Origin of the sequence: Halogeometricum rufum, assembly GCF_900112175.1 — an archaeon.
In the GTDB taxonomy this organism is placed as follows: domain Archaea; phylum Halobacteriota; class Halobacteria; order Halobacteriales; family Haloferacaceae; genus Halogeometricum; species Halogeometricum rufum.
Map to the genome: position 1 here is coordinate 1,434,433 of NZ_FOYT01000001.1, position 431,840 is coordinate 1,866,272.

At 68.5% G+C, this 431,840-nt stretch carries 426 protein-coding genes, 2 tRNA genes and 3 pseudogenes (1 of these 431 running past the window's edge); 197 read left to right on the forward strand and 234 right to left on the reverse strand.

The features are described 5' to 3' along the window. A protein-coding gene (locus BM310_RS07475; RefSeq protein ID WP_089806097.1) for an HD domain-containing protein crosses the window boundary here: on the forward strand, nucleotides 1-665 show its 3' portion. 154 nt of this gene lie to the left of the window's left edge; only the last 665 of its 819 coding nucleotides appear in the window; the start codon falls outside the window, past its left edge; the stop codon is at nucleotides 663-665. Nucleotides 666-704: 39 nt separating this feature from the next. On the opposite strand, the gene BM310_RS07480 is transcribed toward BM310_RS07475, so the two are convergent. The 3 genes from BM310_RS07480 to BM310_RS07490 are packed head-to-tail and all read right to left on the reverse strand — an operon-like array spanning nucleotide 705 to nucleotide 2,205. Then, nucleotides 705-1,631, reverse strand: a complete 927-nt coding sequence (locus BM310_RS07480; protein WP_089806099.1) for a mechanosensitive ion channel family protein — start codon at nucleotides 1,629-1,631, stop codon at nucleotides 705-707. Next, entirely contained in the window at nucleotides 1,628-1,876 is a 249-nt protein-coding gene (locus BM310_RS07485) for a YhbY family RNA-binding protein (RefSeq protein ID WP_089806100.1), read from the reverse strand. The genes BM310_RS07480 and BM310_RS07485 overlap by 4 nt, the downstream gene beginning before the upstream one ends. A gap of 50 nt (nucleotides 1,877-1,926) precedes the next feature. Beyond that, nucleotides 1,927-2,205: a ribonuclease P protein component 4 gene (locus BM310_RS07490; RefSeq protein WP_089806102.1), complete on the reverse strand. Its 279-nt coding sequence runs from the start codon at nucleotides 2,203-2,205 to the stop codon at nucleotides 1,927-1,929. Nucleotides 2,206-2,320: 115 nt separating this feature from the next. Between BM310_RS07490 and BM310_RS07495 the strand changes: the two genes are divergently transcribed. Then, nucleotides 2,321-3,391 carry a glycosyltransferase family 4 protein gene (locus BM310_RS07495; protein ID WP_245778441.1) on the forward strand — a complete coding sequence of 357 codons (1,071 nt, stop codon included), beginning with the start codon at nucleotides 2,321-2,323 and terminating at the stop codon, nucleotides 3,389-3,391. Nucleotides 3,392-3,447: 56 nt separating this feature from the next. Beyond that, entirely contained in the window at nucleotides 3,448-4,572 is a 1,125-nt protein-coding gene (locus BM310_RS07500) for a glycosyltransferase (RefSeq protein WP_089806106.1), read from the forward strand. Nucleotides 4,573-4,624: 52 nt separating this feature from the next. On the opposite strand, the gene BM310_RS07505 is transcribed toward BM310_RS07500, so the two are convergent. From BM310_RS07505 to BM310_RS07520, 5 genes are all read right to left on the reverse strand, one after another. Then, nucleotides 4,625-5,089, reverse strand: a complete 465-nt coding sequence (locus tag BM310_RS07505; protein WP_089806108.1) for a hypothetical protein — start codon at nucleotides 5,087-5,089, stop codon at nucleotides 4,625-4,627. A gap of 47 nt (nucleotides 5,090-5,136) precedes the next feature. Next, on the reverse strand, nucleotides 5,137-5,883 hold the full coding sequence (locus tag BM310_RS07510; protein WP_089806110.1) for a DUF2797 domain-containing protein: 747 nt from the start codon (nucleotides 5,881-5,883) through the stop codon (nucleotides 5,137-5,139). A gap of 362 nt (nucleotides 5,884-6,245) precedes the next feature. Then, entirely contained in the window at nucleotides 6,246-6,521 is a 276-nt protein-coding gene (locus BM310_RS20905) for a hypothetical protein (RefSeq protein ID WP_143105128.1), read from the reverse strand. Between the two features lie 234 nt (nucleotides 6,522-6,755). Next, nucleotides 6,756-7,706: an NAD-dependent epimerase/dehydratase family protein gene (locus BM310_RS07515; protein ID WP_089806112.1), complete on the reverse strand. Its 951-nt coding sequence runs from the start codon at nucleotides 7,704-7,706 to the stop codon at nucleotides 6,756-6,758. 47 nt (nucleotides 7,707-7,753) lie between these two features. After that, nucleotides 7,754-8,713 (reverse strand): SDR family NAD(P)-dependent oxidoreductase, encoded by a 960-nt coding sequence (locus tag BM310_RS07520; protein WP_089806114.1) that lies wholly within the window; start codon nucleotides 8,711-8,713, stop codon nucleotides 7,754-7,756. A gap of 137 nt (nucleotides 8,714-8,850) precedes the next feature. Between BM310_RS07520 and BM310_RS07525 the strand changes: the two genes are divergently transcribed. The 4 genes from BM310_RS07525 (at nucleotide 8,851) to BM310_RS07540 (ending at nucleotide 11,493) form a co-directional block, all read left to right on the forward strand. Then, nucleotides 8,851-9,402 (forward strand): tRNA (cytidine(56)-2'-O)-methyltransferase, encoded by a 552-nt coding sequence (locus BM310_RS07525; RefSeq protein ID WP_089806116.1) that lies wholly within the window; start codon nucleotides 8,851-8,853, stop codon nucleotides 9,400-9,402. Nucleotides 9,403-9,472: 70 nt separating this feature from the next. Then, nucleotides 9,473-10,000 (forward strand): transcription factor, encoded by a 528-nt coding sequence (locus BM310_RS07530; protein WP_089806118.1) that lies wholly within the window; start codon nucleotides 9,473-9,475, stop codon nucleotides 9,998-10,000. Further along, entirely contained in the window at nucleotides 10,000-10,680 is a 681-nt protein-coding gene (locus tag BM310_RS07535; protein ID WP_089806120.1) for a DUF2110 family protein, read from the forward strand. Before BM310_RS07530 ends, BM310_RS07535 begins: the two co-directional genes overlap by 1 nt. 6 nt (nucleotides 10,681-10,686) lie before the next feature. Then, nucleotides 10,687-11,493 carry a DUF5803 family protein gene (locus tag BM310_RS07540; protein WP_089806122.1) on the forward strand — a complete coding sequence of 269 codons (807 nt, stop codon included), beginning with the start codon at nucleotides 10,687-10,689 and terminating at the stop codon, nucleotides 11,491-11,493. A gap of 66 nt (nucleotides 11,494-11,559) precedes the next feature. Here BM310_RS07540 and BM310_RS07545 read toward each other — a convergent pair whose 3' ends face one another. After that, nucleotides 11,560-12,738 carry a glycerophosphodiester phosphodiesterase gene (locus BM310_RS07545; protein ID WP_089806125.1) on the reverse strand — a complete coding sequence of 393 codons (1,179 nt, stop codon included), beginning with the start codon at nucleotides 12,736-12,738 and terminating at the stop codon, nucleotides 11,560-11,562. Nucleotides 12,739-12,880: 142 nt separating this feature from the next. On the opposite strand from BM310_RS07545, the gene BM310_RS07550 reads away from it, so the two are divergent. The 3 genes from BM310_RS07550 (at nucleotide 12,881) to BM310_RS07560 (ending at nucleotide 16,020) form a co-directional block, all read left to right on the forward strand. Then, nucleotides 12,881-13,576: a competence/damage-inducible protein A gene (locus BM310_RS07550; RefSeq protein WP_089806127.1), complete on the forward strand. Its 696-nt coding sequence runs from the start codon at nucleotides 12,881-12,883 to the stop codon at nucleotides 13,574-13,576. A 236-nt stretch (nucleotides 13,577-13,812) separates the two neighbouring features. Then, the gene (locus BM310_RS07555; RefSeq protein ID WP_089806130.1) at nucleotides 13,813-14,883 is read left to right on the forward strand and encodes an ATP-NAD kinase family protein; all 1,071 of its coding nucleotides are present in this window, start codon (nucleotides 13,813-13,815) and stop codon (nucleotides 14,881-14,883) included. Nucleotides 14,884-14,988: 105 nt separating this feature from the next. Then, nucleotides 14,989-16,020, forward strand: coding sequence for a phosphate signaling complex PhoU family protein (locus BM310_RS07560; protein WP_089806132.1), 1,032 nt, complete (start codon nucleotides 14,989-14,991; stop codon nucleotides 16,018-16,020). A 42-nt stretch (nucleotides 16,021-16,062) separates the two neighbouring features. Here BM310_RS07560 and BM310_RS07565 read toward each other — a convergent pair whose 3' ends face one another. After that, the gene (locus BM310_RS07565) at nucleotides 16,063-16,506 is read right to left on the reverse strand and encodes a DUF7528 family protein (protein ID WP_177232583.1); all 444 of its coding nucleotides are present in this window, start codon (nucleotides 16,504-16,506) and stop codon (nucleotides 16,063-16,065) included. Between the two features lie 108 nt (nucleotides 16,507-16,614). Beyond that, a complete protein-coding gene (locus BM310_RS07570; protein WP_089807081.1) occupies nucleotides 16,615-17,895 on the reverse strand; it encodes an LEA type 2 family protein in 1,281 nt (426 codons plus the stop codon). 186 nt (nucleotides 17,896-18,081) lie between these two features. Here BM310_RS07570 and BM310_RS07575 point away from each other — a divergent pair, with 186 nt between their 5' ends. Genes BM310_RS07575 through BM310_RS07585 form a run of 3 tightly spaced genes read left to right on the forward strand, consistent with a single transcriptional unit; the run spans nucleotide 18,082 to nucleotide 19,010 of the window. After that, complete coding sequence (locus tag BM310_RS07575) at nucleotides 18,082-18,264, forward strand: DUF7525 family protein (protein ID WP_089806133.1); 183 nt, start codon at nucleotides 18,082-18,084, stop codon at nucleotides 18,262-18,264. Nucleotides 18,265-18,322: 58 nt separating this feature from the next. Continuing rightward, nucleotides 18,323-18,547 (forward strand): DUF7123 family protein, encoded by a 225-nt coding sequence (locus tag BM310_RS07580; protein ID WP_089806136.1) that lies wholly within the window; start codon nucleotides 18,323-18,325, stop codon nucleotides 18,545-18,547. A 40-nt stretch (nucleotides 18,548-18,587) separates the two neighbouring features. Then, nucleotides 18,588-19,010: a CoxG family protein gene (locus BM310_RS07585; protein WP_089806138.1), complete on the forward strand. Its 423-nt coding sequence runs from the start codon at nucleotides 18,588-18,590 to the stop codon at nucleotides 19,008-19,010. Between the two features lie 361 nt (nucleotides 19,011-19,371). Here BM310_RS07585 and BM310_RS07590 read toward each other — a convergent pair whose 3' ends face one another. After that, nucleotides 19,372-20,898, reverse strand: a complete 1,527-nt coding sequence (locus tag BM310_RS07590; protein WP_089806141.1) for an aldehyde dehydrogenase family protein — start codon at nucleotides 20,896-20,898, stop codon at nucleotides 19,372-19,374. 202 nt (nucleotides 20,899-21,100) lie between these two features. Here BM310_RS07590 and BM310_RS07595 point away from each other — a divergent pair, with 202 nt between their 5' ends. Continuing rightward, nucleotides 21,101-21,829, forward strand: a complete 729-nt coding sequence (locus BM310_RS07595) for a helix-turn-helix domain-containing protein (protein WP_089806143.1) — start codon at nucleotides 21,101-21,103, stop codon at nucleotides 21,827-21,829. Between the two features lie 55 nt (nucleotides 21,830-21,884). Here BM310_RS07595 and BM310_RS07600 read toward each other — a convergent pair whose 3' ends face one another. Together BM310_RS07600 and BM310_RS07605 are read right to left on the reverse strand one after the other, a co-directional pair. Next, a complete protein-coding gene (locus BM310_RS07600) occupies nucleotides 21,885-22,358 on the reverse strand; it encodes a universal stress protein (RefSeq protein WP_089806145.1) in 474 nt (157 codons plus the stop codon). Nucleotides 22,359-22,454: 96 nt separating this feature from the next. After that, complete coding sequence (locus BM310_RS07605; protein ID WP_089806147.1) at nucleotides 22,455-23,285, reverse strand: proline dehydrogenase family protein; 831 nt, start codon at nucleotides 23,283-23,285, stop codon at nucleotides 22,455-22,457. A gap of 240 nt (nucleotides 23,286-23,525) precedes the next feature. On the opposite strand from BM310_RS07605, the gene BM310_RS07610 reads away from it, so the two are divergent. Genes BM310_RS07610 through BM310_RS07630 form a run of 5 tightly spaced genes read left to right on the forward strand, consistent with a single transcriptional unit; the run spans nucleotide 23,526 to nucleotide 28,460 of the window. Then, nucleotides 23,526-24,797: an ABC transporter substrate-binding protein gene (locus BM310_RS07610; RefSeq protein WP_245778442.1), complete on the forward strand. Its 1,272-nt coding sequence runs from the start codon at nucleotides 23,526-23,528 to the stop codon at nucleotides 24,795-24,797. Nucleotides 24,798-24,845: 48 nt separating this feature from the next. After that, nucleotides 24,846-25,793, forward strand: a complete 948-nt coding sequence (locus BM310_RS07615; protein WP_089806151.1) for a branched-chain amino acid ABC transporter permease — start codon at nucleotides 24,846-24,848, stop codon at nucleotides 25,791-25,793. 44 nt (nucleotides 25,794-25,837) lie between these two features. Beyond that, nucleotides 25,838-26,878, forward strand: coding sequence for a branched-chain amino acid ABC transporter permease (locus BM310_RS07620; RefSeq protein ID WP_177232584.1), 1,041 nt, complete (start codon nucleotides 25,838-25,840; stop codon nucleotides 26,876-26,878). Then, nucleotides 26,875-27,711 carry an ABC transporter ATP-binding protein gene (locus BM310_RS07625; RefSeq protein WP_089806155.1) on the forward strand — a complete coding sequence of 279 codons (837 nt, stop codon included), beginning with the start codon at nucleotides 26,875-26,877 and terminating at the stop codon, nucleotides 27,709-27,711. The genes BM310_RS07620 and BM310_RS07625 overlap by 4 nt, the downstream gene beginning before the upstream one ends. Further along, nucleotides 27,708-28,460, forward strand: a complete 753-nt coding sequence (locus tag BM310_RS07630; protein ID WP_089806157.1) for an ABC transporter ATP-binding protein — start codon at nucleotides 27,708-27,710, stop codon at nucleotides 28,458-28,460. The genes BM310_RS07625 and BM310_RS07630 overlap by 4 nt, the downstream gene beginning before the upstream one ends. A gap of 4 nt (nucleotides 28,461-28,464) precedes the next feature. Here the strand turns inward: BM310_RS07630 and BM310_RS07635 are convergent, their stop codons facing one another. Further along, nucleotides 28,465-29,931 (reverse strand): PGF-CTERM sorting domain-containing protein, encoded by a 1,467-nt coding sequence (locus tag BM310_RS07635; protein ID WP_089806159.1) that lies wholly within the window; start codon nucleotides 29,929-29,931, stop codon nucleotides 28,465-28,467. A 165-nt stretch (nucleotides 29,932-30,096) separates the two neighbouring features. Between BM310_RS07635 and BM310_RS07640 the strand changes: the two genes are divergently transcribed. Beyond that, nucleotides 30,097-30,507 (forward strand): DUF4112 domain-containing protein, encoded by a 411-nt coding sequence (locus tag BM310_RS07640; protein WP_231751671.1) that lies wholly within the window; start codon nucleotides 30,097-30,099, stop codon nucleotides 30,505-30,507. 6 nt (nucleotides 30,508-30,513) lie between these two features. Here BM310_RS07640 and BM310_RS21300 read toward each other — a convergent pair whose 3' ends face one another. The 3 genes from BM310_RS21300 to BM310_RS07650 all read right to left on the reverse strand — a co-directional run bounded on the left by BM310_RS21300 (nucleotide 30,514) and on the right by BM310_RS07650 (nucleotide 32,017). Then, nucleotides 30,514-30,660 carry a hypothetical protein gene (locus BM310_RS21300; RefSeq protein ID WP_177232554.1) on the reverse strand — a complete coding sequence of 49 codons (147 nt, stop codon included), beginning with the start codon at nucleotides 30,658-30,660 and terminating at the stop codon, nucleotides 30,514-30,516. A 40-nt stretch (nucleotides 30,661-30,700) separates the two neighbouring features. Next, nucleotides 30,701-31,498 carry an RIO1 family regulatory kinase/ATPase domain-containing protein gene (locus BM310_RS07645; protein WP_089806163.1) on the reverse strand — a complete coding sequence of 266 codons (798 nt, stop codon included), beginning with the start codon at nucleotides 31,496-31,498 and terminating at the stop codon, nucleotides 30,701-30,703. An 84-nt stretch (nucleotides 31,499-31,582) separates the two neighbouring features. Then, nucleotides 31,583-32,017, reverse strand: a complete 435-nt coding sequence (locus BM310_RS07650; protein WP_089806165.1) for a universal stress protein — start codon at nucleotides 32,015-32,017, stop codon at nucleotides 31,583-31,585. A 114-nt stretch (nucleotides 32,018-32,131) separates the two neighbouring features. On the opposite strand from BM310_RS07650, the gene BM310_RS07655 reads away from it, so the two are divergent. After that, entirely contained in the window at nucleotides 32,132-33,274 is a 1,143-nt protein-coding gene (locus BM310_RS07655; protein ID WP_089806167.1) for an acyl-CoA dehydrogenase family protein, read from the forward strand. Here BM310_RS07655 and BM310_RS07660 read toward each other — a convergent pair. After that, complete coding sequence (locus BM310_RS07660; protein ID WP_089806169.1) at nucleotides 33,269-33,775, reverse strand: DUF7500 family protein; 507 nt, start codon at nucleotides 33,773-33,775, stop codon at nucleotides 33,269-33,271. The genes BM310_RS07655 and BM310_RS07660 overlap by 6 nt on opposite strands. Before the next feature lie 272 nt (nucleotides 33,776-34,047). Here BM310_RS07660 and BM310_RS07665 point away from each other — a divergent pair, with 272 nt between their 5' ends. Together BM310_RS07665 and BM310_RS07670 are read left to right on the forward strand one after the other, a co-directional pair. Then, a complete protein-coding gene (locus tag BM310_RS07665; RefSeq protein WP_089806171.1) occupies nucleotides 34,048-36,285 on the forward strand; it encodes a histidine kinase N-terminal 7TM domain-containing protein in 2,238 nt (745 codons plus the stop codon). A gap of 80 nt (nucleotides 36,286-36,365) precedes the next feature. Beyond that, the gene (locus BM310_RS07670) at nucleotides 36,366-37,349 is read left to right on the forward strand and encodes a carbohydrate kinase family protein (RefSeq protein WP_089806173.1); all 984 of its coding nucleotides are present in this window, start codon (nucleotides 36,366-36,368) and stop codon (nucleotides 37,347-37,349) included. Between the two features lie 4 nt (nucleotides 37,350-37,353). Here BM310_RS07670 and BM310_RS07675 read toward each other — a convergent pair whose 3' ends face one another. The 7 genes from BM310_RS07675 to BM310_RS07705 all read right to left on the reverse strand — a co-directional run bounded on the left by BM310_RS07675 (nucleotide 37,354) and on the right by BM310_RS07705 (nucleotide 44,959). Continuing rightward, a complete protein-coding gene (locus BM310_RS07675; protein ID WP_089806175.1) occupies nucleotides 37,354-38,418 on the reverse strand; it encodes an acetate and sugar kinases/Hsc70/actin family protein in 1,065 nt (354 codons plus the stop codon). 61 nt (nucleotides 38,419-38,479) lie between these two features. Then, on the reverse strand, nucleotides 38,480-39,073 hold the full coding sequence (locus tag BM310_RS21305; protein WP_245778463.1) for a FlaD/FlaE family flagellar protein: 594 nt from the start codon (nucleotides 39,071-39,073) through the stop codon (nucleotides 38,480-38,482). 542 nt (nucleotides 39,074-39,615) lie between these two features. After that, the gene (locus BM310_RS07685) at nucleotides 39,616-41,988 is read right to left on the reverse strand and encodes a methyl-accepting chemotaxis protein (RefSeq protein WP_089806179.1); all 2,373 of its coding nucleotides are present in this window, start codon (nucleotides 41,986-41,988) and stop codon (nucleotides 39,616-39,618) included. A 92-nt stretch (nucleotides 41,989-42,080) separates the two neighbouring features. After that, entirely contained in the window at nucleotides 42,081-42,587 is a 507-nt protein-coding gene (locus BM310_RS07690; protein WP_089806182.1) for a chemotaxis protein CheD, read from the reverse strand. A gap of 129 nt (nucleotides 42,588-42,716) precedes the next feature. Then, the gene (locus BM310_RS07695; RefSeq protein WP_089806184.1) at nucleotides 42,717-43,916 is read right to left on the reverse strand and encodes a chemotaxis protein CheC; all 1,200 of its coding nucleotides are present in this window, start codon (nucleotides 43,914-43,916) and stop codon (nucleotides 42,717-42,719) included. After that, nucleotides 43,913-44,281 carry a chemotaxis protein CheY gene (gene cheY, locus BM310_RS07700; RefSeq protein WP_089806186.1) on the reverse strand — a complete coding sequence of 123 codons (369 nt, stop codon included), beginning with the start codon at nucleotides 44,279-44,281 and terminating at the stop codon, nucleotides 43,913-43,915. The genes BM310_RS07695 and cheY overlap by 4 nt, the downstream gene beginning before the upstream one ends. Nucleotides 44,282-44,386: 105 nt before the next feature. After that, nucleotides 44,387-44,959: a DUF7500 family protein gene (locus BM310_RS07705; protein ID WP_089806188.1), complete on the reverse strand. Its 573-nt coding sequence runs from the start codon at nucleotides 44,957-44,959 to the stop codon at nucleotides 44,387-44,389. 235 nt (nucleotides 44,960-45,194) lie between these two features. Between BM310_RS07705 and BM310_RS07710 the strand changes: the two genes are divergently transcribed. From BM310_RS07710 to BM310_RS07730, 5 genes are all read left to right on the forward strand, one after another. Continuing rightward, nucleotides 45,195-45,533, forward strand: a complete 339-nt coding sequence (locus tag BM310_RS07710) for an ArsR/SmtB family transcription factor (RefSeq protein ID WP_089806190.1) — start codon at nucleotides 45,195-45,197, stop codon at nucleotides 45,531-45,533. Between the two features lie 364 nt (nucleotides 45,534-45,897). Continuing rightward, complete coding sequence (locus BM310_RS07715; protein ID WP_089806192.1) at nucleotides 45,898-46,578, forward strand: archaellin/type IV pilin N-terminal domain-containing protein; 681 nt, start codon at nucleotides 45,898-45,900, stop codon at nucleotides 46,576-46,578. A gap of 12 nt (nucleotides 46,579-46,590) precedes the next feature. Further along, nucleotides 46,591-47,226 carry an archaellin/type IV pilin N-terminal domain-containing protein gene (locus BM310_RS07720; protein ID WP_089806194.1) on the forward strand — a complete coding sequence of 212 codons (636 nt, stop codon included), beginning with the start codon at nucleotides 46,591-46,593 and terminating at the stop codon, nucleotides 47,224-47,226. Between the two features lie 158 nt (nucleotides 47,227-47,384). After that, the gene (locus BM310_RS07725; protein ID WP_089806196.1) at nucleotides 47,385-48,068 is read left to right on the forward strand and encodes an archaellin/type IV pilin N-terminal domain-containing protein; all 684 of its coding nucleotides are present in this window, start codon (nucleotides 47,385-47,387) and stop codon (nucleotides 48,066-48,068) included. Between the two features lie 12 nt (nucleotides 48,069-48,080). After that, complete coding sequence (locus BM310_RS07730) at nucleotides 48,081-48,716, forward strand: archaellin/type IV pilin N-terminal domain-containing protein (protein WP_089806199.1); 636 nt, start codon at nucleotides 48,081-48,083, stop codon at nucleotides 48,714-48,716. 279 nt (nucleotides 48,717-48,995) lie between these two features. Here BM310_RS07730 and BM310_RS07735 read toward each other — a convergent pair whose 3' ends face one another. Continuing rightward, nucleotides 48,996-49,742, reverse strand: a complete 747-nt coding sequence (locus BM310_RS07735; protein ID WP_089806201.1) for an RAD55 family ATPase — start codon at nucleotides 49,740-49,742, stop codon at nucleotides 48,996-48,998. A 304-nt stretch (nucleotides 49,743-50,046) separates the two neighbouring features. On the opposite strand from BM310_RS07735, the gene BM310_RS07740 reads away from it, so the two are divergent. From BM310_RS07740 to BM310_RS21310, 9 genes and pseudogenes are all read left to right on the forward strand, one after another. Next, nucleotides 50,047-51,453 (forward strand): FlaD/FlaE family flagellar protein, encoded by a 1,407-nt coding sequence (locus tag BM310_RS07740; RefSeq protein WP_089807082.1) that lies wholly within the window; start codon nucleotides 50,047-50,049, stop codon nucleotides 51,451-51,453. Continuing rightward, nucleotides 51,437-51,898 (forward strand): fla cluster protein FlaF, encoded by a 462-nt coding sequence (locus BM310_RS07745; RefSeq protein WP_089806203.1) that lies wholly within the window; start codon nucleotides 51,437-51,439, stop codon nucleotides 51,896-51,898. The genes BM310_RS07740 and BM310_RS07745 overlap by 17 nt, the downstream gene beginning before the upstream one ends. Before the next feature lie 3 nt (nucleotides 51,899-51,901). Continuing rightward, a complete protein-coding gene (locus BM310_RS07750) occupies nucleotides 51,902-52,351 on the forward strand; it encodes a flagellar protein G (protein ID WP_089806204.1) in 450 nt (149 codons plus the stop codon). Between the two features lie 2 nt (nucleotides 52,352-52,353). Further along, the gene (locus BM310_RS07755; RefSeq protein WP_089806206.1) at nucleotides 52,354-53,103 is read left to right on the forward strand and encodes an ATPase domain-containing protein; all 750 of its coding nucleotides are present in this window, start codon (nucleotides 52,354-52,356) and stop codon (nucleotides 53,101-53,103) included. Then, nucleotides 53,103-53,499: pseudogene (locus tag BM310_RS21930) on the forward strand (type II/IV secretion system ATPase subunit); the annotation flags it as partial. The gene BM310_RS07755 and the pseudogene BM310_RS21930, both read left to right, overlap by 1 nt. A 68-nt stretch (nucleotides 53,500-53,567) precedes the next feature. After that, nucleotides 53,568-54,770 (forward strand): annotated as a pseudogene (locus tag BM310_RS07760) (type II/IV secretion system ATPase subunit); the annotation flags it as partial. Nucleotides 54,771-54,772: 2 nt separating this feature from the next. Then, nucleotides 54,773-56,524 carry an archaellar assembly protein FlaJ gene (gene flaJ / locus BM310_RS07765; RefSeq protein WP_089806210.1) on the forward strand — a complete coding sequence of 584 codons (1,752 nt, stop codon included), beginning with the start codon at nucleotides 54,773-54,775 and terminating at the stop codon, nucleotides 56,522-56,524. Then, nucleotides 56,521-57,666 carry a CheF family chemotaxis protein gene (locus tag BM310_RS07770; RefSeq protein WP_245778443.1) on the forward strand — a complete coding sequence of 382 codons (1,146 nt, stop codon included), beginning with the start codon at nucleotides 56,521-56,523 and terminating at the stop codon, nucleotides 57,664-57,666. The genes flaJ and BM310_RS07770 overlap by 4 nt, the downstream gene beginning before the upstream one ends. 262 nt (nucleotides 57,667-57,928) lie before the next feature. Further along, the gene (locus tag BM310_RS21310; protein WP_177232555.1) at nucleotides 57,929-58,069 is read left to right on the forward strand and encodes a hypothetical protein; all 141 of its coding nucleotides are present in this window, start codon (nucleotides 57,929-57,931) and stop codon (nucleotides 58,067-58,069) included. Nucleotides 58,070-58,189: 120 nt separating this feature from the next. Here the strand turns inward: BM310_RS21310 and BM310_RS07775 are convergent, their stop codons facing one another. The 4 genes from BM310_RS07775 to cheB are packed head-to-tail and all read right to left on the reverse strand — an operon-like array spanning nucleotide 58,190 to nucleotide 63,653. Further along, on the reverse strand, nucleotides 58,190-59,074 hold the full coding sequence (locus tag BM310_RS07775; RefSeq protein ID WP_089806212.1) for a CheF family chemotaxis protein: 885 nt from the start codon (nucleotides 59,072-59,074) through the stop codon (nucleotides 58,190-58,192). A 17-nt stretch (nucleotides 59,075-59,091) separates the two neighbouring features. Then, nucleotides 59,092-59,916: a CheR family methyltransferase gene (locus BM310_RS07780; protein ID WP_089806214.1), complete on the reverse strand. Its 825-nt coding sequence runs from the start codon at nucleotides 59,914-59,916 to the stop codon at nucleotides 59,092-59,094. Then, entirely contained in the window at nucleotides 59,916-62,462 is a 2,547-nt protein-coding gene (locus BM310_RS07785; RefSeq protein ID WP_089806216.1) for a chemotaxis protein CheA, read from the reverse strand. The genes BM310_RS07780 and BM310_RS07785 overlap by 1 nt, the downstream gene beginning before the upstream one ends. 3 nt (nucleotides 62,463-62,465) lie before the next feature. Then, nucleotides 62,466-63,653 carry a chemotaxis-specific protein-glutamate methyltransferase CheB gene (cheB, locus tag BM310_RS07790; protein WP_089806218.1) on the reverse strand — a complete coding sequence of 396 codons (1,188 nt, stop codon included), beginning with the start codon at nucleotides 63,651-63,653 and terminating at the stop codon, nucleotides 62,466-62,468. Between the two features lie 252 nt (nucleotides 63,654-63,905). Between cheB and BM310_RS07795 the strand changes: the two genes are divergently transcribed. After that, nucleotides 63,906-64,388, forward strand: a complete 483-nt coding sequence (locus BM310_RS07795) for a chemotaxis protein CheW (RefSeq protein ID WP_089807086.1) — start codon at nucleotides 63,906-63,908, stop codon at nucleotides 64,386-64,388. Between the two features lie 60 nt (nucleotides 64,389-64,448). On the opposite strand, the gene BM310_RS07800 is transcribed toward BM310_RS07795, so the two are convergent. After that, the gene (locus tag BM310_RS07800; RefSeq protein ID WP_089807089.1) at nucleotides 64,449-65,774 is read right to left on the reverse strand and encodes an MFS transporter; all 1,326 of its coding nucleotides are present in this window, start codon (nucleotides 65,772-65,774) and stop codon (nucleotides 64,449-64,451) included. Between the two features lie 119 nt (nucleotides 65,775-65,893). On the opposite strand from BM310_RS07800, the gene BM310_RS07805 reads away from it, so the two are divergent. Next, nucleotides 65,894-67,474: a uracil-xanthine permease family protein gene (locus BM310_RS07805; protein ID WP_089806220.1), complete on the forward strand. Its 1,581-nt coding sequence runs from the start codon at nucleotides 65,894-65,896 to the stop codon at nucleotides 67,472-67,474. A gap of 90 nt (nucleotides 67,475-67,564) precedes the next feature. Continuing rightward, nucleotides 67,565-68,362 (forward strand): aldo/keto reductase, encoded by a 798-nt coding sequence (locus tag BM310_RS07810; protein ID WP_089806222.1) that lies wholly within the window; start codon nucleotides 67,565-67,567, stop codon nucleotides 68,360-68,362. Here BM310_RS07810 and BM310_RS07815 read toward each other — a convergent pair whose 3' ends face one another. Next, nucleotides 68,363-68,584: a hypothetical protein gene (locus BM310_RS07815; RefSeq protein ID WP_089806224.1), complete on the reverse strand. Its 222-nt coding sequence runs from the start codon at nucleotides 68,582-68,584 to the stop codon at nucleotides 68,363-68,365. Nucleotides 68,585-68,677: 93 nt separating this feature from the next. Beyond that, on the reverse strand, nucleotides 68,678-69,838 hold the full coding sequence (locus BM310_RS07820) for a mechanosensitive ion channel family protein (protein WP_089806225.1): 1,161 nt from the start codon (nucleotides 69,836-69,838) through the stop codon (nucleotides 68,678-68,680). Nucleotides 69,839-69,932: 94 nt separating this feature from the next. Here BM310_RS07820 and BM310_RS07825 point away from each other — a divergent pair, with 94 nt between their 5' ends. After that, nucleotides 69,933-70,439 carry a metal-dependent hydrolase gene (locus tag BM310_RS07825; RefSeq protein WP_089806227.1) on the forward strand — a complete coding sequence of 169 codons (507 nt, stop codon included), beginning with the start codon at nucleotides 69,933-69,935 and terminating at the stop codon, nucleotides 70,437-70,439. A 48-nt stretch (nucleotides 70,440-70,487) separates the two neighbouring features. On the opposite strand, the gene BM310_RS07830 is transcribed toward BM310_RS07825, so the two are convergent. Further along, the gene (locus tag BM310_RS07830; protein ID WP_089806229.1) at nucleotides 70,488-71,354 is read right to left on the reverse strand and encodes a universal stress protein; all 867 of its coding nucleotides are present in this window, start codon (nucleotides 71,352-71,354) and stop codon (nucleotides 70,488-70,490) included. Between the two features lie 127 nt (nucleotides 71,355-71,481). On the opposite strand from BM310_RS07830, the gene BM310_RS07835 reads away from it, so the two are divergent. From BM310_RS07835 to BM310_RS07850, 4 genes are all read left to right on the forward strand, one after another. After that, entirely contained in the window at nucleotides 71,482-72,060 is a 579-nt protein-coding gene (locus tag BM310_RS07835) for a peroxidase-related enzyme (RefSeq protein ID WP_177232586.1), read from the forward strand. 132 nt (nucleotides 72,061-72,192) lie between these two features. After that, entirely contained in the window at nucleotides 72,193-72,813 is a 621-nt protein-coding gene (locus BM310_RS07840; RefSeq protein WP_089806233.1) for a hypothetical protein, read from the forward strand. Nucleotides 72,814-72,975: 162 nt separating this feature from the next. Next, nucleotides 72,976-73,170, forward strand: coding sequence for a cold-shock protein (locus BM310_RS07845; RefSeq protein WP_006056982.1), 195 nt, complete (start codon nucleotides 72,976-72,978; stop codon nucleotides 73,168-73,170). A 139-nt stretch (nucleotides 73,171-73,309) separates the two neighbouring features. Further along, nucleotides 73,310-73,729, forward strand: a complete 420-nt coding sequence (locus BM310_RS07850; protein ID WP_089806235.1) for an arsenate-mycothiol transferase ArsC — start codon at nucleotides 73,310-73,312, stop codon at nucleotides 73,727-73,729. Nucleotides 73,730-73,767: 38 nt separating this feature from the next. Here BM310_RS07850 and BM310_RS07855 read toward each other — a convergent pair whose 3' ends face one another. The 4 genes from BM310_RS07855 to BM310_RS07870 all read right to left on the reverse strand — a co-directional run bounded on the left by BM310_RS07855 (nucleotide 73,768) and on the right by BM310_RS07870 (nucleotide 79,312). Then, nucleotides 73,768-75,303, reverse strand: a complete 1,536-nt coding sequence (locus tag BM310_RS07855; protein WP_089806237.1) for a cryptochrome/photolyase family protein — start codon at nucleotides 75,301-75,303, stop codon at nucleotides 73,768-73,770. A gap of 105 nt (nucleotides 75,304-75,408) precedes the next feature. Further along, nucleotides 75,409-76,206, reverse strand: coding sequence for a creatininase family protein (locus BM310_RS07860; protein ID WP_089806239.1), 798 nt, complete (start codon nucleotides 76,204-76,206; stop codon nucleotides 75,409-75,411). 97 nt (nucleotides 76,207-76,303) lie between these two features. Continuing rightward, nucleotides 76,304-77,956, reverse strand: a complete 1,653-nt coding sequence (locus tag BM310_RS07865; RefSeq protein WP_089806241.1) for an acyl-CoA synthetase — start codon at nucleotides 77,954-77,956, stop codon at nucleotides 76,304-76,306. 255 nt (nucleotides 77,957-78,211) lie between these two features. After that, on the reverse strand, nucleotides 78,212-79,312 hold the full coding sequence (locus tag BM310_RS07870) for a bactofilin family protein (protein ID WP_089806243.1): 1,101 nt from the start codon (nucleotides 79,310-79,312) through the stop codon (nucleotides 78,212-78,214). Between the two features lie 201 nt (nucleotides 79,313-79,513). Between BM310_RS07870 and BM310_RS07875 the strand changes: the two genes are divergently transcribed. Continuing rightward, a complete protein-coding gene (locus BM310_RS07875) occupies nucleotides 79,514-80,488 on the forward strand; it encodes an aldo/keto reductase (RefSeq protein ID WP_089806244.1) in 975 nt (324 codons plus the stop codon). Nucleotides 80,489-80,510: 22 nt separating this feature from the next. Here the strand turns inward: BM310_RS07875 and BM310_RS07880 are convergent, their stop codons facing one another. Both BM310_RS07880 and BM310_RS07885 read right to left on the reverse strand, forming a co-directional pair. After that, a complete protein-coding gene (locus tag BM310_RS07880) occupies nucleotides 80,511-81,713 on the reverse strand; it encodes an MFS transporter (RefSeq protein WP_089806246.1) in 1,203 nt (400 codons plus the stop codon). A 121-nt stretch (nucleotides 81,714-81,834) separates the two neighbouring features. Continuing rightward, the gene (locus BM310_RS07885; RefSeq protein WP_089806248.1) at nucleotides 81,835-82,524 is read right to left on the reverse strand and encodes an SCO family protein; all 690 of its coding nucleotides are present in this window, start codon (nucleotides 82,522-82,524) and stop codon (nucleotides 81,835-81,837) included. A gap of 122 nt (nucleotides 82,525-82,646) precedes the next feature. On the opposite strand from BM310_RS07885, the gene BM310_RS07890 reads away from it, so the two are divergent. Then, the gene (locus BM310_RS07890; protein ID WP_089806250.1) at nucleotides 82,647-83,936 is read left to right on the forward strand and encodes a DUF7405 family protein; all 1,290 of its coding nucleotides are present in this window, start codon (nucleotides 82,647-82,649) and stop codon (nucleotides 83,934-83,936) included. Nucleotides 83,937-84,040: 104 nt separating this feature from the next. Then, nucleotides 84,041-84,460 (forward strand): CBS domain-containing protein, encoded by a 420-nt coding sequence (locus BM310_RS07895; protein WP_245778444.1) that lies wholly within the window; start codon nucleotides 84,041-84,043, stop codon nucleotides 84,458-84,460. A 21-nt stretch (nucleotides 84,461-84,481) separates the two neighbouring features. Here BM310_RS07895 and BM310_RS07900 read toward each other — a convergent pair whose 3' ends face one another. The 3 genes from BM310_RS07900 to BM310_RS07910 all read right to left on the reverse strand — a co-directional run bounded on the left by BM310_RS07900 (nucleotide 84,482) and on the right by BM310_RS07910 (nucleotide 86,477). After that, nucleotides 84,482-85,153 (reverse strand): cytochrome c biogenesis protein CcdA, encoded by a 672-nt coding sequence (locus tag BM310_RS07900; RefSeq protein ID WP_089807093.1) that lies wholly within the window; start codon nucleotides 85,151-85,153, stop codon nucleotides 84,482-84,484. Between the two features lie 35 nt (nucleotides 85,154-85,188). Continuing rightward, nucleotides 85,189-85,704, reverse strand: coding sequence for a TlpA family protein disulfide reductase (locus tag BM310_RS07905; protein ID WP_089806252.1), 516 nt, complete (start codon nucleotides 85,702-85,704; stop codon nucleotides 85,189-85,191). A gap of 101 nt (nucleotides 85,705-85,805) precedes the next feature. Then, nucleotides 85,806-86,477, reverse strand: coding sequence for a thioredoxin domain-containing protein (locus tag BM310_RS07910; protein ID WP_089806254.1), 672 nt, complete (start codon nucleotides 86,475-86,477; stop codon nucleotides 85,806-85,808). A gap of 132 nt (nucleotides 86,478-86,609) precedes the next feature. Here BM310_RS07910 and BM310_RS07915 point away from each other — a divergent pair, with 132 nt between their 5' ends. After that, nucleotides 86,610-86,945, forward strand: a complete 336-nt coding sequence (locus tag BM310_RS07915; protein WP_089806256.1) for a 2Fe-2S iron-sulfur cluster-binding protein — start codon at nucleotides 86,610-86,612, stop codon at nucleotides 86,943-86,945. Between the two features lie 6 nt (nucleotides 86,946-86,951). Here BM310_RS07915 and BM310_RS07920 read toward each other — a convergent pair whose 3' ends face one another. After that, nucleotides 86,952-87,143, reverse strand: a complete 192-nt coding sequence (locus BM310_RS07920; RefSeq protein WP_089806257.1) for a hypothetical protein — start codon at nucleotides 87,141-87,143, stop codon at nucleotides 86,952-86,954. A 105-nt stretch (nucleotides 87,144-87,248) separates the two neighbouring features. On the opposite strand from BM310_RS07920, the gene BM310_RS07925 reads away from it, so the two are divergent. Beyond that, on the forward strand, nucleotides 87,249-88,262 hold the full coding sequence (locus tag BM310_RS07925; protein ID WP_089807095.1) for a WD40/YVTN/BNR-like repeat-containing protein: 1,014 nt from the start codon (nucleotides 87,249-87,251) through the stop codon (nucleotides 88,260-88,262). 66 nt (nucleotides 88,263-88,328) lie between these two features. On the opposite strand, the gene BM310_RS07930 is transcribed toward BM310_RS07925, so the two are convergent. Further along, nucleotides 88,329-88,892 carry an NUDIX hydrolase gene (locus BM310_RS07930; protein WP_089807097.1) on the reverse strand — a complete coding sequence of 188 codons (564 nt, stop codon included), beginning with the start codon at nucleotides 88,890-88,892 and terminating at the stop codon, nucleotides 88,329-88,331. A 151-nt stretch (nucleotides 88,893-89,043) separates the two neighbouring features. On the opposite strand from BM310_RS07930, the gene BM310_RS07935 reads away from it, so the two are divergent. Then, complete coding sequence (locus tag BM310_RS07935; protein ID WP_089806259.1) at nucleotides 89,044-89,247, forward strand: DUF1918 domain-containing protein; 204 nt, start codon at nucleotides 89,044-89,046, stop codon at nucleotides 89,245-89,247. A 40-nt stretch (nucleotides 89,248-89,287) separates the two neighbouring features. Then, complete coding sequence (locus BM310_RS07940) at nucleotides 89,288-89,734, forward strand: RNA-binding protein (RefSeq protein WP_089806261.1); 447 nt, start codon at nucleotides 89,288-89,290, stop codon at nucleotides 89,732-89,734. Here BM310_RS07940 and BM310_RS07945 read toward each other — a convergent pair. Genes BM310_RS07945 through BM310_RS07955 form a run of 3 tightly spaced genes read right to left on the reverse strand, consistent with a single transcriptional unit; the run spans nucleotide 89,731 to nucleotide 92,188 of the window. Further along, on the reverse strand, nucleotides 89,731-90,291 hold the full coding sequence (locus BM310_RS07945) for a thioredoxin family protein (protein WP_089806263.1): 561 nt from the start codon (nucleotides 90,289-90,291) through the stop codon (nucleotides 89,731-89,733). The genes BM310_RS07940 and BM310_RS07945 overlap by 4 nt on opposite strands. A 43-nt stretch (nucleotides 90,292-90,334) precedes the next feature. Further along, nucleotides 90,335-90,760, reverse strand: a complete 426-nt coding sequence (locus BM310_RS07950) for an EamA family transporter (RefSeq protein WP_089806265.1) — start codon at nucleotides 90,758-90,760, stop codon at nucleotides 90,335-90,337. 51 nt (nucleotides 90,761-90,811) lie between these two features. Then, nucleotides 90,812-92,188, reverse strand: coding sequence for a TIGR00341 family protein (locus BM310_RS07955; protein ID WP_089806266.1), 1,377 nt, complete (start codon nucleotides 92,186-92,188; stop codon nucleotides 90,812-90,814). Nucleotides 92,189-92,391: 203 nt separating this feature from the next. Here BM310_RS07955 and BM310_RS07960 point away from each other — a divergent pair, with 203 nt between their 5' ends. Further along, nucleotides 92,392-92,589 carry a DUF7501 family protein gene (locus tag BM310_RS07960; RefSeq protein WP_089806268.1) on the forward strand — a complete coding sequence of 66 codons (198 nt, stop codon included), beginning with the start codon at nucleotides 92,392-92,394 and terminating at the stop codon, nucleotides 92,587-92,589. A gap of 97 nt (nucleotides 92,590-92,686) precedes the next feature. Here the strand turns inward: BM310_RS07960 and BM310_RS07965 are convergent, their stop codons facing one another. From BM310_RS07965 to BM310_RS07990, 6 genes are read right to left on the reverse strand one after another with little or no spacing between them, the layout of a single operon-like run. Next, nucleotides 92,687-93,547: a DUF58 domain-containing protein gene (locus tag BM310_RS07965; RefSeq protein WP_089806270.1), complete on the reverse strand. Its 861-nt coding sequence runs from the start codon at nucleotides 93,545-93,547 to the stop codon at nucleotides 92,687-92,689. After that, nucleotides 93,547-94,491 carry an AAA family ATPase gene (locus BM310_RS07970; RefSeq protein WP_089806272.1) on the reverse strand — a complete coding sequence of 315 codons (945 nt, stop codon included), beginning with the start codon at nucleotides 94,489-94,491 and terminating at the stop codon, nucleotides 93,547-93,549. Before BM310_RS07970 ends, BM310_RS07965 begins: the two co-directional genes overlap by 1 nt. A gap of 7 nt (nucleotides 94,492-94,498) precedes the next feature. Further along, on the reverse strand, nucleotides 94,499-95,626 hold the full coding sequence (locus BM310_RS07975; RefSeq protein ID WP_245778445.1) for a DUF7502 family protein: 1,128 nt from the start codon (nucleotides 95,624-95,626) through the stop codon (nucleotides 94,499-94,501). Beyond that, nucleotides 95,626-96,231, reverse strand: a complete 606-nt coding sequence (locus BM310_RS07980) for a hypothetical protein (protein ID WP_089806274.1) — start codon at nucleotides 96,229-96,231, stop codon at nucleotides 95,626-95,628. The genes BM310_RS07975 and BM310_RS07980 overlap by 1 nt, the downstream gene beginning before the upstream one ends. Beyond that, on the reverse strand, nucleotides 96,228-98,615 hold the full coding sequence (locus BM310_RS07985; RefSeq protein WP_089806276.1) for a VWA domain-containing protein: 2,388 nt from the start codon (nucleotides 98,613-98,615) through the stop codon (nucleotides 96,228-96,230). Before BM310_RS07985 ends, BM310_RS07980 begins: the two co-directional genes overlap by 4 nt. Continuing rightward, nucleotides 98,615-100,411: a vWA domain-containing protein gene (locus tag BM310_RS07990; protein WP_089806278.1), complete on the reverse strand. Its 1,797-nt coding sequence runs from the start codon at nucleotides 100,409-100,411 to the stop codon at nucleotides 98,615-98,617. The genes BM310_RS07985 and BM310_RS07990 overlap by 1 nt, the downstream gene beginning before the upstream one ends. A 146-nt stretch (nucleotides 100,412-100,557) precedes the next feature. Here BM310_RS07990 and BM310_RS07995 point away from each other — a divergent pair, with 146 nt between their 5' ends. The 7 genes from BM310_RS07995 (at nucleotide 100,558) to BM310_RS08025 (ending at nucleotide 109,071) form a co-directional block, all read left to right on the forward strand. Beyond that, a complete protein-coding gene (locus BM310_RS07995; protein ID WP_089806280.1) occupies nucleotides 100,558-101,052 on the forward strand; it encodes a cupin domain-containing protein in 495 nt (164 codons plus the stop codon). 128 nt (nucleotides 101,053-101,180) lie between these two features. After that, a complete protein-coding gene (locus tag BM310_RS08000) occupies nucleotides 101,181-101,597 on the forward strand; it encodes a methylated-DNA--[protein]-cysteine S-methyltransferase (RefSeq protein WP_089806282.1) in 417 nt (138 codons plus the stop codon). 155 nt (nucleotides 101,598-101,752) lie between these two features. Continuing rightward, nucleotides 101,753-102,877, forward strand: a complete 1,125-nt coding sequence (locus tag BM310_RS08005) for a hypothetical protein (protein ID WP_143105129.1) — start codon at nucleotides 101,753-101,755, stop codon at nucleotides 102,875-102,877. 15 nt (nucleotides 102,878-102,892) lie between these two features. Further along, nucleotides 102,893-103,933 (forward strand): hypothetical protein, encoded by a 1,041-nt coding sequence (locus tag BM310_RS08010; protein ID WP_089806286.1) that lies wholly within the window; start codon nucleotides 102,893-102,895, stop codon nucleotides 103,931-103,933. Nucleotides 103,934-103,976: 43 nt separating this feature from the next. Beyond that, nucleotides 103,977-104,582 carry a hypothetical protein gene (locus BM310_RS08015; RefSeq protein ID WP_089806288.1) on the forward strand — a complete coding sequence of 202 codons (606 nt, stop codon included), beginning with the start codon at nucleotides 103,977-103,979 and terminating at the stop codon, nucleotides 104,580-104,582. Next, entirely contained in the window at nucleotides 104,579-106,282 is a 1,704-nt protein-coding gene (locus BM310_RS08020; RefSeq protein WP_089806290.1) for an ATP-binding protein, read from the forward strand. Before BM310_RS08015 ends, BM310_RS08020 begins: the two co-directional genes overlap by 4 nt. A gap of 5 nt (nucleotides 106,283-106,287) precedes the next feature. After that, the gene (locus BM310_RS08025; RefSeq protein WP_089806292.1) at nucleotides 106,288-109,071 is read left to right on the forward strand and encodes a PQQ-binding-like beta-propeller repeat protein; all 2,784 of its coding nucleotides are present in this window, start codon (nucleotides 106,288-106,290) and stop codon (nucleotides 109,069-109,071) included. Between the two features lie 58 nt (nucleotides 109,072-109,129). On the opposite strand, the gene BM310_RS08030 is transcribed toward BM310_RS08025, so the two are convergent. From BM310_RS08030 to BM310_RS08080, 11 genes are all read right to left on the reverse strand, one after another. After that, the gene (locus BM310_RS08030) at nucleotides 109,130-111,859 is read right to left on the reverse strand and encodes a COG1361 family protein (RefSeq protein WP_089806294.1); all 2,730 of its coding nucleotides are present in this window, start codon (nucleotides 111,857-111,859) and stop codon (nucleotides 109,130-109,132) included. After that, nucleotides 111,852-112,901, reverse strand: a complete 1,050-nt coding sequence (locus tag BM310_RS08035; RefSeq protein ID WP_089806295.1) for a hypothetical protein — start codon at nucleotides 112,899-112,901, stop codon at nucleotides 111,852-111,854. Before BM310_RS08035 ends, BM310_RS08030 begins: the two co-directional genes overlap by 8 nt. 2 nt (nucleotides 112,902-112,903) lie before the next feature. Continuing rightward, nucleotides 112,904-115,720, reverse strand: a complete 2,817-nt coding sequence (locus BM310_RS08040) for a carboxypeptidase-like regulatory domain-containing protein (protein ID WP_089806297.1) — start codon at nucleotides 115,718-115,720, stop codon at nucleotides 112,904-112,906. A gap of 1 nt (nucleotide 115,721) precedes the next feature. After that, nucleotides 115,722-116,918: an FtsZ/tubulin family protein gene (locus tag BM310_RS08045; RefSeq protein WP_089806299.1), complete on the reverse strand. Its 1,197-nt coding sequence runs from the start codon at nucleotides 116,916-116,918 to the stop codon at nucleotides 115,722-115,724. Next, nucleotides 116,918-119,014: a hypothetical protein gene (locus BM310_RS08050; protein ID WP_089806301.1), complete on the reverse strand. Its 2,097-nt coding sequence runs from the start codon at nucleotides 119,012-119,014 to the stop codon at nucleotides 116,918-116,920. The genes BM310_RS08045 and BM310_RS08050 overlap by 1 nt, the downstream gene beginning before the upstream one ends. Further along, nucleotides 119,011-120,069, reverse strand: a complete 1,059-nt coding sequence (locus BM310_RS08055; RefSeq protein ID WP_089806303.1) for a hypothetical protein — start codon at nucleotides 120,067-120,069, stop codon at nucleotides 119,011-119,013. The genes BM310_RS08050 and BM310_RS08055 overlap by 4 nt, the downstream gene beginning before the upstream one ends. After that, a complete protein-coding gene (locus tag BM310_RS08060) occupies nucleotides 120,069-120,332 on the reverse strand; it encodes a hypothetical protein (RefSeq protein ID WP_089806305.1) in 264 nt (87 codons plus the stop codon). Before BM310_RS08060 ends, BM310_RS08055 begins: the two co-directional genes overlap by 1 nt. After that, nucleotides 120,329-121,519, reverse strand: coding sequence for an FtsZ/tubulin family protein (locus tag BM310_RS08065; protein ID WP_089806307.1), 1,191 nt, complete (start codon nucleotides 121,517-121,519; stop codon nucleotides 120,329-120,331). Before BM310_RS08065 ends, BM310_RS08060 begins: the two co-directional genes overlap by 4 nt. A gap of 88 nt (nucleotides 121,520-121,607) precedes the next feature. Further along, entirely contained in the window at nucleotides 121,608-123,029 is a 1,422-nt protein-coding gene (locus BM310_RS08070) for a coiled-coil domain-containing protein (protein ID WP_089806309.1), read from the reverse strand. Nucleotide 123,030: 1 nt separating this feature from the next. Further along, nucleotides 123,031-124,647, reverse strand: coding sequence for an FtsZ/tubulin family protein (locus tag BM310_RS08075; RefSeq protein ID WP_089806311.1), 1,617 nt, complete (start codon nucleotides 124,645-124,647; stop codon nucleotides 123,031-123,033). Nucleotides 124,648-124,687: 40 nt separating this feature from the next. Continuing rightward, complete coding sequence (locus tag BM310_RS08080) at nucleotides 124,688-126,586, reverse strand: hypothetical protein (RefSeq protein ID WP_143105130.1); 1,899 nt, start codon at nucleotides 126,584-126,586, stop codon at nucleotides 124,688-124,690. A gap of 293 nt (nucleotides 126,587-126,879) precedes the next feature. Here BM310_RS08080 and BM310_RS08085 point away from each other — a divergent pair, with 293 nt between their 5' ends. The 4 genes from BM310_RS08085 (at nucleotide 126,880) to BM310_RS08100 (ending at nucleotide 131,758) form a co-directional block, all read left to right on the forward strand. Continuing rightward, the gene (locus BM310_RS08085) at nucleotides 126,880-127,368 is read left to right on the forward strand and encodes an Lrp/AsnC family transcriptional regulator (protein WP_089806315.1); all 489 of its coding nucleotides are present in this window, start codon (nucleotides 126,880-126,882) and stop codon (nucleotides 127,366-127,368) included. Continuing rightward, nucleotides 127,365-128,516, forward strand: coding sequence for a pyridoxal phosphate-dependent aminotransferase (locus tag BM310_RS08090; RefSeq protein WP_089806317.1), 1,152 nt, complete (start codon nucleotides 127,365-127,367; stop codon nucleotides 128,514-128,516). Before BM310_RS08085 ends, BM310_RS08090 begins: the two co-directional genes overlap by 4 nt. 286 nt (nucleotides 128,517-128,802) lie before the next feature. Further along, nucleotides 128,803-129,537: a DUF7504 family protein gene (locus BM310_RS08095; protein WP_089806319.1), complete on the forward strand. Its 735-nt coding sequence runs from the start codon at nucleotides 128,803-128,805 to the stop codon at nucleotides 129,535-129,537. A gap of 70 nt (nucleotides 129,538-129,607) precedes the next feature. Beyond that, nucleotides 129,608-131,758: a caspase family protein gene (locus tag BM310_RS08100; protein ID WP_089806321.1), complete on the forward strand. Its 2,151-nt coding sequence runs from the start codon at nucleotides 129,608-129,610 to the stop codon at nucleotides 131,756-131,758. Nucleotides 131,759-131,761: 3 nt separating this feature from the next. Here the strand turns inward: BM310_RS08100 and BM310_RS21315 are convergent, their stop codons facing one another. From BM310_RS21315 to guaB, 4 genes are all read right to left on the reverse strand, one after another. Further along, the gene (locus BM310_RS21315) at nucleotides 131,762-131,905 is read right to left on the reverse strand and encodes a DUF7503 family protein (RefSeq protein ID WP_177232556.1); all 144 of its coding nucleotides are present in this window, start codon (nucleotides 131,903-131,905) and stop codon (nucleotides 131,762-131,764) included. A 207-nt stretch (nucleotides 131,906-132,112) separates the two neighbouring features. Beyond that, nucleotides 132,113-132,712, reverse strand: coding sequence for a HalX domain-containing protein (locus BM310_RS08105; protein WP_089806323.1), 600 nt, complete (start codon nucleotides 132,710-132,712; stop codon nucleotides 132,113-132,115). A 185-nt stretch (nucleotides 132,713-132,897) separates the two neighbouring features. Further along, nucleotides 132,898-133,992, reverse strand: a complete 1,095-nt coding sequence (locus BM310_RS08110; RefSeq protein WP_089806325.1) for a TrmB family transcriptional regulator — start codon at nucleotides 133,990-133,992, stop codon at nucleotides 132,898-132,900. Nucleotides 133,993-134,217: 225 nt separating this feature from the next. Beyond that, complete coding sequence (guaB, locus tag BM310_RS08115) at nucleotides 134,218-135,717, reverse strand: IMP dehydrogenase (RefSeq protein ID WP_089806327.1); 1,500 nt, start codon at nucleotides 135,715-135,717, stop codon at nucleotides 134,218-134,220. 538 nt (nucleotides 135,718-136,255) lie between these two features. On the opposite strand from guaB, the gene BM310_RS08125 reads away from it, so the two are divergent. The 8 genes from BM310_RS08125 to BM310_RS08160 all read left to right on the forward strand — a co-directional run bounded on the left by BM310_RS08125 (nucleotide 136,256) and on the right by BM310_RS08160 (nucleotide 144,413). Then, nucleotides 136,256-137,203: a DUF5794 domain-containing protein gene (locus tag BM310_RS08125; RefSeq protein WP_089806331.1), complete on the forward strand. Its 948-nt coding sequence runs from the start codon at nucleotides 136,256-136,258 to the stop codon at nucleotides 137,201-137,203. A 67-nt stretch (nucleotides 137,204-137,270) separates the two neighbouring features. After that, nucleotides 137,271-137,495, forward strand: a complete 225-nt coding sequence (locus tag BM310_RS08130) for a DUF5795 family protein (protein ID WP_089806333.1) — start codon at nucleotides 137,271-137,273, stop codon at nucleotides 137,493-137,495. A gap of 61 nt (nucleotides 137,496-137,556) precedes the next feature. Beyond that, nucleotides 137,557-137,734: transfer RNA gene (locus BM310_RS21320), tRNA-Trp, on the forward strand. Nucleotides 137,735-138,385: 651 nt separating this feature from the next. Further along, nucleotides 138,386-139,438 carry a serine hydrolase domain-containing protein gene (locus BM310_RS08140; protein ID WP_143105131.1) on the forward strand — a complete coding sequence of 351 codons (1,053 nt, stop codon included), beginning with the start codon at nucleotides 138,386-138,388 and terminating at the stop codon, nucleotides 139,436-139,438. Between the two features lie 168 nt (nucleotides 139,439-139,606). Next, complete coding sequence (locus tag BM310_RS08145; protein ID WP_218156421.1) at nucleotides 139,607-140,479, forward strand: CPBP family intramembrane glutamic endopeptidase; 873 nt, start codon at nucleotides 139,607-139,609, stop codon at nucleotides 140,477-140,479. A gap of 244 nt (nucleotides 140,480-140,723) precedes the next feature. Next, nucleotides 140,724-141,599: a CPBP family intramembrane glutamic endopeptidase gene (locus BM310_RS08150; RefSeq protein ID WP_177232557.1), complete on the forward strand. Its 876-nt coding sequence runs from the start codon at nucleotides 140,724-140,726 to the stop codon at nucleotides 141,597-141,599. Nucleotides 141,600-141,688: 89 nt separating this feature from the next. Beyond that, nucleotides 141,689-142,117 (forward strand): universal stress protein, encoded by a 429-nt coding sequence (locus BM310_RS08155; protein ID WP_089806339.1) that lies wholly within the window; start codon nucleotides 141,689-141,691, stop codon nucleotides 142,115-142,117. A 115-nt stretch (nucleotides 142,118-142,232) separates the two neighbouring features. Next, nucleotides 142,233-144,413 (forward strand): heavy metal translocating P-type ATPase, encoded by a 2,181-nt coding sequence (locus BM310_RS08160; protein ID WP_089807104.1) that lies wholly within the window; start codon nucleotides 142,233-142,235, stop codon nucleotides 144,411-144,413. A 144-nt stretch (nucleotides 144,414-144,557) separates the two neighbouring features. Here the strand turns inward: BM310_RS08160 and BM310_RS08165 are convergent, their stop codons facing one another. The 4 genes from BM310_RS08165 to BM310_RS08180 form a co-directional block, all read right to left on the reverse strand. Further along, on the reverse strand, nucleotides 144,558-145,235 hold the full coding sequence (locus tag BM310_RS08165; RefSeq protein WP_143105132.1) for a class I SAM-dependent methyltransferase: 678 nt from the start codon (nucleotides 145,233-145,235) through the stop codon (nucleotides 144,558-144,560). Between the two features lie 218 nt (nucleotides 145,236-145,453). After that, nucleotides 145,454-145,729 (reverse strand): HalOD1 output domain-containing protein, encoded by a 276-nt coding sequence (locus BM310_RS08170; RefSeq protein ID WP_089806343.1) that lies wholly within the window; start codon nucleotides 145,727-145,729, stop codon nucleotides 145,454-145,456. 209 nt (nucleotides 145,730-145,938) lie between these two features. Beyond that, entirely contained in the window at nucleotides 145,939-146,724 is a 786-nt protein-coding gene (locus BM310_RS08175) for a GTP cyclohydrolase III (protein ID WP_089806345.1), read from the reverse strand. Nucleotides 146,725-146,830: 106 nt separating this feature from the next. Continuing rightward, nucleotides 146,831-147,103: a hypothetical protein gene (locus BM310_RS08180; RefSeq protein ID WP_089806347.1), complete on the reverse strand. Its 273-nt coding sequence runs from the start codon at nucleotides 147,101-147,103 to the stop codon at nucleotides 146,831-146,833. 106 nt (nucleotides 147,104-147,209) lie between these two features. Here BM310_RS08180 and BM310_RS08185 point away from each other — a divergent pair, with 106 nt between their 5' ends. The 3 genes from BM310_RS08185 (at nucleotide 147,210) to BM310_RS21325 (ending at nucleotide 148,907) form a co-directional block, all read left to right on the forward strand. After that, complete coding sequence (locus BM310_RS08185) at nucleotides 147,210-147,995, forward strand: HAD-IIA family hydrolase (protein ID WP_089806349.1); 786 nt, start codon at nucleotides 147,210-147,212, stop codon at nucleotides 147,993-147,995. Nucleotides 147,996-148,056: 61 nt separating this feature from the next. Then, nucleotides 148,057-148,647, forward strand: a complete 591-nt coding sequence (locus tag BM310_RS08190; protein WP_089806352.1) for a DJ-1/PfpI family protein — start codon at nucleotides 148,057-148,059, stop codon at nucleotides 148,645-148,647. Between the two features lie 86 nt (nucleotides 148,648-148,733). Beyond that, nucleotides 148,734-148,907 (forward strand): hypothetical protein, encoded by a 174-nt coding sequence (locus BM310_RS21325; RefSeq protein WP_177232558.1) that lies wholly within the window; start codon nucleotides 148,734-148,736, stop codon nucleotides 148,905-148,907. A gap of 103 nt (nucleotides 148,908-149,010) precedes the next feature. Here BM310_RS21325 and BM310_RS08195 read toward each other — a convergent pair whose 3' ends face one another. Beyond that, the gene (locus BM310_RS08195) at nucleotides 149,011-149,409 is read right to left on the reverse strand and encodes an OsmC family protein (protein WP_089806354.1); all 399 of its coding nucleotides are present in this window, start codon (nucleotides 149,407-149,409) and stop codon (nucleotides 149,011-149,013) included. A gap of 148 nt (nucleotides 149,410-149,557) precedes the next feature. Between BM310_RS08195 and BM310_RS08200 the strand changes: the two genes are divergently transcribed. After that, complete coding sequence (locus BM310_RS08200) at nucleotides 149,558-151,213, forward strand: PGF-pre-PGF domain-containing protein (RefSeq protein ID WP_177232559.1); 1,656 nt, start codon at nucleotides 149,558-149,560, stop codon at nucleotides 151,211-151,213. A 253-nt stretch (nucleotides 151,214-151,466) separates the two neighbouring features. Here BM310_RS08200 and BM310_RS08205 read toward each other — a convergent pair whose 3' ends face one another. Continuing rightward, nucleotides 151,467-153,104 (reverse strand): sensor histidine kinase, encoded by a 1,638-nt coding sequence (locus tag BM310_RS08205; RefSeq protein ID WP_089806358.1) that lies wholly within the window; start codon nucleotides 153,102-153,104, stop codon nucleotides 151,467-151,469. Nucleotides 153,105-153,250: 146 nt separating this feature from the next. Continuing rightward, nucleotides 153,251-153,967, reverse strand: a complete 717-nt coding sequence (locus BM310_RS08210) for a metal-dependent hydrolase (protein ID WP_089807108.1) — start codon at nucleotides 153,965-153,967, stop codon at nucleotides 153,251-153,253. Between the two features lie 154 nt (nucleotides 153,968-154,121). On the opposite strand from BM310_RS08210, the gene BM310_RS08215 reads away from it, so the two are divergent. From BM310_RS08215 to BM310_RS08260, 10 genes are all read left to right on the forward strand, one after another. Then, on the forward strand, nucleotides 154,122-154,805 hold the full coding sequence (locus BM310_RS08215; RefSeq protein ID WP_089806360.1) for a TIGR00266 family protein: 684 nt from the start codon (nucleotides 154,122-154,124) through the stop codon (nucleotides 154,803-154,805). A gap of 72 nt (nucleotides 154,806-154,877) precedes the next feature. Next, nucleotides 154,878-155,612 (forward strand): fumarylacetoacetate hydrolase family protein, encoded by a 735-nt coding sequence (locus BM310_RS08220; RefSeq protein WP_089806362.1) that lies wholly within the window; start codon nucleotides 154,878-154,880, stop codon nucleotides 155,610-155,612. Nucleotides 155,613-155,706: 94 nt separating this feature from the next. After that, entirely contained in the window at nucleotides 155,707-156,093 is a 387-nt protein-coding gene (locus tag BM310_RS08225; RefSeq protein ID WP_089806364.1) for a DUF1648 domain-containing protein, read from the forward strand. A gap of 45 nt (nucleotides 156,094-156,138) precedes the next feature. Beyond that, a complete protein-coding gene (locus BM310_RS08230) occupies nucleotides 156,139-156,753 on the forward strand; it encodes a gluconate 2-dehydrogenase subunit 3 family protein (protein WP_089806367.1) in 615 nt (204 codons plus the stop codon). Continuing rightward, a complete protein-coding gene (locus BM310_RS08235) occupies nucleotides 156,746-158,362 on the forward strand; it encodes a GMC family oxidoreductase (protein WP_089806368.1) in 1,617 nt (538 codons plus the stop codon). The genes BM310_RS08230 and BM310_RS08235 overlap by 8 nt, the downstream gene beginning before the upstream one ends. Before the next feature lie 70 nt (nucleotides 158,363-158,432). Continuing rightward, nucleotides 158,433-159,383, forward strand: a complete 951-nt coding sequence (locus BM310_RS08240) for a substrate-binding domain-containing protein (protein ID WP_089806370.1) — start codon at nucleotides 158,433-158,435, stop codon at nucleotides 159,381-159,383. Between the two features lie 64 nt (nucleotides 159,384-159,447). Continuing rightward, complete coding sequence (gene hisC / locus BM310_RS08245) at nucleotides 159,448-160,539, forward strand: histidinol-phosphate transaminase (RefSeq protein ID WP_089806372.1); 1,092 nt, start codon at nucleotides 159,448-159,450, stop codon at nucleotides 160,537-160,539. Continuing rightward, complete coding sequence (locus BM310_RS08250) at nucleotides 160,536-161,051, forward strand: adenylate kinase family protein (protein ID WP_089806374.1); 516 nt, start codon at nucleotides 160,536-160,538, stop codon at nucleotides 161,049-161,051. The genes hisC and BM310_RS08250 overlap by 4 nt, the downstream gene beginning before the upstream one ends. 7 nt (nucleotides 161,052-161,058) lie before the next feature. Then, complete coding sequence (locus BM310_RS08255) at nucleotides 161,059-161,661, forward strand: CDP-alcohol phosphatidyltransferase family protein (RefSeq protein WP_089806375.1); 603 nt, start codon at nucleotides 161,059-161,061, stop codon at nucleotides 161,659-161,661. 76 nt (nucleotides 161,662-161,737) lie between these two features. Next, complete coding sequence (locus tag BM310_RS08260; RefSeq protein WP_089806377.1) at nucleotides 161,738-162,271, forward strand: multiprotein bridging factor aMBF1; 534 nt, start codon at nucleotides 161,738-161,740, stop codon at nucleotides 162,269-162,271. 39 nt (nucleotides 162,272-162,310) lie between these two features. Here the strand turns inward: BM310_RS08260 and BM310_RS08265 are convergent, their stop codons facing one another. Next, nucleotides 162,311-162,739, reverse strand: coding sequence for a hypothetical protein (locus BM310_RS08265; RefSeq protein ID WP_089806379.1), 429 nt, complete (start codon nucleotides 162,737-162,739; stop codon nucleotides 162,311-162,313). 78 nt (nucleotides 162,740-162,817) lie between these two features. Between BM310_RS08265 and tpiA the strand changes: the two genes are divergently transcribed. Next, nucleotides 162,818-163,462, forward strand: a complete 645-nt coding sequence (gene tpiA / locus BM310_RS08270) for a triose-phosphate isomerase (protein ID WP_089806381.1) — start codon at nucleotides 162,818-162,820, stop codon at nucleotides 163,460-163,462. Between the two features lie 60 nt (nucleotides 163,463-163,522). On the opposite strand, the gene BM310_RS08275 is transcribed toward tpiA, so the two are convergent. From BM310_RS08275 to aroC, 7 genes are all read right to left on the reverse strand, one after another. After that, nucleotides 163,523-163,822 (reverse strand): hypothetical protein, encoded by a 300-nt coding sequence (locus BM310_RS08275; protein ID WP_089806383.1) that lies wholly within the window; start codon nucleotides 163,820-163,822, stop codon nucleotides 163,523-163,525. A 9-nt stretch (nucleotides 163,823-163,831) separates the two neighbouring features. Then, complete coding sequence (locus tag BM310_RS08280; protein ID WP_089806385.1) at nucleotides 163,832-165,613, reverse strand: helicase HerA domain-containing protein; 1,782 nt, start codon at nucleotides 165,611-165,613, stop codon at nucleotides 163,832-163,834. Nucleotides 165,614-165,699: 86 nt separating this feature from the next. Beyond that, nucleotides 165,700-167,040, reverse strand: coding sequence for a DNA polymerase IV (gene dinB, locus BM310_RS08285; RefSeq protein WP_089806387.1), 1,341 nt, complete (start codon nucleotides 167,038-167,040; stop codon nucleotides 165,700-165,702). Nucleotides 167,041-167,197: 157 nt separating this feature from the next. After that, on the reverse strand, nucleotides 167,198-167,626 hold the full coding sequence (gene lrpA1 / locus BM310_RS08290; RefSeq protein ID WP_089806389.1) for an HTH-type transcriptional regulator LrpA1: 429 nt from the start codon (nucleotides 167,624-167,626) through the stop codon (nucleotides 167,198-167,200). 85 nt (nucleotides 167,627-167,711) lie between these two features. Then, nucleotides 167,712-168,650 (reverse strand): thiamine pyrophosphate-dependent enzyme, encoded by a 939-nt coding sequence (locus BM310_RS08295; protein WP_089806391.1) that lies wholly within the window; start codon nucleotides 168,648-168,650, stop codon nucleotides 167,712-167,714. 2 nt (nucleotides 168,651-168,652) lie between these two features. Beyond that, nucleotides 168,653-170,551, reverse strand: coding sequence for a 2-oxoacid:acceptor oxidoreductase subunit alpha (locus BM310_RS08300; protein ID WP_089806393.1), 1,899 nt, complete (start codon nucleotides 170,549-170,551; stop codon nucleotides 168,653-168,655). A 225-nt stretch (nucleotides 170,552-170,776) separates the two neighbouring features. Continuing rightward, nucleotides 170,777-171,928: a chorismate synthase gene (aroC, locus tag BM310_RS08305; protein WP_089806395.1), complete on the reverse strand. Its 1,152-nt coding sequence runs from the start codon at nucleotides 171,926-171,928 to the stop codon at nucleotides 170,777-170,779. A 173-nt stretch (nucleotides 171,929-172,101) separates the two neighbouring features. Between aroC and BM310_RS08310 the strand changes: the two genes are divergently transcribed. Further along, nucleotides 172,102-172,575: a DUF6653 family protein gene (locus BM310_RS08310; protein ID WP_089806397.1), complete on the forward strand. Its 474-nt coding sequence runs from the start codon at nucleotides 172,102-172,104 to the stop codon at nucleotides 172,573-172,575. A gap of 64 nt (nucleotides 172,576-172,639) precedes the next feature. On the opposite strand, the gene aroA is transcribed toward BM310_RS08310, so the two are convergent. Next, a complete protein-coding gene (gene aroA / locus BM310_RS08315; protein WP_089806399.1) occupies nucleotides 172,640-173,938 on the reverse strand; it encodes a 3-phosphoshikimate 1-carboxyvinyltransferase in 1,299 nt (432 codons plus the stop codon). A gap of 138 nt (nucleotides 173,939-174,076) precedes the next feature. Between aroA and BM310_RS08320 the strand changes: the two genes are divergently transcribed. Further along, the gene (locus BM310_RS08320) at nucleotides 174,077-175,249 is read left to right on the forward strand and encodes a M24 family metallopeptidase (protein WP_089806400.1); all 1,173 of its coding nucleotides are present in this window, start codon (nucleotides 174,077-174,079) and stop codon (nucleotides 175,247-175,249) included. Between the two features lie 57 nt (nucleotides 175,250-175,306). On the opposite strand, the gene BM310_RS08325 is transcribed toward BM310_RS08320, so the two are convergent. Continuing rightward, nucleotides 175,307-175,819, reverse strand: coding sequence for a hypothetical protein (locus BM310_RS08325; RefSeq protein WP_089806402.1), 513 nt, complete (start codon nucleotides 175,817-175,819; stop codon nucleotides 175,307-175,309). Between the two features lie 264 nt (nucleotides 175,820-176,083). Next, nucleotides 176,084-176,929: an SDR family oxidoreductase gene (locus BM310_RS08330; protein ID WP_089806404.1), complete on the reverse strand. Its 846-nt coding sequence runs from the start codon at nucleotides 176,927-176,929 to the stop codon at nucleotides 176,084-176,086. Nucleotides 176,930-177,058: 129 nt separating this feature from the next. On the opposite strand from BM310_RS08330, the gene BM310_RS08335 reads away from it, so the two are divergent. The 3 genes from BM310_RS08335 to surE all read left to right on the forward strand — a co-directional run bounded on the left by BM310_RS08335 (nucleotide 177,059) and on the right by surE (nucleotide 180,138). Beyond that, entirely contained in the window at nucleotides 177,059-177,820 is a 762-nt protein-coding gene (locus BM310_RS08335; protein WP_089806406.1) for a prephenate dehydrogenase/arogenate dehydrogenase family protein, read from the forward strand. Next, nucleotides 177,817-179,256, forward strand: a complete 1,440-nt coding sequence (locus tag BM310_RS08340; RefSeq protein ID WP_089806409.1) for a small ribosomal subunit Rsm22 family protein — start codon at nucleotides 177,817-177,819, stop codon at nucleotides 179,254-179,256. The genes BM310_RS08335 and BM310_RS08340 overlap by 4 nt, the downstream gene beginning before the upstream one ends. An 81-nt stretch (nucleotides 179,257-179,337) precedes the next feature. Beyond that, nucleotides 179,338-180,138, forward strand: coding sequence for a 5'/3'-nucleotidase SurE (surE, locus tag BM310_RS08345; protein WP_089806411.1), 801 nt, complete (start codon nucleotides 179,338-179,340; stop codon nucleotides 180,136-180,138). 33 nt (nucleotides 180,139-180,171) lie between these two features. Here surE and BM310_RS08350 read toward each other — a convergent pair whose 3' ends face one another. The 6 genes from BM310_RS08350 to BM310_RS08370 form a co-directional block, all read right to left on the reverse strand. Then, a complete protein-coding gene (locus BM310_RS08350; protein ID WP_089806413.1) occupies nucleotides 180,172-181,524 on the reverse strand; it encodes an ABC transporter ATP-binding protein in 1,353 nt (450 codons plus the stop codon). 4 nt (nucleotides 181,525-181,528) lie between these two features. Then, the gene (locus BM310_RS08355; protein WP_089806415.1) at nucleotides 181,529-182,461 is read right to left on the reverse strand and encodes a carbohydrate ABC transporter permease; all 933 of its coding nucleotides are present in this window, start codon (nucleotides 182,459-182,461) and stop codon (nucleotides 181,529-181,531) included. A gap of 1 nt (nucleotide 182,462) precedes the next feature. Next, nucleotides 182,463-183,449: a carbohydrate ABC transporter permease gene (locus BM310_RS08360; protein WP_394328048.1), complete on the reverse strand. Its 987-nt coding sequence runs from the start codon at nucleotides 183,447-183,449 to the stop codon at nucleotides 182,463-182,465. A 6-nt stretch (nucleotides 183,450-183,455) separates the two neighbouring features. Further along, the gene (locus BM310_RS08365; RefSeq protein ID WP_177232560.1) at nucleotides 183,456-184,922 is read right to left on the reverse strand and encodes a substrate-binding domain-containing protein; all 1,467 of its coding nucleotides are present in this window, start codon (nucleotides 184,920-184,922) and stop codon (nucleotides 183,456-183,458) included. A gap of 315 nt (nucleotides 184,923-185,237) precedes the next feature. Next, a complete protein-coding gene (locus BM310_RS21330; RefSeq protein WP_177232561.1) occupies nucleotides 185,238-185,414 on the reverse strand; it encodes a hypothetical protein in 177 nt (58 codons plus the stop codon). A 50-nt stretch (nucleotides 185,415-185,464) separates the two neighbouring features. Further along, complete coding sequence (locus BM310_RS08370; protein WP_089806417.1) at nucleotides 185,465-186,157, reverse strand: LiaF transmembrane domain-containing protein; 693 nt, start codon at nucleotides 186,155-186,157, stop codon at nucleotides 185,465-185,467. A gap of 241 nt (nucleotides 186,158-186,398) precedes the next feature. Here BM310_RS08370 and BM310_RS08375 point away from each other — a divergent pair, with 241 nt between their 5' ends. Continuing rightward, nucleotides 186,399-187,241: a CPBP family intramembrane glutamic endopeptidase gene (locus tag BM310_RS08375; RefSeq protein WP_089806419.1), complete on the forward strand. Its 843-nt coding sequence runs from the start codon at nucleotides 186,399-186,401 to the stop codon at nucleotides 187,239-187,241. 90 nt (nucleotides 187,242-187,331) lie between these two features. Continuing rightward, a complete protein-coding gene (locus tag BM310_RS08380; protein ID WP_089806421.1) occupies nucleotides 187,332-187,940 on the forward strand; it encodes a PH domain-containing protein in 609 nt (202 codons plus the stop codon). Between the two features lie 80 nt (nucleotides 187,941-188,020). Here the strand turns inward: BM310_RS08380 and BM310_RS08385 are convergent, their stop codons facing one another. Then, a complete protein-coding gene (locus BM310_RS08385) occupies nucleotides 188,021-188,707 on the reverse strand; it encodes a CPBP family intramembrane glutamic endopeptidase (protein ID WP_089806423.1) in 687 nt (228 codons plus the stop codon). Nucleotides 188,708-188,838: 131 nt separating this feature from the next. Here BM310_RS08385 and BM310_RS20910 point away from each other — a divergent pair, with 131 nt between their 5' ends. Continuing rightward, complete coding sequence (locus BM310_RS20910; RefSeq protein WP_143105133.1) at nucleotides 188,839-189,045, forward strand: hypothetical protein; 207 nt, start codon at nucleotides 188,839-188,841, stop codon at nucleotides 189,043-189,045. Between the two features lie 49 nt (nucleotides 189,046-189,094). On the opposite strand, the gene BM310_RS08390 is transcribed toward BM310_RS20910, so the two are convergent. After that, entirely contained in the window at nucleotides 189,095-190,063 is a 969-nt protein-coding gene (locus BM310_RS08390) for a hypothetical protein (RefSeq protein WP_089806425.1), read from the reverse strand. 107 nt (nucleotides 190,064-190,170) lie between these two features. Between BM310_RS08390 and BM310_RS08395 the strand changes: the two genes are divergently transcribed. After that, nucleotides 190,171-190,566, forward strand: coding sequence for a CopG family ribbon-helix-helix protein (locus BM310_RS08395; RefSeq protein WP_089806427.1), 396 nt, complete (start codon nucleotides 190,171-190,173; stop codon nucleotides 190,564-190,566). A 121-nt stretch (nucleotides 190,567-190,687) separates the two neighbouring features. On the opposite strand, the gene BM310_RS08400 is transcribed toward BM310_RS08395, so the two are convergent. The 4 genes from BM310_RS08400 to BM310_RS08415 form a co-directional block, all read right to left on the reverse strand. Next, nucleotides 190,688-191,251 (reverse strand): class I SAM-dependent methyltransferase, encoded by a 564-nt coding sequence (locus BM310_RS08400; protein WP_245778447.1) that lies wholly within the window; start codon nucleotides 191,249-191,251, stop codon nucleotides 190,688-190,690. A 160-nt stretch (nucleotides 191,252-191,411) separates the two neighbouring features. Next, entirely contained in the window at nucleotides 191,412-191,732 is a 321-nt protein-coding gene (locus BM310_RS08405) for a chorismate mutase (RefSeq protein WP_089806431.1), read from the reverse strand. Then, complete coding sequence (locus BM310_RS08410) at nucleotides 191,729-192,583, reverse strand: shikimate kinase (protein ID WP_089806433.1); 855 nt, start codon at nucleotides 192,581-192,583, stop codon at nucleotides 191,729-191,731. The genes BM310_RS08405 and BM310_RS08410 overlap by 4 nt, the downstream gene beginning before the upstream one ends. A 126-nt stretch (nucleotides 192,584-192,709) precedes the next feature. Further along, the gene (locus BM310_RS08415) at nucleotides 192,710-193,186 is read right to left on the reverse strand and encodes a MaoC family dehydratase (RefSeq protein ID WP_089806435.1); all 477 of its coding nucleotides are present in this window, start codon (nucleotides 193,184-193,186) and stop codon (nucleotides 192,710-192,712) included. Between the two features lie 111 nt (nucleotides 193,187-193,297). Here BM310_RS08415 and BM310_RS08420 point away from each other — a divergent pair, with 111 nt between their 5' ends. Continuing rightward, nucleotides 193,298-193,726: a DUF5796 family protein gene (locus tag BM310_RS08420; protein WP_089806437.1), complete on the forward strand. Its 429-nt coding sequence runs from the start codon at nucleotides 193,298-193,300 to the stop codon at nucleotides 193,724-193,726. Next, nucleotides 193,726-193,956: a DUF7508 domain-containing protein gene (locus tag BM310_RS08425; protein ID WP_089806439.1), complete on the forward strand. Its 231-nt coding sequence runs from the start codon at nucleotides 193,726-193,728 to the stop codon at nucleotides 193,954-193,956. Before BM310_RS08420 ends, BM310_RS08425 begins: the two co-directional genes overlap by 1 nt. Before the next feature lie 59 nt (nucleotides 193,957-194,015). Here the strand turns inward: BM310_RS08425 and BM310_RS21335 are convergent, their stop codons facing one another. After that, a complete protein-coding gene (locus tag BM310_RS21335; protein WP_177232562.1) occupies nucleotides 194,016-194,156 on the reverse strand; it encodes a DUF7128 family protein in 141 nt (46 codons plus the stop codon). A 191-nt stretch (nucleotides 194,157-194,347) separates the two neighbouring features. On the opposite strand from BM310_RS21335, the gene BM310_RS08430 reads away from it, so the two are divergent. Continuing rightward, nucleotides 194,348-196,495, forward strand: coding sequence for a CDC48 family AAA ATPase (locus tag BM310_RS08430; protein WP_089806441.1), 2,148 nt, complete (start codon nucleotides 194,348-194,350; stop codon nucleotides 196,493-196,495). Nucleotides 196,496-196,600: 105 nt separating this feature from the next. Next, nucleotides 196,601-196,924 carry a hypothetical protein gene (locus tag BM310_RS08435; protein ID WP_089806443.1) on the forward strand — a complete coding sequence of 108 codons (324 nt, stop codon included), beginning with the start codon at nucleotides 196,601-196,603 and terminating at the stop codon, nucleotides 196,922-196,924. Between the two features lie 16 nt (nucleotides 196,925-196,940). On the opposite strand, the gene BM310_RS08440 is transcribed toward BM310_RS08435, so the two are convergent. After that, nucleotides 196,941-197,651 (reverse strand): class I SAM-dependent methyltransferase, encoded by a 711-nt coding sequence (locus BM310_RS08440; protein ID WP_089806445.1) that lies wholly within the window; start codon nucleotides 197,649-197,651, stop codon nucleotides 196,941-196,943. A gap of 291 nt (nucleotides 197,652-197,942) precedes the next feature. Between BM310_RS08440 and BM310_RS08445 the strand changes: the two genes are divergently transcribed. Then, on the forward strand, nucleotides 197,943-198,791 hold the full coding sequence (locus BM310_RS08445; protein WP_245778448.1) for a VOC family protein: 849 nt from the start codon (nucleotides 197,943-197,945) through the stop codon (nucleotides 198,789-198,791). Nucleotides 198,792-198,867: 76 nt separating this feature from the next. Here BM310_RS08445 and BM310_RS08450 read toward each other — a convergent pair whose 3' ends face one another. Both BM310_RS08450 and BM310_RS21840 read right to left on the reverse strand, forming a co-directional pair. After that, the gene (locus tag BM310_RS08450; protein WP_089806449.1) at nucleotides 198,868-201,714 is read right to left on the reverse strand and encodes a DEAD/DEAH box helicase; all 2,847 of its coding nucleotides are present in this window, start codon (nucleotides 201,712-201,714) and stop codon (nucleotides 198,868-198,870) included. A gap of 58 nt (nucleotides 201,715-201,772) precedes the next feature. Next, a complete protein-coding gene (locus BM310_RS21840; RefSeq protein WP_281246519.1) occupies nucleotides 201,773-201,898 on the reverse strand; it encodes a hypothetical protein in 126 nt (41 codons plus the stop codon). Between the two features lie 56 nt (nucleotides 201,899-201,954). On the opposite strand from BM310_RS21840, the gene BM310_RS08460 reads away from it, so the two are divergent. Next, nucleotides 201,955-202,245, forward strand: a complete 291-nt coding sequence (locus BM310_RS08460) for a hypothetical protein (RefSeq protein WP_089806452.1) — start codon at nucleotides 201,955-201,957, stop codon at nucleotides 202,243-202,245. A 26-nt stretch (nucleotides 202,246-202,271) separates the two neighbouring features. Here BM310_RS08460 and BM310_RS08465 read toward each other — a convergent pair whose 3' ends face one another. The 3 genes from BM310_RS08465 to BM310_RS08475 are packed head-to-tail and all read right to left on the reverse strand — an operon-like array spanning nucleotide 202,272 to nucleotide 206,396. Next, complete coding sequence (locus BM310_RS08465; protein ID WP_089806454.1) at nucleotides 202,272-203,066, reverse strand: metallophosphoesterase; 795 nt, start codon at nucleotides 203,064-203,066, stop codon at nucleotides 202,272-202,274. A 4-nt stretch (nucleotides 203,067-203,070) separates the two neighbouring features. Continuing rightward, nucleotides 203,071-205,128 carry a hypothetical protein gene (locus BM310_RS08470; protein WP_089806456.1) on the reverse strand — a complete coding sequence of 686 codons (2,058 nt, stop codon included), beginning with the start codon at nucleotides 205,126-205,128 and terminating at the stop codon, nucleotides 203,071-203,073. Continuing rightward, on the reverse strand, nucleotides 205,125-206,396 hold the full coding sequence (locus tag BM310_RS08475) for a Single-stranded DNA binding protein (protein WP_089806457.1): 1,272 nt from the start codon (nucleotides 206,394-206,396) through the stop codon (nucleotides 205,125-205,127). The genes BM310_RS08470 and BM310_RS08475 overlap by 4 nt, the downstream gene beginning before the upstream one ends. A gap of 89 nt (nucleotides 206,397-206,485) precedes the next feature. On the opposite strand from BM310_RS08475, the gene BM310_RS08480 reads away from it, so the two are divergent. After that, nucleotides 206,486-206,866: a DUF7510 family protein gene (locus BM310_RS08480; protein WP_089806459.1), complete on the forward strand. Its 381-nt coding sequence runs from the start codon at nucleotides 206,486-206,488 to the stop codon at nucleotides 206,864-206,866. Here the strand turns inward: BM310_RS08480 and BM310_RS08485 are convergent. After that, nucleotides 206,863-207,276 (reverse strand): universal stress protein, encoded by a 414-nt coding sequence (locus BM310_RS08485; protein WP_089806461.1) that lies wholly within the window; start codon nucleotides 207,274-207,276, stop codon nucleotides 206,863-206,865. The genes BM310_RS08480 and BM310_RS08485 overlap by 4 nt on opposite strands. Before the next feature lie 83 nt (nucleotides 207,277-207,359). Then, the gene (locus BM310_RS08490) at nucleotides 207,360-208,391 is read right to left on the reverse strand and encodes a glycosyltransferase family 4 protein (RefSeq protein ID WP_089807113.1); all 1,032 of its coding nucleotides are present in this window, start codon (nucleotides 208,389-208,391) and stop codon (nucleotides 207,360-207,362) included. 107 nt (nucleotides 208,392-208,498) lie between these two features. Here BM310_RS08490 and BM310_RS08495 point away from each other — a divergent pair, with 107 nt between their 5' ends. Both BM310_RS08495 and trxA read left to right on the forward strand, forming a co-directional pair. Continuing rightward, nucleotides 208,499-209,161, forward strand: coding sequence for a 2,5-diamino-6-(ribosylamino)-4(3H)-pyrimidinone 5'-phosphate reductase (locus BM310_RS08495; RefSeq protein ID WP_089806463.1), 663 nt, complete (start codon nucleotides 208,499-208,501; stop codon nucleotides 209,159-209,161). Nucleotides 209,162-209,263: 102 nt separating this feature from the next. Next, nucleotides 209,264-209,602, forward strand: coding sequence for a thioredoxin (gene trxA, locus BM310_RS08500; protein ID WP_089806465.1), 339 nt, complete (start codon nucleotides 209,264-209,266; stop codon nucleotides 209,600-209,602). A 50-nt stretch (nucleotides 209,603-209,652) separates the two neighbouring features. On the opposite strand, the gene BM310_RS21340 is transcribed toward trxA, so the two are convergent. Further along, nucleotides 209,653-209,817, reverse strand: a complete 165-nt coding sequence (locus BM310_RS21340) for a hypothetical protein (RefSeq protein WP_177232563.1) — start codon at nucleotides 209,815-209,817, stop codon at nucleotides 209,653-209,655. Nucleotides 209,818-209,919: 102 nt separating this feature from the next. Then, nucleotides 209,920-210,246: a NifU family protein gene (locus BM310_RS08505; RefSeq protein ID WP_089806467.1), complete on the reverse strand. Its 327-nt coding sequence runs from the start codon at nucleotides 210,244-210,246 to the stop codon at nucleotides 209,920-209,922. A gap of 211 nt (nucleotides 210,247-210,457) precedes the next feature. Between BM310_RS08505 and BM310_RS08510 the strand changes: the two genes are divergently transcribed. After that, nucleotides 210,458-211,183 carry a ribosome assembly factor SBDS gene (locus BM310_RS08510; RefSeq protein WP_089806469.1) on the forward strand — a complete coding sequence of 242 codons (726 nt, stop codon included), beginning with the start codon at nucleotides 210,458-210,460 and terminating at the stop codon, nucleotides 211,181-211,183. A gap of 102 nt (nucleotides 211,184-211,285) precedes the next feature. On the opposite strand, the gene BM310_RS08515 is transcribed toward BM310_RS08510, so the two are convergent. After that, nucleotides 211,286-211,618 (reverse strand): FUN14 domain-containing protein, encoded by a 333-nt coding sequence (locus tag BM310_RS08515; RefSeq protein ID WP_089806471.1) that lies wholly within the window; start codon nucleotides 211,616-211,618, stop codon nucleotides 211,286-211,288. A gap of 279 nt (nucleotides 211,619-211,897) precedes the next feature. Between BM310_RS08515 and hflX the strand changes: the two genes are divergently transcribed. After that, nucleotides 211,898-213,250, forward strand: coding sequence for a GTPase HflX (gene hflX / locus BM310_RS08520; RefSeq protein ID WP_089806474.1), 1,353 nt, complete (start codon nucleotides 211,898-211,900; stop codon nucleotides 213,248-213,250). A 98-nt stretch (nucleotides 213,251-213,348) separates the two neighbouring features. On the opposite strand, the gene BM310_RS08525 is transcribed toward hflX, so the two are convergent. From BM310_RS08525 to BM310_RS08535, 3 genes are all read right to left on the reverse strand, one after another. After that, nucleotides 213,349-216,507, reverse strand: coding sequence for a PGF-pre-PGF domain-containing protein (locus BM310_RS08525; RefSeq protein WP_089806476.1), 3,159 nt, complete (start codon nucleotides 216,505-216,507; stop codon nucleotides 213,349-213,351). 142 nt (nucleotides 216,508-216,649) lie between these two features. After that, nucleotides 216,650-217,201, reverse strand: coding sequence for a cyclic pyranopterin monophosphate synthase MoaC (moaC, locus tag BM310_RS08530; RefSeq protein ID WP_089806478.1), 552 nt, complete (start codon nucleotides 217,199-217,201; stop codon nucleotides 216,650-216,652). Continuing rightward, entirely contained in the window at nucleotides 217,198-218,631 is a 1,434-nt protein-coding gene (locus tag BM310_RS08535; protein ID WP_089806479.1) for an NAD(P)H-hydrate dehydratase, read from the reverse strand. The genes moaC and BM310_RS08535 overlap by 4 nt, the downstream gene beginning before the upstream one ends. A gap of 166 nt (nucleotides 218,632-218,797) precedes the next feature. Here BM310_RS08535 and BM310_RS08540 point away from each other — a divergent pair, with 166 nt between their 5' ends. From BM310_RS08540 to BM310_RS08555, 4 genes are all read left to right on the forward strand, one after another. Then, a complete protein-coding gene (locus tag BM310_RS08540; protein WP_089807115.1) occupies nucleotides 218,798-219,979 on the forward strand; it encodes an MFS transporter in 1,182 nt (393 codons plus the stop codon). 71 nt (nucleotides 219,980-220,050) lie between these two features. Further along, the gene (locus tag BM310_RS08545; RefSeq protein WP_089806481.1) at nucleotides 220,051-220,683 is read left to right on the forward strand and encodes an ArsR/SmtB family transcription factor; all 633 of its coding nucleotides are present in this window, start codon (nucleotides 220,051-220,053) and stop codon (nucleotides 220,681-220,683) included. A 1-nt stretch (nucleotide 220,684) separates the two neighbouring features. Continuing rightward, entirely contained in the window at nucleotides 220,685-222,163 is a 1,479-nt protein-coding gene (locus BM310_RS08550) for a S8 family serine peptidase (protein WP_245778449.1), read from the forward strand. A gap of 112 nt (nucleotides 222,164-222,275) precedes the next feature. Continuing rightward, on the forward strand, nucleotides 222,276-224,726 hold the full coding sequence (locus BM310_RS08555) for an ATP-dependent DNA helicase (protein ID WP_089806483.1): 2,451 nt from the start codon (nucleotides 222,276-222,278) through the stop codon (nucleotides 224,724-224,726). 86 nt (nucleotides 224,727-224,812) lie between these two features. Here the strand turns inward: BM310_RS08555 and BM310_RS08560 are convergent, their stop codons facing one another. Further along, entirely contained in the window at nucleotides 224,813-224,995 is a 183-nt protein-coding gene (locus BM310_RS08560) for a DUF7576 family protein (protein WP_089806485.1), read from the reverse strand. Between the two features lie 59 nt (nucleotides 224,996-225,054). After that, the gene (locus BM310_RS08565) at nucleotides 225,055-226,431 is read right to left on the reverse strand and encodes a CRTAC1 family protein (RefSeq protein ID WP_089806487.1); all 1,377 of its coding nucleotides are present in this window, start codon (nucleotides 226,429-226,431) and stop codon (nucleotides 225,055-225,057) included. A gap of 192 nt (nucleotides 226,432-226,623) precedes the next feature. Here BM310_RS08565 and BM310_RS08570 point away from each other — a divergent pair, with 192 nt between their 5' ends. Continuing rightward, nucleotides 226,624-226,866: a DUF7511 domain-containing protein gene (locus BM310_RS08570; protein WP_089806489.1), complete on the forward strand. Its 243-nt coding sequence runs from the start codon at nucleotides 226,624-226,626 to the stop codon at nucleotides 226,864-226,866. Here BM310_RS08570 and BM310_RS08575 read toward each other — a convergent pair. Beyond that, the gene (locus BM310_RS08575) at nucleotides 226,863-228,596 is read right to left on the reverse strand and encodes a MutS-related protein (RefSeq protein ID WP_089806491.1); all 1,734 of its coding nucleotides are present in this window, start codon (nucleotides 228,594-228,596) and stop codon (nucleotides 226,863-226,865) included. The two genes, BM310_RS08570 and BM310_RS08575, sit on opposite strands and share 4 nt — an antisense overlap. A 123-nt stretch (nucleotides 228,597-228,719) precedes the next feature. Further along, entirely contained in the window at nucleotides 228,720-229,040 is a 321-nt protein-coding gene (locus tag BM310_RS08580; protein WP_089806493.1) for a UPF0058 family protein, read from the reverse strand. Nucleotides 229,041-229,231: 191 nt separating this feature from the next. Between BM310_RS08580 and BM310_RS08585 the strand changes: the two genes are divergently transcribed. After that, nucleotides 229,232-231,586 carry a PAS domain S-box protein gene (locus tag BM310_RS08585; RefSeq protein ID WP_089806496.1) on the forward strand — a complete coding sequence of 785 codons (2,355 nt, stop codon included), beginning with the start codon at nucleotides 229,232-229,234 and terminating at the stop codon, nucleotides 231,584-231,586. Between the two features lie 109 nt (nucleotides 231,587-231,695). Next, entirely contained in the window at nucleotides 231,696-233,504 is a 1,809-nt protein-coding gene (locus BM310_RS08590; RefSeq protein ID WP_089806498.1) for a bacterio-opsin activator domain-containing protein, read from the forward strand. Between the two features lie 124 nt (nucleotides 233,505-233,628). Here the strand turns inward: BM310_RS08590 and BM310_RS08595 are convergent, their stop codons facing one another. The 8 genes from BM310_RS08595 to BM310_RS08630 all read right to left on the reverse strand — a co-directional run bounded on the left by BM310_RS08595 (nucleotide 233,629) and on the right by BM310_RS08630 (nucleotide 239,107). After that, nucleotides 233,629-234,033 carry a response regulator transcription factor gene (locus BM310_RS08595; RefSeq protein WP_089806500.1) on the reverse strand — a complete coding sequence of 135 codons (405 nt, stop codon included), beginning with the start codon at nucleotides 234,031-234,033 and terminating at the stop codon, nucleotides 233,629-233,631. A gap of 105 nt (nucleotides 234,034-234,138) precedes the next feature. Next, nucleotides 234,139-234,339, reverse strand: a complete 201-nt coding sequence (locus BM310_RS21900) for a DUF7835 family putative zinc beta-ribbon protein (protein WP_089806503.1) — start codon at nucleotides 234,337-234,339, stop codon at nucleotides 234,139-234,141. 95 nt (nucleotides 234,340-234,434) lie between these two features. Continuing rightward, nucleotides 234,435-234,848 carry a helix-turn-helix domain-containing protein gene (locus BM310_RS08605; protein WP_089806505.1) on the reverse strand — a complete coding sequence of 138 codons (414 nt, stop codon included), beginning with the start codon at nucleotides 234,846-234,848 and terminating at the stop codon, nucleotides 234,435-234,437. Between the two features lie 136 nt (nucleotides 234,849-234,984). Beyond that, nucleotides 234,985-235,476 (reverse strand): YeeE/YedE family protein, encoded by a 492-nt coding sequence (locus tag BM310_RS08610; protein ID WP_089806507.1) that lies wholly within the window; start codon nucleotides 235,474-235,476, stop codon nucleotides 234,985-234,987. Further along, nucleotides 235,473-236,036, reverse strand: coding sequence for a YeeE/YedE family protein (locus BM310_RS08615; RefSeq protein WP_089806509.1), 564 nt, complete (start codon nucleotides 236,034-236,036; stop codon nucleotides 235,473-235,475). The genes BM310_RS08610 and BM310_RS08615 overlap by 4 nt, the downstream gene beginning before the upstream one ends. 6 nt (nucleotides 236,037-236,042) lie before the next feature. Continuing rightward, nucleotides 236,043-237,218, reverse strand: a complete 1,176-nt coding sequence (locus tag BM310_RS08620) for an MBL fold metallo-hydrolase (RefSeq protein WP_089806511.1) — start codon at nucleotides 237,216-237,218, stop codon at nucleotides 236,043-236,045. A gap of 210 nt (nucleotides 237,219-237,428) precedes the next feature. Next, nucleotides 237,429-238,232, reverse strand: a complete 804-nt coding sequence (locus tag BM310_RS08625) for an N-acyl homoserine lactonase family protein (protein WP_089806513.1) — start codon at nucleotides 238,230-238,232, stop codon at nucleotides 237,429-237,431. 59 nt (nucleotides 238,233-238,291) lie between these two features. Next, on the reverse strand, nucleotides 238,292-239,107 hold the full coding sequence (locus BM310_RS08630) for an SDR family NAD(P)-dependent oxidoreductase (RefSeq protein ID WP_089806515.1): 816 nt from the start codon (nucleotides 239,105-239,107) through the stop codon (nucleotides 238,292-238,294). A 197-nt stretch (nucleotides 239,108-239,304) separates the two neighbouring features. On the opposite strand from BM310_RS08630, the gene BM310_RS08635 reads away from it, so the two are divergent. Next, on the forward strand, nucleotides 239,305-240,552 hold the full coding sequence (locus BM310_RS08635; protein WP_089806517.1) for an MFS transporter: 1,248 nt from the start codon (nucleotides 239,305-239,307) through the stop codon (nucleotides 240,550-240,552). A 7-nt stretch (nucleotides 240,553-240,559) separates the two neighbouring features. Here the strand turns inward: BM310_RS08635 and BM310_RS08640 are convergent, their stop codons facing one another. The 5 genes from BM310_RS08640 to mce all read right to left on the reverse strand — a co-directional run bounded on the left by BM310_RS08640 (nucleotide 240,560) and on the right by mce (nucleotide 246,049). Further along, nucleotides 240,560-240,844 carry a hypothetical protein gene (locus BM310_RS08640; protein WP_089806519.1) on the reverse strand — a complete coding sequence of 95 codons (285 nt, stop codon included), beginning with the start codon at nucleotides 240,842-240,844 and terminating at the stop codon, nucleotides 240,560-240,562. A 47-nt stretch (nucleotides 240,845-240,891) separates the two neighbouring features. Then, nucleotides 240,892-242,040, reverse strand: coding sequence for an acyl-CoA dehydrogenase family protein (locus BM310_RS08645; RefSeq protein ID WP_089806521.1), 1,149 nt, complete (start codon nucleotides 242,038-242,040; stop codon nucleotides 240,892-240,894). A gap of 105 nt (nucleotides 242,041-242,145) precedes the next feature. Next, complete coding sequence (locus BM310_RS08650) at nucleotides 242,146-243,807, reverse strand: long-chain fatty acid--CoA ligase (protein WP_089806525.1); 1,662 nt, start codon at nucleotides 243,805-243,807, stop codon at nucleotides 242,146-242,148. Between the two features lie 74 nt (nucleotides 243,808-243,881). Beyond that, entirely contained in the window at nucleotides 243,882-245,597 is a 1,716-nt protein-coding gene (menE, locus tag BM310_RS08655; RefSeq protein ID WP_089806527.1) for an o-succinylbenzoate--CoA ligase, read from the reverse strand. 68 nt (nucleotides 245,598-245,665) lie between these two features. Beyond that, nucleotides 245,666-246,049: a methylmalonyl-CoA epimerase gene (gene mce / locus BM310_RS08660; protein ID WP_089806529.1), complete on the reverse strand. Its 384-nt coding sequence runs from the start codon at nucleotides 246,047-246,049 to the stop codon at nucleotides 245,666-245,668. Nucleotides 246,050-246,104: 55 nt separating this feature from the next. Here mce and BM310_RS08665 point away from each other — a divergent pair, with 55 nt between their 5' ends. Next, a complete protein-coding gene (locus BM310_RS08665; RefSeq protein WP_245778450.1) occupies nucleotides 246,105-246,497 on the forward strand; it encodes a YbjQ family protein in 393 nt (130 codons plus the stop codon). Nucleotide 246,498: 1 nt separating this feature from the next. Further along, nucleotides 246,499-246,822 (forward strand): hypothetical protein, encoded by a 324-nt coding sequence (locus BM310_RS08670; protein WP_089806531.1) that lies wholly within the window; start codon nucleotides 246,499-246,501, stop codon nucleotides 246,820-246,822. Between the two features lie 6 nt (nucleotides 246,823-246,828). Here BM310_RS08670 and BM310_RS08675 read toward each other — a convergent pair whose 3' ends face one another. The 3 genes from BM310_RS08675 to BM310_RS08685 form a co-directional block, all read right to left on the reverse strand. Beyond that, nucleotides 246,829-247,341, reverse strand: coding sequence for a hypothetical protein (locus BM310_RS08675; RefSeq protein ID WP_089806533.1), 513 nt, complete (start codon nucleotides 247,339-247,341; stop codon nucleotides 246,829-246,831). Between the two features lie 54 nt (nucleotides 247,342-247,395). Beyond that, nucleotides 247,396-247,716, reverse strand: a complete 321-nt coding sequence (locus tag BM310_RS08680) for a hypothetical protein (RefSeq protein ID WP_089806535.1) — start codon at nucleotides 247,714-247,716, stop codon at nucleotides 247,396-247,398. Between the two features lie 354 nt (nucleotides 247,717-248,070). Then, on the reverse strand, nucleotides 248,071-249,750 hold the full coding sequence (locus BM310_RS08685; protein ID WP_089806537.1) for an acyl-CoA mutase large subunit family protein: 1,680 nt from the start codon (nucleotides 249,748-249,750) through the stop codon (nucleotides 248,071-248,073). 98 nt (nucleotides 249,751-249,848) lie between these two features. Between BM310_RS08685 and BM310_RS08690 the strand changes: the two genes are divergently transcribed. After that, nucleotides 249,849-250,502, forward strand: coding sequence for an O-methyltransferase (locus BM310_RS08690; protein ID WP_089806539.1), 654 nt, complete (start codon nucleotides 249,849-249,851; stop codon nucleotides 250,500-250,502). A 58-nt stretch (nucleotides 250,503-250,560) separates the two neighbouring features. Here the strand turns inward: BM310_RS08690 and BM310_RS08695 are convergent, their stop codons facing one another. From BM310_RS08695 to BM310_RS08710, 4 genes are all read right to left on the reverse strand, one after another. Beyond that, nucleotides 250,561-251,391, reverse strand: a complete 831-nt coding sequence (locus tag BM310_RS08695; protein WP_089806540.1) for an ABC transporter permease — start codon at nucleotides 251,389-251,391, stop codon at nucleotides 250,561-250,563. Nucleotides 251,392-251,397: 6 nt separating this feature from the next. Continuing rightward, nucleotides 251,398-252,291 carry an ABC transporter ATP-binding protein gene (locus BM310_RS08700; protein WP_089806542.1) on the reverse strand — a complete coding sequence of 298 codons (894 nt, stop codon included), beginning with the start codon at nucleotides 252,289-252,291 and terminating at the stop codon, nucleotides 251,398-251,400. Between the two features lie 14 nt (nucleotides 252,292-252,305). Beyond that, nucleotides 252,306-253,187, reverse strand: a complete 882-nt coding sequence (locus BM310_RS08705) for an ABC transporter permease (RefSeq protein WP_218156422.1) — start codon at nucleotides 253,185-253,187, stop codon at nucleotides 252,306-252,308. Nucleotides 253,188-253,282: 95 nt separating this feature from the next. Beyond that, nucleotides 253,283-254,422, reverse strand: coding sequence for an ABC transporter substrate-binding protein (locus BM310_RS08710; RefSeq protein WP_089806545.1), 1,140 nt, complete (start codon nucleotides 254,420-254,422; stop codon nucleotides 253,283-253,285). A 508-nt stretch (nucleotides 254,423-254,930) separates the two neighbouring features. Here BM310_RS08710 and BM310_RS08715 point away from each other — a divergent pair. From BM310_RS08715 to BM310_RS08725, 3 genes are all read left to right on the forward strand, one after another. Beyond that, nucleotides 254,931-255,734, forward strand: a complete 804-nt coding sequence (locus tag BM310_RS08715; RefSeq protein ID WP_245778451.1) for a sulfite exporter TauE/SafE family protein — start codon at nucleotides 254,931-254,933, stop codon at nucleotides 255,732-255,734. A gap of 104 nt (nucleotides 255,735-255,838) precedes the next feature. After that, a complete protein-coding gene (locus BM310_RS08720) occupies nucleotides 255,839-256,246 on the forward strand; it encodes a nascent polypeptide-associated complex protein (protein WP_089806549.1) in 408 nt (135 codons plus the stop codon). Next, nucleotides 256,247-256,975 carry a methyltransferase domain-containing protein gene (locus BM310_RS08725; protein WP_089806551.1) on the forward strand — a complete coding sequence of 243 codons (729 nt, stop codon included), beginning with the start codon at nucleotides 256,247-256,249 and terminating at the stop codon, nucleotides 256,973-256,975. A 69-nt stretch (nucleotides 256,976-257,044) separates the two neighbouring features. Here the strand turns inward: BM310_RS08725 and BM310_RS08730 are convergent, their stop codons facing one another. From BM310_RS08730 to BM310_RS08740, 3 genes are all read right to left on the reverse strand, one after another. Next, nucleotides 257,045-257,713, reverse strand: a complete 669-nt coding sequence (locus BM310_RS08730) for a hypothetical protein (protein WP_089806553.1) — start codon at nucleotides 257,711-257,713, stop codon at nucleotides 257,045-257,047. A 68-nt stretch (nucleotides 257,714-257,781) separates the two neighbouring features. Beyond that, nucleotides 257,782-258,105, reverse strand: coding sequence for a transcription factor S (locus BM310_RS08735; protein WP_089806555.1), 324 nt, complete (start codon nucleotides 258,103-258,105; stop codon nucleotides 257,782-257,784). Nucleotides 258,106-258,201: 96 nt separating this feature from the next. Beyond that, nucleotides 258,202-258,459 (reverse strand): DUF5789 family protein, encoded by a 258-nt coding sequence (locus BM310_RS08740; RefSeq protein ID WP_089806557.1) that lies wholly within the window; start codon nucleotides 258,457-258,459, stop codon nucleotides 258,202-258,204. A gap of 132 nt (nucleotides 258,460-258,591) precedes the next feature. On the opposite strand from BM310_RS08740, the gene BM310_RS08745 reads away from it, so the two are divergent. Beyond that, nucleotides 258,592-260,085, forward strand: a complete 1,494-nt coding sequence (locus tag BM310_RS08745) for a methyl-accepting chemotaxis protein (RefSeq protein WP_089806559.1) — start codon at nucleotides 258,592-258,594, stop codon at nucleotides 260,083-260,085. Nucleotides 260,086-260,099: 14 nt separating this feature from the next. Here the strand turns inward: BM310_RS08745 and BM310_RS08750 are convergent, their stop codons facing one another. Further along, entirely contained in the window at nucleotides 260,100-260,873 is a 774-nt protein-coding gene (locus tag BM310_RS08750; protein WP_089806561.1) for an enoyl-CoA hydratase/isomerase family protein, read from the reverse strand. A 147-nt stretch (nucleotides 260,874-261,020) separates the two neighbouring features. On the opposite strand from BM310_RS08750, the gene BM310_RS08755 reads away from it, so the two are divergent. Further along, nucleotides 261,021-261,524, forward strand: a complete 504-nt coding sequence (locus tag BM310_RS08755; protein ID WP_089806563.1) for a DUF5797 family protein — start codon at nucleotides 261,021-261,023, stop codon at nucleotides 261,522-261,524. Between the two features lie 36 nt (nucleotides 261,525-261,560). Here the strand turns inward: BM310_RS08755 and BM310_RS08760 are convergent, their stop codons facing one another. Next, the gene (locus BM310_RS08760; RefSeq protein WP_394328054.1) at nucleotides 261,561-262,613 is read right to left on the reverse strand and encodes a DUF5787 family protein; all 1,053 of its coding nucleotides are present in this window, start codon (nucleotides 262,611-262,613) and stop codon (nucleotides 261,561-261,563) included. A gap of 111 nt (nucleotides 262,614-262,724) precedes the next feature. After that, complete coding sequence (locus tag BM310_RS08765; protein ID WP_089806566.1) at nucleotides 262,725-263,186, reverse strand: bis(5'-nucleosyl)-tetraphosphatase; 462 nt, start codon at nucleotides 263,184-263,186, stop codon at nucleotides 262,725-262,727. A 270-nt stretch (nucleotides 263,187-263,456) separates the two neighbouring features. Here BM310_RS08765 and BM310_RS08770 point away from each other — a divergent pair, with 270 nt between their 5' ends. Continuing rightward, entirely contained in the window at nucleotides 263,457-263,789 is a 333-nt protein-coding gene (locus BM310_RS08770) for an uS10/mL48 family ribosomal protein (RefSeq protein ID WP_089806568.1), read from the forward strand. 73 nt (nucleotides 263,790-263,862) lie between these two features. On the opposite strand, the gene BM310_RS08775 is transcribed toward BM310_RS08770, so the two are convergent. From BM310_RS08775 to BM310_RS08785, 3 genes are all read right to left on the reverse strand, one after another. Beyond that, the gene (locus BM310_RS08775; protein WP_089806570.1) at nucleotides 263,863-264,129 is read right to left on the reverse strand and encodes a hypothetical protein; all 267 of its coding nucleotides are present in this window, start codon (nucleotides 264,127-264,129) and stop codon (nucleotides 263,863-263,865) included. A 75-nt stretch (nucleotides 264,130-264,204) separates the two neighbouring features. Then, a complete protein-coding gene (locus BM310_RS08780; protein WP_089806572.1) occupies nucleotides 264,205-264,468 on the reverse strand; it encodes a DUF7513 family protein in 264 nt (87 codons plus the stop codon). Further along, a complete protein-coding gene (locus BM310_RS08785) occupies nucleotides 264,465-265,982 on the reverse strand; it encodes a Na+/H+ antiporter NhaC family protein (RefSeq protein WP_089806574.1) in 1,518 nt (505 codons plus the stop codon). Before BM310_RS08785 ends, BM310_RS08780 begins: the two co-directional genes overlap by 4 nt. 173 nt (nucleotides 265,983-266,155) lie before the next feature. On the opposite strand from BM310_RS08785, the gene BM310_RS08790 reads away from it, so the two are divergent. Together BM310_RS08790 and BM310_RS21345 are read left to right on the forward strand one after the other, a co-directional pair. Then, nucleotides 266,156-267,427, forward strand: a complete 1,272-nt coding sequence (locus tag BM310_RS08790) for an amidohydrolase (RefSeq protein ID WP_089806576.1) — start codon at nucleotides 266,156-266,158, stop codon at nucleotides 267,425-267,427. A gap of 363 nt (nucleotides 267,428-267,790) precedes the next feature. After that, entirely contained in the window at nucleotides 267,791-269,722 is a 1,932-nt protein-coding gene (locus BM310_RS21345; RefSeq protein ID WP_089806578.1) for a right-handed parallel beta-helix repeat-containing protein, read from the forward strand. A 66-nt stretch (nucleotides 269,723-269,788) separates the two neighbouring features. Here BM310_RS21345 and BM310_RS08800 read toward each other — a convergent pair whose 3' ends face one another. The 8 genes from BM310_RS08800 to BM310_RS08830 form a co-directional block, all read right to left on the reverse strand. After that, nucleotides 269,789-271,162: a geranylgeranyl reductase family protein gene (locus BM310_RS08800; RefSeq protein WP_089806580.1), complete on the reverse strand. Its 1,374-nt coding sequence runs from the start codon at nucleotides 271,160-271,162 to the stop codon at nucleotides 269,789-269,791. Nucleotides 271,163-271,246: 84 nt separating this feature from the next. Then, nucleotides 271,247-271,405: a hypothetical protein gene (locus tag BM310_RS21350; RefSeq protein ID WP_177232564.1), complete on the reverse strand. Its 159-nt coding sequence runs from the start codon at nucleotides 271,403-271,405 to the stop codon at nucleotides 271,247-271,249. A gap of 42 nt (nucleotides 271,406-271,447) precedes the next feature. After that, nucleotides 271,448-272,425 carry a hypothetical protein gene (locus BM310_RS08805; protein ID WP_089806582.1) on the reverse strand — a complete coding sequence of 326 codons (978 nt, stop codon included), beginning with the start codon at nucleotides 272,423-272,425 and terminating at the stop codon, nucleotides 271,448-271,450. A 70-nt stretch (nucleotides 272,426-272,495) separates the two neighbouring features. Beyond that, nucleotides 272,496-273,596, reverse strand: coding sequence for an ABC transporter permease (locus BM310_RS08810; protein WP_089806585.1), 1,101 nt, complete (start codon nucleotides 273,594-273,596; stop codon nucleotides 272,496-272,498). Then, a complete protein-coding gene (locus BM310_RS08815; protein WP_089806586.1) occupies nucleotides 273,593-274,951 on the reverse strand; it encodes an ABC transporter permease in 1,359 nt (452 codons plus the stop codon). Before BM310_RS08815 ends, BM310_RS08810 begins: the two co-directional genes overlap by 4 nt. Continuing rightward, nucleotides 274,948-276,534: an ABC transporter ATP-binding protein gene (locus BM310_RS08820; RefSeq protein ID WP_089806589.1), complete on the reverse strand. Its 1,587-nt coding sequence runs from the start codon at nucleotides 276,532-276,534 to the stop codon at nucleotides 274,948-274,950. Before BM310_RS08820 ends, BM310_RS08815 begins: the two co-directional genes overlap by 4 nt. A gap of 250 nt (nucleotides 276,535-276,784) precedes the next feature. After that, a complete protein-coding gene (locus BM310_RS08825; RefSeq protein ID WP_089806591.1) occupies nucleotides 276,785-277,918 on the reverse strand; it encodes a BMP family lipoprotein in 1,134 nt (377 codons plus the stop codon). 135 nt (nucleotides 277,919-278,053) lie between these two features. Beyond that, on the reverse strand, nucleotides 278,054-279,436 hold the full coding sequence (locus BM310_RS08830; RefSeq protein ID WP_089806593.1) for a phosphohexomutase domain-containing protein: 1,383 nt from the start codon (nucleotides 279,434-279,436) through the stop codon (nucleotides 278,054-278,056). A 95-nt stretch (nucleotides 279,437-279,531) separates the two neighbouring features. Here BM310_RS08830 and BM310_RS08835 point away from each other — a divergent pair, with 95 nt between their 5' ends. Together BM310_RS08835 and BM310_RS08840 are read left to right on the forward strand one after the other, a co-directional pair. Next, complete coding sequence (locus BM310_RS08835) at nucleotides 279,532-279,813, forward strand: acylphosphatase (RefSeq protein WP_089806595.1); 282 nt, start codon at nucleotides 279,532-279,534, stop codon at nucleotides 279,811-279,813. A gap of 91 nt (nucleotides 279,814-279,904) precedes the next feature. Continuing rightward, nucleotides 279,905-280,150 carry a hypothetical protein gene (locus tag BM310_RS08840; protein WP_089806597.1) on the forward strand — a complete coding sequence of 82 codons (246 nt, stop codon included), beginning with the start codon at nucleotides 279,905-279,907 and terminating at the stop codon, nucleotides 280,148-280,150. Nucleotides 280,151-280,203: 53 nt separating this feature from the next. On the opposite strand, the gene BM310_RS08845 is transcribed toward BM310_RS08840, so the two are convergent. The 7 genes from BM310_RS08845 to BM310_RS08875 all read right to left on the reverse strand — a co-directional run bounded on the left by BM310_RS08845 (nucleotide 280,204) and on the right by BM310_RS08875 (nucleotide 288,391). Then, nucleotides 280,204-280,980 (reverse strand): inositol monophosphatase family protein, encoded by a 777-nt coding sequence (locus BM310_RS08845; RefSeq protein WP_089806598.1) that lies wholly within the window; start codon nucleotides 280,978-280,980, stop codon nucleotides 280,204-280,206. 79 nt (nucleotides 280,981-281,059) lie between these two features. After that, nucleotides 281,060-281,851 (reverse strand): TrmB family transcriptional regulator, encoded by a 792-nt coding sequence (locus tag BM310_RS08850; protein ID WP_089806600.1) that lies wholly within the window; start codon nucleotides 281,849-281,851, stop codon nucleotides 281,060-281,062. Further along, the gene (locus BM310_RS08855) at nucleotides 281,848-284,436 is read right to left on the reverse strand and encodes an efflux RND transporter permease subunit (RefSeq protein ID WP_089806603.1); all 2,589 of its coding nucleotides are present in this window, start codon (nucleotides 284,434-284,436) and stop codon (nucleotides 281,848-281,850) included. The genes BM310_RS08850 and BM310_RS08855 overlap by 4 nt, the downstream gene beginning before the upstream one ends. A 3-nt stretch (nucleotides 284,437-284,439) precedes the next feature. Beyond that, a complete protein-coding gene (locus BM310_RS08860) occupies nucleotides 284,440-286,314 on the reverse strand; it encodes a COG1361 S-layer family protein (RefSeq protein ID WP_089806605.1) in 1,875 nt (624 codons plus the stop codon). Nucleotides 286,315-286,469: 155 nt separating this feature from the next. Continuing rightward, the gene (locus tag BM310_RS08865) at nucleotides 286,470-287,171 is read right to left on the reverse strand and encodes a DICT sensory domain-containing protein (RefSeq protein ID WP_089806606.1); all 702 of its coding nucleotides are present in this window, start codon (nucleotides 287,169-287,171) and stop codon (nucleotides 286,470-286,472) included. A gap of 65 nt (nucleotides 287,172-287,236) precedes the next feature. Beyond that, on the reverse strand, nucleotides 287,237-287,662 hold the full coding sequence (locus tag BM310_RS08870; protein WP_089806608.1) for a hypothetical protein: 426 nt from the start codon (nucleotides 287,660-287,662) through the stop codon (nucleotides 287,237-287,239). Nucleotides 287,663-287,719: 57 nt separating this feature from the next. Continuing rightward, the gene (locus BM310_RS08875) at nucleotides 287,720-288,391 is read right to left on the reverse strand and encodes a phenylalanine--tRNA ligase subunit alpha (protein WP_089806609.1); all 672 of its coding nucleotides are present in this window, start codon (nucleotides 288,389-288,391) and stop codon (nucleotides 287,720-287,722) included. Between the two features lie 188 nt (nucleotides 288,392-288,579). Here BM310_RS08875 and BM310_RS08880 point away from each other — a divergent pair. Both BM310_RS08880 and BM310_RS08885 read left to right on the forward strand, forming a co-directional pair. Beyond that, a pseudogene (locus tag BM310_RS08880) lies at nucleotides 288,580-288,840 on the forward strand (DoxX family membrane protein); the annotation flags it as partial. A gap of 115 nt (nucleotides 288,841-288,955) precedes the next feature. Continuing rightward, nucleotides 288,956-289,540, forward strand: coding sequence for a flavin reductase family protein (locus tag BM310_RS08885; protein ID WP_089806611.1), 585 nt, complete (start codon nucleotides 288,956-288,958; stop codon nucleotides 289,538-289,540). Nucleotides 289,541-289,625: 85 nt separating this feature from the next. On the opposite strand, the gene BM310_RS08890 is transcribed toward BM310_RS08885, so the two are convergent. Then, nucleotides 289,626-290,045 carry an SRPBCC family protein gene (locus tag BM310_RS08890; protein WP_245778452.1) on the reverse strand — a complete coding sequence of 140 codons (420 nt, stop codon included), beginning with the start codon at nucleotides 290,043-290,045 and terminating at the stop codon, nucleotides 289,626-289,628. 110 nt (nucleotides 290,046-290,155) lie between these two features. On the opposite strand from BM310_RS08890, the gene BM310_RS21845 reads away from it, so the two are divergent. From BM310_RS21845 to BM310_RS08905, 4 genes are all read left to right on the forward strand, one after another. Continuing rightward, nucleotides 290,156-290,290, forward strand: coding sequence for a hypothetical protein (locus BM310_RS21845; RefSeq protein ID WP_281246520.1), 135 nt, complete (start codon nucleotides 290,156-290,158; stop codon nucleotides 290,288-290,290). A gap of 95 nt (nucleotides 290,291-290,385) precedes the next feature. Then, the gene (mvaD, locus tag BM310_RS08895) at nucleotides 290,386-291,360 is read left to right on the forward strand and encodes a phosphomevalonate decarboxylase MvaD (RefSeq protein WP_089806615.1); all 975 of its coding nucleotides are present in this window, start codon (nucleotides 290,386-290,388) and stop codon (nucleotides 291,358-291,360) included. A gap of 55 nt (nucleotides 291,361-291,415) precedes the next feature. Further along, nucleotides 291,416-292,555, forward strand: coding sequence for an NAD(P)/FAD-dependent oxidoreductase (locus BM310_RS08900; RefSeq protein WP_089806617.1), 1,140 nt, complete (start codon nucleotides 291,416-291,418; stop codon nucleotides 292,553-292,555). Between the two features lie 6 nt (nucleotides 292,556-292,561). After that, nucleotides 292,562-293,113, forward strand: a complete 552-nt coding sequence (locus tag BM310_RS08905; protein WP_089806619.1) for a carotenoid biosynthesis protein — start codon at nucleotides 292,562-292,564, stop codon at nucleotides 293,111-293,113. Nucleotides 293,114-293,119: 6 nt separating this feature from the next. On the opposite strand, the gene BM310_RS08910 is transcribed toward BM310_RS08905, so the two are convergent. Next, nucleotides 293,120-293,929, reverse strand: a complete 810-nt coding sequence (locus tag BM310_RS08910) for a BtpA/SgcQ family protein (RefSeq protein ID WP_089806621.1) — start codon at nucleotides 293,927-293,929, stop codon at nucleotides 293,120-293,122. A 62-nt stretch (nucleotides 293,930-293,991) separates the two neighbouring features. Beyond that, a complete protein-coding gene (locus BM310_RS08915; protein ID WP_089806623.1) occupies nucleotides 293,992-294,654 on the reverse strand; it encodes a helix-turn-helix domain-containing protein in 663 nt (220 codons plus the stop codon). A 305-nt stretch (nucleotides 294,655-294,959) separates the two neighbouring features. Here BM310_RS08915 and BM310_RS08920 point away from each other — a divergent pair, with 305 nt between their 5' ends. After that, nucleotides 294,960-295,376 (forward strand): hypothetical protein, encoded by a 417-nt coding sequence (locus tag BM310_RS08920; RefSeq protein WP_089806624.1) that lies wholly within the window; start codon nucleotides 294,960-294,962, stop codon nucleotides 295,374-295,376. A gap of 122 nt (nucleotides 295,377-295,498) precedes the next feature. On the opposite strand, the gene BM310_RS08925 is transcribed toward BM310_RS08920, so the two are convergent. The 3 genes from BM310_RS08925 to BM310_RS21355 all read right to left on the reverse strand — a co-directional run bounded on the left by BM310_RS08925 (nucleotide 295,499) and on the right by BM310_RS21355 (nucleotide 298,463). Further along, nucleotides 295,499-297,484, reverse strand: coding sequence for a cbb3-type cytochrome c oxidase subunit I (locus BM310_RS08925; protein WP_089806626.1), 1,986 nt, complete (start codon nucleotides 297,482-297,484; stop codon nucleotides 295,499-295,501). Nucleotides 297,485-297,649: 165 nt separating this feature from the next. Further along, nucleotides 297,650-298,108, reverse strand: coding sequence for a DUF6789 family protein (locus BM310_RS08930; protein ID WP_089806628.1), 459 nt, complete (start codon nucleotides 298,106-298,108; stop codon nucleotides 297,650-297,652). A gap of 130 nt (nucleotides 298,109-298,238) precedes the next feature. Continuing rightward, nucleotides 298,239-298,463, reverse strand: a complete 225-nt coding sequence (locus tag BM310_RS21355) for a DUF1328 family protein (RefSeq protein ID WP_177232565.1) — start codon at nucleotides 298,461-298,463, stop codon at nucleotides 298,239-298,241. 108 nt (nucleotides 298,464-298,571) lie between these two features. On the opposite strand from BM310_RS21355, the gene BM310_RS08935 reads away from it, so the two are divergent. From BM310_RS08935 to BM310_RS08970, 8 genes are all read left to right on the forward strand, one after another. Then, nucleotides 298,572-299,432 carry a YihY/virulence factor BrkB family protein gene (locus BM310_RS08935; RefSeq protein ID WP_177232566.1) on the forward strand — a complete coding sequence of 287 codons (861 nt, stop codon included), beginning with the start codon at nucleotides 298,572-298,574 and terminating at the stop codon, nucleotides 299,430-299,432. 168 nt (nucleotides 299,433-299,600) lie between these two features. Further along, a complete protein-coding gene (locus BM310_RS08940; protein ID WP_089806632.1) occupies nucleotides 299,601-300,665 on the forward strand; it encodes an ABC transporter ATP-binding protein in 1,065 nt (354 codons plus the stop codon). Between the two features lie 44 nt (nucleotides 300,666-300,709). Beyond that, nucleotides 300,710-301,459: an SAM hydrolase/SAM-dependent halogenase family protein gene (locus tag BM310_RS08945; protein WP_089806634.1), complete on the forward strand. Its 750-nt coding sequence runs from the start codon at nucleotides 300,710-300,712 to the stop codon at nucleotides 301,457-301,459. Nucleotides 301,460-301,694: 235 nt separating this feature from the next. Continuing rightward, a complete protein-coding gene (locus tag BM310_RS08950) occupies nucleotides 301,695-302,642 on the forward strand; it encodes a phosphotransferase family protein (protein WP_089806637.1) in 948 nt (315 codons plus the stop codon). Nucleotides 302,643-302,725: 83 nt separating this feature from the next. Continuing rightward, entirely contained in the window at nucleotides 302,726-303,409 is a 684-nt protein-coding gene (locus BM310_RS08955; RefSeq protein WP_089806638.1) for an HAD family hydrolase, read from the forward strand. A gap of 31 nt (nucleotides 303,410-303,440) precedes the next feature. Then, nucleotides 303,441-304,451 carry a phosphotransferase family protein gene (locus BM310_RS08960; protein ID WP_089806640.1) on the forward strand — a complete coding sequence of 337 codons (1,011 nt, stop codon included), beginning with the start codon at nucleotides 303,441-303,443 and terminating at the stop codon, nucleotides 304,449-304,451. A 114-nt stretch (nucleotides 304,452-304,565) separates the two neighbouring features. Further along, nucleotides 304,566-307,877 (forward strand): PD-(D/E)XK nuclease family protein, encoded by a 3,312-nt coding sequence (locus BM310_RS08965; RefSeq protein WP_089806642.1) that lies wholly within the window; start codon nucleotides 304,566-304,568, stop codon nucleotides 307,875-307,877. After that, nucleotides 307,877-311,677, forward strand: a complete 3,801-nt coding sequence (locus tag BM310_RS08970; protein WP_089806644.1) for a UvrD-helicase domain-containing protein — start codon at nucleotides 307,877-307,879, stop codon at nucleotides 311,675-311,677. The genes BM310_RS08965 and BM310_RS08970 overlap by 1 nt, the downstream gene beginning before the upstream one ends. 399 nt (nucleotides 311,678-312,076) lie before the next feature. Here the strand turns inward: BM310_RS08970 and BM310_RS08975 are convergent. Continuing rightward, a tRNA-Arg gene (locus tag BM310_RS08975) sits at nucleotides 312,077-312,151 on the reverse strand. Nucleotides 312,152-312,257: 106 nt separating this feature from the next. On the opposite strand from BM310_RS08975, the gene BM310_RS08980 reads away from it, so the two are divergent. The 3 genes from BM310_RS08980 to BM310_RS08990 all read left to right on the forward strand — a co-directional run bounded on the left by BM310_RS08980 (nucleotide 312,258) and on the right by BM310_RS08990 (nucleotide 314,706). Further along, nucleotides 312,258-313,160, forward strand: a complete 903-nt coding sequence (locus BM310_RS08980) for a geranylgeranylglycerol-phosphate geranylgeranyltransferase (protein ID WP_089806673.1) — start codon at nucleotides 312,258-312,260, stop codon at nucleotides 313,158-313,160. Nucleotides 313,161-313,526: 366 nt separating this feature from the next. Further along, nucleotides 313,527-314,138, forward strand: a complete 612-nt coding sequence (locus tag BM310_RS08985; protein WP_089806676.1) for an RAD55 family ATPase — start codon at nucleotides 313,527-313,529, stop codon at nucleotides 314,136-314,138. A gap of 145 nt (nucleotides 314,139-314,283) precedes the next feature. Continuing rightward, nucleotides 314,284-314,706, forward strand: coding sequence for a CoA-binding protein (locus BM310_RS08990; protein ID WP_089806678.1), 423 nt, complete (start codon nucleotides 314,284-314,286; stop codon nucleotides 314,704-314,706). A 40-nt stretch (nucleotides 314,707-314,746) separates the two neighbouring features. Here BM310_RS08990 and BM310_RS08995 read toward each other — a convergent pair whose 3' ends face one another. Next, on the reverse strand, nucleotides 314,747-315,727 hold the full coding sequence (locus BM310_RS08995; RefSeq protein ID WP_089806680.1) for a PLP-dependent cysteine synthase family protein: 981 nt from the start codon (nucleotides 315,725-315,727) through the stop codon (nucleotides 314,747-314,749). 219 nt (nucleotides 315,728-315,946) lie between these two features. Next, nucleotides 315,947-316,288, reverse strand: coding sequence for a DUF5798 family protein (locus BM310_RS09000; RefSeq protein WP_089806682.1), 342 nt, complete (start codon nucleotides 316,286-316,288; stop codon nucleotides 315,947-315,949). Between the two features lie 150 nt (nucleotides 316,289-316,438). Here BM310_RS09000 and BM310_RS09005 point away from each other — a divergent pair, with 150 nt between their 5' ends. Then, nucleotides 316,439-317,491: a methyltransferase gene (locus BM310_RS09005; protein WP_177232567.1), complete on the forward strand. Its 1,053-nt coding sequence runs from the start codon at nucleotides 316,439-316,441 to the stop codon at nucleotides 317,489-317,491. 161 nt (nucleotides 317,492-317,652) lie between these two features. Here BM310_RS09005 and BM310_RS09010 read toward each other — a convergent pair whose 3' ends face one another. The 3 genes from BM310_RS09010 to BM310_RS09020 are packed head-to-tail and all read right to left on the reverse strand — an operon-like array spanning nucleotide 317,653 to nucleotide 321,606. Beyond that, the gene (locus BM310_RS09010; protein ID WP_089806684.1) at nucleotides 317,653-318,711 is read right to left on the reverse strand and encodes an ABC transporter permease; all 1,059 of its coding nucleotides are present in this window, start codon (nucleotides 318,709-318,711) and stop codon (nucleotides 317,653-317,655) included. Further along, nucleotides 318,704-320,593, reverse strand: a complete 1,890-nt coding sequence (locus BM310_RS09015) for an ABC transporter permease family protein (protein ID WP_089806686.1) — start codon at nucleotides 320,591-320,593, stop codon at nucleotides 318,704-318,706. The genes BM310_RS09010 and BM310_RS09015 overlap by 8 nt, the downstream gene beginning before the upstream one ends. Further along, nucleotides 320,590-321,606 (reverse strand): ABC transporter ATP-binding protein, encoded by a 1,017-nt coding sequence (locus BM310_RS09020; RefSeq protein ID WP_089806688.1) that lies wholly within the window; start codon nucleotides 321,604-321,606, stop codon nucleotides 320,590-320,592. Before BM310_RS09020 ends, BM310_RS09015 begins: the two co-directional genes overlap by 4 nt. Nucleotides 321,607-321,718: 112 nt before the next feature. On the opposite strand from BM310_RS09020, the gene BM310_RS09025 reads away from it, so the two are divergent. Both BM310_RS09025 and BM310_RS21360 read left to right on the forward strand, forming a co-directional pair. Further along, the gene (locus BM310_RS09025) at nucleotides 321,719-321,937 is read left to right on the forward strand and encodes a hypothetical protein (RefSeq protein ID WP_177232568.1); all 219 of its coding nucleotides are present in this window, start codon (nucleotides 321,719-321,721) and stop codon (nucleotides 321,935-321,937) included. A gap of 116 nt (nucleotides 321,938-322,053) precedes the next feature. Further along, nucleotides 322,054-322,206: a hypothetical protein gene (locus tag BM310_RS21360; protein ID WP_177232569.1), complete on the forward strand. Its 153-nt coding sequence runs from the start codon at nucleotides 322,054-322,056 to the stop codon at nucleotides 322,204-322,206. A 34-nt stretch (nucleotides 322,207-322,240) separates the two neighbouring features. On the opposite strand, the gene BM310_RS09030 is transcribed toward BM310_RS21360, so the two are convergent. Next, nucleotides 322,241-323,107 carry a 3-hydroxyacyl-CoA dehydrogenase family protein gene (locus tag BM310_RS09030; protein WP_089806690.1) on the reverse strand — a complete coding sequence of 289 codons (867 nt, stop codon included), beginning with the start codon at nucleotides 323,105-323,107 and terminating at the stop codon, nucleotides 322,241-322,243. A gap of 143 nt (nucleotides 323,108-323,250) precedes the next feature. Between BM310_RS09030 and BM310_RS09035 the strand changes: the two genes are divergently transcribed. The 4 genes from BM310_RS09035 to BM310_RS09050 all read left to right on the forward strand — a co-directional run bounded on the left by BM310_RS09035 (nucleotide 323,251) and on the right by BM310_RS09050 (nucleotide 327,916). Beyond that, entirely contained in the window at nucleotides 323,251-324,378 is a 1,128-nt protein-coding gene (locus BM310_RS09035) for a DUF7409 domain-containing protein (RefSeq protein WP_089806692.1), read from the forward strand. Nucleotides 324,379-324,653: 275 nt separating this feature from the next. After that, nucleotides 324,654-325,550, forward strand: a complete 897-nt coding sequence (locus BM310_RS09040) for a class 1 fructose-bisphosphatase (RefSeq protein ID WP_089806693.1) — start codon at nucleotides 324,654-324,656, stop codon at nucleotides 325,548-325,550. An 84-nt stretch (nucleotides 325,551-325,634) separates the two neighbouring features. Continuing rightward, on the forward strand, nucleotides 325,635-327,416 hold the full coding sequence (locus BM310_RS09045) for an acyl-CoA carboxylase subunit beta (RefSeq protein WP_089806696.1): 1,782 nt from the start codon (nucleotides 325,635-325,637) through the stop codon (nucleotides 327,414-327,416). A 146-nt stretch (nucleotides 327,417-327,562) separates the two neighbouring features. Then, nucleotides 327,563-327,916: a DUF5658 family protein gene (locus BM310_RS09050; RefSeq protein WP_089806698.1), complete on the forward strand. Its 354-nt coding sequence runs from the start codon at nucleotides 327,563-327,565 to the stop codon at nucleotides 327,914-327,916. Nucleotides 327,917-328,053: 137 nt separating this feature from the next. Here BM310_RS09050 and BM310_RS09055 read toward each other — a convergent pair whose 3' ends face one another. From BM310_RS09055 to BM310_RS09070, 4 genes are read right to left on the reverse strand one after another with little or no spacing between them, the layout of a single operon-like run. After that, nucleotides 328,054-328,605 (reverse strand): PH domain-containing protein, encoded by a 552-nt coding sequence (locus BM310_RS09055; protein ID WP_089806700.1) that lies wholly within the window; start codon nucleotides 328,603-328,605, stop codon nucleotides 328,054-328,056. Then, entirely contained in the window at nucleotides 328,602-329,219 is a 618-nt protein-coding gene (locus BM310_RS09060) for a PH domain-containing protein (RefSeq protein ID WP_089806703.1), read from the reverse strand. The genes BM310_RS09055 and BM310_RS09060 overlap by 4 nt, the downstream gene beginning before the upstream one ends. A gap of 46 nt (nucleotides 329,220-329,265) precedes the next feature. Beyond that, nucleotides 329,266-329,718, reverse strand: a complete 453-nt coding sequence (locus BM310_RS09065) for a DoxX family membrane protein (RefSeq protein ID WP_089806705.1) — start codon at nucleotides 329,716-329,718, stop codon at nucleotides 329,266-329,268. A gap of 7 nt (nucleotides 329,719-329,725) precedes the next feature. After that, a complete protein-coding gene (locus BM310_RS09070; RefSeq protein WP_342714015.1) occupies nucleotides 329,726-330,199 on the reverse strand; it encodes a MaoC family dehydratase in 474 nt (157 codons plus the stop codon). A gap of 101 nt (nucleotides 330,200-330,300) precedes the next feature. On the opposite strand from BM310_RS09070, the gene BM310_RS09075 reads away from it, so the two are divergent. The 8 genes from BM310_RS09075 (at nucleotide 330,301) to BM310_RS09110 (ending at nucleotide 338,240) form a co-directional block, all read left to right on the forward strand. Beyond that, nucleotides 330,301-330,576, forward strand: a complete 276-nt coding sequence (locus tag BM310_RS09075) for a hypothetical protein (RefSeq protein ID WP_089806709.1) — start codon at nucleotides 330,301-330,303, stop codon at nucleotides 330,574-330,576. Between the two features lie 96 nt (nucleotides 330,577-330,672). Next, complete coding sequence (locus BM310_RS09080) at nucleotides 330,673-332,280, forward strand: hypothetical protein (RefSeq protein WP_089806711.1); 1,608 nt, start codon at nucleotides 330,673-330,675, stop codon at nucleotides 332,278-332,280. Between the two features lie 56 nt (nucleotides 332,281-332,336). Then, complete coding sequence (locus BM310_RS09085) at nucleotides 332,337-333,215, forward strand: HpcH/HpaI aldolase/citrate lyase family protein (protein WP_089806714.1); 879 nt, start codon at nucleotides 332,337-332,339, stop codon at nucleotides 333,213-333,215. Nucleotides 333,216-333,296: 81 nt separating this feature from the next. Beyond that, nucleotides 333,297-334,553 (forward strand): Glu/Leu/Phe/Val family dehydrogenase, encoded by a 1,257-nt coding sequence (locus BM310_RS09090; protein WP_089806716.1) that lies wholly within the window; start codon nucleotides 333,297-333,299, stop codon nucleotides 334,551-334,553. 165 nt (nucleotides 334,554-334,718) lie between these two features. After that, nucleotides 334,719-335,456, forward strand: coding sequence for a DICT sensory domain-containing protein (locus tag BM310_RS09095; RefSeq protein WP_089806718.1), 738 nt, complete (start codon nucleotides 334,719-334,721; stop codon nucleotides 335,454-335,456). 129 nt (nucleotides 335,457-335,585) lie between these two features. Beyond that, nucleotides 335,586-336,500, forward strand: coding sequence for an aspartate carbamoyltransferase (pyrB, locus tag BM310_RS09100; RefSeq protein WP_089806721.1), 915 nt, complete (start codon nucleotides 335,586-335,588; stop codon nucleotides 336,498-336,500). Then, nucleotides 336,497-336,961 (forward strand): aspartate carbamoyltransferase regulatory subunit, encoded by a 465-nt coding sequence (gene pyrI / locus BM310_RS09105; RefSeq protein ID WP_089806723.1) that lies wholly within the window; start codon nucleotides 336,497-336,499, stop codon nucleotides 336,959-336,961. Before pyrB ends, pyrI begins: the two co-directional genes overlap by 4 nt. A gap of 403 nt (nucleotides 336,962-337,364) precedes the next feature. After that, on the forward strand, nucleotides 337,365-338,240 hold the full coding sequence (locus BM310_RS09110) for a hypothetical protein (RefSeq protein WP_089806725.1): 876 nt from the start codon (nucleotides 337,365-337,367) through the stop codon (nucleotides 338,238-338,240). Nucleotides 338,241-338,507: 267 nt separating this feature from the next. Here BM310_RS09110 and BM310_RS09115 read toward each other — a convergent pair whose 3' ends face one another. Continuing rightward, on the reverse strand, nucleotides 338,508-339,230 hold the full coding sequence (locus tag BM310_RS09115) for a ThuA domain-containing protein (RefSeq protein ID WP_089806726.1): 723 nt from the start codon (nucleotides 339,228-339,230) through the stop codon (nucleotides 338,508-338,510). A 138-nt stretch (nucleotides 339,231-339,368) separates the two neighbouring features. Here BM310_RS09115 and BM310_RS09120 point away from each other — a divergent pair, with 138 nt between their 5' ends. Beyond that, on the forward strand, nucleotides 339,369-339,767 hold the full coding sequence (locus tag BM310_RS09120) for a hypothetical protein (protein WP_089806729.1): 399 nt from the start codon (nucleotides 339,369-339,371) through the stop codon (nucleotides 339,765-339,767). Here BM310_RS09120 and BM310_RS09125 read toward each other — a convergent pair whose 3' ends face one another. The 3 genes from BM310_RS09125 to BM310_RS09135 form a co-directional block, all read right to left on the reverse strand. Continuing rightward, complete coding sequence (locus tag BM310_RS09125) at nucleotides 339,768-340,565, reverse strand: enoyl-CoA hydratase/isomerase family protein (RefSeq protein ID WP_089806731.1); 798 nt, start codon at nucleotides 340,563-340,565, stop codon at nucleotides 339,768-339,770. It abuts the gene before it with no gap. A gap of 112 nt (nucleotides 340,566-340,677) precedes the next feature. Beyond that, on the reverse strand, nucleotides 340,678-341,694 hold the full coding sequence (locus BM310_RS09130; protein ID WP_089806733.1) for a mandelate racemase/muconate lactonizing enzyme family protein: 1,017 nt from the start codon (nucleotides 341,692-341,694) through the stop codon (nucleotides 340,678-340,680). After that, nucleotides 341,694-342,644, reverse strand: coding sequence for a 1,4-dihydroxy-2-naphthoate polyprenyltransferase (locus BM310_RS09135; RefSeq protein WP_089806735.1), 951 nt, complete (start codon nucleotides 342,642-342,644; stop codon nucleotides 341,694-341,696). Before BM310_RS09135 ends, BM310_RS09130 begins: the two co-directional genes overlap by 1 nt. A gap of 354 nt (nucleotides 342,645-342,998) precedes the next feature. Between BM310_RS09135 and BM310_RS09140 the strand changes: the two genes are divergently transcribed. Continuing rightward, the gene (locus BM310_RS09140) at nucleotides 342,999-344,951 is read left to right on the forward strand and encodes a PAS domain S-box protein (protein WP_089806737.1); all 1,953 of its coding nucleotides are present in this window, start codon (nucleotides 342,999-343,001) and stop codon (nucleotides 344,949-344,951) included. 4 nt (nucleotides 344,952-344,955) lie between these two features. Here BM310_RS09140 and BM310_RS09145 read toward each other — a convergent pair whose 3' ends face one another. From BM310_RS09145 to BM310_RS09170, 6 genes are all read right to left on the reverse strand, one after another. Next, a complete protein-coding gene (locus BM310_RS09145; RefSeq protein WP_089806739.1) occupies nucleotides 344,956-345,873 on the reverse strand; it encodes a 1,4-dihydroxy-2-naphthoyl-CoA synthase in 918 nt (305 codons plus the stop codon). Nucleotides 345,874-345,950: 77 nt separating this feature from the next. Then, complete coding sequence (locus tag BM310_RS09150; RefSeq protein ID WP_191453677.1) at nucleotides 345,951-346,421, reverse strand: hypothetical protein; 471 nt, start codon at nucleotides 346,419-346,421, stop codon at nucleotides 345,951-345,953. Between the two features lie 44 nt (nucleotides 346,422-346,465). After that, complete coding sequence (locus tag BM310_RS09155; RefSeq protein ID WP_089806744.1) at nucleotides 346,466-348,118, reverse strand: hypothetical protein; 1,653 nt, start codon at nucleotides 348,116-348,118, stop codon at nucleotides 346,466-346,468. Between the two features lie 121 nt (nucleotides 348,119-348,239). Next, nucleotides 348,240-349,991, reverse strand: a complete 1,752-nt coding sequence (gene menD / locus BM310_RS09160) for a 2-succinyl-5-enolpyruvyl-6-hydroxy-3-cyclohexene-1-carboxylic-acid synthase (RefSeq protein WP_089806746.1) — start codon at nucleotides 349,989-349,991, stop codon at nucleotides 348,240-348,242. A gap of 62 nt (nucleotides 349,992-350,053) precedes the next feature. Continuing rightward, nucleotides 350,054-351,400 carry an isochorismate synthase gene (locus BM310_RS09165; RefSeq protein ID WP_089806748.1) on the reverse strand — a complete coding sequence of 449 codons (1,347 nt, stop codon included), beginning with the start codon at nucleotides 351,398-351,400 and terminating at the stop codon, nucleotides 350,054-350,056. Nucleotides 351,401-351,490: 90 nt separating this feature from the next. Beyond that, complete coding sequence (locus tag BM310_RS09170; RefSeq protein WP_089806750.1) at nucleotides 351,491-352,084, reverse strand: sulfite oxidase-like oxidoreductase; 594 nt, start codon at nucleotides 352,082-352,084, stop codon at nucleotides 351,491-351,493. A gap of 183 nt (nucleotides 352,085-352,267) precedes the next feature. Here BM310_RS09170 and BM310_RS09175 point away from each other — a divergent pair, with 183 nt between their 5' ends. From BM310_RS09175 to BM310_RS09185, 3 genes are all read left to right on the forward strand, one after another. Continuing rightward, nucleotides 352,268-352,477: a DUF7120 family protein gene (locus BM310_RS09175; RefSeq protein ID WP_089806752.1), complete on the forward strand. Its 210-nt coding sequence runs from the start codon at nucleotides 352,268-352,270 to the stop codon at nucleotides 352,475-352,477. Between the two features lie 60 nt (nucleotides 352,478-352,537). Further along, nucleotides 352,538-352,816 (forward strand): UPF0058 family protein, encoded by a 279-nt coding sequence (locus BM310_RS09180; protein ID WP_089806754.1) that lies wholly within the window; start codon nucleotides 352,538-352,540, stop codon nucleotides 352,814-352,816. A 168-nt stretch (nucleotides 352,817-352,984) separates the two neighbouring features. Then, a complete protein-coding gene (locus BM310_RS09185) occupies nucleotides 352,985-354,637 on the forward strand; it encodes a rhomboid family intramembrane serine protease (RefSeq protein ID WP_089806757.1) in 1,653 nt (550 codons plus the stop codon). 30 nt (nucleotides 354,638-354,667) lie between these two features. On the opposite strand, the gene BM310_RS09190 is transcribed toward BM310_RS09185, so the two are convergent. From BM310_RS09190 to BM310_RS09200, 3 genes are all read right to left on the reverse strand, one after another. After that, a complete protein-coding gene (locus BM310_RS09190; RefSeq protein WP_089806759.1) occupies nucleotides 354,668-355,291 on the reverse strand; it encodes an METTL5 family protein in 624 nt (207 codons plus the stop codon). Beyond that, a complete protein-coding gene (locus BM310_RS09195) occupies nucleotides 355,291-355,692 on the reverse strand; it encodes a hypothetical protein (protein WP_089806760.1) in 402 nt (133 codons plus the stop codon). Before BM310_RS09195 ends, BM310_RS09190 begins: the two co-directional genes overlap by 1 nt. Before the next feature lie 212 nt (nucleotides 355,693-355,904). Then, entirely contained in the window at nucleotides 355,905-356,894 is a 990-nt protein-coding gene (locus tag BM310_RS09200; RefSeq protein ID WP_089806762.1) for a lamin tail domain-containing protein, read from the reverse strand. Nucleotides 356,895-357,025: 131 nt separating this feature from the next. On the opposite strand from BM310_RS09200, the gene BM310_RS09205 reads away from it, so the two are divergent. Continuing rightward, nucleotides 357,026-357,979: a transcription initiation factor IIB gene (locus BM310_RS09205; protein ID WP_089806764.1), complete on the forward strand. Its 954-nt coding sequence runs from the start codon at nucleotides 357,026-357,028 to the stop codon at nucleotides 357,977-357,979. Between the two features lie 143 nt (nucleotides 357,980-358,122). Here BM310_RS09205 and BM310_RS09210 read toward each other — a convergent pair whose 3' ends face one another. Next, nucleotides 358,123-359,820, reverse strand: a complete 1,698-nt coding sequence (locus BM310_RS09210; protein WP_089806766.1) for a flippase activity-associated protein Agl23 — start codon at nucleotides 359,818-359,820, stop codon at nucleotides 358,123-358,125. A 91-nt stretch (nucleotides 359,821-359,911) separates the two neighbouring features. On the opposite strand from BM310_RS09210, the gene BM310_RS09215 reads away from it, so the two are divergent. The 5 genes from BM310_RS09215 to BM310_RS09235 all read left to right on the forward strand — a co-directional run bounded on the left by BM310_RS09215 (nucleotide 359,912) and on the right by BM310_RS09235 (nucleotide 364,453). Continuing rightward, nucleotides 359,912-360,265 (forward strand): hypothetical protein, encoded by a 354-nt coding sequence (locus BM310_RS09215; RefSeq protein WP_089806768.1) that lies wholly within the window; start codon nucleotides 359,912-359,914, stop codon nucleotides 360,263-360,265. 49 nt (nucleotides 360,266-360,314) lie between these two features. Beyond that, the gene (locus tag BM310_RS09220) at nucleotides 360,315-360,749 is read left to right on the forward strand and encodes a universal stress protein (protein ID WP_089806770.1); all 435 of its coding nucleotides are present in this window, start codon (nucleotides 360,315-360,317) and stop codon (nucleotides 360,747-360,749) included. Between the two features lie 305 nt (nucleotides 360,750-361,054). After that, on the forward strand, nucleotides 361,055-363,382 hold the full coding sequence (locus BM310_RS09225) for an alkaline phosphatase PhoX (RefSeq protein ID WP_177232570.1): 2,328 nt from the start codon (nucleotides 361,055-361,057) through the stop codon (nucleotides 363,380-363,382). A 189-nt stretch (nucleotides 363,383-363,571) separates the two neighbouring features. Beyond that, a complete protein-coding gene (locus BM310_RS09230) occupies nucleotides 363,572-364,006 on the forward strand; it encodes a hypothetical protein (protein ID WP_089806772.1) in 435 nt (144 codons plus the stop codon). Nucleotides 364,007-364,126: 120 nt separating this feature from the next. Continuing rightward, on the forward strand, nucleotides 364,127-364,453 hold the full coding sequence (locus BM310_RS09235) for a 2Fe-2S iron-sulfur cluster-binding protein (RefSeq protein ID WP_089806774.1): 327 nt from the start codon (nucleotides 364,127-364,129) through the stop codon (nucleotides 364,451-364,453). A gap of 67 nt (nucleotides 364,454-364,520) precedes the next feature. Here BM310_RS09235 and BM310_RS09240 read toward each other — a convergent pair whose 3' ends face one another. The 3 genes from BM310_RS09240 to BM310_RS09250 form a co-directional block, all read right to left on the reverse strand. Continuing rightward, the gene (locus tag BM310_RS09240) at nucleotides 364,521-365,162 is read right to left on the reverse strand and encodes a cupin domain-containing protein (protein ID WP_089806776.1); all 642 of its coding nucleotides are present in this window, start codon (nucleotides 365,160-365,162) and stop codon (nucleotides 364,521-364,523) included. Continuing rightward, complete coding sequence (locus BM310_RS09245; RefSeq protein ID WP_089806778.1) at nucleotides 365,159-366,313, reverse strand: MBL fold metallo-hydrolase; 1,155 nt, start codon at nucleotides 366,311-366,313, stop codon at nucleotides 365,159-365,161. The genes BM310_RS09240 and BM310_RS09245 overlap by 4 nt, the downstream gene beginning before the upstream one ends. 72 nt (nucleotides 366,314-366,385) lie before the next feature. After that, on the reverse strand, nucleotides 366,386-368,053 hold the full coding sequence (locus BM310_RS09250) for a globin-coupled sensor protein (RefSeq protein WP_089806780.1): 1,668 nt from the start codon (nucleotides 368,051-368,053) through the stop codon (nucleotides 366,386-366,388). A gap of 130 nt (nucleotides 368,054-368,183) precedes the next feature. On the opposite strand from BM310_RS09250, the gene BM310_RS09255 reads away from it, so the two are divergent. Both BM310_RS09255 and BM310_RS09260 read left to right on the forward strand, forming a co-directional pair. Then, nucleotides 368,184-368,819: a rubrerythrin family protein gene (locus tag BM310_RS09255; protein ID WP_089806782.1), complete on the forward strand. Its 636-nt coding sequence runs from the start codon at nucleotides 368,184-368,186 to the stop codon at nucleotides 368,817-368,819. After that, the gene (locus BM310_RS09260; protein WP_089806785.1) at nucleotides 368,819-369,385 is read left to right on the forward strand and encodes an MOSC domain-containing protein; all 567 of its coding nucleotides are present in this window, start codon (nucleotides 368,819-368,821) and stop codon (nucleotides 369,383-369,385) included. Before BM310_RS09255 ends, BM310_RS09260 begins: the two co-directional genes overlap by 1 nt. An 11-nt stretch (nucleotides 369,386-369,396) precedes the next feature. Here the strand turns inward: BM310_RS09260 and BM310_RS09265 are convergent, their stop codons facing one another. From BM310_RS09265 to BM310_RS09275, 3 genes are all read right to left on the reverse strand, one after another. Then, nucleotides 369,397-370,350, reverse strand: coding sequence for an acetamidase/formamidase family protein (locus tag BM310_RS09265; protein ID WP_089806787.1), 954 nt, complete (start codon nucleotides 370,348-370,350; stop codon nucleotides 369,397-369,399). 202 nt (nucleotides 370,351-370,552) lie between these two features. Beyond that, on the reverse strand, nucleotides 370,553-371,791 hold the full coding sequence (locus tag BM310_RS09270; protein ID WP_089806789.1) for a mandelate racemase/muconate lactonizing enzyme family protein: 1,239 nt from the start codon (nucleotides 371,789-371,791) through the stop codon (nucleotides 370,553-370,555). 168 nt (nucleotides 371,792-371,959) lie between these two features. Next, on the reverse strand, nucleotides 371,960-372,574 hold the full coding sequence (locus tag BM310_RS09275; RefSeq protein WP_089806791.1) for a DUF7344 domain-containing protein: 615 nt from the start codon (nucleotides 372,572-372,574) through the stop codon (nucleotides 371,960-371,962). 265 nt (nucleotides 372,575-372,839) lie between these two features. Here BM310_RS09275 and BM310_RS09280 point away from each other — a divergent pair, with 265 nt between their 5' ends. Genes BM310_RS09280 through BM310_RS09295 form a run of 4 tightly spaced genes read left to right on the forward strand, consistent with a single transcriptional unit; the run spans nucleotide 372,840 to nucleotide 376,596 of the window. Then, nucleotides 372,840-374,066, forward strand: a complete 1,227-nt coding sequence (locus tag BM310_RS09280; protein ID WP_089806794.1) for a TasA family protein — start codon at nucleotides 372,840-372,842, stop codon at nucleotides 374,064-374,066. A 9-nt stretch (nucleotides 374,067-374,075) separates the two neighbouring features. Next, nucleotides 374,076-374,651 (forward strand): signal peptidase I, encoded by a 576-nt coding sequence (locus BM310_RS09285; protein ID WP_089806796.1) that lies wholly within the window; start codon nucleotides 374,076-374,078, stop codon nucleotides 374,649-374,651. Between the two features lie 5 nt (nucleotides 374,652-374,656). Further along, on the forward strand, nucleotides 374,657-375,418 hold the full coding sequence (locus tag BM310_RS21365; protein ID WP_177232571.1) for a hypothetical protein: 762 nt from the start codon (nucleotides 374,657-374,659) through the stop codon (nucleotides 375,416-375,418). Then, a complete protein-coding gene (locus BM310_RS09295) occupies nucleotides 375,418-376,596 on the forward strand; it encodes a hypothetical protein (protein ID WP_089806799.1) in 1,179 nt (392 codons plus the stop codon). Before BM310_RS21365 ends, BM310_RS09295 begins: the two co-directional genes overlap by 1 nt. Before the next feature lie 51 nt (nucleotides 376,597-376,647). Here BM310_RS09295 and BM310_RS09300 read toward each other — a convergent pair whose 3' ends face one another. Both BM310_RS09300 and BM310_RS09305 read right to left on the reverse strand, forming a co-directional pair. After that, nucleotides 376,648-377,004: a hypothetical protein gene (locus tag BM310_RS09300; protein ID WP_089806801.1), complete on the reverse strand. Its 357-nt coding sequence runs from the start codon at nucleotides 377,002-377,004 to the stop codon at nucleotides 376,648-376,650. Nucleotides 377,005-377,059: 55 nt separating this feature from the next. Then, nucleotides 377,060-378,307 carry an HAD family hydrolase gene (locus tag BM310_RS09305; protein ID WP_089806803.1) on the reverse strand — a complete coding sequence of 416 codons (1,248 nt, stop codon included), beginning with the start codon at nucleotides 378,305-378,307 and terminating at the stop codon, nucleotides 377,060-377,062. 94 nt (nucleotides 378,308-378,401) lie between these two features. Here BM310_RS09305 and BM310_RS09310 point away from each other — a divergent pair, with 94 nt between their 5' ends. Further along, on the forward strand, nucleotides 378,402-378,842 hold the full coding sequence (locus BM310_RS09310) for a DUF5799 family protein (protein WP_089806805.1): 441 nt from the start codon (nucleotides 378,402-378,404) through the stop codon (nucleotides 378,840-378,842). Nucleotides 378,843-378,869: 27 nt separating this feature from the next. On the opposite strand, the gene BM310_RS21370 is transcribed toward BM310_RS09310, so the two are convergent. From BM310_RS21370 to BM310_RS09390, 17 genes are all read right to left on the reverse strand, one after another. Continuing rightward, entirely contained in the window at nucleotides 378,870-379,019 is a 150-nt protein-coding gene (locus BM310_RS21370; RefSeq protein WP_167313711.1) for a DUF7557 family protein, read from the reverse strand. A 79-nt stretch (nucleotides 379,020-379,098) separates the two neighbouring features. Further along, nucleotides 379,099-380,091, reverse strand: coding sequence for a class II fructose-bisphosphate aldolase (gene fba / locus BM310_RS09315; RefSeq protein WP_089806806.1), 993 nt, complete (start codon nucleotides 380,089-380,091; stop codon nucleotides 379,099-379,101). Nucleotides 380,092-380,332: 241 nt separating this feature from the next. Next, nucleotides 380,333-380,806 carry a PTS fructose transporter subunit IIB gene (locus BM310_RS09320; protein ID WP_089806808.1) on the reverse strand — a complete coding sequence of 158 codons (474 nt, stop codon included), beginning with the start codon at nucleotides 380,804-380,806 and terminating at the stop codon, nucleotides 380,333-380,335. Then, on the reverse strand, nucleotides 380,803-382,503 hold the full coding sequence (gene ptsP / locus BM310_RS09325) for a phosphoenolpyruvate--protein phosphotransferase (protein WP_089806810.1): 1,701 nt from the start codon (nucleotides 382,501-382,503) through the stop codon (nucleotides 380,803-380,805). Before ptsP ends, BM310_RS09320 begins: the two co-directional genes overlap by 4 nt. A 4-nt stretch (nucleotides 382,504-382,507) precedes the next feature. Next, nucleotides 382,508-382,777 carry a phosphocarrier protein HPr gene (gene ptsH1, locus BM310_RS09330; protein ID WP_089806812.1) on the reverse strand — a complete coding sequence of 90 codons (270 nt, stop codon included), beginning with the start codon at nucleotides 382,775-382,777 and terminating at the stop codon, nucleotides 382,508-382,510. After that, a complete protein-coding gene (locus BM310_RS09335; protein WP_089806814.1) occupies nucleotides 382,777-383,241 on the reverse strand; it encodes a PTS sugar transporter subunit IIA in 465 nt (154 codons plus the stop codon). Before BM310_RS09335 ends, ptsH1 begins: the two co-directional genes overlap by 1 nt. 123 nt (nucleotides 383,242-383,364) lie before the next feature. After that, a complete protein-coding gene (locus BM310_RS09340; protein WP_089806816.1) occupies nucleotides 383,365-384,519 on the reverse strand; it encodes a PTS fructose transporter subunit IIC in 1,155 nt (384 codons plus the stop codon). A 98-nt stretch (nucleotides 384,520-384,617) separates the two neighbouring features. Then, nucleotides 384,618-385,547 carry a 1-phosphofructokinase gene (gene pfkB / locus BM310_RS09345; protein ID WP_089806817.1) on the reverse strand — a complete coding sequence of 310 codons (930 nt, stop codon included), beginning with the start codon at nucleotides 385,545-385,547 and terminating at the stop codon, nucleotides 384,618-384,620. Continuing rightward, entirely contained in the window at nucleotides 385,544-386,311 is a 768-nt protein-coding gene (gene glpR, locus BM310_RS09350; protein ID WP_089806819.1) for an HTH-type transcriptional regulator GlpR, read from the reverse strand. The genes pfkB and glpR overlap by 4 nt, the downstream gene beginning before the upstream one ends. Nucleotides 386,312-386,486: 175 nt before the next feature. Next, complete coding sequence (gene leuB / locus BM310_RS09355; RefSeq protein WP_089806821.1) at nucleotides 386,487-387,455, reverse strand: 3-isopropylmalate dehydrogenase; 969 nt, start codon at nucleotides 387,453-387,455, stop codon at nucleotides 386,487-386,489. Continuing rightward, nucleotides 387,448-388,062 carry a 3-isopropylmalate dehydratase small subunit gene (gene leuD, locus BM310_RS09360; RefSeq protein ID WP_089806824.1) on the reverse strand — a complete coding sequence of 205 codons (615 nt, stop codon included), beginning with the start codon at nucleotides 388,060-388,062 and terminating at the stop codon, nucleotides 387,448-387,450. Before leuD ends, leuB begins: the two co-directional genes overlap by 8 nt. Beyond that, nucleotides 388,059-389,480 (reverse strand): 3-isopropylmalate dehydratase large subunit, encoded by a 1,422-nt coding sequence (gene leuC, locus BM310_RS09365; protein ID WP_089806825.1) that lies wholly within the window; start codon nucleotides 389,478-389,480, stop codon nucleotides 388,059-388,061. The genes leuD and leuC overlap by 4 nt, the downstream gene beginning before the upstream one ends. Next, nucleotides 389,473-389,697: a hypothetical protein gene (locus tag BM310_RS09370; RefSeq protein ID WP_089806827.1), complete on the reverse strand. Its 225-nt coding sequence runs from the start codon at nucleotides 389,695-389,697 to the stop codon at nucleotides 389,473-389,475. Before BM310_RS09370 ends, leuC begins: the two co-directional genes overlap by 8 nt. Nucleotides 389,698-389,703: 6 nt before the next feature. Beyond that, nucleotides 389,704-390,753 (reverse strand): ketol-acid reductoisomerase, encoded by a 1,050-nt coding sequence (gene ilvC / locus BM310_RS09375; protein ID WP_089806829.1) that lies wholly within the window; start codon nucleotides 390,751-390,753, stop codon nucleotides 389,704-389,706. Further along, on the reverse strand, nucleotides 390,746-391,438 hold the full coding sequence (gene ilvN, locus BM310_RS09380; protein WP_089806831.1) for an acetolactate synthase small subunit: 693 nt from the start codon (nucleotides 391,436-391,438) through the stop codon (nucleotides 390,746-390,748). Before ilvN ends, ilvC begins: the two co-directional genes overlap by 8 nt. Further along, nucleotides 391,435-393,180, reverse strand: a complete 1,746-nt coding sequence (gene ilvB, locus BM310_RS09385) for a biosynthetic-type acetolactate synthase large subunit (protein WP_089806833.1) — start codon at nucleotides 393,178-393,180, stop codon at nucleotides 391,435-391,437. Before ilvB ends, ilvN begins: the two co-directional genes overlap by 4 nt. Before the next feature lie 370 nt (nucleotides 393,181-393,550). Beyond that, nucleotides 393,551-394,807 (reverse strand): LeuA family protein, encoded by a 1,257-nt coding sequence (locus BM310_RS09390; protein WP_394328050.1) that lies wholly within the window; start codon nucleotides 394,805-394,807, stop codon nucleotides 393,551-393,553. 344 nt (nucleotides 394,808-395,151) lie between these two features. Here BM310_RS09390 and BM310_RS09395 point away from each other — a divergent pair, with 344 nt between their 5' ends. Continuing rightward, nucleotides 395,152-395,439, forward strand: coding sequence for a DUF5779 family protein (locus BM310_RS09395; protein WP_089806835.1), 288 nt, complete (start codon nucleotides 395,152-395,154; stop codon nucleotides 395,437-395,439). Nucleotides 395,440-395,523: 84 nt separating this feature from the next. Here BM310_RS09395 and BM310_RS09400 read toward each other — a convergent pair whose 3' ends face one another. Then, entirely contained in the window at nucleotides 395,524-396,294 is a 771-nt protein-coding gene (locus BM310_RS09400) for a VOC family protein (protein ID WP_089806837.1), read from the reverse strand. Nucleotides 396,295-396,475: 181 nt separating this feature from the next. On the opposite strand from BM310_RS09400, the gene BM310_RS09405 reads away from it, so the two are divergent. After that, nucleotides 396,476-397,162, forward strand: a complete 687-nt coding sequence (locus tag BM310_RS09405; RefSeq protein WP_177232572.1) for a hypothetical protein — start codon at nucleotides 396,476-396,478, stop codon at nucleotides 397,160-397,162. Nucleotides 397,163-397,261: 99 nt separating this feature from the next. Continuing rightward, nucleotides 397,262-397,681: a hypothetical protein gene (locus BM310_RS09410; protein ID WP_089806839.1), complete on the forward strand. Its 420-nt coding sequence runs from the start codon at nucleotides 397,262-397,264 to the stop codon at nucleotides 397,679-397,681. 78 nt (nucleotides 397,682-397,759) lie between these two features. On the opposite strand, the gene BM310_RS09415 is transcribed toward BM310_RS09410, so the two are convergent. Further along, a complete protein-coding gene (locus BM310_RS09415; protein WP_006054834.1) occupies nucleotides 397,760-397,972 on the reverse strand; it encodes a ribbon-helix-helix domain-containing protein in 213 nt (70 codons plus the stop codon). Nucleotides 397,973-398,068: 96 nt separating this feature from the next. Between BM310_RS09415 and BM310_RS09420 the strand changes: the two genes are divergently transcribed. Further along, nucleotides 398,069-398,395 (forward strand): DUF5789 family protein, encoded by a 327-nt coding sequence (locus BM310_RS09420; RefSeq protein WP_089806841.1) that lies wholly within the window; start codon nucleotides 398,069-398,071, stop codon nucleotides 398,393-398,395. A 141-nt stretch (nucleotides 398,396-398,536) separates the two neighbouring features. Here the strand turns inward: BM310_RS09420 and aglJ are convergent, their stop codons facing one another. Continuing rightward, nucleotides 398,537-399,451 carry an S-layer glycoprotein N-glycosyltransferase AglJ gene (aglJ, locus tag BM310_RS09425; protein ID WP_089806843.1) on the reverse strand — a complete coding sequence of 305 codons (915 nt, stop codon included), beginning with the start codon at nucleotides 399,449-399,451 and terminating at the stop codon, nucleotides 398,537-398,539. Nucleotides 399,452-399,634: 183 nt separating this feature from the next. Here aglJ and BM310_RS09430 point away from each other — a divergent pair, with 183 nt between their 5' ends. Genes BM310_RS09430 through BM310_RS09440 form a run of 3 tightly spaced genes read left to right on the forward strand, consistent with a single transcriptional unit; the run spans nucleotide 399,635 to nucleotide 403,237 of the window. Further along, entirely contained in the window at nucleotides 399,635-400,789 is a 1,155-nt protein-coding gene (locus tag BM310_RS09430; protein WP_089806845.1) for a glycosyltransferase, read from the forward strand. A 16-nt stretch (nucleotides 400,790-400,805) separates the two neighbouring features. After that, complete coding sequence (locus tag BM310_RS09435) at nucleotides 400,806-401,876, forward strand: glycosyltransferase family 4 protein (RefSeq protein WP_089806847.1); 1,071 nt, start codon at nucleotides 400,806-400,808, stop codon at nucleotides 401,874-401,876. Next, nucleotides 401,873-403,237: a sulfatase gene (locus tag BM310_RS09440; RefSeq protein ID WP_089806849.1), complete on the forward strand. Its 1,365-nt coding sequence runs from the start codon at nucleotides 401,873-401,875 to the stop codon at nucleotides 403,235-403,237. Before BM310_RS09435 ends, BM310_RS09440 begins: the two co-directional genes overlap by 4 nt. Nucleotides 403,238-403,253: 16 nt before the next feature. On the opposite strand, the gene BM310_RS09445 is transcribed toward BM310_RS09440, so the two are convergent. From BM310_RS09445 to BM310_RS09460, 4 genes are all read right to left on the reverse strand, one after another. After that, a complete protein-coding gene (locus BM310_RS09445; protein WP_089806851.1) occupies nucleotides 403,254-404,651 on the reverse strand; it encodes a sulfatase in 1,398 nt (465 codons plus the stop codon). 101 nt (nucleotides 404,652-404,752) lie between these two features. Continuing rightward, a complete protein-coding gene (locus BM310_RS09450; protein ID WP_089806853.1) occupies nucleotides 404,753-406,102 on the reverse strand; it encodes a sulfatase in 1,350 nt (449 codons plus the stop codon). Further along, nucleotides 406,099-407,652 carry an alkaline phosphatase family protein gene (locus BM310_RS09455; protein WP_089806855.1) on the reverse strand — a complete coding sequence of 518 codons (1,554 nt, stop codon included), beginning with the start codon at nucleotides 407,650-407,652 and terminating at the stop codon, nucleotides 406,099-406,101. Before BM310_RS09455 ends, BM310_RS09450 begins: the two co-directional genes overlap by 4 nt. Before the next feature lie 24 nt (nucleotides 407,653-407,676). Continuing rightward, complete coding sequence (locus BM310_RS09460; protein WP_089806857.1) at nucleotides 407,677-408,711, reverse strand: glycosyltransferase family 4 protein; 1,035 nt, start codon at nucleotides 408,709-408,711, stop codon at nucleotides 407,677-407,679. Between the two features lie 142 nt (nucleotides 408,712-408,853). Here BM310_RS09460 and BM310_RS09465 point away from each other — a divergent pair, with 142 nt between their 5' ends. The 3 genes from BM310_RS09465 (at nucleotide 408,854) to BM310_RS09475 (ending at nucleotide 412,896) form a co-directional block, all read left to right on the forward strand. After that, nucleotides 408,854-409,771: an alkaline phosphatase family protein gene (locus tag BM310_RS09465; protein WP_089806859.1), complete on the forward strand. Its 918-nt coding sequence runs from the start codon at nucleotides 408,854-408,856 to the stop codon at nucleotides 409,769-409,771. Between the two features lie 87 nt (nucleotides 409,772-409,858). Continuing rightward, nucleotides 409,859-411,460 carry an alkaline phosphatase family protein gene (locus tag BM310_RS09470; RefSeq protein WP_089806861.1) on the forward strand — a complete coding sequence of 534 codons (1,602 nt, stop codon included), beginning with the start codon at nucleotides 409,859-409,861 and terminating at the stop codon, nucleotides 411,458-411,460. Next, the gene (locus tag BM310_RS09475) at nucleotides 411,457-412,896 is read left to right on the forward strand and encodes an oligosaccharide flippase family protein (protein ID WP_089806863.1); all 1,440 of its coding nucleotides are present in this window, start codon (nucleotides 411,457-411,459) and stop codon (nucleotides 412,894-412,896) included. The genes BM310_RS09470 and BM310_RS09475 overlap by 4 nt, the downstream gene beginning before the upstream one ends. A 55-nt stretch (nucleotides 412,897-412,951) precedes the next feature. Here BM310_RS09475 and BM310_RS09480 read toward each other — a convergent pair whose 3' ends face one another. Continuing rightward, on the reverse strand, nucleotides 412,952-414,286 hold the full coding sequence (locus BM310_RS09480) for a glycosyltransferase family 87 protein (RefSeq protein WP_089806865.1): 1,335 nt from the start codon (nucleotides 414,284-414,286) through the stop codon (nucleotides 412,952-412,954). 185 nt (nucleotides 414,287-414,471) lie between these two features. Between BM310_RS09480 and BM310_RS09485 the strand changes: the two genes are divergently transcribed. Beyond that, the gene (locus BM310_RS09485) at nucleotides 414,472-417,723 is read left to right on the forward strand and encodes an oligosaccharyl transferase, archaeosortase A system-associated (RefSeq protein WP_089806868.1); all 3,252 of its coding nucleotides are present in this window, start codon (nucleotides 414,472-414,474) and stop codon (nucleotides 417,721-417,723) included. 218 nt (nucleotides 417,724-417,941) lie between these two features. On the opposite strand, the gene aglM is transcribed toward BM310_RS09485, so the two are convergent. Further along, nucleotides 417,942-419,234: a UDP-glucose 6-dehydrogenase AglM gene (gene aglM, locus BM310_RS09490; RefSeq protein WP_089806869.1), complete on the reverse strand. Its 1,293-nt coding sequence runs from the start codon at nucleotides 419,232-419,234 to the stop codon at nucleotides 417,942-417,944. A 150-nt stretch (nucleotides 419,235-419,384) separates the two neighbouring features. Here aglM and BM310_RS09495 point away from each other — a divergent pair, with 150 nt between their 5' ends. Continuing rightward, on the forward strand, nucleotides 419,385-420,419 hold the full coding sequence (locus BM310_RS09495) for a DUF368 domain-containing protein (protein WP_089806871.1): 1,035 nt from the start codon (nucleotides 419,385-419,387) through the stop codon (nucleotides 420,417-420,419). Nucleotides 420,420-420,488: 69 nt separating this feature from the next. Here BM310_RS09495 and BM310_RS20930 read toward each other — a convergent pair whose 3' ends face one another. After that, a complete protein-coding gene (locus BM310_RS20930; protein ID WP_143105134.1) occupies nucleotides 420,489-420,644 on the reverse strand; it encodes a rubrerythrin-like domain-containing protein in 156 nt (51 codons plus the stop codon). A 107-nt stretch (nucleotides 420,645-420,751) separates the two neighbouring features. Beyond that, complete coding sequence (locus BM310_RS09500) at nucleotides 420,752-421,309, reverse strand: class I SAM-dependent methyltransferase (protein WP_089806873.1); 558 nt, start codon at nucleotides 421,307-421,309, stop codon at nucleotides 420,752-420,754. Between the two features lie 102 nt (nucleotides 421,310-421,411). Between BM310_RS09500 and BM310_RS09505 the strand changes: the two genes are divergently transcribed. Next, complete coding sequence (locus BM310_RS09505; RefSeq protein ID WP_089806875.1) at nucleotides 421,412-421,612, forward strand: HEWD family protein; 201 nt, start codon at nucleotides 421,412-421,414, stop codon at nucleotides 421,610-421,612. 17 nt (nucleotides 421,613-421,629) lie between these two features. After that, nucleotides 421,630-421,944 (forward strand): divalent-cation tolerance protein CutA, encoded by a 315-nt coding sequence (gene cutA, locus BM310_RS09510; RefSeq protein WP_089806877.1) that lies wholly within the window; start codon nucleotides 421,630-421,632, stop codon nucleotides 421,942-421,944. A gap of 81 nt (nucleotides 421,945-422,025) precedes the next feature. Here cutA and BM310_RS09515 read toward each other — a convergent pair whose 3' ends face one another. Both BM310_RS09515 and BM310_RS09520 read right to left on the reverse strand, forming a co-directional pair. Next, complete coding sequence (locus tag BM310_RS09515; RefSeq protein ID WP_089806879.1) at nucleotides 422,026-422,703, reverse strand: HAD-IIB family hydrolase; 678 nt, start codon at nucleotides 422,701-422,703, stop codon at nucleotides 422,026-422,028. Between the two features lie 32 nt (nucleotides 422,704-422,735). Next, a complete protein-coding gene (locus BM310_RS09520) occupies nucleotides 422,736-423,911 on the reverse strand; it encodes a Cdc6/Cdc18 family protein (protein WP_089807135.1) in 1,176 nt (391 codons plus the stop codon). A 348-nt stretch (nucleotides 423,912-424,259) separates the two neighbouring features. On the opposite strand from BM310_RS09520, the gene glpA reads away from it, so the two are divergent. From glpA to BM310_RS09535, 3 genes are read left to right on the forward strand one after another with little or no spacing between them, the layout of a single operon-like run. Continuing rightward, on the forward strand, nucleotides 424,260-426,020 hold the full coding sequence (gene glpA, locus BM310_RS09525) for an anaerobic glycerol-3-phosphate dehydrogenase subunit GlpA (RefSeq protein ID WP_089806880.1): 1,761 nt from the start codon (nucleotides 424,260-424,262) through the stop codon (nucleotides 426,018-426,020). Continuing rightward, nucleotides 426,007-427,275, forward strand: coding sequence for a glycerol-3-phosphate dehydrogenase subunit GlpB (glpB, locus tag BM310_RS09530; RefSeq protein WP_089806882.1), 1,269 nt, complete (start codon nucleotides 426,007-426,009; stop codon nucleotides 427,273-427,275). The genes glpA and glpB overlap by 14 nt, the downstream gene beginning before the upstream one ends. 4 nt (nucleotides 427,276-427,279) lie before the next feature. Then, complete coding sequence (locus BM310_RS09535) at nucleotides 427,280-428,581, forward strand: anaerobic glycerol-3-phosphate dehydrogenase subunit C (RefSeq protein ID WP_089806884.1); 1,302 nt, start codon at nucleotides 427,280-427,282, stop codon at nucleotides 428,579-428,581. Between the two features lie 48 nt (nucleotides 428,582-428,629). Here BM310_RS09535 and BM310_RS21375 read toward each other — a convergent pair whose 3' ends face one another. Together BM310_RS21375 and BM310_RS09545 are read right to left on the reverse strand one after the other, a co-directional pair. Continuing rightward, a complete protein-coding gene (locus BM310_RS21375) occupies nucleotides 428,630-429,454 on the reverse strand; it encodes a hypothetical protein (RefSeq protein ID WP_089806886.1) in 825 nt (274 codons plus the stop codon). A 99-nt stretch (nucleotides 429,455-429,553) separates the two neighbouring features. Beyond that, entirely contained in the window at nucleotides 429,554-430,777 is a 1,224-nt protein-coding gene (locus tag BM310_RS09545; protein WP_089806888.1) for an FAD-dependent oxidoreductase, read from the reverse strand. Between the two features lie 201 nt (nucleotides 430,778-430,978). Between BM310_RS09545 and BM310_RS09550 the strand changes: the two genes are divergently transcribed. Beyond that, a partial coding sequence (locus BM310_RS09550) for an FGGY-family carbohydrate kinase (protein WP_245778453.1) occupies nucleotides 430,979-431,840 on the forward strand: 862 nt, incomplete at its 3' end.

Consider the following 431,840-nt stretch of genomic DNA (forward strand, 5'->3'; position numbering starts at 1 on the left):
ACGCCGTCACCCGAAAGGGGTACAACGACCACGGCGAGAAGCACATCGAAATCGTCCGCAACCGTGCGCTGCGCCTGTACGACCTCCTGAAGGCCGGCGGCGTCGAGTTCAACGGCGCCTCCGAGCAGGGACTGAACGAGGAGGACGAGGCGGTCATCGTCGCCCTCGCGGCCACCATCCACGACATCGGGCACGTGGTCCACCGGGACGACCACGCCTACTACTCGATTCCGCTCGCCGCCGACCTGTTGGACCGCTTCCTCCCGCGGTTCTACGACACCTCGGAAGTCGTCCGGATGAAGGCGGAAGTGCTCCACGCCATCCTCTGTCACCACACCGAGGAGGACCCTCTGACGACGGAGGCGGGCGTCATCCGCGTCGCGGACGCACTCGACATGGAACGCGGCCGGTCTCGAATCCCGTACGAGAAGGGCGGACGCGGCATCAACACGCTGTCCAGTCAGGCGATAGACAACGTGACGCTCGAACCCGGCGACAGCAAGGCCGTCCTCGTCGAGATAGAGATGGTCAACGCCGCCGGCGTCTACCAGGTGGACAACCTCCTGAAGGCGAAACTCCACAAGTCCGGACTGGAGGACCACGTCCGCATCGTCGCGGTCAACACGAAGGCCGACGACCAACTCGTCGAGCGCATCGAACTGTAGCACGCGCCGGACGACGCGAGAACCGTTCGTTCCCTCGTCTCAGTCGTCGAGCGAACCCGAGACCTCTTGCAGGCCGGCCACCGTGAGTTCGCCGCCGAGCGTCCGGTTCGGGTACGGGATGTCGATACCCAGTTCGTCGAACCGCTGTTTGACTCGCTTGATGTACTCGGCCTTCGTCTTCACGAAGTCGGCGCGACTGGGGTTGGATATCCAGAACCGCGAGGTGAGGACGACCGAGGAGTCGCCCAGTTCGGTCAGACGGACCGTCGGAGCGGGGTCGTCCACAATCTCCGGGTCCGACTGCGCCTCCTCGACGATGACCTCCGTCGCGGCGTCGATGTCGGCGTCGTAGCCGATGCCGAACGGCACCTGCAGGCGGAGCGTGTCCTTGGCGACGGGGTTCTTGATGACGCCGTCGGTGAGTTGGGAGTTCGGCACGGTGAGCAGTTCGTTGTCGAACGTGCGGACGCGCGAGACGCGGAAACTGATGTCCTCGACGACGCCCGAGTTGCCGTCCCACTCGATCCAGTCGCCGATGCGGAACGGCTTGTCCGTGTAGATGAAGACGCCGGCGACGAAGTTCTGGAGCACGTCCTGCATCGCGAAGCCGATGGCGAGCGTCGCCGCCGCCGCGATGGTCGCCAGCGACTGCAGGAAGTTCGGAAGCCCCGCGGCGCCGAACGCGACGGTGACGGCGACGAAGACGACGACGATTCCGAGGAGGCGACGGAGCGGTTTCTGTGCGTGCGCTTCGAGGTCGCGCGAGTTCATCACCCGGTCGGCGAGTGGGAAGGCGAGCCCCCGACCGAGCAGGTAGACGGCGGCGAACGCGGCGGCGAACGCGACGATTCGGCCGAGGAGTTCGGCGACGCCCGCCGGAATGCCGAACCCCGCGAGGAACTCGCCGACGGCCTCGTACAGGCCGGAGTCGGCGCTCTGTTGGAGGGCTACAGCACCGACACTCATCGATGGACGACGCCGGTGTTCCCCCGGGTCTCGACGACGTCGGCGTCCACCCGCCCCGCGAGTTCGTCGGTGAGTTCCTCGACGGTGGTGCCGGCGCGCGCCGACCGCAGGAACTTGATCTTCACCAGGTCGCTGCGCTTCAGTTGGTCGTCCAACTCCTCTTCGACGGCGCTGATTCCGCTCTTGCCGACCCAGACGGTCACGTCGAGGTCGTGCGCCTCCTTCCGAAGGTCGTGGTCAGTCATACGTAGCTTCAACGGGTGGAGGGGTTTGAACGTTGAGGATTCGGCTCGTCTCACTCGAACGGGTAGCGCTCCGTCGCGCCGCACTCCAGACAGCGGACGACGACGCGCCCCCGGTGGACGCGGACGCGGGCGTTCCGACCCGGTCGGAGGTAGACGTCGCAGGCGTCGCAGGTCGAGCGCTGAAACGACTTCGGCAGACCGCACCGGTTCCGCTCCGCGAGGCGGCGGGCGAGACGGACGTACTCGCGAGCGCGGTCGTACTCGTCCTCGGTCGCCGCCTCGCGGGCGAGTTCGTGCAGGCGCTCGATGCGTTCCTCCGCGATGCTCATGTCCCGAGGAGAGAGACCGCCGGGCAAAGTCGTTCCGCTCCGACCGCGGCGGGGGCGCGCGGTCCGACCGCGAGTCGGTAGGGTGAAACCGTCCCCCGCGGAAGTCGGAGTGACCGTGAGTCTCCGCGCGCTGAACTACCTCGAACTCGAATCGCACCTCGACCGGAGCGGAATCGGGACGGCGGCCGACCAGCAACGCGCGGCGCTCGAACGGACCGACGTGGACGTCGTCACCTCGCCGTGGCGGGGCGGGTCGCTCCCCCGCGCGGGCCTCTCTGCGGCCGCCGGCCGCGGCGCCTTCGCCGACTACGACGTCGCCCACTGCAACCTCATCGGACCGGGGTCCGTGGCCGTCGCCCGCCACGCGAACGCCGAGGGGATTCCGCTGGTCCTCCACACCCACGTCACCCGCGAGGACTTCGCCGAGTCGTTCCGGGGGTCCAGCGCCGTCGGCCCCGCCCTCGGGCGCTACCTCCGGTGGTTCTACTCGCAGGCGGACCTCGTTCTCTGCCCCTCCGAGTACACGAAGTCTGTCCTCGAATCGTACCCCGTCGACGCCCCGATTCGCCCGATGACGAACGGCGTCGACGTCGACGCGTTGGCGGGGCACGAGGACCTGCGGGCGGAGTACCGCGAGCGGTTCGACCTGGACGGCATGGTCGTCTTCGCCGTCGGCAACGTGTTCGAGCGCAAGGGACTCACGACGTTCTGCGAGGTGGCGTCCGACACCGACTACGACTTCGCGTGGTTCGGCCCGTACGACACGGGGCCGCACGCCTCCAAGACGGTGAAGCGGTGGGTGTCGAACCCGCCGGCGAACGTCACCTTCACCGGGTGGATAGACGACATCCGGGGCGCGTTCGGCGCGGGCGACGTCTACCTGTTCCCCACGAAGAACGAGAATCAGGGCATCGCCGTGCTGGAGGCGATGGCGTGCGGGAAGGCCGTCGTCCTGCGGGACATCCCCGTCTTCGAGGAGTTCTACACCCACGGGCACGACTGCCTGAAGTGCGAGACGCGCGCGGAGTTCAGCCGCGCGCTCGACTTGCTCGCGCGGGACCCCGACCTGCGCCGTCGCCTCGGCGAGAACGCGCGCGAGACGGCCGCCGAACACAGTCTGGACCGCGTCGGCGAACGACTCGTCGCGGCGTACGAGGCCCTCCTCGACGGGCGCGTTCCCGAATGACGGGGCGGCGACGAGTCAGCACGGTTTATCAGGCCGGCCCGCACACCGAGGAACGAATGCAGTCGGTCGCGGCGTTCACGGACACGTACCTGCCAACCGTCAACGGCGTCTCCTACACCGTTCAGACGTGGCGCGACCACTGGCGAGAACGCGACGGGCGGATGGACGTGGTGTACCCCGGGACCGACGAGTACGTCCCCGACGAGGGCGAGTACCCCGTCAGGAGCGTCTCGTTCCCGTTCTACGACGGCTTCCGCCTCGGCGTGCCGCGCGTCCCGAGTCGCGTCGAGGACGTGGACGTCGTCCACGCGCACACGCCGTTCGCCCTCGGCCTCTCCGGTCTCCGTCTCGCCCGACGGCGGGACCTCCCGTTCGTCGCCTCCTACCACACGCCGACGGGGGAGTACGCCGACTACCTCACCTCCCGCGACTCCTTCGAACGGCGAATCGAGTCGCTGTCGGAGCGGTACGAGCGCTGGTTCTTCGGCCGCGCCGACGCCGTCCTCTGTCCCAGCAGGGACACCCGCGACCACCTCCGCGACGAGGTGGGCGTCGACACCGAGATTGTCGTCCTCTCGAACGGCATCGACACCGACCGGTTCGCGCCCGCCGACGCCGGGGCCGTCGAGGCGTTCCGTGACCGCTACGACCTGCCGGACGGCCCGCTGGTCGGCTACACCGGCCGGCACGGGTTCGAGAAGAACCTCTCGGAGTTCGTCCGCGCCGCCGAGGGACTGGACGCGACGGTGGTCTTCGGCGGCGACGGTCCGGCGCGCGAGGAGTTGGAGTCGCTGGCGACGGACCTGGGCGTCGAGGCGCACTTCCTCGGGTTCCTCCCGCGGGAGGAACTGCCGGCGTTCTACTCGGCGCTGGACGCCTTCGTGTTCCCGAGTCCCGTCGAGACGCAGGGGCTGGTCGCCCTCGAAGCGAACGCCTGCGGCACTCCGGTCGTCGGCGTGGACGAGGGTGCTCTCTCGGACACCGTCGACGACGGCGTGACGGGCTATCACTACCCGCTGGGCGACGTGGCGGCCTGCCGGGCGGCCGTCGAACGCGTCCTCGGCGAACGCGAGACGCTCTCGGCGTCGTGTCTCGACCGCCGCGACGCGGTGAGCGTCGAACACGCCGTCGACGAACTCGCGTCGCTGTACGACCGCGTGTGTTCTGAGAAAGGGTACTGAGTCGACTGCTCGCGGCGTCGAGAGGCCGGCGTCGGCTACCGCGGCCGGTTCCTCAGTCGTCCAGGTCCTCGACGGCCTGCGCGATGCGCTGGAGTTGGCGCGTGGCGTCGCGCACTTCGTCGCGGAGTTGACGGACTTCCCGGACGAGTTCCTCGTTGCCCGCGGACTCGGACTCGCCGCGGCCGGCGCCGGGCGGGCCGCCGGGGCCGCCACCCATGCCGCCGCCGCCCATCCCGCCGGGGCCGCCGCCGCCCATCATGCCGCTCATCATCTGCGCGAACGGGTTGCCGCCGGGGCCGCCGCCGCCACCGCCACCGCCGCCCATCATCTCCTCGGGCGACGGTCGCTCGCCCTCTTCGCGTTCCTCCTCGCGGCGCTTGCGAATCTCCTCGACTCGCTCGCGGAAGGACATCTCGTCGTCGTCGCCGCCCTCGGCGGGCGTCTCTTCGGCGCCCTCGGCGGATTCCTCGACGTCGTCTGCCGGTTCGTCGGCGGGATCGTCTGGCTTCTCTGACATGGAGTCTCCTTCTCGGTCCGACTGGAAAGGACTGACGGTCCCGGGCGTCACCCCCACGCGCCGAGACTCGACTGCACGTCTCTGGTCGTCGCCTCCGCGGTCACCTCGTGGCCCACCAGGTCCCGGAGGTCCACGGCGTACGTGCTCCCCGCGTGGTCGAGGACGAGGAGCCGACCCTGCACGCCGCGGACGGTGCCGGTGGCGATGACCTCCGCGACGGGCCGGGCGTCGAGTTCGAGTCCGTAGTCGAAGTCGAACCGGTCGAGCACGTCGAACTCCGAGAGCAACGACTCCCACGCCGCCTCGTCGACGGCGCGGCCGAGTCCGTCGCGCTTCGTCCGGACGCGGACCCGGTCGGGAATCTCTGCCGCCAGTCCGGCCTCTATCTCCCGGGCGATGCGACCGTCGGCGACCGTTCTGACGTGCGCCCCGCGGTCGGCCCCCTGTTCGCGCAGGCGCGTCTCCAGTCGCCACTCCTTCGTCACGCCCACCTTGAACACGTCGGGCGCGAACGCCGCGAGGTAGACGGCGTGGGGGTCGTGACAGTCCATCTCGTCTTTGAGACAGGTGCCGGTGCACTTCGCGCACACCCACGTGGAGCGGTGGTCGCGACAGTGCGGCGCGGCGTCGTTCTCGCAGCCCCGGTGTTCGTCGTCGGTCACGACGCCCGCGCAGTGGCGTTCGCCCAGCGTGTAGCGCAGGTCCGTTCCGGGGTCGAGCGAGACGTACTCCACGTCGCCGTCGCTGGCGAGAAAGAGTCCCGGTCCGGCCGTGTCGTATCCGACGAACTGCACGGGGAAGCGTCGGTGACGGCCGGGTAAAAACCGTGCGCTCGCTGCGACGCACGGTCGAGGCGTGGCGGTCCCACTCGAGGGAGGCCGCCAGCGACGCCGCGCGCCGCCTCGGCGCGAAACGACCGATGTGCGTACCGACGGGTTCGGCCGAGGCGGTGCGAACCCCGAAGGGGCGTCGTTCGGTGGCGTGTCGAAGAGTGATCCGCCGAACGAGGTGGGGCGCGGCGGACGTTCGACAGTCCGCCTCCACGTGGGAGACTGTGAAAGGGTCGGGGCAACGGTCCACCGAGGCACAGGTGGGGTTGGGAATCTCCCGGATAGAACGTGGGAGGGAGCGGGTATCAAACCCGCTTGTAACCCGGTTAATGAACTGTACGGAAACGAGTGACAAACCGGCGGAGACGCTCGGCGTCCGAATCCGACTTCCGGTCCGGTCGAACGTCTCCGGTCACCGCCGCCATCGCCGAGAGACCCGCGACGCCGAGGAGGAACGCGGCGGCGAAGACGACGGCGTCGCCGCGGGCGAACAGGACCGTCGGTAGCCGGGCGGGCGGCAGGCCGACCCCCGTCAGGAGGGCTCCGACGGCGGTGGCGAGTGCCACCGCGGGGATACCGAGGAGAGCGAGCAGAATCAGCAACGGCGACGGCAGTCGGTCGTCACGCCGGTGTCCGGGGGTGCAACGTCGAATAGCCGTCGCATCGAGAGGCACCGGACGGGGGCGCCGCGCTGACGGTAGCGCCGACTGTGGGGCAGAGCCGACCCGTCCCGTCGTCCGCCGGAGCACGGCGTTCGGCGGCGCGAGGCGCCGGACTCGTCTGCGGACCGGCGGTCGACGGTATCGGCCGGCGCTCCGGACGTCCGGCGGCCGGCCTCAGGCTTCGACGCCGTACTCGGCGCGCAGTTCCGCGGCGAGTTCGCGCGCGGCGCGGCGCACGGCGTCGTCGCTGGAGGCGTCCGGTTCCCACCCGAGGGCGGACAGTTTCTCGATGGAGAGGCGCATCCGCGGCACGTCGCCCTCCCACCCGCGGTCGCCGCCGGTGAACTCGTACTCGGGGTCGACGTCCATCACGTCCGCGACGATGTCCGCGATGGTGGTGACGGAGGTGGTGGTCCGCGTGCCGAGGTTGTACGTGTTCATCGACTGCTCGGCGTTCTCGACGACGTGCGAGATGGCGCGCACGCAGTCCTCGACGTGGAGGTAGGACTTCTCCTGTCGGCCGTCGCCGAGGATGGTGAGCGTGTCGGGGTCCTCCAGCAGTTTCTCGATGAAGTCGGGGACGACGTTGCCTCGCTGTTTCGGGCCGACGATGTTGGCGAAGCGGAACAGCCAGACGGTGAAATCCTTCGAGTGGGCGTACGTGGAGAGCAGTCCCTCGTCGGCCAGTTTCGACGCGCCGTAGACGCTGATGGGTTCGAGGGGGGCGTAGTCCTCCGGCGTCGGACGCGGGGCCTCCCCGTACACCGTCGACGAGGACGTGAACGCGAGGTTCGAGACGCCCACCTCGTCCATGCGTTCGAGGACGTTGTACGTCATCTCCGTGTTCTCCTCGAACAGTTTGCGGGGGTCGGCGTAGTTCGTGTCCGTGTAGGCGGCGAAGTGGAACACCACGTCGACGTCCGCGGTGATGGCCTCGGCCACGTCGTCGGCGTCGGTCAGGTCGGCCTTCACGAACTCGACGCCGTCCGGGACGCGTTCGCGCGTCCCCTTCGAGAGGTCGTCGACGACGACCACGTCGTTGTCGTCGCGGAGGTGCTGTGCGAGATGAGAGCCGACGAGTCCCGCGCCACCGGTGACGACGACTCGCTTCTCGGAGAGTTGCATACCGGCACTGGACCACCGGGCAGTAAGTTCGTTCTGGTCCCGCGCGCTCACTGCGAGGGGTTTTCACCGCGCGTCGAGTTCGGCGGGATGGCCTCCTCGCCCAGTCCGGTCAGGTCCGCGCTCACGTCCCACAGTCGCCGGCGGGTTCGCTCGTCGCGCGCCGCCGCCGCGGGCCGTTCGACCGCGCAGTCGGCGAAGTACTCGCCGGTGACGCCCTCGACTTCGGGGGAGGAGGCGAGGTAGACCGGGGTGTCGGACGCCTCGGCGGGCGTCCGGACGAACCGCGACGTGAGCGACTCGGGGAGGGCGTCGAGGACGGAGACGGCCGCGCGCACGGCGCCGCCGTACTCCCGCGAGAGCGACGTTCCGGGCACCGCGCCGGGGTGGAGGCAGTTGGCGGTGACGCCCGTCCCCCGGAGTCGGTCGGCCGCCTCGAACGTGAACAGGACGTTCGCCAGTTTCGACCGGGCGTACGCGGCGGAGCCCGTCACGTCGTGGACCGAGCGGAGTTTCCGGAAGTCCATCCGGCCGTTGCGGTGCAGTTCCGAGGAGACGACGACGACGCGCGCCTCTCCCGTCTCCGCCGCCGTCTCGCGGAGGCGGTCGGCGAGGCGGTTCACGAGGAGGAACGGCGCGAGGTGGTTCACCGCGAACGTCGCCTCGACGCCGTCCTCGGTGAGTTCGGGGTCGGAGAACCACGCGCCCGCGTTGCTGACGAACGCGTCGAGGCGGTCCACGTCGTCGTCGACGCGCGCCGCCAGGTCGCGAACGTCGCGTTGCGAGGCGAAGTCGGCGGTGTAGAGGGCGGCGTCGCCGTCGCCGGTCGCCTCGCTCTGCAGGTCGGCGACGGCCCTGCCCCCCTTCGCGGGGTCACGACCGGTCACGAGGACGCGCGCGCCGCGGGCGACGAGTCGGCGGGCCGTCTCGTAGCCGATGCCGTCGGTCCCGCCGGTGACGACCATCGTCCGCCCGTCGAGTCGCGGCGGGTCCGGGCACGTCGAGACCATACCCGAGGTTCGGTCCCGACGCGGATATATCGTCGCGTCCCGGCGGTCCGTCGGACGGTTCGGGCGGCGGCCGCGCAACCGGCGGCGCGGCGGCGAGAAGCGAAGGGCCTTAGCGCGCGGACCGACTCGCAGGCGGTATGCAAGCAGAACCCGAAGTCGCCGTCCTGCGGTACGGCCACCGGCCGGGGCGGGACGACCGGATGACGACGCACGTCGGCCTGACGGCCCGCGCCCTCGGCGCGGACCGCGTCGTCTTCCCCGGCAACGCCGGGCAGTCCGCGGAGACGGTCGAGGACATCACCGGTCGGTTCGGCGGCCCGTTCGCCGTCGAGATGACCGACGCACTCGACGCGTTCATCCGCGACTGGGAGGGGGTCGTCGTCCACCTGACGATGTACGGCGAACGCGTGCAGGACGTCGAAGACGACGTGCGCGCGGCCCACGAGACGGACCCGATTCTCGTCGTCGTCGGCGGCGAGAAGGTGCCGTTCGAGGTGTACGAGGCGGCCGACTACAACGTCGGCGTGACGAACCAACCCCATTCCGAAGTCGCGGGCCTCGCGGTGTTTCTGGACCGCCTGTTCGAGGGCCGAGAACTCGAACGGGAGTGGGCGGACGCCGACCGGCGGGTGATTCCGAAGGCGACGGGAAAGCGGGTGGTCGACCCCGACGCGGCCGACGGCGAGTAGGGGGAATCCGCGGCGACGAACCACGTCACATCCGGAGATTTTAAACGCCTTTGCGGCGGAACACAACACAATGGCTTTTGAAGGGCTGCTGAACGACCCTGTCATCCAGAAGTACCTCCACGAGTTGGTTGGACCGACGGGGATGCCGGTCGCGGCCGCGCCGCCCGACGGCGAGGTCACAGACGAGGAGTTGGCCGAGGAGTTGGGCCTCGAACTGAACGACGTCCGTCGAGCGCTCTTCATCCTCTACGAGAACGACCTCGCGTCGTACCGCCGCGTGCGCGACGAGGACTCGGGGTGGCTCACCTACCTGTGGACGTTCCACTACGAGAACATCCCCGAGAACCTCGAAGAGGAGATGTACCGCCTCCTCGACGCCCTCGAGGAGCGGTTGGAGTACGAGCGGACCCACGAGTTCTACCTCTCGGAACCCGCGGGTATCCGCTTCGAGTTCTCCGAGGCGATGGAACTCGGCTTCCAGTGTCCCGAGACCGGCGCTCCCCTCGAACCGATGGAGAACGACGACATGGTCGACGCCATGGAGCGACGCATCGAGGAACTGCGGGACGAACTGAACGTCGAGGCGAAGGCCAACTGATGGTCGTCCTCGCAACGAAATGTTACGTCGAAGGCGACGCGCGGACGCGTGCCCTCGACAGTCTGGACTCGCTCATCCGCAACGACGTGGGCGAGTTGGACGTCTCGTGGGACATCGGCGTCCGCGACGACGACTTCGTCTCCGTCACCGTGACGGGCGACGACGCCACCGCCGCGCGCAACCTCCTCGGCGACGAGTGGGGCGAGGTGACGCCGCACCTGCAGGAGGGCGAGACGTACGTCGGCACCCTCGACGAGTGGGACGACGACGGCTTCGTCCTCGACGTGGGCTTTCACGACTACGTGCGCATCGAGGCGGACGAACTCGGCCTCGGCACCGGGACGCCGACGCAGATTCGCGACCGCTTCGGCATCGTCCAGCACACGCCGCTCTCGTTCGTCTACAGCGAGGACGGGTCGCGACTGGCCGACGAGACGCGCGACAGACTGTACGGCTGGACCCGCGAGGAAGGTGCGGGCCGCGTCAACGTCAACAGCGCGACGCGCGGGGAGGTCCGCGCGACGGTCAACCGCGCCGGGCACGCCGAGGACATCGTCACCGTCGAACGCCTCGGCCTCCTCGAACAGAGCATCGTCTGTCCCGAGGGGACGGACCCGCCGGGCCTCCTCGCCAGCATCGGGAAGTACCTCCGCGCGGAACTCAAGTGCGTCCTGACCTGAGGAGAGATGAATCGACGACTGCTCCTCGCCGTCGCGGCGTTCGCCCTCCTCGCGGTGACCGCCGGGTGTCTCGGCTTCGGCACGGGCGACGTCTCCACCGAACGCGTCGACGCCGAACCGCCGGGTGACGGCTACGCGTGGGCGTCGAACGCGACGGTCCACATCGAGATTCGGGAGAACACGCAGTTCGCCGCCGTCTACGAACTGAACCAGACGGAGATTCAACTGTTCCGTCGCGACGGCTTCGGCGGGCGTAACCCCCTGTCCGTGCAGGCGGTGCGCTACCGCTACCCCAACGGCACCGTCATCACCGGGAGCGAGATGCGTAGCCGCGGCGCCGAGATACGGCAGAACCGCGACGTGACAACCGTCGTCCTGCCCGGCGACGCGCCCGACGGCGGGGGCGGCGAACTCGCCTTCACCAGCGGTGGGTCGCCCAAGCGGTTCTCGCTGCCGACGTACGTCGACGGCTCCTACGAGATCCTGCTCCCGCCGGACCGCAGCATCGACGCGCCCATCATCGGACAGGCGCGACCCGGCGGCTACGAGAAGTCCACCGTCGACGGGCAGGTCCTGCTCAGGTGGACCGCCGAGGAGATGAGCGCGGACACCGTCTCCGTGCAGTTCTACCTCGAACGCGACCTGTACATCTTCGGCGGCGTGTTCGCCCTGTTCGCGGTCATCGGTCTCGGCGGACTGCTCTACTACCGCCAGCAGATAGAGGCGCTGAAGGACCAGCGTGAGGAGATGGGCCTCGACGTCGACACCGACGACGACGAGTTCGACGACGGCCCGCCGCCGGGGATGCGCTGAGTTCCCCGGCTTCGTTCAGTTTTCGTCACCGTTCAGTTTTCGTCACCGTTCAGTTTCTGTCGGCGCTCAGTCTCCGTCGTCGGTTCCGGTACTCGTCCCGTTCGCCGTCTCCGTCGGGGTGGCAGTCTCCGTGCTCGTCGCCGTCGCCGTCTCCGTCCCGGTTTCCGTCTCCGTCTCGGTTTCCGTCTCCGTCTCGGTTTCCGTCTCCGTCCCGGAGTCGTCGTCGCCGCCCCAGTCGGCCTCGTCGTCGGCCGTCCACAGCAGGTTCGGGTGGTCGGCGATGAGGCCGTCGACGCCCGCCTCGGCGAGGCGTTCGGCCTGATACCACGTGCCGACCGTCCACGTGTTCACCGTCCGACCCTCCTCGTGGGCGACGGCGACGAGGTCCACGTCCGCGAACGGGCCCGAGAGGTAGTACTCGTCGCCGAAGAACGGCGTCCCCTGAATCATGTTGTACGGCGGGTGAATCGCCTCGCAGTCGTACTCCCGCGTTATCTCCAGTCCCGTCTCGATGGAGTCCCAGAACAGGAAGGCGATGGGAACGTCGGGGTCGATGTCGCGGACGACGGCGAGGGCCGCCTCGTGGAACGACGAGACGAGGACGTCGTTCGCCGCGTCGTCGGCTATTTCGAGCGCCGACTCGGCCATCGGCCGCCACACCTCCTTCTGCTGGGCGAGTGTCTCCTCGTTGAGTTTCTCCGCGAAGTAGACGTCCGTCGTTCCGGGGTTCTTGAACTCGATGTTGACGCCCGCCGAATCGGGAAGCGCGTCGAACACCTGCTGGAGACTCGGAATCGTCTCGCCACTCTGGAGCACTTCCGTCTCCCGCAGTTCCTCCCACGGGTGTTCCCAGACGTATCCGTCGAGGTCCGTGAGTCCGCGTTCGCCGCCGTCGCGACTGCTGAGTTTCGAGTCGTGGAAGACGACCACCGTCCCGTCCGACGACGGGACGATGTCTATCTCGACCATGTCGGCGCCGTCGCCCCACGTCGCCCGTCCCACCGCGCCGACGGTGTTCTCGGGATACTGCCCCGCGAACCCGCGGTGGGCGATTATCGTCGGGTCCGGCGCACCGCCTTCCGAACGCTCGCTCGCTGAACTCTCCTGCACGTCTGCCTCGCCCCGTGACGACGAGGTATTCCTTTCGGTCGCGCCCGCGACGCCGCCGAACGCCGACGCGCCGATGACCGCGCCTGTGCCTGCCACGAACGACCGCCGACCGAGCTCCTGTCTGTCTTGTGACATCACACGGGGGTTCTCCCGGCGGCGATAAAACTGCTTGTAAGGGATATATATATCTGTATTATTATGATTGGTCGGAATGAGAGAACGTGAGCGCTCGGGAGCGTGCCGCGGGGCTTTTGCCACCCTCGTTCCAAGGAGACCCATGCGAGTCGCAGTCGTGACCGTCGGGGACGAACTCCTCGCCGGTGACACGGTGAACACGAACGCCGCGTGGTTGGCGGACCGCCTGACTGCGCGGGGCGTCCGCGTCGAACGGGTGACGACGGTGCCGGACCGCGTCGCCGACATCGCCCGCGTCGTCAACGAGTACCGCGCCGAGTACGACGCCGTCGTCGTCACCGGCGGTCTGGGCCCGACGCACGACGACCTGACGATGGCGGGCGTCGCCGCCGCCGTCGGCCGCGACCTGGTCGAACACGAGGAGGCGAAGGCGTGGCTGACCGAACACGGCGGCTACTCCGCCGACGAGTTGGCCGAGGGGACGACGCACCTCCCGGCGCGGGCGAAGATGCTCCCGAACGAGGAGGGCGTCGCCCCGGGCGCCGTCGTCGAGGGCATCTACGTCCTCCCCGGCGTCCCAGCCGAGATGAAGGCGATGTTCGAACTCGTCGCGGAGGCGTTCGACGGCGAGGCGACGTACGTCGAGACGGTCCTGACGAGCGAACCCGAGAGCGCACTCGTGGACCGACTCCGCGACGTGCAGGCGAAGTTCGACGTGACCGTCGGGAGTTACCCCGGCGACGGCGTGCGCCTGAAACTGACGGCGAGCGACGAGGGGGAACTGGCCGAGGCGGCCGCGTGGCTTCGGGGGCAGGTGGAACTCGCCGAGGAGGACTGACGCCGTCCGTCCTACCGATAGAGGTAGAGCAACCAGCCGACGGTCATCAGGATGGCGAGGATGAGGATGGTCGCCCCAGTCTCCATGATGGGGAACGGTTCGCCGGTGACTTCGAGCGGAATCATCATTGTCTCTCCCTTACCGGGCACCTTTCTTAAACGTTCGAGTTCCTGCACCGACGCGCGTTCGACGCCCGCACCGGCGGGCTTTTTGGGCGGCCGTCACTCGGTTCGAGTATGCGAATCGGTGTCGTCGTGAACCCCATCGCGGGGATGGGTGGCCGGGTAGGACTGAAAGGGACCGACGGGAAGGTCGAAGAGGCCCGCGCCCGCGGTGCCGACCCGCGCGCGCCCAACCGCGCCCGGCGGATGTTCGAGACGTTGCGCGGCGCGAACGAAGCGGTCGAACTCCTCGTCTGGGGCGGCGAGATGGGCGAGTCGGAGGCGCGCGAGGTGGGTCTCTCGCCGACGGTCCTCGGCGAACCGGCGGCGGCGGAGACGACGGCGGCCGACACCCGTCGGGCCGTCGAGGCGTTCGTCGACGCGGACGTGGACCTCGTCCTGTTCGTCGGCGGCGACGGCACCGCCGCGGACGTGGCCGAGACCCTCGACGGAACCGGCGTCCCGATGCTCGGCGCACCGGCGGGCGTGAAAGTTTACTCCTCGGTGTTCGCCGTCTCGCCCGAGGACGCCGCGACGGTGGCGACGACGTTCGACCGGACCGAACGCCGCGAAGTGATGGACATCGACGAGGACGACTACCGCGAGGGCGAGGTCCACCCGGAACTCCGCGGCGTGGCCCACGTCCCTGTCGCCGACGCGCTTCAGTCGTCGAAGCAACTCGGCGGCGGGACGGTGGACGCACTCGCCGCGGGCGTCGCCGACGACGTGCGCGAGGCGTCCGGCAAGACGTTCGTCCTCGGACCCGGCAGTACGGTCGGCGCGGTGAAGGCCGAACTCGGGTTCGAGGGGTCGCCCATCGGCGTCGACGTGTGGCGCGACGGCGACGTGGTCGCACTCGACGCCTCGGAGTCGGAGATTCTCGACTGCCTCGGACCCGAAGAGGAGAACGTCATCGTCGTCTCGCCCATCGGCGGACAGGGGTTCGTCTTCGGGCGCGGCAACCCGCAACTCTCGCCGGACGTGATTCGGCGGTGCGAGGTGGAGATAATCGCTTCGCGGGCCAAACTCGACGGCATCGGCGAACTGCACGTCGACACCGACGACCCGGAGTTGGACGAGGAACTCCGCGGGTGGACGCGCGTCCGCGTCGGCCGGTTCGAACGGCGGATGATGAAGGTCGTCTGACGCCGTTCGTGTCACTGGTTCGCAGTCTTATGTCCTCCGAGACGTAGGTGTACGTATAATCAGCATATAGTGAGGGTTAAGGTCATCCCCAACAAGGGGTTCGATATGGAGACGCGTAAGGTACAGCGACTGGGACCCTCCACGCTGGCGATGACGCTCCCGGCAGAGTGGGCCAAAGAACACAACGTGAACAAAGGCGACGAGGTGTCGCTTCGGATGGGCGGGAAGGGGACGCTGACGGTCCTCCCAGAGTCCGCGAGTCAGGAGGACGCGCTGGCGACCATCCGCGCGGACGCCCTCAACGCGGACGCCCTCGAACGGGCCATCGTCGCGCAGTACGTCCTCGGACGCCGAGTCATCCACATCGAGAAGAGCGAAGGCGCACTCGACTCCGAACACATCAACGCCGTCTACAAGGCGGAGACGCAACTGATGGGGCTGGGCGTCATCGAGGAGACGCCCGAGCGAATCGCCATCCGGTGCTCGGTGGACCCCGAGGACTTCAGCCTCGACAATCTGCTCGAACGGCTGGAGAACACCGGGAGCACGATGCGCGGCGAGGCCATCAAGGCGCTGGCACACGGCAACCCGGACCTCGCACAGCGTGCGCTCAACCGCGAGCGGCAGGCGAACAAGATTTTCGTCCTCCTCCTCCGCCTCATCTTCACGGCGTATCAGAACCCGAACCTGTGCCGGGCGGTGGGGCTGGAGTCGGGCTTCCCCCTCATCGGCTACCGGTCGGTGGCGAAGAACCTCGAACTCACCGCGGACAACGCCGAGGACATCGCCAACATCGTGATGAACGCCGACGGACACTCGCTGGACATCGACTCGACGACGATGCGGCGCATCCGCGAGTTCACCGACCAGGTGGACGACATCACGTCGAAGGCCGTCCAGTCGGTCGTCGAACGCGACTACGACCTCACCGTCGAGTGCCGCGACCTGTTCCGCGACATCCGCGACAAAGAGCGCGACATCCTCGACGACTTGGAGGAGATGGACAACCAGAAGCTCCTGCAGATTCGGGAGGTGCTGGTCAGTCTCCAGCAGACCGCACAGTACGCGATGCGGAACGCGGAGATAGCGGCGAACCTCGCGCTCAACGAGGAGTCCGAGCACGTCACCATCGGCTGAGTCGTCGGTCGACGAACTCTCCGCGGGGGCCGTCCGAGGCGGTCAGTCGGCCGTCGCGTCCGCGGCCTCGTCCGTCGTATCCGCGGCCGTCGTCTTGACGACCGTCAGCGGGTTCCGACTGGTGACGTCGCAGTCGAACGCCGGATGCTCGCCGAAGTGGCGCACGACCATGTGTCGCCGCGACCCGGTGATGCCCGTCCGGCCGACGTCGTCGGCCGTGAACTCCTCGGGCAGGCGGTCGAACAGTCGGCGCAGGGCGTCGAAGTCGTCGAACACCTTCGTGTTGCCCGCGGAGTCGGCGCCGCGGCGCGAGACGACGTAACTGCCGTCGGTACGGTACTCGCCCGCCGTGCGAAGGAACTCTCGTTTCTCCGTGATGGCCGCGCCCAGCACGTCTTGCAACGCGGCGGCGTCGGCCCTGGACATCTCACAGGAACAGTCGCCGACTCGGACGACGACGGACTCGCCGTCCGTGGTCACCGACAGTGGGGTCTCATCGCGCGCGAAGAACTCGATCAGGAGTGTGGCGACTCCGGTTCGTCATGTCCGCCCGTTTCGAGGGACTCAGTAAAAGCCTGTCGGCGAAACGGCAGGTCAGGGGGCGTCGCGGACCGCCGCCGCGGCCGACGGGAGGCGCGAGAGCAGTCCGTCGTCGGTCGTCGTCGCGGTTCCGTCGTCCGCCGCCGTCTCCGACGCCGGCGGGAGGGGAACAGTCGTCGGCGTCGCCGTCGGCGTCGATGTCGCCGTGTCGGTCGAACCGCCCGCGTCCGCGGGCGTCTCGGTGTCGTCGCCGAGGAGTACGCCGTCGTCGCTCTCCGTGGGCGCCGCAGTCGTCGTCGCCGATTCAGTCGCTGTCGCCGTCGCCGTCGTCTCGGCGTCGGCGCTCTCACCGTCCTCGCCGCCCGTCTCGTTCGTCGTCGGCTTGGTGCCGAAGAAGTCCGTCTCGACGGTCTCGGTGTACGTCACCGCGTCGAGGGGGACGCGGACCGTCTGCCCCGACAGGTCGAGTCGGGCGTGGAAGTCGATTCGGAGGTCCGTCACCTGGTTCCGTTCGAGGTGACTCACCCACCACTCGTCGAGGCGGTCGTTGCGGACGTACGTCGTCGTCTCGATGGTCTTCGCCGACTCGGGCGGAATCACGTGTCCCGACTCGCTGGTGCCGTCGCCGACGGCCACGTCGTTCATCGAGATGTCGTAGCCGAGGCGCGAGACGGTGACGGGGTACGGCTTGGGGTTGTAGACGACGAACCGGAGGTGAAGCGGCGTCACCGACTCGTTCACCGCGCCCCACCGCGCACCCGTCTCGTTGACGTAGAGGACGGGGTCCGAGACGACGGGCGCGTCCGCGTTCACCGGCCGCGTCTCCGTGGAGTTGAACTGCGAGAGCATGTCGGTGTCCACCTCGCGCGTGACGTTCGGCGCGTCGAACGTCCGGCCGAGCGTCGAGGACCGAACCGCGGGGTCGACGGTGACGACGGTGTGTTCGCCGTTCCGCACGTGGGACCGCCACCACGGGACGATGCGTTCGTTGCGCATCCGCGTGGTCGCGTTCACCGTCGCGTTCCCCGTCTCGACGGCGACGCCGGACTTCTCGCCCCCCGCGATTCGCACATCGTTCATCCGAACGTCGTAGGTCACCGTCACGCCGCCGAGGCGCAGGCCGAGGGGGGTCGGGTTCGACACGGCGACGGTCGTCTCGATGGTGGTCGTCTCGTTCGTCACGTCGCCGAAGCGGTTCTCGACGCCCGACACGGACGGTGCGCCGACGACCCCCGCGGCGACCAACGCGCCGCCGAGGACGACGAGGAGTGCCACGGCCGTGGCCGCGACTCCGAGTCTGCTCCGCAGTAGCACCGACGCAATCTGCCCGGACATGCCCGTGGCGATTCGTCGCACCCATATAGTCGGTTTGGCCGACTGTCGCTGGAGGTGTTCTTTCTCTGTCGAGAATCGGTCGTCGGTCCGGACCGACACGGAACCGGGGGCCGCCGCCGCGCCGGGCGGAGCGTCCGTCTCGGCGGTTGTCGAATGAACTAAGTCGGTACCGTCGAACCCGAACGTATGCAGACCAAGAACGTCCAATCGGACATGGGAATCGGCCTCGCAGTCCTCTTCTCCGTTCTCACCGCCGTGGCGGCGGCCGGGATGGTCGCCTCGGGCGACCAACTCACCACCGCCGTCGCGTTCGCCGTCGCCGTCGTCGCGGCGTCCCTCGCCGTCGTCTCCGCGCAGACGTTCTGGTGATTTGATACGCGTCTGACGAGAAACCGTTAAGACGGAAAAACACCTAGGACCGCTGAGAATGAGCGAGTACACCGACGAAGAACAGCGGATCATCGGCTACCTGCGAGAGAGCGTCGGCGCAGGCGAGCGATACTTCCGGGCGAAGAACATCGCCGAGGCCATCGGCCTCTCCGCGAAGCAGGTCGGTGCGCGTCTCCCTCGACTCGCAGAGAAATCAGAGGACGTCGAGATAGAGAAGTGGGGGCGCGCCCGTTCGACGACGTGGCGCGTCACGATGGGTTAGGTCGGGTGGCTTTTTTACCTGCCCTCCGTAGCCGTCGCACATGACGGTCCGTGTCAGGCGCGCGTTCGAGTTCGACGTTCCTCCCGAAGACGTCTGGAAGTTCATCTCCGACCCTCGAAACCGCGCCGAAGCCATCAGCGTGGTCGAACGGTACGAGGTGGACCCGGAGACCAACGAGGCGACCTGGCACGTCTCGCTGCCGATTCCGTTCCTGAGTTCGACCGCGAAGGTGGAGACGAAGGACGTCGAAGTCGACCCGCCGCGCTTCGTCAGGTTCGTCGGCAAGTCCAGCGTGATGCGCGTCACCGGCGAGCACACCATCGAGGAGACGGAGACGGGGTGCCGCCTCCGCAACGAGTTCGTCGTCGACGGACGCGTCCCGGGCGTCGAGCGGTTCTTCAAGCGCAACCTCGACCGGGAACTGGAGAACCTCGAGGCGGCGCTTCGAGACGAGTTGGAGTGACGCCCTCGCGCACGCGAAACCGTGCCACGGCGTGGCGTGCGACGCCATCGCTTCACCCGGTGCATTTATTCGTCTCCCATCCTTAGCCGCTATCGCCGACAAAAAGACGCTTTTCTCGTCTACGTCGGCACGACCCGCCGCACCACGCCGTAGTGAACGGGGTCCGCTACGGCACGACGCGCCTCTGGCGTCGGCGCGGATGCCCTCGAACCCGGCGAGGGTAGCCCGCCACCTCACACGCCACCACGCGCGCCCGTCGAACCGTTCGCGGCCAAGGAACGCCGCGGGACGGTTCACACTCCGACCCGGTCGAACCACGCTTCAGAAGAAAACCCGGCCCGGACGGCCGGTTTTCGACGCCTCAGTCGTCTCTGGTCTTGATGTCCGCCGAGAGACCCTGCGCCATCTGGATGTCCTTCGAGTTGTTCAGCGTCCACGCCGTCCGTTCGGTGACGGCTTCGATGACCTCGCGGGCACTCGGGTAGCCGTTCCCGGACTTCTTCACGCCGCCGAACGGCAGGTGAACCTCGGCGCCGATGCACGGGAGGTTACCGTACGCGAGTCCGATTTCGGCGTTGTCGCGGTAGTAGTTTATCTCGCGGTAGTCCTCGGAGATAATCGCGCCCGCGAGTCCGTAGTCGGTGTCGTTGTGAATCTCGACGGCCTCCTCGATGTCGCCGGAGTACTGCAGGAGGGCGACGTGGGGGCCGAACACCTCCTCGTGGGTGCAGCGCAGGTTCTCGTGTGCGTCGGCCTCGTAGACGAACGGACCGACCCAGTGGCCGTCCTCGTGTCCGTCGGGAATCTCGTCGTCGTTCAGTTCCGTCCGGTCGACGAGGACGTTCACGTCCTCGCGCTTTGCCAGTTCGTTGTACTTCGTCACCTTCTCGACGTGGCCCTCCTCGATGAGGGGGCCCATGAACGTCTGCTCGTCGAGGGGGTTGCCGACGGCGACGTTCTCCGCCGCTTCGACGAACCGTTCTTTGAACTCGTCGTACACCGACTCGTGGACGATAATGCGCTCCGAGGAGACACAGCGCTGCCCCGTGGTCTTGAACGACGACATGACCGCCGAGTGGACGGCGATGTCGAGGTCGGCGTTCTCCGTGACGACGATGCCGTTCTTACCGCCCATCTCGCAGGCGGCCAGTTTGCCGGGTTCGCCGCCGACCTTCGAGGCGATTTCGTGGCCCACCTCGGCGGACCCCGTGAAGAGGACGGTGTCGACGCGCGAGTCGTCGACGATGGCCTCGCCGGCGTCGCCGAAGCCCTGCACCATGTTGAACACGCCCTCGGGGATGTCGGCGTCCTCGAACATCTCGGCGATTATCTGCCCGCACCACGGCGTCTGCTCGGCGGGCTTCCAGACGACGGTGTTGCCCTCGACCAGCGAGACGGCCATGTGCCAGAACGGGATGGCGACGGGGAAGTTCCACGGCGTGATACAGCCGACGACGCCGCGCGGCTTGCGGCGCATGTAGGCGTCCTTCGCGGGAATCTCCGAGGGCACCACGTCGCCCTTCGGGTGGCGGGCGTCGCCGGCGGCCCACTCGACCATGTGCCACGCCTCGGTGACGTCGGCTTTCCCCTCGGAAATCTCCTTGCCGCACTCCTTGGTGACGACTTCGCCGAGTTCCTCGTGGCGGTCCTTCAGTTCGTGGTAGATGTCCCAGAGGTACTCCGCGCGGTCGATGTGCGAGAGCGCCTGCCACTCCTCCTCGGCCTCGTCGGCCGCCGCGAGTGCGGCGTCCACGTCCTCGGGTGTCCCGCGTCGGAACTCGCCCAGCGTCTCGCCCGTCGCCGGGTTCTCGCTCTCGAACGTCTCGTCTCCGGTCCCGTCAGTCCATTCGCCGCCGATGTAGTGTTGGTACACTTCGCCGTTCGTCATACTGGCAATATTCTCGATGGTCACTTAATAGTCGCTGACCCTCCCATGGACGGCTCCCGGGTCGGCGCGTCGTCGTCGTCGTCCCGGGGTGTCGGGCGAGTGGACCGCGTCGGCGGCCGTCTTCGCCGACGACGAACCGAGCGACTGCGCGGCGTGGTAAAGACAAACACTATATCCGAGAGCGGACTAACTCCGTCGTATCATGGCCGTACGCGAAGCGACTCGGGCGGGGACGCGCTTGACGCTCGACCTGTGGCACCCGAACTGTTGGGCGATAGAGGCGACGGAGCGACACCCCGGGGGCATCCTCGCGCACGCAATCTACCACGCGCCGGAGACGGGGGCGACGACGGTGAACGGCCTGTTCACCGCCTACGGCGACACCGCGGCGGAGGTGGAGACGCTGCTCGACACCATCGCGGCGTCCGAACACGGCGGCGACGTGCAGGAGTTACAGGAGCGGTTCGGCAGGACCGCCGCACGGGTGGCACCGGGACGGGTCGCGCGCGAGTTCTTCCTCGAGTACGACCCCGGCGACATGATCTGTCCGACGCTTCTGAGACAGGGGTTCGTCCACAGCGCACCCACGCGCATCGAGAACGGCAGGGAGTACTGGAAGGTGTGCTTCGCCGGCGAACGCGGCGACATCGAGACGGCCCTGGACGCGGTGCGCGAGGAAGCGGGCGCGGAGATAACCGTCGAGCGAATCGCCACCTCGGACACGGTCGAACCCGAACGCGCCCGCCGCCTCGGGACGCTCACCGCGACGCAACGGGAGGTGTTCGAACTCGCTCGCGAACGCGGCTACTACCAGTGGCCGCGGGGGGTCTCGACGCGCGAACTCGCCGGCGAGTTGGACATCTCGAAGACGACGCTGCTCGAACACCTCCGGAAGGCCGAGGCGAAACTGCTCGACCCCGAGTCGAACTGACCGACGTCGACCCTGCGCTCGACGCCCCTCGTCGACGGCGGCACCGCCGGGTCGCTCACGCCGTGAACACCGGAACGTCCAGCGCGCCGATGACCCGGTTCGTAATCGAACCGATGAGCGGCTTGTCGGGGTCAGAGCGCCCCCGCTTGCCCATGACGACGACGTCGACGTCGTTCTCCTCGACGTACTCGAGAATCGCCTCGATGGGCGTGTTCGACGTGACGGACGTGACGCAGGGCACGTCCGCCTCCGCGGCGAGGTCCGCTATCTCGGCGACGTACCTCTCGCCCTTCTTCTGTAGTCGCTTCCGCGTCTGCTCGATGTCGCTCGGCACCGCGACGTAGTCGGCGTCGCCCATGTCCATCGCGTACAGGACGTGCAACGTCGCCCCGTTGCGCTGTGCGAACTTGATGGCCTGTCTCGCGCCCGCGCGTGCGGCCTTGCTCCCGTCGGTCGGGACGAGCACGTCGTCGAAGTCCGCCTTCGGGCTCACGTTCGGGTCCAGAATCGCGTCGGTCTCTTCGTCCATGTGTCACGAACGTTCGGGCACGAAGGTAGTTCTAGCCCGTCCTTCCCAGTTCGTGAGAGTTCGATGCAGGCGTCGCGTCGCCCGTCGGGAGACGCCTCACCCGAGGACGGCGCGGAGGGCGAACAGGGCGTTCTCCTTCCGTTCGCGCACGCGTCGGGTGAAGTACGAGAACCACTTCGGTCCGTACGGGACGTACTGGTAGACGGGCATCGACTCGGTGAGTTCGTCCTGCAGGTCCTCGCGGACGCCCATCAGCATCTGCACCTCGAACGGCGTCCCGTACTCCCGGTAGCGGTCGGCGGCGTAGTTCACCATCTGCACGTCGTGGCTGCCGACGGCGATACCGCCGTCGAACTCGCGGAACATGAAGTCGAGATACTCGCGGTACTTCTCGTCCACCGTCGCCTTGTCGCGGTAGGCGATGCGCTTCGGTTCGTCGTACGCGCCCTTCACGAGTCGGACCTTCCCCGGCAGGTCCGCCAGTCGTCGCAGGTCCTCCTCGGTGCGCTTCAGGTTCGCCTGCACGCAGACGCCGACGTCGCCGTACGCGCGGGCGTTCTCCTCGAACGCGTCGAGGGTCGCGTCCGTCGTCTCGTGACCCTCCATGTCGACCCAGACGAAGACGCCGCGGTCGTCCGCGCGTTCGACGATTCGGCCGAGGTTCTCCCGGAACGCGTCCGTCCCCACGTCGAGACCGACCTGCGATGGCTTCACCGAGACGCAGCAGTCGAGGTCCGCCGCGTCGATTCGCTCGACGAGTTCGAGGTACGTGTCGGTGTCCGCGGCGGCGTCGCTCGGGTCGTCGTAGTGCTCTCCGAGCAGGTTCACGATGCCGCGAATCCCTCGGTCGTTGATGTCGGCGACGTGCGAGAGGACGCCCTCGACGTCCTCGCCCGCGACGAAGTTGTTCGCAACCGGTGGTATCATCGCTCGTGAGTGAGAGAGCAACGCCCTTAGTGGGTGACCCGACCATGTTCACCCTCCTCGGACGCGCGGCGAAACGGCCGTCTCGGGCGTCGAATCCCGACGATTCACCATCCGCGTGAGAGAAACCCGACCATGGTAGGTCGTGTCCTTATTCCCGAACACCGGTGACGATACTCCGTCATGCAAAGTGATGGCACGGGCGGACGTTTTGACCGCCGTACGCTGCTGAAACTGTCAGGTATGGGTCTAGTTGCGGGGATGGCCGGCTGTCTCGAAGACGCCGAATCGACGCCGACGAGTGGGGGCGGCGACACCGGCGGTGACTCCGGCGGCGACGCCACCGAGATGGAGACGGACACCGAGAGCGAGGACTCCGGCGGCCAGAGTTCCTACACCATCGGCATGGTGGACGCGCTCACCGGGTCGCTGGCTCCCTACGGCAAGCGGAACCAACGGGGGAAGGACCTCGCCCTCGCGGCCATCAACGACGCCGGCGTCGGCTCCGACGACGGCCAACTGGACATCACCGTCGAGGACTCCGAGTCGTCGAATCAGGCGGGCGTCACCGCCGCGCAGAAACTCGTCGAGCAGAACGGCGTCCCCCTGTTCATCGGCGCCGTCGGCTCCGGCGTCTCTATCGCCATGTACGACTCCGTCACGCAGGGCGCGGGCGTCGTCCAGATTTCGCAGAACTCCACGAGTCCCGAACTCACCTCCCGGCCGGGACTGCTCCGGACGAGTCCCTCCGGGTCGGCCAAGGGGAAAGCGCTCGCGCAGTTCATCTCCGACGAGGGGCACGACGCCGTCGCCGTGACGTGGGTGAACAACGACTACGGGAGCGGCCTCTCCGGGGTGTTCGCCGAGAGCTTCGAGGGCGACGTCGTGTTCAACGAACCGCACGACCAGGGACAGTCTTCGTACAGCGGGACGCTGACGAAGATGGCCTCGACGAACGCGACGGCGTGGCTGTTCCTCACCTACGCCAACGAGATGACCGTTATGGCGAACGAGTCGTTCGACCAGGGCTACAACACCGGCGTGGACTACTACGGCGCCGAGTCCACCGTCGCGGAGGAGATTCTGGCGAACACGCCGGAGGGGAGCCTCGACGGCATGAAGGGAATCACGGAGTCCGCGCCCGCCGACCAGGAGAACTACCAGAACTTCGTCTCGCAGTTCGAGTCGGAGTACGACCAGACGCCGACGGTGTGGGCCGCCTACGCCTACGACGCCGTCACCATCGCCGCTCTCGCCATCGAGGCGGCCGACGAGTTCACCGGAGCCGCGCTGAACGAGGTGGTCCGCGACGTGACGCGCCCGGAGGGACAGGAGGTGTACTCCTTCGAGGAGGGCGCGTCGATTCTCCGTGACGGCGGCTCTCCGAGCGACGTGAACTACGAGGGCGTCAGCGGTCCGGTGGACCTAGACGAGAACGGCGACCCGCCGGGCCTCTACCAGGTCTACTCCGTGCAGGACCACGAGTACGAGTACGGCGACTACGTCACGAGCTAAGATGGTTCGAACGGGTGCAGAGACGGGGCGTCGCCCCGGGAGGCGAGTGTGACGCTACTCGTCCCGTTGCAGGGGCTGAACCCGGTCCAGTTCCTCGTCAACGGAATCGTGTTCAGCAGCGTCATCGTGCTGGCCTCCATCGGCCTGTCGCTCGTGTACAGCATCGCCGACTTCGCCAACTTCGCGCACGGCGACACGATGACCGTCGGGGCGTTCGGCGCACTCGCCGCCGCGGGCGTCCTCGCGCCGGCGATGGAGGGCATCCTCGTGCTCGGCTTCCCGGTGTGGATGTTCGTCGCACTGGTCGCCGGGATGGCCGCCGCCGCCGTCGTCGTCGTCCTGACGGAGTTCGTCATCTACCGTCCCCTCGACACGGGCTCCATCGAACTCCTCATCACGAGCATCGGGGTGGCGCTCGCGTACCGCGCGGTCATCTTCCTCGCGTTCGGGACGGGCGCCTCGCGGTACGGCGTCCCCCGCGAGGGCCCGATACCGGCGGTTCGCGAGGTACTGAATCTCGCGGTGACGCCCCGACAGGTCGTCGCCGTCGTCTCGGCGCTCGTCCTCGTGGGCGGGCTCCACGTCGTCCTGCAGTACACGACGCTCGGCCGGAAGATGCGCGCCACCGCCGACGACCCGAACCTCGCTCGTGTGAGCGGGATTCGGACGAAGGAGGTCATCATCGCCATGTGGGTCATCGGCGGTGCGCTGGCCGCCGCGGGCGGCGTCTTCCTCGGTCTGGAGACGCTGGTCCGCCCGCGCATGGGCTTCGACATCCTGCTCATCGTGTTCGCGGCTGTCATCCTCGGCGGCATCGGCTCCGTCTACGGCGCGATGCTCGGCGGCCTCGTCATCGGGATGCTGTACGAACTGACGCCGCTGTTCAGCCTCGTCGGCATCCCCATCGGCACCGAGTACGCCGCCGCCGTCGCGTTCGTCATCATGGTCGTCATCTTGCTGGTCCGGCCGCAGGGAATCGCGGGTGATGCGACGTGACCGACGCGGAATCCGCGGCCGACGGCGGGACGGAACGCGGCGGTCTGTACGACCGCCTCGTTCGCTCGCAGAGCGAGCGCAACGTCCTCGCGGGCGTCGCGGGCGCGACGGCAATCCTGCTGTTGGCGACGGCGCTCGGCGTCGTCCGCCTGCCGTTCCTCCTGTCGCTACTGTCGCTGGCCGGGATGTACGTCCTGTTGACGCTCGGACTGAACGTCCAGTGGGGCTACGCGGGCCTCATCAACTTCTCCGTCGCCGCGTTCTGGGGCATCGGCGCCTACTCGGCGGCGCTGTTGAGCGCGCCCACGTCGCCGCTCGGACTCGGGTTGCACCCCGTCGTCGGCTTCCTCGCGGCCATCGTCGTCTCCGCGATAGTCGCCGTCCTCATCGGCATCCCGACGCTGCGACTGCGCGAGGACTACCTCGCCATCGCCTCGCTGGGACTCGCCGAGGTGGTGCGCCGAATCATCCTCAACGAGGAGCAGTGGACCGCCGGCTCCAGCGGTATCTCGGGCATCCCCCGACTCTTGGAGTCGCTGCCGCTGACGCAGAACGCGACGAACGTCGGCGTCGTCGTCGTCCTCATCGGCCTCGTCTACGTCTTCCTGCGACGCGTCCACCGGTCGCCGTGGGGGCGCGTCCTCCGGACGATTCGGTCCGACGAGGACCTCGCGAAGGCGCTGGGGAAGAACACCTACGCGTTCAAGATGCAGGCGTTCGTCCTCGGGTCGGTCATCATGGCCATCGCGGGGGCGTTCTACGTCCACGTCAACCTCTACATCGACCCCTCGGACCTCGTCCCCCTGACGACGTTCTACATCTGGGTCGCCGTCATCCTCGGCGGCACCGGGTCGAACCGCGGCGCGGTCCTCGGCGCGGCGACGGTCATCGCCATCCGCGAGGGGACGCGCTTCCTGAACGACGTGCAGGCGTTCACCGCCCTCGGCCTCGACCTGGCACCGCTCAGACTGCTGCTCGTCGGCCTGCTCATCATCCTCGTCGTCCGCCTGCGGCCCGAAGGGCTGCTGCCGCCGCGCGACGAACTCATCTGGCCCGGCGCGCGCCGGGGGGAGGGTGAGGAATGAGCGACCACGCCGGACAGACCGGCAGTCACGAGGAGATGACGTACGAGGGTGCGAACCTCGGGAAGTCCGACCCGGTGTTGCGGACGGAGGACCTCCGGAAGACGTTCGGCGGACTGGTCGCCACGGACGACGTCTCGGTCGAAGTCGAACGCGGCTCCATCACCGGCATGATCGGTCCGAACGGCGCGGGCAAGTCCACGCTGTTCAACCTCATCTCGGGGTTCTACGACCTCGACGGCGGCCGCGTCTGGGTGAACGACACCGAGGTGACGGAGCTGAAACCGTACGAGACCGCCAGACAGGGACTGGTGCGGACGTTCCAGACGCCGAGACGGTTGGAGGGGATGTCCGTCCGCGAGGCGATGCTCGTCGGCGCGACGAACCAGTCGGGCGAGTCCATCCTCCCCCTGTGGCTGTCGCCGTCGACGGTGACTCAGGAGGAACGCGCGAACGTCGAACGCGCGGAGCGACTGCTCGACCGGTTCGAGATAGGCCATCTCATCGACCAGCCCTCGACCGAACTCTCCGGCGGGCAGTTGAAGCTCGTCGAACTCGCGCGGGCGTTCACGACGGACCCCGACATCCTGCTGCTCGACGAACCCGTCGCCGGGGTCAACCCGACGCTCGCGAACGACATCAAGCGGTTCATCCGCGAACTCAACGAGGAGGGCCAGACCTTCCTCATCATCGAACACGACATGCCGTTCATCATGGACCTCGCAGACCCGGTCATCGTCCTCGACCAGGGCAAAGTGCTGATGGAAGGGACGCCGGAGGCGGTTCGCTCCGACCAGCGCGTCATCGACGCCTATCTCGGAGGTGCCGGCCCGTGAGTTCCGAAGACGCGGTCACCGAGGCGCGCGTCGAACGCGCGCTCGACGTCTCGGGCGTCGACTCCGGCTACGGCGAGGCACAGGTGCTCCACGACCTGAACCTCCACCTGAACCGCGAGGAGATCGTCTGTCTCATCGGCCCGAACGGGGCCGGCAAGTCCACGGTGCTGAAGACCATCTTCGGGCTCCTGAAGCCGTGGACGGGGACCGTCAGACTGGACGGCGAGGACATCACGGGCACCGAACCCGAGGACCTCGTCCGCATGGGCGTCGGCTACGTCCCGCAGGTGGACAACGTGTTCGGCTCGCTCACCATCGACGAGAACCTCCGCATGGGCGGCGTCGCCCGAAGCGGCGGCGTCGAGGAGGTCATCGGGCGACTGTACGACCGCTTCCCCATCCTCGACGACAAGCGCGAGGCGAAGGCGCGGACGCTCTCGGGCGGCCAGCGGCAAGTGCTCGCGTTCGCCCGCGCGCTGGTGATGGAACCGGACGTGCTCCTCATCGACGAACCGTCGGCGGGGCTGGCACCGAGCATCGTCGCCGACGTGTTCGAAGACGTGCAGACGGTGAACGAACTGGGAACCGCGATTCTCATGGTCGAACAGAACGCCCGGGAGGGCCTGTCCATCTCCGACCGCGGCTACGTCCTCGACCAGGGCACCGTCGCCTACGAGGACGAGGCCGACGGACTGCTCGACAACCCCGAGGTGTCGCAACTGTACCTCGGCGGCGCGGACTACGAGTAGTCCCTCACCGTCCGTTTCGTTTCCGAATCACCGCGACGGCGAGTAGCAACGCCGCGACGGCGGAGAGCACCCCGAATCCGGGCGTTCCGGTCTCGCTCGTCCCCGTCTCGACCGTCTCCGCTCCCGCCGTCCCGTCTTCGCCGGTCGGCGACGCCGTCTCGTGGGGCGTCTCCGTCGCCGCCTCGGTCCCGGTGGTCGTCCCGGCCGACTCGAGCGTCCGAACGGGGACCCGCGCCGAGAGGTCGGGGTCGCCGCGGACGTGCCACGACACGTCCTCGTCGGTCAGGTTCCCGCTCCCGTCGGCGTCCCACATCACGAAGACGAAGGCGGTCCCGTCCTCCGTGACGGCCTCGCGACTCGCGTACAGCGTACGATTGACCGCCTCGCCCTCGGGGACGGGTGCGACGACTGGCGGCCCGTCGTCGCCGACGGCGAGGAAGCCGTCGTCGGGCAGGCGGACCGTCCCGTCGACGCGGACCTCGCCGTCGCGTTCGCCTCCCTCGACGACGGCGGCCGAGAGGTTCCCCATCCGCGGCATCTCGCCGACGACGACGGTCTGCCTCCACAGCGTTCCCTCGGGGCGTTCGACCGACAGCCGGAACGTGTCCGTCGGCGACAACGACCCGACGGAGAGGGTCGCCGCGAACGTCGACGGTCCGTGCGGTTCGGAGTCGTTGGCCGCGTCGGTGACGACGCGGTCTGTCGCCAGTACGGTCCCGTTCGCGTCGACGGCGCGGACGGTCAGCGTCGTATTCGCCCGCGCCGCGGTCGACCCGTTCACGGAGACGACGGTGGCGTTCGGGGCGAGGACGGTCGGCCTGCCGTCCAGTTCGAGCGAGGGCGACCGACTGTCGAGGTCCGTGTCGAGATGTTCGAAGACCACGTCGGCGGTCGATACCTGTCGGCCGCCGTCGCCCGCGGGCGCTTCGAGGACGACCCTGAACGACATGTGGTCGAGGTCGTAGTCGAGTCGGTCGCCGTCGTCGGCGACGAGCGTGACGTTTCTGGTGTCCACGAGGAGGAAGAACGTCTCGTTCGCCGGGTCCGGGACGACTCGGACGTCGCTCCGGCGGAGGGAGACGAACGCCTGTCGACGCTCCGGCGTCACCGCGAACTGGGCGACGGAGAGGTTCGCGTCCGTCTCGTTCACCGCGCGGAACAGCCGTTCGGTGGCGTTCGCCCCGTCGCTGGCCTCGTAGGCTCGGGTCAGCCCTGGAGAGCGGAGTTCGACGAGGAGGCGGTCGCCGGGGAGTAGGTACGGCGGGTCGAACGTGGCGCCCGCGGCGCGCGCGCGGCGGACGGCCGTCGCGTTCGAGAGTGTGCCGGTAGCGTTCCCGCCGACGACGGCGACGGAGACGTTGCCGTCGGGCGCGTCGGGCGGTTGGTGGTCCGCGACGGCGACGCCGGTCGCCGCGGCGAGGAGGACGGCGGTCGTCACCGCTCCGAGGAGGGCCAATCGGGCGGACTGCATGCGGTGATGCTCTCGATACAGCAGCAAATATCCACCGCCGGCGGCGGGGCAGATGCGGCCCGCCGCTTCAGTCCGTCGCCGCCGCGCATCGCGGATTTTTTCACTATCTCCAGCGTTGTATATACGGCCACCAAAGTCACGAGTGGTGGGGTCGTAGTGAGCAGTATGTCAGAGTCAGTAGTCTCTCTCGACGACGCGATGGACGAAGAGCTAGACGTCTCCACGGACGAACTCACCGCACAGGAGGAGAGCGCGCTCCGTCGAGTTCGCTTCCTCGCGGACCTGATGGACGAGGCGGTGACGATTCCCGGCACGAACAAGGGAATCGGCCTCGACTCCCTCGTCGGTCTCCTCCCGGTGTCGGGTGACCTCGTGACCGGCGCCGTCTCGCTCTACACCGTCGCGGAGGCGGCGCGCGCCGGTGCCGACAAGGGCGTCATCGCGAAGATGCTGTTCAACATCGTCGTCGACGTCGGCGTCGGTTCGATTCCGGTGCTGGGCGACGTCTTCGACGTCTTCTGGAAGTCGAACGTCAAGAACGCGGACCTCTTCGAGAAGCACCTCACGGGGCAGTAACGCGGCTCACAGCGCGTCGTCGAGCCAGTCGTAGACGACGCCGTGCGCCAGCGAGGGGTTGCCGAGTTGGCAGTGGTCGGCCGCGCCCTCTTCTTCGGTGAACACGCGGAGCGTCTGGTAGTCGAATGTGCGGTCGTCGAAGCGGAGGCGCATAGGAGAGGATGGCGACGCCAGGAGAAAACGGCTCCCGCGGTCAGGACGCTCGGTGCCCGATGACGCCCTTCAGCGCGGCGGCGTCGAAGTCGTGGTCGGGACGGATGTTGACGAAGTCGAGGAAGTCGAGAGCGTCGAGGAGGGCCGTCGCCTCGTAGGACTCCAGAGCGGCGTCGACGGTGGCCTTCGCGCCGATGAGCGGTTCGATAGCCGCGATGGCGCACGCGAGGTCGTACGACTTCGCGTCGGCCGCCCCCTCCTCGCTCACGTTCGTCGCGTCGATGAAGTACACCTCGTCGTCGACGATGAGGACGTTCTCCGCGCGCAGGTCGCCGTGGACGAGGTTGTGGTCGTGCATCGTCCGGAGCGAGGCGAACACCGCGGGCGCGAGTCGGGCCTCGGTCTCGCGGCCGAGTTCGTCCAGCGTCCGGAAGTCGTCGAGGTACTCGAGGACGAGGACGCCGAGACCCTGCACCTCGAACGCCTCGACGGGTTCGGGCGCGTTCAGCCCGATGTCGCGCATCCGGCGCGTCGCCTCCAGTTCGTGCTCGGCCATCTCCAACGGCGTCCCGAAGTGTTCGAAGAAGCCCTCGGTGCCCGAAGAGAACGCGCCGAGGTTCCGGCCGGTGGTGAAGAGCGCGTGGACCAGCGAGTTCTGCCGCGAGACGACCTTCACGAACCACTCGTCGTCGACGACCATCGGCGTCGAGAGCCAGTTGTCGGCCTCCAGAAAGCGGACGTGCAACTCCTCGCGTCCGTACCGTTCGCGCAACTCGCGGACGACGGCCTCCAGTCGGGGCCAGTCCACGCGCCCCCTGACGAGGCGGCGGAGTTCCATACCACCGGGTAAGGACCGCCGCGGGTTTAACTGTCCTGTCGGCAGCACGGCGTGCGAATCGCCGGACGGAACCGACGACCCGCGTCAGTCCTCGGCGCGGACGGTCATCACCGGCACGTCGGCGGTGCGGACGATGCGTTCGGCGACGCTCCCGATCAGGTAGCGGTCGATACCGGTCCGACCGTGCGTCCCCATCACGACGAGGTCACAACCCGCCTCGGCGGCGTAGTCGCGTATCTCGTTGCCCGGGATGCCCGTCCTGACGGCCGTCGTCGCCTCGACGCCCGCCGAGCGGATTCCCTCGGCCACCCGTTCGACCACCGCGTCGCCGTGGTCCTGTCCCGCCTCGTGGACCGCCTCGGCGTCGAGTGCCCACTCGCCCTGTCCGCTCACGCGCACGTCGACGACGTAGAGGACGTGCACCTCGGCGTCGTACTTCGAGGCCAGGTCGACGGCGTGGTCGACCGCTGCTTCGGCGCACTCGCTGCCGTCCGTCGGCACCAGAATTCGCTCGTACATGGGCGGCGATTCACGTTCCCCCGCCATAATCGCGGCGGAGTCTCGGCCGTCGGTTCGGCGGGTTCCTCACGGTCGTTCGATTGGTTTATTGGGCCGTCGGCGGAACGAACGGGTATGGACTTCGAGTTACCCTCCGAGCACCGGATGATACGCGACACCGTCCGGGAGTTCTGCGAGGAGGAGATTTCCCCCATCGCACAGGAGATAGAGGACGAACACCGCTTCCCCGAGGAAGTGTTCGACGAACTCGCCGCCCTCGACATGCTCGGCGTCCCCGTCTCCGAGGAGTACGGCGGCCTCGGCGGCGACCAGTTGATGTACGCCCTCGTCACGGAGGAACTGGGCCGCGTCTCCGGCGGTATCGGGCTCTCGTACGCCGCACACGTCTCGCTGGCGTCGAAGCCCATCGAGATGTTCGGCACCGAGGAACAGAAGGAGCGGTGGCTCCGCCCCCTCGCCGAGGGCGAGCACATGGGCGCGTGGGCACTCACCGAACCCGGGTCGGGGTCGGACGCCAGCGACATGGACACGACCGCGGAGAAGGACGGCGACGAGTGGGTGCTGAACGGCACGAAGCAGTTCATCACGAACGCGAACGTCGCCGGGTCGGTCCTCGTGAAGGCCGTCACCGCCCCCGGAGAGGGCTACGACGGCATTTCGACGTTCATCGTGGACCCGCGGAACGACGACGGGTTCGAGGTGACCTCCGTGTGGGACAAGATGGGCCTGAACTGCTCGCCCACCTGCGAACTCGCGTTCGACGACGTCCGCCTCCCCGAGGACCGCCTGCTCGGCGAGGAGGGCGAGGGCTGGACGCAGACGAAGAAGACGCTGGACGGCGGACGCATCTCCATCGCCGCCCTCTCGACGGGCCTCGCGCAGGGCGCCTACGAGGCGGCGAAGACGTACGCCGGCGACCGAGAGCAGTTCGGCAAGCCCATCTCGAAGTTCGACGCCATCCGCGACAAACTCGTCGACATGCACCGGAAGACCGAACGCGCCCGCCTGCTGACCCACAAGGCGGCGACGCGGTACGACGCCGGCGAGTCCGTGACGCGGGCGTCGGCGCTGGCGAAACTCGACGCGTCGGAGGCCGCCCGCGAAGTCGCCGAGGACGCCGTGCAGGTGCTCGGCGGCTACGGCTACACCGAGGACTTCGCCCCCCAGCGGTTCTACCGCGACGCCAAACTGATGGAGATAGGCGAGGGGACCAGCGAGATACAGCACCTCGTCATCGGTCGGGAACTGGGGCTATAGCGCGAACTCGGACCGCGAGAGGAGCACCGACAGCACCTTCTTCGGGTCGTCCTCCGGCGAGACGCGCCGCGCGTACCAGCGGAGCATCGCCGCGCAGACGACGCCGATGTCGTCGCTCTCGAAGCGCGCGTCGAACTCCCCCTCGTCGGTGCGCGCCGCGACGTCGAGGAAGTACTCCGGCGACTCGTCGGTCGCGTCGGCGTCCGCTGGTTCGGCGTCCGTCGCGTCGGCCTTCGCCGACTCGGCCGCTACCGCACCGGCCTCGTTCGTCACCGCACCGGGGTCGGCCACCGCGACGCCGCCGTCGGTGTCGAGTTCGCCCGTCGGGCGGGCGGACGGGGCGTCCGGTCGGCCGGCCGCGTCAGAGTCTCCGTCGGGCGTCTTCGCCGCGTCGTCCGGGGGGTCGGTGGCGACGACGTACCGGCCGTCGCCGAGTGCGGTCACGCTCGGGTCTCGCCGGAAGTCCAGTTCCGCCGGCGTGAGGTACGGGCTGTCGTCCATACCGGTGGTAGCCCGCCGACCGGTATCGTTATAGACCGCGTGAACCGCCGCGTTCGAGCCCTAACGAGTCGTTTCGGCGGTGCGTTCGTCGGTTAGCCTTCGGGTTCCGGGGCCCGACTGACACCCGTTCCCAGTTCTCACCAGTGATATCCGAGGCCGACATTTTAAGGCCGTGTTTTCCGTCGATATCGCCGAGAAAACCGTCCCTCGCGGAACTCCGCCGGCACCGACGAACGACCGAAAGGAGTCACCACCCCGATGCCACAGAACCGATGACCCCACCGAGTCCGGCTCTCCTCTTCGTAGCCGGAGCGCTCTGTGCGTCGGTCACCATCGCCGTTCTGCTCCGACACCCGTTCTACTCGCGTCGCGTCCGCCTGCCGTTCTCGATACTGACGCTCTCCTGTGCGGTCTGGGCGACGGCGTACGGCTTCCAGTTGACGGCGGCGTCGCTGGACGGCAAACTGCTCTGGGTCTGGCTGTGGTGGACCGCCGCGGCGTTCACGCCGACGCTCTGGTTCGTGTTCTCGCTCGCGTACGCGGGCGACGACTCGCTCCTCTCGCGTCGGACGCTCGCCGCCCTGTCCGTCGAACCCGCCCTCGTCGCCCTCCTCGCGTTCGCCGGCATCACGGGGAGGACCGACCTCTTCGTCGCCGACTTCGGTCTCGTCTCCGCGCCGTCGGCCGCCTCCCTCTCGGTGTCGTACGGTCCGCTGTACGAGGCACACCTCCTCTACGCCGCCGCGCTGTCGGTCACCGGAACCGTCGCGGTGGGGCGGTTGCTCGTCCGCGGCGACGACTCCTATCAGCGCGGCACCGTCGTCGTCCTCGCGGCCGCCTCGATTCCGCTGGCGGCGTTCGCATCGCGCCTCCTCGGACTCTCACAGCGAGCCGACGCCCTGCCCGTCGCGCTCGGACTGGCCGCCCTCGTGGTGCTGTTCGGACTCCGGACGGACGACCTGTTCGACGTCACCCCCGTCGCGCGCGACTACGCCATCTCGGAGATGCGCGACGGCATCGTCGTCCTCGACGACCGGGCGCGCGTCGTCGAGTTGAACCCCGCCGCGCTCCCGCTTTTCACCGTCCCGCAGGAGGAGGTGGTCGGCTCGCACGTCGCCGACGTCAGCCACAACTCGCTCGGGATGTACGCACTGCTCGACGGCGACAGGGACCGTCTCGACCTCACCGTCGAAGTCGAGGAGGGAAGCCGCCACTACGAGGCGACGGCCACCGCACTCGGGAACGGCGAGGGACACGAACGCGGGTGGACGCTCGTCCTCCGGGACACGACCGAACGTCGCCGGACCGAGGCGAAGTTCCGCGCGCTCATCGAGAACTCGCGGGACCTCGTCAGCATCCTCGACCGGGACGGCACGCGCCGGTACACCAGTCCCGCGTCCGAACACGTCCTCGGCATCCCCCGCCACGAGTTCGAGGACAGCAACGCGTTCGACCGGATACACCCGGACGACCGCGAACAGGCGCGGGAACTGTTCGAGAAGATAGACTCCCGCGAGACGGCGCGGACGGAGTTCCGTCACGAACACGCCGACGGGTCGTGGCGGGTGCTCGACACCGTCGCGGTGAACATGCTCGACGACCCGGCCGTCGACGGCGTCGTCGTCAACTCCCGGGACGTGACCAACCGCCGCCGCTACCAGCAACGACTGCGCGTCCTCAACCGCGTCCTCAGACACGACCTGCGGAACGACATGAACGTCATCCTCGGCCACGCCGACCTGTTGGCGGAGACGATCGACGACCCGGCGCGACGGAAGCACATCGAGACGATTCGGAAGAAGGCGCTGTCGCTCGTCTCGCTGGGCGAACGCGCACGCGAGGTGGACCAGACGCTCCACGGCGAGGACCGCGAACGCCAGCCAGTCGAGGTGACGAGCGTCGTACGCGCGAAAGTCGAGGAACTGCGAGAGACGCACTCCTCGGTCGTCGTCAACACGCACCTCCCGGACGAGCAGTGGGTGCTGGCGACGAACCACGTCGGCACTGCGCTCACGAACGTCGTCGACAACGCCCTCGAACACAACGACCGAATCCTCCCACGCGTCGGTATCTCCGTCTCCAGACACGCCGGGACCGACGGCGTCGAGATACGCGTCGTCGACAACGGCCCCGGCATCCCCGCCTCGGAACTCGAAGCGCTCGAAGCCGGCATCGAGACGCAACTCCAGCACGCCAGCGGACTGGGACTCTGGCTGGTGAAGTGGATCCTCAACGGGTCGCACGCGTCCATCGACTTCGAGGAACGCGACGCACGCGGAACGGCCGTCGTCATGCGCTTTCAACCGGCCTCGCCGCCCCGAGCGTCGACCGACTCCGCCGACGGAGACGAAGTGGTCCGCCAAGCGCGCGAGACGGGCGAGGACGACCGGACGGAAGCGGGCGAGGACGACCGGACGGAAGCGGGCGAGGACGACCGGACGGAAGCGGGCGACGACGACCGGACGGAGACGGACGACGACGAACGGACCGAGGCGCGCGTGAACCGGTGACCTCGGTCTCCAGCGACATCGACTCGCGGCATTCGCCGGCGTGAGGTGGTTTCAACTACCCGCTGACCGTACGACGCCGCATGACTGACGACACCACGACCGACGGCGACGCGCCCCGCGTCGTCGTCGCCGGCGAGACGCTCATCGACTTCCTCCCCGACCGCGAGGGGCCTCTCCAGTCCGTGGAGTCGTTCTCGCGGCGCGCCGGCGGTGCCCCCGCCAACGTCGCCGTCGCCCTCTCGCATCTGGACGAGACGCCCGCGTTCTCCACGCGCGTCGGCGACGACCCGTTCGGCGACTTCCTCGTCGAGAGGCTCTCGGAGGCCGGTCTCGACGCGGAGTTCGTCCAACGCGACCCCGACGCGAAGACGTCGCTCGCGTTCGTCGCCCTCGGTGAGGAGGCCGACCGGGGGTTCTCGTTCTACCGCGACCGGACCGCGGACACGCGGATGGAACCCGGCGCGGTCCCCGGGGCGACCCTCGACGCCGCCGAGTGGGTCCACGTCGGCGGCGTCACTCTCGCGGACGAACCGTCCAGAGCGGCGACGTTCGACCTGATGCGCCGGGGGCGCGAGGCGGGCGCGACGGTGTCGTTCGACCCGAACGCCCGTCCCGAACTGTGGGACGAGTTCGACTTCGGCGACTCCGTCGCCGAGGCGTTCGAACTCGCGGACGTGGTGAAGGCGACGCCGGAGGACCTCGCCGAACTCGACTACGGGGACGACCCCGAGTCGACGGCCCGGGCTATCCTCGCGGACGGCCCGCACACCGTGTTCCTCACGCTGGGCGGCGAGGGGTCGCTCGTGGCGACGACGGCCGAGTCGCCGTGGGCCAGCGAGGAGACGGTGGTGTCACACGGGGGCTACGAGGTCGACCCCGTGGACACGACGGGCGCGGGCGACGCCTTCACCGCCGGCGTCGTGGCGGCACTCGTCGAGGGCGAGTCGCTCTCGGAGACGCTGGCGTTCGCCAACGCCGTGGCCGCGGTGACGACCACCGCGGCGGGCGCGATGACTGCGCTGCCGGGCCGCGAGGCGGTCCGGCGGTTCAGAGAGGAGTCGTAACCGCTTACTTCGCGAGACGTTCGGCGATGCGACGGGCGCCCTCGGCGGGCGCGAGGTCCGGTCGGTCCGCCGAGATGCACTCCACGTCGCGGTTGAGTTCCGCGGAGAGACGCGCCTGGAACTCGTCGACGATGCCCGGGATGCAGGCCATCCCGCCCGTGAGGACGATGGGCTTCGAGAGCGCCAACTGGTAGGGCTTCATGTGGTCGTTGGCCAGCGTCGAGAGGAAGTTGTTCGCCACCTCGTCGACGGCGTCGTCGAGGTAGTCGTCCAGCGGTTCCATCACGGAGCGCTCGATGGTGAACTCGTGAGAGCCCCCGCCGGGTTGCTGAATCACGTCCGTGAACGGTTCGAACGCGTCGAAGTCGGCGTGTTCCTCCTTGTACTCGCGGGCCGTCGTCAGGTCGATGTTCACCCGCCCCTGCGTCTCCTCCTCGACGGCGTTGGCGATGCGGCGGTCCACCTCGTTGCCGGTGACGGCGCCCGAGACGAACGGCGACAGTTGCTCGCCGTGGCGGTACGCCGAGGCTTCGAGGTTTGTCGACCCCATGTTGACCGCGGCGAACACGCTGTCGATGGCCTCCAAGTCGTCGCCGAACGCCGGGATGGCGCCGCAGAGCGACTCGGGGAAACTCCGGACGAGTGCGTCGCCAACCGGGCTCTCCTCGATGACGCGGTTGAGGTTGCGCAGGCCGGGTTCGTTGTCTATCGTGGGTATCGCGTAGACGACGGCGCTGTCGCCGTCGAGGCCGTTCGCGTTCACCAACTCGGTGAAGAACTTCTTGGCCAACTCCGCGCCCTCGTCGTCCTCGGGCAGACCCGAGCGGAGCATGTACTCGACCCTGTCGGGGTACTCCTGTGCGGCCTGTTCGCCGTAGAGCACGCGTTCCTCACCGGTGATGGCGTCTTCGTACGTCGCCAGACAGGTGAGGGTGCGAACCGTCTCCAGTTCGCCGTCGTCGTCGTAAAACTGGAGTATCGTGCGGGTGCTCCCGAGTTTCACACCGACCGGCGTCGGTCCTTTCGAGTCGTCGAACGAGGCGTCTTCGTCTGTTCCATCCTCCGCCATACGCCTTTCGTAGCGAAAGGGGGTGAAAAGTCTTTGTTGTCGTCTGACGCGCGTCGTGCGGTTAGCGAAGTTGCGGCGGCGGCGACTCCGTCGGTTCGCCGCCCGCCATCGAGGCGAGTTGAGCGACGTAGACGAGGCTGAGGTGGTGGTCGTCCACGTCGAACTCCGTCGTGTTCGAGACGTTGCCCGAGAAGCCGATGAGATAGTCGTGCAGTTCCGTCTCCACGTCCTCGGTTATCCAGTCGACCGAGAGGTAGTAGCGAAGCGCGTCCATCGTCCGCTTGAACCCGCCCTTCAGGACGAGGAACTCCAGCCAGTCGAAGACGACGCGTTCGGCGGCGTACTCCTTCGGGATGGTCGAGAGGTACGGTTTCTCCAGCGACCCGCCCGCGGCGGCCGTCTCGTGGACGAGCAACTGTTCGAGTTGGTTGTGTCGAAGTGCCTCGCCGGCGCGCCCGCGGGGCCGGTCGCGGACCGGCTTGTCGAAGCGGAACTCGCCGACCTCGTCGAAGTCGTACGCCCGGTCGTCGCGAGAGCGGTCGTAGCCGAGTTCGTCGAACCCGCCGCGGCGGCCGTCGCGGCCGTCGTCTCGCCCGTCGCCGCGCCGGCCGTCGCCGCCACGTCGGCGCTCTCCCAGTCCGAAGTGGTTGGCGATGCGGTCCGCGCGGACGACTTCGTCGTGCGCGTCGGCGTGGTCGCTGTACCCCTCGCGGGGGCGACGGAGTCCGTCGTCCCGTCGGGACCGACTCCGCCGGTCACGGCGGTCGTAGTCGCCGTCGCCGTCGCGGCCGTCGCGTCTGTCACGACTGTCGCGGCCGTCACGGCCGGACCCGTCGCGCGACCGGCGTCCCTCGTCGCCGCGCCGGCCGCGGTCCTCGTCGTAGCCGCGGCGAGACTCTCGGTCGTTCGTCCCGTCTCGGTCGGAGCGTCGTTCGTCGGCGATGCGCCGGAGTTCGCGTAGGTCGTAGTTGTCGGGGTCTATCTTCATTGCCTCACCTCGCTCGCACGGCGTCGACGCCGTACGGCCGTCTCCCGCCTCGGAGACGGGTGCGTTGGTGCAGAAAAGCCACGGCTGCTTGATAAACCTGCCCCCGTGAATATCAGCTAAGATAACGAAATCGCGTCACCGCGCTGACCGCCGCGTTCCCCGTCGCCTGTCGCGCTTCGCCGCACCCGTCAGTCGTCCGGCGGCGCCCGTCAGTCGTCCGCGTGGGTGGTCACCTCGTCGTCGGGACCGGTCGCCCCCTCGTTCGGACTGCCCGTCGCGCCGCCGACGGCGTCGGTGGTCGTCCCGTTCGGACCGGTGCCGGGTTCGTTCCCCGCCGACCCGTCCACGGCCGCGTCCCGGGCCTCGAACCGGTCGAGCATCGACACCAACTGCGCGGTGTCCGCCGACAGCGACTGCATCCGGTCGTCCACGTCGCCGAGCGTGTTCGTCTGCCCCTCGGCGGCGGTGGCGACGGCGCCCGCCTCGCCCGCCATCTCCTCGGCGATGCTCGCTATCTCGTCGGCCATCGCCAGCACGTCCTGCGCCGAGGCGGCCTGTCCGCTCGTGGCGTCGGTTATCTCGTGGACGCTCGCGTTCGTCTCCTCGACCTGTTCGACGATGTCGTCCAGCGACTCGATGGCCCCCTCCACGTCGGCGGCCCCGTCGCGGACGCCGGCGCGCATCCGTTCCATCCGCTCGACCACGCGTTCGCGCTGGTCGCCGATGTCCTCGACGAGCGCGGAAATCTCCTCGGCGGAGGCGCGCGTCTCCTCGGCCAACGACTTCACCTCGCGGGAGACGACGGCGAACCCCTCACCGTCTTCGCCCGCGCGCGCGGCCTCTATCTGCGCGTTCAGCGCCAGCACGTTCGTCTGTTCGGCCACGTCGGAGATGACCTCGACCACGTCGCCTATCTCGCCGAGTCGTTCGTCCAGTCGGTCCACCTCGGCGACGGCGCGTTCGGTCTCCGTGCGGATGTCGTCTAAGCCGTCGAGGGCGTCTCCGGCCGCCTCCGCGCCGCCGTGAGCCCGGTCCGCGGTCTGCGCGGAGAGCGACGCGAGTTCGTCCGCGGCCGACGCGATCTGCTGGACCGACGCCGAGAGGTCGTTCACCTCCTCGGTGACGCGGGTGAGACTCTCGCTCTGTTCCTCCGCGCCGGCGGATATCTGCTCGATGGACTCGGCCACCTCCTGACTCGTCTCGCTGACGCGTTCGGTTCTCTCGGCGACCTCTTCGCCGAGGGCGGCGACCCCCTCGCCGAACTCCGAGACGGTGACGATGGTCGCCTCCATCTCGTCCATCATCCCGTTGAACGACTCCGCGATGGTCGCCATCTCCATCGACCGACTGTCCTCGTCCATGCGGGCCGTCAGGTCGCCCGCGGCGGTTCGCTCCATCACCTCGCGGTACGCCTCGGCGTCCGCGCGCTGGTCGCGCAGGTCGTCTCGCATCTGGGCGACGCCCGCGAACACGTCGCCGAACTCGTCCTCGCGGTCCACGTCGAGGTCGGTGTCGAGTTCGCCCTCGCGCAGTCGCGTCACCGCCTCGGATAGGTTCCGGAGCGGTCTGACGGTGATGCGGCGGAGGAGGTAGCCGACGCCCGCGAGGGAGACGACGGCGAGGCCGACGATGAGGAGGACGTGCGTCCCGACGGTGTGCTGGAGGCCGTACGCCGTCGCCGTCGGGACGTAGACGAGGACGACCAGGCCGCGTCCGACGGGCGCGTACGCGAGGAGGTGCCGTTCGTCCATCGCGTCGGTCGGGCCGCGTTCGACGACGCCCGACTTGCCGCTGAACGCCTGTCCCAGCACCTCGGTGTCGGGGTCGACGTCGCTCGTCCCCGAATCGTCCGTCGCGAAAAGCGTCTCGCCGTCGGAAGCGGTGACGCGCACGAGCGACCCGTTCATCTCCGTGTCGAGGCGGGACCGGAGGACGGAGACGTCGGCGGTGACGACGACGACGCCGGACGGTTGGCTCTGCACGGCCGAGGCGAACGCCACGACGCGGTCGCCCGACGCCGCCGTGTAGGGGTCCGAACGCACGACGTTGTCGGCGAACGTCGTCCCGGCGCGAGAGACGAGCGACCCGTCGCTCCACGGCGTCGCGCCGACCATGGAGTCGTTGGAACTGGCGACCACCTCGCCGGAGTTCGCGTCGACGTAGTGAATCGCGGTGTATCCCAGCGGCAGTTTCGTCCGTTCGGTCTTCAGTTCCTCGCTCAGGAGGTCCGGGTGCGCGTCGTACATGTCGTACGAGGAGAGCATCCGCGTCGTCTCGCGTCGTTGCTGCATCCACTCTCCCAGTTGGTTCGCCTGCAGTTCCGCCGTCTGCGCGACGTCGGACTGCGCGTTCGACTGTACCTCGGCGGCGACGGTCTGGTACTCGATGGCCGCGAACCCGGCGAACAGGACGATGACGACGAGAAACAGCGAGACGAGTTTCCGCAGATAGCTCTTCTGCACCTGTCTCGGAACGACCGTCCACCCGCCGGACCGTCGCGGCGAACTCGGCGCGCCGTCGCGGCGCGACAGCGAGCGGACCCGTTCGCCGAGACGACTAATCACGGCACGTAACCGACTCATGCCCACTGGTCGCGGGGGTCATCGAATAAAACCACGTGCCGGGAAATCATCAGTGATAACTGGGCGGCGGGGTCTCGCCGCGTCGAGCGGTGTCAGAGGGTCGCTTTGCCGACGTGCGCGCTCCGGACGTGGAGCGTCCCCGTGGCCTCGAGTTCGAGCGACCGTCCGTGTTCGCCGCCGACGTCCTCGGCGACGATGGGAACGCCCTCGCGGGCGAGCACCTCTCGGACGGCGACGACGTTACGCTCGCCGATAGTGCCGTCCGCCGAGGAGAACTCGAACATCGTGCTGCCACCGGCGAGTTTCGCTCTGACGCGGCCCGGGTCGGCACCGCGGTCCGCCATCTCGGCGAGGAGCGACGGGACGGCCGTGTCGGCGTACTTCGCCTCGTTCGGGTCGCCCTCGGCGTAGGGAAGCATCGCGTGCGCGAGGCCGGCCACGCTGGCCCGACTGTCGTAGAGCGCGACACCGATGCACGACCCGAGACCGCTGGTGGTCAGCGTATCGTCGCCCGTGACGACGGCGTAGTCGGCGATGCCGACTTTCGTCCGTTCGGCTCTCGTTCGCGTTTCGGTCGTGCTGCTCGTGTAAACTTTCATCGTGGTTTGTTCGGGGGGAGAACGGCACGAGAGTCGAGGCGCCTCCGTGTCGTCACGCCCTCGCCGACAGACGTCGGGACGGGCGCGCCGACTCGGACGGTCCGGCAGACGCTCGTGGTCGTCTCCTGGTCAGGGTCGCTGTGCCTCCGCCGCGAGGTGGTCGAGGGCCTCGCGGAGTTCGGCTTCGTTCGGCAGCGCGTAGATGTCGCAGGTGAACTCGTCGTTCTGTGTCCGAATCGCCGAATCGATGAGGAACGCGTACTCCTGTGCCTGCGCGAGTTCGGTCGCCAGCGGGTCGATTATCGCCGACCCGATGTCGTCCACGTACGTCGGCGGGGAGATGTCGATGGTCGTCTCCAGCGCGTTCGCCCAGCCGTCGATGAACCCGGAGGTGACGATGTTACCTATCTCTTGAATCGCGCTCTGCTGCATCGCGGCGTCGGCCTCCATGCCGGGCATGAGAGCGTCCGCGACGCGGTCCGCGGACGCGTCGTCGAACAGGATGGCGATGTAGCCCGAGGGCGTCCCCATGAACTCGAGGACGACGCCGCGTCTGGTCGCGTCCGTCAGTTCCATCGGCACCGCCTCGATGGGGACGAAACTCAGTCGGCTGACCTCGACGACCGACTCCATGCCGGTCATCGCCGTCAGGTCGTCCGACGCCTGCTCGGCGCCGTCGGAGATCATGTTGGAGAACGAGGTGAACGTCTCTATCGGCACGGTCTTCGACCCGTCGCCCGCTATCTGGGAGATGGTCTCGATGGACTCGTGCGTCGGCAGCATGTAGATGTGGAAGCCCACGTGCTGGTCGTCGGTGTCCAGTTGGTTCCGGAACGCGAGGACGTGGTCGTCGCCCGTCGCCATCTGGAATCCCGAGTCGCCCGTGATATCCTCGAGCGCACCCTTCGTGTCCATGTCCACGTACGTCGGCGTGGTGATGTCGATGGAGGTGTCGAGATACTCGGCCCACCCGTCGAGGAACCCCCCGAGCATGATGTTGCCCAGTTCCTTCAATCCGCTCGTCGCCATCTCCCCGTCTGGCTGGTCCGCCGCCCCGGGAACGAGAGCGTCGACGAGTTGGACGGCCTCCCGTCGGTCGAACGCCAGCACCGTCCGCCCGTCGATGCCGCCGTTGAACCCGATGTGGACCGTCACGAGGTCCTGTTCGCGGAACTCGCGTTCCACGTCCTCTCTCGTGCTAATCTCTATCTTGGTGACGTTGACGAACGTCTCGGCGCCGGTGAGTTGTGACAGAGACCCGGCGGCGCGTTCCGCCCCGGAGTGTGCGAGGCGGCTGAACGTCCGTAGCGACTGGACGTCCAGATTCATGCCTCGACGCTCACCACGTCGTCGATGGCCTGGAGGACGTTCGGTTTCTGGAACGGCTTCGTGATGTAGCCGTCGGCACCGGCTTCGACGGCCTCGCGCATCTTCTCCTCCTGTCCGACCGACGTGCACATGATGACCGACGCGTTCGCGTCCAGCGACTTTATCTCGGTCGTCGCTTCGATGCCGTTCCGGATGGGCATCACGACGTCCATCGTCACCACGTCGGGGTCGAGTTCTCGGTACAGTTCGACCGCTTCCACGCCGTTCTCTGCCTCGCCGACCACTTCGTGTTCGCCATCCAGCAACTGCTTCAGCAGGTTCCGCATAAACGCTGAGTCGTCCACGACCAGTACGGTGCTTGCCATGCTCTTTCTTTCCGAGAAACCGGGTATAAACCCTTCCCCCTCATTATCAGCGCTGATACGCCTCCGCGACGACGCGTGAAGGCGGCGGCGTCGGGGCCGAACGCGTTACTCGCCGTCGGACGGAGGAATCTGGAGGCCGTCGCCGGCGAGTGCCTCCACCAGGTCGCCGATGGAGTCGTCGAGGGTCAGGTCGTGTTCCCGGAAGATGGGTGCGAGCACTTTCGTCGGGAACGTCACGTCCGTGTCCGACGCGAGGAGGAGGATGCCGAGCACCTCCGCGGGGGCGGCGTCGGCGTCGACCTGACTCGCGTACCACTGGGCGATGTCCCCGAAGGCGGTGGCGACGTCGTCGGAGAACAGTTCGCGTTGTTCGATGGCCCCCTCGAACGCCGCGGTGAGTGCGAACCCGTAGTCGGCGTCTCGGTCGGAGACGTACCGGGCCGTCTGCTGTTTGGCGAACGTGCCGCGTTCCTCTATCGTTCGGTCCTCCTCGTCGGCGGGCGCGTCGCCGTCGCCGTCCACGTTCGGCGTCCCGTCGTCGTCCGTGGCGACGACGAACCGGCCCTCGTCCAGTTCGGCGACGCGACTGCTGCTGGTGAAATCGAGTTCGTTGGGGCCGACGATTCCCTCCTCGCGTCGTCGCGCGGGATGCTCTCGGGGAGGGTCGTCGGAGGCCATGCCGGGAGGTGGCCGCGGCGAACTAATAAGACCATCGCCCACTCGAACCGGCGGCGACGGTCTCGCGCCCCGACACGACGGCGGAACGGGCCCGGTCTCAGCGGGCGATAGCGCTACCAATCTGTCGGCTCTGCGAGGACCTTACGCCCCGATTAACCGCATCTTCGTTCACCCCGATTTCTCACCGAGATAACCAACACATTCACATTAGCTCACGACAGAAGTAATTCCATCTATGGAGTCTGACAGGACCCTCTCAGCACTGGGCAACGATTACAACCCCGATATATTGCGCGCCGCGGACGAACCTCACTCGGCACAGGAGTTCAGCGAGATGCTCGACATCCCCATCGCGACGTGCTACCGCCGCATCGAGGAACTCACCGCGGCCGGCCTCCTCGAACTCCACGACAGGGTCCTCTCGGACGAACACCGCCGCACCAACGTCTACCGTCGGGAGGTGGACGAGGTGCTCATCCGGTTCGACGGACAGGAGTGCAACGTGCAGGTCACCGAACGACCGGAGGTCAAGAACAAACTCGACGACGTCTGGCGGCAGATCGCACGGGACTGACCGCCCGTCGACTGGACACCCGCAGGCTCTCCTCGTCACCCTCCACAGGCCACGTTCTGCGACTCGGTATCGCCTCACACACTCTGGACTCGCCCTCGTCGGGACTCCGCTGCCGTCGCTCCCGCCGCCCGTCGTCTGCTCCTTCTGTGCCCCGTTACCACCGCTCTCTTGCGAGTCGTTAACTCCCAGTTAACCGCGGCCACGTGTACGCGTAGAATTTATTCCTCGTCGTGCCGGGGTTGACTTATCACGAGAGATAATCGGGACCGTAGCGTTATGTAGGTAACCCCGATTGTCCGTATCGTAGGTCTTCTCCTCCGGCGAGGGGGTGGGGGACCGAACTGGAGATATACAGAAAAAACCCATGTTCGAAAAATTTGACGCCGACCGCGGTCAGGTCGGTATCGGTACTCTCATCGTGTTCATCGCGATGGTCCTCGTGGCGGCGATTGCCGCCGGGGTCCTCGTGAACACGGCAGGCTTCCTGCAGGCGACTGCGCAGGACGCCGGGCAGGAAAGTGTTAACAAGGTTACGAACCGCGTCGACGTCGTCAGCACCCACGGTGTCGTCAACGACACCGGCGACGGTCTCACCGTCGATAGTCTGAACCTGACGGTTCGACTCGCGGCCGGGTCCGGCAGTGTGTCGCTGGAAGACACCACCATCAAGTACGTCAGCGACTCGACGGCGCGGAATCTCATTTACGATGACGCGTCGAGCGCCGACGGGGAGAGCCTCGGTAACGTCTCGCAGTGGCAGGACGACACCGGCGTCGGCGGAGAGGGTCTGAACGAAACCGAGTTCACGGCCTACGCGCTCGAAGACGGTGACGACACGTCCTTCCCCGTCCTGAGCGGACAGGGTGACCGCTTCGAACTCGTCATCAACACGTCCGTCGTCGAAGGCGCGGGCCAAGACGGCGTCAGCACCGGCGACTCGGTGAAGCTCGAGATCACGAGCCGCTCCGGCGGCTCCAGTCAGGTCATCATGACGATGCCCCAGCAGCTGGCCGGCAAGAACGACAACGACCCCATCGCTCTCTAACTACTACGTAAAATGTTCGACAAATTCAACAACGACGACCGCGGTCAGGTCGGTATCGGTACGCTCATCGTGTTCATCGCGATGGTCCTCGTCGCCGCAATCGCTGCGGGGGTCCTCGTGAACACGGCCGGCTTCCTGCAGGCGACTGCGGAGGACGCTGGAGAGGAGAGCGTGAACAAGGTCACGAATCGCGTCGAAGTGCTGAGCACGCACGGTGTGGTCGGCACGGAGCAGGACATCGACAACATCACGATGACGGTCCGCCTCGCGGCCGGGTCCAGCAGCGTGGACATGAACGAGACGTCGATAAAGTACCTCAGCGCGGGGAACGTGACGACGCTCACCAACACCACCAACCTGGACGGCAACGGTGACCCCATCTCCTCCGAGAACACGTTCGCGCTGAACGAGGTCACCGACGACGACGGGTCGTTCGGCGTGCTCAACAGCATGAACGACCGCTACGAGGTGGAGGTCAACACGTCCGCCATCGAGGGTAGCAACGACGCGAACCTCGGCGGCGGTCTCACCACCGGTGAACAGGTGACGTTCGAGATAACGAGTCGGACGGGTGGCACCACGCAGGTCATCCTGACGATGCCCCAGCAACTCGCCGGCAAGGAACCGGGCGACCCGGTCGAACTCTAAGTTCGCCGCCGCTCCGAATCGCGCTTTCGATTCATTCCTTTTCGTTATCAGTTCTAATAACTAGGACCGTAGCGTTATGTAGGTCTGCCTGATTGTCCGTATCGTAGGTCTTCTCCTCCGACGAGGGGGTGGGGGACCGAACTGGAGATACACAACCCATGTTCGAAAAATTTGACGCCGACCGCGGTCAGGTCGGTATCGGTACGCTCATCGTGTTCATCGCGATGGTCCTCGTCGCTGCGATCGCTGCGGGGGTCCTCGTGAACACGGCCGGCTTCCTGCAGGCGACTGCGCAGGACGCCGGACAGGAAAGCGTCAACAAGGTCACGAACCGCGTTGACGTCGTCAGCACGCACGGCATCGTCAACGACACCGGTGACGGTCTCACCGTCGATAGCCTGAACCTCACGGTTCGGCTCGCGGCGGGGTCCGGCAGCGTGTCGTTGGAAGACACGACCATCAAGTACGTCAGCGACTCGACGGCGCGTAACCTCGTCTACGACAACGCGACGGCGAACGCCGACGGGACGGCCCTCGGCAACGTCAGCAAGTTCGACGGCGAAGTCTACAACAGCAACGACGGTCTGAACGAGTCCGAGTACGCCGCGTACGCGCTCGAAGACGGGACGGACACCTCCTTCCCCGTCCTGAGCGGACAGGCGGACCGCTACGAGATCGTCATCAACACGTCCGTCGTCGAGGGCGCGGGCCAAGATGGCGTGGGCACGGGCGACTCGGTCAAGCTCGAAGTCACGAGCCGTTCCGGCGGTTCGACGCAGGTCATCATGACGATGCCCCAGCAACTCGCCGGCAAGAACGACAACGACCCCATCGCTCTCTAAGGAGTGAGAACCATGTTCGACAACTTCAACGACGACGACCGCGGTCAGGTCGGTATCGGTACGCTCATCGTGTTCATCGCGATGGTTCTCGTCGCCGCGATCGCGGCGGGCGTCCTCGTGAACACGGCCGGCTTTCTGCAGGCGACTGCCGAAGACGCCGGGCAGGAGAGCGTGAACAAGGTGACGAACCGCGTGGAGGTGCTGAACACCCACGGCGTGGTCGGCGCGGAACAGGACATCGACAACATCACCATGACCATCCGCCTGGCCGCCGGGTCCAGCAGCGTGGACATGAACGAGACGTCGATAAAGTACCTCAGCGGAGGGAACGTGACGACGCTCACGAACTCCACGAATCTGGACGGCGACGGTGACGCCATCTCCTCGGAACGCACGTTCGCGCTCTACAAAGTGACCGACGACGACGGATCGTTCGGCGTGCTCAACAGCATGAACGACCGCTACGAGGTCGAAATCAACACGTCCGCCATCGAGGGCAGCAACGACGCGAACCTCGGCGGCGGCCTCACCACCGGCGAACAGGTGACGCTCGAGATGACGAGTCGGACGGGCGGCACCACGCAGGTCATCCTGACGATGCCCCAGCAACTCGCCGGTCGGAACCCGGGCGACCCGGTCGAACTCTAAGTTCGCCGACTCGCTCGACTCACCGTTCGGCACCCCTTCATTTCTGAGACATCCCGCCCCCGAGCGGCGGCGCCGTCTCGACGTGACAGATGGCGCGTCCGGCGGCGACACCGCCGTCGCTGCACCGTTCGACGGTTCGAGAGCGGGAGGACGACGAGTGCGCCGTGAGAATCGAGGCCCGGGAGCGGAGCGTCGGAGAGACGCGGAAACGTCGGAGAGAGTTCGACGCGCAGAGGAGGAGACGAAGAGAGCGGTGCCGAGTCGAGAGCGGTCGAGCGCCTACTCCAGGTCGCCTTCTTCGCCGAACCACGGCGGCGACTCCCCGACCATCGAGAAGCCCGCCGCCTGTTCGTATATCTGGATGCCCCCGTCGTTTATCTCGAGAGGGAACATCGAGTTCTTGATGGACTGTTTGCGCATCTTCGCCACCCAGACGTAGCGGTTGCTCGTCGCGCCGGCGGGGCTCTGTATCAGGTAGATGTTCCCGTCGGTGAGGAAGTTCTCCAGCCCGATCTCCGTCTCGGGGAAGATGGCCGACTGCTCGGTCGTCAGCAGCGACGTCAGGTCGCTGTCCTTCAGGATGTCGATGAACTTCAGCAGGTACTGTCGCTGCTCTTTCTCGTCGTCGAAGAACAGTTGGAACATGGTCAGCGAGTCGAGGACGAGTCGATCGTACGACGTGTCCTGCAGGTCGCCGAGGATGCGGTCGAGCGTCGAGGAGAAGTCGCCGTCGCGGAGCAGCGCACGCTTGTCGTACACTTTGATCTTCCCCTCCTCGACGTACTCGGACCAGCGGTCGAAGCCGATGGACTCCGCCGCCTCCTGGATGTCGTCTTCGGCTTCCTCGAAGGTGAGGTAGATGCCCCCTTCGTCGTACTTGTCCACGCCGTTGTAGAGATACTGCAGACCGAGGATACTCTTCCCCGTCCCGGGGTTGCCGCTGATGAGTACCGCGGCGTTCTTGACGATGCCGCCGTTGAGGATGGAGTCGAGGCCTTCGACTCCGGTTTTTACGAACTCTGGCATAGATGATGACCCTCTGTATAGGCTATCGGTACGCTCATCAGTCTTCCATCCGGTTAATTCTTCTCACACGCCCTGAGCCGTTCGTTGACCCGAGAACGAGGTGTCGTGATAGCGTATCACGGCTGATAATTTGGTGGCAACATTCTTGTATTGATGACTGTATCGTTGAGTCAATGCTACCTGATTCCCCGACGTCGGAGTGCCCATCCGACCGGGTGTCGGCGCGACACCGGAGTGAGGTCTGTGTGTCGTCGTCGGCCAGTGAGCGGAGCCAGTGGGCCCGCACGCGACGGAGGCGAGACGGATGGGAATGATGGACTGGATAGACGGGGAAGACGAAGACGCGCGGTCCGACGAAGAGGGGACCGGCCTCGCGACTGACGGTCTCGGCTTCGACGAGGACCTCGACGACTTCGGAGACGACTTCGGCGACTTCGACGACGACGACATGGAGGGTTTCGACGACGAAGACGCCGACTTCGGCGGCGGCGGCGGAGGTGGCGGCGTCGACCCCGACACGGTCGCCGAACTGGAAGACCGCGTCTCCGACCTCGAGAACGAGGTCAGCGCCACGTCCTCCAGCGTCAACACGGTCCGCGAGGAGAACAAACAGATCGGCGAAACCGTCGAAGAACTCGACGACACGGTCCGCAAACTCCTCGACATCTACGAGATGGTGACTCGCGGCATCAACCCGTTCGTGGACGACGCCCGCGAGATGGGCGGACTGGAGGGCGGCGGTTCGTTCGGCCTGTTCGACGCCGAGGAGGAGGAAGAAGAACACCTCGACCCCGACGTCGCGTCCGCGGACGCCGAGAGCTTCTTCGACGAGGACTTCGGCGAACTCGACGCCGACGCCGAAGCCGAGGAGGCCGAGTTGGCCGCCGAAGACGAACTCGCCGAGAACGAGGCCGAGGACCCGACAGAGGAGATTCTCGGCGACGAGGACCCGGTCGTCGAGGACGACGAGGACGACGCCGGCGGCGGGTCGAGTTTCGACGACCTCAAAGCCGAGTACGAGGAGGGCGAGGGTTGGGAAGAGGGCGAAGCGGAGGACGTCGACGACGGCCCCCTCGACGCGGACGACCTGGCGGTCGAGGACGACGACGTACCGACGACCGACGGACTCGTCGGCGAGGAGGAAGAAACGGACGAAGAGGACGACGCGGCCGAAGACGGCATCGACGACGTCGAGGAGGAACTCGACGCGGCCGACGAGGACCCGGACGCGGCGGCCGAACCGGACGCGGCGACCGAACCGGACACGGCGACCGAACCGGACGACACGGGGTCGTTCGAGTTCAGCGAACCGACGACCGAGACGGCGTCTCCGACGGACCGGGAGACGGAACAGTCGGAGGCGGAGGCCGACGTCTACCTCGCCACCCTGCCCGCGAGTTACGTCGCGGAGTCGGTGGCGCTGGAGTGGACCCGGTTCCTCGTCTCGGTCGGCGGCGCAATCGGCGCGGCGCGGGCGCTCCGACAGTACCGCGAACAGGAGTGGATCTCCCGCACCGTCGAGAGACAGATGAACGCGCACGTGCGCAACGCCGCCGCCTCCACGACGGCCGAGGAGCCGCGTGACCTCCGCGTCGAACACCACAAAGAGAGCCTCACGTACGTCAGCCGACTCGCGGGCGACGTCGCCGAGGCGCGTCTGCTCGAAGAGCTGTCGCACCGAGGAGGGGGTCACCGTGGGATTCGGCGTTAGCGGTTCGACGGCCATCATCTTCCTCGGCGTGCTCATCGCCACGGGCACGCTGTACACCGCCGCGGCGGGCACCGCGGAGACGCTCGAAGACGCCCACGACAGCGACGAGGAACGACTGCTCGACCGGCGGAACACGGCGATAACCGTCGGGTCGGTGACGTTCAACAACAGCACCCCGAACTACCCGACCGACGTCAACGTCACGAACACGGGGACGACGACGCTGTCGGTCAACGACACCTCGATGCTCGTCGACAACGAGTACAAAGACCTGAGCAGCGCGCCCTCCGTGACTGTCGACGGGACGTCGGGAACCGACGTCTGGGCACCGGGAGAGACGCTCAGAGTGGAACTGAACCTCGACGATTCCCCCTCTCGCGTCAAAATCGTGACGGAGAACGGTATCAGCGCGGTGAACGCGACTCCCAACGAGGTGAACGTCTGACCGATGGCCGACGTCTCCGCACCCACGCTCATCCTGTTCATCGCCAGCCTCGTCATCGCAGCGGGCGTCTCGGGCGTCCTCATCAACACGGTGACCGACATCAGCAGCGCGCTCGACGACCGGGGCGCCGACGTGTCGAAGAACATCCGGACCGACGTGGAGGTCATCAGCGACTCCGAGTCGTCGGTGTACGACGACGGGAGCGGGAACCTGACGCTGTACGTGAAGAACACCGGCGACAGGACGCTCCCGGCGACGGGGGAGACGTTCGACGTCATCGTCGACGCGCAGTACCGGACCGACGTCACCGTCACCGTCGCCGACGGGAACACCGACTGGGCACCGCACGGCGTGGTCAAAGTCGTCGTCGGCGGTCTCTCTCTCGACAGCGGTGACCACCGCGTGAAGCTCGTCGTGGACGGCGACGAGGAAACCTTCAGATTCAGGACCTAATCATGAAATCGAGCCATTTCTCACTCGGGCTACAACAGCACGACCGGTTGCAGAAGGAACTCGGCGGGGGAATCCCGCGCGGGGCCATCGTCCTCATCGAGGGGGACTACGGCGCCGGCAAGAGCGTGCTCTCACAGCGGTTCACCTACGGCTTCAGTCAGGAGGACATCGTCACGTCGCTCATCTCCACGGAGTTGGGCGTCCGCGGGTTCCTCGACCAGATGCACTCGCTGGAGTACGACATGGTGAAGCCGCTGCTCAACGAGGAGGTGCTCTTCATCCCCGCGGAGATAGACGCGTCGGGGGCGCTGACGGGTGGTAACGCCTCCGAGCGGAAACAGCTCCTCCGCCGCCTGATGGAGGCCGAGACGCTGTGGGAGGCGGACGTGACCATCATCGACACGTTCGACGCCATCCTCCGGAACGACCCGCAGTTCGAGGCGCTGGTCCGGCAGAACGAGGAGCGACAGGCGGCGCTGGAGATCATCTCCTTCTTCCGCGAGTTGACGACGAAGAACAAGACCATCATCCTCACGGTGGACCCCTCGACGGTGGACGAGGACGCCATCGGCCCGTTCCGCTCCATCGCCGACGTCTACCTCCAGTTGGAGATGGTCGAAGTCGGCAACGACGTCCGCCGGAACATCTTCGTGAAGCGCTTCGCGGGGATGGGCGAACAGGTCGGTGACCGAATCGGGTTCTCCGTCCGGTCCGGAATCGGCATCGTCATCGAGTCGAGGAGCGTGGCGTAATGGCGACCGAACACGGCTCCGCGAAACTGTCCGACGACCTGAAGCGGCACGCGATGCGCTGGGGTCACCTGCGCGACCACCTCAAGCGGTTTCGCCAGATAACGGGCGAGTTCCCGATGCTGGTCGAGGAGGCGTCCGGCGAGTACGAGTCCCGGCGCCCGAACATCATCTACCACCTCGGCGGCCCCATCTACGCGCAGGTGTACGGCAACTTCGGCGAGACGACGAAGTACTACGCCATCGAACCGGAACTCGACGACCACGAACGCGAAGTGTTCGACCTGGTGAAGGACAAACTCCTCGAGCGCTCCGTGTCGAAGCCGGCGCCCGAGGCCGACGTGGAGTACGAGGACCGCATCGAGGAACTGCTCGAAGAGATCGTCGTCCTGGAGGGCAAGCAGACCGGCCGCGTCCACGAACTCATCCAGAAACTGGACATCGGCCCCGTGCAGATAACCGAGGAGACGTACGAGAAGATTCAGTACCGCCTCGTGCGCGACATCGTCGGTCTCGGTCCGCTCGAACCCATCATGCGCGACCCGGCGAACGAGGACATTCACGTCATCGGGCCCCAGCAGGTGGACGTCGACCACGGCGTGTTCGGCCTCCTCGAGACCACGGTCGAGTTCGGCTCGAAGGACGACTTCGACAACTGGCTTCGGAACATGGGTGAGCGCATCGGCGACCCCGTCTCCGACGCTCACCCCATCGTGGACTCGACGCTGCCGGACGGTTCACGTATCAACATCATCTACTCCGACGACGTGTCGCTGAAGGGGTCGAGCCTCACCATCCGTCAGGGCGACGACGTTCCGCTGTCGGTGTTCCAGATATCGAAGTGGGGGACGCTCTCGCCGGAGTTGTGCGGTTACCTCTGGATGGCGCTGGAGAACGAGCGCACCATCTTCGTGGTCGGCGAGACGGCGTCCGGGAAGACGACGACGCTCAACGCCATCCTCTCGTTCATCCCGCAGGACTCGAAGATATACACGGCGGAGGACACCGCGGAGGTGCTGCCGCCGCACGACACGTGGCAGCAACTCCTCACGCGCGAGGGGCGCGGTGCGGACTCCGAGGTGGACATGTTCGACCTGGTCGCGGCCGCCCTGCGTTCGCGCCCCGACTACATCATCGTCGGGGAGGTCCGTGGCGAGGAGGGCCGGATGGCGTTCCAGGCGGCCCAGACCGGTCACCCCGTGATGCTGACGTTCCACGCGTCCGACATCGTCTCGATGATTCAGCGGTTCACCGGCGACCCCATCAACGTCCCCGAGACGTTCATGTCGAACTGTGACATCGCCCTGTTCCAGAACCGGGTGAAGCGGGGCAACGAGACGCTGCGTCGCGTGACCAGCGTGCAGGAGATAGAGGGCTACTCCAAGGAGATGGGCGGCGTCGTCACCCGCGAGGCGTTCTACTGGGACCCCGTCGAGGACGAGATCGTGTTCCAGGGGCGGAACAACTCGTTCATCATGGAGGAGAAGATCGCGACGTTGCTCGGCTACGACGACACGCGGAAGATATACGACGACATCGAGTACCGCGCCGAAATCGTTCGTCGGGCGCAGCAGGAGAACATCACGGGCTACCACGAAGTGAACGAACTCATCGAGGACTTCCAGCGGGACGGCGCCGAGGGCCTCCCGTTCGACATGGCGAGGTTGTAACGATGTCCGAGACGAGTACCGGAGAGGGATTCGGCACGCAGACCAGACAGGTCAGAGCGTTCCTCGACTCCGTCCTGGAGTCGTACGAGCGGATGCCGATGCCCATCAGACGCTACGGGCTGGTGGTGTTGCTGCCGGCGGCGGTGTTCTTCGCCGCCGCCCTCGTCGGCGCGATAGCGCTCCCGTTGCCGTTGCTCGTCCGCATCCCCATCTTCCTCCTCGGCGCACTCGTCGTCGTCGGCGCGGTGCTGTACCCGCGCCTCCTCGTCGAGGAGCAACGCCGCGGACTGGAGAACCAGATACACCTTCTCATCACCCACATGACCGTCCTCTCGACGACGAACATCGACCGGGTGTCGGTGTTCCGACAGCTCGGCCGGGAGGAGGAGTACGGCGAACTCGCCATCGAGATGCGCCGCATCACCGAACTCGTGGACACGTGGAACCAGTCGCTCGACGACGCCTGTGAGCGTCGGGCACGGCAGGTGCCGTCGAAACCGCTCGCGGACTTCCTCGACAGACTGGCGTACTCGCTCAGTGCGGGGCAGGACATCGACGACTTCCTCCTGGGCGAGCAGAACGCGATGGTCCAGAAGTACATCACCGTCTACGAGAGCGCGCTCGGCAACCTCGAAGTGATGAAGGACCTCTACCTCTCGATGATTCTCTCGATGACGTTCGCCGTCATCAACGCCATCGTCCTCCCCATCCTCACGGGGACGGACGCGACGATGACCATCGCGGCGGTCATCGTGCTGTTCGTCTTCGTCCAACTCGGGTTCTACTACGTCATCAAGACGATGTCGCCGTACGACCCGCTGTGGTACGTGCAGGACGAGTACCGGACCAAGGCCGACCGGCAGATAGACATCGCGCTCTACGGGGCCGTCGCGCTGTCGTTCGTCCTCGTCGGCGTCCTCGCTCTCGGGACGGCCGGGTTCACCGCCGTCGGCCAGTCGGTACAGGCGGTCATGATAGACACGCCCGTCCCCCTCCTCATCGCCGCACCGCTGACTCCCCTCGCCATCCCCGGCATCATCGCCCGGCGGCACGAGAACCGCATCAAGGAACGCGACGAGGAGTACCCCGGCTTCATCCGCGCGCTGGGGGCCTCCGAGAGCGCGAAGCAGAGCACGACCACCGCCGTCCTGAAGACGCTGCGGACGAAGGACTTCGGCGTCCTCTCGCGGGAGATAGACCGCCTGTACGTCCGGCTCAACATGCGAATCGGGCCGACCCGCTCGTGGTTCTTCTTCACCGCCGAGTCGAGTTCCTACCTCATCCAGAAGTTCAGCGAGATGTACAACATCGGCCGCCAGATGGGTGGGACGCCGAAGCAACTCGGCGAACTCATCTCGCGGAACATGAACGAGATAATCAAGCTCCGCCGCCAGCGCGAACAGGCGACGGTCACCCTCATCGGCGTCCTCTACGGCATCACGGCGTCGGCGTCGTTCGCCTTCTTCATCGGGCTGGAAGTCGTGGAGATTCTGGCCTCGTTCTCGACGAAGATGAACCTCGGTCAGATGCAGTTCGGCCAACTCATCTACGCGGGCGTCTACGACATCCCGTTCATCGAGTACCTCCTCGCACTCATCATCCTGTTCAACGCGCTGTTGTCCTCGCTGATGATTCGGATGGTGGACGGCGGTCACAAGGCGAACGCGTACCTCCACTTCGTGGTCCTCGTGTGGATCGGCTGTGCGAGTGCCGTCGCCACCTCCTCGCTCGCAGGAGCACTGATCAGCGTATGACTGACGACAGCGACACCGACCGTGACGCATCGACACCGCCTCGCGACGACCCGACTGCGCGACGGGAGGCCGACGCGAGACTCCGAACCGACGGGGGTGCCGAGCGCTCCTCCGACGGGGGCGGCGCGTCGCCCGCGAACACGGACTCGAACGGCGAGGACCTGCTGGAAGCGTACCGGCAGAAGAAACAGGAGGACGTCGACGAGGACGGCGAGGCGGAGAAGCGACGACAGCGCGAACTGCGCAAGGCGAAGAACGGCGAGTCCATCATCGTCGACTTCGTGGCGAACTTCGTCGCCGGCGGGGACGCGACGTTCGACCCGGTGAAGGGCCGGGTCCTGATGAGCGAACGCCGCCTCATCCTCGCCACCTCGCAGACCAAGACGGTGGTGCCCGTCACCTCCATCTTCGACATCGCCGTCGGGCAGGTGCCCCCCGAGGTCGAGGAGTTCTTCGACTACACGGTGATGGTCGGCTACATCGTCGGCAACCGCCGACGGACGACGGTCATCGGCGGCGACCGCGAGACCATCGAGAAGTTCTCCCTGCTGCTGTTCCGCGCGGCGCTGAACGGGTCGACGACGCTCGTGAAGCACCCCGCCAAGGTCGGGGGGCGCGTCATGGACACGCCGAAGCGAAAGACGGGACTCCACCTCGACTACGAGTCCGTCGTCTTCCCCGGCAACGACGTGCTCGGCGAGGGCGACGACCCGTTCGAGATAGACCTCGCCTCCGTCATCTTCTTCGAGGTCATCGAACGCACCATCGACGACGAGAAGCGACTCGTCCTCTCGGTCCAGCACGTCGAGAACGGCCAGACCGTCACCTCGGAGATTTCGATGGGGTCGCGCCGGAAGATGAACATCCTCGGGCGCTACCTCAGACTCATCTATCACTGGATTAAGAGCGACGTGCGCGACGTCGAAGTCGAAGAGGAGACGCTGGAGGTCCTCGTCGGCCTCTACTCGACCGGCCCGGAGATGGACATCGCGTCGCTGCTGGACCTCGACGACGACGAACTCGACCACCGCCTCGGCGAACTGTTCGACGACAACCTCATCACCGACGAAGAGTTGCCCTGCGACCTGACGCCGCAGGGGCGGTTCGTGGTCAACGAGGAGATAGAGGACGTCAACGTCTGAGGCGGCGCTCTCGCCGTACGGAGGTCGGGAGGCGTCGCACCAGCGGTGGTCCGGGCGACGACGCCGACCCGACGGACGAACGACTCGCCGGGCGGGGGAAGTCACCTACCGATGACACACAGTTACTACGCTCCGTGTCGGACGACCGTTCGATGGCTCCGTCAGGGAGAGACGAGTGGCGCGACGGCGACGACGGCGGCGACCTGCGCGAGCGACTCGTCTCCGAACTCGCGGCGGCACCGCGTCCCGTCGTCACTATCTGGTGAGACGACTCGACCGCCCGTTCGAGACGGTCTCTCGGGAGCTAGAGCGACTCGTCGACGAGGGGACCGTCGAACGCGTGCGGGTCCGTGACCGCGGCCACCTGTGGTGGCTCTCGGAGGACGCACGACGCTCGGAGTGAGAGACCGAGACGTGGTCGGACCGCTCGGTCTCGGCTTCGTGACGAATGCGCGGTTCGTACCGCAGGAGAGGAGAGGAGCGGTCGACGGCCGATTCGCGACGTTCTCGTACGCCGCGTCGGTCACATGTTCGCGCCCTGGTCGTCGATGGCGTCGGCGGCGATGGACCGCCCGCGGGCGTTGAGTTCGACTTCGTGGCGGACGCGGACCTCGTCGAGGACGTTGTGGTCGATGAGGCGGACGAACAGTTCCTCGACTTCGTCCACGTCGATGCCGAGGAACGCGGGGATGTCGAACGGGGAGACGCCGGAGTACAGCGCCATCAACACCTGCTTGTCCTGCTTGGACAGTTCCAGCGCCGTCTCGGACTGCTCCTCGCCGATGCGGAACAGCGACTTCAGAATCTTCACCGGGCGTTCGGGGCCGGAGACGTACGTCTGGAGGCTGGTCCCCTCGTCGTCGGAGTGCTCGACTTCGATGACCTCCCGCGACTCGTCGCGGACGGTGCGTCGCCCCATCTCGATGTCGCCGATGTCGTCCAGCCTGATGTTGACGAACGACCCGGTGACGGTGGCGATGCTGACGGCCTCCTCCTCGACTTTCATCCGCGCGCCCTCCCACTCGGTGTTCTGGACGACGCCCCCCTCGACGGCGGGGTGGCGGACGAGGAACTTCGTGGAGTTGAGCAGCGCGCCGTACAGTTCGAGTTCGAACTCGTCGAAGTCCTTGGGCGCGACGAGGACCACGTCTTCGCCGTCGTTGTAGTGTAGCGAGAGGTAGTCCGAGACGGTCGCTATCTTCTGGTTCACGTCGAACCGGCCGCCCAGTCGCTCTATCGTCGAGAGCGGGAACGTCCGCTTCCCGCCGGTGCCCGCGAGGACGAGGCGCTGGTTCGACAGCAGGATGCGACCGTTCGCCCAGTTGGCGTCGTTCAGATTTCGCCCGCCGCGCTTGACCTGGAGGAACCGTCCGTTCGTGTCAGCGACCTTTTTCTCGCCAGGTTTCATCGTGTTATCTCACGGAGTCAGTTTCCCGCCGCGTTCCGGTAGATTCTGAGCCGTTTCTCGACGGGGTCGAACCGGTCCCGGCACGACGGCGGCACCGTCTCGGTCATCCCGATGGTGAGGTAGCCGTCCGGCGTGAGCGCCGACCCCAGCGTGTCGAATATCGCCTCCTTCGCCTCGCTGTTGATGTAGATGAACAGGTTCCGACACACCACGAGGTCGAACGTGTCCGGGGGGCGTTGCTGCACCAGGTCGTGCCGCTTGAACGAGACGAGCGACTTCACCTCGTCGGTGACGCGGTAGACGTCGCCGTCGCGTTCGACGTAGCGGTCGTTCCCCGAGAGCGGTTCGAGTTGCTCTTCGATGTCGTTCGTCTCGGAGGCGTGGTACTCGCCGGCCCGCGCCGCGCGGAGAATCTCCGGCTTGATGTCGGTGCCGAGAATCCGGACCCGGTTGGGGTCGATTCGGTCGTCGTCGTGCGCGAGCATCGCCATCGAGTACGCCTCGCGGCCGTCCGAACAGGCCGCGCTCCAGACGTCGACGCGCCCGTTCGACGCGATGTCGGCGAGGACGTCCCGGAGCGACTCCCACACCTCGGGGTTGCGGAAGAAGCTGGTGACGTTGACGCTGAGGGAGTTCAACAGCGCCTCGCGTTCCTCGTCGTCCTCGCCGAGCAGCGACTGGTAGTCGTCGTACCCCTCGACGCCCCGGCGGCGCATCCGCGCGGAGATTCGGCGGTCGAGGTAGGCGTCGTTGTACGAACTCGTCGCGAACGACAGCGACGACTCGACGTAGTCGAGCAGGTCGCGGAACGTCCGGTCCGAGGACGCCTCGGTCCTCGCCATCAGTCGGCGGCCTCCTCGACCTCTCCGGACTCGTCGTTCGACGGCGGCGTCCACTCGCGCATCGCCTGCCTGCCCCCGTCGGGCAGTTCCAGCGTGCTCACGTCGAGGATGGGGATGACGTTGCCGTCGCCGATGACCGCCGTGCCGGACAGTCCGCTCGTCCCGCTGAGCGGACCCTGAAGCGGCGTGACGACGACCTCCTCCTGCCGGGTGACGTGGTCGCAGTGGAGCGCCACCTGCCGGTCGGCGGGCCGGATGCGGACGATCATCCCCGTGTCGCGTTCGTCGATGTCCACGTCGAGGGCGTCGCGGAGGCGGATGAGCGGGAAGATGTCGTCCTCGTGGACGACGACTTCGGCCCCGTTGACCGTCCGGACCTCCTGTCGCCGGGAAATCTCGTCGATGTACTTGATGGGGACGCCGAACTCGCGTTCGCCGACGCGGACGAACAGCACCTTGATGATGGCGACGGAGACGGGCAGTCGGATGGTGAACACCGACCCCTCGCCGGGCGTGCTGGTGACGCCCACGGACCCGTCGAGCGCTTCGACGGTGGTCTTGACCACGTCCATGCCGACGCCGCGACCGCTCACGTCCGTAATCTCGTCGTTGGTGGAGAGGCCGGGGTGGTAGACGTAGTCGTACACCTCCTCGTCGGGGAGTTCGTTCAGTTCGTCGCGCGTCGCCAGTCCCTCCGAGACGACCTTGTCGCGGAGGGAGTCGGCGTCGATGCCGGCCCCGTCGTCGGAGACGGTGATGACCACCGTGTCGTGTTCGCGTCGGGCGCTGAGTTCGACGGTCCCGGTGCGGGACTTCCCGTTCGCCTCGCGCACGTCCGGCGCCTCGATGCCGTGGTCCACGGCGTTCCGCAGGACGTGCATCAGGGGGTCGGATATCTCGTCGAGGATGGTCCGGTCGAGTTCGATGTCCTCGCCCTCGACTTTGAAACGCACTCGCTTGTCCTGTTCGCGCGCGATGTCGCGGACCATGCGCGGGAACTTGTCGAACACCTTCTTCAGCGGGATGAGCCGCATGTCCATGACGGTGTTCTGGAGGTTCGTGGATATCTTGTCCAACTCGTCCAGCGTGTCGAGTCCGCTCGTCATGTCCGCCTGCCCCTCCATCGCCTGTCGGAGCTTGATGCGACTGGTGACGAGTTGTTCGACGAGTTCGTGCAGTTCGTCGAGTTGGTCGACGTCCACGCGGACGGACTTGACCGCCGAGATGGAGCGGTCCTTCTCCTCTTTCGCCTCGTCCGCGCGCTTCGACGCGTCGTCGTCCGTCTCGTCGCTCCCCTCCTGTTCCGTCTCCGAGTCCGACGCCTCGTCGTCGCCGTCGTCGTCGGCGCTCTCCTCGTCGCCGTCGTCGTCGGCGCTCTCCTCGTCGCCGTCGTCGTCGGCGCTCTCATCGTCGGCGTCCGTCTCGGGGTTCTCGTCGGCGTCGGCCGCGTTCGCCGCCGCGGCCGACTCGCTCGCCGCCTCCGCGTCGGTCGCTGCGTCGTCCGGCGTTTCGGCCGCGTCGGCGGACCCGTCTGCGTCCGCACCGTCGGAGTAGGCGGCCTCGACCGCCGCGACGGCCGCTTCGGCCTCCGTGGGGTCGACGCCGTCGGCGTCCGCGTCGCCGGCATCCGCGTCCGCCGTCGCGTCGTCGGGGTCGCTCTCGGCGGATTCGACGGCGTCGGTGGCATCTGCGCCGGCGTCTGCGGTCTCTACGTTCTCCGCGGCGGCGGCGCCCTCCGTTCCGGAGTCAGACGCCGTCTCGGGGTCGAAGTCGTCGGTGAGGACGGCCGACACGTCCGTGAGTTCGACGCGTTCGACCTTCCACAGGTCCGCGAGCGTCGGCCCGAGTTCCGACTCGGGCGTCCCGGCGATCAACAGGGCGAACCCGTCCTCGAACTCGCCCTCCTCGATGCTGTCGATGTTCGGCACCGACCCCACGACGTCGATGTCGTCGGGGACGCCGCCGAGGAACAGGCCGGCGTCCACGCCCTTCATGTCGCCCGCGTCGAGTTCGATGGCGGCGTGGTACAGCAGTTCGGTGTCGGCGAGTTCGTCGCTGGCGAGGTCCAACGTCTCGGCGGCGACGGCGAGGACGTCGTCGCCGTCCTCGTCTTCGGACGCCGACGCCGTCTCCTCAGTCGTCGCCGACTCCTCGTTTCCCCCCTCGTCGCCCCCTTCGGCGGCGGCGCGAATCTCCTCGACGAGGTCCGACGGGTCGCTCTTCGACTCGCCGTGTTCCTCGATATCGTGGAGAATCTCCAGAATCTCGTCCATGCCGTCGAAGACGAGGTCCATCCGGTCGGGGGTGACCGCCAGCCGTTCGTGACGAATCTCGTCCAGGAGGTCCTCGACGGCGTGCGCCACCGTCGCGGCGTTGTCGAACCCCATCGCGCCGAAGTTGCCCTTCAGCGTGTGGGCCTGCCGGAAGATGTCGTCGATGGCCTCGGTGTCGTCCGGGTTGGCCTCCAGTTCGAGCAGCGAGTTGTTCAGTTGCGTGATGCTCTCCTCCGATTCGGTGATGAATGCCTGGTATAGTTCCTCGTCCATCGTTCAGTCCTCCGTGAGTCCGTCCAGAATGCTCGACGCGACGTCTCCCGCGGGGGCGACCACGTCTACGCACCCCGTCTCGATGGCTCGCTTCGGCATCCCGAAGATAGCCGACGTCGCTTCGTCCTGTGCAACCGTGTGGCCGCCCGCCTCGTGGATGCGCCCCATCCCGTCCACCCCGTCGCTTCCCATCCCCGTGAGGAGGACGCCGGCCAACGGGCCGTCGACCGTCTCGACGGCGGACGCCATCGTGAGGTCGATGGCGGGTTTGACACCGTGGACGGGCTTGGTGTCCGTCAGTTTCAGCGAGAGTCGACCCCCGCGGTCCCGGTCGACGACGAGGTGCGACCCACCGGGCGCGACGCGCGCCTCGCCGACGCCGATTCGGTCGCCGTCCGTCGCCTCCCGCACGTCGTACGCCGACCGCGAGTCGAGGCGGTCCGCGAACCGGCCGGTGAACCCCTCCGGCATGTGCTGGACGACGACGATGCGGAGGTTCGCGGCCGTCGGCAGGTCGCCGAGGACCTGTTCGACCACGTTCGGCCCGCCCGTGGACGCGCCGAGGACCAGCGTGGACACGTCGGGGTACGACCCGTCCGCGTCGGCGTCGTCGCGCGACGGCGCGGCCGACTCGCTCCGCCCGGCGTCGCGGGGTTCGGCGGGTGTCGCCGTCTCCTTCGGGGGACTCCGGCGCGCCGCCGTCTCGCCGACGTTCCCCTTGGTCCGCTGGGTGGCCGAGAGGTCCACCGCGGCGGCCGAGCGAACCTTCTCGACAAGTTCGCGCTTGACGCGGGGCATCGACGAGGTGACCTCCCCGCCCGGTTTCGTGACGAAGTCGACGGCCCCCTTGTCGAGTGCCTCGAACGTCACGTCGGCGTCGTCCTCGGCGTGCGCCGAGAGCATCAACACCGGCGTCGGATGCTTCGCCATGATGGCTTCGACGGCCTCGATGCCGTTCATCTCGGGCATCTCGATGTCCATCGTCACCACGTCCGGTCCGTGCTCGCCGACGGTCTCGACCGCTTCGGCGCCGTCGGACGCTTCGGCGACCACGTCGATTCCCCCGTCCTCCAGAAGGGTGCGAATGAGCGTTCGCATGAACCGCGAGTCGTCGACGACGACGGCGCGCGTGGTGCCGTCCGCCGAGTTCGACCCCGATGCGGCGCTCACTGCGACCCGCTCCGGTGACATCCTTCTCGGATCGTTCGCCGCACGCGCCCGGCGTGCGATGAACGGTACCGCGGTCCGGGGACCTGTCGGCGTCCGGACGGTACCGTTCTGACTCCTTTCTGACCGCTCATCTATGTCTGTCCTTTCCGAGAAGGGGTCTTAAACGCTCGCCGGTGAGAATCACGGCTGATAATCGGGTACGTACCTTTATGGACGATTTGACGCGAGAACTCAGGTAAGCCGGTGACGCTCGCGCGTCCCGGGAGCTACACCATGTCGCAGGAACCACAGACCGCTGCCGTACCCACCGCAGACGAGGCGGACGACGAGTCAGTCCGAGAGATACAGGTGCTCGAGTTCAAACTCGGCGACGAGACGTACTGCGTCGACATCGAGTACGTCTCCGAAATCGTCGACAAGGGCTCGCTCACCGCCGTCCCGAACGCCCCCGACTACGTCGACGGCGTGATGGACCTCCGCGGGCGAACCACGTCCATCGTCAACCCGAAGGCGCTGTTGAACGTCGACACCGGCGACGGCGAGGCCAAGCGCATCGTCATCTTCGACTCGAACAAGTTCGAGGACGACGCCGCCATCGGCTGGCTCGTCGACGAGGTGTTCCAGGTCGTTCGCGTCTCGATGGACGAGATAGAGGAACCGCCGCTGGAGAAGGACGACTCCATCGAGGGCGTCATCAAGCGCGACGGCGACCTGGTCATCTGGATCTCGCCGGTGAACGCCGTCGCCCAGCACTAGCGCCGACGACGAGCGACGACTTTCTCTCCCTCGTCCCGGCGGGCCACCCCGAACCCGCGGTCAGATGCCGCGAACCGTCCGCTCGCGGACGACGACGGCCACCGACGCGAGGAGACAGACCGCAGCGAGTGCGAACGCGGCGACGTAGCCGACGCTCCCGGCGACGACGCCGCCGACGGCGCTCCCGACGCCCCCGCCGAGACTGCCGAGCGCCGTGTACGCGCCGAGCGCCTCGCTCCGGATGGGTTCGGGCGCGAGGTTGGTGACCAGTCCCGTCGCCGTGACGGCGATGACGGCCCACGAGAGCCCGATGGCCGCGAAGAGCGCGCCGACGAGGACCACTCCGCCCGGGGGCGCGACGCCGAGGCCGACGACGGCGACGAGGGGAAACAGTATCGCCCGCGACACCAGCGCGCTCGTCTGGAGGCGGAGCGCGTCGATGCGGGCGACGAGCGTCCCGACGGGGGCGTACGCGACGGCCGAGGCGGCCGAGGAGACGACGAACAGGACGAACACCTCGTCGGTGCCGTACCCCACGTCGGTCAGGAACGCCGGGAGCGGTCCGAAGAAGACCGAAAAGGCCGCGAAGAACAGCGTCGCTGCCGCCAGATAGCGGACGATTGGGGTGCCGAGCCGACTTCGGAGGCGCCGCCGCGCGTCGTCGCCGAACCTGAGCGACCGCAGTCCCCAGTACACCCGCCCCGGTCCGAACGGGACGGCGCGCGTGGACCGGTCGCCGCCGAACCCGTTCTGCTGGACGTGGCGGAGGAGGCGGACGAACCGCCGTTCGGTGATGCGCGGCCGTTCGGGGTAGCGGAGGTAGACGACGAACGCCCCGAGGAGGGCCGTGAGACCCGCACCGACGAAGAACAGGCGCTTGGCCACCAGCGGAGAGAGCCCGAACGCCGACCCGGCGACGCCGGACCACCCCGCGCCGACGACGAGGCCGGCGAGCCAGCCGTACCCCTGATACTTGTTCAACAGCCCGAAACGGACCGGCCACTGGTGCTGCTGGTGACCCTCCACGACGACGAGGTTCAGCACGGGGGCGGCCGCCGCGACGACGAACCACAGGAGGGCGTTGGCGGCGAGCACCGTCCACGGCGAGGAGAGCAACGGTGTGAGAGCGAGGACGGCGCTGGTCAGGCCGAGTGCGACGAGGATGAACGGCCGTCGGCGGTGCGTCCGAGAGACCAGCCAGCCCCACAGAATCGCGCCCGGGACGCCCGCGAACGCCGCCGTGGCGGCGATGAGACTCACGAGAAGCGCGCCCGCGCCCAGGTCGATGGCGTACAGCGGTACCAGAAGCGACGCCGCGCCGACGGCGGCGTACCCCAGCGCCCACCCGTACAGCCACGCGTCCGTCGTTCGATGTGACTGCGTCACGTCGGAGCCCACGAAACGACGGGAGAAAGGTGTTGCCGATTCGACGCGAATCGGGCGAGAGCGGCGGATATTTGTGGGTCGATGCGGACCGAACCGACGAGCATGGACGGGGATACCCCATGAGCCGGTCCGACGACTCCTTCGTGGAGTACGGTATCGAAGACGAACCGCCCCTCGGCACCTCACTTCTCCTCGGCGTTCAACACTACCTCACGATGGTCGGCGCGAACATCGCCGTCCCCCTCATCCTCGCGGGCGCACTCGGGATGCCCGCGGAGATAATCCCGCGGTTCGTCGGCACGTTCTTCGTCGTCTCCGGCGTCGCCACGCTGGCGCAGACGACGTTCGGCAACCGCTACCCCATCGTGCAGGGCGCGCCGTTCTCGATGCTGGCGCCCGCCCTCGCCGTCGTGGGCGTCGTCACCGCCGCCGATCCGGCCGGGCCGGCGTGGCAGACGGCCCTTCTCCAACTGCAGGGGGCGATAATCGCCGCCGCCGCCGTCGAAATCGCCGTCGGCTACTTCGGCCTCCTCGGGAAACTCCGCTCGTTCCTCTCGCCGGTGGTCATCGCGCCCACCATCGCCCTCATCGGTCTCGCCCTGTTCAACACGCCGCAGGTCACGTCCGCCGGCGGCAACGTCTCCCTCCTCGCGTTGACGCTCCTCCTCATCGTCCTCTTCTCGCAGTACGTCGACACCGCCCACCGCGCCTTCCAACTGTTCCCCGTCCTCCTCGGCATCGTCGTCGCCTACCTCGTCGCCGCCGTCCTGTCGGTCACCGGCGTCTACGCGCCGGGAACGCCGGGCTACGTCGACCTCGGGTCGGTGCTTGCCGCGCCCGCCCTCATGCCCATCTTCCCCCTCCAGTGGGGCTTCGCGGGCGGCCCGTACGCGGTCACCGTCGGCCTCCCCCTCGTCGGGAAGGTGGCGTTCGGCGTCCCGCAGTTCACCTCGTCGTTCGTCATCGGCATGCTCGCGGGCGTCTGCGCGTCGATGATAGAGAGCCTCGGCGACTACCACGCCGTCGCCCGCCTCTCGGGCGTCGGGGCGCCCTCCGAGCGACGCATCAACCACGGCATCGGCATGGAGGGCATCATGAACGTCTTCTCGGGGCTGATGGGCGGGTCGGGGTCGACCTCCTACTCCGAGAACATCGGCGCCATCGGCCTCACCGGCGTCGCCTCGCGCTACGTCGTGCAGGTCGGCGCGGCGGTGATGCTGGTCGTCGGCTTCGTCGGCTACTTCGGCCAACTGGTCGCGACCATCCCCGACCCCATCGTCGGCGGCCTCTACATCGCCATGTTCGGGCAAATCGTCGCCGTCGGCCTCTCGAACCTGAAGTACGTGGACCTCGACTCCTCGCGGAACATCTTCGTCGTCGGCGTCGCCCTGTTCGTCGGCCTCGCCGTGCCGACCTACATGGGCAACGTCGGGTCCGCGGCGGCGTTTCAGGAGGGGATGCGCGGCGTCGCGTACCTCGGCCCCGTCCTCGGCACGCAGGTCGTCTCCTACACCGTCTTCGTCATCGGGTCGACGGGGATGGCCGTCGGCGGCCTGTTCGCGTTCCTCCTCGACAACACCATCGAGGGGACGCGCGAGGAACGCGGCTTGGAGGAGTGGGAGGAGTCCGCCGAGGCGGACGAGGACTTCGCCTCCGCCTACGACCGCTTCGTCCGCGGCGGCGAGACGAAGGGCGACTGACGGGAGTCGTTCGACCACGTCGCACGCTCCGACGTCACCCCCGTCACCGCTTCCCGCACACCTTTTGCGCCGCCGTCCGTCCCCGGACGCATGACAGACCTCGACCTCCCGGCGATGGGGTTCGGCACCTCCGGCGACGAGACGGACGACGTGTGGACCGACAGCGTCGCCGAGGCGCTGAACGCCGGCTACCGGCACGTCGACACCGCGCAGATGTACGACAACGAGGCCGAAGTCGGCGCGGGAATCCGACGGAGCGAGGTGGACCGCGACGAGGTGGTGCTGGCGACGAAGGTCCACCCGGACAACCTCGCGCCGGACGACGCGAAGCGGACGGCGCGGGAGAGTCTCGACCGCCTCGGCGTCGACCGGGTCGACATGCTGTACGTCCACTGGCCCACCGCGGCGTACGACGCCGCGGCGACGCTCCCGGCGTTCGACGAACTCCGCGAGGCGGGCGTGACCGACTACGTCTGCGTCAGCAACTTCACGCCCGAGTTGCTGGACGAGGCCCGCGAGATTCTCGACGCGCCCATCGCCGCCCACCAGGTGGAGTGCCATCCGCTCCTGCCGCAGGAGGAACTCAGGGCGTACGCGAGAGCGCACGGCCACCACCTCGTCGCCTACTCGCCGCTGGGTCGCGGGGAGATTCTCGACCACCCCGTCCTCGCGGACGTCGCCGACAAACACGGCGTCTCGACGGCGCGGGTGTGTCTCGCGTGGGCGACGGCGCACGATATCGTGCCCATCCCGAAGGCCACGGGCGACCACATCGCCGACAACCTCGCGGCGGCGGACCTCGAACTCGACGACGAGGACCTCGCGGCCATCGACGGCATCGACGAACGGCGGCGCGTCATCGACCCCGAGTCGGCCCCGTGGCACTGACTACCGGTCGGCCTCGTCCTCGGTCGGGTCGGTCGGGTCGTCGGAGTCGTCCGCGCGCGCCTCCGTGAGGCCCTCGCCGATGCCCGCGCGACCGAGGGCGACGAGGACGACGTAGCCGACGGCCCCGGCGACGAAGAACGCCACCGGGATGACGAACGGACCGTAGGCCCGCACGACCCCGTCGATGAACTCGGCGACGACGGTCTGAAGCACCAGCGTCATACGCCCGCTTGGGGGGCCGCCGAGTTATACTGTCGGCTCCGCGGCCGTCGGTTTCGGTCGTGGGTGGACGGTTGACGGTCGACGGCCCTCGCGTCAGTCGTCGACGCCCGCGACCCGTTCGTCCGCCTCGACGTCGCTCTCCGTCTCCGCCTCCGTCTCCGCGTCTACGGCCGTCCGGCCGTCGCCGCCCGCGTTCGCCGGGGGCGCTCGCGTGAACGTCACGTCCCGCTTCGGGTACGGTATCTCGACGCCCGCGTCGGTCATCGCCACGTAGAGCGCGCGGTTCAGTTCGTGCTGCGCGCGGCGGCGGCGCGTCGGTGCGCTCACCCAGCAGAGCAGTTCGTACTCCAGCGCGGAGTCGCCGAACCGGCGGAAGCGCATCCGGGGTTTCGGCGAGTCCAGCACCAGCGACTCGGCGTCGGCCACCTCGACGGCGAGCGCTTCGAAGGCGTCCACGTCCGTGCCGTAGGCGACGCCGAGGGGGACGCGGATGCGCCGACGACGTTGCGGAGCGGACTCGTTCGTTATCTTCGCGGCGTTGAGCACGGAGTTCGGCACGGTCACCATCAGTTCGTCGCGCGTGAGGAGCGTCGTCGACCGGATGCCCACCTTCACCACCGACCCCGAGGTGCCGTCGTCGAGGACGATGAAGTCCCCCAGTTTGTACGTGTCGTCGAAGTAGAGCGCGATGCCGCCGAAGAAGTTGGCGACGGTGTCCTTCGCGGCGAAGCCGACGGCGATGCCGGCGACGCCCGCCGCGCCGAGCAGCGGCGTTATCTCGATGTTCCAGAGCCACAGCAGGGTGGCCGCGCCGCCGAGGAGGACGACGAGCGTCCAGACGTTCGAGAAGACGGGCGCGAAGTCGAACCGTCCGCCGCGGTCGTTCACCTCCTCGACCAGCCGGTTCACCACGCGGTTGGCCGCGTACGCCCAGACGAGGACGATGACCGACAGCGACGGCCGGCCGAAGAAGTTGTCCAGCGCCGCGGCGGAGAACAGCGTCGACCCCCTGACCGCGGGCACCTGCGAGAGGAGGAACACGCCGGTGAGGGCGGCGGTGACGACCACCGGCAGGCGCAACTCCGCGAGGACGATGTCGTCGTAGGCGCCGTCCGTGTGGCTGACGTAGCGCCGCGCCGCCCGGAGGACGACGAACTCCATGCCGAGGGCCGCGAGGAGGGAGACGAGGAGGAGGCCGACGGTGGCCTCGGCGGCCGACAGGCCCGCGAGTGCATCCGAGAGGGGGCCGTACATGCCCGAAACACGTCACCTCGGAACATAACGGTTTCTCGAATTCTCGCGGCGGCGGACCGGTCGGTTTTTCGGAGTTCCGCCGCGAGACGGAGGCATGTTCCGCAAGGGCCACTACGGCGTCTCGCTGCTCGTCTTCGCGCCCGTCGGCTTCGCACTCGTCCGCCTCGGCCGCCCGGACCTCGCGTTCGTCGTCGGCGCGGCGATGCTGTGGCTGGCGATGCTGCCGGACGTTGACCACCGACTCCCCGGCGTCCCCCACCGGGGGCCGACGCACTCGTTGGCGTTCGCGGCCCTCGTCGGCGGCGGCTTCGCCCTCGTCGGACGCGCCGCGGCGTCCGCGGGCCTCGGCGACGTCGGCCTCGCGGCCGTCGCCGAGGGCAGCGTCGTCGTCTTCGGCTTCCTCGTCGGCTTCCTCGCCGTCCTCGCGCACCTCCTCGCGGACGCCCTCACGCCCGCGGGCGTGAACTTCCTCTGGCCGCTCTCCGGCCGCGAGTACACCGTCTCCCTGTGGCGGGCCGACAACCGACTCGCCAACTACGGGCTGTTCGGCGTCGGCGTCTTCGCCGTCGCGGGCGCCCTCACTCTCGCGGTCACGCTCTGACTCGACTCGCGTCGGCCTCGGCCCGCGCGCCGCCGCGCCGACGGTGGGTCACTCGCTCTCGGTGACGCTGACGACCGGCACCGGCGAGGTGCGTATCGTCTTCTCGGCGACGCTCCCGAGGAGAATGCGGTCCACGCCGCGCTTGCCGGTAGTTCCCATCACGATGGCGTCCGCACTGGTCTCGTCAACGCCGTCGAGAATCGCCTCGTAGGGCGACCCGCGTTCGACGTGTTTCACCACCTCCACCTCGCGGGACTCGGCGGCGAGGGCGACGTTCTCCACCGCCTCCTCGGCCGCCTCCTCGCCCTCGGCCTCCGAGAGCGCCGAGCGGACGTCGAGGCCGAGGAGCGACTCGTCCACGACGGAGAGGACGTGGACGGTGGCGTCGAGGGCGGCGGCGACGTCGAGGGCGTGTTCGGCGGCGTACGTCGCCGCGGAACTGCCGTCGGTCGGGACGAGGATGCGCTCGTACGGGAACGACAGGTCCCGCTCGGTGCCGGTGCGGACGGTCATCACCGGCCGGTCGCAGAGGCGGACCACCTTCTCGGTGACGCTCCCGAGCAACTGCTCTGAGAGGCCCCGCTCACCCTGCGTCGGCATGACGACCACGTCGTAGTCGTACCGGTCGGCGTACTCGACGATGGTCGAGACGGGGTCGCCCTGCACCACGTCCGTCGCGTACTCGACGCCCAGCGACTCCAGCACCGACGCGGCCTCCTCGATGACTTCCTCGCCCTCCTGTTCGAGGGCGTCCACCACGTCGTTCTCCACGACGGTGACGCTGTCGCGCGCGGTGTCGGCGACGTACAGCAACTGGACGCTCCCGTCGGCCCACTGCGCTATCTCGCCCGCGTGGTACAGCGCCTCGCTCGCGCCGGTGCTGCCGTCCACCGGCAGGAGGATACGTTCGTACATACTGGCCCCGACGTCCGACAGCGTGTTAATCGCTTTCCCAGTCGGGGGCGCGTCCGACCCGCCGCGACGACGTCGGTCGGAGAGCAGTCCTTAAGCATCGACCGGCATATACCGAGGCATGGTCGAACTGGACGACGACGCGATGACGCGATTCCCGGTGCCGGACGAAGACGAACTGCCCGACGACCTGCGGGAGCGAATCGAATCGGAGACCGAGCGCGCGGGGTTCACGCCGAACGTCTTCTCGGCGTTCGCGTACAAGCCGAGTCACTTCCGCGCGTTCTTCGACTACCACGACGCCCTCGTCGAGGACACCGCCCTCGACCGCGAGGAGGTGGAGATGATCGTCGTCGCCGTCTCGGGCGTCAATCACTGCTACTACTGCAACGTCGCCCACGGCGCACTCGTCCGCATCTACGCGAAGGACCCGACGCTGGCGGACCAACTCGTCGCCAACTACCGGCAGGCGGACGTCTCCGAGAAACGCATGGCGATGCTCGACGTGGCCGTGAAACTCACCGAGTCGCCCCGAGACGTGACCGAGGCGGACATCGACCGACTGGCCGAGGCGGGCTACTCCGAGGAGGCCATCTGGGACATCGCGTCGGTGACGGCCTTCTTCAACCTCTCGAACCGGATGGCGATGTTCGCCGACATGCGGCCGAACGACGAGTTCCACACGCTCGGTCGGGAGTCGCGGGAGTAGTCAGGTCTGCCCTGCATCCGTTCTCGACGACCAGACGTGACCGGCGAGGCGACGTGACGGCGTGGCGACGTGACGGCGTGGCGACGTGACGGCGTGGCGAACGTTGAAGACATCCGACCGGTACTGTCGAGTATGTCTTCCAACTGGTTCACCGAGGCGGATTCGAGCGGTACGCTCACGGTCGAAAAGAGGGACGGGAGTTGGTACGTCGCCTCGCCGGGGAGCGTCGGGCCGACGAAGTGCCTGTTCGACTTCGAGGTCGACGGGGGAACGGGCGCGGTCCGCGACGTCGAGGCGACGGTCACGCGGTTTCAACGCGCGGTCGGTCGTCGTGACAACTACCTGTTTCTCGGGGCGCCCGAAGACGGTGGGACCGACGGCACCGACGGCACGTCGGGCGACGCGGAGACACCGGTCACGTCGGACGGCGACCGGAGCGACTCGTACCCGTCGAGGGTCAGAGCGCTGAAGGACTTCACCGGGTCCGGCGACTACGTCGACGTCGAGGCGACGGTCGACGCCGTGTTCTTCGTCAAGAAGAACGTCTCGGGAATGCCGGACGTGAAAGGAGAACTCGTCGACGAGAACAGTTGGCGACCGGTGCCGTTCGTCGTCGGCGACGGCGTCAGCCACCCCTATCTGGCGGAGGGAAAGCGGTTCAGATTCGAGAACGTCAAGGACCACTACTACAAGCAGAACGACGAGATTCAGGTCGTCATCGGCGACAACACGAACTTCGTCGAGTTGGACTGAATCGTCGTCGTACAGCGAGTACGTCTCCCGAATGCACCTCCGCCGAGAGGGGCCGCCTGTCGCGCCTCCGGGCCGCCGCCGACACCAGACGAACCCCGAGAGTCGCGCGACCGAACCGACGGCGGAAGCCTTATCAGGCAGGTCGCCCTCTGTCCACCCGCAATGGCGAAAGGTACGGTTGCGTTCTTTAACGACACGGGCGGTTACGGATTTATCGAAAGCGAAGACTCTGACGAGGACGTTTTCTTCCACATGGAAGACGTCGGTGGCCCTGACCTCGAAGAGGGCCAGGAAGTCGAGTTCGACATCGAACAGGCCGACAAGGGTCCGCGAGCGAAGAACCTCCAGCGCCTGTAAGGAACGCAACACGACAGCGGTACTGCGGTCGGCGGTCACGTCGATTCTCACCACGATTCTGCGGTATTTCACCCCTCGCGAGCGACGGCGTTCGCCGTGGTCGAAGGAGTGATAGTCGTCTCCGAGAGAGACTTCACCGATGACTAGCCCAACCGTGGCGTTCGTCTGCGTGCAGAACGCCGGACGGAGTCAGATGGCGACGGCGTTCGCCGAACGGGAGAGAGCGGAGCGCGGACTGGACGTGAACGTGGTCACCGGCGGGACGCGCCCGGCCGACCACGTCCACGAGAACGTCGTGGAGACGATGCAGGAGGTCGAAATCGACCTCTCCGACCGGTCGCCGCGGGAGGTGACGTTCGAGGAGATATCCGAGTCCGACTACGTGATAACGATGGGCTGTTCGGCCGACGACGTCTGCCCGGCCGGGTGGGCCGGCGACAACCGCGACTGGGACCTGACGGACCCCCACGGGAAGGACCCCGAGGCGACGGCGGAGATTCGCGACGAGATTCGCGGCCGCGTCGCCGCGTTCTTCGACGAGTTGGAACGCGAGGCGTAGTCGGTCGGCCGGTCGGCCCGGTTCGAGCGCTACCGGCGCTACAGGTCGCCGCGCGCGCCCATCTCCCGAATCGTCGCGGCGCGGTCACGAATCGCCTCCCACTCGGACTCGTCTTTTCGGTCGACGTGCGAGTACATCAGTCCCATCCGGCCCGTCCCGCGGAGTTCCGCCTCGTTTCGCTTCAGGAAGTCCCAGTAGAGCGCGTTGAACGGGCACGCACGCTCGCCGGTCGTCTTCGTGTGGTGGTACGGACACGACGAGCAGTAGTCGCTCATCCCGTTCACGTAGTTCGCCGAGGCGGCGTACGGCTTCGAGGAGAGGGCGTCCGTCGCGAACGACCCCATGCCGACGACGTTCGGCGTCGTCACCCAGTGGAAGGCGTCAACGAACCCGAAGTGGAACCACTCGTTGAGTTCGTGCGGGTCCGCGCCGTACAGGAGCGCGAAGTTCGACAGCACCATCAGCCGCTCGATGTGGTGAGCGTAGCCGTGGTCCCAGACGTGGCCGACCGCCTCCGAGAGGCAGGTCATCTCCGTCTCACCCGAGTAGTACGCCGCCGGGAGCGGTTCGGTCTGGCCGAGTCGGTTCGCCTCGCCCATCTCGGGCATCCGCCGCCGGTAGACGTGGCGCACGAACTCGCGCCAGCCGAGGACCTGCCGGACGAACCCCTCGACGCTGTTCAGCGGTGCGCCGTCCTCGTACGCGCGCTCTGCCGCCTCGACCGCTTCCCGCGGGTGGAGGAGGCCGAGGTTGAGCGACGACGACAGGAGCGAGTGACACAGGGCCCACTCGCCCTCGACCATCGCGTCCTGATACGGCCCGAACTCGGCCAGACGGACCTCGACGAAGTGGTCCAGCGCCTGTCTCGCCTCCTCGCGGGTGACCGGCCAACCGAACGACTCGTCGGAGCCCCACGCGTCGTCGTACCGGTCGCGGACGAACCGCCGGACCGCCTCGGTCGTCTCGTCCGGTTCGAACCGCGGCACCTCGGGCGGGGTCCACCCGTCCGGCGGCGTCTCGCGGTTCTCCCCGTCGTAGTTCCACTGCCCGCCGACCGGGCCGTCGCCGTCCATCAGCACGTCCAACTCGCGCCGGACGTGGCGGTACCAGTGCTCCTGTCGGTAGCGTTCGTCTCCGTCGTCACCGTCGCCGTCACCGCCGCCGTCGCCGTTCCGCGCCTCGGCCCACGCGTCGAACGTCTCCGGCGTCGTCAGGAAGAGGTCGTTCGTCACGAGCGTGAGGTTCCCGCCGCGCGCCTCGACCATCGCCCGGAGTCGGTCGCCCGCGCCGTGACTCGGCGGGTCCATGAGAACCAGGTCGTCGCCGGGGTTCGCCGCGAAGTAGTCGTCGAGGGCGTCGCCGAACGACTCTGCCCGGAGGTACGTCACCTCGTACCCGCGTTCGCGCAACTCGTCGCGGAAGTGCCGCATCGCGCTGAACACGAGGGTGAGCTTCTGCGGGTGGTACGGGAGGCGTTCGCCGAAGCCGTGCGCCTCCACGAGGAGGACGTGGTCGGCCGACTGCAACGGCGTCACGTCGGGGTTCAGTTGGTCGCCGAGCAACCAGACGGTCATCGGGGCACGACGGCGGCGGGCGGTCTGAACGTCATCGAACGCCCGTTAGGAGGGTCGAGAGTTAAACGTGCGGCCGGGAGACGACCGGCATCGCCGCCGGTGGCCTCACCGCCGACTGCCCGGTTGCGGGTCCACGTGCGCCGGTGCCATCAAGTCCTCGAACCGCCTGTCGTCCAGCCAGTCTATCAACTGCACCAACTGGTCGGCGGCGGCCTCGAACAGGCGTTCGCCCGTCTCGGGCGTCGCGTCCGTCTGGTCGCCGAAGACGCCGTTCTCAGAGTTCTCCACGGCGTCGTAGAACGTGCGCGCGCCGTGGGTCATGTAGTTCGTGGAGTCGTCGAGGTCCACGAGGCCGCCGTCGCGGGCGTCTCCGAGTCGGTCCTCGCGGACGAGTTCGCCGGCGATGTGCATGATCATCGCCGTCTCCTTCGGTCCGCCGTGGGGACCGTTGTGCTCGAACACCTCGTCGACGAGGTCCGGAATGGACTCGTCCCACATCCACTCGATGGCGTACATCGTCCCGTCGTCGCGGAGGCGGCGACCCACCTCGCGGAGGTGTTGGGCGTTGCCGCCGTGGGCGTTCACGTACACCACGCGGTCGATACCGTGGTAGGCGAGGTTGCGCGTCATCGACTCCACGTAGTCGCGGAACTGCGGCGGGTCCACCCACATCGTCCCGTGGAACTGCCGGTGGTGGGGGCTGACGCCGACGTTCACGGTGGGCGTACAGAGCACGTCCGTCCGGTCGGCGGCCTCGCGGGCCAACGCCTCGGCGATGAGGTGGTCGGTGGCGAGGGGGAGGTGCGGGCCGTGCTGTTCCGTCGAACCGAGGGGGACGACTGCGACCGACTCTGCGGCGACGTAGTCTCCGAGTTCGGGCCACGTCTGGTCTGCGACGTACATCTACTCCTGTCGACGTGGAGACGACCCAAGAAAGTACGTGAGGCAGAAAGATACCGCGAGACCGTGACCTGCCGGCCGAACCGGCGGTCCGGCGGCGCTACTGGCCGAACGTCTCCTCCTCTCGGCTCCGGAGTTCGATGCGGCGAATCTTCCCGGACGACGTCTTCGGCAGTTCCTCGACGAACTCGATTCGGCGCGGGTACTTGTACGGCGCCGTCTCTTCCTTCATGAACTCCTGAATCTCCGTCGCCAGTTCGTCGGAGCCCTCGTGCCCCTCGGTGAGGACGACGTACGCCTTCACCACGTCGCCGCGTTCCTCGTGCGGGGAGGCGACGGCGGCCGCCTCCGCGACGGCGTCGTGGGAGACGAGGGCGTCCTCCACCTCGAACGGGCCGATGCGGTAGCCCGCGGAGATGATGATGTCGTCGGCGCGGCCCTCGAAGAAGAAGTAGCCGTCCTCGTCGCGGGAGGCCAGGTCGCCCGTCCGGTAGTACTCCCCGAAGAACGTCTCGCGGTCCAGGTCGTCGCGTTCGAAGTAGCCGTCGAAGATTCCCGGACAGTCGACGGGGACGGCTATCTCGCCGATCTCGCCCGCGTCGAGTTCGTTCTCTTCGTCGTCGATTATCGTCGTCCCGAGTCCCGGCGTCGGCTTGCCCATGCTGCCCGGTTTCACGTCGATGCCGGGGTAGTTCGTCACGAGTGCCACCGTCTCCGTCTGACCGTACCCGTCCCGCGGGGTGACGCCGAACGTCGACTCGATGGCCTCGATGGGTTCGCGGTTGAGCGGTTCTCCCGCCGACAGGGCCGCCCGCAGGTCGATGTCGTACGACGAGAGGTCGGCCTGCGAGAACATCCGGTACTGCGTCGGGACGGCGCAGAGGCGCGTGACGCCCTCCTCGGCCATGATTGAGAGGAACGTGTCGGGGTCGAACTCGCCGTCGTACAGCAACTGCGTCGCGCCCGTGGTGATGCCGACGCCGACGGGACTCCAGAACCACTTGGCCCACCCGGTGCCCGTCGTCGCCCAGAGCAGTTCGTCCGACAGGTCGGCGGGTTCCTCTGACTCGCCCGGCGGCACCTCGCCGTCGGCGGTGACGCCCCACCAGTACGGCGCGTTCACGAGTTCGAAGCAACGCATCCACCGGTGGCGGTGCATCACGGGCTTCGGTTGCCCCGTCGTCCCCGACGTGTAGTTGATGGACATCGGGTCCGACGCGGCGAGTTCGGGGCCGTCGTGCGTCGTCTCTCGCCCCGACAGGAGCGACTGCAACGACTCCCACCCGTCGGCGTCGCCGCCGAGACAGACGAACCGTTCGAGGGGCGTCTCCGCGCGCACCTCGTCGACCATCTCCACGAGGGAGTCGTGGGCGACGACGGTGGACGCCTCGCAGTCGTTCGCGCGGTAGGCGATGTCCTTCGGCTTCAGCATCGACGAACACGGGACGAGAATCGCCCCGCGCTTCAGCGCACCCAACTGTACCGCGAACACGTCGGGGTGGCGCGGCACGAGGTGCATCACGCGGTCACCCTCGCCGACGCCCATCTCCGCGAGGGCGTTGGCGAAGCGGTTCATGTCGTCGCGGAGGTCCGCGTACGTCCGTTCCTCGCGCGTCCCCTCGGCGTCCCGGAAGCGGAGGGCGACCCGGTCACCGAACGCCTCGGCGTGGGAGGCGACCACCGCCGGGAGGTTGTAGTCGGCCGGAACGTCCCACTCGAACTGGCTGACGGCGTCGTCGTACGAAAGTGCCATGCCCTCACATCGGAAACGTGCCGAATAATGATTTGGGTCCGCGCACCCCCCGGACGACCCGGCGCCGGGCGACGGTCCGTCGCTCGGCGGCCGGTACACAACCCATCGGGCGGGCGCGCTCGGAGCGCCAGTGTCGACTGCGACGTCGTTCGTGAAAAGCGAAGTTACCGGGTACGTAGCACGAAGTTACCACGTACCCACGCCGGTCGACCCGTCGTCTCCCGTTCTCGAGGGGGCCGCGAGCGACGGCGCGGTTCAGGCCGTCTGCGCCTCGTCGCCGCCGACGGCTCCGACCGACTCGTCGCCCTCGTCGCCGCCCTCACCGCGGAGGGCCAGGGCGAACGCCCCGAGGCCGACCAGGAGGACGAGGAACTGGAGGACGCCCCCGAGAGGGACGAGACCCACCAGACTCACGAGGAGGACGCCCACCGCGAGGGCGGCCCACCTGCTCTCGTACTCGCCGAGCGACAGCAGCCACGTCCCGAGGACGAGTGCGCCGTACACCGTCGTCACCCACAGCACCAGACCGAACGCGAGGAACCCCGCGATGGACAGGGGGATGCCGACGATGGTCAGGAGCAACAGCACCAACGCGACGGGGACGCCGACCAGCACGAGGAGGCCGACGCCGCCGCTCTTTATCGCCTGCGCGGTGCCGACGCTGGTCACGCGCGCGGCGAACCGGGGCGCGACGAGCAAGAGGACGGCGCCGAGGACGAGGTTGACGAGCAGTCCGTAGGCCGCGCCGACCCACTGCGGCAGGGCGAAGCTGTCCGTCTCGACCCCGAAGACGGGCGTGCTGACGACGAGGCTGTCGTCGCGGACGACCGACCCGGCGACCGAGGCGCCGTCCGCGAGCGAGAACCGCTGGGCGTCGTAGGTCAGGCTGCCGCCGACGACGGCCGTCTCGCCGACGACGATGGTGTCGGCGCCGAGGGTCACGTCGCCCTCCACGGTGCCGTCGAGGCGAACGTCGCCCGCGCCGGCTTCGAGGATGCCGGCCACGACGGCCGTCTCACCCACGTCGAGGACGCCGGCGGCGACTTCGACGTCGCCACCGACCGCGCCGTCGACGGTGACGGACCCGGCGGCAACCCCGACGTCGCCGGTGACGCGACCGGTGTCGGTGACGACGACGGTGCCGGCGACGCCCTGTAGGTCGCCGTCGACGGTGCCGGCCACCACGACGGTGCCGGCGACGACTTCGAGCGTGCCTTGGTGCGTCTCGCCCTCGGCGACGGTTACCGTCGTGCCGAAGGGCGCTTCTTGCGCACTCACCGCGCCGGCGAACCCTCCGGTCAGGAGGAAGACGGCCAGGACGACGGCGAACAACCGAGTGACGAACGTATTGGACATGATGAACACCTCAGAGCGAACGGTCGGCTCCGACCATCGGCTCGTGAGTGACGATACGACGTGTCAGACGATAAATATCTCGTGAGACCCCGTCGCGTGAGAATCCTCACCTCGGTTGAAGCGGCTACACCGGACGATTCCCCGGCCGGCCCGTCCGCCTCGCGTGGTTTTTTGCTCCGTGCCCGTGTGTGTCAGTCCGGCATGGAATACACGACGCTCGGCGACACCGGGATGGAGGTGTCCCGAATCTGTCTGGGCTGCATGAGTTTCGGGACCAGCGACTGGCGCGACTGGGTGCTGGACGAGGAGGCGGGCAAGGAACTGGTGGACCGGGCCATCGAACTCGGTGTCAACTTCTTCGACACGGCGAACATGTACTCCGCGGGCGAGTCCGAACGCGTCCTCGGCGAGGCGTTGGAGGGCCGCCGCGAGGAAGCCGTCGTCGCGACGAAAGTCTACTTCCAGATGGACGAGGAGGACCCGAACTCCGGCGGCCTGTCGCGGAAGGCCATCGAACAGGAGTTGGACGCCTCGCTCGACCGCCTCGGGATGGACACGGTGGACCTCCTGCAGATTCACCGCTGGGACTACGATACGCCCGTCGAGACGACGCTTCGCGCCCTCGACGACGCGGTCCGGCGCGGGAAGGTGCGGTACTTCGGCGCGTCGTCGATGTGGGCGCACCAGTTCGCCGACGCCCTGCACACCTCGGACCGACTGGGCCTCGACCGGTTCGCGACGATGCAGAACCACTACAACCTGCTGTACCGGGAGGAGGAACGCGAGATGCTGCCGTTGTGCGAGAAGGAGAACGTCGGCGTCATCCCGTGGTCACCGCTCGCTCGCGGGTGGGTCGCCCGCCCGCACGAGGAGGCCCGTTCGACCAAACGCGGCGAGACGGACGAACTCGCGCACGGCCATCCGTACCTCGAGGGCGGCGGCCGGGCGGTGAACGAGCGCGTGCAGGAACTCGCAGACGAGAAGGGCGTGAAGATGGCGCAAATCGGGCTGGCGTGGCTGTTCCACAAGGACGGCGTGGACGCGCCCATCGTCGGCACGACGAGTATCGAACACCTCGAAGACGCGGTGGAGGCGCTCGACATCTCGCTCAGTCGGTCGGAGATGGACTACCTCGAAGAGCCGTACGAGCCGGTTCGGGTGTCGGGACACGACTGAGGACGCCCGCGCTCGGACCACGTCAGTCGCTCGCCGACTCGGCTATCGACTCGCCGAACCCGTCCGCCGAGAGCCGCCACACCGCCCGCCCCGCGACGGTTGCGATGGCGATTTCGGCGAGGCCGACGGCGAGGAAGGCCGCGAAGTAGCCCGCCGACGAGGTGGCGAACCCGCCGACGAGGAAGCCCGCGAGGAAGCCGAGACTGCCGAAGACGTTGAAGCCGCCGAGCGCCGCACCGCGCTCTTCGGCCCCCGCCACGTCCGTCACCAGCGCCATCGTCGCCGGCGAGACGAGCGCGCCGAACACGCCGACGAGCGCCATCGTCGCGACGGCCAGCGGGAGCGTGGGCGCGGCGCCGACGGCGACGATGGTGACGCCGTAGCCGACGGAGCCGACGACGACGGGGACGAACCGACCCACGCGGTCCGAGAGCGAGCCGAACGGGTACTGCAGCAGCGCGAACGGGAAGAAGAACGCGAACAGGGCGAGGCCGGCCCCGAACGCGTCGAGCCCGAACGCGTCGCGGAAGTAGTAGACGCCGACGAGGGCGAAGAATCCGGCCGTCATCCGGTCGATGAAGCCGAAAGCGTACGGGACGCCGAGCGCCGGGCGTCGGCGGAGACGGCCGAGGGCGGCGTCGAGGCGGACCCGGACGCCGTCGGGCGTGCGGTCGGGGACGGTGGCGACGACGGCGGCGGCGGCGACGAGGACGAACGCCGCGCCGTACAGCGGGTAGAGGGGGTCGGCGTCGGCGAGTCGCCCGCCGACGACGGAGCCGAGTGCCGCCCCGAGACCGATGGCGATGCCCGCCGCGCCCATGTTCTTGCCGTTCTCCGAGGAGAGGTCGGCGAGCGCCGTCATCGACAGCGAGAACGCGCCGATGGTCATCGCGCCGCCGAGGACGCGGACGACGAGGACGGCGGCGAAGGGGAGTCCGAGCGTCGGCGCGGCGGCGAGGACGAGGTAGCCGCAGGCGCCGCCGAGTGCGCCGGCGACGACGAGCGGTCGGCGTCGTCCGACCGCGTCGCTGGCCGCGCCCCAGACGCCCGCGAAGGCGACGAACGCGGCGAACTCGGCGACGAGGAACCACATCCCGGCCCGCACGTCGCCCGCGCCGCCCAGCGCCCGAACGAGGTCGGAGACGCCGGGATAGAGCAACACCTGCGACACCAGCACGGCCCACATGGCCAGTGCGAGTCGGCGTCGCTCCGTCCGTCTGTCCATACCCGTCCGTCCGTGACGACGATAGAAAATCGCGTCGCTCGCGGGGCGTCGGCCGTCGGCCGCCGGCCGTCCGCCGGTGTCGCTCCGGTCGACGGTCTGACGGCCCGCCGTCCGGGCGCCCTCAGTTCGACGCGTTTCGGACCCGGCGCAGGTCCTCGATGAGCGTCTGCTCGTCGGGTTCGGAGCCGCGGTAGGCGCGTTCGACGTAGCCGTCGCCGTTGACGAGGAGGATGAGGCCCAGATGCGCGAACATGTACGGACCGTCGCCGTTCTCCTGTTTCTGGAAGAAGACGCCGAACTCCTCGTCGACGACGCGTCGGGCGGCCTCCTTCCCGTCCGGTCGGAGGAACTGCCAGTTGCCGGCGTCCATGTCCACGTTCATCTGTTCGGCCTCTTCGCGGAACGCCTCGGCGTCGTCCCGCGCCGGGTCGAACGTGACGGGGTAGAACGACACGGCGTCGGCGTAGCCCTCCTCTATCGAGTGAATCTGCACCTCGCGGAGGGCGCTGATGAGGACCGGACAGACGGTCATGCAGTTGGTGAAGAAGAACGTGTGGAAGTGCGGGCCCTCGATGTCGCGGACGGCGACGGTCTCGCCGGAGAGCGGAGCCGGTATCGTCACGTCGGGGACTTGCTGGCCCCACGCGGGGTACGGCAGGTCCTCGCTCGACACGTCCGCGTCGCGGTCCGGTTTCCCGAGGGCGACGTTCGGGTTCGCGTCGCCGAGGCCGAGTGGTGACCCGCCGACACAGCCCGCGAGACCGGTCGCGCCGACGAGTCCCGCCGCCCGGAGGTAGGAGCGTCGCTTCATCGTCCTGAGTTACGTCTCGGCGTAGATGAACGGCGTGGTTCCGGCGTCGAACCCGAGCGCCGTACCACTCGCGACGAGGCGCGCACCAGAACCCACTTGACCGCGAGCGCCCTAGGACGGCCATGTTCGAGCGTGGTGCGTCCCGTCGGGCGTTTCTGAAGTCCGCCGTCGCGCTCGGCGGCGCGACGGCCCTCTCCGCCTGCCTCTCCCGCGCCGAGGAACCGATTCCGTCCGGGACGACCGACCCCTCGTCGCTCCCGGCGCGCCAGCACGCCTGGAACGACGCCCTCCCCCGTGACGACGCCGGCAACGTCGTCCTGCCGCGCCATCAGGTCCTCCTCTACTTGGACCACGACGGCGTCCCCGACGCCGCCGCCCGCGAGACGGTCGAAGCCGCGCTGACGACGCTCGACGGGGCGTACGAGCGGAGCAACGAGGGGCTGATTCACTCCATCGGCTACTCGCCGCGGTACTTCTCTCGGTTCGACGAGTCGCTCCCCGAGAGCGTGGACCTGCCCGAACCGCGGGCGCTGTCGTCGTTCGAGACGCCCGAGTTCGACCGGCAGGACGCCCTCCTCCACCTCGCCTCCGACCGGGCGGACGCGGTGCTCGCCGCCGAGGAGGCCCTCCGGGGCAACCGGGACACGCTGAACGGCACGGACGTGGCGGCACCGCTGACCGACGCGTTCACCGTCGCCGACCGGCGGACGGGGTTCGTCGGGCCGGGGATGCCCGCCGAACGGCAGGACGAACTGAACGGCATCCCGGCGTCGGGGCCCGTCCCCGAGGAGTCGCCGCTGTTCATGGGGTTCAAAGCGGGGTTCGCGAAGACGCAGGCGACGGAGGACTACGTGACCATCGACGAGGGACCGTTCGCCGGCGGGACGACCAAACACCTCGCCACCATCCGGCAACGCCTCGACGACTGGTACGGCGAACAGGACTTCGAGGAGCGCGTGATGGAGATGTTCTCACCGCTGCACGCCGAACGCGGACTCGTGGAGGGCGTCGGCGAGAACCTCGGCGACGACAGCGGCCTCACGCAGGAGATGCTCGACACGATTCGCGAACAGGCCGCGGAGTTCGGGCGCGTCGGCCACGCCCAGAAGGCCGCGCGGGCCAACCGCGACGCCGACGGCAACGTCCGCCTGCTCCGCCGGCACTTCGAGTCCACCGACGACGGCGAGGCGAGCCTCCACTTCCCCAGCCTCCAGCGGCGAATCACCGACTTCGAGGAGGTTCGCACGGCGATGAACGGGTCGGACCTGACCGACGTGCCGACCATCCGCCAGCGGGTGAACAACGGCATCCTCGAGTACATCTTCGTCCAGCGACGCGGCAACTTCCTCGTCCCGCCCCGGTCGCTGCGGTCGCTGCCGACGCCGACGGGCGCGGTGCCGGGACTGGACTGACGGCGCAGTCGGCGCACTCGAACGGGCGAGACGCCCGGCGCGTCGACGCCGCCGCCCGGCGAATCACCTAAGAGGGTGCTTTTCCTCTACTCGGGCGGTTCCGTATGCAAGTTCGCGAGATCATGAGTTCGCCCGTCGTGACCGTCCGCTCGGACGCGACACTGCGCGAAGCGGTCGGCGAGATGCTGGACCGCGGCGTCGGGAGCGTCGTCGTCGTCGACTCCGGGCCGGTCGGTATCGTCACCAGCACCGACGTCCTCCGAGCGATGTACCGCGGCGGTGGGGCACTGGCGGACGTCGCGGTGACGAGGGTGATGAGTCGGGAGCTAGCGACGGCGACGAAGAAGACGAGCGTCACGACGGCGCTCGACACGATGGAGCGGCGAAAGGTGAAGAAGCTCCCCGTCCGGGACGGCATCGAACTCGTCGGCATCGTCACGATGACGGACATCGCCCAGCACCAACCGGACGCCGTCAACGAGGTGCGCGGGCGCATCTCCCACCGGGGCGACTGGTCGAAGTGAGGCGGCGCGGCGGCGGACCGGTCAGACCCAGCCGAGGAACTGCACCGAGATGACCACCTGCCACAGGCCGGCCAGCACCATCACGACGCCCGCCACGCGTTGCACCGACCCGACGTGCCTCGACAGGCCGCGGAACGCGTCGCTCCCGAGAGCGCCCAGCACCGTCACCGCCGCGAGGGGGACGGCGGCCGCGAGGGCGTACGCGAGGAGGGCGACGGCCGCCCGCCCCGCCGAGAGCGTCAGCGACTGGGTGACGACGCCGACGAAGACGGGGACGACGCAGCCGGCGGCCGCGAGGGCGTAGACGCCGCCGAAGACGGCGAATCCGCCGACTGACGCCCGTCGCTGTGGTAACTGCAGGTGGAGCGTCGGCGCGCGGCCGAGGGCGAACAGGGCACCGAGGAAGACGAGGGCGACGCCGACGACGGGTTCGAGGAGCGTCAGGCGCGAGACGACGGCGGCGCCGGCGGTGAACAGCAGGGCGGTGACGCCGGCGAGGACGACGAGTGCGCCGGCCGCCGCCGCCCCGCCGCGGACGACGGCGCCGCCCAAGTCGGCGTCTTCACGGCTCACGTAGTAGCCGACGTAACCGGGGAGGAGGGGGTAGGCGCAGGGGGCGAGGAAGGTGGCGACGCCCGCTGAGACGGCGAACGCGACGGTGCCGGCGAAGGCGCCCGAGGCGACGGCCTGCATCGCCGTCGCCGTCGCCGTCGATCCCACCGCGTCCATCACAGCACCGCCCGAATCTGTTCGCGGAGGTTCGCCTCCGAGGCGAGGCCCCGGTGGGTCCACGTCGCGGTGCCGTCGGCGTCGAAGACGGCGAGGAACGGGAGGCCGCCGGCGCCCAACTCGCTCATCAGGCGGCTCTCGGGGTCGTGTCCGACGGTCCACGCGCCGTCGTGGTCGGCCCACCACGCGCGCACGTCGTCGGCCGTCAGGCCGCCGCCGAAGCGTTCGTTCGTCACGGAGACGAACGTCGCCCTGTCACCGAACTCCTCGTGCAGCGCCGTCAGCGACTCCATCTGCGCCGAACACGGCACGCACCACGTGGCGAACAGGTCGAGGACGGTCGGGTCGCCGGGCACGGGGACGGGGCGCTCCCCCGCCTCGGACCCCGGCGCGTCCAACGTCCGGACGGTCAGGGGGAGGCCGTCGTCGCCGCCGAGGCCGTTCAGCGCGACGTAGCCCGCGCCGCCGACGACGCCCAGACTCCCGAGTCCGGCGAGGAGTTCGCGCCGCCTCACGGGGTCGCACCTCGGGGAACGGATGGCCTCATGCTAGTCGAATCGAGGATGTCGAGCGACAAAGCCCGTACGCAGTCGTGCATGGCTGACGCGCGAGTCGGTCAGGACTTCGAGGCGGACTTCAGGTGCCCCTCGATGCCGTTCTGTACCGTCTCCCAGTCGTAGTTCGCCAACCGTTCGCCGTTGACGACGACCGTGGGCGTGCTCTGCAGTCCCCTGTCCACCGCGCGCTGGCGGTCCTGCTGGACGACGGGCCGGTAGGCGTCCTGTTCGACCGAGCCCATCACCTCACAGCCGTCCACGTCGTACTCGTCGGCCGCGTCGTGGACGACGGTGAAGCCGTTGCTCGTGAGTTCGTCCTGCCGGTCGAACAGGGTCTTTGCGTACTCGAAGTACGTCTCGTGGTCCGTGCGGTCCTGTACCGCGCGGGCGGCTATCGCGCCGCCCCACGACCACTGCTCGCTGACGGGCAGGGGGAAGTCGAAGAAGCGGTACCGTATCTTCCCGGTGTCGACGTAGTTCTCCTTCACCTTCGGGAACACGTCGAGGTTGTACGTCGCGCAGTGCGGACAGGCGAAGTCCTCGTAGACGTCGACGGTGACGGCGGCGTCTTCGGCCCCGAGCGTCGGGTGCGGGAGCGAGTTCACCTGCTCTAACTGGCCGACGTCGCAGGAGGGTCTGTCGCCGGAACCGGACCCGCCGCCGAGACACCCGGCGGTGCCCGCGAGGGCCGCACCGGCGACGGCGAGGTAGGTTCGTCGGGTCGTTCGCATGGTCGGTAGGAAGGGGGCGGGCTATTTATGGCCACCGTGAACCGGCAGTCGTCACCGAGATGTACCACCGGTCACCGTCGCGCCGGCACGGCCACCGACGACGCTTTGCCCGTCCGGTCCCCCCGTTCGGGTATGCCGACCGTCCGATACCGCGGAGAGGAGATTCCGTGCGAACGCGGCGCGGTGCTCCGCGACGTCCTCCTCGCGGCCGACCAGTCGCCCCACAACGGCGGCGCGAACGTCCTCAACTGCCGGGGACTGGGTTCGTGCGGGACGTGCGCCGTCTCCGTCCGCGGCCCCGTCACCGACCGGACGGCCAGAGAACGCGCGCGCCTGTCCGTCCCGCCGCACGACGCCGCGGCGGGACTCCGACTGGCGTGCCAGACGCGCGTCCTCGACGACGTGACCGTCGAGAAACACCCCGGGTTCTGGGGGCACCGCGTCGAGGAACCGGCCCCGGAAGAGTAGTCGCGGTCAGTCGCGGGCGGGGCCGTGGAGCGCCGGGAACGCCGTCCCGCAGTCGTCGCAGGTCATCGTCTCCTCTGTCAGGTCGTCTCTGTCGTCGTCGCCCTCGCCGGGTTCCGTCGTGACGAACCGGTTGCCGTCCGGTATCGACAGGTAGACGGACGCGCCGCAGGCGGGGCAGGGAACGCTCACGAGTGGCATCGTGATTCAGGTGGGGCCGCCCTCGGAAAAACCGTAGCGCATCCGCTCGTCGTTCGCCGTCGGGACTCCGAAGGAGCTAACAGGCCCGCCGTGCGCAACGCTCTCATGCTCCTCGCTGGAACCGAAGACGGGGTCTACCGCGTCGAGGGCGTCCGCGACGGGAGAGAGACGGAGGTCCGGAGGGTGCTCGCTGCCGACCGGGTGTTCCGCATCCGCCGGTTCGACGCCCTCGACGGCCTGTTCGTCGCCGCGCAGTCGGGGCTGTACCACTCGCTCGACGGCGACGACTGGGAGCGGATACCCGTCCCGGAAGACGAGGTGTACGCGGTGGCCGCCGGGCCCGCCGGCGACCGACTCTACGTCGGGACGCGGCCCGCACGCCTGTTCGTCGCCGACGCGGGGTCGGTCCCTCCCTCCGACGCGTCGGCGTGGGAGGCCGTGGCCGGATTCGACGCGTTGCGGGACCGGTGCGACTGGGGACTCGCCCGACACGACGGCGTCGCGCAGGTCCGGAGCCTCCGAACGCATCCGACGGCCCCGGACCGTCTCGTCGCGGGCGTCGAAGTCGGCGGCGTCCACGTGAGCGACGACGGCGGCGAGACGTGGACGACCCGAGGAATCGAAGGGTTCGACGCGCCGCACACGGACGACGTCCACCACCTCGCCGGTGACGCCGAGACGATGGTCGCCTCGACGGGGAGCGGTCTCTACCGAACGACCGACGTCGGGCGAACGTGGCGGCGGTTAGACGGCGACCACCGACAGCGGTACTTCAAGGAGGCGTTCGTCCACGAGAGTCGCGTCTACGCCGGCGGCGCGCCCGCCCATCCGGCCACGTGGGACGAGGACGACGACCACGCCCTGTTCGTCTCGCGCGGCGGTCGGACGCTCGAACGGGCGAGTTCTCCGGCGACGGGGGAACTTCCGCTCGGGTGGTGCCGCGCCGGCGACGACGTGGTGACCGCGACCCACCGCGGGACGCTCCTCCGACGCCGACGGGGCGACGGCGGCCCGGGTGGGGGCGACGACGCGGCGGGGGGCGGCGACTGGGAGCGACTCGCGTCGCTCCCGACGCTCCGAAGTCGTGGCTACCTCCCGACGTGTTGGTTCGAACCCTGACCCCGCGGCGTCGAGGCGGTGAGGGATGGGGCGAACGGGACGGAACGGAAAGTCGTGCGCCGTCCGCTACAACGAGACGCGTTCGCGCCACGCGAGCAGTTCCGACCGGTCGCGCGTGTCCGCCGGTAGGTCGGCGAACGGGAACCACTCGGCCGCCGATATCTCGTCGTCGGGGTCCTGCACGGAGAGGTCCGCCCCGTCGGCGGCGGCGCAGAACACCGGCATGACGCCCCACGTCTCGTACTCGTCGCAGCAGATGTCGATGCGTTCGGCGATGGCGAGGCCGCGGTAGTCGGCGGCGACGCCCGCCTCCTCGTCGAGTTCGCGGACCGCCGCCTCGCGGTACGTCTCGCCGTCGCACACCTCGCCGCCGGGGAGGACCCACAGGTCCACGCCGTCGTGGCGGACGAGGAGGAGTTCGTCTGTGTCGCGGTAGACGATGGTGTGCGCGCCGTACGGCGCGCCGGTCCGCTTCACGCGGGTCGCCAGCGTCCGGAAGCGTGGGCGCGAGACGCGCCGGGTGCGCCGTTCGTCGACGTAGTCGGTGTACCGGTCTCTGAGCCGGTGGTACGCCTGCTCGGCGCGTTGACTCGCCTCGTCCGCGAGGAACCACAGGTCGTCTACGACCATCGCTCGGGGTCGGGCGGCCGCCTCGTTCGCGCGTCCGTGATTCTCATGCCGGCGCATTCGGCGCCGCGGCTAAAGACGGCTTCGACACCGTGAGCGTCCGGCGCCGCGGCGAACCAGTCCGCTTTTCACCTCCGCGGTCCGCATCCGAGATATGGAATTCGACGAAGGCGACGCCGTCGTCCTGCACGACAAGCACAGCGAGTTCGACGGACAGGTCGGCGAAATCACGCAGGTCGTAGAGACGATGTTCGGCGACGAGACGTACGTCGTCAGCTTCGACGAGGGACAGGAAGTGGGCATCTCCGCGGACCAACTCGACGAGGCCGACGCGGCGGACGACGCCGACGAGGAATAGGACGGCCTTTTTTCCGCCGGGGTGCAAACGCGGCACAGAGATGCCACGCGTCCCGTTCCACTACGTAGACCTGCGGACGTTCTGCTACGAGACCGAAGACGAGAAGCGCGTCGAAGCCGCGCTCCGACACTTCCTCCCCGAGGAGTTCGAAGTCGAACGCGTCGAGAACACCGGCCACCACGGCGACCGAATCGTGGTGTTCTCCGCGCGCGCCGAACGCGCCGACGCGGTGCGTCACGTCCTCGCGACGCTGGCGGAGAGCCCGGACTTCGAGAGCCTGCTGGCCGAACTCGACGAACGCGTCACCGAGAACACCGAACTGTTCACGCGACTGGACAAGCAGGCCGCCTTCCGGGGCGAGACCCGACTCGGCGAGGGAATCACGTTCCGGGCGAAGGTCGAAGCCTACCCGGCGAAGAAGGAGGCGGCCGTCGAGAACGCCCGTGAGGCCCTGTCACAGGCGTCGGAGTTGGCCGAGGAGGATTAGTCCTTCCACTTGATGGAACAGCCCTGCGACGGCGTCTCCGAGACGGGTATCTCGTCGCCGGAGATGACCGCTTCGACGGCCGTCCGCATCTCGTAGTCGGTCACTTCCTCGTCGGGCGTCATCGCGTCGTCGATGCGCGAGTGGAACCGGAGTTCGAAGTCGTCGCCGACGTTCTCGAACAGGAACGGGTCGGGCGTGCACACCGCGCCGTACTCGCGCGCCACCGCCTGCGACTCGTCGCGGAGGTAGGCGGTGTACTGAATCGTCCCGTCCTCGACCAGTTCCTGCATCCGGTCGAAGGAGTCGTCGGGGTACTCCGCCGCGTCGTTCGGGTTGATGCCGACGACGGCGAGTTCGTCGTACGTCCGCGCGAGGTAGTTCAGTTCGTCGAACTTCGCCTGCGCGTACGGGCAGTGGTTGCAGGTGAAGACGACGAGCAACGCGTCGTACTCGGCGAACGAGTCGAGCGTGTACGTCTCCCCGTCGGTTCCCGGCAGCGAGAACTCCGGGGCGGCGTCGCCCTGCGACAGTTTCGAGTCGGATTCCGTCAGTACCATCTCGCGGTGCACTACGGCCTTGAGGGGGAAAGTCGTTACTCGGCTACTCGACGCTGACGAGGTAGATGGCGACGAGGGCCAGTCCGATGCCGACGGCTTTCCGCGCGGTGAGCGACTCGTTCAGGAAGGCGATGCCGATGACGGAACTGAGCACGAGAAACATCCCGAAGATGGGCGAGACGATGCTCACGGGGCCCATCGACAGGGCGCGGTAGTACGCGAGGATGCCGACGGTGAGGCAGACGCCCGCCGCGAAGACGAACTTCGCCTTCGGGTGCGTCAGGTACGAGAGGGCGTCGGCGTCGTTGTAGACGACGATGGCCGCCGTGCCGACGACGAGGAGGGAGTTGGCCATCAACGCCGCGACGTTGCTCGGAATCTTCGGCGACCCCGTCGTCGCGACACTCATCAACGGCGAGACGAACGCGTAGGCGACGAGGGCGAGGACGGCCCACGGGAGATAGTTCATCGGTGTCGTGGTTGCGGGGGCCCAGAGTTGACCGTTTCGACCTGCGTCGGCCTACCCGGCGGCGACGCGCGGGGCACCGGCCGTCGTCCCGGCGGGGGCGGCGACGCGCGACTGACTGTCCCGTTGCGTCTCCGGCGGGAACCGCTGGCTGTCGACGAACTCGACGGTCACCGTCGGCTCCCGGTCGGTCTTCGACGTTATCCGGTCTCTGATGCGCCGGGACAGGTCCGGATACGTCTCGTCGGCCGGCGTCCGGACGGTGACGGTCACGGCTTGGGACTCCGCGAACGGCGGCCCCGGGTTGAACCCGGCCTGCACGCCCACGAGTTCCAGGTCCTCGTACCCCCCTCGGTCGAGCGTCTCCTCGACGGCGACGTTCGCGTCCCGTTCGAACCCGATGTGCGTCGACAGCACGCCGCCGGCGGCGGCGAACAGGACGAGGAGGGCGACGGCGACGGCGATGGACGACCCGAACCGCCGGAGCGAGACGTTCGCGAACAGGTCGTCCGCGTCCCACGCGTCGGGGCGGTAGCCGAGGTACCAGAAGACGGCGACGCCCGAGACGTGTATCGACGCGGCGTTCACGACGAGGAGGACGAACGCCCCGAGCGCGATGGAGGGCTGTCCCCAGACGATACCGATGCCGACGGCGGCGGCGGCGGGGATGAGCGCCGCCGCTATCATGACGCCGACCAGCGCGGCGGAGATGCCGGTCGCTATCCCCACGGCGCCCGCGGCGCCCGCGCAGACGCCGATGACGAGGGAGAGCAACCCCGGCGAGATTCGCTGGGCTATCTGTGCGGTCGTCGACGGGCGTAACGAGGGCGGCAACAGCACGCCGCTCTTGAGGGCCAACCCGAACGCCGCGGAGCCGAGGATGGCGAGGCCGAGGCCGAGCAACTGCGTCTTGAACCCCTCCAGAATCATCTCGCGTTCGGTGAGCACCGTGCCGACGCTGGCGGTCAGCGCGGACCCGACCAGCGGCGCGATGACCATCGACCCGACGACCAGCGCCGGCGCGTCGAGGAGGAGGCCGGCCGTCGCGACGATGGCGCTGAGCGCGGTCAGCGTGTAGAAGGTGAACGCGTCTGGGAGGAGGCTGAGCGCCTGCGACCGGAGTTCCTCGACGGCGATGCTGCTGTCCTCTTCCTCTCCGACCACGAACCGCTCTTCCACCTCGCCCATGTTCTCCGAGAGCGCCGACGTGGCGTCGGAGACGACGGTGAACGCGTGTTCGTCGTGGCCGGCCGCGTCGAACTTCTCGAAGACGATTTCGACGGCCTGTTCGGGTATCGGGAACTCGACGACGAACAGGTCGCTGCGACCGCTGGCCTCCCGGTAGACGATGTAGTCGATGTTCTCGGACTCGAGGACGTCGACGACGCCGTCTCGGTCGTCTTCGTGGATGAGCGTCCGGACTAACCTCACTCCCACTTCCAACGAGCGAACGACGGTTAAGTCGTCTTGCCGTCGTGTCAGCCCGTACCGACGTTCGGCACGCCTCCTCGGTCCGTCCGCCGCCGAGGAGAGGTTTACTTTCTAACGCTCTTTTCCCTCAGAAGATGACGTTAGCAACCTATCTCTGCTACTGTGCGAACATTTTATGACTCTGGGGGCGCATTAGTGCCAGTATGTCTCAGTCAGAACCGCCGTCGGAGATAGCGTACTCGTGGGACGACCCGGACCGCTGTCCGTTCTGCATGACGGAGTTGGCCGACCCGGGCGCGGGGTTCGTCGAACACCTCGACGACAGTCCCGTCTGCGAGAGCGGGTTCGAGACGTGGCGCACGTCCGTCGCCGACGACATGCGCGGCGAGTGGTCCGGGTAGTCGGACCCCTGGTCTCCGAGCAGGACTCGACCGGGCGGGACGCGAGAAACCGACACTGCCGCTGAACGGGGCGCACCGATGCCGGGACTCGCGTCCCCTAGCCGACCCACACGTCGGCGAAGGCGTCGAAGAAGTCCGACCCGGAGTTCACGAGGACGTGGTCCGCGCGGAGCGTCGTCGCCCGGTCGGAGATGGCTTCGACGTGCGACTCCAGTCGGTCGTGGTACTGACCGGCCAACGCCCCGCCGAAGTACGACCGGCGGGAGTCGCCCGACTCGGGGTCCTCGAAGATGGTGTCGCCCGTCACGTCGGGGTCGAGTTCCTCCGGCGCGAGCGTCTGGACGAGGATGACGTCGTTGTCACCGAGGGCCGCCACGGCGGACTCCACGTCGTCGGGGTCGGTGAGGAAGTCGCTGACGACGACGACCAGCGAACGGGAGTGGATGGTGCTGGCGTACTCCTCCATGGCGCCGACGAGGTCGGCGCTTCCGGCCAACTCCGCCTCGTTCAACAGGTCCACGACGCGCAGCAGGTCGCCGTGGTTCGACCGTCCGGTGTCGAGGCGCGTCGGCCGGTCCAGAAACGTCGAGAAGCGGAAGTCGTTGTTCTCCTCGACGGTGAGGTAGGCGAAGCCCAGTCCGATCTTGGCGCCGAACTCGAACTTGTGGGCGTCGCCCTCGCCGAAGTCCATCGACGCCGAGGTGTCCACGAGGACGTGGACGGTGAGGTTTCGCTCCTCCTCGAACTGCTTGACGTAGAACTCCTCGGTCCGGGCGTACACGCGCCAGTCGATGAGACGGGTGTCGTCGCCCGGCGAGTACCGGCGGTAGTCGCTGAACGTCAACCCCTCGCCGACGCTCCGGGACTCCTGTTCGCCCTGCTGGACGTCCTCGGAGATGCGCTTCAGCGAGGCGTCGAACCGCTCCAGTTCGGCGAAGAAGTCCGGGTCGATGGTCATTATGCTTGGTCGACGAGTTGTCGGACCGCGTCGTCCGGCGTCGTCCCCTCGCGTTCGGCGCGGAAGTCCAGCAGGATGCGGTGTCTGAGGATGGGCGGGGCCATGTCGACCACGTCCTCCCAACTGACGTGCGAGCGACCCGCGAGGAACGCGCTGGCCTTCGCCGCGAGGACGAGACCCATGCTCGCCCGCGGACTCGCCCCGTACTCGACCATCTCGGCCTCGCGCGTCGAGCGGACCAGTCTGACCGTCCGGTCCCGGATGTCGTCCGCGATGGGCGTCTGTCGGACGTACTCCTGTGCGCGCTGGAGTTCCTCGCGCCCGAAGACGCGTTCGACGTCGGGCGCCTCGACCTCGCCGGTGTAGCGGTTCACTATCTCGAACTCCTCGTCCTCCGTGGGGTAGTCCACGACGATCTTCATCAGGAAGCGGTCCGTCTGCGCCTCCGGCAGCGGGTAGGTGCCGCCCTGGTCGATGGGGTTCTGCGTCGCGAGGACGAAGAACGGCCGGGGAAGTTCGTACGTCGCGCCGGCCGCCGTCACCTGCTGTTCCTGCATCGCCTCCAGCAGTGCGGCCTGCGTCTTCGGCGTCGCGCGGTTTATCTCGTCGGCGAGGACGATGTTGGCGAACACCGGCCCCTTCTCGAACACGAACTCCCGCCCCTCCGCGGACTCGCGGATTATCTCGGTCCCCGTGATGTCCGACGGCATGAGGTCCGGCGTGTTCTGGATGCGGGAGAAGGAGAGGTCCGTCACCTCGGCCATCGTCCGCACCAGCGTCGTCTTCCCGAGGCCCGGGTTCGACTCCAGCAGGGCGTTGCCGTCGCAGAGGATGCAGACCAGCAGTCGCTCTACCACCTCCGACTGGCCGACGATTCGCTTCGCTATCTCGCCGCGGACGCGGGACAGTTTCTCCTGCACTCGGTCGATGTCGTCTGGTGCCATTGTCGTCTCAGGTGTCGTCTTCGTCGTCTTCGTCGTCTCGCTCGCGTATCTGCAAGTTGTACTCCCTGATGAGGTCGGCGTCCTCGACGTTCTCGGCCTCGGCGTAGCCCGCCTCTTGGCTCTCGACGGCCGCGTCGGCGAACCCGCCGTCGTCGTAGGCGGAGGGCGGAGCGGTCGACCCGCCCTGCCCCTCGCCGCTTCCGGTCCCCTGGACGGAGGCGTTGATGCTCTCGTCGCCGGCGGAGACGTTCTCGGCGTCGCCGAGAATCTGCTCGCCGTCGCGGAGTTCCTCGTCCTCGTCGCTCGGGTCTTCGGTGGGTCGACCCTGCGGGCCGTCGTCGCCGCCGCCGTCGAACGTGTCGGTCAGGTCGAGGCCCACGACGGCGACCTGGATGCTGGCGAGGCTGACGACGACGACGAGCAACGCGGTGACGACGACGCGACGGGTGCCGACGAGTTCGAAACTCGACGTGCCGCGCAGACCGTCGAGGACGTCCTCGTAGAGGCGGCGGGCCATCGCCGAGTTCGCGCCGTGGTCCACGCTGTCGCGCGCGGTTCGGAGCGCCTCCCGCACCGACGGGTTGGCCGACTCGAACTGCTCGACGAGGGGTCGTCGCGTCCGCAGGAGGAACTCCGCGCCGAACGCGACGACGCCGAGGGCGAGGCCGACCAGCGACGCGCCGTGAATCGTCCGCGGGACGACGCCGGCCGTCCCGGCGACGGACGCCGGGAGCCGAATCGCCGCGGCCAGCGACTCCGGCCGGAACAGGCGGAGCAGGAGGTTGACCGCGAGGGCGACGAGGGCGGCGTCGAGGGCGGCGTAGAGGAACGCCACCTTCCGCCCCTCGCGGCGGACCTCCGCGAGGGCCGCGCGCATCCGGAGCGTCGAGTTGTCCGTCTCGGCGGCCGCGGCGTCCGTCTCGACGGGGTCGGCGTCCCTCGCGGCCGTCCGGTCCCCGCTCTCGCCGTCGGTCGCCGGGTCCGGGTCGGTCCCCGGGGCGGCGTCCACTGCGTCCGTCTCCCGCGCGTCGGCGGCGTCCGGGTCGGTTCCGGAGTCGCCGTCCGTCTCGCCGCCGAGGGTCACGTCGAACCCCGCGTCCTCGTCGAACTCTCGTTCGTCGGGTTCGTCGCTCATCAGCGACACTCCGACGGGACGGAGCCGTTTTGCGCGTCGGCCAGGTCGTCACACACCGAGTCGAGGTCGTCACGCAGGTCGCCGTTCTCGTCCTGCAGGTCGTCCACTCGCTCGGAGAGGTCCTGGTTCTCGTCTTCGAGGTCCGACACGCTGCTCTCTAGCTCCTCGTTCTCCTGTTCGAGTTCGCTCACCCGGTCTTCGAGGTCCGAGATGGTGCTCCGCGCCTCGTCGAGGTTCTCGCGGACGGCCTCCAACTGGTCGCGGCTCTCCTGCAGCGACGCCTCGGTCTCCTCCAGTTCGCTCTGCGTCTGGTTCAGCAGCCGTTCCGTCGACTCCAACTCGGAGGCGACCTGCCCCACGTCCCCCTCCGTCTGCTGGAGGCTCTGGTTCAGGTCCGCGACGCGTTCCCGGAGTATCTGCAGTTCGGTTCGCGCGTTCTCCAGTTCCTGGCGAAGCTCCTCGTTCCGGTCGCGCAACTGCTCGTTCTGCGCCTCCAGGTCGCTCGCCGACGACTGATAGACGACCGTCGCGCCGACGGTTCCCGCGAGGAGGAGGGCGACGACGGCGACGACGGCGAGGTTGATGGGGCGGCCGATGAAGCTCATGTCAGGCCTCCTTCACCCGCGGTACTGCTCCGACGGACTTGAACCCGCCGGTAGACGACGTCGAGGGTGAACGACGCGAGTGCGACCACCAACAGGAGCCACGTCCAGTCGGTGCGGACCGAGCGCACCCGCCGGGACTGCTCGCGGGTGAACTCGGCTATCGCCTGCCCCTGACTCGCGGTGAACTCCCGGCCGCCGGTTCCCTCCGCGAGGTCCGAGAGCGCCGGGTCGGGGCCGAACGCGGCGTACTCCTCGCGGTAGTTGGCGGCGTAGGCCGCGTCGAGCACCTCGTGGTAGCCGACTTCGTCCGGCGTCACCGTCGCTCGGAACGTCTCGTCGCCGACCTGTCGGAACGACACGCTCTCGACGGACGGCCGTTCGGTCCCGCGGTACGTCACCGTCGTCGGGGACCCGACGCGGGTGTCGGGGATGCCGACGATGCCCGTCGCCTTCCGCTCGGGGTCGCCGATGACGTAGTTCGTGGACTTCGTCAGGAGCAGCGAGTCCGGCCGGCCGAGGAGGCCGTCGAGGCTGCCGTCTGCGCCGTACGTCGTGATGGTGGCGACGCGCCCGAGGCCGTAGCGCCACGTGGCGACGGCGGGCGACCCGTCCTCGGTGGCGACGAGGAACTCCGCGCCCCGCCGGATGGAGACGTCGTTGCTCGAACCGGGGTTCGCCGTCAGGCGCACGCCCGAGGTGATGAAGGAGTTCGGGTCCACGATGGTGAGCCCCTCGCCCTCGTACGACTGCGACCCGCCGAACAGGATGTTGAGGCGGTTCGTCTCCGTCGCGCGGAAGTAGCTCCCGCCGGAGGCGCGGGCGATGGCGCGGAGGTTCCCCTCGTTGGGGTTCTGCCCCGCGCCGATGGCGATGACGCGCTTGCCCTGCGAGCGGAGGCGGTTGGCGTAACTGATGGACGCCTCGGGTCGGTCGTGCCCGTCGCTGATGAGGATGACCGTCCCCGGGTCGTCGCCGAGCATCTCGCCCGCCCCGCGCAGGCCGCCGGCGATGTCCGTCGCGCCGCCCGCCTGCAGTCGCCGAACCTGGTCGGACAGTTGCTCGCGGTTGGGTCCGAGCGGTCGCCTGTCGGCGACGCGGTAGGCGCGCTGGTTGAATCCGACGATACCGACTTCGTTCTCGTCGCCGAGTTGCTCCAGCGCCGAGAGGGCGACGGCCTTCTGGACGCGCATGCCGCCCTGCGCGCTCCCGGAGACGTCGACGGCGAGGACGATGTTCGTGGACTGTCCCGTCCCCTCGCCGGTGGTGACGGGGAGCATCGACGCCAGCGACGAACTCTCGTAGTCGCCGTTCTCGAAGGAGTTCGGCCCGCCGACGACGAGCAACCCGTTGCCGTCGATGACGAACTCCTGCAGGGCGTCGACGTCGCCGACGCGCCCCGCGGGCATGTCCTGCATCACGACGGCGTAGTACGGCGAGAGGTCCTCCGGCACCGACGAGCGCCGTTCCACGTCGTACACCTCACGCAGGTAGCTCTCGAACGGGTACGACCGCTCTGCGACGTACAGGACGGTCGGCCGGTCCACGGCGCGGACCGTCTTGCGGAAGGCGTCGTTCTGGTCGAACTCGTCCACCGAGGAGATTTCGGCGGTCACGCGGTGCGTCCCCGTCTCCGAGAACGTGTACGAGAACTCCCGCGCGGCGCTGGCGTTCCGTATCGTCGTCTCCAACACCTGCTCGCCGTCCACCTCGACGGTCACCTCCGTCGGCGAGTCTATCTCGACGCCGCCGACGCTGACGAGGAACGTGCTCTCGACGCCGACGCTCGTCTTCGAGGGGCCGTTGACGGTCACGTACCGCTCCGTCTCGGCCGGTTCCGGCGAGACGACGGAGACGGTGGCGTTCAGCGACCGGGCGAGTTCCGTCACCTCGGGGAGCGACCGCCCCTCCGTCACCCGGCCGTCCGAGAGGAGGAGGACGCTCCCGTTCTCGCGGAGGTTCGCGGCCACGCCGTCCCCGACGGGCGAGGCGTCGCCGCTGGCGATGGTCGTCGTCGTCACCGGTACGCCCGCCTCTTCGACGGCCGACGCGAGGCGGTCCGCACGCTGCGGGGCGACCCCGGTGCTGTCGGAGCGGTCCACGAGGAGGTTCACGCGGGGGTCGCCGAGCGTCTCGGTGGACTGGACCGTGTACGGCCCCGCCGCCGCGACGACGAGGAGGAGGACGGTGAAGACGCGGACGGCGAAGAACCACCGCCGACTCCGCGTCGAGGCCGTCCCCGACGCGCGGTACCAGACGAGCGCCCACAGCAGGGCGACGCCGACGGGGAACGCGAGCAGGAACAGCGGTCGCTCCAGCCCGACGGTCAGCCCCGACGGGAGTTCGTAGCCGACGGCCGACCCCGAGGGGAGTCCGAAGCCGACCATCAGAGGTCACCCCGTCTGCGCAGGTAGGCGACTTCGAGCACGAGTCCGCCGACGACGGCGAGTGCGACCCACTCGGTCAGCGGGTCGGGGACGGTCCGCTCCTCCTCGCGCGTCGCCACGCTCCCGTTGCCCGCCGCCTCGATGTCCGGGGCGACGACGGCCGACTCGGGTTCGCTCAGGAGCGACGCGCTGTACCGCGTCCCGCCGGCCTCGTAGAACCCGGCGTCGTCGAGGCGAATCGACGAGGCCGTGACCGCGCCGTCCGGCGTCGTGATGGCCGTCTCGTTGCCGAACGACAGTCGGGTCCCCGTCTCGACGTTCAACTCCGAGAGCGGCGGCCGACCCGCCAGGTCGTAGACGGCGCGCTTCCAGAACACCGGGTACTGATAGTTGTACTTGAACGACGAGGAGTCCTCGATGTAGCCGTAGTAGAGGATTCGGCCCTCGCCGCGCTGGGCGGTGGCTATCAGCGGCGTCCCGTCTGCCGTCCGCACCACCGGGCGGCCGTCGCGGAGTTCGCCCCTGACGTACAGTTCCGGCGGCGGGAAGTCGACGTTCCGCGTCAGTTCGGTCTCGGCCGGTTGGGCGAGCGTCGGGTTCGTCGCGGTGCCGTTCGGCGAGACGAGGAGCAGGTCGCCGTACCGCGTCGGCATCGGGTCCTGTGCCTGCACGACGACGCCCCCGCCGTTCTGGACCGCCTCGCGGCCCGCCTCCAGATGGCTGGAGAGCAGACGCTCGGCGTTCACGTTCGAGTAGACGACCACGTCGTAGTCGCCGCTCACCGGCGTCGGCGGGTTGGTCACGGTGAGTTCGACGCTGTCGATGACCGACAGCGCCGTCGTGAGGTAGCGGTTCTCGTCGTTCGTCACCACGAGGACGTCCACGACGGCGTCCGACGGCGCGGCGACGTACGAGACGTCGTCCGTCGGGAAGTCGTCGCCCGGCGAGAGCCGAACGGTCCCGCCGCTTGCGGGTATCTCGAACGTCAGCGACCGAACGTCGCCCGGACCGAGCGACAGCGACTTCTCCTGCCCGCCGAGCGAGGCGGTCCGCGTCACCGAGGCGTTGCCGTAGTTCTTCACGGCCACCGTCACCTCGTTGCCGGAGAACGACCGGTCGACGACGCCGACGTTGCCCTCGCCGCCGGCGGCGAACTGCCGGAGTTCGACCGAGAGGCCGCGGGCGCGGGCGACGCGGACGGCGTCCTGCCACGCGCCGTCGTCGGCGAAGTCGCTCACGACGACGATGCGGGACTCCTCGCCCGCGATGGACGACGCCGTGGAGATGGCCGAGCGGAGGTCACCGGCCGCGGCCGTCGGCGACAGGCCCGAGAGGACGCTCCGCGCCTCGTCCGGCGGGCCGCCGCGGAGTTCCACTGTCGGGTTCGCCCCGGCGACGACGACGGAGGTGGTGCCGGTGACGGCCGTCTCCGCCTCGTCGACGGCGCGGGCGAACCGCGTCTCGCCGCCGGACTGGACGGTCATGCTGGCGCTGGCGTCGACGACCAGCACCGTCTCCTCCACCGTCGAGGACTCCGAGACGGGGGCGTACGGCGTGGCGAGAGCCGTCGCGAACAGCAGTATCGCGAGCAGTTGCAGCAGCAACAGCACGCTCCGCTTGAGTCGCTCGAACACGGGGTTCGACTGGTCCTCGCGTCGGTCCTCGGTGAGAAACCGGAAGGTGGGGAACTGAATCGTCCGCGGGTCCGGGCGGATGAGATACAGGATGATGATGGGAATCGCGGCCGCGAGGGCGGCGAATCCCAGCGGGGTGAGAAAGACGTCGGAGAGGGCCATCGACAGAGTAGCGGACCGCACGCCTATTGGGTCTTTTCCAATTGGGCGACAGGTGCAACGAACGTTCACGAACCGGCGAATGTGCTACGGTCTCGCGTGCCGGGAGGGAAAGGCGTTACTCGCCTCGGTGGGACGGTCCGACCGAGATGGTCGAACGAGTGTCCGTGTCGGACCTGCCCGACACGCCGAACCCGACGAGCGGGAAGAAAGAGGTCGACGAAGCGGTGGGCGCGGAGGCGTTCGGATTCAACGTCTACGAGGTTCGCCCGGGCGAGCAGATTCCGTGGGGGTACCACTCCCACCCGGACCACGAGGAACTGTTCTACGTCCTCGCGGGAGCCATCGCCGTCGAGACGGAGGAGGGGACCGTCCGCGCCGAGAGCGGGGACGCCGTGTTCGTCGCGCCGGGAGAGAAGAATCGCGCGCACAACGACGGCGACGAGACGGCGCGCGTCCTGGCCGTCGGCGCGCCGAAGGACGCCGACGGCGCGGAGATAGCCGAGGAGTGCCCCGCCTGCGGCGCGGTGACCGGCCGGACGCACGAGGCCGTCGAGACGGCCGACGGCGAGGTGTACGTCCTCTCCTGTGCGGCGTGCGGAGCGGAAGTCCGGCGGTTCGGCGCCGGCCCCGACGACGACTGAGCGCTCGTCGCCTCCGGCGGTCGGTGTCGGTGGCGACATCGGCGTCGGCGTCGACACCGACGCGCCGGCGACGGCGAAACGGGTTCGCGTCAGGCCCAGTTATGGCCCCGCGCGTCGTAGCCTCTCACATGCGCGTGGAGCTAGACGGGACGGGGCTGGAACTGGACGAGTCGTACCTCGACGCCGACGAGGAGACGATTCGAGCGCAGGTCCGCGAGTACGAACGCGGCGATCGGACGGCGTTCGACCTCTCGGTCGCGTACCCCGACTCGTTCACCGGTCGGGTGATGCGGGCGATGTCGGAGATACCGTACGGCGAGACGCGGACGTACGGCGAACTCGCGGCGGCGCTCGAGACGAGTCCCGTCGCCGTCGGGCAGGCCTGCGGGCGGAACCCGGTACCCCTCGTCGTCCCCTGCCACCGCGTCGTCGGCGCGGACGGGAGCCTCGTCGGGTTCTCGGGCGAGGGCGGCGTCGAGCAGAAGCGACGGTTGCTGGCCGCCGAGGCGTCGGGTCGGCAGACGGAACTCGCGGCGTTCGAGTAGCGCGGGAGGAACCCGGGCCGGGTCCGCCGCGCCGGCGGGGCGGTGTCAGGTCTGGTGGCCCGTCGGGGGGATTCGGCCCGCGCCGACGTATCATCTGCGCATATATTCCATTCTAACAGAAACATTTTATACCGGACAAACTTGTTAGTGAACCGATGCCAGTCCGGCCCGTCGATAGAGATGTGCTCTCGGATATCTGCGGAGAGATCGCGCAGGACAACTGCGGGTTTCTCTACGTGGACCGTGCGAAGGACCGAATACAGTCGGAGTACGAGTCCGCCGACAAGAGTATGCTGAAGGCCGGTTCGGTGACGGCGTCCAGCATCGAAGAGACGTTGTCGGACCTCGCCGCGGACGACGCGTTCGAGTTCGAACGGTTGCGTCCGCGAGCGTACTACATCTCCCCGTTCGGGGGCGGTGGTCTGGAGAAGCAGATAATGAGTACGCTGACGACGCTCTTTCGCACGCAGATGGTCGTCACCGCGGAGGCCATCCGCGACGCGTTCGACATCGCTCACGACGACCTGGCGTTCTTCACCCGCGAACTCAGGAACCGACGGTTCGTGATGCGAATCGCCGCGGGGAACCGCGAATACTTCACGGTGGGCGGCTACCTCGAGGAGGAGACGGACGAACCCGGACTGACCGACAAACTGGAGACGAAGAGCTTCTCCGGGAAGATTTCACACGAGCAGTTGGAGGACGCCATCGCCGTTTCGGCGACGTCCGACGTGATCAACTACCTGCAGAGCGAGGGCTACATCGTCGATTTGGACGGCGAGTACCTGGTCTGTTCGGCCCTCGACGAGTTCACGCGGGGGGTCACGAAGGAGATCTCCGACGACGTCGTCGAGGCTTTCGAGGACGCCGGGTACGCGATGCCCCGTGACGAGTACGACAGCCTCGTCGAAACCCGCGTCACAGACGTGTCGTCGGTGCTGGATGCCTCGCGGACCGTCCACGACGACACGCTGTCGGAGACGAGGGTGTTGAACAGCGTTCGCGAGAACCTCGAATCCGGATACGACATCCGCGTGCGAGACGGCGTCGCCGTCCACGCGGACCCGCTATCGGAGGTGGTCGAGGACTACGCGTCGGACCTCGTTCGACAGTCGATGGCGAATGGGGGGGCGGCGACGCCGTCCAGTGTGATGGAGGACGTCGACGCGGAACTCGACGAGTTACATCTGGCGTCGACGGAGGCCGGGAACGCGCACGTACGAGACCAAATCCGGGAGGCGGCGGCGGAACGGGCCAACGCAGCGTTCGAGACCGAGTGACACAACCGACACAGCATGAACAACTTCGATTCATTCAACAGAAAAGAGACCGAGTACGGGACGTTCGTCATCGCGCAACCGAAGACGACCACGGGGGACAAAGAGCCCGTTCGACTGGAGGCGTCGATAGTCGAACGGAACGAGGACGAGGACATGGTGGGGAACTGGGAACCGGTCATCGGCGAGATGGTCGGCGCCCGTCTGGGCGACGTTCTCTCGATGGACGAGGCCGGAAGCGCGTCGCTCTCTCGCACCGACGTGGTGGAGGCCGTCACGGAGAGCGACAACACCTCGACGACCACCGAGTGGGAGTCTGAGGCACTCGTCGAGTTCTTCGCCTCGGAGAACATCCTCGACGTCGAGGGCAAGGAGGTGACGGTTCTCAGCGCCCTCGACGACGTCGAGAGCACCGACGCGCCCATGATCAACAACTGGGCGGCGACGGTCGACGCCTGCGCCAACCGCATCGAGACGGCGGTCGAACAGGTCGAGAAGGCCAAAGAGCGCCTCGAAGAGCGGGGATCCGACCAGAACCGCCGAGAGATAATCGAGAAGAACCAGCAGAAGGCCAACGAGTACAAACAGGAGATCGGCGCACTGCTGGACGGGCGACTCCCCTCGGACCTCCCGCCGGAGGAGCACGAGCGATTCGTCGACCTGCGCGAGAAGTACCACACGTACGAGAACAACGTCACCGCGATGGAGAACGAGATCACCGACGCGACGAAGACCGAACAGTTGGGTGACGTCATCGAGCAACTCGAACATCTCCAGGAAGTCCTGTCGGTGAAGTCCAACGAGATGCGCGAACTGGTCGTCCAGAAGAACACAGACATCACCGGCGTCCTCGACCAACTCGACGCGCTGAAGAACCTCGTCAGCACCATCGGGAACACCGTCCCGACCGAGACGCACATGCAGGAGCAGTCCGGCGACGAGTTCGCAGAGGACCTGTTCGGGTCGGAGACGTTCCAACAGACGACCGAGGACGCGGAGACGCTCCAGACCGGGGGCAGCCTCGCGGAACAGGCCACCGTCGCCGAAGAAGTGAACTGACCCGCCGATGCGTGCCTCGTCGTTTCTCCGAGGTGTCGCACACGTGGAGCGACAGGCGTCCGCCGTCGCCGAGCGACGAGCGTACCCCGAAGACGACCCGGAGCCGTACCGCCGTGCGAACCGCGCGCGCGAGGCGGTTTCGGACGTCGCCACGCAGTTCGTCGCGTCGGTTCCGCTGCCGACGTCCAGTCGTCGCTCGGGGGCCGACGCCGACGGCGCGGTCGAGACGCTCCTCGACCGGGTGTACGAGCGGTCGCGTCCCGACCCGAGCGGGTCGGCGTTCGACCGGGCGCGGGCGGTCGGCCGAGCGGACGCCGTCGACGGCATCCTCGTCGTTCCGCTCGGGTCGGACCCGCCCGGCATCTCGAACTGGTACACCGTCTCGCGGTCGATGGTCCGGTACGCGGGCCGCGCGGCCGTCGTCTGCGACCGCATCGAACAGCGACTGCGGACCGCGACACGCCCCGGCGCCGCGGTTCGCTGGCGAGAACTCTCGGAACTCCTCGTCGCGGTCGGTCGAACCGTCGCAACCGTCGCGGCCGCCCGCGAGTGGATCGACCCGCCGGAGACCGACGCGGACGGTGCGGGCGAACTGATCGCAGTGGCGAAACGAACCGTAGAGCACGTCTCCCCAGACTCAACGATATGAACCGAGAGAAACTCACACTCATCACGAACGACAACGAACCCACCTCGCACGTCCGCGTCGGGCGAAGCCGAGTCTCCCCCTCGACGGACGTGGTGCAGGTGTCGTACCGCGGACAGAGCGCGTACTTTCGCGTCCAGACCGAAGACGACCGGGTCGCGAACAAGATTCGCAACCGCGGGTACGTCCACGGGAACGTCGCACCCATCCTCGGCGGTAGCGACGACGTCGGCCGGAAGTGCCTCGTGGATTCGAGTGCGACGATTCGCGACGTTCCGGCCTGTTCGACCGCCAAGCTGTACGCTCCCGGTACCGACGAGGACCAACTCACGTCGGCGCTCGTGGACTCGCAGTACCTGCTCCACGAGATAGAGGAGGTTCCGAAGTTCGGCCCCGACGGCTTCAGTTTCACCGTCGTGGAGATGGATCCGTCCGGCTACTCGACGCTCAGAGTGACCCCCGAGACGGAGTTCGAATTCGTCGACGAGGGTGAGTGGGCCGAGCAACGCCGCGAGCGGAAGACGCAGAGTCGGGGTGCGGACGAGGCAGGCGCGGGCGGCGGCCGCGGCGAGTCCGACGACGAAGAACCCACCGTCGACATCGAACCGACGAATCCGAGCGTCAGTTTCGAGGAGGACGTGGCGGGACTCGAATCGGTCAAGCAGACGGCTCGGATGCTGCTGTCGCTGTACGACCCCGACGTGCAGGCCCAGATGAAGGAGTTGTACGGCGGCACGTTCGCGTCTCGGAGCGGGAGTATGCTCCTGTACGGCCCGCCCGGGTGCGGGAAGACGCTCGTGTCGGAGGCCATCGCGTACGAGGCGAAGCACGAGACGGACATCGAGGCGCGCCGCGGAGACGTGAAGTTCCTCGAAGTCGAGGCGAGCGACATCGTCTCGAAGTACATGGGCGAGTCGGAGAAGAACATCCGGGCGGTGTTCGACCAGGCGCACGACCTGTCGAGCGAGGGGTTCGTCGTCCTTTTTTTCGACGAAGTCGAGACGCTCATCCCGGACCGAAGCGACGAGAACCTCAAGCGGTCCGAGCGGTCACTCACCAACGCGTTCCTGCAGGAGATGAACGACGTGGAGGACAACCTGTTCGTCATCGGCGCGACGAACATGCCGTTCTCCATCGACCCGGCCGCGACTCGCCGGTTCCCCATTCAGCAGTTCATCCCGCAACCGGACGAGCGCGTGATGTCGCAGGTTTGGCAGAAGACGCTCTCCTCGCTGCCCAACGCGGGCGACATCGACTTCGAGCGGCTCGGGCGGAAGTCGACCGGCTACACGCCCGCCGAAGTCGCAGACCGCGTCCTGGGGAGCGACCTCAGGCGCGAACTCATCGAGAGCGTCGTCGAGGACGGCCGCGAGCCGATAACCGTCACGACGGACTACCTCGTCGAACAGCTCGAATCGACGGAACCGAAGACGGTCAACCAGTACGTCGCAAGCGTCAGAAAACAGCTCTCGGACCTCGAAGGCTATCCCGAACTGAAGCGGTACATCGAACGACAGGTCGAGGAGTTGGACGAACCGACCGGCGGCCGCGACGGCGGTGGGTCGGGCGCCGAACTGGTCCGACAGCTGATGCAGAGCGCCGACGGCGACGGCGACGCTTCGGACCCGAGCGCCGACGGCGCCGGCGAGGCACCGTCCTCCGACGGCGGCGGCGGAGACGGCGCGGAGGCCGGTGGTGACTGAGAGCGATGGCCGCCGAACACCACCGGTACGTGCGGTCGCACGCGTTCGAGGTGGGCGACGTCGTGGCGACGGCGTCGGGCCCCGACTACGCCGCGGTCACCGACGGAGAGCGAGTCGAACTCGTCGACACCGACGGTCACGTCGCCGTCGAACTGGACGCGCCCGTCAGCGCACTCGCCGCGGACCGAACGCGGACGTACTGTCTCTGTGAGTCGGACGTCACCGCAGTCTCGCGCGGTGGTGCGGTCACGTGGCGGGTGGACGTCGCGGACGCGCAGGAACTGACGGCCGACCCGGCGGGCACGTTCGTCGTCGTCGCGACGAGCGAGGGCGAACTGGTCGGCCTCGACGCCGACGTCGGGACGGAACGGTTTCGCGTCCCCCAACCCCACCGCGACGTCGCCGGCGCGCCGAACGTCACCTGCCTCGGCGACAGCGTCGTGCTCGCGAGTTGGTCGTTCGTCACCGTCCTCGACGACCGAGGGGAGACGGTCGCCGAGACGTCCATCGACGGCGCGGCGGAGTCCGTCTCGTCGCTCGGCGACGACCGGATACTCGTCTCGACGAAGGACGGCCGTCTGGTCTGTCTGGACGCCGAGGGCGAGGTGGCGTGGGAACACCGCGCGGACGTCTCGTGGGTCGCCGAGAGCGGCGACGAGTGGGTCGCGGCCGTCCTCGACGACGAGGACGCCATCGGAGCCATCGAACCCGACGGGACTGTCGAAGCCGTCCACGACCGGTCGGGGTCGGCGCACGCCGTCGCGGCCGACGGGAGTACCGTCTGCGTCGTTCGGAACGGGACGCTCGTCGCGTACCGCGCGGCGGGCGCCGCCGCCGACCTCTCGGTCGCGTTCGACGACGACCACCTCGTCCCGGGCGAGGAACTCACGGTGACGATACAGAACGAGGGCGACGAACGCGCCGTTGCGACGGTGGCCGTGGACGCCGACGGGGCCACGGTGGGAACGACGGCGTTCGACGTTACGCTCGACCCGGGCGAACGGAGCGACCGGCAGGTAGACGTCGTCGCCGTCGAGTCCGGCCGCCAGTCCGTGGACGCGCGCGTCACGCTCGACGGCGAACGGGCCGCCGAAACGACGTTCGAAGTGTCGGAACTGTCGGGCGACCCCGTGACAGCCGACGCCGTCGTTCGCGACGTCTCGGAGGGCGGAGCGTCGGTCGAGGTGATGGTCCGGAACGACTCGCACGAACCGCTCACCCGGGTCGGAGTCGGTTCTCGGGGGACGGCGACGGTTCCACCCGGTCGGACGGAGACGTTCACCGTCCGGCGGTCGCTCCCCGTCGACCGCCTCTCCGTCGTCGGGCAGAACGTCGACGTCGAGGCGTCGGTCGAGTCCGACCTGGACGAACCGGTCGTCTCGGTCCGCGGCCGCGACGACGGCTGGTTCGACGTGCGCGTCGTGAACGAGACGGACACGCGGTTCGAGGACGTCCTCCGCGTCGAGGTTTCGGGGAGCGTCGAGGCCGACCCGTTCCCCGCCGCCGGGGCGACCCGCCCGGTCGAGATTCCCCCGCGAGGGACGTTCGTCCTCGCGTATCCCGCTCCGGGGACGTCGGCCGACGAACGGGCGTTCGAGGTGACCGCGTCGCTCGACGGCGTCTCCGCGTCCGTGGACCGACGCCGCGTCCGTGTCTCCGGTCTCGCGGTCGACCCGCTGCGACGGACCGGCGCGTCGGAACCGTCCGGCGCTCGGGAACGGACGCGGGCGGGTCCCGCCTCGGAACCGGCACTCCCGGCCGGGAGCGGCGAGGGCGACGCGTCGGCCGGGAACGTCCCCGCTTCGGTGGACGTCGAACGGTCGTTCGGGGACACGGCGACGGCCGGAACCGCGTTCGTCGAACGGCTCACCGTGGAGAACCACAGCGACCGACCCGTCGCGCCGGTCGTTCGGTTCGAAGCGACCGACGAGACGCCGTCCGAGCGGGTCGAACTCGACTCGCTGGACCCGGGAGCGGCGACGAGAGTCACGCGCCGCCACGCCGCGTGGGGACGCGACGAACTCACGCTGGCCGGGGGCGTCGTAACAGACGGCGACGAGCGGGTCGAATCGTTCGGGGCCGCGAGCGTTCCCGTGGATCCGAACCCCCTGTTGATCCGTCTGTGGGCGCCCGTCGGCGCGTCGACGCTCGACGTCGTCGTCGAGAACACCGGCGACCGGCCGCGGATAGTGACCCAAATCGCCGTCCGGGGGGCGCGTAACGGGGAGACCATCGACGAGGTCGTCGACCCCGGCGAGACGGTCGACCGCTCGGTCTCGATGACCGACTCGATACCCGACGACGCCGTCCGCGCGGCGGTCGAACACGCGCCCGCAGACGACCCCGACGCGACGGCGTACTTCGAAACGCTGGTCGCGCGCCGGGAGCGTCCGGGGCGAACCGTCGACCTGTCGGCGGCCGTCGCGCCCGAGACGGATATCGCCGACGGCTACGGTGAAGTCGTCCTCCGGTTCACCAACGAGGGGGACGCCACGCTCGACGCCGTGACGGTGGAGGCGACGGGCGCGGCGCCCGACGATTACCTCTACTACGGTCCCGAATCGTTCGAGTCGGTCGAATCGGGCGAGTCGTTCACGCACCGAGTCGACGTCGACGCGGACGCGGACGAACTCCGCCTCCCCGTCGACGTGACCACCGAAACTGCCGACGAGACGGCGAGCGAGTCCGTCGTCGTCGAATCCGTCGACGGGTCGCTCGCCGCGTCCGGACGTCGCGACGACCCGGCGTTGCGTCCGGTCGTTCTCGTCACGACGGCACGAGAGGAGTAGCGCGAGAACTGCGGTCGGAGCGCGAGACTGTTTTTCGTCGCCCGCGTCGCCTCGACTCTCAGGCGTCGGCCGGGGACGAAGCGACGAGGAAGTCGCCGCTCGACGCCGTCCGCGCGTCCTGCACGTAGGCGTACAGTCTGCGAGCGACGGTGACGAGGAGTCCGAGCGCGACGAGTCCGTACAGGGCGAGCGACCCGTACAGCGTGTACTCGGTCACCCGGAGCGACTGCCGCGCGGCCGCTTGTTCGGCGCGTGTCCGACTCGCCTCCTCGGTCGCACCCGCGGCGGTGAACTCCGTCCGCGCCCGCTCGTAGTGGCTGAGTGCCCTGTCTGTCCGGTCGGTGACCGCGTCGAACCGGGCGGGGTTCAACACGACGCCGTAGTCGAACAGGACGAACGTGGCGTTCGCTTCGACGGCGGCGCGCACGTCGCGCGCGTCCCGCCGGGTCGCACTCGCGTTCCGCACCTGTTCGAGGTACGTGTCGAACGCCGCGTCGGCCTCGGTCCGCAACTGCTCGGCGCGCTCAGATTCGCCGCTGGCGGCCGCGAGGGTTCCGAGACTCCGCTTCGCTCGCGCGCGTTCGATAGTGGTGGCGTCCTCGGCTGCCAGCGTCTCTCGGTAGTGTCGCTCCTGTTCGGCGACCAGTTCTCCGAGGCGTTCGTCGCCCGCAGTGACGGCGTCTTCGGCCGGTCGGCTGACCTCCGGCGCGGTCAGGTCGTCGACGTACGCGCGCATGGATCGATGCGCGGCGGCGGCGCGAACGATAGCCGTCTGCGCCGCCGAGTAGTTCCCCGCGGACTGGGCGTCTCCGGCCGCGGCGGCCGACTCGATGAACAACTGCGTGCCGCGTCCCGCCGCGAGGCCGGCCGAGAGGTCGTCGCTGGGGACGGACTCGCCCGACTGCAGCCGCGACTCGATACGGTCGAGCGACGTCGACATCTCTCCGGCGACGGTCCCGCGCCATCCGCTCTCGGAGGACTGCTCGCGCAGGGGTTCGGTGATACGGTCGAACGAGTACGGTTTCGTGGTCGCGCGCACCGTAATTCGCTCGGACTCGACGCCCGACCCGGACAGCACGAACGTCCAGTTGTACGACCGGTACAGTTCGGCCTGCGTGTCGAACTGGAGGGCGAACACGAGCGGTGCTCGCTCGCCGGGTTCGAACGCGTTCGGCGGCCGTTCGGCGACCGTCAGCCACCGGTCGGGCCCGGACACCTTCTCGAGCGTCACGTCGTCCACGCGCTCGTACTCGAGGAGTTCCGAGACCCGCAGGCTCTCGGTTCGCTCCTTCGTCACCACCGTCTCGCCGAACTCGACGTCGTTCCGTTCGACGTCGAGTTCGACGCCGTGGTCGACGGAGACCGCTCGGGTGACGGTCTTCTCCCCCGCCGACGCCGTCCGGACGGTCACGGTGACCTCGTAGGTTCCCTCGGGCGCGTCCGGGGCCGCGCTGTATTCGAGCGTGGCGCTCCCGGTGCCGAGGCCGGCGACCGACGACGGTTCGTCGCTGACGGAGACGTCGACGAGTTCGGTGTCGGTCGTCGCCGTCACGGACTCGACGTCCATCCGCAGGTCACCCGTGTTGCTGAACTCGACAGTCGACGTCTCGGTGTGGCTGGCCACCTCCGACTTCGGCCGGTCGAACAGTATCTCCGTGTCCGGCGCCGTCACCTCGCCGAGTTTCGCGGGGTAGATGACGCGCGCCTCCACGTCGAACGTCTTCGTCGGACTCCCTCGGTCGTCGGCGGTGAGTTTGACGTCCCACGACAGCGTCTCGTGCTGGTCGGCGCCGTCGCCCGCCAAGACGGTCATCTCCGCGGTGTCCTCTCCGCCGGGGCCGGTCTCGACGTACGCCAGACCCGACAGCGAGAGTCGGCCGTCAGCCTCGACGCCGACGATTTCGCCGGAGACGCCGTCGAGTCCGGAGAACCCGGCCGCCTCTCTGACGGTGAACGTCCTCGTCGACGACTGGCCGACGAGGATGTCGCCGACGTCGACGGTGTTCGTGGCCGCCTCCGCGACGGCCGGCTTGCGCACCGTCACGCTGACGGGGAACTGGTCGGAGTGCCCGAGGTTGTCGGTCAGCGTCGCGGAGAACTCGTACGTCCCCTCGTCGACGGACGAATCGACGGTCACGTCGAAGTTCATCCCGTCGGTGCTGTCGCCGGCGACTCGGTTCGGGAGGCTCACACCGCCCACGTCGAACCCGTCCGGAACGCCGGAGAACGTGACCTCCGTCGGCTTCATCACGCCTCGTCCCTCGTTGGATATCTCGGCGGAGACGCGCTCACTCTGGGCGTCGTCGTCCGTGAATGTGACCGTCGTCTGGTCCGTCCGCACCTCGCCCATCCGGGGAGAGCGCACGTCGACCGACAGCGACAGGCTCTCGCTGGCGACGTAGCCGCCGGACTGCGTCTCGACCCGGGCCGTCGCCGAGTGAGTCCCCTCCGACGCGCCGGACTCTGCCGTCGCGTGGTAACTGACGCGGTACGTGCCGCCGTCCACCACCTGCCAGGACTGGCTCCCACCGCTCCCGCCGCCGTCGGTCCGTTCCCACTCGTCGAAGGTGAAGTAGACGTTGCCCCCGTCCAGACGCATCGACTCTGTCGCCGTCACCGTCGCGTTCGAACCGGCGGTGAACGTGAACGACAGCGTGTCGGACTCCGCTTGGTCGTCGAGAGCCTCGTCGAGTTCGACTGACCCCGACGCGGCGACTGCCGTCGACGGGACCGACCCGAGGACGACGACGAGTGCCACGAGAGCGGCCAGCAGGCCGGACTTACGCATCGTCCCACCCCACGACCGGAACGATTTCGCCCACGCGCGCTGCGCGGGCGTCTCGACCCCACAGTCCGACGCGGTGACCGACGAGTGCGGCGGCGCCCGCGAGGACGAGTGCGTACGCGAGCGACAGCAACGCGCTGCCGACGGTGAACGTCTCTAGCGCCGTCTCGCTCCGGGCTGCGAGCGACGTCGCCGCCTCCCGTCGGTCGGTCAGCGAGTGTTCGCCCGCTATCGCCGCGGCCTGCGAGGCGTGTCGATGGACGCGCCGCGCTTCGACGTACTGCGCGTACACGCCGGACGGGTTCGCTCGCACGGCCGCGAGCGGCGATTCACAGCCCGAACAGCCGTCGAGGAACGACGACGCACGCGCCGTCGCAGCGTCGAACGTCGCAATGTCCGCCTCGAACGTCGAGCGGAGGTCGCTCTCTCTGACGGCTAACTCCGAGAACCGCTGGGACGCCCCCGCCCGCTTGAACGCCGACGCCGACTTCGAGAGCAGCGAGAGGCGTTCGGGAGTCGATTCGGCGTTTCGCGCCCGTTCGAACAGGCGCGACCCCTGTCGCTCGTAGAAGCGGTCCAGCGCGAGACTCGCCAGGTCGGCGTACCGGCTTCCCCCTGTCTCCCGCAGGTCGGTTATCGCCGTCGCCGTCTCGGCGGCCTTCGACATGCTCGCGTCGTAGTCGCCGTCCTCGGCGAGGCCGTGAGCGCTGACGAACGAGTCGAGGGTCGCGAGGACGAGTCGCATCCGTCGCGCCTCCGCGTCGGTGAGGTCACCTATCTGCGTGCTCGTCACGGCTTGACTGCGGACCACTTCGAGTTCGCCGTACGCCTCCAGGGCGGGTTCCTCCTCGTAACCCCGGAGTTCGGCGAGGAAGTCGTCCGCCGTCTGTGGTTCTACTCGCTGTTCGACCGTCCCCGCGTCGAAGGCACCGCTCACCGGCGCCGCCGTCAGCAGGAGTGCGGCGACGACGACGAGGGCGGTTCGACCGTACCGCCTCGCGCCGCGCCGGTCGGTGTCGTCGTGTGATTGTGGTATCTCTCTCATCGTCAGAACATCGTCCGTTCGAGTCGTTCTCTCAACGCCGGTTCGTCGAAGAGGCCCTCCGCGGCGTCGAGGAGGCCACAGGCGGCGAACACGGTGACTGCGTGGGTGACGTCGTCGTCGTCCTTCGCCCTCCCGACGAGTCGTTTCACCTCGTCGTACGTGTCGCTCACCGGGTATATCGAGGAGACCGCGCCCCGTTCGCCGTCTATCCGCTCGTCGACCGACTGGAGCCGGGACCGCAACTCGCGTCGCTGCTCGACGCGCTGTTGGCCGACCAGTTCGAACAGGTAGTCCACCTCGAACGAGTCGGCCCACTCGACGCGGGCGTCGGGCATGTCGGCGCAGGCGGTGAACAGGTCGACGTTGTGTTTCGTCGTCATCGCGTCGTCGACGACGCCGACCAGGTCGTCGGCGCGGTCCAACACCGCGTCGGTCACGTGGTCGGGCGACGCACCGGTCCGCGCGAACTGCCGTCCGCAGTTCGGGAGTCGTTCGACGGTGTCGAGGAGCGAATCGACCACGCTGCCGTAGTACCGCGGAACTGCGACGTCGGTCGTCCGCGAGGACGTGAGGTCGTCGACGCCGTCCCGTATCGCGTTCGCCCGGTCGCGCTGGCCGTCGTCGAGCGACCAGACGAACGCCACGTCGAGCGTCACGTCGGCGGTCTCGGCCGCCGAGACGGTCACGTCAGACGGCGAGCAGTCGAACCACGGCGCGTCGGCGGACGCGGTGACCCGGTACCGACCGACGGGCACCTCGTCGAACGAGACGCGCCCGTTCGCGTCCGTCGTGGCCCGCGCGACGTCCAGTCGGTCCCGCGCCCACTCGTCGCGCGCGTCGAGTTCGACGGCGACGTTCGGCCGAGGGACGCCGTCGACGGACACCGACGCCGAGACGCGCCCGCGTTCGGGCGTGAGCCTGAACGTGACCGCTTCGCCGTGGCTTTCGGCGAACCGTTCGCGCGGGACGTCCTTCTCCTTCGACTCGTATCTGTCCCGGTCGACTGCGAGTCGCGCCCCGTCGGCCTGCCGCGAGAGTTCCAGTCTGGCGCTCCCGTCGGGGCCGGTCCGCAGTCGGTCCGTTCGCCCGTCCTCGCCCACGTCGATAGCGACGTCCGACAGCGGTTCGTCGGTAGCCTCGTCGCGGACGACGACGTCTACCTCGTACGGCGGTATCTCGAACGTCAAGTTCTCCGTTTGGTACGCCGTCGAGACGTGTCTCGGACCGCGCTGCTTGTCGGCGTCGACGGTGACTTCCCAGTCGTCGACGCCGCCGTCGAGCGACACCGTCGCTTCGCCGCCTTCCACCCGCTCGGTCTTCCGCCGGGCGGGTTCGTGCGACTGGACGGTCTCGCTGCTCCGCCGCGGTTCCGCGACGAGTCTCACCGGGCCGTCGTACGGTTCCCCGCGCTTCTTGTCGCGAACGTTCACCGTGAGTTCCGTCGGCGGCGCCGTGGGTTCCCCCGCCGGCCGACCCTTCGTGTCGCGGGTGAGCAACCAGACGACAGCGAGGACACCCAGAGCCACCACGAAGACGACGAAGACGACGAAGACGATGTCCGAGGAAGGGAACGACGGGAGGAGTCCGCCCGACGCCGACCCGTCGCCGCCCGCGCCGCCCCCGCCGTCCGCCTGCGCGGCGGTGAGCGACCCGTACGAACCGCCCTCACCGATGGTGACGGGCAGCGTCGGCCGGCCGTCGAACGCGAGAAGTAGCTGGTAGTAGCCCCCCTCCTCGAGCGCGTACCCCGTCCCGGAGAGGTTCACCGTCCCGTCGGTGGCGTCGACGTCCGTCAGTCGCCGGACGCCGTCGTCCGTGCGAATCCAGAGGTAGGAGAAGTCGGCGGCCGCGAACCGCTCGCTGTCGACGGTGAACGCCGTCCCGTTCGCCGTGAGCGTCGCACCGACCGTCTGCGCGGTCGGCGTCCCCGCCGTGACGACGGCGCCGTCGGTCGTTCTGACCGTCGCGTTCAGGCCCCCCACCGCCGCGAGACTCGCCGCTTCGACCGTCAGTCGGCCCGGGGCCGACGCCTCGACGGGGCGTCTGAACACTCCCTCGGAGGCCGACGATCGGACGACGACGGCGTACGTCGTCCCGTTCCTGATGGCGGGGCTGTCGATGTGGATGCCCGCGCCGGTCCGTTCGACCGCCGTCGCGTCCCGCGCCGCGGCGAGGAGGTTTACCGTCCGCTCCCCGCGAAGGGGCGTCTCGCCCTCGGGGGGTCGGACGGTCGCGTCCGTCGACGTCAGCGACGGCCCATACCCCGCCCTCGGCACGTCGAGTACCGTCGTCCCGGAGGCGTTTCGAACCGTCGCGGTGGTCTTCGTCGTTCCGACGACGACAGTCAGTTCGTCGCCGTCGGAGAGACCGACGGAACGGTCGAGTTCGAGTCTGAGTTCGGCCGTCCCGTTGGACACCGTGAACCCTCGGGACTGGCCGAGTCGCGCGTGCCTGAGGTCGAGCGATTCGCGCGCCAGTTGGGTTCCGCTCGACGTGCGTTTCACCGTAACGGAGACGTTCGAGAGGTCGCCGTCGGGGAACCGGTCGGGCGCGATTCGGTACGTCGCCCGGCCGCCTGTCGTGTCGTTCGGCACCTGTCGCTCGACTGTCTTCTGTCCCAGTCGGACGGTTATCGCCGACTCGTTGGTGGCGTTCGTCTTCACGACGAGGTCGCCGTTCTCGGTCGAGACGGTCGCCTCCTCGGCCGCGACGACGCCCGCGCACGCCGACGCGACGAGGAGCATCGCCGCGACGACGCTGAGTCCGACCGCGACCCGCCGGCCCGCGCCCGTCGCCGTCTGAGTCCGCTCTCGGGTCATGTTACTCGTTGACCTTCATGTACTGCCGAAGGTTCTCTTCTATCGTGTCGAGTTCCCCCTTCGGGATGCGTTCGTTTCCGAGACGACGCCCTGCAGCGAGGTTCTCCCGGTGGCTCTCGTACTGGTCCCACGCGTGGTCGACGAGCGGGTTCAGGTCGAAGCCGCCGAGCAACAGGAGGACGTCGACGCCGTTCCCCGTCGCCCGTTTCGGGGTGAGCGTCTCCATGCCGACGGTGCCGGTGAGCCCGTGCTTTCGCTTCCAGGAGTCGAACGCCTGCTTCACGTCGTTCGTCGTGAGTTCGTCCCCGACGAGGTGCTCCGGTGCGCGGACGATGGCGTAGGCGGCCCGGCACGTCTCGACGTCCATCGGAACGTACGTCGCCTCGGACGCTCTGTCGAACATGTGTTCGAGCGACCGAATCTGGTAGTTCTCGTCGGTGGTGACGGCGGGCGTGAAGTGGTAGCCGCTGATGTTCGAGGGCTGGGCGACGTAGTCCTCCACGTCGATGACGCGTTGGGTCTCCCGACCGGCGCTGATGAGCAGGTCGACCGCCTCCACGATTCGCTCGTTCACCAGTTCGTACTCGCCGCTCCCGCCGACGGTGTCGTCGCCCTCGATGTGGGAGTTCGCCGCCAAGAGCACCATGTCCGCGTTCTGTGAGTTGTCCTCCCGACAGAGGAGCCGAGAGAGCCCGCAGACGGCGTTGAACTGCTGCTGTATCGCCTCGTTGTAGTACGGCCAGATACCGAACGTGATGTGGACGCCGTCGCGCATCCACGCTCGCTGGTCGTCGATGTCGGTCGGGTCGCCGAACTGGTTGACGAGGTACGGAATGGACCCGTTCCCCGTCCCGCCGCCGAGCGTCGTCAGGTAGAGGAAGGCGTCGGCGTTGCCGGCGTCGTTCTCTATCTGGCTGACGATGTCGTCGATGTCCTCCTGAGCGCACTGCCGCCCGTCGACGAACGAGTTGCCGACGCCGCGCTTGGAGCCGAACATGACCGCCTTCTCCGCCAGCGTCTCGGGCACGTTCGACCCCTCGATGGTGTTACGGATGTCCGCGCGGTTCGTGTTCAGCAGTATCATCCGGTCGTCGATGCCGGGGTTCTCGGTCCGCGCGAAGAAGTCGGCCGTCACGCGGCCGCCGCCCTCGCCGGACGAGACGACGGCCCACCGGGTGAAGGTGTCTGAGCGGGACATTACTGCTTCGTCACCTCCGATTGTCCGACCGTGAACGAGGCGTCCACGTTCGTCTGGACGCCGGTCACGAGTTCCTCGAGGAGTTGGTCGGAGGCCGGTACGGTCAGGTATCGTTCACGCATCGTATCGTAGGACATCGAATCGCCGCTTGAGAGGTTGTGTGTCAGGATGTTCTCCAGCCGGTTCGTCAGTCTGGACTCGTCGAAGACGAGGACGTCACCGCCGTCGAGACACGCCCGCCCGTCGGACTGTTCGCCCCACATGGCGAGCAGGCACGGGACGAAGTCGTCCCTGATCGGGAACGACATCGACGGGTCGACGTAGCCGTCCTCGTCCAGTTTCCGGTCGAGTTCGGGGGCCAACTCCGGCAGTTCGTCGTGCAGTGCGGACTGCTGACCGTCGCAGACTCGCTCTGCCAGCGACGCCTCCGAGACGGTCAGCTCTACGGTCGTATCGTCGTCGAGATAGACGGTCGTCGACTCGGCGACGTAGCCCTCAGCCGGCGTGTCCGCCGTCACGTCGTACTCGCCGTACGGCACGGATTCGAACGCGACCTGTCCGACGAGGTGCGTCCGCGTGGACGACTCCTCGGCGTAGTTCGCCCCGTCGACTTCGACGCGGAGTTCCCGCTCGTCGCCGCCCGTCTCGAACCGGGGCCGCACGTCGAGCGCGTATCGCTCGCCGGCACCGCCCGTCGTCAATCGCTCGTCGGACGGTGCGTAACTCGCGTCGGGGTGCTGTGCGGCGAACAGTTCGAAGAACGGCCCGGCGTCTCGAACCGGGACGTCCGCCGGCGTGACCTCGCCGTTCGCCCGAAGCGCGTCGGCTATCTCGTCTTCCACGCCGGGGTACGCCTCGACGACGGCCGCGTCCCGTTCGGTGGTGTCGAGTCCGGTCGAGAGGTCACCGACCGTCGAGAGCCACGCTCGGCGGAACGCTTCGAGGTTCGTCGTCGAGTCGAGTCGGGTCACGTGGTCGGTCCCGGCGGCGTCGGGAATCGTGGTGAACGACGGCGGCGCGTCCGAGAGCGTCTCGACGTCGTCGGCCAGTTCCGTCTGCATCTCCTCGACCATCGCGGTACAGGTCTCCTGAAGCGTACTCGCGTGCGATTCGAGGACGTCGACGTCGAGGGCGGAATCGACCTGTTCGACCTCCCGCCTGACCGACTCCACCTCGTCGAGCAACGACGGCGAGACGTACTGGTCGGCCACGGACGACTCGACCGTGTCCAGGAGGGCCTCGACCGACCGACGGTCGGCGTCGAACTCATCGGCGAGTTCCGACTCCACGCGACCGAGTGCGCGGACGGTGGCGTCGACCGCCCGTCCGTAGTCACCGGACTGCGCGGCGCCCTCGGCCTCGGTGAGGTCGTCGGCGACGACCGTGCGGTCGAGTCCGCGTTCCTCGGCGAGGCGTTCGACCTCGGCTCGCGCCTCGTCGAGGGCCGCCCGGGCGGTCCGGTCGTACGTCTGCAGTAACTCGTCGTAGCGTTCGGGAGCGTCGGCCTCGGATACCGATTCGAGTTCGCCGGCGTCGGGCGTCCGCACCGACGACTCCGATACCAAGTCCCGTTCGACGAGAGGGGTGAGCGCGTCGGCGCTGGCGAGTCGGTCGCGCGCGAACGACTCGAACGACTCGTCTCGAACCGTCGCCAGCACCTCGACGTCGTCTTCGAGAGCGTTCAGTTCCCGCACGTCGCCGGTGCCACCGGTCGTGTACTGGCCGGCTTCGCGGTCGAACTCGATTCCGTTCTTCTCCGCGTTCCGCAGCAGTTGCGAGAAGTCGTTCTCCGTCGTTCGGGCCTCCCACTCGGGGTAGCGCTCCCGCAACCGGTCGTACGTCTTCCAGAACGACCGAATCGACTCCGCGACGCCGTTGGCCCGCTGCCGGGCGAAGTCCGCCTGGTCGACCTGCGAGGGCCGGACCTGTCGTTGCACGTAGACGGCGACGGCGGAGATGGCCACCACGGGCGCACCGCCGAAGATGAAGTAGACGCCGAGTTGTGACCCCGTGTAGAGGAAGAGACCCAGCCCCACCACGACCGTTCCGACCACGAGTCCACCGATACCGAGCGCTGTCTTGTACTGTGATTTCATAAGAACACCTCCACGAACGCGTCGAGCCACCCCGACACCGCCAGTCCGACGACGGTCGCGACGACGAGGGACGCACCGACGCCGACCGGGACCGCCAGTTGTCGGACGCTGTACTTCGATGTCGCGGTCAGCTGTTTGTCGTACGCGACCTTCTCCAGTTCGCGATTCGCCAGCCTGTAGCCGACGCCGCCGCCGAAGACCAGCCCCCCGACGACACCGCCGAGGAGCGACAGCAGAATCCCCGTCCGCGCACCGCTCAGTCGACCGCGCAGTTCCCCGCGGTACGCCTCGAGGGCGCTCCGGGAGGCGTCGAGTCGCTCGGACTGCCCCCGATTCACGGCGACGAGGAGTTCGGCGGCGTCGTCGTCCCCGCCGACCCCAGCTTCGAACACCGCCGCCTCCAGGGCGCGGTGACGCTCCACGAGCGGCGACGACTCGAACGCGTCTAACGCCCCGGCGTGCACCGGCTCGAACGAGTCGGTTCCGAGCGCCTCGGTCGCCCCCCGAACCGCCGTCGTCGCGTTCGACAACCGATCCGCACTCTCGACGTACCGCGCTTCGGCGGTGCGATACCGCTCGGCCGCGGACTCCGAGGGGAACGTGAGCGTCCGCGTGTCGTCGCCGACCCGCGTCCGGACGCCGGTACCGTCGGCGACGGTGTAGCGCGGACCGTCCGCCTCTTTCTCCGGCACCGCCTTCGCGAGCGACACCGTGCCGTTCGCCTCCGTCACGCGCACCCGGGCGGAGTACCGGTCCGTCTCGACCGTCTCGAACCCGGACGTCGACTCGTCCAGCGTCCACGCCGTCTCGCGGAGTTCCGCCGCGCCGTCGCTGCAGACGAAGACGGCGAACTCCGTCCCCACGTACAACTGCTGGGCCGACTGGAGCCTCGTTCCGTCCGAGAAGGCGGCGACGACGCGCGTGTCCTGCACGTCCCGACACGCCGTCTCGGGGGCGACCGACGCGTCCGCGGCGGCGGCCGTCGCGGTCACCGACCCCACGGCGAGGACGAGGACGACTGCGAGAACCGCGGCCGGCCGAACGTCGACCGACATCAGCCTCTCACCCGCCGGACGTACGCCCCGGCCGCGCCGGTGCAGAGACCGAGGCCGAGGCCGACTCCGAGGCCCGTGACGACGGGTCGAAGCGGCTTCGATTCGAGTCCCCGCGCCGCGACGACGGTCTGTTGGAGTCCCCGGACGCTCTCGGCGAGTTCGGCCATCGACGCCGGGTCGCCCGCCGCGGTCGAAGGCCCCGAGAGGGCGACGACGAGGGCGGTCCCGCCGAGCAACGCGCCCAGAACAGCGAGGCGTCTCACGCGGCGACCTCCTCTCGGGGCGTCTCGTCGTGTTCCGCCGCGTGTTCCTCGATAGCGTCCAGTCGTTCGAGGTCGGAGCGGTCGTACGTTAGGAGCGTCGTGAATGACGCGAGATTCCGTTCGGTGAACGTCATCCCGTAGTTGACCTCCCCGCAGAACGACTTGAGTTGGCGGTCGACCGCCGAGACGTTGATTCGGTAGTCGTCGCCGGAGACGTACGACGCCGGAGCGCGAACCGAGCCCAACGCCTTCTGCGCGCGAGTGGGGTCCGCGTCCGCGAGCGTCTGTTTGCTGACCGACTGGTGGAGCAGGTTCACGCCGTCGACGGCTCGCTTGCCGACGAACGGGAGCAGATAGCCGGCGAGCGACCGGGTCATCGTCACGGCGCGGCCGATGGTCGCGTACCCCGTCCGCTCGCCGTCGCTTCCGAGGCGGAGCGTCGTCACGATGTCTTTCATGTCGACCACCTGCGCGTCGACGTCGTCGTACGTGCTGGGGTCGATCCGTTCCAGCACCGGCCCGGAGACGAGATCGACGATGGCGGACGCGACGTACTCGTTGTACTCCGAGAACCGACTCTCGGCGGCGTCCTGATACGCCAGTCGCTCGTTGTCGACGAGGACGATACCCTCGACGTGGTCCTCCAGACGGTCGAGTCCGTACAGCGCGTTCCACGCCTGCCGCGGCGCCGACACCTGTTCGTCCCCCTCAGAGACCGGGCCGGTCGTGTTCGGCAAGACGCCGACGGCGATGACGTCCACGTCGGACTCGGTGGACTCGCGGATGGACTCGACGAGGTGCGGGGCGATTCCGCACCCCGTCCCGCCCCCGAGTCCGAGGAAGACGAACACGTACGAGAACGGTTCGTCCTGCGCTTGCAGGACGGTCCGTATCTCGCGCGTCACCTCGTCGCTCCGCTCTTCCATCACCGAGTCGGCGTCTTTCGGGTCGCGCCCGAACCCGCCCGTGACGCGCGATTCGAACCCGTCTGTCTCCCCACGAACGAGTCCGTCGGTCTCTGAGACGCCGAACCACGCCGAACGGTCCACGTTCGAGAGGTTCTGGAGGTCTCGGATCGTCGAATTGAACACTAAGGGCGTCGCCAGTCGAGAGATTCGTCGGTGACCGAACACGTCGTCGACGATTGCACTCCCCGCCTGTCCCGCCCCCACAAAGAGGTATGGCATAAGTCAACTACCGCGAACTACAGGGAATCTTATATAAATAGATGTCGTAGTCTGTAGTATTCGCACCCGCTGACATGCAATTCAGTTGTCAGCCTCGCAGTCGGCGAAGCATCACGCTGTATTCGTTCTGTTCGTAGAGTTGCTCGACGTAGTCGAGCACCGTCGCACCCGCATCCGCGATTTCGCGCGCCCGAACGCTCTCACCGGCGTTTAGCGCCGTTTCAGCTTCCTGATGGAGCGAGTCCACGAGCGAGAGAAAGTGCAGCGGGATGCTGTGGTTGTAGTCGCTCGTCCCCGATATCCACCGGTCGCTCACCGACTGTCGGCGTTCGACGAGCGATTCGACGCGTTCGGCGGCGTCGCCCGTCCCCGCCGATGCCGACGCCGAAGACAGTGCTGGCAACAGGTGTCGGTCGTAGAACCGCAGTTCGTTCTGTACGGCGTACTGCGTCACCTGATTCGTCTCGGGTGCGCCGTCGAGCAGTCGGCGGAGTTCCGCGACGCGGTCCGTCAGCTTCGAGGCCACTTGACCGTCGTGTGCCGACGCCGCCGTCTCGACGCCGGCAGCGAGTTCATCGACGGCGTCGGGGTCTACCGACCCGACGAGGCCGCGGACCGTCTCGGCCTCGTCGATGGCCTCGACCGCTCGTTCGAGGACCGGTTCGGGGTCGTCGTCGTCGCCGGCGAACGCGTCGAGGAGCGTCCGCGCGAGTTCGCTCTGGGGTCGGCGGCGGCGGCGCACCGCCGTCGCGGCGTCCGCCGCGCCGTCGTCGGTCGGCGTCCCCCCGTCGGCGATGTCCGCGAGCGCCTGTTCGGGGTCGACTTCGGGGTCCGTCTCGCCCGTCGCGTCGGCGATGGCACGCTCCAGTTCCCGGCACCGTTCCTCAGCCTCGCGGGCCCGCCGGTCGGCCTCCACTACCCGTTCGCAGAGCCGGTCGACGCCCTCGACGAGCGCCGCTTCGGGGGCGTCGCTCAGTCGCTTGCGCGCCATCTCGACGTCCGCCCCCGCCCCCTCGCCGACGTAGTCGAGTGCCGTTCCGACGGCGTGTGCCGCCTCGGCGTCGCGGAGGACCGTTTCGAGCGACTGTGCGGCGGCGTCGGCGTCGGCGCCCGAGGCGGCGAACGTATCGAGGAGACGCTGCGCGTCGGGGGAGGCCAGCGATCCCGCGTCGACGCGGGAGACGACGTCCGCGGACGTCGGAGCCGGCGCGCCGGCCGTCCGACCGGACCGGGTCGCGTCCTCGAACGACAGCGTTCCGCGGTCCACCGCCTCCGCCAGCGCTTCGACCTTTTGGACCGGCCCATCGTCGGGACGGACGGTACCGGGTAACCGGTCGAGACTCGCGTCTGCGACGAGTCGGTCCGTCGCCTCCGAGAGGTGGTCGAGTTCCCTGAGCACGGCGTCCTCGCTCGCGGGGGCGTCCAGTCTGTCGGCGACGGCCGCTATCGACGCGTCGTCGTCGCTGCCCCCGCCGAAGATGCCGAACACCAGCGGTAACGGCCCCGCCATGTTACGCCATGTTCTCCCGGCCGAGGCAGTCGAACAGCGATTCGACGTGAGGCCACACCTCGCGGAGCGACTCGCCTTGTCTGCTGCCGCCTTCTTTGATGTCGCGGGCGTGTTCGTACATCGATTCGAGCGCCGGCATCTCGGGGTTCCAGAGCGCGCCCCACAGGTAGACGTCGTCGAGGTACGGGACGGAGAGCTGATTGATCTGTACGTCCACCGTCTCGACGCTGTCGGTGTTCGCGCCGTCGAGGAACTCCTCGCGGTTGAGTATCTCCTGCATCGTTCCGTCGGTGACGTGCCGGCGGATGCGTTCCATCTTCGAGTCCGGCCCGTAGACGAGGAACTGCCCGCCCCACGCCGTCGACGGGTCGAAGTCCGCGAGTTTGTTCTGGAGGAGCGTGTTTCGCACGAGGAGGTCCAGCGACGACTCCGTCATCTCGCTGCCGCGGAGGCGGCCGAGGACCGGCGCGAGGACGACGGCCGGCGTCTCGTCCAGCGGGATGCTCGCCGGGTACTTGTCCTGAGCCGGACGGAAACTGTCGGACACGTCGAACACGTCGCCCTTCGCGCGGATGTCGTGTTCCTGACTCAGCAACTGCGGCGTGGAGGTTAGCGTGAACGCCTCGAGGTAGGCGACGAGCGGTCGGTTGAGGCTCGCGTACTGCGGCGGGTTGTACTTCGTCAGGTCGGCTATCTCGGGGTGGATGTCGCCCTCGGCCCGTTCCAGTCGGTCGTTGGTGAACGGTATCACCGCGTCGACCGCTTGCGAGAGGCGTGCGAGGCCGACGACGCCGTTCGTCTTCGGCCGACCGCCCTGTCGGGAGAGTTCGCTGCCCTGCGAGGGGAGGACGACCGAACTCAGGACGGGCTTTCCGACGATGGTGTCGTCGGGCAGGACGTGCTCCCGGAGTTTCTCCGCGAGGACGGGCGTCGACCCGCACCCGGTTCCCTTCGTCACGCTGTGGACGAACATCACGGCCTGGGAGTCGCGAATCTCCTGCGGGCGGAGGTCCCAGCGGTCGCGGAACGCGTTCTTTTCGCCCTCGAAGTCGTACTCGACGACTTTCGCACCCGTGTCCCACCGGTACCCCATCCCGGTTCCGTCGTGGCCCCCCATTCCGATGAGCGTGTTCGACAGGAGGTCGTTCCGGACGTACTGTTTCACCTCGCTCGCGTAGTACGTCTGTTCGAGTTCGCTGATGTTGGTGTTCAACATCCCGTAGCCGGCGAGGCCGCCCTGCCAGATGTACGCCCGGTCGGCGTCGCGTTCGTCCAGCGTCCGTCGGCGGAGCAGTATCGCGTCCACGATGTTGTTCCCGGCGCCCCCGACACCGATGACGTACCACTTCTTCCCGTAGGTCGTGTCCGCGAGGTCCGGCGCGGTCCGTTCGTCGGCCGTCTCGTCCGCTTCTTCGTCCGTCTGTGCCTCGTCGTCGTCACCGCCCCCGACGTCGGCGTCGACGACGCCGTCGTCGTCGAACAGTCGGTCGTGCGCCTCGGCGTACACCGCTTTGACGGACATCGGGTCGTCCCGGTGTGCGTTCGCCAGGTGCTCGTCGAGCGTGTTTGTCTCCCACTCTGCGGCCGTCCGGTAGCATATCTTGCATCGTTCAGTCATCGTTGAGTAGTGTGTCTGCGTGTGCGTCGTCTGCGCTCTCCTACGCGTACCGCTCCCGATACCGCTCTTCGAGCCCGTCTATCGCCTCGCGGACCGACAGCCCCGACTGCGGTTCGAATTCCAAGAACGCGGGCGGCGTCAGCGACTGGAGTTCGACGTGGGAGACGAGGTCCGACTGATGTTCGGCGTAGTCCCGCAGCGTCTTCAGCACCTCCGGACGCGCCACCGACGGCGGGAGGTCGTCGGTCTGGAACTGGAGGTGGTCGTCGCCGCTCGCCCGCGCGCAGCGGTCGAGTTCCCGGAACGCGTACAGCACCTCGTCGACCACCTGTTCCGGCCGTGCCTCGGTCGCCGTCTCGGCGAACTCACCGTCGCTCTCTGCGTTCGGTGACGCCGTTTCCGTCGGCGCGACGGCGTCGTCGGTCTCAACCTCGTCGGCGTCCGGGCCGTCCACGCCGTCGTCGTCCCCGCTCTCGCCGACGACGACGGCCGACTCGTCCGCGGTCACGTCCAGCGGTGCGCCGCGTTCGCGCCTGAACGCCTCAGAAATCTCGGCGACGAACGCGGTGGGGACGCTGTCGGGGAGCGACACGCGGCCGCCGGCCGACGTCGCCGAGAGCCCCCGGAGCAGTTCGCTCGCGGTCGTCAGGCGCTCTCCGTCCGCGGCGGCGGCCGACGCGAGACGCTCGGCGTCGTCGAACCGACACGCGTACAGCGACTGCCGGGCCTCGTCGGATCGCTCTCGGACGTCGGGCACGCCGGCGAGCGCATCGCTCCGACCGTCGAGGAGGAGTTCGGTCGCCCGGTCGCGGACGCGGCCATCGAGACGGTCGAGTTGCCCCTCCAGCGTCTCCGTGGCCGTCTCGACGGCCCGGAGGTGCGTCAGCACCGCCTCCTCGCGCTCGGAGACGTGTTCCCGTATCGAGTCGAGGCGGGCGTCGACCTCTCGAGTCGCCGCGGCGACGTCTTCGAGTCTGTCGCCGTCGCCGAGACGGCCGAGCAGCACCTCGGACGCTTCGCCAATGTGGACGGGGTGTGCCGTCCCGGACAGCGACAGTTCGCGGAACCGCGTCGGGAGGTTGACGACGGTGTAGGACCCGCCGTCGGCTGCCCGAACGTCGACGTCACCGTAGGTCGTCCGTATCGCGGATTCGAGCCGTCGTCTCGCCGCCTCGTCCGCCGCCGTGACCGCCGACTCGGGGTCGAGTTCCGACAGTCGCTGCCGGACGCTCGACAGGTCCCGCTTCGCCGCCGCGGCCGACTCGGCGGATTGGACGCCGTGGAGGGCCGAGCGAACGTCGTCCCACCGAGCGTGGAACTCGTCGCGACGTTCGGTCGCCGCTTCCGCGGCCGACGGCGCGACCGAACGGATGGCGTCCGGGTCGCCGATGCGCTCTTCGAACAGGGTCTCGAACTGGTCGCGAACCCGCTCCAGTTCGGCTTCGCTCTCGCCCGCCTCCGCGCCGGCGGACTCCACGACGTCGAGTTCCCAGTCGCGGGCGACCGCCGCCGCGACGACCAGTCCCGACGTGACCACCGGTATCGAGAAGAACCCGACCAACTGGCCGGCCGGGAGGCCCGCGCCGAACAGTTCCGAGTAGACGCCGAAGAAGAGGACGACGAACAACAGCGAGACGAACCCGGCGGCTGCGAAGGCGGCGTCCCGGTGGGGTCGGACCGCGATGGCGACTCCTTCGCCGACCCACCCGACGGTGATGAGTGCGAACAGTCCGACGACGAGCGCCGGACTGGCCTTGAACACCACCGCGGCCTCGTACAGCACCGCTACGTCGTACAACGGTCCGATGACGGCGACGAGACCGGTCGACTGGGCGTTCTCTCCGAGAAGCGCGAGCAGCGATTGTCCGAGTATCATCACCAGCGGTAGTCCCGCAAGCCCCCACGAGGCGAGCGCACGTCCGGGTCGACGCGAGTTCATCACGCCCACCCAACACGTTGTCAGCCAAAACTCTTTCTCAAGCTGTATATTCTCCCAATCGTACCATTCGGCCGGACCGCTCGGGCGTCGTTCGACTTGTTCACCGACGGAGTCGATTCCGTGACAGGTCTCCCGTCGAAGCGGCCGTCTGAGGTCCGAGGCCGTGGCGGTCGTCTCTCGGGCGGCGGTCGTCGAGGGGCGAATCGAGCGAATCGTCGTCGCTCCGTCCGGGGGCGGCCTCCAAGCTTGCGGCGTGAGCAAACCATTTCACGAGGGGGCGCAACTCCGGTAGTATGGACGACAAGCGGGAACTGCTCGACCTGCTGCTCAGCAACGCTCGCGAGAGCCCGGAGGACATCGCTCGACAGACGGGTCTCGACGCGGCGGCGGTCGAAGCACTCATCGACGAGTTGGAGGACGACGGCGTCGTTCGGGGCTATCAGGCCGTCGTCGACTGGGACCGCGTCGAGGAGGAACACGTCGAAGCGATGGTGGAGTTGAACGTCGAACTCGACCGCGAGACGGGCTACGAGGAGATTTCGCGCCGCATCGCCAAGTTCTCCGAGGTGACGTCGCTCCGACTGGTCTCCGGCGACTACGACTTCGCGCTCGTCGTCGAGGGCGACTCGATGCACGACGTCTCGAACTTCATCTCCGAACGGGTCGCCCCCATCCCGGAGGTGACGCAGACGGTGACGCACTTCGTCATGGAGACGTACAAGGACCGCGGCATCGAGATGGGCGACGGCGACGAGGACGACCGGCTCACGTTCTCGCCATGAGCGACTACCTCTCCGCGCTCGCGCGCGAGACGCCACCGTCCGGTATCCGCCGCTTCTTCGAACTCGCCGAGCAGATGGACGACGTCATCTCCCTCGGCGTCGGCGAACCCGACTTCTCCGCGCCGTGGGCCGCCCGGACCGCCGCCATCGACTCGCTCGAACGCGGGCGGACCTCCTACACCTCCAACCGCGGGATGCGCGAACTCCGCGAGGCTATCGCGGGCCGGGTCGAACGCTACGGACAGGAGTACGACCCCGAGGACGAGATACTCGTCACCGCGGGCGCGAGCGAGGCCGTCGACCTGGCGATGCGCGCCCTCGTGGACCCCGGCGACACCGTCGCCGTCCCCGAACCGTCGTACATCTCCTACGAACCCACCGTCTCGTTCGCCGGGGGCGAACCGCTGTCGGTCCCCACGCGCGCCGAGGACGACTTCGCGCTCCGGCCCGAAGCGCTCGAACGGGCCGGCGCGGCGGAGGCGGACGTCCTCGTCCTCTGCTACCCGAACAACCCGACGGGCGCGGTGATGTCGCGCGAGGAACTCGCCGACGTCGCCGCCTTCGCGCGCGAACACGACCTGTTCGTCCTCTCCGACGAGATTTACGCCGCGCTCCGGTACGAGGACGACCACGTCTCCATCGCCACGCTTCCGGGGATGCGCGAGCGGTCGGTCGTGTTCAACGGGTTCTCGAAGGCCTACGCGATGACCGGATTTCGCCTCGGCTACGCCCTCGGTCCCGCCGCCGTCGTCGACGCGATGAACCGCATCCACCAGTACACGATGCTCTCCGCGCCGACGACGGCGCAGTACGCCGCGCTGGAGGCCATCCGGTCGTGCGACGACGCGGTCGAGGAGATGCGCCGCGCGTACGACCGACGGCGGCGGTTCGTCATCTCCCGGTTCAACGAGATGGGGATGGACTGCTTCGAGGCGAAAGGGGCGTTCTACGTCTTCCCGAAGTGCCCGCCCGGGTGGGAAGACGACGAGGCGTTCGCCGAAGCCCTCCTGCAGACCGAGAGGGTCGCTGTCGTCCCGGGTCGCGTGTTCGGCGACAGCGGGGAGGGGCACCTCCGCGTCTCGTACGCGACGGGGATGAGAGAACTCAAAGAGGCGCTGAATCGCATCGAATCGTTCGTGCGGGAGTAGACCGTCGGGCCGCCCCGTCTTCGCGCGGGCGTGACGACGGTGGGGACCCCTGCGGAGACAGCCATTCGTGGGCGGACTCGAGCCCACTTCTGAGTATCGACTTTGATAGCTGGCGTCGCAGCGAGAGCGAGCGTTCCGCGCCGTATTCGCCAGCTGCAACCGCAGAACTGTGCTTCAGGGGCTCTTCAGCATCTCAGTCGCGGGAACGGCTTCGAGGACGTCTCCGATTTTCAGACTCATCAAATACGCAAAGTATTATTTGCACCGGTTCCGTGAGTAGAGACGAATGGATACCGGAGGCGGGGCGGACGCTCGGTCGGACGCTCCGGAACTCGCTTCGGCCCTCGACGACCTCAAACGGCGCGGCAGCGCACTTCTCGTCGTCGGGTCGGTTCCGGCGGACGTCTACCGGCGGGCGTCGGCGCGGATGCTCGGCGACGGCGACAGACGTCGGCTCATCGTGACCGGCGTCACCGACTGTCAGGACAGCCGATTGGAGGGACTCCCTCGACGGACGCCGGAGTGGACCCGAATCGTCGAGTTCGAGGCGCCCGCTCGCAGTACCGCGGCGGCCGTCTGCACGGATGACTCGACCGCTTCGCCCCCCGGTCCCGAGTCGTCGACGGACTCGCCCCCCGCACGGGACCCGCTGGCGCAACGCGTCGACGGCGACGTCGTCGAGTTGGGTAGCGAAGTCGCGAAGACGATTGCGCAGTTCGACAGCATCGCAGGCGGACTGGCGCCGGCCGAACTTCGCCTCGCGTTCGACTGTCTGCCGGTCCTCCTCGCGGAGTGCGACCTCGAGACGGCGTTTCGGTTCTCGCACGTCCTCGCGAACCACGTCCGGTCCGTGGACGGGATGGGCCACTTCTGGCTCCCCCGCGAACTGGACGACGAGGCGGTTCGCGTCCTCGAACCCCTGTTCGACGCGGTGGTCGAACTCCGACTCGACGGGACCGAGTTACAGCAGCGGTGGCACTTCCGGGACGTAGAGCTCACCTCGGAGTGGCTCGTCGTCTGATGTCCGGACCTCACCACCTGTCGAGTGTGAACTACCAACACGCTTTTACTCGTGAACGGAGACTGAGAAGATGATGGAACGGTTCGAGAATCCTGAGAGTTCGTCGGCGTTCGAGAGCGCCGAGACGTATCTGGAACTCTCGCTCGACAGCGCTCCGGGCGGTGACGGCGTCGTCGTCTCCGACCCCATCGAACGGCACACGTTCGAACTCTCGACGCCGTCGGTGGTCGAACCGACGCCGGCCGACCCGAGCGCGTTCTGGTTCCCCGCCGACGCGGCGGTCAGATTCCGAACCGACCGGCTCGACCTCCAGAACGTCGTCTCCGTCTGCGTCCGCGACGACGACGGGCAGATGCTCGGCCAGACCGAGCACTTCGCCTCGGAGACGTTCCCCGACGGGACGTACAGTCTGGAACTGTTCGCGCCGGTGAAGACGTACGTCCGCGTGGACGCGCCGGTGTCGATAGCGTCGGACGCGACGAAGACGAGCATCTCGTTCGGCGGCGAGACGGAGGTGCTCGTCGGCGCCCGGTCGCACCACAAGCGGCCGGCGGCGACGATTACGACGCCGGACGACCCCGAGTCGATGATGCGAGCGGTGTCGCTGCTCGGGTCGGCGCTGAAGACCACCTCGCCCGAGCGGTCGTATCCGACGCTCCGCGGCCACCCCCCGCTGGTCGAACGCGGGAACGAGTTCAGAGCGCCGGCGGACCTGACGCCGCCGGAGACGGGCGTCACGCTCGAACTGCCGGCGACGCACCACCACGTCTACGCGGCCGCGCCGCTCTCGTACTACCTCGGCGCGACCGTCGTCCCGGGCGAGACGCCGCGACTCCGCACGGACCGCGGGTTCACGTACGACCTCGACGGTCCCGTGGGGTACGAACGGACGGTCGCGCGAGTGCTGAAACAGACGTTCTTCCTCGACTGCCTCACGCGGACCGAGGGCTACTATCAGGTGGACCTCCACGAGCGACGGGCGGTCGAGTCGGAACTCGGCCTCGACTTCGCCGACCTGTACGACCGGTCGCTGGCCGAACAGATCGAGGCGTATCTGGCGATTCCGTGGGAGACCGTCTCGCCCCACGTCCCCGAGTGGAAGCTCACGACGCACGTGACGCCGACGGCGGAGAACGTCGAACTCCTCCCGTTCGTCGCGAACGACCTCGCCATCGTCCGGACGCCGGAGGCGAACGCCGGTGCGAGTTCGACGACGCAGGCGGCGGCCGTCGACTCGTTCCTCCGGTCGTCGCCGAGCGTCACCGACGGCGGGTTCACGCGCAGTGCGGCCCAGTCCGCCTCGTTGCCGGAGCGGAGTTACGTCCAGCCCGGCGACACGGAGTCCCTCGAACAGGCGTGGCTCGGACAGGGAACGCCCATCGGCGCGAGCAAGGCCTCCCTGCAGGCCTACCGGAACCGGCTGTACCGGTCGCCGACGGAGGGCGACATCGCCATCACCGTCGTCTGCAACGACCCGCGGATGGCCGACGAACGCGACGACGTGGAGGCGGTGTACGGCTCCCGCGAGGAACTCCCGTTCGACGTGCAGGTCCAGTACGAACTCACGCGGGCGGAACTCCGCGAGACGCTCGCCGCCGAGACGGACTTCTTCCACTACATCGGCCACATCGACACCGACGGCTTCCAGTGCGTCGACGGGACGCTCGACGCGTCCACGCTGAGCGACGTCGGGATGGACGCGTTCCTGCTCAACGCCTGTCGCTCCTACGAACAGGGGATGAGCCTCATCGACGCCGGCGCCATCGCGGGCATCGTGACGCTCGACGACGTGGTGAACAGCAGCGCCGTCGAGGTGGGGTCGATGCTCGCGCGACTGCTCAACAGCGGCTTTCCGATTCGGAGCGCGCTGGAACTCGTCCGGGACGAGAACGTTGTCGGCGACAACTACATCGTCCTCGGCGACGGCGGGTTAGCCGTCGCACAGAGCGACGGGGTGTTCCCGAACATGTGTGTCGTCGACGCGGTAGACGACAGATTCGAGGTCGAATACAACACGTATCCCGGGACACACACCGGGATGGGAGCACTCGTGAAACCGATGTTACCCGGTGTCGAGCAGCACTATCTCGGTTCGGGCGCAATCGACCAGTTCTCACTATCGTCTGAGGAACTGCGTGATTTCCTGTCGCTAGAAGAGATTCCGCTGCTCGTCGATGGCCGCCTTCACTGGAGCGGTAGCATCGATCTGGACTCGTTGTGAGTGTTAGGGACCGTAGATTCCAGTGTTGTTCCCCGCGGCGACCGACCCGGCCTGCGAGAGAAGCAGCAGCATGGTGAACAGGACGCCCATCATGCGGGGGTGGTCGGCGAGGTACTGTGCGACTGCGTTCGTGTCGTTTTCGGACATGACGTATGGTCCAAGAACCGCCGTGTAATTGAATATTTTCGAGTAGTTCTGATATGAAATTAACTCAATTTACGTCGAATTACTAACAAACAAAGCCACAGGAACCGCTACAGAGAATATACAGTTCTCTAGACCGTTTTTAGCGGCAGAACGTCGTCACTCGAAGAACGTTCGACGGAGGAGGGCAGGCAGAACCAGCCGCGTCGTTCACTCGCCGTTCAGGTCCTCGAACGCGGAGTTGTCGCCGAGGTCACGGTAGACGGCCGCGATGTCGCGCTCTTCGTCGAACTGCTGGAGCGTCTCGTCGAGGTCCTCTCGGAGTTCCGTGAGGCGCGTATCGAGTTCCTGGTACTCCTCGTTCTCCTCGAGCGCGGTGGCCTCCTTCTCGGACTCCAACAGCGCCTTCTTCGAGGCCAGCGAGAACAGTTCCTGAACGCCGTCGTTGTAGGTGTTTCTGCGGAGGAGGTTGTCGACGGTCTCTTCGAGAGCCTCCTTGGAGACGGGCTTGACGAGGTAGTCGTCGAACCCCATCGCGACGATGTCGAAGTCCGGTTCGACGGCCGTCACCATGGCGACGCGGCAGTCGAACCCGCGATTTCGTATCTCCGCGAGGGCTTCGTCTCCAGAGAGGTCCGGCATCCGGCGGTCGAGGAGGACGACGTCGACGTCTTCGTCGAGTTCGTCGAGCGCCTCGTGACCGCCGTACGCGACGCGGACGGTACAGTTCTCTCTGAGCCAAGTAGCATACAGGTCGGCGAGGTCCGGCTCATCTTCCACGATGAGCACGAGCGGCTGGTCAGCACTCATTTGTATTGTTGTGGTGTTGCGGGAACACGCACGTCATCGAATGAAGCGCGAGGCCATATCAAGATACCCCTTATTCAGACCGACGTGAATGTCTACGTTCCCGGTCTTCATCTTCTCTGCCAAAGGGTGGTGACTCAGGGGTTTTATACGTTGTGGCCCAATTCTTACAGAGCGTAATAACCGATTCAGGCCTCGAAACTTTCATTTTCGCCCACCTCGGTGATGGTGATCCGCGTCGCCTCCACCTCTTCGAGGACCGCACCCCAGCCACCGACGCTGTACGTTCCCGACGCCGTCGCGAGCGTGAAACACACCTGCCCGGCCAACTGGGAGAGGGCGGGCGTACCGTTCGCCTCGGACGCCCCCGAGTAGTGGATGTCGACGATGTCGCCGGTGAGTTCCACGGACGCCCCCGTCGTCGTGTCGAACCCGTCCACGGTGGCTCGGACGGTTGCGTCGGCCGATAGCAACGGCTCGACGTCCCGGACGCACCGCCGGATGTCCGCGTACGCGAGGGGCGGTTCGTCGCCTCGCTCGGAGTAGACGGAGTCCCACACCTCCCACAGACAGGTCTGAAAGTACCAGTGAAAGACGTACGTGAGCGTGTAGTCGTCGACGAGGACGCCGTACTCGTTCAGCGAGTGGGCGTGCGGCGAGAAACAGGTACGCGTGCGGTCCACGAGGAGGACGAACGGCGTCGGGAGCGTCCGGTGCCGCGCCTCCGTGACGACGCCCTCGAAGTCCGCGTCCTCGAACGACGGGGCGTCCTCGTCGGGGTCGGTGTGCAGCGACACCTTGACTATCGCGCCGTTCTCCAGCGCCGCTCTGAGCGCCGGCTTCAGCTCCTCGTACTGGTCGACGGTGACCGACAACTGCACCTCGTTCTCGGCGTCGCGGACGAGCGACGCCGCCCGCTGGAACACCGTCTCGAAGCGTTTGACGATGCTCAGCATGTGGCGGTCCACCTCGGGTGCTTCCCACCGGTCCTCTATCTCGTCCGCCGCCGTCTCCAGCATCGACGCTCGCCCGCGCAGGTCCGCCAGCACCGTCTTCGGGTCGCACGCGCGAGCGTGGAGACTGTCCTGTTCGTACGTCTCGATGTACCCCTTCGCCTCTAAGTCTCTGAGCACGTCGTAGATGCGCGCGGTCGGAACCGTACTGGCGTCAGCCAACTCCGTTGCGCTCGCCGCACCCAGTGTGAGCAGCGTGTTGTACGCCTCCGCCTGGTACTGCGAGAGGCCGGCATCCTCGAGTGCGTCCCGCAACTCGGTCGAGTCCATGGATTGGACTGTTGTCTCTCCCCAATTGTCATCATTGTTCCGAAGATACTACTGGTGTTGTAACACACCGAAAATAGACGGAGCGTCGAAGAAACTCGGGCCACGAGCCGCGAGACGGGCGTTCTTCGTCTCGGGTACAGCCACCGTACACGACGGGAGCGAGGGACGAAGATGGGGATGTGCGCCGGCGCGGCCCACTCGCTCAGACCGGGCGTGGTGCGTCGCTCACTCGCTCTTCGGGCTGTAGTTCGGCGCCTCGTCCGTGATCATCACGTCGTGCGGGTGGCCCTCGGTCTGGCCCGCGCTGGAGACGCGGATGAACTCCGCTCGCTCCTTGAACCCGGGCAGCGTCTCGGCACCGACGTAGCCCATCCCGGAGCGCATGCCGCCGACCAGTTGGTGGAGTTCGGAGGCGAGCGTGCCCTTGTAGGGCGTCGCCGCCTCGACGCCTTCGGGGACGAACTCCTCGTCGTCGTCGGCGTCCTTGAGGTAGCGGTCGCCGCCGCCGGACTTCATCGCACCGACCGAGCCCATGCCGCGGTACTGCTTGTACTTCTTGCCGTTCATCGTGATGACGCGGCCGGGCGCCTCGTCGGTTCCGGCGAAGTACGAGCCGAGCATCACGGCGTCGGCACCCGCGGCGATGGCCTTGATGGCGTCGCCGGAGTACCGGATGCCGCCGTCGGCGATGACGGGGACGCCCTCGCGGGACGCCACGTCGGCGACTTCGGCGACGGCCGTAATCTGGGGCATGCCCGCGCCGGAGACGACGCGAGTCGTACAGATTGAACCGGGACCGATGCCGACTTTCAACCCGTCGGCGAAGTCGACGGCCGCCTCGGCGGCCTCGCGCGTCCCGACGTTGCCCACGACCACGTCGGCGTCGACGCGCTGTTTTATCTCGCGCGCGCTGTCGAGGACGTTGAGGTTGTGCGCGTGCGCGCAATCGATGAAGATGACGTCCGCGCCGGCCTCGTCGGCGGCGGCCGCGCGTTCGGCCTCGAACGGGCCGACGGCGACGCCGCAGACGAGGCGTCCGTCGTCGTCGCGGGCCGCGTTCTCGTGTTCGCGACGCTGGAGGATTCCCTGCATCGTAACCAGTCCGACGAGGTGCCCCTCGTCGTCCACCACGGGGACGCGCTCTATCTTGTGGTCGTACATGAGTTCGAGGGCGTCGCGGGCCGTCACTTCCCGTTCGGCCGTGATGACCTCGTCCGTCATCGCCTCGCGCACCTCGTCGGACTCGCCGACTTCGAGGTACGGGCGGATGTCGGTGCCGGAGATGATGCCGAGGACGACGTCGTCGTCGTCGACGACGGGCGCACCCGAGACGCCCTCTCGCTCCATCATCTCGTCGACTTCGCGGACCGTCTGCGTCGGGCGAGCGGTGACGACGTTCTCGCGGCGGATGACGAGTTCGTCGGCGCGCTTGACGCGTTCTATCTCCGCGACCATCGCTTCGACGTCCATGTTGCGGTGCAGGACGCCGATACCGCCCTCACGCGCCATGCCGATGGCCATGTCGCTCTCGGTGACGGTGTCCATCGCCGCCGAGAGGACGGGGAGGTTGAGTTCGACGTTCTTCGAGACGCGCGTGGAGACGTCCGCGTCGTCGGGTTCGACGCGACTCTCCATCGGTCGAAGCAGCACGTCGTCGAACGTCAGCGCCTCTGGTACCTGCAGTTTCTCCGAGAAGGATCCTGAATCGGGAACGTCGTTCGCCATGTAAATCGTCCAAACTCCTCCGACAAAAGGGTTGCGAGACACCACGGCTATGCAACGTATTGCCAGTCACGTTCCAGCAGATGTGCACGTGCGAGTATATCTGTGTGGTGCTGGACGACGAAACGAGCGGTGGTGTGGCCGTCGAAACCCGACGGCCGCGCAATTTTCACCCGAACCGCCAGCGCTCACCGAACGTTCGTCAGCTATTCGAGCCGGAACTGACGTATCGTAGCCCGATTTAAGAATGTAGCCGAAAGGTATCGGCTCCCATGCCCAGCGGTCTCACACAAATTTTAATAGTTTACTGCGTTTGTGTGCAGGTATGGACTCCGCGTGTCCCGCTGCATCGCGTATCGCCGGTCAGACGAGTTTCGACTCCGGCATGCTCTTTACCATTACAGCGATGGCGCGGACATTTAATTTCGGGAAACGCAGTCTCCCGACCCTCTCGACGCTCGGAGTACTCGGACGAGCCACCGACGAGCGTGGCTTGCGTCCGTATCGCCGTCTGGCCGATGGTGACGGCCGCTAGCATCGAATGAGCGTCTCACAACACCCGGTCGCACTTCGCCTCGAGCAGCAGGTGGGTGGCGCGACGCGCCTCCTGGCCACCGTGATGGCCCTGCCTCTCGTCGACGGCATCTTCCCCGCACTCGTCATCGCGGGGGCGCTGAGTACCCCGGTCGGCATCGTCCAGACCGGACTGCTCATCTTCGGCGGGTCCGCCACCGTCGCCGTCATCCTCGCCGAGATGGAGGGCACGCGCCGCGAGCAGATGACCTCCGTCCTCATCCTCGGCGCGGTACTGCTCCCCGTCGCCGGAGTGGAGGCGGCGTTCGCCGAGACCATCAAGACGCTGTTGAACTTCGAGGTGTTCCACCGCTTCGCCGGTCTGGTCATCCTCGCCGTCGCGGCGAAGACGGCGTCCTCGGAGGTGGGCGAGAAGCTCCCCTCGCCGAGCGTCATCATCGGCCTCGGGCTGGTCGCCAGCTTCGAACCGTCGGGCGCGCAGTTGATACTGAACCCCGACCCGACGGTCATCCTGCACGCCGTCGCGGCGGCCGGGACGGGCGTCGCGTTCGCCCTCGCCGTTGCCCTGTTCGGCCCGCGCCTGCGGGGCGCCGTCGACATCGACCGCTTCCGCTTCGGCAGTTCCGTCGCGCTCGGGATGCTCGCCATCGACGTGCTGGGCGTCCTCCCCACGGACCGCCCCATCGCGCTAGGCGTCCTCGGCGTGACGGCCCTGTTCGCGTACGACCCCGCCGCCGCGGAGTCCGTCGAGGAGTACGACCACGGACTCGAATCCGACGACGACCCCGTCGAGTCGAGCGAGGTGCCCGTTCCCTCGGCCGTCGCCGACGGCGGCAACCGCGACGAGTCGGCGTCCGACGCCGAGAGCGAGGTGTCGAACGACGCGGAGGACGGCGGCGGCGACGCGGGCTACGGCTACCCGGCCGAGAGCGACTCGCGCGCGCCGTGGCTCTGACCTGACCGACTCTTTTACTCTCTCACGAACGCGGAGGACTTACCACCGTCCCGGCCGTCCACCGCGTATGAGCAATCGCGTCGTCCAAGGACGGATGGTCACGCCCGAACGACTCGCCGAACTGGTCGAGGGGGAGAAGCCGCTCGAAGCCGAACCCATCGAGGACGCCGAGATGGACTGTCCGGAGTGCGGCGAGAACGTCATCTCCGTGGGCTACATGCCGAGCGTGACCGAGTTCGTCACCGCGTACAAGTGCCAGGAGTGCGACTGGTCCGACGCCGACCGAGACTGAGACCGGCGACTGCCAATCGAAATTCCTTTAAGTCGAATCGCCATACGAGGAGATGCAGCGCGGGGTCGTGGCCAAGCCCGGCATGGCGACTGACTCCAGAGGCGACGCGCCCGGGACGAAACTCCAGACTGATATACCGAGCGACCGACTGATCATCGGTCGTGTTGACGACCCTCTGGAGTTCCGAGGCGCAGACCGGAGATATCAGTCGATCGGGGGTTCAAATCCCTCCGACCCCACTACTTTCTGCCGAGGCTCGTTCACCGAGCCGAGGCTGTAGTCGTATACTCGGTGGGATTTGAACCGAGGAGGAGCTTGCTCCGACAGTGGTTCAAAATCCCTCCGACCCCACTCTACTCCGAGACGACGACCGACGAGCACCGCGGAGCGTGTGCTCGTCGCAAGTAGCGAGGTGTCGAACGGCAGAGGAGGATTTGAAGCAGGGAGCGAACGGAGTGAGCGACCGTGGTTCAAAATCCCTCCGACCCCACTTCTCTCTGAACTCACCCCCCAACGAGCGCTCCGTCGCGAACCAGATTCGTTCTCGACTGCGTCTGTGATGTGGAATCGTATTTTAGCGCTCGCTGAATACAGACCACGTATCGTGCGCACTTCCAAGCGGGTGAGTGTCTGTGTCACATCCCTCAGATGAGTCCGGGCTCGAGGCAGACGACGGCGAAGGGGTCGACGAGACACCGGGAGAGACCGACAGCGGCAGTACGCGTCGTCGGGTTCTCCAGACGGCCGGTGGGCTGGGTCTGGTCGGCGTACTCGGTATCGGCGGGTGGGTGCGACGAATCGACTCTCTCGGGGAGATCCGGGACCGAACTGACCTGATTTCGCGGCCGTCGGCAACCGGCGGCCGTGTCTCCGGACCGAGTTCGGAGACGGTGCCAGCCGATATGCTGTCGGCCGCGGTCCAACGCGCGAGCGAGCGACGAGCGGATACCGGGTTACAGGCGACCGTGATATTCGACGACGGCACAGTCTGGCACGGCGTCGCGGGGGAGGCAGATCACGGCGACAGCGACCCGCTCACGCACGAGGACCACCTCTACATCGGCAGTGTCACGAAACTGTTCACGGCCACTCTGGTCATGCGTCGGGTCCAGCGGGGTGCCATCTCGCTGTCGGACACCGTCGACGAGTGGTTGGATCTCGAGTATGCCGACGACGTGACCGTGCGGATGCTCCTGAACCACACGAGCGGGGTCCCGAACTACACGGAAGACCTCTGGTTCGGCCTGCGATACTTCGCACGCCCGAGTAAGCGGTGGACACCGGGCGAACTCGTCGACGTCGTCGGAGGAAAGCCGCTGAACTTCGCTCCCGGCTCCCGTCACCGCTACTCGAACTCGAACTACGTCCTGCTCGGACGACTCTTGGAGCGCGTAACCGGGTCGCCGTACTCTGCTCTCGTGCGGAGTCTCGTTCGCGAGGAACTCGGATACGACCGAACGTACTACCTAGACTACCCGGACGAGACAGTGATCGCCAACGCGTACGACGAATCAATCTTCAGATTCGGCCGGCAGAATCTCACGGCATTCCGGACCTCGATGGAGACGGGGGCGTACGCCGCCGGTGGAATCCTCTCGACTGCACCGGACGTCGCGAGTTTCGTCAGGTCGGTGTTCGATGGTCGGGTTCTCGACGAGGACGTTCTCTCGGACATGCGAACGTTCGTCGACGCCCCCGACGAGGACGTCCCTACTCAGGTCGAGTACGGGCTCGGCATCCGACACCTGCGGATCGGCGACGAGGACCTCTACGGGCACACCGGGACGATCCCGGGCTACTCCGCTATCGCCATGCACCACGACGAGCCGAGATACACCATCGCGGTGATCGGCAACGTCTCGACGATAGCCCAAGCGGAGATATGCGGCGCACTCCAGCGAGTCGTGCTGGACGAACGCTATCGAGCTATTGGCTCGGAGTGAGACTCCTTCGAGAGGGGGAAGACGGTGACCGGAGTTCGGTCATCTCGCTTTACTGGGGGCTGTCGACTGGCTTCGTGTCGTTCAGCGACAGACCCATCGCGATGCGGGAGGCAGTATCGAACCTCCCCACCCGCCGATTTTATGTGGACAGTTTCTCATCGTCTCCCCATGGCTGAGAGCCGAATCCCTTGGGTCAGTTCGCATCCGGTAGCAGCGTTCGTCATCGGTGCGTACGCCTTCACGTGGCTCATCTCGGCCCCGGCCTTTTTCATGGAGGAGAGTTGGACTCCTTGGATTCTCATCTACATCGGCAGTTTCGGGCCGCCCGTTAGCGCCGCTGTCGTAACCTGGCTACAGGGGGAGAGTGTCCGTGCCTGGGCCCGGCAAATCGGCCGCTGGCGAGTCGGCTGGGTCTGGTGGATCGCTGCCTTCGGAATCCCTGTTGCCATCATCGTCGTGACGACTGGAATTCTGGTGGCTATCGGTGGCCCAGTCGACCCGACTCAACTCTCTGTGTCACCTGCCCTGGTCGCTGTGGTGTTCATCTTCGGTCTCACGGTTAGTGGAGGTTTGAACGAGGAACCCGGATGGCGGGGGTTCGCTCAGCCGTATCTGAACGACCGGTACAGTGCAACCACGGCGAGCCTGATCGTCGGCGTCGTCTGGGCGTTCTGGCACCTCCCGTACTTCTTCATCCCGATCACCCCTCATTCGGGATTCACCTTCGTCAATCAGATCGGCTGGTTCGTGGGGATATTTCTCCTCTCGGTCATCCTGGCGTGGGCCTACAACAACACCGGGAGTGTGCTGATCGTGATGGTTCTCCACGCGATGGCGAACACCGCTGACGTACTGCTTCCCCTGGCCCCGGAAGAGATAGTCAGTGACGGTGTCGTCGTCGAGAGCGCCGTCGCGACGGTCACGGTGACCCAGCTAGCGGTGCAGTCACTCGTCGTCGTCCTCGTCGTCGCGTACTTCGGTCACCGCTCGCTCTCACGCCGCGAGATACCAGGCGTCGCCTATCTCCGGGGGGAGAACTGATCACTCTGGTCGCGCAGTTCGAGGAGGGGGTATCGGCTGGATACGCGTCCGGCGGTGGCTGAACGTGAAGACGCTCCCGTGACCGTCGGTCACGGGGAATCGTCCACCCGCCTCCCCGGGTGCGCTCACAGCGGGTTCGCTCCCGAGTCAGCGTTCGACCGAGTGCCGGGTGGGACGCCACCGTCGTTCTTACCAGCGGAGAACGAGCGACGCGATAATGTCGACTCGTGTATATGTCTCCGATATGAACTCCGAGACGGGCTTTGGAACCGATGGTATCGGTACCGAAGAGGCGGACAACGAGGTGCGGAGACTCGGCCACCGGCGTACCTTCGGTCTCTTCGTGGTGGGTACGCTCGCGTACTCGTGGGGGCTGTGGGCCCTGCTCGTGTTCGACCTCGTTCCCGCGTCGATGACGACACCGCTCATCCTGCTCGGGGGGTTCGGACCGCTCGTCGGTGCACTGCTCACGCTCCGGCTCACGGGTTCGAGCATCCGCACGTGGCTTCGGTCGAACCTCCGCTACCGCATCCCGCTTCGATGGTACGCGCTCGCCATCGTCCTCCCGCCGCTCCTCATCGTCGTCTCCAGCGTCGTCTACGTCACCGTCTTCGACGCCTCCTACGCGTTCGACGAACTCGCTGCGCTCTGGATGTTCCCCCTCGGCCTCGTGCTGACGTTCCTCGTCGGCGGCGGGAACGAGGAACTGGGCTGGCGCGGGTTCGCTCAGCCGGCGCTCCAAGAGGGACTCTCGGCGTTCGCGTCGAGCGTACTCGTCGGACTCGTCTGGTTCGTCTGGCACGTTCCGCTGTTCTTCGTCCCCGGTAGCTCGCAGGCCGGCGTCCCGATGCTTCCCTACGCAATCGGGGTCCTCGCCACCGCGGTCGTACTCGCCTGGCTCTACAACGCTACTGGGAGTCTCCTCATCCCGTGGCTGTATCACGCCAGTATCAACCCCGCTGGCGGGTACTTCCTGGCTGGCGTCGCCGGACTGAAGACGGTCTCTGGATACGGCACGTACGCGTTGCTCGTGGCGGTCGTCGCAGTCGCCCTGCTGGTCCACTACGGCCCGTCCGACCTCGCGAGTCGCGCCAAGGTCCGGCTCTCCGACTTGGTGTGAACGGCCCCTACTCGAGGGCCGACCCCGACTCGCCGGCACGCTAGCCGTGGACAGTACGTTCATCTCGGTTCGCATCGAACCGTGTTCACATGCCCGACAACGTTCTCGTCGCCGTCGACGGCAGTCCGCTTTCGGAGCGAGCGCTCACGTACGCCATCGAGACCTTTCCGGACGCACAGCTCACTTCGATTTACGTCATCAATCCGATCGACTCGGTTATCGACGTGGAGGCCGGCGGCCTCCCGGTCGCCGACGACTGGTACGAGAACGCGGAAGCCGAGGCGACCAGAATCCACCAGCGGGCCACGGACCTCGCGGCGGAACGGGGTATCGAACTCGACACCGTCACGGAAGTCGGAAAGCCGGCACGGGAGATTCTCGAACGCGCCGACGACCACGACGTCGACCAGATTGTCATGGGCAGCCACGGCCGTTCGGGAATCGACCGTGCGCTCCTCGGGAGCGTCGCCGAGAGGGTCACCCGCCGAGCGCGGATTCCGGTGACTATCGTCAGCTGAGCCGTCCGGACCGGAGGGAGTCTCGTCGTGTCGAGAATCCGCTCGCCCGCGGTGGGACGTGGACGCAGTGAACACCGACAATGCAAAATCGGCGTACACCGTACGGAGAGAGTACGTGACTGTTACTGAATCACCCCCGCTCTCGACGTGTTCCCTCCAGATCGAACGGCGGGGCGGTCGTGGCGAATCGGGGGCACGAGCAATCGAACGGCACCTCCGCGACACACCGGGCGTCCACGACGTCGACGTCTCCTTCCGAACGGGGAGCGTCCGGATCACCTACGACGGGAGCGCCACCTCCGAGGAACTGCTTCGAGAAGCCGTCCGCGACCGTGGTGTCTCGATTCGGGGAGCGTCCGACGCGGCGGCCGACGAGGTGACGTCCCGCTCGGAACTCAGACGAGAGGGGACGTTCGTCGGCCTGACGCTGGTGGGCATGGTGACCGGCTTGGCGACGGGGTGGCTCGACGGACCGCAACTCCTCGGGTGGGCCGGCTACGGCGTCGCGTACGTGTTCGGCGGGTGGTACGGCCTCAAGGGGGCTATCGAGACGCTCCGACACCGCGCGGTCGACATCGACCTGCTGATGATCGTCGCCGCACTCGGCGCGCTCTCCATCGGGGCCCCGTTCGAGGGCGCGATGCTCCTGTTCCTGTTCTCGCTGTCGAACACGCTCCAGCACTACGCCATCGGTCGCTCGCGACGGGCCATCGAGTCCCTCGTCGAGATGCGCCCGGACGAAGCGCAGGTCCTGCGCGACGGCGAGGAAGTCACCGTCCCCATCGACGACGTCGCCGTCGGCGACGTGTTCGTCGTCCGCCCCGGCGACAGAATCCCGCTCGACGGCGTCGTCACGTCCGGCGAGGGGACGGTCGACCAGGCCTCCCTGACCGGCGAGTCCGTCCCCGTGCCGAAGGAACCCGGCGACGAGGTGTTCGGCGGCACGATAAACGAGAGCGGGAGCCTCGAAATCGAGGTCACGCGGCGGGCCCACGAGTCGGCGATCACCCGCCTCATCCACATGGTCGAAGAGGCCCAGAGCGAGAAAGCGCCGACGCAACGCCTCATCGACCGTCTCGAACAGCCGTACGTCCTCGGCGTGTTCGCGCTCACGGTCGCGGCCATCGCAGTTCCGCTCGCCCTCGGGAGCGAGTTCACCGGGACGTTCTACCGGGCGATGACGCTCATGGTCGCCGCCTCGCCGTGTGCGGTCATCATCTCGACGCCCGCGGCGGTCCTCTCGGCGATCGCGTCCGGGGGTAGGCAGGGCGTCCTGTTCAAGGGCGGCGAACACGTCGAGACCGCGGCGCGCATCGACGCCGTCGCCTTCGACAAGACCGGCACGCTCACGCGGGGCGACACGCAGTTGACCGACGTGTTCGTCCGCGAGGGGTCGGGGGACCGGACGCCGAGCGAGGACGAACTGCTCTCCCTCGCGGCCGCGGTGCAGGCCCGCTCGGAACACCACCTCGCTCGGGCGACGGTGGCGGCGGCGGACGCTCGGTCGCTCGACGTCACCGACGCGGAGCGCTTCCAGTCGGTCGCCGGGAAAGGGGTCAACGCGGACGTCGACGGGGAGACCGTCCACATCGGGAACCGCAGTTACTTCGAGACCGTCCTCGGCGACGCGGCAATCGACGGGCTCGAACCCGGCCTCGATCGACTCCGGACGCTGGAGGCGGAGGGGAAGACGGGCGTCCTGGTCGCTCGGGAGCATCACGGCGAGGTCGGCGTGGTCGGGTGGCTCGCCTTCACCGACACCGTTCGGCCAAACGCGGCCGAGATGGTCGAGAAGCTCCGCTCGCTCGGTGTGGAGCACATCGTCATGCTGACGGGCGACAACGAGCGCGTCGCACGGCGAATCGCCGACGAGGTCGGCATCGACGAGGTGCAGGCGGAACTGCTGCCGGAGCAGAAAGTGGCGACCATCGAAGAACTGGTCGAGCGATACGAGAACGTGGCGATGGTCGGCGACGGCGTCAACGACGCGCCCGCACTCGCCACGGCGAGTCTCGGCATCGCGATGGGCGGTGCGGGGACCGACGTCGCTCTCGACACCGCCGACGTGGTGCTGATGGGCGACGACCTCAGCAAGATACCCTACGTTCTGGGTCTCGGCCGCAAGACCCGCCGGACGCTCACCGTCAACCTCGCCATCGCCTTCGGCGCGATTGCGCTCATGGTCGGCACGATTCTCGTCCGAGGCATCCCGCTCCCACTCGCCGTGGTCGGTCACGAGGGCTCGACGGTCCTGGTCTCGCTGAACGGTCTCCGGTTGCTCGGCTTCCGCGGGTGAGCGGTTCGCAGGACGGACACACGTCACGCGAACCGTTCGTCGTCGCCAGTTCGGCCGCGCGTCGCTATCGCGCGCCGCCGGACGGTTTCGACGACGAAGAGACCCCGAAGCGGTGCGTCCGAGACGGCTCCTCGCCCCCGGGCGTCACCGACGCCGGCCGACGAACACCGTCTCCTCGCCGCCGAACGCGGGCGGTATCTCGCGGGAGTGGACGCTGACGACGTCGTACCCAGCGTCGCCGACCGCCGCCGACGTCTCCGCCGGGTGGTAGTCGACGCCGCCGGGGACGGCGTGGTGTTCGACCACCAGCGAACGCGGCGACTGGTCGGAGTCGTCGAGAGCGTCCAGGATGGCCAACTCCGCGCCGTCGACGTCGACGACGAGCACGTCCGGCGAACCGACGTCGTCGAGTGGCACCGCGTCGCCCACGTCGTCGCCGCGGGTGCTGCCCTCCGTCTCGACGACGCTGTGGCGGACGGTCACCCGTTCGCCGACGCCGTTCAGTTCCACCGTCTGCTCGGCCCGTTCGGCCGCCTCGCCGGCCGCCTCGAAGCAGACGACGGACCCCGAGTCGCCCGCTTCCTCGGCCGCGATGACCGACGAGACGCCGAACCCGCCGCCCACGATGACGACGTCGTCGCCGAGCGAGACGGTCTGCCGAAGCGCACCGATGAGGGCCGCCTCGTAGTGGGACTTCGAGTCGGCCAGCGTCGGCCACGGGAACCGGCCGCCCGCGGGCCGCGGGACGCGGACGCCCGCGAACCGGACCGTCGGCCACGGAACGACCTCCTCGATGAGACTCCTCGCCACGTTACTCGACACGGCACTCACCTCGACTGACGGCGACGCGACGTCCACGAGGCGTACGTCCCCCGACTGCCGACTCGTGTCCTCGCCCGATAGACTGGTTGTTCGATGAACTCATATCTTCGTGTCTGACGGAAATTCGTTCGTACGTGTATAATAAGCCTTCCGTCAAATTATCACGTGTGAAAACAGCGGACCGCCGAGCGTCGTGCGAATGCGTCGGTGTGGGGACGTCAGTCCCGCGATTCGGCGTCCAGTTCGAACTCGACGTCGCCGTCGGAGGTGACGGTGACCTGTCCGCCCTCGTAGTCGAATCGTAACTCGAACTCGGCGTTCTCGGCGCGGAGCAGGTTCTCGATGGCCTCGGGGTCCGTCACCCGCGAGAGCGGTTCGAGTTCCGTCGGTCGACACCCGTTCGCTTCGGCGACGCGGGTGACGATCGCGAGCGTCGTTCGGTTCTCGGTCGGTTCCTTCGGTTCGTGCGTCTCTGACGACTTCGTGTGCCTCATCTATCGTTTCCCACCTGCAGTCCCCCGCGCCCGGGTTCGGTTCGAGCCTCCGTGCAGAGACACTCGCGGCGAAAGACTGCCGTACAGATGCAATCCTCTACCGGAGTGAGATAATCTTTTTCGTTGCCGTTCGGGCCTGACACCTCGAAATCAAGAGTTGCGCGAAGCTTCGACTGGCGGCGTGGTCCGGCTACCACCGAGCGCGCCCCTCAGTCGTCGGCGACTTCGGCGTGGACGTGGTCGAACTCGACGTCGGTGCCGTCCTCGCGGCAGACTTCGAGGGCGTGTTTGGCGGCGAACCCGGCCTCGTGGGCGTTCCGGCCGGTGCCGACGCCCACCTTGAGTTCGACGCCGGCTTCGGCCTCGACGTGGCGTATGGCGTCCCGGTACTCCGCCTCCGTCGTGTCCGGGCAGACGGAGATGATGTTGTCGCCGCCGACGAAGAACGAGAGCGAGTCGTACTCCTCGCGGAGGTAGCGCATCAGCGTGGCGTACCCCTGCTCTATCTGGATGAACGAGTCGAACTCGTTGAGGCGGTCGGTGTATTTGCCCGTCGCGTCGTTCACGTCGAAGTGGGCTATCTGCACGTCGCTGTCGGTTCGGTCGGACTCGGGGAGGGCGTCGCCCGACAGCACTTCGCGGCGTTCACCGTCCTGTGCGCTTCCGGCGTGTTGGAGACCCGCCGTCCCCGCTTCGAGCGCTTCGATGGGCGAAGCGTCGACGCCGATACCGAGGCTAATCGTCACCGGATACCGGTTCGCGATAGACTCCTGCAGCAGTTCGTGGTCGGCGTCGTCGAGGCCGTTCGTGACGGCCACCATGTTGTCGAAGCGGGTGAAGAACGCGTACCCGTCGCGACTCCCGACGAACTGTGCGATGTCGGCGAACAGTCGGGACTGGAGCGTCTGGAGGTCCATCTCTCGGCGCGGCTCCGGCGTCACCGTCCACGGACCGTAGTTGTCTATCTGAACGAGCGAGAGCTGCGTGTTCGTCACGAGCGACAAGAAGGGGTTCGAGCATATCGTTTCTTTGGTTCCGCGCGTGAGCGCCGCTATCCGTAGGGTATTCAACCGGCCGTCGCCGGCCGCCCGTCGCGCACGGCTAGTCCAGATACCGCCGTCTGACGACCCGTTCGTGGAGGATGTCCAGCGTCAACCACGCCACCACCCACGCCACGACGCCGACGAAGACGATGAGCGTCGTCGACAGCAGCGGGACCACGTTCGCGACGTCGACGAGCGCCGAGTACGCGAGGAACACGGAGACCATCGTGATAGCGAGTCCCACCGCGCCGAGCGCGTAGTGGTTCCGTACCGCGTGCGGGTACTCACCGGCCGATTCCTCATCGCCCGTACTCACGACGAAGACGTTCATACCTATTATTTGGCATACATACACATAGAGCTATCTCCGGTTCTCGGCGGCGGAGAGACTCGCCGCTCCCAATCGCTTAACGGTCGGAGCGCCCCTAGGGAGACCGATGAACTACCGAGGCGTCGTCCTCGACGTGGACGGGACCGTAGTGCGCGGCGACGAACCGATACCGGGGGCGGCAGCCGGTCTGGACGCCATCGACGCGGCCGGCGTCGACCGCGTGTTCGTGTCGAACAATCCCACCAAGCGACCCGCGGCGTACGTCGACCGGTTCGCTCGCGCCGGGTTCGAGGTGGCCGCGTCGGAGGTGATAACCGCGGGGACGGTCACCACGCGCTACCTGCGCGAGGAACGCCCGGACGACGACCTGTTCGTCGTCGGCGAGTCCGGACTGGTCGAGATACTCACCGAAGCCGGACTCTCGGTCGTCGGCGTCGACGACGACCCGGACGCACTCGTCGCGAGCGTGGACGAGGCGTTCGACTACCGCACGCTCTGCGAGGCGCTCTGGACGCTCTCGGACGACGACGTGGCGTTCGTCGGCACCGACCCGGACGTCGTCATCCCCGCCGTCGGCCGCGACGTGCCCGGGTCCGGAGCCATCATCAACGCCATCGCCGGGGTCGCCGAACGCGACCCGGAGGTCGTGTTGGGCAAACCCTCCGACACGGCCCGCGAGATGGTCCTCGAACACCTCGGCGTGCCGCCGGAGTCGATTCTCGTCGTCGGCGACAGACTCGACACCGACATCGCACTCGGGGAACGGGCGGGCATGACGACGGCACTCGTCAAGACGGGCGTCACCGACGACGAGACGCTGGCCGCGTCGTCCATCACGCCCGACCACGTCCTCGATTCGCTCGGCGACGTCGGGCGGTTGCTGTCGGACTGACCCGCGTAACTGGACGAATCGTTAAGGGTTCTGCGGACGCAGCTCTCGGTGGGTGACACCAATGGGCAAGAAGCTACTGATGCTGGTCGGCGACTTCGGCGAAGACTACGAGACGATGGTGCCGTTTCAGGCGCTCCAGATGGTCGGCCACGAGGTGGACGCCGTCTGTCCGGAGAAGTCCGCGGGCGAGACGGTGAAGACGGCCATCCACGACTTCCGCGGCGACCAGACGTATCTGGAGGAACGCGGGCACGACTTCGAGGTGACCGCGACGTTCGACGAGGTGGACCCGGCCGAGTACGACGGCCTCGTCGTCCCCGGCGGACGCGCGCCGGAGTACCTCCGGACGTACGAGGAGGTACTCGACGTGGTCCGGCACTTCTTCGAGGCGGAGAAGCCGGTGGCGACGCTCTGTCACGGCCCGCAGATTCTGGCCGCGGCGGGCGTCCTCGACGGCTACGAGATGACCTCTTACCCGGCCGTCCGCCCGGAGGTGGAGGCGGCGGGCTGTTCGTGGGTGGACGAGGTGACCGTCGACGACAACCTCGTCACCGCGCAGGCGTGGCCGGACCACGCCGAGTGGCTGGCGGAGTTCCTGAAACTCCTCGGAACGGAGGTTTCGGAGGCCGAACCCGCCGCAGCGGACGACTGAGGCGTTACCTCGCCTCCGAGTCGTATCTTCTCGTGGACGAGAATGTCTGACAAAGCTTTATACGTGGGTGTGCGGTACTGAGTAGCATGGAAGGTCAGCCGAATAGCCCGTACGTCTTCGACGGAGACGCCGAAGAACTGCGTGGATGGTACGTCTCACGGGACGAAGTGGAAGAAACGGACAGTTACGACCCCGAAGAACGCGAAGTCGTCATCGTGGAGGGGCAAGCCATGAGTTACCGGGCGTACCACAGACGCTGACACTCCTGTCCCGGACCGGCCGGGACCTCTCCAGTTCGGAACGCCGTCGCTCGGCGAGCGACGAGTAAAGAAAGAACGGGGGTGAACGCTGCGGAGTCGGACGTCAGAACGCGCCGCCGTGGACTTCGATTTCGGCGTAGAGCCCCTCGCGGAGCGCAGAGTGGACGTGGCAGATGTCCTTCGCGCGCGTGACGATTTCGTCGAACTCGTCGTCGTCGAGGTCCGCTTCCACGTGGATGGCGAAGCGAATCCCCGTCAGGTCGTCGTCGTCGTCCAGGTCGGCGTCGGCGTCGATCTGAATCTTGCCCAGGTCGTCGTGACCGCGCTGCTGGCCGCCGACGCGGAAGGCCGGCAGGAAGCACGACGCGTAGTCCGCGACGAGGACGGCGTTCGGGTTCGGTCCCTGCTCGTCGGTGGCGTCGATGGTGAGTTCGAAGTCGCCGACCTGACTCGTGGAGGCGAAGCCCTCTTCGCTAACGGTGGAAGTTTCGATGTCGCTCATGCGTCCGATAAGTGGACCGCCGGCGTCCTAAAAGTTGCTCACTCAGCAAAAGCCGAACGAGCCCGCCGCCCGGTCCGCACCGGAATCAGTTCTGAGAATCAGATAGCCTAGATATATGTATCTATAATATAAACTCACGATGACTATAATGAACGGGAAAGGAGACAGAGGAACCGTGTTCGGCGGCGCCGGCACCGTAATCGCCGTCGTCGTCGTTCTCGGCATCGGGGGGAGTATCACATCTGCGACCGCCCTCGGCTGCTCTGCCGCTGCGGTCGACTGCCGGCCGACCGACGCGGTTGCGGCAGTCGACTCGGTGGTCGAGACGACGACGCTCGGGGCGACGGGTATCGTCGGAGTGCCACCGGGCGACCGCGGCGGCCCGAACGGGAGCGGGAACGGAGCGCCGGCCGAAAAGGGCCACTCGAACGGGAACGGTGGCGAGGCTTCCGTAGGCGAGGGTGACTCCGACGGCGACAAAAACGGAGCGGAGGCGTCGCCGAACCGGGGCGGAGAGGGAGGCTCGTCCGCGGGGGCCGACTCGTCGGAGGACGGCGGGACCGAGGCGAACGACGGAAGCGATGCGTCGGCCGGAAACGACGGTTCGAAGGGCGCTTCCGACGGAGCGGCGACGAAGGGAGGGGGCGCAGACGCCCCCGGTGCATCCGGTGACGGCGATGCGCCCGGAAAGAGTGACGATGCGCCCGGCCAATCGTTGGAGAATCGTACGGCCGACGAGCGTCGCGGCCCCCCCGAGACGGTGCCCGCCGCGGTGAACGTCTCGGCCCGCGGGCAGAACGGACGCTCCGGGACGGTCGTGAACGCGTCCGTCGGCGACGTGCGCGCGAACGAGCGTGCGAGGGTCGAACTGGACGTCCCCGGGCGCGGCCCGAACCGGACGAATGCGTCTGGGGCGACCGTCGGCGGTCCGAACGCGACTCTACCCACGAACGCGTCCGACGTGGCCGTCACGGCGATGGAACTGACGCCGACGCGGAACGGGTCGTTCACGATGAACGTCACGACGGCGGACCGTATCGACGGGTCGCCGGCGTTCGAGAGCGACGACGGCACCGAGGCGATGACGCACATCCGCGTGAACCACTCCATCTCGAACGACGAACTGAACGGCACCGTCGATATCGACTTCCGCGTCTCGAAGGAGCGACTCGAAAACGAGAGCGTCGACCCCGAAGACGTGTCGCTCTACCGCTACGAGAACGGCTCGTGGACAGAACTCGCGACCGCGGTGGTGAACGAGACGGGTGATGCCGTCAGCTTCCGCGCCGAGTCGCCCGGCCTCTCGGAGTTCGCCGCCGGGGCCAAGCGCGCCCGCTTCTCGCTCGAGACGGTCGAGGTGGCCGTCGAAGAGATAGTCGTCGGCGACGACCTGAAGGTCCACGTCGGGATAGCGAACGACGGCGGCGCAGACGGAGAGTTCGCCGCCCAACTCCTCCTCGACGGCGACGTCGTGGAAGAGCGGTCGCTAACTATCGCCGCCGGCGGGGAACGACAGACGCTGTTCGACCACCGCGTGAACGACTCCGGCGAGTACGAAGTGCGTGTGAACGACGCCGTCGCGGGCAGTGTCGTCGTCCAGCAGTCCGTCGACGAGGAGTCGACGACGACGGCCGGCGAGACGGATGCGACGGCGACGGAAGCGGCCGAGTCGGCGAAAGCGACGACCGCGGAGCCGTCGACGACCGTCTCCGGGACCGAAGTACCCGAACCCATCTTCCACCCGACGGCGCTCGTCTTCGTCGTCGTCGCCGCCCTCGTCGCGCGGGTTCGAGGCCGTCGCTGAGGGCGACGGACGCCCTCGGTTCAGCGTACCAGGGTTCGGTTCCTCTCCGCTCCGTCTTCTCTTCCGCCTCTCGACGCGCCGAGACCAGTCGGCGTCAGGGCGGCAGGTCTGCCGGCGACGCGTCGACGCTCAGCGCAGACAGTGCGTACCGTACAGATTCGAGGGAACGCCATCGTGTAGTGCCGGCGAGGCGGGACGCGAAGTCAGTTCGAGAGGTCCCGTCGGTCTGGGGTCGTTACGGGGGGTCAGGTCGTCACGGGGGCGAAGTCGGAGCGTCACGCTCGGCGAGAGGGAGGCGGAGGGTGACGACGCTCCCGCGCGGGTCGTTCTCCTCGAATTCGACGCTCCCATCGGAGCGACCGACGAGCCAGGTCACCACCCACAAGCCGATACCGCTCCCGTGGTGGAGGGCCGTCTCCTCGCCCTCCGAGAGGACGGACCGCTCGTAGTCGGGGATGCCGGGGCCGTCGTCGGCGACGACGACGGCCGCCTGGTCGCCGTCTACCTCCACGCGGACGCGGACGGTCGCGTCGTCGTCGTGGTGCTCGCAGGCGTTCTCCACGAGGTTACGGACCGCCTCGGCCACGTTCGGGACCGCCCGAACGGCGAGCGAGTCGGGCGCGGTCATCGAGACGTCGGCGTCGGCGAACTCCTCGTCGACCGACGCGACCACCGGTTCGACGCCCGCCACCACGTCGAACGTCTCCGGGTCCGCCACGTCGAGTCGCTGGTCGAGCCACCTCGCCTTCTCGCTGGTGGCGACGAGTCGCTCCCCTCGGTCGAGAATTGTCTCGGCCGCTCGCACCGCCTCGGGTTCGTCTGCTCGCTCGACGAGGAGTTCGGCGTAGCCGAGGACGACGTTCATCTCGTTCCTGAGGTTGTGCCTGAGGACGCGGTTCAGGACACCGAGTCGCTGTTCGCGCTCTCTGATGGCCGCCTCGCGTTCGTCCAGCCCGGCCGCGAGGACGTTGAACCCCTCGCTTATCTGTCGCCACTCGTCGGCCGATCCGAGGTCCAGCGAGTACTCGTACTCCCCCTCGCGGAGCGCGGCGAAGCCGTCGAGGAGGCGTCGCGTCTGCCTGAGGCTCGTCCGGTGTTCGACCACCCACAGCGACCCGACCAGCAACAGTACAACCACCAGTCCGACCCCTTGCACGAGTCCGAGCGTCCGGATGCGAGCGTCGAGGGGGGCGCGGTCCCGTTCGACGGTGACCGTCCACCCGTACGGCCCCGCGGTGGCCCGACCGGTCGTCGCGCGCGCCAACGGCTCTCGGCTCTCGTACAGCAGTTCGTCGCCCGCGCCGACGGTGACGCGCTGGTCGTCTCGCGCCAGCGGTGCGACCGGACTGAGGAAGGTTTCCGAGGAGACGTATATCGACGCCGCGAGGACGCCGACGACGGTCCCGTTCTCCATAATCGGCGCGCTGACGACGACGAGGTACTGGTCGCGTGACGGGACATACTGAGGGTCCGAGACGCTCGCTCCCCGGTAGCGCGCGTCCCTGAAGTACGCCTCGTCGCTCACGTCAGAACCGACGGTGCTCTGCCGGACCTCCTCGTCTATCTGGCCGTCGAAGGCGGCGACGGTGCCGTTCGCGCGAATCACCTGCGCGGCGAAGAAGCGGCTGTTGTCCACGACGCCGTCTATCACCACACCGGCGTTCGAGAAGTCGGTGACGCCCGGTTTCGAGGCGACGTAGCCGACGTAGTCGGCGCGTTCGTCCAAGGTCGCCTCTATCTGCGCCGCCGCGAGCGCGGCCGACTCGTCGACGGCGTCCTCGCTCCGCGCGAGTTCCTCCTGCTTGTAGAGTTCGAGGCCGCCGTAGGTGGCCGAACTGAGCAGTATCGTGACCGCGATCAGCACGACTGCGAGCTTCGTCTGCAGTTTCATCTGGCCTCGACCGTGTTCTCGGGAAGAGTCACGAGCGAGCGATATATATTCGTCGGAATATCGTAATGTATGATTATCTGGTATTTATCTCTCGCCGGCGAGAACGGTCGGTCGAAAATGGGGGTGGGCGAAGGCGTCGGCCGCGCTTACTCCAGCGTGAACGACTCGTCGCCGTCGAGGACGTGCACCTCGGTGTCGGACCCGGTGGCTTTCACTTCGCGCTCGAAGTCCTCCACGTCGATTTCGACGGGCGGGAACGTGTCGTAGTGCATCGGGAACGCGTGGTCGACGTCCAACCAGTCGACGGCGAGGGCCGCCTGGACCGGTCCCATCGTGAAGTGGTCGCCGCACGGCAGGGCGGCCGCGTCGGGTTCGAGGTAGGGGCCGATGACGTCTTTCATCTCGGACATCAGGCCCGTGTCACCCGCGTGGTAGAACGTCGTCGCGTCCGCGTCGGACTCCTGTGTCGGCATCTTGTCGCTGATGACGAAGCCGACGGGGACGCCGAGACTCGTCTCGTACCCCGTGTTGAGGCCGTTCGTGTGGTCCGCGCGGTGCATCGTCACGAACGCGTCGCCGCACTCGACGGTGCCGCCCATGTTCATGCCGATGCTGTCGGTGAAGCCGACTTCCTCCTCCATGTACTCCGTCATCTCCGGGACGCCGACCACCGTCGCGTCGGTGAACGCGCCGGCGTCGGAGATGTGGTCCGCGTGGCCGTGCGTGAGGAGGAGGTAGTCGGGGTCCTCCACGTCCGACGGCGACAGGTCCGTGAACGGGTTGTCGAAGAACGGGTCGATGAGGAACGTCGTTCCGTCGACGTCCACGTGCCAGGTCGAGTGACCGTGCCAGGTGAGTTCCATCGTCATAGCCGGTCGACAGTACTCGCGTCAGTCGCTTAAATCCAACAGGCCGCGGTCGGGTCGGCCACCTGTCTCACGCGGAGACAGTCGCCGGCAGCCGACACTCACACCGGCCGCGAACGGTTTTCTTTGTCTGACACGTTCACCCGTGGGTATGGAGTACGACATCGCCTCCAGACCGTCGTTCGCACTCGTGACCGTCTCGCTCGACGCGGGGGAGTCGATACGGGCGGAGTCGGGCGCGATGGTGAGTCACGACACCACTATCGAGATGGAGACGAACGCGACGGGCGGGTTCCTGAAGTCCATCAGGCGGGCGTTCGGCGGCGAGAGCTTCTTCCAGAACACGTTCACCGCCGCCTCGGCGGGCGACGTGCAGTTCGCGCCGCCGCTTCCGGGCGACGTCTCGCACGTGGAGTTGACCGACGAGACGATGTACGTCCAGTCGGGGTCGTACCTCGCGGGCGACGCCGGACTGGACGTGGACACCGAGTTCGGCGGCGCGCGGACGTTCTTCGGCGGCGAGGGACTGTTCCTGCTGAAGGTGACCGGGAGCGGACCGCTGTTCCTGTCGAGTTACGGCGCCATCGAGGAGATTGCGCTCGACGACCGCGACTCGTTCGTCGTGGACACGGGGCACGTCGTCGCCTTCGAGGACACCGCCGAGTTCACCGTCCGGCGCGTCGGCGGACTCCGGTCGACGCTCGCCAGCGGCGAGGGCCTCGTCTGCGAGTTCAGTGGGTCCGGTACGCTGTGGGTGCAGTCGCGGAGCCCCGACGCCTTCCTCGCGTGGCTCATCCCCAAGCTTCCGAGTCGACCCGCGACGAACACGCAGTAGCGGGCGAGCGACGTTCGACGGGCGTTTTCCGCGAAGGAAAGAACGAAACCGTCACGGGGTGAGGGCTCAGCCATGCACCGCGTTCGCTTTCGCGACCCCGCAGGCTCCGTCCGCAACGGCCAGTGGCACGACGACCACGTCTCTTTCGCCGGCGAGACGTACTCGCTCGACGAGGTGGACGTGCTCCCGCCCTGCGAACCGACGAAGATAGTCTGCATCGGACGCAACTACGCCGAGCACGCCGACGAGATGGACAACGAGGTGCCGGACCGACCGCTCCTGTTCCTCAAGCCGCCGAACGCCCTCGCCGGTCACGGTGACACCGTCCCCCTGCCGGCGGGGAAAGAGCGCGTCGACTGGGAGGCCGAAATCGCCGTCGTCGTGGGCAAGCAGGCGCGAAACGTCGCCGCCGAGGACGCGATGGACTACGTGGCCGGCTTCACCTGCATGAACGACGTGTCGAACCGCGACGACCAGGACAGAGAGCAGAACTGGGTGCGCGGGAAGGCGTTCGACAACGCCGCCCCCCTCGGTCCGGTCCTCGCGACGCCCGACGAGGTGCCCGAGGACGCCAGCGTCGAACTCCGCGTGAACGGCGAGACGAAGCAGTCCTCCTCGCGCGACTACATGATGTTCTCCGTCGCGGACCTCGTCGAGGAGATAACGACGTACATGACGCTCGAACCGGGCGACGTCATCTCGACGGGGACGCCCGCGGGCGTCGGCGCACTCTCGGACGGCGACCGGGTCGAAGTCGAAGTCGGGGGCGTCGGCGTCCTCGAACACGACGTTCGCGCCGCCGAGTGACGCGCGCGGCCCCCGGTCGACGGCCACTGTCTCCGTCCGTTGTCGCGTCGGTCACGTCACAGAACTCATACTCGCCGGAGACGACGTGTCGCGCATGCGCTTCACTCGATACGACTACGCGGGCGTCGCCCTCCTCGCCCTCGTCGCCGTCGTCGGCGTCGCCCTCCTGCCGACACTCCCCGACCGGTTCGCCGTCCACTTCGGCACCGCCGGCCCGGACTCGTTCGTCGCCCCCCTCGTCGGCGTCCTCCTCCTCCCCGCTATCGGCGTCGGGACGGTGGCGTTCCTCCGTCTCGTCCCCGAGCGAACGGGCACCGACGACGTTCCCGCGTCGTACGGTCTGCTCCTGTCCGCCTTCCTCGCGTACGTGCAGGGCGTCGTCCTCGCGTGGAACCTCGGCTACGGCGTGGACGTGACCACCGCCGTCCTCCCGGTGGCCGCCGTCTTCGTCGTCGTCAGTCTCGCCGTGAACTACCGGTGACGCGGAAAGGCAACTCATAAGTTTAGGTTAACCTAATTCGCGTTCGTGAAACTGACGCGGCGCGACGCGATGGCCGCTCTCGCCGCCGTCGGCGCCGTCGGCGCGGGGTCGGTGGCGGCGCGGTACGACCCGCCGCGCGCCGACGACGGCGGGGAGAACGGGGGCGACGGGGACGCAGAGCCGTCGGTGTCGGCAGACCTCCTCGACGTGATGGACGCCGCGGCGGCGGTGGTCTACCCCTCGAACGTGACGGGTCGGCGCGCGTTCGTCGAACGCTACGTCGTCGGCCGAACCGACGGGCGGGAGTCGTACCGCCGCGGACTGGAGGCGACGGCGGCGGAACTCGACGCCATCGCCCGCGACTGGCGGGACGCGGGGTTCGCCGACCTGTCGCCCGACGCTCGGGACGGGGTGCTCCGGGGCCTCGGCGTGGCGACGGCCGACCCCGAATCCGACGGCACCGTCTCAGAGCGAATCCGTCTCTACGTCGTCAACGACCTGCTGTTCGCGTTCTACTCCTCGCCGACCGGCGGCCGACTCGTCGGCATCGAGAACCCCATCGGCCACCCCGGCGGCACCGAGAGCTATCGGCGCGCGTCGATGCCCGACCCGCCAGACGGCGGGGTCGAATCCGGCGACGCGGGGGGCGACGATGGCTGAGACGCCGGCCGACGGCGGCGTCGGAGACGGGCGGGACCGGACGCCCTCGCCTCGCGCAGACGTCTGCGTCGTCGGGTCCGGTCCGGCGGGCGCACTCGTCGCGCACCGCCTCGCGGAGGCGGGCGCCGACGTGGTGGTTCTGGAGGCCGGTCCGCGGTTCGACTTCTCCCGGCGGACCGAGCAGATGGAGGCGTTCCTCCGACCGGGGATGGGCGACCCGTGGGAGATGGGCGGCCCGCGCGACGCCTACACGACCGAGGGGCGACACTACCCGCTGAACGCCGCGCGGGTGAAGGGCGTCGGCGGCACCACCCTCCACTGGCAGGGGATGGTGATGCGCCTGCACGAACGCGACTTCGAGATGCGGAGTCGCCACGGCGTCGGCGCGGACTGGCCCCTCTCGTACGACGACCTGAAGCCCCACTACCGGGAGGCGGAGGCGGCGTTCGGCGTCGCCGGGGCCCTCGACAACCCCTACGCGCCGCCGCGGAACGACCCGTTCCCCCTGCCCGCGTTCCCGCCGTCGCACTCCGACTCCATCTTCGCCGAGGCGTGCGAACGGCTCGGCATCGACATGCACTCGGTGCCGAACGCGCGCAACTCCGAACCGTTCGACGGGCGCGCGGCCTGTCAGGGGTTCGGCACCTGCAAACCGGTCTGCCCCTCCGGCGCGAAGTACACCGCCGAGTCGCACGTCCGGAAGGCCGAGGAAGCGGGCGCACGCGTGATAGACCGCGCGCCGGTCCAGCGACTCGAACACGGCGACGACGGCGAGACGGTCGAACGCGCCGTCTACGCCACGCCGGACGGCACCGAACGCGAACAGGCGGCCCGCCGGTTCGTCGTCGCCTGCGGCGGCGTCGAGAACGCCCGCCTCCTCCTCCTCTCGAAGTCGGAGGCGCACCCCGACGGCCTCGCCAACGCCAGCGGTGCCGTCGGGCGGTACTTCATGGACCACCTGTTCGCGGGCGTCGGCGGCCGCGTCGACGAGGCGACCAGACAGAACCACGTCGGCTTCAACACCAGCGAGTGCCACCAGTTCTACGACGACGCGGACCCGGTGAACGGGATGAAACTGGAGTTCCTGAACTACGCCGGACCGTCGCCCGTCGTCGAGGCGATGAACGCCGAGACGTGGGGCGACGAACTCCTCGGGGACCTGCGCGAGTCGTACGGCACGCACCTCGCGATGGGGGCGTTGGTCGAGCAACTGCCGCGCGCGGAGAACCGAATCACGCTCGACCCCTCCCGGACCGACGACCACGGCAACCCGGTCCCGCACGTGGAGTGGTCGCTCGACGCGGAGACGCGCCGGGCGCTCCGCCGCGCGAACGAGATTCAGCGGCGCGTGTTCGAGGTACTCGGGGCGTCGGTGGACTGGGTGGTCGGCCCCGAGCACACCGGCCCGGCGTTCCACCAGATGGGGACGACGCGGATGGGCGAGGACCCCGATTCGAGCGTCGTCGACGCGGAGATGCGCGCGCACGACCTGTCGAACTGCTGGGTCGTCGGGTCCAGCGTCTTCCCGACGGGTGGGGCGATGAACCCGACGCTCACCATCGCCGCCCTCGCCCTGCGCGCGGCGGCCGCCGTCGAGTCCTCGTTGTAACTGTCGACAGTTACTTCTCACTGAAAACGTAACCGCACCTATTTCAGCCGCGCGGCCGAACCGGCGACACATGAGACGGCGAGGCTACCTCCGTGCGGTCGGCGTCGCTGGCGTCGCGGCCGCCGCCGGATGCACGGGCGACGCCGCCGAAGCGGCTAATCGGACGAGCGACGCCGAGACGGACGCGGAGACGCGGACGGCGGCGGACGGGTCGGGTCTCGACGCGACGCTCACGCTCGCCACGGCCACGACGGCGTACGACACCGGCCTGCTGGACGCCCTCCACGCGGCGTTCGCCGACCGGTTCGGCGTCCGCGTCAAGACGCTCTCGCAGGGGACGGGCGCGGCCCTGCGGACGGCGCGGGACGGCGACGCGGACGTCGTCGTCGCCCACGCCCGGTCGGCCGAGGACGAGTTCATCCGCGCGGGCCACGGCGTGAACCGCCGCGCCCTGATGCACAACGACTTCCTCGTCGTCGGCCCCGGCGACGACCCGGCGGACATCGCGGACCTCGCGGACCCCGTGGCGGCGTTCGAGCGAATCGCCGCGGCCGACGCCCTCTTTCTCTCCCGCGGCGACGACTCGGGGACCCACGCCCGAGAGCGGACGCTGTGGTCCCGCGCGGACGCCTCGCCCGGCGGACGCTGGTATCAGGCCACCGGCGACGGGATGGGCGACACGCTCAGGCAGTCGAGTCGCCGCGGCGCGTACACGCTGGTCGACAGGGGAACCTACCGCGTGTTCGCCGCGGACTCCGACCTCGCCGTGTTCGTCGAGGGCCCCCTCGGCGGCGGGCCTGACCTCCTTCTGAACGAGTACGGCGTCGTCCCGGTGAACCCGGCCAGACACGACGTGGCGTACGAACTCGCCATGCTCTACGTCGGCTTTCTCACCGGTCGGGGCGGGCAGTCCCTGATTCGGGAGTTCCGCGCCGCGGGCGAACGCGCGTTCGTCCCCGACGCCCTCTCGCCGGACCCGCAGTTCGGCCAGTACGTGCCGGAGTCGGCGTCCGACGGGTAGGCGGCCGCCGCGGCCGTCGGCCGGTGTGAGCACCCTTAAGAAGCGCGGGCGGTATCCTTCGACCATGCAACCGAGGGACCTCTCCGCGCACGAGGCGTACGTACCCGGGCGCGGGGCCGAGGAGGTGGCCCGCGAACTCGGGATGGACCCCGAGGAGTTGACGAAACTGTCCTCGAACGAGAACCCCCACGGACCGAGTCCCGACGCCGTGGCGGCCATCGAGGACGCCGCGCCGGAGGTGCACGTCTACCCGAAGACGTCGCACGCGGACCTCACCGACGCGCTGGCGGAGCGATGGGACGTCACCGCCGAACAGGTGTGGGTGAGCGCCGGCGCCGACGGCGCACTCGACTACCTCTCGCGCGCCGTCCTCGAACCTGGCGACCGGGTGCTGACGCCCGACCCGGGCTTCTCCTACTACCCGATGTCGGCGCGGTACCACCACGGCGAGGTGGCCGAGTACCGCCTCTCGAAGGCCGACGACTTCGCGCAGACGCCCGAGACGGTGCTGGAGGCCTACGACGGCGAGCGAATCGTCTACGTCACGACGCCGCACAACCCCGCGGGCACGGAGATGCGCCGCGAAGACGTGGTGGAACTGCTCGAATCCGTCGACGAGGACACCCTCGTCGTCGTCGACGAGGCGTACGGCGAGTACAGCGAGCGTCCGTCCGCCGTCGAACTCCTCGACGACCACGACAACCTCGCGGTCACCCGCACGTTCTCGAAGGCGTTCGGGCTGGCCGGCCTGCGAATCGGCTACGCCGTCGTCCCCGAGGCGTGGGCCGACGCCTACGCCCGCGTCAACACGCCGTTCGCGGCGAGCGAGGTGGCCTGTCGCGCCGCCCTCGCCGCTCTGGACGACGAGGCGTACGTCGAGACGTCGGTGGAGACGGCCCGGTGGGCCCGTCGGTACTACCACGACGAACTCGACGCGCCGACGTGGCCCTCCGGCGGCAACTTCGTCCTCGCGGAGGTGGGCGACGCGACGGCCGTCGCCGAGGCGGCCAAGCGCCGCGGCATCATCGTCCGCGACACGAGCAGTTTCGGCCTGCCCGAGTGCGTCCGCGTCTCCTGCGGCACGCGCGAGGAGACGAAACGCGCCGTCGAGGTGCTGAACGACGTGCTCGCCGAAGTGGAGGCGACGAACCCGTGACCCGACGCGTCGTCCTCACCGGCACGCCCGGCACCGGCAAGACCACCGTCTCGGACCTCGTGGCCGAGCGAACCGGTCTCGACGCCATCCACCTGAACGACGCCGTCGCCGACGAGAAACTCTACACCGAACGCGACGTGGACCGCGATTCGCTCGTCGTCGACGTGGACGCCGCGAACGAGTGGTTGGGCGACTGGGAGGGCGTCCTCGACTCGCATCTGGCCCACCTGTTCGACGCCGACGTGGCCGTGGTCCTCCGGTGTCACCCCGAGCAACTGGCGACGCGCCTCCGCGAACGCGGCGAGGAGGAGGCCAAGATAGCCGAGAACGCCGAGAGCGAGGCCCTCGACGTGATTCTCGCAGAGACGGTCGAGCGATTCGGCGAGGACGCGGTGTACGAGATAGACACGACGGACCGCACGCCCGAGGCGGTGGCCGAGGACGTGATAGCGGCCGTCGAGGGCGAGATGGACCCCCGCGCGGGGACCGTGAACTTCATCGACTACCTATGAGGGTGCCATGACGCTCGACCAGTACCGCTCGGTCGCCAACCGCCTCCTGGAACCGTTCGTCGGCGCCGCGGACCGCCTCGGTCTGTCGCCGGACGGGGTGAGCGTCGTCGCCTTCGGCTTCGCCGTCGCCGCCGGCGTCGCGTTCTACCTCGGCGACCCCCTCTGGTACGCCCTCGGCGGCCTGTTCGTCTTCCTGAACGGCTGGTTGGACCTCGTCGACGGCGCCCTCGCGCGGGCACAGGGCATCGCCTCGGAGGGCGGCGACCTGTTGGACCACGTGCTCGACCGGTACGCCGACATCGCCATGCTCGTCGGCCTCGCCGCCGGCATCGACTCGTACGCGCTGGGTCTCGCCGCCGTCACGGGCGTCCTCATGACTTCCTACCTCGGGACGCAGATTCAGGCCGTGGGGCTGGGACGCGCCTACGGCGGACTCGTCGGCCGCGCGGACCGCCTCGCCCTCATCGGCGTCGCCGCGTTCGTCGCCGCCGTCGTCCCCGGCCCGGTGTTCGGCCTCCGGGTGGTCGGGTGGCTGTTGGCGTTCTTCGCGGTCATCGGCCACTTCACCGCGCTCCAGCGCTTCTGGGGCGCGTGGTCCGACCTCGACTGATTCGACGGCGCTGGACGGGTCTCGCCGGCCTGCCCGCGTCGTGCCTTTTATATCGCCCCTCCGACTACGGTCTGGTATGCCCCAGTGCGAAATGTGCGGCAAGGAACGACCGTCGCTGACGACGGTCAAAGTCGAAGGGGCCGAACTCGAACTCTGCGACGACTGCAAAGAGTTCGGCACCGAAGTCCGCACCGAGTCGAGTTCCTCCTCGAGCACGAAATACTCGACGTCGAGTTCGTCGGGGTCGTCCTCCTCGTCGGGTTCGTCGGGTTCGTCGAGTTCCAGTTCGGGCGGTGGGTCGAGCCGTCGTCGCCGCGACATGTTCGACGACATGGACGAGATAGCGGCCGACTACGACGACCAGATTCGCTCGGCCCGCGAGAGTCGCGGGATGAGCCAAGAGGACCTCGCGGACTCGCTGAACGAGAAGGCGAGCCTCATCCGCAAACTCGAACGCGGCGACATCCTCCCGCCGGACAACGTGCGGACGAAGCTCGAACGGAAACTCGACATCTCGCTCGTCGAGGGCGACGACGACGAGGAGAGCGAGTGGTCCGGCGGGTCCTCGACGACGACGACGCTCGGCGACGTGGTCAAGCGGAAGGACTGACGCCGCCACCCCGTTCTGCAGCCGATTTTTGGCTCGCGGTCACTCTCGCGAGATGAATCGCGCCCGGACGCCGACCGGGAGGTCCGTCACGACGCCGACTGTGACCGGCACGCCGTCCAGACGGTCCGCGGCGTCCGGTCTGTCGAGGGCCTCCGCGCTCGCCTCGTCGCCGGGGCTGACCAGACGGAACGGTGCGGGGTCGTCCCTGTCGCCCGTCACGTCCGGTCGGTGTCGGAGGTACCCCTCGTCGGTTCGAAGGTAGAGGACGTCGGGCGTCGCTTCGAGCGCTGACAGCCACTCGTTCGGCGAGACCGTCTCGACGTCCCGCCAGCCCGCGACCACCTCCACGATGGGCTGAAGCGCGCCGACGCGGGAACTGTCCGGGCCGTCTCCGAGGTGTCGTTGCAACGTCTCGGCGACCGCTGCGGGGTCGCCGTCCACCGGCGCCGATTCGTCCGGGTCGTCCATGTCGGAGTGCTGTCGCTCGGCCCCCAAAAACGAGGGGGATGACCAAGCTATTTTGCTCAGTACCGAGTACCTTCTCTCGTGTTCATCCTCGTCAACCTCAAGGCGTACCCGTGCGACCCCATCGAAGTATCGACCGCCGCCCGCGACGTGGCCGAGGAGTCGGGCGTCCGAATCGCCGTCTCGCCGCAGGCGGCCGACCTGCGACGCGTCGCCGACACCGGCGTCGAGACGTGGGCGCAGCACGTGGACCCGAACGACTACGGCAGTCACACCGGCAGCACCCTCGCAGAGGCCGTCGCCGAGGCGGGCGCGGCGGGCACCCTGATAAATCACTCCGAGAAGCGCCTGAAACTCGCCGACGTCGACGGCTCCGTCCGGGCGGCCGAACGCGCCGGACTTGAGACGTGCGTCTGCGCGAACAACCCCGCGCAGGTCGGCGCCGCGGCGGCCCTCGGCCCCGACTCGGTGGCCGTCGAACCGCCGGAACTCATCGGCGGCGACGACTCCGTCGCGACGGCCGACCCCGACATCGTGCGCGACGCCGTCGAGGCGGCCGGCGAGGTGGACGAGTCGGTCGAGGTGTTCTGCGGCGCGGGCATCTCCACGGGCGACGACGTGGACGCCGCCGGCGACCTTGGCGCGACGGGCATCCTCTTGGCCTCCGGCGTCGCCAAGGCCGACGACCCGCGGGCGGCGCTCGAAGACCTCGTGGAACCGCTGTAACCGACCGCGAGCGTCGACCGCCCGTTCTACTCTGTTCTCGCGCACTCGCGTACGACGCGGTCAGACGTCGCCGACACAGCCGTAGAACACGCAGCCGAACAGCAGGTACGTCGGGACGAATCCGACGAGCAGGACGACGCCGAACGCGACGAGCGACGTCCCTCGCTCTCCGCTGAAGGGGGCGACGGCGACGCCTGCGAGTACCGCGAGACAGCCGAGTCCGGCCAGCGAGAACGTGGCGAGCGGACCGTATTCGGGGAACGGCCACGGAAAGACAGCGAACTCGGCGACGTTGAAGAACAGGACGAGAAGCACCGTCTCCGCACCGAGTACCATCGACCGACGAGGGCCGTCGAGCATCGGAGCCGGTCAGTCGTCCGCTTCGGCCCGCTCGTCGTCCTCGTCGCCGCTCTCCGCGTCGTCACCCATCGTCGGGACGAACGCGGCTTCGACGGCGGCGACGACGGCCGAGAGTTCCTCGTCGTCGAGTCTGTCGGCGAACGTCTCGCGGACGAGTTCGGGGATGGCGTAGGCGTAGCGTCCCCGACCGACGTGTTCGACGAACCCCGCCCGGCGGAGCGGGCCGTTCCGGCTGTACGCGAGTTGTTTGTCGCCGACTTCGCCCGCCGCGACGTGGGCGTCCACCGGGTCGCAGGCGTCTATCTCGCGGTAGAACGCGAGCATCCGGCGCGACTCCTCGGGGAGGGAGGCGACGACGTTCCGGAGCCGTTCGACCACGTCCTCGCGGCCGCTGAGCCCGTCGAGTCCGCTGTGCGCCCGTTCGGGGGCGACCGAGCGGTCCTCGCCGACGCCGTCCGGGCCGGCGTCCAGCCCCGGGTACGCGCCCGCCGTGGCCGCGGCGACGGCGTCCTCCACCCGTTCGTCCGTCGCGTCGTCCGTTCGGTCGTCGCCGGCCGCCGTCTCGGGAGCGTCCGCGTCGGCCCGCCCGTCGACGTCGCCGGGGTGTCCGTCGGCGTCGGCCGACTGGCCGTTCGCCGCGCCGGACGCGCCGTTCGACGCGTCGTACTCGCCGAGTGCGGACTGCTTCTCCGATGCCTGGCTGAGGTTCCGCCCGTCCCCGCCGCGGTACGGCGCCTCGGCCTTCTGGAACATCGCCTGCGCGAACTGGTCGGCCATCTGCGACAGGTCGCGGGCCTCCTCCAACTCCCGCTCTAAGTCGCGAATCTTCGCCTCCTTCTTCTCTAGCTCCTGTCTGAGGTCCGCGATTTCGCTCTCGCGGCGGGCCTTCTCGTCGGAGATGTCCTGCAACTCCGAGACGAGGTTGCCGTCCACGGACTTCAGGTCGGGGCGTTCGAAGTCGTCCAGTCCGGGCGTCGCGCCCGCGTCGAACGTGTTCTTCTTCCTGAACTGGACGCGGCGGATGGACTCGGACCAGTCGGTGACGAGGAACGCCTCCCCGTTGGCCATGTCCTCGATGGCGTCGGCGTACTCCGAGCCGAGGATTCGCCCGACGACTTTCGTGTCGTTGTTCCACGTCAGGCGGTGCCAGCAGAGCCAGTCGCACTGGGTGATGAAGTCCTTCTTCACGTCGGCCGGTCGCTGGGAGATGCCGACGATGCCCAGCCCGTGCTTTCGGCCGCGCTTGCCTATCTTGATGAGCATCTTGCCCGCCTCGTCCATCCCGCCGCCCTCGGGGATGTACTCGTGGCACTCCTCGACCAGCATCAAGAACGGCTTCTTCAGCTTCTTCTCCTTGGCGAAGAGGTTCTTCGCCACCTCGGTCAGGAGTTCCTGCGCGTCGTCCTCGTCGAGGTAGCCCGACACGTCGAGGATGATGGGAACGTTCTGTTCGAGGGCCAGATGCGCCAGTTTCTCGGCGTGTTCGGGGCTGACCTGGATGTCGCACTCGTCGTCCGCGCCGGCGTGCAGGAGTTCGAACTGCTCTTTGAGGCCGTAGTACTCCCCGTCGGTGTCGACGATGAGGACCGGGAAGTTGTTCGACAGCAGTTTCTCGATGACGACCGACGCGGTGTTGGACTTCCCGGACCCGGACTTGCCGGTGATGAACCCGCGGCCGGTCAGAATGTCGACCACGGGCAGTTCCACCGGCGACCCCGGGTCCGCGTCCGCGTCTCCCCCCACGCCGTCGCGCACGTCGGCGACGGTAATCGTCTCCGTGTCCTCGGTCATCTATCGGTTCGTCTTCCCGCCGCCTCATAGTTCCTCCCCTCGCGTCCGACGCCCGGCGGACGGTCGATACCGCCGCCGTCCGGGCGTCAGTCGAAGTCGCCCAGCGATACCTGCCCGTCGGACCCGGTTCCGCGGGCGTTTTCGGACCCGTGACGGCGGGCGTCGTCGGTTCCGTCGGCCGTCGCGTCGTCCGCCGACTCCGTCGCCGACGACTCGGCCGCCCTCGCGTCCGACGGCGGCGACTCCGTCTCCCCGTCCGCCGCCCCCTCCCACCCGTCGAGGCTGGACTGGTCGGCGTCGGCGAACGAGAGGTTCGAGACACGCACGCCGACTTTCCGCGCCGCCTCGTCGTCGAACTCTTCGAGCAGGTCCACGGCCACCTCGCGGACCAACTCGGGGTCGTCCACCGGCCCCGATAGCGACTGCGCCCGCGTGTTCACGTCGTACGGCGGCACGACCACCTTGATGCCGATGGTGCGGTACATCGCGCCTCGACTCCGGGCGCGTTCGGCCACGTCGGCGGCCAGCGCGGTGACTATCTCCCGCTTCTCCGCCTCGTCTTCGGTCGCCTCGGCGAACGCCGACTCCCGCGAGAGGCTCTTCGGGCGACCGGTCGGCGTCACCTCCCTGTCGTCGACGCCGCGCGCCCTGTCGTGGAGTTCGCGGCCGCGGGAGCCGAACCGGTCTTCCAACTCCCCGGGGTCGGCCGCGGCCAAGTCGCCCGCGGTCTGAATCCCCATCTCGGCCATCGTCCGCGCCGTGACGGGACCGACGCCGTGGACTTCGGTGACCGACAGGGGGGCGAGGAACTCCCGCACCGTGCCCGGCGGGACGACGACCAGTCCGTCGGGCTTGTCGTGGTCGGACGCAACCTTCGCGGCGGACATGTTGGGCGCGACGCCGACGCTGGCGGGGACGCCCACCTCCCGGCGGATGCGCTGTTTGAGGTAGCGGCCGACGCCCTCCGCGAGCGTCCGGTCGTCCCCGTCGACCGTCTGCCACGACGTGCTGTCGGTTACGTCGAGATAGGCCTCGTCGATGCTCACCTCCCGCACCACGTCCGCACAGTCGTGCAGAATCTCCTTGACCTCCGCCGCGACGGACTTGTAGTAGTCGATGTCGACGGGGCGGTAGTGGCCGCCCGGTTCGCCGTCGGCGTTCTCGACGCGGGGGAGGCGCTCGAGCGCTTGCGAGATGGGCTGGGCGCTGTCGACGCCGTACTCGCGCGCCTCGTAACTCGCCGTGGCGACGGCGCCGAACGACTCGCCGTCCTCGTACCCCATCCCGACGACGACGGGTTCGCCGCGGAGTTCGGGTTCCCGGAGGCGTTCGCAGGAGGCGTAGAAGCAGTCCATGTCCACGTGCAGGACGATGCGCTCCGCGGCGCTCTCGCCGTGCGTCACGCCCGGGAGCGTCTCGCCCGCCATCGGTGTCCCCTCGGAGGTGCAGGCTCCTTAGCCTTCCCAAAGCGCGGCGAAAGTGAAGCGCGGCGAACGAACCGAGCGCCGTCGCTCGTCGTCGCGTGGCATCCGAGGACGGAGGGAGGGGCGATACCGTCTCGACCGGCGTCGGCGCTGGGCCGGCCTACTTCAGCCGTTCCTGCAGGAACGACGGGTGCGCGGCCGTGACGCCGTCGATGCTCAGAATCTCCTCGGCGATGACGTCGCCGAGGGCGTCGCCGTCGGCGGCGCGGACTTCCGCCATCAGCATGTGGTCGCCCGACGACGAGTAGAGCGACTCGACGGGTTCTAGCTCCTTCAGCGCGCGCGTCGCCTCGACGTAACGCTCGGAGGCCACGTCGATGCCGACGAACGCGATGGACTGCCCGGAGAGTTTCTTCGGGTCGACGTCCGCCGAGTAGCCGACGATGACGCCGTCGGACTCCAGTTTCTGGATGTACTTCCTGACCGTCGGCTTCGAGACGTCCGCCCGGTCGGCGATTTCCGCGTAGGACGCCTGCGCGTCCTGTTCGAGGACGGCGAGGATTCGTCCCTCCGTGGATGTGGTTTCCATAGCTATCTCTTTTGCTTCGCCAAAAAAATATCTTCCGAATCGGAAAACGGCGTGTCGCGGAGTGCGAACGGCCGCGTTCGTGCCGTTACTTGTGCTTGTCGAGGAACAGGTCGTGGGAGCGCTCCCACTCGTAGTCGTCCTCGAAGTACCGCTCTGCGAGGGGTTCCTCGGGCATCTCGCCGATCTGCTGTTTCTCCTGCTGGTAGGACGGTCGGTCCTCGTCGTGGTAGTACCGACCCGTCAGGACCGTGCCCTCGTTGAGGACGTTCTCCGTCTCGAACATCATCTCCGACGCTTCCGACCGGTTCGTCTTGTCGAACTCGTAGTCGTCGGACTCGTTGATGTCGATGTAGGGGACGTACTGCTTGGCGTCCTTGTTCCACGTCGGGCACTGCGTCAGGAAGTCGATGTGGCTGAACCCGTCGTGTTCGATGGCCTCGACGATGATGTCTTTCGCCTGGTTCGGGTTGACGGCGGCGGTGCGGGCGACGTACGACGCGCCCGCGTTCAGCGACATCGAGAGCGGCCGAATCGGCTGCTTGGCCGACCCGTGCGGCTGGGTCTTCGACTTGTGACCCATCGGCGACGTGGGCGACGTCTGCCCCTTCGTCAGGCCGAAGATTTCGTTGTTGAACACGATGTAGGTGATGTCGTGGTTCTCACGGGCGGTGTGCATGAAGTGGTTCCCGCCGATGCCGTAGCCGTCGCCGTCGCCGCCGGCGGCGACGACCGTCAGGCCGGGGTTCGCGAGTTTCGCGGCGCGCGCGATGGGGAGCGAGCGACCGTGAATCGTGTGGAAGCCGTAGCTCTCGAAGTAGCTGTTCAGTTTGCCGGAGCAGCCGATGCCCGTCGTGACGAGCATCTCCTCGGGCGACAGGCCGAGTTCTGCCGCGGCGCCCTTCAGGGCCTTCAGGACCCCGAAGTCACCACAGCCGGGACACCACGTGGGCTGGGGTTCGAGACCGGGCGTGTACTCGTTACGGTCGCGTTCGACCTCTTCGCCGATTGCGTTGAATGCACTCATGTTTAATCACTCGCTGCGGGGACGAACTTGGTCTCGTGGGTGGGCAGTTCCTCACCTTCGACGATGCTCTTGACGAAGCCCTCGGTTATCTCCTCGGGTTCGAACGGGTTGCCGTTGTACTTGAGGAGGCTCGACATCTTCTCGCCGAAGCGGCCGACCTCTTTCTGGGTCAGGCCGCGGAACTGCGCCGAGGCGTTCATCTCGACGACGAGACAGTCGTCGACGCTCTCGAGGAACTCGGAGACCTGTTCGACCGGGTACGGCGCCATCTCGCTGACGCCGAGCGCCTTCACCGAGTGGCCGCGGTCGTTCAGTCGGTCCACGGCTTCCTCGACGGTCCCCTGCTGGGAGCCGAACGTCATGATGCCGTACTCGGCGTCCTCGGGGCCGTGCAGGGTGTTGTTCGGCACGTCGGCGTCGTCGAGTTCTGCCCGGATGGCCTCCAGTTTCTCCATCCGGCGGTTCACCTGATGGACGCGGTTGTCGGGGTCCTCGGAGATGTGGCCGGCGGGCATGTGCTCGTTGCCCGTCGCGAGGTAGCGGCCGCCCTTCTGGCCGGGGATGGACCGCGGACTGACGCCGTTCTCGCCCTCGTGCTGGAAGCGGTCGTACTTCCCGGAGGGGTCGTGCGGCGCGTCCGCGAGTTCCTCCTCGGTCAGCACCGACCCGAGGTCGCCGTTGGGTTCCTCGTCGAAGACGCTGGCCGGGACGTTCCGGAGTTCCCCGCCGTTCTTCTGGTCGTAGAGGACGATGCTCGGAATCTGGTACTCGTAGGCGATCTGGAACGCCTTGCGTGTCTGGTGGTACGCCTCCGCCGCGCCCGAGGGCGCGAAGACGACGCGGTGGGAGTCGCCCTGCGAGGTGTACAGGACGTGTTCGAGGTCGCCCTGTTCGGGCTTCGTCGGCATGCCCGTCGAGGGACCGGCGCGCATGGCCTCGATGAGGACGACCGGCGTCTCGGTCATCTCGGCGAGACCGAGCGGTTCGGACATCAGGGCGAACCCGCCGCCGGACGACCCGGACATCGCCTTGACGCCCGCGTGCGATGCGCCGATGGCGAGCGCCGCGGCCGCGATTTCGTCCTCGACCTGCTCGGAGATACCGCCGACCTCGGGCAGGTTCTGGGACATGATGGTGAACACTTCGGTCCACGGGGTCATCGGGTAGCCCGCGATGAACCGACAGCCCTCGTCGAGTGCGCCGTACGCGATGGCGTCGGACCCGGAGAGGAGGACCTGCTCTTCGTCGTGTTCGCCCTCGGGCACCGAGATGTCCGGGGCGTCGACGTCGTAGTCCTCTTGGACCATCTCGTAGGCCGCTTCGAGGATTTCGAGGTTGGGTTCGAGAATCTTCTCGGGCATCGCGTCCCGCATGAGGTCCTCGATCCACTCGGTGTCGATGCCGGCGATGGCGCACGTGACGCCCACACCGGCGGTGTTACGCATGACCTCGCGCCCGTGCTCGCGAGCCATCGTGCGCAGGTCGATGTCGTAGACGTGCCAGCCGTTCTCTTCGACGCGTTCGTCGAAGTCCTCTATCTCGCTCGCGTCGAGCAGACCCGAGTCGTAGACGATGACCCCGCCCTCGCGGAGTTCGTCGAGGTTCTCCGACAGCGGCTTCAGCTCTTCGTTGCCGTAGTACGCGTTCTCCTGCGGGTTCCGGGCGAACGAGTCGCCCAGCGCGAGCAGGAAGTTGTAGCCGTCCCCGCGGGACTTGACGGGGTCGGCCGACGCGCGAATCTCTGTGTACGTGTGACCGCCGCGGATACGCGACGGATAGTGCCGATGCGTGAATACGTGTAGCCCCGAGCGCATCAGGGCCTTTGCGAAGTTCTGGCTCGTCGAGGCGATACCGTCCCCAGATCCGCCTGCGATTCGCCAGATGAGTTCATCGTCAGTCATATCTTCAACACAGGCCCACGAGGGCCACTAAAGGATATTTTCGCGAGGAGTTGATTAAAGCCTTTGCTATGCATTGACAAGGAAAGATAATGAAGGTCATTATATTCATAGTACGAGTGCCGATATCGGAGCTTCGACTGGACGTTCGTTCGATTTTCGCCGGAGTGCCCGGGGAATTTACTCGGATTCGAACTAACAGTTCGCCGGGACGTTCGCGAGAGCCGACTACTGGTTGTCCGGACTTCGGGGGTGGTAGTCGGTGTCGTACTCGCCCACCTGTCCGTCCATCCGGTCGGGGTTGACGTGGCCGCCGAGGAGCATGAAGTCCACGATGGTGAGGTTGAGCATCGCCTCGACGACGGGGACGGCCCGCGGCGGGAGGACCGGGTCGTGCCGGCCGACCACCTGGATGTCCTTCTCCTCGCCCGTCTCCCAGTCCACCGTCGTCTGCTCTTTCGGGATGGACGTCGGCGCGTGCCACGTCACCTCGCCGAAGACGGGTTGACCCGTGGTGATACCGCCCTGGATGCCGCCGTGTTTGTTACCGACGGGCGTCGGGTCCCCCTCCTCGTCGAACGTCCAGTCCTCGTTTCTGTCCTTTCCGGTCCACTCGCGCGCCTCGCGGCCGAGTCCGAACTCGAACGCCGTCGTCGCGGGGATGGACATCATCGCCTGCCCGAGGCGGGCCGAGAACGAGTCGAACCGCGGGGCTCCCAGTCCGCGCGGGACGCCCCGCGTCTCGAAGTAGATGGACCCGCCGATGGAGTCGCCCTCCGTCTGGTACTCGTCGATTCGGTCGCGCATCCGGTCGGCCGTCTCGGGGTGCGCACAGCGCACCTCGTTCTCCTCGGTGTGTTCGAGCATCTCCTCGAACGTCACCGGCGGCGCTTCGATGTCGCCGATCTGGTTCACGTGCGCCTTCACCTGCACGCCCTCCGCTTCGAGAATCTTCCCGGCGACGGCGCCGGCGGCCACCCAGTTCACCGTCTCGCGCGCGGAGGACCGCCCGCCGCCGCCCCAGTTGCGCGTCCCGAACTTCGCCGAGTAGGTGAAGTCGCCGTGCGAGGGGCGCGGAGCCGTCACGTACGGTTCGTACTTGCCCGACCGGGCGTCCTTGTTCTCGATGACCATGCCGATGGGCGTCCCCGTCGTGTACCCGTCCTGCGTCCCGGAGTTGATGACGACGGCGTCGGGTTCGCCCCGCGAGGTGGTTATCATCGACTGGCCGGGCTTCCGGCGGTCCAGTTCCTTCTGCACGTCCTCCTCGTCGAGTTCGAGTCCGGCCGGACACCCCGAGACGGTGACGCCCATCGCGTCACCGTGGCTCTCGCCGTAGGTGGTCACCTGAAAGAGTCGGCCGAAGCGATTTCCGTTCATGCCCGTCGGTCTGTGGCGCGGCCATTTAGAGTTTGCAGAAAGGCGCAATCGTGGGGGCCCGAGAGCGGGGGTGACGACCGAGAGGGTCCCTCGCCCGACGCGCGGCGGCACGCGGTCGGACGAGGGTCGGCCTGCGGAGAGGAACTATATCTCGCGTGGCCGTACGCGTCCGTATGACCACGCCACCCGAGACGTTCCGGGAGACGCTCGAAGACGCGTTCTGGGAGCGACACGCGAACCCGTGGAGCGCGGGCACGCGCTTCGTCCTGCTCCCGGCGCTGATGACCGCCATCTACCGTCGCGACGCCCGACTCCTCGCGGCGACGCTCGTGTTCGCCGCCCTCAACCCCGTCCTGTTCCCGCCGCCGGAGCGGACGGACTCGTACCTCAGCCGTATCGTCCTCGCCGAACGCGAGTGGTTGGCCGCGGGCAACGGCACGATGGGGCCGTCGTACCCGAACGTCCTCAACCTGCTCAACGTCCCCGCGACGCTGTACGCCGTCGTCTCCGCCGTCAGACGCGACCGGCGGGGAACGGTGCTCGGGACGGCGGCGGCGATGGGACTGAAACTCTGGTGGGTGGACGCCGTCGTCCGCCGAACGGGCGTCACCGGCGAGGGGCCGACGGCCGAGGCGGCGAGCGACTGAGTGGCGGCGGCCGGCGACGACGGGAGGGCGAACAGCAGGGAACGAGTCGGCGACGGACGCTCGACTACGACCGCTGGACCGACGCCCCTAGCGAGTCCAGCGTCTCGAAGAAGTTCGGGAACGACACGTCGACGTGTTCGGCGCCGGTCACCGTCGTCTCGCCGTCGGCGACGAGTCCGGCGACGGCCAGCGACATGACGATGCGGTGGTCGTGACGGCCGTCAACCGTCGCGCCCGCGAGGTCCGTCTCGTCGCCGTGAATCGTGAGGCGGTCCTCCTCCTCGGTCACCGACGCGCCCATCTTTCCGAGTTCCTCGGCCATCGCGCGCACGCGGTCCGTCTCCTTGTAGCGGACGTGCTCGCAGTTCTCGATGACGGTGTCGCCGTCGGCGACGGCGCCGAGGGCGGCGATGGTCGGCAGGAGGTCCGGCGTGTCGCCGACGTCCACCGTCGTCCCCGAGAGGGCCGCCCGCGAGACGGTGAGTTCGCCCGCGTCCCGGTCCCAGTCCACTTCGGCGCCCATGTCGCGAACGACGTCCACGATGGCGGCGTCGCCCTGTGCGCTCGGTCGGGCGCCCTCGACGACGACGGTGTCCCCGTCGGCGGCGGCGACGGCGCCCGCGGCGAGGAGGTAGGAGATGGAGGAGAAGTCGCCGGGCACCTCGTACTCGCCGCCTGCGGGGGCGTAGGACTGCCCGCCCGCGACGGAGAAGCCCTCCGCCGTCGCCTCGGCGTCGACGCCGTACTCGGCGAGGAGTTCGAGCGTGATGTCGACGTACGGCGCGGACTTCAGTTCCGTCTCTAACGCCACGTCGACGCCCTCGTCGGTGACGGCGCCGGCCATCAGGAGCGCCGTGATGTACTGCGAGGAGACGTCGCCCGGAATCGACACCGCGCCGCCGGTCATCCCGTCACCGACGACGAGGGGCGCCCGTCCGTTTCGCCGCGTGGACTCGCCGCGGCCGCCCAGTTCCCCGACGGCGTCGAGGAGCGGACCCTGCGGGCGGGAGCGGAGCGAGTCGTCGCCGGTGAGGACGGTCAGGTCGTCGCCGAGGGCGGCGCAGGCGGTGACCAGGCGCATCGTCGTCCCGGAGTTCTCGCAGTTCACCACGTCGTCGGGCGCGTCGGGGCGGCCGTCGAACCCGTCCACGACCAACTCGGAGCCGTCGTCCGCCAACTCGGTCTCGCCGCCGAAGGCGTCCACGGCGCGCATCGTCGCCCGCGTGTCGGCGCTGACGAGGGGGTTCAGCACCGTCGCCGACGCGCCGTACCCGGCGGCGAGGATGGCGCGGTGGGTGTAGCTCTTCGACGGCGGGGCGCGGGTTCGACCTGCGACGCGAGACGGCGAGACGGTGACGTCCATGCCTCCCGATGGCGCGGGGGTGCGTATGAGGGTACCGGAGGCGGCGAGGATTCCGGCGTGCGACCGGCGGCGGCCCCGCGGCGCGTCCGGCGTTCCGCGACGCGTGGGCTTATCAACCATCACGGCGAAAGCGGGGCCATGGACCCGGATTTCTCTCGCCTCGACGACCTGCTGTCCGAGGAGGGTGCCGACGGCTACCTCGTCGACGACACCAGCCACAACTCGACGCAGAAGTACCTCTCGGGGTTCGACGCGCACGACCCGTTCGTCACGCTCTACACCCCCGAGCGGACGGTCCTCCTCGTCTCCGCGCTGGAGTACGGCCGCGCGAAGAAGCAGAGTCGCGCCGACGAGGTGCGCCGCGTCGCCGAGTACGACTACCGCGAACTCGTCTCCGAACACGGTCCGGCCGAGGCGAAGGCCCGCGTCCACGCCGAATTTCTGGCGGAGTACGACGTGTCGTCCGTGCTGACGCCCGAACGGTTCCCGCTCGGTCCCGCAGACGGCATGCGTGACCGCGGCGTCGCCGTCGAACCCGAGGACTCCGACCGGGTGGCGGAGATTCGCGCCACGAAGACCGACGAAGAGATAGCGCACGTCCGCGAGGCGCAGGCGGCCAACGAGGCGGCGATGCGGGCGGCGGAGGGCCTCCTCGAAGCCGCCGCCGTCGAGGACGGGACGCTCGTCTACGAGGGAGACCCCTTGACGAGCGAACGCGTCAAAGAGGAGATAGAGGTGACGCTCCTCCGACACGGCTGCGGGCTGGACGACACCATCGTCGCCTGCGGCGCGGACGCCGCGGACCCGCACGACCAGGGGAGCGGTCCGCTCCGCGCGGACGAGGCCATCATCGTCGACATCTTCCCGCGGTCGAAGACGACGGGCTACCACGCCGACATGACGCGGACGTTCCTGAAGGGAGACCCCTCCGAGGAGATACGCGAGTGGTTCGACCTGACGCACGAGGCGCTCGACGCGGCACTCGACGCCGTCGAACCCGGCGTCACCGGCGCGGACGTACACGACGTGGTCTGCGACATCTACGAGGCGGCCGGCCACGACACGCTCCGGTCGAACGCGACGGCGGAGACGGGGTTCATCCACTCGACGGGACACGGCGTCGGACTCGACGTGCACGAACTGCCGCGCATCGCGCCGAACGGGGAGGAACTGGAGCCCGGACACGTGATAACGATAGAGCCGGGACTGTACGACCCGTCGGTCGGCGGCGTCCGCATCGAGGACATCGTCGTCGTCACCGACGACGGGTACGAGAACCTCACGTCGTACCCCGTCGAGTTAGTGGTCTGAGAAGCGATTCGACGCAGACGAAGCGTGAGTCGGGTCGGAGGGAGTCGCTCGCGGCGATTAGCCGCCCGAGGACTCCTCGGCGGTGTCGCCGCCCATCTCGGACCAGCGACCCTGCGCGTGTTCGTACTCTTCGAGGAGCGATTCGAGTGCCTCCGCGGTGGTGGAGTTGAGGACGCCGGCCGCCTGTCTGACGACTTCGCCGTCCTCCACGAGGAAGGCGTAGATTGTCTGTTCACCGACGATACCGAGTCTGCGCTGGAAGGCGTTCTTGTCCACGGGGACGAACACGGTGTTGTCGTCCAACCGACGGCGGGCGTTCGACGGAGACAGACCGCCCATCGTCGTCGGCGGGAGCATCCCGCTGTTTCCGCCGGTGACGAACAGTTCGTAGTAGTCGAAGTGGTCGTACTCCTCGCGGAGTTCGTTGGCGAATCCGCGCCAGGAGTCGACCAGCGACTGTTGTCGCGGGTGGAAACTGAGAACGACGAGCGTCTGTTCCCCCTCGAAGTCGACGGGGAGATGGACTCGTCGACCGTCTGTGGTGCGCCCGGGGACCGAGGGGAACTTCATCGCCTAGGAGGTATGTATGCAGCCTTATAAAATTACCCACATTTCAATTTTCTAGAGTGTGTCAGACGGTCGTTAGACGCCTCCTAATCTCTCGAATCGGCGTTACGGCTCACGGCTCGAAGTCGTCCGAAACTACATAAGAATTCTGAGATGTGTGGGTAGAACAACCCACCTCTCACGGACCGCGTCCATTCCCCCTGAGTAGAACGTCACGTTCGGGGGTTAAAATAGTACGCTCCTGAGAATCAGATGTGATAGTCCGTGTCAGTTCGGCCGTTCGTAGTCGGGGTCGAACAGGTGGGCTGACATGGGGCCGGGGTCGGCCCCCTCGACGACGTTGTACCGGTCGAACGCCTCGACGCCCGCCTCGCGGAGAATCTCCTCGTCGTAGAACGCGTTGCCAGTGCACTCCGTCGGGTCGCGGGTCAGCACCTCGGTGACGGCGTCGCAGACCACCTGCGGCGTCCGCCAGTCCTCCGGCGTCCCCATACCGAAGTGCCGCGTCGCCTCCGACTCGATGGCCGCGACGGGCCACAGACTGTTCACGCCGATGTCGTCGCCGGCGAGTTCCTCCGCCAGCGACTGCATCACGACGGTCATCCCGTACTTCGAGACGGCGTAGGCGGCCATCCCCGGCCGCGCGGTGTTCGTCACCGGCGGCGAGAACGCGAGGACGTGAGCGTAGTCACTCTCGCGCAGGTACGGGAGGGCGGCGTACGTCGTCACGTACGTTCCCCGTACGTTCACGCCCGTAAGCAGGTCGAACCGCTTCGGCGGCGTCTCGTCGAACGGGGCGATGTGGATCGCGCCCGCGTTGTTGATGACGAAGTCGATACCGCCGAACTCGTCGACGGCGTCCTCGATGGCCGCCTCCACCGACTCCTCGTCGCGCACGTCTATCTGCCGCCAGATGGACTCGCCGCCCCGTTCTCGAATCTCCTCGGTCGTCTCCACGATGGTCCCCGGCAGGTCGTCTCGTTCCTCCACCGTCTTCCCCGTGGAGACGACTTTCACGCCGGCGTCCGCCAGTTCCAACGCCAACGCCTTCCCGATGCCTCGACTCGTCCCCGTGATAAACGCTACACGTCCGTCGAGTTTATTCTCGGCCATGGGCTTCGTACCGCGGCCGGGTACTTCACGTTTCCTCATGGACTTCGGACGGTCGCGGCCCTGACGAGGGCCGCCGGTCGGTCCGCCCACCGAACCCCTTTTGACGCACCGGGCGCGTATTCGGCGACGATGGAGGTACTCGTCGTCGGCGCGGGTGAGATGGGCCGGTGGGTCGGTTCGACGCTGACCCCCGGGTTCGACGTGGCGTACGCCGACCGCGACCCCGCCGCCGCGCGCGCCGCCGCGGCGACCATCGACGGCCGGTCGGTCCCACTGGACGGCGACGAGACGTTCGACGCCGTCTGCCTCGCCGTCCCCATCTCCGTCGTCGACGACGCCGTCCGCGACCACGCCCCCCGGGCCGACCGCGCGGTGTTCGACGTGACCGGCGTGATGGACGCGCCGGTGACGGCGATGCGGGCGGCGGCCCCGGACCGCGAACGCCTCAGTCTCCACCCCCTGTTCGCCGCGGCGAACGCCCCGGGCAACGTCGCCGCCGTCCACGACGCCGCCGGTCCGGTGACCGAACGCGTCCGCGAGACGCTCGCGGCGGCCGGTAACCGCCTGTTCGACACGACGCCCGCCGAACACGACGAGGCGATGGAGACGGTGCAGGCGAGCGCACACGCCGCCGTCATCGCCTACGCCCTCGCCGCCGAGGACGTGCGCGACGAGTTCGCCACGCCCGTCTCCGAGACGCTCTCGGGCCTCGTGAAGACGGTCACGGGCGGCACGCCGCGCGTCTACCGCGAGATTCAGGAGTCGTTCCCCGGGGCCGACCGGGTGGCCGACGCGGCGACCGAACTCGCCGACGCCGACGCCGAGACGTTCGAGCGACTGTACCGAGAGGCGAGCGCACGACCCGACGACGAAGGAGACGGAGACCGATGATAGATAGAGACGCCGTGCGGTCGAACGCAAAGTATCTGCGAAACGTCCGACCCATCGACCCCGAAGAGATCTGTGAGTACATCGAGGGCAGTCCCCATCCCGCCGTCGTCCGCGAGACGCTTCGCGAGGAGGCGTTCGACCTCGGACTGGTCGAACGCGACGACGGCACGTTCGTCCCCGTCGCGGACGACCCGGTACCCCGGCGCGACTGGTCGCCGACCGAGTTCCCCGAGGCGTACGCGTTCGCCTTCGAGGACCTCCTCGTGGACCGCTACGGGGTCAACTGGCACCGCGGGGAGTCGGGCGACCGACTGCGGGAGGCAATCCGCCGGCTGAAGGCGGACTACTACTACCAGAACGACGTGGAGTACGACGAAGTGGCCGCACTCGGCTACGGCGTCTACCACCTCCCCGACTACTACGCCGCCGTCGGCTACGTCCTCGACGACGTCGCCGAACGCGACCTGTTGCCCCGCACCCTCCGCGTCCTCGACGTGGGCGCCGGGACGGGCGGCCCCGCCCTCGGCCTCCACGACTACCTGCCGGACGACGGACTCGTCGAGTACCACGCGGTCGAACCGTCCGCCTCGGCGGACGTGTTGGAACATCTGCTCGCGGAGACGCGACCCAACTTCCGGACGACGGTCCACCGCGAGACGGCCGAGACGTTCGACCCCGACTCGGTCCTCCCCGACGGCGAGGGGTTCGACCTCGTCTGCTTCGCCAACGTGCTGTCGGAACTGGACGACCCGACGGCCGTCGCCGAGCGATACCTCGACGCCGTCGCCGACGACGGGTCGTTCGTCGGCATCGCCCCCGCGGACCTCAACACCAGCACCGAACTCCGCGACGTGGAACGCGCCCTCGCGCCCGCCGACGGCGACGTGACCGTCTACGCGCCGACGCTCCGCCTCTGGCCGGGGCACGCCCCCTCCGACCGCGGGTGGTCGTTCGACCGCGGCGCGGACGTGGCCGCGCCGTCGTTCCAGCGACGACTCGACGAGGCGGGCGCGGCGACCGAGGGCCGCGACCCCGGCGACGGCACGTTCGCGAACGAGACGGTGCAGTTCTCGTACGTCGTCCTCCGACGCGACGGCGAACGCCGCGTGGACGTGGCCGCCGACGCGGGCACGTACGCGAAGATGGCCGAGATGGAGCGGCACGTGACGAACCGCATCGACCTCCTCGCCGTCAAACTCAGCCACGACCTGGCCGAACGCGAGGGGGCGAACCCTCTGTTCAAGGTGAGCGACGGGAGCGAGACGGTCGAACACTACGCGGTCCTCACCAAGCGCGACGCCCTCAACGAGGCGGTCGCCCGCGCCGACTACGGCGACGTGCTGGCCTTCGAGAACGTGCTCTGCCTGTGGAACGACGACGAGGGGGCGTACAACCTCGTCGTGGACGGCGAGACGGTCGTCGACAGGGTCGCCTGAGTCGAGTCGGGCGCGTTCCCCCGCCGGCGCACCGACTGCGGGGAGCGGTAAGCCTTTGCGCGGTCCGCCGAACGAACGGGTATGGACGACTCGTTCTCTATCCTCCTGACGAACGACGACGGAATCGAGAGCACCGGCTTCCGCGCGCTGTACGAGGCGTTCGACGAGTTCGCCGACGTGACCGCCGTCGCGCCCGCCGACGACCAGAGCGCCGTCGGCCGCAAGATGTCGAACGACGTGGACGTGACCGAACACGAGTTGGGCTACGCCATCGAGGGGACGCCGGCCGACTGCACCGTCGTCGGCCTCGAAGTGCTCTGCCCCGACGTGGACATGGTCGTCGCCGGCTGTAACAAGGGCGCGAACCTCGGGGCCTACGTCCTCGGCCGGTCGGGCACCGTCAGCGCCGCCGTCGAAGCCGCGTTCTTCGACGTGCCCGCGATAGCCGTCTCGCTGTACGTTCCGCCCGGCGGCGACGAACCGTGGACCGAGAAGGCCGACGCCGTCGCGGACTACCGGCACGCGACGGACGCGGCGACGTTCCTCGCGCGGAACGCCCCCGAGGCCGGCGTCTTCGAGGAGGCGGAGTATCTGAACGTGAACGCGCCGATGGCCGGCGGCGACGACGAAGCGCGCGCGCCAATCGAGATAACGGCGCCATCGAAGATGTACGCGATGACCGCGCACCACGAGGAGGACGGGCGAATCAGGCTCCACGACCGCATCTGGGAGCGGATGGGGACCGGCGACCTGCCGGACCCGCAGGGGACCGACCGCCGCGCCATCGTCGAGGGGCGGGTATCGGTGTCGCCGCTGACGGCCCCGCACACGACGCACCGCCACGAGGCGCTGGATTCGCTCGCCGAGTCGTACCTGTCCTGAAGCGGTTCCCGGGGCGGTGCCGAAACCGGAGCGTCAGGACGGACTGCCGCCGTCGGTGGCGGTTTCGGTCCGCCCGTCGCCCGACTGCCGGCCGCCCGTCCCGGCGTCGGCGGTCAGGCCGTGGACGATTGCCTCGCCGGTGTCTGCGTCGAACAGGTGGACCATGCTGCGGTCGAGGACGACGCGGGTTCGCTGCCCCTCGGCGGCGTCGGTGTCCATGTCCGGAATCGGGGGCATGCTCATGAGCAGCGACGTCTCGTCGGCCTGCGCCGCGTCTGCATCGGCGTCGGCCTCGGCCGCGTCGCCGTCTTCGACGGCCGGTCCGGTCATCCCCGACCCGTCGCTGCCGGCGGCCTGCCCGTCGGACGTCGCCGCCGTCTCGCCCTCGAACTCGGTGTAGACGTAGATGTCGTCGCCGACGGGTTCGAGGACGTTCGTGGTGACGTCGATGGGTGCGGACGGGTCGCCGTCCATGTCGCGGGCGTCCGCCGCGCCGACTGCGCCGTCGTCGTCCTGCAGGTCCGCGCCCTCGGCGAGGAAGATGTCCTCCGGCCGGATGCCGACGGTCACTCGCGTGCCCGACTGCACGTCGAGGACGCCCTCGTCGGCGTCGAGCGAGAAGTGCTCCGTCTCCACGCCGTCGTCGGTCACGCGCCCGTCGAGGAAGTTCATCGACGGCGACCCGATGAAGCCGGCGACGAACTGGTTGGTCGGCCGGTAGTAGCAGGTCAGCGGCTCGGCGAACTGCTGGAGTTCGCCGTGGTTCATCACGGCGATGCGGCTCGACATCGTCATCGCCTCCTCCTGGTTGTGCGTGACGTAGATGATGGTCGCGTCCAGTTCCTTGTGGAGTTCCTGCAGTTTCGTCCGCATGTGGACGCGCAGTTTGGCGTCGAGGTTCGCCAGCGGTTCGTCCATCAGGAACACCTCCGGGTCGCGCACGATGGCGCGGGCGATGGCGACGCGCTGTCGCTGCCCGCCGGACATCTCCTCGGGCATCCGGTCGAGCATCCCCTGCATCTGGACGAGTTCGGCCGCGTTCTCGACCCGACGGTCTATCTCCTCGTCGTCGAAGTCGCGGAGGCGAAGCCCGTAGCTGATGTTGTCGTACACGTCCATGTGCGGGAACAGCGCGATGTTCTGGAACACCATCGAGATGTCCCGGTCCTTCGGCGGGAGGTCCGTCACCTCCTCGCCGTCGATGTAGAGGTCGCCGGACGTCGGCTCCGTCAGTCCGGCCACCATCTCCAGCGACGTGGATTTCCCACAGCCGGAGGGACCGACGAGACAGACGAACTCGCCGTCCTCGATGTCGAGGTTCAGGTCGTCGACAGCCGTTACGTCCGCGTACTTCTTCGTGATGTTTCGGTAAGTTACGTCTCCCATGAGGTTACTCCTTGACCGCTCCGGCGGTCAGACCGCTGACAATCTTCTCCTGTGCGACGACGACGAGGATGGCGATGGGGATGACCCCCAGGATGCTCGCCGCCGCCATGAGGTTGTACGACGTGGCGTAGCGTCCCTGATAGCTGAGGAGCCCCCAGACGATGGTCGCCCAGTTGCGGACTCGCCCGTCGGTCATCAGGAACGCGAAGAAGAACTCGTTGTAGACGGAGATGAACGTCAGCACGCCCGCCGTCGCCACGCCGGGGGCGGACAGGGGCATGATGACCTTGAAGAGCGCGCCGAGGCGGGTGTTGCCCTCGACGCGTGCGGCGTCCTCCAGCCCGTCCGGAATCTGGCTGTAGAACGTCGTGAGGATGAATATCGACAGCGGCATGAACAGCGCCGTGTACGGCAGCACCATCGCTCCCGGCCCGTTGAACAGCATCGGGCTGTTGACCTGTCCGACCTGCGGCAGCGTGAAGAACGTTATGTTCGCCGTGAACAGCTCGAACAGCGGCAGCAGGAACGCCGCCGGCGGGAAGTACGAGATGGCGAGGAAGACGAGCATCAGCGGTCGCCGGCCCGGGAACTCGAACCGACCGAACGCGTAGCCCGCGAAACTCGCCAGCACCAGCACGATGGCCGTGGTGACGACGCCGATGACGAGGCTGTTGAAGATGTAGAGGTGGAACGGGACGCGCGTGAACACCGTCACGAACGCCTCGGGGTTGAACCCGTTCGGCAGCAGTCCCACGTCTATCATGCTGTCGCTGGGCGTCAGCGCCAGCACCGTCAGCCAGTAGAACGGGAACAGTGTCGTGACGAGGAACGCGCCCGTGAGGATGTAGAACAGCGCCTTGTACGTCCGCTCGGGGTTCGACATGGAACTGCTCGCCCAGCGCTGAATCGCGTTCCCGTCGGAGCTATCGGTGCTCATCTCAGAGCCCCCCCGCACCCTGCACGTCGGCGAACTTGACGATGTAGACGGTGACGACGCCGCCGATGAGCGCCGCGGTGACGAACGCGACGGCGGCCGCGGCGGCGTACCGACTGGTGCTGAACGTCTGGACGACGAGACACGACAGCGACGGCACCGTGCTGCACGACGACACCGTCGTGATGAGCCCGTAGACGCGCATCGCCCCGATGGTGCGGAACAGCATCGCCACCAGCACCGACGGGAGGACGAGCGGCAGCGTCACCGTCTTGAACGCCTCGAGTTTCGAGGCGCCCGACACCTTCGCCACGTCGTACAGCGAGCGGTCCACGCTCTGCAACCCGGCGAGGATGATGAGCGCCATGAACGCCGACGTCTTCCACACGTCGGCGACGATGACGATGATGAGCGAGTCCATGCTGTTGGCCTGCGGCGTCGTCGAGAACAGCCCCAACTGGTGGAGCGGTTCGACGAGGAAGCCCACCGTCGGCTGGAACAGCAGGTAGAATATCATCCCCTGGATGACGATGGGAACCGCCCACGGGAGGATGATGGCGACGCGAACCCAGCGCCGGCCGCGGAAGTCCTGATTCAGGATGAGCGCCTGCCCGAAGCCGATGAGCGTCTCCAGCGTCACGCTCACCACGGTGAAGATGAGCGTGACGGTGACGGCGCTCTTGAACGGCTGGCTCAGGTCGAAGAACGGCCGCGGGAGCGAGGCGTTCATCTGACCGGTCAGCAGTTCGACGTAGTTCTGCAGGCCGACGAACTGACCCAGACGCTCCGCGCCGTACAGCGAGTTCGCGTGCAGCGACATCTGGAACGTCCGCGCCAGCGGCCAGAACGCCACGACGGCGAAGATGACGAGCGACGGGGCCAACAGCAGGTAGGCGAACTGGGTGTCGCTGAGGTTCTCCACCCAGCGTTGCCCGTACCGCACCGGCGAGGACAGGCCGGGACCGCCCGACCGTCCGGTCTCCGTTGACACGGGGACTCACCGTCCCCCCGCCGCGAGTCGGCCTCGGTTCGAAGACTGTTCCTCTCGCTGGGACGCCTCTTCGATGTTCTGAAGCTGTCGTTTGAGGTCTGTCATCGCCTCTGTCGGGGACTTGAGCCCGCTGAAACTCGCGTTCGCCTGCTGTGCAATCTTCGCCGACTCCGGCGGCCACGCCACGGTGACGGGTCGCGGGATGGCGTGCGCGACGGAGTACTTCAACGTCTCGATGTAACGGCCCATCACGGGCACCTCCGCCGCGCGTTCGGAGTCGAACAGCGCCTTCCGCGGCGGGAGGTAGCCCAGCGTCTCGAACAGCCACAACTGGAACTCCGGGTCGGCCATCGCCCGGAGTATCTCCTTGGACGCCTCCGGTCTGGCGGCGTTCGGGTTCAGCGCCATGTGCCACCCGCCGAGGGACGACACCGAGCCGCCGTACCCGTCGAACTTCGCCTTCCCGGGCGTCACGCCGTACGGGATGGGCATCACGCCGAGGTCGTCGCCGAACTCCTCCTCGGCGCCGCTGATGGCGATGGCGTACGGCCAGTTGCGGTGCATGACGGCGTTGCCCGCGGCGAACGGCTTCCGGGAGGACTCCTCCTCCCACTGCAGGACCGTCCGCGGGGCGATGTCGCCGGTCATCGAGTCGAGGGCGTTCTCGGCGTCGCCGTCGATGAACGTCCGGACCATCCGCGCCGAGTCCACGACGGGTTTCGAGTCCGTGGTGACCGGGCGTTCGCCGACGGGACCGAACAGGTTCTCCTTCGCGCCGAAGTACGACCCGCCCCACGACCCGGTGAACTCCCGGAAGTCACAGCACGACAGGCCGGCGTACGACTTCCCCTGGAAGGTGAAGCCGTAGGGGTCGTCCCGTTGCGCTTTGACCTCCTTGGCCACCTCCGAGAACGTCTTCCACGAGATGGGTTCGGTCGCCCAGTTCTCCGAGTCCGGACTGTAGCCGGCCTCTTTCACCCAGTCCTTCCGGTAGAGCATGTTCCCCGTCGTGGGGTACAGCGGGAGTGCGAACTGGTCGCCGTTCGCCCCCTGCGCCGTCTCGCTGAACGTCTCGAAGTACTCCGACTGCACCATCTCCGCGAGGTCCGGCATCTCCTCGGAGAGGTTCGTCAACTGCTCGCGCACGATGAACGGAATCGTCCATCCGCTGTCCATCATGAGCAGCGAGGGCTGCGAGAGGTTCGCCGACAGCCACCGGTTGTACTGCTGCTGTCTGGCGCCCGTCGAGGCTCTGCCGGCGATGACGTCGAGCGAGACGTCCTTCGACAGACCGACCTCGTGGAGTTTCTCCTCCATCGCCGCCGAGTTGTTCTTGAGGTCCGTGTTGGCCGCGACCTGAACCGCGCCGGACTCCGTCTGCGCCTGCGCGATGCACCCCGAGAGACTCGTCCCCACGGCGGCGCCGCCCGCGGCCTTCACGAACCGTCTCCGACTGACGTCTCTGTCGGTCATCGGTGAACCCGCCCGATACGTTCGCGCGCAGTGCGATGCGGGTGACCGCCGCGTCTCACTCCGGACCACCACCTCTGACGCCGGGGGAACCGCCGGTGAGGCGGCGGTTCCGCGGTTCAGCGTCTCTGTTCTCGGTCCGTCGCCTGCACACTGTCACCGCAGACATATGTGGGTTCACACGATATAATCTATAACCGTTTATGGCCGATATCAAAGACAAATACGTATGAAATAATGTACCACAGGAGACAGTGACGCGCGAAGGAGAACGTCGCGGCGTCGTGGTGAGGCGGTGCGTCGGTTCGAGCGACCCGGTCAGTCGTCGCCGGCGTAGCCCGTCGGAATCGCCCCGAGTGCGACGATGGCGGCGGGAATCGCGGCGACGAGCGACCACATCACCGCCTCGGCGAGTCCGCCACCGGTCGTCAGGGTGGAGGCCACGCCGGCGACGGCGACGACGACGCCGACGCCGAGCGCGAGTTTCGTTCGCATACCGTCGTATTCGGCGACTGTCGTGAAATACTTCACGTCGGCGGGGACGCTCAGTCGGTGACCGACACGCCGCCGAAGGCGGTGAAACCGGTGACGACGAGGTCGATTTCGTCGTGTTCGCTCTCGCGGCGCGGCCGGTCGTCGGACGCGCCCGCGAGAATCGGGAGCACGTCCATCTTGACGTTCCAGTCCCGCGGGACGACGACTTCGGCGCCGCCGAACAGGGCGAGGACGTTTACCCGCGCCGGTCGGTCGGTGAGTTCGGCGTCGCGCAGGTCGAGTTCGGCCCCGCCGAACACCGCGGTCAGGTCGGCGCCGACGAACGTCTTCGAGGTGTTGCGCCGTTCGACGCCGCCGAAGGCGGCGAACAGGGAGTCGTGGCTGTCGTCTGTCGTCGCCACGCGCGACCGGTACTGTCCGAGGACGACCGAGAGGCCGAACGCGATGACGAGCACCGGCCAGTAGACGACCAGTTCCGAGACGGTGGCGTAGCCGAGTGCGACCAGTTGCCACGCGCCGGCGACGACGACGAGGACCGCCGGACCGACGACGTTGCGGAACCCGCTCTGGACGAACGCCCAGAGGCCGACGAGGACGAACAGCGACGGCGCGTACGTCAGCAGACTCCGGGTGGGCGCGACGTTCGTACTGTCCAACAGGAGGAGGACTCCCAGCAGGACGACGAGTGCGCCGAACAGTACCTGGCTGGTCGGGATGCGACGGGTGGGGGCAGTGTTGCTCATGACTAGAGAGACGGTCGCCGGTTCGATAAACCGAGAATCTGGTTCTCAAACGCCGAGAGTCGTCGGGGTTCGAGGGGGTCGTCGTGGTTCGAGGAAGTCGCCCGGATTCGCCTGCGTCCCCGACTTCGATGGAGTCGCGAGAGCGCGCCGCCCCGGTCCGGGTCGACTGCCGTCCGGCGGCGTCCCTCCCGGGGCCGGTCCACCACTACCGACTAACTGGTTGGGAGACGTGAGGAGAGACATGCGCGAAGACGCGTCGCTCGCCGACGCCGCCGACCGCCGGCGCGTCCCGGCGTTCCTCCTCCTGACGTTCGCGTGGTCGTGGGGGTTCTGGCTCCCCGAGGCGTTGGCCGCCGAGGGCCTCGTCGGTGGCGTCCCCGCACTCCCCCGACTCGGCGCGTTCGGTCCGACCGTCGCCGCGTTCGCCCTCGTCGTGTACGCGGACGGCCTCGCCGGCGCGCGGGAACTCGCCGCTCGCGCCGTCCGCCTCGACTTCCCGACGCGGTGGCTCCTCCCCGCGCTCCTGCTCTCGCCGGCCCTCGTCGCCGTCGGCTTGGCCGTCGCCGTCGCCACCGGGACGACGCCTGCGTTCCCGTGGGCGGACCAACCGCTCGTCCTCCCCGTCGCGTTCGCGTTCGTCCTCCTCCTCGGCGGCCCGTTGCAGGAGGAGTTCGGCTGGCGCGGCTACCTGCTCGGCCCCCTTCAGGAGCGGTTCACGGCCGTCGGCGGCGGCGCACTCGTCGGCGTCGTCTGGGCGCTCTGGCACCTCCCCCTGTTCTACATCCCGAGCGAGACCATCTACTACCGCAACCCCGTCCTCGGCTTCGTCGTCTCCATCACGCTCTTCTCGATTCTCCTGACGTGGGTCTACGACAACACGAACCGGAGCCTCCTGCCGGCGATACTGTTCCACGCCTCGTTCAACTGGTCGCAGGTGATGTTCCCCGTCCTCGACTCGGACGCCGGGAGCCTCGCGTTCGTCGTGGCGCTGGCCGTCACCACGGTGGCCGTCGTCGCCTACTGGGGACCGAGACGGCTCGTCCGGGGCGACGGCGGGTCTTCCCCGTCGCCCGAGCGTTCGTGAACCGACGGCGCACCCGGTGCCCCCGAAACCCTTCTCGCCGTTCGGGAACCTTCGGATCGATAGAAGTCCGCAGACGACGTACTCACGCGTATGAGACCAGAGAACGAGTGGTTCAAGCCGGAGCAACTGACGCAGTACTACTACGCGGCCGAAGCGCTCGCCCTCGGCGTCGTCGCCGTCGTCGTCGGCGTCCTCGCAGTCACCGGCGTCCTGTTCGCGGTCAACGACTGGGTCGTGGTCGGCGGCGGCGGCGTCGCTCTCGCCGGGTTCGCCTTCCTCACGTGGTGGATTCGGGCGTTCTACCGGACGGCCGACTACCGACTCGGGGACGAGGAACTCGAGTACCGCCGCGGCGTGTTCTTCCGCCAGCGGACGGCGGTCCCCTACAACCGCATCACGAACGTCGACGCCTCGCAAGGTCCCCTCCAGCGACTCGTCGGCGCCGGAACGGTCGGCGTCCACACCGCCGGGTTCGGCGGGCAGACGGGGGCCGAACTCTCCGTCACCGGGGTGAGCGACTACGAGGAGATAAAGGACCAGATTCTGGGCAAAGTCCGTCGCCGGCGTCCCGAATCGACCGAGGGAGACGACGCCGTCGAGACGGGGCGGGCGGGGGGCGAGGTCGGGTCGGAGTCCGGGGAACTCCTCGCGGAACTGCGGCGCATCAGAGAACTGCTCGAAGGAGGGCGCACCGCCTGACGGGACCGGGCCGGGAGTCGCTCGCGACCCTCCCTCGCCGCCGGCCGCTTCACCTCCTGACTCGGCGCACGTCCGTCGAGTCACAGGAACGCCGGTAACACGAGCACCATGCAGACGTTGACGACGGCGTGCGTGAGCATGCTAGCCACCGCGTTCCGACTCCACGCGTAGACGCCGACGAGGGCGAGCGTGAAGACGGACTGCGGAATCGCGCCGACGAGCCCCCACGCGGGGTAGTGGACCCCGAGGAAGACGACGAAACTGACGGCGGCGCCGACCCACAGCCGACCGGTCAGTTCGGTGAGTCGCTCTATCGGATACCCGCGCCAGAGAATCTCCTCGCTGACGACGGCGGTGCCGACGAGTGCGAGCTTCACCGGGAGCGACAGTCGACCGATAGCCGACAGCGCCTCGGGCTGTCGAACGTCGAAGGCGACGACCGCCGCACCGGTCGCGAGGAGGCCGAGGACGACGGCGACGACGCCGGCACCGAGCGCCACGAGCGCCTGTCGGCGGGTCGGTCGCCGGACCCCGATGGAGGCGAGCGAGCGGCGCTCCCAGCGGACGACGACGGTGAGGAGGACCGCGACCACCAGCCAGTTCGTGAGACTGCCGACGAGCGTCGAACTCGCCACCGACCAGCCGACGCGGGTCGGGAGGTCGAGCGGCCAGAGGAGCGGAACGCCGAACAGCGCGACGACCAGACCCACGAGTGCCGCCGGCGAGGCGCTTCGGTGCGTCGAGGACTCCGCGGTACCCGTCGTCATGAGTGTCGTCGTGACGTGCTCGGCGACCGAGCATGAGCCGTTCGCAGATTCCTGACGGGTGAGAACGGAGGAACCGGACGGACCCGGCCGGTGGAAACAGGATTATTACCTCCCGACGAGGAGCGTCGGGCGTGCCCGCTGACAGAGCCTGCCCCGACTGCGACGAACCGATGGAACGGATGACGCTGAAGGGGAGCGACGTCGTCGGCGAGATACGGATGGTGTCCGAGGAGCCGACGGAGGGGTTTCTCAGCAGCATCCGCGCCGACGAGATTCTGACGCCCGTCCCGTACGTCTGCCCGTCGTGCCGGCGGACGCTGTTCTACGCCGAAGAGTGAGGCCGTCTCGCGCGGGTCACGTCCTACACCCCGCGCGGAGGGGGACGGCTCAGAACAGGCCGACGACGAACCCGACCCCCATGACGACGAGGACGGCGGCGGAGAACGCTGGGAGGTACGGCGTGTACCGTTCGACTCGCTCCTCGTAGTGCTGGTAGCCGGCTATCAGCAGCATCGTCAGTCCGACGATTCCCACGATGACGGTGACCGCGTACGCGCTCATCAGTTCGAGACAGTGGTTCGACCCGGCGCAGAGCGCGATTATCTCGAACTCCTCCTCGTGGGCGAATCCGAGGAGGAACGCGAACCACGCGATGCCCAAGAGACCCCGGTCGGTGGCGTCGTCGAGGTCACCGTGGGAGTGCGAGTGGCCGCCGAGAAACGGGACGAACCCCTTCACGCGAGCGAGTCGGCCGCCGTCGTCGTGGTCGTGGGTGTGGTGGCCGCCGTGGTCGTGAGTGTGCCCCTCTTCGTGGACGTGGTCCTGCCCGCGTCCGGGCTTCTCCATCTCGGCGACGGCGTACCGATGGCCGTCCCCGACCGAGCGGTCGCGGTCAGTGTGGTCGTGGGTGTGTCCGTCGTCGTGGTCGTGGGTGTGTCCGTCGTCGTGGTCGTGGGTGTGTCCGTCGTCGTGGTCGTGGGTGTGTCCGTCGTCGTTCCCGTGTCCGTGCGAGTGGCCGTGGAAGTACTCCCGGATACCGAGGGCGACGAGCAGGACGCCGGCGACGAGACTGACGGGGCCGCCGATTTGGACGCCGCCGAGTATCGTCATCGGTTCGTTCACCTGCGTGAGGTCGAAGTACGACTTCGCGTAGAAGAATACCGCGACCATCGCGATGCTGCTGACGAGGTGGCCGATGCCGAGGATGAAACTCGCCGCGAACCCGTACACCCACTTGTTCGTCTGGTCGAGCGCGTAGGACGCGGCGACCGGCCATCCGTGGCCCGGTTCGATGCCGTGGACGGCACCGAGTGCGACTGCGCCGACGAGGAGGCCGAGTGCTTCGCCGTGTAACATCTCTGTGCGAGGAACTCCCTCAACGACGTGTATAACGGTTGTTACTACCGAATCGGGGGAATCGTCATACGGGGGGACTCTTGTAGCGGCGCGACGAGGCAGGAGGTATGCGAACGAGCTTCAACATCCCGGACGAGATGGTCGAGGAGTTCGACCGTGTTTGGCAGGAACAGGGGATAGAAAACCGGTCGCGGGCGGTCAGAGAGGCGATGCTGGAGTACATCGAGTCCCACTCTCGCCTCGAGGATACGAGCGGCGAAGTCGTCGCTCTGGTCGCGTTCGACTATCGACACGACGAGGTGATACAGGAACTGCACGACGTCCAGCACGACTACCCGGACGTGATTCTCAGCACGAGTCACACCCATCAGGGCGAGTGGTGTCTCGAATCGCTGTTCTGTCGGGGGCCCGCAGAGCGAGTGCGCGAACTCACCTATCGGCTCCGAGACTTCGACGGCGTGCGCCGAGTGAAGGTGATGGTAATCCGCGACAGCGTCGAGTGAGTCGGCCGGTGCGACTGCGACCGTTCACCGGTTCTCTCGTTATCCGACCTTGTTCAGGTTCTTGACTGACGTTACAGATTTCGCCCACGTTGTACGTTCGTGCCGCGTGATGGAAGACTTGTCACCCACTCGTTCGAGAAGCGACGAGGACGCCCGCGGAACCACTGACGATTTCCACGTCGGTGAGCGTGAAGCCCGTATCGGCGAGCAGGTTCGCAACAGTCCCCATCCGCGGGAGTGTTTCGTAGCCGCCCCGGGGCTCCGGTGGCCCGAAGAACATCTTATCGGCAACGACGAGGTGGCGGGGGTTGAGCGACGAGATACCCTCGATTGCGGCCCGTAACGTCCCCTCACCGCCCTCGTCGTACGCCATGTAGAGCGCGTAACTCGCGACGACGACATCCACCGCCTCCTCGACGTTCGGTTCCCGAAACGAACCGTGGTCGAACGAGACGTTTTCGACGCCTCTCTCCGCTGCCTTCTCCCGAGCATATCGAAGCCACTCGTCGTCGATGTCGCGCCCGAGGACGCGGTCGCACTTCGATGCGAGTTCAAGCGCGACGATTCCGGTTCCGGTCCCCACGTCAACCACCGTATCGTCGCGTTCGATCGGTGCGTGTTCGACGATGTACGAAACGCACGTCTGGTACGCCTCGTCCGCCGCGCTGTCCTCGTCGTAGTCCATCGGCGTGTACCCGTGATAGTCGTTCTCCGTTTCGTTCATTGGTACTCAGCAGTAGCGACGGTGGGAGGATAAGGGTTCCAAGAGTAATCGTCGACAGGTCTCCGAGGGGGCGTCGTACCGTCGCTCGGGATTCACGCGATACCGAACACCACGTTTCGTGCTACCGACTTTCTCTCTGTTCCACCTTGTTCAATTCGATGAGCAGTCGGAAGATGGCTTTCACGAGGTTCGAGTCCACCTCGAAGCGCTCTGCGTTCTCGCCGGCGCGGTCCATCACGACTTCCTCCTGCCCCTCGTCGGTGGTCGGCAGGTCGCGTTCGTCTTTCACCTGCGCCACGGTGTCGGCGACGTACGTCCGGCGGGCGATGAGTTCGACTATCTCGCGGTCGATGTCCGCGATTTCGGTCCGCAGTTCGTCGAGGCTCATGTCGTCGGGCAGTTTCTCCGTCTGGTCGGTCGTCCGCTGTGTGTCTCGTGTCATCGTACGTATGCTCCGTCGTTTCGCGTCGTCGTCAGCCACGTCGTGCCGTCCCGTTCGGCCCACAGGGCCCGCACCCGTTCGAGCGACGAGTCGCCCGGTTCGGCCACCGCGACGACGCTCGGGCCGGTGCCCGAGAGGGAGACGCCGGCCGCGTGCGGCATCGCCTCCACGGCGGGGTCGGTGGGGAACCCCAGCGCGGCCGAGAACGCCAGTCCGTTGACCGTCATCGCCTCGCCGTAGCGACCGTCGAGGGCGAGTTCGGCGACCAGTTCGGCCATCGGCGCGACGTTCGCGCAGGCGTCCACGTCCGCGTCGGCGCTGTATGCGCGTTCGTCGGGCGTCCAGACGAGGACGTCCCACTCGACCGGGTCGCGGGCGAGCAGTTCGTCGGCGTCGTTGTCCGTCACCGTCGCGCCGCCGAGCATCGACGCGGAGGCGTCGTCGAACGCGCCGGTCACGGTGACGCCGACGTCGCGGGCGGCCCGCACGCCGAGTCGGCAGGCCTCGGTCCGGTCGGGGTCGGCGCCGAGGGCGTCCGCGGTGGCCAGCACCGTCGCGTTCGCCGCGGCGCTCGAACTCTTCAGGCCCGCGGCCATCGGCACGTCGCTCTCGGTGCGGACGGTCCCGCCGTGGTCGTCGTCGCCGTACCGTTCGACTGCGAGTTCGACGCATCGTTCGACGAGTCTGGTGTCGGCGTCGGCGTCCTCCGCGACGGACCCCCGGACCGACTCGGAGTCGTCGAGTTCGACGGTGGCGGTGGTCTCCGCGTCGATGGCGAACGCCGACCCCACGCCCGTCGAGAGGGCGTTCAGAATCGTCCCCGCCCCGAGTGCGACTGCGCGGCCGTGCATATCAGTACGGAACCGAGCGAACTGAAAGGTGTAGCGGTCCCCGCCGTATTGGCCTCTGTCTGCGCGGCCGCGGTCGGGAGTCACGGCGGCGACGCCGCAGACGCCCGCGACGCCGTCGCCGACTGCTCACGCCTCGCGCCGGACCATCCCCAGCACCGTCCACGTCACCACCGTCTCGTCGTCGCCGTTCGTGCCGGTCACGGCCACGTCGACGTAGCCGCGTTCGGGGTTCGACTCGGAGGGGCGCTTGGAGACGACTTCGACCGAGGCGGAGAGCGTGTCGCCCGGTCGGACGGGTCGCTGCCACCGCAGGTCGTCGACGCCGCGGCCGCCCATGAAGGCGACGCGAGAGAAGAACGCCTCCGTCGCCAGTCGGTTGCAGGCGCAGTAGGTGTGGAGTCCGCTGGCGACGAGGCCGTCGAACATCGACGCCGCGCCCGCCTCGCGGTCGAGGTGGAACGGTTGCGGGTCGTACTCGCCCGCGAAGGCGGTGATGTCGTCCTCCGTGAGCGTCGTCGTCCGTTCGGCGTCGAACGTGTCGCCGACGGCGAGTGCCTCGTACGAGAGCGTCGCGTCGGCGTCGGATACCGGCGTCGCGTCCATACCGCCCGGGCGCGAGCGACCGACAAATCGGCACCGATTCCGCCGCGCGCCTCCCGCAGTTCGACCGCGCGTATCGCGTCGCTTTTCACCGCTCCGGCGTAACGCCGGGACATGAGCGCGCGAAACGACGTGCCGCCGAGCACCCTCGGCGTGGAACTGCTCGACCACGGCGTGCAGGTCGAGTACACCGACGGGCGGACGACTCTCTATCACGGCGTGCCGGAGGCGGTGACCGGGACGCTCACCACCCGACCGGCGACGGAGACGCACGTCCTCGTGACGGACCCGACGGAGACGGAGGGCGTGATGATATACGTGAACGACCTGAAGACGCACGACGACATCCTCGAGTCCTCCGGCGTCGGTCGCGTCATCCTCGAACCGGACGAGGAGGAGGAACTGTTCCCGGGCGTCACCGTCCGCCGGACCGAGGGGATGCGAACCGAAGTCGAGGCGGACCCGGAGGTGGCCCGCGGGCGCGTGTTCGTCTTCGAGGAGGACGACTGGGGGGAGTCCTCCTACGAGTTCGTGACCGAGTGATGTCGCTCCGGAAACGCTGGCGACCGCTCGAACGGGCGACGGTCGGGGCGGCGCCGGACGCCTACGGCGTCGTCGAGTTCGGCGACGACGACGGCGAGGTGGTCCGCGCCGCCGCCGGCTTCCTGCCCGACGAACTCCGCGAGGAACTCTCCTACGGCGACGCGGCGAAGGTCCGCTGGAAGCGAGCGCAGTCGCGCGACCACGCCGAACGCCTCCTCGCCGACCTGTAGCCTCCCATCTCCGGGGGCCTTCCGCTCCGTGCTCCGCTCTCCCTCCGTCACCGGCCGGACTACTGGAGGTACGACGGACTGTCGTCGTCGCTGTCGCAGTTCGTCTCGTGCGTCTGCGCGTCGGATTCGGCGTCGAACATCAGCCCGCACTCGTCACAGCGGTACCACGTCGCGCCGTCTTTCTCCGTCGTGGACACCATGTGAAGTGGTGTGCTATCACGACGCATAACGTTTCTGCCAAACGACGGCGGGCGTTCGGACGGGATGTGAGAGGCGGTGACCGACAGTCGTCGAACCGACGGCCGACCGCCGGTTCGCCGGGTGAGATTCGACCGCCGGACGACCGCTCGCAGACGCTACTCTCAAGACCGACGCACCCGAAGCCGACGCCATGGCAGACGACGAGGGCCTCGAACTCACCGTTCGCGGGGCGGAGAAGCGAGACGCCGGGCGGGGCATCGCTCGCCTCCCCGAGGGGGCGCGGCAGCGTCTCGGCGTCCTCAGCGGCGACACGGTGGTCGTCGAAGGGGGCCGCGAGACGGTGGCGAAAGTGTGGCCCGCCGGCGGCGGGACGCCCGACGGCGTCGTCCTCATCGACGCCGACACGCGGGCGAACGCCGACGCGAAGATAGGCGAGACGGTACACGTCCGGAAGGTGGACGTCGAGGACGCCGCGTCGGTGACGCTGTCGATGCCCGACGACGTGGCGTTCTCCGACGACGACCGGGCGGTCGAACTCATCAAGCGGGCGATTCAGGACCGCCCCATCCAGTCGGGCGGACAGATTCGCTTCGAGTCGCTGAGTTCGGACCCGTTCGTCGTCAGCGAGACGTCGCCGGACGGCATGGTCCGCGTCACGTCGTCGACGCGGCTGAAACTCACCAAGGAGGGCCGCGTGAGTCGCGTCGTCACCAGCGTCTCCGGCGGCGAGGACGAGGACGCTCCGACCGGCGTCACCTACGAGGACATCGGCGGCCTCGACGAGGAGTTGGACCTCGTCCGCGAGATGATCGAACTCCCCCTGTCGGAACCGGAGGTGTTCGCCCACCTCGGCGTGGACCCGCCGAAGGGCGTCCTCCTGCACGGCCCGCCGGGCACCGGGAAGACGCTCATCGCGAAGGCCGTCGCCACCGAGGTGGACGCGACGTTCATCACCATCTCCGGCCCGGAGATAATGTCGAAGTTCAAGGGCGAGTCCGAGGAGAAACTCAGAGAGAAGTTCGAGGAGGCGCGGCAGAACGCGCCGGCCATCGTCTTCTTCGACGAGATAGACTCCATCGCGGGCAAGCGCGACGACGGCGGCGACGTGGAGAACCGCGTCGTCGGCCAACTGCTCAGCCTGATGGACGGGCTGGCCGCCCGCGGCGACGTCATCGTCATCGGCGCGACCAACCGCGTGGACTCGCTCGACCCCGCACTCCGTCGCGGCGGTCGGTTCGACCGCGAAATCGAAATCGGCGTCCCGAACGAGGTGGGGCGCCGGGAGATTCTGGAGGTCCACACCCGACGGATGCCGCTCGCAGAGGACGTGGACGTGGACCGCCTCGCCGCGCGGACCCACGGCTTCGTCGGGGCGGACCTCGAATCGCTGGCGAAGGAGGCGGCGATGACCGCCCTCCGTCGCGCCCGCCGCGGCGGCGAGACGATTTCGTTCGGCGAGTTGGAGGTCACCCGCGAGGACTTCGAGGCGGCGATGGCGAGCGTCGAACCGTCGGCGATGCGCGAGTACGTCGCCGAGGCACCGACGACGACGTTCGACGACGTGGGCGGACTGGAAGAGGCGAAGCGGACGCTGGAGCGAAGCGTCACGTGGCCGCTCACGTACGCGCCGTTGTTCGAGGCGGCGAACACGACGCCGCCGTCGGGCGTCCTCCTGCACGGCCCGCCGGGCACCGGGAAGACGCTGCTCGCGCGGTCCATCGCCGGCGAGAGCGGCGTCAACTTCATCCACGTCGCCGGGCCGGAACTGCTCGACCGGTACGTCGGCGAGTCCGAGAAGTCCGTCCGAGAGGTGTTCGAACGCGCCCGGCAGGCCGCGCCCGCCATCGTCTTCTTCGACGAGATAGACGCCATCGCGGCGAACCGCGACGCGATGGGGTCTGACTCGGGCGTCGGCGAACGCGTCGTCTCCCAACTGCTGACCGAGTTGGACAGGCTGGTGGACAACCCGAACGTCGTCGTCCTCGCGGCCACGAACCGCAAGGACGCCCTCGACCCGGCCCTCCTCCGGCCGGGCCGCCTCGAGTCGCACGTCCTCGTCCCCGACCCGGACGTGGACGCGCGGCGGGCCATCCTCGGCGTCCACACCCGCGAGAAACCGCTCTCCGACGACGTGGACCTCGACGAACTCGCGGCGCACATGGACGGCCTCTCCGGCGCGGACATCCAGGCGGTCTGCCGCGAGGCGACGATGCGGGCCATCGAGGAGGTGGCCGACGCCTACGAGGGCGCAGAGGCGAACGAACACGCCGACGAGATACTCGTCACGCAGGAACACTTCGACGCCGCCCTCGCCCTCGTCACGCCCGCCGAGGAGTAGACGCCCGCTTCCCTGACTGTCTCTGGAATCCACAATACGGCTTTATCGGAGCGTCACGCCTCCCTACAGTATGCATTCGGAACGCGCGACGGGGAGGGAACGGCCGTGAACACGTCCGGGTGGCGTCGTCGCGTCGACCGGGAGTGGGGCCAGTTGACCGGCGGCCCCGTCTCGGCGACGTGGTGGCTGGTCCGCGCCCTCCTCCGCGTCGCCTTCATGGAGGCGGTGTTCATGTTGCTGGCCTTCCTCGCGTTCCGACCCGACGTCCTCGCCGGCGTGGCCGCGGGGACGGCGTCGTGGTGGGCGGTGCTCGCCGCCGTCGCCACCACGCCCGTACTCCTCGGCGCGTTCCTCCTCGTCGGCGTCCTCGCCCTCGTCGCGCCCTTCCTCCCGCGACGGAACCCCGCGTATCCCGGGTCGTGGCGCTGAGACCGCTCGAACGCGCTCACTTCGCCAGACGCGCCCTGAAGTACCCGACGTCGCCGTAGCGCCGCACCTCGGCGACGGACCACGCCGTCCCCTCGCAGGTGTCGCGGAGTCGGTCCGGCGAGAACGTCCGAAACGAGAGTCGCGGGCCGACCAGGTCGCGGCCGCGGTACTCCACGCGGAACCGCCGGCGACCGACGCCCGCCTCGTCCGTCTCGCGGTGGCCGTGCGACCCGGCGGCCCGGGTCGGGTCGTACGAGTCCACCCACGCGTCGCCCGTCGCCGTCGTGACTCGCGCGAGTTCGCCGAGGAAGTCGCGGAGTTCGGCGCCCGACTGCGCGAGCGTCGCCTGCGTCCCGTTCACGAGCGCAGTCTCGAAGCGGTCCGCGCGGACGGGCGGGCGGAACATGTCGGCGACGAACGCGTCCACGCCGCGGGCGCGGGCCGTCCGGACGGCCATCGGACTCGCGTCGAAGGCGACGACGCGCCCGCGGAGCGAGACGACTCGGGCGTGCTTGCCCGCCCCGCACCCGGCGTCGAGGAGGGGCGTCTCTAACCCGTCCGCGAACGCCTTCGCCTCGTCGCTCCACCCCGCGTACGGCTCGAAGTAGTGGTGTTCGACCCGCGCGTCCCACGTCTCTCCCGTCGCCGGGTCGCGGTGGACGCAGGACCCGTCGTAGTCGCCGCGCAGGTAGTCCCACATCGCCGTGCCGAGAGCGTCGTCCGGCATGGGCGGTCGGACGACGGCGAACGTGATAAACTCCCGACGTGTGTGGGTATCTAACGTGATAGGCCGGCGCTCGCGGCGAGGCGGTGACGCGTGGTCGGTGGGTCGGTCCGCGCGTCGTCGAACGCCTCCCGGCGGCGGTTGCGTCGTCGTAACCTGGTGATGCGACCGTTGCCGGAGCTATATCCGGTTCGCGAACGAACTGGATTGCGAGATGAAACCACGAACTTCGGCGGAGTCCGCGACGCGGCACGCGGGCGTCGCTCCGCACCGCGCGCCGCACGGAGGACCGGTGTGACGGCCACCTCGGACGCGGGCGCGCTCCCGGACGGGACGCGTCTCGGGCGGACGGCGCTCCGCGTCTCTGATCTCGGGGAAGTGACCGCGTTCTACCGCGACGTCGTCGGACTCGGCGTCCTCCACCGCGCGGAGACGACTGCGGTCCTCGGCGTCGACGAGTCGCCGCTACTCGTCTTGGAGGGGGACGGAGACGCACCCGAACGGGGCCGGACGCGCGCGGGCCTCTATCACAACGCGTTCAGACTCCCCTCGCGCGGGGCCCTCGGCGACGCACTGCGGCGAGTGCGGGACCGGTGGCACCTCGACGGCGCCTCCGACCACCGCGTCAGCGAAGCCCTGTACCTCACCGACCCGGAGGGGAACGGCGTCGAACTGTACCGCGACTTCCCGCGCGACGCGTGGCCCGTGACCGACGACGGCACCGTCCGGATGAGCACCGACCCCCTGGACCTCGACGCCGTCGAAGCCGCCGCCGCGGGCCGGTCGGACGCGCCGCCGGACACGGACGTCGGGCACGTCCACCTCGAGACCACCTCGCTGGAGTCGTTCCGGTCGTTCTACGTGGACACCGTCGGCTTCGAGATGCAGATGTCGGTCCCCGCCGCGTCCTTCGTCTCGGCGGGCGGGTACCACCACCACGTCGCGGCGAACACCTGGAACCGCCGGACGGAGCCCGTTCGGGGCCGCGGTCTGTCGTGGTTCGAGGTGGTCGTGCCGGATTCGACCGCGTTCGACGCGCTTCGAGAACGGTTCGCAGAGCGCGGCCGTCGGCCGGCCGAGACGGACGACGGGTTCGCCGTCACCGACCCGGACGGTAACGAGGTCCGGTTCAGGGGCTGCTAGCCGACGGCCGAAGGCAGATGACCGACGGCCGCGGGCCGCGAGTCACCGCGCGCCGAACGGGGCCACTCGGGGGCTGTCAGTCCCAGAACGACTGCGTGCGGGCGTACTGTCGCTCCTGTTCGAGGATGTCGCGGTAGAAGTCGTCCTCGTCCTCGCGGAGGTTACCGATGATGCGCGCCGCCGTCTGCGGGCCGACGCCCCGGGCGGCGAGGGCGACGACGGCCTTCCGCCCGTGGCTCTGGACCAGACTGGCGGACCGGTACGCCCGCCTCTTCAGTCGCTCCTGCTCCTCGTCGGGGTCGTTCGCGCGGACGGCCTTCACCGTCTCGTCGTCCCACGGGTTCAGGCAGGCGATTCGGGTCGCGCCGCACTCCGGACACTCCGGCTGGTCGCGGACGCGGCGCACCTTCCGCGTCGTCTTCCAGTCGGTGCAGTGCAGGCACAGGAGGATGACCCGGTCGTTCCGGATTCGCTCCTTGACGGCCTGGATGACGCTCGCGTCGGCGTTCTCGGGAACGAGGAGTTCCCGCCCGCTGGACCGGCCGTCGATACCGATGGGCGTGCGTTCCCGCGCCGTCTCCAGCGCCACCTCGCCGGTCTGAATCCGCCGGAGCAACTCGGCCGTCTCCGCGACGGCCAGGTCGACGTGGAACACCTCCCGGACCGCCTCGTCGTAGACGGGCGTGTCTTCGAGGGCCGCCAGCAGTCTGTCGCCGCCGAACCGCTGGTTCCCCTGATAGCGCTTCAGCGCGCCGAACTTCGCCGCCACCTGCGCCAGCGTGAACTTCAGCGACTCGGAGTGTTTCAGGGCGAGTTCGAGGACGCCTTCGACGTGGTCTGGGTCCGTCGTCTCCAACACCTCCGTGAAGTCGTGGACCGAGGCGCTCGGCGGCACCTCGAACTCGACGCGGTAGGCGTCCGTCTCGATACCGACCGAAGACCCGGTGCGCTGGCCGACGAGAGCGGCCAGCATCCGTCCCAGCGTCTCGTTGACGCGGTGGCCGTACGGGGAGTTGAGGACGACGTTCCGCCCCTGCCCCTCGAGGACGAGTCGGTCGGCCGTCGGCACCGGCAACCCGGCCTCGACCTGTCGTTCCGTGGGCCGCAGCGACTTCGAGACGGTGCGCTCGTCCGTCGGGTAGCGCCCGAGGAAGTCGCGCGCGACGGCGTTCCGTTCGCCGCCCATCTCGAACTGCCGGGCCGCCGTCTCTCGAATCTCGCCGACCTCTCCGGCGACGTGCGCGGGGACGGGTATCTCGCTCCCGGTCCACGACGGCACCTCGCCCGAGGGGTCCTCGATGGGCGTGACGTTCACCCGCGCCTCGTCGTCGTCGATGTCGTTGATGCGCCACATCTCGCCGCGCTGGATGAACGACGCGCCCGGTTCGGCGAAGTTGACGACGAACCGTTCGTCGAGCGTCCCTATCTGCCCGCGCGAGGACATGTCGTACACGTCGTACGTCTCCTCGTCGGGTATCATCGACAGGTTCGCGTAGAAGTACTGCCAGGTGCCGCCGGACTTCTCTAACAGGTCCTTCTCCTCGTTCACCCACAGCAGGCGGTTGCTCGACAGCTCTCGCACTATCTCGCGGAACGTCTCCTCGTCCACGTCGCGGAACGGGTACGCGGCGGTGACCAGATCGTACGTCTCCCGCGCGGACACCTCGCCGTAGTCCATCACGACGCCGACTATCTGGTTCGCCACGGTGTCGAGGCTCGCGTGGTGGATGCGCGCGGGTTCGACCTCACCCGCCTCGGCCTTCCGCGCGATGGCCAACGCCTCGTGGGTGTCGTCCGGCGAGGAGGTGACGATGGTCCCGTGGGAGGTCTGGTCGCGGCGGTGGCCCGCCCGGCCGACGCGCTGGAGGAGGCGCGACACCTCGCGCGGACTGCCGTACTGGACGACGTGGTCCACCCGCCCCACGTCGATGCCGAGTTCCATCGAGGAGGTGCAGACGAGGCCGTCCAACTCGCCGGACTTGAACCGGTCCTCCACGTCGATTCGCACGTCCTTCGACAGCGACCCGTGGTGGAGTTCGATCGGTTCGTCGAGCGCCTTGAAGCGCGAGCCGAGGGCCTCCGCGGTCTGTCTGGTGTTGACGAACACGAGCGTCGACTCGTGGTCGCGCACGATGTCGCGGATGGCCCGGACGTGGCTGGCCATCTCGTCCTCCGTGGCCAACTGACCGGCCAGCGTCTGGTCCTCGCGGGTCACCTCGGGGTGGACGACGGTGAACTCCACCTTGCTGCCGGCCTCCACCTCGACGATGTCGAACCCGCGGTCGCCGGTGAGGAACTTCCCGACTTCCTCGGGCGACCCCACCGTCGCCGAGAGGCCGATGCGCTGGAACGGGCCCGCCAGCGCGCGGAGGCGTTCGAGTCCGACGGTCAACTGCGCGCCGCGCTTGGCCGAGGCGAGTTCGTGCACCTCGTCGACGACGACGTGCCGCACGTCCGACAGCGCCTTTCGCAACTTCTCGCCCGTCAGCATCGCCTGCAGCGTCTCGGGCGTCGTCACCAGCACGTCCGGCGGGTCGTTCGCCTGCTTCTGTCGCTGGTACTGCGTGGTGTCGCCGTGCCGCACGTCCACCTCGACGTCGAGTTCCGCGCCCCACCAGTCGAGTCGCTCCCGCATGTCGCGGTTCAGCGCGCGAAGCGGCGTGACGTACAGCGCCGAGATGCCCGCCCGGTCCTCGGCGTCAGATTCGACGATCGCGTCGAGGACCGGGAGCATCGCCGTCTCCGTCTTGCCCGTCCCGGTGGGGGCGATGACGAGGGCGTCGTTCCCGGCGGCGAGCGGGGGAATCGCGCGTCGCTGTGGCTCCGTGGGCGTCGTGAATCCGCGTTCGGAGAGCGCCGCGCGGACCGTCTCGCCGAGGGCGGTGAACGCGTCCATCCCCTGCACGCGGGTCGCGTCTGCCATCGTCAGCCGTAACGGTGCGAGCGGATTAAGCACACCGCTCGCGGCGTTCGAGGCGTCGTCACTCCGCGAGGAAGCGGTACGCGACGCCGGCGAGGATGACCAGCGCGCCGATGGTGAACGTGGGGGGGAAGGGGAGCAGGAACAGGGCGATGCCGGCGACGATGATGGCGGTGGACGTTCGCATGACCGGCCGATTCTCGCGGCCCACGGTTAGCTCTATTCGCCCTCCGCCGGACATTCATGAGCGAGGGGGACGAACGACTGGGCGTGCGTCCCCGCACCGCGTACCTCTGCTCGCTGTTCGCGTTCGGCACCGCCGGCGTCGCAGGCGGCGTCGCGGACTACGTCGCAGACGGCACGGCGTGGTCGGCAGTCGCCGTCCTCGGCGGCGGCGTGATACTCGGCGTGGTCGGCTACAACGCCGTCCGTCCGGCGGCCTACGACGGCCCCGAGGAGTGGGGTCCGCTCCTCTACCTGACGGTCGCCGGGAGCGTCCTGTTCGCCCTCGCCGTCGGCTGGGAGTTCGTCTGAGCGGCTTCAGGCGTCCGACGGCGGCCTCACACCGACCGGTACGGCCCGAGTCGCGTCCCGTCCAGCAGGTAGGCGTCGGCGTCGAACACGCCCGCCGGGAGGAACGGCGAGAGGAATCCCTGTCCCTCGACGTTCACCCACGTGCCGCCGGAGCGGTCGTTGAACGCCGGGAAGACGACGAGTTCGGGCCCCTTCCAATCGAGGTCGGTCGCGTCCAGTCCCAACTGCTCGGCGAACGGGTCGGGGTTCATCGGCCCGCGAAGCCACGCCCGTTCCTTCCGGCCGCCGCCGACCGAGTCTTCGAGGCGGACCGCCGGATGTTCGTGCGCCGTGCAGACCACGTCGCTCTCGACCACCTCGCGCGACGGCCACGTGTGGCCGTGGGCGAAGCCGACGCGGCCGAGTCTGACGCCGGCACCGTCCGTCACCTCGATGCGGTCGCCGAACGCCTCGTCGATGCCGCCGTCGTGGTTGCCGCGGACCAGCGTCACCGGCACGCGGGCGGTGACTCGCTCCACGAACGTCTCCAACTCGTCGGTCTCGTCGCCGCGCGGGTTCCCGATGCGGTGACCCAGGTCGCCGAGGACGACCAGTCGGTCCGGGGCCGTCTCGTCGAGCAGTCGGGTGAGGCGCGCGAGGCGCACGTCGGCGTCGCTGTCGAGTTCCACGCCGCGTTCGTAGCGCAGGCCCGCCTCGATGCCCGCGTGGTAGTCGGCGACGACGAGTGCCGTCTCGTCGGCCGCCTCGGGACCGAGGCGCGCGACGGCCGCCGGGTCGCCCGGCACCGGTTCGACTATCGGCCGGTCGCCTCGGCGTGCCATCGGCTCAGATGGACTTCAGCGTCCCTTCGCTCGGTTCGTAGCACTTGCCGCTCATCAGCGCGTCCTGAATCGCGTCCTCGACGTCGCCGGCGTCCGCGCCGTAGCGGTCGACGATGGCGGAGACGACCGCCTCGCGGTCCGCGCCGTCGCCGTCGTCGAGGTCCGCCATCACCTCGACCACGGCGTCTTCGAGGTCCACGTCCGCGGCCGATTCGTCGGCGTCGCCGGATTCGTCCGCACCCGCCGGTTCGTCGCCGCCGGCCGAGTCGTCGGTGTCGCCGTCGGACGAAGCGGGGACCGAGTCGCCGGCCGCCGTCTGGGCCTCGTCGGGCGTCTCGACGTCGTCGGCGACGGCCCCGTCCGGGGAGTCGGCGGCCGCCGCGTCGGGTGACTGCGTGTCCGGGCGAGCGTCTTCCGGCGGCGCGGCCGGTTCCGCCGCCGAGTCCCCGCCGGTCGGCGCCTCGCCGTTCGTCCCGGCGTTCGCCTCGGCGGCCTGCGCCTCCAGGTCGTCGGCGTCCGGCACGTCGATGTCGGCCTCGCCCGGGTCGTCGACCTCGTTTCCGGTGGAGAACTCCGCGCCGAACTCCGCCTCTATCTCGGCGCGTTCCTCCTCGTCCATCTCGTACATCTCCCCGGTCGCGGCGGCGTCCGCGTCCGCGTCCGGTTCGTCGTCGCCCGCGTCGGTCGTCGCCGCGTCGCCCGCGTCGAAGTCGCCCAGACCGCCCGGGCCGTCGCCGTCGTCCGTCTCGGCCGCCGGTTCGTCGGACCTGCCCGCGTCGAAGTCGCCCAGACCGCCCGACTGTGCCGGCTCCGAGTCGTCACCGGCGTCGGCGTCGGTCGGCGATTCGGTCGGGTCCGGGTCCGCGGTCTCCGAGGGTTCGGGCGCCGCCGTCTCTGCCGTCTCAGGTTCCGACGCGTCCGCGTGTGCCGGTTCCTTCGTCTCCGTGGTCTCGGTCCCGGTCGGTGTCGGTTCGGACTGGTCCGATTCGGTCCCGGTGGTGGGTTCCGTCTCAGTGGGCGTCTCCGTGCCGTCTGCGGTCCCGGCCGGGGACGACGCCGCCTCGGCCGAACCGGGCGCTTCGTCGGTTCCGCCGGTCGCGGCGTCCGCGTCCGGCGTCGTCTCCGTATCCGACGTGGTCCCCGCGTCCGACGTGGTCTCCGTCCCCGTCGTCTCCGTCGTCGACTCCGCCGTCGTTTCCGCGCCCGTCGCTCCCGCGTCCGCCGTCTCCGCTCCGGTGTCCGCGTCGGCGTCGGCGTCGTCGCCCGCCGCGAGACCGCCTGCCTGGGCCGACTCGCGAGCCTCCGTAATCGCGACGTCGCCGCCCTCGGGCGGCGTCGACGCCGGAACGTCGGGGAGCGGTCCGAGTTCGTCCGGTCCGGCCTCGTCGGGGGCGACGCTCAGCGAGTCCACGGCGTCGCGTTCGCCGGCGACGAGTTCGAGCGCCTGAACCGCCATCGTCCGGACGGCTTCGAGGTAGTGTTCGGTCGTGCCGTAGTGGTCGATGGCGAGGGGGACGCCCGTCGCTAACGACTCGTCCACCCCGCGCGCTTCGAGGACGGCGCGCAGGTCGTCGCCGCGGTGGTCCAGCGCCGACGCGGCCCGCATCGTCGCGACGCGTTCGAGCGTCGCGCGCGCGGCGGCGACGACCCACCGGTCGCGCGTCGCCGCGTCGACTTCGTTGATGCTCTCCGGGCGGACGGAGGTGAACACGCGGTCGGAGTCCTCGGGTTCGTACGTCCGCGCCTTCCCCGTCAGCGAGACGAACATCGGCGGCGTCGACCGGTCGAGGAAGTTCATCGCCTCGGGCTGGTACTGGCCGGCGTAGGTGACGAAGACGTCCGTGGGGTCGGCCACGCGCCCCCGCAGGACCTCCTCGTTCACCGACTCGACTTCGGTGAGTGCGCCGACGGCGAACAGGCGGTTCACCCGCGCGCCCGTCGGCGTGACGACGTAGTTCGGCGCGCGTTCCTCGTCGCCCTCCGAGTACGACAGCGTCGCGTCGTCGAACTCCGCGGCGAACAGGCGGTACGCGACCTCGCGGCGGTTCTCTATCGCGCTCATGCCCGCACCTCCGAGAGCAGGGCCGTCGCGCGGTCGGCGGCGTCGTCGGTCGCCTCGGCGAACTCGGTCGCCTCGAGGTTCGCGCCGTAGTCGTCCACCGAGAGGTTGCCGCGGACGCGGAACTCCCGGCCGACGACCTGTCGGCGAATCTCGTCGGCGACGACTTCCTTGTCCATCGCCTCGCGGGCCGCTTCCATCGCCTCGGCCATCGTCCCGCCGTACAGTCGCTCCGTCAGGTCGCGGTCGAGGACGGCGGTCACGGTCCCGCTCCCGTCGTCGATAATGGCCTTCACGCGCATGTCGTCCTCGCCGTCGACGTCGCCGTGCGTCCGGCACTGGCTGTTCTGGAGGACGCGCCCGCAGTCCGGACAGCGCTCGATGAGGCCCGACCCGTCGCGGACTTCGAGCAGGTTGCCGACGACTTCCACGTCGAACATCCCGCCCGACCCGACGGCCTCGCCGACGCGCATCCGCGGCGCCTCGTCCTTCACGTCCACGTCGCGTCCGAGGGGAGTCACCGTCGTGAACTCAGAGAGGTTCACCTGCGGGACGCCGCGGAACTCCCGGACGTACACGTCCTCGAAGCGGAACGTCTCGCCCTCGCGGAGTTCGGGTCGCGCCCCCCAGTCGGTGAAGGGGAGTCGCGCGGACTCGTCGGCGACGACGCCCGACCGGATGGTGGTGTCGCCGTCGCGCCCGGAGATGGTCCGCTCCTCGGATTCGAGTACCTGAACCTCCACGTTGCGGCCGCGGTCACCCGCGCGCAGGTCGACGAGGTTCGTGTCGCCGCCCGTTTCGTACGGCGTCTCGACGGGCGTCGTCTCGACGGCGACGGTGGTGCTCTGCCCGAGGTTCAACTCGGGTTCGCCCTCCCACTCGCGCACGTTGGCGTTCCCGACGGTCACGGAGTCGCCCGCCTCGAAGCCGAAGTCCTCCCACGACGTGTAGGATATCTTCCCCGTCGCGTCCGCGAGTTCGCCCTCTCGGATGGTCTGCTCTTCGCCCTGATAGCGAATCGAGCGCCGTCCGACGGTCAGCACGCGCACGGTGACGGTGACGTTGCCGTTCTCGGTGGTCACGTCGGCCACGTCCTTCGCCGTCGGGGAGGCACTCCCGCCGGAGTCGCCGCCGTGTTTGCGGCGGATGCTCTGTTTGGCTTCGTCGATGGGGACGCTGTACGACAGCAGGTTCTTCAGGTCGGATTTGACCTCCGATTTGTCTACTCCGAGGGTGGAGGCGAGTTCCTCGGCGTGTTCGTCCACGTTCATCGTCCGACGTTGCGTCCCGTTCGGTAAAAAGGGTTCCCGGAGGCCCCCGAGCACGAACTGCTAAGTGCGGGGCAGTCGCACACGGTGGTATGAGTGACGCGGACACCGCGGCCGACGAGGGACAGGTCACCTTCTCGCTGAGCATCGAAGACGGCGAGACGGTCATCACGATGCGCGGCGACCGAGACACCGCCGTCGTCGTCGAGTCCGCGTCGGGCGAGCGAATCTACCTCCCGCCGGAGGACTTCGAACGCGGCGCGCGCCAGCGAAGCGACAGCCCGTACCAACCGGCCCAGCAGGACAGCCCGTATCAGTCCGCACAACAGGACAGCCCGTACCAGTCGGCCCGCGACGACTCGCCGTACCAGTCCGCGCGCCAGAGTCTCCCCCGAGAGGGACTGGTGCCGACGTCCGACGGCTACCGCATCCGCCACCCGGAACCGGCGACGGACGTGCGACTGCTCCGTTAGGACGGACTGGCCTTCGCCCCGCCGGTGATGGTGACCGGTCGGTCGGCGTCCAGGACGACGGCCTGCGTGACGCTGCCGAACAGCAGCGACCCGAGCGGGGACCGCTTTCGGCCCCCGAGGACGATGTAGTCGGCGTCCGTCTCGGCCGCCGCCGAGAGTATCTCCGTCGCCGGGTCGCCGACGCGCGACAGTTCCTCGATGCTGACGCCCGCACCTCTGAGTCGGCCGTGCGCCGCGCGCCCGCCGTCTATCTGCTTGGGCGAGGTTCCCCCCGCCTGCGTTCTGTCCTCGAACACGTACAGGAGCACCACCCGTACGTCTTCGGCCGCGTGCGGGAGCCTGATGACCGCGTCGGCCTGCGCCGTGCCGCGCGATTCGCTCTCGTCGACCGGCATCAGTACGGTGAACATATGCTAAAAGATAGCACACAGCACGAGATATAGCATGGGGGAACCGGCGTCACCGCGAGAGACGAAAGCCGGTGTCGGCGGCGCTACTCGCCGGCGACTCGCTCGTAGAAGTCGATAGTCTCGTCCACCACGTCGTCCCAGGTCACCGGGTCGTACTCGGGCGGTCCCTCCAGTGAGAGACCGTAGTCGATGCCGTCGGCGAGCGACCCAGACTCGGGTTCGACTTCGATGACGCAGTCCTCGGGGAGCACCTCGTTGACGCCGCTCTCGGTGGCGACGACGCGCGTCCCCGCCGAGAGCGCCTCCGTGATGGTGATGCCGAACGGTTCGGACAGCGACGGCGAGACGAACAGGTCCGCCGAGGCGTAGTAGTCGCCCAGCGCCTCCTCGGGGATGTAGCCGGCCCACTCTATCTGGTCCTGCACGTCGAGCAGTTCGGCGAACTTCTTCAGTTGGTCCGTGAGGTGGCCCGACCCGCCGACGACCAGCGTCACGTCGTCGCGGCGGAGTTTCTCCATGGCGTAGACGAGGTGCGAGATGCCCTTCTGGTCGGTGTGCCGGCCGACGAAGAACAGCATGTCGCCGTCGATGTCCAGTTCCTCCTTCAGGTCGCGCCCGGTCGTCTCACACTTCGAGAAGCCGTTGTAGATGACGTCGGGGTCGCCGCCGTACAGGTCCCTGACGCGCGAGGCCGTGAGTTCGCTCACCGCGAGGAGGTGGTCGCAGCGTTCGACGATGCGGCGTTCGGTCTCGACCTCTCGCTTGGGCGGGTCGACGTTGCGGTCCGAGGAGAGCGAGTGGAACGTCGTCACCCACTCCACGTCCGCGTTCGACTTCGCCCGCGACCCGGGTCCGTAGCCGAACCAGTCGTGCGTGTGGACCACGTCGGCGTCCTGTGCGTGTTCGGCGAACGCGGAGCTGAGACGGCCGATGCGGGTGATGATGTCGCCTTCCCCCGTCGGGACGCCGTGTATCCCGTCGCGGTCCTCCGGCGCGTACTCCGCCGGGAGGACGAGTTCGATGTCTACGCCGCGCGCTTGCAGTCCGTCGAACATCTCCCCGACGTGGGTGTCGAGACCCCCGCTCACGTTCGGCGGGAAGCCCCAGCCCAGCATCAGCACTTTGGGCGGCATTGGTGAGACGAGATACCACGGAGAGACATATAACTCCTGTCCGTCCCGCCGACCGAAATCCGCTTACCGCACGCGGCCGACGCTCCCGTATGCACGTCGTCGTCAACGCCGCCGCGAGCGTCGATGGGAAACTCTCCACGCGACGGCGCGAGCAGGTGAAGATAAGCGGGGCGGACGACTTCGCCCGCGTGGACCGCGTCCGCGCCGACAGCGACGCCGTCCTCGTCGGCGTCGGCACCGTCCTCGCGGACGACCCGCACCTGACGCTGGACGACGAGACGTACCGGGACGAACGCCGCGCGGACGGGCGCGACCCGAACCCCGCCCGCGTCGTCGCCGACTCCCGCGCGCGCACCCCGACGGACGCCCGCATCGTCGACGACGCCGCGACGACGTACGTCCTCGTGAGCGAGTCCGCCCCGGAGGACCGAGTCGCCGCCCTCGAACGGGCCGGGGCGACCGTCGTCGTCGCGGGCGAGACGCGCGTCTCGTTCCCCGAGGCGTTCGCGGAACTGGAACGCCGCGGCGTCGAGCGCACGATGGTCGAGGGCGGCGGCGAGGTCATCTTCTCGCTGTTCGAGGACGGTCTGGTGGACGAACTCAGCCTGTACGTCGGGTCGGTCGTCGTCGGCGGGCGCGACGCGCCGACGTTGGCGGACGGCGAGGGGTTCGTGGCGGACTTCCCGACGCTGGACCTCCGCGGCGTCGAACGCGTCGACGACGGCGTCCTCCTCACGTACGACGTCGACTGACGGGCGAAACCGTCGTCCGTCGACGCGGCGGACCGGCCGGTCGTGCGACGGGTCGGCATCTCCTCTCAATAGTTAAGGGAGTCCGGTGACTACGGAGGGCGTATGAGTACACCCGAGAGCCGAGGAACGCCCGTCCACGTCGAGAGTCAGGAGCACCTCGAAGAACTCGTCGCCGGAGCGGACGTGGTGCTCGTGGACTTCTACGCGGACTGGTGCGGCCCGTGCAAGATGCTCGAACCCACCGTCGAGGAGATCGCCGCCGAGACCGACGCCCTCGTCCTGAAGGTCGACATCGACGAACTGCAGGAACTCGCCCGCGAGGAGGGCATCCGCTCGGTGCCGACGCTACAGTTCTACGCCGACGGCGAACAGGCCAAACGCGTCATCGGCGTCCAGGACAAGTCCGACCTCCTCGACATCGTCGACGAACTGTCGAACTGACGCCGTCCGGCCTCCGTTCTCCGTCTTCGCGTCGCCGCGGTCGCCGACGCCTATATCGACCCGACCGCGACGACGTGGCCCGTCTCGGACTCGTGTCGGCGTCGGACTCGCTCGGCCGTCTCCGCGTCGGTCTGCACCGACTCGGTGAGACAGTCGCGACAGACGACGTGGTAGTACGCCTTCGCTTCGGACGCATCGGTCGCTGTTCCTGACATACACGAAGATACGACTGTACGGGTATAGCTACGCACCGACTAGCGAACCCGTAAGCCGGCCGTACGGGGCCGGCCGAGCGGTTAACCGGCGGTTACGACCCCTCAGAAGGGAGCGTCTTCGCGACTCCGCGCGAACCGGTCCTCGTCGGGCGCGTCGTAGTCGAACGACCCGCCCGTGGTGGCGTGGACCTGCGACACCTCGTCGAACTCCGCGACCATCCGCGACTGTAGCGCCTGCACCGTCATCGGCGAGATGCCGCACCCCGAACAGGCCCCGCCGAGCGAAATCCACACCTCGCCGGACTCCTCGTCGATGGCGTCGATGCCCGCGCTCCCGCCGTGCATCTGAATCTGCGGGAAGTTCCGGCGCATGAACAGCACGAGTCGGTCTTCGAGGCCCGACTCGCCGTCTCTCGTCTCGATACTCATGCGGAGCGTAGGCGCACGGACGAGATAGCGTTTCGCCTCGCGGCACCGCGCGGGTCCGCGTCGCCGCGCCGGCACGCCGACCCCCGTTTCGTCGCGCCGCGGCACGGGTCGCGAGACGCCGCACGGCGGCAGTTCGACGCCCGACGCGGGACCGGCCGCACGCGGTGACGTTCGGGGAGGGCTTTTTAATTCGGAGCGAGTATCCCCCGGTATGATTTCACTCGACGAAGCGGTGACCGCCAGACTGGAATCTCACGGTGAACGCTTCGAGGTTCTCATCGACCCGGACGCGGCCCTCGCCATCAAGCGAGACGAGTTCGAGGGCGACTTAGAGGACGTCATCGCCGCCGAGGACGTGTTCGAGGACGCCTCTCGCGGCGACCGACCGGCCGAGGAGGACCTGGAGACGGTGTTCGGGACGACGGACCCGATGGAGATAATCCCCGAAGTCATCAAGCGCGGCGAGATTCAGATCACCGCCGAGCAGCGCCGGGAGATGCAGGAGCAGAAGCGGAAACAACTCATCAACACCATCACCCGCAACGCGGTCAACCCGCAGATGGACAACGCGCCGCACCCGCCGGAGCGCATCGAACGCGCCTTAGAGGAGGCAGGGTTCAAGGTCGACCCGATGGAGAAGGTGGAGTCGCAGGTGGACGACGCGCTGGAGGCGCTCCGTCCGGTCATCCCCATCCGGTTCGACGAGGTGACCGTCGCCGTCCAGATTCCCGCGAACTACGCGGGGAAGACGCAGGCGCAGGTCAGAGAGTACGGCGACTTAGAGCGCGAGGAGTGGCAGAACGACGGGTCGTGGGTCGGCGTCGTCACCTTCCCGGCCGGGATGCAGAACGACTTCTACGACATGGTGAACGAGTACACCTCCGGCGAGGCGGAGACGCGCATCGTGAAGGACAAGGACGAACTGAGTACGCGGTAAGCCGAGACCGCAGGGGGTGACTCCCCGGAGAGAGTCGACGCGAGCGGACGACTGCGCGGAAAATATTCGTCGGCGAGACGCGAGAACGGAGCGAGCGGCGAGTTATCCCTTCTTGAAGCCGACGAGGAACCCGCCGGTGAAGCCGGCGGAGATGGAGAGCGTCGAGAGTATCGAGGAGAGCCAACTGGGCGGTGCCCCCGTGGCGGCGTCCTGACTCGTCTTCACGAGCCCGGACGTCAGTTTCTCCCAATCCACCGAGAGGATGCCGCGCGATTCGAGGAACTTGAACAGGGCCAGTTCCAGACCGACGATGACGGCGATTATCTTCGCGACTTTCTTCGCCGCGAAGCCGATGATGCCGCCGATGACCGCACCACTCCCGAACTCCAGTCCGAGCGAGGTGGGGTCGATGGACAGTTGTAGCGGGTCGGGCATGCCCGGACGTGGCGCGGCATCGGATATAACCTTTGTGTGGTCGGACAGGTCTGATTTCGTACTGGTCAGAGACGACGACTGTAGGTCCGGGCGCGGGGAACTTACAAGTCAGCGGCCGTCCTACCCGCGCGCATGGACCGTGAACGCACGGCAGGCGGGCTAACCGGGGTGACGGACCGGCATCACCGTTGAACACCGCCGAGTAACGTTCAACTGTCTCGACGGCGTACCGTCCACATCTGTGGAGGCGAAACACCAGCCGACGACCGGGTGTGGCCGATGAGCGACGGCACCCGCGCCGTCGTCGCCAAGCGCGTCGATTCGGGCGAGTCAGCCGACCTGTCGGAGATAACGGACCTCGCGCGCGCCGCGGGGTACGACGTGGTCGGAACGCTCTCGCAGTCGCGCGAGGAGGACGCCGCGTTCCACTTCGGCGAGGGCAAGGTGGACGAACTCGCCGGACTCGTCGTCGAGACGGACGCCGCGGCGGTCATCGTCGACAACCGCCTCGGCCCGTACCAGACGTACAACATCGGCGGCAAACTCCCCGAGGGGGTCGAAGTCGTCGACCGCTTCACGCTCATCCTGGAGATATTCGGCCAGCGAGCCAGTACGCGGAAGGCCCAGCTACAGGTCGAACTCGCGGAACTCCGGTACGAACTCCCGCGCGCGGAGGCGAAAGCCTCCCTCGCGAAACGCGACGAGCGTCCGGGGTTCATGGGCCTCGGGGAGTACGACGAGTCGCGCGAACGGGACATCAAGGCCCAGATTTCGCGCATCAAGAACGAACTCGACGCCATCGCCGACAAGGAGGAGACGCGGCGCGAACAGCGTCGCGAGTCCGGGTTCGATCTCGTCGCCCTCGCGGGCTACACGAACGCCGGCAAGTCCACGCTGATGCGTCGACTCGCCGAGGACCTCGAAGTCGGCGAGAACGACGACTTGCACCCCGACCTGGACCCGACGGCGGAGTCCGAGGACCGCCTGTTCACCACGCTCGGGACGACGACGCGCCGCGCCGAGACGGGGACCCGAAACGTCCTCCTCACCGACACCGTCGGCTTCGTCTCGGACCTGCCGCACTGGCTGGTCGAGTCGTTCAAGTCCACGCTCGACTCGGTGTACCGCGCGGACCTCGTCCTCCTCGTCGTGGACGCCTCCGAACCCGTCGAGGAGATGCGCGACAAACTCGTCACCTGCCACGACACGCTGTACGAACGCAACGAGGCGCCCATCGTGACGGTGCTGAACAAGATAGACGTGGTGGACGGGGCGGAACTCGACCGGAAGATGGACGCGCTTCGCGCCCTCGCGCCGAACCCCGTCGCCGTCTCGGGACTGACCGGCGAGAACGTCGGGGCACTCGCCGACAGAATCGAGCGCGAACTGCCCGACTGGCGCGAGGAGCGCCTGCTCCTGCCGATGTCGGACGACGCGATGAGCCTCGTCTCGTGGCTGTACGACCACGGCCACGTGGAGAACGAGGAGTACGACGGCGAGAACGTCCTCGTCGAGTTCGAGGCCCGCCCCGCCATCGTCGAGAAGGCCCGCGCGAAGGCCGCCGAGGTGCAGTCCGGAGAGACCGGTGACGCCGAGGCGGAGGCCGAGGCCGACGGCGGCTATCGGTCGTAGCGGCACGCACGGGACGAGGCGGCGGTCCGTCCTCGCCTCCGTCTCGTTCTGTTCTCGTCACCGCATACTGTCGGCGTGAGCCGAAGCGACGCCGACCGTCAGCGGTGCAGAACCCGCGTTGTGACCGCCAAGAGCGCCGCGAACGCCGCGAGAACGCCGAATCCGGGCGCGCCCGTCTCGGTCGTCTCTGTCTCGTCGGCCGCCGTCGGTGCGGACGCGTCGCTCGGGTCCGGCGTCGCCGTCCCTCCCGCGTCAGTCCCCGTCGCGGTCGTTCCGGCGGCCTCGTCCTCGGTCGTCGCGGACGCGTCGTCCGCGGCGTTCTCGGTCGCGTTCTCGGACCCGACGGCGAACACGGAGAACCCGGGCGTGACCGCTTCGTACGTCCCGTTACCGAGCGCAGTCGTGTTCAGCGTCCGCCACTCGCCGTCGTGGAACCGATACAGTCGCACCTCGTCGGGCGACACGCCGCGGGCTTCGAGTTTCGAGGCGGAAACCTCGAACGTGATAGTCGCGTTCTCGACGGCGTCGTCGGTCGTCCCCGCGAGGTCTATCGACACGTAGTCGATGGCGCCGTCGCCCCGGCCGTCTCCGTCCGCGTCGCCCGCGCCGCCGCCGGGGTTCAGTGCGGGCGTCCCGTCGGGGACCGCGTCGTGCGAGGCGACGGTCACCGAGAGTGCGGCCGCCCCCTCCGAGAGGTTCAGGCCGAGTTCCCGGACCTGCGACCGTTCGTCCGACCGGTCCGCGTCGGCCGTCGCGTTGCGCCCCGTCGACGCGTTCGCCGATTCGGTCGCGTTCACGCCGTCGGTGGCGTTCGCGGCCGTCGCCGAGGCGTTCAGGGACGGGATGTGGACGGTGACCGTCTCGTCGGCCGGCGCGTCGGTCACGTTCGCGGCCGCCGCCCGACCGTCCGCCGTGGCAGTGGCGACCACCGTCGCACCGCCGGCCGTCGCGTTCGTCTCCCGCTCACCGTCCGAATCGCCCGACGAACCGTCGCCGTCGTCAGTATCGCCGCCGCCGTCGGCAGTCGACCCGTCGGTGTCGCCGGCCGAACCGCCGTCTGACCCCCCGTCACCGGACCCCTCGGTCCCCGACTCGCCGCCGGACGCGCCGATGGCCGCCGCGTCGGGCAACAGTTGGACCGTGCCCGTGGAGTACGTCGTCGGGAAGCCGACGCGCACGTCGCCGTCCGCGGTCACGTTCGGCGACAGCGAGACGCCGTCGCCCTTGTACGTCCCGCCGAGCGTACTCGGGTCTGAGACACCCCACTGGTCGAGGAGGGCCGAAGGAACGGTCGCCTCGTACTGACCGGTGTTGTTCCGCCCGTCCACCGTCTCGTGTGGCGCGCCGAGGTCAACGTTCAGCGTCGGCGACCCGTTCACGAGGCCGGGGTACGGCGCCGTCGCCGACTGAGCGTCGGTGGCGACGACCATCCCCGAGACGTTGCGCATCGTCGTGGAGCCGTTGTCGACGAACGCGAGCGAGAACATCGGCGTGTAGGCGTGCGTCGCCACGTCCTCGCTCGCGCTCAGGTCGTCCCACCCGGACACCGAGGCAGGGCCGTCGACCTTGTACGCGGCGTCTATCGGTTGCGCGACGACGGTGACCTCGTAGCCGTCGGAGCGGTTCACCACGTCCCACGACACGTCGTGCGCGGTGGCGACGAGAATCGAGGGTTCGTACGAGTGCGGCACGTCCAGCACCACCTCGAAGCGACTCGTCTCGTCGAGTCCCGACCCGTTCAGGTTCTGGGGCCGGTCGCTCCCCGGCGCCTCGTAGGTGAGGTCGAACTGGATCAGTCCGCCGTCGTCGGTGGGCGCGATGGTACTCGTACCGAGCGCCGAGGTGTTCGCCGCGCCGCCGACGTGCGTGAGCGAGGTCATCTCGACCAGGGGTTCCAGCGTCACCGTCGGCCCCTCGTACCCGCCCGTCGAGAGCGCGTACGCCTTCGACGTGTCGAAGTGCGACGGGAACGTGACGTTCACCGACCGCTGAGCCGACTGGCCGGGACGGACGGTGACCGTCGCGGTTCCGACGGGCGTGGTCCGGAACGCGCCCGGGTAGAGGGAGACGGTGTGGTTCTCCACTGTCTCGCCGGTGTTGTCCACGCGGACGGTCACCTCGTGCGTCCTGCCCCGCGTGAGGTTCGTCTCGGGAACGCTCACGAGTCCGACGGAGGTGTTGCCGACGACGGTCACCGTGGTCATCGAGAACGACCCGGAGACGCGTTCACCCGTGGAGTCGTTCACGACGCTCGCCTCGACGCGGTACGACCCGGCGGCCGCCCGCGCGGGCAGCGTCAGCGTCGCCGTCCCGTTCGCCGTCCCGAGGTCGGCGTCGAACGCGAGGAGGCCGTTCGGTCCCGAGAGCGACAGGTTCGCGTCGGCGGCGGTGACGGCCCCCGTGAGGTTGAACCGGACCGGCACGGAGACGGCGTCGCCACGCATCGCGGTGACGTCCGCCGGCGAGGCGACGCAGGGCGACCCGTACGCCGCGGGGCAGTCGCCCGCGACCGAGGGCGTCGGCGCCGCGTCGGAGACGGTGACCGTCGTCGGCGCCTCGTCGTTGACGGTGAAGTTCACCGTCTCGCCGGCGTACTGTTCGGTGTAGACGACCGGGAGTTGCACCGTCTTCACCGCGCCGGCGCCGAGGTCCACGAGCGAGACGTTCGCCGCGTCGGCGTCGCCGGTCTCGGGGTAGGCCGCGACGCGGAACGTCGTCGCCGCGCCCCCGGTGTTGTTCAGCGTGACGGCGACAGTCGTCTCGACGCCGGGCAACACCGTCGTCGAGGCGAGCGAGTACGACTCGATTCGCACCGACGACGTGGTGTTCACCACGCCGACGGCCGCGCTCTCGAAGCGGGACTCGTCGCCGTCGTGGCCGCGAACCCAGACGCGCCGGTCGCCGGCGACGGCGTCCACGGTGTCGGCGAACGCCGACCCGGGGCCGAACGTGAGGTTTCGCCGGCCGGCGTCCGCGGTCAGGTCGGCGTCGTAGTCGACGGCGAACCCGGAGTCGTTCTGGAGCCAGATGGTCGTGTTCGCCGGGTCGGACGCGCCGGTGACGTTGTACGCGACGGTGACGTTGGCGTCGGTTCCGGGCGTCCATGCCGTCTCCGTCGCGTTCACGCCGGGGGCGTCTGCGGGAGCGGTCGGCGTCGTCCCGTTCGCGGACGCGAACCCGACGAACGCGACGGGGGTGCTAGACGAGAGCAACAACAGCGCGACCAGTAGCGCGGCCGTGCGGTGTGGCGATTTCATCGATAGCCGATAGAGAAAAATCAGCCACTTCAACGTTTTCGAACCGGTATCAAACGAGATAGCGCAAGAGAAATAGCGCTATCTCACCGCTCGAAGCCGGTTTTTTGCCCTTCTCTCGAGAATCAAACTCGGTACCGGGCGCTTACTGCCCCGACTTCTCCTCTCCCAGCCCCGACTTCTCCTTCGTCACCACGCGCACGTCCGTGGTACGGGTGTCGGGGTACTGTCCGTCCGCGTCCTTCTCCGCCGCCTTCACCATGTCCCAGACGACGTTCAGCCCCGTCGTGACGCCCTCCAGCGCCTCCATCTCGCACCCGGTCTTGCCCGTCGTCTCGACGGTGACGGTGAGCGTCACCGCGTCGTCGGCCACGTCGAACGCCGTCTCGACGTTCGTGATGGGTATCTGGTGGCACATCGGGATGGTCTCCCACGTGTGCTTGACGGCCTGAATCGCGCCGATACGGGCCGTCCCCAGCACGTCCCCCTTCCCGATTTCGTCGTCGCGAATCGCCGCGACGGTCGGTTCGGTGAGGTGAATCGTCCCCCGCGCGACGGCGCGGCGGCGCGTGTCGGGCTTCCCGCCCACGTCCACCATCTGCGCGTTGCCCGCCTCGTCGACGTGCGTCAGGTCGCGTTCGTCGTCGGCCGCGGCCGCGTCGCCGACCTCTTCGTCCCGTCGCTCCTCGCCGCTCACGCGTCCTCACCCCAGAGCGCCCGCGGGAGGGCGTCCAGCAGGTCCGACGCGAGGAGGCCGTCGCCGCGTTCGTCGTCGAGCAGTTCGGCCGCGCGACCGTTGGCGTAGGGGCCGGCGCACGCCGCGTCGTACGGGTCCTGCGTGCCGAGGAGGCCGGCTATCGTCCCGGCGAGGGTGTCGCCGGTGCCGCCCACCGTCATGGCGGGGGTGCCGGCGCGCACGATTCGCGTCCGCTCGCCGTCGGTGACGACGTCTTCGGCGGCCTTCGCCACCACGACGTGGCCGACGTCCGCCGCGAACGACTCGATGTCGTCGCGGGCGTCGCGGAGCGGTCCGTCCACGTCGGGGCCGCCCATCTTCGCCAGTTCCCGGCGGTTGGGGGTGCAGACGAGGGTCGCGTCGGTGTCGATTCCCGGGACGACCGAGAGGGCGTCGGCGTCGACGACGGCCGTCCCCTCGAAGGTCTCCAAGAACTGGCGCGCGGCCGCCAGCGTCTCGTCGTGGGTACCGAGTCCCGGTCCGAGGACGACCACGTCGTCGTAGTCGTGGGCCGTCTGCACGAGGTCGTCCACCTGGTCGGGCGTGAGGTGGTCGCCCTCGTAGTCCTGCACGATGAGGTCCTCGGCGTAGCCCTGAATCTGCCGGGCGACGCGTCCGGGCGCGGCGACGAAGGAGAGGTCCGCACCGGCCCGGAGGGCGGCCTGCGCGGCGAGGGCCGGCGCGCCGGTGTACGGCCCGCCGCCGACGACGTAGACGCGCGAGTCGCCGCCGCGCACCCCTCGGCGCACCGAGCGCAGGTCGCCCGGGCCGACGAACCGTTCAGCGGCCGGGGGGATGCCGATGTCGGCGACGGTGACCTCGCAGTCGAGGCTCGCGAGGCCCGGCTTCTCGTCGTGGAACGTGACGACCCGGTCGGCGTCGACGGTGACCCCCGCGGCCTCGCCCGTGTCGGCGTTCACACCGGAGGGCACGTCCACGGCGACGACGGACGCGTCGAGAGCGTTCACCGCCTCGGCGGCCGTCGCCTCGGGTTCGCGGAGCGCGCCGGTGACGCCGGTGCCGAGCATGGCGTCCACGACGACGTCCGGGTCGCCGAGGTCCAGCGACCGCGAGTCCGTCACCGTCTCCGTGTCGTACTCCGCCTCCTGCAGGGCGTCCCAGTTCTCGCGGGCGATGTCCGTCGAGATGCTCTCGGGCCGCCCGAGGAGGTGGACCGTCGCGTCGTAGCCGTCGAGGAAGCGGACGGCGACGAACGCGTCACCGCCGTTGTTGCCGCGTCCGGCGACGACGGCCACCTCGGCGTCCGGGTCGGCCACCTCGCGCACCGCCCGAGCGACGGCGTTTCCGCTCGACTCCATCAACTGCTTCCGCGGCACGCCGACCGCCTCGGCGTTCTCGTCCACCGCGGCCATTCGGTCGCTCGTTATCATGGTCGCGGGTTCGTCGGGTACCGTGGTAAAGGGGATGGCCTCGCGTCGGCCCGGGTTCGACTCGCTGCGGTCGCTCGCCCCCGAGGCCGGTGCGCACCCGCCTCGTTCCCGGTTCCCGTTCGCCCCTTTCGGAACCTTCCTGACGGGGGTGGCCGAACTCCCCTCCGTGACGCGACGACTGTTCGGGACGCTGTGCGGGCTTGTGTTCCTCGTCAACCTCGGCCGGACGGCGTTCGCACCGCTGGTCGAGACGTTTCAGACGCAGTTCGGCGTCGGGCCGGCGACGGTGGGGCTGGTGACCACGCTGGTCTGGATGGGGACGGCCCTCCCGCGCATCCCCGTCGGCTACCTCCTCACGCGCGTCCCCAGACACCGCGTCGTCCTCGGCACGGGCGCCCTCCTCGCCGCCGCCGCCGCGTTCACCGCCACCGCGCCGTCGATTCGCGCGGTGCAGGTCGGCGCGTTCGGCATCGGCCTCGCCTCCGGCGCGTACTTCGTCGCCGCCGTCCCCCTCGTCGGCGAACTCTACCCGGACGCCGTCGGCCGCGCCATCGGCATCCACGGGACGGCCGCCCAACTCGCCGCCGTCGTCGCCGCGCCCGTCGTCGTCGCGTTCGTCGCCGTCGCCGACTGGCGCGCGACGTTCTGGCTGCTCGCCGCCCTCACGGCCGTCGTCACCGTCGTCCTCGCGTACACCGCCCGCGGCGTCGGCGCGGTGGTGGACACGGACGCCGACCGGGACTTCCTCGGCGCCCTCCGCCACTGGCGACTCATCCTCGTCGGGATGCTGATGGTCGCCACCGCGGGGTTCGTCTGGCAGGGCCTGTTCAACTTCTACGTCACCTACCTCCTGAACGCGAAGGCGTTCACCACGACGCAGGCCAGTACGGCGCTGACCGTCGTCTTCGCCGCGGGCGTCCCGGCGTTCTGGCTCTCGGGCCGCCTCGCCGACCGCTTCCCCACCGTCCCGTACATCCTCGCGATACTGACCGTCTACGTCGCCTCGCTGTTCGCGCTGACCGAAGTCTCCGCCTTCTTGCCCGTCCTCGCCGTCACCGCCGTCGTCGGCTACGCCATCCACAGCCTGTTTCCGGCGCTGGACGCGTGGTTGCTCGGCACGCTCCCCGCACCGGTCCGAAGCAGCGCGTACGCCGTCTTCAGCGGCGCCTCCCTCCTCCTCGAAGCGAACGGGAGCGGCGCCGTCGGCCTCCTCACCGAGGCGGGGTACGGCTTCGACGCGGTGTTCCGGGCGTTCGCGTTCGGACTGGCGGGCGTCGTCGTCCTCCTCGTCGTGCTCTACCTCGCCGGTCAGATTCCCGGGACCGCCCGGCGCGCGTCGGACGCCTGAGTCGGTCGAAATCGATACGCCGTGGTACCACGTCCGAAATGTTTACTACTTGCACGCTAGAACGTTTGTGCATGTCTGGGTTGCTACCGTCTGACGCGGACGTCACCGACGCCGACGCCGAGTCCGACTCGGACGCGAACGGTGACCTCCGCGTCCTCTCGCTCGACGACGACGAGGCGGAGCAACTCATCGGGTGTCTCTCCTCGGACACCGCACGCGAGACGTTCGCCGCCCTCCAGCGCGACCCCTCGACCGCCTCGGAACTGGCGGACGCGGTCGACACGTCGCTCCAGAACGTCCGGCACCACCTCGACAACCTCCGCAGCGCCGGCCTCGTCCGCATCGCCGACACGCGCTACTCGGTGAAAGGGCGCGAGATGAAGGTGTACGCGCCGACGCAGGACTCGCTGGTCGTCTGCGTCGGGAGCACGGAGGACAAGGACTCGTTCCTCGACGGACTGGGCCAGTACGTCGGCGCGGGCGCGGCCCTCGCCGTCGCCGCGGTGGCCGTCCAGACGCTGTTCGGTGCCGGCGTCGCGGACCTCGGCGGCCCGGCGACGACGCCGCGCGTGGCCGACGGCGTGACCGGCGGTGCCGAACCGGTTCTCGGCCTCCTCCCGCCGGGCGTCGCCTTCCTCGCCGGCGGCTTACTCGTCCTCGGCGTCCTCCTGACCGTTCGCGCGTACGGGTCGCGCGTGAAGTGAGATGCGTCCGCGCGGGCAGACCACGGTGCTGGTCGTGACCGTGCTGTTGCTCGTCTCGACGGCGGTTCCGGTCAGCGTGTTCCTCACCGGCGGCACCATCGACCCGACGACGGGCGACGACGTGCCGACGATAGAGACCGCCGACGCGTCGGACGCCCCCGACGCCGGCGACGTCGAGACGAGTCGGGAGGCGCGCCAGCGCCAGCGCATCCGCGAGCGCATCGACGTCGTCGACCAGCACGACGCCCTCCAGCGAGTCGGCGCGTTCGAGGCGCACACGCACGGCATCACCGGCGAGGGCGTCACCGTCGGCGTCGTCGGGCGGTCGTTCGACGCCGACGCGGAGAGCGTCGCCACGCACGTCGCCGACCACGAGCGGTTCGGCGGCCGACTGCGGCCGTACCGGGACACCGCCCACGGCACCGCCGTCGCCGAAATCGTCGCCGAGACGGCGCCCGAGTCGGAACTGTACCTCGCCGCCGTGGGGTCGGAGCCGACGACCGACCGGTACGACGACGCCGTGCGCTGGCTGGTCGCCAACGACGTGGACGTCGTCGTCGACTCGGGGAGCTACTTCCCGCGGACGGCGAACGCCTCGGCGAACCTCTCGCGGACGGCGCAGTACGCCATCGACCACGGGGCCATCTACGTCACCTCCGCCGGCAACTACGCGGGCCACCACTGGTCCGGCGACGGCACCGCCGCGGGGTGGGTGAACTTCTCGGCGACCGACCAGGCGAACTACCTCGGGGAGGGCACCGTCTCCGGTCGGGTGTCGCTCCGCGCGCAGTGGGACACCGCGGCCGACTACGACCTGTACCTCTACCGCGACCTGCCGGGGTCGGACGACCCGGTGGTGGCGAAGTCGACGCGGCGTTCCCGCGGCGGCATGGAGGCGATAGACGTTGCCGTCCCCGAGGGCCACTACTACGTCGCCCTGTACGCGCGCGAGGGCGTCGCGTCGCCGGGGACGGTGCAGTTGTTCTCGGCTCGCCACCGACTGGGGAACACCGACGCCGCGGGGAGCGTCGTCGCGCCGACGACGGGGCACGGCATCATCACCGTCGGAGCCATCGGGTCGCACGGGTCGGTCCGGTCGTACAGTTCGCTCGGGCGCGACGGGTCGGTGGACCTCGCCGCGCCGGACGGCGTCGAGACGGACTCCGTCGGCGCGTTCTACGGCACCTCCGCGGCGACGCCGTTCGTCGGCGGCGCGGCCGCCCTCGTCGCCTCGCAGGGCAACCTCACGCCCGCGCAGACGGAGTTCCTCCTCGAACGGACGAGTCGAACCGGGGACCTGGACGCCTACGCCGCGGCGTCGGCGGCGAGGCGACCGTTCGACGTGCCCGAGTCGGCCGTCACCGGCGCGCCGGGCGACGGCAACTGGACCGGCGGCGGCGCGAACGTGTCCGACCCCGTCGCACCGTCCGGCGTGAACGCGTCCGCCGCCGGGGAGGCGTCGGAGGCGCGGGCGCCCTGACGCCGCCGCCGACCGCCCGACTGCGGCGCGGAACGGCGGCCGCGGTGCACGCGACGGTCCGCCCGCCGCGCGAACGTTCAAGTGCGAACGCGCGGCCATCACCGACACCCATATGACCACCGCGGCGGGAGTGAGACGCGTGAACTGGCAGGCCGTGTTCGGCCACCCCGAACCCTACCCCGAGCAAGCCGACGGCATCGACGCGGCCATCGACGCCGCCGAGGACGACGGCTTCCTCGTGGTGGAGGGCGCGTGCGGGACGGGCAAGACGATGCTCGCACTCACGGCCGGCATCGACCGGGTCCGCGACCCCGACTCCGACTACGAACGGGTGCTGGTGCTGACGAGCGTCAAACAGCAGTTGCGACAGTTCGAGGAGGACCTGCGGACCATCAACGACGGACTGCCCGACGACTGGAACCCCGTCTCGGGGCTGACGCTGGTCGGCAAGGCGGACGTCTGCCCGTACAGTCGCGAGAGCGTCGCGGGTATCGACGACGCCACGGTGTACGACCGCTGCGAGGGTCTCAGAGAGCGCACGCGGAACCTCGTCGGCAGCGCGGGACGAAGTCCCGCTGGCAGCCGGACGCAGTCCGGCGATGACGGCGGCGTCGCCTCGACGGGCAAACTGGTGAAGGAGGCCCGCGCGGCCCAGACCGGCCTCCTCGACACCGGCGCGTCCGGCGGCGGGCCGGACTACCTCGAAACCGCCGGCGAACCGACGCCGTACCTGCCCGAGACGGCCGAGTACGAGGACACCGAGTACTGTCCGTTCTACGCGACGTTTCTGGACGACTTGCCCGAGGAGGGCGACCCGGTGGAGGCCGTCCCGTTCGACGTGACCGAGTTGGGCCTCGTCGACACAGAGGAACTCGTCCGCCTGTCGGCCGGGTACGGCACCTGCCCGCACTCGGTGATGGGCGCGGTCCTGCCGCACGTCGAAGTCGTCGTCGGCAACTACTACCACGCGTTCGACCCGACGACGGTGGGGTCGTTCACGGGCGCCCTCGTGGACGACAGCACGTTCGTCGTCTGCGACGAGGCGCACATGCTCGAACCGCGCGTCCGCGAACTCGTCAGCGACGGCGTGGGCGACGCCACTCTGCGCGACGCCGAAAACGAGTTGACTCGCGTCGTCCAGCCCGTCGAGTTCGACGACGGCGGGAAGGCGACAGAGGACGCCGACCTGGTCCGCGGCGAACTCGAAGACGCGGACGTGACGCTCCGGGAACTGAAGGAGACGCGCGACTTCGTGCGCGACGTGCGCGAGGAGGTTGACCGCCGCGTGACGGCCCACCTCGACCGAACGCTTCCCGACTGGCGCGCGGACCTCACCCGACTGGACGACGACGAGATACCCCTGCGGGACCCCGAGGAACCCGCGACGGACGAACTGACCGAGTGGGCCGAGGCGGCGGGCTACGACGAGGGGACGTGGGTCCGCGCGGAGACGGTCGGTGCCGTCGCCGCCCGCGTCCTGAACAGCGCCGAGGAGGAGGACAAACGCCGCGCCGCGCCGGCCGTCGGGCGGACGCTGGCGAACTGGGCGCGCGCGGACCACACGTCGTTCTTCCGGGAGATAGAACTCGACCGGACGTGGGACGAGACGGCCCGCGAGGACTCGTGGCGACGGGCGTACAACGCGCATCTGGCGCTCCACAACTGTATCCCCGGCGACGCCATCGCCGAACGACTCGGGGAGTTCGGCGGCGGCGTCCTCATGTCCGCGACGCTCGCCCCCCTCGACGTCTTCCGGGAGGTGACCGGGCTGAACGCCCTCGAAGCCGACGGGCGACCGGTCGTCGAGCGGACGTACGGGCTCGGCTTCCCACCGGAGAACCGCGCGTCGTTCGCCGTGGACGTGCCGAAGTTCACCTACGAGAACCGCGGGCCGCCGGGCGAGGACAACGAGACGAGACGGGCGTACGTGGACGCCTGCGCCGAGATTGCCGCCTCGCCGGGCAACGTCCTCGTCGGGATGCCGAGTTACGCCGAGGCGAAGTGGATGGCGGGCGAACTCGACGAGCGACTGTCGAAGACGGTACTGCTGGACGAGGCGTCCGACGACGGCGCGACCGAACGCCTGAAGGCCGACTTCTTCGGCGGCGGCGAGAAGGTGCTGGTGACGAGTCTGCGCGGGACGCTCACGGAGGGCGTCGACTACCGGGGCGACAGACTCGCCGCGGCCGTCGTCTGCGGCGTCCCCATCATCAACACGTCGAGTCCGCGGACGCGGGCGCTGAAGACGGCGTACGACCGCGAGTTCGGGGACGTTCCCGCGAGCGACGCGAGCGGGAGCCCGCGGGACGCGTCAGCGTCACGCGACGGGTTCGAGGCGGCGCTCACGGTGCCGGCGGTCAGGAAGGCCAGACAGGCCATCGGCCGGGTCATCCGCGGCCCCGAGGAGGTGGGCGTCCGCGCGTTCGTGGACGCACGCTACGCTCGGGACTCGTGGAACAGCGTCCGCGAGTACTTCCCGGAGACCGAACGCGAGGAGTTCTCGCCGGTCAGTCCGGACATGCTTCGGTTCGGCGTCGACCGGTTCTGGTCGTCGGTCGAGTAGGCGCGGGTCGAATCGCCGCCGCCGAGTGGCCGTTCGATGGGTCGCCGTTCGTCGACCGGTCGTCCGCCGCGGACGCCGCCGCCCGCCTAGCCGTCGTACGCGTCGCGACAGTCGTCAGAACAGAAGTGGCGATGCCGGACGGAACCGTCTTCGATCCACGTGACGACGCGGTGCGTCGCCGACTGCACTATCGGGTCGCCGCAGGTCGCACAGGTCGGCGCGTCGGACTCGTCGACGTCCGTCCCGAGGTCAGAGGTCGGGTCTACCATCTCTCCACGGGGAGAGTGACCGGACGCACTTGACTTCGACTCAGGTGGCGGAACTTGCCTCACGGGTCGCGGGTCGCCGGGTGGTGGACCGTCAGTTCCGTCTCCGACGCGGGCGTCTCGACGGTTCGCACCCGGCCGTCGGGCCAGCGAACGGTGACCTCGCGGGGCGTCGCCAACGGGGCGGTGTCGCCGCCGAGGCCGAAGTGCGCCACCGGTTCTATCTGACAGAGGTAGCCGGACCCGCCGCAGACGAGTCGCGTCTGCGCGCCGCGGTCGGTCCGGAGCGTCACGACGGCGTTGCGGGCGGGCGCGCCGTACTCCGTCACGGGGCGGACCCGGAGCCACTCGTTCTCCGTGGGGGCGGCGTACAGCGACAGCGGTTGCGACCCGAGTTCGCCGTGGACGACGAGGAGTTCGAGCGTTCCGTCGCCGTCCACGTCGCAGACCGTCGCGCCGGTGCCGAGTCCGCGGGGTTCCCGCGCCGCGCCGGGGTCGCCGACCGTCCACTCGCCGTCGCGGTGGCGGAGCAGTTGGTTCGGCGCGCCCATCGCGTTGGCGAACAGTTCGCAGGTGCCGTCGTTGTCGAAGTCGGCGGCGAGGACCGTCCGAGTCCGCGTCGGTTCCCTCCACGCCGCCGGGGCGACGTCGACGAACCCGTCGCCGCGTCGTTCGTAGATGCGGTTGGGCTCCTCCCAGTTGCCGACCGCGAGGTCGAACCGCCCGTCGCCGTCGGGGTCCACGAGGGCGACGCCGCGGGCGTGTTCCGAGGGGGCGTCGAGGCCGAACTCGGCCGCCACGTCGGTGAAGTGCCCGCGTTCGTTGCGGAGCAGGTAGTTCGGGCCGCGTTCGTTGCCGACGAACACGTCCGTCCGGTCGGTGACGATGGGGCCGACGACGAGCGACCGGCCGCCGGTGAGGAAGTCGACGCCCACCTCCTCGGCCATGTCGGTCACCTCGTCGTCGTCGCCCAGTTCGTAGAAGCGCATCGGCGCGCCGTAACACGCCAGGAGTAGCCCGTACCGTCCGGTCCCGAGGCGGTCCACGGCGGCGACGGACCGGCCCGCGCGGACGTTCTCGCGCCCGGCGTTGACGGGGAGGGTGAACACGTCTCGCCACCCCCTCGCCGTCCAGTCGAACAGGCGGTCCGTCTCCGTGGCGATGCCGCCGTAGGCGTCGCTGTTGTGGACGTACAGTTCCTCCGTGCCGTCGGCGTCCACGTCCGCGGCGACGACGCCGAACGCGTGACCGTGCGGGTCCGCGAGTGCCTCGGGCGTCACGTCGGCGACGCTCCCCGTCCCGTCGGGCGCGAGGAGGCGGTTGTCGGTGCCGTAACCGCCGACGAAGACGCGCGGCCCGTCCGGGCCGACGAAGACCGCCGCTCCGTACCCTTTGAGCGGTCGCCTGTCGGGGAGACGGCCGGAGCGGTCCTCGAACATACCCCCCATCGGCGGTGGACGCCGAAAAACGTCAGGGTCTGCGTCAGACCGGGCGAGTGCGGCCAGTCGGCGCGAACACCTCCGAAATGAGGACTTTCTATATTGTGGACTAAATATCGGCCGTGGTGTCTATTGAGCTGACTTAGCAGGGGTTATGTAGGCCGGCGGCGCCACGTGTAACTGAGGACGCATATGTCCGACTCACCCGCCAGTTCACAGGGGCCGTCCGAACCGTGGGCAACGACCGACGCCGCCGCGAGCACGTTCCGCGAAATCGACGGTCGAGACTACGAACTCCACAGCGTCGTCGTCCAGTACGACGGCGAACCGGACCGGTGTACGGTCTATCCGCGTCGCGACCGCTGTCTCGACCGGATGGCGGCGTGGTTGTCCGCCGACCTCGACGCGTTCGTCGGCCTCGAAGAGATGCGCTAGAAGGCGTCAGACAGCGTCCGCTGGACCGCCTCCTCGCCGACGGCGGCCGCCAGCGCCTCGAACCCCTGTCGTTCGGCGCGGTCGCGCGCGTTCGCGACGAGGCGCGAGACGATGAACTCCGGCGTGGACTTGCCGACGGTACCGAAGCGCGGTTGGTAGTCCACGCGAAGCGCCAACTCCTCGGTCAGCCCCTCCGCGAAGATGCCGTCGATGCGCGCCTCGTCCGGGAGCGGACTCAGGTCGTCGGCGAGGTGCGTCACGTAGACGCCGAGAGCCTCCTGGTCGACCGTCAACGACACCAGCCCGTTGAGCAGGTCGGCCGCCCGGCCGGGTTCGGTGATGGCCTCGAACTCGTCGACGAGCATCAGCGTCCGCCCGCCCGAGGCGAGGGGCGGGACGATGGACTTCAGCGTCGACTCGAGGACGCCCGCGTTGAAACTGGCGTGCCGTCGGTGGAAGACGATGGTGTCGAAGTCGCCGACCTCTGCGGCCTCGGCGGGGACGGGCAGGCCCATCGAGGCGAGGAGGACGACCTGACAGAGCGTCTCCAACAGCGTCGTCTTCCCGCCGGAGTTCGCCCCCGTGAGCACCGCCACCCGGTCCCCCGACGGGGGCGCGGCGTCGCCGCCGCCGAGTCCGTGCGTGCCGACGGCGTAGGAGACGGGGTCGACGTCGCCCGACAGCGTGAGGTTCCGCGCGCCGACGACGGCGACGCCGTCGGCGACGAGTGCGGGGCGCGTGAGGTCGTACTCCGCCGCGAACCGCCCGAGCGACAACTCGAAGGCGATGTCGGAGACGGCGGTGAGCGCGGCGTCCACGTCCTCGCGGGCGGCCTCCACGTCGCCCCGCAGGTCGGCCGCGACGCGTTCCTCGCGCGCCTCGACGTCGGCTTCGAGTTCCTCCACCAGCGTCCGGAGCGTCGTCGAGGCGAAGTCCGCCTCGTCGTAGGCGTCGGCGGCCGTCGCGGCTTCGATGCGCCCGCGCCGGAGGTCCGACTCCTCGGCGACGTACTCGACGAACGCCGACTGAAACTCCTCCAGACTGCGGACGCCGCGCGACCGGACCGATTCGAGGACGTCCAGCGCGCCGTTCTCCAGTCCGCGGACGGTGTCGAGTCTGTCCCGGAGTCGGTCCAGTTCCTCGTCGGCGCCGGCGGCGACGGAGCCGTCGGGTTCGACGTAGCCGAGTGCGCCCGCGGCGTCGCGGAGTGCGTCGTCGTCCACGCCGTCGAGGGCGGCGAACGTCGTCCCGCGCAGTCCCGCCTCGCGGAGCGAGAGGGCCGCCTCGACGGCCGCACGGTCGGTCCCGCCCGCCTCGTCGTAGCGCTCGAACGCGTCGAGGACGGCCGTCCGCGACGCCTCGTCGAGGGCCGCCCACGCCTCGCGGGCGGCGAGCACGTCGTCCAGTCGTTCCTCGCGCTCTTCGACCCGTTCCAGCGGCGTGAGCACGCGAATCCGGTCGGCGGCGTGGTCGGTGACGGCGTACTCGCTGGCGAGGGTCAACAGGTCGTCGTACACGTCGTGGACGTCGCGCGTGCCGAGGGCGTCCATCCCGGCCGCGCCGTTCGCCCGCCGGAGGATTCGAACCGCCCGCCCGCGGGGGAGACCCGCGTCGGCGAGCGTCCTGATGTCGGCTCCCTCGATGGCCTCGACGGCCCGTTCGACGCCGAGCGTCTCGCGGAGTCGTTCGCTCGTCTTCGGACCGACCCCCCAGTAGTCCTGCAGTCGCATACGGGCACGTGGTCAGGGGCCCCCTTGTAGGTTCCTCGTTCGCGCCGTCGGCGCTTCGGGTCGGAACTCACCGCGCCGTCGCCGTCCGGTCGGCGAGCGACGGCCTCGGCGTCGTCCGTCCGGCTACCGGGTCGTGAGGCGTCGGTCGTCGCCGGTCACGGCCCCCGCGTCCGCTGATTCTCCGTCCCCGCCGTCGGCGGCGGAGTCGGCGTTCGACGACGTGCCGTTCGACGCGTCGGCGTCCGCGGCGGCCGACGAGAGGACGTCGGTGAGGAGTCTGACGGCGGCCGCGTGGTCGCCGCGCGAGGCGCGGAGCGCAATCGAGGTGGTTCCGAGTTCCCGGTACTCCGCGAACGCGCTCTCGTCGACGACGCCCCGTTCGACGAAGTCCTCCGCGACGCACGTCAGGAGGGCGTGGAGGTGGACCAGTTCGTTCTTCTTCATCGTCGCAGAGTAGGGGTTCAGGCCGGGTAAAGGCCGCGCCCGTGGAAATCGGCGTCGCGGCCACACCGCCCGGAAATGCAGTCGAACGAGGCGGCCCCCGACGGCTGAGAGACGGGGAAAGCCGTATATGTTTCGCACTAAGATAGACTACAAAGAACGAGGCCTCCGGTTTGGGAGGCGTCGCGACCATCATGGAGCACACCCCGACGAATCAGGCCGGCGGCCAACTCGACGCGGACGTGTACGAACACCTCGAACGGACCTCCGAGGCGGTGTTCGCACTCGACACCGAGTTTCGGTTCACCTATCTCAACGGCAAGGCGTCGGCGTTGCTGGACAGAGACCCGGACGAACTCATCGGGGAGTTGGTGTGGGACGAGTTCCCGGCCGCGCTGAGTTCGACGTTCCAGCGAGAGTACGAACGCGCGTTCGAGGAGGACGAACACGTGCGGTTCACGGAGTACTACGGTCCACTCGGCCGGTGGTTCGAGGTGGACGCCTACCCCGCGGAGACGAGCCTCACCGTCTACTTCCGGGACGTGACGGACCGCCGGAACCGGGAGGAGCGTCTCGAACGCCAGCGGGACCGACTCGACATCCTGGAGACGTTCACGCAGGTCATAAGCGAGGTGAGTAGCGCCAGCGAGGACGCCATCTCGCGGGCACACATCGAGCAGTTGGTGTGTAGTCGGCTGGTCGAGACGACGCCGCTGAACTTCGCGTGGATCGGTCGCGTCGACGGCGACGACATCGAACCGTCGGCGTGGGCGGGCGCGGAACACGGCTACCTCGACGAGACGTCGTTCTCCATCGACCCGGAGAAAGAGACCGGACGCGGCCCCGCCGGGCGCGCCGTGTCGGAGCGAGAAGTGCAGATTACGGCCGACATCGAACAGTGCGACGCGTGGGAACCGTGGCGCGAGGCGGCACTCGAACGCGGGTACCGGGCGTGCGCGTGCGTCCCGTTGGAGTATCGCGGGTCGAACTACGGCGTCCTCTGTCTGTACTCCGACAGCGTCGGCGCCTTCGGCACCGAGGACGGTCCGACGAACTCGCTGCAACAACTCGGCGACGCAATCACGCACGCCATCGACACCGTCGAGCGTCGGCAGGAGGAACGCGAACTGAAGCGGCGGCGCGAGGAGTTCAGCACCTTCGTGGACGACGTCGAGGAGTACGCCATCTTCCGACTCGACCCGGACGGTCACGTCGCCAGTTGGAACCGCGGTGCCGAGGACATCAAGGGCTACTCGGAGTCCGAGGTGCTCGGCAGACACTTCTCCATCTTCTACACCGAGGAGGACGCCGAGGACGGCCACCCCGAGGAGATGCTGGCGGAGGCGCGGCGGACCGGGCAGGCCAAAGACGAGGCGTGGCGCGTCCGCAAGGACGGGGAGCGATTCTGGGCGTCGGTCACCGTCTCGGCCCTGACCGACGAGGACGGGACGTGTCGAGGGTTCGTGAAGGTCGTTCGGGACATGACCGACCGCCGGCGCCGCGAACGCCGCCTCGAAGCCGTCTTCAACCGGACGTTCCAGTTCATGGGGTTGATGGAACCGGACGGAACCGTGCTGAAGGTGAACGACGCCGCCACGGAGTTCGCGGGCGCGGACCGGTCGGAACTGGTCGGCAAGCGGTTCTGGGAGGCCCCGTGGTGGGACGCGAACGCGGAGACGGTCGACGGCCTGAAGGACGCCATCAGGTGGGCCTCCGCGGGCGACTTCGTGCGCTACGAGGCGTCCGGGAGGGACCCCAAGACGGGCGAGGAACTCGTCGTCGACTTCTCCATCACGCCGGTGCGAGACGAACGCGGGGAAGTCGTCCTCCTCGTCCCCGAAGGCCGGGACGTCACCGACCGAAAACAGCACGAACGGGACCTCCGCCGCGAACGCGAGCGACTGGAGTTCATGAACCGCATCCTGCGCCACAACCTCCTCAACGGGCTGAACGTCGTCAGCGCCCGCGCGGAGATTCTCGAAGACTTCGTCGAGGGGCCCGGACGGGACCACCTCGTGACGGTGCGCAACCGCGTCGAGGAGATGGTCGACCTGGTGGAGACGATGCGGACGTTCACGAAGGCCATCGTCGACAGCGAGTCGCACGAACTGGTGCCGAAACCCCTCGGGAAGACGCTCGTCCGCGAACTCGAACGCCTCGACGACGACTACGCGGACGTGGTCGTCTCGACGGACGGAGCGATACCCGACGTGGAGGTGATGGCGGACGACCTGCTGTCGCAGGTGTTCGAGAACGTCCTCTCGAACGCCGTCCAGCACAACGACAAGGCCGTCCCGCGCGTCACCGTCGGCGTCGAACGACGAGACGACGACACGGTGTCCGTCCGCATCGCCGACAACGGGCCCGGCATCCCCGACGAGGAGAAACGCCGCATCGTCGAGAAGGGCATCGAGGGCCTCTCGACGCCGGGGAGCGGGTTCGGCCTCTACCTCGTGAAGGAACTCGTCGACAGTTACGGCGGCCGCGTGGACGTGACCGACAACGACCCGGAGGGTGCCATCTTCACCATCACGTTTCAGACCGCCTGACAGTGCGTTCGACGAAGATTTTAACGTCCGTTAATTTTTCCGTGGTGTTAAATTCGACTCACCAATGGTCAAATATATATCTGTGGGGGCAGTCTGAAACGCTATCAACATGTCCACAGAACGTTCGCTGGGCGACGACGGCGAGAATCGCTCAGCGAAGCCGGTCGTTCTCGTCGTCGACGACGACGAGGACCTGGCGGACACCTGCGAATACTGGCTCCGCGACGACTACGAGGTCCGCGTCGCGTACGGCGGCGAGGACGCCCTGTCGCAGGCGGACGAGACGGTAGACGTCGTCCTCCTGGACCGTCGGATGCCCAACCTGTCGGGCGACGACGTCCTCGAACGCCTCCGAGAGCGAGGGCTCGACTGCCACGTCGCGATGATGACGGCCGTCGAACCGGACACCGAAATCGTCGACATGCCGTTCGACGACTACCTCGTGAAGCCGGTGACGAAGACGGACGTCCGCGAGGCCGTCGAGGAACTGGTCGTGCGGTCGGAGTTCGACGAGGAGGTCCGGGAGTTCTTCGCGCTCGAATCGACCGAGGCGGCCCTGGAGACGCGCGACGTGGAGGACCTCCGCGACCCGGAGGCGTTGAACGAACTCCGCCAACAGGTGGAGACGGTTCGACGGGGACAGGAGGACGAAATCGAGCGTCGCCAGCGCCAACTCGACCGCCTGCACCACATCAACGACCTGCTCAGAGAGGTCGACAGGGCGCTCGTGGACGCCACGACGCGCGAGGAGATAGAGGAGACGGTGTGCGAAGCGCTCGCGTCGTTCGACTCCTACCTCGGCGCGTGGGTCGCACGCTACAGCGACACGGTCGACACGGTCAGTTGCCGGACCGCCGCGGGCATCACGCTGCCCCGCCTCGACGGACAGACGGACGCCGTCACGCCTCTCGTTCGTTCGGCCCTGCAGGACCTCGACGCGGTACTCGTCGAACGCGTGGACGCCGACCACTTCCGGGCGGTGTTCGAGTCCGACGAGGGGTCCGCGACGGACCTGTCGCCGGAGCGCCTCTCCGCCATCGTCGTCCCCATCGCCTACCGCGACACCGCGTACGGCGCGCTCGTCGTCTACACCGACGGCGAGGAGTCGTTCGACGACGACGACAGGGCGGTGTTCGACGAACTCGGCGCGACCATCGGTCACGGTATCAACGCCGCCGAGTCCAAGCGCCTCCTCTACAGCGACACGGCGGTGGAACTGGAGTTCACGCACGGTGACCGCGGCGACCTGTTCGTGGACCTCTCGGCGGCCGTCGGCGCGCGCGTCTCGTTGCAGGGGTTCTCCCCCGCCGCCGACGGCGGCATCTCCTGTTACGTCAGCGTCGAGGGAGCCGCCGCCGACACCGTCCTCGAGTACCTCACCACGCACGACGACGTCGAACACGCGCGGACCATCACCGACACGCCCGAGAAGTCGCTGTTCGAGTTTCGCGTCGCGGACTCGACGGTGCTGGTCCCCCTCGTCGAGTTCGGCGCGAGCGTCGACACCCTGACGGCCGCCGACGGGGACGGGTCGCTCGTCGTCACCGTCTCGCCGGAGGCGGACCTGCGCGTCCTGAGCGACACCCTCCAGTCGGCGTTCCCCGCGATGGAAGTCGTCGCCAAGCGCGAAGTCGAGCGCTCGGTCCAGTCGACGGAGACGTTCAAGCGCGAACTGGAGGACAAACTCACGAACAGACAGCGGGACGTGTTGGAGACGGCGTTCGTCTCGGGCTACTTCGACTGGCCGCGCGGGAGCACGGCCGAGGAGGTGGCCGAGTCGCTCGGTATCTCCGCGCCGACGTTTCACGAACACTTGCGCGCGGGCGAGCAGAAACTGATGGCGACGTTCTTCGAGGAGACGGCCGAATCGTCCGCGGACGAACGGCGGCAGATAGCGGACTCGGCGAACCGCGACTGAGGAGTCGGGCGTCGCGGAGGCGGGAGCGCGCGGTCACGACGGGTCGACGCGACGCTCGTTGGTCCTTCGGACGAGACGGTATCAGAACGAGCGACTGCTCCCGACGCGGCACGTCGCCGTCGAGTCAGTGCTGTGGGGGTTCGGAGGCGGACGCGAGGTCCGAGACGGCGTCGAGGAGTTCGTCTCGGGAGATGGGTTTCGTGAGGTGCGCGTCGAAGCCGAGTTCGGACACCTCCGGGCCGAACTCCTCGACGCTGGTCGCCGTGAGGAGGGCCACCTGCGCGTTCGCCTCCGCCTCGCGGAGTCGTTCGAGGACGCGTTCTCCGGAGAGGCCCGGCATGCGCCGGTCGAGGAGGACCACGTCGACGGACGGACCGAACGCGCTGACCGCCTCGTGGCCGTCGTAGGCGGTCCGCACGCGGTAGTCGTCGGACAGCCACACGGCCATGCTGTCCGTCAGGGCGGCCTCGTCGTCTGCGACGAGGACGGTGGGGCGTTTCGTCGGCACGTCAGCTGATGTGAGGGTCATGGGTACGATGAATCCACCGGAGTTCGGCACCGTCGCTCGGGGTCGCCCGTGTATCTATCGAGCGGTGGGGCGAGCGGTCGCCGGACGATACGGGGGCGGATTCGGTCACGCGTCGTTCATTCGTTGGCTGGTCTCGTCACCGCACTTGACGCACTCCGTCACGCGGTACGGCTCCCGCGAGAACTCCTGATTGGTTTGCTTCGAACTCTCAGTCTTCAGTTCGATGGAGACGTCGTGCGCGGTTCGGACGCCACAGTTGTCACAGTACTCCGTCAGCTCGGTAAGTCCCGGTTCACTCTTCGACATTGTGATTCGCCACCTACGGATAGCGGCCACGCGGGCATAGACAGTCGGCCTAAGCCGTTAGGGAGCGCCCGAACCGGCACGAAAAATAGCCCGTCTCACTCGGACGTCGCGACTTCTGCCTGCGGAGCCTCCTCTTCTCGCTCGTACTTGTCGCGGAACTCCTGGATGAGCGTCCCCATCTTCGCGTACCAGTCGTTGAGCATCCGCTGCATGTCGTCTGCGACTTCGTCCGGGTCTGTCGGTCGGTAGACGTGGTAGTACCCACCCTGGTCGTAGTTGACCTGCTCCTTCTGGACGAACCCCGTCTGCAGGAGTCGCTGGATAGCCCGATAAGCCGTCGAACGTTCGCGCTCGACGCTGTCGGCTACCTCGTCCACGGTCAGCGGTTCGGCTGACTCGACGAGCGTTCGGAACACTTCCTTGTCCAGTTGTTTGAGGCCGTGAAGACACTCCAAGAGCCCCTCGCACTCCATGTCGGCCTGGAGATATTCGGCCATCGAATCGGGCATACTCGTCGTTTCTTGGGAGTCCGCGGTAAAAAGGGTTTGTTTGAACGGTACAACACTGACCCAACCGCGTCAGACGGTGCGAACGCCGTTCGCCGGAGCCGTCCGGCGCGGCGGTCCGCCCGGCCAGTCGCGCGGGTCAGTCGGCCGACGTCGCCGCGGCGTCGTCGGACGACCCGAGCGCGGTCCGGAGATACCCCTGCGCGTACGCCCCGAGGAACATCCCGCCGATGGCCCAGAGGATGGGGACGTTACCGACGCCGAGGCTGGCGTAGGCCGCGCCCGGGCAGATGCCCGAGAGTCCCCAGCCGACGCCGAAGACGGCGCCGCCGAAGAGGACGTTCCGGTCGAACGACTTCTCGCGGCGTTCGTACGGCCGGCCGGTGAGCGGTGCGCCGCGCTTCAGTCTGACGCCGACGGTGAAGACGACGGCGGTGACGGCGGCGGCGCCGCCCATCACGAACAGGAGGCCGAAGTCCTCGAACTGCAGGAAGTTCAGGACGACTTCGGGCCGCGCCATCCGACTCAGGCCGAGGCCGAACCCGAACACCAGCCCGCCGACGAAGATGACGGGGAGGAACAGGGGGTGAGCGTCGTCCTGCGCCGGACGGACGCCGTTCTCGGCGCTCACGGCGACACCCCCAGCGCGGCGACGAGTTGCGCCGTCCCGATGGCGAGGAGCATGAACGTGGCGACGTTGGCGATGGAGGTGTTCGACCCCGACCCGATGCCGCAGACGCCGTGGCCGGAGGTGCAACCCTTGCCGAGGCGCGTCCCCGCGCCGACCAGCGTCCCGCCGACGAGGAGCCGCCACGGTTGGACCTCGGTCGTCCACCCGCCGGGACCGAGCGTCAGGGCGTAGACGGCCGCGCCGAGGACGATGCCGACGGTGAAGACGACGCGCCAGTCGCGCGAGCGGACGTACTTCCCCTTGTTGAACCGCGGGACGTTCGAGACGTACGACAGCGTCGATTCGAGGAACGTGCTCGCGCCGGCGATGATGCCCGTCGAGAGGTAGATGGCGGACGCGCCGAGGCCGATGAGGACGCCGCCGAGGGCGTAGTGAACCCAGCCGTTCGGGAACAGGTCGGCGACGCCGACGGACAAGAGGTCGGCGACGCCGACGGACAAGAGGTCGGCGACGCCGGCGAGCGGAACGGCGGCCACGGCGGCGAGTGAGAGACCGGACATCGTCGCTCAGTCGGCCGTCCCCGCGGCGCAGTTGTTCGGGCCGAGTTCGAGCGTGAACGCCTCGTCGTCGTCCACGTCGGTCCGGCCGAGGTTCGTCTCGATTATCTCCTCGTAGTTCGCCGGCCGCGGCGGCATGTCCGAGAGGACGTAGTCGACGAACGCCTCGCGGTCGTACCGGAGCGCGTCCATGCGCGCGGTCAGTTCTCCGAGGGAAGCCGTGTACGTGCCGTCTTCGTGCGCGGCCGCCCCGCCCGACGTGTGAGCCGGAGCGATGCGCGTATCATCGGGGAGGGGGCGAATCCGCTCCTGGAGCGTCTCGTACAGCGTCCGCGCCGCGTCGCGAGCGCCCGCCTCGCCCTCCTCCAGGTCGGGTCGAGCCACGCTGTCGGTGAACAGGCCGTCGCCGGTCAGGAGCACGTCGCCGACGCGGACGGAGGTCATCCCGGAGGTGTGCCCGGGGGTCGCCATCGCTTCGAGCGCCGCGTCGCCGACGGTGAGTTCGTCGCCGTCCTCGACGAGGACGTCCGCGTCGTAGGCGACGCCGCGGGCCGCCGCGGCGGCCGAGAGGACCGTCTTCGCACCCGTCGCCGCGGCGAGTTCGCGCAGTCCGCTGACGTGGTCGGCGTGGACGTGCGTGTCGACGACGTACTCGATGCTCGCGCCGTACTCGCGGGCGTCGGCGACGTAGCGGTCGGTGAACGCGCGGAGGGGGTCGACGACGGCCGCCTCGTCGCCCGAGACGACGAGGTAGGCGAGACACCCGCTGGACGGTCGGTGGTACTGGCCGACGGTCCCGTCGAAGTCGGTGTCGAGTTCGGCGTACTCGTAGAGGCCGGCCCAGCCCTCCATCCCGTCTTCGAGGACGACGGCGTCGTAGCCCGCCTGCCGGAGTTTCCCGGCGACGAACTCGCTGGTGTGGGCGACGGCGCAGAGGACGACGAACTCCTCGTCCTCGGGCAGGCCGGCGACGAGTTCGTCGGTCAGTTCGGCGTCCAGATACTCGGTGTACGAGCGGTTGACGTGTGTCGCGGTGGGGGCGTCGATGCGCCACTCCTCGTGCTTCTCCGGCGGGCGGGTGTCGAGAAGGACGAGTTCCTCGCCGGCGTCGAGTCGCGCCTTCAGCGACTCCGCCGAGATAGCCGGCACCTCGACGTCCAAATCGGGGAGGTCTGGCAGACTCATGTAGGTACCCCGACTACTGGACACGCGCCCTTAAGGATTTCCAAGGTTGTGTGCAGAGAGCGAAATACTGCGTCTGTTCTCCGTCTCGCGTAGCGTCACGCATCGGTCCGTGAGCCGACCTCCGCGGCCCTCGTATCAACAAGCTGTCTGGTTTCGCGACTCTCCGGAGCGAGGGGTATTGTTCGGAGCGGACAACTACTCGCCGGGCGGTCAGACGTTCCAACCGTCGCCGAACGACTCGAACCGCGCCAGGTCGTGCCCGTAGAGGACGTCGCCGCCGGTGCGGCGTTCGAGTTCCTTCACCGTCTGCAGACTGTCGAACCAGTCCCGCTCGGACCACAGCAGACCCGGTCCGAGTGGCACCTCGTCGGCGTAGTTCGCGTCCACGTAACACTCGTCGCCCGCGACGAGTACCGTCTCCCCGGGCAGGTCGATTCGCGCGCCCATCACGCCGGGCGTGTGCCCCGGCAGGTGGTGCAACTCGAAGTCCTCCGCGACGGTGTGGCGGTGCCCGTGGACGACGTTCCAGTTCAGGTCGCGGTCGAAGTCCGAGGCGAGGTAGGCGATAGAGCCTTCGGTCGTCTTCGCGGAGTAGTAGGCGAACTTCAGTTCCTCCTCGTGGACGTATATCGGCACGTCCGTCCCGGCGAACGCGCGGAGGCCGCCGGCGTGGTCGAGGTGGAGGTGGCTCGTCACGACGGCGTCGATGTCCGACAGGTCGTAGCCGACGCGGTTCAGGTCCGCTTCGAGTTCGTGCTCCGCGGCGTCGACGTGCGAGAACGCCTGGTACAGCGGTTCGGGCCAGTAGCCGTCGCCCGCCTCGGGGTGCGACCCCGTGTCCCAGAGGAACGTCCCCTCGGGGTGGTCTATCACCGCGTTCCAGACGACGAACTCCCCCATCTCGTGGTCGGGGTTCGGGTTCGACGCGCTTCCCATCGTGTAGCCGTCCACGACGTAGCCCATGTCCGCGTGCACGCGACCTCTGTCCACTAGTCTGACTGACGCATCGACCATACTGGCCGGTAGGCCGGAGCGGGGATAACTATTCGTCCGAACGACGGTGCGGGGAGGGCTCAGATGACGTTCTGGAGGATGCCGCCGTCCACGGCGAGTGCCTGCCCGGTGACGTTCCGGTTCGTCGCGTAGAAGACGGCGAGGCGGCCCATGTCCTCGGGCGACTGGTCGCGGCCGAGGGGGATGGCGCGCTTGACCGTCTCCTCGTAGTCCTCGCCCATCTGGGGCGTCAGCACCTTGCTCCACATCGGCGTGTCCACGATGCCGGGGCAGATGGCGTTGACCGTCACGTCGTCGCCGGCGAGTTCGAGCGACAGCGACTTGGTGAGTCCGAGGACGGCGTGCTTCGACGCGCAGTAGTGGGCCAGTCCCGCCGCGCCGATGGTCCCGGCGATGGAGGCGGTATTGATTATCGACCCCTTCGACTCCTTGAGGTGCGGAATCGCCGCCCGCGACGGCAGGAACACGCCCTTGACGTTCACGTCCATCACCGAGTCCCACTCCTCTTCGTCCATCTCGTCGACCGTGTCGAAGGTGATGATGCCCGCGTTGTTGCAGAGGACGTCCAGTCGGCCGAACTCCGAGATGGTCTCCTCGACCATCGCCTCGACCTGGTCGGCGTGCGTCACGTCGCACTCGACGATGTGCGCCCGCCGGCCGTGTTCTTCGACCCGGCCGGCCACCTCCTCGGCCCGCGTCGCGCCGCCGACCTCCGTCGACGACTGCTGGTTGTACTCCGTGTCGAGGACGTCCACGTCCGCGACGACGACGTCGCTACCCGCCTTCGCCAGTTCCACCGCGATTCCCTCGCCGATCTGTCCGCCCGCCCCGGTCACTATCGATACCGCGTCTTCCAGCGAGTGTTCGGTAGACATACCGACCCGAAGTACGTTCCATGGTACCAAATAACATTTCTCAGCGGCTTCGGAACAGTCCACGCCGCTGACGGGTCGACGCCGTCAGTGCGGCGGTCCGTTCGGCGCGCGGCGCGGCCGGGGCGAGTCGCGGTGCAGACGGCGCAGGGGACGCCGGTTCCGGGACGCTTTCCACCCGGCGTACCGAACCGCCGCGCGTGTCGTCTCCGTCGTTCTCGCTGGACGCCCTCCGGGGCTTCCCGCGACCGGTGTACGCCGTCGCCGCCGGCCAACTCGTCAACCTGTTCGGCTCGGGGCTGGTCTACCCGTTCGCGACGGTCCACTTCCACCTCGCCGTCGGCATCTCGCTGTCCGTCGTCGGGTTCGGCCTCCTCGCGAACAACGTCGCCACCGCCGTCGGCACGGCGGTCGGCGGCTACCTCGCCGACCGACGCGGCCGAAAGCCCGTGATGGTCGCCAGCATGCTCCTCTCCTCGGTGACGCTCGCCGCCTACGCCCTCGTCGAGAGCGGACCGGCGTTCGTCGCCGTCGCCGCGGCCGCGGGCCTCACGCTCGGCCTCTACACGCCGGCGAGTCACGCCACCATCGCCGACCTGACCGAGGGCGGCGACAGGGACCGGGCGTTCGCCCTCCTGAAGGTCGGCAACAACGCAGGCTTCGGCGCGGGGTTCGTCGTCGGCGGCGTCCTCTACGAGGTGGCCGCGTTGTCCGTGTTCGTCCTCGACGGTCTCACCTGCGCCGTCGTCGCCGGCGTCCTCTGGTACGCCCTGCCGCGACTCCACGAGGGCGACACGGACGCCGCCCTCCGCGACGCCGTCGGCGACTGGGGGCGGGCGCTCTCGGAGCGTCGCGTCCTGACGCTCGCCGTCCTCAACGTCGGCTTCGCCGTGCTGTACGCGCAGATGCAGACGACGGTGCCCGTCGTCGCCGAGGAGACGCTGGGACTCACGAGTTCCCAACTGGGGACGCTGTACGTCCTCAATCCGCTGGTCATCGTCACGCTCCAACTCCCCCTCGTCGCCGCCGTCGCCTCGTGGCGGCGGACCCGCGGACTGGTCGTCTCCGCGTCGCTGTGGGCCGCGAGCATGCTCGCCGTCGCCGCCGTCTCCTCGGTGTCCGCGACGCTCGGCGTCGGCCTCGTCGGCGCGTTCCTCGTCCTCCGAACGCTCGGCGAGATTCTGCACGCGCCGCTGATAACGTCGCTGGCGTCGTCGCTGGGGCGCGCGGAGGACCGCGGGTCGCAGTTGTCCCTCTTGGAAGTCGCGAAGCGACTCGGGTTCGGCCTCGGTTCCGTCGTCGGCGGCGCGTTCTTCGACGCCGGGCTCTCGTCGCTGCTGTGGCCGACGCTGGCGGGCGTCTGTGCGGTGCTGGCCGTCGGCGTGTTGCTGTTGGAACGCCGGGTGACGCCGACGGAGAACGGTGCGGCCGCGGACGCCGCCTCGTGACCCGACGCTACCCGAGGAGGCGGCCCAGCGCTCCCGCGACCACGAGGAGGAGGACGCCGACCGCACCCGCCCGCAGGGCGTTCACCCACCGCTGCCGTCGCTTCGGGAGGAGTTCCGCGACGCCGGCCATCGCGTTGGCGACGCCGAAGACGAGCATCGTGGCGTCGCCGGTCCCGGAGACGACCGCGAAGGACGCGTACAGACCGAAGAACGCCAGCGAACCGAAGACGAACACGCGGGCGGTCTCCCAGCCTCTCGGCTCCGCGGCGAACCGGTCGAGACGGAGTTCCATGGCGGGGAATCGGTCGACCGAGACAAAAAGGCGGGTGTCGACGTCCGTTACTTCGACTGCCGGTAGATGAGGTTGCGCTGAATCTCGTTCGCGCCCTCGTAGATGACCGGGATGCGCACGTCGCGGTAGACGCGCGAGATGGGGTACTCGTTGAGGACGGACCGGCCGCCGTGCAGTTGCATGCCGCGTTCGGCGCACATCATCGCCGTCTCGGTGGACTTGGTCTTCGTCGACGCCGCCCAGAAGCCGGCGTTCTCGCCGTTCTGGACCTTCTCCGCGGCGCGCCAGTTCAGCGACCGCGCCGCCTCGAACTCCATCCGCATGTCCGCGAGGATGTGCTGCGTCGACTGGAAGTCCGAGATGTTGCGGCCGAACGCCTCCCGGTCGTGGACGAACTCCCACGTCTCCTCGATGGCGCGCGCGGCCAGACCGATGCCGTGCCCGCCGACGACGACGCGGCCGTGGTTGAAGAAGTCCGCGAGCATGTAGAAGCCGCCGCCGGGGGTGCCGACGACGTTCTCCTCGGGAACCGTGCAGTCGTCGAAGACGATGTGGCCCTGCTTGGAGGCGCGCATCCCCATCTTCTCGGGGATGTGTTCGGCCTCGTAGCCCTCCGCGTCCGTCTCCACGATGAACATCGAGTAGTTCGAGTACCGGTCGTCGGTGTCGTCCGTCTTCGCGTAGACGGTGAGCCAGTCGGCCTCGACGGCGTTGCCGACCCAGTACTTCTCGCCGTTGAGCACCCACCCCTCGTCCGTCTTCTCCGCCGTCGTCGTCATGCCGGCCATGTCCGACCCCGTCTGGGGTTCGGAGACGGCGAGCCCCGAAATCTGCTCGTTCTCGGCGACCGGGCGGAGGTACTCCTCCTTCTGCTCCTCGGAGCCGTAGTGTTCGACTATCTCACAGCCGAACGAGGCGAGCATGAGCGTCAGGGCGATGCCCGCGTCCGCACGGTACAGTTCCTCGTTGATGGCGAGAATCTGCTGCAGGTCGTACCCCTTGCCGCCGTACTCCTCGGAGATGTCCTGAGCCACGATGCCGGCGTCCATGCCGGCCTCCAGAATCTCCCAGGGGTACTCGCCGCTCTCGAAGTACTCCTCCGCGTTCGGTCGGACGTGTTCGTCGGCGAACTCGCGTGCCGTCTGCTTGACGTCCCGCGCGTGTTCGGGGACGACGCTCTCGTCGAGAAGGTCCATACCTCGGAGTAGAATTGTAAGGTAAAATAATCCACGGAACTGTGGAAACCTTCAAACGAGTTTATCGTTTCGAGACGGTGACGGCGACGGCGCGGCCGGCGCGCGTCAGTCGTCGGCGTCGGGCGCGGCGTCCTCGGGCGTCTTCCCCTCGACCAGCGACTGGTCGTCGTACTGGTCTCTGAGCACCTTCTTGTCGAACTTGCCGGTGGCCGTCTTCGGCACCTCCTCGATGAAGACGACTTCGTCCGGGGCCCACCACTTCGGGAACTCCGCTTTCACCATCTCGACGAGTTCCGCCTTGAGGGCGTCCTCGTCCGTCCCCGCGGCGGGCACGACGAACGCGACGGGCCGTTCCTGCCAGCGTTCGTGGGGGACGCCGACGACTGTGGCCTCCGCGACGCCGTCGTTGGCCATCAGGGTGTTCTCCAGTTCGACGGAGGATATCCACTCCCCGCCGGACTTGATGACGTCCTTCGCCCGGTCGACGATCTTCACGTAGCCCTCCTCGTCGACGGTGACCACGTCGCCCGTCTTCAGCCAGTTGTCCTCGAAGTCCTCCTGGTTGGCCTCCGGTCGCTCGAAGTACTCCGTCGTCACCCACGGGCCGCGGACCCACAGTTCGCCGAAGTCCTCGCCGTTCCACGGCACCTCCTCGCCGTCGTCGTCGACGACGCGCATCTCCAGTCCGGGGATGAGGAGGCCCTGTTTCGCCTGCTTGTCGTACTGCTGGTCCTTCGGGAGCGACTCCATCCCGGGCTTGAGGCGCGCGACGGTGCCGATGGGCGACATCTCCGTCATCCCCCACGCGTGGAGGACGTCCACGTCGTACTCCTCGTCGAACCGGCGGATGACCGACTGCGGGGCCGCGGACCCGCCGATGACGATGGTCTCCAGCGACGACATGTCGGCGTCGTTCTCCTCCAGGTAGTCGAGGAGTCCGAGCCAGACGGTGGGGACGCCGGCGGTGAGCGTCACGCCCTCCTCCTCGATGAGACTGGCGAGGTCCGCGGGCGTCGGCGACGGGCCGGGGTAGACGTGCTTGGCTCCCGCGGCGGTGGTGGAGAACGGCATCCCCCACGCGTTGACGTGGAACATCGGTACGACGGGCATCACCACGTCCGACGAACGGAGGTCGAGTCCCGCCTCGGGGAGCGACGCCATCGTGTGCGCCCACAGCATCTGCTGGGTGTACTCCACGCCCTTCGGCTTCCCCGTCGTCCCGGAGGTGTAGCACATCCCGGCCGGTTGGTCCTCGGAGAGGTCCGGCCAGTCGTACGCCGCGTCCTCGTCGGCGAGGAACGACTCGTAGTCGGTCACGGGGGACAGGTCGGTGTCGGGCACCTCCTCGCCCATCACGACGAACTGTTCGACCGAGGCGAACGCCTCCTCGTCGTACGCCTCGTCCAGTTTCTCCACGAGCGAGGGGTCGACGAACAGCAGTCTGTCGGCCGCGTTCTCGACGATGTACTGGACGTGGTGGTCCGGCAAGAGCGGGTTGATGGTGTGCAGTTGCGCACCCATCGACGGGACGCCGAAGTACGTCTCGAAGTGGCGGTGGTGGTTCCAGCAGAACGTCCCCACTCGGTCGCCGTCGCCGAGGCCGGCGGCCGAGAGGGCGTTCGCTAACTGGGCGACTCTGTCGCCGTATTCGGCGTAGGTGTAGCGCTGAACCCCCTCGTGCGTCCGCGAGACGACCTCTCGGTCGGGGAACATCTTCTGCGCGCGCCAGAGGAACGGTCGGAGCGTCTGGTCTGTTGCACCGGGCATACCTCGGACCCACGTGCTCCACTATAATCATCGTTCGTGAACCGACGACCCGAACAGAGGAGTTGTCCGCCGCGTCAGTTCTCCGTCTCCGGGGACCGTCTATCGTCGGCGTCGTCCGCGTCGCCCGCCGCCGCGTCGTCCGAATCGGCGCCGTCGTCGTCGCCGGCGCCGTCGGATTCTCCCGCATCGGCCCGGTCTGCCCCGTCCGCGGCGTCGCCGTCGTCCGTCGGTTCGGTGCTTTCGCCGTCGTCCGAATCGATGCCGTCGCTGCCGTCGCTCTCGCCGCCGTCGTCCGTCTCGTCGTGTGCCGCCAGTCGTTCGCGGACCGCGTCCCGTTCGACGGTGCCCGAGACGGTCCGCGGGAGTTCGTCTGCGAACGCCACGGCGCGGGGAATCTTGAACCCGGCCAGTCGCTCGCGGGCGTACGCCTCGAGGTCGGTCCGGTCGAGTTCGTCCGTCTCGGGGACGACCAGCGCGGAGACGCGTTCGCCCCACTCTGCGTCGGGGACGCCGACGACGGCCACGTCGCGCACGCCGGGGTGCGAACGGAGGACGTCCGCCACCTCGCCGGGGTCGACGTTCTCCCCGCCCGTGATGATACGGTCGTCGACGCGGTTGAGGACGTAGAGGCGGCCGCTCCGGTCCACGTAACCGACGTCGCCCGTGTGGAGGCCGAACTCGCCGAACGCCTCGGCCGTCGCCTCGGGGTCCCCGTAGTACCCCGGCGAGACGGTGGGACCGTCGACGACGAACTCCCCCGTCTCGCCCGGGGGGAGTCGTTCCCCGTCCTCGTCGACGACGGTCACGTCCGTCCAGAACAGGGGTCGCCCGACGGTGCCGACGTGGCCGAACGCCTCGTCGGGCGGCGCCGTCGCCACCTGCGAGGCCGTCTCGGTCATCCCGTAGGTGGGGTAGACGGGGATGGAGTAGTCGCGGCAGCGTTCGACGAGTTCCCGCGGGGCGGGCGCGCCGCCGAGGAGGACCGTCCGAAGCGACGACGCGAGGGTACCGCGACTGTCGAGCATCCGCCGGAGCATCGTCGGCACGAGAGAGACGCCGGTCACGTCGTACCGGTCGATGTCGTCGGCGGCCGGCCCGGCCTCGAACTCCTCGCGCAGGACGACGGTCGTTCCGTACAGCGGCATCCGGAGGACGGGGCCGATGCCGCCCATGTGGTGCAACGAGAGCGTCACCAGCCAACGGTCCCCCGGGTCGAAGCCGAGGCGGAACACGGAGGCGACGGCGTTGGCGAGGACGTTCCCCATCGTCAGTTGCACCGCCTTCGGGTCGCCCGTCGTGCCCGAGGTGAACAGCAGGAGTTGCACGTCCTCCCGCGACCACGTCGCGGGCGTCACCGGTTCGGGGAGGAACTCGTAGATGGACACCACCGCCGTCGCGTTCGCCGTCACCGTCGCGTCCACGCTGAGGACTGGCACGTCGTCGGTGGCCTCGACGGCTCTCGCCTCCGTCTCCGCGCCGCAGACGAGGACGGTCACGTCGGCCGTCTCCACCTGCCGGCCGAGTTCCCGCGGGGTGAGTCCGTCGCCCAACGGGACGAGCGTCGCGCCGAGGCGCATCGCCGCGTGAATCAGCGTGACGTACTCGACGCGGGGTTCGAGGACGACGCCGAGGTGGTCTCCCGGCGCGACGCCGAGTGCGACGAGTCGGCCCGCCGTCTCCTCGACCATCCCGTCCAACTCGGTGAACGTCCAGGACTCGCCCGTGCCGGCGTGGACGAGTGCCGTCGCGTCGGGCGAAGTCCGCACCCGGTGAGAGAGCCAATCGCGCATCGTTCGCCACTCGGCGGCGAGGGTAAACTACCTTTCGCGATTCGCGCCGGGCGTCGCCCGTTGGTCGCTCAGTGCGAGACGAACTCCACGAGGACGCCGCCCGTCGACTTGGGGTGTAAGAACGCCACCTCGTGCCCCCACGCGCCGGGTCGCGGTTCGTCGTCGATGAGTTCGACGCCCGCGCCGCGCGCCGTCTCCAACGCTCCTTCGATGTCGTCGGTCTGCAGGGCGACGTGGTGGATGCCCGGCCCGTGATTCTCCAGATACCGGGATATCGCGCCGCCCTCGTGCGGTTCGAGCAGTTCGAAGTAGCCCGGCTCCAGTTCGAGGAACAGCACGGTCATGCCGTCGAACTCCTCCTCGTGGGCGACCGGCGCGTCGAACAGTTCGGCGAACAGGGCGGCGAGTCCGCTGGCGTCGGCGGTGGCGACGCCGAGGTGGTGGAACTCCATCGTGCGCGAGATGGTCGGGGGAACGAATAAATCCGCAGGCCGCGCACCGCTCGGTATGCTCTCCACCACCACCGAATCGGTCCCCGGCCGCGAGACGGTCGAAGTGCTCGGCGTCGTCCGCGGGAACACGGTCCGCGCGCGGAACGTCGGCCGCGACGTCACGCAGAGCCTCCGCAACCTCGTCGGCGGCGAGTTGAACTCCTACACGGGGCTCATGACCGAGGCGCGAGACGAAGCCGCCGACCGGATGGAGGCCGAGGCCGAATCGCTGGGTGCCGACGCCGTCGTCAACGTCCGCTTCACCACCTCGAACGTCGCCCAGAGCGCGGCGGAGATTCTGGCCTACGGGACCGCCGTCCGACTCGCGGACGAGGCGGCCGGAAGCGCCGCCGACACGGCCGAACGTGACGACGACACGGCCGGTCCTGACCCCGACGCGGTCGACTGAGATGTCCGCACCGCCGGTCGAGACGGCTCGGCGTGCGGCGACGAGTCGCGCCACGCTCGGCGTCTTCGCACTCCTCCTCGCGGCGTGGGCCGGGTTCGCCGCCGGCGTCGCCCCCGGCGAACTGTTCTTCCCGCTGTTCCCGGCGTTCGCCGCGGCGTTCTTCCTCGACACCGTGGCGTACAACCAGCTCGGACTCCGCGCCCCGCGGTTGTTCTACCCGCTGGCGTTCGCCTGTCTCTACGCGGAGGCGGTGTGCGTGGGGTGGGTCGTCCGCCGGGTCCGGACTCGCGGCGAGTCGACCGGCGACCGACCCGAGGACGCGTGAGCCGACTCAGCCCCCGACACCGCCGCCGACGGCGACTCGCCGCACGCCGTACTCGACGCCCGCGAGGGCGAGAGCGACCCCGACGACGAGCGGTCCGAACAGGAGCCAGTAGAGACCGATGGGGTCCGTCTCGCCGCGGACGTGCAGGAACACCCAGACGACGAACTCCGTCGCGCCGAACAGGACGAACAGGGGGGAGAGATAGCCCGCTCGCCCGTACAGGTACAGACAGAGCGCGGTGTGCGCGAACAGCACCGCACCCGAGGCGAGGACGATGGCGGCGAACGTCGGCAGCGACGGAATCGACAACTGCGCGAACTCATCGGTGGCGACGCGCACGAAGAACCACAGGAGGAGGGCGAGCGTCGCGAAGACGGCGCCACCCACGGCGGCGAACGTCCGCGGCGACGCGTCGTCGCGGTACCGGACGGCGAGGAGGACGGCGACGACGCCCGCGAGGGCGCCGACGGCGTGCGTGAGGAGTGACGAACCGAGGACGGGGTCGGGCGTTCCGGGCATCGTTCGCACTCGTCACTCGACTGAAAAATAACGTTCGGGGGCCGTCGGGTCGGACTACTCGCCGGAGGAGCGAGCGACGGTGACTTCCACGTCCGCGCCGGGGACGCGCACGGACGCCTCTCGGGCGGCCGCGCGGTCGACTGCGCGGCCGACTGCCGTCGTCACCACGCCGACGGCGGCGGCGAGAGCGACGGCGGCGACGGCCGCGGCGGGGTAGGAGACGACGACAACGGCGGCGACGACGCCGGCGGCGACGCCGAACTGGACGACCAGCGAGGGGTCGTCGTGGACGCTGCGGTGCGCCTCGACGTGGGGGGACGCGGGCGGGGCGGACGGACTGTGATGGTCGGGTGCGTCGGACTGGTGGCGTGACATGGCTGTGTCGGAGGTGGTCGTTCGAGAACTGGACGACGGCGGCGCGGCCGGAGCGGTCGCTGTGGCGACGTGGTCGCGCCGGGGGAGGGGACGGCCGGCGAACCGCAGGTAGGGCCGGCCGCCTCTTGTCTGGTCGGTGAGACGACGGGCGGCCGGCCCGGACGCGGGACGCGCGGTCAGGTGCGGAGGAACATCGGTGCACGCACCAACAGAGTGTCGAATAATCAACGTTTCTGAGGCGTGTGAACGAGTCTCGTTCGGCGGCCCGACGCGTCGTCGCCCCGGCGTTCGGCGGCCGGCCGGACGACTCCGACGGCCGCCCGTCCGCGGACCCCGACCGCGACCCCCGACCGCTCAGGCCGACGGGCGGTACTCGCCGAACTCGTCGCGGAGCGCGTTCGAAATCTCCCCGACGGTGGCGTAGGCCTTCACGGCGTCGACGATGGGCGGGACGAGGTTCGCGTCGCCCGCGGCGGCGTCTCGCAGGGCGGCGAGTGCCGCCTCGACCTCCTCGTCGTCGCGTTCGTCCTTCACCTCCTGCAGTCGCTCTTTCTGGCGTTCCTCGTCCTCCTCGTCGACGTCTTCGAGGTCCGTCTCGGGTTCCTCGTCGTCAACCTGATACTCGTTGACGCCGACGATGATTCGCTCGCCCTCCTCTATCTCGCGCTGCCGTTCGTAGGCGACGTCCTGAATCTGCCGCTGGACCCACTGGGACTTGACCGCTTCGAGCATCCCGCCGCGGCGGTCCACCTCGTCCAGAATCTCGAACGCCTCCGCCTCCAACTCGTCGGTCAGCGACTCCACGTAGTAACTGCCGGCGAGGGGGTCGATGGTGTCGGCGGCCCCGGACTCGTGGGCGAGAATCTGCTGGGTGCGCAGGGCGGTGCGGACGGACTTCTCGGTGGGCAGCGACAGCGCCTCGTCCTTCCCGTTCGTATGGAGGCTCTGCGTCCCGCCGAGGACGGCGGCCAGCGCCTGATAACCGACGCGGACGACGTTGTTCTCCACCTGCTGGGCCGTCAGCGTCGAACCGCCGGTCTGCGTGTGGAACTTCAACTGCTTGGACTTCGGGTTCTCCGCGCCGAAGCGGTCCTCCATTATCTTCGCCCACATCCGGCGGGCGGCGCGGAACTTCGCCACCTCTTCGAGGACGTTGTTGTGCGCGTTGAAGAAGAACGACAGTTGCGGCGCGAACTCGTCCACGTCGAGGCCGGCGTCGAGGGCCGCCTGCACGTACTCGATGCCGTCGCCGAGCGTGAAGGCTATCTCCTGGGCCGCGGTCGAACCGGCCTCCCGGATGTGGTAGCCCGAGATGGAGATAGTGTTGAAGTTCGGCGTCTCCGCGGCGCAGAACTCGAAGATGTCCGTGATGAGGCGCATCGACGCCTCGGGCGGGTAGATGTAGAGGTTGCGAGCGATGTACTCCTTCAGGATGTCGTTCTGGATGGTGCCGCGGAGTTCCTCGCGCGGGACGCCCTGCCGGTCGCCGATGGCGATGTACATCGCGAGGAGGACGGCCGCGGGCGCGTTGATGGTCATCGAGGTGGACACCTCGTCCAGCGGGATGCCGTCGAAGACGACTTCCATGTCGCGCAGGCTGTCGATGGCGACGCCCGCCTTCCCGACTTCGCCGGCGGCCATCGCGGCGTCCGAGTCGTACCCCTTCTGCGTGGGCAGGTCGAACGCCATCGACAGCCCCGAGGAGCCCTCGTCGATGAGGTACTCGAACCGCTCGTTCGTCTCCGTGGCGGTGCCCATGCCCGCGTACTGCCGCATCGTCCACAGGCGGCCGCGGTGCATCGTCGGGTAGACGCCGCGCGTGTACGGTTCCTCGCCGGGGAACCCGGCGTCCGCGCGGTAGTCGTGGTCGTCGATGTCGGCGGGCGTGTAGAGTCGCTGCACCTCCTGGCCCTCCGTGTCGGTCGTGAACTCCTCCTCGCGCTCCCCGAATCGCTCCAGCGTCGGCGAGAGCGTCTCCTCCTCCCACTCCGCCTTCGCCTCGCGGATACGGTCCAGCTCGTCGGGGTCGAACATGGTCGAAGATGACGGAGGGCGGCGACTTAACAGCGTGGATTGAGGGGACGGGGCCGCCGCGGGGGTACGCTGACGTGCCCGCGTCCCGAACGACCCCCATGGACACGGACGACCTGCGCCGGTATCTGTCCGGACTGGCGCCCGACCACGACGACGTACAGGCGGAGATGGCCGACTACGCCGACCGCGAGGGGTTCCCCATCGTCGGTCCGGCGGCGGGCGGGACCCTCCGCGTCCTCGCCCGCCTCGTCGACGCCGAGTCCGTCTTCGAGTTCGGGTCCGGCTTCGGCTACTCCGCGTCGTGGTGGGCGCGGGGGATGCGCGCCGGGCGCGTCGTCCTGACGGAGATAGACCCCGAGGAACTGGACATGGGCCGCGAGTGGCTCCCCGCGGGCGACTACGCCCCGTCGTTCGACTACCGCGAGGGCGACGCGCTCTCCGTCGTCGAGGAGTACGACGGCCCGTTCGACTGCGTCCTCGTGGACCACCAGAAGGAGCGCTACGCGGACGGCTTCCACGCGGTCCGCGAGAAGGTCGCCCCCGGCGGCGTCGTCGTCGCCGACAACGTCGTCCGCGGGCCGGCGGACTTCGACACCCTCGTCGCCTACGCCGAGGGCGAACCTGTGCCGGACGACGCCTCGGCGCAGACGCGCGGCATCGCCGCGTACCTCGACGCCGTGCGCGCGGCGCCGGACTTCGAGACGACGATACTCCCCGTCGGCAGCGGACTGGCGGTCAGCACGCGGGTGTGATCCGACGGCTCGCGCGCCGTCCGGCGAGTCGGCCGGCCGGAGGCGGAGCCGACACCGGTCACGGGGTCTCTGCCCCCTCGTTCCAGTCCAGCAGGCCGTCGCCCGCGACCCTGAGCAGGGTCGACGAGAGGTAGCCGAGGACGCCGATGGAGATCATGCCGACGATGATGGTGGCGAAGTTCCCGGCGGTGTACGCCGCCCAGGTGAGGAAGCCGAGACCGGCGCCGGCGATCATCTCCGCGGCGACGAGGTTGACCCAGGCCAGTCCGATTCCGACGACCATCCCGGTGTAGACGTCCGGAAGCGCCGCGGGGAGGACCACGTGTCGGAACACCTGCCAATCGTCGGCGCCGAGGCTCTCTGCGGCCCGGGAGTAGTCGACGTCGACGCCCTTCACGCCGTCGATGGTGTTGAGCAGAACGGGGAAAAACGCCCCGAGGCCGGTGATGAACAGGACGTTCGCCTTCACCTTCCAGGATACGACGACGAGCGACACCTGAAGCGCCGGGAACAGCAGAATCGTCAGCGGCAGCCACGCGATGGGCGGGATGGGGCGAATCAGCTCCAGCGACGGGAAGGTCAGATCTGCGAACACCGCGCTCCGACCGATGAGCAGTCCGAGCGGCACGGCGAACAGCGTCGCGAGGAGGAACGCCGCGACGACCCGCCCCGTGCTCAGGAACACCGCGTTCCAGTACGCTCCCGTGGTCAGCAGGTCCGCGAACGTCACTGCGACGGTCTGGGGAGAGGGTAACACGGACAGTACCCCGCTCAGCGTCAGCAGTTCCCAGACGACGAGCACCGCCACGACCGACACGGCGTTCTTCGCCCGCTTGACGGGGAACCCGTCGACGACGAGACCGCCGGACTCGTTGGATTCGGTCGCCACCGGCGATCACTTCCCCTGGTCGGCCTGTTCCATCGCACGCTCGGCCTCCTCGTGGATCAGTTCGAGCGCGCGGTCCTTGTATCGGGTGAACCGGTCGGTGGTCAGCACCTCGAAGTCCCGCGGTCGGTCGAGTTCGACGTCGATGACCCCCTTCACCTGTCCCGGTCGGGCCGTCATCACGACGACCCGGTCGGCGAGGAAGATGGCCTCCTCGACGTCGTGGGTGATGAACATGACCGTCCGGTTCTCGTCGTCCCAGATCTCCAACAGCATCTCCTGCATCAGCTCTTTCGTCATCGCGTCGAGCCCGCTGAACGGCTCGTCCATCAGCATGATCTCCGGGTCGTTCGCCAGCAGTCGAGACAGCTCCGCGCGCTGCTGCATCCCGCCGGAGAGCTCGTTCGGATAGGCGTCCTCGAACTGCTCGAGTCCGGTCTTGTCGAGCAGTTCCTCGACCCTGTCCTGATCCACCTCGGAGTCGTCGCGAACCGTCGGGCCGAACCGGACGTTCTCGCCGATGGTCTTCCAGGGGAACAGCCGGTTCTCTTGGAACACGACGCCGCGGCTCGGGTCCGGCTCCGAAACGTCCGCTCCGTCGACGACGACGGAGCCGCTGGTCGGTTCCAGGTACCCCGCGATACACTCGAGCAGGGTGCTCTTCCCGCACCCGGACGGGCCGAGGACGGTGACGAACTCGTTGTCCCCGATGTGGAGGTCCATGTCCTGCACCGCGGTGACGTTCGCGCCGTCCGGATCGTACACCTTGGTGAGGTTCTCTACTTGGACGAGTCCCTCTCCGGGGGTCCGGTCCGCGCCGCTCACGTCTACGTCGCCCCCGTGGGCCTCGGATTCAGTCGTCTCTCGGTTCGGCTCGGTCGAATCGTTCGTCGTTTCACTCATCGTAGATCTCCGAATCAGCGGTTGGTTTCGATGTTGCCCCACGGCGTGAGGTGATTCGCGGCCTGGACGACCAGCCACGACGACGCGTACCCGAGCGCGCCGATCGTGATCATTCCGACGAGGATAACGTCGGTCGCGAGCAGCCGGTAGGCCTGATAGGTGACGTAGCCGATGCCGTAGTTGCCGGCGACGATCTCGGCGGCGACGACCGTGATCCACCCCAGTCCGATCCCCAGCGAGATGCCCGTGAGGATGGCCGGTAGCGTCGCCGGGAGGATAACGTGCCTGAACACGTCGGTCCGGTCGGCCCCGAGACTCTCCGCCGCCCGGGAGTACTCCTCCTCGACGTTCCGGACTCCCTCTATCGTGTTCACCAGGATGGGGAAGAACGCCCCGACGAACACGACGAACAGCACCGCGAGGTTGACCGACAGCGCGGTCACCGAGAGCGTCGGGAAGACGAGGATGGCGATGGGAACCCACGCGACCGGCGGGATCGGTCGGAACAGTTCGACCGCCGGGTAGACGTAGTCCTCCCACTGCTGGCTGGTTCCGATGAGCAGTCCCAGTGTGACGGCGAGGACGGTCGCGATTCCCACGCCCGCGGCGACCCGCCAGGTCGAGTACAGGATGTGGATGTATATCGTCTGGCCGCCAGCGGTCATCGGCTCGCCCGCGAGGTAGTTCAGGAGCGCTCCACCGGTCGCGACCGGTCCCGAGATGAGACCGAAGTTCAGCCCGATTACGGAGACGCTGTAGTTGACCAGCAGCCACCAGAGGCCGACGAACGCCGAGACGGAGAGGAGACGGAGCGCGAGTCTCCCGAGCGGGACCGACCCCGTCACGGGGAGGTCGACCTCGGTGTCGAACGCGCTCAGAGCGGAGTTAGCGCCCACGTCGACACCCCCCGGCTCTGTAGCTCGGCTCACGGCCGGTCGACCGTCCCTCCGTCACGGCGACGGACGTCGGCCGCGGCACCGGTCGCGGGCGCTCAGTTCGCTGCACGGTGCACCTCCCAGTCGACCTCCCCTCGAAGCTCCTCGATGGCGCTCTGCATCGGTTCCGGCTTGAACCGGTCGTCGCCCGGGATGCTCTCGATGATTCCCTGTTGCTTCAGGAACGAGGGCGCACGCTGTTTCATCAGCCGCTTGGCCGGCTTCGCGGACGTGTAGTCGGTCGCGAACAGCAACCGCTCGACGTCCCGCGCTGCGATGTTCTCGTAGAGGACCCCGCGGAGCACCGATCGGTCGTAGCCCTCCAGTTCGCTCTCCTGAGAGACGAGGTCGAGCGTGCGTTCGGGCTCCTCGGCCATGATCTTCTTCGCTTCGAGTTCGGCCTTCATCCACTGGCGCGCCGCGTCGGGGTGGTTCTCGATGAGGGAGTCCGGCATGATGATGCCGGCGGCGTCGTAGGTGTCGTACGACGCGCCGGTGACCAGATACCGGCCTGCGTCGATCTGCTTTACCGTCTTGTACATCACCGGCTCCCATCCGAAGCCGGCCGTGAGGCCGCCTCCGCGGATGCCGGTCTGAATGGTGTTTATCCCTTGGTCTTTGATCTGGATGTCGATACCCTCCTTCTCGGCCAGTCGGAGGACGAACCGGTGGGTGCAGGCGCCGGTCGTCAGACCCAGCGTCGCGCCGGCCAAGTCGCTCACTCCCTCCACGCCCGACGCGTTCGGGACGATGCCGAGGTTACACTGTTGGCCCTGCGAGTAGCCGGCGATGCCCGTACAGCTGATGTCCGTCTCGTCGTTGGCGATGGCCGTGATCGTCGGCATGTCGCCGGTGTACCCGACCTGCGCCTTCCCGGCGATCATTCGGTTACCGACGACGGCTCCCTGCAGCGCGACCTGCCAGTTGCCGACCGAGTAGCCGTCCGGGAGGTACTTCTCGGCTAGGCCGGCGTGCTTGATGACGAGCGCCGACCACGACTCGGTGTAGTACGGCTGGTAGCCGACGGTGAGGCTCGCGCCGTCGCCGTCGGTTCCCGCGCTTCCGGTGCTGACACAACCCGCGGCCAGTCCGGCTCCGAGGGTTGCGCCGGTGGCCAGAACGCTTCGGCGAGTGGTCGATACGCCTCGTGCGTCCGTCTCGTCTTCCGCCCGAGATGATTGATGAACAGTTGACATATGGTGAGTTAGTCTTCGTCCTCTCGCCAGTGCAAATACTCAGAATCGAGAGGGGAACGGAATCGTTCGAGGGGTCCGTTTCGAGGCCCCATCGTGAAAAAATAACAGAAGACAGATGGAAAGAAGTGGCGGCAGGCGACGTTGGTTCCGAGCGCCTCGCCCTCAGGGGAGCGGTTTCCGAGCGCTCGCGCCCCGGAGGTCGGTCTCCTCGACTCCAGCGCGGTCGACGGCGGGCGAACACTCTTTTCCGCCGGCCGAGGCAAGGGAAACCAGACCCGACGGGCGGAGGCCGGCCACTTCGCTCTCGGCCGCTCTCCGCCCTTCGGCGACCGGCTTTCCCCCCCCCCCCTTCGGCGACCGACTCCCCGCCCGAGCGCGATTCTCCGCGGGGGCTGCCGCGGCCGAGTGGCGGAGAGCACCCAATGAATCGAGACTCGACGCACCACCACGACCCGGACGGATCGCTCTCGGAAACGACCGGCCGCCCGTCGCCCCCGGGCGCGTGACCGTGCCGCCCGCGCCGCCGAGCGTCCCCCTCGCCGTCCTCGCCGCCCTCGTCGTCGTCGCGTTCGGCGCGGGCGTCGGCATCACGGCCGTCGGCCCCGGCGGCGTGTTCCTCACCGTCGCGCTGTACGCGTTCACGGCGGTTCCGACCGCGACGGTCGCCGGCACGGCGACGACGACGTTCGTGTTCACCGGTCTCCTCGGCACCGCCTCCTACGTGCGGTCGGGCGAACTCGCCGACCGCGGGCGACTTCGTCTCGCCGCCGCGTTGAGTCTCGGCGGCGTCGCCGGCGCGTTGCTGGGCGTCGAACTCAACGCCGTCGTCTCCGAACGCGCGTTCGGCGCGTTGCTCGGCGCCTTCCTCGTCGTCGCCGCCGCCCTCGTCTGGCGTCAGGCCGCCGAGCGGCGAGAGGCGGACGACGAGGATACCCAGCCGGCCTCGACGGAGGGCCGAATCGGCGCGGTCGGGGGCGCGGCCGTCGGCCTCTTCGTCGGCACCGCCGGCGGACTGCTGGGCGTCGGCGGGCCGGTACTGGCCGTCCCCATCCTCGTCACCGGCGGCGTCCCGATGCTGGCCGCCGTCGCCGCCGCGCAGGTCCAGTCGGTGTTCGTCTCGGGGTTCGCGGCGACGGGCTACTTCGCCCGCGGGGCCGTCTCTCTCCCCCTCGCCGTCCTCGTCGGCGTGCCGGAACTGCTCGGCGTCCTCGTCGGCTGGCGCGTCGCCCACCGCGTCCCGTCGGCACGCCTGAAGCGCGTCCTCGCGGCGGTTCTCGCGGTTCTCGGTCCGTACGTGGCGCTCACCGCCTGACCGGGTGGGGGGCCCCGGGACGCTCGGCGGCGCTATCCCGCGGGACGCGGCGCTCGCGGGGCGCTTCGCCACCCTTTTTGCCGCCGGGTCCCGTCCGTGCGAGTATGTTTGGCGGAGGCGGCATGAACCCGCGGAAGATGAAGCAGATGATGAAACAGATGGGCATCGACGTGACGGAACTCGACGCCGAGGAGGTCGTCATCAAGACGGCCGACGAGGAACTCGTCTTCAGCGACGCCCAGGTCACGCGCATGGACGCGCAGGGCCAGGAGACGTACCAGATAGTCGGCCAGCCCGAGACGCGCGAACGCGGAAGCGGCGACGCGGGCGGCGAGGACGCGCCCGCCGTCGAAGCCGCCGAGAGCGCGGAGAGCGCCGACGAGGACGAGGCGATTCCCGACTCCGACGTGGAACTCGTCGCACAGCGCGCCGGCGTCCCCAAGGGCGACGCGCGAGAGGCGCTGGAGGCCGAGAACGGCGACCTCGCGGCCGCCATCTCGCGCCTCGAATAAGTGTACCTGCTCGTCCACGAGGACCGCGAGTACCTGCGCGCGCCGGGTGACGAACTCCAGACCGACCTCGGCGTCCTCACCGTCCCCGAGGACGCCGAACCGGGCGACGTCGTCGAGACGCATCTCGGCGAACCGTTCGTCGTTCGCCGCCTCCGCGGTCCCGACCTCTTCAACCACCTCGAACGCACGGGCGCGCCGATGATGCCCCGCGACATCGGTCTCATCGTCGGGCACACCGGCGCGGCGGCGGGCGACCGAGTCCTCGACGCCGGCACCGGCACGGGCGTCCTCTCGGCGTACCTCGGCCGGATGCACGCCGAGGTGACGACGTACGAACTGGACCCCGACTTCGCCGACGTGGCCCGCGAGAACATGCGTCTGGCGGGCGTCGAGACGCACGTGGACGTTCGCACCGGCGACGTGACGGAGGAACTCGACTCGCTGGTCGACGAGGGGCCGTTCGACCTCCTGACGCTCGACACCGCCGACGCGGCCGAGGTGGTCGCCCGCGCCCCGGAACTGCTCCGGTCGGGCGGCTACGTCAGCGTCTACTCGCCGTTCGTCGAGAACAGTCGCGCGGCCGTCGAGGCGGCCCGCGAGGCGGGGCTGAACGACGTGGAGACGTTCGAGACCATCCAGCGCCGGATGGACTTCGAAGAGCGCGGCTCCCGCCCCTCGACGGCGGGCGTCGGTCACACGGGCTACCTCGTCTTCGCGCGGTACGAGTGAGGTCGGCGCGGGACCGGTCGCATCGGCCGCACCGACCGCGGGCCGGCCGTCCCCGTCGGACCGACGCCGTCACCCGACAGACCGAATCAGCTCGAACAACTGTTCTCTGTGTTGTGCCGGCGTCACAAGCGACGCCAGCGTCCGGTCGACCGTCTCGTCTTCGACCGACAGCGGGTACGCGCCGCCGGCGAGGAGGTAGCCGTCGTCGTCGGGCCACACCGCGAGGTAGCCCTCGGCCGTCACGCGCACCGTCTCGCCGCCGTCGGCCACGGCGTCCGCCGACTCACCCGACTCCCCGTCCGACGCCGGGGGGTCCGTCGACGCGGGATCGGTCGCGCCGGTCGTCGCCTCGACGCGGGCGCGGTACCGCGTCAGGTCGGCCTCCGTCCGCCCGACGGCGAACCGCCGCTTCTCGACCGACTCCACGTCGGCGAACCCGCGTTCGCGGAGTTGCTCGACGAACCCGTCGTTCGCGCGGTCGGTGACCAGTCGGGTGAGCGCCTTCGAGCGACCGGTCTTCGGCCGGAGGGCGAGGCGACTGGCGAAGAAGAACCGCCACGTCTCGTCCGCGCCGGTCCGGTCGCGGACCGTCGTTCTGAGTCGGCGGTCCTCGAGGACGACGGTGTGCGCGCGGACGGTGACCACCTTCGCGTCGAACATCGTCTCCGTCGTCGAGGACGTGCGCTCCCAACCGTCCGGGACGCGGACGTCCGGTGGAGAGCCGTCGGTCGTCGCCATACCTCGGCTACGGGCGGGCGGTCCTTAATTCGAACCGACGGGGAGGAAGAAGCGAACCGCGAGGACGGTCAGTGGTCGTCCTCGCGCCACTTGTGGCCGCACTCGACGCAGGTGAAAAAGCGCGTCTCGGACTCGTCCGCGGAGCGAATCTGCTTCATCTCGTAGCGGGCCTTGTCGTGGCCGCACTCGGGGCACTTCACCGTCGTCGTCGGACCGATTTCGGCGTCGTCGACGTCCGACATGTCCACTATCTCCGAGTCCTCTCGGGCGGCGGTGGAGGTCATGTGCGACTCGTTGGCCGCGTCTCTCGGCTTCTCGTACCCGCAGTTACCGCAGACCCAGACGCCGTCGTCCGTCTTCATCATCGACCCGCACTCGTCGCAGAACTCCATTGTTACCTGAGGCAGTCGCTTCTCACACTTAAGCGTCCGGGAATGGCTCGAGGCGGCGACCGCGACACGGCCGCCGCGTCCGCGAACGGTGCGACCTCAGGCGTCCCCGTCTGATTGCCCGGGTTCGCCGATGGCCTCGACGGGCATCGTGTTCTGTAGGTCCTCGTACAGGTCGCTCGGCGACGTGAACGCCCCACCGCCCACCTCCGAGACGAGGGCGCCGAGGTTCGCCTCGCCGTCGGCCATCTGCACGGTCACGTCGGAGAGTTCCTCCGCGGCGTCGTCTCTCGTCACCGGGTACGAGAGGTCCTCGAGGCGAGATTCGAGGCGGCTCAGGTTGATGCGTTCGTTCATAGGCGTAGTTCGTTCCCTGTACACTTATCGTTACGTTTCTGTGAGCGCCGCGTTCTCATTTGTCATCGTTGAGATATCAGTTTTGATATTCGAGATGTGGGCTTTATTAGCCGGGGGCGACCGCCGTATGTCATGAGACGCTGGTTACGACGGTTGCGTTCATCGACCGGCAGTGACGACGAGAGCGCCGAGAGACGGACGGACGGCGGCGTCGTCGACGACGTGGCGGGCGGAGCCGACGTGTCGGCACCGGACGTCCCCGGCTTCAGACCTGAGACCGACGCGACGGACGAGGTAGCGCGCCTCCGATACGAGCGGGACTACTGGCGCGGACTCTTCGAACAGGTGGTCCAACAGCTTCCGCAGCCCGGGTTCGCCGTCGACGACGACCACGACCTGGTCCACGTCAACGGCGCGCTCGAGGAACTGTTCGGTGCGGAGGAGAGCGAGCTACTGGGAAAGAACGCGTACGACGTGTTCCAGACGGAAGGGAAAGACGAGACCATCGCGGAGACGGCCGAACGGACCGGAACGGTCGTCGACGAGGACGACTACCGTGAGGTGCCGACGCCGCTCGGAACCCGGTGGATTCGCGGGATGGCCGTTCCGCTGTTCGACCCCGACGGCGACAGCGTCGGCGCGCTCGAAGTCACCGCCGACGCGACCGAAATCGTCGAACAGCAGCAGCGGATTCGGACCGCACAGGAGACGCTGTCCGCGGAGGTCATGGAGACTGCCACCGACGCGACGACGATGAGCGAACGGGTCGGCGACGCCGTGAGCGAGGCGTCGTCGATGGCCGCCGAGCAGGCCGAGAACATGGACGAGGTGTCCGGCGAAGTGGGGTCGCTGTCGGCGACGGTCGAGCAGATAGCCGCCTCCGCCGACGAGATAAACGAGCGCTCCGAGGAGGCCGAGCGACTGGCCGCGGAGAGCACCGAGTCGGGCGAACGCGCCGTCAAGCGAATGGAGAACGTGGCCGAGAGCGGTGAGGAGGCCGCGGAGCAGACGCGCGAACTCGCCGAACAGGTGGCGGAGATAGACGACATCGTCGAGGTCATCAACGACATCGCCGACCAGACGAACATCCTCGCGCTGAACGCCAACATCGAGGCCGCCCGCGCCGGCGAGGCGGGCGAGGGCTTCGCCGTCGTCGCGAACGAGGTGAAGTCGCTGGCGAACGAGGTCCAGACCGAGTCCGAACGCATCGAGGAGATCATCCACGAGACGCGCGAGGACGCCAGCGAGACGGTTTCGAGCATCGAGTCCGTCACCGAGGAGGTCCGCGACAGCGCCGACGCGATTCGCGACATGGTCGACAATCAGGAGGCCATCCTCGACGCCGTGAACGCCACCTCCACCGGGATGGAGGACATCGCCGGAGCGACCGACGACCAGGCGGTCCGGACCGAGGAAGTCGCCTCGATGATAGACACCGCCACCGAACGGTCGAAGCAGGTCCACGAAGAGGTCGAGACGGCGGCCGAGGCGAACGCCGAACAGATAGACCTGGTCGAAGACATCGTCACCGCACTCGACCAGTTGGAGTCGGCCGTCGGCGAACTGGACTCGCACTCGAACGACGCGGCGGACGCCCGCGCGGAACCGGACGGCCAGCGCGCGTAACGCCGTCCGCGCCGTCACTCGAAGTCGGCGTCTCGCTTCTCGAGGAACGCGTCCATCCCCTCTCGCTGGTCGTGCGTCCCGAACAGTCCGCTCCACGCCCGCGCCTCGTGTTCGAGGCCGGCCGAGCGCGGGGACTCGTGCACGGCGTTGAGCGCCTCTTTTGCGGCGCGGAGCGCGAACTTCGGCTTCGCCGCGAGTTCGGCCGCCATCTCGGCGACGTGCGTCCGGAGTTCGTCGTGCGCGACGACTTCCCCGACCAGTCCGCGTTCGAAGGCGTCCGTGGCGTCCACGCGTTCGCCGAAGTATATCATCCGCCGCGCGACTTCGTCCCCGACGAGGGGCGGCAGTCGCTGCGTGCCGCCCCACCCGGGGATGATGCCGAGGTCTATCTCCGTCTGCCCGATGAGGGCGCGTTCGGAGGCGACGCGCAGGTCACAGGCGAGTGCGAGTTCGCACCCGCCGCCGAACGCGTAGCCGTTGATGGCGGCGATGGTCGGTGCGGGGAACGACTCTATCGCGGCGGCGATGCGGTGGCCCTGTTCGGCGTACGCCTGCGCCTCGGCGGTGCCGAGGTCCTTCATGTGGGAGATGTCGGCGCCGGCGACGAACGCCTCGTCGCCCGCGCCGGTGAGTACGAGACACCGCGCCTCCTCCTCTTCGGCCCGGGCGAGAGCCTCTTCGATGGCGTCCAGCGTGTCGACGTTCAGCGAGTTCATCCGGTCGGGTCGGTCGACGACGAGGGTCGCCACGTCGCCGTCCCACTCGAGTCTGATCGTGTCCCACGACATGGCCGATGGCACGTAGGGCGACGGGGTAAACGTTCGCACGCCGGCGGCGCGGGGGCGACACCGCGCCCCGGGCGCGCCGGCGACCGGTACCCGAACCGTCGAGTGACATGAAACAGGTCTATTACGGGCGCCGCAAATCACCAGCATATGACCCTCTCCGACGAAGCGAAGGCGCGGTTGGCTGACGTCGTCCGACTTCAGCCGACCAAGAACAAGGAGTTACAGGAGCAGTGGGGGTTGGAGTCCGGGAGCGAAGTCCACCAGTACCTGGAGAACAACCTGAAGGAGTACTACTACCGCGACGACAACAGCCTCATCCGCGCGACGGCGGACGCCGCCGAGTTGGTCGACGTCGAACCGGGCGTCGAAGTCGGGGAGTCCGGCGACGAGGTGCCGTCGGTCATCCGCGTGCCGACGCTGGAGGCCAGCGTGTTCGAGGTGCTGGCCGGGCCCGACGACCGCTCCGAGAGCGTCGTGAGCGTGCTGAACAAGGTGCGCGAGGCGTTCGACGCCGACCCGGAGGTGGACGCCGTCCGCCGCGCCCTCCAGAGCCTCCGGCGGAAGGGCGTCGTCGAAGTCGTCTACCGGACCGTCCCCACGTTCCGCCTCGCCGTCGAACGCGACTCGGTGGACGTCGAGGTGACGGACTGACGGACGTCGCTCGCCAACTGACGCCCGCCGACTCGACTAATTCTCCCCCGGGTCCGCGTCGGCCCCCGTTTCGGGGTACTCGCGGCCTCTGACCCACTCGCGCCTGTCGCGCAGGAGCGACTGGATTCCCTTCCCCGGTCCGCCCTCGACGGGCCACCCGCCGGTCCGCCAGACCGGGGGTTCGGGCTCGAAGTCGGGACAGGACCCGGCGCACTCGGCGGCCGTCTGCGGCCCGCCCTTCGCCGCACAGTGCGGGACGAGGGCGCGGCCGTAGCGCCGGAGTTCGAAGTGCCGGCAGTCGGGCCGCATCGTGTCGTGGTACGACCGCCAGCCGGCGCCGTAGGCGCGTTCGGCGAGTTCGAGTCGGGTGGTCGTCCGTTCCTCGTCGCTCTCGGCGTCGGCGGGCGTCACGTCGCTGGGGTGCCACTCCACCGTCGCGTCGGCCCACGCGTCGCCGGGCGCGTCGGCGTCGAACGCGAACGCGAGGATGCCGACTTCGACGGGTACGTCTTCGAGGAGTGCGGGTTCGACGCGTCCGCCCGTCGCCGCCGTCGCCACCCACACCTCGTCGGCCAGCGCGGTGTCGACGTCCCGCGCGAGTTGGTCCGAGAGGGCGCGCGCCGCCGAGGCGTCGAGGTCCGGCTTGTTCTCGACGGCGACGATGCGCCGCACCCAGTCGGGGTACGGCGCGACGCGTCGAATCTCGATGCGGTTGTTCCGACGGCGCTTCTCCACGACGCCTCGCCCGGCGGCGCGGTGGACGGCCGCACGGACGTAGCGCCACGGGTAGCCCGGGTGGGGGAGCGCGTCGCGGTACCACGCCCACTCGGCGGGGGCGTGGCGGACGACGTGCAGGAGGTCCGAGTCGAGTTCCCGGTCGCCGAACCGCGCGCGGGCGGCGAGTCCGGCGGGGTCGCACTCGACGACGATGGTGTCCCAGCGGCGTCGCTTCGTGCCGAGTTGCCGGGCGACGATGACGGCGTCGCCGTCGCTCCCGCCGTCCGGCGGCCACGCCGCCTCGGCCCACCGGCAGACGAGCAACTCGAAGCCGAACTCGGCGCCTTCGGGGTACACGTCACTCGGTCGCATCCGCGGGGAGAAGTCGATTTCGGGTCGGTTCGGGTCGGCGTCGCCTCGACGGGGGCTAGCCGCACCGCTCACGCCGCCGTCCGACGCCGACGCACCTCGCCGTCAGGCGAGTCAGGCGAGGTACGTCGTGGTCCCCTCTTCTTCGTCCTGTGCGGCCACGTCGTCGAGGTACTCGTGGGCCTTCTTCAGGATGTTACGCGGGCCGTCCTGCGTGATGGTGTTGAGGGCCTGTTCGTAGTCGCGCCACTGGAGGTCGCGGTGTTCGGTGGAGAGTTCCGCACTCGCCTCGAACGACCGGGCGATGAACAGGTGGACCGTCTTGTGGATGGTCTTTCCGTTCGCTTCGAACACGTAGTCGTAGTCTTCGCGGAAGCCGTCGACGAGGCGGAACTCCTTGATTCCGGCCTCCTCTTTGACTTCGCGTATGGCAGTCTGCTGAAGCTCCTCTTTCCCTTCGACCCCGCCTTTGGGGAACTCCCAGTCCCCCGGTCGGCTCTTCAGGAGCAAATACTCCCTTCGGCCGCGGGTGTCGCGGAAGAGGATGGCCCCAGCGCTCACCGCTTGCACTGGCATTACTGTACGTAAATGTACGAGGTTTTAAGAGGCTATCGGTGCCTGTAGCGTCGCTTTCTTGTACCCACCACCTCCGGCAGGCCGCGTGAGTCGCCCGGTGCCGGCGTTCTGAACGCTCGCGTCCGATTTCGGGTTCGATGTGGGCGGCCGACGTACGCGCTCGGGGTGCGCGTTCGTTCGCCACCGTTCAGGGTGTGAAACAGTCGCAGAGCGGTGATAGATGCGCTTTTACGCGTCGCTGTTCACCTACCTCTCACGCGCACCCCAGCTATGACCTTCGTCACCAAACTCACCTTTCAGAGCGGGAATCGGTACGAACTGGAAGAACAGCTATCGGACCTGCAGGCGATGCTCGAACGGAAGGGCGCGGAGTGTAAGGGCCCGCACGCGTCGCCGCCGGAGCATCACACCGTCCCGCAGTACCGCAACCTCGGCCCGGGCGACGAGTTCTCCTCGTGGGACTACACCGTCTATTCGCGGAAGCTAGAGATTCACGGCAACGACCACATCGCCCGCGAGGTGGGCCACATGGAGTTCCCCGAGAGCCTCCACGTCGAGATAGAGGTCGAACAGAAGAAACCGCTCGGCCACCGCAACAAGTAGTCTACGGACACCGGGAGGGGCAAACGGTCACCTCGTCGCTACTCGGCACTTCTCTCCGCTCTGTTACTCTCCACTACTCCACGTCGAACCGCCCCTCGCAGTTCGTACACTGCCACCATCGTTCTGCCGTCTCCCAGTCGCCCAACGCGGCGAGGATGCTGCTCTCTTCTCGCGTCTGTCGGACGTGGGCCGCGAGTTTCCACTCGGTGCACCGCGGGCACTCGACGAACGGTTTGTACCGGTACTCCCGCTCTATCTCGTTACTGTGCCCGCTCTCGCGGCTTCCCGTCTTCTCCTTTCGGTCTTCGCGTACCACCTCGTCGAAGGCGTCTCTGTCCATGCACCCGGCTGACTCCGCGATAATATAAACGATTCCGTCTGTCTCGTTTGCTGTCCTGTCTTCGGCGATAGACGGCTACTCCGGTTCTTCGAGCACGTCCAGCAACCGCCCGCGGCCGCGGAACGTCGAGTCGTCGAACGACTCCACCTCGAAGCGCACCGTCGCGTCCACCAGCGAGGGGTCCGCGTCGGGGAGTTCGATGATGGTGTCGCCGATACGGACGATGGGCGTCGTGCCGTTCAGTCCCGTCACGAACGCGACCAGTTCCTCGCCCGCGTCGTACGTCGGCGTCGCCGTCCGCAGGTGGAGACCGGCGGTCAGCTTCCGGAGGAAGCTCATACGCGACTCACCTCCTCGGACTGCCGGTCGGAGACGTACTCCAGTCCGTAGCCGGTCCACGCGGCGAACAGGAAGACGGCGACGAGGAACCAGCCGTGGAACACGTACGGCCAGACGCTGGCGGGGTTGACCACCATCGCCTGCGTGAACCACTCGTACTCCTGCGGGAGCGTCTGCATCGCCGAGTACCCCGCCAACAGGCCGCCGCCCCACGGGAAGATGTACCCGAGCGCGGAGGTGTTGGCGTCGAGGATGTTCGCCCGTCGGTAGCCGTTGATGTTGAACCGGCGGCCGAGCGTCCGGATGTACGGCGCGATGGCTATCTCGGCGGCCGTGTTGATGGTTATCATCGCGTTCACGAGGGCCGTGCCGAGCACCATCGTCGTCTCCGCGCGGCGGACGGTGGTGGCGACGGACTCCAAGAGGAACTCCAGGATGGCCTCGAACCCGCCGCCGCGTTGCATCACCTGCGCGCCCGCGACGATGAGGAGGACGAGGACGATGAGCGGGAAGAAGCCCGCCGCACCGGAGTAGAGACTGCCGGCGACGGCGGTGTTCCCGGGTTCGACCGGGACGACGAGAGCGCCGACGACGGGGAGGGCGTCGATCGTCTGGACGAGGTCGGACGCCTGCGAGGCCCGGAAGGCGAGCATCGCGGAGGCGTCGGAGAGGCCGAGAGCGAGGTTGAGGGTGACGGAGACGATAAGCCCCCACGAGATGGCCTCGATGATGTGCCGTCCGGAGACGGCCGTGACGATGACGACGCCGATGGAGAGGAGGTGGACGAGTCCGAGCGCGGAGCCCTCCCCGCCCACGTCGCCGACGTTCACCGGTTGCCCCGCCATCGCCTGTCCCGCGACGACGTACGCGACGAAGGCGAAGACGGCGGCGACGACGGCGTACTTCAGTCGCGAGGCGACGACGCCGCCGATGTCGGCGTCCTGCGTCACCGCGGAGACGATGGTGGTGTCGCTCACGGGCGCGAGGTTGTCGCCGAAGACGGCGCCCGACAGGATGGCCCCGAACTGGAGGACGGGGTCCGCGCCGAGGGCGACGCCCGCCGGGAACACCAGCGCCGTGAACGCGATTGCGGTCCCGTACCCCGTCCCGATGCCCGTCGCGAGGAGGGCGGCGAGGAGAAAGGTCAGGGCGGGGAACAGCGACGCGCCGACGCTGACGGCGTCGGCGGCCCAGACGAGTCCGTCGACGAAGCCGCCGACCTGGATGGTCTCGGCGAACATGCCGGCCCACAACCACGCGACGATGGCCGTCGCGGCGACGCGTTCGGTCATCCCGTCGAAGATGATGTCCGCGTACACCTTCCACGGGCCCTTCACGAAGAACATCCCGACGATGAGGCCGACGAGCATCCCGGCGACGAGTCCCGTCGTGTCGCCGATGCCGAGCAGTCCGCTCTGGACGATAGCCCACGCGATGAAGAACGCTATCGGGATTGCACTCGCGAGACGTCCACCGTAGAACCGTACGTCGGGGTCGTCACTCTGGTGACTCATTCACTCGCACGTCCACGCCGCCTCTGATAAACGACGCGTTCTCGTTCGAGTCCGCTCCGACAAAAGTCAGTGTAGCTGTCACGAACGGGCACGGCGACGACGACTCGGCGTCGTCTCCGGCAACCCCGCCCTCCTCGAAGAGGTTTATGGCGGTCGGACGCAACCGAAGGCGTATGACGGCCTCGAACCTCGTCGAACTCCGACGCGACCTGCATCGACACCCCGAACCCGCGTGGTGCGAGTTCTACACCACCGCCCGACTCGTGGACGAACTGGAGACGCGCGACTTGGACGCCCTCTACGTCGGCCCCGAAGTGCTGTCGGCGGACGACCGGATGGCCGTCCCCGACGACGACGTCCTGTCCGAGTGGTTCGAACGCGCCCGCGAGGCCGGCGCCCGCGAGGACGTCCTCGACCGACTCGAAGGCGGGTTCACCGGTGCGGTGGCCGTGCTGAAACGCGGCGAGGGGCCGACCGTCGCCCTCCGCGTCGACATCGACGGCCTGCCCATCACCGAGTCCGAGGACGCCGACCACGCCCCCGTGGCGGGCGAGTTCCGCTCGGAGAACGAGGGGTACATGCACGCCTGCGGCCACGACGCCCACGCGACCATCGGACTCGGCGTCCTCGACGCCGTCGCCGAGAGCGACTTCCAGGGGACGCTGAAGGTGTTCTTCCAACCCGGCGAGGAACAGGTCGCCGGCGGCAAGCCGATGGCGAAGTCGGGGCACCTCGACGACGTGGACTACCTCCTGGCGACGCACGTCGGCCTCGACCACCCCTCCGGCGAAGTCGTCGCCGGCATCGAGGGCTTCCTCGCCGCCTCCCACTTCGAGGCCGAGTTCACGGGTGCGCCGGCCCACGCGGGCGCGCGGCCCGAACAGGGCGACAACGCGGTGCAGGCGATGGCGTCGGCCATCCAGAACCTCTACGGCATCCCGCGGCACGCCGACGGCGCGACGCGCGTCAACGCGGGCATCGTCGAGGGGGGCACCGCGACCAACATCATCCCCGAGGAGGCGTCTCTCGGCGGCGAGGTGCGCGGCGAGACGACCGAACTGATGCGGTACATGGAGGAGAAGGCCCATCGCGTGCTCCGGTCGGCGGCGGAGATGCACGGCTGTGAGGTGGATATCTCGACCGAGGGGCGGGCCCCGTCGGCGGCGAGCGACGACGAACTCGTCTCCATCGTTTCGGCCGTCGCGGCGGCGAACGCCGACGTCGAGTCGGTCGTCGAACGCGACTCGCTGGGCGGGAGCGAGGACGCCACCTACCTGATGCAGGAGGTACAGGACAACGGCGGACTCGCCGCCTACGTCGGCGTCGGCACCGACCACCCCGGCGGCCACCACACCCGCACGTTCGACGTGGACGAGGACTCCATCGGCCTCGGAATCGACGTGCTCTCGGGCGCGATACTCGACATCGCTTCGACCCGTCCCTGACGACGACGGTACCGGCCGGACCGCGGATTCACCGCGACTCGCCGGCGTCCGTTACTGTCACGCTCCCGGTACACTCGAACTTCGACGACCGTCTTTCTCCCGTTAATCTGACAAGGCGACTGTCACCGCCGAGTGAAAATTTGTAATTTCGCTTATATGATTTAACAGGACTGCGCTTGTCGTTCTCACCGCATGCCGACAGCCAGACAAGCCTGTGCCGTAGCCGCCGCCCTATTGGTCGCGGTGATGGCGCCGGTCGCACCTCTCAGCGCGCTTCAACCTGCGACCGCACAAGAGGCATCGACTGTTATCGATTCGTGTACGACCATCTCAGAGCCGGGTACGTACGAAATAAGTGACGAGTTGGCGAACGCGACGCCGGACCAATCGACGCCCCTCGTCGCCAACGACACGGCCGTCGCGGCCTGTATCGTCGTCGCCAGCGACGACGTGACCATCGTGGGCAACAACGTCACGCTCACGGGTCCGGGCGCGACGACCAACGTCACCGTCTCGGAACCGGTCGACAACGAGACGGAGACCGAAACGGAGACTCCGAACGAGACGGAGACCGAAACGGAGACTCCGAACGAGACGGAGACCGAAACGGAGACTGCCTCCGAGAACGAGACGGAAACCGAGACGGAGACTGCCTCCGAGAACGAGACGGAAACCGAGACGGAGACTGCCTCCGAGAACGAGACGACGACTGAGACCGAATCCGCCCTCCAGGTCGAGGACAACACCACCACCGACGGCGCCGAAGGTGGCGTCGCACCGGCCGAGGACGAGACCACCGGTCCGGCCGTGACGATGGCGGCCGACGCTGACACGAACGACACCGAAGCGGCCTACACCGTCGGTATCGCCGTCGTGAGCGAGGACAGCACCGTCGACAACGTCTCGATTCGCGACGTCGGTGCCACGAACTACTTCACGGGCGTCGTCGTCGCTGACGCGACGAACACCTCGCTCGAAAACGTCGACGTGAGCGGCAACACCGACATCGGTCTGGACCTGTACGAGAGTACGAACGCGACCGTCGACGGCGTGGACGCCAGCAACAACGGTTACGCGGGCGTCCTGTTCGACGGTGGCGAGAGCAACGAAGTCCGGAACGCGACCGTCGACGAGACCGGTAGCGCACCGGCGCAGAACGAGACCGACGACAACGAGACGGAGACGCCGACGGAAACCGAGACGGAGACGACCACGGAAGAGACGACGACCGAAGAGACGACCACGGAAGAGACGACGACCGAAGAGACGACCACGGAAGAGACCACGACTGAAGAGACGACCACGGAAGAGACCACGACCGAAGAGACGGCCACTGAGACGGCGGTCGACGACGGAACCGAGACCGCCTCCGAGAACGAGACGGTCACGGAGACCGAGACGGTGTCCGCCCTCCAGGTCGAAAACAACACCACCACCGAAGGCTCCGAAGGTGGCGTCACGCCGGCCGACAACGAGAGTACGGACGACGAGACCGAGACGCCGGTCGACGACGAAACCACCGACAACGAGACCATGGACAACGAGACCATGGACAACGAGACCATGGACAACGAGTCCGCCTCGAACTTCTCTAGCGCGTTCCTCTACGCCGGTGGCAGCAACAACACCGTCGTCGATTCGTCGGCGAACGCCAGCACCGGCTGGACCGTCTACGCCGTCGACGCGAACCAGAGCGGCGGGATGGACGTCACCGTCGATGGGACGCAACTCTCCTACGTCGCGACGGACGTCGCGTTCGCACCGAGTAACGAGACGCCCGAAGCCCTCGACGGCTACGCCGCCGTGACCGACGGCATCGACGTCGAGTCGCTCAGCAACGAGTCGAACCTCGAACTCACCGTCACCTACGACGTCAACCGACTGGCGGCCGAGGACACCGACGAACTGAGCATCTCGTTCTACCAGTACGCCGACGGCGAGTGGACCCAGGTCGACACCCGCGTTGACCTCGCCTCTAACACCGTCTCGGCGAACTTCACCGAGAACGGCACCGCCGTCGTCCTCGGCGAGATAGACGAGGACGCAGTCGACGACGACGACGAGGAACCGACGGAGACGGAGACGCCGACGGAAACCGAGACGCCGACGGAGACTGCGACCGAGACGACCACCGAGGAAACCACGACTGAAGAGACGACCACCGAGGAAACCACGACTGAAGAGACGACGACCGAGGAGACCACTACGGAAGAGACGACGACAGAAGAGACGACCACCGAAGAAACCACTACGGAAGAAACCACGACCGAAGAGACGACGACGGCCGACGCGTAATCGGCCGATTCGTCCCCGACACTTTCTTTTTCGACCGTCGAAGCGGCGAGAAGCGGCGGCTCCGAGTCAGTACTTCGGGTCCGCGCCGGTGACTTCGTAGACGTCTTCCATCAGGCTGTCACGCTGGTCCTTCCAGCCCTCCATCGCACTCGGTCGACGCGGGTACCGTCCGTAGTGACCCATCAGTTCGTCCGCGGCGTTCTTCGTCTCGTAGAACTTGTAAATCTCGCTCCAGAACCCGTACGACTCCTTCGCGGTCTTGGCGATGAGTCGGGGACCGAACGAGGTGGTGCCGGAGTAGAGCGCCTCGGCCAGTTTCTCGCCCGGCAGGCGGGCCAGCAGTCCCATCAGTTCGTTCACGTCGATGGCCGTCGACAGGACGTTGTAGACGTCGAGTCCGGCGTAGCGCTGGCCGAAGTGGTCCATCACGCGTTCGTTGTAGTGCCAGAGTGCCTCCTCGCTCACGTCGCCCTCGCCGATGGCGCGGACGGCCTGTTCGCCGGCGTACTTCCCGGCGTAGGCGGCACCGGCGATGCCGCCGCCGGTGGTGGGGTTGACGTGGCCGGCGGAGTCCCCCGCGGCGATGAACCCCGGCGCGACGGCGGAGTCGTAGGGGCGGCGCGTCGGCAGGGCCGCGCCGAGTTTGTCCGTGACCGTCGCGTTCTCGAACTCCGGCCGTTCCCGGAGGTCACGCTTCAGGTCGTCGACGAGTTTCATCGGCTCCTCGGTCATCTGGAAGCCGAGACCGGCGTTGATGGTCGTCTCGGTCCGCGGGAAGTACCAGATGTAGCCCGCGGCGACCTCCGCGGGCTTGAACACGAGGGCGTCGGACCACTCGACGGGCTCTTCGACCTCGACGATTTCGCGGTAGGCCGAACAGAACTGGCTGTAGGAGACGTTCGTGTCGAACGTCGCCTCGGAGAAGTCGGCTTTGTCCTGCAGGATGGAGAGGGCACCGGCGCCGTCGACGGTCACGTCCGCCTCGTACTCGACGACCTCGCCCTTCTTCTTCGCGCGAACGCCCGTCACGCGCCCGTCGTCGGTCTGGTTCACGTCCTGCACGACGGTGTCGTAGTGGAACTCCACGCCGGCGCTCTCCGCGCCGTCGATGAGGCGACGACCGTACTCCCAGCGGTCGATGACCGCGAGTTCGCCCGGCACGGGGATTTCGAGGACGGTGTCCTCCTGCGGAAGTTCGAACCGGCCGTGGTCCACGTCCGTGTTCGTGAAGGCGGGTTGAATCTGTTCTTTGGGGATGGCGTCGGGGAAGGCGTCGGCGCCTTTCAGGGCGTCGCCGCAGGCGATGTGTCCCGCCTCGTCGGCGGTCTTCCGTTCGACGACGACCACGTCGAGACCCTCGCGGGCGATCGTCGCGGCGGCGTAGCACCCCGAGGTGCCAGCCCCGACGACGACGACGTCGTACTCGTGGGTGGTGGTCATTGTTCGGATTCTGGCGGGCGAGCGGAAAACTCTTTATTTGTCGTCCCCGAGGTGGCAGTTCGCCCGCCGAGGCGGGACTGCCCCTCAGAGAAACAGTCTGTCGGTGTCCGACACCGACGCCGTCGCCGCCTCCCGCCACTCGCGGTCGAAGTCGGGCAACTCCGCCAGTCGCGCCTCGTTGCGGCGAATCTGTCGCTCGATGCGACGCGCGAGTGCGTCTATCTCCGCGTCGAGAGAGTCCATACGTGATTCTTGCGATGCGGTCGCAAAGGTGTTGGCTCCGCGTTACGTCTCGTCCGGGTCCCGCACGTCGTCTCCGAACACCATCTCGGTGTCGTCGTCGAGTATCTCCGCGTCGTCCGTCTCGGTGTCGCCGTCCGGCAGGTCGGGGTCCGCGGGGTCGTCGTCGAGTATCTCCGCGCCGTCGCCCGCCGTCTCCGCCTCTCCGGGAGAGACCCCGTCGGCCTCGTCCGTCCGTTCCGCGTCCGACGGTCCGTCGGTCCGGACGACGGCCCGGTCGGCCCCGTCCGCGTCGGCCGACTCGCTGTCGTCTAGCACCGCGGCGCCCTCGGCGAGTTGCCGGAACTCGCCCGCGTCGGCGTCTTCGCTCTCCAGATACGACTCGACCCGTTCGCTCGCCCGGCGGGTCGCGTCGGCGAGTGCGTCCGATTCGTCCGCGTGCGCGTCGAGAGCGTCGGCGACCGACGAGGCATCGTCGGTCGGCGAGGCGTCGTCGGACGGCGACTGGGGTGCCGACGCGGGTTCTGCCGGCGGAGACGGGTCGGTGGGAGACGACGAACTGGGTGATGGAGACGGAGATGCGGACGGCGACGGAGATGGAGATGCGGACGGAGACGACGCTTCGTCGTCGCCGGCGACGGCGTCCATCACCGCGTCGCTGACGCGCGCCTCTATCTCGGCCGTCGCGCCGTCGATGGAGTCCGCGACGGCGCGTTCGGTGGCGATGGCGACCGTCTCGCGCAGGTCGTCCTCGTCGATGCCCGACCCGTCCAGTCGCCGGGCGACGGCCGCGGCGTTCGCGTCGAGGCGGACGGCGGTCCGACCGACGGCGGCGACGGCGACGCCGAGGCCGGCGAGGACGGCGGCCGGCGCGAGGCGGGCCGTCGTGACCGCCGCGAGCGAATTTCCGCCGTCGAGGCCGTACCAGACGCCCGCCCCGGCGAGGCCGAGTCCGACGGCCGTCGGCGGCAGCGCTCTGAGGTGATAGCCGGCGGCGCGTCGGACGGCGTCTCGCAGTCGCATGCGCGGTCGGTCGGTCGGTCGGCAGTTAACTCTCCCGACCCCGTTACAAGATATGAGAACCGCGGCGGCGTCAGTCCTCGCCGGACTCGTAGTGTTCGCCCGCCGCCTCCGGGATGCGGGTGCGGCCGACGAGGGCGAGGACGACGATGACCGTCACGTACGGGATGGTCTGGATGAGCGAGTCGGGCACGGTGTAGCCGGGGACCTGCTGGAGGCGAATCTGGACGGCCTCCAGTCCGGCGAACAGGAACGACGCGCCGAACGCGCCGATGGGGTTGTAGTTGCCGAACAGGTAGGCGACGATGGCGATGAACCCCTTGCCGTTGACCATCGTCTGGTTGTTCCCGAGGAACTGGCCGAGTCCCAGTGAGAGCGCCGCGCCGCCGATGCCGGCGAGGAAGCCGGACAGGAGGGCACTCGCGTAGCGGACCCGCGACACGTCCACGCCGACGGTGTCGAGGGCGCGCGGGTTCTCGCCGGAGGCGCGCACGTGACTGCCGAACGAGGTGCGGTTGAGGACGAACCACGAGGCGGGCACGGCGACGAGCATCGCGTAGACGGCGGGCGTGGCCGTGAAGACGGCGCCGAAGAAGGGGATGTCCGAGAGGACCGGAATCACCCACGTCGGCAGCGACGTGCCGATGTTGTCCGTGTTGACGCCGCCGTAGTACACCGTCGCGGCGAACGGCGCGAGACCGAGGGCGATGAGCCACACCGCCAGCCCGGCGATTATCTGGTCGGCCTTGTAGCGGATACAGACCACCGCGAACAGCGCGGCGAACAGCACCGAGGCGAGGATGCCCGCGCCGAAGCCCACCCAGAGGTTCGGGACGAACAGCGTCGTCCCGTCCGGACCGATGATGGAGGGGACGAGGATGGCGACGAACGCCGAGATGATGAGCAGTCCCTCCAGCCCGATGTTGATGACGCCGGACTTCTCCGCGAAGATGCCGCCGAGGGCGGCGAAGACGATGGGCACCGAGAGGCGGAGCGCCGACGACAGCGTGCTTCGCTCGGTCAGTATTGAGGCGAGGTTCGCCCAGATGCTCTCGGGGAAGACGAACCCGAGGAGACCGATGAGGACGAAGACGCCCAGGGCGCCCCCGACCAGCGTCTCGCGGTACGACCAGTCGCGTTCGAGGAGTCCGGAGAGTCCGGTCTGCGTGCTCATCGCTCCTCACCTCCCGAGGCGGGTTCGCCGCCGTCCGTGGCGACGGCCTTCGAGTCGGGTTCCTCCAGGTCCACGACGTTCGTCCCGATGGCGCGGAAGAACTCCGGCATGGCGACGAACAGGATGATGAGACCCCGGAGGACGCCGACGAGTTGCTTCGGGACTCCCGTCTCGAACTGCACCGCGAGCGACCCGGACTTCAGCGTGCCGAACAGCAACGCGGCCGGGAACACCCCGAGCGGGTTGTTGCCCGCGAGGATGGAGACGGTGATGCCGTCGAAGCCGAGGGCGGGCACGCCCGTCTGCCACTTCCCCATCACCATCAGGACCCACACCGCGCCGCCGACGCCGCCGAGGGCGCCCGAGAGCATCATGCTGCTCACGACGGTCCGTTTGGCGTCGACGCCGCCGTACTCGGCGGCTTCGGGCTGGATACCGCTCGTCCGCAGGTCGTAGCCGTACGACGTGCGTTCGATGAGGAACCAGATGGCGGCCACCAGCGCGAGTGCGAACACGAGAGTGAGAACCGCGAAGTCACCGCCCCGCGGGAAGACGACGGGAGCGAGCGTCGCGTAGCCGGGGAGCGGCGCCGTCTCGACGACTTGCGAGTCGGGGTTGCGGAAGAACTGCGAGACGGCGACGAACGCCAACTGCGCGGCGATGAAGTTGAGCATGATGGTCGTGATGACCTCGTTCGCGTCGGCGTACGCCTTCAGCGCCCCGGGGATGGCCGCGTAGAACGCGCCCGCGGCGGCGCCGGCGAGGACGCCGACGGGGACCAGAAGCACGCTCCCGGCCAGTCCGCCGGGGACGACGGGGACGAGAGTGCCGACGACGAGCGCCGTCACCAGTCCGCCGACGACGAGTTGCCCCTGCGTCCCGATGTTGAACAGGCCCGCGCGGAACGCCACGGCGACGGAGAGGCCCGTGAAGACGAGCAGCGTCGTCTCCTTCATCGTCAGCGCGACGCTGAAGTTCAGCGGGTTCCACTGCGACGTGAACAGCGCCTTCGTCACGAGCGGTCCGGTGAACGTCAGCGCGCCCGTGAACGGACTCCACGCGGGGTTGACGAGGGGCCCGGACATGATGGCCGGGTTCAGCGGGTTGCCGAACGCCCCGTTGAACAGTACGAAGTAGACTTCGAGAGGGTCGTAACAGAAGCCGAGGCCGAAGTAGACGGCGGCCGCCTGCGAACAGGTGGTGATGCGGCCCGACGCGAGGATGAGCACCGCGCCGACGAGAATCGCGAGGACGAGGGCGGCGAGGCTGATGAGCAGGCGTTCGACGCCCGAGAGGGCGACGATTCGGCGGAGCATCGACCTGACGGTCCGGCGCGCGTCGGCGGCGGCGCTCATCGGTCAGCCTCCGTTCCCTCGTCGGCGGCACCGCCGTCGGCCACCGCGTCTTCGGTCTGCGACTCGGTCTCCGGGCGTTCGCCCGCCATGAGCAGACCGATCTCCTCCTCGGTGACGTTCTGCGGGTCGACCACGTCCATGAACTCGCCGTCGTGCATGACGGCGAGGCGGTCCGACAGCCCCTGCACCTCGTCAAGTTTCGAGGAGACGAGGAGGACGGCCTTGCCCGCGTCGCGGAGTTCGAGTAGTCGGTCGTGGATGAACTCGGTCGAGCCGATGTCGACCCCGCGGGTCGGGTGCGTGGCGACGACGAGTTCCGGTTCCCGTTCGAACTCGCGGCCCACGATGAACTTCTGCTGGTTGCCGCCCGACAGCGACTCGGCGTCCGCGTCGGGGTTCGGCGGTCGGACGTCGTACTCGCGGATGATGTCCTCGGTGTGGCCGCGGGCCGTGTCCCAGTCGATGTTGCCGCGGGTGGCGAACGGCGCGCTGTGTTGGCTGCCGAGGATGCCGTTCTGCACGAGGTCGAACTCCATCACCAGCCCCCGTTCGTGCCGGTCCTCGGGGATGTACGCCATCCCGGCGTCGATGCGGTCCGAGCGAGGCGCGCGGGTGATGTCCTCGCCGAGGTAGGTGACGTTGCCCTCGGTGGGTTCGCGGAGTCCGGTGATGGACTCGATGAGTTCGGACTGGCCGTTTCCGTCCACGCCGGCGATGCCGAACACTTCGCCCTCGCGCACGTCGAAGGAGACGCCGGAGACGGTCTCGATACCGCGGTTGTCCTCCGCGGAGAGGCGGTCCGTCGAGAGGACGACGTCGCCCGGTTCGGTCGGGTTCTTGTCCGTCTGCAGGAACACTTCGCGGCCGACCATCAGTTCGGCGAGTCGTTCCCGCGAGGTGTCCTCGGTCTTCACGGTGCCGACGTTCTCGCCGTCGCGGAGGACGGTCACGTCGTCGGCGGCGTGCATCGCCTCGCCCAGCTTGTGGGTGATGAAGATGATGGTCTTGCCCTGCGCCGTCAGTTCCTCGAAGACCTCGAACAGGTCCTCGACCTCCTGCGGCGTCAGCACGGCGGTCGGTTCGTCCAGGATGAGGATGTCGGCGCCCCGGTACAGCGCCTTGAGAATCTCGACGCGCTGTTGCACGCCGACGCTCACGTCCTCTATCGTCGCCTCCGGGTCGACGTCGAACCCGTATCGCCCGGACAGGTCTCGCACGTCACGCCGCGCGCCCTCTCTGTCGACCGCGAGCCCGAACCACTTGCGCGGTTCGTTCCCGAGAACGATGTTCTCGGTCACGGTCATCGGGTCCACGAGCATGAAGTGCTGGTGAATCATCCCGACGCCCGCGTCGATGGCGTCTCGGGGGGAGGAGAACTGCCGCTCCTCGCCCTCGATGACGACGCGCCCCTCGGTCGGCCGGTACAGACCGTAGAGGACGTTCATCAGCGTCGTCTTCCCCGCGCCGTTCTCTCCGAGAAGTGCGTGCACCGTGCCGCGCTCGACGGTCAGGTCGACGTCATCGTTGGCGATGACCCCTGGGAACCGCTTGGTGATTCCGTCGAGGTGGACCGCGGTGGTCATGTTATCCACCACTCTCGCGCGTTCGTTTAAACTCGTTTGGTTTCGAGCCGGTCGCGGCACCGAGACAGTTAGATTTCGGAAACGTCCGGCGCCGAGACGGCGGTCCGGCGGGCGGCGAATCTGACCGCGACCGACAGCGGTCGCTCGCGACGCCCGTCGGTGTCGCCGTCCCCGCCGTCGCGAAAGAAGTCGTGCGTGTGGTCGCGTCGTCGCCGCGGGTGCGACGCCGTCGTCGTCGCGCGAGCGCCGTCTACTCCATCGACGACGGGACCGAAATCTCGCCGTCGATGATGGCCTGTCGGCTCTCGCTGACCGCCGTCTTGACGTCCTCGGGTATCTCGCCGCCGATTTCCTGCCCGTAGACGCACTCGATGCCGTTCTGGTCGAGGCCGAGCGTCGTCGTCTCGCCGCCGTTGTACGAGTCTTCGACGACGTTCTCGACGGACGTGAACACGGCCGTCTCGACGCGCTTGACCATCGAGGCGAGGATGACGTTCGCGTAGTTCGGGTCGGTCCGCGACTGGTCGGAGTCAACGCCGATGGCGAACTTGCCCTGCTCCTGTGCCGCTTGGAAGACGCCGAGACCCGTCCCGCCGGCCGCGTGGTAGACGATGTCGACGCCGTCCTCGTACATCGAGGTGGCTATCTCCTTGCCCGCCGCGGAGTCGGAGAACGACCCGGCGTACGCCGCCGAGATACTGATGTTCTCGTCGGCGTGCTTGACGCCGGCCTCGTAGCCCGCCTGGAACTTCTTGATGAGGGGGGCTTCGACGCCGCCGACGAAGCCGACCTGCGTCGAGTCGCCGGACGTGGCGCCCGCGCCGGCCTCGAACTGCTGGGTCGTCAGGAGACCCGCGAGGTGACCGACGAGGAACGACCCCTCGTGCTCCTTGAACGCGTAGGAGGCGACGTTGTCGCGGTCGATGACGTCGTCGACCAGCATGAACTTCTGGTCGGGGAAGTTCTGCGACGTCTCCTGCAGCGCGGACTTCTGCGCGAAGCCGATACAGCAGACGAGGTCGTAGTCGGGGTTCTGCGACTGCGCGAACCGGCGCTGGAACGTCGGGAACTCCTCGGCCGCCGAGGGTTGCGCCTCGTTGTACGCGACGTTCAGTTCGGACTGCGCGCGTTCGATGCCGCGCTTGGCGGCGTCGTTGAACGACTTGTCGCCCAGACCGCCGAGCGCGTACACCATGCCGACGTTCGCGGCCGGGCCGCCCTCCTCGGTGGTCGCCTGCGTCGTCTCCGCGGACTCGGTCTCGGTCGTCTCGGCGCCGCCCTCGGTCGCCGTCGAGTCGCCGCCCTCGGTCGGTCCGCCGCTACACCCTGCCAGACCTGCGATACCCGCGACACCTGTCGCCTTCAAGAACTTGCGTCTATCCATCTCTATGGACACCTATACGGTTAGCCGACGCGAGATGGCCATAAGTGCGTCGCTTCCATTCTCGATTCTGTGAATGCGTCGGAGAAATACTGACGAACGGCTACTACGGGGGTGCTGTGCCGAACGTTCTCACAGTTAGCCGGCGGATTCGACGGCCGCCTCGACGACGTCGGTGGCCGCCTCGACGAGGGCGTCCACGTCGTCGGCCTCGGCGTAGACGCGCACGTACGGTTCGGTGCCGGAGGGGCGGACGAGCACCCACGACGCGTCCGGCCGTTCGAGGCGGACGCCGTGTTCGGTGTCGACGTCCGCCTCGGGGAACGCCTCGGGGAGCGTCGTCTCCAACGTCGCCATGGCGGCCGTCTTCCGTTCGTCGGGGCAGGCGACGCTCACCTTCCGGTAGGGGCGTTCCGTGACGGGTTCGCGGAGGGTCGAGAGCCCGGACTCGGCGACCAGACGGGTGAAGACGGCCGCCGAGGCGACGCCGTCTATCCACCCGCCGAGTCCGGGGTGGATGTGCTTCCACGGTTCGGCGGCGAACACCACGTCGCCGCCGCCGGCGCGCGCGGCGGCGATGCCCTCGTGCAGTGCGCCGAGGCGAACCCGTTCGACCCGGCCGCCCGCCGCGCGGACCCGTTCGTCGATGCGGCCCGACGCGTTCGGCGTCGTCACGACCACCGGGTCGTCCACGTCCGCGGCGCGCACGAAGTGTTCCGCGAGGACGGCGACGACGGTGTCCTCGTGGACCACCTCGCCGTCCGGGCCGACGACGACGATGCGGTCGGAGTCGCCGTCGTGGGCGATGCCGAAGTCGAAGTCGCCGCCCGGGGTCGTCTCGTCGTCCGCGAGGAACGCGCGGAGGTCCGTCAGCGTCTCGGCCGTCGGCTTCGACTCCCGGCCGGGGAAGTGGCCGTCCACCTGCCCGTTGAGGGTGACGGCGCGCGCGCCGAGTTCGCGGAGGACCTGCGGCGTCCCGAGCGCCGACATCCCGTTGCCGCAGTCCACGACGACGTTCAGGCCGTCGGCGTCGGCGCCGTGCTCGCGGGCGTACGTCACGACGGTCTCGCGGTAGTCGCCGAGGACGTCGACCGACTCGCTGTCGCCCCACCGGTCCCACGGCGCGGCCGACGGGTCGGCGGCGACGCGTTCCTCGACGCCGCGTTCGAGCGTCCGGTCGTACTCCTCGCCGTCGCGGAACACCTTGACGCCGTTGTCCGTCGGGGGGTTGTGCGACGCGGTGAGCATGACGCCACGGCGGCCGCGCGAGGCGAACGCCAGCGCCGGCGTCGGGAGGACGCCCGCGCGGCGGACGTCGGCCCCGGCCGATTCGAGGCCCGCCTCGACGGCGGCGGCCAACGCCGGCCCGGTGGTCCGTCCGTCGCGGCCGACGACGACTTCTGGGCGTCCGCCCGACTCGACGGCGTCCAACCCGACCGCACGACCCACAGACAGCGCGAGTTCCGGCGTGACGCGCGTCACCGCGTCGCCGCGAATCCCGGCGGTACCGAAGAGTTCCATACGAGCGAATCGACCGCCCGCCACTTAGATGGCTTCGATTCGCGGACTCCGGCGCGGCCAGCCGATATTTGGTACTGGGACGTGAAGGCGGCGGCATGAGCGACGACCGAGTGCGCGCGCACGTCCACGTCACCGGCCGTGTGCAGGGGGTCTACTACCGAGCCAGTACGCGAGACGCCGCCCGCGCCCGCGACGTGGACGGGTGGGTGAAGAACCTCGACGACGGCCGGGTCGAGGCGGTGTTCGAGGGACCGGAGGACGCCGTCGAGGAGATGGTGGAGTGGTGCCACACCGGGAGCGAGGCCGCCGACGTGGAGGACGTGGCCGTCGAGTACGAGGGCCCAGAGCAGGAGTCGGGCTTCCGCGTCCGGTGGTGAGGGCGCGTTTCGCGCCCGGTAGCGCCGGCGGTCCGGGGCGGCGGCCCCGCGAGAGCCGACAGTATAAGGTCCTGCGGTCGACTGAGACGGTATGCACCGTCGCTCGGGGACCGACCGCGCCGGGTTCGGCGTCCTCACGTACTTCTACGGCATCGTCTCGCTCGTCGGCCTCGTCGTCACCGTCGGCACCGGCTTCCTCCTCGTCCGCGGCCCGTTCCTCGGCGGGGCGTTGCTCGAACCGGTGCCGTTGATGCTCGCACTCGCCGGATTCGTCGTCGGCATCGTCGTCCTCACGTGGGGGGCGACGCGCGCCGCAGGCGTCGGGTCGCGCGTCTGAGTCGCCGGAAACGGCGTCGGTGGGCGTCGTTCGGTCAGTTCGTCGAACGCCTCTCAGAACCCGAACGCGTCGAGGACGGCGTCGTGCGCCTCGCCGTTCGAAGCGACCAGTCCGTCGCTGTCGTGTCGCCACGGGTCGCCGTTCGCGTCGGTGACGGTTCCCCCCGCGGTCCGAATCATGTGGACGCCCGCCACGGTATCCCACGGGTTCGACTGTCCGACGCCGAGAGCGACGTCTATCGACCCGGCGGCGACCATCGCCAGCGTCACCTGCGCGGAGCCGATGCGCCGCATGTCGCCGAACGCGGCGAAACAGGTGTCGACGACGTCGAGGTAGCGGTCCCGGTTGCCGTCGTGGACTCTGAGCGTCGGCGCGACGACGAACCGCTCGGGGTCGGACTCGTCGCTCACCGTCGTCGGCACGCCGTTCTTCCACAGCGTCTCGTCGTCCGCGACGTACCGGTCGCCGACGGCGGGGCGCGTCACCGCCGCGGCGACGGGCGCGGCGTCGCGGACGGCGGCGACGGCCTGACACCACGCGGTGAAGCCGTGCAGGTAGTTGGTGGTGCCGTCGATGGGGTCGACGACCCACGCGTCGCCCGTCTCCGGTATCTCTTTCGGCGTGTCTCCCTCCTCGCCGACGACCACGTCGTCGGGGTAGTGGCCGGCGATGGCGTCGAGAATCTCGTCCTGCGCGGCCGCGTCGGCCTCGCTGACCACGTCGGTCTTCGAGGACTTCTCTTCGACCTCGATGTCGCGTTCGAACATCCCGAGGGCGACGTTCGCGCCCGCGGAGGCCGCCGTCTCGGCGACCCGTGCTCTGTCAGTCACGGTTCGGGTGTCGGCGAGCGTGGAGAAATAGTCTCCGGGGGCGGCGAACGGTGCGGACTCCCGGCGAGGAGACGAACGCTCAGATGTCGCTCATCGTCTGTATCGCGCCCTCTATCATGCGCGAGAGGATGTCGGCCATCGCCGTGTCGGCCGACCAGATGGCCGTCTCGTCGCTCCCCGGCGCGTCCGAGAGGACGGAGAGGAGGACGGCTCTGCTGTCCACGAGCAGGACGCGCCCGGTGAAGTCGGCGGGCGGGTCGTCGTGAGGGCAGGACGCCCGCACGTTCGAGACGTCCGCGAACAGGTCTCGCACCGCCTCGCTCTCGCTGACGACGTTCACGCACACGCCGGCGTCGGCGCGTTCGCGAAGCGCGTCCACGAATTCGTCGGTGACGAACGACGGGTCCGGCGCGGCGTACACCACTCGCTCCGTCGCCCGTTCGACGAGTTCGACCGCCCGGTTGTTCACGGGTTCGTGTCCGCGGACGGTCCACACGTCGTCGCGCGTCTCGCCGGCGGCGCGCTGTTCGCGCGCCGCTTCGAGGTAGTCGAACGCGCGGTTCGTCTCGCGCTCGATGTTCTCCGCGAGACTCCGCCGGGCGGCGTCGAGGCTCACGGGTCGGTACCGCTTCGGCGTCGACTGCTGGAGTTCGACCAGCCCGAGGTCCTCCAGTTCCTCCGCGGCGCCGTACACCTGCGACCGGGGGACGCCGGCCACGTCGTGTATCTCCTTGGCCGTCCCGACGCCGAGGCGTTGGAGCGCGACGAACACCCGCGCGGCGTAGTTCGACAGGCCGAGTCGTTCCAGCGACTCCACGGCCTCGTGTTCGCTCGGCCGGTCGTCGCCTCCGCCGTCGTTCGTCTCGGTCATCGCGTCTCTCCCCCGTCGGTGGTTGCGTCGGATGAGGGTTGCGCATCGACGACCCCTCCGTCCGTCGCGAGTGCGTCGGAGTCGGGGTCCGACTCCCCGTCGCCGGCCGCCCCCTGTTCGGCCATTGGTACGTCCGGGCTCTCGTTGGCGAAGCGGTCCCAGACGACGAGCGCCGACGGCAGCACCACCAGCGACGCCAGGAACGAGTAGACGATGGAGAGGGCGGTGAGGATGCCGAACTGGCCCAGCACGGACAGCACGGACAGCACGAGGACGCCGATGCCGAACGCCGTCGTGAACATGCTGCCCATGAGTGCGCCGCCCGTCCCGACGACGGTCCGCCGGAGCGCGGTCTGCAGGTCCGTCTTCTTCCGCTCGTCGAGGAAGCGGTGGACGACGTGGACCGAGTAGTCGATGCCCAGCCCGATGGTCAGCGAGAGGATGGTGGCCGTGAACGCGTTGAACGAGATGCCTATGAGCCGCATCGTCCCGGCGACGCCCGCCACCGACACCACGATGGGGACGAGGTTGGCGAGGGCGATGGACGGCAGGCCGTCCAGGACCCAGTAGATGAACACGAGGAACACCACCGTCCCGCCGAGTGCGAGTCCAAGACTCGTCACGGCGGAGTTGAAGATGAGGTCGGACACCTGCTGGAAGACGACGGTGTTGCCCGTGGCGACGGCGTCGAACCGGAACCGGTCGGCGATCTTGCGGGCGTCCGCCGTCACCTCCTTGTCGGAGGCGTCCGCCGAGGTGGTGTAGACGACGCGGGCGCTCCGGTGGTCCTCGGCGAGGTAGCGGTCCACCTCGGAAGACACCGGCGACGTCTCCAAGTAGTCGTATATCTCGTCGAGGTTGTCGTCCGGCACGCCGTTGTCGTTCACGTCGTTGCGGTTGACGAGGGCGGCGAACTCGGGGTCCTCCTCGGCGTAGTCTCTGATGACGGTGACGATGCTCGTCGACTCGGCCCGTCTGTCCTCGGAGACGAACGACCCCGGTGGGTCCTCGCCCGCGCGGTGAATCTGCTCTAAGGCGGCGTCGTTCTCCATCCGCCCCTCGAGGTATATCGTGACCGACCCCCCCTGCGTGCTGGTGAACTTGTCTTCGAGGAAGTTCAGCGTTCCGACGACGGAGTAGTCGGAGGGGGCGAACGGTTCGGGCAGCGCCTTCAGGAGCGGCGACACCTCCTCCGGCGGGAGGAAGTCCTCCTGCGAGAACGACGTGTCGACGCCCGTCGCGTACCCCGCCGCCCCGACGCTGAGCAGGAGGGTGAGGACGAGGAAGAGGACGGGTATCCGGTTCGAGATGGTGACGCCGACGCTCAGCGTCTCGCCGAGCGCCGACCCCTCCTGTCCGAGCGGTTTCTGGCTGAACGTCGGGATGGGCCAGTCCTGCTTGCGGCGGTCCATCCACACCTTCGCGGCGGGCAGGAAGATGCCGAAGATGAGGAACGTGAACGTGATGCCGACGCCGGCGACGACGCCGAAGTCCCGAATCGGGGGCAGGTCGGAGGCGAGGTTCGAGAGGAAGCCGATGACCGTCGTGCCCGTGACGATGAAGAACGCGACGAGCAACTGGTCGGTCGCCACGCGCATCGCGTCCTCGATGTCCAGCCCCGTCTCGCGGTCCTCACGGTAGCGGTTGATGGCGTGGATACCGAAGTCGATACCGACCGCCAGCAACAGCGGCGGGACGGAGATCATGATCTGGTTGAACGGGATGCCCGCCAGCCCGAGGAAGCCGAACGTCCAGACGACCGCCATCGCGAGCGAGAACGTCCCCAACAGGAGGTCGAGGAGGTCACGGTAGGCGACGACGAGGAACAGGACGATGAGGATGACCGCCGCGGGCGTGACGATGAGCAACGAGTCGGTGATGACCGTCCCGAACTCGTCGGAGATGATGCCGCTCCCGAACACGGTGATGTCCCCGGGCGAGTTGTCGACGATGCGCTGTATCGTCAGCTGAATCGGCGTCAGCGGACTCGACCCCGACTGTCCCGCCGACGAGGAGACGTCGGTCGTCAGCGAGTGCTGGACGACGCCGATGGTCGAGGACGCCGACGCGCTCTGCGCGTTGAAGTCGTTGCTCAGCGTGCCGGTGAACGCGGGGTTGTCCGCGTTCGCTCGGACGGCCGCCCGGACGTCGCTCTGCGTGGCGCGTTCGAGCGTCGTAATCTGGCGTTCGAGCGTCGTCGCCTGCGGGTCGATGGTTCGGGCGACCACGGCCGCGGCCGAGGACGTGCCGCTGACGCGCAACGTCGGTTTCTCCTCGATGCGCTCCTGCGTCCGGAGCATCGCGAGCAGCGACTGCCTCGAGAGGACGTTCGGACTCCGCTGGATGAGCTGTGTGCTGCCCGTGTTCTCGCCGAACACCGGGAGGAACTCGTCGTTTATCTGGTCGAGGGCGTCCTGCGCGGGGATGTCCTCGGCGAACTGCTGGGTCCCCGACTCGGTCGAGACGCTCCCGAGACCGACGGCGAAGAGCGCCGTGACGAGGAGGAACGCCAGTATGACCCTCCCGGACTGCTCGACGATTCGGTCGTCGACCCAGTCGACGATGCGTTGGTAGTCGTAGTTCATCCGTTAGTCCTGTCGGCGGACGTAGACGAAGCCGAGTATCCCGAGGAGGCCGACGACGACGATGGCGATGAGACCGAGGGGGAGGCCGCCGCCCTCGGACTCCGTCACCTCGACGGGAACCTGGTACGTGTCGGAGATGACCGTCTCACCCTGACTGTCGTCGTACTGGAAGTCCATCTTCACGGGGTACGTCTTCGCCAGCGCACTCCCCGACGAACTCACCTCGAAGACGATGGTCTCCGACTCGCCGGGTTCGAGTTCGGCGATGAACGCCTCGGAGTTCGACGTGCTGAGCGGCGACTCGGTGTATATCTTCGCCGAGATGTCCGTCAGCACCTCCTCGCGGGTGTTCGTCACCTCGACGCGGAACTCGCCGGTTTCGCCCGCCGCGTACGTCGCGTTCACGGGCGACACCTCGAACTCGTCGGACTTCGGGCCGATGTCGGTGCGGACCTCGATGGCGTCGGAGGTGCGCTGGGTGTTGTCTTCGTCGCGGTAGTTCACGGTGAACCCGAACTGTCGGGGACCGCCGGCGGAGGCCGAGGAGACTTCCACCTCGAACTCGAAGTCGCGGGCCTCGCCCGGCGCGAGGTTGCCGACGGCGTACTCCGTCTCGACGGGCGTCACCGTCTGTCCGGACGGGTCGAACCGCAGGACGGCGTTCGTCACCGGTTCGTCGTCGGTGTTGACGAGAGTCCCGCTGAGCGTCCCCTCCTCGCCGACGCGGAGCGTGCTCTCGAGGTTCCGGATGGCGAAGCCGGACCCGCTCTCGTTGACCTCGACGGGCAGGTCCACGACGTCGCTCTGGACCTGGTCACCGTCGCCGTTACGGTAGTTGACCTGCACGCCGTACTGGCGCGGTCCGGGGTCGGCGGACTCCCCGACGCTCACCGTGAAGGAGAACTCGGTCGACTCGCCGGGTTCGAGCGACCCGGCGGCGTACTCCGTCTCGGTCGCCTGCGCGGTCTGACTGTTCGTCTGGAAGACGACGACGGCGTTGTGCGCCGTCAGCGGACCGGTGTTCGTGATGGTCCCCGTCACCTTCCCGCTGCCGCCGACGCGGAGCGAACTCTCCACCTCGGAGACGTCGAACGTCACCTCGGGGAGCGCCCGCATGCCGACGGTCAGCGCCGGACTCGTGCGGGCGTTGCCGGAGGCGTCCTTGTACGAGACGGTGCCTTCGAGCGAGTAGTTGCCGGGCTGGGCGGACTCGCCGAGTCGCACGTCGTACTGGAACGTCTGCTCTCCGCCCTTCTTCCAGTTCTCGACGAAGCGCGTCGCCTGCGCCCCGCCGCCGAGGCTCACGTCGTTGTTGCTCGACGCGAGCGTGAACGTGGCGTCGGAGGCGGCCTCCTCGCCGACGTTCTCCATCGTGACGTTGAGCGTCCCGCGGCCGTCGACGGTGGCCGTCGAGTTGGTGGCGGTGACGACGAACCGGGGACCGCTCTGGACCTTCACGGGCACTTCGAGCGAGCGGGTGATCTGTTTGGCGTCACCGCTCCCGGAGTCGAACTGGTACGTGACCGTTATCGGAATCCTGTACGTCCCGCTGTCGATGTCGGACGGGACCGACATCCGGAGCGTCTGCGTCGCCGGTTCGCCGCCGGGCAACTGCGGGACGTAGAGGTTCTCCGTCAGCACGTTTATCGGCGACTTGTCGCCGACGCGGACGCGGACGTTCCGCGCGGTGACCGTCTCGTCTTCGGCGCCGCCGGGGTCGTTCACGAGCTGGAAGTCGACGGTGTTCTCCGTCCCCGGTTGCACCGTCGGTTGCGGGACGATGACCTGGATGTCCGGGTTCGAAGTGAGCGCTGCGGCAGGAACGGCACTCGCGACGAGTGCGACGACCAAGAGGACTGTGAGTGACTTCCGTATCATGTGATGTGAGCGCCCGCCGTCGGAATCTGACCGGGCGCGGGCTGACCCGGTACTGTCGCTTCGTGTAGTCCGATTGACCGCCTAGAATATAAGGTGTTGTAAATTTCGACAAACAAACTCTGCGTTTGCGTTGTAGTAGAAATTTACAAACAGCCTCACGTCGACGATGCATACCGGGTCGAGAGGTGCGAGAGGACCGAGTCGACCACGTCCGGGTCGTACGTCCAGAACCCGCGGAACACGCCGGGGTCGCGTTCCTCCGCGAGGAGCGCGCACTTGGACTCGTCGTCGCCCGCGCCGTCGTAGACGACGAACCACGTCGCGGCAATCTCGTCGTCGTCGACGAGGTGGACGGTCACGCCGTCGGGGCGGGGCGCGTCCCGGTCCGGAACGGCGTAGGCGTGGATGTCGAGGTCCTTGCTCGCCAGGTCGCTGTACACCCGTTCCTGCGTGCCGAGCGTGGAGGCGCGCTGGAAGCCGGCGTGCAGCGAGCCCTGCCCGTACCGCCACGCCCGGTCCTCTATCTCGCGGGACGTGGCGGCCATCTGCGTCCCGTCGTACGAGGAGAACGTGGTCCGGTCGATTCGGCTCAGCACGTCTCGGAACTGCTCTTCGAACGCCTCGGTGGTGAGCGGCGTCGGCAGACCCGAGCAGTCGGTGCGGACGAACCCGCCGTCGCTGTCGGTGAGTTCCACGTGTCCCGACAGCGACTCGTCGGCGGTACGGCGTTCGACCGTCAGCGGGTACGGCGCGGCGTACTCCCGCAACTGTTCGACCAACTGGTCGGGCGCGGGGTCGTAGACGACGAGCGTCCGTCGTCGCTCCCTGACGGCCGTGATTATGTCCCGCAAACTCATCGATCACGTCAACCTATGCCGGTATCCCTAAAACCGTTTTGTGCGGTTCGGCCGGAGCGGTCCCGTCACGGAGAGAGCGCGTCGAGCACGATGGACGCCTCCACGTAGTCCCGTTCTTCCACCATCGGGTCGTCCCCGTAGTTCGCCACCGTCTCGCGCGCGTCGGCGCGGAGGCGCGACTCCAGTTCGGTCTGGTCGGGTTCCTCGCGGGTCCGAGAGGTGAACGCCTCGAAGTCCTCCCGGATGCTGAACGACGCCCGCGCGACGTTGCACCGCGAGAGCGGGTTCATGTCCATCTCGACGACGAGGTCACGGACGAGTTCCCAGTCGCTCTCGCAGAAGTGAATCGACACCTCGCCGACGATGTCGCGCCACGCGATGGGGCCGGAGTGCTTCATCATCGGCACCGCGCGCGGCGGCACGTCCACGCGGGCGACCGTCTCCGGGTCGTCACAGAGGCAGCACGGTTGCTCCGTCTTGCCCGTGTACATACTCGTGGTACGGGCGCGACGGATTAGTGCGTTCGCCTCCCGGCGACGGCGTCGGCGTCAGTTCCGGAGGCGTCGTCGGCAGGCGTCCACGAAGCCGTTGACGTCCACCTCGGCGTCGCGTTCGAGCGTGACGAGCACTTCGGCGTCGTCGCCGACGGAGAGTCGAACCAACAGCAGGTGTTCGTAGCCGCGGACGACGAACTGGTCCTCGCCCGTCGGCAGGTCCACCAGTTTCTCGTCCACCGTGGCGTCCCCCGCGCGGAGCGCGGCGATGAGGGTGGCGAGCGTTCGCTCGTCGTACCGGTCGCGCGCCGCCTCGTCGGCGACGAACACGTCCGAGTCGTCGCCGTCGCGCGCGACGACGAGTCGGACGTCGTCGGCGTGTTCCTCGCGAAGGTACTCGACGAGCGGTTCGTACGGGAACGCCCCCGCCTCGACGAAGGAGACGGAGACGGAGGCAGATTCGCCTTCCAGTCTGAGGAGCGCCTGCTTTCCATCGCGCGTCAGGCCGTAGAGCCGACCCTTCTGCTGTGACTCGGGAACGAGGAGTTCGACGACTCCCCGGTCGCGGAGTTCCGAGAGTGCCCGCGAGACGTGCGGTTGGGCCAAATCGAGCCTCGTCGCGATTTTCGACGGGAGTTCGGGGCCCTCCCGGTCGAGAAACTCACAGACGGACGCTCTGTACCGTGAGCTCGCGATGTACCCCGCGGTATCCCAGGATTCACTCATCGGTAGGGAAGTCCATTCAGCTATAGTCGGATACGAGCGCACCTATATTTTTCGAGAGATTGAGAGAAAATTCAGACGTTCGGCCAGACTCTCCGTTTGTGAGTACCCGGCAGAATCTTACCGTGCGGCCCGCGACCCGACGGGCCGCGAATCGAGGATGTCTCCCCTTCTCGAAACCACGTATCGTGCTGATACCGGAACTCACGACGACAGCACTCCGGTTCGACGGGCCCGGCGCGGGAGTCGCGTTCCTCCTCGGACGCCTCCTGTTCGGTCTGGTCCTCGCCTTCGTGGGCCTGAACCACCTGCTCGACGTCGACGACATGACCGGCTACGCGCAGGCGAAGGGGCTCCCGGCGGCGCGATTCACCGTCGTCGCCTCCGGCGTGATGCTCGGCGTCGGCGGCCTCGGCATCGCCGCGGGCGTCTACCCGTCAGTCGCCGCCGGCGACACGCCTATCGCGTTCGGCGGGTAACGCGAGACGATGACCCGACGGACCACGAGGCGACGGCGGACGCACCGACGGCAGACGAACCGACGGCGCGGGCGCGAGGTGCGGTGACGTGGACGGACCGCCCGACGCGTTCGGGTCGCCGTACCGCCTGCTCTCCGGTGCCGTCGTCCCCCGCCCCATCGCGTGGGTGAGCACCCGCGCGCCCGACGGGACGCGGAACCTCGCGCCGTACAGTTTCTCCAACGTGGTGACGCCGGACCCGCCGACGCTGCTGTTCTCCGCGTCTGGCACCGGCGACGACAGGAAGGACACCGCCCGCAACGCCGTCGAGACGGGCGAGTTCGTCTGGAACGTCGTCACCGCGGACGTGGCGGAGGCGATGAACGAGACGAGTGCGACGCTCCCGCCCGAAACGGACGAGTTCGAACGCGCCGGCGTGACGCCCGCCGCCGGCGTCGCCGTCGACGCGCCGCGCGTCGCGGAGGCGCGCGTCTCCTTCGAGTGTCGCCTCGCCGAGACGCTGGACGTCGGCGTCTTCACCGTCGTCCTCGGCGAAGTCGTCCACGCGCACGTGGACGAGTCCCTGCTCACGGACGGGAAGATGGACACGCGAAAACTGGACGCCGTCGGCCGGATGGCCGGCAGCGACTACGCCCGGACGACCGACCGGTTCTCGATGGAACGGCCGCCGTAGTCGGCCGTTCGCGCGGCCCCGACGGAGTCGACGCCGCCGGTTACCGCCGCCGTCGTCGACTGCTGCCGCCGTCCCCTGCCGACGCCTATCGTTCGGCGAGACGCGCAATCTTTCCGAGGGCGCGTCGGCAGACGACGGCGTACCCCGCGGCGAGAGGCGGTATCTCGAAGGCGACGCGGCACCGCTCCGGTCCGAGCGCTTCGACCCGGTGGCCCGTCGCCGGGACGCGCGCGACGGCCCACGTCCACCGGCGCGCGTCGGCGTCGAACGCCGTCACCTCGAACGGCACCCAGACGCCCGCGCCGGCGATTCGAACCTCGCCGGTCGCTCCCAGTCCGATTCGGTCCGGGCCGCGCACCGCCGTCACCGACGGCCCCCACTCGGGCCACAGACGCGTCTCGACCAGTACGTCCCACGCGTCCTCGGCGGGGGCGTCCACCGTTCTGGCGACGACGAGACGCCGACCGTCCGGCGTCCGTTCGACCGTCGTCTCGGTTCGTCTCACCCTTGGTAACGAGTCAGCCGCAGAATCCTTATACATATTGGTATGGTACAAAGTGTTATAATCATTTTCAGGAAAGCGTTAAGCCGTCGCTCGTGCCAGAGACTCACACGATGTCTGAGAACCCACGCAGCATGAAAGAAGTCAGCCACACACCGCCGACGGGCGACTCCGTGACGAACGTCTGGGACCGAGGGCTCGAATCGAAAGCCGCCGAATCCGACGAGCCGGCACCGGCAGACGACTGAACGCCTCCGCAGACGCGACGCCCACCGAGTCTTCTCCGCGCTCTCGACGCTGAGCCATCGGGACGTTTAACCCCGCGTCCCGCACGGGTACGACTATGAAGGCCACCGCCAAGGCACACCCGATTCAGGGGTTGGTGAAGTACCACGGGATGCGCGACGCCGAGTTGCGACTCCCCTACCACGACAGCATCAGCGTCTGCACGGCGCCGAGTCACACGCGAACCACCGTCGAGTTCGAACCCGACGCGTCCGAGGACACGTACGTCATCGGCGGCGAGGAGGTCACCGGCCGCGGGGCCGAACGCATCGACGCCGTCGTCGACCACGTCCGAACGCTCGCCGACTTCGACCACGCGGTCCGGCTCGAGTCGGAGAACTCCTTCCCCTCGAACATCGGCTTCGGTTCCTCGTCGTCGGGGTTCGCCGCCGCCGCGATGGCCCTCGCCGAGGCGGCCGGACTGGAGCTGACCCGCCCCGAGATTTCGACCATCGCCCGCCGCGGGTCCTCCTCGGCCGCCCGCGCCGTCACCGGCGCGTTCTCGCACCTCTACTCCGGCATGAACGACGAGGACTGCCGCTCCGAGCGCATCGAGTCCGAGTTGGAGGACGACCTGCGCATCGTCGCCGCGCACGTCCCCGCCTACAAGGAGACCGAACAGGCCCACGAGGAGGCCGCCGAGAGCCACATGTTCCAGGCCCGGATGGCCCACGTCCACCACCAGTTGGACGAGATGCGCGACGCCCTCCACGCGGCGGACTTCGACCGCGCGTTCGAACTCGCCGAGCACGACTCCCTGTCGCTGACGGCGACGACGATGACGGGTCCCGCGGGGTGGGTGTACTGGCAGCCGAAGACCATCGCCGTGTTCAACGCCGTCAGCGAACTCCGCGAGGAGACGGAGATACCGGTCTACTTCTCCACCGACACGGGCGCGAGCGTCTACGTCAACACGACGGCCGAACACGCCGACCGGGTCGAGGACGCCGTCGCGGCCTGCGATGTCGACACCGACGTCTGGAGCGTCGGCGGCCCCGCCGAGGTACTCGACGAGTCCGAAGCGCTGTTCTGAAACCGGCGGCGTCGAAACCCCACACGCTCTTTGCTCCCTGCGCCTACCATCCGGTATGCGCGTGCTGGTACTCGGTGCGGGGTACGCCGGTGTGACGCTCGCCCGTCGGCTCGAATCCTGCCTCCCGGCCGAGGCGGAACTCGTCGTCGTGGACGAATCCGACAGCCACCTCGTCCAACACGAGGTTCACCGCGTGATTCGGCACCCGAGTCTCGCCGAGACGATTCGAGTCCCGCTCGGACAACTGTTCGACCGCGCGGAGGTTCGCGTCGCCCGCGTCGAGGGTATCGACCGCGAGGCGCGGACGGTGCACCTCGACGGCGGGACGACGCTGGACTACGACTACGCCGCCGTCTGTCTCGGCTCCGCGACGGCCTACTACGGACTGCCCGGGGTCGAGGAGTACTCCCTGCCGCTGAAGTCCGTCGCCGACGCGGAGGCCATCCGCGAGTCGTTCCTCGCGGCCGCCGCGGCGAACGACGCCGTGAACGTCGTCGTCGGCGGGGCGGGTCTCTCCGGCGTCCAGACGGCCGGCGAACTCGCCGCGTTGGCGGACGAAGAGGACGTGACGGCGAGCATCACCGTCGTCGAGCAGTTGGAGGACGTCGCGCCGAACTTCCCGCGGAACTTCCGCGAGGCGGTCCGCGACGAACTCGAGGCGCGGTGCATCGACGTTCGGACCGGCACGACGGTCCAGCGCGCGACGGCGGAGGCGGTGGAGACGGACGCCGGCACGTTCGCCTACGACACGTTCGTCTGGACCGGCGGCATCGCCGGACAGGCCGCGATGGCGGGCGACCGACCGACGGTCCGGAGCGACCTGCGACTCGACGCCCGCACGTTCGTCGTCGGCGACGCCGCGCGCATCGTGGACGCCGACGGGGAGGCGGTCCCCGCCTCCGCGTCCGCCGCCCTCCGCGAGGCGAACACGGTGGCGAAGAACGTCGCCAGACTCGTCAGACACGAGACGGACGCCGACCCCGACGACTTCGCCCCTCGGATGGAGCCGTACCGCTTCGACGTGCCCGGGTGGATAGTGAGCGTCGGCGACGGCGCGGTGGCCCAACTCGGACCCACCGTCGTCACCGGAAGCGCGGCGAAGGCGATGAAGGCGTCCGTCGGCGCGGGCCACCTCGGGTCGGTCGGGGCGGTGAAGAACGCCGTCGAACTGGTCGAAGAGGAGTTGAGCGGGTAGTCGGCAGTGGCGGGCGAACGGTCGGGGACGGAGCGGGAACGCTCGACGTCGGAGGACGGCCGGCCGAACGCGGGACGCGAACGCGCCGCGCCCGCCGACGACCGACTGTTTCGACTCACGACGGCCGGGTTCGGCGCGGCCGCGGTGCTCCACGCCGCGTGGGCGTGGGGCGTCGCGCCCGCGATACGGTTCGCCGCCGTCGCCGTCGTCGCCGCGTTCGTCGCCGAAGTCGCGGTTATTCGACTCGGACTGCTGGAACACCACACCGAGCCGAAACTGCTCGACGTGCCCGTCGTCGCCCTCCTCGGCTGGGTCGGCGCGATATACCTCTCGTACTCGCTTGTCGAGTTCGTCGTCGCCGGGGCGGTTCGGCCCGTCGCCGCCGGACTCCTCGCCACCGCTCTCGACCTCCTCACCGACCCGAACGGCGTCGAAAACGGCTTCTGGACGTACCCCGAGTCGCGCCTCTCGACGCCTCGCTACCGCGACGTGCCGTGGTGGAACTTCGTCGGTTGGTTCGTCCTGACGACGCTGGTCGCCGCCGTCGGCGCGCCCTGACCGAACTCACCGACTCCCGCGCGCCGCCTCGACGACGGCGCGGACGCGGGACTCCGACACGGGGGCCGTCGTCTCGCCGCCCTCCTTCAATGCGGTGCCGACGACGACGCCGTCGGCGCGGTCGAGCGTCTCGGCCACCGTCTCGGCGGTCACGCCGCTTCCGACGAGTGCGGGGACGCCCGCCTCTCGCGCCGCCCGCGCGACGGTGTAGAGGTCCGAGTCGTCCGTCGGCGCGCCGGTGCCCGGCCCGGAGACGACGACGCCGTCGGCGAGTCCGCGCCCGACGACTTCCTCGACCGCCGTCTTCAGGGGCGTCTCCGGACCGAGCGGTGCGGAGTGTTTCACGCCCACGTCGGCGAAGACGGCCACGTCGGCGTCGAGTCGGTCGCGCAGGCGCATCGTCTCGTGGGCGCGGCCCGTCACGACGCCCTGGTCCGTGACCCGCGCGCCGACGTGGACGTTGACGCGCACGAACGACGCCTCGGTCGCCGCCGCGACGGCGAGGGCCGCCTCGGCGTCGTTCCGGAGGACGTTGACGCCGACGGGGACGGACACCTCGCGGGCGACGGCGTCCACGAGGGTGGTCATCGACGCGACGGTGTGCTTCGGGACGTCGTCGGGGTAGAACGGGGCGTCGCCGAAGTTCTCGACCACGACCGCGTCCACGCCGCCCGCGTCGAGTGCGGCGGCGTCGTCGAGTGCGGCGTCGCGGACGGCGTCCAGGCCGCCTGCGGCGTCGTGGTTCGGCGCGCCGGGGAGGGGGTCGAGGTGGACCATCCCGACGACGGCGTTCTCGGGGAGCGTTTGTGCGGACATACCCGTGGGTCGCCGAGTCGGGACAAAAACGCACGGACTCGACGCGGCGGACGCGCGGTGCGTCAGTTGAACACGCGGGACCCGGAGGCGAGGGCGTTCTCGACAAGCGTCCCGTGCGCGCGGCGGAGTCGTTCCGAGAGCGCCTGATGCGTGATGCCGAGTTCGGCGGCGAGTTCGGAGCAGTCGGTGTCGCGCGGCACGTCGTAGAATCCCCGGTCGAGACCGGTGATGAGGGCCGCGTACTGCGCCTCCGAGAGGCCGAACGAACGGGAGGCGTCGTCGGCGTCGAGGCGGCGGATGCCGTCGAGTTCCACCTCGACGCCGTGGTCGGCGAGGAAGTCGAACGTCACGTCGAGGCAGTCGCGGTCCGGGGCGAGGAGGCGGAGTCGCCAGGTCCCCTCGGTTCCCCGGACCGACAGCACCGTCGCGTCCGTCCTGACGACCGACCCGAGGAGGAGTTCGACCGTCTCGGCCCACTCGACGCGGAACAGACCCCCGTCGTCGATGCGCGACAGACAGGTCGCCTCGCGGACCGAGTCGTCGTCCGCGAACGCCGACAACACGGTGTCGGGGTCGGCGCCCGTCACGGCGAGGAACGGGAACGGGTCGTCCGGGCCGTGAGCGACCACCGGGGGCACCTCGACGGCCAGCGTCGGAACTGCACGGAACGCCTCGTCGAGGAGGAACTCCGTCGCGTCGGCCCGTAGCGTGGCGATGCTCGTCACGCCGGGTCGTACGGACGGCCCCGATTTGAAGGCGGTGGCCGCTCCGAAACCCGTCGGTGCGTTCGGTACGTCCGTCGAGAACGGAGAGCGAGTCGAGTGAGATGCCCGGAGTCAGCGGAGAGATAGACCCCTCTGCTGTCGGGGGGTGCCTCGGGAGTGCCCGGCAGCAGCATCGTGTGATTGCGGCGTCGTCGTCGCCGGTATTCTGCCTGCGAGTGCAGGTTTCTTTATCTGGTCTCTGCTCACGGAAACCCTGCACTCGCAGGCAAGAGACGCGTAACCGTTCCGGGAGACCACCCGGTACGATGACCGCAGACAGCGACACCGACGACGGAGAGCGAGTGCTCACCGACCGCGAGGAGATACAGGCGTGGGCCGAAGAGACGGGGGCGCACCCCGTCGTCTCCGCGACGTCCGAGGGCGCGTTGAACCTCCAGTTCACCGACGACGACGACAGCGAGGGGCGCGAACTCGACTGGGAGTCGTTCTTCTCGCTGTACGAGTCCTCGGACGTGGCGTTCGTCGTCGACGACGACGGCGGCCGCGACCGCTTCGTGGACCGGGCGCGCATGCCCGGCGCGGGAGACGAGGACGAGGTCCACCCCGACGGCGACCGCCGCGACGTCGACGCCGTGGACCGCGAGACCGACCAGATGGAACGCGAGGCGCAGGAGATAAACAACCCCGACAACCACCGCGACGAGGAACCGTTCCAGAGTTAAGCCGTCTCGCCGCACCGAACGCGTCGGAAGCACCGATTCGCCGCCGCTCGTTCTCGCGACGACCGTTCGTCCGCGTTCTCCGACCCCCGGGACGCCGTCAGCCGTCTTCGACGGCCGCGCCGTCAGTCGTCTTCGGCATCCGCACTACCGTCGCCTTCGGCGTCTCCGCCGCCGTCCGCCTCGTCGGCGACCACGTCCCCCGTCTCACGTCCCCCGTCGGCGAGGGCGTGCGGCCGGGAGAGGTCCTGTGACATCCGGTCTTCGAACCACTGCCACTCGCGGGAGAACTGCCCCGTCTCCTTCAGGTTCCACGGGTCCGGGTCGCGGACGACGCCGCCGGTCCGGAACGAGTTCACCATGTTGAACAGCCAGATGCCGACGCTCACCGCGAGGACGAACGCGCCGACGGTGGCCACCTGCTGGAGGAGGGTGAACTCGGCGGGGTAGCCCGCCGACCGGCGGGGCAGACCCATCAGGCCGACGAGGAACAGGGGGAAGAACGTCAGCATCACGCCGCCGATGCTGAGGACGGAGTGGACGGTGGCGAGGCGGCGGTCGTACATCCGGCCGGTGAGGAGCGGGTACCAGTAGTACGACGCCGCGAACATCGAGAACGCGATGATGCCGACGACGATGAAGTGGAAGTGCGCGACGATGTAGTAAGTGCCGTGGAGGACGAGGTCCACGGGGATGGACGCGAGGAAGATGCCGGTGACGCCGCCGACGACGAACAGGCCGATGCCGCCGATGAGGAACTGCATCGGCGCTTCGAGTCGCACGCTCCCGTTCCACAGCGTCGCCATCCAGTTGAACGTCTTGACGGCGCTCGGAACCGCGATTGCGATGGAGACGGCCATGAACGAGGCGCGGAGGCGCGGGTCGATACCCGTCGCGAACATGTGGTGCGCCCAGACGCCGAACGACAGCACGCCGATGGCCAGCGTCGAGTAGACGATGAACTTGAACCCGAACAGTCGTCGCCCCGCGAACTTCGGGAGAATCTGGCTCGTCAGCCCGAACGCCGGGAGGACGAGGATGTACACCTCGGGGTGGCCGAAGAACCAGAACAGATGTTGCCAGAGGATGGGGCCGCCGGCCTCGACGGCGAAGAACGTCGTCCCGAAGTTGCGGTCGAGCAGCAGCATCAGTAGCGCGCTGCCGAGGAGGGGGAACGCGAACAGGATGATACCGCTCGTGGTCAGGAGCGACCACGAGAAGATGTCCAGGTTGGACCACCCCACGTCCTCGCCGCGTTCGGTGAAGATGGTCACGATGATGTTTACCGCCCCCATGACGGTGGCGAGTCCGGAGAGGTGGAGGCCGAGGATGAGCAGGTCCACCTGCGGGTTCGCCAACTGGACCGCCCGCGGGACGTACAGCGTCCACCCGGGCGTCGGCGGTTCGAGGGCGTAGAGGAACTCGATGCGCGGGCCGACGGCGTCTATCATCTTCGCCAGCACCTCCGTCAGGAGGCCGGCCCGGACGAGGACGAACGACGGCGGCAGGAGCCAAAAGGCGATGGCGTTGATGCGCGGGAACGCCATGTCGTCGGCGTCGACCATGATGGGGAGGAAGTAGTTCGCCAGCCCGGTGAACACGGGCGTCACGAAGAAGAACAGCATCGTCAGCCCGTGCGTGGTAAAGAGGGCGTTGTACGTGTCGGCGTCCCACACGTCCGTCGTCGGGGTGAACAGTTCGGTGCGAATCATCATCGCGTCGGTCGCACCCCACAGGCCGGCGGCGAGTCCGAAGATGACGTAGAGGATGCCGATGTCCTTGTGGTCGACGCTCGTCACCCAGCGCATCAGGCCGTACGGTTTGCTGGTCTTGTGTTCGCGGCCGTACAGCGTTCCGACGACGGAGGAGAGGCGGCCGCCGTCGGCGGCGGACTCCTCGGGTTGCCGTTCGCCCCCGTCCGGGCGTCGGTCGGCGTCTCGGGCGCGTGCGTCGTCCGCGCCGCGGCGTTCGCCGCCGTCGGTCCTGAGCGAGACGGCGTCGCTGAGCGATTCGACTCGAGCGGCGTCGGTCGTCTCGCGGCGGCGCCAGCAGACCCACCCACCGAGGAGGGCGCAGACGGCCGCGAGGAGGGTGACGAGCGGCAGAGACATTATCGAACTGAGCGCGAGGCGCGCACGAGAGCGACTTGGGACGGTCCCCCCATAAGTGCGAAGGCCGTTCCCAGTTTCCGCAAGTGGTACGATTTCTTACCAATCGGAGCGGCGACGAGATGGAGACGGCGCGGGGGATGCCGATTCCGGACCGGCGACGAACTGCTACCGCGACGAGAGGTCGGGGTCGTCGCCGAACGTCTCGCGCGACGGCGTCCGGCCGGTCAGGCGGGCGTAGACGGCACCGGTGACGTAGCCGTACGCGAGGTGGGCGACGAGCGTCAGGCCGGTGAACGCGAACACGATGGCGCCCGTGAGTTCGCCGCGGCCGACGACGACGAACGGCACCCACAGAATCGCGCCCACGCCCATCGCCTTTATGGCCGGGTCGCCGCCGGGAATCGTCTCCTCGACGGCGACGAACAGCAACGGCCACGCGACGGTCCCCGCGGCGACGAACAGGAGGAAGCCGACGGTGGTGCTGCCGGGGACGCCGACGAACCGGGCGACGACCTCGAACATCCCGATTTGCGAGCGAGTCTCGACTTCGAACAGAAGGAGTAGAACGGTCAGCACGGCTGTTCCGGAGAATCCTCCGGCGACTGCGGCGAGTGGCCTGTTCATGTCAGACTGGTTCGGGGAACCGGCGAATAAGCCTGACGGCGTTGGCGGCGACGCGCGGCGTCTCGCTTCGTCGTCGTTCGCCGGGGCGACAGCCCCCGTGGCGCGCCGCGTCGCGTCCGGCGCGGCCCCCTCACAGGAAGAACGTGAGGACGGCGAGCACGAGGAACACCACCACGAGGAGGCGGGCGGCGCTCATCGAGAGGCCGGCGACGCCCCGGAAGCCGGCGAGGCCCGCCAGGATGGCGAGGACGATGAACGCGATAGCGAGCGTCAGCAGTCCGCCCGACTGCAGGGGGACCGCGACGGCGGACGAGGCGACTGCGACTCCGGCGGCGAGTGCTGTGAGCGCTGGCATAGTTACACAGAGACTCGTCTCGCACATAACCGTTGTAGCCGTTCGACAGACCGTCTCCCAACCCGACAGTTGCGACGATTGATACCGGCCGTCCTCGTACGCCGGGCCGTGTCTCGTGTCGAGTCCGTCGTTCGGGTGACGAAAGCCGTCGTCGCGGTCAGTCGCGAGAAGAACGTGACGACGCTCGCGGCGAGCCTCGCCTACTACGTCTTCAACGCGTTCGTCCCGACGGTGTTCTTGCTCGTCGTCGGCGTCGCCACGTTCGGGCCCGCCGAGAGCATCGTCGGCGGCTTGACTGCGCTCGTGGAGGTGGACCAGGCGCAACTCGAACGTGTGATGGAGATGATCGGTGCGAACACCTCCGCCCGTCTCCGCGCCCTGTCGCTGGCCGTCGCCATCGTGGTGTGGAGTTCGCTGAAGAGCCTGCGGTCCATCCAGGACACGTTCGCCGAGGTGTACGGCACGCGGCGGCACACGTCGTTCTGGGGCCGCCTCCGCGACACCGGACTCGTCTTCGTCGGCACGACGACGGGGCTCATCGCCGTCTCGTTCGTCTCCATCGCCCTCTCGGTGGCGCTCCCGGTCGGCTGGCTGTCCGTCGCCAGCGTGGTGCTCATCTTCGGGTCGCTCCTCCTCGTCTTCCTCCCGATGTACTACCTGTTTCCCGCCGTCGAGCAACCGCTCGGCGACGTGCTCCCGGGTGCGCTCCTCGCCGCCGCCGCGTGGACCGTCTCGGGCGTCGTCTTCCGCGTCTACGTCACGCTCTCGGAGAGCGTCCAACTGTACGGCGTCGCCGGCGTCGCGCTCATCTTCCTCTCGTGGCTCTACTTCGGCGGACTGGCCATTCTCGTCGGCGTCGTCGTCAACGCCGTCCTCACGGGGCGCGTGGACGCCGACGCCGACTGGCTGCCGAGCGTCCCGGACCTGCCGAACTCCACCGACGAAGAGGAGGGCGAACTGCGTTCTTGAACGCGCTCCGCCGCGAGTCGGGTCGCCGCGGGCGTCGACTGGTACGGTGCGCTCCCGCCGTCGGTCCGAGATTCGACGGGTATATCATCGGCTGGTGAGTGACACGACACGATACGATGTCGGCCGTTCTCGGGTCGCACCCCGTCGCTCTCGCGGAGGCGTCGGACCGTGGTTGACCTCGAACTCGACGGCGTGACGAAGACGTACGCCGGCGCGGCGGCGCTTCGAGACGTCTCGCTGTCGATATCCGAGGGTGAGTTCTTCACGCTCGTCGGCCCCTCCGGATGCGGGAAGACGACGACGCTCCGCCTCGTCGCCGGGTTGGAGACGCCCACGGAGGGCGTCGTCCGCTTCGACGGAACGGACGTGAGCGGGGTGCCGACGGAGGACCGCGACGTGGGCGTGGTGTTCCAGAACTACGCGCTCTTCCCCCACATGACCGTCCGCGAGAACGTCGCCTACGGCCTCAAGTTCGGCGGTCCACCCGCGGGGACGACGGTTGACGAACGCGTCGGAGACCTGTTGGAGATGATGGACATCGCCGGGATGGGCGACCGCGACCCGGACAACCTCTCGGGCGGCCAACAGCAGCGCGTCGCCCTCGCGCGCGCCCTCGCCCCGGAACCGGACGTCCTCCTCCTCGACGAACCGATGAGTGCGCTGGACGCCCGCCTCCGCGAGCAACTCCGCCGGAGCGTCAAGCGCGTGCAGAAGGAACTCGGCGTGACGACGCTGTACGTCACGCACGACCAGGAGGAGGCGCTGGCCGTCTCCGACCGCGTGGCCGTGATGAACGGCGGCCGGGTCGAACAGGTCGGCACGCCGCAGGACGTCTACCGCCGCCCGGAGACGGAGTTCGTCGCCACGTTCGTCGGCGACAATAACGTCTTCGAGGGGACGGTCCGCGACGCGTCCGGCGACCGAACGGTCGTCCGCGTCGCCGACGCCGAGTTCGAACTCCCGCCGACGGACGCCGACGCGGGCGAGACGGTTCGGTTCTGCGTCCGTCCCGAACATCTCTCGATTGCCGAGGCGACCGGGGCGACGGCCTCGGAGGGGGCGACGGCCGCGAACCGACTCGCCGTCGAGGTGGAGACGGCGGAGTTCCTCGGCGACACGACGCGCCTGCACTGCCGGTGGGCGGGGCGGACCGTCGTCGTCAAGACGGGGTCGGTGCCGGAGGCGGCGCGCCTCGAACTCGGGTTCGCTCCGGAGTCGGTGACGGTGCTGTGAGCGTCCGAAAGCGACATGGCCGCGACGGGCGGAGGTGAGAGACGATGATAACGCTGTCTTCGGACTTCGGGACGCCCTACCCCGCCGCGATGAAGGGCGTGTTGCTCCGCCGGACGGACGCCCGACTGGTGGACGTCGCCCACGACTTCCCCCGGCAGGACGTCCGCGCGACGGCGTTCTGGCTCCGGGAGGTGCTCCCGTACTTCCCGGCGGCGACGCACCTCGTGGTCGTCGACCCCGGCGTCGGCACCGACCGCGCCGCAATCGTCGTCGAGGCGGCCGGGCACACGTTCGTCGCGCCCGACAACGGCGTCGTGCTACCCGCCGTCCGCGAACTCGCGGGCGACGACTTCGACGTGTACGACGTGGCCTACGACGACGTGGCGAGCAACACGTTCCACGGCCGCGACGTGTTCGCGCCGGCCGCCGCGGACGTCCACGACGCGCCCGCGGTGACGGCGATAGAACGCGTCACGCCCGCCGCGGAGTTCGTCGACCTCACGTTCCCGACGGCGACGGTGGACGGCGACCGAGCGACGGGGGAGGTCCTCGTCGTCGACGACTTCGGCAACGCAGTCACCAACGTCCCCGGTGAGTTCCTCGACGGTGCGGACCGCGTCGCGGTGAACGGCGAGTCCGCGCCCGTCGCCCGCGCCTACGCCGCCGTCGACCACGGCGACCGACTCGTCACGGTCGGCAGTCACGGCAACGTCGAGTTCGCGGTGAACCGCGGGCGCGGCGACGACGCGTTCGGACTGGCCGTCGGCGACGCGGTGACGGTCGAACGGCGATGAAGGGGTGGCGGTCGAACGGCGATGAAGGGGTGGCGGTCGAACGGCGATGAAGGGGTGACGGTCGAACGGCGATAGCCGTCGCGGGGCCACCCTCCGACCCCGCCGCATCGGGCCGTCCGCTGGCCCCCACCGGTACGTTTTTGTCCGGTTCGGACGACCGTTCGACCGTCTTCTCACGGCCGTAGCCGCAGCACCCTGCGGCCGGCCGGTCGCCGCCCGTCACGCGGCGAACACCATGCGACGAGACACAGACGAGAGACGCGACAGACTCGAATCGGCCTCCGACTCACACCGAATCGTCCGGCAACTGCGCGACGTGCCGCCGCACGAGGTGTACGAGGTGCGCGTCGACGGCCGCCGCGCCGTCTACAAGCGAGACACCGGACCGACGGGGAGCGCCGGCGTCGAGGGGCGCGTGACGGCGTTCGTCGGCCGGGAGACGTCCGTCCCCGTCCCGGAGGTGCTCTCGGTCGGTGACGACCACTACGTCGCGGCGTGGCACCCCGACGCGCCCGAACCCGACGCGGCGCGTGTCGCGGACGAGACGTGGGCGCGCGCCGCCGGTCGCACGCTGGCCACCCTGCACGCGGAGACGGAATCGCACCTCGGAGCCTTCGGGCCGTTTCGGTCCCGCGACGGGGCGGACCCCGTGACCGACGACGGCGCACCGCGCGTGGACGGCACCGAGGACTGGCGCGAGGCGGCCCTCGCCGAAGTCCGGCGGCGTCGCCCCGTCCTCGCCCGCTACGGTCACGGCGACGTCGCAGACGCCGTCGTGGACCTTCTGCGTGACCGCGTGGACGCCTTCGCCGGCGCCGGCCCGCCGGTCTGCTGTCACGGGTGGGCCACTCCCGAACACGTCGCCGTCGCGGACGGCCGCGTCGCGTGCGTGGTCGACTTCGAACACGCCGTGGCCGCCCCCGCCGGGTTCGACTACTGGCGCACCGTGCTACCGACGTTCGGCGGCGACGACGCCTCGTCGACGGCGTTCCGCGAGGGCTACGAGTCCGTCCGGTCGCTGCCGTCCGGGTTCGACCGGCGCGCGCCGTTCTACGCGCTGTTGAACGAGGTCTACTACGTCGAATCGCTACACGTACAGGACCAGCACGGGCCGCGCGAGACGGCCGAACGCGCGGCCCGCCTCCGCGAGAACATCTTCGAGCGGGTCGAACGGCTCTCGTGACCGGTCGCGCCGCGCCGTCGACTCCCCGCGCCGCACCGCGCCGGCGGCGAGTCGCTTTTGCTCCTCACGTCCCTAGTGGGAGCGTGACACGCTTCGACGCCGTCGTGTTCGACCTCGACGGGACGCTGTGCCGACACGACCAGGACGCCGACGAGGTCTACTTCGGGGCGTTCGAACGCGCCGGCGAGGACCCGTTCGGCGCGCCGGCGGACCTCTGGGCGGCGCTCGACGGCGCGCCGGACCCGCAGGACCGACTCGGCTACCTGCGCGACGGCTTCGGCGCCGTGGCCGACCGCCACGGCAGACGCGACGCCGACGTCGACGCCTTGGCCCGGGGGTTCGACGCCGTCGTGGACAACGGCGCCGTCTCCTTCCTCGACGGCGCGGAAGACGGCTTGGCCGCGGCCCGTGACCGCGCCGCGGTCGGACTCATGACGAACGGCCCCGAACACCGCCAGTCGACGAAGCTCGCGTCGTTGGGGCTCGAAGACGCCTTCGAGGCGGTGGTGTACGCGGGCGACATGCCGCGCCGCAAACCCCACGCGGACCCGTTCGACCGCACCGTCGCCGAACTGTCGGTGTCGGCGTCGTCGACGCTGTACGTCGGTAACTCGCTGGAGTACGACGTGGCGGGCGCGCAGGGGGCCGGACTCCCCGTCGCGTGGTGTCCCGAGGACGGCGACGCCGACGCCGGGACGTACGACCCCGACTACGTCCTCGAATCGCTCTCGGAACTCGCCGCCGTGCTGGACGGGGCGCGCGGATGAGGCGGACGGGCCGAACGGGGAGTCGAGGGCAGTGAGCGACGTCGCCGCCGTCCTCGAACGCGAGTTCCCCGACCGGTCCGTCGCCTCGGCGACGCCGGCCCGCCGCGGCAACACGAAGGAGACGACGCTCGTCGCGTTCGCCGACGGCGGCGGTGCAGTCGTCCAGTTCGCCGCCGACGCCGCGGCGTTCCGGACCGAACTCGCCCTCGCCCGCGCCGTCCGCGAACGGACGTCCGTGCCCACGCCGCGCGTCCTCGCCGCCGGCCGCCTCGACGGCCGGGCGTACGCCGTGGTCGAACGCGTCGCCGGGACCGACCTGCACGAACGGTTCTCCCGCGTGGACGACGGAACGCGAACCCGCCTCGCGCGCCGGTTCGGTCGGTTCCTCGCCGAACTCCACGAAGCGTTCGCGTTCGACTCGTACGGGCGGGTCCGCGTCGCGGACGACGAGACGCCGCCCGACGACCACCGCTGGTTCGGCGACGACGAGGCAACCGAGTTCGCCGTCGCAGCGTCGCCGAGACGGCCCAGCGAGTCGACGGAGCGGCCGTCGGAGTCGCCGTGGCCGGGGTGGTTCCGTGCGTACGCCCGGGCCGGCATCGACGCCCTCCCGCCGGCGTTCGACGGCCTCCGCCCGGACATCGGTGCGGCGCTCCAGGCCGCCTCGCTCCCGTCGAGTCCGTCGTCCAGACTGTACCCGTGGGACCTCCGGCCCGGCAACGCGGTGTTCGACGGCGAGACGGTGGCGGCCGTCCTCGACTGGGGCGGTCCGCTCGCCGCCGCGCCGGGCCTCTCGGTCGCGAAGACGGAGCACCTCGTCGCCGACTGGTACGTCGAAGACAGCGAGTCGCTCCGCGTCGCGTTCAGGGACGGGTACGCGTCCGTGCGTCCGTATCCGAACGTGCGGTCGGTGTACCGACTGGTCGCGGTCGTTCGCTCGGCCGTCGACTCGCGGGGTGAGGTGACGCGGCCGCGGTTTCCCGAACTCGACGGCGGGCGAGCGGTGCAGTTCCACCGCGAGCGACTGCGGGAGTGGCTGTAGACCGTCGCGAGCGCCGGCCGACGAGGCCTCTCCGGTCGCTCGCCTTCGAACGGTACTCGTCACACAACTACTCGTTTCGTGACGTATCAGGAATCGTTATGTGCCCTACCAGACATGCACGACGAACGAATGTCTCGCCTCCTCTGTGGCTCTGATGCGGTCGCCGTCGACCGAGCGGCGTTCGACTGGGCGGCCGCCCGTTCCGAGGGCACTCCGGAGAGCGTCCTCTACGTCGCGAATCAGCCGCACCGCCTCCGGGAAGTCGAAGCGCAGTGGGAGGCGATCGGTCGTCCGCTCGAACTCACCGCGCTGACGCTGGACGAGTTCGTCGACCGTTGCTACGACCGAACCGAGGTCGGAGGCCCGGCCTCGCGGATGGACCAGCCGACCCGGCTTCGCCTCGTCGAACGCGCGCTGTCCCGCCTTCCGGCCGGTTCCTCGCTCGTGGACGGCGACGGACTACCGCCGACGGGTCTCGTAGAACAGGTGGAGGACCTGCTCAGTCTCGTCGAGTTCGCCGGTCTGCTGTCGCCCGAGGACGTGCGCCGGCGACTCACCGAGGACGGACTCGCCAACCTGAGTGCGGAACTGGGGAGCGTCGTCGGTCGGTTCTACGACGGCCGTGACGAACTCCCCGACACCGCGGGGAAGACGCTGTGGGCGGAGCGATATCGTCGCGTGGCGAACGCCGACGTCACCCGTGCGTTCCCGCACACGGACGCGGTAATCGTCGGTGGCTTCGACAGACTCTCCGTCCTCGCCGCGGCGGTCGTCGAGACCATCGCCGACGCGTGGCCCACCGCCGCGTCCGTCGCCCGGGTGACCGGGACGGACGGTCCGGCCGGCGTCGACGTGGCGACGACACCCGCGTGGGAGTTCTTCGTCGAGGACCTCGGCTTCGACCCCGACGGGGTCGTACCGAGAGCGTCACGACCGCTGGCGAATCGCCGCTTGGCAGCGGCGCCCTTCTCGCCCGACGCCGCTCCAGTCGACCTCGACGCGACGACCGTCGACACGGTCCTCCCGTCGTCGCTGCCGGGCGAGGTGCGGTACGTCGGACGGCAGGTACAGGAACTCCTGAGCGAGGGCGTCGACCCCGACGACGTCGGCGTCGTCGTCACCGCTCCCTCGGCGTACGCCCACCGCCTCGCGAACGAGTTCTCGGCCCGTGACGTGCCGCACGCCGTCGCCCGCGATTACGACCTCGACGGGACGGCGGTGGGGGCAGCACTGTTGACCGCGCTGGACCTGCTGGCGGACCCGACGCCCGGTGAGGACCTCCGAACGCTTCTGGACAACCCCCTCGTCGCACCCGCGCTCGCTGACTGGGAGGACGTGAGTGCGGCGCAGGTGTCCGACGCACTCGCCGACGCCGAGAGCCTCGACGACCTGGGGAGAACGCGTCGCGACGCCGTCGAGTCCCTGCTGAGTGCGGCAGCGGCCGCCGCCGACGACGGGAGCGTGGAGTCGTACCGTCGGTTCCTCGAGGACCTCGGCATCGAAAACGCGGTCGAAAATCCGGCGACAACCGGCTCACAGCGGGTCGTCTACCGCAGTGCCGAACGGGTGCTGGACGCCGTCGAACGGACGGGTGACGGCGACGACGTAGAACGCGCCCGGCACGCGCTGGGTGCCGTCTCCGTCACCGACGACCCGACGGTCCGGGAGGGCCGGGTGGAAGTTCTCGGTGCCGCCGAACTCGGGATGCGAACGTTCGACCGCGTGTTCGTTCTCGGCCTGACGGCGTCGCAGTTCCCGGGTTCGGCGAGTCGCCTCGCACTCGTCGACGCGGTCACAGACGCGCACCCGGACTTCTCCGAGGCCGACCAGGCGCGACGCGCCGAGTACCGTATCGCGAGCCTCGTCGCCGGGGCCGAATCCGTCACTCTCTCGCGGCCGAAACAGCAACTCGACGGAACCGAGTACATCGACGCGGGCATTCTCGCGGAGATTCGCCGCATCACCGACACCGAACCGCGGCGCCGGGACGAGTTCGGACACCTCGTTGGTCAGGACCCAACTGGTCGCCGAGACAAAGTCGGTGCGCGAGCTGACGCACAGCGAGCGTTCGCGACGGCTGGCGCTCGCGCCGGTCCCGACACACTCGGCGAGTACGCGACTGCCGCGTCGTCGACCGGGCTGTTCGCGGAGGCAGCTGGGAGTAGTGACCGTCTCAGTACGGGGATAGCACCGGGAGAGGGAGTAGTCGAAGGGATCCAGACCGCGTCTGATCGTGGGCTTGCGCGACCGTCAGAGCGTACGGGCTGGGTCACTCCTGAGACGGCACAGGACCTTTCGTTCCAGCTCGACCGACTCTCGCCGACGCAGGTGGAGCGATACGCCAGCTGCCCGTTCCGCTTCTACGCGAAGGAAGTCCTCGGGCTGGAAGAACCAGACCGCGACGAAGGACCAATCAATCGTGGGCACTACGTTCACGAGGTTCTGGAACGGTTCTACACGGAACTTCGAGACGAAGTGGGGGCTCCGGTTTCGCTCGTCGGATTCGATCAAGATGATCTGGAGGCGCGACTCCTCCGTATCGCGGTCGACGAACTCCAAGCCGTCGACGACGAGTTCGACGACCGCTGGCTCTTCGAACTACTGGCCGGCCTCGGTGATGCCGATCGAAACGAGTACTACAACCGGACCGCGGTCGACGGTCGACCTGCGGGTATCCTCGTGCGATTTCTCGAAGAAGAGCTCGCACTGTACGTCGACCCGGACAATCGGCTCCAGGACGGTCCACTAACGGCAGCACCGGTCTGGTTCGAAAGCAAACTCTCGTTCGACAGAGACGGAACCACGATTCGCGGGGTCCTCGACCGCGGCGAAACGACACCCGATGGGAGAGCCATCGTCCGCGACTACAAGACTGGATACACCTCCTCCGAACGCGACACGCTGGACGGACTCAGCTTCCAGTTGCCACTCTACGCGAAGCTGCTGGAGGAGAACGTCGACGAAGTTACCGAAGCCGTCGGAGGGGGGTACTACAGGCTGAAGAACCCGAGCGATGTCAGTTCCACCGCCGGACAGATCGGCTTCGTCGGTGACGAGCCTCCGAACGCGAGTTGGCGAGGGAACTCGTACAACGATGGATACGGCGGGACGCCGATGGTGTACCACGGTTCCGACAAACCCAGCATCGAGTCCCGCGCGGGATTCCGCGAGTTCCTCGACGAAGTCGTCCCGCGGCGTCTCGCCAGCATCGTCGCCGGCATCGAAGCGGGAACGTTCCATCCGACGGTCAACGACCCAGACGACGCCGGGTGCTCGAACTGTCCCTTCCGCGATGCCTGCGACGTCCGGTCCCACCGACGCCAACTATTCATGGAAAATATGGAATCCGAGGGGCGGGATGCGTACGTCCCACCGATCGCTCGCGGCGTAGAATGGGCTCCCGTGGCTGAGGAGGGGGAGAACTGATGCGCCGAGACGACCTCACCGACCAGCAGGACGACGCCGTCACAGCGCTCTCACAGAACTATCCACTCACCGCCGGTGCGGGGACGGGAAAGACCACGACGCTCTCGTTCCGGTATCTAGCGCTTCTGGAGGATCATCCCGACGCCCTCCCCGAGAACGTCCTCGTGACGACGTTCACGCGGCGGGCCGCACGCGACCTCACAGAGACCGTCCGCGAACGCGTCTTGGACCGCCTCGCCACCGCCGGCGCCGACCACGAGCGATGGCGCGAAGTTCTCGACGGATTGGACGAGGCGTACATCCACACGCTGCACGCATTCTGCCAGCGCGTCCTCTCCGAACACGCGAACGCGGTGGCCGGCCTCGACCCCGGATTCGACACCCTCGACGACGTCAAGGCGAGTCGACTCCAGCGAGACGTCGTCGACGAACTCGTCGAAGAGGAACCACGAGAGGTCGAGCTCCTGCTGGACGCGTTCTCGGAATACTCGCTCCGAGAAGTCATAGACGACCTGTTCGGTGAGCGTCCTGACAGCGAAGCCTGGGCTGACATCTGGAGCGCACCCGCTCGCACTATCGACGAGTACGTCGCGTACGTCGAAGAAGAACTCCACCCCTTCCCGGCCGACGAGGTGGATGCACTCTGTGCCGACGAGGAACTCCGAGTGCTCGTAGAGGAACTCCGAGAACTCGTTGTCGAACTCGACGAGACTGATCCCGGCGGGCGGACTGAGCGCGTCTGGACCGCAGTCAGACTCTTCGACGAGCCGGACGGGCTGGACGCCCTGGATTCCGTTCGTGACCGTCGAGCGCGGATCTACGACGTGTGTGACGAACTCACCAAATCCGGGCACGACGAGTACGCGAACTACTCCCCGGTGAAGGGAGACTGGAGCGGCAGCGACGCAGACGCCGACCGTATCGGCGAAATCGTCACCGAAATCGTTGAACGGCTGGATGCGACACACCGATCTGCGGAGGGTGACGGCCTCGACATCACCGTCGACCGCGAGGGCGCGCCGTACTTCTTCGCGTTGGCCCGCCTGTTCGACGACGCCGCCCGCCGGTACGAAGAGCGAAAGCGCGACCGAAACGTGCTGGACTACACCGACCTGGTCCAGCGGACGCGGAATCTGCTGCATCCAGAACGCGGAACCGACGCGGTTCGGGAGTCGCTCGCCGACCAGTTCGACTTCGTCATGATCGACGAGGTTCAGGACACCGACCCCAACCAGTGGGACATCGTCCGGTCGCTCACCAGCCTCGCCGGCGGCGAGACGCCGTACAGCGCGGGAAACGTCTTCGCCGTCGGCGACGAGAAACAGTCGATCTACCGCTTCCGGAACGCCGACGTCTCGGTCTTTCAGGAGGCCCGAAGCGCACTCGTCGGCGCGAACGGGAGCGAGAACGCCACAACGACGAGCGGAGGAGCCGACGTCGTCGGCTACCAGCTCCAAGACAACCTTCGAACGCTCCCGCCGCTGCTTCGCTTCCTCAACAGCCTCTTCGAGGACGTCTTCGACGACGACGCAGACGACGCCTTCGAGGCGACGCCGCAACCGCTCCGCCCGCGACGGGACAACCCTCACGACGTGACGCCCACGACGGAGTACCTGCTCGTCCCCGACGACGACCTCCGGACGAGCGTCCTCGACCGCGACCACCCGCTGAACGACGCACCCTCCTCGGCGCGACGGTGGGCAGAAGCTCAGTCCGTGGCAGCGCGCGCTACGCGCCTCGTCGGAGACGAGACACAGGTCTACGACCCAGACCCGGACGACGGCCCCGAAAGTCGGCCGGTGACGTACGACGATATCGCGGTCATCATCCGAAAGCGGACTCACCTCGACGAGTTCAAGCGCGCGTTCGACGACCACGAGGTCCCGTACACAGTCGTTCAGGGGGAGGGCTACTTCGACACGCCAGAGGTTCGGACGCTGACGAACCTGTTCCGCGTCCTCGCCGACCCAAGGGACGACATCCGCCTGTTCGGATTGCTTCGCTCCCCGATGTTCGGCTTCACCGACGACGAACTCGCCCCGGTCGTAGAGGGTGGTGACGTCTGGGAGACGCTCGGCGAGTCGGACGACACCGCGCTTGCACGCACTCACTCCTTGCTCGCCGAGTTGCGAACGCTCGCCGGTGCCTCCGAGGACGCCGTCGGGCCACAGGTCGACTCGTGGGCAGAACTCCTCGACGTCGCCCTCGACGCGACTGGCTACCTCGTGAGTCTCAGCGCCGACGAACGTCCGCGACAGGCGCTCGCCAACGTCGAACAGTTCGAGGAGTACCTGCGGGACGCCGTCGGCGACGCCGGCAGTCTCCGGACTCTCGTCACCCGCCTCGACGAACGCCGAGAGTTCACCAACTACGACCCCGAAGCCGCGATTCCGGACGGCGAAACCGGCGTCCGGATACTCACCGTCCACGCCGCGAAGGGCGAAGAATTCCCGGTCGTCATCGTGCCCGGTCTCGGAGACAAATTCAACACCGACCCGCCACTCGCAGGGGGAACCGAGTTCGACGACGTGAACGACCGCCCGGCGCTCGGACTCTCTGTCCCTGACAGCGACGACCCCTTCGACACCACCGACACCGTCGCGAAGAAAGGACTCCGGTCCCGACGTCTCGCAAAACTCCGTGCCGAAGAGAAGCGCACCCTGTACGTCGCCTGCACGCGCGCTCGCGACCACCTGATTCTGGCCGGCACGCACGGGACGGAGGGCGACGGGGACGAATCGCTGACCGAACTGGAAGCCCCGGAGACTGACGAACCCGAGCGTTGGAGCGACTTCGTTCAGGGCTCGCTGTTCGGTGACGGAGACCTGCTCGCCGACCTCGAGGCTCACGGACGAGCGACCGGCCGGCTCCACGTCGACGCGCTCACCGGCGAAGAAGAGCCTGACCGAGACGCTCCGTCGTACACCGTACGACTCCCGCCGCGACCGGAGGCGCAGGCCCGGGACGTCGACGTCGAGGACCCCCCGACGAGCGTCGAGATTTCACCAGTTCGACCGGAGCCCGTCCGGTACAAGCTCTCGCCGTATCAGGTCGCAGACGTGCTGAGCGACCGGCAAGACGGGGAACTGGTGTTCCACGAAGGAGAGCGCACCGTGCGCTACCGACGAGGGGACGACGGCACCGACTGGGACGAAGACGACGACGTGCCTGCCGACGTTCAGGCCGGAGGGTCCGAACTGTCCGGGCGGTTCTTCGGGGAGGCAGTCCACCGAGTCTGCGAACTCCAGCTTCCGGCCGAACGCTGGGACGACGTCGTCGACGACGCGCTCAGGTCGATGGACTACGAGGGAGCGGTCACCGAGGACGACCGCGCCCGCGTCGCGGAACATGCCCGGCGAGCGAACGACTACGTTCGCACGGTAACCGACAGCGACGACGCCGTCTATCGGGAGCTTCAGGCGGGCGTGGACCTGGCTCACGGCACCATCGCCGGTATCGTCGACTGCCTCGTTCTCGGTGACGAGACAGCCACGGTGGTCGACTACAAGACCGGTCACGTCGACGAATCGAAACTGCAGCAGAAGGCCGAATACTACCAGCCGCAACTCGAGGCGTACGCGCTGATGGTCGCGGCGTTCGACGACGACCGTCCGGTTACGACGCGCCTCTACTTCACCGAGAGAGACGTGGATTCCGGTGCTGAATTCGGTACCGGGAGTGGTTCCGGCTCGCTCGAGGAACTCGAAGCTCGTCTGGACAGGCGACTCTGCGAGGAAATCGAAGCGCAGACCGAAGCAACGCTCGCCTCCGAGACAGGGAACCCGAGTTCCGACCGATGACGCGGAGGGAGTGGTGACCCGGTGAGCGGGGCTACGTGCGAGTATTCGATATGCGCGCTCGACAAGTCGTCGACGGGACGAAGCCCAGTAATCGGGGTCTGCGTCTGCCCTACGACTCCTCGACGAATCTCGACGGTCTGCTCTTGAGAGATTTACTCGTGGATAGTGGTGTACGGCGCTAGCGGAAGCCACGACGACGGCGGGGCGCGTCACGTGTTCAAATCAGTCTGGACAGAGTGCTTGGCTTTGGACGAAGTTAGCCGCTGTACCGTCAACGCACACCGCAGAAAGACCGTATGGGCGCTACAGGATTTGAACTCCACTCGCGGCGAAGCCGCTCGCTAGTTCAAATCCTTCGCTGGAGATGATTCTCCGCTCACTTCGTTCGCGGAAGAATCATGGGCGCTACAGGATTTGAACCCGTGGCAACTTGGTCCGAAGCCAAGCACTCTGTCCAGACTGAGCTAAGCGCCCTCATTACTCCGTACCGGGACGGTTCAATTTAAACCCACGGATTCGACCCGACCGCGACCCCCTGACTCCGCGTCTTTTATCTTCGCGGGACAGAGACGTACCGCGTATGCCACCCGCCGCAGAGTCCGAGTCGTCCGTCGGCGAGGGGTCGTCGGCCGCCGAGACGGCTCGCGGCCTCCTCGAACTCGTGCGTCCGGGGAACGTCGTCTCGGCGGGTGTGCTGACGTTCACCGGGTCGTTCGTCGCGGCGGGACTGTTCGCCTCGCCGTCGCACGTCCTCGCGGCGGTACTCGCGACCGTCTTCGCCACCGGTGCCGGGAACGCCGTCAACGACTACTTCGACCGCGAAATAGACACGATAAACCGCCCGGACCGGCCCATCCCGCGCGGTGCGGTGAGTCCGCGCGAGGCGTTCGCATTCAGCGTCGCCCTGTTCCTCGGCGCCGTCGTCTGCGCGGTGACGCTCCCCGTCGAGGCGTTGCTCATCGCCGTCGTCAACCTCGTCGCACTCGTCGCGTACACGGAATACTTCAAGGGACTGCCGGCCGTCGGCAACCTCGTCGTCGGCTACCTCACGGGGTCGACGTTCCTGTTCGGGGCCGCGGCGGTGGACAGCACCTTCGACCCGAACGTGCTCGTCCTGTTCGGTCTGGCCGCGCTGGCGACGTTCACGCGGGAGGTAGTCAAAGACGTCGAGGACCTCGAGGGCGACAGGGAAGAGGGCCTCAGCACGCTTCCCATCGTCGTCGGGGAGCGACGAGCGCTCGGCGTCGGCGTCGCCGCGATGGTCGTCGCCGTCGTCGCCAGCGCCTACCCGTACGTGGACGGGGTGTTCGGCGTCGCCTACCTCGCCCTGGTCGTCCCCGCGGACCTCGTGATGCTGATTGCCTGCGTCCGGTCGTTCCGGAATCCCTCGCTCGCGCAACGGCGTCTCAAACACGGGATGCTCCTCGCGACGGCGGCGTTCATCGCCGGCCGACTCCTGCTGTCGCCGGGGCCGGTCGGATAGGAGCGTCAGTCGGGCAGGAGCGCCAGTCGGGCAGGAGCGCCAGTCGGGCAGGAGCGCGCCGGTCGGTACCGTCACGCCGACTGCGGCGCGACCATCAACTATAGGTGGTGTGTGACCCTCTGTGGAGACGAACGAACACGAACGAACACGGCGGAGTCGCACCACACGCCCCGACGACCGGCGGTGGCGACTCACCTCACACAAAGAACCTACTACATTGACACCTCTCTCCGAGACGACGGTCATAGAATCAAAAAGAATATTATTGACTCACAATATCGTTGTACCGTTTGATGACTCTCGGTGAGGTCACCCGCCGCGCAAGCGAACACCCACTAGTCGGCAGGTCGTCACAGAGGCACCCACATGTATGACCTGTCACCGGCCGTCGATGCCGAGGTTCCCCCGGGAACGAACCTCCTCATCAGTGGGCCACCGCTTACCGGTAAGCGTTCGATAGCGCTGGATATCCTCGCCGAGGGGGCGACGAACGGCGACGGTGCGATAATCGTCACCACGAAGGACGGCGCAAAGCGCGTCCTCTCGGACTTCGAGAAGCGCACGCCGTACGAGGGAAAGCCCGTCGCCGTCGTCGACTGCGTGACGCGACAGCAGGGTGTCGGCGAGATTCGGGACGACGACCGAATCAAGTACACCTCGTCGCCGGTGGACATGACCGGCATCGGTATCAAGCTCTCGGAGTTCCTGCAGGCGTTCTATCAGGACCGCAACATCGAGCAGAACCGCATCATGCTCCACTCGCTGTCGACGCTCCTCATGTACGCCGACCTGCAGACGGTGTTCCGCTTCCTGCACGTGTTCACGGGCCGCATCCAGAGCGTCGAGGGCCTCGGCCTGTTCGCCATCGACTCCAGCGCCCACGACGACAAGACGATGAACACGCTCAAGCAGTTGTTCGACGGCATCGTCACGACGTACGAGGACCGCGAACCCGAGGTTCGCCTCGCCTCCGACTGACTCGCGACTCACGGACGTCACCGACCCGCTTCTCCGACCCGCGCTCTTCACCCACCCCTCCGAGCGTCCGCCGACGCGGCCCCAGTTGACCGACCCGACGCACGTCCACCGACGACTTTTGTCGGTGGCCCGTCTCCGTTCACGCATGGTCACGGACGAGGAACTCCGCGAGATACTGAGCGCCGACACCGTCGCCGTCGTCGGCTGTTCGACGACGCCCGGCAAGGCCGCGCACGACATCCCGGCCTACCTGCAGAACCACGGCTACCGCGTGATACCGGTCAACCCCTTCGCCGACGAGATTCTCGGCGAGACGGCGTACGACTCGCTGTCGGACGTGCCCGCGGACGCCGGCGTCGACGTCGTGGACGTGTTCCGTCCCAGCGAGGAGGCGGGCGACATCGCCGAGGCGGCCGTCGAGCGACACGAGTCCGTCGGCGACGTGGGGTCGGTGTGGCTCCAACTCGGCATCACGAACGACGACGCGAAACGGCGCGTGCGCGAGGCCGGACTCGCCTTCGTCCAGGACAAGTGCATGAAAGTCGAACACAGCCGCCTCCTCGGCTGAGCATCGGTCGCGGAGACGCGCCGGCGTCCGAGCGAACCGCCTACCCCTCCCACGACTCGAAGTCGCCGTAGATGCCCTTCGAGAGGTATCGCTCGCTGGAGTCGGGGAAGACGGTGACGACGGCGTCGCCCGGCGCGTCCACCTCGCCGTCGCGGATGCGTTCGGCGACGTCGCGCGCCGCGAGACTCGCGGCCGCCGCCGAGGAGGCGACGAGGTGGCCCTCCTCGCGGGCGAGACGTTGGACCTCCGCGTGGGCGTCCCGGTCGGATATCTGCACCACCTCGTCGACGAGTTCGGGGTCGAACAGTTCGTTCGTCGTCGGGTCGTGGGTGCCGATGCCCTCCGTCTTGTACGCCTCCTCGTCGCCGTCCACGCCGACGAGCGTCGCGTACAGCGACCCCTCGGGTTCGACGGCGACGACGTGCGTCTCGGGGTCCCGTTCGCGGGCGTAGCGGGCGATACCCATGAGAGTCCCGGCCGTCCCGCACCCGGCGACGACGGCGCCCACGTCGCCGTCCAGCGCCTCGTACATCTCGGGCCCCGTCGTCGCGTAGTGCGCCTCGGCGTTCAGCGGGTTCGAGAACTGCTGGGGGACGACGGCGTCGTCGAGTTCGGCCGCGAGTTCGCGCGCGCGGTCGATGGCCCCGCCCATGCCGTCCGCGGTGGGCGTGTTGACAACCGTCGCGCCGAGGGCCCGCATCAGTTGCTGTTTCTCGACGCTGAAACGTTCGGGGACGACGAAGACGGCGTCGACTCCGAGTTGGCCGGCGGCGACGGCGATGCCGATGCCGGTGTTGCCGGCCGTCGGTTCGACGACGGTGCCTCCCTCCGAGAGCGTCCCGTCGTCGAGCATGCGCTCGAGCATGTATTTCCCGATGCGGTCCTTGACGCTCGCGCCGGGGTTGAACGACTCCAGTTTGGCGTACACCGGCACCTCGTCGGGGGACGCGTGGACGCGGACGAGGGGCGTCTCACCGACGGTGTCGAGGACCGAAGCGAGCGGTTCCCGGTGGGTGGTCATGCGCTGGCAAATGTTGCCCCTGTACCTCAAAGTTCCCATCGGCGGGTCCGCCGTCGCCGAATCCGCGGGGCCGAAGACGGCGAGCGCGGACGCTGGAGACGGCAAGTGAGGGGGCTGGAGAGAGAGCGAGTGCGGACGCTGGAGACGGAGAGTGGCGACACTGGAGAGACGGCGCGCACGGACGGGCGACAGCGAATCGAGTCCGCAGGAGAGCGCCGGTCAGTTCTCGGTCTGCGCGTCGTCGCCGCCGTCGGCCGTCTCACCGGCCGCCGCCTCGTCGCTCGGGTCGGCCGTCGCGTTCGACTCGTCCGTCTCCGCCTCTTTGATGTGGGCGTTGGCGGTGACCGTCTCCACGTCGATACCCTCTCGCTCGGCGAGTGCCTCCAGCAGCGCGCGCTGTTCGGCGTTCTCCGTCTCCAGTCGGTCCACTCGGTCCCGGGTGTCCTGAGCCGTCTCGCGCATCTCCGCCAGCTGCTCGCGGAGTTCGTTCAGTCGCGCGTACACGTCTTCGGCCATCTCGGCCACCTTCTGGAGCTTCTTCGCCGTGCCTCCGATTCCCATGTTCGCCCGTGCGTCCCCCGGGTTTGTGTGCGTTCCGCTTCGGTGGCCCCGTCGAAACTCTCTCCCCGACGGCGAATCTCGCGAGCCGTTCTGAATATAGAGTGCGTTCCTCGCAGTACCGTTATCCCCGTTCGAGGAGTAGCGGGGACGATGCCCGTCAACCCGAACTTTCTCGAACGCTTGGTGTTGTTCCGGCTCAACAAGGCCCCGGCGCCAATGCTCGACCTGTTCGGTGCGGCGAGTTTCGAGGCGGTGTCGCTCGCTCTGGACCTGGGTCTGTTCGAGACGCTCGCGGACGCCGAGACCCCGCTTACGGCCGCCGCTCTGGCCGACCGTATTGACGCCCATCCCGACGGCATCGCGACGCTCTGCGACTTTCTGGTGACCGAGGGGTACCTCGCCGCCTCGGACGGCAGCTACCGCCTGACCGGAATGACGGAGAAGTGGCTACTGACTACGTCCGAGACGAACATGGGACCGTGGCTCACCTTCTGGAACGAACTCGTCTTCCCGTTCTGGGAACGCGAACTCGAAACCGCCGTCGTGGAGGGAGAGCCGAGTCAGTCGATCTACGAGTGGTTCGACGAGGAGCCCGCCCGGTGGGAGACCGCCCAGGCCGGATTTCGGGCGACGGCCTCCTTGTTGGTGGACGACGTGACCGACGCGGTGTCCGTTCCGGACGGGAACGCACGGCTCGTCGACGTCGGCGGAGGTCACGGGCTCTACACGATAGAACTGTGTCGGCGGCACCCGAACCTCACGGCGACTATCTTCGACCTCCCGGGCGCTGTCGAGACCCTCGGCGACGAGGTTCCCGCCGAGGTGGCGGACCGGGTCAGGACACGAGCAGGGGACTACCTGACGGACGACCTCGGCGACGGATACGACGTGGCGCTCCTGTTCAACGTCGTCCACGCTCACGACCCGGCAGAGAACACTGCGCTCTTCGAGCGGGTGGCGGATTCGCTCGCGCCGAACGGGCGAATCGTCCTGTTAGACCAGTGGGAGGGCAGCGGGCGAACGCCGGTGAGCCGGGCCGGACTCCGGTTCGTCGCACTGACTTACCTGACGACGCTCGATGCGACCGTCTACACGCACGAGGAGGTTACCTCCTGGCTTCGAGAGGCCGGATTCGAGGATATCACCCGGCGGAGCGTCGGTCCGGTCGCGGGGCAGGCACTCGTCGAAGCGACCAAGCGATGAGTCCCGCAGCGACTGTCGCCGTCTCTCCCCTCCGTCTGCAGCACGCGCCCCCTGTCAGTCGGTAGGTCGCGGGGGCAGAACCGCTTCGGGGAGCGTCAGGGAAGCGTCGGTGAATCGCGGACGACGAGAGCGACGGTGGGGAGAACCCGCACCGACCCGTCTCACAGTTCGTTCGCGTCCACGTCGCCGACGAGGTACCGGACCGCGACGTAGACGCCCGCCGCGCCGACGGCGTACGCGAGGACGACGAACGGCGCCGCGGCGTCGGCGCTCCCGATTGCGAGTCTGGCCGCCGTGTTCACCGGGTTGTGCGGGAACAGCGTGGTGCCGCCGAAGACGAACAGCACGCCGATGGAGTAGAGGAACTGCGCGGTGCGACGCTCCGGCGCGAGCAACGCCACCGCGGCGGCGAGCGAGCAGACGAGCGTCGACAGCGCCGCCACGAGGACGACGAGCGTCGCCGGACTCGCCACGTCCGTCCCGTTGAACCCGAGGAGGACGAGCCACAGGACCGCCTGCGCGGGCGCGAGCGTCGCCGCCGCGAGGAGTTTACCGTCCACGATTTCCCGGAGGGTGACGGGGGCGACGCGGAGCAGTTCCAGCGTCCCGCGCTCGCGTTCCTCGGTCAGCGAGTCCACCGTGAGCGACCCGCTGATGAACACCGGGAGGAAGAGCAGCAGGGGGACGAGGACGGTGTACGTGAAGCCGTAGTACGGGCTCGAACGCGTCTCCGGCGGGAGGTCGATGGGCAGCGTCGACAGCGACGCCGCGCGGTCCAGTCGCTCCGCGCGTTCGAGGTTCCGGAGCACGTCGCGGAGTTGGACGACGACCACCGTCGTCTGGACGTTCGAGTCCGGCACCGACGCCGAGACGAACAGCCTGCCGTCGCGTCGCTCACCTATCAGTACCGCGTCGATACCGGTCGCGGCGGGGTTCTCGAACGCGCTCGTCGCCGACGCCGCGTCGGGGTAGACGCTCGGGTCGACGCCCCGAACCTCGTCGGCCGCCCGCACCAGTTCGTCGGTGGCGTCGCCCGCGACGGCCACGTCCACCTCGTAGCCGCCGACCTGTCCGGGGTCGTACAGCGAGACGAGCCCGACGACGAGGAACGACGAGAACGCCGCGATGAACAACTGCAGCACCAAGGCGAGGACGATGGTCTTCTCCCTGCCGAGCGAGGAGAGTTCCCGCTTGGCGATGGTCACGCGCGGGTCACCCAAGGCTGCTCACCACCGCGAGGTTGTAGGCGGTGTGAACCGCCGCCGCGACGAGGAACGACGCGGCGTACCACCGCTTCCCGCGCGACGCGCCGACGGCGGAGACGGCCGCCGTGACGACGTGGAGCGCCAGTGGCGCGAGGAGCAACCCGACCGCCGCGAGGACGCCGACGTCGAGTCCGACGCCGGACGGGCCGAGCGCCGCGCGCCCGAGCGTCAACTCGGGCAGGCCGACCACCTGCGCGACGGCGGTGAACTTCTCGCCGACGAAGAAGCCCAGTCCCGAGAGCGCGCCGAGCGAGAGGGCGGTCCGCGTCGTCCGCTCGAACCGCCCCTTCTCGAACGCCGCGTAGACGTGGAGGCTCTTGGCCGCCTCCTCGACGAGGGCGACGAACGTCAGGAGGAGCGGGACGGTCAGTTCGACGGGGAGGACGAACAGGACGGCGATGGCGAGCAACTCGGCGACGAAGACGAACGGGATGGAGAGCCCCGAGACCAGCGCCACGTCCCGCGGGCGGGAGACGCGCGCGTCGAGGGCGTCGAGGAACTTCAGCGGCACCGCCCGCTGGGTGAACATGTCCTCCTCGCGGTAGACGCCCGCGCCGAGGAGGAACAGCACGCCCGCACAGAGGACGAACGGCCCCGTCGAGAACAGGAACGCGCCGAGGCTCACCGTTCCCGCCCCAAGGTCGCGGACGACGAGCGTCAGCGGCGAGATGAGCGCGACGGGCGTCACCTGCGTGAAGATGGCCGGGACGAACGTGTAGGAGGTGAGAAACACCGACACCGCGACGGTGACGAAGGTGAGTTCCTTGAACGACCGGGCGAACATCGCGCCGACGAACGTCGCGCCGAGGAACACCAGTCCGATGGGGACGACGGCGGCGACGGAGACGACACCACCGCCGACGGCGAGGGCGATGGCCGTCGTGACGCCGAGGACGACGCCGACGTACGGGAGCGTCTTCCCGAGGACGATGTCGCCCGGCGAGACGGGCGCGACGAGGAGCAGTTCGCCCCGCCGGTTGATTCGCTCGTTCAACATCGTGCTGCCGTAGGCCTGCACGACGAAGTTCATCGGTACGAGGAACGCGAACGCGAGGACGAGCGAGGCGAACGGGAACGGCGGCCGCACGTCCGCCGGCGACCCGGTCGACCCGCCCGAGAGCGGGTTGATGCCGCCGAGGTTCGGCACCGAGAGCGACCCGTCGCCTCCGCCGTCCGTCGGCGAACCGGCCGCGGCCGAGCCGTCGTCGTCGGCAGTCGCGCCGGTGCCAGCGGCCGTCTCTCCGCCGGTCCCGCCGTCCGCCGACGGACCGGTAGCGCCGCCGTCGCTCCCGCCGGTTCCGCTTGCGTCGCCCCCGCCGGTGCCGTCGACGCCACCCGCCTCGCCGGCGGACGCGCCCGCCGGAAGCGGCGACCCCCGCGAGACGTACTCCAGCGAGACGACGACGGGGAACGCCGCCGTCCGGTTCTCCTCGTTCCGCATCGCCGCGGTGTTGTACCGGCGGACGGCGTCGTTCAACGCCGCGAGTGCGGCCCGACTCTTCTGCGTGTCGTCGCCGAGGACGCGGCCGTCGAGGAGGAGGAGGTCCACCTCGCCCGCGCGGAGGGCGTCCGCGCTCGGGTCGCGCGGGTCGAGTGCCGGCGCGGCCGCGACCGGGTCGTAGTACTGGCTGTCGTCGGCGACGCCGACGCGGTAGATGTCCCTGTCGAGGGCGACGCCGCCGGACACCACGCCGGCGGTGGCGACGCCGCCCGCGAGGACGACGGCGACGAGGAGCAGACCCACCGTCCGGCGGTCCAGCGTTCCCGCCGAGCGTTCGACCTCCCACCGGGCGATGCGCGCGACGGCGCGGAGACGCTCCCGGAGCGACCGACTCACCGCGCGCCTCCCTCCGCCCCCGCCGTGTCGCTCTCGGTCCGCGTCGCGTCGCCCGTTCGGTCCCCGTCGCTCCCGTCGGGTCCGTCGCGCCCGCCGTCCGCCCCGGACGCGGCGGCCCGCCCCCTGCCGTCGTCGCGCGCCTCGGGCGGCCGGCCGGCGAGTTCGAGGAAGACGTCCTCCAGACTCGGCTCTCGCGTGCGGATGTCGACCACCTCGCCGCCGGCCGCCGCGGCCGCCTCGCGGACGGACTCGACGGCGTCCATGTCGGGGACGACGCGCCGGTACCGGCCGTCGTCGGTGGCCTCCGACCCATCGACGGCCGCCGTGGTGAACACGTGGTACGTCGTCTCGCCGTGTTCCTCGCGTATCTCCGGCACCGTCCCGCGGGCGATTATCTCCCCGCGGTTCATGATGACGACGCGGTCGCAGACGCTCTCGACGTGGTAGAGGTTGTGCGCGCTGAAGACGACGGTCTTGCCGCGGTCCGCGAGGTCACGGGTGAACTCCAGCACGTAGTTCGTCGTCAGGGGGTCCAGTCCCGACGCGGGTTCGTCGTAGATGAGCAGGTCCGGGTCGTTCACCAGCGACCGGGCGATGGCGACCTTTCGCTTCATCCCCTTCGACACGTCGCCCAACCGCCGGTCGCGGTGTTCGAGTTCGAGTCGGTCGAGAGTGTCCTCTGTGCGCCGGGTGGCCTCCTCGCGCGGCACGTCGTACAGGTCCGCGAAGAAGCGCAGGTACGACCGCGCGGTCATGTCCTCGTAGAGGGGTGACTCCTCGGGCAGGAAGCCGAGGTGGCGGCGCATCTCCGGGTCGCCGGCGTCGTAGTCGCCGACGCGCGCCGTCCCCTCGGTCGGTTCGACGAGTCCCGCCAGCATCTTCAGCGTCGTCGTCTTCCCCGCGCCGTTCGGCCCGACGACCCCGAAAATCTCCCCCTCGTCCACCGCGAAGTCGCTGCCGACGACGGCGGGGAAGTCCCCGTACGTCTTGCGAAGTCCCTCGACCCGTATCATGCGCGTTGCGAGGGACGACCCCCGGTTAAATGGTTCGTGCAGATGTTCAACGTTGATACTCGGGCCCGGAAGCGACGACGGACTGATTACCCGCGGCGAGAAACGGTGGGTCGTGCCCGCAGACGACTATCTCGACCCGCGGACGGCGCTGTTCGTCGGCGGGTTCGTCGCGTTCCTGTTCTGGTTCGCCGGCGGCCTCGCGTACGTCGCCGCGGGGGAGGTGTTGCCGACGGTCCGCACGTTCGCCCTCGTCTTCGTCGGCCTCGGGTTCGTCTTCTTCGGCGGCGGGGCCGTCGTCGCCCTCGTCCTCCGCTGGCGGGCCGGCGACTGACTCCCTGCGGACCGGCCGGCGACTGCCCCTCGCGAACGGACCGCCGACTGCCCCTCGCGGCCGCGGACGCCGGGACGCGAAAACGTTTCGTGACACCCCGGCGATAGTTCGAACGTATGGCTGTGACTGTCGTGCAAGGGACGGACGGTCGGTGGCATCGAACGGACATCCTCGCCTGCACCGAGTCGTCGGTGCTGGAGACCGGCGAGAAGCAGGACCGCGAACTGGAGGAGTTGGGAGAGGACCGGTGTTCGAACTGCACGTGGTAGGGGCGCGCCGCGGCGCGGGCGGGAGATGCCTCGCCTACTCGTAGTCGTAGAACCCCTTCCCAGTCTTCTTGCCGAGGTCACCCGCGTCAACCTTCCGCTTGAGGAGGTACGCCGGCTTGTATCGGTCGCCGAGTTCCTCGTGAAGCGTCTCGGAGGCGTCCAGACAGATGTCGAGGCCGATGTGGTCGGCCAGCGTCAGCGGACCCATCGGCACGTTGGTGCCGAGCGTCATCCCCCGGTCGATGTCGTCCTTCGAGGCGACGCCCTCGTCGTAGGCGCGGATGCCCTCGTTTATCCACGGCATCAGGATGCGGTTCGTGACGAACCCCGGCTTGTCGTCGGACTCCCACGTCTCCTTGTCGAGTTCCTCGGAGAACTCGTGCGCGAGGTCGACGACGGCGGGGTCCGTCTTCTCCCCGACGACGACTTCGACGCCCTTCATCACCGGCACCGGGTTCATGAAGTGGACGCCGACCACCTTCTCGGGGCGGTCCGTCGCGGCGGCGATGGTGGTGATAGACAGCGTGCTCGTGTTCGTCGCCAGCACCACGTCCTCGTCGGCCACCTCGTCTAAGTCCGCGAAGATGTCGCGCTTTATCTCCATGTCCTCGACGGCCGCCTCCACGACGAGGTCCGCGACGGAGAGGTCGGCCAACTCCGTCGTCCCGTGGATGCGGTCGAGGACGGCCTCCGACTCCGACTCGGTGAGGCGGTCCTTCCGCACGAACCGCGCGAGGGAGTCTTCGATGCTGTCGAACCCGCGTTCGACGAACTGCGTCTCGACGTCGCGCATGACCACGTCGTACCCGGCCATCGCGGCCACTTGCGCGATGCCGTTGCCCATCGTGCCGGCGCCGACGACGCCGACCGTCTCCACGTCGGATAGCTCACGAACGTCCATGAGATTCGATGCGCGGCGACGGGTTCTAAACGTGGCGAACCGGCGCTCGTATCTGCCCTCCGGTAAAGAACGTGATAGATTTCGAACAGCCACGGAAACTCTCAAGTTGCGCAACGTGAAGGTACTCCCCAACGGGTGAAAGCGTGACGCAAGGTGCCGACAGCGAGGATGGGGTCGACGACCACGCCGAGGGCGACGCCGTCGGTGAGTCCGAGGACCGAGAACGGGGGGGAGCGGAGGCCACGTCGGACGTCTCGTGGAGTGCGGCCGCCCCGACGGAGAGCGACGAGGAGATTCCGCTCCCGTGGACAGTCGTCGACGAGGGGGACGTCGAAGTCGAGGTGCCCGACGAGTTCGAGGCGTTGCGCTTCGTCGGCCCGAAGACGGCGGCGGCGCTTCGCGACTCGCCCATCGAGGTGGCGGATCTGGTTCGCAAGCGCGTCTCCTACCGCGACCTGACCGAACGTGGCGTCCATCCGGGCGTCGCGGCGAAGATTCGCCGGGAACACTCGCTGTCGTGGTCGTTCGACTCCGAGTCGTCGGACCTGTCGCGGCGGTCCTCGCAAGTCCGGGGACTGGACGACGAGGAACGCGCGTGGGTCGCCGCCTCCGCGGGGTGGGCCGAGGAGGACGAGTCGGCCGAGACGGACGGTTCAGGCGACGCGAGGAGTGCGGAGTCGGCGTGGCAGGCCGAGAGCGTCGAAGCCGAGGGGGCGGACGAGCAGTCGCCGACCGACGGCGAGTCCGCGTGGCGGTCCTCGGCGACGGCGTCCAGCGACGACGGCCCGACGCGGGACGGCGAGGCGGCGTGGCGGGCGAAGGCCGGCGACGACGAGGCGGCGGGGAGCGAGGCCGGCGACGACGAGGCGGCGTGGCGGGCGAAGGCCGGCGACGACGAGGCGGCGGGGAGCGAGGCCGGCGACGACGAGGCGGCGGGGAGCGAGGCCGGCGACGACGAGGCGGCGGGGAGCGAGGCGGCGTGGCGCGAACGGGCGACGGCGTCGCCGGGGACGAGTGACGACGACACCGGCGAGGCGTCCCGCGCCTCGGCCACCGACGCGGAGGCGGCGTGGCGCGAACAGAGCGCACCGACGCCGGTGACGGCCCTCGAAGCGGTGGACGACGCCTACGCCGACAGACTCGCCGACGCCGGCATCCGGTCGATTCGGCGACTCGCCACCGCCGACCCGGAGAGCGTCGCCGACGCCCTCGAACTCGACCGGCGACGGGTCGAACGGTGGTGCGAGGCGGCCCGCACCGCCCTCGACTGAGCCGCCACCGAGAGAAGTTTTTACTCTTCGAGTTAATTTCTCTGTGCGCCATTTTTCGGCATTTCAACCGCTATAGAACGCACATAACCGGATTGTAGCTTGAAAGTCACAGATTCCTAACGACACCAGTTTTATATATTTGCTGACCCGACTCGAAACCGATGAGAACCGGTGACGCGACCGACGGAAGCGGCCCCGACCGGCCGTCGGCGACGCGCCGGCGGACGCCCCCTGTTGCACGCTCTGCCACGACACGCGGAGGTGCGTTCTGACCGATGGCCACCGAGGAGAAACCAACTTCGACGGAGACGGCATCGAACGAGACGACTATCACCCAGATTCTCGACGTGGTGGCCCGCGCGGCCCCCGAGATTCGCGCGGGACTCCCCGGGCGGCGCATCTACGCCGAGCAGAACAACCCCTCCGGGGAGACGCCGATGGAGGCGGACATCTACGCCGACGAGATGCTCTGCGAGCGACTCGGTGACCTCGACGGCGTCGGCGAGTACGCCAGCGAGGAACGGCAGGAGGTCATCGACACGGGGTCCGGGCTCTCCGTCTGCGTGGACCCCCTCGACGGTTCCTCGAACCTGAAGCCCAACAACACGCTCGGAACCATCCTCGCCGTCTACGACGCCCCGCTTCCGGCCGCCGGGTCGGACATGGTCGCCGCGGCGTACGTCCTCTACGGCGCGACGACGACGATGATAACCGCCTACGACGACACCGTCACCGAGTACGTGGTTCAGGACGACGGCGAGTACGAGGCGGTCCGGGAGGACGTGACGCTCCCCGAGGACCCGTCGGTGTACGGCTTCGGCGGCCGCGTCCCCGAGTGGATAGACCCCTTCACGGAGTACGTCCGCGAAGTCGAGTCGGACCCGAGCATGAAACTCCGCTACGGCGGGTCGATGATCGGCGACGTGAATCAGGTCCTCACGTACGGCGGCATCTTCGCCTACCCGACGCTGACGGACCACCCCGAGGGGAAACTCCGCGTCCAGTTCGAGGGCTACCCCGTCGGTTACATCCTCGAAACCGCCGGCGGACGCTCCTCCGACGGCGAGCAGTCGCTGATGGACGTGGAGAAGGACGGCCTGCACTCCCGGACGCCGGTGTACGTCGGCAACGAGGAACTGATCGAGCGACTGGAAGCGGCACTCGACGACTGAGCGACTCGGCGCTCCCCCAGTCGCCGGCCGTCCGGCAAATTCTACATAGAAAACAATTTTGAACTACCCCGCACAGTCCGGGGTATGAAGGTCCGAATCGGTGCGGACGCGACCGACGACGAAGCGTCTGCCATCGCGAACGCCCTCGCACGACACCTCGACGCGGCGGTCGAAGTGTACGCGGGCGACGGGGACGACCCCGCCGCGACGGCCGACGCACCGACGACAGAGTACCCGTTGGACGACGAGTTGGGCCCGACCGACCGGGAGGCGAAACTGCGCGAGGAGATACGGGACATCCTCGAGGGCGGGCCGGCGAAGTACCGCGACCGCCTCGGCGAACAGGGGAAACTGTTCGTCCGCGACCGTCTCGACCTCTGGTTCGACTCGACGGGCGCGTCCGCGGGCGAGGGCTCCGACGAGAACGGCATCACCTTCGAGGACGGCAAGTTCGCCCACTTCGACGGCTGGCACCCGGACAGTCCCGAAGTCGAGCGACCGGACGAGAACAACCGCCTGCCCGCCGACGGCCTCGTCACCGGCGCGGCGACGTTCGAGGGCCGCGACCTGCACTTCATGGCGAACGACTTCACCGTGAAGGCCGGGTCGATGGCGCGGCACGGCGTCGAGAAGTTCCTGCGGATGCAGCAACGCGCGCTGAAGAACGGCAAGCCGGTCCTCTACCTGATGGACTCCTCCGGCGGCCGAATCGACCAGCAGACGGGCTTCTTCGCCAACCGCGAGGGTATCGGGAAGTACTACTACAACCACTCGATGCTCTCGGGGCGCGTCCCGCAGATATGCGTCCTGTACGGCCCGTGCATCGCGGGCGCCGCCTACACCCCCGTCTTCGCCGACTTCACCGTCATGGTCGAGGGGATGTCCGCGATGGCCATCGCCTCGCCGCGCATGGTCGAGATGGTCACCGGCGAGGAGATTTCGATGCAGGACCTCGGCGGCGCGCGGATGCACGCCGAGGAGTCCGGTAGCGCCGACCTGGTCGCCCGCGACGAGGCGCACGCCCGCGAACTCGTCGCGCAGTTGCTGTCGTACCTCCCCGACAAGGCGGGCGAGAAACCGCCGCAGTCGGAGACGGTCCCTCCGAAGTACTCGCCCGACGGCATCGACGAACTCATCCCGGAGGCACCGAACCGGCCGTACGACGTTCACGACCTCCTCGACAGGGTCGTCGACGCCGAGTCGGTGTTCGAACTCAAGCCCGACTACGGGACGGAGATAGTCACCGCGTTCGCCCGCATCGACGGCCGTCCCGTCGGCGTCGTCGCCAACCAACCCGCCCAGCGGTCGGGTGCCATCTTCCCCGACGCCGCCGAGAAGGCGGCCGAGTTCATCTGGACCTGCGACGCCTACGAGATTCCCCTGCTGTACCTCTGCGACACGCCGGGGTTCATGGCCGGGTCGCAGGTGGAGAAAGACGCCATCCTGGAGAAGGGCAAGAAGTTCATCTACGCCACGTCGTCGGCGACGGTGCCGAAACAGACCGTCGTCGTCCGCAAGGCCTACGGCGCGGGCATCTACGCGATGGGCGGCCCCGCCTACGACCCCGAGAGCGTCATCGCGCTCCCGTCGGGCGAAATCGGCATCATGGGGCCAGAAGCCGCCATCAACGCCGTCTACGCCAACAAACTCGCCGACATCGACGACCCCGAGGAGCGGAAGCGACGCGAGGACGAACTCCGCGAGGAGTACCGCGAGGACATCGACGCCCACCGCATGGCCAGCGAAGTCGTCATCGACGAGATAGTTCCGCCCTCCGACCTCCGCGCCGAACTCGCCGGCCGGTTCGCGTTCTACGCGGACGTGGAGAAGTCGCTGCCGGACAAGAAGCACGGCACCGTCCTCTGAGACGGCCCGACGCGACCCGAGGGCGTTGCGTCGGCCGCGCGCCGGGCGCGTAGGCGGTCGTTTATCGGACGGTAACGTTCCGATTATCACGACAGTCTCGGCCTATGTGACGACTACTGAGGAAGCCCCCGGCCGAGTCGCGTGGTATGGCAGCGCCCACCGTCACCGGGCCCGGGACGACGCTCTCGGACTTCCTCGCCGTCCTCGCCGAGCGAGAGCGAACTCTCTGGGTCGCCGTCGCCGTCACCTTCGTCCTCGACGTCACCCTGACCGCTCACGGGTTGACGCTCGGCTTCGAGGAGGCCAACCCCGTCGCGCGGGCGACGATGCTCGTCTTCGGGCCGCTTCCGGCGATGGTGGCGCTCAAGTCCGTCGTCGTCGGCATCGCCGTCGTCTTCACGCGCGTCGCGCCGCCGGCGGGGCGGCCGCTCATCCCCCTCGCCGTCGCGACGCCGTGGGCCCTCGCGTCCGCGTCGAACTTCGTCCTCATCTTCGGCTGAGCGGACGCGCCCCTCCGTAGCGGACGCGTCCCTCCGTCGCTCACCCGCGTACGTCCGCTACCGACCGCGTCGCCGCCGTCTTCGTCGCCGTCGTCGCTCGACGGCGGGGAGTCTGGCCTCGTCTTCGTAGATAACTCTCAGCGACGCGCCTCCAGCGCGGTCCGGATACCGCGGAGTTCGTCGCGGACCGCCCGCCACTCCTCGACCGACCCCGGAATCGAGTCGTCGCCGCCGCGGGCGAGGCGGCCCACCAGGTCCGCGGCGCGTCGGGCGTCGGCCACGTCGGTCAGCGACAGGTCGCCGCCGCCCGCGATTTCGACCGTCACGGTACCGTAGCCGAGGGCGTTGCCGACCGCCGACCGCCGGTAGGAGACGTCCTGCACCCGGCCGAGTTCGAGCGTCGTCACCCGCCGCGCGCGTCGGCCGCGCTTCGCGTACACCGCGCGGGAGGTGACGAGGAAGGCCGTCGCGTAGACGGGGTAGAGGCCGGCGACGGCGACGACGGCGGCGAGGAGTGCGCCCGGGACGGCGACGACCCACGGGAGGCCGGTGACGAGGGGGAGGGCGACGGAGGCGACGAGGACGACGCCCGCCGCGAGCAACTGCGGGAGGGCGCTCGCGACTACCGGACCGCCGGACCACTCGACCGTCTCCCCCTCGTCGAGCGTTATCCAGTCGGGGGCGTTCATCGCTCGTCGGCGGGGCGGACGTCTGCGTCGCTACGGGCGTCTTCGCCGCCGTTGACGCCGTCGTCGCCGCGGGCGTCGGCTCCCGCCACGCGCGCCGCGTCGTCGGTCTCCTCGGATTCGAGGAGCGACCGAATCGCGCGGAGTTCCGTCAGCACGTCGTCCAGCACGGCCCCCTTGTCCTCGTCCTCGCGGGAGCCGACGGCCTGCTTGACGCGACGGTTGACGAGTTCGGCCACCTCGCGGGGGTCCTCGACGGACTGGAACTGCAGTTCGACGCCGGACCCGCCGGCGGTGCTGACGTCGACGTTACCGAAGCCGAGGTACGCGCCGAGGACGCCCTGACTGTACGAGGTGTTCTGCACCTTGTCGAAGCCGACCTTCTGCACGTCGCGCGAGAGGATGCCCGACTTGCGGTAGAGGCCGGCCGTCGTGACGACGTAGTGGGTGTTGCGGAGCGAGAGGTACGCCCCGACGACGATTGGGATGCCGACGAGGAGGAGCGAGAGGGGGAGGCCGACGACCAACGCGGGGACGATGCTCGCGGGGTGGGGAGTGGCCGACCAGACGACGTCCTCGTCGTCGTCCAGGGTCACCCAGTCCAGTTCGGGTTCCATGTCCGGCGAGACGAGATGGGACGGGATAACCGTTGGCCCGTGACAGTCACGACTGCCGAGCGCTTCCCGCGAGGGCGTCCACGAGGACCGCCCACGCGAGTCCCGCGAGGCCCACGTCGCGGGCGAGGACGTCGCCGAAGGCACCGCCCTCGACGGCGAAGACGACGGCGAGGTAGGCGCAGGTGGCCGACAGCGAGACGGCGGCGACGGCGGCCGCGAACGCCGTGTAGCGGTCGGCGACGATGGCCGCGCCGAAGCCGACTTCGAGGACGCCGTTGACGAGCATGAAGACGACGGGGGAGACGACCAGCCACGGTGCCAGCCAGTCGGTGACGTAGACGGTCCACGCCGCCGGGTCCAGCAGTTTGTGGACGCCGGCGAGAAACACCATCGCGCCGAGACTCAGGCGCGCGAGCGTCGACGGGTCGGGGGCGCGGGCGGCGAACGCACGCGTCCGCTGCCGCGCCCGCGCCGAGAGCGTCCGGCCGTCGGGGTCCACTCGGGACTCACTCCTCCGGCCGCTTCAGCGACAGGGCCGTGCGGTCGAACTCGCAGACGAGTTCGTCGTCCTGATTGAACGCCTCGACGTGCATCGTGACGACGCCGCGTTCCCCGTCGGACGTCTCGCGCTTGTCGGTGACGGTGGTCTGCGCGCGGATGGTGTCGCCGTGAAAGACGGGCGCGGGGTGTTCGACGTCGTCGTACGAGAGGTTGGCGACGATGGTGCCGTCCGTCGTGTCGGGGATGGAGAGTCCGACGGCGAGCGACATCGTGTAGAGGCCGTTCACCAGTCTGTCGCCGAACTGCGTCTCCTCGGCGAACTCCCGGTCCAGATGCAACGGCTGCTGGTTCATCGTCATGTCGCAGAACGTCTGATTGTCGGACTCGGAGACGGTGCGTCGCTTCTCGTGGACGATTGTCTCGCCCACCTCGAACTCCTCGTAGTAGCGTCCCGTCATGGCCGTACGGTCTCGTCTCACGCGAAAAACCGTGACGGTTCCGACCGCCACGCCACAAACGCCTTCTCGGTGTCGGCCGAACGGACGGTCGAACGCGCGCCCTCGCCGTTCGTCTCACGTACATGTACTCGAATCTCCGCCTCGTGGTCGTGGTCGCACTGGTGTGTTCGAGCGTCTTCGCTGGCACCGCCGTCGCGCAGGACGCGACGACGACAACGGAGCCGACGACGACAGAGACTGCGACGGGAGAACCGACGACCGAAGAACCGACCGCGGGCGAGAGACCGGACGCCGACCCCATGGGACTCACCGACTCGCCGGTGCCCGGGTTCGGCGCGGTGACGGCCGTCCTCGCCCTCGCCGTCGCGGCACTCGCGGCCCGAGCGTCCGCCCGGTGACCGGCGCTCGCCGGTGCGAATCGGTCGGTCGGACCCGACCCCGACGAATCGGGGACAACACACAAGCCGCGTCCGTTCCTCAGCCCGTGTACCTCGATGATTCAGTGTCCTCGCTGCTCCGAAGCGGTCCCCGAGACCCGATACTGCCTGAACTGCGAGACGAATCTGGGCGTCCCGGAGATACCGACGCGCGACCCGGAGTTGACGGGGCGGTTGAGCGACGCCGCCGCCGCGGCGGACCACGAGAGCGTCGCGTTCCGGACGCTCCGCTCGAAGCACGACCAGTACGACCGGCCGCTGGGTAGCTACCTGTTCGCCGCGGAGCGACCGAAGCGAATCCTCGACGTGGACGCCGTCACGTTCGAGGGCCACGACGACGAGACGTGGAAGATACGCCCGGGGTTCAGAGCGCGGGGCCACGCCGTCGTCACCGACCGGCGTCTCCTCGTCGTCGCGCCGGCGACCCGGGGAGACCAGCTCTACGAACTGCCGTTCACCGACGCCGTCTCGGTCGAGTCGTCGTCGTCGTGGCTCGCGGACGCGCTCACGGTCGACCTCGCGGACGGGTCGTCGGTCAGCCTCGCCGTCTCGGGGCTGAACGACCACGAACGCGCGGCGGCCCGCGACCTGCTCCGGGAACGCGCGGCGGCGAACGACTCCGCGGAGTCGCGGCGGGCCGCGTTCGTCCGCGACGCGGACGACGTAATCGCCGACGCCGACGACGCGGCGACGGCCCTCCGGGCGGCGGCGGACCTGTTCGACGACCGCGAGGACCCGACCGCGTTCGACAGCCACGTCGCCGCGGCCGACTCCGTCGACGACCTGTTCGCGCGCCTCTCGGAGTCGGTCGGCCACGACCCGGCGTCTCGCCCCGCCGGCGCGAGCGACGAGAGCGACGCGGACGACCCGGACGCACCGCTCCCGGTCACCGGCGTCGGTTCGTCGGCTCTCGACACCCCGTCCGTCGACGCCCCCTCCCTGCGACGGAACCTCCGCCGGACGCTCAGCGAGGGCGACCCGAAGGAGGCGGGCAAGTGGGCCATCGGCGCGGGCATCGCCGGGTTCAGCGTCGCCGTCTCCCTGCCGTTCTCGACGGCGGCGGGTCTCGGTGCCATCGCCCTCGGCGGCGCCGCGACGGGGGCGTACGCGAGCGCGAACCCCGACTCCGCCGCCGCGCGAATCGACCCGATAGAGATGGCCGTCGGCGCGAAGGCGCGCGGCCGGCGGTGGGAGCGTCGCGGCGCGCCGGGCGGGGCCGCGGTCGGAAGCGCCGTCGGCGCGGCGGAACACGTCGCCGAACGGGCGACGCCCTCGGCGTACGCCCACTGGTACGCGAACGTCGACCCCGAGTTCGTCCTCCGAGGGGCCGAACTGGGCGCGCGGGCCGCCGACTCGTCGACCGACTTCGAGAACCGCACGGCCGCCGCCCTCCTCGGCGGCGGGTTCGGACTCGCCTACGGCTACAGCGACCTGGACGAGTCGGCTGCGGACCTCGAGGCGTTGCTCGACGCGGACGCGGAGAGCGTCCTCCCGTCCGGAAGAGACGACGGCGACCGAGCCGACGAACTGGGAGAAGGCGACGGGAACGCTGGACCGGCCGATGACGGACGAGACGGCGACGGACCGGAGGAAGACGAGCGAGACGGGGACGGACCGGTCGACGACGAACGAGCGAACGGAGAACGGGGCGGCGGCGGCGACTGACCCGCCGACTCCCGACGGGACGTAGTTTCAAATCGCCGCCGCGCGTGGGTACGACTATGGCACGACGAAGCCTGCTCTTCTCGCCGGGGGACCGCCCGACGCTGATGCGGAAAGCGCCGTCCACCGGCGCCGACGTGCTCTGTTTCGACCTCGAAGACGCCGTCGCCCCGTCGAAGAAGGACGACGCCCGCGCGGCCGTCCGCGAGGTCCTGTCGGACCCGACGTTCGACCCCGACGCCGAAGTCCTCGTGCGCGTCGCCGCCGAAACCGTCGCCGACGACTTGGACGGCGTCCTCGGCCCCGACGGCGACGCCGACGTCCGACTGGACGGCCTCGTGGTCTCGAAGGTGGGGTTCGCCGAGGACGTGCGCGACGTGGACGACGAACTCGCGGCCCGCGGGTGGACGCTCCCCCTGTTCGCACTCGTGGAGACGGCCCGCGGCGTGTTGAACGCGCCCGACATCGCGGCCGCCGGCCCGACGACGGCCCTCGTGTTCGGCGCGGAGGACCTCGCCGCCGATTTGGGCGCGACGCGGACCGAGGAGGGCACCGAGGTGCTGTACGCCCGCGAACGAGTCGTCGTCGCCGCCGCCGCCGAGGGCGTCGACGCCATCGACACCGTCCACACCGACTTCGAGGACGAGGCGGGCCTGCGCGAACAGACCGAGTTCGCGCGCACCCTCGGCTACGACGGCAAGATGGCCATCAACCCCGCCCAAGTGCCCGTCGTCAACGACGCGTTCACGCCGCCGCCGGAGCGAGTCGAGTGGGCCGAACGGGTGCTCCGCGCCCGCGAGGAGGCCGACGCGTCCGCCTCGGGAGTCTTCCGCGTCGACGGCGAGATGATAGACGCGCCACTCGTCGCGCAGGCCGAACGCATCCTCGAACGCGCGGGCGAGGCGGACGAGTCGGACGCCGACGAGAACGAGAGATAGAACCACCTTAGTAGCGTATTATCATCATTCTATGATATTATTCCCGGCAGACTTAACCCACCTCCGTTCGCTGCAGTCAGTATGAGCGAGGAGGCGAACCCGTTCGAGAGTCTACAGGAACAGATAGACGACGCGGCCGCGTATTTGGACGTCAGCGACGACGTGCTCGAACGACTGAAGCACCCCGAGCGAGTTCTCGAACTGAACCTCTCGGTCGACATGGACGACGGGACGACGAACCGGTACCGGGCGTTCCGGTCGCAGTTCAACGGCGACCGCGGCCCGTACAAGGGCGGCATCCGCTACCACCCGAACGTCTCGCGCGACGAAGTGAAGGCCCTCTCGGGGTGGATGGTGTACAAGTGCGCCGTCGTCGACATCCCGTACGGCGGCGGGAAGGGCGGCATCGTCATCGACCCGCGCGCGCACTCGGCCGCCGAACTCGAACGCATCACGCGGTCGTTCGCGAAGGAACTCCGCCCCCTCGTCGGCGAGGACCAGGACATCCCCGCGCCGGACGTGAACACCGGCCAGCGAGAGATGAACTGGATAAAGGACACCTACGAGAAACTCGAACACACGACGGCACCGGGCGTCGTCACGGGCAAGGCCATCTCCTCCGGCGGGAGCGAGGGCCGCGTGGAGGCGACGGGCCGGTCGACGATGTTCACCGCCCGCGAGGCGTTCGACTACCTCGACGTCGAGATGGAGGGTGCCACCGTCGCCGTGCAGGGGTACGGGAACGCCGGGTCCGTCGCGGCGAAACTCCTCGAGGACATCGGCGCGAACGTCGTCGCCGTCTCCGACTCCGGCGGCGCCGTCTACAGGGAGGGCGGCCTCGACACGAGAGCGGTCAAGGAGTTCAAGCGCGAGACGGGGTCCGTCACGGGCTACGACGAGGCCGACGAGGAGATGTCGAACGACGACCTGCTCACCCTCGACGTGGACCTCCTCGTCCCCGCGGCGTTGGAGAACGCCATCGACGGCGACTTGGCGCAGGACGTGCAGGCGGACGTCATCGTCGAAGCCGCGAACGGGCCCCTCACGCCGGACGCCGACGACGTTCTCACCGAACGCGACGTCCACGTCTTCCCCGACATCCTCGCCAACGCGGGCGGCGTCACCGTCTCGTACTTCGAGTGGGTCCAGAACCGCCAGCGCTTCCACTGGACCGAAGAACGCGTCAACGACGAACTCGAACGCGTCATCACCGAGGCGTTCGACACCCTCGTCGACGCCTACGAGACCCACGACCTGCCGAACTTCCGCACCGCCGCGTACGTCGTCGCCATCCGTCGCGTCGTCGACGCGTACACGGACAACGGCAACTGGCCCTGAGACGCGCAACCGGCCCTGAGACGCGCAACCGGCCCTGAGACGCACAATCGGCCCTGAGTCGCCGTGACGGCCGGCGAACGCGACGCGGCGGCGACTGCTTCGACCCGAACCGCGGTTCCGACCCGTCGCGGAAAGACCTATCACAGGGAACGCTGAACTTCGGCCGTGTCCTTCACCGAACTCATCGCGAACGTCGAACGGAGCGAGAAAACCCTCGTCGTCCACAACGCCGACCCGGAGACGGTCGAGTCGGTCGTCGAACGCTTCGCCGACCGGAACGTGCGGGTCGTGACGGCGTCGACGGCGTCGGGACCGCCGGACTACGCCGTCCTCGCGGACGGTGACCGCGTGCTCTCCACGACGTCGCTGTCGGAACTCGTCCCCGACGGCGGGACGCCGCGGACGCCCGCGTTCGCCGTGCGGCCGTACCGACCCATCCTCGACGAGTTGGACGAGACGACTTTCTCCTCCTACGACGCCGGGCGGATGCTCGCGGCCTCCCGCGAGATAGAGGACCGCGCGTGGCGGATGGGCGGGACGCTCTACGCGGGGTTCCAGCGTTACTCCCGCCTCGAACCTCAGCTTTCGGTGTACGAGCAGTTGGGTTCGCGACCCGACCTCGACGTGACCGCGTTCGGCTACCCCGACGCCGAACTCTCCGACCACGGGGACGCGTTCGACGTCGTCCCCGACGAGGGCGCGGAGATGCGGAACGTCTGGTTCGTCGCCCACGACGGCGGCGGCGACGACGACGCGAAGTCCGCGCTGGTCGCCGAGGAACGCGAACCCAGACGGTTCTACGGGTTCTGGACGTACGACCCCGCCACCGTCGACTACGTGTTCGACCACGTGAACGACGCCTTCCTCGGCGGGTCGGAGACGCGGCGGACGGCGGGTGGCTGACCCGAGTCGGTTCGCGGCGGACGGCCCGACGAGTCGGCGTCGTCGCGAGCGGGAATCCACGGACGTGCATATTTCACCCACGATTCGAAGCCGAGTGATTCAAGTCGGTCCACGACCCGCTATCCGACGATGCGTCAGGACCACCTCATCTCCGCGACTCAACTGTCGCGGGACGACGTCGAGGCGGTGCTCGACCGCGCGGCGGACATCGACGCCGACCCGGCGGCGTGGCGGCAGCGACACGCCGGAACGGTACTCGGGCTGTGCTTTTTCGAACCCAGCACCCGCACGCGGATGAGCTTCGACACCGCGATGAAGCGGTTGGGCGGCAGAACCGTCGACATGGGACCGGTCGACTCCACGTCGGTGAAGAAGGGCGAGAGCCTCGCCGACACCGTTCGCGTCGTCGAGGGCTACGCGGACGCCATCGTCCTCCGGCACCCCCTAGAGGGCGCGGCGAAGATGGCCGCCGAGTTCGTCGACGTGCCCGTCATCAACGCGGGCGACGGCGCCGGCCAGCACCCCACCCAGACGCTCTTGGACCTGTACACGATTCGGGAGAACGCCGGACTGGACGACCTCACTATCGGCGTCATGGGCGACCTGAAGTACGGCCGGACGGTCCACTCGTTGGCCGAGGCGTTGACCAACTTCGACGTCCGTCAGCACTTCATCAGCCCCGAGAGTCTGCAACTCCCCCGCAGCGTCCGCTACGACCTCCACGACGCGGGCGCGCAGGTCCGCGAACACACCGAGTTGGCGGAGGTGCTCCCGGAACTCGACGTACTCTACGTGACGCGCATCCAGCGCGAACGCTTCCCCGACGAGAACGAGTACCGGAAAGTCGCCGGGCAGTACCAGATAGACGCCGACGACCTCGCGGCCGCCAAGGAGTCGCTGACGGTGATGCACCCGCTCCCCCGCGTGGACGAAATCGCCCCCGAGGTGGACGAGACGGCCCACGCCAAGTACTTCGAACAGGCACACAACGCCGTCCCGGTGCGGATGGCGCTGCTCGACATGTTGCTGGAGGGCCACCGATGAGCGAGAAAGAACTCCGCGTCTCGAAGATTCGCGACGGCACCGTCATCGACCACCTCACCGCGGGACAGGCGCTGAACGTCCTCGCCATCCTCGGCATCGACGGCTCCGGCGGCGAGGCCGTCTCCATCGGGATGAACGTGCCGTCGGACCGCCTCGCCCGCAAGGACATCGTGAAGGTCGAGGGGAGAGAACTGAGTCAGTCCGAGGTGGACGTCCTCTCGGTCATCTCTCCGGAGGCGACCATCAACATCGTCCGCGACTACGAAGTCGTCGACAAGAAGCGCGTCGAACGCCCCGAGGAGGTGACGGGCGTCCTCTCCTGCCCGAACCGCAACTGCATCACGAACGCCGACGAACCGGTCGTCTCCCGGTTCGAGGTGCTCTCGGACGGCCTCCGCTGCGGCTACTGCGGCAGCATCGTCCGCGAGGACGAGGTGGCCGCGAACCTCGACGTGAACTGACCCCGCGCGTCCGCGTCGGGTGGTTCCCCCGGCGCAGAGTCGGAGCGACCCGCGCTCGGCCGATTCGGACGGAGAGACGACAACGTCGTTCGCTGGCCGGAACGTCAGTTTCGATGTCCGCTTCACGTTCCCGTCCGTCGGAACGAGGGGAAATCACTTTGTACCGAACCGACGTACGGTAGTGTATGTCCGGAAAAGCAAAACTGCTCTTCGTACTCGCACTGGTCGCCGTCGTCTACGTCCTCGTCTCCGGCGGGTCCGAACCCGTCGAAGTCGAAGTCGAGGAGTGAGCCGTCGGCACAGACGAACCGCCCGCGAACCACCTCCGTTTCTTTCGACGCCGCGCCCGCAGTGACGACGCCCGAACGAACGACTCATGCCGTTCGCTCGGCAACGTCGGTGCATGTACGGCGTCGTCACGCGAAACCCCGACGAGGTGGAGTGGCCCGACTTCGACCGGGCGTTCTACGAGGTCAAAGACGTCACCGGCCGGGCGGCCGAACCGCTCCCGGAGGCGGTGAACATGGTGTCGTGCTTCGGCGACACCGCCGCCGCGAACAGCAACCCCGAACTCGTCCCGGTGGACGGCGAGGGCGAACGCGCCACGCGCGACCAGCGTTACTTCGACTGGGCGTACATCTGCCCGACGAACGAGAACTACCGGTCGGGCCTCCTCGAAATCGTCGCGGACTGCGCCGCCGAGAACCCCGACGTGCGACTGGACGACGTGGGCTTCCCCCGCGACGGTTACTGTCGCTGCGACCGGTGCGAACGCCTGTTCGCCGAGTGGGTCGACGCCGAGGGACGGGACGGCGACGACGACGACTGGTACGAGTGGCGCGCCGAGGTGATAACCGAGTTCGTCGCGGAGGCGGCCGACCGCATCCCCGGCCGGACGTACCTGACGCTGTACCCCGACCCGTATCCGGGGCATCTCTACCGCCGCGCCGGACTCGATATCGAGGCTCTCGCCGAGTACGTCGACGAGTTCGTCGTCCCCCTCTACGATATCCACTACGGAACGACGTACTGGCTGGAGACCATCGCCAAGGGGTTCCGGTCGCTGCTCGACCCCCTCGACGTGCCGTTCGCCATCGAACTGTACGCCGTCGACGCGGAGATGGAACTGGACGACCTCATTCACGCGACGGAGGTGGCCGAGTCCTACGCGGAGAACGTCTTCTTCGGCTACGACGCCTCGAACGCCGCCGCCGCACTCCGGCGGAAGCGCGCGGACCAGCAAGACGGCGTCACGCACCGCCCCGACGACGACGAGTGAGGGTCCGGTCGGCCGCGAGAGACGAGTGCGCGTCCGTTTCGACGGTCCGTGTGCGTCGGTCCGTTCTCAGATGACGCCCGCGAGGAACGCGACGACGACGACGCCGGCGACGAAGACGAGGAAGGCGAAGACGAACAACCCGAAGATGAGTCGCCGTTGCCCACCGGTCGGTTCTGCCATGGTCGCATCGTAGGACCGGACGGATAAATACTGACTGCCGACGCGGGGTCGCGACCCCTCGGCGTCGGTCGGTCAGCGGGGACGCGGCTACAGTTCTTCGAGTGGGTCGGCGTTGCCGTAGAACGGGTCCGGCCCGTCCGTCGGCGCGGTCCACTCGGCGGCGTTCGCCAACACGTCGCGGATGTCGTCGCGGTAGTAGATGGGGTACGTCTCGTGACCCGGGCGGAAGTAGAACACCCTGCCCGACCCGCGGTTGTAACAACACCCCGACCGGAACACCTCGCCGCCCTCGAACCAACTGGTGAAGACGAGTTCGTCCGGCGCGGGCACGTCGAACCGTTCGCCGTACATCTCCGCCTCGGGAATCTCGATCTGTTCGGGGAGGCCGTCGGCGATGGGGTGGCCCGGTTCGATGACCCACAGACGCTCGCGTTCGTCGGCCTCGCGCCACTTCAGCGCACAGGAGGTGCCCATGAGCGACTTGAACGGCTTCGAGTAGTGCGCCGAGTGGAGGACGAGCAGTCCCATCCCGTCGCGGACGCGTTCGACCACGCGTTCGACGACGTGGTCGGCCACCTCGTCGTGCGCGCGGTGGCCCCACCACGTCAGCACGTCCGTCTCGTCGAGGACGCCCTCGGTCAGGCCGTGTTCGGGGTCGTCCAGCGTGGCCGTTCGCGTCTCGAACCCGCGTTCCTCGAAGCCCGCGGCGATGGCCTCGTGGATGCCGTCGGGGTACACCTCGGCCACCGCCTCGCTGTCGCGTTCGTGTCGGTACTCGTTCCAGACTGTGACGGAGAGGTCCGCGCTCATGTCTCGTCGGACTCGGGGACCGGTCAAGTAGCCTCCGTTCCCGCGGCTTCGTCACCGTCGCCGCGCCCGCGACCCACCCCGGCGTCGGCGACGCGCGACCGGCGCATCGTTCAAACCGTTCGGCTCCTAACGGCGGTCGTGAACCGTTCAGACCCGTCGGACGCCGTCCTCCATCCCGAGGACCGCGAGCGAGACGAATCGGGACCGTGGCGCGCGCTCTTCCTGACCGGCGCGTTCGCGTGGACGCTCCTCGCCGTCCTCGACTGGCGCGTCCTCCAGTCGGGGACGTTCCTGTGGGCGACGGTCCGGTCGGCGTACACGCTGCTTCTGGCACCGCTGTCGGCGGCCGCACTGCTGCAGGACACCCGCGCCCTCGCCGCCGCCGGAGTCGAGTTCGGCCGCGCCAAGTGGGTCTACGCGGCCGTCGCGCTCTTCTTTCCGCCCGTCTGCGTCGCCTACCTCCTGCACCGTCGCCGGCGCGTTCGCTCGCTCGGCGGCCGCGACGACGGACCGCCGGCCGGCGACGACACCGGCTGACTACCGGCCGCCGAACTCCGGGTCGCGGCGTTCGAGGAAGGCGTCGACGCCCTCCTCGTGGTCGGCCGTCTCGAACATCGCGCCCTGCGCGGCCGCCTCGTGTTCGATGGCTGTGTCGAGCGACACCTCGAACCCGCGCCGCATGAGCCGCTTCGACGTTCTGAGGGCCGCCGTCGGCCCGCCCGCTATCTCGCCGACGAACGACTCGAAGTCGGCCTCGAAGTCGTCCTCGAAGACGCGGTTGGCCAGCCCCAACTCCGCGGCCCGGTCGGCGTCCAGAATCTCGCCGGTGTAGACGAGTTCCTTCGCCACGCCCGCGCCGACTTCGCGGGGCAGGAGGTAGGAGACGCCGGAGTCGACGGCCAGTCCGAGTTGCTCGAAGTTGAAGCCGATTCGGCCCTCCCCCGAGAAGACGCGCACGTCGCAGGCGAGAGCGAGGGCACCTCCCGCGCCGACGGCCGGGCCGTCTATCTTCGCCACCGTCGGGTACTCGCAGTCGTAGACGCGCTTGACGACGCCGGCTGTGTCGTCGATGACGTGCCGAACCGCCTCGTCGGTCGTCCACTCGTCGGCGCGGAGTTGGAGCATCGCGTTCACGTCGCCGCCGGCGCAGAACGCGTCGCCCGCGCCCTCGAAGACGACGCAGCGCGTGTCGTCGGCCAGCGAGTCGAGCGCCTCGCGGACGCCGGCGGTCACGTCCGTCGTCAGCGCGTTCCGCACGTCAGGCCGGTTCAGCGTCACTGTGGCGACGCCCGCCTCGCGAGACACGATAACCGCGTTGTCAGTTTCTTCCGACATGGGCGGGTGGACGGCGGCGGTCTACAAAAGGTCACGGTCGTCCGCGCAGTCTCCCGGGTCGCGGTCGGCGGTCAGCGGTCGTCCGCGCAGTCTCCCGGGTCGCGGCCGGCGGTCAGCGGTCGTCCACTCGGTACAACGGGTCGAGGGCGTCGCCCGCCAGTCCCGGGCCGTCGGGCACCGACATCCGTCCGTCGCGGACGGGCGCCGGGTCGGGGGCGAGGTCCTCGGCCAACAGCGACCCGGTGGCGAGGCCGCACGCCGGCACGTCCGGAATCGCACTCGCGACGTGAAGCGCGCCGAGGCGGGCCACCACGCCGTCGATTGTCGTCGTCACGACGGCGTCGACGCCCGCCTCGCGGGCCGCCCGCGCCGCCGACAGCGTCAGGTCCGGCCCGCCGAGCGCCATCGGTTTGAGGACCAGCACGTCCGCCGCGTCCGCGTCGAGGACCGCCCCCACCGAGTGGGCGGCCAGCGTCTCGTCCACGGCGACGCCGACGCCCCGGCCGCGGAGTTCGGCGTGTCCCGACAGGTCGTCGGCCGGGAGGGGTTGTTCGACGTACCGGACGCCGAGTTCGGCCGCCGCGTCGAGCATCGCCGCCGCCGTCTCGCGGTCCCACGCGCCGTTGGCGTCCGCGCGCAGTTCCGCGTCCGGGGCGGCGTCGCGGGCCGCCCGCAGGCGCGCCGCGTCGACGGCCGCGTCCCGCGCGCCGACTTTCACCTTCACCGCGTCGTAGCCCGACTCGACCGCCTCCCGCACCGACTCGGCCGTCTCGGCGGCCGTCCCGTCGCCGACGGTGGCGTTCACCGGGACGGCGTCGGCGGCGTCGCCCGCGGCCAACTGCGCTCCGAGGGAGACGCCGGCCGCCCGCGCGTCGGCGTCGGCGCGGGCGAGCGAGACGCCGTGTCTCGCGGCGGGCGTCGTCGCGTCCGGGTCGCCCGCGTCGAGCGCCGTCCGACAGTCAGAGAGCGACTCCGTCCACCCCGGGAGCGGCGTCGCCTCGCCGAGGCCCGCACTCTGCGACGCCCCCTCGTCGGCCAGTCGCACGAGAAAGCCCTCGCGCGCCTCGATGGGGCCGTTCGCGGTGCCGAGCGGGTCCGACAGCGACAGCGAGAACGGGTCGAGACGCATCACAGCGGGAGGCCGCCGAACGAGAGGCCGAAGCCGAACAGGGCGGCGAACATCGCCAGCAGTTTCCCGACCCGTTCGAGCGCGGGGTTCAGCGCGCCGCCGGACGTCTCGGTGAACACCGTCAGCGTCACCGAGAGCGCGTACGGCAGGGTGACGAGGGGAAGGAGGACGGCGATTCCGAACGACTCCCGCGTGACGAACCAGAGGGGGACGAGGTAGGCGAGTGCGAGCATGGCGGCGAACTCGCCGCGGGAGAACGCGTAGCCGAAGCGGACGGCGAGCGTCCGCTTTCCGGTCGTCGCGTCCTCCTCCTTGTCGCGCACGTTGTTGACGACGAGGATGTTCGTCGAGAGGGCGGCGACGGCCAACGAGGCGACGAACGCGTCGAACGGGAGCGTGTTCGGGGGCACGCCGAGCGAGAGGGGGTCGGCGAGGGCGGCGGCCGCCTGCACGTAGTAGGTTCCGGTGACGGCGACGACGCCGAAGAACAGGAAGACGAACAGGTCGCCGAGTCCGTGGTAGCCGAGGGGGTAGGGACCGCCGGTGTAGGCGATACCCGACGCGACGGAGAGGAGACCGACGACGACGATGGGGACGCCGCCGACGTAGACGAGGTACGTGCCGACGAGGACGGCGGCGGCGAACGTGAGGTACATCGCGCGCTTGACCTCGGCGGGTTCGATGAGGCCGCCCGCGGTGACGCGGGTGAAGCCCTCGCGGTCCTCGGTGTCCGCGCCCTGCACGGCGTCGTAGTAGTCGTTGGCGAAGTTCGTGCCGACCTGGATGAGTGCCGCGCCGACGAACGCCGCGAGTGCCGGGAGCGCGGCGAACACGCCGTCGTGGACGGCCAACCCGACGCCGACGAAGATGGGCGCGGCGGCGGCCGGCAGCGTCTGCGGCCGCGCCGCCATCACCCACGCCTTCGTCCGCGAGATGTCCTGCGTGCTCATTGTCTCACGTTCGGGACGGGGGGAGAGTCAAACTTCGGTTTCCCGACGGGTGACGACGGACCGAGTCCGCATCGACCCATTCCGCGGGGACGGGAGGTGACTTCACCGCGATAAATTCTCCAAAAGCTACTTTTCCGTGGACTCCGTACGTTCACTCGTGGTTCGCCAGTTGGGTCGTCACGGGGCTCCCCTGTGAGGGCTCGACTTTTGCGGGACGCGAGTTCGCCAGTCGCGACTGTCTCGACCGTTCGGACCGCCCGGAACGGTCGGAGTGACGCCGACCCGACGAGTCGCGGCCCCGGACGCGTCGCGGTGAGAGTACAACTTTACGTTCTGTCAGACCGACCGGTCCGTATGGCTTCTCCCTCCCCGCGGAATCGGCTCTACAACGTCTTCGCCGACCCGGACCGGGATCTAGAGGAGAAAGTCGGACGCGCGCTCCGCATCGGAACGGAGTATCTCGACCTGCCGTTCGGCTTCCTCACCCGCATCGACGAGGGCGTCCAGGAGATAGTTCAGGCGACGGGGGACCACGACCTGTTGCAGCCCGGCGAGACCTGTCCGCTCGACGACGCGTACTGCCGTCTCACGGTCGAACTCGACAGCCCGCTGGCGGTGGACAACGCCTCGGCGTCGGCTATCGACCAGCGCGCCGTCGACACGTTCGGACTCGGGACGTACATCGGGACCAAGGTGGTCGTCGACGGCGAGACGGAGGGGACCATCTGCTTCGCCGACACGGACGTACGCGACGAGCCCTTCACCGAAGCCGAAGAGATGTTCCTCGAACTGCTCGGGCGACTCGTCAGCGGCGAACGCGAGCGGCGAGCGTACGAGCGGCAGTTGGCCGAGCGGAACGCGCGCCTCGAACGGGAGAAGCGGCGGTTCGAGGCCATCGCGGAGACGAGCTTCGACATCCTCTTTCGCGTCGGACTCGACGCCGAGTTCACCTACGTCTCCTCGGCGGTAGAACGCGTCCTCGGCCACCCGCCGGCGGCGCTGACCGGGGAACCGTTCGTCGACTTCATGACCGACGCCGCTGCCGAGCGCGCGGGTTCGGCCTACGCCGAGGTACTGGAGAACCGAACCGTCGAGAACCTCGAACTGGACTTCCTCGACCGAACCGGCTCCGTGGTCGTCCTCGAGGTGAACGCGACGCCGGTCACGCGGGACGGCGACGTGGTCGGCGTCCAGGGCGTCGGGCGGGACGTGACGGCGCGGAAGGAGCGACAGCGCGAACTCCGCATCAAGAACAGAGCGATGGACGAGGCGCAGGTCGGCATCTGCATCTGCGACGTGCGGGAGCCGAACGAACCGCTCGTCTACGTCAACGACGGGTTCGAGCGCGTCACCGGCTACGACACCGAGGAACTGCTCGGCCGGAACTGCCGGATGCTGCAGGGCGAGCGGACGGACCCGGCGACCACGCGGCGATTCCGAGCGGCCATCGACGCCGAGGAACCGGTCGTCGCCGAACTCGTCAACTACCGTCGGGACGGCACGCCGTTCTGGAACCGGGTCCACCTCGCACCGGTGGACGACGAGACGGGCGCCGTCACGCACTACGTGGGGTTCCAGCAAGACGTGACCGAGCGGAAGCGAACCGAGCAGTTGATTCGCGTGCTGAACAGGGTCCTCCGTCACAACCTCCGGAACGACGTGAACGCGTTCCTCGGCTGGACGGACCAGTTGAACGCGGGGGACGGGGGAGACGTCGACGCCGAGCGTCGAATCGAACGCGTCGCCGAGGACCTCCTGACGACGAGCGAGCGAGCGCGCGAACTGGAGCGGTACGCCCGCCGGGAGCGGACGCCCGAGCGACTCGACCCCGGGGCGTTGCTCGCGGGCGTCGTCGACGCGACGCGCGAACGGTGGCCGGCGGCGACGATTCGGCTGTCGGTCCGGACGGACCCGGAGACGGGTATCTGCGCCGGCGCGGAACTGGAGCGAGCGGTCGAGGAACTCGTCGAGAACGCCGTCAAACACGACCCGTCGGCGGAGCCGAGCGTCGCCGTCGAGGCGGAGGCGGACGGCGAGTGGGTCCGTCTCGTCGTCGCGGACGACGGCCCCGGCATCGACGGGATGGAGTCGGACGTCGTCGCCGCGGGGACCGAGACGCCCTTGGAACACGGTTCCGGACTCGGACTGTGGCTGGTCAACTGGGTCGTCACCCGCTACGGCGGGTCGTTCGCCATCGAGGCGGAGTCGGACGGGTCCGGGACGACGGCGACGGTCCGCCTCCCCCGAATCGAACGCGGCACGCCGGTCGAAGCGGCCGCGCGGCGACCGGCGATTCTGTCGGAGTGACCGCTCAGTAGTGCCAGGGGTACTCGGAGAAGTCCGGGTCGCGCTTCTCGAGGAACGCGTCGCGGCCCTCTTGGGCCTCGTCGGTCATGTAGCCGAGACGCGTCGCCTCGCCGGCGAACACCTGCTGGCCGACGAGTCCGTCGTCCGCCATGTTGAACGCGTACTTCAGCATCCGCATCGCCATCGGCGACTTGTCCGTCATCTCCTCGGCCCACTCCAACGCCACGCCCTCCAACTCGTCGTGCGGAATCGCCTCGTTCGCCATCCCCATCTCGACGGCTTCCTCGGCGGAGTAGGTCTTCCCGCGGAAGAATATCTCGCGGGCCTTCTTCTGGCCGACCTGTTTGGCGAGGTAGGCCGACCCGAACCCGGCGTCGAAGGAGGCCACGTCGGGGTCCGTCTGGAGGAACTTCGCGTGTTCCTCGGAGGCCAGCGTCAGGTCGCAGACGACGTGCAGGGAGTGGCCGCCGCCGACGGCCCACCCGGGGACGACGGCGACGACGGGTTTCGGCATGAAACGGATGAGACGCTGGACTTCGAGGACGTGCAGGCGGCCCGCCTTCGCCTCGCGGACGAGGGGGTCGTCCCCCTCGTCGGCCTCGTCGTCGTCGCGGTACTCGTAGCCCGACCCGCCGCGGACGGACTGGTCGCCGCCGGCGCAGAACGCCCACCCGCCGTCCTTCTCGGAGGGGCCGTTGCCCGTCAGGAGGACGCACCCGACGTCCGCCCGCTTGCGGGCGTGGTCGAGGGCGGCGTACAGTTCGTCCACCGTCCCCGGTCGGAACGCGTTGCGCTTCTCGGGGCGGTCGAACGCGATGCGCACCGCGGGCACGTCCACCGCGCGGTGGTAGGTGATGTCGTCGAACTCCGCCGCGCCGTCGACCGGTTCCCAGCGGTCGGAGTCGAAGATGTCCGAGACCATACCGAGGAGGTGTGCGGGCCGCGCAAAAAGATTCGCTTCACGGACGGCGTCGGGGCCGAGCGAAATCGCACGCCGACTCAGAGCCGACGGCCGGACTCGATGCCGGCGGCGACGAACGGCAACGCGAGGACGCCTGCTGCGCCGACGGCGATGCCGGCGACGGTGGCCGCCGCGAGTCCCGCGGGCGACGCCGAGAACAGGCCGGACGCGACGGACCCGAAGACGGCGACGGCGAGGACGAGGTTGTACCAGACGGCGCGCACGCCGGCGTAGAGGACCGAGAACGGCGGCCACTCCGGACCGACGGAGAGGCGGCCGTTGCGGTAGGCGGCGACGCCCCACGAGAGGGCCACGGCCCCACCGAGCGCCGCCGAGGAGGCGACGAAGTCGCCGGAGAACGTGGCGACGACGAGGGCCGGCAGCCCCAGCACTGTCGCCTCGGCGGTGCCGTCGAACAGGTCCGACAGCCACTTGCCGAGTTCGTCGTTCTCCTCGCGGGGGCGAACCTGCCGCGCCTCGGTCTCCGGGTCGGTGACGCCGCGTGACATATCCGTCACGTCGGCCGGAGAGGTGAAAAGCGCTGTCCTCGGCGTCAGTACGTGAACAGTCGCCACGCCCACTCAGAGAGCGTCGGCGACCGGAGGCGCGCGGGGCGGCCGACGGACGTGTCGACGCGCGCGTCGTACCGGAACGTCGTCACGGACCGGCGCGTCTCGGTCGTCGCGTTCGTCGCGTTCGCCGCGTTCGTCGCGTTCTCGGTTCCGGTGGCCGCCGCCGTGCGCCGCGTCCGGACCGTCGCGTCGCCGCCGGTGACGACGCCGCGGTCGGTGTCGACGACCATCCGGACGCGAGCGCTCTCGACGGAGACGCTCGCCGGCGGCGAGTGACCGAACGCCGCCTCGTACGCCGCCTCGCCCGTCGCGACGAGCGTCAGTCGGCCGTCGGCGCGGTTCGCGACGCGCCACTGGCCCGTCCGCGGCGTCGGGAGCGAGAACCGCCCGCCTGCGCTCGCGCCGAGGGCGGTGCCGTGCCGGACCGTCCAGTAGCCGGGGGCGGCCGCGACGGTTCCGAACCCGGCGGTCGGGCGCGAGGCGTTCGCGCCGCCGGCCGTCACACTTCGGGAGTCGTAGGCGACGACGCCGGAACTCCCGTACAGCGTCGTTCGCGTGGTGAGGTCGGGCGCGGCGATGACCGTCCGGTCGAGGTAGCGGCGGTTCGACCGGTCGACGGCGACGCGCCGGGCCGTCGCGCGGTCCTCCCCGGAGACGTTCGAGGTGGCCACGTAGACGTGGTCGGACCGGTCGGTGTTCTCCAGGGCGACCGCGTACGCCGCCGTCGGGTCGTCCGGGAGCGGTTCGGGCGCGGTGTCCATCGGCCGCGTCTCGGTCACCCTGACCGCGCCCGCGCCGGCGACCAGCGAGACACAGAGCAGGGCCGCCACCGCGACGCGACGCGTCGGGAGGGCCGCGAGCGTCTCCGCGTCGGGCGTCGGCACCGGTCGCAGCGACGACGCGACGTGGGTGCTGTAGACGAACTGCGTGAGGACCGTCCCCGCGATGAGCGTGAGGCCGCCGCCGACGAGGAGCAGTCGGAGGGGCGACCGGACGCCGCCGGTGTAGACGAGGGCCGTCAGCGCGGTGGCGGCCACGACGGCGGTGCCGACGGCGTGGGCCGCGAGGACGACGGCGGTTCGCCGGGGCGCTTCGACGACGGTGAGCGCGGCGGTCCGGAGTCCCGCGCGCAGGCCCGGTCGGAGTTCCTCGCGGTCGAGGAGTGGGCCGACGGCCGGCGGGAGGAGGGACCACGCGAGGAGTGCGCCGCCGGCGACGCCGACGACGGGGAGGTAGACGACGAACCCGGCGGGGAGGTGTTCGCCCACCGCCGCGTAGACGAGGTAGCGAACCGCCGTGTCGCCGACGAGGAACAGACCCGTCCCGACGACGACGGCGAGGAGGTGGCCGACGGCGGCGAACGCAAGGAGCGACGGCCACCGCGCGCCGACCGTCGCCGGGAACGCGACCCACGGCGACTCCTCGTCGGCGGCGGCGGCGCGGACGACGGGGAACGCGCCGCCGAGGACGAGGACGCCGAGGAACGGCGGGAGGAGGACGGCCGAGAGCGGGTTCGCGACGACGCCGACGGCGACGCGAGCGACGAATTCGAGCGTCAGTGCGGCGGCGACGACGCAGAACACCCCGGGGCGGTTCAGCCCCAGACGGACGCCGGTGCGGAGGGCAGCGGACACGACTCACTCTGCTCGGAGGACCGTGAAAAGTGATTTTGCTCGCGGCGAGGAGTTAGCACTCGGATGTCAGATTCGGGCGACGCGGCGGCGACGGCGGGGTCGAACGCTCGTCGGGCCGCGTTCAGTCCGTCAGTTCGTCGACGACCCGGTCGTGAAGCGTCTCGCGGGCGCGGTGACTCGACTCGGCGTCGGTGACGACTTCCACGACGTGCGACCCCTCGCTCCGCGTCGCCGTCTCGTACGCCTCGCGGAAGCCCGCCCGGTCGCCGCCCTCGACGCGGGCGAACGAGAGGCCGTACAGGTCCGCGCTCGGTTCGAAGTCCAGTCCGTGCGGCGTCTTGAACTGCGAGGTGAACGGCGGGTCGAACTGTTCGATGGGGAGCATGTGGAAGATGCCGCCGCCGTCGTTGTTGACGACGACGATGGTCGCGTCCACCTCCGAGCGACCGACGGCGAGGAGGCCGTTCATGTCGTGGTAGTACGCCAGGTCGCCGGTGACGAGGGTCAGGTCGTCCGTCGTCGCCGACCCCGCGCCGAGGGCGGTGGAGACGATGCCGTCGATGCCGGACGCGCCGCGGTTGCCGAGGACGGTCAGGTTCTTCGTGCTCGGCGGGCAGAACCGGTCGGCGTCCCTGACGGGCATCGAGTTCGAGACGAAGACGGTCGCCGGGTCGGGCGCGAGTTCGAACACGTCGGCGAGGACGCGGCCCTCGCAGAACGCGTCGCTCTCGTCGAGGACCGACTCGTGGGTCGCGTCGGCGTCCGTCCACCGACTCCGCCAGTCGGGGTCGCCGGGGCCGGCGAGGAGGCGGGAGAGACGGCCCATCAGGCGCGAGGGTTCGGCGACGACGAGGTCGGTCGCGGTGAACTCCGCCTCGCGCCACCCCGCGGCGGGGTCGACGACGAGTTGCGCCGCGTCGACGCGGGCGAGGTACTTTCTGAGCGGTTTCGACGTGGGCGAGGCGCCGAACCGGACCACCACGTCGGGGTCGGGCCACGACGCGGTCACCGCGGGGTCGAGGAAGTCGTCGTAGCCGCCGACGACGGGCGCGACGCGGACGTGTCCGCCGTAGCGGGCGCCCGAGAGTGGGTCCGCGAGAATCGGGAAGCCGGTGGCGTGGGCGAACGCCGCCACCGCCTCGCTCTCGACGCCGGGGGCGTCCGCGGGGCCGGCGACGACGAGGCCGCGGGGGACCGAGAGGCGGTCCGCCAGGTCGCGGAGGGCGTCGTCGTCCAACTCCGGCACGCCCGCGGTCCGCGCGACGAACGCGTCCTCGCGCCCCTCGGCCGCCAGTTCGGGCAGGTCGTCGGGCACGTCGCCCGCCACCTCGACCGGTTCGAGGGGCTTGCGGAACGGGACGTTGAGGTGGACCGGTCCCGCCGGCGTCCCCGTCGCCTTCGTCAGGGCGCGCGCCGCCGTCGTCCGGAGCGACCGGAGTTTCCGCGGCGTCGCCTCCGGTTCGGCGAGGTCCCGGTACCAGCGCACGGCGTCGCCGTATAGTTTCTCCTGGTCGATGGTCTGGTTCGCCCCCGAGTCGCGAATCTCCGGCGGTCGGTCCGCCGTGAGGACGAGCATCGGGACGCGCGCCTGCGACGCCTCCACTATCGCGGGGTGGTAGTTCGCCGCCGCGGTGCCGGAGGTGCAGACGAGGGGCGTCACGTCGCCCGTGCGGCGCGCGCGGCCGAGGGCGAAGAACGCCGCGGAGCGCTCGTCGAGGTGCGAGAAGACGTGCACGTCGTCGTGTCGAGCGAACGCTTCGGTCAGCGGCGTCGAGCGACTGCCGGGCGTGATGCAGACGGCGTCGACGCCGGCCTTCGCGAGTTCGTCGACGAGGCTACGCGCCCAGAGCGTGTTGCGGTTGGGTTCGGTCATGGGAGAGACGTGGTGTGGTGAGGTGCGGAGGGATGCGGTGTGAGCGAGGGAGGGAGGGCGGTTCAGCGCTCCAGTTCGTCGAGGAGGGCGCGGTACTTCAGTTGGACCTCGTCCCACTCCCGGTCGGGGTCGGAGTCCTCGACGACGCCGACGCCGGCGAACAGCGTCGCGGTGTCGTCCCGGGAGACGGCCGAGCGGAGGGCGACGGCGAACGACCCGTAGCCGGCGGCGTCGATCCACCCGACGGGCGAGGCGTACCACCCGCGGTCGAACGGTTCGGTGTCGCGGATGGTCTCCAGCGCACGTTCGGGCGGCAGTCCGCCGACGGCGGGCGTCGGGTGGAGCGCCTCCACCAGCGAGAGGACGTGTTCGTTCGTCGAGAGCGTCGCCGTGATGGGCGTCCAGAGGTGCTGGACGGTTGCGAGACGCTTCACGCGGCGGTCGCCGGCGTTGACGGAGGAGGCGAACGGCGCCAGTTGGTCTCGGATGGTCTCGGCGACGAGTTCGTGTTCGTGGACGTTCTTCTCGTCGGCGGCGAGTTCGCGCGCCAGCCACTCGTCCTCGGCCGGCGTCTCGCCGCGACCGGTCGTCCCGGCCAGCGCGTCCGTCTCGACGGTCCGACCGCGCAGGGTCACGAGTCGCTCCGGCGTCGCGCCGAAGAACGACGCCTGCGCGCGGTCCGCCCCGGGTTCTGGTTCGACGAGGAAGCGGTAGCAGTCGGGGTAGGCGTCGCCGAGTCGCTCCAGCACGTCCGGCACCGACAGTTCCGAGGCGAGGTCGACGGCCAGCGCCTGCGCGAGGACGACCTTCTGCAGGTCGCCCGCGCGGATTCGCTCGACGGCGGCCTCGACGCTGGCGTTCCAGTCGGACTTGGCCGTCGTCCGTCGGCGGGCGGTGACGCCCGGCGGGTCCGCGAGGGGGCCGGGGTCCGGGAGCGACTCGATACGGTCGCGTTCCTCGGCGAGGCGTTCCTCGACGGCGTCGGCGTCGGCGTCCGGACCGACGGCGTTGACGGTGAGCCACGTCCCGTTGTCGGCCTCGGTCACCTGCACGCGCGGGAAGACGAAGCGCGCCCCGGGGAAGTCCTCCCACGGCGACCCGTCCGTGCTGTCGGCGTGGAAGGCGAACCCGCCGAACAGGCGCGGGCGGGCCGCCTCGGTGCCGGCGTGGACGTCGCCCGAGGAGAACAGGTCCTCGGCCGCCTCGCGGATTCGGTCGAACCGTCTCGGCCCGTCTGCGGTCACCGTCGCGGCCGCGCCGCTTCCGACCACCGTCGCCTCGTCGGGTGCCGACCAGACGGTACGCGGTGTGTCGGCGGCGCGAAGGACGGCGCGAAACGACGGTGCCGACACGGGAACCGACCTGCTGACGAGGTGTGTCTCCGCCTCGTCAGTCCGCAGCGATGCCATTTGATGGAGATGAGGAAGCCACAGTCTTTTACCTGACTATCCCGGAACGGGAGCGGGACTCCGCGCGTTCGGTCCGCGAGCGGCCCGTATTCAGCTGTACCGCTCTTCGTTCCACGGGTCGGCCGTGTTGGAGTAGCCGCGCTTCTCCCAGTAACCGCGTTCGGGTTCGGTGAGGAACTCGACGCCCGACACCCACTTGGCGCCCTTGTAGGCGTACTTGTGCGGCGTGACGACTCGGAGCGGACCGCCGTGGTCGTCGGGGAGGGGTTCGCCTCCGTACTCGTAGACGAACATGACCTCCTCGCGCATGCAGTCTTCGAGCGGGAGGTTCGTCGTGTAGCCGTCGAGGGCGTGGAACATGACGTGAACCGCCTCGTCGTCGACACCCGCCATCTCGGCGAGGGCGGGGAAGGTGACGCCGGTGAACTCGCAGTCGAACTTCGACCACCCGGTGACGCAGTGGAAGTCCTGCGTCTGCGTCTCCGCGGGCAGGTCCTTGAACTCGTCGTAGGAGAACGTGAGGTCCTCGTCGACGGCGCCCCACACCTCGAACGCCCACGAGTCGGGGTTCCACGAGGGCGTTCCGCTCTTGGACAACACCGGGAACCGCGACGTCTCCCGCTGCCCCGGTGGGAGTCGTTCCTCGCCGAACTCGCGGTAGAGTCCCGTGACGTCTCTGGCCATGCCCGGTAGTTCGTCGCGGCGTACCTAACGCTGACGACTCTCCCGGGCGGTGAGTACTGGCTCGGACAAGCTCTTTTGGCTCCGCGGAAACGATTTTCCTCGGCGAACGAGGAGACGTTCGTCCAACGGTAAAAGTCGGGCGCAGGAGTTAAATAAGCCGGCTTCAAACCCCCGGGCGTTCAGATGCCCAAAGTCAAAATCAACGTTCCTGAACACCTCGAGATGCAGATCGCACAGCTGGTGGACGAGGGAGAGTTCGTCAGCCGCGAAGAGGCTATCGAGGACCTCCTCTCGACGGGTATCCGCGCGTTCAAGACGAGCGGACCGATGGACGAGGACGACCGCTTCGAAGACGACGGGATGATGGGTCACGAGGACGAGTACGTCTTCTGACCGCGAGCGTGTCAGTCAGACCCAATAACCCTTAAAACGACCTCTCGCGTACCCACGCCCATGCACAAGGACGAGCTTCTGGAACTGCACGAACAGATGGTGACGATAAAGGACCACTTCGCCTCGCAGGAACACGTCGACGAGGGACTGTTCGACCCCTACGAGCAACTCGCCGTCGACCCCTCGCACGTCCACAAGTCCAAGAGCGAACACAAACACGCCGTCTTCGTCCTCGGAAACGCGCTCGCGGCGGCGATGAGCGAAGACGAGTTCTCGAACGCCGGCCGGGTCGGAAAGCGGATGAAGGAACTCGCCGAGGACGCCGAGTCGAAGCTCTGAGGCGCGGTTTTTCTGCCGTACACGACCGAGACGACCGGTAGCCGTCGGTTCGTCGCTCGCGTGAATCGTCTCGTCGCTGGGAGGCACTGTCAGTGGGACGACAGGGGACGAGACGGCGCCTCGCGCCCGGCGAGAGATTCTTAACCGTGCCGTCGAATTACGCCAACGATGGAACTTCCGGGGGCGGTCACCGTTCAGCGAGTCGCCCTTCTGGTCGCGTTCGTTCTCTCGGTGGTCGCCGTCTACCTCGCCGACAGACCGTCCGGGCGGTGGGCGAGGGCGCTCCGCCGGCGCTTCCTCTTCGGCGTCCCGTGGGGGTCCGTCGTCACCGTCGTCGGCGTCCTCGCCGTCTACCTGTTCGTGCAGGGCGGCCTCCAGCACTGGTACCGGCCGCTGACGATTCCCTTCCGGGCGTGGTCGTACTTCTACCCGCTCGGCGTCGTCACCGCCGCGTTCGCGCACAACGGGCCGGGCCACCTCGTCGGGAACCTCGTCGCGACGGCGGCGTTCGCGCCCCTCGCCGAGTACGCGTGGGGGCACTTCCCGCGCGGGCGAGGGACCACGTCGTTCGGGTCGTGGCGGACGAACCCGTACGTCCGCGCGTTCGTCGTCTTCCCCGCCGCCGTCTTCGTGGTCGGCCTCCTCACCGCCGCGTTCGCCCTCGGCCCGATAATCGGGTTCTCGGGCGTGGTGTTCGCCTTCGCGGGGTTCGCCCTCGTCAACTACCCGTTCTCGACGGTCGTCGCACTCGTCGCGAGTCGCGTCGTCCGCGTCGTCTACAACGCGGTCCAGACGCCGCAACTCACCGCTAGCGGTCACCCCGCGTACGTGACGCCGTGGTGGGCCGACATCGCCATCCAGGGGCACGCGTTCGGTCTGTTCCTCGGCGTCCTCCTCGGTCTCGCCGTCGTCCGCAACCGGGCGCCCGAGGCCCGCCCGTCGGCGCTCCGACTGTGGACCGGGACGATACTGTTCGGCGTCCAGCAGTCGATGTGGGCCATCTACTGGTACCGCGGCGGCGAGACGTACGTGCTCTACCGCGCCGTCGGCGTGGCCCTCGTCGCCCTGTTGGCCGTCGTCGTCACGGTCACCGTCGTCGGGTCCGACCGGGTGGCACTCCGGGACACTCTCGGCGGCGCGTTCGCCGTCCGCCCGTGGCAGGCCGGGGCGGCCTGTCTCATCCTCGTCGCCGCGGTCATCTCCGGACCCGCGGTTCCGTACAACCTCTACACCGCGAACGACGACGACCTGCCGGGCGCGGAGATAGACGTCCGCGACTACGAGGTGACGTACGCGGAGAACGTGACGAACGGGATGACCGCCGCGTTCGAAATCTCCGCGCTGGGGGAGACGACGGCGGTGAAGACGGCGGGCGTCATCGTGCGCAGTCGCGACCGCGGCATCTGGACGACGGCGGTCACGAAGGGGCGACTCGCCTTCGACGGGCAGGTGCCCGTCCTCGTCGGCGGTCCGGGCTGGCGCGAGACGGTGTTCGCCGTCCGCGACGGCTGGGTGGCGACGCACGGCGACACCGCCTACCGCGTCTTCCTGAGCCATCGGGGGACCGCGCGCGTCGTCTACACCTCGGACCCCGCGCGGGCCGGCCCCGTCGTCGGCGGGCGGAACATCAGCATCGACCCCGCCCCGCAGGGCTACTACGTCCGCGTCGAACGCGACAACGAGTCCGTGACGACGCGCCTGCCGGCGGAGAACGGGACCGCGACGCTGGACGGCCTCACGTTCGTCAGAGAGGAGCGGAAACTGTTCGTCGAGTACGGCGAGACCCGCCTGCGAATCGCGAAGCGAGAGCGGTACGAGTAGCCGGCGGCCGGAGTTCTCCCGACGCGCCCGTCAGTCCCACTCGATGCGGTACACTTCGGTGTCGATGTCCTTGGACGCCTCGTCGTGGAACTCGAACTGCCGGTCGAGGCTGAACGTCGCCTCGAAGGCGTGGGTCACCGTGCCGCCCTCGTCGGCGGCGAACGCCTCGACGAACTCCTGAGAGCCGGTGTTGTGGATGGAGTACGACACGTCAGACAGCGTCGCCGCCGTCCGCAGGAACGCCCGGTCGGCGTGTTCGTGGCCGCGTTGCGCCCCGAACGGCGGGTTCATCAGGACCGTCGTCGGTTCGTCGACGCAGAGGGGCGCCCGCGTGGCGTCCGCGCGGACCCAGTGGATGGGCGTCGTCGTCCCGACGCGGACGCGGTTGTCGCGGGCCACGTCGAGTGCCTCCGCGTCGACGTCCACGCCGACGACCCGGGCGGGGCCCCGGAGGGCGGCACCGAGAGCGAGCATGCCAGTCCCGGTGCCGAGGTCCACCACCGTTCGTCCCTCGACGTCGCCGTTCAGGTCGGCGACGTGGACGACGTGGGCGGCGAGGCCCGGCGGTGTCGGGTACTGTTCGAGTTCGACGCGGGGGTTCTCGAACCCCGCGACGACGGACAGTTGCGTCTCGAGGGCGGCCTTCGTCGCCATCAGGTGGATATCGCGCCGGAGGCCGAAAAGTGAACGCCTTCGCGGCGGGCGCGTTCGGCGAGTGCGCGGAGTGCCGTCTCGACGGCGTCCTCGTCGGCGGCGCCCTCGACGGTGAGTTCGAGGCGGGCCGCGCCGAGGAACGCCGCGGCGCGGACGTACTCGCGCAGGTCCTCCACGACGGTCTGCGTGGCGAACGGGCAGTCCTCGTCGAAACACGCCTCGACGGTCAGGACGGCCGGGTGGTAGCCGTCGGCGGCGAGGGCCGACTTCAGGTCCCGGAGGTACGCCGGGGCCGTCGAGTCGAGGTTCGACGCCGAGAGTGACACCGGGGTCACGTCGGTGACGGCGTCTGCGTCGAGTGCCTCCGCGGCGGACGACTGCTGCGTGGGCGTCGTACTCATGTCGATTTTACATACCCACTAATCATACAAAAGCGTTGTTGAATGTCCAATAGTAATATTATTCGGCGCTTATCGGGAGACGGCGAGAGGTCGTGCGCCGCGATTGAACGGCCCGGGGGACTCAAGCCGTTCGATGTGATACGGTCGCATGGGGTCGCACGCTCTGCGTCACCCCATTCCCCCCCATCCCCCCTCTCCGAAGTTCGAAGCCGTCAGTACCGGCGTTCGAGGACGACGACGCCGTCGTCGTCTCTGAGCGTGATGGTGTCGCCGCCGTTGTTCCACACCGCAGACCCACGCCCCCAGTAGACCGTCGCGTCGCCGTCCGTCCCGGTGCCGGTCCTGAGCGTGAGTTCCGCTCCCGGTTCCAGCGTCGTGCCCGGCGGGAAGGTGTACGTCTTGCCGACGGCGTCGGCGACGGACCACCCCGACAGGTCCACCGTCTCCGCGCCCTCGTTCCGGAAGACGACGTACTCGTCGTTCAGGTTCTCGTTGTCGTTGCCGGCGGCGTCGGGGTGGATCCGAACGACCGCTATCCGGGCGTCGGTCGCGCTGGAACCGTCGTCGGCCGTGTCGGCACCGACCGTTCCGCCGTCGGCCGTCGCGCCCTCGTCTGCCTCGCGTTCCGCGCACGCCCAGAGGCCGCGGCCCGCCGCGCGGGCGTCCGTCTCGGCCGCGCGGTACCGTTCACGTTCGGTAAATGTACTCTCGTACAGACGGGCGTGGCCGGCCTCGACGAGGGCGAGGTTGAACGACGCGCCGTCGACGTGGACGTACGCGAGGAGGCGGTCGTAGTAGCCGCGTCTGTCCGCCGTCTCGTCGAAGACGAGGCGGACCTCTTCGCCGGCGAGGTGCCGTCTCGCGTACGCGGAGGCGTTCTCACCCGCGGCGTCGAGACAGGCCGCCCCCGCCTCGGTGTCCGGGACGCCCTCGAACTCGCCCGGCGTGTTCGACCCGTACACCTCCGGCGTGTCGACGCCCAGGAGGCGGACGGTGTCGCGCGACCCGTTCGCGTACTTCACCTTCACCGTGTCGCCGTCCACGACTTCGGTCACGGTGACCCGGACGCTCGGCCCCGTCGGCGTCGCGGCGTCCGTGGCCGCACCCGCCGAACCGGTCGACTGCGGCCCGGCCGGGGCGGCACCGACGCAACCCGAGAGGACGAGGAGAACGACTGTGAACAGGACCGTTCGCGCGCGCATACCTCCTCGTTCGGACGACGACCGGATAACCGAACCGGCGTCCGTACCGACCGATACTACCCGCAGTTGATGACAAGTGACTAACTAATTTTCGCAAAGTTTTAAATACTCGCTTCACCACAAACCTTATAATGGAACGCCCGAGCCGCCAGCGTCAGCGAGAGCAGGAATCGGAGCAGAACGCCGACGAGCGCGTCGCGTGCCCGGAGTGTGAGTCCACCAATATCATCACGGACGCCGACCAGGGGGAGTTGGTGTGTGACGACTGCGGCTTGGTGCTGGACGAGCGCCAGATAGACCGCGGGCCGGAGTGGCGGGCGTTCAACCACTCCGAACGCCAGTCGAAGTCCCGCGTCGGCGCTCCCATCACGGAGACGATGCACGACCGCGGCCTGACGACGACCATCGACTGGAAGGACAAGGACGCCTACGGTCGGTCGCTCTCCTCCGAGAAACGGTCGCAGATGCACCGCCTCCGAAAGTGGCAGGAACGCATCCGCACGAAGGACGCGGGCGAGCGCAACCTGCAGTTCGCGCTCTCGGAAATCGACCGCATGGCCTCCGCGCTGGGCGTCCCCCGGTCGGTTCGAGAGGTCGCGTCGGTCATCTACCGCCGCGCCCTGAACGAGGACCTCATCCGGGGACGCTCCATCGAGGGCGTCGCCACCTCCGCGCTCTACGCCGCCTGCCGGCAGGAGGGCATCCCGCGCTCGCTCGACGAAGTCGCCGAGGTGTCGCGCGTGCCCCAGAAGGAGATCGGGCGGACGTACCGCTACATCTCGCAGGAACTCGGCCTCGAACTGAAGCCGGTCGACCCCAAGCAGTTCGTCCCGCGCTTCGCCTCCGCCCTCGGCCTCTCCGAGGAGGTACAGGCCAAGGCGACGGAGATAATCGACGTGTCGGCCGAACAGGGGCTGCTCTCGGGCAAGTCCCCGACCGGCTTCGCGGCCGCCGCCATCTACGCCGCCTCCCTGCTCTGCAACGAGAAGAAGACCCAGCGCGAAGTCGCCGACGTGGCGCAGGTGACCGAAGTCACCATCCGCAACCGGTATCAGGAGCAGATCGAAGCGATGGGCTTCCGCTAGGCGGGTCGGTTCCGTTCGTTCGACGTGCTGGCGCGAGCGACGGCGTTCGCTGCTCTCTCACCGCTCACTTCTCTCGGTCTCTCCTCCGTCCCCGCTCTGTTCTCGTCGCCACCGCTTCTGCCGTCCCTTCGTCCTGACGTCGCTCACCGGCGCACGAACACGACCACCTCGCGGTCCCAGAGACCGAGGTGGTACGTCGTCGCCTCGTAGCCGTCGCCGAGTCTGTCGCCGACGGCGCCGGACAGCGACGGGGCCGCGACGACCATCGGGGGCGTCGAGCGGTTCGCCGCGCGTTCGTCGAACGTCGTCACGTTCTTCGTGCTTATCGCGTCGGCGCCGGCGCGTTCGAAGTACCACGGGAGCGGCAGCCTGTTCCCCCAGTTCTGAACCACCGGCGGGAACTCGTTGCCGGGGTCCCACGCCGTGTAGTAGCGCTCGCCGACGTACAGCACCTCGGGCGTGGTGGGGTCGCCGTCGGCGACGGCCGAGGCGTTCTCGAAGAGGGGGTCGAGGTCGTCGCTCGGCTGAGCGAACTGCGCGAGTTCGTTCGTCCGGTCCGAGGGGCCGTACACGCCCGCGGCGGTGACGGCGCCCGCCTGCGCGAGGACGGCGACGAGGAGGAGGCAGACGCCGGCGACGGCGGCGGCGTCGCGGCCGTCGCCGCGCGCGAGGGCGACGGCGTGTCGGAGGAACGCCGCGGCGCCGACGGCCGCCAGCGGCGCGAGGGGGAGGAGCACGTGAATCGCCACCCACGGCGCCGCCACCTCCGTCACCACGGGGAAGACGGCCACCGACGCCGCCGCCCAGTAGGCGAACGCGTCCAGTAGCGTCCGGCGCTCCGTCGCGACGTAGCGGTTCCACGCGAAGACGGCGACGGCCGCGACGGCCGTCGGGAGGGCCACGTCGCCGAGCGTCCCCAGCAGGTCGGCGACGTACGGGAACAGTTCGTGCGTCCACGCCGGCCAGCGATTGACGACGCGCACGCCGACGAACGACCAGAGCGCACCCACGGTCGACTCGTAGAGGACGAGGTGCCACGTCGTCGGTCTCGTCAGGCCCACTTCGACGTGCGGGCCGGCGCGCGGCGCGAACATGAGCACCGTCGTCCCGAGGAACAGGAGGGACGCGCGGGCCGCGGGCGCGGTTCGGCCGGCGACGCGCGACCGGAGCGACGCGAGGAGTCGCCGCGCGGACGCCCCGCCGTCCACCACGGCGCTCGGTTGGTCCACGAGGAGGACGCCGACGGCGACCCAGCAGAGGACGTAGGCGGCGGCGAACCCCGAGGAGGCGAACGCGAGTGCGAGGGCGACGGCGGCCGCGTAGGCGTCGCGTCTGCTCGCCCGGTCGAACGCGCGGACGACGAAGCCGACGAACGCGAGGGCGAACAGGACGAGCGGAACGTCGCCGCGGAGGAAGCGCGAGTAGTAGACGAGCAGGGGGTGGAACGCGAGGACCGCGGCGAACGCGAGCGTCTCGGCGTCGTCCAGTCGGTCCCGAAAGAGCAGGGCGCACGACGGAAGCGCCGCGCCGAGGACGGCGACGGGGAGGCGGGCCATCGCGTCGGAGGCGCCGAGGACGGCGAAGACGACTCGGTCGAGGTGGTACAGCAGGGGGCCGCCGGCGACGGGGCGGTACTCGAACGCGCCCGTCTCGAGGTAGCGGAGCGTCCAGTAGCCGACGCGGGCCTCGTCCCAGTGGAACGGGCGCGCACCGAGACCGACGAGACGGGCGAGGAGGGCGAGAGCGGCGAACGCGACGACGGCGGCGGCGACGCGGTCGGTCCTGAAGTCGAGGCCGAGAACCGTCGCCGACGCGTCGCCGGACGCGTCTCCGGGAGACATGGCAGAGAGTCCCGCGTAGTCGGGTAGAAACTTTTTGGTCCCGCTCGCTCGGTTCGCAAGGCACAAGCCCGGTGCGGGCGGACGACTCGACATGGGAATCGTGGAGTCGTTGCCGCCGCGACCGCTGACTGCGAAGGAACTGATGGACTTGAACCGCTCGGACGCCCTCGAACTCGCCAGTCCCATCGAGGAGGAGGGCGACGCCAGCGGCGTCATCCTCGCCACCGACTCGTGGGTGAAGGGACTCGCCTACGACGACGCGGGCGAGGGGTGGACCGTCGTGGAGACGGTGTCGCTGGTCGACCGGGAGCGAATCGACGGCCTCCAGGCGTGCGAGACGGCCATCCTCGACTTCCGGGGCGAATCGGTCGGCGACGCGGACGGCGGGAGCGACGTGGACGGCGCGGCGGACGGGTCCGAAGCGGACGCGTCGTCCGCCGAGTGACCTCGGGCCGTGGACAGTTTCTAATCCCGGGCGCTCGAATCGACGGCCGATGTACGAACACATACTCGTGCCGACGGACGGTAGCGCGGCGAGCGAAGGTGCGGTCGACCACGCCGTCGACCTGGCGAAGCAGTACGACGCGACCATCCACGCGCTGTACGTCGTGGACTCGGGGTCGTACACGTCGCTGGAGGCGGGGTCCGACATCGTCCTCGAAGCGCTGAAGGACGAGGGGAAGACGGCCGTCGGTCTCGTCGTCGACGCCGCCGAGGAAGCCGGCGTCGATGTCGAGTCGCGGGTGCAGACGGGGACGGCCCACCGGGCGATTCTCGACTACGCCGAAGCCGAGGGCTGCGACCTCATCGTCATGGGGACGCACGGACGGACCGGCCTGAACCGCTACCTCCTCGGGAGCGTCACCGAACGGGTCGTCCGCAGTTCCGACGTGCCCGTGCTGACGGTACGAGCCGGCGAGGAGGAGTGAGCGGTCGGACGTCCGGCCGCGGCCAGCGAACCGGCTGACACCGGCCAGCACCCTGCTGCGTCGAGACGCCGCCCGTGACCGACCGGTCGAACGGCGGCGACGGACCGGACTCTCGCCCGACACCGACACTCTGCAGCGGAGTTATCTCACGATCCTTACAATTTCTATTCTGGACGCTATTCAGTATTTTTGGGCAATTTCAAGATGTATGTCTATATTCGTCCCTTGGAGAGTCTTGCAATACAGTATATGTACGGAAAAACATTATAAATCTATTTTTACTGAGGTGTTGTGTGTCGAATCGCATGGTCGAATTTACTCGACGCAAACTGATGGCGACGTCCGTCGCGGCATCGCTCGGAGCGAGCGTAGCCGGGGCGGCGAGCGCAGACGAGGTAGAGGAGACAGATACGCCGGGAGCACCGAGCGTGAAGGGCAGTCTCAAGCGGTTCTCGACGACCGCGTTCGGGGCGGAGGTAACCGGTCCGTTCGTCTTCCACGACGGGTCGCTGTTGTACAGCCTCCAGCACCCGTCCGCAGAGAACGGCGAACCCTTCGGCCGGGCGGGAGTCGGCTACTTCAAGGGGTTCCAGTTCGAGTTCGACGGCGACAACGACGACTTCGAGGAGGTCGGAATCCCCGAGACAGAGGAGGAACAGCGGGACCTCCGCTCCGAGAGCGGCGACTACGAGATCCTCTTCTACGGGCGCGAACCGATCAACGGCGGCGACGAACTGCTCGGCGTGACGCAGACGCCGGACGGGACGGACATCATGCGCGAGAGTCCCGAGGACCCGGAGCGCGAGGAGCGACCCTACTTCGCGGGCACCCAGTACGGACTCGCCGCGAGCAACCCCGACTGCAACCAGTTCGTCTCGACGAACGACGAGGGGACCGAGGGCTACTTGTTCACCAACTGGGAGAACAGCCCCGGCAGCGTCTCCCGCGTCCCCCTCAGTCAGGACGAGGACGGGGAGTGGCACGCCGACCTGGAGAACGCCATGAACCTGACCAACACCGAGTCGCTGCGCGCTCACGGCGGGACGCGGATCAACTGCTACGGCGACTTGACGCCGTGGGAGACGATGGTGTCCGCCGAAGAGAACTACTCACACCCACGCGTCAACCAGACGGCCAAGGTGAGCGACATGGTCGAGGCGGGAACCGGACTCGGACTCGTCGGCGCGGCCCATTTCTGGAACCGGCCGAACCCCAGCGAGATTTCGAGCGCGATATCGACGTACGCGGAGAAGGACCACATCGACGAGGACTTCAGCCCGCAGGGCTACTGGTCGCTGACCGGCGTCGAGTTCCTCGCGTACTACCTCGGCTCCGACCAGAACGACCAGGTCGACGACCAGAACCTCCGGACGACGCCGATAGACGACGTCTACCCGAACCCGTACCGCTACGGCTACTTCGTGGACTTCCGCGAGCCGGCGGCCGACGAGCCCGAAGCGGTCAAGTACTACGTCATGGGCCGGGCGTCGTGGGAGGCCCCGGACTTCCAGGGCGACAACAAGACCGTCTACGGCTGTTCGGACGGCGACAGCAAGGGCATCTACAAGTTCGTCGCGGACTCGCCCATCCAGTGGTACGACGACCCGATGCGGGTCGAGGGCACGCTGTACGCCCCGAAGATCACGAACGACGCCGCGAACGCCGAGGAGGCCGGCCAGCGGAACTCCCCGGCGGACGTTCCCCTCGAGGTCGAGTGGCTGCCGCTCGGCCACGCGACCAACGCGGAGGTCGAGTCGTGGATCGCCGAGTACGACGACGTCACGCAGGTCGACTACCTCGAGGCCCACGCCGAGACCAACTGGGCCGACGACCCGGCGGCGGCGCTGCGCGAGGCCGACCTGAACGTCATCGAGAACGGCAACCGGAACTACATCTCGAACGAGGACATCGTCGAGTGGGCGAGACAGTACGAGGAGAACGGGCACGACGGCGTCGACGAGGAACTCCGACGCGTCCCGTTCCTGGAGACCCGCGCGGCCGCGAAGGAGATCGGCGCCTCCATCGAGTTCAACAAGGCCGAGGGCGTCGACAGCGTCGACGACGCCGGGCCGGGCGACTACGTCTACTTCGGCATCTCCGAGTTCAACGACGACCTCGCGAACGACACGGGCGACATCCAGATGGACCGCGTGGACGGCGGCGTCGTCTACCGCGGCGAACTCGAGGAGGACTACAACATCTCGACGCTCGAACCGGTCATCGTCGGTCCCGACTTCACGGACCCGCCGGAGGACGCCAACGACGCGCTCCGGAACGTGGACAACGTCTACACGATGCGCGACGGGCGCGTCCTCTGCTGTGAGGACGGCTTCGGCGGCCCCGCCCGGTCGTACCCGAACGACGGGCTCTACGTCTACCAGCCCGAGAGCGTCGGGAAGACCGTCAGCGAGTACCTGAACGGGAGCGAGGAGACGGAGACCGAAGACGGCAACGGCGAGGAGAGCCCCGGCGACGGCAGCGACGGCAACGCCGGCGGCAACGGCAATCCCGGTAACAGTAGTAGCGGTAACAGCAGCGACGGTAACGCCGGCGGCAACGGTAGTCCCGGTAACAGCAGCAGCGGCAACAGCAGTAGCAGCAACAGCAGCAGCGGCAACAGCAGTAGCAGCTAACGACGATACCGGAAGACGGGACCGGGTCCGCGACTGGAGCCGAGACGGCGTCGACCGCTCACGCGAGCGCGGGAGACGGCCGCCGCGCGGACGGGTCGGCGTCGCGCCGTTCGACGGGAGCGACACCGCGACGGCGACGCGACTCCCCCGTCCGTCGGTTCCGTTCTTCACCCGACTTCGAGAACAATCATGTCACAAACGAACGACCGAACCGAGAACGAGCAGCCCGCGGCGCCGACCGAGTCGGTCCACCGCGACTACGTGCTCGACGTCCGTATCGTCGAACTGACGACCGGCGACGACACCGTCTACCGGTTCGAGGCACCGCACCACGCGGGCCTCGAGTTCGAAGACGCCGAGACCGCAGAACTGTACGCCGACGTCTACTTCGACGTCAACGGATTTGAGGAGGCGGGCACCGGCGAGCGAGGCGTCCCCCCGGAGATAATCCAGGCCGGACGGGACACGCTCGTCGGCTACTTCCTCACGCAACCGTCCGTGGACGTCGAGTGGGTCGCCTCCTACTACGGCGAGAAACCCGAGAAGATACAGCGGTACGCCAACCGCGTGCGGAAGCGAGCGACCAAGATACGCGAGGGCGTCGCCGAACGGAACGTCGGCTGACCGAGCGACCGAGACCGGCACGGCGGACCGACGAGTCGCCGCCACGACCCGATTCGACCTCTTTTCGCCGACGCAATCGCAGCATAAAGAGTTTTGCCGCGGTCCCGCAAACCGGATGCTATGACCGACTACACCGTCGAGTTCGTCGGGACCGGCGAGACGATTCAGGTCTCCGACAAGCAGACGATTCTCAAGGCCTGCATCGAGGAGGGCATCGCGCAGGAGTACTCCTGTCGCGTCGGCATGTGTCTGGCGTGTTCCGCCGAGATTCTGGAGGGCGACGTCGTCCAACCCGCCGCCAGGGGCCTCACCGACGAGGAACGCGAGGGCTACGCGCTGACCTGCATGGCGCGCCCCCAGAGCGACCTCAAACTGAAGCGCGGCGTCTACCCGCCGAGCATCGAGGACGACGCCGCGGCCGCGGCCGCCGCCGCAGACGACGACTGAACGCGTCGCTTCTCCGCGCCGTCTCGTCGTCGCCCACACGTCGGACAGTCGCTCGTCACCCGGGCAGTCACTCGTACTCCGGATAGTCGCTCGTGTAGCCGACCGCTCGACCCAGCGGTGCCAGCAGGCGGACGCCGAGTCGCTGGAGCGACAGGGGGACGGCGGCGAGGTAGAGCAAGTCGTCGTACCGTTCGAGCAACACCGCGAGTCTTAGCGGGTTCAGCGGCATGCCCGACGGCGTACTCATGCCGTCGCGGGCGAGTCCATAGGTGACACGCATGAACCGCTCCGTCCGGAGGGCGGGACGGACCTCGCCGACGAGACGGAGTTCGTCGGGCCCCTCGTTCCAGAACCGGTGTCGGTCGCCCTTCGGAATCGTGACGCGTTCGCCCGCGTCGAGCAGGCGCGTCTCGCCCTCGTGCCAGACGCCCATCCGGCCGGAGACGACTTCGAGCGTCTCGTCCTGTTCGGGGTGGACGTGTCGCATCGGCCCGTGGGAGTCCGGCGGCGGCGCCAGCCACATCTCGAACCGGGCGTACTCGCCGCCGGTGTCGGCCGCCGTGGCGACGTACCGCACCCGCTTGCCGGCCGTCGGACAGTCTATCTCCTCGACGCCGTCGTCGGTGGCGTTCCGGTCGCCGTCGGCGTCGGCCCCGCGTCGGTCCGACCCGCCGTCGCGTCGGTCCGCCGCCGGTTCGGCGTCCGTCACGACTCGCCCGCCTGCGACACGGCGCAGTTGTTCGGGCCGAGTTCCAACTCGAACGCCTCCGCGTCGTCCACGTCGGTCCGGCCGAGGTTCGTCTCGATTATCTCCTCGTAGTTCGCCGGCCGCGGCGGCATGTCCGAGAGGACGTAGTCGACGAACCCGTCTTCGTCCATCGAGAACGCGGAGAGTCGGTCCCGCAGGTCGCCGAGTCGCGCCGTGTACGTGCCGTCGTCCGCCCTCGACGCGGCGTCGCCGTAGTGACAGGGGGCGATGCGAACGTCGTCGTCCATCTCGCCGTACACCGACCGGAGCGTCTCGTGGAGTCGGCGGGCCATCGCCTCGGCCCCCTCGTCGCCCGCTTCGAGGTCCGGGCGGGCGACGCTGTCGAGGAACAGGCTGTCGCCGGCGAGACAGAGGTCGCCGAGGCGGAAGGCGGTCATCTCGGAGGTGTGTCCGGGGACGCGGACGGCGGTGAGCGTCACGTCGCCGACGCGAATCTCGTCGCCGTCGGCGACGAACTCGGCGGCGGCGTCCGCGCGGAGCCCCCGTTCCCGGGCGGCGGCGGGGTAGACGGGCGTCGCCCCCGTCCCGTCGGCCAATCGGCGGACGCCGCTGACGTGGTCGGCGTGGACGTGCGTGTCGAGGGCGGCGACGAGGTCAGCGCCGTACTCGCGGACGTCGGCGACGTAGCGGTCGGTGAACTGTCGAAGCGGGTCCACGACCGCCGCCTCGTCGTCCGAGACGACGAGGTAGGCGAGACAGCCGCTGGAGGGGCGGTGGTACTGGTAGACGGCGGCCTCGGCGTCGAGTCTGACGACGACGGAGGCGTAGACGCGCGCCCAGCCGCGCATCCCGTCTTCGAGGTTCTCCGCGTCGAACCCAGCCTCGTCGAGGAGGTCCGCCACGTAGTCGCTGGCCTCGCCGCGCCCGCAGACGACCACGACGAACTCGTCGGGGGCCAGACCGGCCTCGCGCGCGGTGGACGCCACCGTGTCGCCGGCCTCGGCCACCATGAACTTCGAGTACGGGACGAGCGTCGTCGTGACGGCCTCGTCCTCGATGTGCCACTCCTCGAACTCGTCGCGGTTGCGCACGTCGAGGACCGTGACGGGCTCACCTCGTTCGAGTCGGTCGTAGAGCGCTTCGGGCGTCATACGTATCCGTAGGACGCTTCGGCCGAATATAGCTGCCGCCGAGCGCGGGCGAGACCGACGCGCGGTCGCCGCTCAGTCTCCCGATTCGTCGGCGAGACGACGGCGGACGTGGTCGGGCATCTCGTCCACGCCGCCGTCGGTGCCGACCGAGGCTGGCGGCGTCCCGTCTCCCGTGGCCGGCGTCTCCGCCGCGGCCGCTTCCCCGTCATCGACCGCGAGTCGCTCGCTCGCCGCGCTGATGGCGTCGACCTGCTCGGCCTGCTCTCGACTCGCCTCGGCGACGTCCTCGACCTGCGAGGCGACCCGTTCGGCCTGCGTGCGCGTGTTCTCGACCGCGCTGGACACCTGTTCGGCGCTCATCGCCTGGTTGTCGGTGGCGTCGGCCACCTCCGCGATGCCCTCGGACGTCCGCTCGACCGCGTCGACGATTTCGCCGAGGCTGTTCATCGCCTCGCCGCCGCGTTCGATTCCCTCGTGGAGTTTCTCGGTCGTCGACGCCAGACTCTCGACCGTCTCGTCGGCCTCGGACTGGACGCCTTTGACCGTCTGTTCGACCTCGCTGGCCTGCGCCTGCGACTCCTCGGCGAGCGACTTGACCTCCTCGGCGACGACGGCGAACCCCTCGCCGGCCTCGCCCGCCCGCGCCGCCTCGATGGAGGCGTTCAGCGCCAGCAGGTTCGTCTGCTCGGCGATGTCGTTTATCGTCTCGATGACGCCGTCCACCTCGTCTATCTTCGCCTGCAGGCGGCGGACGTCCTCGGACGCCTCGGTGGCCGCCTCGCTCACCTCCTCCATCACCTCGATTGCCTCGTCGGCCGCCTCCTCGCCGTTGGCGGCGCGGGTGGCGGCCTCGACGCTCGTGTTCTCGACCTCTTCGGCCGTCGCGGCTATCTCCTCGACGGTCGCGCTCATCTGCGACACCTCGCCGGCGACGCGTTCCATGTCCTCGACCTGTTCGGACGCGATGTCCCGGATGTCCTCGGCGCGGTCGGAGACGACCTGTGAGGACCGGTGGACGTCGTCGATGGGGTCGCGGAGTTCCCGTTCGACCTGCGAGGCGAGTTCCCGGCGCCGGTCGGCCTGCTGTCGCGCCTCTTCGCTGTAGGAGTGGATGTACGTCTCCATCGCCACCTGCTGGTCGAGGAGGAACAGTTTCAGAAGCGAGAGCGTCCGCTCGACGACGGCGTCGACGGCGGCGTCCACGTCGCCGCCGGCGGACTGCCCGCGGAGACCGGCGAGCAGTCCCCCGTCGCCGTCCGCGCCGGCGTCTCCCTCGAACTCCCGCTTGACGTCGTCGCCGATGGCCTCGACGAGGCGTTCGTAGTAGACGGAGTACGCGCCGAGGTAGAACTTCGGTCCCACGTCGAGCATGTCGTGAATCTTGCCGACCCGCGCCCGGCGCTCGAAGTAGCTGCGGTCGTACTCACCGCGTCCGAGCGACTTCAGGTACGACGCCTGGTCGCGCTTGAGGACGTCCAGTCCCTTGCTCGACCGGCCGAGAATCTCGGCCGCGTCGTCGTCGCTCGTGAGTTGGTCGTAGAACTCGTCGACCACGTCGTCGGCGATGCTGTCGAACAGCGGCGAGAGTTCGGCCAGTCGCTCCGCGTCGCTCTCGTCGAACCGGTTGAACGACTTCCGCCACGCGATCTCCTCGGCGTCGAGTCCCATCGTCTCTGCGAGTTCCGTCCCGTCCACCGTCTGCCGACGCGCGTCGTCGACGGCGAACTGGTCGTCTTCCATACGCGTTGTCCAAACCGTTTCGACATATGAACGTTCGCCGTGAGATATCACTCTCGATAACGAGAGAGTTATATAGCCAACTGTCCGGCACCGGGCGAAGATTCAGGGTCGCCGCGACCGACCGCTCGGTATGGACGGAGAGACGCTTCGCTCGGCGGTCGAGAGGGACAAGGAGACGGAGTTGGCGCGACTCGGGTCGCAGCAACTGCTGGTCGCGTTGACCGACGCGGACCTGACGCGCGAACGCGTCCTCGACGTGGCGGCGGCGTCGGAACACGCCGCGCGCGAGACGTTCCGCGGGTGGGCGGACGACGAGGCGAACGGGGCGGTGCGCGAGGCGTTCGCCGCCGTCGCCGACCAGGAGGCCGACCACCTCCGACGCGTCAGGGCCGAACTCGACGGCGACTGGGAGGCCGACGACGAACCGGGACCGATGCACGGGTACCTGCGCGGCCGCGACGAGACGGTCGAACGAATCGCGGGCGGGATGGTCGGCCGCCCCCTCGTGAGTCACCGGACGTACAACCAACTCATCGGCTTCTTCGTGAACGAGGCCGACGAGGCGACGGCGGATGTCCTCCGGGAACTGAAGGCCGAGACGGCCGAGACGCTGACCGAGGGCCTCTCGCTGCTCGAATCCACCTGTGAGGACGAAGCGGCGTGGGAGACGGCCCGAACGGTGGCAGGGTACACGGTTCAACTGGCGTACGACGACTACGCGGACGCCCTGCAGGGTCTCGGCTTCGACCCGCGGTCGGTGTGCTGATGGCCGACGACGACTCCGCCGCCGCGGACGCCCGGGCCGACGTCCACGGCACCGTCGAAGCCCTGTGGACGAGTCCCGAGGACGGCGCCCCGATGGAGTCACACGAGAGCATCGACTGCGTCGAGGGCGGCATCCGCGGCGACCGGTACCTCCGCGGGACGGGCCACTACTCGCCGTTCGACGTCTGCGAGGTGACGTTCGTCGCGGCCGAGGCGTTGGAGACGATTCGCGAGGAGACGGGCATCGACCTCACGGACGGCCGGCACCGCCGGAACGTCGTCGTCCGCGGTCCGGACCTCCGCGACCTGTTGGAGACGACGTTCCGCGTCGGCGAGGCGACGTTCCGGGGGACGCGTCCCCGGCCACCCTGCGCCCACGTCGAACGGGTCGCGGGCGAGGAGGGCGTCGCGCGCGCCCTCGGGAAGAAGCGCGGCGGCATCTGCGCCGACGTGGTCGAACCGGGGGCGGTCCGCGTCGGCGACGAACTCGAACTGCTGGAAGCCGACCCGCGGACTGTCGGGCGGTCCATCGCGGACCGACTCCGCGAGGCGTTCGGCGGGGAGTAGCCCGGGGGCCCCTACTCGGGGAAGATGCTGTCCGGCAGGTACGCCGTCACCGTCCAGTTCGGGGCATCGACGACTTCGCTTATCTTCAGGTCCACCGCCGCCGAGCAGAGGATGTACGCCTCGCCGCGCGTCAGGTCGCGTTCGGTTTCGAGGTGGTCTATCATGTGCCGGACCGCCTTCTTCGTCGCCTCCATCAGGTCGTCGGCGATGCCCGTCGTCGCGTACATCGGTTCGTCCGACCCCGTCGGCGTGAACGGCCCCGTCGTCTTCAGTTGCGGTTGCTCGATGGATTTGTCCGTCAGTACGTCGAACCGCGCGGTGACGAACATGGGTGCCTCGATGCCCGTGACGCACACCTCGCCGTCGCCCTGCGCGGCGTGGCAGTCGGCGGTGGAGAACAACGCGCCCTCAGTCTCGACGGGGAGGTACACCGTCGACCCCTTCGTCATGTGCTTGACGTCCATGTTGCCACCGGTGTCCCGCGGCGGGAGCGTGTCGTGTTCGCCGTCCTCGCCGGGCGCGACGCCGATGATGCCCGGGAACATGTCCAGCGGAACCTCGATGCCGTTCACGAAGTGAGCCACGTCCTCCTCCAACTCCCAGACGTGCAGTCCCGCCTCCTCGAACTCCTCGGGGAGGAGGCCGAGGCCCATCTCGCCGGGCATGTAGCCGGTGAACCCCCAGCCCTTGTGCTCGAAGTCGAGGAGTTCGACCGCCAGCACGTCGCCGGGTTCCGCCCCCTCGACGGCGACGGGACCCGTCAGCGGGTGAACCGGGTCGAAACTCGCGGTGGCGAGGTCCTCGGCGTCGGAGTCGGGACCGACCTGTCCGTCGAGTGCGTCCCGGCACTCGAAGCGGACCACCTCACCCGGTTCGACCGTCACGAGGGGGTCGAGGCTGTTGTCCCAGACGTGGTGGACGTTCTCGTCGTCGTCCGTGAGTTCGTAATCGACTTCGTACGTCATACGATAGCACTAGCCGCCTCGGTCGATAAATGTGAGGCTCCCGTCAGGTGAGGATTCAAATACGAAGGCGCGGCCAAGACCGCCGTGACGTAATCACGGCCCGTCGCGACTCGCGGTCGCGCGGCGCACTCGCGACGGGACGCCTGCGGTCTGCGCCGCCTGTTCGCCAAAAGTTGCCGTCAGCCGACCGCCGGACGTCTCGTCACTCCTCGTCGAACAGTTCCTCGCCGGCGACCATCTTGTCCTCGACGACGTCCATGTCGAGCGTCACGCCGAGTCCCGGTTCCTCGGGTATCTCGATGTAGCCGTCCTCGATGACCGTCTCCTCGACCAGGTCCTCCCACCAGCCGAGTTCGTAGGAGTGGTACTCGACGGCCAGCGAGTTCGGGATGGCCGTGCCGACGTGCGCGGAGGCCATCGTCGCGACGGGCGAAGAGACGTTGTGCATCGCGACGGGGACGTAGTACTGGTTCGCCACGTCGGCGATCTTCTGCGTCTCGCGCATGCCGCCGACCTTCGGCAGGTCGGGGGCGATGATGTCCACGGCCTGGTTCTCGATGAGTCGGCGTTCCTCGGTGACGCGGTAGCGGTTCTCGCCCACCGTGATGGGTGTGAGCGTGGACTTCGTGACTTCCTCCTGCACTTCGAGGTTCTCCGGCGGCACGGGGTCCTCCAGCCACCAGACGTCGTAGTCCTCTATGGCCGCGGCGAGGCGTTTCGCGGAACTCGCGGAGAACGTCCAGTGACAGTCGAACGCGACGTCTGCGTCGTCCTGCACCCGTTCGGTGACTTTCTCGACTATCTCCGCCTTGTGACGGATCTCGCCGGGTCGGAGGTGTCGGTTCGCCCGGTCCTTCTCGTGGCCCGAGGGCACGTCGAGGTCGAACTTCAGCGCGTCGTAGCCGAGTTCGTCGACGACGCGTTCGGCCTCGTCTGCGCAGGCGTCCGGGTCGGCCTCGTCTTCGGTGTGGCAGTCGCAGTAGACGCGGACCTCGTCGCGGTACTTGCCGCCGAGCAGTTGGTAGGCCGGAATCTCGAGAATCTTGCCCGCGAGGTCGTGGAGGGCGATTTCGATGCCGGAGATGGCCGTGACCGTGACGCCCTCAACCGAACCCTCACCGGACATCTTCTGGATGAGGTGTTCGAACAGTCGGTCGATGTCGAGGGGGTTCTCGCCGACGACGAACGGTTTCATCCGCTCGACGAGTTCCGGGACGCCCGCGCCCCAGTACGCCTCGCCCGTACCGACGATGCCGGCGTCCGTGTAGATGCGGACGAGCGTCCACGGGAAGTTCCCGTTGATCATCGTCGTCTGCACGTCGGTTATCTCCACGTCGCGGCCGCCGCCTCGCTTGGCCGTGACCCCCATCGTCTCCGAGGAGAGGTTTCGCATCGTATACTCCGCGTTCGGGTCGTGTAAGTCTGCGTAGTTTCTGACCATGGTTTTTCGTTTACTCGATAAGTTGTAAACCTTTGCACTCCGGCGGCTGAGTCGTCGGAGCGTCCGATTCGAACCGCGGGGGCGTCACACAAAAAGAGCGTTCGTCCCCGTCTGAAAGCTCTCGGTGGGCGAAAGCTTCCCCCCGGGACGGATTCCGACAGAACCGATTCAGACGCGGCGCGTCGGCGGCTCGCCTTGGGACCCGAGTCGACGGCGACGCGTCCACCGGACGTGGACGGCGCTGGCGACGACGAACAGGAGCGAACTGAACACGGCGGCCTGCGTCATCGAGAGGACGGAGAACGGGTACGCGCCGACTGCGACGGCCGCGACCAGCGAGAGCGAGAACAGCGAGAGTCCGAGGTAGAACGTGCTCCACGTGATGTCGTTTCCGGGCACGACTTCCATGTAGACGTTCAGGTCGTCCGCCCGTTCGGCGAGACAGATCGGGTCCGCCGACGACTCGTAGGTCACGATGCCCGCGTCGTCCATCCGCGGGAGATGCGTCTGGTGGAGGGCCACGTGGACGCGCCGTCGCTGTGTCGACGTGACGGCCTCCGGAGGCACGTCGTTCTCCCAGGCCGCGACGTGCCGGGACAGTTGGTTCAGCGAGGGCGCCTCCTCCTCCTGCATCAGGTAGTGGAGGGCGAACCGTCGCCGGTCGTTACTCAGGATGTCGAACGCGTCTCGTGCGGAAAGTGGCTCGTGCGCGTCGTCCGATGCCCCCTTCGGGCCTGCGCACTCGTCACTCCCCTGCACCGACGCTGCATCGATGCTCCCCATGACTCGCTGCCCGTACAGTCACTCCACAAACAGTTAAATCTATAGGATAATCAATATTTCTGGTACGTATGCCTGTCGAGACACTCGGCCCAACGTAACGCTTGGTTTCGTCCGTTTAATCGCCCGTTTCGCCGGACGAGCGGAGAGTCTCGGTCAGGAACGACCACCGTTCAGATACGTAACTCCTCGATAAGTTCTCGAATGCTGACCATAGATAAGGGGGTGCCGTCCCATCGTTCACCTGCCGAAAGGCGAGAGAGAAACCATGACAAACGACACCAACATCGAACTTTCGCGGCGGAAGATCCTGGCGGGACTCGGCACCATCGGTCTGGCGTCTGCGGGGGCAGGCGCGGGGACGATGGCACTGTTCAGCGACGAAGAGACGAGCGAGAACAACAGCATCAGCGCGGGTCGACTCGATATGCGCGTCGGCGCCGGGGGCAACGCGAACGTCAACGTCGGTCCGATTCACCCGGGCGAATCGGGCACGGAGAGTATCACGCTGAAGAACCGCAACAACTCCACCATCGGGGGCGTCCTCGACGTGACGGGCGTCAGCGTGACGAGCGGCGAGAACGGACGCACCGACCCGGAGCACGAGGCGAACGACAGCACGGCCGGGCAGGGCGAACTCGACGACAAGCTGAAACTCCGCGCGTACGTGGAGAACGCCGACGGCGACTACGACTTCGTCGACGGGGCGGGCGACCTCGTCGCGGGCGACAAGAGTTCGGTCGGCAAGATAAAGGCGAAGAACCTCAAACCCCGTGCGGTCGGGTTCTCGGTGGACCCCGGCGAGACGGTGGAACTGGTCGTCGACTGGGACCTCCCCGAGAGCGTCGGCAACGTGGTGCAGACCGACGACGTGTCGCTGGACCTGACCTTCGAACTCGTGCAGGGTCCGCGCGTCCGTACGTTCACCGACGAGCAGGGACCGTTCACGGGCAACTACGGCGGTCCCGGCGACTACTCGTACGACAAGGGCTTCACGCGGACCTCGTTCCACAACAAGTTCGCGACGATGATCCACCGGACGGCCGGCGGCGACTACAAGTTCTTCGTCAAGAACTCCGAGACGGGCTCTCAGACCGAGACGACCGTCTCGTCGTCCGGTCCAGTGCCGTTCGAATTCGTCTACAACGGCCAACAGGGGCTAGCGAACCTGACCGTGGACGGGACGTCCCTCGGAACAGTCTCCGTCCCCGAGCCGACGCTGGGCACGATGGCGATCACGGCCAATTCCGCGTACGATAACTCCGGCGACGGCTCCGTGGACGCCACGAACGTCGAACTCGACGGTGAGACGGTCGGCTCAGGGTCGCTCTCGACGTCCGTCTCCGGTAGCGGGGAGATAGACTTCGAGACGTTCCACGTCGAGGGTCTTGACTCGTCGTCTCGATTCGTCGTCACGGGGACGGTAGACATCGAGGCGGTCGGCAACGACGGCGCGAACTACCTCGCCGAAGCGCTCCACATCGATCTCCGGTAGGCGACCCCGATGCAACTCCCCACCGACACGGACGCGCGGACGTGGGCGGTCCGGCTAGCCATCGCGCTGGTCGTCGTCCCGTTCGTCGTCTTCGCGGTTCCGCAGGTGGTCGGCGCGGACCACAGCTACGTGGTTCAGTCCGACAGCATGACGCCGACGTTCGCCGCGGGCGACGTCGTCGTCGTCGACGGTCGGTCGCCGTCGACCGTCGAGGCGGGCGACGTCATCACCTACACCGCTCCCGGTGCGAGCGTCGTCGGTGGGGGCGGGGCGAACAGAATCACGCACCGAGTGGTCGAAGTCGTCGAACGGGACGGCGGCCGATTTTTCCGTACCAAAGGCGACGCCAACGAGGAGGCGGACGGCGAACTCGTCCCCGCGAGTAACCTCGTCGGGGTCGTCACGTTCTCTATCCCGTACATCGGGTGGGTAATCGCGTTCGGGCAGACGCGCCTCGGCACGCTCCTCCTCGTCGTCGCTCCGCTCGCGCTGCTAGCTCTGACCGAACTGTGGACGGTCGCCGGCGGCCTCGGTCTGACCGGCGAGGACGACGACGGCACGGCGGGAGACGGAGAGGCACCATGAAAGCGATGAATCCAACCAAGGTGCTCGCGGCGGTCGTCGCGGCGGTCGTCTTGCTCTCGTACGTCGGCGGCGTGGGCGGGTACACGCTGGCGACGATGCACGACACCGAAACCGGCAGCGTCGAGATACGAGTCGGAACGCCGACCCCCGAAGCGACCCAATGTGAGCACCCCGGTAACGGAATCGGTGTCGGTCAGAACGACTCCGGCAACGGCGAAGCCAACGGACGGGACAACGGCGAGAGCGAGGGGCACGAGAACCGCCCGAACGGACCCAAAAAGTGCCCACCGGGGCAGTCGAAGGGTTCGAACGGTCAGAACGGCGCGTCGGCGAGTTCGATGGGGGCCGGATCGTCCGGCGGTGACGACGACGGTGCAGAGTCGGACGGTTCGGCCTCCGAGACGCCCGAGACGGAGACGAGCGCATCCACGTCGACTCCCACCGAGACGCTGACAGAGACGGAGACGGGAACCGAGACGGCAACGGAGACGGAGACTGAGACTGAAACCGAGACGGCAACGGAGACGGAGACTGAGACTGAAACCGAGACGGCAACGGAGACGGAGACTGAGACTGAAACCGAGACGGAACCGGCGACCACAGAGACTGAAACCGAGAACCCCACCGACGCGGAGACGGAGACGAGCACCGAAACCGGAGCGCCGACCGACAGTGAGGCGCCGGCCGATACGGCGACCGAGACCGAGGCCGAAACTGACACAGAAACCGAGACTGCGACGGAGAACGAAACGGAGGCCAGCGCCTGATGCGCGTCGAACTGACGAAACGGACCGCGCTGGTCCTCCTCGTCCTCCTGACCGTCCTCGCCGGGGCCGGTATCGGCCTGATACAGGACGGCGGCGACTCCGACGCCGGACCCGCGCCGCCGACGGTCACCGTGACCCCGCCCGGAGACGGTGCGGTCGAAGACGGGACCGAGCGAGACGGCGACACCGGGTCCGTCGACGGCGCGGCGACCGAGACGCCCGACGGCGGCGACGCGGCGGACGGCGCGACGACAGACGCCGAACCGACGCTCTCGGTCACCGCCACGGCGGCCGACCCCGAACCGGTACGGCACGCCACCGGGTCGGTCGACCGACTCGAAGGGACCGTCCGGACCGACGCCTCGTGGACCGGGACGGCGGACACCGCCGTCGTCGTCTACAGCGTCTGGGCACCCGACTTCGGGTGGGCCGAGACGACCCGTCGGACGGTGAACGTCGCCGGAGCCTCGACGCTGCCGGCCGACGCGGCCATCGAGACGCTCACGTACGCGACGGGAAGCAGGGCGTCGGCGTTCGAGAACCCCCGAGACGGCACCACACGAACCACCGAGGGCCACGTCGCGGTCACCGTCGTCCTGTTCGACGGCGGCGAGGAAGTCGCCAGAGAGCGAGTCACCGACCCGTTCGGCGTCGCGGTGACGAACCTCGGGTCCACGGGCGGGTCGGCCGCCGCGTCGTCGGGTGGTGCCGGGACGGGCGAGGCGTCCGACCCGGTCGAACTCGCCGTCGGCGGGGCGGACGACGCGCCGATTCGAATCGACGGCGTCGCGCCCGGCGACAGCGGCGTCGTCCGGACCGCCGTCCGCAACGACGGTACCGAGTCCGGTCGGCTCAGCCTCCACGTCGAGAACGTCACGGACGCGGAGAACGAACTGCTGGAACCCGAACGCGACGTGGGCGACACCGACGAGACGGGCGAACTGTCCGGGGCCGTCTCCGTCCGCGTCTCCGTCGGCGAGGACTACCTCGTCGGCGGCGAGGGGACGTGGGTCCGACTGTCGGAACTGGAGACGGTAGCGTTCGCGAACACGACGCTGGAAGCCGGTGAGACGCGTTCGCTCGACGTGGAGTGGCGCGTCGACGGGGCCGTCGGCAACGAGATTCAGAGCGACTCCGCCGTCGTGGACGTGACGCTCGTCCTCTCGCAGACCTCCTGATTTTTCGAGGGTCCGCCCGCCGGTTCGCCGGCCGTCGCGGATTCGCGGCCGTCACCCGAGGAGCAGTCGCACGTTGTACGTCGTCGTGAACGCGCCGACGACGGCGAGTGCGAGGGGCGGCAGGTAGTAGGTGAACGCGTCCTCGTCGTTCGCGGCGGCGACGCTGATAGCGAGGCACGCCAGGAGGACGACGAGTTTCAGGCCGACGAGTCCGGCCTGTCCGAACGTCTCGACGGCGACGCGGACGAGGACGTTCGCCTCGTTGACGGTGTCGCTGAAGTGGATGAGGGCGATGGTCGTCACCACGTCGCCGACGCCGTACGTCGCGGTGGCGAGGAACCAGAGGTTCGTGAACTCCCGTTCCTCGAACGGCGTTCCCCGCAGCGTCCACCGCGACCCGTCTGTCATCGGTCGAGACGACGGGCGGGTCCTATAAGAAGATTGACCCGTGACTGTGGCGAAATTACCGCTGGTCGAGCAGGTTGAGGACGTAGACGGTTCGGAGCATCGACGCCGCGTCGCCCCGGTCGTACACCAACTCGTCGGTCTCCAGCACGTGCGTCAGAACGTCCTGTGAGGCGTGTTGCGGGGCGGCGGCGATGCCCGCGTCCGCGTCGGCGGCCCACTCCATCACCCGCAGGTCGGACTTGCTGTCGCCCATCACGAGGACGAACGGGTCCTCGACGCCGAGGACGTCGAGGGCCGCCCGCACGCCGTTCGGCTTGTTCAGTTCGAGCGAGCCGATTTCGGCGGCGTCGGCGTGGTAGTACGCCACGTCGATGCGGTCGAACAGGTCGCGGACGGCGTCCGGCACGTCGGCGGCGTCGCGTTCGGGTGCCGCGCCCTCGGCGTCGAGGACGTCCGCGACTTCCGGGTCCGCGTCCGCGTAGTAAGCGCGCGCCCAGTCCTCGGCCGCGTCGGTCTCCACGTCGCCGTCTACCGCGGCGGCGACGGCCCGGCCGAGGAGGTCCACGAGGTAGACCAGTCCCTCGTCGATGACCGCCTCCGCGGGGTCGCTGCCGATGTCGAAGTTGGGCTTCAGCGTGATGTTGAACTCGTTGCCCTGCAGGTGGACCGACTCGCGCAGGTCGTCGGGGGCCTGCGGGAGGACGCGCGAGCGAACCTCCGAGAACACCTCGCGGACCGTCGGGTCGAGGTCCTCGTACAGCAACTGCTTGGTGGTCGACCCGTGTCCGGGCGTGAACACGCCCGTCCCCGCCTCGTAGACGATGCTCACGTCGCCGGAGTGGACGAGTTCGTTGCCGAGTCCCTGGATGGTGAACCCCTTCACGTTCTCCAGCGTCTGGCCCGTGCAGATGACGATGGGGACGCCCGACTCGTGGAACTCCGTGAGGAGGTGGAGGGCGTCGCGCGGAATCTCGTTGTCCGTGCGGCCCGCCGAGCGAAGCGTCTCGTCCACGTCGAGGACGAGGGCGTTCACCGCGCGGCCGTACTTCGAGTGCAGGTCGAGGGCGGTGAACGTCTGGTCGCGGTTGGCCCGGGCGGCGATTTCGGCGAACGTGTCGCCCGCGGCGAACGCGTCGCGAATCGCGTCCTTCCGGTCCTCCAGTTCGTCGCTGGCGTCCTGCCAGTAGTCGAGGGCGATGCGGGAGTCCACCGGCGGGAACAGGTCCACGAAGTCCTGTAACTCCCGGAGCGTGTCCGCCTCGAAGTCCTCGTACAACCGGTAGAGGAGGTCGTAACGTTCCATACGACTACCCTGTACTGCGTGCAGAAAAACTGTACCCGTACGGCGATTCCTGCGTGGGGAAACGCTCAAACGCCTCGTACACCAACGCCGACACATGACTGACTGGACAGACAGCATCGTCGGCGACCGGATGACGGTGGACCGCGAGTTCAACGACCGGGTCGCCGCCTCCGACTTCACGAGTCAGGAGTGGGGGCTCATCATGACGGCGACGGAGTTCGAGATAGAACACCCCGACGACCCCGAACGGGCGCGCATCGTCGCGGACACCGAGAAACTCCCGCAGATAATGCCCGAGTTGAAGAACGTCCGCTCGCAGATGGCGCAGATGGGCGGCGCGCCGGACGACACGTCCTCGTCCGGCGGCGGCCTGTTCGACTCCATCAAGGGCGCACTCGGACTCGGCGGCGACGGCGGTGACGCCGAACGGCAGGCGGACGCCGAACGCCTCGTGCAGGAGTACGCCGACGAGTTACAGCGTCACCTGGAGTCGAAGGGCAAGTGGGAGCGGGTCAGAATCGCGTATCAGGAGTAGTCGGCGGTCGGACGCGACGTGGACGGCTCAGACCTCGTCGCCGGAGTGGAACAGCGTCAGTTCCTCGGCCTCGTAGATGTTGATGAGTTCCGTGACGATCTCGTCGTAGTCCTCGTCCTCCTGTCGGAGAGAGTCGAGTCGCGCCACCGTCTCCTCGTCGAGGTGTATCTGGGGCATACTAGTCGGTAGGACAGCGTGCGACTTAAGCGCGGGGGACGGCCCGGGCCAAAAAACGGTGGACGCCGTCGGGGAAGCGTCAGACGTACCGGCTCTGGTTCGCGCTGCCGGAGACGTGCGTCAACTCGGCGTGGACGTCCGCGACTCGGTCGCGAATCTTCCGGCCGACGACGCGCGGGTCGAACACGTCCTTGTTCGGCGACCACTCCGTCTCGTTGAAGAACGTGTCGCGGGCGTCCTCGGTGTCCTCCGGCGGGACGATGGCCTGCGGGTCCTCGCGGTAGTGGTCGAACGCCGTCCGAGTGTATTCGTACTGGTAGCGCGTGTCCTTGTTCACCTTGCAGATACCGTGCTGCAGCATCGACTGCAGTTGGTCGGGTTGGACGCCCGAAGAACCGTGGAGGACAAGCGGCGTGTCCAGCCCGTGGTCGCGGAGCGTCTCGCGGATGTCGCGGGCGAGGTCCGGGCGGAGTTCGAGGTCCTTCCCCTTCGCGACGCCGTGTTGCGTGCCGACGGAGATGGCCAGCAGGTCACAGCCGGTCCGGTCGACGAACTCGACGGCCTGTTCGGGGTCGGTGTAGAACGCCTCCTCGGCCTGCACCTCGTCCTCGACGCCCTTTATCTGGCCGAGTTCGGCCTCGATGAGCACGTCTGCGCCCTTCTCCTCTTTCATCTCGACGACCTCTCGACTCGTCGCGACGTTCTCCTCGAACGGTTCGTGAGAGGCGTCTATCATGATGGAGGAGGGGATGCCGAGGTCCATCTGCGCCTCGATGAACTCCATGTCCGACTGGTGGTCCATGTTGAGGAAGACGCCGATGTCGTACTGCTCGGCGATGGTCTCGACGTACGACCCCATCGCCTTCAGTCCGGAGACGGCGTCGCCGTTCCCCGCGAAGGACGCGGCGCCGCCCGATAGCTGTAAGAGCAGGTCGGAGTTCTCGCGCGACGCGCCCTCCATCAACCCCATCATCACGTTCGGTTCGGCGATGTTCGAGGCGATGAGACCGAATCCCTCCTCGAGTGCGTCGTCGTACACCTTAGCGAGTTCGTTCCCGCGGTAGAACGGCACTGTGAGTCACCTGCTTCGGCGTTCACGTGCAGGCATTATAACGTATGCGGAGCGCTTTCGTTTCTGCCCGTTTTCCGGTTCCGGCGTCAGACGCTGCGAACCGCGGAGATAGCTACCCGAATCCGGATGAATCTCTCTCCGCCTCGACAGTCGCGTGAACGCGGGTGTTCGCCTCTGTCCGCTTCTGAAAATTCGGTACTCGGACGCGAGTCAACGTTCGGTCGCGAACGCGTCGGCGGGTTCAGGAGAACAGTTTCTTCAGGCGGGCGAACAGGCCCTTCTCTCGGTCGCCGCCGCGCCGTCGCTGTTGCGGTTCCTGCGTCTCCGTCGCCGCCGTCTCGGACGCCGCCTCGTCGTCGCCGGCGTCCGTCGCCTCGCCGCCGCCGACTTCCACCGTCCCCGTCTCGTCGTTCTCGACGAGTTCTGCGGCCCGTTCGACGAGTCCCTCGGCGTCGTTGACGCCGTCTTTGACCGTCCCCTTCACCAGCGGTTTGCCCTCGAAGCGGTCGCGACTGACCGCCGTGTCGGAGGCGATGATGACCGCGTCCGCGTCGGCGACGTCGTCGGCGGTGAGTTCGTTCTCGGCGCCCATCGCCCCCTGCACTTCGACCTTTATCTCGTGCCCGAGTCGCTCGGCGGTCTGTTCTAAGTTCTCTGCGGCCATCTGACTGTGCGCGATTCCCGTCGGACACGCGGTGACTGCGACTAGCTTCATGATTCTGTGTTCTCCGTTAGCACTCGTCTCACTTCGTTCTTCGTTCGGGCCGAGAGCGCTCGTTCGGCCAGCGCTCTCGCGTCTTCGGTGTTCGTCTCGGTCACGGCCCGCTTGACCTGCGGCACCGTGACCGCGCTCATGCTGAGTTCGTCGAGACCGAGACCGAGGAGCAGTTCGGTCAGGTCCGGGTCGCCGGCCATCTCGCCGCACATGCCGACCCAGACGTCCGTCCCCTCGGTGGCTTCGACCGTCGCCCGGATGGCGCGGAGCACCGCCGGCTGGTGGTAGTCGCCGAGTTCGGCGACGCGTTCGTTGCCGCGTTCGGCGGCCATGACGTACTGGGCGAGGTCGTTCGTCCCGATGCTGAAGAAGTCCACCTCGTCGGTCAGAGCGTCGGCCATGAACGCCGCCGAGGGCGTCTCGACCATCACGCCGAACTCGGGGACGGCGTACTCGACGCCCTCACGCTCCAAGTCGTCGGCGAACAGTTCCAGTCGCTCGCGGGCCGCCGTCACCTCCTCGACGGTCGAGACGAGGGGGAGCATCACCGCCAGGTCGCCGCCGCGTTCGCTCCCCGCGGCGCGGAGGAGCGCACGCAGTTGCGTCTCGAACAGGTCGGCGTCGGGGCCGAGCGACCGCCGGATGCCCCGTTCGCCGAGGAACGGGTTCTCCTCCTCGGGCAGGTCGAGGTAGTCGATGGGCTTGTCGCCGCCGACGTCCAGCGTTCGGACGACGACGCGGCCCTCGGGGAACGCCTCCAACGCCTCGACGTACGTCTCGTACTGTTCGTCCTCGTCCGGCGGCGACTCCCGGTCGAGGAACAGGAACTCGGTCCGGAACAGGCCGATGCCGTCCGCACCGCGGTCGGCGGCCGGCGCGAGGTCCGCCTCCGTCCCGACGTTGCCGGCCACCTCGACGGGGACGCCGTCCGCCGTCGAGACGGGGTCGTCCCGAATCTCCACGTCGGCCTCCTCGGCGGCCGCCTCGCGCGTCTCCTCGTCGGGGTCGACGACGACGACGCCGTCGGTGCCGTCCACGACGACGCTCTCGCCCTCGGCGACGTCGTTCAGTTCCTCGCCGACGCCGACGACGGCGGGCAGGGCCAGCGACCGGGCGAAGATGGCCGCGTGCGAGGTTCGCCCGCCCGTGACGGTGACGAACCCGGCGACGCGTTCGGGGTCCAACTGCGCGGTGTCGCTCGGCGTCAGGCGTTCGGCGAAGACGACGCTCCCCTCGGGTAACTCCGCGAGGTTCACGCGTTCGCCGCCCGAGAGGACGCGCACGAGTCTGTCGCGCACGTCGCGCAAGTCGTCCGCGCGTTCGGCCATCCGGCCCTCCATCCCCTCGAACTGCTCGACGAACCGGTCGAACGTCCGTTCGACGGCGTGTTCGGCCGGGAGGCCGTTCGAAATCTCCTCCTCGACGCCCTCGGTTATCTGCGGGTCCTCGAGGAACTGGACGTGCGCGTCGAACACCGCCGCCTCGTCCTCGCCGACTCGTTCGGCCGTTCGTTCGCGTTCGCGCTTCAGTTCCTCGCGCGCCGACGTGCGCGCCTCCTCGAACCGTGCCGTCTCGGCGTCGGCGTCGACCTCCTCGGGGGCCGGCGGGTCGTCCAGTTCCGCGTCGGGCGCGTACCAGACGACGGTGCCGACACCCGAGAGCGGGGTGACGCCGATGCCGTCGAATCGCCGTGTCATCGCGTTACAGTTCGTCCTCCGGCGTCGAAAGCACTTCCTCCAAGGCGTCGAGTGCCTCCTCGGCGTCGTCGCCCTCCGCGGAGAGGCGGACGTTCTCGCCGCCCGAGACGCCGAGTCCGGTGACGGCGAGCATGCTCGCGGCGTTCACCATGTCGCCGTCCTCCGGGCCGACGCGAATCTCCGCGTCGAACTCGTTGGCCGTCTCCACGAACACCGACGCGGGACGGGCGTGCAGGCCGTCCTCGGGGACGACGGTGACGATTCGCTCGGGCATCAGTTCACCGCCTCCCGGACCGTGTTCTGGACCGTCTCGGCGTCCTCGGCCTCCAGCAGTTTCTCGCGGACGTCCTCGTGCATGAGGGCGCGCGAGAGCGAACTGAGAATCTGCAGGTGTTCCTCGCCGCCCTCCTCGGGGACGAGAATCATGAACAGCAGTTTCGCCGGCTTGTCGTCCATCGCGTCGAAGTCGATTCCCTCCGCGGAACGCGCGAACGCCACAGAGGGAGCCTCGACGGCCGTCGTCTTGGCGTGGGGGATGCCGATTCCCATGCCGACGCCCGTCGTGGCCTCCTTCTCTCGTTCCTGCAGGTCCGCGAGGGCCGTCTCGCGTTCGGTCACGCGACCGTTCTCCACGACGAGGTCCAACAGGTATTCGATGGCGAGTTCCTTCTCTGCGGGCGGTTCTTCGAGCGAGATGTGCGCCGTCGGCATCAGGCGGTCGATTTCATCTTCGAGCATTTTCGTGCGAATATGTGAACGGCTGGGGTAAGGTAGTTGTGTTGGCGGCCGTCTCGGCCGGTCGGCCGTCGGTGTCGTCTGTCGTCGGTGTCGTCTGTCGTCGGTGTCGTCCGTCGTCTGTCGTCAGTCGTCGGATGTCGCTGCGGCCGTCTCCGTCTCGCCCGCGCCGACGCGGTCCTCGAAGTCCGGCTTCCACACCGTCGCGATGGCGGCGGTCACGAGCGACCCGATGACGATGGCGCCGAGGAAGACGAGCGGTTTGTTCGACAGCGGAACGACGAAGATGCCGCCGTGCGGGGCGGGCATCGTGACGTTCAGCGCCATCGACATCGCGCCGCCGACCGCGCTCCCGGCGATGATGGACGGAATCACGCGGACGGGGTCCGAGGAGGCGTACGGAATCGCCCCCTCCGTGATGAACGAGAAGCCGAGGACGATGCCCGACTTCGCGTTCTCGTACATCTCCGCGGCGTACAGGTGCGGTGCGACGAAGTTCGAGATGGCGAGACCGATGGGCGGAATCATCCCGCCGATCATCACCGCGGCCATCGGCGCCGTGACGCCCTCTGCGATGAGGCCGGTGGCGAACACGTAGGCGACCTTGTTCACCGGGCCGCCCATGTCGAACGCCATCATCCCGCCGAGCAGTGCCCCCACGAGAACGGCCTGTCCGCCCTGCATGCTCTGGAGGAAGCCGGTCAGCGCGGCGTTCGCGATGGCGACCGGGACGCCCAGGACGAAGATGACGAGGGGCGACAGAATCGCCATCGTCAACACCGGCACGATGAGCACCGGCATCATCGGCGTCACGTAGTCCGGGACGCTCCAGCCCTTTATCCAGCGGGCGACGTACCCGGCGAGGAGGCCGGCGACGAGTGCGCCGAGGTAGCCCGCGCCGGCCGCGCCACCCTGCAGACCGATGACGTCACCGGCCGCCTGCAGGACGTTCCCCTGCTGGATGATGTACGAGAGCAGGAACCCGGGCGCGAGACCCGGCCGGTCCGCGATGGCGTACGCGATGTACGCCCCCAGGATGGGCACCATGATCGTGAGCCCCGCCACGCCGATCTGAGCGAGGAACCAGCCGAGCGTCCCGGTCGCACCGAACACTTCCTGCACGCCGGTCCCGGTGACGCCCGCCACGGCGTACCCGAGAGCGAGGAAGATACCGCCGATGGTGACGAACGGAATCATGTACGATACGCCGGTCATCAGGTCCTCCTTTATCTTCGTCAGGTAGGCCCGATACGCGTTCTCCGCTGACTGCTTGCTTGACATGGATTGCTCCCTCACGATAGTTTCTGTATGTCTTCAAAAACCCTTTCGGACATGAACGATTTTGAACGGTTGCGCTCGCAAACCGGACCCAGCGAGCATCAGGGACGCGCCGCGGAGAGCGTCACGTCGTCCCTGTCGTCGAAGATGCCGTCGAAGTCGGGGACGCTGGTTCCCGACGCGGCGACGACGCGCGACGCGACGGTGACGCCCGTCTTCAGCGCCGTCCGTTCGGACTCCCCTCGCGTGAGTCCGGCGAGGAAGCCCGAGAGGAGAGCGTCGCCCGCGCCGACGGTGTCGACGACGTCCGCGGGGACGGCGGGCGCGTGGTACGTGCCGGACTCGGCCGCCAACAGGGCGCCGTCCGGGCCGAGCGAGGCGACGACGAACCGGAACTTGCCGTCGCGGAGCGCCTGCGCCGCCGCCGCGCAGTCGGCCGTCGTCTCCACGGCCATCCCGGTGGCGACGGCGAGTTCGTCGCGGTTCGGCTTGCAGGCGAGGTAGGAGGCGTCGAGTTCGGCCAACGCCGCCCCGCCCATGTCGACGGCCGTCTCCCAGTCGCCCGCCGAGGCGAGTTCGTCCACGTCGTCCGTGGTGACGCCCTTCGGGAGACTGCCGGCGACGACGAGGCGGTCCGGCGCGCGTTCGCGGACGCGGTCGACCAGCGCCGTCACCTCCCCGTCGCGAACCGCCGGCCCGTCGTGGTTTATCTTGTACTCGCCCTCGGGGCCGAGAACGGTCGTGTTCAGGCGCGTTCGGTCGCCGATGTCGACGAAGTCGTTCGGGACGGCGTCCTCGTCGAGGCGGTCGCGAATCATCTTCCCGAACGGGCCGCCGAGGAACCCGGTCGCGGGGGCGTCCACGTCCAGTGCGGTGAGGTACTTCGAGACGTTGATTCCCTTCCCGCCGGCGTCGAACTTCGCGTCGTCCGTCCGGGCGACCGTCCCCGTCCGAAGCGGTTCGTCGACCCGGACGGTGTGGTCGACGGCGGGGTTGGCCGTCACCGTCAGCACGTCGTCGCCGTCGGTCATTCGGGCGGCACCTCCACGACGGTGACGCCCTCGTTCTCGAACGCCTGCCGCTCTCTCGGCGGCAACTCCTCGTCGGTGACGAACACGTCCACGTCGTGCACGTCGGCGAACTTCACGAACGAGCGCTTGCCGACCTTCGTCGCGTCGGCGACGAGGACGACGCGCGCGGACTTCTCGGTCATCAACTGCTTCATCCGCGCCTCGTCCTCGTTCGGCGTCGTCAGGCCGCCGTCGGCGTCGATGGCGTTCGTCCCCAGAAACAGGAGGTCGAAGTTCGTCCGCTCCATGAACGACTCCGCCGTCGGCCCGACGAGCGCACGGGTGCGACTGCGGAGCGTGCCGCCCGTGAGTTTCACGTCGTTCTCCTCCTTCCCGAGTTCGACGGCGAGGCGCGGCGAGTTCGTCACCGAGAGGATGGAGCCGTCTTTCGGCGCCTGTTTGGCCACCTCCATCGTCGTCGTCCCCGCGTCGAAGAAGACGACCTGTCCCTCGGCTATCTCCGCGACGGCGCGGTCGGCTATCGCGCGCTTGCCGTCGAGGTTCTGTACCTCCTTCTGCCCGTACGTCTGTTCTTTGCCGACGGTCGTGACGGGCACCGCGCCGCCGTGCGACCGTTCGACGAGGCCGCGGTCCTCCAGTTCTCGGAGGTCACGCCGGATGGTGGCCTTCGAGTAGCCGAGTTCCTCGGCCAGGCCCTCGACGGACCGCCCGTCGTCCGCCGAGACGAGTTCCACGATTCGTCTTTTGCGCTCTGCGGGTAACATAGGCGTCAGTCGTGTTCGGCAGTAGCCCCTGTTCGTTGTTAATTGTTCGTGTTCGAGAATCGTTCAGTCCTGCACGTTTTGCGCGAGAAATACGCGCGAGCGTGCAGACCGAGGCCGAGCGCAGTCGCTCACGAACGGGGGAACGCAGAAGAGAGCGCCGCGAACGCGGGCGCGTTCAGTCGAGTCTGTCGATGACCGCCTGCGTCACGGCCTCCGTCGAGGCGTCGCCGCCCAGGTCGGCCGTGCGCGGGCCCTCCGCGAGGGTCGATTCGACCGCCTCGCGGACGGCCGCACCCTCGTCCTCGTAGCCCAGGTGTTCGAGCAGCATCGCCGCCGAGAGAATCGTCGCGGACGGGTTCGCGACGCCCTCGCCCGCGATGTCCGGCGCCGTCCCGTGGACGGGTTCGAACAGGGCGTTGTCGGGCCCGATGTTCGCCGACGGTAGGAGTCCGAGGCCGCCGACGAGTCCGGCCGCGAGGTCCGACAGCACGTCGCCCGCGAGGTTCGGGCAGACGACGACGTCGAACTGCGTCGGGTCCAGACAGACGCGCGTGGCGAAGGCGTCCATCAGCACTTCCTCCGTCTCGACGCCTCGTTCCTCGGCGACGGAGACGACGGCGTCGCGGAAGCGGCCGTCCGTCTCCCGCATCACGTTCGCCTTGTGCGCGACCTGAAAGCCGTCGGGCGCGTAGTCGCAGGCGAACTCGGCGAGTCGCTCGGAGGCCGAGGTGGTGACGACGCGCGTCAGCGTCGAGAGGTCCGCCGAGAGGCGGTCCTCGTGGCCCGAGTAGACGCCCTCGGTGTTCTCCCGGAGGAAGACGAGGTCCGTCTCCGGTCGAAGCGCGTTCACGCCGGGGTACGCCTTCGCCGGGCGGACGTTCACGAACGAGTCCACCGCCGTCCGGAGGGGCAGAATCACGTCCGCGGCCGTCTCGCCCGCCGCGCCGAACAGCGTGGCGTCGGCGTCGGCGACCACGTCGTACGTCTCCTGCGGGAGTGCCTCGCCGGTCCGCTCTTTCACCGCGTCGCCCGCCTCCGCCGCGACGAACTCGAAGTCGCCGACGGCGTCGAGGACGGACACCGCCGCCGGGACGACTTCCTTCCCGATGCCGTCGCCCTCGACGACGACTATCTCGTCAGTCATCGCTCTCCACGTAGGGGAGCGAGTCCACCGTGTCGCGGACCGCCTGCCGGTTCGACTTCATCAGCGCGGTGGTGTCCCACACGCCGTCGACGAGCGCTTTCCGCTGGGCGTCGTCCACGGTCACGTCGACGGTCTTCCCGCCGTAGGTGACCGTCTCGGCTTCCACGTCGACCTCGATGTCGCCGTCGGGGTTCTCCTCGACCCACGACTGCAGTTCCGAGATGGTCTCGTGGTCGGCGGTGACCGTCGGGATACCGAGGGCGAGGCAGTTGCCCGCGAAGATCTCGGCGAACGACTCGCCGACGATGGCGTCGATTCCCCAGCGCATCAGCGCCTGCGGGGCGTGTTCGCGCGAGGACCCGCAGCCGAAGTTCGCGTTGACCACCATCACCGAGGAGTCCTTGAACCGGTCCTCGTTCATCGGGTGGTCCTTGGGTTCGTCGTCGTCGTCGAACCGCAGGTCGAAGAAGGCGAACTGACCCAGTCCGTCGAAGGTGACCACCTTCATGAACCGGGCCGGGATTATCTGGTCGGTGTCGATGTCGTTCCCGCGGATGGGGATGCCCGTCCCCGAGACGTAGTCGACTTCGGGTATCTCCGTCGTCACGCCAGGTTCACCTCCTTCATCTCGCGCACGTCGCTCACTTCCCCGTTGACGGCCGCGGCGGCCACCATCCGGGGGTTCATCAGCACGGTGCGGCCGTCCTTCGACCCCTGCCGGCCGACGAAGTTGCGGTTCGACGAGGACGCGCAGGCCTCGTCTCCCTCCAGTTGGTCCTCGTTCATGCCGAGACACATCGAACAGCCGGCGTTGCGCCACTCGAAGCCGGCGTCCTCGAAGAGGTCCTTCAGGCCCTCCTCCTCGGCGGCCTTCTGGACGCGCTGGCTGCCGGGGACGACCATCGCGCGCACGTCGTCGTGGACCTGTCGGCCCTTCACGACGCGCGCGGCGCGGCGCAGGTCCGCGAGGCGCGCGTTCGTGCACGACCCGAGGAACGCCACGTCGATGGGGTAGCCCTGCATCGTCTCGCCGGGCGTCACGCGCATGTGTTCCTGTGCGCGCCGCGCGGTGTCGCGCTTGTCCGCCGGCAGGTCCTCGGGTGCCGGAATCGGTTCCGTGATGCCGACGCCCTGTCCGGGCGTGGTGCCCCACGTGACGACCGGTTCGAGTTCGTCGCCGTCGATGGTGACCACGTCGTCGTACTCGGCGTCCTCGTCGGAGCGGACGGACTCCCAGTACGGCTTCAGTCGCTCGAACTTCTCGGGGTCGTCGGCGAACTCGTCCGTCTCCGCCAACCACTCGTACGTCGTCTCGTCGGGGTTGACGTAGCCCGCGCGGGCCCCGCCCTCGATGGACATGTTGCAGATGGACATCCGGCCCTCCATGTCGAGGCTCTCGATGGCCCCGCCGGCGTACTCGTAGACGTAGCCGACGCCGCCGTCGGTGCCGAGCCGTCGGATTATCTCGAGGATGACGTCCTTCGCCTCGACGGCGTCGCCGAGTTCGCCCGTCACCTCTATCTTGCGGACCTGCTGCTTCTCCATGGCGATGCATCCGGTCGCCAGCACGTCGCGAATCTGCGAGGTGCCGATACCGAACGCGAGTGCGCCGAACGCGCCGTGCGTCGAGGTGTGGCTGTCGCCGCAGACGATGGTCATCCCGGGCTGGGTGATTCCCTGCTCGGGCCCGATGACGTGGACGATGCCCTGGTCGCCCGTCGTCGGGTCGTCGAACTCGATGCCCGCGTCGCGGACGTTCTGCTCCAACTCGGCCATCATCTCTTCGGCGGCGTCGTCGGCGTACGGCCGTGACTGGTCCGCCGTCGGGACGATGTGGTCCACCGTCGCGTGCGTCCGTTCGGGGAACGCCACCTCCATGTCGCGTTCGCGGAGCATGCCGAACGCCTGCGGACTGGTCACCTCGTGGATGAGGTGCAGGCCCACGAACAACTGCGTCTGTCCGGTGGGGAGCGTCGTGACGGCGTGGTTGTCCCACACCTTGTCGTACAGCGTTCCCTCACTCATCTACATCACCGTGGCCGCGGGTCCACACGTCGTTGACGTCGTCGCCCTCGCGCGGCGTGTGGTCCACGTCGCCCATGGTCTCCTCGTCGCTCGGTGCCTGCGTCTCGCCACCGTCCGCCATCGCCGGGCCGCGGCGGAACGAGTACCCGAACGTCTCCTCGGTGTGCGGGTTCGTGTGGCTCACGTCTCCCATCGTTCGCTCGTCTGTGTCTGTCATCGTCGGTCAGTCGTCCGCCGGCGCCTCCGCCGCCTCTTTGTCGTCCGCTTCGTCCTCGGCCCACGCGAACAGGTCGCGCAGAGGCGCGCCCACCTGTTCGATGTGGTGGTTCTCCTCGCGGTCCTTCAGTTGCGTGTAGGACGGCCGTCCGGCCTGGTTCTCGGCGATCCACTCGCGGGCGAACGTCCCGTTCTGGACCTCTTCGAGAATCTCTTCCATGTTCTCCCGGGCGTGGTCGTCCACGACGCGGTCACCGCGGGTGAGGCCGCCGTACTCGGCGGTGTCGGAGACGGAGTCCCACATCTCCTTGTGGCCGCCCTCGTACATCAGGTCCACGATGAGTTTCAGTTCGTTCAGGCACTCGAAGTACGCCATCTCCGGGGAGTAGCCCGCGTCGACGAGCGTCTCGTAGCCCTGCTTCACCAGCGAGGTGACGCCGCCGCAGAGGACGGCCTGTTCGCCGAACAGGTCGGTCTCGGTCTCCTCCTGGAACGTCGTCTCGATGACGCCCGCGCGGGTGCAGCCGATGGCGTGCGAGTACGCAAGCGCCTCCTCCTTGGCGTCGCCCGTCTCGTCCTGATAGACGGCGATGAGCCCCGGCGTCCCCTGGTCGCTCTCGTAGTTGCGGCGGACGAGGTGCCCCGGCGACTTCGGCGCGACCATCGTCACGTCAACGTCCTCCGGGGGACGAATCTGGTTGTAGTGGATGTTGAAGCCGTGGGCGAACTGGAGCGTGTCGCCCGCGTCGAGTTCGTCGCGAATCTCCTCGAACACCGCCGGCTGGACGGTGTCGGGGACGAGGACGGAGACGATGTCCGCCTCGGCGGCCGCGTCGACGGGCGTCGCCACGCGGAGGCCGTCGGCCTCGGCGGCGTCGCGCGAGGACGACCCCTCGCGCAGGCCGACCACTACGTCGACCCCGCTCTCGGCGAGGTTCTGCGCGTGGGCGTGGCCCTGACTGCCGTAGCCGAGGACGGCCACCGTCTTGTCGTCGATGTGCGTTCGGTCCGCGTCGTCGTCGTAGTATACTGTCGTGGTGAGTTCGTCGTCAGTCATCGTAGTTGGCTGGTGTGGTCGGTTCGCCGGAGGTGGCCGGTTCCTCTCCGGGGACGGTCGGTTGGTCGCCGCGCGCCAGCGCGGTCTGGCCCGTTCGGGCTATCTCGATGATGCCGAACTGGCGGAACGCGTCGATGGCGTCGTCTATCTTCTGTTCCCTGCCGGTGAGCTGGACCGTGATGGTCCGCGGGCCGGCGTCTAACGTCTCGCCCTCGTACATCTCCGTGATGGCGTGGACCTTGTCCGGTTCGTCGCCGCGGACCTTCAGGACGACCAACTCCGCGCGCACGGCGTCGTCGTCCAGTTCCCCGACGGCGATGACGGGCTTCAGCTTCGCCAACTGCTTCTCTATCTGGTCGATGCCGGGGTTCGACTCCTCGGCGACCATCGTGATGCGGGCGTGCCCCTCGACGGTGGTCGGGCCGACGGTCAGGCTCTCGATGTTGAACTGCCGCCGGGAGAACAGCCCCGCCACGCGCGACAGCACGCCGGGTTCGTTCTCGACCAGCGCGGAGATGACGGCGCGCCGCGTCGACGGTTCCGCCTCGACTTCGGGGTCGATGCGGATGCCCTGCGAGTTGCGCCGTCCCTCCGGGTGCGGCCGTTCGTCCGGTTCGGGGCCCTGCAGGCCGTGTTTGGGCAACTCTCCGTTCTGGTCCGCGTCGGTCGAATCCTCGGAACTCATAGCTGGTCCTCCGTCAGAGCGAACTTGCCGTTCGCGCCGCCCGAGGGGACCATCGGGTAGACGTTCTCCCGCGGGTCGATGTGGAAGTCGACGACCGACGGACCGTCGTACTCGATGGCCTCCTCGATGGCGTCGGCGACTTCGTCGTAGTCGTCGACGCGCCACCCGCGCGCGCCGAACGCCTCGGCGAGTTTGTCGAACTCGGGACACCAGTTGTACTCCGCGGCCATGTGTCGGCCCTCGAAGAAGGCGTCCTGCCACTGGCGCACCATGCCGATGTACTCGTTGTTCAGCACCGCGACGGTGATGTCCAACTCCTCGCGGACGGCGACGGAGAGTTCCTGAATCGTCATCAGGAACGACCCGTCACCGTCGACGCAGACGACTTCCTGGTCGTCGTCCGCGGCGAGGCGGGCGCCGATGGCCGCGGGCAGGCCGTAGCCCATCGTCCCCAGTCCGTGCGAAGACACCCACGTCCGCGGTTCGGTGAACGTCCAGTACTGCGCGGCCCACATCTGATGCTGGCCGACGCCGGTGGTGACGACGGCGCGGTCGGAGGTGGCCTCGTCCAGACACTCGACGACGAACTGCGGTTTCAGCGGTTCGTCATCGGGCGTCGCGTAGTCCATCGGGTACGCCTCCTTCCACGCGAGGCACTGCTCGCGCCACTCGCCGGCGTCGGGCGCGTTCGCGACTTCGGAGCCGAGTCGGTCGAGCGTCGTCGCCGCGTCGCCGACGACGGGGTAGTCCGCGTGGACGTTCTTCGATATCTCCGCGGGGTCGATGTCGACGTGGATGACCTCGGCTTCGGGCGCGAACGTGTCGATGCCGCCCGTCAGGCGGTCGTCGAAGCGCGTCCCGACCGCTATCAGCAGGTCGGTGTGCGTGATGGCCATGTTCGCGTAGCCGGTGCCGTGCATGCCCGCCCACGAGAGACACAGGTCGTCGTCCTCGGGGAACGCGCCGATGCCCGGCATCGTCGTGACCACGGGGATGCCGTTCTCGCGGGCGAACGTGCGCGCCTCGTCGGTGGCGTCCGCCTTGATGACGCCGCCCCCGAACAGGAGCAGGGGTCGCTCCGCCGCCTCTATCGCGCGGGCCGCGTCCGCGACGGCTTCCTTGTCGGGTTCGGTCTGGGGCGTCGTGGTCTTCGGCGTCTCCGCCGGACCGGGTTCGCGGTCCGTCTCGCCGAGCGTCACGTCCTTCGGCAGGTCGACCAGCGTCGGACCCGGCCGACCCTCGTCGGCCAGCGCGAACGCCTCGCCGACGGTGTCGCCGACGGAGTCGGCGTCGGCGGCGAAGTAGTTGTGCTTCGTGATGGGCGTCGTGACGCCGATGGTGTCCGTCTCCTGGAACGCGTCGGAGCCGACCATCGCCGACGGCACCTGCCCGGTCAGGGCGAGGACGCCGTCGGAGTCCATGTTGGCGTCGGCGATGCCGGTGACGAGGTTCGTCGCCCCCGGCCCCGACGTGGCGAGGCAGACGCCCGGTTCGTTGCGGACGACGCCGAACGCGTCCGCGGCGTGCGCCGCGCCCTGTTCGTGCGCCATCGTGACGTGGCGGATGCCGGAGTCGTAGAGCGCGTCGTAGACGGGCATGATGGCCCCGCCCTGCACGCCGAAGGCCGCCTCGGCGCCGGCGTTCTCGAGGGCGCGGACGACGGACGCAGCGCCCGTCGTGACGGGCGTCGGCTCGTCCGCCGCCTCCTCGTCGTCCGGTTTCGGCGGCGCGGGTTCGCTCATCGGTCACCTCCGTTCGGTGTGGTCGTCTGTCGGTACGGTCGTCGGTCGCGTGTACGGTCTGGGTTGTCCATCTGCGTGGTCTGGGAATCTCTCTGCGGCGGTGTGCCGTGCGAAACGTCGAACGTCGAGCGTGTGAGGATGGAAGGGGCTAGGCGGCCCCTACGATAATGAGCGACCGGACAGCGACCCCGTCGGTGGCGCGTCCCCACTGTGCGGGGGCGGCCGACCCGGTGACGGTCTGCTGTCGCATCGTGTGCGGTCGATTCTCTCGCACCGTAATCAACGTTTCGCGCGGCGCAACGATTGCTGCCGCTCGGTCGGTGGATGCGCACCCGCTGCTCACCGTCGCGAGCGAACGGGGCGCGGGGCATCAGGCTCGGACCTCCTCGTGCTCGGAGTCGTCCTCGTGGTCGACGCCCACGTCGTCGGCGATGCGCGTCAGTACGTCGGTCGTCACGCGCTCTTTCTCCGCGCCGGTGTCCTTCACGCGTCGGGTCACCGCGCGGACCTCGCCGTCGTCCGGTCGGAACCCGGCGTCCTCCAGTCGCTTGCGGACGGAGTGCGCGCCGGTGTGTTTGCCGAGCACGAACTCGCGTTCGGCGCCGACCATCTCGGGGGTCATCACGCCCGGCTCGAACGTGTCCGAGTTCTCGATGACGCCGGCCGCGTGGATGCCGCTCTCGTGGCTGAAGGCGTTGCGCCCGACGACCGGCTTGTTCGCCGGCACCGGGATGTCGCTCGCCTCCTCGACGATGCGCGACAGTTCCGTGATGCGTTTGGTGTCGATTCCCGTGTCGACGTCGTACAGGGACTCCGCCGACATGACGACCTCCTCGTAGGCGGCGTTGCCCGCGCGTTCGCCGATGCCGTTGACGGACACCTGCGCCTGCGCGGCGCCGGCCTCGAAGCCCGCCATGGCGTTCGCAGTGGCCAGTCCGAAGTCGTCGTGCGCGTGCACGTCGATGTGCGCGTCGGTGTGCTGGCGGACTTCGCGGACGAGGTCCGCGAAGCGCGTCGGCGTGGCGACGCCGCACGTGTCCGGGATGTTCACCCAGTCGACGCCGGCGTCGTCCACCGCGGACAGAATCTCGCCGAGGAACTCCACGTCGGTTCGGGTGGCGTCCATCGGGGAGAACATGACCTCCACGCCGGCGTCTTTCACTCGTTCGACACTCTCGACTGCGCGCTCGACCGCCTCCTCCTTGGAGGCGTGCATCGAGTCGGCCAACTGCACGTCGCTGGTGCTGACGAAGACGTGGACCATCCCCACTCCCGCGTCGAGAGCGGCCTCCACGTCCTTGTCGACGACGCGAGCCAGCCCACAGACGGTCGTGTCCGTGGCGGCGGCGATGTCGCTGACTGCCTCGAACTCCGCGTCCGAGTTGACCGGGAAGCCCGCCTCGATGACGTGCGTCCCCATCTCGTCTAGCGTCGCCGCGATGTCGCGCTTCTCCTCGTAACTGAACGAGGTGCGTGGCGACTGCTCGCCGTCGCGCAGCGTCGTGTCGAAAATCCGTACACCGTCAATCTCCGATTCAGTAATGTGGGCTAACGTGCCCTGGAAGAACTCGACCCGCCGGGGAGCCCGACGAAGTGTCCTCCGTGTGTCGTTGAGACATCGTATCACATCCGAGCCGCCGGGACGTATAAAAGCATTTCCCTGCGACAGCCTCACGAACGGTACACAGTATCTCGCGGTGGCCGGTCGAATCGGCGAAACCGCACGACTTAAACGCGTGCCATTGAGTGGAAGGAATACATATGTCCTTATATCGACTCGGCGACCAGACGTGTTAGCACGGCGTAGTCTCTGAAATTTTCGCCGTGTAATTTGTGAATTGAAGGTTCCGTCGGCTCGCGCGCGCCCCGCAGTGGACGAACGTGGACCCCCGGTCGGGGGCCCGCGCCCGCGGCGTCGAGAACCCGGGTCGCACCGAACCCTTTTCGTCCCCCTCCGCAATGAGAGCGGGTATGAGCGATTTCAACCTCGACCTCTCGTCGGCCGAGGAACATCTCGACGAGGAGGAAGTGACCGGCGACGTGATTCTGGGCGTCCTCGACGGCGAGACGGACCCGCAGGAGTGGATCGCCGCCGTCGACGACGGGAACGTCCTGTTCCTCGCCGTCGAGGGCGACCTGAACGAACTCGCCACCGGGTTCGCACGCGAGATAAAGGACATGGACGGCCAACTGATGCACTTCCGGAAGTTCCTCGTCGTGACGCCGCCGGGCGTGAACATCGACACCGACCGACTCTGACGGACGCCCGCGTCGTCGTCCCGTATCCGACCCGCCGAACGCGACGGCACGCAGGTGACCCGCCGAACGCGCCGACCGCGCCGGTCAGCAGTCGGTGACGAACGTGAGGACGTGGCCGTCGGCGTCGCGCACGCGAAGTCCCTCCGTGTCGCCACCCACCGCCGCGCCGTCACCCGTCTCCGCGCCATCGTCTGCGCCGCCGCCGACTACCTCGGGGCCGGCGGCCCACGGTCCGCCCGCCTCCACCGCCGCCCGCGGGTCGTCGGTCCGGAACGTCAGGTCCACGTGCAGTCCGCCCCGAGCGTCGGCGATTCCCAACTGCGGTTCCCACAGTTCGAGGTCCACGGGTCCGGAGAGGCGCACGCGCGGCCGTTCCTCCCCCCTGTCGGACACCTCGAAGCCGAGCGAACGAAACTGCGCCTCGGCGCGTTCGAGGTCGGTCACCTCCAGCACCACCTCGAAGATGCCCGTCAGCGGTCGCGTCGCGGACGCCGACCCCGCGTCCTCGGGCACCGCGTCGTCGACGCCGCCGATTTCGACGCAGTTGCCGTCGGGGTCGTAGACGTACAGCGACCGGGAACTGCCGAAGCTGAACTCGACGGGATCGAGGTCCGACAGCGACGCCAGCCAGTCGTCGTACGCCTCGCGCGTGGTCGAGAACGCGTAGTGCGTGTGGACGCCGCCGCGCGGGGTCGAGACGGGGCGGCGGAGGACGACCGTCGTCTCGCCGACGGCGTAGGCGACGGCCGCGTCGGACTCGGCCACGGGCGCGAGTCCGAGGCGCGTCTCGTAGAACTCCCGGGCCGCCCCGAGATACTTGGCCTCCAGACCGAGACGACAGAGACGGGTGAGCATGGCCGTCCTACGGGTCGGGGGCTGAAATATCGTCCCGTCCCCGCGGACGCGACGTGCACGGGAGCGACCGCCCCGAGGGCCCGACGACGCGGCGCGCGACCCGCCCGGTAAAGCACCTTCGGGACGGGCAACCCCTTCCACGGCGGGCGGATTTATCCCTCGTCGCCCCCCACAGGCAGGTATGCCGATGAAGGGTCGCGGGACGGCCGAGTATCGAGAGATAGACCGGTGGGACGGCGGCGTCGGCTGGCTCGCGTACCCCGACGAGGAGATGCAACGGGCGAGTCACGCCGTCGTCGGCGACGACGGCGGCGTCTGGCTGTTCGACCCCGTCGACTCCGAGGGCCTCGACGACCTCGTGGCGGAGTACGGCGAGGTGTCGGGCGTCGTCGTCGGGTTGGACCGACACGAACGCGACGCCGCGAAACTGGCGCGGCGACACGACGTGTCGGTGTACGTCGCAGACTGGATGACCGACGTCGCGGACGACATCGACGCGCCCGTCGAACGCTTCGGCCGCCGCCTCGCCGACTCCGGGTTCGACGCGTTCACCGTGCTGGACAAGTCCGTCCCGCCGTGGCAGGAGGTCGGCTTCTACCAGGAGTCGTCGGGAACGCTCGTCGTTCCGGAAGCCGTCGGGACGGCGTCGTACTTCTGCGCGCCGGGGGAACGCCTCGGCGTCCACCCGATGCTCCGCCCGTTCCCGCCGCGGCGCGTCCTGCGGCGGTTCGAACCGGACCGCGTCCTCGTCGGCCACGGCGCCGGCGTCACGGACGACGCGGCGACGGCGTTGCACGACGCCCTCGCCAACGCCCGGTCGAACCTCCCGGGCGCGTACCGGCGGGCGCTGGAGCGAATGCTGTCGTAGTGGGCGTAGAGCGGCCGAACCGCGGTCTGCGCTCCCGAGCGCCGACCCGGAGACGCTTCGACCCGGGCACGTTTTTAGGGCCGACGTACTACGGAGAGTGTGGTCTTCATCACGCGCGGGTTGCACGACGCCCTCCTCGACATGGCGTCCGAGGCCGAACCCGAACGGGTCACGGTGGTCCTCGCGACGACGCCGGCCGGGGAGTTCGAAGAGGAGTTGGACGTGGCATCGGAGACGCCGGTGCTGAGCCACTTCTACATGCCCGAGGCCGGGCAGTCCGTCCGGGCAGTGTTCGGGATGGACCTCGGGACGCCCGCCGGTCGCGGGCGCGCCAAGTTCGTCTCGCACCCGCAGGGGCCCGCCGAACCCACCCGGGAGGACGACTTCGCCGCCGCCGTCCTCGTGGCCGTCCCCCCGTGGGACGCCGAGTCGGTGGCCGCCTTCGACCGGTCGGGCAAGCGCCTGTCGCTCGACGTACTCGACGCCGACCCGCCGAAGGAGTCGCTGGTCGGCGACTGAACCGACCGGTCGCGGCCGGCAGGCGGGTGCCGACCGAACGGTGCGGACGCGGGCGTCCGCGGCGGCGGCCGGGGTCCCTCAGCGGTCGAGGTAGCCGAGGTCCGCCAGTTGCTCGGCGATGTCCTCGAACTGGGCTTCGGTGAGTTTGCCCTCTCGCTGGTGTTGGATGACGATGCTGCGGAGGAGGAACCGGACGAGGTCGCTCGTGCTGGAGAAACTCGTGCCTTCGATGGTCGTCTCGACGCGTTCGGCGAGGTCTTTCGGTATCGACACCGTGGTGTAGTCGGTCATCGTCGTACCGGCAGAAGGACCTCCCACCGGTTAACAGGTACGGACGGTCGGAGTCGTTCGGGGGTTTTTCAACGCGCGGCGTCCTAACGCTCGTTGATGGCCGCACGACCACCACCGCAGGACGACGACGAACCCGACTCGCTCGAGTTCGGCATCGCCGCACTCGCGAAGGACCTGTCGGAGGCGGACATAACCTACCCCGTCACCGCCGACGAACTCGTCCGCGAACTCGACGACGTCGCCGTGCCGTACAACGCCGCCGGAGGGACCGTTCGCCTCAGCGAAGCGCTCGAGTCGGTGCCGCAGTCTCGCTTCGCCAGCAAGGCGGAACTGCTCGACCACCTCCACCCGGTGTTCGAGGAGTACCGGCAGTCGGCGTCGAACAACATCCTCGGCCAACTCCGCGCGCTGCTCCCGTTCTGAAGCGGTCTCTCCCGCGTCGTCGTCGCGCCGCGCTCTCGGGCGTCGTCAGCGGCGTCGCCGGCCCCCGGCGTTGACGGCTGTGCGCCGGGCGTCTGTGACGTGCGAAGTCCCCGGCGTCGTCGGTTCGCGCGTTCCCGGTTCCTACCGGTCGAGTTCCTCGTCTATCTTCCGGAGCGTGTCGCGGTGCAGCGAGAGGATGAGGTCCGAGAGGACGCCGAACATCAGCAGTTGCACGCCGACGATGACGGCGAACGCCGCGACGACGGCCAGCACCTCGTGGGAGACGCGGACGGTCACCCACTCGATGCCGACGTAGGCGGCGATGATGACCCCCGTGAGCGTGGAGACGCCACCGACGCTCCCGAAGTAGAAGAGCGGGTTGTTCGTCTTCGCCCGGCGGTAGAGTTCGAGGAAGATGATGCCGCCGTCGCGGATGGGCCGCAGGTTCGTGTCCGACCCGGACGGGCGCGGCAGGTACGAGACGGGGACCACCGTCGTCTCGATGTTGCGCTTGACGCACTCGACGGCCATCTCCGTCTCGACGCCGAAGCCGTCGGCGGTGAGCGTCATCCGACCGAACGAGGCGCGCGTGAACGCGCGGTAGCCCGAGAGGATGTCCTCGAAGTCCTGCCCGTGGATGGTGGCGAACGCCCGGTTGACCACGCGGTTGCCGAACTGGTTGAACCGCGTCATCGCGCCGTCGCGCATGTCGGCGAACCGGTCGCCGATGACGTGTTCGTACCCCTCGTCCAGAGGTGCGAGCATCGCCTCGGCGTCCGCCGCGCGGTACGTCGCGTCGCCGTCCAGCATCAGGATGTACGGGGCGTCGACGTGGTACTCGACGGCCTCCCGGATGGCCTGCCCCTTCCCCGACCCCGACTGCATCACGACCCGCGCGCCGTGCTCCTCGGCGAGTTCGGCCGTCCCGTCCTCGGACCCGCCGTCGATGACGAGGACGTTCTCGAACCCCTCCTCGCGGAAGTCGTCGACGACGTCGCCGATGGTTTCGGCCTCGTTGTACGTCGGGATGAGGATGCAGACGTCGTCGTAGTCCATTAGGCAAAACTGCGACAGGGATCGGTAAAAGGGGTTGCGGAACGCCCCCGGCACCGTCTGCGGCCGAACGGCGTCCTCGGTCACCCGTCGATGAAGGGGCGTCCCCCGGCTGCCGCCGCGGCCCCCGCGACGGCCCGCCCGCCGACCGCGGGGATTTTTGTGCTGGTCCGCAAACCGCCGGTCATGCGAACGTACGTCCGCCGATTTCTCGGCGCAATCGCGGGGCTCGTCTCGCTGACGGGACTCCCGTATCTGCTGTACCTCGCGCTGTACGCCGTCTGGAAGCCCGAGGGGTCGCCCGCCGACAAGCGGCGGGCGGAACCGACGGTGAGCATCGTCCTGCCGACGTACAACGAGGAGCGAATCATCGAGAACAAACTCCGCGACGTGGTCTCCCTGGACTACCCGATGGAGAAGGTCGAAGTCGTCATCGTGGACTCCTCGGACGACGACACGCGCGACATCGTCCGGAACTTCTTCGCCGACCGGGAGGCGCCGACGCTGAACCTCATCGAGGAGGACGAACGCCGCGGCCTCGCGCCCGCCCTCAACGACGCGTACGCGGCCGCCGAGAACGAGATGGTCGTCAAGACGGACTGCGACTCGAAAGTCGCCGCCGACGCGCTTCGCGAGGCGGCCGCGAACCTCGCCGACCCCGACGTGGGCGCCGTGACCGGCCGCAACGTGGACGTCCTCGGCGGGAGCGACGTGGAGGAGGGCTACCGCGGCGTGCAGGCGAAGATTCAGACGCTGGAGTCGCACATCGACTCGACGCTCATCTTCCACGGGCCGTTCTCCGCGTTCGAGAACGACGACATCGTCCCCATCGACCCCGACTCCATCGCCGACGACACCGAACTCGCCCTCCTCATCCGCCGCAACGGCAAGCGCGTCCTGTTCGACCCGGACGTGCGCTACAAGGAGGCGTCGCACTCGGAGTTCGGCAAGCGCCGCACGCAGAAGGACCGCCGCGCGATGGGCCTGCTGCGACTCCTATTCCAGCACCGCGACGCCGTCGGCCGGCACGGCCTGTACGGCGGCGTCGTCCTCCCGTTCAACTGGTGGTTCATGGTCGTCTCGCCGTGGCTCCTCGCCGGCGCGGTGACGCTCTCGACGCTGTTCGGCCTCCTCGTCGCCGGCCCGTTCGGCCTCGCGGTGCCCGCGGCCGTCGGCGCGTTCACCCTCCTCGGGTCTCGCGACCTGTTGGGCCCGCTCCAGCCGTTCCACGCGGTGTTCGACACGCAGGTGTCGCTGCTGTTCGCCGCGGTAAAACTGCTCCGCGGCGAGGGGTCGGCCGTCTGGGAAGTGGACGAGGAACTGCGCGACGTGTACGAGTGAGCCGTCGGAGCCACCGATGAAGCTACTGCAGGTGACGCCGCGGTATCCGCCGCAGTCCGGCGGCGTGGAGACGCACGTCCGCGAGCTAGCCGAACGGCTGGTCGAACGCGGCCACGACGTGACCGTCCTCGCCGCCGACGCGGGCGACGGCGGTTTCCGGCGGGAGCGACGGAACGGCGTCCGGGTGCGCCGGTATCGGAGCCTCGCGCCCGGCGGCGCGATGCACGTCTGTCCGCAACTCGCGGCGGCGGTCCGCCGTGCCGACGCGGACGTCGTCCACGCGCACAACTACCACTCGTTCCCCCTCCTGTTCGCCGCCCTCGGCGCCGGCGACCGGCCGTTCGTCGTCACCACCCACTACCACGGCGCCAGCGCCGACTCGGTGCGCGACAGACTGCTCTCCGCGTACCGTCCCGTCGGCGGGTGGGCCGTCCGCCGCGCCGACGCAGCGATAGCGGTCAGCGAGTGGGAGCGGGAGCGGTTGGCGGCCGACTTCGGCGTCGAGGCGACGGTGGTGCCGAACGGACTGGACGTCGAGCGCTTCGCCGCGGCCGACCCGCCGGACCGCGACCGGCCGTATCTCCTCACCGTCGGACGGTTGGAGGAGTACAAAGGCGTCCAGCACGCGATTCGAGCGCTCGCGGACCTCCCCGACTACGACCTGCTCGTCGCCGGGAGCGGACCGTACCGCGAGGAGTTGGGCCGAATCGCCCGACGGGAGGGCGTCGACGACCGCGTCGAGTTCCTCGGCTACGTGGACGACGGCGCGCTGCCGGGACTGTACGCCGGCGCGGCCGTCTACCTGGCGCTGAGCGAGTTCGAGTCCTACGGCATGACCGTCGCCGAGGCCATCGCGGCGGGGACGCCCTGCGTCGTCCGCGAGTCGGGCGCGCTGGTCGACTGGGCCGGGCGGCGCGGGTGCGTCGGCGTCGACTCCGTCGCGCCGGCCCCCGTCGCGGCCGCCGTCGGGGCGGCGAGCGATGCGGTCCCGGACGCGTCGGCGCTCCTCGGTTGGGACGACGTCGCCGAGCGCCTCGCGTCGGAGTACAGAGCGCTTTTGTCGTCCGATGAAAAGGGGGACGCATGAACGTCCTGCTCGTCACCGTCGACTCGCTCCGCGCCGACCGCGTCAACGAGGAGGTCATGCCGTTCACCCGGTCGTTCGCCGACGACGCCCTGGAGTTCACCGAGTGCGTCGCCAACGGCCCGGCGACGCCCGCGTCGTTCCCCGCGATTCACGCGAGCCGCCACTTCGCGAGCATCGAGGGACTGGGCATCCCCGCCGAGGGCGGCGGCGTCGTCACCCTCGCCGAACGACTGCGCGACGCCGGCTACGCGACGAGCGGGTACACGGACAACCACTTCGCCAGCGGGTCGTACCACTTCGACCGCGGGTTCGACCGGATGCACGACGCCAGTAGCACCACCGAGGCGGGGAAGTTGAAGCAGTTCGTCCAGTCGAACCTCGACAAGGACGGCGCCCTGTTCAAGACGATAGAGCGGGTCTACACCCGCGTCGACGCGCTCTGGTCCACGACGACGGGCAACGAGAGCGAGTACGAACGCGCCGAGTCGCTCAACCGACGAACCCTCGACTGGATCGCCGAACGCGACGACGACGAGGACTGGTTCGTCTGGCTCCACTACATGGACGTCCACCACCCCTACGAGGCGCCCGACGAGTACCAGCGGCAGTTCCTCGACGACCCCGAGAGCGTCGCCGAGTGCCGCCGCCTCTCCCGGAAGGGGACGCACCACCCCGAGGAGATGACCGAGGAAGAGTGGGAGACGATACGCCGACTCTACGACGCCGAGTGCGCGTACACGGACGACCAGTTCGAGTCGCTGCTGTCCGAACTGGACGAACGCGGGATTCGCGACGACACCGTCGTCTGCCTCACCGCAGACCACGGCGAACTCGTCGGCGAACACGGCCACGCGGGCCACCCGCCGGAGTTCTGGGAGGGCATCGTCCGCGTGCCGTTCGTCGTGGACGGCGTCGACGAGACGGGGACGGTGGACGGGCAGGTCCGCCTCATCGACCTCCCACCGACGCTGACGGACGCCGTCGGCCTCGACGCGACGGCGGCGTGGCAGGGCGAGTCGGCGCTGGCCGTCGCGCGCGGCGACGCCGACGCCCGCGAGTTCGCCTTCGGCGACGTGGGCCGGCAGATAGACTACACGCGGAGCTACGTCCGCCGCGCCGACGGCTGGAAGCTGATGCGCCACGGCGACGACGGGGAGTTCCTCTACGACGTCCGCGCGACGCCCGCGGAGGCCCCCGAGGACAACCGCGTGGACGACTCGCCCCCCGAGTACGCCGACCTGACCGACCGACTGGACGAACATCAAGAGCGGATGGCCGCCCTGCGGAGCGGCGACGGCGGCGTCGACGAGGACGACGAGATGGTCGAACAGCACCTGCGCGAACTCGGCTACCTGGAGTAGCGGCCGCCCGGCGTTCTCAGAGGTAACCCAGGTCTTCGAGTCGCTGGCTCGCGCTCTCGTCCACGTCGATGCGGTCGATGCTCTCCGTCGACTCGTCGAACGAGTCGAGGTAGGCGTCCATCGTCTCCACCAACTCCTCCCGTCGCGGGTGGTCCGAGAGCGGCGGTCCGGCCTCGAACTCCTCCTCGGTCGTGTCGTACAGTTCGACGGACTCCCCCTGCCGAATCAGCTTCAGGTCGTCCACGTACAGGGCGTGCTGTCCGGCGGTGTCGTCGCCGTACCGGCTCCAACTCCACGACCCCGAGTAGTCCTGCGTGAGGACGTGCTCGTGGTCCGCGAAGACGCTCGGCACCTGCGCGTGGTCCGCGTCCGCGCCGACGAGTTCGGCGACGGTGGCGTACAGACCCAGCGTGTTGACGCGTCCGTCCCGGCGTCCCGGGTCCTCGTCCATCTCCGCCGGCGGCTTGACGACCAACGGGACGCGGACGCCGGGTTCGTACAGGTGACCGTGGCCCATCGCGCCGTACTCCCCCAGACACTCGCCGTGGTCGGCCGTTATCGCGAACAGCGTGTCGTCCCACTCGCCGCGCTCCTTCAGGTCGTCCACGAGGCGGCCGACGTGCCGGTCGAGGTAACGTATCGACCCGTCGTACAGGCGTTCGTGGACGTCCATCGAGTCCGCCGGATACTCGCCGTCGGGGTGCTGTTGGACGCCGACGTCGTCCACCCGGTCCTCGTCGACGAACCGGTAGCGGTCCGCTCGCGGAAGTTTGTAGAGGTGCCGGACGTCCTTCATGTGCGCCTCGCTGTAGTGGGCGTACAGGAACCACGGCTCCGAGGCGTCGTCGAAGAACCGCGTCGCCGCCCGCGTCGTCTCCGTCGCGCCGTTGTCGTCGTCAGCGCCGAACAACTCGAAGCGGAACTGGAGGCCGTTGCCGACGTGCGAGAGGAAGTTCCGGTCCAGCGACGCGCGGAGGAAGCTGAGGTAGCGCCGGTGACTCGGGAGGTGTTTGTGCTCGTTGAAGAACTTCCGGACGTTCATCCCCCGTTCGAACCGGTGTTCGACGGCGTCGAACCGGTCGACGCCCTGGTCGAACCCGAACCCGGGGGTGACGAACGGGTTCGTCGTCACCGCGCCCGTCTCGTGGCCGGCGTCCGCCAGCAGTTCCGGCAGGTGGGGCACGTCCACGTCGAGCGTCCCGCGCTGGCCGGCCCGGTGGTCGCCGGGGTACAGGCCGGTGAAGAGGGAGGCGGTGGAGTCGAGGGTGACGGGGGCGGGGGAGATGGCGCGTTCGAAGACGACCGACTCGTCGGCGACCGAGTCGATGTTCGGCGTCGTCGGACGGGAGTGGCCGTAGCAGGACAGATTGGCCGCTCTCACCGCGTCCAGGACGACGATGCAGACGTTGACCATTTAAATACTGCCTTCGGCGACGCCGAACAAATATATGTCGGTTCCGCGGGGGAGGCGTCCGAGCGCGGGCGATGCGCCGCCGGTGACCCCGGGCGCTACTGCTACTCCAGATAGCCGAGTTCCGAGAGTCGGTCTCTGGTCGCGTCGTCGACGTCCATCGTCTCCTCGCCGTACACGCCGGCGTCGACGGAGTCGAGTGCCGCCCGGAGGTCCTCGGGCACGTCCTCGCGCGGGTCTGACTCGCCGGGGTCCGCCGAGAGGTCGAACCAGACCGCCTCGTCGAGGCCGGGGACGACCACGAGTTTCGCGTCGTCCACCCAGACGGCGCGCTGGTCGTAGCCGTACGCCGTCTCCTCGCAGAGGACCGGCCGGGACGGGTCCGGAGCGCCGAGTTCGGCCCCCGTCGTCGCCGGCGCGTCCGCCACGTCGAGGGCGTCGAGGACCGTCGGAACCACGTCCACCAGCGAGACGCGTTCGTCGGACGTTCCGGACGGCAGGGTCGGCGCGTCGACCCACAGGGGCACGCGGGCGACTTCTTCGAGGACGCTGTGTCCGTGGTCGGTGGCGTAGAACCCGCGCGGGTCGTCGTTGAGGCGGCGTTCCAGCGACGGATGCTCCCAGAACGCCTCGCCGTGGTCGCCGCAGACGACGACCACGGTGTCGTCGGGGACGGCGTCGAGGAGGCGCGCCAGTTCGTCGTCGGCCCCGCGGACCGACGCGTCGTACGCGCGCCGTCGCGCGTCGGCGTACGCCTCGAACCCCTCGCCCGACGCCTCCTCGCGGAAGCGCCAGTCTTCGAGGCCCTCGACGTCCGGCACGTCGAACGTCTCGCGGTGGTCCGCGGGCACGTCGAGGGGCGCGTGCGGGTCGCCGAGGTGGAGGTGGAGGAACCACCGGTCCCGGCCGTCCACCCAGTCGAGCGCTCTCGACACCTGGTCGGCGGCCGGCGTGTAGCGCATGTCGACCGTCTGGAAGCGGTCGCCCGTCGCCTTCGCCGCCATCGGAATCGCGGTCAGCATCGCCGTGTCGTAGCCGGCCGATTCGAGGAGTTCCGGAATCGTCGGCACCGACGCGGTGGGTCGCGCGGGGAACTGCTCTGACGAGAGGTCCCGGTACTCCGTCTCGAACCGGCCGCCGTGTTCGTGCGGGTAGCGACCCGACAGCAACGACGGGACCGAGGGGAACGTCCACGGACTCGGCGCGACGGCGTGCGAGAACGCCGCGCCGTCGAACGCGTCCAGCGTCGGCGTCGTCGACCGGTCGTGTCCGAACGCCGAGACGTGGTCCGCGCGGAGGCAGTCGACGACGACGAACAGCACGTTCCGCGGGTCCCCGACCGTCGCGTCGTACGAGACGTCCCTGTCCCGGCGTTCCAGCCAGTGTTTGACCTTGTGGCGCGTGTTGACGAACGCGTTGTTCAGGCGGGGGAAGCGCTGCAGCGGGTTGCTCATTCGACGTACCCCAGGCTCTTCAGCGTCTCCTCGACGTCTCGCTGGTCGGCCCGGTTGTCGCCGGTGCCGACGGCCGTCGCCGGTCCGGTCTCGACCGCGCGGTCGGCGGCGTCGCCCGCCAGCACGGCGTCCACCACGTCGCCGTCGACGTCCGCGGGAACGGGGGCACCGAGGTAGTGCAGAACCGTCGGCGCGAGGTCGTACAGCGTCAGGTCCACGGCGTCGTCGGCCGTCGCCACGTCCTCGCCCCACGCGGCGAACACGCCGGTGCGCCGGTGGGTCGCCAGCCACTCCAACCGCTCGCCGAACACCTCGCCGCCGAGCGATTCGGGCGCGTCCACGCCGGTGGTGTACTCGACGACGAGGTCCGGCGACCGCGCCATCTCGCCGGTGTAGACGTCCGCGGGGCGGTGGACCGCGGCGGCGACCGGTCGGCCGTCGGGCGTCTCCAGCGACTCGATGGCCCCCGCGAGTTCGGAGAGGTACTCCTCCTTGGCCGCCGCGGTGTCGAACGCGCGGTCGTTGACGTAGACGGGACCGCGGCCGAGCGAGATGGCCTTCGTCTCGTCCCAGTCGATGGGGGCGTCCTGGACGGAGACGCGGCCGCTCTCGCTGGGGAACAGTCGCTGCACCGACTCCGGCACCAGCGCCTGCGCGAGGTTGACGAGTCCGAGGCGGCCGACGAGCGACTTCAGGCGTTCCTCCGTGAGTCCGACGCTCGCGAGTGCGCCGCGCTTGGAGTCCTCGCCGACGACGAGTTCGCCCCGGTCGGCCAGCCACTGGTTGACGAGGAACGTCTCGTCTATCTCGACGAAGCCGTGATCGCTCATGAGGAAGACGGCCTCGGTGTCGTCTCGGTCGAGGAGTTCGCCGAGTCTGTCGTCGATACGTTCGTACAGGCGGCGCACGTCGTCGGGACGGTCCCAGAGGCGGTGCTGGACCGTGTCGGTGACGAAGACGGTGGTGTGGACGAGTTCGCAGTCCTTCTCGGTCGCCAGCCACTCGGCCGCGTCGAACCGCTGGTCGGCCAGCGTCCGCGCCTCGGCTATCAACTCGTCGGGGTCGGCCTCGCTCAGGACGAGGTCGGGTTTCGTCCGGTAGTTCGGCACCGCGTCGAGCAGTTCCGACTTCAGCGACGACGGCGCGGTGAACTCGCCGCGCTCGGAGGCGGGACTGCCGGCGACGGTCAACACGCCCTCGGCCGTCCGCGGCGGGTGCGTGGTCGGCATGTTGACGGTGGCCGCCCGCCGGTCCGCGGCGGCGAGGACGTCCCAGTACTCGCGCGACCGGAAGTCCGAGGAGTCGTTCGTCGTTATCTCGCAGTCGTCGCGCTCGAACGCGAACCACTCGTACACGCCGAGTTTGCCGGGGGTCTTGCCGGTCGAGTAGCACTTCCACGCGGGAAAAGTGATGGGCGGGAGCGTGCTCTCCAGGTCGCCGACGACGCCCTCGGCGGTCAACCGTTCGAACGCCGGGAGGTGCCCGTCGTCCATCCAGCGTCGGAGGAGTGACCAGTCGGCACCGTCGAGGCCGACGACGTAGACGGTCATACTGGGTCACTCGGCGCTGTGGCCTTAAAGTGCTTCGAGTACGCGGCGGAACGCCTCGGCGAACGCGGCCCTCCGGGAGTCGGCGTCGAACGTCGACCCGCGTTCGCGGGCGCGGTCCGACAGTCGCCGCCGTTCTGCGGGCGCGCGGTCGAAGTACGTGGCGACGCCCTCGGCGATGGACGCCGGCGTGGGCGAGACGACCAAGGAGGGGTCGATGCGGCGCGCCTCCGACCGGGTGCCGGTCGTGTCGGTGACGACGGGCGGGAGGCCGGCGCGCATCGCCTCGAGGACGCTCACGGGGAACGTGTCCATCCGGGACGGTTGGACGTAGACGGACGCCGGCGCGAGGGCGTCCGAGAGGTCCTCGACGTAGCCGCGGACGGTGACGCCCTCGGTCCGTTCGTACGACTCGGGGTGGCCGCCGCCGACGACGTGGAGTTCGGCCTCGGGGTGTCGCTCCCGGACCCGCGGCCACGCCTCGACGAGCAGGTCCACGCCCTTGTACCGACTCGGCCGGCCGACGGTGACCGCCACTTTGTCGTCCAGCGCGGGCGAGACCCCGCCCAGCGCGTCGTACACGTCCGGTTGGACGTACGGGTGCGCGACTTCGATGGGGGCGTCGTCGCCGACGACGGGACGGGTGAAGTCGGCGGCGAACTCGGAGACGGCGACGACGCCGTCGACGTAGCGGTGCCCGACGGCCCGAATCGCCGGCGTCCCGAACCGGCCGACCAGCGACTTCAGCCCCGAACTCCCCTCGAAGTCGTCGCGGCCGAGGCTGTACAGCCCGTGGTCCGCACAGAGGTAGACGAGGCGCGACCCGCGGACGACGCGGTTGACGAGGGCGGCGTAGAGCGGTCGAGAGCCCTCGACGAGGTAGACGTCGTAGGCGGGCGCGCGGAGGCCGTTCACCACGTCCGCCGGGACGCCGTCGCCGACCCAGTCGGGCGCGAACCCCCGGAAGTCGACGAGGTCGGCGCCGACGGCCTCGGCGAATCCCGCGTGGGCCGGGTGCGGGTCCTGATACAGCATCGCGACGCGGGCGGAGTCGAGGTCCATCGTCGGGAACCGTCTCGCACGGGGAGCAAAAGTGAACCGGAGTGTCCCGCCCGCGACGCGGCGTCGCCCAGCGCCCGTCGCCGCGTCCGGTTCGGCTATCGACAGGTATATCTCCGTCGTGCGGGGTACTCCCCACCGAGAGATGAGCCTCGGGAACTGGCTGGACCGCGCGGAGATGCAGGTAGACCAGTACGGCCCGGTCGCGGGGTCGAAGGCGGCCCTCGGGTCGCTGGTGTCGGGGGTCTCGCACCGACTCAGCGGGCTGTACCCGCGCGGCGGGACGAACGTCTACGACGACGAGTGGGACCTCCTCCTGGTCCTCGACGCCTGCCGCGTGGACGCCCTGGAGGCCGTCGCGCCCGAGTACGACTTCGTCCCGAACGCGGTCCCCAGCATCCGGTCGGTCGCCCCCAACTCCCACCTCTGGATGGAGCGGACGTTCGCGGCGCGGCCCGAGGCGGTGGCCGACACGACGTACGTCACCGCCAACGGCCACGTCGAGGACTTCGACGGCGACCAGTTCGCCCGGTTGGAGAAGGTGTACGAGCACGGCTTCGACCGGGAGTTGGAGACGATTCCGCCGCGAGCGGTGACGGACGCGACGGTTTCGGCGCTCCGGTCGGACGCGACGCCCCGAACCATCGCCCACTACATGCAGCCGCACACTCCCTATCGCTCGCTCGGACTGGACGGCCTCGGCGGCGGCGACGACAAGGCGTTCCGCGAGACGGTGTGGGACTGGATTCTCGCCGGGAAACTCTCCCGAGACGAGGCGTGGGAGCACTACCTCGACAACCTCCGGTGGGTGCTGGACGACGTGGAACTCCTCCTCCGGAGCGTCGACGCCGACCGGGTGGTCGTCACCGCGGACCACGGCGAGGCGTACGGCGAGTGGGGCGCGTACGGCCACTCGGCGACGGGCGAGTTCGACGGACTCAGGCGGGTTCCGTGGGTTGTGACCGACGCCACCGACGACGGCGAGTACGAACCCACGGCCGCCGAGTCCGACGACGAACAGGTCGACGTGGACGAACAGCTGAAGTACCTCGGCTACGTCTGAGCGGCCGGTTTCGGCTTCACCTCCGGACTCTGACTCGCTCGCACCGAGACCCGGTCCGTTTTTATGCTGACTGTCGAATGAGTCGCCATGCGCGCGCTACTGGTCGGACTGGACGCGGCGTGCCTCCCCGTCCTCGAACCGCTGTTCGAGGCGGACGCCGTGCCGACGCTTCAGTCGTTGTTCGACGACGGCGTCGCCGGTCCGTTAGAATCGCAGATTCCGCCGTGGACGGCGAGCGCCTGGCCCTCGATGTACACCGGGAAGAACCCGGGGAAACACGGCGTCTTCGACTTCCTCTCGTTCGACGGCTACGACTGGGACATCGTCAACGGGACGGACCTGAAGGCCCGGACCGTCTGGGACTACCTCCACGAGGCGGGCCTGACGAGCGTCGTCGTGAACGCACCCGTCACCGACCCCCCACGTGACATCGACGGCGCGGTGGTTCCCGGCTACCTCGCCCACAACGACCCGCGGTGTCACCCCGAGGGACTGCTGGACGAACTCCGCGAGGAACTCGGCGGCTATCAGGTGTACGCGAACCGCGAGACGGACGAGACGGTGGACGACGCGGCGAAGTTCCGCGAGTACGTCCGCTTGACCGAGTCGCGCGGCGAGGCGTTCAGGTACCTCGCCGACCGGTTCGACCCCGACTTCGGCTTCGTCCAGTTTCAGAAGACCGACGCCGTCTTCCACGACTTCCCCGGCGACTTAGAGAAGGTCCGGGAGATATACGAGACGGTCGACGCCGAACTCGAACGGATACTCGACGAGTTCGACCCCGACAACGTCGTCGTCGCCTCCGACCACGGCATGGGCGAGTACGACGGGTACGAGGTCCGCGTGAACGAACTACTCCGCCGCGGGGAGTACACCGAGACGACGACGGACGGCCACGGCGTCCCCTCGTGGTTCCAGATAAAGGACGAACAGTTGGTCGAGGACGACACGGACGGCGAGTCCGACCGCCTCCAGCGACTCGCCCGGGCCGCCGGGAAGGCCGGGCTGACGTACCAGCGCGGGAAGGCGATTCTCGAACGTCTCGGGCTCGCCGAGTTCGTCGGCCGACACGTCCCCGTCAGCGCCGTCTTCGCCGCCAGCGAGACGGTCGACTTCGCCGAGTCGGTGGCGTACCTCCGCTCGTCCTCGGAACTCGGCGTCCGACTCAACGTCGCGGGCCGCGACCCCGACGGGAAGATTCCGCCCGCGGAGTACGAGTCGGTCAGGTCCGACCTCGTCGAGTTCCTGTCGGCGCAGGAGACGCCCGACGGCGACCCCGTCTTCGAGGACGTCGTCCCCCGCGAGGAGTACATCCACGGTCCCTTCGCGGACGACGCGGTGGACGTGCTCTGCGTGCCCGCGGACTTCGAGCACTCGCTGTCGATGATCGTCGACGAACCGTTCGTCGCACCGGAACCGTGGAACCACAAGCTGGAGGGGGTCGTCGCCCTCCGCGGCGACGACGTCGATTCGGCGGCGTCGCTCGACGGCGCGCACCTGTTCGACGTGGCCCCGACGCTGCTCTCGCTGTTCGGCGTCGCGCCCGCGACGGACATGGACGGCGAGTCGCTCGGTCCCGTGACCGCGGTGCCGCCCGAGTCGTACGACGAGTTCGAGCCGCGGACGCGCGTCCGGACGGACGACGACGACGTGACGGAGCGGCTGGCCGACCTGGGATACCTCGAATGAGCCGGGACACGGCGTCGTTGAGTCTGGGTCGCGAGGCGCTCATCGGCTTCGTCGCGAAGATACTCCTCGCGGGGATGGGGTTCGCCGGCATCGTCGTCTACTACCGGTTCCTCGGCCCCGAGACGCTCGGCATCTACTACACCGTCCTCGCGGCGGCGAACGTCGTCGCCCAACTCGTCGGCGGGTTCGCGTCGGCACTGCAGAAGCGCGTGAGCGAGAAGCAGACCGACCTCGCCGAGTACATCGGCGTCGGCTTCGTCGTCTACGTCACCGTCGTCGGCGCGGGCGGCGTCCTCGCCTACGCCCTCGAGTCCTCCCTCTCGAACTTCTTCCTCTCCAGTCGCCACCTCTGGGGCGGCGTCGGCATCTTCGCCAGCCTCAGCCTGTTCACGGTGACGAACCGCATCTACTCGGGCGTCGGCAAGCCCGGGCTGGCGGTCTGGACCGACGCCGCGCGGAGCGTCCTCACCCTCGCGCTGCAGGTCGGCCTGCTCCTCGTCGGATTCCGCGAGTTCGGCCTCATCTACGGCTACGTCGGGGCGACGCTGGTCTGCGCGCTGGGCGTCCTCGTCCTCATCGGCGTGCGGCCGGTGATACCGTCGAGACGAGCGCTCGCGCGCACGTGGGAGTTCGCCAAGTGGAGCGTCCCCTCCGGCTTCGCGAGCAACCTGTACGGCCGCATCGACGTGCTCATCCTCGCGAGCCTCGTCGGCAGCACGGCCGTCGGGCTGTACGAACCCGCCCACCGACTCACGGTGCCGGCGACGTTCGTCGCCACCAGCGTGGGCGTCTCGCTCACGGTGAAGGCGAGCGGTCTCAGTTCCATCGGCGAGAGCGTCGAACACGACCTGCGCAACGCCGTCTCCTACACGATTCTCCTGGCGGCCCCGCTGTTCTTCGGTGCCCTCGCCATGCCGGAGGCGCTGATGCGGACCATCTACGGCCCGTCCGCGACGGCCGGCGCGATGGCGCTCGTCGGCCTCGCGCTGTTTCAGGTGTTCAACTCGTTCCAGCTCCCGTTCGACAAACTCGTCTCGGGCATCGACCGACCCGAGATAAATCTGGGCGTCAGCGTCGTCACCATCAGCATCGACGTCGTGTTGGCCGTCTTCCTCGCGCGGGCGTACGGGCTGGAGGGCGTCGTCGCCGCCACGATTCTCTCCGAAGTCGTCCGGGTCGTCATCTTCCAGGGCATCCTCTACCGCATGTTCGGCTCGTTCGTGCTGACGCGGCCGGTGATAGAGCAGCTAGCCAGCGCGGTCGTGATGTTCCTCGCCGTCGAGGGCGTCCTCCTCGCGTTCTCCATCCGGAGCGTGCTCGACCTGTTGCTGGTCGTCGGGCTGGGCGGCGTCGTCTACTTCGGCTGCCTGCTGGCCGTCAGCCCGCACTTCAGACTCACGCTCGACAACGTGCTGGGCGACTTCGTCCCGAACTGACGGCCCCGTCGCCGCCCTCGCCGTCCGTCCGTTTCAGGTCGCCGTCGCACCCCTCTCAGGTCGCCGTCGCGCGCTCCGAAGCGAGCCACAGACTGAGCAGGTAGAGCAATCCGACGGCGTACACCGCGGGCTGGAGGAGTTTCAACAGCGGTTCGCCGTCGAGCATCCCGGCGAGGTTCGGGTGTCCGTTGCCCACCAGCACCTCCATCGCGTAGGTGTGGGCGTGCGCGAGGAGGAACGACAGACCGAGGAGGGCGAACGGCCACCCGTCGGCCCGGTAGCAGTGGACGCCGAGGACGACGAACGCCGCGAGGGCGAGTCCGAGGTCGATGAGCGTCGTGCTCTGCAGGAGAGTGAACAGCATGACGATGGAGAGCGCGAAGAGAGGCACGTCGTAGTCGGACCGGCCACGGACGTAGCGGGCCCACACCCACGCGATGGGGAGGACCGAGAGGAGTCGAGGTACTATCGCGACCCCGCCGAGGAACGGGAACGGCCGAATCGCCTCGACGCTCCACTCGGTGATGGGTTCGAGTCCGCCGGACTCCGCGAGTGCCTCCGAGGCGACGATGGCGTAGTAGTGCGCCGTCGTCTCGACGCCGAACGCGAAGACGGAGAGGGCGTTCGCGGCGGCGAAGGCGGCGAGGAAGCCGACCACGCCGCGCCAGCGACGGTCCGCGGGGGAGATGAAGACGGCCAGCGGCGACATCCAGTACGGCTTCAGAATGGTCGGGACGACGAGGGCCGCACCGCCCAGTCCGTCGTCCGACCGGCGATACGCCCACCACGCGACGGCGGTGCAGAGGTACGCGAACGGCGTCACCTGCCCGACTTTGAAGTTCGCCACCATCGGCGCGAACCCGACGGACGCAGCCGAGAGCCCGAGTAGCGCCCGCCGAGAGAGGTCGAATCCCACGCTGGAACTCTCGGCGTCGAGCAGGAGGTACGTCCCGCCGGCCGTCGCGAGGAGCGAGAGGCCGAACAGCAGGTACTTGAACGCGACGTAGCCGAACAGCGAGATGGCGGCGAAGAAGTAGTAGGTGACCGGGAGGTAGTGGTACTCCTGGACGTTGTCCGGTTGCCACGTGTTGTAGAGGGGCCCACCGCTCCAGACGCGCACGACCATGTTGTAGAACGCGTCGGCGTCCGTCGGACTCTCGATGGCGAACCGGTAGTCGGCGTCGGACGGGACGACGATGTCGCCGTCGGGTCGCGTCTCGGTGTCCGTGTACTCGATGTCGCCCCGTTCGGTCGACTTCAGCACGCCCGCGCCCGCCAGCGCGCCGACGAGGACGACGTTCGCGACGCAGGCGAGGACGCAGAGCCAGAGGACGGTTCGACGAGACGGGAGAGCGGGCGAGAGGGCACTCTCGTACCACGACTGAGTCATTCGATTACTGTCTGGATTCGACAAGGCCTACATAAGCGTGCTGAAAGGAGAAGCTGCGTCCGGAGGCGTCTCGGCGTCACGAACGCGAGACGGCGCTGGGTTCGAGGGACTCGGCGCCTCGGCCGTTCTGTGGCGATTGGCAGTCATCATAAGGCTTATGCGCGTTTTGCTCTCTCGTCAAAGCGATGAGCGTAGACAACGAGCGTCGCGAGGACTACGACACGCCATCGGTCCTCGAGCGCTTCGAAGACTGGTACCACGTCCCCGCCCTGCTCGTGGTGATGGTCGCCATGTTGGCCATCCGCCTCCAGTCGTACAGTCGATTTATCAGAGACGGAGAGGTGTTCTTCTCCGGAAACGACGCGTGGTATCACCTCCGCGAGGTGAACTACACCGTCAGGCATTGGCCGTTCACGATACCGTTCGACCCGTGGACGAACTTCCCGTACGGCACGAGCGTCGGTCAGTTCGGGACGCTCTACGACCAACTCGTCGCGACGGCCGCCCTCGTCGTCGGACTGGGCTCGCCGAGTCAAGAACTCGTCGCGAAGACGCTCTTGGTGGCACCCGCCGTGTTCGGCGCGCTGACGGCCATCCCGGCGTACGTCATCGGTAAACGCCTCGCCGGTCGGCTCCCGGGGCTGTTCGCCGCGATTCTCCTCGGCCTCCTGCCGGGGATGTTCCTCCAGCGAACGCTCGTCGGCGTCTCCGACCACAACGGCGTGGAGCCGTTCTTCCAGGCGCTGGCAATCGCCGGACTGCTCGTCGCATTCGCCGTCGCGGAGCGCGAGATGCCCATCTGGGAGATCGTCGCCGAACGCGACTTCGACGCCGTCCGGTCCTCGACGAAGTGGGCCGCCCTCGCCGGCGTCGCGACGGCGCTCTACATGTGGGTGTGGCCGCCGGGCGTCCTCCTCGTCGCCATCGTCGGGGCGTTCGTCCTCGTGAAGATGGCCAGCGACGTTGCGAACGGCAAGAGCCCCGAGCCGACGGCGTACGCCGCCGCCGTCTCGATGGGCGTCGCCGCCCTCCTGATGGTCGTCCAGATAGACGAGTTCGGCTTCTCCGCGACCAGTTTCTCGCTCGTCCAACCGTTCCTCGCGGTGGCCGTCGGCGCCGGTGCCGTCTTCCTCGCGTGGCTCGCGCGGCAGTTCGAGTCCCGCGACGTGGACACGAACCTCTACCCGGCCGCCGTCTTCGGACTGGTCCTCGTGGGACTCGGTCTCGTCTCCGTCGTCCTCCCGAGCGTGTGGGGACTCATCGTCGGTAACTTCTTCCGCATCCTCGGGTTCAGCGCGAACGCCGCGACGCGGACCATCGGCGAGGCGCAACCGTACCTCTCGCCGAGCACGCTCAACCGCCTCCAACTGACCGCCGTGAACCGCATCGTCTCCGACTACGGCTTCACGTTCTTCACCGCCGTCGTGGCGGTCATCTGGATGCTGTCGAAGCCGCTCGTCGCGCGGGGCGAGTCCCGCGACTACGGCTACGTCGTCGGCGGTCTCCTCGTCGTCGGTCTCATCTTCCTCGTCCCCGCCGTCCCGAACGGCCTCGGGAACCTCGTCGGCGTGGACGGACAGCTCGTCGGGCTCGCGCTGGTGAGCGCCATCATCGTCGGCGCCACGCTCCTCGTCGAGCAGGACACCGAACACCTGCTCGTCGTCGTCTGGGCCGTCTTCATGACCTCCGCGGCGTTCACCCAGCTTCGGTTCCACTACTACCTCGCCGTCATCGTCGTCGTGATGAACGCGTACCTCCTCGGCGAGGTGCTCTCGTTCCTCGACGTCCGCGCGACGGTCGACTCCGTCACGAACCTCGAACTCTATCAGGTCGTCTCGCTCGTGATGGTCGTCCTCCTCATCGCCGCCCCCGTCCTCCTCGTCCCGCTCAACGTGCGGAACACCGGGACGCCGGCCGTCGACAAGACGAACACCGCCTGGGAGGCGGGCAACTCGAACAACCCGGGCGACGTGCTCAACTGGGAGTCGTCGCTCGAGTGGGCGCAGACGAACACGCCGAGCGAAGGCACGTTCGGCGGCGCCGACAACGAGATGGCGTACTACGGCACCTACGAGGAGACGGACGACTTCCAGTATCCCGAGGGTGCCTACGGCGTCCTCTCGTGGTGGGACTACGGCCACTGGATAACCGTCGAGGGCCACCGCATCCCGAACGCCAACCCGTTCCAGCAGGGCGCGACGGAGGCGGCGAACTTCCTCCTCGCGCCGAACGAGACGCAGGCGCGCGACGTGCTCTCGTCGATGAGCACCGAGGGCAACGAGACGCGCTACGTGATGGTAGACTGGAAGATGGCCACGCCCGGCTCGAAGTTCGGCGCGCCGGCCGTCTTCTACGACGCGCAGGAGAACTTCTCCTCGGACGCGTTCTACGAACAGCGCATCTACCGCATCAACAGCAACGGGGAGTACTCGGGAGAGAACTTCCTCCTGCGCGACCAGCGGTTCTACGACAGCATGATGACGCGGCTCTACTACAACCACGGCAGCGCCCAGGAGCCCTCGCCGGTCGTCGTGGACTGGGAGCCCCGCACGGTTCAGACCTCGCGAGGGGCCGTCAGCGTCCCCGGTAACCCCGCCGGGAACGCCACGCTCGTCCGCTCGTTCGAGAACATGAGCGCGGCCGAGCAGTTCGTCGAAGAGGACGGCAGCGCGCAGGTCGGCGGCATCGCCGGCTTCCCCGAGGAACGCGTGCCGGCGCTCGAACACTACCGGCTGGTGAAGGCGAGCAACGCCACCGCCACCCAGTCGAACGACTACCTGCGACTCGTCTACGGCGACGCGCGCGCCGCGCAGGTCAACCCGCAGGCGCTACTGCCGAGCAACACCGCGTGGGTGAAGAGCTTCGAACGCGTGCCCGGCGCGACGGTGCAGGGAAGCGGCGCGCCCGCGAACAGCACGGTCACCGCGAGCGTGGAGATGCGGGTGCCCACCTCCAACAGCACGTTCACCTACACGCAACAGGCACAGGCGAACGAGGACGGCGAGTTCGCGATGACGCTCCCGTACTCGACGACGGGCTACGACGAGTACGGACCCGACAACGGCTACACGAACGTCAGCGTCCGCGCGACCGGTCCGTACACCCTCTCGACGGGTGCGAGCATCAACGATAGCGGCTACATCGTCAACCACCGCTCGAACCTCTCCGTCGCCGAGGGCGACGTCAACGGTGCGCAGGACGGCGACCTCTCGGTCGAACTGGAGCGCACCTCCCAGCGGCTCGAACTGAACACGGGCGGTTCCTCGGACTCGGGTAGCTCCGACGGGTCGAGTTCCTCCGACGCCGGCGGGTCCGACTCGTCCGGTTCCTCGGACTCCTCGGACACCTCCGACTCCGGCGGGTCGTCCGGTGACGACGACACGTCCTCGTCGCTCGCGGCACCCGAATCGGCGTTCGCCGCCGAACCCGCGGCGTAGGCACCGCGGCCCGATTTCGGCCGCTCTCTCCCGTTTCGTCCGTTCTCTCTGATTTCTGTCGTGCGCTCCGATTCCGTCCGTTCTCTCTGATTTCGCCCCTCTCGCCGCCCGTTTCCGCGACACGCACGTTCGACTCGGCAGAGCGGCGTCGCTGTCGGGGTCGGAGCGACGCCGGAGGACGAAGCGGAGAACGGAGAGCGGAGCGTCGGCGGTCCCGGTCAGACGAGCGACTCGTAGACGATGCCGTCGCGGCGCGTGACGATGCGGCGGCCGTCGACGACGACGGGGTCGGCCATCGCGTCGAACTCGTCGTCGAGGGCGGCGAACTCGTCCCAGTCGGTGACGACGAGGGCGGCGTCCGCGCCGGCGAGGGCGTCGGCCGCCGAGTCGGCGTAGTCGATGTCGGGGAACTTCTCGCGGAAGTTCGCCGTCGCGACGGGGTCGTAGCCGACGACGTCGGCCCCGGCGTCGCGGAGGGCGTCGACGAGGGGGATGGCGCGCGAGTTGCGCACGTCGTCGGTCCCGGGTTTGAACGCCAGTCCGAGGACGGCGACGCGCGCGCCGTCGGGGTCGACGCGTTCGCGGAGGATGTCGAGCATGCGGACGGGCTGGCGGTCGTTCACCTCGACGGCGGCTTCGAGCATCGCCGGGTCGTAGCCCGCGTCGCGGGCGGCGGCGACGATGGCCGCCACGTCCTTCGGGAAGCAACTGCCGCCCCACCCGACGCCCGCGGCGAGGAACTCCGCGCCGATGCGGGAGTCGAGACCGATGGCGTCGAGCACCTCGTAGGAGTCGACGCCGTACTCCTTGCAGACGTTGGCGAGGTCGTTGGCGAGCGAAATCTTCGCCGCGAGGAAGGCGTTGTTCGCGTACTTTATCATCTCCGCCTCGCGGATGCCCGTCTCCACGAGTGCGGCCTCGGGCGCGCGTTCGAGGAGGGGGTCGAATATCTCTCGGAGCGTCTCGGCCCCCCGGTCGGTCCGGGAACCGAGGACCACCTTGTCGGGGTCGAGGAAGTCGTCGACGGCGCTGCCCTCCCGCAGGAACTCGGGATTCATCCCCACGTCGAACCCTTCGCCTTCGGTCTTGCCGGAGTGCTCCTCGAGGAGGGGCGCGATGACCTCCTCGGTCGTCGTCGGAATCACCGTGCTCTTGGTGACGACGAGGTGGGAGCCGTCCTTCTCCGCGAGCGTCGCGCCCAGCGACTTCGTGGCCGCCTCCATCACCGAGAGGTCGATGTGGCCGTCGTCGTCGGAGGGCGTCGAGAGGGCGAGAAACGTCGCGTCCGTGTCGAGGACGGCGTCGTAGTCGGTGGTCGCGCGGAGTCGGTCCCCGGCGTGCCGTTCGACGAGTTCGTCCAGACCGGGTTCGTGGATGGGCGACTGCCCGGCGTTCAGCGTCGCGACGACGTCCTCGTCGATGTCGACGTTGACCACGTCGTGGCCCAGGTCGGCGAAGCACGCGGCGATGGTCGTGCCGACGTACCCACTCCCGATGATGCTGAGCTTCATTGTCAGCTATCACTCGTCGTGAGCGTTTGAACGTTCGCCCCAGTCTCGGAAGCTGACACCGGACGCGGCCGACTCCCAGCGACGCCAGCCGAGTCGCACGCACTCGCGCGGAGCGAAACACGGGAGTACCCTGACGACGAACGACCCTCCATGTCGAAGCCCTCGGACGACGCTCGCGGGCAACTCACCGCCTCGTGGGTCGTCGTCTTCCTCAAAGGCATCTGTATGGGCGCCGCCGACGCCGTCCCCGGCGTCTCCGGCGGCACCATCGCCTTGGTGACCGGAATCTACGAACGACTCATCGCGGCCGTCACGGCCGTCTCCCCCGGTCGAATCGTGGACGTGCTTCGCGGCGTCACCCCCGGCGGCCGCGCGGAGGCCGTCGCGGCCCTGAAGGAGATGGACGTCGGGTTCCTCGTCGCCCTCGGCGGCGGTATCGCCGTCGCCGTCGTCAGCATCACCCGCGTCGTCCACGTCGGCATCACCTCCTATCCGGTGCCGACGTTCGGCTTCTTCTTCGGCCTCATCGCCGCCTCCGCGTGGGTGCTGTTCTCGGAAGTCGAAGTCGACACGCCGTCCCGAATCGTCGCCGCCGTCGCCGGCTTCGCCTTCGCGTTCGTCGTCTCCGGGCAGGCCGCCGCGTCGTTCGGGACGGGTCTCCCCGTCACCGTCCTCGCCGGCGCTATCGCCGTCAGCGCGATGATTCTCCCCGGCATCTCGGGGTCGCTGTTGCTCATCCTCCTCGGGCAGTACGAACACATGACCGGCGCGCTGAAGTCGTTCGTCGACGGCGTCCTCGGACTGGTCGTCGGCGGGTCGTTCGCGCCCGTCGCGGAGAACGGCGTCGTCGTCGTCGCGTTCATGCTCGGCGCCGTCGTCGGTCTGCTCACTGTCGCGCACGCCGTCCGCTGGGCGCTGGAGCACTACCGCGAACCGACGCTGGCGTTCCTCGTCGCACTCATCGTCGGCGCGCTCCGCGCGCCCATCGCCAAGACGGGCGAGCAACTGGCGGAACTCGGCCGCGTCTGGACGACGGAGGCGTACGGCGTCTTCGCCGCGACGGCCGTCGTCGGCGCAGTCGTCGTCCTCCTCGTGGACCGCTACGCGGGACTCGCGGAGATAGACGACGAACGGATCGAGGAGGAGACGGGCGACGAGGCGGCGACGAGCGGCGGCCTCGACTGAGCGAGAGTCCCGAGTCGCGGGCGGTTACGGGCGATACGACCGGCTGTTCGACCGAGCGAACCCTTCGGGTTACTCCCGCGGAACCGAGAGGTTGAAGACGGCGTCGCTCCCGCACTCCTCGCACGTCGTCACCGACGTGCCGGAGACGCGCGCCCCGCAGTCGCGACACTCGTAGTAACCCTCGGTCGTCCGATAGGGGTCCACTTCCGCGTGGTTCATGACCATGTTAGTAGTTGTCACACTACGTCGGATAAGCGTTGCCCTCATACAACTATATTCGATATTCACACCTAGATTGTCCTAGTACGGGGAGGTAATTCCGGACGTTCGTCCTATCTTTTCCGCGCGACGCAGACGAACGTCTCTCTGCGGTTCGTCGCCTCGGTCACGTCGAACCCGTGGGTCTCGAACGCGGAGACGGCGTCGCCCAGACCGAACCGTTCGTCCGTCGGCGGGCCGTCTTCCCCCGTCCCGGTCTTCGACCAGTCGACGGTGACGACGCGGCCGCCGGGTCGAACCACGCGGGCGAGTTCGTCGAACGCCGCCTCGGTGGCGTACTCGTGGTATACCATCGTCGAGAACGCGGCGTCGAGTTCGTCGTCCTCGAACGGCAGCGACGACACGTCGGCGGTGACGAACTCCACGCTGTCGGGCGCGCCCTTCTCGCGGTAGAACTCGTGCATCTCCGACTGCACGTCCACGGCGTAGCACGTCCCCACGTGCGGCGCCACGTCGTCGGTGTAGAACCCCGTCCCGCTTCCCAGGTCGGCGACGACGGCGTCCGCGTGCGGGCCCAGACGCGAGAGCAGTTCCTCGCGCGAGCAGAACCGGTAGCGCCCCTCGTCGTCGAGTTGCTCCGCGCGGTCCACGTCGAACGTGTGAAAGCCCATACGAACCGTTCCCCACGAGCCGACCTAAATCTGCGGACCTCGGCGAGCGGAGGCCTGCCGCAGCAGCAAACTTAACGCTGCGAGTCGTCGTCGTACGTACCGATGACGGAACCGAAACTCCGCACGCCGACGAGACGGACCTGCGAGCGGTGCGGTCGCGTGGAACGGTGGGACGCGGTGCAGACGACGTGGCGCGTGGCCGAGGACGACGGCGACCGGCAGGTCGGCAGTCCCTACTGCATCCACGAGTGGGATATCAACGGCACGTTCGCACCGTTCGAAGACGAGGGCGCGGAGGCCTGAGACGGCCGAGACCGACCGTGCCCACCGTCTACGTCACCGCGCCGCCGGACGCCGCCGACGAACTCGCCCGAACGCTCGTCGCGGACCGACTCGCCGCCTGCGTCAACCGCGTCGACTGCGACTCGGTGTACCGCTGGGAGGGCGAGGTGCACGAGGAACGCGAGGTGATCCTCCTCGCGAAGACGACCGACGACCGGTACGACGCCCTCCGCGACCGAATCGAGGCGGAACACCCGCACGACGTGCCCTGCATCGAACGGTTCGACGAGGCCGACGTGCTGCCGGCGTACGCGTCGTGGGTCGAAGACGAGACGACGCCGGGTCGAGACTGACGACGCCGGGTCGAGACTGACGACGCCGGGTCGAGACTGACGACGCCGGACCGGGACCGAGGGTCCGGGACCCGAAACGCCCTACTCCCGGAGGCGTTCCAGCACCGACAGCGTGCCGTCCATGTACGACTCGGTCAGCACCTCGTCGGCCGCGGCCGTCGCCGCCTCGTCGGCGTTGGCGACGGCGAACGACCGGCCGACGACGCCGAACGTCGAGGCGTCGTTCACGCTGTCGCCGACGGCGACGAACTCGGTCGGGTCCATCGACAGCGTCTCGCAGAGGCGCTCGAAGCCGACGCCCTTCTCGACGCCGGGCGTCTTCACGTGGTAGGCGTACCCCGTGTCGATGACCTCCATCTCGAACTCGGTGGCCACCTCGCGGAGCAGTTCCTCGTCGGCCGAGCGGTTCACCGCTATCTCGGTCTCCCGCCAGTAGTTGGTCTCGTCGAACGCCCCCCAGCCCAAGTCGCCACCGCGAGCGACGAACTCGTCGGCGACGGCCTGTGCGCGCTCTCTGTCACCGGTGTACGTCACCGTCTCGTCGGCGAGGACGACGCCGCCGTTCTCGGCGACGACGTTCTTGTCGATGCCGAGGTAGTGACAGAGACTGACGGGGTACGGGAACGCCTTCCCCGTCGCGAGGACGACGGGCGCGGGCCACTCGGGGAGGACGTCGAACGCGCGCGGGTCGAGTGCGCCGGGGTCGTCGGTGAGCGTCCCGTCGATGTCGAGGACGAGGGGCGGAGCGTCGGAGTCCATGTGACCGCGCTTCGGCGCACGGAGAGAAAGAATCACCGCCCGAGGCGATTCGCTCCGTCGCCGCCGAGTCGCTCGAAGACCACCGTCGAGAAGTTCGCCTCGGGCCGCGTCGGCGGTCGGCCGGGGCCGTCGTCGTCGCGTCCCGTCTCGACGCGCCGGAGGACGCCGTCTTCGGCGAGTTCGTAGAGGACGCGCTTCACCGTCGCCGCCGAGAGGTCCACCGAGGGGTCCGCGGCGACGGCGTCGGCGGCGGCGGTGACGGACGGCCGGTCGGCGGGGTCCAGCGACGCGAGGACGGCGAGGACGCGGCGGCGACTCGCCGGGAGGGCGAGGACGCGGGCGAGCGAACACCCGCCCCGAGGGACCGCCTCGCGCCCCGCCGCGACGTACTCGGCGTCGACGTGCGTCGCGTCCTCCCCCGCGGCGGCGACGGACGCGCCGAACAGGGCCGCGAGGCCGTCGTGCGCGTCGCCGTCGGCCCACGTGGCCACCCGGCTCACCGTCTCGTGGTCGACGGCGTCGCGGGCGAGGCCGTCGGACGCGCGGGCGGTCAGCACGTCGGCCAACGCGTGTCGGTCGTAACGCGGCACCTCGACCGTCTCCACCGAGGCGTCGGGAAACTCGCGGCCGACGGCGACGTAGGAGAGCGACCCCGCCACCGACTCGAACGCCGAGTCGAGCGTGTCGAGCGGCACCGTCCGCGACTCGCCGACGTGGTCGACGGCGACGACGAGGCGGCGCGACCGGTCGAGTTCGGCGCGGAGTCGGTCACGGAGGGTGGCGGTACCGACACCCTGTTCGGGCACGTCGGCGGCGGCGACTTCGGCGAGGACGGCGCGCAGGAGGGCGAACTCGGAGTCGGCCGCGCGCGCGTCGACGGCGGCGAACTCGACGGTCGGCGGGGCCGCCGCGCGCGTCGTCGTCCCGATGGTCCCCCCGCGGGACGGCGTCGTCGCGTCGAGGTGGTCGAACAGTGCGGTGACGACGGCCGACTTGCCCGCCCCCTTCGGCCCGACGACGCAGAGGTTATCGGGCAGACGGCCGTCGAAGGCCGGGTCGAGTCGGTCGAGCAGGCGTTCGAGCGTCGCCCCGCGACCCACCGGTTCCGCGAGGTGGGACGTGGGGTCCAGTGCGGAGAGGTTGCGAACGAGGCGGCGCGTTCCGTCACCGCGTCGCCGTCGCCTGTCGATTCGGTCGGTGAGTCTCATCGTCGAGTCGGCGGGTGGTGGCTGCTTCACCGAGGACCGATAAAAACTCCCGGTATCGAGCGGTCCGAGAGCCGGTCGATTTCGGGCTCGTGACCGACTCGCTGCGACTCCAGTTCTATCACCGACCGGTAGAGTCAGCCGGAGCTGAGAGTGGGCGTAACTATCGATAACTATCGTGAATGTTTGCGGCGTTCGAGCACCCACCGTGTCGAGTACGCGTCAGAGAGCGCCTGAGCGGTGTTTCTCGAACCGGTTCGGGTCGTGAATACGTCGCGGAGAATTAATTTACTGACGGTCCCGGACGAGAGGTAAAATAAAGTGCTGTCGGACCCACCTGTCGAAAGTGAGATGACCGAAACGCCGAGCGTCCTCGTCATCGGCGGCGGGTCCACCGGGTGCGGCATCGCGCGCGACCTCGCGATGCGCGGACTCGACGTGACCCTCGTCGAGAAGGGGAACCTGACACACGGGACGACGGGCCGGATGCACGGCCTCCTCCACAGCGGTGGACGGTACGCCGTGTCGGACCAGCCGTCCGCCAGAGAGTGTATCGAGGAGAACCGCGTCCTGCGACGTATCGCCAGCCACTGCGTCGAGATGACCGGCGGCCTGTTCGTCCAACGGCCCGAGGACGACGACGAGTACTTCGAGGAGAAGTTGGAGGGCTGTCGCGAGTGCGGCATCCCCGCGGAGGTGCTCTCCGCCGAGGAGGCCCGCGAGATGGAACCGTACCTCGCCAAAGACATCAAGCGGGCCATCCGGGTCCCGGACGCGGCAATCGACCCGTTCCGCCTCTGCGTCGCCAACGCGGCTGACGCCATCGACCACGGCGCGCGCGTCGAACCGCACGCCGAAGTCGTGGACGTCCTCGTCGAGGACGGCGAAGTCGTCGGCGTCGAGGTGCTCCACGGGGACACCCACCTCGGCATCGCGCAGGGCGAACCGGGCACGCACGAGAAGATGTACGCCGACTACGTCGTGAACGCGACGGGGGCGTGGGCCGGCCAGATCGGGGAGATGGCCGGCGTCGAGGTGGCCGTCCGCCCCTCGAAGGGCGTCATGACCATCATGAACGTCCGCCAGGTCGACACCGTCATCAACCGGTGTCGGCCGAAGGGCGACGCCGACATCGTCGTCCCGCACGAGACGACGTGCATCCTCGGGACGACCGACGAGGAGGTCGAAGACCCCGAGGACTACCCCGAGGAGGGGTGGGAGGTCGACCTGATGATAGACACGCTGTCGGAACTCGTCCCGATGCTGGCGGACGCCCGGACGATTCGCTCGTTCTGGGGCGTCCGGCCCCTGTACGAACCGCCGGGGACGGGGACGGAGGACCCGACGGACATCACGCGTGACTTCTTCCTCCTCGACCACGGCGACCGGGACGACCTGCCCGGGATGTCCTCCATCGTCGGCGGAAAGCTGACCACCTACCGCATGATGGCCGAGAAGATATCCGACCACGTCTGCGAGAAGGTCGGCGTCGAGGCCGACTGCCGGACCGCAGAGGTTCCGCTCCCCGGCTCCGACGACTTCTCCGTCCTCCGCGACTGGATGGACGAGTTCGGGATTCGCTCCCCGGTCGGCCGCCGGAGCGCCCAGCGACTCGGCTCCCGCACCGACGACGTCCTCGGCGACTGGAACCGGCCGAACCCGGTCGTCTGCGAGTGCGAGGCCGTCACGCGCGCGGAGATTCACGACGCGATGGACCACTCCGGCACCGACCTGAACGGCGTCCGCATCCGCACCCGCGCCTCGATGGGCAACTGTCAGGGCGCGTTCTGCTGTCACCGGATGGCCAACGAACTGTTCGAGGACCACAGCGAACTCGTCGTCCGCGAGTCGCTGGACGAACTGTATCAGGAGCGCTGGAAGGGAGAGCGACACGCCCTCTGGGGCGAACAGCTCTCGCAGGCGATGCTGAAGCACATGCTCCACGCGACGACGATGAACCGCGGCGGCGACCCCGCGGCCTCGGAGTCGGGCGTCGACTTCGCCGCGTTCGACGCCGGCGCGGGCGTGACGGCGGCGGCGGGCGGGTCGTCGGGCGCGGCGGACGACGACCGGGCGGCGACGGACGGGGGTGTCTCCGATGCCGATTCGTGACGACGTCCTCGTCGTCGGCGGCGGTCTCGCGGCCGCCACGTCCGCCCTCGCGGCCGCGGAGACGGGCAAGTCGGTCCGCGTCGTCGCGCACAAGAAGAGCACGCTCAGGCAGGCCAGCGGGCTGATAGACGTCCTCGGCTACGTCGAGGGGGAGGGGCCGCGCGCCGACCCCTACGCCGCGATGGCCGACCTGCCGGCGGACCACCCGTACCGAGTCGTCGGGGAGGAGGGCGTCAGGGAGGGGCTCCGCCTGTTCGACGAGGCGGTCGGCGGGATGTACGCCGGCGGTCACACGGACGCGAACGCCCTCGTCCCGACGTACGGCGGGACGGTCAAGCCGACGGCGCGGTATCCGGCGTCGGTCGAACCCGGACTGGCCAGCGTCGCCGAGGACACCCTGTTCGTCGGCTTCGAGGGGACGACGGACTTCGCGCCCCGCGTGGTCGCCGACCACGTCGCGGCCGCCGGCGTCCCGTTCGAGACGCGGGGCGTCCGCGTCCCGTTCCCGAAGGCGTTCCGCGACGACGCCCGCGTGACCCGGTTCGCGAAGGCGCTGGACGAGGACGAGTCGGCCGACGACCGGAGCGTCGGCGTCCGCCGCGCCCTCGCCGAGACGGTGAAGGACCGCCTCGACGGCGAGGACCGGGTCGGCTTCCCGGCGATGCTCGGCGACGCGCACGACGACGAGGTGCGCGCGGAACTGTCCGACCGCCTCGGCGCGACGGTGTTCGAGGTGCCGACCGGACCGCCGAGCCTCCTCGGCCTCAAACTGGAGGACCGCCTGTTCGACGCCCTCGACGAGGCGGGCGTGCGCATCGCCACGGGTAACCCCGCCGTCGGCTACGAGTCCGACGACGGCGAAATCGAGGCGGTGTACGTGGACCGACAGGGTAAGCGCGTCCCCTACCACGCCGAGCAGTTCGTCCTCGCGACGGGCGGACTCGTCGGCAAGGGCATCGACTCCGACCGCGAGAGCGTCACCGAACCCGTCTTCGACTGTCACGTCCCGCACCCCGACGACCGGTACGACTGGTCGGAGTCGGCGGCGTTCGGCGACCACGCGTTCGCGCGGTTCGGCGTCGTCCCCGACGAGGAACTGCGACCCACCACGGCGGGTGGCGAACCACACTTTTCGAATCTCCGCGCCGCGGGCGGCGTCGTCGGCGGTGCCGACGTGGCGCGCGAACACTCCGCGAGCGGTGTCTCGCTGGCGACGGCGGCCGTCGCGGGCGGCCGCGCGGGGGAGGAAGCCTGACCACATGAGCGACGCAGAGAACCCAACGAACCCGACCCCAGACGAACAGAGCGACTTCGAACCGGTGCAGGTGTTCGACGACGAGACGGAGATGGACCTCCGCCCCGGCGCGGACAACTGCTACAAGTGTACCTCCTGCGACACGTCCTGTCCGGTCGCGGAGGTGAACGACGACTTCCCCGGCCCGAAGTTCCAGGGCCCCGAACAGTGGCGGCTGAAGCGCAAGGACGACCAGGACATCGACGACTCCATCATGTCGTGTTCGAACTGCATGCGCTGTGACGACGCGTGCCCGTCGAGCGTCCCCCTGAGCCAGATGCACAACACCGCCCGCGGGGAGTACGTCGACGAGCAGATGGACAAGCTCTCCCGGGAGTACATCCGGAACAGGATTCTCGCGAACTACCGCCTCTCGGCCGAGTTCGCGAGTAAGGTGCCGCGACTGGCGAACTTCGTGATGGGCAACTCCCTCGTGCAGACGCTGTACGAGAAGACGCTCGGCATCACCGCCGAACGCGAGTTCCCCGAGTTCGCACAGCAGACGTTCCGCGAGTGGTGGGCCGAACGCGGCGGCGCGCAGGTGTCCTCGGAGGACAAGCGCATCGCGTACTTCCACGGCTGTTACTCGAACTACAACACGCCCGAGGTGGCGAAAGCGCTCGTCCGCGTCTACGAGGAGTTCGGCTACGAGATAGCCGTCCCGAGACAGCGCTGTTCGGGCACGCCGATGTTCGCCAACGGCATGCTCGACGACGCCGGACGCGCCGCGGAGGTGAACGTCTCGGAGTTCTCGGACCTCATCGACGAGGGGTACGACGTGGTAGCGTCCTGTACCTCCTGTTCGATGTCGCTCAAGCAGGAGTACCCCGAACTGTTCGAGTTCCACGGCACCGCCGAAGTCGCCGCCCACACCTACGAGGCGATGGAGTACCTCCGCATCCACGAGGACCTCGAATCGGAACTGGAGAGCGCCTCCGTCGAGGAGCAGTCGTTCGCCTACCACGCGCCGTGTCACGCCCGGAACCAGGGGCTCGACCGGCAGGCGGTCGAACTGTTCCGCGAACTCGACGGCGTCACCATCGAGGACGTGGGCGACTCCTGTTCGGGCATCTCGGGAACGTACGGCTGGAAGGAGGAGAAGTACGAGACGTCGATGAAGATCGGCGAGGAGATGTTCGACCACATGAGCCACGCCGAGGGGAACGTCGGCATGACCGAGTGTCCGACCTGCTCGATGCAGATGGAACACGGCACCGGCTACGACATCAAACACCCCCTCCAACTGCTCGAAGAGGCGTTAGTCTGAGCGACGCGCCGGCCGACGGGCGCGTCGCCGTCCGTTCCGTCCGCCGACTCAGGCTTCCAGTTCGATTCTGAGCGCGGTCGGTTTCCCGGAGTTGCCGCGGCCCGCGTTCACCACGAGTTCGATGGCGTCCAGGTAGCCCTCGTAGCTGTCGGCCCACCCGCTCCCGGTGTCGAAGACGATGAACTTCACCACCTCGGAGGCGTAGTCTATCTCTTCGTCGACGCCGTAGCCGTAGTCCTGCTGCCAGTTCACCGTTCCCGACTGCAATTCCTGTAGCGTCGGCTGACCGTAGAACCCGAACACGCCCGCCTTCGCCGCGTCGAAAACCGTCAGCTGGTTCGTCCCCGATTCCGTCGACCACTCCACCCACTCGTCCGCGGGCGCCGAGAGGTTCCGCGAGAGGTACGGTTCCAGCGTCAGTCTGTAGCCGTACCACGACGCCGTGTCGTCGACGCCGTCGGGTTCGGTGTAGACGTTGACGTAGATGTTCGGCGCGTTGTTCCCGTCGACCGGCGCGCCCACCTTCTTCGTGTGATACGTGAGCGACTGCACGTCCCCGAGCGTGAACGACCCGAGGTTCAGCGGTTTCGCCGTCGGGACGAGGTAGAACTGGAGTTTGTCGGTCCCCGCCGGCCCGTCCGCGTCGTCACCGGTCGTGAACCACGACCCGCGCTTCGAGTACGCCTCGTCCGTCGTCGGGAACGCCCGCGCCGCGAGTGCGTCCGCGTCCTTCGACCGGAGCACCACCTTCCGCGGCGCGCCGTCCGGTTTCGCTCCGGCGACGCCCACCGCCGACACCGTCGCCGCCGCCCCGATTCCCGCGAGGAACGTTCGTCTCGTCGTCCGACCCTGACTGCGTGTGTTGCGACGCATGCCGTCGTGTCGGTGACGAGATGCGATTAGTAATCTGCACGAACGGGGAGACTGTGCGGCGAAACGGACCGTTAATCCGGACCGTCGACCGGAGGCGTCTCAGCGGCGAACCACGTCCTCGTCCGTCGGTCCCGCGCCGCCGAACTCCGCCACGAGAGCGTCCAACCGCTCGGGGTCGTCCGCCCCGGGGAGTCGCTCTTTGGCGGTCCGGCAGTCGGCCTCGACGCCGAGTTTCTCGCAGACGCGGTCCGCCGTCGCCTCGGCCATCTGTCGGTACGTCGTCAGTTTCCCGCCGACGATGCTCGTGAGGTTGTCGACGCCGTCGTCGGCGTGGTCGATGCAGAAGAAGCCCCGGGAGATGCCGCGCGCGCCCTCGCGAGAGTTCTCGTCCGGCGCGTACAGGGGGCGGACTCCCCACCACGTCCGGACGTGGTCGGCGTCGCGGACGGCCGGCAGCATCTCCGAACACGCCTCGACCATCGCCTCGACTTCCCACTCGGACTCCTCGTAGTCGTCCGGGTCGTCCACCTCGATGCTCGTCGTCCCCAACACGACTTCGCCGTCGTGCGGGACGATGATGTCGCCGTCCGCCGGGTCGCGGGCGCGGTTGAGTGCCGGACCGAGTCCGTCGTACCGGACGGAGACCATCACGCCCTTCGTCGGGCGCATCTCGAGGCCGACGCCGGCCATCGCGCCGAGTTCGCCCGCCCACGCCCCGGCGGCGTTGACGACCTGTTCGGCGGCGATAGTGCCGTCCACCGACCCGCCGACGTCGACGCCGACCACCTCGCCGTCCGCGACGCGCACGCCCTCGACGGGCGCGTCCGTCAGAATCGTCGCGCCGTGGTCGCGGGCGTCCGCGGCGTTGGCCGCGAGGAGGCGCGAGGGGTAGACGACGCCGTCGGGCACCTTCATCGCCCGTTCGACGTCCTCGGAGAGGCCCGGCACCTCGGCCCGCGCCTCGTCGCCCGACAGCGTCTCCGCGGGGATGCCTATCTCCTCGCAGGCCGCCCGCTTCGCCTCGAAGTAGTCGGGGTCGTCCGCCGGGAGTTGCAGGAACAGGCCACCCGAGTCGCGGATGCAGTCGCCGGCTATCTCCCGCAGGATTCGGTTCTCCTCGATGCACTCGCGCGCGCCCACGGCGTCGGCCTCGGCGTATCGGGCACCGCTGTGGAGCAAGCCGTGGGACCGGCCGGACGTGCCGGACGCGAGACCGCCGCGTTCGACGAGCGTCACGTCCACGCCGCGAAGCGTCAGGTCGCGAGCGATACCCGTCCCCGTCGCGCCGCCGCCGACCACCAGCACCTCGGTATCGTCTGTCATCGGTAGAGGTTGGTCCGAACACCTATGGATGTAACGCCGCGACGGCGCCGCGGTACGCTCACCTGTCTAGAACGGCGACGTTCCGGAACATGAATACTAAGAAACATTTATCATAGTTCTTGCGGTCTGTTAACACGTTCGCCGCGTGGCGGTGGCGTCAGCGGTAGGTACCGACCCTGCCGAAACCGGAGCTGGTGTGACATGACAGAAGGAACGTATATCGGAGCGGTAGACCAGGGGACGACGGGTACCCGCTTCATGGTCTTCGACCACGGCGGGCAAGTCGTCACGAACGCGTATCGAAAGCACGAACAGATCTACCCCGAACCGGGGTGGGTCGAACACGACCCCGAGGAGATATGGGAGAACACGCAGGCGGTGATGCACGACGCCCTCGAAGAGGCCGGCGTCGACGCCGAGCAGTTGGAGGCCATCGGCATCACCAACCAGCGCGAGACCACCCTCATCTGGGACCGCGAGACGGGCAAACCAATCGCCAACGCCATCGTCTGGCAGGACCGCCGGACGACCGACCGCATCGAGACGCTTCAGGACGAGGGCAAAGAGGAGTGGGTCCGCGAGAAGACCGGCCTCGAACCCGACGCGTACTTCTCGGCGACCAAGGCCGAGTGGTTGCTCGACAACACCGACCAGATCAAACTCGCGCGGATGCGTCCCGACGACGTCCGTGACCGCGCCGAGGACGGCGAGTTGATGATGGGAACCATCGACTCGTGGCTCATCTACAAACTCACCGGCAACCACGTCACCGACGTCACGAACGCATCCCGGACGATGCTGTTCAACATCCACGAGATGGACTGGGACGACGAACTCCTCGAGGAGTTCGACGTCCCCGCAGAACTCCTGCCCGAGGTCCGCCCCTCCTCGGACGAAGCCACCTACGGCTCGACCGACGCGAGCGGCTTCCTCGGCGCCGAGATTCCCGTCGCGGGCGCCCTCGGCGACCAGCAGGCCGCCCTCTTCGGCCAGACCTGCTTCGACGCCGGCGACGCCAAGAACACCTACGGCACCGGCTCGTTCATGCTCATGAACACCGGCG

Coding starts and splice junctions, on each gene's coding strand:
- BM310_RS07480 (WP_089806099.1), bottom strand. CDS start 1,631: ATGAGTGTCGGTGCTGTAGCCCTCCAACAGAGCGCCGACTCCGGCCTG.
- BM310_RS07485 (WP_089806100.1), bottom strand. CDS start 1,876: ATGACTGACCACGACCTTCGGAAGGAGGCGCACGACCTCGACGTGACC.
- BM310_RS07490 (WP_089806102.1), bottom strand. CDS start 2,205: ATGAGCATCGCGGAGGAACGCATCGAGCGCCTGCACGAACTCGCCCGC.
- BM310_RS07500 (WP_089806106.1), top strand. CDS start 3,448: ATGCAGTCGGTCGCGGCGTTCACGGACACGTACCTGCCAACCGTCAAC.
- BM310_RS07505 (WP_089806108.1), bottom strand. CDS start 5,089: ATGTCAGAGAAGCCAGACGATCCCGCCGACGAACCGGCAGACGACGTC.
- BM310_RS07515 (WP_089806112.1), bottom strand. CDS start 7,706: ATGCAACTCTCCGAGAAGCGAGTCGTCGTCACCGGTGGCGCGGGACTC.
- BM310_RS07520 (WP_089806114.1), bottom strand. CDS start 8,713: ATGGTCTCGACGTGCCCGGACCCGCCGCGACTCGACGGGCGGACGATG.
- BM310_RS07525 (WP_089806116.1), top strand. CDS start 8,851: ATGCAAGCAGAACCCGAAGTCGCCGTCCTGCGGTACGGCCACCGGCCG.
- BM310_RS07530 (WP_089806118.1), top strand. CDS start 9,473: ATGGCTTTTGAAGGGCTGCTGAACGACCCTGTCATCCAGAAGTACCTC.
- BM310_RS07535 (WP_089806120.1), top strand. CDS start 10,000: ATGGTCGTCCTCGCAACGAAATGTTACGTCGAAGGCGACGCGCGGACG.
- BM310_RS07540 (WP_089806122.1), top strand. CDS start 10,687: ATGAATCGACGACTGCTCCTCGCCGTCGCGGCGTTCGCCCTCCTCGCG.
- BM310_RS07545 (WP_089806125.1), bottom strand. CDS start 12,738: ATGTCACAAGACAGACAGGAGCTCGGTCGGCGGTCGTTCGTGGCAGGC.
- BM310_RS07550 (WP_089806127.1), top strand. CDS start 12,881: ATGCGAGTCGCAGTCGTGACCGTCGGGGACGAACTCCTCGCCGGTGAC.
- BM310_RS07555 (WP_089806130.1), top strand. CDS start 13,813: ATGCGAATCGGTGTCGTCGTGAACCCCATCGCGGGGATGGGTGGCCGG.
- BM310_RS07560 (WP_089806132.1), top strand. CDS start 14,989: ATGGAGACGCGTAAGGTACAGCGACTGGGACCCTCCACGCTGGCGATG.
- BM310_RS07570 (WP_089807081.1), bottom strand. CDS start 17,895: ATGTCCGGGCAGATTGCGTCGGTGCTACTGCGGAGCAGACTCGGAGTC.
- BM310_RS07575 (WP_089806133.1), top strand. CDS start 18,082: ATGCAGACCAAGAACGTCCAATCGGACATGGGAATCGGCCTCGCAGTC.
- BM310_RS07580 (WP_089806136.1), top strand. CDS start 18,323: ATGAGCGAGTACACCGACGAAGAACAGCGGATCATCGGCTACCTGCGA.
- BM310_RS07585 (WP_089806138.1), top strand. CDS start 18,588: ATGACGGTCCGTGTCAGGCGCGCGTTCGAGTTCGACGTTCCTCCCGAA.
- BM310_RS07590 (WP_089806141.1), bottom strand. CDS start 20,898: ATGACGAACGGCGAAGTGTACCAACACTACATCGGCGGCGAATGGACT.
- BM310_RS07595 (WP_089806143.1), top strand. CDS start 21,101: ATGGCCGTACGCGAAGCGACTCGGGCGGGGACGCGCTTGACGCTCGAC.
- BM310_RS07600 (WP_089806145.1), bottom strand. CDS start 22,358: ATGGACGAAGAGACCGACGCGATTCTGGACCCGAACGTGAGCCCGAAG.
- BM310_RS07605 (WP_089806147.1), bottom strand. CDS start 23,285: ATGATACCACCGGTTGCGAACAACTTCGTCGCGGGCGAGGACGTCGAG.
- BM310_RS07610 (WP_245778442.1), top strand. CDS start 23,526: ATGGGTCTAGTTGCGGGGATGGCCGGCTGTCTCGAAGACGCCGAATCG.
- BM310_RS07625 (WP_089806155.1), top strand. CDS start 26,875: ATGAGCGACCACGCCGGACAGACCGGCAGTCACGAGGAGATGACGTAC.
- BM310_RS07635 (WP_089806159.1), bottom strand. CDS start 29,931: ATGCAGTCCGCCCGATTGGCCCTCCTCGGAGCGGTGACGACCGCCGTC.
- BM310_RS07640 (WP_231751671.1), top strand. CDS start 30,097: ATGTCAGAGTCAGTAGTCTCTCTCGACGACGCGATGGACGAAGAGCTA.
- BM310_RS21300 (WP_177232554.1), bottom strand. CDS start 30,660: ATGCGCCTCCGCTTCGACGACCGCACATTCGACTACCAGACGCTCCGC.
- BM310_RS07645 (WP_089806163.1), bottom strand. CDS start 31,498: ATGGAACTCCGCCGCCTCGTCAGGGGGCGCGTGGACTGGCCCCGACTG.
- BM310_RS07650 (WP_089806165.1), bottom strand. CDS start 32,017: ATGTACGAGCGAATTCTGGTGCCGACGGACGGCAGCGAGTGCGCCGAA.
- BM310_RS07655 (WP_089806167.1), top strand. CDS start 32,132: ATGGACTTCGAGTTACCCTCCGAGCACCGGATGATACGCGACACCGTC.
- BM310_RS07660 (WP_089806169.1), bottom strand. CDS start 33,775: ATGGACGACAGCCCGTACCTCACGCCGGCGGAACTGGACTTCCGGCGA.
- BM310_RS07665 (WP_089806171.1), top strand. CDS start 34,048: ATGACCCCACCGAGTCCGGCTCTCCTCTTCGTAGCCGGAGCGCTCTGT.
- BM310_RS07670 (WP_089806173.1), top strand. CDS start 36,366: ATGACTGACGACACCACGACCGACGGCGACGCGCCCCGCGTCGTCGTC.
- BM310_RS07675 (WP_089806175.1), bottom strand. CDS start 38,418: ATGGCGGAGGATGGAACAGACGAAGACGCCTCGTTCGACGACTCGAAA.
- BM310_RS07685 (WP_089806179.1), bottom strand. CDS start 41,988: ATGAGTCGGTTACGTGCCGTGATTAGTCGTCTCGGCGAACGGGTCCGC.
- BM310_RS07690 (WP_089806182.1), bottom strand. CDS start 42,587: ATGAAAGTTTACACGAGCAGCACGACCGAAACGCGAACGAGAGCCGAA.
- BM310_RS07695 (WP_089806184.1), bottom strand. CDS start 43,916: ATGAATCTGGACGTCCAGTCGCTACGGACGTTCAGCCGCCTCGCACAC.
- cheY (WP_089806186.1), bottom strand. CDS start 44,281: ATGGCAAGCACCGTACTGGTCGTGGACGACTCAGCGTTTATGCGGAAC.
- BM310_RS07705 (WP_089806188.1), bottom strand. CDS start 44,959: ATGGCCTCCGACGACCCTCCCCGAGAGCATCCCGCGCGACGACGCGAG.
- BM310_RS07710 (WP_089806190.1), top strand. CDS start 45,195: ATGGAGTCTGACAGGACCCTCTCAGCACTGGGCAACGATTACAACCCC.
- BM310_RS07715 (WP_089806192.1), top strand. CDS start 45,898: ATGTTCGAAAAATTTGACGCCGACCGCGGTCAGGTCGGTATCGGTACT.
- BM310_RS07720 (WP_089806194.1), top strand. CDS start 46,591: ATGTTCGACAAATTCAACAACGACGACCGCGGTCAGGTCGGTATCGGT.
- BM310_RS07725 (WP_089806196.1), top strand. CDS start 47,385: ATGTTCGAAAAATTTGACGCCGACCGCGGTCAGGTCGGTATCGGTACG.
- BM310_RS07730 (WP_089806199.1), top strand. CDS start 48,081: ATGTTCGACAACTTCAACGACGACGACCGCGGTCAGGTCGGTATCGGT.
- BM310_RS07735 (WP_089806201.1), bottom strand. CDS start 49,742: ATGCCAGAGTTCGTAAAAACCGGAGTCGAAGGCCTCGACTCCATCCTC.
- BM310_RS07740 (WP_089807082.1), top strand. CDS start 50,047: ATGGGAATGATGGACTGGATAGACGGGGAAGACGAAGACGCGCGGTCC.
- BM310_RS07750 (WP_089806204.1), top strand. CDS start 51,902: ATGGCCGACGTCTCCGCACCCACGCTCATCCTGTTCATCGCCAGCCTC.
- BM310_RS07755 (WP_089806206.1), top strand. CDS start 52,354: ATGAAATCGAGCCATTTCTCACTCGGGCTACAACAGCACGACCGGTTG.
- flaJ (WP_089806210.1), top strand. CDS start 54,773: ATGTCCGAGACGAGTACCGGAGAGGGATTCGGCACGCAGACCAGACAG.
- BM310_RS07770 (WP_245778443.1), top strand. CDS start 56,521: ATGACTGACGACAGCGACACCGACCGTGACGCATCGACACCGCCTCGC.
- BM310_RS07775 (WP_089806212.1), bottom strand. CDS start 59,074: ATGAAACCTGGCGAGAAAAAGGTCGCTGACACGAACGGACGGTTCCTC.
- BM310_RS07780 (WP_089806214.1), bottom strand. CDS start 59,916: ATGGCGAGGACCGAGGCGTCCTCGGACCGGACGTTCCGCGACCTGCTC.
- BM310_RS07785 (WP_089806216.1), bottom strand. CDS start 62,462: ATGGACGAGGAACTATACCAGGCATTCATCACCGAATCGGAGGAGAGC.
- cheB (WP_089806218.1), bottom strand. CDS start 63,653: ATGTCACCGGAGCGGGTCGCAGTGAGCGCCGCATCGGGGTCGAACTCG.
- BM310_RS07795 (WP_089807086.1), top strand. CDS start 63,906: ATGTCGCAGGAACCACAGACCGCTGCCGTACCCACCGCAGACGAGGCG.
- BM310_RS07805 (WP_089806220.1), top strand. CDS start 65,894: ATGAGCCGGTCCGACGACTCCTTCGTGGAGTACGGTATCGAAGACGAA.
- BM310_RS07810 (WP_089806222.1), top strand. CDS start 67,565: ATGACAGACCTCGACCTCCCGGCGATGGGGTTCGGCACCTCCGGCGAC.
- BM310_RS07815 (WP_089806224.1), bottom strand. CDS start 68,584: ATGACGCTGGTGCTTCAGACCGTCGTCGCCGAGTTCATCGACGGGGTC.
- BM310_RS07820 (WP_089806225.1), bottom strand. CDS start 69,838: ATGTACGGCCCCCTCTCGGATGCACTCGCGGGCCTGTCGGCCGCCGAG.
- BM310_RS07825 (WP_089806227.1), top strand. CDS start 69,933: ATGTTCCGCAAGGGCCACTACGGCGTCTCGCTGCTCGTCTTCGCGCCC.
- BM310_RS07830 (WP_089806229.1), bottom strand. CDS start 71,354: ATGTACGAACGTATCCTCCTGCCGGTGGACGGCAGCACCGGCGCGAGC.
- BM310_RS07840 (WP_089806233.1), top strand. CDS start 72,193: ATGTCTTCCAACTGGTTCACCGAGGCGGATTCGAGCGGTACGCTCACG.
- BM310_RS07845 (WP_006056982.1), top strand. CDS start 72,976: ATGGCGAAAGGTACGGTTGCGTTCTTTAACGACACGGGCGGTTACGGA.
- BM310_RS07850 (WP_089806235.1), top strand. CDS start 73,310: ATGACTAGCCCAACCGTGGCGTTCGTCTGCGTGCAGAACGCCGGACGG.
- BM310_RS07855 (WP_089806237.1), bottom strand. CDS start 75,303: ATGACCGTCTGGTTGCTCGGCGACCAACTGAACCCCGACGTGACGCCG.
- BM310_RS07860 (WP_089806239.1), bottom strand. CDS start 76,206: ATGTACGTCGCAGACCAGACGTGGCCCGAACTCGGAGACTACGTCGCC.
- BM310_RS07865 (WP_089806241.1), bottom strand. CDS start 77,956: ATGGCACTTTCGTACGACGACGCCGTCAGCCAGTTCGAGTGGGACGTT.
- BM310_RS07870 (WP_089806243.1), bottom strand. CDS start 79,312: ATGTCCAATACGTTCGTCACTCGGTTGTTCGCCGTCGTCCTGGCCGTC.
- BM310_RS07875 (WP_089806244.1), top strand. CDS start 79,514: ATGGAATACACGACGCTCGGCGACACCGGGATGGAGGTGTCCCGAATC.
- BM310_RS07880 (WP_089806246.1), bottom strand. CDS start 81,713: ATGGACAGACGGACGGAGCGACGCCGACTCGCACTGGCCATGTGGGCC.
- BM310_RS07885 (WP_089806248.1), bottom strand. CDS start 82,524: ATGAAGCGACGCTCCTACCTCCGGGCGGCGGGACTCGTCGGCGCGACC.
- BM310_RS07890 (WP_089806250.1), top strand. CDS start 82,647: ATGTTCGAGCGTGGTGCGTCCCGTCGGGCGTTTCTGAAGTCCGCCGTC.
- BM310_RS07895 (WP_245778444.1), top strand. CDS start 84,041: ATGCAAGTTCGCGAGATCATGAGTTCGCCCGTCGTGACCGTCCGCTCG.
- BM310_RS07900 (WP_089807093.1), bottom strand. CDS start 85,153: ATGCAGGCCGTCGCCTCGGGCGCCTTCGCCGGCACCGTCGCGTTCGCC.
- BM310_RS07910 (WP_089806254.1), bottom strand. CDS start 86,477: ATGCGAACGACCCGACGAACCTACCTCGCCGTCGCCGGTGCGGCCCTC.
- BM310_RS07915 (WP_089806256.1), top strand. CDS start 86,610: ATGCCGACCGTCCGATACCGCGGAGAGGAGATTCCGTGCGAACGCGGC.
- BM310_RS07920 (WP_089806257.1), bottom strand. CDS start 87,143: ATGCCACTCGTGAGCGTTCCCTGCCCCGCCTGCGGCGCGTCCGTCTAC.
- BM310_RS07925 (WP_089807095.1), top strand. CDS start 87,249: ATGCTCCTCGCTGGAACCGAAGACGGGGTCTACCGCGTCGAGGGCGTC.
- BM310_RS07930 (WP_089807097.1), bottom strand. CDS start 88,892: ATGGTCGTAGACGACCTGTGGTTCCTCGCGGACGAGGCGAGTCAACGC.
- BM310_RS07935 (WP_089806259.1), top strand. CDS start 89,044: ATGGAATTCGACGAAGGCGACGCCGTCGTCCTGCACGACAAGCACAGC.
- BM310_RS07940 (WP_089806261.1), top strand. CDS start 89,288: ATGCCACGCGTCCCGTTCCACTACGTAGACCTGCGGACGTTCTGCTAC.
- BM310_RS07945 (WP_089806263.1), bottom strand. CDS start 90,291: ATGGTACTGACGGAATCCGACTCGAAACTGTCGCAGGGCGACGCCGCC.
- BM310_RS07950 (WP_089806265.1), bottom strand. CDS start 90,760: ATGAACTATCTCCCGTGGGCCGTCCTCGCCCTCGTCGCCTACGCGTTC.
- BM310_RS07960 (WP_089806268.1), top strand. CDS start 92,392: ATGTCTCAGTCAGAACCGCCGTCGGAGATAGCGTACTCGTGGGACGAC.
- BM310_RS07965 (WP_089806270.1), bottom strand. CDS start 93,547: ATGACCATCGACCCGGACTTCTTCGCCGAACTGGAGCGGTTCGACGCC.
- BM310_RS07970 (WP_089806272.1), bottom strand. CDS start 94,491: ATGGCACCAGACGACATCGACCGAGTGCAGGAGAAACTGTCCCGCGTC.
- BM310_RS07975 (WP_245778445.1), bottom strand. CDS start 95,626: ATGAGCGACGAACCCGACGAACGAGAGTTCGACGAGGACGCGGGGTTC.
- BM310_RS07980 (WP_089806274.1), bottom strand. CDS start 96,231: ATGAGCTTCATCGGCCGCCCCATCAACCTCGCCGTCGTCGCCGTCGTC.
- BM310_RS07985 (WP_089806276.1), bottom strand. CDS start 98,615: ATGGTCGGCTTCGGACTCCCCTCGGGGTCGGCCGTCGGCTACGAACTC.
- BM310_RS07990 (WP_089806278.1), bottom strand. CDS start 100,411: ATGGCCCTCTCCGACGTCTTTCTCACCCCGCTGGGATTCGCCGCCCTC.
- BM310_RS07995 (WP_089806280.1), top strand. CDS start 100,558: ATGGTCGAACGAGTGTCCGTGTCGGACCTGCCCGACACGCCGAACCCG.
- BM310_RS08000 (WP_089806282.1), top strand. CDS start 101,181: ATGCGCGTGGAGCTAGACGGGACGGGGCTGGAACTGGACGAGTCGTAC.
- BM310_RS08005 (WP_143105129.1), top strand. CDS start 101,753: ATGCCAGTCCGGCCCGTCGATAGAGATGTGCTCTCGGATATCTGCGGA.
- BM310_RS08010 (WP_089806286.1), top strand. CDS start 102,893: ATGAACAACTTCGATTCATTCAACAGAAAAGAGACCGAGTACGGGACG.
- BM310_RS08020 (WP_089806290.1), top strand. CDS start 104,579: ATGAACCGAGAGAAACTCACACTCATCACGAACGACAACGAACCCACC.
- BM310_RS08025 (WP_089806292.1), top strand. CDS start 106,288: ATGGCCGCCGAACACCACCGGTACGTGCGGTCGCACGCGTTCGAGGTG.
- BM310_RS08030 (WP_089806294.1), bottom strand. CDS start 111,859: ATGCGTAAGTCCGGCCTGCTGGCCGCTCTCGTGGCACTCGTCGTCGTC.
- BM310_RS08035 (WP_089806295.1), bottom strand. CDS start 112,901: ATGAGAGAGATACCACAATCACACGACGACACCGACCGGCGCGGCGCG.
- BM310_RS08040 (WP_089806297.1), bottom strand. CDS start 115,720: ATGACCCGAGAGCGGACTCAGACGGCGACGGGCGCGGGCCGGCGGGTC.
- BM310_RS08045 (WP_089806299.1), bottom strand. CDS start 116,918: ATGTCCCGCTCAGACACCTTCACCCGGTGGGCCGTCGTCTCGTCCGGC.
- BM310_RS08050 (WP_089806301.1), bottom strand. CDS start 119,014: ATGAAATCACAGTACAAGACAGCGCTCGGTATCGGTGGACTCGTGGTC.
- BM310_RS08055 (WP_089806303.1), bottom strand. CDS start 120,069: ATGTCGGTCGACGTTCGGCCGGCCGCGGTTCTCGCAGTCGTCCTCGTC.
- BM310_RS08065 (WP_089806307.1), bottom strand. CDS start 121,519: ATGCCATACCTCTTTGTGGGGGCGGGACAGGCGGGGAGTGCAATCGTC.
- BM310_RS08070 (WP_089806309.1), bottom strand. CDS start 123,029: ATGGCGGGGCCGTTACCGCTGGTGTTCGGCATCTTCGGCGGGGGCAGC.
- BM310_RS08075 (WP_089806311.1), bottom strand. CDS start 124,647: ATGACTGAACGATGCAAGATATGCTACCGGACGGCCGCAGAGTGGGAG.
- BM310_RS08080 (WP_143105130.1), bottom strand. CDS start 126,586: ATGAACTCGCGTCGACCCGGACGTGCGCTCGCCTCGTGGGGGCTTGCG.
- BM310_RS08085 (WP_089806315.1), top strand. CDS start 126,880: ATGGACGACAAGCGGGAACTGCTCGACCTGCTGCTCAGCAACGCTCGC.
- BM310_RS08090 (WP_089806317.1), top strand. CDS start 127,365: ATGAGCGACTACCTCTCCGCGCTCGCGCGCGAGACGCCACCGTCCGGT.
- BM310_RS08095 (WP_089806319.1), top strand. CDS start 128,803: ATGGATACCGGAGGCGGGGCGGACGCTCGGTCGGACGCTCCGGAACTC.
- BM310_RS08100 (WP_089806321.1), top strand. CDS start 129,608: ATGATGGAACGGTTCGAGAATCCTGAGAGTTCGTCGGCGTTCGAGAGC.
- BM310_RS21315 (WP_177232556.1), bottom strand. CDS start 131,905: ATGTCCGAAAACGACACGAACGCAGTCGCACAGTACCTCGCCGACCAC.
- BM310_RS08105 (WP_089806323.1), bottom strand. CDS start 132,712: ATGAGTGCTGACCAGCCGCTCGTGCTCATCGTGGAAGATGAGCCGGAC.
- BM310_RS08110 (WP_089806325.1), bottom strand. CDS start 133,992: ATGGACTCGACCGAGTTGCGGGACGCACTCGAGGATGCCGGCCTCTCG.
- guaB (WP_089806327.1), bottom strand. CDS start 135,717: ATGGCGAACGACGTTCCCGATTCAGGATCCTTCTCGGAGAAACTGCAG.
- BM310_RS08125 (WP_089806331.1), top strand. CDS start 136,256: ATGAGCGTCTCACAACACCCGGTCGCACTTCGCCTCGAGCAGCAGGTG.
- BM310_RS08130 (WP_089806333.1), top strand. CDS start 137,271: ATGAGCAATCGCGTCGTCCAAGGACGGATGGTCACGCCCGAACGACTC.
- BM310_RS08145 (WP_218156421.1), top strand. CDS start 139,607: ATGGCTGAGAGCCGAATCCCTTGGGTCAGTTCGCATCCGGTAGCAGCG.
- BM310_RS08150 (WP_177232557.1), top strand. CDS start 140,724: ATGAACTCCGAGACGGGCTTTGGAACCGATGGTATCGGTACCGAAGAG.
- BM310_RS08155 (WP_089806339.1), top strand. CDS start 141,689: ATGCCCGACAACGTTCTCGTCGCCGTCGACGGCAGTCCGCTTTCGGAG.
- BM310_RS08170 (WP_089806343.1), bottom strand. CDS start 145,729: ATGAGGCACACGAAGTCGTCAGAGACGCACGAACCGAAGGAACCGACC.
- BM310_RS08180 (WP_089806347.1), bottom strand. CDS start 147,103: ATGAACGTCTTCGTCGTGAGTACGGGCGATGAGGAATCGGCCGGTGAG.
- BM310_RS08185 (WP_089806349.1), top strand. CDS start 147,210: ATGAACTACCGAGGCGTCGTCCTCGACGTGGACGGGACCGTAGTGCGC.
- BM310_RS08190 (WP_089806352.1), top strand. CDS start 148,057: ATGGGCAAGAAGCTACTGATGCTGGTCGGCGACTTCGGCGAAGACTAC.
- BM310_RS21325 (WP_177232558.1), top strand. CDS start 148,734: ATGGAAGGTCAGCCGAATAGCCCGTACGTCTTCGACGGAGACGCCGAA.
- BM310_RS08195 (WP_089806354.1), bottom strand. CDS start 149,409: ATGAGCGACATCGAAACTTCCACCGTTAGCGAAGAGGGCTTCGCCTCC.
- BM310_RS08200 (WP_177232559.1), top strand. CDS start 149,558: ATGAACGGGAAAGGAGACAGAGGAACCGTGTTCGGCGGCGCCGGCACC.
- BM310_RS08205 (WP_089806358.1), bottom strand. CDS start 153,104: ATGAAACTGCAGACGAAGCTCGCAGTCGTGCTGATCGCGGTCACGATA.
- BM310_RS08210 (WP_089807108.1), bottom strand. CDS start 153,967: ATGGAACTCACCTGGCACGGTCACTCGACCTGGCACGTGGACGTCGAC.
- BM310_RS08215 (WP_089806360.1), top strand. CDS start 154,122: ATGGAGTACGACATCGCCTCCAGACCGTCGTTCGCACTCGTGACCGTC.
- BM310_RS08220 (WP_089806362.1), top strand. CDS start 154,878: ATGCACCGCGTTCGCTTTCGCGACCCCGCAGGCTCCGTCCGCAACGGC.
- BM310_RS08225 (WP_089806364.1), top strand. CDS start 155,707: ATGCGCTTCACTCGATACGACTACGCGGGCGTCGCCCTCCTCGCCCTC.
- BM310_RS08235 (WP_089806368.1), top strand. CDS start 156,746: ATGGCTGAGACGCCGGCCGACGGCGGCGTCGGAGACGGGCGGGACCGG.
- BM310_RS08240 (WP_089806370.1), top strand. CDS start 158,433: ATGAGACGGCGAGGCTACCTCCGTGCGGTCGGCGTCGCTGGCGTCGCG.
- hisC (WP_089806372.1), top strand. CDS start 159,448: ATGCAACCGAGGGACCTCTCCGCGCACGAGGCGTACGTACCCGGGCGC.
- BM310_RS08255 (WP_089806375.1), top strand. CDS start 161,059: ATGACGCTCGACCAGTACCGCTCGGTCGCCAACCGCCTCCTGGAACCG.
- BM310_RS08260 (WP_089806377.1), top strand. CDS start 161,738: ATGCCCCAGTGCGAAATGTGCGGCAAGGAACGACCGTCGCTGACGACG.
- BM310_RS08265 (WP_089806379.1), bottom strand. CDS start 162,739: ATGGACGACCCGGACGAATCGGCGCCGGTGGACGGCGACCCCGCAGCG.
- BM310_RS08275 (WP_089806383.1), bottom strand. CDS start 163,822: ATGCTCGACGGCCCTCGTCGGTCGATGGTACTCGGTGCGGAGACGGTG.
- BM310_RS08280 (WP_089806385.1), bottom strand. CDS start 165,613: ATGACCGAGGACACGGAGACGATTACCGTCGCCGACGTGCGCGACGGC.
- dinB (WP_089806387.1), bottom strand. CDS start 167,040: ATGGCGGGCGAGACGCTCCCGGGCGTGACGCACGGCGAGAGCGCCGCG.
- lrpA1 (WP_089806389.1), bottom strand. CDS start 167,626: ATGGAAACCACATCCACGGAGGGACGAATCCTCGCCGTCCTCGAACAG.
- BM310_RS08295 (WP_089806391.1), bottom strand. CDS start 168,650: ATGAGTGCATTCAACGCAATCGGCGAAGAGGTCGAACGCGACCGTAAC.
- BM310_RS08300 (WP_089806393.1), bottom strand. CDS start 170,551: ATGACTGACGATGAACTCATCTGGCGAATCGCAGGCGGATCTGGGGAC.
- aroC (WP_089806395.1), bottom strand. CDS start 171,928: ATGAACGGAAATCGCTTCGGCCGACTCTTTCAGGTGACCACCTACGGC.
- BM310_RS08310 (WP_089806397.1), top strand. CDS start 172,102: ATGACCACGCCACCCGAGACGTTCCGGGAGACGCTCGAAGACGCGTTC.
- aroA (WP_089806399.1), bottom strand. CDS start 173,938: ATGGACGTCACCGTCTCGCCGTCTCGCGTCGCAGGTCGAACCCGCGCC.
- BM310_RS08320 (WP_089806400.1), top strand. CDS start 174,077: ATGGACCCGGATTTCTCTCGCCTCGACGACCTGCTGTCCGAGGAGGGT.
- BM310_RS08325 (WP_089806402.1), bottom strand. CDS start 175,819: ATGAAGTTCCCCTCGGTCCCCGGGCGCACCACAGACGGTCGACGAGTC.
- BM310_RS08330 (WP_089806404.1), bottom strand. CDS start 176,929: ATGGCCGAGAATAAACTCGACGGACGTGTAGCGTTTATCACGGGGACG.
- BM310_RS08335 (WP_089806406.1), top strand. CDS start 177,059: ATGGAGGTACTCGTCGTCGGCGCGGGTGAGATGGGCCGGTGGGTCGGT.
- BM310_RS08340 (WP_089806409.1), top strand. CDS start 177,817: ATGATAGATAGAGACGCCGTGCGGTCGAACGCAAAGTATCTGCGAAAC.
- surE (WP_089806411.1), top strand. CDS start 179,338: ATGGACGACTCGTTCTCTATCCTCCTGACGAACGACGACGGAATCGAG.
- BM310_RS08350 (WP_089806413.1), bottom strand. CDS start 181,524: ATGGGAGACGTAACTTACCGAAACATCACGAAGAAGTACGCGGACGTA.
- BM310_RS08355 (WP_089806415.1), bottom strand. CDS start 182,461: ATGAGCACCGATAGCTCCGACGGGAACGCGATTCAGCGCTGGGCGAGC.
- BM310_RS08365 (WP_177232560.1), bottom strand. CDS start 184,922: ATGACCGACAGAGACGTCAGTCGGAGACGGTTCGTGAAGGCCGCGGGC.
- BM310_RS21330 (WP_177232561.1), bottom strand. CDS start 185,414: ATGCGAACGAAACTCGCGCTCGGCGTCGGCGTCGTCGTCGCCGTCGCC.
- BM310_RS08370 (WP_089806417.1), bottom strand. CDS start 186,157: ATGAGCAACACTGCCCCCACCCGTCGCATCCCGACCAGCCAGGTACTG.
- BM310_RS08375 (WP_089806419.1), top strand. CDS start 186,399: ATGCGCGAAGACGCGTCGCTCGCCGACGCCGCCGACCGCCGGCGCGTC.
- BM310_RS08380 (WP_089806421.1), top strand. CDS start 187,332: ATGAGACCAGAGAACGAGTGGTTCAAGCCGGAGCAACTGACGCAGTAC.
- BM310_RS08385 (WP_089806423.1), bottom strand. CDS start 188,707: ATGACGACGGGTACCGCGGAGTCCTCGACGCACCGAAGCGCCTCGCCG.
- BM310_RS08390 (WP_089806425.1), bottom strand. CDS start 190,063: ATGTTACACGGCGAAGCACTCGGCCTCCTCGTCGGCGCAGTCGCACTC.
- BM310_RS08395 (WP_089806427.1), top strand. CDS start 190,171: ATGCGAACGAGCTTCAACATCCCGGACGAGATGGTCGAGGAGTTCGAC.
- BM310_RS08400 (WP_245778447.1), bottom strand. CDS start 191,251: ATGGACTACGACGAGGACAGCGCGGCGGACGAGGCGTACCAGACGTGC.
- BM310_RS08405 (WP_089806431.1), bottom strand. CDS start 191,732: ATGACACGAGACACACAGCGGACGACCGACCAGACGGAGAAACTGCCC.
- BM310_RS08410 (WP_089806433.1), bottom strand. CDS start 192,583: ATGCACGGCCGCGCAGTCGCACTCGGGGCGGGGACGATTCTGAACGCC.
- BM310_RS08415 (WP_089806435.1), bottom strand. CDS start 193,186: ATGGACGCGACGCCGGTATCCGACGCCGACGCGACGCTCTCGTACGAG.
- BM310_RS08420 (WP_089806437.1), top strand. CDS start 193,298: ATGAGCGCGCGAAACGACGTGCCGCCGAGCACCCTCGGCGTGGAACTG.
- BM310_RS08425 (WP_089806439.1), top strand. CDS start 193,726: ATGTCGCTCCGGAAACGCTGGCGACCGCTCGAACGGGCGACGGTCGGG.
- BM310_RS21335 (WP_177232562.1), bottom strand. CDS start 194,156: ATGGTGTCCACGACGGAGAAAGACGGCGCGACGTGGTACCGCTGTGAC.
- BM310_RS08430 (WP_089806441.1), top strand. CDS start 194,348: ATGGCAGACGACGAGGGCCTCGAACTCACCGTTCGCGGGGCGGAGAAG.
- BM310_RS08440 (WP_089806445.1), bottom strand. CDS start 197,651: ATGCCGGACGACGCTCTCGGCACGGCGATGTGGGACTACCTGCGCGGC.
- BM310_RS08450 (WP_089806449.1), bottom strand. CDS start 201,714: ATGGCAGACGCGACCCGCGTGCAGGGGATGGACGCGTTCACCGCCCTC.
- BM310_RS21840 (WP_281246519.1), bottom strand. CDS start 201,898: ATGCGAACGTCCACCGCCATCATCGTCGCCGGCATCGCCCTGTTCCTG.
- BM310_RS08460 (WP_089806452.1), top strand. CDS start 201,955: ATGAGCGAGGGGGACGAACGACTGGGCGTGCGTCCCCGCACCGCGTAC.
- BM310_RS08465 (WP_089806454.1), bottom strand. CDS start 203,066: ATGGCACGCCGAGGCGACCGGCCGATAGTCGAACCGGTGCCGGGCGAC.
- BM310_RS08470 (WP_089806456.1), bottom strand. CDS start 205,128: ATGAGCGCGATAGAGAACCGCCGCGAGGTCGCGTACCGCCTGTTCGCC.
- BM310_RS08475 (WP_089806457.1), bottom strand. CDS start 206,396: ATGAACGTGGACGAACACGCCGAGGAACTCGCCTCCACCCTCGGAGTA.
- BM310_RS08480 (WP_089806459.1), top strand. CDS start 206,486: ATGAGTGACGCGGACACCGCGGCCGACGAGGGACAGGTCACCTTCTCG.
- BM310_RS08485 (WP_089806461.1), bottom strand. CDS start 207,276: ATGTTCACCGTACTGATGCCGGTCGACGAGAGCGAATCGCGCGGCACG.
- BM310_RS08490 (WP_089807113.1), bottom strand. CDS start 208,391: ATGCTGGGCTGGGGCTTCCCGCCGAACGTGAGCGGGGGTCTCGACACC.
- BM310_RS08495 (WP_089806463.1), top strand. CDS start 208,499: ATGCACGTCGTCGTCAACGCCGCCGCGAGCGTCGATGGGAAACTCTCC.
- trxA (WP_089806465.1), top strand. CDS start 209,264: ATGAGTACACCCGAGAGCCGAGGAACGCCCGTCCACGTCGAGAGTCAG.
- BM310_RS21340 (WP_177232563.1), bottom strand. CDS start 209,817: ATGTCAGGAACAGCGACCGATGCGTCCGAAGCGAAGGCGTACTACCAC.
- BM310_RS08505 (WP_089806467.1), bottom strand. CDS start 210,246: ATGAGTATCGAGACGAGAGACGGCGAGTCGGGCCTCGAAGACCGACTC.
- BM310_RS08510 (WP_089806469.1), top strand. CDS start 210,458: ATGATTTCACTCGACGAAGCGGTGACCGCCAGACTGGAATCTCACGGT.
- BM310_RS08515 (WP_089806471.1), bottom strand. CDS start 211,618: ATGCCCGACCCGCTACAACTGTCCATCGACCCCACCTCGCTCGGACTG.
- hflX (WP_089806474.1), top strand. CDS start 211,898: ATGAGCGACGGCACCCGCGCCGTCGTCGCCAAGCGCGTCGATTCGGGC.
- BM310_RS08525 (WP_089806476.1), bottom strand. CDS start 216,507: ATGAAATCGCCACACCGCACGGCCGCGCTACTGGTCGCGCTGTTGTTG.
- BM310_RS08535 (WP_089806479.1), bottom strand. CDS start 218,631: ATGATAACGAGCGACCGAATGGCCGCGGTGGACGAGAACGCCGAGGCG.
- BM310_RS08545 (WP_089806481.1), top strand. CDS start 220,051: ATGTCTGGGTTGCTACCGTCTGACGCGGACGTCACCGACGCCGACGCC.
- BM310_RS08550 (WP_245778449.1), top strand. CDS start 220,685: ATGCGTCCGCGCGGGCAGACCACGGTGCTGGTCGTGACCGTGCTGTTG.
- BM310_RS08555 (WP_089806483.1), top strand. CDS start 222,276: ATGACCACCGCGGCGGGAGTGAGACGCGTGAACTGGCAGGCCGTGTTC.
- BM310_RS08560 (WP_089806485.1), bottom strand. CDS start 224,995: ATGGTAGACCCGACCTCTGACCTCGGGACGGACGTCGACGAGTCCGAC.
- BM310_RS08565 (WP_089806487.1), bottom strand. CDS start 226,431: ATGTTCGAGGACCGCTCCGGCCGTCTCCCCGACAGGCGACCGCTCAAA.
- BM310_RS08570 (WP_089806489.1), top strand. CDS start 226,624: ATGTCCGACTCACCCGCCAGTTCACAGGGGCCGTCCGAACCGTGGGCA.
- BM310_RS08575 (WP_089806491.1), bottom strand. CDS start 228,596: ATGCGACTGCAGGACTACTGGGGGGTCGGTCCGAAGACGAGCGAACGA.
- BM310_RS08580 (WP_089806493.1), bottom strand. CDS start 229,040: ATGAAGAAGAACGAACTGGTCCACCTCCACGCCCTCCTGACGTGCGTC.
- BM310_RS08585 (WP_089806496.1), top strand. CDS start 229,232: ATGGAGCACACCCCGACGAATCAGGCCGGCGGCCAACTCGACGCGGAC.
- BM310_RS08590 (WP_089806498.1), top strand. CDS start 231,696: ATGTCCACAGAACGTTCGCTGGGCGACGACGGCGAGAATCGCTCAGCG.
- BM310_RS08595 (WP_089806500.1), bottom strand. CDS start 234,033: ATGACCCTCACATCAGCTGACGTGCCGACGAAACGCCCCACCGTCCTC.
- BM310_RS21900 (WP_089806503.1), bottom strand. CDS start 234,339: ATGTCGAAGAGTGAACCGGGACTTACCGAGCTGACGGAGTACTGTGAC.
- BM310_RS08605 (WP_089806505.1), bottom strand. CDS start 234,848: ATGCCCGATTCGATGGCCGAATATCTCCAGGCCGACATGGAGTGCGAG.
- BM310_RS08615 (WP_089806509.1), bottom strand. CDS start 236,036: ATGTCCGGTCTCTCACTCGCCGCCGTGGCCGCCGTTCCGCTCGCCGGC.
- BM310_RS08620 (WP_089806511.1), bottom strand. CDS start 237,218: ATGAGTCTGCCAGACCTCCCCGATTTGGACGTCGAGGTGCCGGCTATC.
- BM310_RS08625 (WP_089806513.1), bottom strand. CDS start 238,232: ATGGTCGATGCGTCAGTCAGACTAGTGGACAGAGGTCGCGTGCACGCG.
- BM310_RS08630 (WP_089806515.1), bottom strand. CDS start 239,107: ATGTCTACCGAACACTCGCTGGAAGACGCGGTATCGATAGTGACCGGG.
- BM310_RS08640 (WP_089806519.1), bottom strand. CDS start 240,844: ATGGAACTCCGTCTCGACCGGTTCGCCGCGGAGCCGAGAGGCTGGGAG.
- BM310_RS08645 (WP_089806521.1), bottom strand. CDS start 242,040: ATGGACCTTCTCGACGAGAGCGTCGTCCCCGAACACGCGCGGGACGTC.
- BM310_RS08650 (WP_089806525.1), bottom strand. CDS start 243,807: ATGCCCGGTGCAACAGACCAGACGCTCCGACCGTTCCTCTGGCGCGCG.
- menE (WP_089806527.1), bottom strand. CDS start 245,597: ATGCGCGATTGGCTCTCTCACCGGGTGCGGACTTCGCCCGACGCGACG.
- mce (WP_089806529.1), bottom strand. CDS start 246,049: ATGGAGTTCCACCACCTCGGCGTCGCCACCGCCGACGCCAGCGGACTC.
- BM310_RS08665 (WP_245778450.1), top strand. CDS start 246,105: ATGCTCTCCACCACCACCGAATCGGTCCCCGGCCGCGAGACGGTCGAA.
- BM310_RS08670 (WP_089806531.1), top strand. CDS start 246,499: ATGTCCGCACCGCCGGTCGAGACGGCTCGGCGTGCGGCGACGAGTCGC.
- BM310_RS08675 (WP_089806533.1), bottom strand. CDS start 247,341: ATGCCCGGAACGCCCGACCCCGTCCTCGGTTCGTCACTCCTCACGCAC.
- BM310_RS08680 (WP_089806535.1), bottom strand. CDS start 247,716: ATGTCACGCCACCAGTCCGACGCACCCGACCATCACAGTCCGTCCGCC.
- BM310_RS08685 (WP_089806537.1), bottom strand. CDS start 249,750: ATGTTCGACCCCGACGAGCTGGACCGTATCCGCGAGGCGAAGGCGGAG.
- BM310_RS08690 (WP_089806539.1), top strand. CDS start 249,849: ATGGACACGGACGACCTGCGCCGGTATCTGTCCGGACTGGCGCCCGAC.
- BM310_RS08700 (WP_089806542.1), bottom strand. CDS start 252,291: ATGAGTGAAACGACGAACGATTCGACCGAGCCGAACCGAGAGACGACT.
- BM310_RS08710 (WP_089806545.1), bottom strand. CDS start 254,422: ATGTCAACTGTTCATCAATCATCTCGGGCGGAAGACGAGACGGACGCA.
- BM310_RS08720 (WP_089806549.1), top strand. CDS start 255,839: ATGTTTGGCGGAGGCGGCATGAACCCGCGGAAGATGAAGCAGATGATG.
- BM310_RS08730 (WP_089806553.1), bottom strand. CDS start 257,713: ATGGCGACGACCGACGGCTCTCCACCGGACGTCCGCGTCCCGGACGGT.
- BM310_RS08735 (WP_089806555.1), bottom strand. CDS start 258,105: ATGGAGTTCTGCGACGAGTGCGGGTCGATGATGAAGACGGACGACGGC.
- BM310_RS08740 (WP_089806557.1), bottom strand. CDS start 258,459: ATGAACGAACGCATCAACCTGAGCCGCCTCGAATCTCGCCTCGAGGAC.
- BM310_RS08745 (WP_089806559.1), top strand. CDS start 258,592: ATGAGACGCTGGTTACGACGGTTGCGTTCATCGACCGGCAGTGACGAC.
- BM310_RS08750 (WP_089806561.1), bottom strand. CDS start 260,873: ATGTCGTGGGACACGATCAGACTCGAGTGGGACGGCGACGTGGCGACC.
- BM310_RS08755 (WP_089806563.1), top strand. CDS start 261,021: ATGACCCTCTCCGACGAAGCGAAGGCGCGGTTGGCTGACGTCGTCCGA.
- BM310_RS08760 (WP_394328054.1), bottom strand. CDS start 262,613: ATGCGACCGAGTGACGTGTACCCCGAAGGCGCCGAGTTCGGCTTCGAG.
- BM310_RS08765 (WP_089806566.1), bottom strand. CDS start 263,186: ATGCCAGTGCAAGCGGTGAGCGCTGGGGCCATCCTCTTCCGCGACACC.
- BM310_RS08770 (WP_089806568.1), top strand. CDS start 263,457: ATGACCTTCGTCACCAAACTCACCTTTCAGAGCGGGAATCGGTACGAA.
- BM310_RS08775 (WP_089806570.1), bottom strand. CDS start 264,129: ATGGACAGAGACGCCTTCGACGAGGTGGTACGCGAAGACCGAAAGGAG.
- BM310_RS08780 (WP_089806572.1), bottom strand. CDS start 264,468: ATGAGCTTCCTCCGGAAGCTGACCGCCGGTCTCCACCTGCGGACGGCG.
- BM310_RS08785 (WP_089806574.1), bottom strand. CDS start 265,982: ATGAGTCACCAGAGTGACGACCCCGACGTACGGTTCTACGGTGGACGT.
- BM310_RS08790 (WP_089806576.1), top strand. CDS start 266,156: ATGACGGCCTCGAACCTCGTCGAACTCCGACGCGACCTGCATCGACAC.
- BM310_RS08800 (WP_089806580.1), bottom strand. CDS start 271,162: ATGACCACCACCCACGAGTACGACGTCGTCGTCGTCGGGGCTGGCACC.
- BM310_RS21350 (WP_177232564.1), bottom strand. CDS start 271,405: ATGGACTCTCTCGACGCGGAGATAGACGCACTCGCGCGTCGCATCGAG.
- BM310_RS08805 (WP_089806582.1), bottom strand. CDS start 272,425: ATGCGACTGCGAGACGCCGTCCGACGCGCCGCCGGCTATCACCTCAGA.
- BM310_RS08810 (WP_089806585.1), bottom strand. CDS start 273,596: ATGAGCACGCAGACCGGACTCTCCGGACTCCTCGAACGCGACTGGTCG.
- BM310_RS08815 (WP_089806586.1), bottom strand. CDS start 274,951: ATGAGCGCCGCCGCCGACGCGCGCCGGACCGTCAGGTCGATGCTCCGC.
- BM310_RS08820 (WP_089806589.1), bottom strand. CDS start 276,534: ATGACCACCGCGGTCCACCTCGACGGAATCACCAAGCGGTTCCCAGGG.
- BM310_RS08825 (WP_089806591.1), bottom strand. CDS start 277,918: ATGGATAGACGCAAGTTCTTGAAGGCGACAGGTGTCGCGGGTATCGCA.
- BM310_RS08830 (WP_089806593.1), bottom strand. CDS start 279,436: ATGGAACTCTTCGGTACCGCCGGGATTCGCGGCGACGCGGTGACGCGC.
- BM310_RS08835 (WP_089806595.1), top strand. CDS start 279,532: ATGAGCGACGACCGAGTGCGCGCGCACGTCCACGTCACCGGCCGTGTG.
- BM310_RS08840 (WP_089806597.1), top strand. CDS start 279,905: ATGCACCGTCGCTCGGGGACCGACCGCGCCGGGTTCGGCGTCCTCACG.
- BM310_RS08850 (WP_089806600.1), bottom strand. CDS start 281,851: ATGACCGAGACGAACGACGGCGGAGGCGACGACCGGCCGAGCGAACAC.
- BM310_RS08855 (WP_089806603.1), bottom strand. CDS start 284,436: ATGAACTACGACTACCAACGCATCGTCGACTGGGTCGACGACCGAATC.
- BM310_RS08860 (WP_089806605.1), bottom strand. CDS start 286,314: ATGATACGGAAGTCACTCACAGTCCTCTTGGTCGTCGCACTCGTCGCG.
- BM310_RS08865 (WP_089806606.1), bottom strand. CDS start 287,171: ATGAGTTTGCGGGACATAATCACGGCCGTCAGGGAGCGACGACGGACG.
- BM310_RS08870 (WP_089806608.1), bottom strand. CDS start 287,662: ATGTACACGGGCAAGACGGAGCAACCGTGCTGCCTCTGTGACGACCCG.
- BM310_RS08875 (WP_089806609.1), bottom strand. CDS start 288,391: ATGAGTGAATCCTGGGATACCGCGGGGTACATCGCGAGCTCACGGTAC.
- BM310_RS21845 (WP_281246520.1), top strand. CDS start 290,156: ATGTCTGAGAACCCACGCAGCATGAAAGAAGTCAGCCACACACCGCCG.
- mvaD (WP_089806615.1), top strand. CDS start 290,386: ATGAAGGCCACCGCCAAGGCACACCCGATTCAGGGGTTGGTGAAGTAC.
- BM310_RS08900 (WP_089806617.1), top strand. CDS start 291,416: ATGCGCGTGCTGGTACTCGGTGCGGGGTACGCCGGTGTGACGCTCGCC.
- BM310_RS08910 (WP_089806621.1), bottom strand. CDS start 293,929: ATGTCCGCACAAACGCTCCCCGAGAACGCCGTCGTCGGGATGGTCCAC.
- BM310_RS08920 (WP_089806624.1), top strand. CDS start 294,960: ATGACCGCAGACAGCGACACCGACGACGGAGAGCGAGTGCTCACCGAC.
- BM310_RS08925 (WP_089806626.1), bottom strand. CDS start 297,484: ATGTCTCTGCCGCTCGTCACCCTCCTCGCGGCCGTCTGCGCCCTCCTC.
- BM310_RS08930 (WP_089806628.1), bottom strand. CDS start 298,108: ATGAACAGGCCACTCGCCGCAGTCGCCGGAGGATTCTCCGGAACAGCC.
- BM310_RS21355 (WP_177232565.1), bottom strand. CDS start 298,463: ATGCCAGCGCTCACAGCACTCGCCGCCGGAGTCGCAGTCGCCTCGTCC.
- BM310_RS08945 (WP_089806634.1), top strand. CDS start 300,710: ATGATAACGCTGTCTTCGGACTTCGGGACGCCCTACCCCGCCGCGATG.
- BM310_RS08950 (WP_089806637.1), top strand. CDS start 301,695: ATGCGACGAGACACAGACGAGAGACGCGACAGACTCGAATCGGCCTCC.
- BM310_RS08965 (WP_089806642.1), top strand. CDS start 304,566: ATGCACGACGAACGAATGTCTCGCCTCCTCTGTGGCTCTGATGCGGTC.
- BM310_RS08970 (WP_089806644.1), top strand. CDS start 307,877: ATGCGCCGAGACGACCTCACCGACCAGCAGGACGACGCCGTCACAGCG.
- BM310_RS08980 (WP_089806673.1), top strand. CDS start 312,258: ATGCCACCCGCCGCAGAGTCCGAGTCGTCCGTCGGCGAGGGGTCGTCG.
- BM310_RS08985 (WP_089806676.1), top strand. CDS start 313,527: ATGTATGACCTGTCACCGGCCGTCGATGCCGAGGTTCCCCCGGGAACG.
- BM310_RS08990 (WP_089806678.1), top strand. CDS start 314,284: ATGGTCACGGACGAGGAACTCCGCGAGATACTGAGCGCCGACACCGTC.
- BM310_RS08995 (WP_089806680.1), bottom strand. CDS start 315,727: ATGACCACCCACCGGGAACCGCTCGCTTCGGTCCTCGACACCGTCGGT.
- BM310_RS09000 (WP_089806682.1), bottom strand. CDS start 316,288: ATGGGAATCGGAGGCACGGCGAAGAAGCTCCAGAAGGTGGCCGAGATG.
- BM310_RS09005 (WP_177232567.1), top strand. CDS start 316,439: ATGCCCGTCAACCCGAACTTTCTCGAACGCTTGGTGTTGTTCCGGCTC.
- BM310_RS09020 (WP_089806688.1), bottom strand. CDS start 321,606: ATGATACGGGTCGAGGGACTTCGCAAGACGTACGGGGACTTCCCCGCC.
- BM310_RS21360 (WP_177232569.1), top strand. CDS start 322,054: ATGGCTGTGACTGTCGTGCAAGGGACGGACGGTCGGTGGCATCGAACG.
- BM310_RS09030 (WP_089806690.1), bottom strand. CDS start 323,107: ATGGACGTTCGTGAGCTATCCGACGTGGAGACGGTCGGCGTCGTCGGC.
- BM310_RS09040 (WP_089806693.1), top strand. CDS start 324,654: ATGGCCACCGAGGAGAAACCAACTTCGACGGAGACGGCATCGAACGAG.
- BM310_RS09045 (WP_089806696.1), top strand. CDS start 325,635: ATGAAGGTCCGAATCGGTGCGGACGCGACCGACGACGAAGCGTCTGCC.
- BM310_RS09050 (WP_089806698.1), top strand. CDS start 327,563: ATGGCAGCGCCCACCGTCACCGGGCCCGGGACGACGCTCTCGGACTTC.
- BM310_RS09055 (WP_089806700.1), bottom strand. CDS start 328,605: ATGAACGCCCCCGACTGGATAACGCTCGACGAGGGGGAGACGGTCGAG.
- BM310_RS09060 (WP_089806703.1), bottom strand. CDS start 329,219: ATGGAACCCGAACTGGACTGGGTGACCCTGGACGACGACGAGGACGTC.
- BM310_RS09075 (WP_089806709.1), top strand. CDS start 330,301: ATGTACTCGAATCTCCGCCTCGTGGTCGTGGTCGCACTGGTGTGTTCG.
- BM310_RS09080 (WP_089806711.1), top strand. CDS start 330,673: ATGATTCAGTGTCCTCGCTGCTCCGAAGCGGTCCCCGAGACCCGATAC.
- BM310_RS09085 (WP_089806714.1), top strand. CDS start 332,337: ATGGCACGACGAAGCCTGCTCTTCTCGCCGGGGGACCGCCCGACGCTG.
- BM310_RS09090 (WP_089806716.1), top strand. CDS start 333,297: ATGAGCGAGGAGGCGAACCCGTTCGAGAGTCTACAGGAACAGATAGAC.
- pyrB (WP_089806721.1), top strand. CDS start 335,586: ATGCGTCAGGACCACCTCATCTCCGCGACTCAACTGTCGCGGGACGAC.
- pyrI (WP_089806723.1), top strand. CDS start 336,497: ATGAGCGAGAAAGAACTCCGCGTCTCGAAGATTCGCGACGGCACCGTC.
- BM310_RS09110 (WP_089806725.1), top strand. CDS start 337,365: ATGTACGGCGTCGTCACGCGAAACCCCGACGAGGTGGAGTGGCCCGAC.
- BM310_RS09115 (WP_089806726.1), bottom strand. CDS start 339,230: ATGAGCGCGGACCTCTCCGTCACAGTCTGGAACGAGTACCGACACGAA.
- BM310_RS09125 (WP_089806731.1), bottom strand. CDS start 340,565: ATGTCGGAAGAAACTGACAACGCGGTTATCGTGTCTCGCGAGGCGGGC.
- BM310_RS09130 (WP_089806733.1), bottom strand. CDS start 341,694: ATGCGTCTCGACCCGTTCTCGCTGTCGCTGTCGGACCCGCTCGGCACC.
- BM310_RS09135 (WP_089806735.1), bottom strand. CDS start 342,644: ATGAGCACGCAGGACATCTCGCGGACGAAGGCGTGGGTGATGGCGGCG.
- BM310_RS09140 (WP_089806737.1), top strand. CDS start 342,999: ATGGCTTCTCCCTCCCCGCGGAATCGGCTCTACAACGTCTTCGCCGAC.
- BM310_RS09145 (WP_089806739.1), bottom strand. CDS start 345,873: ATGGTCTCGGACATCTTCGACTCCGACCGCTGGGAACCGGTCGACGGC.
- BM310_RS09150 (WP_191453677.1), bottom strand. CDS start 346,421: ATGTCACGCGGCGTCACCGACCCGGAGACCGAGGCGCGGCAGGTTCGC.
- menD (WP_089806746.1), bottom strand. CDS start 349,991: ATGACCGAACCCAACCGCAACACGCTCTGGGCGCGTAGCCTCGTCGAC.
- BM310_RS09165 (WP_089806748.1), bottom strand. CDS start 351,400: ATGGCATCGCTGCGGACTGACGAGGCGGAGACACACCTCGTCAGCAGG.
- BM310_RS09170 (WP_089806750.1), bottom strand. CDS start 352,084: ATGGCCAGAGACGTCACGGGACTCTACCGCGAGTTCGGCGAGGAACGA.
- BM310_RS09175 (WP_089806752.1), top strand. CDS start 352,268: ATGCCCAAAGTCAAAATCAACGTTCCTGAACACCTCGAGATGCAGATC.
- BM310_RS09180 (WP_089806754.1), top strand. CDS start 352,538: ATGCACAAGGACGAGCTTCTGGAACTGCACGAACAGATGGTGACGATA.
- BM310_RS09185 (WP_089806757.1), top strand. CDS start 352,985: ATGGAACTTCCGGGGGCGGTCACCGTTCAGCGAGTCGCCCTTCTGGTC.
- BM310_RS09190 (WP_089806759.1), bottom strand. CDS start 355,291: ATGGCGACGAAGGCCGCCCTCGAGACGCAACTGTCCGTCGTCGCGGGG.
- BM310_RS09195 (WP_089806760.1), bottom strand. CDS start 355,692: ATGAGTACGACGCCCACGCAGCAGTCGTCCGCCGCGGAGGCACTCGAC.
- BM310_RS09200 (WP_089806762.1), bottom strand. CDS start 356,894: ATGCGCGCGCGAACGGTCCTGTTCACAGTCGTTCTCCTCGTCCTCTCG.
- BM310_RS09205 (WP_089806764.1), top strand. CDS start 357,026: ATGGAACGCCCGAGCCGCCAGCGTCAGCGAGAGCAGGAATCGGAGCAG.
- BM310_RS09210 (WP_089806766.1), bottom strand. CDS start 359,820: ATGTCTCCCGGAGACGCGTCCGGCGACGCGTCGGCGACGGTTCTCGGC.
- BM310_RS09215 (WP_089806768.1), top strand. CDS start 359,912: ATGGGAATCGTGGAGTCGTTGCCGCCGCGACCGCTGACTGCGAAGGAA.
- BM310_RS09220 (WP_089806770.1), top strand. CDS start 360,315: ATGTACGAACACATACTCGTGCCGACGGACGGTAGCGCGGCGAGCGAA.
- BM310_RS09225 (WP_177232570.1), top strand. CDS start 361,055: ATGGTCGAATTTACTCGACGCAAACTGATGGCGACGTCCGTCGCGGCA.
- BM310_RS09230 (WP_089806772.1), top strand. CDS start 363,572: ATGTCACAAACGAACGACCGAACCGAGAACGAGCAGCCCGCGGCGCCG.
- BM310_RS09235 (WP_089806774.1), top strand. CDS start 364,127: ATGACCGACTACACCGTCGAGTTCGTCGGGACCGGCGAGACGATTCAG.
- BM310_RS09245 (WP_089806778.1), bottom strand. CDS start 366,313: ATGACGCCCGAAGCGCTCTACGACCGACTCGAACGAGGTGAGCCCGTC.
- BM310_RS09250 (WP_089806780.1), bottom strand. CDS start 368,053: ATGGAAGACGACCAGTTCGCCGTCGACGACGCGCGTCGGCAGACGGTG.
- BM310_RS09255 (WP_089806782.1), top strand. CDS start 368,184: ATGGACGGAGAGACGCTTCGCTCGGCGGTCGAGAGGGACAAGGAGACG.
- BM310_RS09260 (WP_089806785.1), top strand. CDS start 368,819: ATGGCCGACGACGACTCCGCCGCCGCGGACGCCCGGGCCGACGTCCAC.
- BM310_RS09265 (WP_089806787.1), bottom strand. CDS start 370,350: ATGACGTACGAAGTCGATTACGAACTCACGGACGACGACGAGAACGTC.
- BM310_RS09270 (WP_089806789.1), bottom strand. CDS start 371,791: ATGGTCAGAAACTACGCAGACTTACACGACCCGAACGCGGAGTATACG.
- BM310_RS09275 (WP_089806791.1), bottom strand. CDS start 372,574: ATGGGGAGCATCGATGCAGCGTCGGTGCAGGGGAGTGACGAGTGCGCA.
- BM310_RS09280 (WP_089806794.1), top strand. CDS start 372,840: ATGACAAACGACACCAACATCGAACTTTCGCGGCGGAAGATCCTGGCG.
- BM310_RS09285 (WP_089806796.1), top strand. CDS start 374,076: ATGCAACTCCCCACCGACACGGACGCGCGGACGTGGGCGGTCCGGCTA.
- BM310_RS21365 (WP_177232571.1), top strand. CDS start 374,657: ATGAATCCAACCAAGGTGCTCGCGGCGGTCGTCGCGGCGGTCGTCTTG.
- BM310_RS09295 (WP_089806799.1), top strand. CDS start 375,418: ATGCGCGTCGAACTGACGAAACGGACCGCGCTGGTCCTCCTCGTCCTC.
- BM310_RS09300 (WP_089806801.1), bottom strand. CDS start 377,004: ATGACAGACGGGTCGCGGTGGACGCTGCGGGGAACGCCGTTCGAGGAA.
- BM310_RS09305 (WP_089806803.1), bottom strand. CDS start 378,307: ATGGAACGTTACGACCTCCTCTACCGGTTGTACGAGGACTTCGAGGCG.
- BM310_RS09310 (WP_089806805.1), top strand. CDS start 378,402: ATGACTGACTGGACAGACAGCATCGTCGGCGACCGGATGACGGTGGAC.
- BM310_RS21370 (WP_167313711.1), bottom strand. CDS start 379,019: ATGCCCCAGATACACCTCGACGAGGAGACGGTGGCGCGACTCGACTCT.
- BM310_RS09320 (WP_089806808.1), bottom strand. CDS start 380,806: ATGAAGCTAGTCGCAGTCACCGCGTGTCCGACGGGAATCGCGCACAGT.
- ptsP (WP_089806810.1), bottom strand. CDS start 382,503: ATGACACGGCGATTCGACGGCATCGGCGTCACCCCGCTCTCGGGTGTC.
- ptsH1 (WP_089806812.1), bottom strand. CDS start 382,777: ATGCCCGAGCGAATCGTCACCGTCGTCCCCGAGGACGGCCTGCACGCC.
- BM310_RS09335 (WP_089806814.1), bottom strand. CDS start 383,241: ATGCTCGAAGATGAAATCGACCGCCTGATGCCGACGGCGCACATCTCG.
- BM310_RS09340 (WP_089806816.1), bottom strand. CDS start 384,519: ATGTCAAGCAAGCAGTCAGCGGAGAACGCGTATCGGGCCTACCTGACG.
- pfkB (WP_089806817.1), bottom strand. CDS start 385,547: ATGACCGACGGCGACGACGTGCTGACGGTGACGGCCAACCCCGCCGTC.
- glpR (WP_089806819.1), bottom strand. CDS start 386,311: ATGTTACCCGCAGAGCGCAAAAGACGAATCGTGGAACTCGTCTCGGCG.
- leuB (WP_089806821.1), bottom strand. CDS start 387,455: ATGACTGACGAGATAGTCGTCGTCGAGGGCGACGGCATCGGGAAGGAA.
- leuC (WP_089806825.1), bottom strand. CDS start 389,480: ATGAGTGAGGGAACGCTGTACGACAAGGTGTGGGACAACCACGCCGTC.
- BM310_RS09370 (WP_089806827.1), bottom strand. CDS start 389,697: ATGACAGACACAGACGAGCGAACGATGGGAGACGTGAGCCACACGAAC.
- ilvC (WP_089806829.1), bottom strand. CDS start 390,753: ATGACTGACGACGAACTCACCACGACAGTATACTACGACGACGACGCG.
- ilvN (WP_089806831.1), bottom strand. CDS start 391,438: ATGAGTTCCGAGGATTCGACCGACGCGGACCAGAACGGAGAGTTGCCC.
- ilvB (WP_089806833.1), bottom strand. CDS start 393,180: ATGAGCGAACCCGCGCCGCCGAAACCGGACGACGAGGAGGCGGCGGAC.
- BM310_RS09395 (WP_089806835.1), top strand. CDS start 395,152: ATGAGCGATTTCAACCTCGACCTCTCGTCGGCCGAGGAACATCTCGAC.
- BM310_RS09400 (WP_089806837.1), bottom strand. CDS start 396,294: ATGCTCACCCGTCTCTGTCGTCTCGGTCTGGAGGCCAAGTATCTCGGG.
- BM310_RS09405 (WP_177232572.1), top strand. CDS start 396,476: ATGCCGATGAAGGGTCGCGGGACGGCCGAGTATCGAGAGATAGACCGG.
- BM310_RS09415 (WP_006054834.1), bottom strand. CDS start 397,972: ATGACCGACTACACCACGGTGTCGATACCGAAAGACCTCGCCGAACGC.
- BM310_RS09420 (WP_089806841.1), top strand. CDS start 398,069: ATGGCCGCACGACCACCACCGCAGGACGACGACGAACCCGACTCGCTC.
- aglJ (WP_089806843.1), bottom strand. CDS start 399,451: ATGGACTACGACGACGTCTGCATCCTCATCCCGACGTACAACGAGGCC.
- BM310_RS09430 (WP_089806845.1), top strand. CDS start 399,635: ATGCGAACGTACGTCCGCCGATTTCTCGGCGCAATCGCGGGGCTCGTC.
- BM310_RS09435 (WP_089806847.1), top strand. CDS start 400,806: ATGAAGCTACTGCAGGTGACGCCGCGGTATCCGCCGCAGTCCGGCGGC.
- BM310_RS09440 (WP_089806849.1), top strand. CDS start 401,873: ATGAACGTCCTGCTCGTCACCGTCGACTCGCTCCGCGCCGACCGCGTC.
- BM310_RS09445 (WP_089806851.1), bottom strand. CDS start 404,651: ATGGTCAACGTCTGCATCGTCGTCCTGGACGCGGTGAGAGCGGCCAAT.
- BM310_RS09450 (WP_089806853.1), bottom strand. CDS start 406,102: ATGAGCAACCCGCTGCAGCGCTTCCCCCGCCTGAACAACGCGTTCGTC.
- BM310_RS09455 (WP_089806855.1), bottom strand. CDS start 407,652: ATGACCGTCTACGTCGTCGGCCTCGACGGTGCCGACTGGTCACTCCTC.
- BM310_RS09460 (WP_089806857.1), bottom strand. CDS start 408,711: ATGGACCTCGACTCCGCCCGCGTCGCGATGCTGTATCAGGACCCGCAC.
- BM310_RS09465 (WP_089806859.1), top strand. CDS start 408,854: ATGAGCCTCGGGAACTGGCTGGACCGCGCGGAGATGCAGGTAGACCAG.
- BM310_RS09470 (WP_089806861.1), top strand. CDS start 409,859: ATGCGCGCGCTACTGGTCGGACTGGACGCGGCGTGCCTCCCCGTCCTC.
- BM310_RS09475 (WP_089806863.1), top strand. CDS start 411,457: ATGAGCCGGGACACGGCGTCGTTGAGTCTGGGTCGCGAGGCGCTCATC.
- BM310_RS09480 (WP_089806865.1), bottom strand. CDS start 414,286: ATGACTCAGTCGTGGTACGAGAGTGCCCTCTCGCCCGCTCTCCCGTCT.
- BM310_RS09485 (WP_089806868.1), top strand. CDS start 414,472: ATGAGCGTAGACAACGAGCGTCGCGAGGACTACGACACGCCATCGGTC.
- aglM (WP_089806869.1), bottom strand. CDS start 419,234: ATGAAGCTCAGCATCATCGGGAGTGGGTACGTCGGCACGACCATCGCC.
- BM310_RS09495 (WP_089806871.1), top strand. CDS start 419,385: ATGTCGAAGCCCTCGGACGACGCTCGCGGGCAACTCACCGCCTCGTGG.
- BM310_RS20930 (WP_143105134.1), bottom strand. CDS start 420,644: ATGGTCATGAACCACGCGGAAGTGGACCCCTATCGGACGACCGAGGGT.
- BM310_RS09500 (WP_089806873.1), bottom strand. CDS start 421,309: ATGGGCTTTCACACGTTCGACGTGGACCGCGCGGAGCAACTCGACGAC.
- BM310_RS09505 (WP_089806875.1), top strand. CDS start 421,412: ATGACGGAACCGAAACTCCGCACGCCGACGAGACGGACCTGCGAGCGG.
- BM310_RS09515 (WP_089806879.1), bottom strand. CDS start 422,703: ATGGACTCCGACGCTCCGCCCCTCGTCCTCGACATCGACGGGACGCTC.
- BM310_RS09520 (WP_089807135.1), bottom strand. CDS start 423,911: ATGAGACTCACCGACCGAATCGACAGGCGACGGCGACGCGGTGACGGA.
- glpA (WP_089806880.1), top strand. CDS start 424,260: ATGACCGAAACGCCGAGCGTCCTCGTCATCGGCGGCGGGTCCACCGGG.
- glpB (WP_089806882.1), top strand. CDS start 426,007: ATGCCGATTCGTGACGACGTCCTCGTCGTCGGCGGCGGTCTCGCGGCC.
- BM310_RS09535 (WP_089806884.1), top strand. CDS start 427,280: ATGAGCGACGCAGAGAACCCAACGAACCCGACCCCAGACGAACAGAGC.
- BM310_RS21375 (WP_089806886.1), bottom strand. CDS start 429,454: ATGCGTCGCAACACACGCAGTCAGGGTCGGACGACGAGACGAACGTTC.
- BM310_RS09545 (WP_089806888.1), bottom strand. CDS start 430,777: ATGACAGACGATACCGAGGTGCTGGTGGTCGGCGGCGGCGCGACGGGG.